The organism is Rhizobium sp. GCM10022189 (assembly GCF_042656325.1).
Taxonomy (GTDB): domain Bacteria; phylum Pseudomonadota; class Alphaproteobacteria; order Rhizobiales; family Rhizobiaceae; genus Rhizobium.
Genome location: NZ_JBHSOR010000037.1, coordinates 1 through 362,488, shown reverse-complemented (window position 1 = coordinate 362,488; position 362,488 = coordinate 1). Strand labels below are relative to the sequence as shown.

327 protein-coding genes and 7 pseudogenes are annotated in these 362,488 nt (G+C 58.9%); 179 read left to right on the top strand and 155 right to left on the bottom strand.

Annotation, left to right across the window (positions count from 1 at the left end; all coding sequences use genetic code 11):
- The coding region (locus ACFPWW_RS15045) for a response regulator (RefSeq protein WP_377312326.1) at positions 1–1,909 on the top strand (1,909 nt) is incomplete at its 5' end.
- A gap of 439 nt (positions 1,910–2,348) precedes the next feature.
- Positions 2,349–2,783 carry a flagellar hook assembly protein FlgD gene (gene flgD / locus ACFPWW_RS15040; RefSeq protein WP_377312325.1) on the top strand — a complete coding sequence of 145 codons (435 nt, stop codon included), beginning with the start codon at positions 2,349–2,351 and terminating at the stop codon, positions 2,781–2,783.
- Positions 2,784–2,851: 68 nt separating this feature from the next.
- Here flgD and ACFPWW_RS15035 read toward each other — a convergent pair whose 3' ends face one another.
- The 5 genes from ACFPWW_RS15035 to ACFPWW_RS15015 form a co-directional block, all read right to left on the bottom strand.
- On the bottom strand, positions 2,852–3,355 hold the full coding sequence (locus ACFPWW_RS15035) for a GNAT family N-acetyltransferase (protein ID WP_112569089.1): 504 nt from the start codon (positions 3,353–3,355) through the stop codon (positions 2,852–2,854).
- Positions 3,356–3,369: 14 nt separating this feature from the next.
- Positions 3,370–4,248 (bottom strand): carbohydrate ABC transporter permease, encoded by an 879-nt coding sequence (locus ACFPWW_RS15030; RefSeq protein ID WP_377312323.1) that lies wholly within the window; start codon positions 4,246–4,248, stop codon positions 3,370–3,372.
- 4 nt (positions 4,249–4,252) lie between these two features.
- The gene (locus tag ACFPWW_RS15025) at positions 4,253–5,143 is read right to left on the bottom strand and encodes a carbohydrate ABC transporter permease (RefSeq protein ID WP_377312321.1); all 891 of its coding nucleotides are present in this window, start codon (positions 5,141–5,143) and stop codon (positions 4,253–4,255) included.
- On the bottom strand, positions 5,140–6,234 hold the full coding sequence (locus ACFPWW_RS15020) for an ABC transporter ATP-binding protein (RefSeq protein WP_377312320.1): 1,095 nt from the start codon (positions 6,232–6,234) through the stop codon (positions 5,140–5,142). The genes ACFPWW_RS15025 and ACFPWW_RS15020 overlap by 4 nt, the downstream gene beginning before the upstream one ends.
- Before the next feature lie 109 nt (positions 6,235–6,343).
- Entirely contained in the window at positions 6,344–7,600 is a 1,257-nt protein-coding gene (locus tag ACFPWW_RS15015; protein WP_377312319.1) for an ABC transporter substrate-binding protein, read from the bottom strand.
- Between the two features lie 165 nt (positions 7,601–7,765).
- Between ACFPWW_RS15015 and ACFPWW_RS15010 the strand changes: the two genes are divergently transcribed.
- The gene (locus ACFPWW_RS15010; protein ID WP_377312318.1) at positions 7,766–8,557 is read left to right on the top strand and encodes a GntR family transcriptional regulator; all 792 of its coding nucleotides are present in this window, start codon (positions 7,766–7,768) and stop codon (positions 8,555–8,557) included.
- Between the two features lie 61 nt (positions 8,558–8,618).
- Here the strand turns inward: ACFPWW_RS15010 and ACFPWW_RS15005 are convergent, their stop codons facing one another.
- From ACFPWW_RS15005 to ACFPWW_RS14985, 5 genes are all read right to left on the bottom strand, one after another.
- Positions 8,619–9,833, bottom strand: coding sequence for an MFS transporter (locus ACFPWW_RS15005; RefSeq protein ID WP_377312344.1), 1,215 nt, complete (start codon positions 9,831–9,833; stop codon positions 8,619–8,621).
- 201 nt (positions 9,834–10,034) lie between these two features.
- Entirely contained in the window at positions 10,035–11,951 is a 1,917-nt protein-coding gene (locus tag ACFPWW_RS15000; protein ID WP_377312316.1) for a beta-N-acetylhexosaminidase, read from the bottom strand.
- Between the two features lie 28 nt (positions 11,952–11,979).
- Positions 11,980–12,756, bottom strand: coding sequence for an SDR family oxidoreductase (locus ACFPWW_RS14995; RefSeq protein WP_112754223.1), 777 nt, complete (start codon positions 12,754–12,756; stop codon positions 11,980–11,982).
- A 19-nt stretch (positions 12,757–12,775) separates the two neighbouring features.
- Positions 12,776–13,642 (bottom strand): MurR/RpiR family transcriptional regulator, encoded by an 867-nt coding sequence (locus tag ACFPWW_RS14990; RefSeq protein WP_377312315.1) that lies wholly within the window; start codon positions 13,640–13,642, stop codon positions 12,776–12,778.
- 25 nt (positions 13,643–13,667) lie between these two features.
- Positions 13,668–14,054, bottom strand: a complete 387-nt coding sequence (locus tag ACFPWW_RS14985; protein ID WP_112569106.1) for a RidA family protein — start codon at positions 14,052–14,054, stop codon at positions 13,668–13,670.
- Positions 14,055–14,164: 110 nt separating this feature from the next.
- Between ACFPWW_RS14985 and ACFPWW_RS14980 the strand changes: the two genes are divergently transcribed.
- Genes ACFPWW_RS14980 through ACFPWW_RS14970 form a run of 3 tightly spaced genes read left to right on the top strand, consistent with a single transcriptional unit; the run spans position 14,165 to position 17,258 of the window.
- Complete coding sequence (locus ACFPWW_RS14980; RefSeq protein WP_112704405.1) at positions 14,165–14,650, top strand: hypothetical protein; 486 nt, start codon at positions 14,165–14,167, stop codon at positions 14,648–14,650.
- Positions 14,651–14,680: 30 nt separating this feature from the next.
- On the top strand, positions 14,681–16,156 hold the full coding sequence (locus tag ACFPWW_RS14975) for a M81 family metallopeptidase (RefSeq protein WP_377312314.1): 1,476 nt from the start codon (positions 14,681–14,683) through the stop codon (positions 16,154–16,156).
- Between the two features lies 1 nt (position 16,157).
- The gene (locus ACFPWW_RS14970) at positions 16,158–17,258 is read left to right on the top strand and encodes a D-TA family PLP-dependent enzyme (protein WP_377312313.1); all 1,101 of its coding nucleotides are present in this window, start codon (positions 16,158–16,160) and stop codon (positions 17,256–17,258) included.
- Between the two features lie 22 nt (positions 17,259–17,280).
- Here ACFPWW_RS14970 and ACFPWW_RS14965 read toward each other — a convergent pair whose 3' ends face one another.
- From ACFPWW_RS14965 to ACFPWW_RS14935, 7 genes are all read right to left on the bottom strand, one after another.
- Positions 17,281–18,414 carry an ABC transporter ATP-binding protein gene (locus ACFPWW_RS14965; protein WP_377312312.1) on the bottom strand — a complete coding sequence of 378 codons (1,134 nt, stop codon included), beginning with the start codon at positions 18,412–18,414 and terminating at the stop codon, positions 17,281–17,283.
- A gap of 85 nt (positions 18,415–18,499) precedes the next feature.
- Positions 18,500–19,705, bottom strand: coding sequence for an extracellular solute-binding protein (locus tag ACFPWW_RS14960; protein ID WP_112569116.1), 1,206 nt, complete (start codon positions 19,703–19,705; stop codon positions 18,500–18,502).
- Between the two features lie 76 nt (positions 19,706–19,781).
- On the bottom strand, positions 19,782–20,639 hold the full coding sequence (locus tag ACFPWW_RS14955) for a carbohydrate ABC transporter permease (protein ID WP_112569118.1): 858 nt from the start codon (positions 20,637–20,639) through the stop codon (positions 19,782–19,784).
- Complete coding sequence (locus ACFPWW_RS14950; protein ID WP_112569120.1) at positions 20,636–21,520, bottom strand: carbohydrate ABC transporter permease; 885 nt, start codon at positions 21,518–21,520, stop codon at positions 20,636–20,638. The genes ACFPWW_RS14955 and ACFPWW_RS14950 overlap by 4 nt, the downstream gene beginning before the upstream one ends.
- Before the next feature lie 13 nt (positions 21,521–21,533).
- A complete protein-coding gene (locus tag ACFPWW_RS14945; RefSeq protein ID WP_112569122.1) occupies positions 21,534–22,691 on the bottom strand; it encodes a Gfo/Idh/MocA family protein in 1,158 nt (385 codons plus the stop codon).
- Between the two features lie 312 nt (positions 22,692–23,003).
- A complete protein-coding gene (locus ACFPWW_RS14940) occupies positions 23,004–23,309 on the bottom strand; it encodes a hypothetical protein (RefSeq protein ID WP_112569124.1) in 306 nt (101 codons plus the stop codon).
- 217 nt (positions 23,310–23,526) lie between these two features.
- Positions 23,527–24,555: a zinc transporter ZntB gene (locus tag ACFPWW_RS14935; protein WP_377312310.1), complete on the bottom strand. Its 1,029-nt coding sequence runs from the start codon at positions 24,553–24,555 to the stop codon at positions 23,527–23,529.
- 442 nt (positions 24,556–24,997) lie between these two features.
- On the opposite strand from ACFPWW_RS14935, the gene ACFPWW_RS14930 reads away from it, so the two are divergent.
- The 3 genes from ACFPWW_RS14930 (at position 24,998) to panB (ending at position 27,510) form a co-directional block, all read left to right on the top strand.
- Positions 24,998–25,591, top strand: coding sequence for a transglutaminase-like cysteine peptidase (locus tag ACFPWW_RS14930; RefSeq protein ID WP_377312308.1), 594 nt, complete (start codon positions 24,998–25,000; stop codon positions 25,589–25,591).
- 225 nt (positions 25,592–25,816) lie between these two features.
- Positions 25,817–26,692 (top strand): pantoate--beta-alanine ligase, encoded by an 876-nt coding sequence (gene panC / locus ACFPWW_RS14925; protein WP_377312306.1) that lies wholly within the window; start codon positions 25,817–25,819, stop codon positions 26,690–26,692.
- Positions 26,689–27,510 (top strand): 3-methyl-2-oxobutanoate hydroxymethyltransferase, encoded by an 822-nt coding sequence (gene panB / locus ACFPWW_RS14920; protein WP_112569132.1) that lies wholly within the window; start codon positions 26,689–26,691, stop codon positions 27,508–27,510. Before panC ends, panB begins: the two co-directional genes overlap by 4 nt.
- 52 nt (positions 27,511–27,562) lie before the next feature.
- Here the strand turns inward: panB and ACFPWW_RS14915 are convergent, their stop codons facing one another.
- A complete protein-coding gene (locus ACFPWW_RS14915; RefSeq protein ID WP_377312304.1) occupies positions 27,563–28,864 on the bottom strand; it encodes a glycoside hydrolase family 28 protein in 1,302 nt (433 codons plus the stop codon).
- A gap of 260 nt (positions 28,865–29,124) precedes the next feature.
- On the opposite strand from ACFPWW_RS14915, the gene ACFPWW_RS14910 reads away from it, so the two are divergent.
- From ACFPWW_RS14910 to ACFPWW_RS14900, 3 genes are read left to right on the top strand one after another with little or no spacing between them, the layout of a single operon-like run.
- Complete coding sequence (locus tag ACFPWW_RS14910; protein WP_377312302.1) at positions 29,125–30,315, top strand: ABC transporter substrate-binding protein; 1,191 nt, start codon at positions 29,125–29,127, stop codon at positions 30,313–30,315.
- Positions 30,312–31,265 carry a carbohydrate ABC transporter permease gene (locus ACFPWW_RS14905; protein ID WP_112569138.1) on the top strand — a complete coding sequence of 318 codons (954 nt, stop codon included), beginning with the start codon at positions 30,312–30,314 and terminating at the stop codon, positions 31,263–31,265. The genes ACFPWW_RS14910 and ACFPWW_RS14905 overlap by 4 nt, the downstream gene beginning before the upstream one ends.
- Positions 31,262–32,080 (top strand): carbohydrate ABC transporter permease, encoded by an 819-nt coding sequence (locus ACFPWW_RS14900; protein ID WP_377312300.1) that lies wholly within the window; start codon positions 31,262–31,264, stop codon positions 32,078–32,080. The genes ACFPWW_RS14905 and ACFPWW_RS14900 overlap by 4 nt, the downstream gene beginning before the upstream one ends.
- A gap of 91 nt (positions 32,081–32,171) precedes the next feature.
- On the opposite strand, the gene ACFPWW_RS14895 is transcribed toward ACFPWW_RS14900, so the two are convergent.
- Together ACFPWW_RS14895 and ACFPWW_RS14890 are read right to left on the bottom strand one after the other, a co-directional pair.
- Positions 32,172–33,914 (bottom strand): glycogen debranching protein, encoded by a 1,743-nt coding sequence (locus ACFPWW_RS14895; protein WP_377312299.1) that lies wholly within the window; start codon positions 33,912–33,914, stop codon positions 32,172–32,174.
- A gap of 16 nt (positions 33,915–33,930) precedes the next feature.
- Complete coding sequence (locus tag ACFPWW_RS14890; protein ID WP_377312298.1) at positions 33,931–34,902, bottom strand: ROK family protein; 972 nt, start codon at positions 34,900–34,902, stop codon at positions 33,931–33,933.
- A gap of 155 nt (positions 34,903–35,057) precedes the next feature.
- Here ACFPWW_RS14890 and ACFPWW_RS14885 point away from each other — a divergent pair, with 155 nt between their 5' ends.
- The 7 genes from ACFPWW_RS14885 (at position 35,058) to ACFPWW_RS14855 (ending at position 42,796) form a co-directional block, all read left to right on the top strand.
- The gene (locus tag ACFPWW_RS14885) at positions 35,058–36,257 is read left to right on the top strand and encodes an ROK family transcriptional regulator (RefSeq protein ID WP_112569156.1); all 1,200 of its coding nucleotides are present in this window, start codon (positions 35,058–35,060) and stop codon (positions 36,255–36,257) included.
- A gap of 205 nt (positions 36,258–36,462) precedes the next feature.
- The gene (locus tag ACFPWW_RS14880) at positions 36,463–37,596 is read left to right on the top strand and encodes an ABC transporter ATP-binding protein (RefSeq protein WP_377312297.1); all 1,134 of its coding nucleotides are present in this window, start codon (positions 36,463–36,465) and stop codon (positions 37,594–37,596) included.
- Positions 37,597–37,943: 347 nt separating this feature from the next.
- Positions 37,944–39,146 (top strand): MFS transporter, encoded by a 1,203-nt coding sequence (locus ACFPWW_RS14875; protein ID WP_112569146.1) that lies wholly within the window; start codon positions 37,944–37,946, stop codon positions 39,144–39,146.
- 213 nt (positions 39,147–39,359) lie between these two features.
- Positions 39,360–39,920 (top strand): FMN reductase, encoded by a 561-nt coding sequence (gene msuE, locus ACFPWW_RS14870; protein ID WP_112704417.1) that lies wholly within the window; start codon positions 39,360–39,362, stop codon positions 39,918–39,920.
- 240 nt (positions 39,921–40,160) lie between these two features.
- Entirely contained in the window at positions 40,161–40,997 is an 837-nt protein-coding gene (locus ACFPWW_RS14865; RefSeq protein WP_112704418.1) for a MetQ/NlpA family lipoprotein, read from the top strand.
- 82 nt (positions 40,998–41,079) lie between these two features.
- Positions 41,080–42,162 carry a methionine ABC transporter ATP-binding protein gene (locus ACFPWW_RS14860; protein WP_377312296.1) on the top strand — a complete coding sequence of 361 codons (1,083 nt, stop codon included), beginning with the start codon at positions 41,080–41,082 and terminating at the stop codon, positions 42,160–42,162.
- Positions 42,143–42,796, top strand: a complete 654-nt coding sequence (locus ACFPWW_RS14855; protein WP_377312295.1) for a methionine ABC transporter permease — start codon at positions 42,143–42,145, stop codon at positions 42,794–42,796. The genes ACFPWW_RS14860 and ACFPWW_RS14855 overlap by 20 nt, the downstream gene beginning before the upstream one ends.
- Positions 42,797–42,799: 3 nt before the next feature.
- Here the strand turns inward: ACFPWW_RS14855 and ACFPWW_RS14850 are convergent, their stop codons facing one another.
- Entirely contained in the window at positions 42,800–44,155 is a 1,356-nt protein-coding gene (locus ACFPWW_RS14850; RefSeq protein WP_377312294.1) for an LLM class flavin-dependent oxidoreductase, read from the bottom strand.
- A gap of 205 nt (positions 44,156–44,360) precedes the next feature.
- On the opposite strand from ACFPWW_RS14850, the gene tauA reads away from it, so the two are divergent.
- The 4 genes from tauA to scpA all read left to right on the top strand — a co-directional run bounded on the left by tauA (position 44,361) and on the right by scpA (position 49,285).
- Positions 44,361–45,365, top strand: coding sequence for a taurine ABC transporter substrate-binding protein (gene tauA / locus ACFPWW_RS14845; protein ID WP_377312293.1), 1,005 nt, complete (start codon positions 44,361–44,363; stop codon positions 45,363–45,365).
- A gap of 62 nt (positions 45,366–45,427) precedes the next feature.
- Positions 45,428–46,222 (top strand): taurine ABC transporter ATP-binding protein, encoded by a 795-nt coding sequence (locus tag ACFPWW_RS14840; protein WP_112756948.1) that lies wholly within the window; start codon positions 45,428–45,430, stop codon positions 46,220–46,222.
- Positions 46,219–47,049, top strand: coding sequence for an ABC transporter permease subunit (locus ACFPWW_RS14835; protein ID WP_377312292.1), 831 nt, complete (start codon positions 46,219–46,221; stop codon positions 47,047–47,049). The genes ACFPWW_RS14840 and ACFPWW_RS14835 overlap by 4 nt, the downstream gene beginning before the upstream one ends.
- A 100-nt stretch (positions 47,050–47,149) precedes the next feature.
- Positions 47,150–49,285 carry a methylmalonyl-CoA mutase gene (scpA, locus tag ACFPWW_RS14830; protein ID WP_377312290.1) on the top strand — a complete coding sequence of 712 codons (2,136 nt, stop codon included), beginning with the start codon at positions 47,150–47,152 and terminating at the stop codon, positions 49,283–49,285.
- Position 49,286: 1 nt separating this feature from the next.
- Here scpA and ACFPWW_RS14825 read toward each other — a convergent pair whose 3' ends face one another.
- A complete protein-coding gene (locus ACFPWW_RS14825) occupies positions 49,287–50,447 on the bottom strand; it encodes a fumarylacetoacetate hydrolase family protein (RefSeq protein WP_377312289.1) in 1,161 nt (386 codons plus the stop codon).
- Positions 50,448–50,815: 368 nt separating this feature from the next.
- Here ACFPWW_RS14825 and ACFPWW_RS14820 point away from each other — a divergent pair, with 368 nt between their 5' ends.
- Complete coding sequence (locus ACFPWW_RS14820) at positions 50,816–51,841, top strand: Gfo/Idh/MocA family protein (RefSeq protein ID WP_377312287.1); 1,026 nt, start codon at positions 50,816–50,818, stop codon at positions 51,839–51,841.
- A gap of 11 nt (positions 51,842–51,852) precedes the next feature.
- Positions 51,853–52,263: a VOC family protein gene (locus tag ACFPWW_RS14815; protein ID WP_112757648.1), complete on the top strand. Its 411-nt coding sequence runs from the start codon at positions 51,853–51,855 to the stop codon at positions 52,261–52,263.
- A 61-nt stretch (positions 52,264–52,324) separates the two neighbouring features.
- Here ACFPWW_RS14815 and cydX read toward each other — a convergent pair whose 3' ends face one another.
- From cydX to ACFPWW_RS14785, 6 genes are all read right to left on the bottom strand, one after another.
- Positions 52,325–52,447 carry a cytochrome bd-I oxidase subunit CydX gene (gene cydX / locus ACFPWW_RS14810; RefSeq protein ID WP_112572495.1) on the bottom strand — a complete coding sequence of 41 codons (123 nt, stop codon included), beginning with the start codon at positions 52,445–52,447 and terminating at the stop codon, positions 52,325–52,327.
- A gap of 12 nt (positions 52,448–52,459) precedes the next feature.
- A complete protein-coding gene (gene cydB, locus ACFPWW_RS14805; protein ID WP_112572493.1) occupies positions 52,460–53,614 on the bottom strand; it encodes a cytochrome d ubiquinol oxidase subunit II in 1,155 nt (384 codons plus the stop codon).
- A 6-nt stretch (positions 53,615–53,620) separates the two neighbouring features.
- Positions 53,621–55,201 (bottom strand): cytochrome ubiquinol oxidase subunit I, encoded by a 1,581-nt coding sequence (locus ACFPWW_RS14800; protein WP_377312286.1) that lies wholly within the window; start codon positions 55,199–55,201, stop codon positions 53,621–53,623.
- A gap of 77 nt (positions 55,202–55,278) precedes the next feature.
- On the bottom strand, positions 55,279–56,970 hold the full coding sequence (locus ACFPWW_RS14795) for an amino acid ABC transporter ATP-binding/permease protein (RefSeq protein WP_377312285.1): 1,692 nt from the start codon (positions 56,968–56,970) through the stop codon (positions 55,279–55,281).
- Positions 56,967–58,673: a thiol reductant ABC exporter subunit CydD gene (gene cydD, locus ACFPWW_RS14790; RefSeq protein ID WP_377312283.1), complete on the bottom strand. Its 1,707-nt coding sequence runs from the start codon at positions 58,671–58,673 to the stop codon at positions 56,967–56,969. Before cydD ends, ACFPWW_RS14795 begins: the two co-directional genes overlap by 4 nt.
- 4 nt (positions 58,674–58,677) lie before the next feature.
- Positions 58,678–59,253, bottom strand: coding sequence for a GbsR/MarR family transcriptional regulator (locus tag ACFPWW_RS14785; protein ID WP_112756057.1), 576 nt, complete (start codon positions 59,251–59,253; stop codon positions 58,678–58,680).
- Between the two features lie 577 nt (positions 59,254–59,830).
- On the opposite strand from ACFPWW_RS14785, the gene ACFPWW_RS14780 reads away from it, so the two are divergent.
- The gene (locus tag ACFPWW_RS14780) at positions 59,831–60,862 is read left to right on the top strand and encodes a hydroxyacid dehydrogenase (RefSeq protein WP_377312282.1); all 1,032 of its coding nucleotides are present in this window, start codon (positions 59,831–59,833) and stop codon (positions 60,860–60,862) included.
- Here ACFPWW_RS14780 and ACFPWW_RS14775 read toward each other — a convergent pair.
- The gene (locus tag ACFPWW_RS14775) at positions 60,859–61,869 is read right to left on the bottom strand and encodes a Tim44 domain-containing protein (RefSeq protein WP_112704436.1); all 1,011 of its coding nucleotides are present in this window, start codon (positions 61,867–61,869) and stop codon (positions 60,859–60,861) included. The two genes, ACFPWW_RS14780 and ACFPWW_RS14775, sit on opposite strands and share 4 nt — an antisense overlap.
- Positions 61,870–61,950: 81 nt before the next feature.
- The gene (locus ACFPWW_RS14770; RefSeq protein ID WP_112704437.1) at positions 61,951–62,409 is read right to left on the bottom strand and encodes a YbaK/EbsC family protein; all 459 of its coding nucleotides are present in this window, start codon (positions 62,407–62,409) and stop codon (positions 61,951–61,953) included.
- A 231-nt stretch (positions 62,410–62,640) separates the two neighbouring features.
- On the opposite strand from ACFPWW_RS14770, the gene ACFPWW_RS14765 reads away from it, so the two are divergent.
- The 6 genes from ACFPWW_RS14765 (at position 62,641) to ACFPWW_RS14740 (ending at position 68,257) form a co-directional block, all read left to right on the top strand.
- Complete coding sequence (locus ACFPWW_RS14765; RefSeq protein ID WP_377312281.1) at positions 62,641–63,642, top strand: LacI family DNA-binding transcriptional regulator; 1,002 nt, start codon at positions 62,641–62,643, stop codon at positions 63,640–63,642.
- Between the two features lie 162 nt (positions 63,643–63,804).
- On the top strand, positions 63,805–64,839 hold the full coding sequence (locus tag ACFPWW_RS14760) for a sterol desaturase family protein (protein ID WP_377312279.1): 1,035 nt from the start codon (positions 63,805–63,807) through the stop codon (positions 64,837–64,839).
- On the top strand, positions 64,836–65,147 hold the full coding sequence (locus tag ACFPWW_RS14755) for a MocE family 2Fe-2S type ferredoxin (RefSeq protein WP_112572470.1): 312 nt from the start codon (positions 64,836–64,838) through the stop codon (positions 65,145–65,147). The genes ACFPWW_RS14760 and ACFPWW_RS14755 overlap by 4 nt, the downstream gene beginning before the upstream one ends.
- A 72-nt stretch (positions 65,148–65,219) precedes the next feature.
- Entirely contained in the window at positions 65,220–66,164 is a 945-nt protein-coding gene (locus tag ACFPWW_RS14750; protein ID WP_377312277.1) for a substrate-binding domain-containing protein, read from the top strand.
- Positions 66,165–66,224: 60 nt separating this feature from the next.
- Positions 66,225–67,430: an NAD(P)/FAD-dependent oxidoreductase gene (locus ACFPWW_RS14745; RefSeq protein ID WP_377312276.1), complete on the top strand. Its 1,206-nt coding sequence runs from the start codon at positions 66,225–66,227 to the stop codon at positions 67,428–67,430.
- Positions 67,427–68,257, top strand: a complete 831-nt coding sequence (locus tag ACFPWW_RS14740) for a sugar phosphate isomerase/epimerase family protein (RefSeq protein WP_377312275.1) — start codon at positions 67,427–67,429, stop codon at positions 68,255–68,257. Before ACFPWW_RS14745 ends, ACFPWW_RS14740 begins: the two co-directional genes overlap by 4 nt.
- Before the next feature lie 105 nt (positions 68,258–68,362).
- On the opposite strand, the gene ACFPWW_RS14735 is transcribed toward ACFPWW_RS14740, so the two are convergent.
- On the bottom strand, positions 68,363–68,551 hold the full coding sequence (locus ACFPWW_RS14735) for a hypothetical protein (RefSeq protein ID WP_377312273.1): 189 nt from the start codon (positions 68,549–68,551) through the stop codon (positions 68,363–68,365).
- 746 nt (positions 68,552–69,297) lie between these two features.
- Here ACFPWW_RS14735 and ACFPWW_RS14730 point away from each other — a divergent pair.
- Complete coding sequence (locus ACFPWW_RS14730) at positions 69,298–71,382, top strand: helix-turn-helix domain-containing protein (protein ID WP_377312272.1); 2,085 nt, start codon at positions 69,298–69,300, stop codon at positions 71,380–71,382.
- A 277-nt stretch (positions 71,383–71,659) separates the two neighbouring features.
- Here the strand turns inward: ACFPWW_RS14730 and ACFPWW_RS14725 are convergent, their stop codons facing one another.
- Positions 71,660–71,857, bottom strand: a complete 198-nt coding sequence (locus ACFPWW_RS14725) for a hypothetical protein (RefSeq protein ID WP_377312270.1) — start codon at positions 71,855–71,857, stop codon at positions 71,660–71,662.
- Positions 71,858–72,120: 263 nt separating this feature from the next.
- On the opposite strand from ACFPWW_RS14725, the gene ACFPWW_RS14720 reads away from it, so the two are divergent.
- Both ACFPWW_RS14720 and ACFPWW_RS14715 read left to right on the top strand, forming a co-directional pair.
- Positions 72,121–73,926, top strand: coding sequence for a hypothetical protein (locus ACFPWW_RS14720; protein ID WP_377312268.1), 1,806 nt, complete (start codon positions 72,121–72,123; stop codon positions 73,924–73,926).
- Positions 73,927–74,462: 536 nt separating this feature from the next.
- A complete protein-coding gene (locus tag ACFPWW_RS14715) occupies positions 74,463–74,942 on the top strand; it encodes a hypothetical protein (RefSeq protein WP_377312266.1) in 480 nt (159 codons plus the stop codon).
- 141 nt (positions 74,943–75,083) lie between these two features.
- Here the strand turns inward: ACFPWW_RS14715 and ACFPWW_RS14710 are convergent, their stop codons facing one another.
- The 7 genes from ACFPWW_RS14710 to ACFPWW_RS14680 all read right to left on the bottom strand — a co-directional run bounded on the left by ACFPWW_RS14710 (position 75,084) and on the right by ACFPWW_RS14680 (position 84,041).
- Positions 75,084–76,586 carry a TniQ family protein gene (locus ACFPWW_RS14710; protein WP_377312265.1) on the bottom strand — a complete coding sequence of 501 codons (1,503 nt, stop codon included), beginning with the start codon at positions 76,584–76,586 and terminating at the stop codon, positions 75,084–75,086.
- Positions 76,579–78,108 (bottom strand): TniQ family protein, encoded by a 1,530-nt coding sequence (locus tag ACFPWW_RS14705; RefSeq protein ID WP_377312263.1) that lies wholly within the window; start codon positions 78,106–78,108, stop codon positions 76,579–76,581. Before ACFPWW_RS14705 ends, ACFPWW_RS14710 begins: the two co-directional genes overlap by 8 nt.
- Complete coding sequence (locus ACFPWW_RS14700) at positions 78,105–79,151, bottom strand: TniB family NTP-binding protein (protein WP_377312262.1); 1,047 nt, start codon at positions 79,149–79,151, stop codon at positions 78,105–78,107. Before ACFPWW_RS14700 ends, ACFPWW_RS14705 begins: the two co-directional genes overlap by 4 nt.
- Positions 79,152–79,154: 3 nt before the next feature.
- Positions 79,155–81,533, bottom strand: a complete 2,379-nt coding sequence (locus ACFPWW_RS14695) for a Mu transposase C-terminal domain-containing protein (protein WP_377312261.1) — start codon at positions 81,531–81,533, stop codon at positions 79,155–79,157.
- Between the two features lie 3 nt (positions 81,534–81,536).
- Complete coding sequence (locus ACFPWW_RS14690) at positions 81,537–82,337, bottom strand: hypothetical protein (RefSeq protein ID WP_377312259.1); 801 nt, start codon at positions 82,335–82,337, stop codon at positions 81,537–81,539.
- A 388-nt stretch (positions 82,338–82,725) separates the two neighbouring features.
- Entirely contained in the window at positions 82,726–82,932 is a 207-nt protein-coding gene (locus ACFPWW_RS14685; RefSeq protein ID WP_377312258.1) for a hypothetical protein, read from the bottom strand.
- Between the two features lie 950 nt (positions 82,933–83,882).
- The gene (locus tag ACFPWW_RS14680; RefSeq protein ID WP_377312257.1) at positions 83,883–84,041 is read right to left on the bottom strand and encodes a hypothetical protein; all 159 of its coding nucleotides are present in this window, start codon (positions 84,039–84,041) and stop codon (positions 83,883–83,885) included.
- Positions 84,042–85,768: 1,727 nt separating this feature from the next.
- Between ACFPWW_RS14680 and ACFPWW_RS14675 the strand changes: the two genes are divergently transcribed.
- The 5 genes from ACFPWW_RS14675 (at position 85,769) to ACFPWW_RS14655 (ending at position 89,372) form a co-directional block, all read left to right on the top strand.
- Positions 85,769–85,966 (top strand): hypothetical protein, encoded by a 198-nt coding sequence (locus tag ACFPWW_RS14675; protein WP_377312256.1) that lies wholly within the window; start codon positions 85,769–85,771, stop codon positions 85,964–85,966.
- Between the two features lie 411 nt (positions 85,967–86,377).
- Positions 86,378–86,812 carry a hypothetical protein gene (locus ACFPWW_RS14670; protein ID WP_377312255.1) on the top strand — a complete coding sequence of 145 codons (435 nt, stop codon included), beginning with the start codon at positions 86,378–86,380 and terminating at the stop codon, positions 86,810–86,812.
- A 44-nt stretch (positions 86,813–86,856) separates the two neighbouring features.
- Positions 86,857–88,791 (top strand): AAA family ATPase, encoded by a 1,935-nt coding sequence (locus tag ACFPWW_RS14665; RefSeq protein WP_377312253.1) that lies wholly within the window; start codon positions 86,857–86,859, stop codon positions 88,789–88,791.
- Complete coding sequence (locus tag ACFPWW_RS14660; protein WP_377312252.1) at positions 88,788–88,979, top strand: hypothetical protein; 192 nt, start codon at positions 88,788–88,790, stop codon at positions 88,977–88,979. The genes ACFPWW_RS14665 and ACFPWW_RS14660 overlap by 4 nt, the downstream gene beginning before the upstream one ends.
- A 201-nt stretch (positions 88,980–89,180) precedes the next feature.
- Positions 89,181–89,372, top strand: coding sequence for a hypothetical protein (locus ACFPWW_RS14655; protein WP_377312251.1), 192 nt, complete (start codon positions 89,181–89,183; stop codon positions 89,370–89,372).
- Positions 89,373–89,580: 208 nt separating this feature from the next.
- Here the strand turns inward: ACFPWW_RS14655 and ACFPWW_RS14650 are convergent, their stop codons facing one another.
- Positions 89,581–90,279 (bottom strand): PIN domain-containing protein, encoded by a 699-nt coding sequence (locus ACFPWW_RS14650; protein WP_377312250.1) that lies wholly within the window; start codon positions 90,277–90,279, stop codon positions 89,581–89,583.
- A gap of 348 nt (positions 90,280–90,627) precedes the next feature.
- On the opposite strand from ACFPWW_RS14650, the gene ACFPWW_RS14645 reads away from it, so the two are divergent.
- Both ACFPWW_RS14645 and ACFPWW_RS14640 read left to right on the top strand, forming a co-directional pair.
- Positions 90,628–90,996: a hypothetical protein gene (locus ACFPWW_RS14645; protein ID WP_377312248.1), complete on the top strand. Its 369-nt coding sequence runs from the start codon at positions 90,628–90,630 to the stop codon at positions 90,994–90,996.
- Between the two features lie 529 nt (positions 90,997–91,525).
- Positions 91,526–92,233 (top strand): hypothetical protein, encoded by a 708-nt coding sequence (locus ACFPWW_RS14640; RefSeq protein ID WP_377312246.1) that lies wholly within the window; start codon positions 91,526–91,528, stop codon positions 92,231–92,233.
- 453 nt (positions 92,234–92,686) lie between these two features.
- Here the strand turns inward: ACFPWW_RS14640 and ACFPWW_RS14635 are convergent, their stop codons facing one another.
- The 3 genes from ACFPWW_RS14635 to ACFPWW_RS14625 all read right to left on the bottom strand — a co-directional run bounded on the left by ACFPWW_RS14635 (position 92,687) and on the right by ACFPWW_RS14625 (position 98,606).
- Positions 92,687–93,040, bottom strand: coding sequence for a GNAT family N-acetyltransferase (locus ACFPWW_RS14635; protein ID WP_377312343.1), 354 nt, complete (start codon positions 93,038–93,040; stop codon positions 92,687–92,689).
- 504 nt (positions 93,041–93,544) lie between these two features.
- Entirely contained in the window at positions 93,545–96,943 is a 3,399-nt protein-coding gene (locus ACFPWW_RS14630; RefSeq protein WP_377312244.1) for a TM0106 family RecB-like putative nuclease, read from the bottom strand.
- Positions 96,944–97,676: 733 nt separating this feature from the next.
- Complete coding sequence (locus ACFPWW_RS14625) at positions 97,677–98,606, bottom strand: SH3 domain-containing protein (RefSeq protein ID WP_377312243.1); 930 nt, start codon at positions 98,604–98,606, stop codon at positions 97,677–97,679.
- A 137-nt stretch (positions 98,607–98,743) separates the two neighbouring features.
- On the opposite strand from ACFPWW_RS14625, the gene ACFPWW_RS14620 reads away from it, so the two are divergent.
- From ACFPWW_RS14620 to ACFPWW_RS14605, 4 genes are read left to right on the top strand one after another with little or no spacing between them, the layout of a single operon-like run.
- A complete protein-coding gene (locus tag ACFPWW_RS14620; protein ID WP_377312242.1) occupies positions 98,744–100,192 on the top strand; it encodes a hypothetical protein in 1,449 nt (482 codons plus the stop codon).
- On the top strand, positions 100,170–101,000 hold the full coding sequence (locus ACFPWW_RS14615; RefSeq protein ID WP_377312240.1) for a hypothetical protein: 831 nt from the start codon (positions 100,170–100,172) through the stop codon (positions 100,998–101,000). The genes ACFPWW_RS14620 and ACFPWW_RS14615 overlap by 23 nt, the downstream gene beginning before the upstream one ends.
- On the top strand, positions 101,000–102,181 hold the full coding sequence (locus ACFPWW_RS14610) for a hypothetical protein (RefSeq protein WP_377312238.1): 1,182 nt from the start codon (positions 101,000–101,002) through the stop codon (positions 102,179–102,181). The genes ACFPWW_RS14615 and ACFPWW_RS14610 overlap by 1 nt, the downstream gene beginning before the upstream one ends.
- Positions 102,166–103,107 (top strand): hypothetical protein, encoded by a 942-nt coding sequence (locus tag ACFPWW_RS14605; RefSeq protein WP_377312237.1) that lies wholly within the window; start codon positions 102,166–102,168, stop codon positions 103,105–103,107. The genes ACFPWW_RS14610 and ACFPWW_RS14605 overlap by 16 nt, the downstream gene beginning before the upstream one ends.
- Before the next feature lie 238 nt (positions 103,108–103,345).
- Here ACFPWW_RS14605 and ACFPWW_RS14600 read toward each other — a convergent pair whose 3' ends face one another.
- The 4 genes from ACFPWW_RS14600 to ACFPWW_RS14585 form a co-directional block, all read right to left on the bottom strand.
- Positions 103,346–103,537, bottom strand: coding sequence for a helix-turn-helix domain-containing protein (locus tag ACFPWW_RS14600; RefSeq protein ID WP_377312235.1), 192 nt, complete (start codon positions 103,535–103,537; stop codon positions 103,346–103,348).
- A gap of 81 nt (positions 103,538–103,618) precedes the next feature.
- The gene (gene pcaF / locus ACFPWW_RS14595) at positions 103,619–104,824 is read right to left on the bottom strand and encodes a 3-oxoadipyl-CoA thiolase (protein ID WP_377312233.1); all 1,206 of its coding nucleotides are present in this window, start codon (positions 104,822–104,824) and stop codon (positions 103,619–103,621) included.
- Between the two features lie 9 nt (positions 104,825–104,833).
- Positions 104,834–105,523, bottom strand: a complete 690-nt coding sequence (locus tag ACFPWW_RS14590; RefSeq protein WP_377312232.1) for a CoA transferase subunit B — start codon at positions 105,521–105,523, stop codon at positions 104,834–104,836.
- Positions 105,520–106,251, bottom strand: coding sequence for a 3-oxoacid CoA-transferase subunit A (locus ACFPWW_RS14585; RefSeq protein WP_377312231.1), 732 nt, complete (start codon positions 106,249–106,251; stop codon positions 105,520–105,522). The genes ACFPWW_RS14590 and ACFPWW_RS14585 overlap by 4 nt, the downstream gene beginning before the upstream one ends.
- Before the next feature lie 128 nt (positions 106,252–106,379).
- Between ACFPWW_RS14585 and ACFPWW_RS14580 the strand changes: the two genes are divergently transcribed.
- Positions 106,380–107,141 carry an IclR family transcriptional regulator domain-containing protein gene (locus ACFPWW_RS14580; RefSeq protein ID WP_377312230.1) on the top strand — a complete coding sequence of 254 codons (762 nt, stop codon included), beginning with the start codon at positions 106,380–106,382 and terminating at the stop codon, positions 107,139–107,141.
- Between the two features lie 37 nt (positions 107,142–107,178).
- Here ACFPWW_RS14580 and ACFPWW_RS14575 read toward each other — a convergent pair.
- The 4 genes and pseudogenes from ACFPWW_RS14575 to ACFPWW_RS14560 all read right to left on the bottom strand — a co-directional run.
- Positions 107,179–107,664 (bottom strand): annotated as a pseudogene (locus ACFPWW_RS14575) (IS5 family transposase); the annotation flags it as partial.
- 698 nt (positions 107,665–108,362) lie between these two features.
- A complete protein-coding gene (locus tag ACFPWW_RS14570; RefSeq protein WP_377312229.1) occupies positions 108,363–109,247 on the bottom strand; it encodes a hypothetical protein in 885 nt (294 codons plus the stop codon).
- Positions 109,244–110,812: a hypothetical protein gene (locus ACFPWW_RS14565; protein ID WP_377312228.1), complete on the bottom strand. Its 1,569-nt coding sequence runs from the start codon at positions 110,810–110,812 to the stop codon at positions 109,244–109,246. Before ACFPWW_RS14565 ends, ACFPWW_RS14570 begins: the two co-directional genes overlap by 4 nt.
- Positions 110,813–111,861: 1,049 nt before the next feature.
- Entirely contained in the window at positions 111,862–112,296 is a 435-nt protein-coding gene (locus tag ACFPWW_RS14560) for an EF-hand domain-containing protein (RefSeq protein ID WP_377312227.1), read from the bottom strand.
- 234 nt (positions 112,297–112,530) lie between these two features.
- On the opposite strand from ACFPWW_RS14560, the gene ACFPWW_RS14555 reads away from it, so the two are divergent.
- Both ACFPWW_RS14555 and ACFPWW_RS14550 read left to right on the top strand, forming a co-directional pair.
- Positions 112,531–113,973, top strand: a complete 1,443-nt coding sequence (locus tag ACFPWW_RS14555) for a catalase (protein WP_377312342.1) — start codon at positions 112,531–112,533, stop codon at positions 113,971–113,973.
- A gap of 749 nt (positions 113,974–114,722) precedes the next feature.
- On the top strand, positions 114,723–115,469 hold the full coding sequence (locus tag ACFPWW_RS14550; protein WP_377312341.1) for an SDR family NAD(P)-dependent oxidoreductase: 747 nt from the start codon (positions 114,723–114,725) through the stop codon (positions 115,467–115,469).
- Positions 115,470–115,518: 49 nt separating this feature from the next.
- On the opposite strand, the gene ACFPWW_RS14545 is transcribed toward ACFPWW_RS14550, so the two are convergent.
- Complete coding sequence (locus tag ACFPWW_RS14545; RefSeq protein ID WP_377312226.1) at positions 115,519–116,103, bottom strand: glutathione binding-like protein; 585 nt, start codon at positions 116,101–116,103, stop codon at positions 115,519–115,521.
- Between the two features lie 207 nt (positions 116,104–116,310).
- Between ACFPWW_RS14545 and ACFPWW_RS14540 the strand changes: the two genes are divergently transcribed.
- Both ACFPWW_RS14540 and ACFPWW_RS14535 read left to right on the top strand, forming a co-directional pair.
- Positions 116,311–116,943, top strand: coding sequence for a response regulator transcription factor (locus ACFPWW_RS14540; RefSeq protein ID WP_377312225.1), 633 nt, complete (start codon positions 116,311–116,313; stop codon positions 116,941–116,943).
- A gap of 321 nt (positions 116,944–117,264) precedes the next feature.
- Complete coding sequence (locus tag ACFPWW_RS14535) at positions 117,265–117,699, top strand: hypothetical protein (RefSeq protein ID WP_377312224.1); 435 nt, start codon at positions 117,265–117,267, stop codon at positions 117,697–117,699.
- Between the two features lie 48 nt (positions 117,700–117,747).
- Here ACFPWW_RS14535 and ACFPWW_RS14530 read toward each other — a convergent pair whose 3' ends face one another.
- Positions 117,748–118,500: an SDR family oxidoreductase gene (locus tag ACFPWW_RS14530; protein ID WP_377312223.1), complete on the bottom strand. Its 753-nt coding sequence runs from the start codon at positions 118,498–118,500 to the stop codon at positions 117,748–117,750.
- 272 nt (positions 118,501–118,772) lie between these two features.
- On the opposite strand from ACFPWW_RS14530, the gene ACFPWW_RS14525 reads away from it, so the two are divergent.
- Complete coding sequence (locus ACFPWW_RS14525; RefSeq protein WP_377312222.1) at positions 118,773–119,411, top strand: response regulator transcription factor; 639 nt, start codon at positions 118,773–118,775, stop codon at positions 119,409–119,411.
- A 279-nt stretch (positions 119,412–119,690) separates the two neighbouring features.
- A complete protein-coding gene (locus ACFPWW_RS14520) occupies positions 119,691–120,452 on the top strand; it encodes an SDR family oxidoreductase (protein ID WP_377312221.1) in 762 nt (253 codons plus the stop codon).
- Positions 120,453–120,647: 195 nt separating this feature from the next.
- Here ACFPWW_RS14520 and ACFPWW_RS14515 read toward each other — a convergent pair whose 3' ends face one another.
- The 4 genes from ACFPWW_RS14515 to ACFPWW_RS14500 form a co-directional block, all read right to left on the bottom strand.
- Positions 120,648–121,619 carry an alpha/beta fold hydrolase gene (locus tag ACFPWW_RS14515; RefSeq protein ID WP_377312220.1) on the bottom strand — a complete coding sequence of 324 codons (972 nt, stop codon included), beginning with the start codon at positions 121,617–121,619 and terminating at the stop codon, positions 120,648–120,650.
- A gap of 176 nt (positions 121,620–121,795) precedes the next feature.
- Positions 121,796–122,362 carry a hypothetical protein gene (locus ACFPWW_RS14510; RefSeq protein ID WP_377312219.1) on the bottom strand — a complete coding sequence of 189 codons (567 nt, stop codon included), beginning with the start codon at positions 122,360–122,362 and terminating at the stop codon, positions 121,796–121,798.
- Positions 122,363–122,578: 216 nt separating this feature from the next.
- Complete coding sequence (locus ACFPWW_RS14505) at positions 122,579–123,298, bottom strand: winged helix-turn-helix domain-containing protein (RefSeq protein WP_377312218.1); 720 nt, start codon at positions 123,296–123,298, stop codon at positions 122,579–122,581.
- Positions 123,299–123,347: 49 nt separating this feature from the next.
- Entirely contained in the window at positions 123,348–123,767 is a 420-nt protein-coding gene (locus ACFPWW_RS14500; RefSeq protein WP_377312340.1) for a cupin domain-containing protein, read from the bottom strand.
- Positions 123,768–123,855: 88 nt separating this feature from the next.
- Here ACFPWW_RS14500 and ACFPWW_RS14495 point away from each other — a divergent pair, with 88 nt between their 5' ends.
- Positions 123,856–125,265: a PLP-dependent aminotransferase family protein gene (locus ACFPWW_RS14495; protein WP_377312217.1), complete on the top strand. Its 1,410-nt coding sequence runs from the start codon at positions 123,856–123,858 to the stop codon at positions 125,263–125,265.
- Positions 125,266–125,399: 134 nt separating this feature from the next.
- On the opposite strand, the gene ACFPWW_RS14490 is transcribed toward ACFPWW_RS14495, so the two are convergent.
- From ACFPWW_RS14490 to wrbA, 6 genes are all read right to left on the bottom strand, one after another.
- Entirely contained in the window at positions 125,400–126,572 is a 1,173-nt protein-coding gene (locus tag ACFPWW_RS14490; RefSeq protein WP_377312216.1) for an adenylate/guanylate cyclase domain-containing protein, read from the bottom strand.
- Between the two features lie 20 nt (positions 126,573–126,592).
- Positions 126,593–127,219 (bottom strand): FMN-dependent NADH-azoreductase, encoded by a 627-nt coding sequence (locus tag ACFPWW_RS14485; RefSeq protein ID WP_377312215.1) that lies wholly within the window; start codon positions 127,217–127,219, stop codon positions 126,593–126,595.
- A gap of 371 nt (positions 127,220–127,590) precedes the next feature.
- Entirely contained in the window at positions 127,591–127,962 is a 372-nt protein-coding gene (locus ACFPWW_RS14480) for a response regulator (protein WP_377312214.1), read from the bottom strand.
- A gap of 66 nt (positions 127,963–128,028) precedes the next feature.
- Positions 128,029–128,667 (bottom strand): response regulator transcription factor, encoded by a 639-nt coding sequence (locus tag ACFPWW_RS14475; RefSeq protein ID WP_377312213.1) that lies wholly within the window; start codon positions 128,665–128,667, stop codon positions 128,029–128,031.
- Positions 128,668–128,753: 86 nt separating this feature from the next.
- Positions 128,754–130,826 carry a PAS domain-containing sensor histidine kinase gene (locus tag ACFPWW_RS14470; RefSeq protein WP_377312211.1) on the bottom strand — a complete coding sequence of 691 codons (2,073 nt, stop codon included), beginning with the start codon at positions 130,824–130,826 and terminating at the stop codon, positions 128,754–128,756.
- 270 nt (positions 130,827–131,096) lie between these two features.
- Entirely contained in the window at positions 131,097–131,726 is a 630-nt protein-coding gene (wrbA, locus tag ACFPWW_RS14465; RefSeq protein WP_377312210.1) for an NAD(P)H:quinone oxidoreductase, read from the bottom strand.
- A 335-nt stretch (positions 131,727–132,061) separates the two neighbouring features.
- Here wrbA and ACFPWW_RS14460 point away from each other — a divergent pair, with 335 nt between their 5' ends.
- The 9 genes from ACFPWW_RS14460 to ACFPWW_RS14420 all read left to right on the top strand — a co-directional run bounded on the left by ACFPWW_RS14460 (position 132,062) and on the right by ACFPWW_RS14420 (position 141,628).
- Complete coding sequence (locus tag ACFPWW_RS14460; RefSeq protein WP_377312209.1) at positions 132,062–133,225, top strand: VOC family protein; 1,164 nt, start codon at positions 132,062–132,064, stop codon at positions 133,223–133,225.
- Between the two features lie 31 nt (positions 133,226–133,256).
- Positions 133,257–134,375: an iron-containing alcohol dehydrogenase gene (locus ACFPWW_RS14455; protein WP_377312208.1), complete on the top strand. Its 1,119-nt coding sequence runs from the start codon at positions 133,257–133,259 to the stop codon at positions 134,373–134,375.
- Between the two features lie 16 nt (positions 134,376–134,391).
- A complete protein-coding gene (locus ACFPWW_RS14450) occupies positions 134,392–135,744 on the top strand; it encodes an amidase (RefSeq protein ID WP_377312207.1) in 1,353 nt (450 codons plus the stop codon).
- A gap of 22 nt (positions 135,745–135,766) precedes the next feature.
- On the top strand, positions 135,767–136,195 hold the full coding sequence (locus tag ACFPWW_RS14445; protein ID WP_377312206.1) for a CBS domain-containing protein: 429 nt from the start codon (positions 135,767–135,769) through the stop codon (positions 136,193–136,195).
- Between the two features lie 100 nt (positions 136,196–136,295).
- Entirely contained in the window at positions 136,296–136,916 is a 621-nt protein-coding gene (locus ACFPWW_RS14440) for a glutathione S-transferase family protein (protein WP_377312205.1), read from the top strand.
- A gap of 104 nt (positions 136,917–137,020) precedes the next feature.
- Positions 137,021–138,481 (top strand): mechanosensitive ion channel domain-containing protein, encoded by a 1,461-nt coding sequence (locus ACFPWW_RS14435; RefSeq protein WP_377312204.1) that lies wholly within the window; start codon positions 137,021–137,023, stop codon positions 138,479–138,481.
- A gap of 145 nt (positions 138,482–138,626) precedes the next feature.
- Positions 138,627–139,340, top strand: coding sequence for a nitroreductase (locus ACFPWW_RS14430; protein ID WP_377312203.1), 714 nt, complete (start codon positions 138,627–138,629; stop codon positions 139,338–139,340).
- A 107-nt stretch (positions 139,341–139,447) separates the two neighbouring features.
- The gene (locus tag ACFPWW_RS14425) at positions 139,448–140,371 is read left to right on the top strand and encodes a LysR substrate-binding domain-containing protein (protein ID WP_377312202.1); all 924 of its coding nucleotides are present in this window, start codon (positions 139,448–139,450) and stop codon (positions 140,369–140,371) included.
- A gap of 327 nt (positions 140,372–140,698) precedes the next feature.
- Positions 140,699–141,628: a LysR family transcriptional regulator gene (locus ACFPWW_RS14420; protein ID WP_377312201.1), complete on the top strand. Its 930-nt coding sequence runs from the start codon at positions 140,699–140,701 to the stop codon at positions 141,626–141,628.
- Here the strand turns inward: ACFPWW_RS14420 and ACFPWW_RS14415 are convergent, their stop codons facing one another.
- Positions 141,629–142,570, bottom strand: a complete 942-nt coding sequence (locus ACFPWW_RS14415) for a LysR family transcriptional regulator (RefSeq protein WP_377312200.1) — start codon at positions 142,568–142,570, stop codon at positions 141,629–141,631. It lies immediately after the preceding gene.
- 220 nt (positions 142,571–142,790) lie between these two features.
- Here ACFPWW_RS14415 and ACFPWW_RS14410 point away from each other — a divergent pair, with 220 nt between their 5' ends.
- The 6 genes from ACFPWW_RS14410 (at position 142,791) to ACFPWW_RS14385 (ending at position 149,670) form a co-directional block, all read left to right on the top strand.
- Positions 142,791–143,378, top strand: coding sequence for a flavin reductase family protein (locus ACFPWW_RS14410; RefSeq protein WP_377312198.1), 588 nt, complete (start codon positions 142,791–142,793; stop codon positions 143,376–143,378).
- Positions 143,375–143,812, top strand: coding sequence for a nuclear transport factor 2 family protein (locus tag ACFPWW_RS14405; protein WP_377312196.1), 438 nt, complete (start codon positions 143,375–143,377; stop codon positions 143,810–143,812). The genes ACFPWW_RS14410 and ACFPWW_RS14405 overlap by 4 nt, the downstream gene beginning before the upstream one ends.
- The gene (locus ACFPWW_RS14400) at positions 143,809–145,410 is read left to right on the top strand and encodes a 4-hydroxyphenylacetate 3-hydroxylase N-terminal domain-containing protein (protein ID WP_377312195.1); all 1,602 of its coding nucleotides are present in this window, start codon (positions 143,809–143,811) and stop codon (positions 145,408–145,410) included. Before ACFPWW_RS14405 ends, ACFPWW_RS14400 begins: the two co-directional genes overlap by 4 nt.
- Positions 145,411–145,481: 71 nt before the next feature.
- A complete protein-coding gene (locus tag ACFPWW_RS14395) occupies positions 145,482–146,543 on the top strand; it encodes a maleylacetate reductase (RefSeq protein ID WP_377312194.1) in 1,062 nt (353 codons plus the stop codon).
- Between the two features lie 26 nt (positions 146,544–146,569).
- Positions 146,570–147,487, top strand: a complete 918-nt coding sequence (locus tag ACFPWW_RS14390; RefSeq protein WP_377312193.1) for an intradiol ring-cleavage dioxygenase — start codon at positions 146,570–146,572, stop codon at positions 147,485–147,487.
- Positions 147,488–148,158: 671 nt separating this feature from the next.
- Positions 148,159–149,670 (top strand): ATP-binding protein, encoded by a 1,512-nt coding sequence (locus ACFPWW_RS14385; RefSeq protein WP_377312192.1) that lies wholly within the window; start codon positions 148,159–148,161, stop codon positions 149,668–149,670.
- On the opposite strand, the gene ACFPWW_RS14380 is transcribed toward ACFPWW_RS14385, so the two are convergent.
- The 3 genes from ACFPWW_RS14380 to ACFPWW_RS14370 form a co-directional block, all read right to left on the bottom strand.
- Positions 149,660–150,022 carry a response regulator gene (locus tag ACFPWW_RS14380; RefSeq protein WP_377312191.1) on the bottom strand — a complete coding sequence of 121 codons (363 nt, stop codon included), beginning with the start codon at positions 150,020–150,022 and terminating at the stop codon, positions 149,660–149,662. The genes ACFPWW_RS14385 and ACFPWW_RS14380 overlap by 11 nt on opposite strands.
- Before the next feature lie 17 nt (positions 150,023–150,039).
- Complete coding sequence (locus ACFPWW_RS14375) at positions 150,040–155,607, bottom strand: trifunctional serine/threonine-protein kinase/ATP-binding protein/sensor histidine kinase (protein ID WP_377312189.1); 5,568 nt, start codon at positions 155,605–155,607, stop codon at positions 150,040–150,042.
- 127 nt (positions 155,608–155,734) lie between these two features.
- Positions 155,735–156,361 carry a hypothetical protein gene (locus ACFPWW_RS14370; protein ID WP_377312188.1) on the bottom strand — a complete coding sequence of 209 codons (627 nt, stop codon included), beginning with the start codon at positions 156,359–156,361 and terminating at the stop codon, positions 155,735–155,737.
- A 760-nt stretch (positions 156,362–157,121) separates the two neighbouring features.
- On the opposite strand from ACFPWW_RS14370, the gene ACFPWW_RS14365 reads away from it, so the two are divergent.
- From ACFPWW_RS14365 to ACFPWW_RS14350, 4 genes are all read left to right on the top strand, one after another.
- Positions 157,122–157,601 (top strand): carboxymuconolactone decarboxylase family protein, encoded by a 480-nt coding sequence (locus tag ACFPWW_RS14365; RefSeq protein WP_184400668.1) that lies wholly within the window; start codon positions 157,122–157,124, stop codon positions 157,599–157,601.
- Positions 157,602–157,775: 174 nt separating this feature from the next.
- Complete coding sequence (locus ACFPWW_RS14360) at positions 157,776–158,615, top strand: tryptophan 2,3-dioxygenase family protein (RefSeq protein WP_377312187.1); 840 nt, start codon at positions 157,776–157,778, stop codon at positions 158,613–158,615.
- 108 nt (positions 158,616–158,723) lie between these two features.
- Positions 158,724–159,773, top strand: coding sequence for a glutathione S-transferase family protein (locus ACFPWW_RS14355; protein ID WP_377312186.1), 1,050 nt, complete (start codon positions 158,724–158,726; stop codon positions 159,771–159,773).
- Positions 159,774–159,892: 119 nt separating this feature from the next.
- Positions 159,893–160,459 carry a YceI family protein gene (locus tag ACFPWW_RS14350; protein ID WP_377312185.1) on the top strand — a complete coding sequence of 189 codons (567 nt, stop codon included), beginning with the start codon at positions 159,893–159,895 and terminating at the stop codon, positions 160,457–160,459.
- A gap of 217 nt (positions 160,460–160,676) precedes the next feature.
- On the opposite strand, the gene ACFPWW_RS14345 is transcribed toward ACFPWW_RS14350, so the two are convergent.
- The gene (locus tag ACFPWW_RS14345; RefSeq protein ID WP_377312184.1) at positions 160,677–160,991 is read right to left on the bottom strand and encodes a GFA family protein; all 315 of its coding nucleotides are present in this window, start codon (positions 160,989–160,991) and stop codon (positions 160,677–160,679) included.
- Positions 160,992–161,299: 308 nt separating this feature from the next.
- A complete protein-coding gene (locus ACFPWW_RS14340) occupies positions 161,300–162,262 on the bottom strand; it encodes an MBL fold metallo-hydrolase (protein WP_377312183.1) in 963 nt (320 codons plus the stop codon).
- Between the two features lie 371 nt (positions 162,263–162,633).
- On the opposite strand from ACFPWW_RS14340, the gene ACFPWW_RS14335 reads away from it, so the two are divergent.
- Positions 162,634–163,545: an MBL fold metallo-hydrolase gene (locus ACFPWW_RS14335; RefSeq protein ID WP_377312182.1), complete on the top strand. Its 912-nt coding sequence runs from the start codon at positions 162,634–162,636 to the stop codon at positions 163,543–163,545.
- A 406-nt stretch (positions 163,546–163,951) separates the two neighbouring features.
- Entirely contained in the window at positions 163,952–164,362 is a 411-nt protein-coding gene (locus tag ACFPWW_RS14330) for a cupin domain-containing protein (protein ID WP_377312181.1), read from the top strand.
- A 75-nt stretch (positions 164,363–164,437) separates the two neighbouring features.
- On the opposite strand, the gene ACFPWW_RS14325 is transcribed toward ACFPWW_RS14330, so the two are convergent.
- From ACFPWW_RS14325 to ACFPWW_RS14300, 6 genes are all read right to left on the bottom strand, one after another.
- On the bottom strand, positions 164,438–166,612 hold the full coding sequence (locus ACFPWW_RS14325) for a PAS domain-containing protein (RefSeq protein ID WP_377312180.1): 2,175 nt from the start codon (positions 166,610–166,612) through the stop codon (positions 164,438–164,440).
- Positions 166,613–166,740: 128 nt separating this feature from the next.
- Positions 166,741–167,961 carry an MFS transporter gene (locus tag ACFPWW_RS14320; RefSeq protein ID WP_377312179.1) on the bottom strand — a complete coding sequence of 407 codons (1,221 nt, stop codon included), beginning with the start codon at positions 167,959–167,961 and terminating at the stop codon, positions 166,741–166,743.
- Positions 167,962–167,983: 22 nt separating this feature from the next.
- The gene (locus tag ACFPWW_RS14315) at positions 167,984–168,367 is read right to left on the bottom strand and encodes a hypothetical protein (protein WP_377312178.1); all 384 of its coding nucleotides are present in this window, start codon (positions 168,365–168,367) and stop codon (positions 167,984–167,986) included.
- A 620-nt stretch (positions 168,368–168,987) separates the two neighbouring features.
- Positions 168,988–169,785, bottom strand: coding sequence for an SDR family oxidoreductase (locus ACFPWW_RS14310; protein WP_377312177.1), 798 nt, complete (start codon positions 169,783–169,785; stop codon positions 168,988–168,990).
- Between the two features lie 195 nt (positions 169,786–169,980).
- On the bottom strand, positions 169,981–171,036 hold the full coding sequence (locus tag ACFPWW_RS14305) for an MBL fold metallo-hydrolase (protein WP_377312176.1): 1,056 nt from the start codon (positions 171,034–171,036) through the stop codon (positions 169,981–169,983).
- A 40-nt stretch (positions 171,037–171,076) separates the two neighbouring features.
- On the bottom strand, positions 171,077–171,964 hold the full coding sequence (locus ACFPWW_RS14300) for an MBL fold metallo-hydrolase (RefSeq protein WP_377312174.1): 888 nt from the start codon (positions 171,962–171,964) through the stop codon (positions 171,077–171,079).
- A 631-nt stretch (positions 171,965–172,595) separates the two neighbouring features.
- Between ACFPWW_RS14300 and ACFPWW_RS14295 the strand changes: the two genes are divergently transcribed.
- Positions 172,596–173,549: an alpha/beta fold hydrolase gene (locus ACFPWW_RS14295; protein WP_377312173.1), complete on the top strand. Its 954-nt coding sequence runs from the start codon at positions 172,596–172,598 to the stop codon at positions 173,547–173,549.
- Here the strand turns inward: ACFPWW_RS14295 and ACFPWW_RS14290 are convergent.
- Both ACFPWW_RS14290 and ACFPWW_RS14285 read right to left on the bottom strand, forming a co-directional pair.
- Positions 173,530–173,724: a hypothetical protein gene (locus tag ACFPWW_RS14290; protein ID WP_377312172.1), complete on the bottom strand. Its 195-nt coding sequence runs from the start codon at positions 173,722–173,724 to the stop codon at positions 173,530–173,532. The two genes, ACFPWW_RS14295 and ACFPWW_RS14290, sit on opposite strands and share 20 nt — an antisense overlap.
- A 158-nt stretch (positions 173,725–173,882) precedes the next feature.
- A complete protein-coding gene (locus ACFPWW_RS14285; RefSeq protein ID WP_377312171.1) occupies positions 173,883–174,146 on the bottom strand; it encodes an AbrB/MazE/SpoVT family DNA-binding domain-containing protein in 264 nt (87 codons plus the stop codon).
- 109 nt (positions 174,147–174,255) lie between these two features.
- On the opposite strand from ACFPWW_RS14285, the pseudogene ACFPWW_RS14280 reads away from it, so the two are divergent.
- Positions 174,256–174,416, top strand: a pseudogene (locus ACFPWW_RS14280) (Ku protein); the annotation flags it as partial.
- Positions 174,417–174,517: 101 nt separating this feature from the next.
- Here ACFPWW_RS14280 and ACFPWW_RS14275 read toward each other — a convergent pair.
- The 3 genes from ACFPWW_RS14275 to ACFPWW_RS14265 are packed head-to-tail and all read right to left on the bottom strand — an operon-like array spanning position 174,518 to position 176,606.
- Complete coding sequence (locus tag ACFPWW_RS14275) at positions 174,518–174,865, bottom strand: DUF982 domain-containing protein (RefSeq protein ID WP_377312170.1); 348 nt, start codon at positions 174,863–174,865, stop codon at positions 174,518–174,520.
- Between the two features lie 11 nt (positions 174,866–174,876).
- Entirely contained in the window at positions 174,877–175,689 is an 813-nt protein-coding gene (locus ACFPWW_RS14270) for a Ku protein (RefSeq protein WP_377312169.1), read from the bottom strand.
- 11 nt (positions 175,690–175,700) lie between these two features.
- The gene (locus ACFPWW_RS14265; protein ID WP_377312339.1) at positions 175,701–176,606 is read right to left on the bottom strand and encodes a Ku protein; all 906 of its coding nucleotides are present in this window, start codon (positions 176,604–176,606) and stop codon (positions 175,701–175,703) included.
- Between the two features lie 636 nt (positions 176,607–177,242).
- Here ACFPWW_RS14265 and ACFPWW_RS14260 point away from each other — a divergent pair.
- The 6 genes from ACFPWW_RS14260 (at position 177,243) to ACFPWW_RS14235 (ending at position 185,441) form a co-directional block, all read left to right on the top strand.
- Positions 177,243–178,001: an ImuA family protein gene (locus ACFPWW_RS14260; protein ID WP_377312168.1), complete on the top strand. Its 759-nt coding sequence runs from the start codon at positions 177,243–177,245 to the stop codon at positions 177,999–178,001.
- Positions 177,919–179,433, top strand: a complete 1,515-nt coding sequence (locus tag ACFPWW_RS14255; protein ID WP_377312167.1) for a Y-family DNA polymerase — start codon at positions 177,919–177,921, stop codon at positions 179,431–179,433. The genes ACFPWW_RS14260 and ACFPWW_RS14255 overlap by 83 nt, the downstream gene beginning before the upstream one ends.
- Positions 179,430–182,687, top strand: a complete 3,258-nt coding sequence (locus ACFPWW_RS14250) for an error-prone DNA polymerase (RefSeq protein ID WP_377312166.1) — start codon at positions 179,430–179,432, stop codon at positions 182,685–182,687. Before ACFPWW_RS14255 ends, ACFPWW_RS14250 begins: the two co-directional genes overlap by 4 nt.
- 207 nt (positions 182,688–182,894) lie before the next feature.
- Entirely contained in the window at positions 182,895–183,986 is a 1,092-nt protein-coding gene (locus tag ACFPWW_RS14245; RefSeq protein WP_377312165.1) for a hypothetical protein, read from the top strand.
- A gap of 103 nt (positions 183,987–184,089) precedes the next feature.
- Entirely contained in the window at positions 184,090–184,761 is a 672-nt protein-coding gene (locus ACFPWW_RS14240) for an SOS response-associated peptidase family protein (RefSeq protein ID WP_377312338.1), read from the top strand.
- 35 nt (positions 184,762–184,796) lie between these two features.
- Positions 184,797–185,441, top strand: a complete 645-nt coding sequence (locus ACFPWW_RS14235; RefSeq protein ID WP_377312163.1) for an SOS response-associated peptidase — start codon at positions 184,797–184,799, stop codon at positions 185,439–185,441.
- Positions 185,442–185,489: 48 nt separating this feature from the next.
- Here the strand turns inward: ACFPWW_RS14235 and ACFPWW_RS14230 are convergent, their stop codons facing one another.
- Positions 185,490–185,762: a hypothetical protein gene (locus tag ACFPWW_RS14230; RefSeq protein ID WP_377312161.1), complete on the bottom strand. Its 273-nt coding sequence runs from the start codon at positions 185,760–185,762 to the stop codon at positions 185,490–185,492.
- 134 nt (positions 185,763–185,896) lie between these two features.
- Positions 185,897–186,166: a hypothetical protein gene (locus tag ACFPWW_RS14225; protein WP_377312160.1), complete on the bottom strand. Its 270-nt coding sequence runs from the start codon at positions 186,164–186,166 to the stop codon at positions 185,897–185,899.
- Between the two features lie 534 nt (positions 186,167–186,700).
- On the opposite strand from ACFPWW_RS14225, the gene ACFPWW_RS14220 reads away from it, so the two are divergent.
- Positions 186,701–187,186 carry a hypothetical protein gene (locus tag ACFPWW_RS14220; RefSeq protein WP_377312159.1) on the top strand — a complete coding sequence of 162 codons (486 nt, stop codon included), beginning with the start codon at positions 186,701–186,703 and terminating at the stop codon, positions 187,184–187,186.
- Between the two features lie 653 nt (positions 187,187–187,839).
- Here ACFPWW_RS14220 and ACFPWW_RS14215 read toward each other — a convergent pair.
- On the bottom strand, positions 187,840–188,154 hold the full coding sequence (locus ACFPWW_RS14215) for a DUF982 domain-containing protein (RefSeq protein WP_377312158.1): 315 nt from the start codon (positions 188,152–188,154) through the stop codon (positions 187,840–187,842).
- A gap of 356 nt (positions 188,155–188,510) precedes the next feature.
- Here ACFPWW_RS14215 and ACFPWW_RS14210 point away from each other — a divergent pair, with 356 nt between their 5' ends.
- The 3 genes and pseudogenes from ACFPWW_RS14210 (at position 188,511) to ACFPWW_RS14200 (ending at position 190,404) form a co-directional block, all read left to right on the top strand.
- On the top strand, positions 188,511–189,095 hold the full coding sequence (locus ACFPWW_RS14210) for a nucleotidyltransferase family protein (RefSeq protein WP_377312157.1): 585 nt from the start codon (positions 188,511–188,513) through the stop codon (positions 189,093–189,095).
- Positions 189,092–189,796, top strand: coding sequence for a 2'-5' RNA ligase family protein (locus ACFPWW_RS14205; protein ID WP_377312156.1), 705 nt, complete (start codon positions 189,092–189,094; stop codon positions 189,794–189,796). The genes ACFPWW_RS14210 and ACFPWW_RS14205 overlap by 4 nt, the downstream gene beginning before the upstream one ends.
- Positions 189,797–189,826: 30 nt before the next feature.
- A pseudogene (locus tag ACFPWW_RS14200) lies at positions 189,827–190,404 on the top strand (3'-5' exonuclease).
- A gap of 81 nt (positions 190,405–190,485) precedes the next feature.
- Here ACFPWW_RS14200 and plsY read toward each other — a convergent pair.
- A complete protein-coding gene (gene plsY / locus ACFPWW_RS14195; protein ID WP_377312337.1) occupies positions 190,486–191,157 on the bottom strand; it encodes a glycerol-3-phosphate 1-O-acyltransferase PlsY in 672 nt (223 codons plus the stop codon).
- Between the two features lie 161 nt (positions 191,158–191,318).
- Between plsY and ACFPWW_RS14190 the strand changes: the two genes are divergently transcribed.
- The gene (locus tag ACFPWW_RS14190) at positions 191,319–191,834 is read left to right on the top strand and encodes an NUDIX hydrolase (protein ID WP_377312155.1); all 516 of its coding nucleotides are present in this window, start codon (positions 191,319–191,321) and stop codon (positions 191,832–191,834) included.
- Between the two features lie 195 nt (positions 191,835–192,029).
- Here the strand turns inward: ACFPWW_RS14190 and aac(6') are convergent, their stop codons facing one another.
- From aac(6') to ACFPWW_RS14165, 5 genes and pseudogenes are all read right to left on the bottom strand, one after another.
- Positions 192,030–192,482, bottom strand: a complete 453-nt coding sequence (gene aac(6'), locus ACFPWW_RS14185; RefSeq protein ID WP_377312154.1) for an aminoglycoside 6'-N-acetyltransferase — start codon at positions 192,480–192,482, stop codon at positions 192,030–192,032.
- Between the two features lie 138 nt (positions 192,483–192,620).
- A complete protein-coding gene (locus ACFPWW_RS14180) occupies positions 192,621–193,097 on the bottom strand; it encodes a GNAT family N-acetyltransferase (protein ID WP_377312152.1) in 477 nt (158 codons plus the stop codon).
- A 272-nt stretch (positions 193,098–193,369) separates the two neighbouring features.
- On the bottom strand, positions 193,370–193,966 hold the full coding sequence (locus ACFPWW_RS14175) for an MBL fold metallo-hydrolase (protein ID WP_377312150.1): 597 nt from the start codon (positions 193,964–193,966) through the stop codon (positions 193,370–193,372).
- Between the two features lie 133 nt (positions 193,967–194,099).
- Positions 194,100–194,270: pseudogene (locus ACFPWW_RS14170) on the bottom strand (aminoglycoside phosphotransferase); the annotation flags it as partial.
- A gap of 411 nt (positions 194,271–194,681) precedes the next feature.
- A complete protein-coding gene (locus ACFPWW_RS14165; protein ID WP_377312149.1) occupies positions 194,682–195,005 on the bottom strand; it encodes a hypothetical protein in 324 nt (107 codons plus the stop codon).
- 589 nt (positions 195,006–195,594) lie between these two features.
- On the opposite strand from ACFPWW_RS14165, the gene ACFPWW_RS14160 reads away from it, so the two are divergent.
- A complete protein-coding gene (locus ACFPWW_RS14160; protein ID WP_377312148.1) occupies positions 195,595–196,005 on the top strand; it encodes a hypothetical protein in 411 nt (136 codons plus the stop codon).
- Here ACFPWW_RS14160 and ACFPWW_RS14155 read toward each other — a convergent pair whose 3' ends face one another.
- Positions 196,006–196,284, bottom strand: coding sequence for a hypothetical protein (locus ACFPWW_RS14155; protein ID WP_377312147.1), 279 nt, complete (start codon positions 196,282–196,284; stop codon positions 196,006–196,008).
- A gap of 104 nt (positions 196,285–196,388) precedes the next feature.
- Here ACFPWW_RS14155 and ACFPWW_RS14150 point away from each other — a divergent pair, with 104 nt between their 5' ends.
- Positions 196,389–196,538, top strand: a complete 150-nt coding sequence (locus tag ACFPWW_RS14150; protein WP_377312146.1) for a hypothetical protein — start codon at positions 196,389–196,391, stop codon at positions 196,536–196,538.
- A 312-nt stretch (positions 196,539–196,850) separates the two neighbouring features.
- Here ACFPWW_RS14150 and ACFPWW_RS14145 read toward each other — a convergent pair whose 3' ends face one another.
- On the bottom strand, positions 196,851–197,096 hold the full coding sequence (locus ACFPWW_RS14145; RefSeq protein WP_377312145.1) for a BON domain-containing protein: 246 nt from the start codon (positions 197,094–197,096) through the stop codon (positions 196,851–196,853).
- Between the two features lie 166 nt (positions 197,097–197,262).
- On the opposite strand from ACFPWW_RS14145, the pseudogene ACFPWW_RS14140 reads away from it, so the two are divergent.
- The 4 genes and pseudogenes from ACFPWW_RS14140 to ACFPWW_RS14125 all read left to right on the top strand — a co-directional run.
- Positions 197,263–197,472, top strand: a pseudogene (locus tag ACFPWW_RS14140) (DUF1236 domain-containing protein); the annotation flags it as partial.
- Between the two features lie 86 nt (positions 197,473–197,558).
- Positions 197,559–197,831: a histidine kinase dimerization/phosphoacceptor domain -containing protein gene (locus tag ACFPWW_RS14135; RefSeq protein WP_377312143.1), complete on the top strand. Its 273-nt coding sequence runs from the start codon at positions 197,559–197,561 to the stop codon at positions 197,829–197,831.
- Positions 197,785–198,021, top strand: a complete 237-nt coding sequence (locus ACFPWW_RS14130) for an ATP-binding protein (protein WP_377312335.1) — start codon at positions 197,785–197,787, stop codon at positions 198,019–198,021. The genes ACFPWW_RS14135 and ACFPWW_RS14130 overlap by 47 nt, the downstream gene beginning before the upstream one ends.
- A 1,806-nt stretch (positions 198,022–199,827) precedes the next feature.
- Positions 199,828–200,478 (top strand): hypothetical protein, encoded by a 651-nt coding sequence (locus ACFPWW_RS14125; protein WP_377312142.1) that lies wholly within the window; start codon positions 199,828–199,830, stop codon positions 200,476–200,478.
- A gap of 3 nt (positions 200,479–200,481) precedes the next feature.
- Here ACFPWW_RS14125 and ACFPWW_RS14120 read toward each other — a convergent pair whose 3' ends face one another.
- Positions 200,482–201,381, bottom strand: a complete 900-nt coding sequence (locus ACFPWW_RS14120; protein ID WP_377312140.1) for a LysR family transcriptional regulator — start codon at positions 201,379–201,381, stop codon at positions 200,482–200,484.
- A gap of 96 nt (positions 201,382–201,477) precedes the next feature.
- Between ACFPWW_RS14120 and ACFPWW_RS14115 the strand changes: the two genes are divergently transcribed.
- Complete coding sequence (locus tag ACFPWW_RS14115) at positions 201,478–202,308, top strand: SDR family oxidoreductase (protein WP_377312138.1); 831 nt, start codon at positions 201,478–201,480, stop codon at positions 202,306–202,308.
- A 241-nt stretch (positions 202,309–202,549) separates the two neighbouring features.
- A complete protein-coding gene (locus ACFPWW_RS14110; RefSeq protein ID WP_377312137.1) occupies positions 202,550–203,764 on the top strand; it encodes a condensation domain-containing protein in 1,215 nt (404 codons plus the stop codon).
- Positions 203,765–204,143: 379 nt separating this feature from the next.
- Here the strand turns inward: ACFPWW_RS14110 and ACFPWW_RS14105 are convergent, their stop codons facing one another.
- Positions 204,144–204,563: a hypothetical protein gene (locus tag ACFPWW_RS14105; RefSeq protein WP_377312136.1), complete on the bottom strand. Its 420-nt coding sequence runs from the start codon at positions 204,561–204,563 to the stop codon at positions 204,144–204,146.
- 11 nt (positions 204,564–204,574) lie between these two features.
- Positions 204,575–205,324 carry a glucose 1-dehydrogenase gene (locus ACFPWW_RS14100; protein WP_377312333.1) on the bottom strand — a complete coding sequence of 250 codons (750 nt, stop codon included), beginning with the start codon at positions 205,322–205,324 and terminating at the stop codon, positions 204,575–204,577.
- Between the two features lie 94 nt (positions 205,325–205,418).
- Between ACFPWW_RS14100 and ACFPWW_RS14095 the strand changes: the two genes are divergently transcribed.
- Together ACFPWW_RS14095 and ACFPWW_RS14090 are read left to right on the top strand one after the other, a co-directional pair.
- Positions 205,419–206,315: a LysR family transcriptional regulator gene (locus tag ACFPWW_RS14095; RefSeq protein ID WP_377312134.1), complete on the top strand. Its 897-nt coding sequence runs from the start codon at positions 205,419–205,421 to the stop codon at positions 206,313–206,315.
- A gap of 176 nt (positions 206,316–206,491) precedes the next feature.
- Entirely contained in the window at positions 206,492–207,946 is a 1,455-nt protein-coding gene (locus ACFPWW_RS14090; protein ID WP_377312133.1) for a catalase, read from the top strand.
- A gap of 51 nt (positions 207,947–207,997) precedes the next feature.
- Here ACFPWW_RS14090 and ACFPWW_RS14085 read toward each other — a convergent pair whose 3' ends face one another.
- The gene (locus tag ACFPWW_RS14085; RefSeq protein ID WP_377312332.1) at positions 207,998–208,477 is read right to left on the bottom strand and encodes a carboxymuconolactone decarboxylase family protein; all 480 of its coding nucleotides are present in this window, start codon (positions 208,475–208,477) and stop codon (positions 207,998–208,000) included.
- 203 nt (positions 208,478–208,680) lie between these two features.
- Between ACFPWW_RS14085 and ACFPWW_RS14080 the strand changes: the two genes are divergently transcribed.
- The 3 genes from ACFPWW_RS14080 to ACFPWW_RS14070 all read left to right on the top strand — a co-directional run bounded on the left by ACFPWW_RS14080 (position 208,681) and on the right by ACFPWW_RS14070 (position 212,711).
- Positions 208,681–209,487 carry a cysteine hydrolase family protein gene (locus ACFPWW_RS14080; RefSeq protein ID WP_377312131.1) on the top strand — a complete coding sequence of 269 codons (807 nt, stop codon included), beginning with the start codon at positions 208,681–208,683 and terminating at the stop codon, positions 209,485–209,487.
- A gap of 48 nt (positions 209,488–209,535) precedes the next feature.
- Complete coding sequence (locus ACFPWW_RS14075) at positions 209,536–210,282, top strand: SDR family oxidoreductase (protein WP_377312130.1); 747 nt, start codon at positions 209,536–209,538, stop codon at positions 210,280–210,282.
- Between the two features lie 854 nt (positions 210,283–211,136).
- Positions 211,137–212,711, top strand: coding sequence for a PAS domain-containing sensor histidine kinase (locus ACFPWW_RS14070; protein ID WP_377312128.1), 1,575 nt, complete (start codon positions 211,137–211,139; stop codon positions 212,709–212,711).
- Here the strand turns inward: ACFPWW_RS14070 and ACFPWW_RS14065 are convergent.
- Positions 212,694–213,113 carry an Rrf2 family transcriptional regulator gene (locus tag ACFPWW_RS14065; protein WP_377312127.1) on the bottom strand — a complete coding sequence of 140 codons (420 nt, stop codon included), beginning with the start codon at positions 213,111–213,113 and terminating at the stop codon, positions 212,694–212,696. The genes ACFPWW_RS14070 and ACFPWW_RS14065 overlap by 18 nt on opposite strands.
- 101 nt (positions 213,114–213,214) lie before the next feature.
- On the opposite strand from ACFPWW_RS14065, the gene ACFPWW_RS14060 reads away from it, so the two are divergent.
- The 5 genes from ACFPWW_RS14060 to ACFPWW_RS14040 all read left to right on the top strand — a co-directional run bounded on the left by ACFPWW_RS14060 (position 213,215) and on the right by ACFPWW_RS14040 (position 218,310).
- Positions 213,215–213,883, top strand: coding sequence for a DUF1971 domain-containing protein (locus ACFPWW_RS14060; protein WP_377312126.1), 669 nt, complete (start codon positions 213,215–213,217; stop codon positions 213,881–213,883).
- 11 nt (positions 213,884–213,894) lie between these two features.
- A complete protein-coding gene (hmpA, locus tag ACFPWW_RS14055) occupies positions 213,895–215,109 on the top strand; it encodes an NO-inducible flavohemoprotein (protein WP_377312125.1) in 1,215 nt (404 codons plus the stop codon).
- A 52-nt stretch (positions 215,110–215,161) separates the two neighbouring features.
- Positions 215,162–216,319, top strand: coding sequence for a hypothetical protein (locus ACFPWW_RS14050; RefSeq protein ID WP_377312124.1), 1,158 nt, complete (start codon positions 215,162–215,164; stop codon positions 216,317–216,319).
- A gap of 558 nt (positions 216,320–216,877) precedes the next feature.
- On the top strand, positions 216,878–217,711 hold the full coding sequence (locus ACFPWW_RS14045) for an alpha/beta fold hydrolase (RefSeq protein ID WP_377312331.1): 834 nt from the start codon (positions 216,878–216,880) through the stop codon (positions 217,709–217,711).
- A gap of 188 nt (positions 217,712–217,899) precedes the next feature.
- Positions 217,900–218,310 (top strand): cupin domain-containing protein, encoded by a 411-nt coding sequence (locus tag ACFPWW_RS14040; RefSeq protein ID WP_377312123.1) that lies wholly within the window; start codon positions 217,900–217,902, stop codon positions 218,308–218,310.
- A 272-nt stretch (positions 218,311–218,582) separates the two neighbouring features.
- Here the strand turns inward: ACFPWW_RS14040 and ACFPWW_RS14035 are convergent, their stop codons facing one another.
- Positions 218,583–219,146 (bottom strand): NADPH-dependent FMN reductase, encoded by a 564-nt coding sequence (locus ACFPWW_RS14035; RefSeq protein ID WP_377312122.1) that lies wholly within the window; start codon positions 219,144–219,146, stop codon positions 218,583–218,585.
- 202 nt (positions 219,147–219,348) lie between these two features.
- On the opposite strand from ACFPWW_RS14035, the gene ACFPWW_RS14030 reads away from it, so the two are divergent.
- The 5 genes from ACFPWW_RS14030 (at position 219,349) to ACFPWW_RS14010 (ending at position 224,910) form a co-directional block, all read left to right on the top strand.
- Entirely contained in the window at positions 219,349–220,902 is a 1,554-nt protein-coding gene (locus ACFPWW_RS14030; protein ID WP_377312121.1) for an ABC transporter substrate-binding protein, read from the top strand.
- 29 nt (positions 220,903–220,931) lie between these two features.
- Positions 220,932–222,491, top strand: a complete 1,560-nt coding sequence (locus ACFPWW_RS14025; protein ID WP_377312120.1) for an ABC transporter ATP-binding protein — start codon at positions 220,932–220,934, stop codon at positions 222,489–222,491.
- Positions 222,488–223,315, top strand: a complete 828-nt coding sequence (locus tag ACFPWW_RS14020; RefSeq protein WP_377312119.1) for an ABC transporter permease — start codon at positions 222,488–222,490, stop codon at positions 223,313–223,315. The genes ACFPWW_RS14025 and ACFPWW_RS14020 overlap by 4 nt, the downstream gene beginning before the upstream one ends.
- Positions 223,316–224,305: an ABC transporter permease gene (locus tag ACFPWW_RS14015; RefSeq protein WP_377312118.1), complete on the top strand. Its 990-nt coding sequence runs from the start codon at positions 223,316–223,318 to the stop codon at positions 224,303–224,305.
- Between the two features lie 158 nt (positions 224,306–224,463).
- Positions 224,464–224,910, top strand: coding sequence for a helix-turn-helix domain-containing protein (locus ACFPWW_RS14010; protein ID WP_377312117.1), 447 nt, complete (start codon positions 224,464–224,466; stop codon positions 224,908–224,910).
- Here ACFPWW_RS14010 and ACFPWW_RS14005 read toward each other — a convergent pair.
- The gene (locus ACFPWW_RS14005; RefSeq protein WP_377312116.1) at positions 224,900–227,182 is read right to left on the bottom strand and encodes a PAS domain-containing sensor histidine kinase; all 2,283 of its coding nucleotides are present in this window, start codon (positions 227,180–227,182) and stop codon (positions 224,900–224,902) included. The two genes, ACFPWW_RS14010 and ACFPWW_RS14005, sit on opposite strands and share 11 nt — an antisense overlap.
- Positions 227,183–227,237: 55 nt before the next feature.
- A complete protein-coding gene (locus ACFPWW_RS14000; RefSeq protein WP_377312115.1) occupies positions 227,238–227,879 on the bottom strand; it encodes a response regulator transcription factor in 642 nt (213 codons plus the stop codon).
- Positions 227,880–228,157: 278 nt separating this feature from the next.
- Between ACFPWW_RS14000 and ACFPWW_RS13995 the strand changes: the two genes are divergently transcribed.
- The 4 genes from ACFPWW_RS13995 to ACFPWW_RS13980 all read left to right on the top strand — a co-directional run bounded on the left by ACFPWW_RS13995 (position 228,158) and on the right by ACFPWW_RS13980 (position 230,963).
- Positions 228,158–228,565: an EF-hand domain-containing protein gene (locus ACFPWW_RS13995; RefSeq protein ID WP_377312114.1), complete on the top strand. Its 408-nt coding sequence runs from the start codon at positions 228,158–228,160 to the stop codon at positions 228,563–228,565.
- Positions 228,566–228,736: 171 nt separating this feature from the next.
- Positions 228,737–229,495, top strand: coding sequence for a hypothetical protein (locus tag ACFPWW_RS13990; RefSeq protein WP_377312113.1), 759 nt, complete (start codon positions 228,737–228,739; stop codon positions 229,493–229,495).
- Positions 229,496–229,537: 42 nt separating this feature from the next.
- Positions 229,538–230,188: a response regulator transcription factor gene (locus ACFPWW_RS13985; RefSeq protein ID WP_377312112.1), complete on the top strand. Its 651-nt coding sequence runs from the start codon at positions 229,538–229,540 to the stop codon at positions 230,186–230,188.
- Positions 230,189–230,597: 409 nt separating this feature from the next.
- Complete coding sequence (locus ACFPWW_RS13980; protein ID WP_377312111.1) at positions 230,598–230,963, top strand: response regulator transcription factor; 366 nt, start codon at positions 230,598–230,600, stop codon at positions 230,961–230,963.
- Positions 230,964–231,138: 175 nt separating this feature from the next.
- Here ACFPWW_RS13980 and ACFPWW_RS13975 read toward each other — a convergent pair whose 3' ends face one another.
- Positions 231,139–232,101 carry an SDR family NAD(P)-dependent oxidoreductase gene (locus ACFPWW_RS13975; RefSeq protein WP_377312110.1) on the bottom strand — a complete coding sequence of 321 codons (963 nt, stop codon included), beginning with the start codon at positions 232,099–232,101 and terminating at the stop codon, positions 231,139–231,141.
- Positions 232,102–232,198: 97 nt separating this feature from the next.
- Between ACFPWW_RS13975 and ACFPWW_RS13970 the strand changes: the two genes are divergently transcribed.
- The gene (locus ACFPWW_RS13970) at positions 232,199–233,149 is read left to right on the top strand and encodes an AraC family transcriptional regulator (protein WP_377312109.1); all 951 of its coding nucleotides are present in this window, start codon (positions 232,199–232,201) and stop codon (positions 233,147–233,149) included.
- A 538-nt stretch (positions 233,150–233,687) separates the two neighbouring features.
- Complete coding sequence (locus ACFPWW_RS13965; RefSeq protein ID WP_377312107.1) at positions 233,688–234,038, top strand: hypothetical protein; 351 nt, start codon at positions 233,688–233,690, stop codon at positions 234,036–234,038.
- Between the two features lie 42 nt (positions 234,039–234,080).
- Here ACFPWW_RS13965 and ACFPWW_RS13960 read toward each other — a convergent pair.
- Positions 234,081–234,590, bottom strand: a pseudogene (locus ACFPWW_RS13960) (IS66 family transposase); the annotation flags it as partial.
- 11 nt (positions 234,591–234,601) lie between these two features.
- A complete protein-coding gene (locus tag ACFPWW_RS13955) occupies positions 234,602–235,774 on the bottom strand; it encodes a pyridoxal-phosphate dependent enzyme (RefSeq protein WP_377312106.1) in 1,173 nt (390 codons plus the stop codon).
- Between the two features lie 577 nt (positions 235,775–236,351).
- On the opposite strand from ACFPWW_RS13955, the gene ACFPWW_RS13950 reads away from it, so the two are divergent.
- The 15 genes from ACFPWW_RS13950 to ACFPWW_RS13880 all read left to right on the top strand — a co-directional run bounded on the left by ACFPWW_RS13950 (position 236,352) and on the right by ACFPWW_RS13880 (position 255,759).
- Entirely contained in the window at positions 236,352–237,701 is a 1,350-nt protein-coding gene (locus tag ACFPWW_RS13950) for an aspartate aminotransferase family protein (protein WP_377312104.1), read from the top strand.
- Positions 237,702–237,716: 15 nt separating this feature from the next.
- Complete coding sequence (locus ACFPWW_RS13945; protein ID WP_377312102.1) at positions 237,717–238,406, top strand: GntR family transcriptional regulator; 690 nt, start codon at positions 237,717–237,719, stop codon at positions 238,404–238,406.
- On the top strand, positions 238,403–239,413 hold the full coding sequence (locus ACFPWW_RS13940) for an aldo/keto reductase (protein WP_377312101.1): 1,011 nt from the start codon (positions 238,403–238,405) through the stop codon (positions 239,411–239,413). The genes ACFPWW_RS13945 and ACFPWW_RS13940 overlap by 4 nt, the downstream gene beginning before the upstream one ends.
- Positions 239,414–239,424: 11 nt before the next feature.
- Positions 239,425–240,309: an NAD(P)-dependent oxidoreductase gene (locus ACFPWW_RS13935; RefSeq protein ID WP_377312100.1), complete on the top strand. Its 885-nt coding sequence runs from the start codon at positions 239,425–239,427 to the stop codon at positions 240,307–240,309.
- Positions 240,302–241,216, top strand: coding sequence for an SMP-30/gluconolactonase/LRE family protein (locus ACFPWW_RS13930; RefSeq protein ID WP_377312099.1), 915 nt, complete (start codon positions 240,302–240,304; stop codon positions 241,214–241,216). Before ACFPWW_RS13935 ends, ACFPWW_RS13930 begins: the two co-directional genes overlap by 8 nt.
- Positions 241,217–241,325: 109 nt before the next feature.
- Complete coding sequence (locus tag ACFPWW_RS13925; protein ID WP_377312098.1) at positions 241,326–242,330, top strand: BMP family lipoprotein; 1,005 nt, start codon at positions 241,326–241,328, stop codon at positions 242,328–242,330.
- A gap of 86 nt (positions 242,331–242,416) precedes the next feature.
- Positions 242,417–244,006 carry an ABC transporter ATP-binding protein gene (locus tag ACFPWW_RS13920; protein WP_377312330.1) on the top strand — a complete coding sequence of 530 codons (1,590 nt, stop codon included), beginning with the start codon at positions 242,417–242,419 and terminating at the stop codon, positions 244,004–244,006.
- The gene (locus ACFPWW_RS13915; protein ID WP_377312097.1) at positions 244,003–245,127 is read left to right on the top strand and encodes an ABC transporter permease; all 1,125 of its coding nucleotides are present in this window, start codon (positions 244,003–244,005) and stop codon (positions 245,125–245,127) included. The genes ACFPWW_RS13920 and ACFPWW_RS13915 overlap by 4 nt, the downstream gene beginning before the upstream one ends.
- Positions 245,115–246,083 carry an ABC transporter permease gene (locus ACFPWW_RS13910; RefSeq protein ID WP_377312096.1) on the top strand — a complete coding sequence of 323 codons (969 nt, stop codon included), beginning with the start codon at positions 245,115–245,117 and terminating at the stop codon, positions 246,081–246,083. Before ACFPWW_RS13915 ends, ACFPWW_RS13910 begins: the two co-directional genes overlap by 13 nt.
- A gap of 30 nt (positions 246,084–246,113) precedes the next feature.
- A complete protein-coding gene (locus ACFPWW_RS13905; protein WP_377312095.1) occupies positions 246,114–247,073 on the top strand; it encodes a nucleoside hydrolase in 960 nt (319 codons plus the stop codon).
- Positions 247,074–247,076: 3 nt separating this feature from the next.
- Positions 247,077–247,667: a DUF4269 domain-containing protein gene (locus ACFPWW_RS13900; protein ID WP_377312094.1), complete on the top strand. Its 591-nt coding sequence runs from the start codon at positions 247,077–247,079 to the stop codon at positions 247,665–247,667.
- Positions 247,668–247,701: 34 nt separating this feature from the next.
- Positions 247,702–248,691: a BMP family lipoprotein gene (locus tag ACFPWW_RS13895; protein WP_377312093.1), complete on the top strand. Its 990-nt coding sequence runs from the start codon at positions 247,702–247,704 to the stop codon at positions 248,689–248,691.
- A 7-nt stretch (positions 248,692–248,698) separates the two neighbouring features.
- Entirely contained in the window at positions 248,699–250,849 is a 2,151-nt protein-coding gene (locus ACFPWW_RS13890) for a N,N-dimethylformamidase beta subunit family domain-containing protein (RefSeq protein WP_377312092.1), read from the top strand.
- A 136-nt stretch (positions 250,850–250,985) separates the two neighbouring features.
- On the top strand, positions 250,986–252,251 hold the full coding sequence (locus ACFPWW_RS13885; protein WP_377312091.1) for a metallophosphoesterase family protein: 1,266 nt from the start codon (positions 250,986–250,988) through the stop codon (positions 252,249–252,251).
- A gap of 1 nt (position 252,252) precedes the next feature.
- Positions 252,253–255,759, top strand: a complete 3,507-nt coding sequence (locus ACFPWW_RS13880; protein WP_377312090.1) for an AAA family ATPase — start codon at positions 252,253–252,255, stop codon at positions 255,757–255,759.
- 164 nt (positions 255,760–255,923) lie between these two features.
- On the opposite strand, the gene ACFPWW_RS13875 is transcribed toward ACFPWW_RS13880, so the two are convergent.
- Positions 255,924–256,517 carry a hypothetical protein gene (locus tag ACFPWW_RS13875; RefSeq protein WP_377312089.1) on the bottom strand — a complete coding sequence of 198 codons (594 nt, stop codon included), beginning with the start codon at positions 256,515–256,517 and terminating at the stop codon, positions 255,924–255,926.
- Positions 256,514–256,846 (bottom strand): hypothetical protein, encoded by a 333-nt coding sequence (locus ACFPWW_RS13870; protein WP_377312088.1) that lies wholly within the window; start codon positions 256,844–256,846, stop codon positions 256,514–256,516. The genes ACFPWW_RS13875 and ACFPWW_RS13870 overlap by 4 nt, the downstream gene beginning before the upstream one ends.
- A 175-nt stretch (positions 256,847–257,021) precedes the next feature.
- Here ACFPWW_RS13870 and ACFPWW_RS13865 point away from each other — a divergent pair.
- Positions 257,022–257,186, top strand: a pseudogene (locus ACFPWW_RS13865) (IS5/IS1182 family transposase); the annotation flags it as partial.
- Here the strand turns inward: ACFPWW_RS13865 and ACFPWW_RS13860 are convergent.
- From ACFPWW_RS13860 to ACFPWW_RS13850, 3 genes are read right to left on the bottom strand one after another with little or no spacing between them, the layout of a single operon-like run.
- On the bottom strand, positions 257,183–257,659 hold the full coding sequence (locus ACFPWW_RS13860; protein ID WP_377312087.1) for a DUF6527 family protein: 477 nt from the start codon (positions 257,657–257,659) through the stop codon (positions 257,183–257,185). The pseudogene ACFPWW_RS13865 and the gene ACFPWW_RS13860 overlap by 4 nt on opposite strands.
- Positions 257,659–258,837, bottom strand: a complete 1,179-nt coding sequence (locus ACFPWW_RS13855) for a ThiF family adenylyltransferase (RefSeq protein ID WP_377312086.1) — start codon at positions 258,835–258,837, stop codon at positions 257,659–257,661. The genes ACFPWW_RS13860 and ACFPWW_RS13855 overlap by 1 nt, the downstream gene beginning before the upstream one ends.
- Positions 258,812–259,477, bottom strand: coding sequence for a multiubiquitin domain-containing protein (locus ACFPWW_RS13850; protein WP_377312085.1), 666 nt, complete (start codon positions 259,475–259,477; stop codon positions 258,812–258,814). Before ACFPWW_RS13850 ends, ACFPWW_RS13855 begins: the two co-directional genes overlap by 26 nt.
- 133 nt (positions 259,478–259,610) lie before the next feature.
- On the opposite strand from ACFPWW_RS13850, the gene ACFPWW_RS13845 reads away from it, so the two are divergent.
- Genes ACFPWW_RS13845 through ACFPWW_RS13835 form a run of 3 tightly spaced genes read left to right on the top strand, consistent with a single transcriptional unit; the run spans position 259,611 to position 260,961 of the window.
- Complete coding sequence (locus ACFPWW_RS13845; protein WP_377312083.1) at positions 259,611–259,817, top strand: ribbon-helix-helix protein, CopG family; 207 nt, start codon at positions 259,611–259,613, stop codon at positions 259,815–259,817.
- Positions 259,814–260,473: a hypothetical protein gene (locus tag ACFPWW_RS13840; protein ID WP_377312082.1), complete on the top strand. Its 660-nt coding sequence runs from the start codon at positions 259,814–259,816 to the stop codon at positions 260,471–260,473. The genes ACFPWW_RS13845 and ACFPWW_RS13840 overlap by 4 nt, the downstream gene beginning before the upstream one ends.
- On the top strand, positions 260,470–260,961 hold the full coding sequence (locus tag ACFPWW_RS13835; protein WP_377312080.1) for a hypothetical protein: 492 nt from the start codon (positions 260,470–260,472) through the stop codon (positions 260,959–260,961). The genes ACFPWW_RS13840 and ACFPWW_RS13835 overlap by 4 nt, the downstream gene beginning before the upstream one ends.
- A gap of 184 nt (positions 260,962–261,145) precedes the next feature.
- Here the strand turns inward: ACFPWW_RS13835 and ACFPWW_RS13830 are convergent, their stop codons facing one another.
- Positions 261,146–262,507, bottom strand: coding sequence for a hypothetical protein (locus tag ACFPWW_RS13830; RefSeq protein WP_377312079.1), 1,362 nt, complete (start codon positions 262,505–262,507; stop codon positions 261,146–261,148).
- 564 nt (positions 262,508–263,071) lie between these two features.
- Here ACFPWW_RS13830 and ACFPWW_RS13825 point away from each other — a divergent pair.
- The 3 genes from ACFPWW_RS13825 to ACFPWW_RS13815 all read left to right on the top strand — a co-directional run bounded on the left by ACFPWW_RS13825 (position 263,072) and on the right by ACFPWW_RS13815 (position 265,553).
- A complete protein-coding gene (locus ACFPWW_RS13825) occupies positions 263,072–263,890 on the top strand; it encodes an EamA family transporter (protein ID WP_377312078.1) in 819 nt (272 codons plus the stop codon).
- 404 nt (positions 263,891–264,294) lie between these two features.
- Entirely contained in the window at positions 264,295–264,603 is a 309-nt protein-coding gene (locus ACFPWW_RS13820; RefSeq protein ID WP_377312077.1) for a DUF1127 domain-containing protein, read from the top strand.
- A 74-nt stretch (positions 264,604–264,677) separates the two neighbouring features.
- Positions 264,678–265,553 carry a LysR family transcriptional regulator gene (locus ACFPWW_RS13815; protein WP_377312076.1) on the top strand — a complete coding sequence of 292 codons (876 nt, stop codon included), beginning with the start codon at positions 264,678–264,680 and terminating at the stop codon, positions 265,551–265,553.
- Positions 265,554–265,938: 385 nt separating this feature from the next.
- Here the strand turns inward: ACFPWW_RS13815 and ACFPWW_RS13810 are convergent, their stop codons facing one another.
- Entirely contained in the window at positions 265,939–266,334 is a 396-nt protein-coding gene (locus tag ACFPWW_RS13810; protein WP_377312075.1) for a helix-turn-helix domain-containing protein, read from the bottom strand.
- Between the two features lie 288 nt (positions 266,335–266,622).
- A complete protein-coding gene (locus tag ACFPWW_RS13805) occupies positions 266,623–267,306 on the bottom strand; it encodes a winged helix-turn-helix transcriptional regulator (protein ID WP_377312073.1) in 684 nt (227 codons plus the stop codon).
- Between the two features lie 125 nt (positions 267,307–267,431).
- Here ACFPWW_RS13805 and ACFPWW_RS13800 point away from each other — a divergent pair, with 125 nt between their 5' ends.
- Positions 267,432–267,989 (top strand): recombinase family protein, encoded by a 558-nt coding sequence (locus ACFPWW_RS13800; protein ID WP_377312071.1) that lies wholly within the window; start codon positions 267,432–267,434, stop codon positions 267,987–267,989.
- On the opposite strand, the gene ACFPWW_RS13795 is transcribed toward ACFPWW_RS13800, so the two are convergent.
- From ACFPWW_RS13795 to ACFPWW_RS13785, 3 genes are all read right to left on the bottom strand, one after another.
- Positions 267,990–268,508 carry a flagellin gene (locus ACFPWW_RS13795; protein WP_377312070.1) on the bottom strand — a complete coding sequence of 173 codons (519 nt, stop codon included), beginning with the start codon at positions 268,506–268,508 and terminating at the stop codon, positions 267,990–267,992.
- Positions 268,509–268,549: 41 nt separating this feature from the next.
- On the bottom strand, positions 268,550–269,065 hold the full coding sequence (locus ACFPWW_RS13790; RefSeq protein WP_377312069.1) for a hypothetical protein: 516 nt from the start codon (positions 269,063–269,065) through the stop codon (positions 268,550–268,552).
- A 238-nt stretch (positions 269,066–269,303) separates the two neighbouring features.
- A complete protein-coding gene (locus tag ACFPWW_RS13785) occupies positions 269,304–269,789 on the bottom strand; it encodes a DNA N-6-adenine-methyltransferase (protein ID WP_377312067.1) in 486 nt (161 codons plus the stop codon).
- Between the two features lie 370 nt (positions 269,790–270,159).
- On the opposite strand from ACFPWW_RS13785, the gene ACFPWW_RS13780 reads away from it, so the two are divergent.
- The 4 genes from ACFPWW_RS13780 to ACFPWW_RS13765 all read left to right on the top strand — a co-directional run bounded on the left by ACFPWW_RS13780 (position 270,160) and on the right by ACFPWW_RS13765 (position 274,096).
- Entirely contained in the window at positions 270,160–270,399 is a 240-nt protein-coding gene (locus ACFPWW_RS13780; RefSeq protein WP_377312065.1) for a hypothetical protein, read from the top strand.
- Between the two features lie 342 nt (positions 270,400–270,741).
- Complete coding sequence (locus ACFPWW_RS13775) at positions 270,742–271,431, top strand: hypothetical protein (protein ID WP_377312064.1); 690 nt, start codon at positions 270,742–270,744, stop codon at positions 271,429–271,431.
- Between the two features lie 654 nt (positions 271,432–272,085).
- Complete coding sequence (locus ACFPWW_RS13770; RefSeq protein WP_377312063.1) at positions 272,086–273,291, top strand: trypsin-like peptidase domain-containing protein; 1,206 nt, start codon at positions 272,086–272,088, stop codon at positions 273,289–273,291.
- Between the two features lie 610 nt (positions 273,292–273,901).
- Complete coding sequence (locus ACFPWW_RS13765) at positions 273,902–274,096, top strand: hypothetical protein (protein WP_377312061.1); 195 nt, start codon at positions 273,902–273,904, stop codon at positions 274,094–274,096.
- A 564-nt stretch (positions 274,097–274,660) separates the two neighbouring features.
- On the opposite strand, the gene ACFPWW_RS13760 is transcribed toward ACFPWW_RS13765, so the two are convergent.
- On the bottom strand, positions 274,661–275,086 hold the full coding sequence (locus tag ACFPWW_RS13760) for a hypothetical protein (RefSeq protein WP_377312059.1): 426 nt from the start codon (positions 275,084–275,086) through the stop codon (positions 274,661–274,663).
- 798 nt (positions 275,087–275,884) lie between these two features.
- Here ACFPWW_RS13760 and ACFPWW_RS13755 point away from each other — a divergent pair.
- From ACFPWW_RS13755 to ACFPWW_RS13725, 7 genes are all read left to right on the top strand, one after another.
- Positions 275,885–277,231 (top strand): extracellular solute-binding protein, encoded by a 1,347-nt coding sequence (locus tag ACFPWW_RS13755; protein WP_112572458.1) that lies wholly within the window; start codon positions 275,885–275,887, stop codon positions 277,229–277,231.
- A 69-nt stretch (positions 277,232–277,300) separates the two neighbouring features.
- Complete coding sequence (locus ACFPWW_RS13750) at positions 277,301–278,602, top strand: ABC transporter permease subunit (protein WP_112572456.1); 1,302 nt, start codon at positions 277,301–277,303, stop codon at positions 278,600–278,602.
- A 2-nt stretch (positions 278,603–278,604) separates the two neighbouring features.
- Complete coding sequence (locus tag ACFPWW_RS13745; RefSeq protein WP_112756075.1) at positions 278,605–279,447, top strand: carbohydrate ABC transporter permease; 843 nt, start codon at positions 278,605–278,607, stop codon at positions 279,445–279,447.
- Positions 279,447–280,496 carry an ABC transporter ATP-binding protein gene (locus tag ACFPWW_RS13740; RefSeq protein WP_112572452.1) on the top strand — a complete coding sequence of 350 codons (1,050 nt, stop codon included), beginning with the start codon at positions 279,447–279,449 and terminating at the stop codon, positions 280,494–280,496. Before ACFPWW_RS13745 ends, ACFPWW_RS13740 begins: the two co-directional genes overlap by 1 nt.
- A gap of 3 nt (positions 280,497–280,499) precedes the next feature.
- Positions 280,500–281,273: a glycerophosphodiester phosphodiesterase gene (locus ACFPWW_RS13735; RefSeq protein WP_112572450.1), complete on the top strand. Its 774-nt coding sequence runs from the start codon at positions 280,500–280,502 to the stop codon at positions 281,271–281,273.
- Positions 281,257–282,264 carry a LacI family DNA-binding transcriptional regulator gene (locus tag ACFPWW_RS13730; RefSeq protein ID WP_112572448.1) on the top strand — a complete coding sequence of 336 codons (1,008 nt, stop codon included), beginning with the start codon at positions 281,257–281,259 and terminating at the stop codon, positions 282,262–282,264. Before ACFPWW_RS13735 ends, ACFPWW_RS13730 begins: the two co-directional genes overlap by 17 nt.
- Positions 282,264–283,079 (top strand): inositol monophosphatase family protein, encoded by an 816-nt coding sequence (locus ACFPWW_RS13725; protein ID WP_112704450.1) that lies wholly within the window; start codon positions 282,264–282,266, stop codon positions 283,077–283,079. The genes ACFPWW_RS13730 and ACFPWW_RS13725 overlap by 1 nt, the downstream gene beginning before the upstream one ends.
- Here the strand turns inward: ACFPWW_RS13725 and ACFPWW_RS13720 are convergent, their stop codons facing one another.
- The gene (locus tag ACFPWW_RS13720; protein ID WP_377312057.1) at positions 283,080–283,934 is read right to left on the bottom strand and encodes a glycerophosphodiester phosphodiesterase; all 855 of its coding nucleotides are present in this window, start codon (positions 283,932–283,934) and stop codon (positions 283,080–283,082) included.
- Positions 283,935–284,190: 256 nt separating this feature from the next.
- Between ACFPWW_RS13720 and ACFPWW_RS13715 the strand changes: the two genes are divergently transcribed.
- Positions 284,191–284,358 carry a hypothetical protein gene (locus tag ACFPWW_RS13715; RefSeq protein WP_162702933.1) on the top strand — a complete coding sequence of 56 codons (168 nt, stop codon included), beginning with the start codon at positions 284,191–284,193 and terminating at the stop codon, positions 284,356–284,358.
- 4 nt (positions 284,359–284,362) lie between these two features.
- Here the strand turns inward: ACFPWW_RS13715 and ACFPWW_RS13710 are convergent, their stop codons facing one another.
- From ACFPWW_RS13710 to ACFPWW_RS13650, 13 genes are all read right to left on the bottom strand, one after another.
- Positions 284,363–285,454, bottom strand: coding sequence for a pyridoxal-phosphate-dependent aminotransferase family protein (locus ACFPWW_RS13710; RefSeq protein WP_377312056.1), 1,092 nt, complete (start codon positions 285,452–285,454; stop codon positions 284,363–284,365).
- A gap of 11 nt (positions 285,455–285,465) precedes the next feature.
- On the bottom strand, positions 285,466–286,245 hold the full coding sequence (locus tag ACFPWW_RS13705) for an ABC transporter ATP-binding protein (protein ID WP_377312055.1): 780 nt from the start codon (positions 286,243–286,245) through the stop codon (positions 285,466–285,468).
- On the bottom strand, positions 286,242–287,027 hold the full coding sequence (locus ACFPWW_RS13700) for an ABC transporter ATP-binding protein (RefSeq protein WP_113412240.1): 786 nt from the start codon (positions 287,025–287,027) through the stop codon (positions 286,242–286,244). Before ACFPWW_RS13700 ends, ACFPWW_RS13705 begins: the two co-directional genes overlap by 4 nt.
- The gene (locus ACFPWW_RS13695) at positions 287,024–287,851 is read right to left on the bottom strand and encodes an ABC transporter permease (protein WP_112572438.1); all 828 of its coding nucleotides are present in this window, start codon (positions 287,849–287,851) and stop codon (positions 287,024–287,026) included. The genes ACFPWW_RS13700 and ACFPWW_RS13695 overlap by 4 nt, the downstream gene beginning before the upstream one ends.
- Entirely contained in the window at positions 287,848–288,837 is a 990-nt protein-coding gene (locus tag ACFPWW_RS13690; RefSeq protein WP_377312054.1) for an ABC transporter permease, read from the bottom strand. The genes ACFPWW_RS13695 and ACFPWW_RS13690 overlap by 4 nt, the downstream gene beginning before the upstream one ends.
- A 40-nt stretch (positions 288,838–288,877) precedes the next feature.
- Positions 288,878–290,488, bottom strand: a complete 1,611-nt coding sequence (locus ACFPWW_RS13685; RefSeq protein WP_377312053.1) for an ABC transporter substrate-binding protein — start codon at positions 290,486–290,488, stop codon at positions 288,878–288,880.
- A 122-nt stretch (positions 290,489–290,610) separates the two neighbouring features.
- Positions 290,611–292,011, bottom strand: a complete 1,401-nt coding sequence (locus tag ACFPWW_RS13680) for an LLM class flavin-dependent oxidoreductase (protein WP_377312052.1) — start codon at positions 292,009–292,011, stop codon at positions 290,611–290,613.
- Positions 292,012–292,044: 33 nt separating this feature from the next.
- Positions 292,045–293,022 carry an ABC transporter permease gene (locus tag ACFPWW_RS13675; protein ID WP_377312051.1) on the bottom strand — a complete coding sequence of 326 codons (978 nt, stop codon included), beginning with the start codon at positions 293,020–293,022 and terminating at the stop codon, positions 292,045–292,047.
- Between the two features lies 1 nt (position 293,023).
- On the bottom strand, positions 293,024–294,043 hold the full coding sequence (locus ACFPWW_RS13670) for an ABC transporter permease (protein WP_377312050.1): 1,020 nt from the start codon (positions 294,041–294,043) through the stop codon (positions 293,024–293,026).
- Positions 294,033–295,583 carry a sugar ABC transporter ATP-binding protein gene (locus ACFPWW_RS13665; RefSeq protein WP_377312049.1) on the bottom strand — a complete coding sequence of 517 codons (1,551 nt, stop codon included), beginning with the start codon at positions 295,581–295,583 and terminating at the stop codon, positions 294,033–294,035. The genes ACFPWW_RS13670 and ACFPWW_RS13665 overlap by 11 nt, the downstream gene beginning before the upstream one ends.
- A 60-nt stretch (positions 295,584–295,643) precedes the next feature.
- Positions 295,644–296,651, bottom strand: a complete 1,008-nt coding sequence (locus tag ACFPWW_RS13660; protein WP_112757614.1) for a sugar ABC transporter substrate-binding protein — start codon at positions 296,649–296,651, stop codon at positions 295,644–295,646.
- A gap of 115 nt (positions 296,652–296,766) precedes the next feature.
- A complete protein-coding gene (locus ACFPWW_RS13655) occupies positions 296,767–297,825 on the bottom strand; it encodes an ABC transporter permease (RefSeq protein ID WP_377312048.1) in 1,059 nt (352 codons plus the stop codon).
- Positions 297,822–299,306, bottom strand: coding sequence for a sugar ABC transporter ATP-binding protein (locus ACFPWW_RS13650; RefSeq protein ID WP_112756100.1), 1,485 nt, complete (start codon positions 299,304–299,306; stop codon positions 297,822–297,824). Before ACFPWW_RS13650 ends, ACFPWW_RS13655 begins: the two co-directional genes overlap by 4 nt.
- Before the next feature lie 234 nt (positions 299,307–299,540).
- On the opposite strand from ACFPWW_RS13650, the gene ACFPWW_RS13645 reads away from it, so the two are divergent.
- Both ACFPWW_RS13645 and ACFPWW_RS13640 read left to right on the top strand, forming a co-directional pair.
- The gene (locus ACFPWW_RS13645; RefSeq protein WP_112756102.1) at positions 299,541–300,587 is read left to right on the top strand and encodes a substrate-binding domain-containing protein; all 1,047 of its coding nucleotides are present in this window, start codon (positions 299,541–299,543) and stop codon (positions 300,585–300,587) included.
- 76 nt (positions 300,588–300,663) lie between these two features.
- A complete protein-coding gene (locus ACFPWW_RS13640) occupies positions 300,664–301,872 on the top strand; it encodes an acyl-CoA dehydrogenase family protein (RefSeq protein WP_377312046.1) in 1,209 nt (402 codons plus the stop codon).
- Positions 301,873–301,945: 73 nt separating this feature from the next.
- Here ACFPWW_RS13640 and ACFPWW_RS13635 read toward each other — a convergent pair whose 3' ends face one another.
- A complete protein-coding gene (locus tag ACFPWW_RS13635; protein ID WP_377312045.1) occupies positions 301,946–303,163 on the bottom strand; it encodes an SfnB family sulfur acquisition oxidoreductase in 1,218 nt (405 codons plus the stop codon).
- Positions 303,164–303,472: 309 nt separating this feature from the next.
- Here ACFPWW_RS13635 and ACFPWW_RS13630 point away from each other — a divergent pair, with 309 nt between their 5' ends.
- Positions 303,473–304,801, top strand: a complete 1,329-nt coding sequence (locus ACFPWW_RS13630; RefSeq protein WP_377312044.1) for an LLM class flavin-dependent oxidoreductase — start codon at positions 303,473–303,475, stop codon at positions 304,799–304,801.
- Here the strand turns inward: ACFPWW_RS13630 and ACFPWW_RS13625 are convergent.
- Positions 304,798–305,574 carry a class I SAM-dependent methyltransferase gene (locus ACFPWW_RS13625; protein ID WP_377312043.1) on the bottom strand — a complete coding sequence of 259 codons (777 nt, stop codon included), beginning with the start codon at positions 305,572–305,574 and terminating at the stop codon, positions 304,798–304,800. The genes ACFPWW_RS13630 and ACFPWW_RS13625 overlap by 4 nt on opposite strands.
- A gap of 174 nt (positions 305,575–305,748) precedes the next feature.
- Here ACFPWW_RS13625 and ACFPWW_RS13620 point away from each other — a divergent pair, with 174 nt between their 5' ends.
- Positions 305,749–306,666: a LysR family transcriptional regulator gene (locus ACFPWW_RS13620; protein WP_377312042.1), complete on the top strand. Its 918-nt coding sequence runs from the start codon at positions 305,749–305,751 to the stop codon at positions 306,664–306,666.
- Here ACFPWW_RS13620 and ACFPWW_RS13615 read toward each other — a convergent pair.
- From ACFPWW_RS13615 to ACFPWW_RS13595, 5 genes are all read right to left on the bottom strand, one after another.
- Entirely contained in the window at positions 306,653–306,982 is a 330-nt protein-coding gene (locus ACFPWW_RS13615) for a DUF6665 family protein (RefSeq protein WP_112756115.1), read from the bottom strand. The genes ACFPWW_RS13620 and ACFPWW_RS13615 overlap by 14 nt on opposite strands.
- Positions 306,983–307,001: 19 nt before the next feature.
- Positions 307,002–307,154, bottom strand: coding sequence for a hypothetical protein (locus tag ACFPWW_RS13610; protein WP_377312041.1), 153 nt, complete (start codon positions 307,152–307,154; stop codon positions 307,002–307,004).
- Between the two features lie 135 nt (positions 307,155–307,289).
- On the bottom strand, positions 307,290–307,931 hold the full coding sequence (locus tag ACFPWW_RS13605) for a ThuA domain-containing protein (RefSeq protein ID WP_112572404.1): 642 nt from the start codon (positions 307,929–307,931) through the stop codon (positions 307,290–307,292).
- Positions 307,932–307,949: 18 nt separating this feature from the next.
- Positions 307,950–309,053 (bottom strand): Gfo/Idh/MocA family protein, encoded by a 1,104-nt coding sequence (locus ACFPWW_RS13600; RefSeq protein ID WP_112704467.1) that lies wholly within the window; start codon positions 309,051–309,053, stop codon positions 307,950–307,952.
- Positions 309,054–309,084: 31 nt separating this feature from the next.
- A complete protein-coding gene (locus tag ACFPWW_RS13595) occupies positions 309,085–310,284 on the bottom strand; it encodes an ROK family protein (RefSeq protein WP_112572400.1) in 1,200 nt (399 codons plus the stop codon).
- A 263-nt stretch (positions 310,285–310,547) separates the two neighbouring features.
- Between ACFPWW_RS13595 and ACFPWW_RS13590 the strand changes: the two genes are divergently transcribed.
- From ACFPWW_RS13590 to ACFPWW_RS13575, 4 genes are all read left to right on the top strand, one after another.
- Positions 310,548–311,816, top strand: a complete 1,269-nt coding sequence (locus ACFPWW_RS13590) for an extracellular solute-binding protein (RefSeq protein ID WP_377312328.1) — start codon at positions 310,548–310,550, stop codon at positions 311,814–311,816.
- Between the two features lie 99 nt (positions 311,817–311,915).
- On the top strand, positions 311,916–312,839 hold the full coding sequence (locus ACFPWW_RS13585) for a carbohydrate ABC transporter permease (RefSeq protein ID WP_112756156.1): 924 nt from the start codon (positions 311,916–311,918) through the stop codon (positions 312,837–312,839).
- A 79-nt stretch (positions 312,840–312,918) separates the two neighbouring features.
- A complete protein-coding gene (locus ACFPWW_RS13580; RefSeq protein WP_112572501.1) occupies positions 312,919–313,716 on the top strand; it encodes a carbohydrate ABC transporter permease in 798 nt (265 codons plus the stop codon).
- Positions 313,717–313,738: 22 nt separating this feature from the next.
- Positions 313,739–314,812, top strand: a complete 1,074-nt coding sequence (locus ACFPWW_RS13575; protein WP_112704469.1) for an ABC transporter ATP-binding protein — start codon at positions 313,739–313,741, stop codon at positions 314,810–314,812.
- A gap of 98 nt (positions 314,813–314,910) precedes the next feature.
- On the opposite strand, the gene ACFPWW_RS13570 is transcribed toward ACFPWW_RS13575, so the two are convergent.
- The gene (locus ACFPWW_RS13570) at positions 314,911–316,245 is read right to left on the bottom strand and encodes a dicarboxylate/amino acid:cation symporter (RefSeq protein ID WP_377312040.1); all 1,335 of its coding nucleotides are present in this window, start codon (positions 316,243–316,245) and stop codon (positions 314,911–314,913) included.
- Between the two features lie 207 nt (positions 316,246–316,452).
- Between ACFPWW_RS13570 and ACFPWW_RS13565 the strand changes: the two genes are divergently transcribed.
- The 6 genes from ACFPWW_RS13565 (at position 316,453) to ACFPWW_RS13540 (ending at position 325,627) form a co-directional block, all read left to right on the top strand.
- Positions 316,453–318,330: a sensor histidine kinase gene (locus tag ACFPWW_RS13565; protein ID WP_377312039.1), complete on the top strand. Its 1,878-nt coding sequence runs from the start codon at positions 316,453–316,455 to the stop codon at positions 318,328–318,330.
- Complete coding sequence (locus tag ACFPWW_RS13560; protein ID WP_377312038.1) at positions 318,327–319,700, top strand: sigma-54-dependent transcriptional regulator; 1,374 nt, start codon at positions 318,327–318,329, stop codon at positions 319,698–319,700. Before ACFPWW_RS13565 ends, ACFPWW_RS13560 begins: the two co-directional genes overlap by 4 nt.
- A 553-nt stretch (positions 319,701–320,253) precedes the next feature.
- On the top strand, positions 320,254–322,197 hold the full coding sequence (locus tag ACFPWW_RS13555; protein ID WP_112572388.1) for a PrkA family serine protein kinase: 1,944 nt from the start codon (positions 320,254–320,256) through the stop codon (positions 322,195–322,197).
- Between the two features lie 37 nt (positions 322,198–322,234).
- The gene (locus ACFPWW_RS13550; protein WP_112572385.1) at positions 322,235–323,512 is read left to right on the top strand and encodes a YeaH/YhbH family protein; all 1,278 of its coding nucleotides are present in this window, start codon (positions 322,235–322,237) and stop codon (positions 323,510–323,512) included.
- Positions 323,509–325,074 (top strand): SpoVR family protein, encoded by a 1,566-nt coding sequence (locus ACFPWW_RS13545; protein WP_112572383.1) that lies wholly within the window; start codon positions 323,509–323,511, stop codon positions 325,072–325,074. Before ACFPWW_RS13550 ends, ACFPWW_RS13545 begins: the two co-directional genes overlap by 4 nt.
- 121 nt (positions 325,075–325,195) lie before the next feature.
- Positions 325,196–325,627: a hypothetical protein gene (locus ACFPWW_RS13540; protein ID WP_112572381.1), complete on the top strand. Its 432-nt coding sequence runs from the start codon at positions 325,196–325,198 to the stop codon at positions 325,625–325,627.
- A 26-nt stretch (positions 325,628–325,653) separates the two neighbouring features.
- On the opposite strand, the gene ACFPWW_RS13535 is transcribed toward ACFPWW_RS13540, so the two are convergent.
- Both ACFPWW_RS13535 and ACFPWW_RS13530 read right to left on the bottom strand, forming a co-directional pair.
- On the bottom strand, positions 325,654–326,292 hold the full coding sequence (locus ACFPWW_RS13535) for a glutathione S-transferase family protein (RefSeq protein WP_377312037.1): 639 nt from the start codon (positions 326,290–326,292) through the stop codon (positions 325,654–325,656).
- Between the two features lie 8 nt (positions 326,293–326,300).
- Complete coding sequence (locus ACFPWW_RS13530; RefSeq protein ID WP_377312036.1) at positions 326,301–326,666, bottom strand: ArsR/SmtB family transcription factor; 366 nt, start codon at positions 326,664–326,666, stop codon at positions 326,301–326,303.
- Positions 326,667–326,881: 215 nt separating this feature from the next.
- Between ACFPWW_RS13530 and ACFPWW_RS13525 the strand changes: the two genes are divergently transcribed.
- The 4 genes from ACFPWW_RS13525 to ACFPWW_RS13510 are packed head-to-tail and all read left to right on the top strand — an operon-like array spanning position 326,882 to position 331,738.
- The gene (locus tag ACFPWW_RS13525; protein ID WP_377312035.1) at positions 326,882–327,727 is read left to right on the top strand and encodes an ABC transporter substrate-binding protein; all 846 of its coding nucleotides are present in this window, start codon (positions 326,882–326,884) and stop codon (positions 327,725–327,727) included.
- Between the two features lie 10 nt (positions 327,728–327,737).
- Positions 327,738–328,868, top strand: coding sequence for an LLM class flavin-dependent oxidoreductase (locus ACFPWW_RS13520; protein WP_112756137.1), 1,131 nt, complete (start codon positions 327,738–327,740; stop codon positions 328,866–328,868).
- Positions 328,869–328,892: 24 nt separating this feature from the next.
- Positions 328,893–330,722 (top strand): TRAP transporter large permease subunit, encoded by a 1,830-nt coding sequence (locus tag ACFPWW_RS13515; protein WP_377312034.1) that lies wholly within the window; start codon positions 328,893–328,895, stop codon positions 330,720–330,722.
- A gap of 17 nt (positions 330,723–330,739) precedes the next feature.
- A complete protein-coding gene (locus tag ACFPWW_RS13510; RefSeq protein WP_377312033.1) occupies positions 330,740–331,738 on the top strand; it encodes a TRAP transporter substrate-binding protein in 999 nt (332 codons plus the stop codon).
- A 74-nt stretch (positions 331,739–331,812) separates the two neighbouring features.
- On the opposite strand, the gene ACFPWW_RS13505 is transcribed toward ACFPWW_RS13510, so the two are convergent.
- Genes ACFPWW_RS13505 through ACFPWW_RS13470 form a run of 8 tightly spaced genes read right to left on the bottom strand, consistent with a single transcriptional unit; the run spans position 331,813 to position 339,328 of the window.
- The gene (locus ACFPWW_RS13505) at positions 331,813–332,166 is read right to left on the bottom strand and encodes a cupin domain-containing protein (protein ID WP_112572375.1); all 354 of its coding nucleotides are present in this window, start codon (positions 332,164–332,166) and stop codon (positions 331,813–331,815) included.
- Positions 332,159–332,827: a cysteine hydrolase family protein gene (locus tag ACFPWW_RS13500; protein WP_377312031.1), complete on the bottom strand. Its 669-nt coding sequence runs from the start codon at positions 332,825–332,827 to the stop codon at positions 332,159–332,161. The genes ACFPWW_RS13505 and ACFPWW_RS13500 overlap by 8 nt, the downstream gene beginning before the upstream one ends.
- The gene (locus ACFPWW_RS13495) at positions 332,827–334,377 is read right to left on the bottom strand and encodes an ABC transporter ATP-binding protein (RefSeq protein WP_377312029.1); all 1,551 of its coding nucleotides are present in this window, start codon (positions 334,375–334,377) and stop codon (positions 332,827–332,829) included. The genes ACFPWW_RS13500 and ACFPWW_RS13495 overlap by 1 nt, the downstream gene beginning before the upstream one ends.
- The gene (locus tag ACFPWW_RS13490; RefSeq protein ID WP_377312028.1) at positions 334,374–335,075 is read right to left on the bottom strand and encodes a cysteine hydrolase family protein; all 702 of its coding nucleotides are present in this window, start codon (positions 335,073–335,075) and stop codon (positions 334,374–334,376) included. The genes ACFPWW_RS13495 and ACFPWW_RS13490 overlap by 4 nt, the downstream gene beginning before the upstream one ends.
- An 11-nt stretch (positions 335,076–335,086) precedes the next feature.
- Positions 335,087–336,103 (bottom strand): formamidase, encoded by a 1,017-nt coding sequence (locus tag ACFPWW_RS13485; RefSeq protein ID WP_377312027.1) that lies wholly within the window; start codon positions 336,101–336,103, stop codon positions 335,087–335,089.
- A 20-nt stretch (positions 336,104–336,123) separates the two neighbouring features.
- Entirely contained in the window at positions 336,124–337,050 is a 927-nt protein-coding gene (locus ACFPWW_RS13480; RefSeq protein WP_377312026.1) for an ABC transporter permease, read from the bottom strand.
- On the bottom strand, positions 337,050–338,180 hold the full coding sequence (locus tag ACFPWW_RS13475) for an ABC transporter permease (RefSeq protein ID WP_377312025.1): 1,131 nt from the start codon (positions 338,178–338,180) through the stop codon (positions 337,050–337,052). The genes ACFPWW_RS13480 and ACFPWW_RS13475 overlap by 1 nt, the downstream gene beginning before the upstream one ends.
- A gap of 20 nt (positions 338,181–338,200) precedes the next feature.
- The gene (locus tag ACFPWW_RS13470; RefSeq protein WP_112756152.1) at positions 338,201–339,328 is read right to left on the bottom strand and encodes a BMP family ABC transporter substrate-binding protein; all 1,128 of its coding nucleotides are present in this window, start codon (positions 339,326–339,328) and stop codon (positions 338,201–338,203) included.
- Positions 339,329–339,623: 295 nt separating this feature from the next.
- Between ACFPWW_RS13470 and ACFPWW_RS13465 the strand changes: the two genes are divergently transcribed.
- Both ACFPWW_RS13465 and ACFPWW_RS13460 read left to right on the top strand, forming a co-directional pair.
- Complete coding sequence (locus ACFPWW_RS13465) at positions 339,624–340,343, top strand: GntR family transcriptional regulator (protein ID WP_112757650.1); 720 nt, start codon at positions 339,624–339,626, stop codon at positions 340,341–340,343.
- A 119-nt stretch (positions 340,344–340,462) separates the two neighbouring features.
- Positions 340,463–340,837 (top strand): DoxX family protein, encoded by a 375-nt coding sequence (locus ACFPWW_RS13460; RefSeq protein WP_377312023.1) that lies wholly within the window; start codon positions 340,463–340,465, stop codon positions 340,835–340,837.
- Positions 340,838–341,228: 391 nt separating this feature from the next.
- On the opposite strand, the gene ACFPWW_RS13455 is transcribed toward ACFPWW_RS13460, so the two are convergent.
- The 8 genes from ACFPWW_RS13455 to ACFPWW_RS13420 all read right to left on the bottom strand — a co-directional run bounded on the left by ACFPWW_RS13455 (position 341,229) and on the right by ACFPWW_RS13420 (position 350,591).
- Positions 341,229–342,290 (bottom strand): porin, encoded by a 1,062-nt coding sequence (locus ACFPWW_RS13455; RefSeq protein ID WP_112704490.1) that lies wholly within the window; start codon positions 342,288–342,290, stop codon positions 341,229–341,231.
- 489 nt (positions 342,291–342,779) lie between these two features.
- Positions 342,780–344,459 (bottom strand): ABC transporter ATP-binding protein, encoded by a 1,680-nt coding sequence (locus ACFPWW_RS13450; RefSeq protein WP_377312021.1) that lies wholly within the window; start codon positions 344,457–344,459, stop codon positions 342,780–342,782.
- Complete coding sequence (locus ACFPWW_RS13445; protein WP_112572351.1) at positions 344,456–345,400, bottom strand: acetamidase/formamidase family protein; 945 nt, start codon at positions 345,398–345,400, stop codon at positions 344,456–344,458. Before ACFPWW_RS13445 ends, ACFPWW_RS13450 begins: the two co-directional genes overlap by 4 nt.
- Before the next feature lie 65 nt (positions 345,401–345,465).
- The gene (locus tag ACFPWW_RS13440) at positions 345,466–347,085 is read right to left on the bottom strand and encodes an ABC transporter substrate-binding protein (protein WP_112704493.1); all 1,620 of its coding nucleotides are present in this window, start codon (positions 347,083–347,085) and stop codon (positions 345,466–345,468) included.
- Positions 347,086–347,110: 25 nt separating this feature from the next.
- Positions 347,111–348,031: an ABC transporter permease gene (locus tag ACFPWW_RS13435; protein ID WP_377312020.1), complete on the bottom strand. Its 921-nt coding sequence runs from the start codon at positions 348,029–348,031 to the stop codon at positions 347,111–347,113.
- Positions 348,031–348,879: an ABC transporter permease gene (locus ACFPWW_RS13430; protein ID WP_112572344.1), complete on the bottom strand. Its 849-nt coding sequence runs from the start codon at positions 348,877–348,879 to the stop codon at positions 348,031–348,033. Before ACFPWW_RS13430 ends, ACFPWW_RS13435 begins: the two co-directional genes overlap by 1 nt.
- Positions 348,880–349,461, bottom strand: coding sequence for an ANTAR domain-containing response regulator (locus tag ACFPWW_RS13425; protein WP_112572342.1), 582 nt, complete (start codon positions 349,459–349,461; stop codon positions 348,880–348,882).
- On the bottom strand, positions 349,458–350,591 hold the full coding sequence (locus ACFPWW_RS13420; protein WP_377312019.1) for a transporter substrate-binding protein: 1,134 nt from the start codon (positions 350,589–350,591) through the stop codon (positions 349,458–349,460). The genes ACFPWW_RS13425 and ACFPWW_RS13420 overlap by 4 nt, the downstream gene beginning before the upstream one ends.
- 408 nt (positions 350,592–350,999) lie before the next feature.
- Between ACFPWW_RS13420 and ACFPWW_RS13415 the strand changes: the two genes are divergently transcribed.
- Positions 351,000–351,812 carry an IclR family transcriptional regulator gene (locus tag ACFPWW_RS13415; protein ID WP_377312018.1) on the top strand — a complete coding sequence of 271 codons (813 nt, stop codon included), beginning with the start codon at positions 351,000–351,002 and terminating at the stop codon, positions 351,810–351,812.
- A 66-nt stretch (positions 351,813–351,878) separates the two neighbouring features.
- On the opposite strand, the gene ACFPWW_RS13410 is transcribed toward ACFPWW_RS13415, so the two are convergent.
- Positions 351,879–354,068 carry an alpha-amylase family protein gene (locus ACFPWW_RS13410; RefSeq protein WP_377312017.1) on the bottom strand — a complete coding sequence of 730 codons (2,190 nt, stop codon included), beginning with the start codon at positions 354,066–354,068 and terminating at the stop codon, positions 351,879–351,881.
- A gap of 527 nt (positions 354,069–354,595) precedes the next feature.
- Here ACFPWW_RS13410 and ACFPWW_RS13405 point away from each other — a divergent pair.
- From ACFPWW_RS13405 to ACFPWW_RS13380, 6 genes are all read left to right on the top strand, one after another.
- Positions 354,596–355,690: a LacI family DNA-binding transcriptional regulator gene (locus ACFPWW_RS13405; RefSeq protein ID WP_377312016.1), complete on the top strand. Its 1,095-nt coding sequence runs from the start codon at positions 354,596–354,598 to the stop codon at positions 355,688–355,690.
- 244 nt (positions 355,691–355,934) lie between these two features.
- A complete protein-coding gene (locus ACFPWW_RS13400; protein WP_162712958.1) occupies positions 355,935–357,530 on the top strand; it encodes an ABC transporter substrate-binding protein in 1,596 nt (531 codons plus the stop codon).
- 110 nt (positions 357,531–357,640) lie between these two features.
- Entirely contained in the window at positions 357,641–360,202 is a 2,562-nt protein-coding gene (locus ACFPWW_RS13395; RefSeq protein WP_377312015.1) for a hypothetical protein, read from the top strand.
- Positions 360,203–360,296: 94 nt separating this feature from the next.
- Positions 360,297–361,232: an ABC transporter permease gene (locus ACFPWW_RS13390; RefSeq protein ID WP_377312014.1), complete on the top strand. Its 936-nt coding sequence runs from the start codon at positions 360,297–360,299 to the stop codon at positions 361,230–361,232.
- On the top strand, positions 361,232–362,113 hold the full coding sequence (locus tag ACFPWW_RS13385; RefSeq protein ID WP_112572325.1) for an ABC transporter permease: 882 nt from the start codon (positions 361,232–361,234) through the stop codon (positions 362,111–362,113). The genes ACFPWW_RS13390 and ACFPWW_RS13385 overlap by 1 nt, the downstream gene beginning before the upstream one ends.
- On the top strand, positions 362,110–362,488 hold a 379-nt coding region (locus ACFPWW_RS13380; RefSeq protein ID WP_377312013.1), incomplete at its 3' end, for an ATP-binding cassette domain-containing protein. The genes ACFPWW_RS13385 and ACFPWW_RS13380, both read left to right, overlap by 4 nt.

The window sequence follows — 362,488 nt, the reverse complement described above, 5'->3', positions numbered from 1 at the left end:
GGCCACTCTTCAGCGCGAACTCAATAGCCAGATCCAGCTGCTCTCGGTGGTCGCCGATTCGCCCCGCCTCGACCCGCCGATTCCGCGCGCCTCCTTTGCCGAAACTGCGCGGCGTCTGCGCGACCGGGTGCCTGAATGGGAGCAGATCCGGATTTCGAACGAGAAGGGCGAAGTCGTCCTGTCGTTTCCGCCGCTCGATCCGTCGGCCGGCACGCGCGTTGTAGACATTGAAAGCCATGACGATCTGGTGCGCACAGGTACCGCCGTCGTCGGCAATATCGCCATCGGACCGAAAGGCCAGGCTGCCTTTGCGTTGCGTGCTCCGATCCAGAGGAGCGATCGCTTGAGAGCCGTCCTGTCCGCGGTGATCCGTCCGACGATCGTGACCAAGCTGCTTTATGCCAATGGACTTCCGGGATCCTGGTCGGCCTGGGTCGTCGATGGGCGCGACCGTCTGGTGGCATCGACCGGCGCTCCGGCGCTCGCCGGCAATCCGGCCAGCGAATTCGCAAGTTTTTCCGGCCAGGATTTCGGGGCGGCCACCCTCAAGGACGGAATGGAGCTTCGCGTGGCCGAAGTCGCGCTTGCCGATACGCCCTGGCGGGTGAGGGTTGGCCTGCCGGTCTCCGACTATGAACAGCTGGCGCGCAAGGCGACGATGCTGCTTGTGGCAGCGAGCTGTTTCACGCTCCTGCTGTCCGGCTCGGCCGTGTTTCTCTTTTACAGGGAGGTGCGTGCGCGAACCCGGGAATGGGAGAGCATGGCCAACTGGCAGCGCATGGATGCGCTTGGAAAGCTGACGGGGCAGGCGGCGCACGATTTCAACAATCTCCTGATGGTCTTCCAGTCCGGGGTAGAGGGCATCAGGAGGCGACGGAACGACGAGCAGCGGGTGACGCAGCTTCTGGCGCATATGAGCGATGGCGTGGCGCGGGGAAAGGCGATCACGCAGCGGCTGCTGTCCTTTTCCAGACGCTCCAATCAGGGCGCTTCCCAGGTCGAGCTGGACGTCAAGCTGGCCGAATTGTCGCCGCTGCTGCGACAGGCCGTCAACGATACGATCCTGACGGAGATCAGGGTGCCGGAAGATATCTGGCCGGTTCACGTCGATCCCGCAGGGCTTGAAATTGCCTTGATCAACATTCTGACGAATGCGCGCGAAGCCATGACGGGAGGCGGAAAAGTGACCATTTCCGCCCGCAACGTGCTCGATGCCGCAACCGAGGATTCGGCGCTGAAGGGGCCGTTCGTTGCGTTGACGATTTCCGACACCGGGAGCGGTGTCGCTCCGGAAAATCTCGCGCGGGTGTTCGAGCCGTTCTTTTCCACCAAGAAGAATGGCGGTGCAGGCCTTGGTCTGACGCAGGTCCACAGTTTCGCCACCGGCAGCGGCGGCGTAGTCAAGGTCGCAAGTCTGGCCGGCCATGGCAGCGCCTTCACCCTGCTTCTGCCGCGATCGAACGAGCCGCGGGCGGTGCGTGCGGATCCAACCCCTTCGGCAAACCTTCCCCGCGTGATCATGATCGTCGACGACACGCCGGCATCGCTGGAATCGGTGCGGCTGGCGCTCGACGGCGTCGTGCCGACGATCTTCATGGCCGCAGGGGGATCCGAGGCGATCGATATCCTGGAGCGTCATCCCGAGATCGAGGCGGTCGTCAGCGACATCATGATGCCGGGCATGTCCGGCATCGAGCTTGCCGAGGAAATTCGCCGCAGAAATGCGTCTCTGCCCGTCGTGCTGATGACCGGTTACAGCGACAGGCTGGAAGCCGGTACGGAGGTCGGTCGTCCGGTCGTCCCGAAGCCCTTCAAGATCGAGGATCTGGCCGCTTGCCTTGAGAAGGCGAAAAGCTCAATTGTCCAATCGGCAAATGTCGTGCGTCTGGAAATTCCAGGCAAAGGCTGATGCGCGGCAGCATCCGGCCCAAAGCCATATCCAGAGCGATCCGCTTTCGTCCACTGGCCGTCACGTCTTAAGGAAACCGCCGCCAAGCTTCGCCTTTTGCTCGTGGCCGGGATGACAAGAAGCTGGTGACCGCCGGAGCAGGCGCCAGGTGAGTTGAAGCGCTCCACACAGAACCCTTGAGCGACCCGCTGTCCGTCCGGCATTTGGTCGCTGCGCAGTCGGCGCAGCCCACCATTCTATTGACGGAAAACCTACTGGAAGGTAGGCTTGCCGTGAACTGTAGTTTTTTCGCTGTATCCCAATTCCGGAGGGCGTTGGTATCGGCCGACAAACAGCGCCTTCTCATGCCAAGGACACATCTGTTGCCTACCAACTAGTAAGTAAGGATTGCAAGCTTGCAAACCTGTTTCCCTTCCCACCCAGACAATCGAGATCGACTATGACGACAAATCCTCTCACCGGCCTTGGCTCATCGGCGGCAGGTAGCCCGGCGGCCCCGCAGCAGAAGGCGATGGTGAACTATGACGACTTCCTGCAACTCCTCATCGCGCAACTGAAGAACCAGGATCCGACCGATCCGGTGGATGCCAGTGAACAGTTGGCGCAGCTTGCCAGTTTCTCGCAGGTCGAACAGACCATCCAGACCAATCAGAAGCTGGATGCCCTGCTGGCGGGCTCGAGCATTTCTCAGGCCGGCAGCTATATCGGCCGATACATCGAAAGTGCGGACGGCACGGTCAAGGGTACGATTGCTTCCGTTAAAATCTATAGCGACGGAATTATCGCCACGACGACGGAGGGCGGGAAGATTCTCGTCCAGCCGGGTGTCAGCTTCTCACAGCCAGGCGGCAGCGGGCCGGCGGCCGGCGGCTGATCCGGGCCGCCGCCGACTGATCTCTGAGGGTGGAAGCGATGTTGCGCAGCCCTTCCGTCTCAACAAGGCTAATGGTTTGATTGTGAAATGCCGCTTGGCTGGGCAAGCGGCAGCATGCCGCGATAGATGCCCGGTTCCGAGCCTTCGATCGGAATTGCCCCGACGCTTCGACGGTAGAACTCCATCGGACCGGCGCCCCCGATGACCCCGTAGGCATATCCCTGCGCGTACATATCGAGAAGCGTGGTCAAGAGCAGGGCGTGACCAACGCCTTTGCCGCGGGCGGCCGCATCGACGCCGGTCGGCCCGAAGAAGCCCTTGGCGGTTGCGTCGTGGCAGGCAAAGCCGATGAGCTCTCCCTTCTGGATTGCGATGAAGCAGGAGGGGGGCTGGCGCATCGTGGCAACCGTCGCTTCTGCGGCCCAGCCGGATCCGAAGCGCGGCTCGATCCAGGCCGTCAGCGCGTTCAGCTCCGGCGCAAGGACGCGTCGGATCGTGATGTCCTGTTCGGCGATGCGTGCCTCGAGCGCGGGATCGGCCTTCAGCTCGTAGAGTTTTACCAGCATGTCCATGGTGTTTTCCTTTGTCAGCCTTTTATGGCGCCTGCCGTCAGGCCGGCGACGATACGTCTCTGGAAGATCAATACGATGATGATCAGCGGCAGCGTCACGGTAACGGAGGCAGCCATGATCTGACCGAACGGATATTCGTACCGGCTGTTGCCCGCGATCAGGCCGATCGCAACCGGCACGGTCCGGTTTTCGTCCGTCAATGTAAAAGTCAGCGCGAAGAGAAACTCGTTCCACGCCAGAATGAAGGCGAGAATGCCCGTACTGGCAAGCGAAGGTCCCATGAGCGGCAGCAGGACCTTCGTCAGAATTCGGAAATGCGAGCAGCCGTCGATGATCGCAGCCTCTTCCAGCTCCCTCGGAAACTCGCGGATGAAGGTAGTCAGGATCCAGGTCGTGAACGGCACGGTCGATAGAAGATAGGTGATGACGAGCGCGCTTGGCCGATTGAAAAGACCCATCCAGTTGACCAGCTCGAACATGCCGGAAAGGACGACGACCTGCGGGAAGATCGAGATCATCAGCACGATCATCAGGATGGTGCGCCGTTGCGGAAAGTCGATACGGCCCAGCGCATAAGCGGCGCTGAGCCCGATGACGAGCGACAGGAACGTCGTTGAAACCGCGACATAGGCCGAGTTCACAAGCGAGCCCATGAAAACCGGGTTGTCGATCAGCTGGCGATAATAGGTGAAGTCGAACGCCGGCATCAGCGCGGATTGATAGAGCGCCGAACCCTGTTTCGTCGAGGAAACGAAGGCCCAGTAATAAGGAAAGAGCGTGTAGAACAGGACGAGCAGAAGCGCCAGGACCTGCAGGCTTCGCACGGCGCGCCGGCGCATCCGGAAGTAGGAGGCAGGTTTGCGGATGGTCTTCGGGATGATTGCATCGGCCATGTCGTCAGGTCCCCGCGGCTCTGTCGAGGCGAAGGACCCCGATGATGATAATGGCGACAAGCGCGACGAGCAGGAAGACCCAGGTCGATGCCGCCGAGCCGACGCCGAGTTCCTGGAAGCTGATCAGCCGGTCGCGGGCGTAGATGGAGACGGTCATGACGCTTTCGTTGCTCGCCGCCATCACATAGGCAAGGTCGAACATCCTGAGCGCATCGAGGGCGCGGAAAAGGACCGCGACCCCGATCGCCGGGCGCAGCATCGGCAGGGTGATCGACCAGAAGCGTTTCCATGCCGGAATGCCGTCGACCTCCGCCGCCTCGAATATTTCCGAGGAGATCAGTTGCAGGCCCGCCAGGATGAGCAGAACCATGAACGGGGTCGTCATCCACACGTCGACGAAGATCACGACGCTCATCAGCAGCGATCCGCTCGCCGTCCAGGGAACGCCGTGATCGATAAGGCCGAGCCCGATGAGAAGCTTGTTGATGACGCCGAACTGGTCGTTCAGCATCCATTCCCAGATCTTCGTCGAGACGACGACCGGGATCGCCCAGGGCACGAGGATGGCGGCGCGCGCCAGCCCGCGGCCAGGAATGGCTTCATTGACGAGGAGGGCGATCGCCAGGCCGAGAACCGTCTCGATCGCGACCGAGATGACGGTGAAGATCAGCGTGTTCTTGACGGCAATCCACCAGCTGCGGTCGTTGATGACCTCCAGGAAGTTGTCGAGCCCGGTCATTGAATAGACGGAGGGATCGTCAAGATAGGCGTCGGTGAAGGCGAAGAAGAAGGTGCGGCTGAGCGGCCAGAGGGCGACGACCAGCATGACGACGATGACCGGCAGCAGAAACAGCCAGGCCGCACGATGGTCGCGGCGGGCGAGCCGGGCACTCATTGCCGCGCTCCCTCGATCACGCCGGCATGCCGGTCGAGCATGAGCCGTCTTCCGTCCTCGGCGAAGGCAAAGATCGCGGCATCCCGAAAATTGAGGCCGACCTCCTTGCCGATCAGTTCCCTCGGCGGCTCGACATTGACGCGGACGACCCAGATGACGTCGCCGTTGATGCGGCAATAGGCGAAATGCTCATGGCCAAGATCCTCGACACGTTCGAGCACGCAGGTCATCCGGCCGTCGCCTGCCGTCACCAGCTGGATCGCTTCCGACCGTATGCCGATTTCGGCGATGACCTGGCCCTCGGCGCCGGCTTTGATGACGAGGCCGCCGGGTCCGCTCACGCCGGCTGATGTTGTCTGCACCGGCAGGAAGTTCATGCGGGGGCTGCCGATGAAGCCTGCGACGAACCGGTTGTCGGGGCTGTGGTAGAGTTCCTTCGGCGTGCCGACCTGCTCAATGCGTCCATGATTGAGAACGACGATCCGGTCGGCAAGCGTCATCGCTTCCGATTGGTCATGGGTCACGTAGATCATCGTCGTTTTCAGGTCGTCGTGGAGCCTGGCGATCTCCATGCGCATCTCCATTCGCAGATCCGAGTCGAGATTGGAGAGCGGCTCGTCGAAGAGGAAGATTTCGGGTTGGCGCACCAGGGCGCGGCCGATCGCCACGCGCTGGCGCTGTCCGCCGGAGAGTTCGCGGGGCCGGCGTTCGAGCAGATGATCGACCTTCAGCATCCGTGCGACCGAGCGCACTTTCTCGCTGATAGCGGCCCTGTTCATGCCGAGGGTCTCAAGCGCGAAGCCGATATTGCGCGCGACGTTCATATGCGGATAGAGCGCGTAGGACTGGAAAACGAAGGCGACGCCTCTCTGGGAGGCGGGCACGTCGGTCACGTCGTCGCCGCCGATCCTCACGACGCCTTTCGAGGCGGAGATCAGACCGGCGACGATGCGCAAAAGCGTTGACTTGCCGCAACCGGAGGGACCGACGAAGACGACAAACTCGCCGTCGATGATCTGCAGGTCGACATTCTGGATAACCGTATGCGTACCAAAATTCTTCGAGACGGATTCGAGCGAAACCGATGCCATTGTTCACCTGAGTGTATGAGACGGCAGAGGGCTCGCCACCGTGTTCGGTGGCGAGGCAGCGACGCGTTCCGGCAGCGGAGCGTTGCCGCCGCCGGACATCCGCAGAGCGTCAGCGGCTTTCCTTCAGTTTCTCAAGCCGACCGGCCAGCGACGTCAGGCTGGACTTGACCTCGGCGCCGCCGGAAAGCATGTCGTGAACCGAGCGGTAGAAAGCCTGCGAAACGCGGTTGTAGCTGGTGCCGGTGTAGCCGGACGGGCGCACGGCACTGTCGGCAAAGGCCTGCTGGTTATCCTTGAGAAAGGGTATCTTCTCAAGAACTTCCGGATCGCTGTAGAGCGCCTGGATCGACGGGTTGAGAGCGGCCTTCAGCGCGCGCATCTTCTGCATGTCGGGGCCGGTGATGAAGTTCACGAAGTCGGCCGCCACTTCGGGCTTGGCGCTGTATTTATTGACGCCGTAATACATCGGGCCAAGGCAACCGCTCGACTTTTCGCCTTCCTTGCCGACCGGCAGGGGCATCACCCCGACCTTGTCGACGATGTTGCTTCCCTTTTCATGCGAGGTGCCCCAGACATAGGGCCAGTTGCGGTGGAAGACCGCGTTGCCGGATTCGAAGACGGCGCGCGACTGCTCCTCATCATAATTGAGGACGCCCTCGGGGCTGATCGAGCCGATCCAGCCCTTCGCCTTTTCGAGCGCCTCGGCCGCCTGCGGATTGTCGATTGTCACCTTTCCGTTGTCGGAAATGATGGTGCCGCCGCCGTTGGAAGCAACAAGCTCGATCGCGTCGCAGGTCAGGCCTTCATAGCTCTTGGCCTGCCAGGCGTAACCCCACATGTCGGGCGAGCCGGCAGCCCGTTCCTTGTCCTGAATTTCCTTGGCGGTAGCAGCCAGCTCGTCCCAGGTCTTGGGTGCCGGCTTGCCGTATTTTTCGAGCAGGTCCTTGCGGTAGAACATCAGCCCGACATCCATATAGGCGGGCATGGCGATGAGATTGCCGTCGAGCTTGGCCGCATTGAGTGTCGAGGCGAAATGTTTGTCCTGGTCGGCCTGCGGAATCATCGTCTTCAGGTCGAGCAGGTTGCTCTTGAACATGCCGAGCCAGATCACATCGAGGAAGAGGACATCGATATCCTTGGATTTGGCGGCGAGCAGCTGCTGATAGATCGGGATCGCGTCGTCCAGAAGCGCGGGCATCTTGTTGATCTTGGCCTCGTTGCCCGTCTTTTCCTTCCAGGCATTGGCAACGTTTGTGCAGAGCTCGAATTCCGTCGGCGAGCAGAACACGGAAATGGTTTCGGCATGCGCGCTGCCGCCCCAGAGGGCTGCAGATATCGCCAATGCGGCAAGGCTTTTCTTCAACATTGATCGTTCCCTTCGTTGATAACGCTTCGGCATTGCACGGAGCTCTCTGTCCCCTTAATTCCAATAGGACTGGTTATGACCAGTCATGTCAACATGGACTTTGCAGGCATTTGCGTCGAAGATACAAAACGGCAAGTGTGTCCCGCGCAGAATCGGATTTCAAAGATGCAGCAAGCTCCGGCATCGTTCATCGCGCCACAGGGCGGCATTGACCGGAACGACCCTCGGCCCCTGCACAAACAGGTCTACGAGGCCCTGCTGGCGTCTATCCGGGACGGCAAGCTGCCGTTGCGCGGCAAGCTCCCGTCAGAGCGGGAACTCGTCGATCTCTACAATGTCAGCCGGATCACCGTGCGCCATGCCGTGCGTGAATTGATCCAGCAGGGCGTCATCCACAGCCAGCCCGGAAAGGGACTTTACGTTGCCGAGCGTGGCGGCGGCTTCGAGCTACAGGTTCTCAAGAGCTTCACCAGCATCGCCGTGGCAAGCGGGCGAAATCCCGGCCAGAGGCTGGTTGAGGCCAGTATCGTGCCTGCCCCCCTCGAGGTGAGCCGCCCGCTTTTCCTTGCGCCCGGCGCAGAGGTGATTCTCCTGTCTAGGCTGCGTCTCCTCGACAACATTCCAGCCGTCGTCCAGACCGACTGGATACCGGCGGCACGCGCTGCCGATCTGCTCGATCTCGACTGGACCGTTGCCAACCGATCGCTCTATGCCGAACTCCGCGAGCGCTATCGCATTCACCCGAAACGCGGACAGACAACGCTGAGCGCGCGGCTTGCGACGGACAAGGAGGCTGAGATGCTCGAGCTGCCGACGCCAGCTGCCGTTCTCACGGTCGATCAGATCGCCTTCGACGATCGCAACCGGCCGATCAACCTGACGGCGCTGGTCCATCATCCCGCGCGTTATCCGCTGACCCTGCTTCAGTCGGCATCGGGCGATTTTACGCAATATTGAGCCGCCCTGTCCTGCTCATCCGGCGATTGCGGTTCCGGAGGCGTTGCTCACGTGTGGAGCGTCAGGGCAAGCCGCGGCTCCGGTCGAGGAGCAATAGCCAGGCCATTCCGGCAAGCCCCGAGAAAGCGCCGACTACCGCCGTGCCGGAATAGCTGGTGATTGCGGTACCTGCGGCAAACAGCAATGCGCTCAAGCCGGCGCTGAGAAAGATGTTGACCGAAATCAGGGCGCTGCCGAGACCGGGGCGCTCGGCAATCAGATCCTGGAGATAGGTGATCGGGATGGAGATCAGCGACGCGGCGCCGATGCCGCTCACGAGCGTGAGCGCGTAGACATGCCAGGGCTGGTCGGCAGAAGCCAGAAGCAAGAGGTAGATGCCATAGACCAATGCCCCGAGGGCAAGGGCGGCGAGCTGACCGATGAAGCGCAGAAGGCGTGACCAGACGATGATGAAGACCACTTCCAAGAGAGCGACGATCCCCACCAGAATGCCGATATCGGCGACCGTGCCGCGGGCTGCGCCGGTGACCACGAGCGGAAATATCGCGTCATTGATATGCAGCATGCTGCTGATCAGTGCCACCGCCATTACCCGACTGAAGATCCTTGGGGAGATCACCTGGCCGAGGGCTGCGAGATAGGAGAGATGATGCGTGGCGGCGCTGTCCGTGCCGTCTTGTCGTGGCAGCAGGAAGCCGACGAGCCCGACGCAGAGCAGGCAGGACAGGCAGGCGAAGAGATAGGCCGGCAGCATCGAGGGCGAGGAGGAGAGCAGAACGCCGGTCAGGCCGGGAACGAGCACCCAGGACAGCGAAATCATTGCCCGTGTGCCGGAATTGACGGTCGCCACCTCATCAGGCGCCATTTCGCGGGCTGCGGCGCGCACATTGGCAAAGAGCAGCGAGTTCAGCGAGCCATAGACCGGCAGCAGCAGGAGGGCGCTGAGAACAAAGATTTCCCGGGTTGGAAAAAAGTAGACCGCGCCATAGCCGGCGATGCCGAAGGTCGCGGCGACGAGCATCATCGTTCGGTATTCGCCGAGCCGGTCGGCAAGATTGCCGAAGAGGATGCTGACGATCACGTTGACGGCCGCGGCGGCGAAAATCAGTGCGGAGTAGACCGCGTTCGACAGGCCGAGTTCGACGATTCCGACCACGGATCGATAGGGGCTCGTCGTCGCGCCGGCAAACCCGAAGGTGAAGATGGCAATCATGCTCACCCGGATAGCAGGATTGCGGAAGACATCAGGGATCAGGCGGTTCATCGTCATCGTCAGCAATGGTTTGGAGCGCACCGGTGCGGACGAGAAGAATTCCCGTCCTTGCAAGGATCGCTGCGGATCAATATCAGGCGCGCCAGCGGGGAAGGGCGCGCATCGGTCGTTTAGCCGAATTCCCTGTCGAACGGAAAGGCCGGGTTGTTCGCGCCACCCTTGCCAGGGACAGCGCCGTCAGTTTTTGGCATCGATGATGCCGTGTTACAGCGTTGGGCTCAGCGTCACGATCGCTGCGAACCGGTCCCAATCCTTCGAAGCCTTGGGTGTCCAGGCAGCTTCGGCAATAGCCGGCAGGCGCGGGAAGACCAGCCGGTTGAAATAGCCGCGCGACAGGAAGTGCTCCGACCAGATGCAGGCCTGGACACCTTTCAGCTTGTGCTTCAGTTCCTCGGGGAATTCGCCTGCAGCTTCATAGGCATAGGTATGAGCCGGCGGCACGGTGCCCGCCCAGCTTGCGCCCGGCTCCTGGAAGGCTTCAGCCTGGACCATGTCGAGATAATAGGCCTGGCCCGGCGTCATGACGACGTCATAACCCTGTTCGGCGAGTTCGATGCCAACCTGCGGATTTTCCCAGGCCATCAAAAGCGTATCCTGCGCTCCTACCCCGCCGCCATGGGCAACCTCGTTCCAGCCCGCAAGCCTGCGCCCGCGCTTGTCGAGCATCGTCTTGATCTGTTTGAGGAAATAGGACTGCAATCCGAACGTGCCGGAAATGCCTTGTTCGGCCATCAGTTTCCTCGCAAGCGGCGAGGCGAGCCAGGAACCGTTCGCCACTTCGTCGCCGCCGATATGAATGTACGGTGAGGGAAATAGCTCGACCATCTCGTCGAAGACCTTTTCCAGGAATTCGTAGGTCAGCGGCACGGCCGGGTTGAGCGCGTTGTTCGGATAACCCTGGACGGAATGGTAGCTCTCCGGGGCTTCCTGGCCGTCCGTCAGGTCGGGCAGGGCAGCAAGCGTCGCCGCATTGTGGCCGGGAATATCGATCTCCGGCACGACTTCGACATGAAGGGAGGCCGCATGCGCAACGATGTCTCGGACATCGTGCTGCGAATAGAAGCCGCCGACCGGCTCCGCGCCATTGCCGAGCTGCGGCAGTAGCGGTTCGTCCGGGCCGCGCAACGCACCCGTTGTCGTCAGCTGCGGATAGGCCTTGATCTCCAGGCGCCAGGCCTCGTCATCGGTCAGATGCCAATGGAAGATGTTGAGCTTGAACCAGGCAAGGATGTCGATCAGCCGCTTGACGTCGTCAACCGGATAGAACTGCCTGGAAACGTCGAGATGGCAGCCGCGCCAGTTGTAGCGGGGCCGGTCGAAAATCGTTCCGGAAACCGGGAAGCGGAATTTGCCCTTGCTGGCCCGTGCGCCGTTCAGCATCTGCGCGAGCGAGGTCAGGCCATACTGGCGCCCAGCGGCAGCCGAATAGGAAAGCGTCACGCGATCGGCCGCAAACGTCAGCCGGTAGGCCTCGGCTTCGAGCGAGGCGTCCTTCGTAAATGTGAGGGCGCGGCCCTGCGGCGAGGCGGCCAGATTGAAAACCGAATGGTCGCTTTCGAAAAGGCGGCGCGTCAGCGAAATACAGGTGGATATTGCCGACAGTTCCTCGGCGCTGGCGCCTTCCGGATAGAGGATGACCGGGAAGCCGTCACCCGGCCTCGCATCGATTTCGGCCGGCCAGGGCTGCAGCGCAAAGGGCAGGTCGAGCCTGCCCTCAGGCAGAAGGGTGGGCGGAGGCTCGCTTGCGCGGCCTTCGAGCAGCAGATCGGAGACGGCGACCGGCACATGTTTTCCGGATGACAGCGTCAGATAGGCGGATTTGGCGCCGTCGGTGCAATGCCTTGCCGGGCGGTGCAGGCCGGCGACCGTAAAGGTCCAGCTGCCGCCGGCCGCAAGGACGAACCCGACCGGCGGTTCGAATTCATGAAAATTGGCGTTGCGTCTGAGAAAGGTGGCGTTGCCGCATGCGGCGGCATCGACGACCCGGGTAAGCGAAGTATAGACAAGCTTGAAACCGGAAAGCACCTCACCGGAGAGATTGAAAAGCGTGAAGGTGAACGCTCCATTCGGCCCGCCACCAGGGTTCCAGCTGCTCTCCAGGCGATAGTCGGCCGGTTTCATGTCTCGTTCCTCTTGTTGTGCTTATGATTCAATAGTGCTCGGACTGGGAAAAAGTTCGGGCAAGCTCGGCCTGGCCGGCCGTCAGGCCGCAATCCACCGGCAGGCAGATGCCGGTGATGGCCGCAGCCTGCGGCCCCGCCAGGAAGGCAACGGCATGGGCGACGTCCTTCGGATCGACGACGCGCTGCAGCGGATACCAGCGACGGGCATCCTCGAAGACATTGGGATTGGCGGCCGCGCGAACTTCCCAGGCTTGCGTCTTCACTGTTCCCGGGGCGACGGCATTGGCGCGGATGCCGAATTTTCCGTATTCGACGGCGACCAGCCGGGTGAAGTGCAGAAGTCCGGCCTTGGCGGCACTATAGGCCGGATGGCCGAACACGTTCATGCCGTTGACCGAGGCGATGTTGACCATCGAACCCCGCGACGCCTTCAGCTGGTCTTCGACGGCCCGAAAGCAGAGAAAGGCCGCTTCGAGGTTGAGCGCGTTGTCGGCCCGCCAGATCTCAGGCGTCGTATCATGCAGGCTGACGGCGCGGGCCGCACCTGCATTGTTGACGAGCGTGCGCAGACTGCCGAGCGCGGCCGCGCGTCCGGCGAGCGCCGCGACGCTCGTCTCGCTGGTCACGTCGCATTCGATGGCAACGAAGCGGCCGGACGGGCCGAGTTTGCCGGCAATGGCCGCTGCGGCGTCGGGATTGATGTCCGCGAGCAGGATGATGTCATGATCGTCGGCCAGACGACCGGCGATCGCCGCCCCGATATCGCCTGCTGCTCCGGTGACGATCGCCACTGATTGCGTCATTGCCGCCTCCCTCTTTTGATCAATCGCCGAGCAGCTGCTTGTCGTCGTCGCCGTCGCGGTGGGTGATGAGCTGCTGCTTGATGCGCCTTAGCGTGACTGTCGCCTTCGGCTGGATGGCGTAGGCGACAAGGCTCGCCAGGATATCGACGGTGGCGATATAGGCGATACGCGTCGATGTCGGGCGATAGATGTTCGTGCCTTCGGGAATATCGATCGGCACGACGATCTCGGCCGCCTTGGCGACGGCGCTGCCGGTCTGTGTGAGCGCGATTGTCTTGACCTTCGCTTCGCGCGCCAGCGCAAAGGCCCGCACGAGCTCGGCATTGCGACCGGAAAAGGACGAGCCGATGATCACGTCGTCGGCCTTCGCTGCCGCCGTCATCATCAGTTGCATGCTGTGGTCGGAACTGGAGGTGATGCGCAGGCCAAGCCGAAAGAGCCGGTTCTGCAGCTCATCGGCGATCATCGAGGAGTTGCCGCCCGATCCGAAGGCGTAGATCATCTCCGCCCTGGCGATCTGGGCGACCGCAGCTTCGATGGCGGCGAGGTCCAGCGATCGGTGCAGCAGGAAAAGGGCGTTCTGCGCCTTGGTGATAATGTCCTGAGCGACGTCGGCCGGATCGCTGCTCTTTGATTCCGGCTTCAGGTAGCGCACGCCCACATGGGCGGTACGGGCAAGCTGCACCTTGAAATCGGAAAAGCTGTCGCAGCCAAGGCGGCGGCAGAAGCGTGTGACCGTCGGCGGCGAGACTTCCGCGCGCTCGGCAAGCTCGATGATCGAGGCGTTCACCGCGAATTCGAAATCATTGACGATAATGTCGGCGATGCGGCTCTCGGAGGCGGAAAGCCGGCTCTTGTCTTCCTGCAATGTGGAAAAGATATCCAAGCCGGTCCTCCCATCGATCCGTCAATCAATTCTTCTTCTTGTAGGCAACGCAATCGATCTCGACCTTGCAATCCACCATCATCGACGACTGGACGCAGGCGCGGGCCGGCGGATGCGCGCCGAAATAGTCCTGGTAGATCTTGTTGAAGGTCCAGAAGTCGCGCGGATCGTCCAGCCAGACGCCGACGCGCACGACGTCCTCCACGCCGTAGCCGGCTTCATCGAGAATGGCGAGCACATTGGCGATCGTCTTATGCGTCTGCGCAACGATGTTGCCGTCGATGATCTCGCCGTTTTCCATCGCCACCTGGCCGGAAACATAGAGCCAGCCATCGGCCTCGACCGCGCGTGCGAAAGGCAGCGGCTTGCCGCCGGCGCCGGTCTGAACAGTGCCATATCGCTTGATGGACATGTCGAGGTTCCTGCAAATTATTTTCTTGATAAGTTGACAAGGGACCATAGAAAGCAGATTTTGACCAGTGAAAAACGCCATTTATGAAAAGAATTTAAATCGGGGCGAAGATGCGCGATCCTTTCAAGAACCCATTCCCGTCCTCCGATACTGCACGGCATGCCATCTGGGAGATGCTGGTGCCCCGCGACATCGACGCGTTCCTGGCGGCGGACTGGTCGATGGTCGCAGGCGATTTCGTCGAGGAAGGTTTCATCGGCATCGACGGCCGCAAGCAGGTCAGCCCCGACAAGTGGCGCCTGGCATTTCCCACGCTTGCGGCCTATCGCGATGAGTGGCTGAGGCAGGCAAGGGATTTTGCGACACAGAGCTTCGCGGAGGATACCCGCACGGCGATCTTCACCACCACGACGCTCGAGGACATCGAGATCGAGGGCGACATGGCGCTTGTCCGCAAGAAGTTCGACGGGGGCCTGACGAAGAGCGACGGCAGCCGCGATATCATGCAGTGGCAGACGCTCTATTATTGCAGGCTCCACGAAGGACGGTGGAAGATCTGCGGATTTACCGGCTACCTGCCGAACCCGATGGGTTGAAGCGGGGCCGACACAACAAGGCCAACTCACTTGCGCATTTTCACGGCAGCACTTGCGACCGAAACCAATACGTTTTCTCCGATCTGCGTGGATCGCCGCGCTTTCGAAGCCTCTCTTTATGCGCCGCCCGGCCAGCATCCGGAAACGCCCACACTCTGCACCGCCCCGATCACTGTCGGCCGCCGTGTTGCCGCCGAAAAGGGCTGGGAGCTGATCGAAGGCACCGCAGCCTGGGCGGACCCGGCCGGTCTCGTCAACCGCCAGGCCTATGAAGGGCTGCGTGATGAAATCCTCGGCCAACTCAGGGCCGCAATGCCGGTCGATGCCGTGGTAATGGGCTTGCATGGGGCAATGGTCGCAGCGGGATATGAAGACACGGAAGGCGACCTCCTGACGCGCATGCGCGAGATCGTCGGGCCTGATGTGCTGATCTGCGCCGAGCTCGACCCGCACAGCCATTTGACCCGAAAGCGTATCGAGGCGCTGAATTTCGCCGTCTATTTCAAGGAATTCCCGCATACGGATTTCGTCGATCGCGCCGAGGATCTCTGGCGCATCGCCGTCGATACGCTTGAGCGCAGGGTCAAGCCGGTCAATTCCGTGTTCGACTGCCGGATGATCGATGTCTTCCCGACTTCGCGCGATCCGATGCGCTCCTTCGTCGACAAGATCATGCGGATCGAAAAGGAAGATCCGGATATCCTGTCGATCTCCGTCGTCCATGGCTTCATGGTCGGCGACGTGCCCGAGATGGGGACCAAGCTGCTTGTCGTCACCGACAACAAGCCGGAAAAGGGCGCGGCGCTGGCGCGCGAACTCGGCATGGAGCTGTTTTCCAGGCGCGGCACTTTCATGGTGCCGCAGATCGACGAGAAGGAAGCCGTATCGCGAGCCATGGATGCCAAAGCCTGGCCGGTCGTCATTGCCGATGTCTGGGATAATCCGGGTGGTGGAACCGCTGGCGACGCCACCGTCATTCTCGAGGAGCTTCTGGCCCGCGGTGTGGCAAGTGCTGCGGTTGGCACGATCTGGGATCCGGTTGCCGTCCAGATCTGTTTTGCCGCAGGAGAGGGGGCAGAAATTCCGCTGCGCTTCGGTGCCAAATCGGCACCCGGAACCGGCAATCCCGTCGATGGCATGGTGAAGGTCGTCAAGCTGGTGAAGAATGCCGAGATGCAGTTCGGCGAAAGCCTCGCACCTTTCGGCGATGCGGCGCATATCGTCCTTGATGGTATCGACATCATTCTGAACTCGACCCGGGCGCAGAGCTTTGATCCGAGCCTGTTTTCGGTCATGGGCATCGATCCGGCCAGGCAGAAGATCCTGGTGATCAAATCGACCAACCATTTCTTCGCCTCCTTCTCGAAGATCGCCGCCGAGATCCTCTACTGTTCGGCGGGAACTCCCTATCCCAACAACCCGGCGACGACCAACTATCGCCGGGCGCCGAAGACCATCTGGCCGATCGTGGCCGATCCTCATGGAACCGAACGCGGAGCTGCCTGAGATGCATGACAACCGGTTTGCTGTCGTCGCCAGGGCTGGAGACAGGATCGAGGATCTTTCCACACCCCGCCCGATCATCGACGAAGACAGGCTGGCCGCCAACATTTCAAGGGTTCAGTCCTACATGGACGCGCATGGGCTGAATTTCCGCCCGCATATCAAGACGCACAAGATACCGGCACTGGCCGCCGCCCAGGTCGCCGCCGGCGCCAAGGGTATCAATTGCCAGAAAGTGACGGAGGCCGAGGTCTTTGCCGAAGCCGGCTTCGAGGACATCCTGATCACCTTCAACATCATCGGAGCCCCGAAGCTCGAGCGGCTCGCTGCCTTGAACGATCGCATTTCCGGTCTCAAGGTCGTTGCCGACAGCGCGGTGACGGTCGATGGCCTGTCGTCACATTTCTCCGGCCGCAAACCGCTTGCCGTCCTCGTCGAATGCGACACCGGCGGCGCGCGCTGCGGCGTGCAGACGCCCGAGCAGGCGGCATCGCTCGGCAAGCGCATCGCTGCGGCCGACGGACTGACATTCGCCGGTATCTTGACCTACCCGAAGCCGCAATCGGCCGAAGCTGTGGAAGCTTTCATCCGGGCGACATTGAAGCAATTGTCGGTAGCGGGTCTCGCCTGCCCGATCGTCAGCAATGGCGGCACGCCCAGTCTCTTTCAGGCGCATCTGGTCAAATCGGCGACGGAGCACCGGGCCGGAACCTATATCTATAATGACCGTCAGATGATCCGGATGGGGCATTGCACGCAGGACGATTGCGCAATGCATGTCCTGGCGACCGTCGTGTCGCGGCCGAATGCCGACCGCGCCGTTATCGACGCGGGCTCCAAGGCACTGACCTCCGATCTTCAGGGTTTTGCCGATTTCGGCCTTGTCGTCGGTTATCCCGAGGCCAAGATAACCAGTCTCTCCGAAGAGCATGGCGTCATCGACCTCTCGGCCTGCACCGGTCAACGGCCCGAGATCGGTGAAAAGCTCTTCATCATCCCGAACCATACATGCGTGGTTTCGAACCTTTTCGATACGATGGTCTTCCATCGCAACGGCATCGTCACGCGCGTCGAGGACGTCGCCGCGCGCGGGCTCGTCTGGTAACTGTCTCCGGGTGGACGGCCCTTCAGACCGTTGCCGGAGCCAGAAGGTTCATGTCGATATCGGTGAGCTCGACACGGCGTTCGAAGGCGACGCCTTCCTCATCGAAAAGATGGCAATCGGCAGCGTTGATGCCGACGGCGACCGGCGCGTCCGCGCGGATGCCGACACTGCCGGGAAGCATGGCGCAGAAATTTTCCGTCTCGCTGCCGAGTGCGGCATAGGCCACCGTGTTGGCGCCAAGCCGCTCGATGACGCTCGGCGTGACCGTCAGCGAAATATCGCCGGAGCCCAGCTGGATATGCTCCGGCCGGATGCCCAGCGTCAGCGCCTTGCCGATCATGCCATCGCGCGGAGCGACCGGCAGGCTTGCCTGCTGTCCGCGATAGTCCACGGTCACGCCTGCCTCGCTTGCGGATGTGCAGGTCACAGGCAGGAAATTCATTTTCGGGTTGCCGATGAAGCCGGCTACGAATTGGTTGGCGGGCTTGTGGTAGAGTTCGAGCGGCGCGCCGGTCTGTGAAATATTGCCTGCGTCCAGCACGACGATGCGGTCGGCCATCGTCATGGCCTCTACCTGGTCATGGGTGACGTAGATCATCGTCGCCTTCAGCTGCCGGTGCAGCTTGGCAAGTTCGATGCGCATGTCGGCGCGAAGCGCGGCATCAAGATTGGAGAGCGGTTCGTCGAACAGGAAGATCTTCGGCTCGCGAACGATGGCGCGGCCGATCGCGACGCGCTGGCGCTGCCCGCCCGAGAGCATGCCCGGCTTCTGCTGCAGCCGCGTGTCGAGATGCAGGATGCGCGCGGCATTCTCGACCTTGGCCCGGAGCTTTTCTTCCTCCATCTTCTCGACGCGCAACGGGAAGGCGATATTCTCGAAAACCGTCATGTGCGGATAAAGCGCGTAGGACTGGAACACCATGGCAATGCCGCGTTTGACGGGCGGCAGGTCGTTGACCCTGACACCATTGATGATGATGTCGCCCTTGCTCGTCGCGTCGAGGCCCGCGATCATGCGCAGGAGCGTGGACTTGCCGCATCCCGAAGGCCCGACGAAGACGACGAACTCGCCGTTCCTGACATCGAGGTCGATGCCTTTGAGAACTTCGTAATCGCCATAGAATTTTTGAACCTTGTTGAGCTGAAGCTGTCCCAAAAATCTGTCTCCGGTCCCGGCCTGAATATGCAAAGTTTGGTCGGTGAGGATCGCAGATCAACGACCTGCGATCCTCGACGGCGGATTACTTGAAGGCTTCGATCTCGCCGGCAGCCTTTTTCAGGGCGGCTTCAGGCTCTGCCTTGCCGGTGACGACGGACTGGACCATCTCGATCATCGAGTTCTGGAAGCCCTTGTAGTCCGTGAAGAGCGGCTCGGGGCCACCGTAGCTGATGCCCTCGATGAACGGCTTCCAGAAGGGATCCTTGGCAACGAATTCGTCCACCTTCGCGGAGGGACGCAGCGGGGTGAGGCCTGCGCCGCCCTGCAGTTCGTATTCACCCTGGATGTCGGGCGAGGTGATGTACTTGGCGAATTCGATTGCCTTGTCCTCGACGCCCGAGCCCTTGAAGATCGCGAGGCTGTCGGTGATGAGCAGCGTGCCCGGACCCTTGGCGTCCGGACCGAGCGGAAGGGTGGTGACGCCCCAGTTGATCTTCGTATCCTTCAGGCGATAGGCAGCACCGGAGCCCGCCTGGATCATCGCGACCTTGCCATCGAGGAAGATGGCGCGGACTTCGTTCTGCTCATAGGCGGTCGGACCTTCCTCGGCATAGGCCGATATATCCTTGTATGCCTTCAGCGCTGCGAGGATCTGCGGGCTGTCGAGCGTGATCTTGCCTTCGGCATCGGTTACGGCGCCATTGTTGGTGTAGACCCAATGCATGAACTGATGCATCGTGTTGTCGAAGGTCTTGGCAGAGAGACCGAAGCCCGGAATGCCGGTCTTTTCCTTGATGGTCTTTGCCATCTGGATTTCTTCAGCCCAGGTCTTCGGCGGCGTCTCGGGGTCGAGACCGGCCTGCTTGAAGAGATCCTTGTTCCAGTAAAGTGCCTTGGTGGAGAAGGCGATCGGGACGCCCCACTGGTTGCCGTCGAAGGTGACGGTATCGACGATGTGCGGGTAATAGCCCTTCTTCTCGTCATCGGTCATCGGAACGGGAACGATAAGGTCGTTCTGAGCAAATTCCTTCAGCGTGCGCGAGCCGACATAGGCCATGGCGACCGGCGTGCCGGCGGCAGCCAGCGTCGTTGCCTTGTCCTGGCACTGTGCCCAGCCGACGACTTCCGGTGCGATCTTCCAGCCGGCGTTCTTGGATTCCCATTCCTTGATGTATTTGGTGTGGATCGGGTCGATCGTGTCGCCGCAATAGATCCAGCTGATTTCCTTGTCGGCTGCCTGGGCCGTGACGGCGGTCAAGGCCGTCGAACCAAGCAGGGCGAGCGCCATAAGGCCTGTCTTGATGGTAATGCTCACGTCGTAACTCCCATTCTCGTTGTTAGCTGTTCACTCTTTATTGTTGGTCTTATTGTTTCACCGCACCGGCGGTCAGGCCGCCGACGAGATAGCGCTGAAGGAAGAAGATGACGATCATCGCCGGCGCGATGCCGACGAAGGAGGCCGCCATCAGTTCGTTCCAGATGACCTCCTGCTTGCCGAAGTAAGCGAAGAGTCCCACCGGCAGGGGCATGTATTCAGTCTTCGAGTTGAAGGTCAGCGCGAAGATGAACTGCTGGGCATAGGCGCCGATGAACGTGGTGATCGCGACGACGATAATCCCCGGCATCGCAATGGGCAGAATGACGCGGCGCAGCGTGTAGAAGTGGCTGGCGCCATCCATATAGGCCGCTTCGTTGAGTTCCTGCGGAATGCGGATCATGTAGGTGCGCAGCAGCCAGATCGCCGAAGGGATCAGGAAGGCGACGCCCGGCACGATCATCGCAAGATAGGTGTTCAGGACACCCATGCTGCGCATCAGGCGGAAGAGCGGGATGAGCAGCACGGCGCCGGAGAACATGTTCACCGTCAGGAAGGCGCCGAGCAGGATGCCCATGCCCTTGAACTCGAACTTCGCAAATGCATAGGCCGCCGGAATGACGAGGCAGAGCACGATGACGGTGACGATGATCGAGATGAAGAACGAGTTGAAGATATAGCGAGCAAAGCCCGGCACGCTGATCCACATCGTCCGGTAGGCTTCGAACGAGCCGTTTTCCGGCCAGAAGCGGTAGGGCGAGGAGAAGAGCTGGCTGAGCGGCTTCAGCGATACCAGAAAGCCTTCGACAAAGGGCGCCAGCACGAAGAAGAGAAAGAGCGCTATGCCGCAGTAGATGAGGATGATTTCCCACCAGCTGTAGCGATCGATCATGGGACGGCTGCTCATGCGCGCTTCTCCGGATTGAGGCGGCGGGTGACACGGAAATAGGCGAAGCAGAAGAGCGACAGGAAGATGCAGATCAGCACTGCGCGCGCTGCCCCTTCGCCATATTTCTTCGAGCCGATCGCCGTCTGATAGGTATCGATGATCATCGTCGTCGTTTCGCCGCTCGGGCCGCCCTGCGTCAGGATCCAGATAATGTCGAAGGAATTGAAGGTCGCGATCAGCGACAGCATCGACATGGTGATGATGGCCGGAACCATCAGCGGCAGCGTGATGCGGCGGAAACGGTACCAGCGACCGGCGCCGTCGGTCCATGCGGCTTCGTAGAGATCCTTCGGGATCGACTGGATCGCGGCGAGGAAATAGATCGTCACCAGCGGCACGCCGATCCACACGTCCGTGACGATCGTCGCCCAGAAGGCGGTGCTGCCATAGGCGAGAAAGGCGACCGGACCGTCGACGAGGCCGAAGCGCTGCAGCAACCCGGAAATCATCCCGAACTGGCCGTTATACATCCAGCCCCACATGAAGATGCCGATGGCCATCGGCACGATCCAAGGCGGCATGGTGAGCAGCCGAAACAGCGAACGGCCTGGCACGGCCGCATTCAGCATGGCGGCGCCGAACGTGCCGATAATCATCTTCAGGGCGACCGAAAAGAAGGTCCAGATGAAGGTTCGGACAATGACTTCCACGAAGGTGGGATTGAAGATCTTCTCGTAATTGACCCAACCGACCCAGTTCGTCACCTTGCGCAGCGATGCGTCCGTAAAGGACAGGATGAACGTATCGACCAGCGGATAGGCAACGATCGCGAGCACATAGAGGACAGCAGGGAGGAGAAGGATCCAGGCGAAGATGACGGCACTTTTCTGAGCACTCATCTTGCCATTCTCCTCAGGCCGCTCTGGCGTGCAGCGCCTCGTCGAACCGGTCCCAGACGGGACGAAGGTCGATCACGGCCTTCTTCATGCGGGCCTCATCCATGGCGAGCGCCAGGATGCCCGCCTCCAATGCGTTGAGCGTGGAGACCGGCAGTTCCGAACCGGTGCGCACACTCTGCAGAATATCGGCCGCCATCTGCTCGTCGGCACCGTAGTGCTGCGACAGCTCGGTCGCGGCATATTCGTTTGCGACGATCTTGTTGCCGGTCAGCTGCTCGTGAACATCGAGATAACCGCGGACGAAGTCGCCCTCTGCCATGCCGCGCGAGCCCATGATGGCAAAGCGGCGGAACTGGTCAGGAACGTTCAGATTGGTGTGGAAGTTCATGCCGACGCCGTTGGCGTATTCGACGATTGCCACCTGGTAGTCGATGATGTCGGCGTCGCTGTCGAACACCTTGTCCGAACCCATCCAGCCGCTCGGCTTGCGGTGGAAGAGTTCCAGATCGTTGATGCCTTCGCGCGCCGGGTCGTTGGCGGGAATGAAGCTCTTGCGGCCGCCGAAGCTCGCAACGCGTTCGGGGCGGGCGCCGACCACGCCATTGTAAAGGTCGAGGTCGTGGCAGCATTTCTCCAGCATGAAACTGCCGGAATAGCGCTCGTAGCGGCGCCAGTCGCGCATGAAGAAGGCGCCGTGATAGGGCTCGATATGTTCGGAGGCTTCAATCGATACGATATGGCCGAGCTTGCCTTCCGCCTGGATGGCGCGCAGGTCCTTGTAGAGGGGAGAGTAGCGCAGTACGAGACCGACCATCAGCCGCTCATGGCCGAACTTCGCCATCAGATGGGCAAGTTCGATGCTCTCGGCGATCGTGGTGACGATCGGCTTTTCGCAGAAAACCTTCAGGCCGGCTTCAAGGCCGAGGCGAATATGATCGAGATGCATGTGGTTGGGCGAGCCGATCATCAAGAGATCGAGCTTTTCGGAGGCGAGAAGCTCTTGCGGCGAACCATAGGCCTTGCCGACGGAGATGCCCTTTTCCGTCAGTCCGGGAAGCCCGGCGGGGTCCGGATCGACGTAGCCTACGATCTCGAAACTGCTGTCGATTGCCTTGAAGACATAGCCAAGATAGCCGAGCCGGAATCCCAGCCCTATGATTCCCACTTTCATGCTAAATTCGTTCCCGATTTCGTAATTTATTTTCTTCAAGTTGGGACAAAAATCAGAGGTCGTCAACCAAAAACGGTGTTGAGAGCGCGTTGATGAAATTGATTTTCATCGGACCCGATCTGGGCCTCTGCAGCCTCCAAGCCGGACAGTCTGGGTCGCGGCGGCAGAGGTCCGCATGCCGCCGCGCTTGACGGCCGCCGCCACCCGGCTGTCCGCACCTGCCCCGCAAATGCTCGTGCCTTCCGAGATCACGGTGGCGATCGTGTCCAGCCCACCAGCCGTGCAAGACCGCATGGCTGGCGCGACAGCGTCTCAAATCCCCGATCCGTCCAGTTGCTGGGCGTCGTCGCCTTCCCAGGGCGAGGGCATGGAACCGCTGTTGAGATTGGCTGACGGCATTGGCATCCAACACTTCAATTCCGGTTCGGCATATTCGATGAGGCGGCCAGGCGAGGAATCGGACGCGCGCCAGCCCGCCGTGCCGAACTGATCGCCATTCGACCAATAGGCGAGGTCAACTTCCGCCGGCCCCTGTTCGGACGGGCGGATCGTAACGAGGATCCGGCTGCCGTCCTTCGGGGCGGTTGTCATATGTCGCCAACGGTCTGGTTCAACCATCGTTCTTCCTCCTGCATTGCTGAGGAATGCAAGTCTCATATCAGTCCGGGAAACGGTCAATTCAAACTTGGTGCTGTGCGACCCCGGCCGCTGATTTGCTGTTCCGGCGAGACGGAGGGCTGGCGAGCGGCAATGTCAGCTCACAGGTTGGCATTCCCGCGCCGGGCCTTTCAACCTGGATAGAAGACGGGCTGAGGTCGCCTTGCGTTGCAGCCGTTCAAAGCCAGTTGATCCGCTTGAGCACCATCAGCGTTGCAACGGACGTGACCGCGACGAAGGCAACGATAATGACGAAAGCCCAGGTGTCGTTGACGCCAGGGATGCCGCCGACATTCATGCCGAACAGGCCGGCCACGACGCTCGGCGGCAGCAGCAGGGCGGCGAGTGCGGCGAGGCGATTGGAATTGCGGGCGATCCGCTCGCTGATGACGGTGGACAGGTCGTCGTGAAGGATGCTGGTCCGGTCGCGGATGGCGTCGAGATATTCGATGAAGCGCATCAGCTTGTCGATGACCTCGCGGAAGCGCAGCTTGTCACGCTCCTTCAGCCACGGGGCGTCGTCATGCTCGATCCGGCTCAAGGCGTCGCGCTGGGGTGCGAGATAGCGGCGAAGCTGTACGGAACGGCGGCGGAGCTGCTTCAGCCGCTCGCGCACTTCGCCGGCATCACCGTGAAAAACCAGCTCGTCCAGTTCGTCCACCTCCTCGTCCATCGCATCGAGCACGGGTTCGAGGTCGCGCACCAGCTTTTCGCTGACGAGAGCAAGCAATTCCCCCGTCTGTTTTGGGCCCTTGCTCTTGTCCAAGGCAAGGCGGATGTCGCGCAGGGCGGTTATATAGTGGCCGCTGTCGCGCAATGTCACCAGTCTGCGCTGGTCGGCCCATATATGAAGGGGAACAAGATCGACCTCGGCGGAGCCGTTTTTCACTTCGTCCGGCGGCGTGGCGCAGACGCCGCGAAGAATGATCAGCAACCCGTCGTCAATGCCTTCGACGCGCGGGCGCGTTTCTTCCTCCAGCAAGGCTTCGGCGACCAGCGGATCGAAGCCGCCTCTCGATGTCACCCATTCCGCCGCGGCCGGATGGTCGCGCTCGAAATGCAGCCAGACGACGCCATCAGCCGGCGTCCACCGACGCACCGCTTCCATGTCAAGCGTACGGCATCCGCCGTTGCCGTCAAGAAGCACGGCGAAACGCAAACCCGGCTCGGCGCCGTAACTTGCAACATTCGTGACCTGTTCGTGCATGAAAACCTCCACCCGCCGCGGTCCGCCTCCCCGAAGCGCGATGCGATAGCTTAGCGAGTCGCTGTCGGGCGGCAAGACGATCGAATGCTCAGTCGTTTTGAACAAGGCCGCCACGTCGGCAACGGCATCCGATCCGGGACGGGCATCGCCCTTACTCCGCGCCGCAGGCGTAGCCGTTCGAAATTAGAATCTATCGCGTCAATTGAAAGACCTGATCGCTGCGCTAGTTTAAATTGTCATGGCGTTGGCGTCGATGTGTCTTGTCGCGATGCGCATGCCGCCAGCGCCGTTGCGAATGAAGGACGATCGTCTCCGGAAAGACCACGGAACAAGGGATCGCGACCATGCGCCCAGCCGATCGAATGACGCAGCCCTGAACGGGCTTCATGGCCGCTGGGCGGACCTCATCATCCTTGGATAAGCCACCACACGGAGGGGGAAGATGTGTAGGCATGAACTGCTTGTCGTGGCAACGCTTGCATCTCTGTTTGCGGCCCAGACTGCGCTTGCGGACGGTCCTGGCGGTCCGGCCCGCGGACTGAAGACGGCGCCTGTCTTCAGCTATCTTTCGGAAAAACGCCGGACAGCCGCGCCGTTCGCGCATGTGATGTTTTGCGCGCGCAATCTCAACGAATGCATGGCACGCGACGGTGCCTCGCAAATCCTGTTGGACCCCGCAGCCGACAAGCAGCTTCGCGCCGTCAACGCCTCGGTCAACGGCTCGATCCGTCCGCTCAACGAAAGCCCTGAAGAGGGCGATGTCTGGCAGGTGAACGTCAAGGCGGGCGATTGCGAGGATTTCGCGCTGACCAAGCGCGATCGTCTCATCGCCATGGGCTGGTCGGTAAAGGCGCTGCGGATTGCCGTGGCAAAGACAGCCACCGGCAAAGGCCACGCGGTTCTGGTCGTCAAGACCGATCAGGGCGATCTGGTGCTCGACAACCGTACCAATGCGATCAAGGGCTGGCGGGATACGGACCTTCGCTGGCTGATGATCCAGTCGGGGGACGATCCGCGCATATGGTTCGAACTTTAGATGCGAAACACATGTGCGGCGTGCGGATCTTTTGAAGCCGGTATCCTGTCCTTGCTGCCAGCCGCCCGGTGATGCGTCCGGCGTTTCGGTTGCTGCCTGCCGTGTTTGAACACGTCCTGATAGAACCGTCTTCATCCGATCGGTTTTATCGAAGGCATCCATTGACCTGAGGCCCTGCTTGCATTTTCTATCCGCCCCCAAACATAAGCCGGCCAGGGAGGGCATATGCAGGTCCTATCGAGCATTCAGGCAGTGCGCACAGCGCTTGCCGCCGCAAGGGCGAATGGCGGAAGCGTCGGCTTTGTGCCGACGATGGGTTATCTTCACGCCGGGCATATGGAGCTTGTCGCGCGGGCGCGCGCCGAAAACGAAATCGTCGTTGCCTCGATCTTCGTCAATCCGCTCCAGTTCGGCCCGGCAGAGGACCTGGCCCGATACCCGCGTGACCTGGAACGCGACAGAACGATGCTGGAAAAGGCCGGTGTCGACATTCTCTTCGCGCCCGGTGTCGAGGATATGTACCCGTATCCGATGAAGACCGTGGTCGATGTGCCGGAGCTTGGCGGCGAGCTCGAAGGTGCGGTTCGGCCGGGGCATTTCGCGGGCGTTGCCACTGTCGTCACCAAGCTCTTCAACATCGTGCAGCCGAAGAACGCCTATTTCGGCGAGAAGGATTACCAGCAGGTCGTCATCATCAAACGCATGGTCGACGATCTCGCCCAGCCGGTGCGCATCGTCTCGGTGCCGACGGTCCGCGACGCCGACGGTCTGGCTCTGTCGTCCCGCAACGTTTATCTCAGCGCGGAGGAACGCCGCGCCGCGGTCATCGTGCCTCGCGCCCTGGACGAGGCGGAGCGTCTCGTCGCCGGTGGGCTCAGCGATCCGCAGGTCCTTGAGGCGAAACTGGCCGAATTCATCGGACGCGAAGCCTTGGCAAAACCGGAAGTCGTCGCGGTCAGGGACGCTTCGACGTTGAAACATGTCGCGAAGATCGAGGATCCGGTCGTTGTCGCACTGTTCGTGCGGATCGGCGCGACCAAACTTCTCGACAATCGGGTGATTGCGGGCAAAGATTCATCTGGAAGGGGAGAGGCATCATGAGTGCCGTGAGCTCCGCAAAACGTCTGACGCCATCACGAATCCGGGCCATGAAGGGCCGAACGCCGATCGTGTGCCTGACGGCCTACACGACACCGATGGCGCGGCTTCTCGATGAACATTGCGATCTCCTGCTCGTCGGGGATTCGCTCGGCATGGTTCTCTACGGCATGGAGAGCACCGTGGCGGTGACGCTCGACATGATGATCGCCCATGGCAGGGCGGTCATGCGCGGCGTCGCCCGATCCTGCGTAGTGGTCGACATGCCCTTCGGCAGCTATCAGGAGTCCAAAGAGCTGGCCTATCGCAACGCCGTGCGCATCCTGCAGGAAACCGGGTGCGACGCGGTCAAGCTGGAAGGCGGCGAGGAGATGGCCGAGACGATTTCCTTCCTCACGGCGCGCGGTATTCCGGTCCTCGGACATATCGGTCTCATGCCTCAACAGGTCCATACCGCAGGCGGCTACCGATCTGTCGGACATTCCGAGGAGGAGGTCGCCAAGATCAGGCGTGACGCCGCCGCGATCGGCAGCTCGGGAGCCTTTGGGGTCGTCGTCGAAGGAACGGTCGAGACATTTGCCCGCGAGGTGACGGGAGCAATTCCTGTTCCGACGATCGGGATCGGCGCCTCGGCAGCCTGCGACGGCCAGATCCTGGTTTCGGACGATATGCTCGGACTGTTCAACGATTTCACGCCGCGCTTTGTCAAGCGCTACGACGAACTTGGCAAGAGGGTGGGCGCTGCTGCTGCCGCCTATGCCGGCGACGTTCGCTCGCGCACGTTCCCCGCAGAGGAGCATACGTTCAAGCGCCGGTCCTGACGGTGCGGGCGACGACCGGACGGAGCGCGAGTGCGCAGCAGCGGCTCCGCACTCAGGGGACCAGCGTGATGGTCGCGGAGTTCCATCCTGCGGGCAGCGGTCGGGGCCGGTCGATCGTCACGTTTTCGATTTCGAGGCCGGTGACATTCTGCGCAAAGACGCCCGGCAATCCGCCTGGATAGGCGAAAAGGCCGACAATGTTGCCGTCCTCGGCCCGCACCCAGGCATTGCCGCGCCCCTCGGTGCCTTTGGGCGGTGCCAGATCGGCGTTGGTCGGCCGCAAGTCATACTGCCTGGCAGTGCCGAGCGGTCCTTCCTCCATCCTAAGCGTGCTCGCGCGCAAAACGACATTGTCGATGCCGCCCGGTTCCTCTGCAAAGAGATTGACCGCCCCCTGGCATCGCCCACTGATATTTTCGACAAGTACCTTGCAAACCGTTCCTGCCGGGCGCTCGGGGCGTCGCGTGAGCTTGGTAATCGTGAACGGTTCGCCGGAGCCCCAGAATCCGTCCGGCGTCTCGCTGCAATCGACTTCGATATCGCGGAAGACAACATTCTCGACCTTGCCGCCATCGCGCGAAAAGATGCCGAGACCGCGGTTGGAATTCTCGATCCTGCAGCGCAGGAAGCTGACCTCGGTTATGTCGCCGAAGCTTTCCGTGCCGATCTTGAGGGCGCAGCTCTTGCTCTCGATCACGCTGTCGGAGACCGTGATCCGCTCGCAGCGGCCGATTTCTTTCTCGCTGAAGCTGGTCTTGAGGCATATGCCGTCATCGGCGGTTCGAATGACGGCGCCGGTGATCGTCACGTCGCTGCAGCTGTCGATGACGATCCCGTCGGTATTGGGCAGTTGGCGGTTGTTGGAGACGCGAACGCCGTGAACAGCGATATTGCGGCAGCGCACCAGATGGATCGTCCACATGGGTGAATCGGTTATCTGGACGTCTTCCAAACGAATGTCCTGACAATCCTCCAGGACCAGGACTCGCGGACGTTCGGCGAACGGAGTGAATGTGCCCACACTCGCGTCGAAGCCGGTGTGGAAGGCATCGCCGCCGCCGTCGATCGTCCCCTTGCCGACGAGCGCAATATTCCTGGCGTTCTGCGCCACGATGTAAGCGCGGTTGGATGCTTCGGCGAGTACGCTGACCGTGTTGGAGCCATATTGTTTGTAATCGGGGGCGAAAGCGAGGACTGCGTTTTCCTCGATATGCAGCGTCACATTATCGCTCAACCGGATCGGCCCTGCGTGATGGCGACCGGGCCGGAGAAAGACCGTCCCGCCGCCGGCCGCCGCTACAGTGTCGAGCGCTGCCTGGAGATCGCCACCCATCACTTCAACGAATATCTCCATCCGATACCTCCGCCTATCCTGCAGATTTCATAGCCCTGCGTAATTTATTCGTCAACAGGACGAACTAAATCTTGCGGGACTGGATGTGTTGTGTTGACAGTCCGCAAAACTCGTATTTAATTCGTCATGGTTACGAACAAAGGACTGTGGGAGTGCAGTGCAGGCCGTTCGTTTCGGATGTCAGGATGACAAGCCAGAGAGGGAGCCCTATGAAAACGCTAAAGACAATTCTAATAACCGCCAGCGCCCTGGCGATGACAATGTCGGTCGCCGCAGCCTCCGAACTCAAGCTCGTGTGGTATGTCGACAGTGATCAGGAGGAGGCGGATACGCGCGCTCTGCTCGATCAGTATACGAAGCTGCATCCCGAAACGACCTTCGATCTGGAGATCACGCCCTATGACGGGATGATCCAGAAATTCCAGCAATATGCCGCATCGGGCATCATGCCGGATCTGTCGCTGACCTCCTCGATGGAGCCGGTCATCCGGCCGTTCCTGGCAGACCTCGGCAAAGAGATCGGGCCGGAATGGATCAACGACTTCGTCAAGGGGTGGGCCGATGGGGCCAAGCTCGGCGACAAGGTCATTGCCGCGCCGCTGCGCGTTACCTCGACCGGTATCTTCCTGAACGCTGACGCCTTCAAAAAGGCAGGCGTCGCCATCCCGGATCAGGCAACGGGCTGGACCTGGGACGAGTTCATTCCGAAGGTCAAGGAAGTCGCGGAGAAATCCGGCACCCGCTATCCGCTCGTATGGGATGTTTCGGCGAGCCGCTGGATCGTCCACGAATATCAATATGGCAACCACATCTACACCGAGAAGGAGCCGGTCAAGGTCGTGATGGACGAGGCGGCCTGGACGGGCACGCTCGACAAGTTCATCGACATCACCAAGGCTGCCATGCCGCCCGGCCTGTGGAGCGGAGCAAGCTCGGACAATCCGAAGGAACTTTTCACCGCCGGTCAGGCCGCCGCCTACATGTCCGGCAGCTGGCAGATCGCCGGGCTGGCAACCAATGCGCAATTTGCCTGGCAGGCCGGACCGACGCCGCGCGGGACGGTTGCCTCCTCGATCTATGGGGGCGACTACATCGTCGCCTTCAATACGAGCCAGCACCTGCCGGAGGCAGTCGAGTTCATAAAGTGGATCACGTCGCCGGAGATCCAGGCGCAATATGCCAAGACCTTCGGCATGATCCCCGCCAACCTCAAGGCGCCGCCGGTCAAGTATGACAATCCGGCTGCGACGGCTGCAATCACCGCAATGCAGAGCGAGCTGAACGCGAGCCCGGCCTATGCGGCAACGGACCAGGCCTGGCCGCAGATGCAGTCGGTCTGGGGCACGGTCAAGACAGCCGTCACCCAGGCTGTTGCCGGCCAGATTTCGTCGGCCGAGGCGATCGCACAGATCAAGAAGGCTGCCGACGACTCGCTCGAGGCGAGCAAGTGACGGCGGTGATTGCGCAACAAGGCAGTTCGGCACTGGGTCCTCACCCGGTGCCGAAAGGCAGCCGCAACAGCCTCTTCAATATCGGTTGGCCGTATCTGCTGATGCTGCCGACGATCGCATTGCTCGTCACCTTTACGCTCTATCCGCTGGTTCAAGGCCTCCTGATGGCGTTCTTCAAGCGGGGCGTCGTGGTTGTCCCACAGGTGCCGAGCACCCTGCCGCAATATGTGGGCTTCGATAACTTTCTCGGGCTCTTGAGCAACGCCGACTTTCAGACGTCTCTCGTCAAGACGGTGCTCTTCGTCATTGTCGCGGTGCCGCTGAACATCGTCGCCTCGCTGGCGCTGGCGCTGCTTCTTTCGCCTCAGACCCGGTTCTTCGCGGTTGTCCGCACGATCGTCTTCTTCCCCTCGATGATCAGCCTGCTGATCATCGGCGTTTCCTGGCGCTGGCTTTTCGGCCTGAACAACGGTCTCGTCAACTATCTGCTGTCACTTGTGGGAATTGCCCCCGTTCCGTGGCTCGAACAGGACACGCTGGCGCAGATTGCGATGATCATCGCTTGGGTGTGGGCTCAGGCCGGCTTCAACATGATGATCTTCATCGCCGGCCTGACTGCGATCTCGGCGGATTATTATGAAGCCGCATCGATCGACGGTACCAGCAAATGGCGTCAGTTCACGCATATCACATTGCCGCTTCTCAAGCCGACGATGGCGGTGGTTCTGGTGCTTTCGTCGATCGAAGCCTTCAAGGTCTACGAACTCGTCGTATCGTTGACCGGAGGAGGGCCGGGCAAGGCGACCGTCTATCTGATCCAGACGATCTACGACACGGCGTTTCAAAAGCCGATGCAGGCCGGCGTTGCCGCTGCGCAGTCGATGGTTCTCTTTGCAATTCTCTTGCTGCTGACGATCGTCCAGTTGCGCGTGTCGAGGAGTGAGAAATGATACGGATCTATTCGCCCTGGCGGCTCGCCTTCGTGGCCCTGACACTCTTCGTCTTTCTGATGCCGCCGGTGTGGCTCTTCCTGTCGTCGCTGAAATCGCAACAGGAAATATTCCAGTGGCCGCCGACCATTTTCCCGGCTCATGTGACGTTGCAGAATTTCATCGATACCGTATCGCGGGCGAAATTTCTCGTCTTCTTCCGCAATTCGGCAATCGTTTCGGTGCTTTCGGCACTGCTGTCCGTCACCATCAGCGTCATGGCGGGTTATGCGCTTGCCAAATTCAGGTTCAAAGGCGACACCCTGTTTTTCCTGCTGATCATGTCGTCCCTGATGGTGCCGCTGCAGATCGTCATGATCCCGGTATTTCTTGTTCTGCGCGATCTTCACCTTCTTGATACGCTCGCGGGCATCATCATCGCCCCGGCCGCTACGCCCACGGGCGTGTTCCTGATGCGGCAATATATCACCAACATTCCCGACAGCCTTCTGGAGGCTGCCCGGATCGACGGGACGCCGGAGTGGCGCATCCTGCTGAGAATCATCGTGCCTCTCTCCATCCCGGCGATCGGCACGCTTCTGGCTTTCAATCTGGTCTGGCGCTGGAACGACTACCTGTGGCCGTTCCTGGTCATCACGGACCAGGACAAGTGGACCGTCCAGGTCGCGCTCGCCAATACGGTTGGGCGGTTCGGCATCAACTGGCCGCGACTGCTATCGATGTCCGTACTCTCGGTCCTGCCGGTGCTCGTCATGTTCACGGCCCTGCAGCGCATGCTGATGAGCGGGTTGATGGCCGGCGCGACCAAGGAATAGCGAATCGTCCCGACCGAATGCAAAAGCCGCCTGCGGGCGGCTTTTGCATCGTGTTTTATCTTCCAAAGATTGCGACCAGGGAGCGGACGTCTCAGTTCATCGCCGAGCGCAGCTTCTCCTTGTGGGCGAGGGCGGCCATGGCCGGCATGCTGCTCCATCCCTGAAGCAGCGAGCCGCGGCCCCATGGCGGCGCGAAATATTCGACGGCCCCCATCCACCCTTCTTCCAGGCAGGTTTCCCACCAGCGCAGCAGGGGATATTCGGCACCGGCAAGGCCATGCAGCAGGCGCTGTTCGGCATAGAGGCCGGAGAGGTACGGCCAATCCGATCCGTTATGGTAGCGATAGGCGAAGGCCGACTTCGAGCGGGTGTCCTTGGGCCGCTTGAAGGGCGGGAAGGCGCACATCACGCCCCAGTCGCCATAGGGCTGATCACCGTTGTTGCGGCTTTCCAGCAGGGCTTCCACTTTGCCAAGAACAGTTCGCGCGCGTTCAGGCGAAACGGCGCGATAGCGAAGCAGGGTCAGGCTGTCGAGCGTCAGGTGGTCTTCGACGAAGTCATCCTTCATGCCGTAATCCGCGTAGGTTCCGCCCGGCTGGAGGAGGGCTTCGTCGATTGCCGCTCGCGCTGTCGCGGCGATCGCTGCCGCTTTCGCGGCAATTTCGCCGTCGATTGCAGCGCCATATTCGACGATGACGTCGAGCGCGCCGATCCAAAGGCCGATATCGTAGGAGACGTAACCGTGCCGATAGACGTTGTCGGCCCAATCGCGGTCGTGGTTCGGTTTGACCGGAAGCCCGCTTCCGTTGACGTCCAGGGCGCAATAGCGGTTGAAGATTGCGACGACCTTGTCCCAATGGACCGCCATCGGTGCACTGTCTCCAGTCGCACGGATGTAATCGCCGATCGTCAGAATGAAGAAGAGGGGGCTGTCGAAATGGTCGCTCCACCAGTCGCCGGGCCGAAGATGCTCCTCCTTGATGCGCGGATCCGTTCGACGGACCTTTTCCCATTCCTCGGCCTGGCCCGGACCGGTGAGGATGACACCGCTCGGGGCCTCTCCATCCGGCTGAATGCCGCGTGCCAGCAGTTCGATCTGCGAGCGCACGGCCGCCGGCGCCCGATCGAGCAAGGCCTGAAGCGTCCAGTAGCCGTCGCGATAATAGGTTCGTGCCGGCGCGCTATAGGCCTGGCCGGCGGCAAGGCCGCCAAAGGCGCCGTGCGCGTCCTGCCGAATGCTTGAAAGGGCGGCATGAAGGCTTTGCGAGATCATGCTGCGCATCAGCGGCGCGGCTTCGGGCATCTCGTCGCAGCGCGCCACATAGGCGTTCGCTTCAGCAATCACGTCCTCCGGGGTGAGGTCGAGAGCACGCGTGGCTTCTTCGATCGACGCGCCGGCGCTGAGGAACAAGCCGTCCGGCCGCTGCTCGGCGATCACCACGCCCCATCCGGTTCTGGCAATCCGTCGTTCACCCAGCCGCTCGACCGGCTCACGCTTCGTCGTGCTTGCCCACCATGCGCAGCGTTGCGAGGGGACGAGCGTGCGCAGCCTCGCTCCCTTCAAAAACAGCACCGGCGCCGATTGCGCCACATAAAGGCCGCCGCCGCTGGCCTCGACGCGGTTCGGGGCATAGGTGAAAGGCCCGCGCCAGCCGCTGAAGGTGAGGCTTGCGATCTTTCCGCAGCCCCAGACGGAGATTTCGATCTTGCCGTCGGGCCAGCAATCGCCCTGCAGGCGCGGAGCCATGAACGGCAGCAGTACCGGCTTGTCCGAAACGAGTTGGCCGTCGGCAAGCGGGGTAAGGATACGCGGCTTTCCACGCGGCGTCGTCATGGGCGAGCTCCTGATTTCATCGGGCTGTCTGGATGGAAAGTTCGTGCAAGCCAAGCATCAGGGCGCCGCGCATTCCCGCTTCCGGACCGAGGGATGCGGGTTCAATCCGCACCGCAAACGGCAGCAGGGACGACATGTGCTGCGAGACGAGGTCGACGAATTCGCGGCGTGAGCCGATGCCGCCTCCGAGCACCATCAATGCCGGATCGAACACCGCCTGAACGGCCGCCAGGCCGACCGACGCGGATTTTGCAAGCGTTGTTATGGCAGCGGAGGCTTCGGGATCGCCTGAACCTGCCCTGCGGAAAATCTCGCTGACCGGTACGGTCCCGTCCCGGTAAAGAGCCCGCACGGCCGGTGAATCGACCTGGTCCTCGAAGAGACCGGCCCTTGCTTTCGGCGCGGCGTCGTGCGGATCCGTGCCGAGCGGCAGAAGACCGAGTTCGCCGGCGCGGCCGTGATGACCGCGAAAAAGCCTGCCGTCGATGACAAGGCCCATGCCGACCCCGGTGCCAAAGGCAATGAAGGCCAGGGAAGCGCAATCCCGCGCCTTTCCGAGGGTCGCCTCTGCAAGTGCCGCCAGATTGACATCATTCTCGACAATCACGCCACAGGGCAATCCGGCCTCAAGGAGGCGGGCAAGCGGCCGGTCGGCAGGAATTGCGAGGTGCGGCGACAACGAGGCAAGACCGGTCGAAGGCGAAACGGCGCTCGGTACGCCAACGATCGCCTTGAGCAGGGGGCCGCGATCGGAGTGCCGCTCCGCAAGGCTTAGGATCATGCGGGCGATCTGCTTGAGAACGGGGGCATCCTCGCCGTGGGCGGTCGGCTCCTCCATCGTCGCCAGCAGGTTGCCGTCATGATCGGACAGTCCCGCGAGCACCTTGGTGCCGCCGAGATCAACACCGGCAACGAGACCGAAAGCTTTCGTGCGGCGATTGCCAACCGCCGGCCGCAGATCTGGCGCGATAGTTGAAATATTTGACAAGCGCAGCTCTCTTCATATATTTGTTCGGCAGGTTGACGAATTTATTATTGCCGAGCCTCTGGTCTGTCAACAACCAGTTTGAAATTGACGGACGTTCGTGGAAAAAGCAGAAGCAGACGAAAGCGGAACCTTATATCGACCGGAATATTTGGCCCATGGCATTGACTGAGAACGCACCTCCCGTGCTGCGACAGATTTCGGTTCGCGCCGTCATGGACGTATTGCTGCATACCGGCCCGACATCGCGGGCGGACCTGTCGAAAATTACGGGGCTCTCCAAGCAGACGATGTCAGAGGTCATCCGGGCTCTGGAGGAGGCCGGCTGGGTCCGCGAAAAGGGCATTACGACCGGCCGTATCGGCCGCAGTGCCATTACCTACGAGGTGAACGGTGCCGCCGGGTATGCCGTCGGCGTCGATATGGGTGCAACCACAACGCGGGTCGTGCTCGGCAATATCGTGGGGCACATCGTCGGGGAGATCGAGTATCCCTCCGACCGTCGCGGGGGCTATCATCAGCTGGAACAGGTTGAGGCAGCGCTCGCTCGAATCCTTGCCGATAGCGGCGTCGCGCGCGAGCATGTCCTTGTCGCGGCGATCGCTACCCCCGGCGTGGTCGAACCCACGACCGGCGCGCTGTCGATGGCCCCGAACCTTGTCGACCTCGACGGCATCGATATTGTCAGGACCCTCGCAGATCGGCTCGCCTGTCCCGTTGTCCTGGAGAATGACGTCAATGCGGCCGCGATAGGTGAATCCTGGCAGGGCCACGCCGTCGCAGTCGATACGGTCGCATTCATCTCACTCGGTACCGGCATCGGCCTTGGCGTGCTTCAGGACGGCAAACTGATGCGTGGGGCAAGCGGGGCGGCCGGCGAGATCTCCTACCTGCCGTTCGGGGCCGATCCCTATGCCGAGGACAGCCTGGAACGCGGCGCGTTGGAATGCGCCATTGCAGCGCAGGGAATCAGCGATTTCTACCACCGATCCGGCGGGGCAAAGGATACGTCCGTTCGAGACATTCTGAGGCTTGCCGAAGAGGACGATCCGATTGCGACCAAAGTCATCCGGAAGGTCGGGGAGATCGCGGCGCTGCTGATCGTATCCGTGAACGCTATCGTCGATCCGACTATCATTATCATTGGCGGCAGCATCGGCCGCCATCCGCTGATGGTCCAGCGCATTCGCGAAGGCATCGCCAAGGCCAGCCGGCGCAAGATAACCGTCGAAGCAAGCGCCCTTGGAAGCCGCGCCACACTGATCGGGGCGCTCGCCATCGGTCTCAACCACCTGCACAACCTTCTCTTTTCTCCGCAGGCGCTTCCCGAACAACGCCGCCTTCCCCCGCCGGTCTAGGCGCGGCCTGCAGCCGGGGAGCGGCGCGTCCACCCATCTTTCGGACGGTGAATCCGGACGCTCGCGCGCCGGATCGAAAACGGCTGCCAGCGTAAAATTCATGTTCGTCATCTTGACGAACTAATTCGATCCCCGCAAAGTAAAGGCTGGATCATACGCCGATCAGCGACCTTCGCTCGAATAGCTTACTGGAGGAACAGTGGACATGGCCGGTTTGAGATTGAACGATGTCAGAAAAAGCTTTGGTCACCTCGGTATCCTGCATGGCATCGATCTGGATGTGAACGAGGGCGAATTTGTCGTCCTGGTCGGCCCGTCCGGCTGCGGGAAATCGACCCTTCTGCGATTGATCGCGGGGCTCGAGAGCGTAACGGGCGGACGTGTTCTGATCGGCGACAAGGATGTTACGCAGGCAGCCCCCGGCGAGCGGGAAATTGCGATGGTGTTTCAATCCTACGCTCTTTATCCGCACATGACCGTCGCGAAAAACCTGTCGTTCGGCCTCGAGAACCTGAAAATGACGCGGGCCGAAATTGATGCGCGCGTCATGGAAGCGGCCCGGATGCTGGCCATCGAACCCCTTCTCGAGCGCCGGCCAAAACAACTATCCGGCGGCCAGCGGCAACGTGTTGCGATTGGCCGGGCCATTGTCCGAAACCCGAAGCTGTTCCTGTTCGACGAACCGCTGTCCAACCTGGACGCGGCACTTCGCGTACAGACCAGGGGCGAGATCAGCCGACTGCACAAGCGCCTGGGCGCGACCATGATCTATGTCACGCACGATCAGATCGAGGCGATGACGATGGCGGATCGTATCGTCGTGCTCAATGCCGGTCGTGTCGAACAGATCGGCACGCCCCTGGAGCTTTTCGAGACGCCTGCAAACCGGTTTGTGGCAGGGTTCATCGGCTCTCCGCAGATGAATTTCTTCGAAGGCGATCTGCTGTCCTGCGGCCCCGGCGGGGTGGCCCTGCAGGTGCCGGGCTTCGGGGCGCTCAACTTGCCGCTGGAAGCGCCGGACCCCAGGATTGGCGAACCCGTCACACTCGGCGTCCGGCCCAGTCATTTCAGGCTGGCGCGCGAGTCGGACCGCGACGGACTTCGCGTTCGTTTTCACGTTGACTATGCCGAGAGCATCGGAACGGAAACTTACGTCTATGGAACGGTCGAATCCAGCGACACCGCCGCGATTGTGCATCTTCCCGATCATGTGGCGATTGCGGACCGGTCAATTCTCGAACTTGCCGTCGAGCCGTATCGCGTCCATGTGTTCGACGGGCATACGGGCACCGCATTTGCGAGATTGAAGGCCGATGCTCCGGTCGCCGCGCCGGCGTAGCGCCTCTCCTCCGTTCCTGTCCAGGATTGCTCTTCATCCAGCCGGCGATTGACACCCGGCTTTCGGGACTGCCCGAGGCGATGGTCGTCTGCGGCATGCTCGGACCGGTCGCCGCTGCGGCGGGACCGGCACGGAAGGTGGAATAATTTCAGAATCGGTAGCAAAAATCTTAATACTGCGTACCGATCCGTGTAAAACTGGGCTGTAATCGTCTCTCTTCATGGGATAGATGCTTTCTCAGCGACCGCCGCTGACAATTATTTCCCAAGCCCCGATCGCCTTAACGACAGCCCGCATGAAAACCGACGACGGCTAGGCATGGTTCCGGCCGCGCAGGAGGAAGATCCATGGCATCCGTTGCCGAGAGCGCCCCCCGCTTTGAAAAGACCGCAATGTCCATCCTGGTGGCAGTCAGCTTCTGCCACATGCTCAACGACATCATGCAGTCGCTGCTAGCCTCGCTCTATCCGCTCTTCAAGGCCAATTACAATCTCGATTTCGTGCAGATCGGCCTCCTGACCATGACCTTCCAGGTCACGGCATCGCTGCTTCAGCCGCTTGTCGGCATCGTCACCGACCGCTGGCCGATGCCCTATTCGCTGCCGGTCGGCATGGCGAGCACCTTCTGCGGGCTGATCCTGCTCGGCAATGCCGGCAGTTTCGAGCTGCTTCTGGTTGCCGCCAGCCTGATCGGTTTCGGCTCGGCCGTCTTCCATCCGGAATCCTCGCGTGTCGCGCGTCTCGCTTCCGGCGGCCGCCACGGCTTTGCCCAGTCCTTCTTCCAGGTGGGCGGCAATGCCGGCCAGGCGATCGGTCCGCTGCTGGCTGCCTTCATCGTGCTGCCGAACGGCCAGCACAGCGTATCCTGGCTGTCCGGCATCGCCATGGTCGGCATGGTGGTGCTGAGCTGGGTCGGCAACTGGTACATGAGCCACCGCCGCCAGAATGCCAGCAAGCCGGCGCCAAGCCGTACGCTGCCCCTGCCGCAGAGCAAGGTGGTCTGGGCGCTGCTGATCCTCGTCCTTCTGACAGCGACGAAGAACGTCTATATGGCAAGCGTCTCGAGCTATTTCACCTTCTATGTCATCGACCGCTTCCAGCTCGACGTGCAGCAGGCGCAGCTCATGCTCTTCCTGTTCCTGGGTTCGGTCGCCGCCGGCACTTTCCTCGGCGGACCGATCGGCGACCGTTTCGGTGCCCGCTTCGTTATCTGGTTCTCCATCCTCGGCGTCATCCCCTTCGCGCTGCTCTTGCCCTATGCGAACCTGTTCTGGACGGGTGTGCTCAGCGTCGTCATCGGCCTGGTCTTTGCGTCGGCCTTCTCGGCCATCGTCGTCTTCGCGCAGGAGCTGGTACCGGGGCGCGTCGGTCTGATTGCCGGCGTCTTCTTCGGCTTCGCCTTCGGCGCGGGCGGTCTCGGAGCTGCTTTCCTCGGCGATTTTGCCGACTCGCACGGCATTGCCTTCGTCTACCGCATCTGCTCCTACCTGCCGTTGCTCGGCCTGCTCACCATTTTCCTGCCGCGCATCCCGAAACATCGCGCGGCCTGAACATCGCGCTTCGCGAGACGCCAAGGGCACCGGACGGTCCTCCGGTGCCCTTGGCGTTGCGAGCAAGCGCCGCGGACGGCGTCTGGTCCGGGCGAACATATTTTTCGCGGTGTTTCGCGAAGACGGATAGTCATTCCTTTAATCTACTATTTTGATGGATAATATCCGTTTCAGGATGTTGCCCTCGACGGCGCGATAGCGGAAGGAAATGATATGTCTGCACCCAAACTGGTCGGTCTTGCCGGCAGCTTCAATCGTCCCTCGAAGACCTTTGCGCTTGTGGAAAATATCGCCGGCCTTGCCGCCGAGGCATATGGTTTCAACAATACGATCTATGACCTGACCGATGTCGGCCCGTCGCTTGGCCAGGCGCTGCGTCGTGACGATCTCGACAATCGCGCCAGGGAAATCATCGCCGATATCGTCGCTGCGGATGCGATCGTCATCGGCGCGCCGACCTTCAAGGGCAGCTATCCGGGCCTCTTCAAGCACCTGATCGATCTCATCGATCCGCATGAACTGCGTGCCAAGCCGATCGTCATCACCGCGACCGGCGGCGGCGATCGGCACGCGCTGATGGTCGAACATCAGCTTCGCCCGCTTTTCGGCTTCTTCATGGCCCATACCCTGCCGACGGCGATCTATGCGTCCGATCGCGACTTCACAGACTATCGCGTCTCCTCCGAGCAGTTGTCCAAGCGCATCGGGGAGGTCATCGGCGAACTTGCCGCTTTCTTTCCGGCCAAAGGCTCGACGTTGATCGCAGCGGAATGACTGCAATCCCGAGACTGATCTTCAGCGGCGCCCGCGGGGCGCCGCTTTCGTTTGAGCATCGCTAAATGCCGATACTATCCATAAATTTGATAGAATATTATCCTGCCGGCTTTGACGAGGCGGCAAGAGTTTTTCCGGTGGCGGGAAGACATCGGACGTTCGTGCTTCGCTCGCAAGGAACGCATTTGCAATGATCCGCCTGCTCGGGGCTCTGCCTCATTCAGTCAGACGGGACAAAAAATGACCAAGAACAAGAATATCAGCGCTATTTCGATTTCGCGCCGCGCGGCTCTCGCTGTTGCCGCTTCTGCGGCCACGCTCATCGCCTTTGCTGCGCCCGCACCTTCCTTTGCCGAAGACAAGTCGATCAAGGTCGGCATCATGAGCGGCGAGGATGAGGATGTCTGGCGGGTCGTCACCAGCGAAGCTGCCAAGAAGGGGCTCAAGATCGAGACCATCACCTTCAATGACTATACCCAGCCGAACGAAGCGCTGGAGCGGGGCGAAATCGACGCGAACGCCTTCCAGCATCAGCCTTACCTCGACAACCAGATCAAGCAGAACGGCTATCATATCGTCCGTGTCGGCTATACCGGCGTCTGGCCGATCGGTCTCTACAGCAAGAAGCATAAGTCCGTTGCCGAACTGCCCGAGGGCGCTGTGATCGGCGTGCCGAACGATCCGTCGAACGAAGGTCGTGCGCTGCGCGTCCTGCAGAACGAAGGCGTGATTAAGCTGAAGGAGGGCACCGGCATCTTGGCCACGATCGCCGATGTGGCCGAGAACCCGAAGAATATCGAGATCAGGGAACTGGATGCCGGTATCGTCGGACGCTCGATCGACGACCTCGACGCCGGCGTCGTCAATACCGACTGGGCGCTGAAAAGCGGTCTTTCGCCGGCAGAGCGTATCGCGCAGGAGCCGATCGCCGACAATCCCTATCGTAACTTCATCGCCGTCAAGGAAGAGAACAAGGATGCCGATTGGGTGAAGACCCTCGTTTCCTCCTATCAGAACGACACCGTGAAGGCCGAGTTCGAGAAGGTCTACAAGGGTACCGGTCTTAGCGCCTATTGACGGAGACGCCCTGAGGGCGCCGACAACCGAGGCGGCCCGGGCCTTTGCCGGGGCCGCCTTCAGCGTTTGTGAAGGAACGAGCATGAATTCAATAGTCTCCGCTTCAAGAATCGGGACGCCGGCGGCTGACGCGGAGGAGGTCGTTCGACTGACCGATATCCGGCGCAGATTCGGCGCAACACCGGCGCTCGACGGCATTTCGCTGAGTGTCAGGAAGGGCGAAATCCTCGGCATTATCGGACGCAGCGGCGCCGGAAAGTCGACACTGATCCGCTGCCTCAATGGTCTGGAGCGTGCCGACAGCGGCGAGATCGTCATCGAGGGCCGCAACATTGCAGGCCTTCCGGAAAAGGACCTTCAGCCCTTGCGGCGGCGCATCGGCATGATCTTCCAGCATTTCAACCTGCTCTCGGCCAAGACCGTCGAGGAGAATGTCGCGCTGCCGTTGAAGATCGAAGGGATCGCCAAGGCCGAGCGGCTGAAACGGGCTCATGAACTGCTGGATCTGGTCGGTCTCTCGGACAAGGCCGGCGCCTATCCGTCGTCGCTGTCCGGTGGCCAGAAGCAGCGTGTCGGCATAGCCCGCGCGCTCGCCGCCCGCCCGGCTCTCCTGCTCTCCGACGAGGCGACTTCGGCGCTCGACCCGGAAACGACGCGCTCGATCCTCGCTCTGCTGAAGGATATCAATCGTAAGCTTGGGCTTACGATCCTTTTGATAACGCATGAGATGGAAGTGGTGCGCGGCATTGCCGATCGCGTTGCCGTCATCGATGCCGGGCGCATCGTCGAAGAGGGCCATGTCTGGTCGGTCTTCGGCGATCCGCAGGCGGCGATCACCAGGAGCCTGCTTGGCGGTATCCGCCCGCAATTGCCGGAACATATCCTCGCGCGCCTCTCGCAGACAGGCGGTTCCGAGGCGATCCTGAGCGTCGATCTGGCCGGGCCGGAGGCGCAGGGGGCGCTCTTTGCCGATCTGTCGGCGGCGCTGCCGCATTCCTTCCGCCTCGTGCATGGCGGCATCGATCACATCCAGAACCAGCCCGTGGCGCGGTTCTTCATTGCCGTTCCCGCGCGCGATCCGTCACTTGCCGGAAAGGTCGAACAGTTTCTGACAGCCCGGTCCGCCCGGGTGGAGGTGCTTGGTTATGTCGCCGATCATGATTAATCTGCTGCTGCGCTCGCTCTGGGAGACGGTGTTGATGACGGCCGCATCCGGCCTCATCTCGCTGGTGGCCGGCCTGCCGCTCGGTCTGGCGCTGGTGCTGACGAACCGCGGCGGCATTGCCGAAAATCTCTGGATCAACCGCATGTTCGGGGCCGTTATCAACGGGTTCCGCTCCGTGCCTTTCATCATCCTGCTGGTAGCGCTGATCCCGCTGACGCGGCTGATCGTCGGCACGGCGATCGGCACCTGGGCGGCAATCGTTCCGCTCGCCATTGCCGCAACACCCTACTATGCCCGAATTGCCGAGGTCTCGCTGCGCGAGGTGGACCGTGGCCTGATCGATGCCGTGCGCGCCATGGGCGGCAATCGCTGGACGATCATCCGCGAGGTCCTGGTGCCGGAAGCGCTGCCCGGCATCGTTGCCGGATTCACCGTCACGCTGGTGACGTTGATCGGGGCATCGGCGATGGCCGGCGCCATCGGTGCCGGCGGCCTTGGCGACCTCGCCATCCGCTATGGCTATCAGCGTTTCGAGACCAATGTGATGATCGCGGTCGTGGTCGTGCTCATCGTTCTCGTCTGCGGCATCCAGTGGCTGGGCGACCGGCTCGTCGCCCGCCTGGATCATCGCTAGGAATCACCGCCTGAACTGCGCGGCGGGATGGCTGGCGGATAGCCGCCCATTGCCGCCGAACAGTTTCTGTCGCAGCGGTCCCTCCGCGTAATCCGCCTTGAACAGGCCGCGCTCCTGCAGCACCGGCACAACGAGATCGACGAAGTCGTTGAGGCTTTCGGGCGCCACCGTGCGGGCGAGGTTGAAGCCGTCGATGTCGCCCTCCTCGATCCAGCGCTGCAGCGTATCGGCGATCTGTTCCGGCGAACCGACGATCGGTTTCATGCGGCTGCCGAGCACCATCTGGTCGATGATCTGCCGCTTCGTCACCGGTTTCGCCGCCTGTTTGGTGATTGCCGCCAGCGCCGACTGGTTGGCGTTGGTCGAGTTCTGGTCGATCACGTCATCCAGCCCGTATCTGGAGAAATCGACGCCGACGGAAGCGGAATAATGAGCGAGCGAGGCCTCGACGCTCGCATGCCGGCGATAGTCCTCAAGCTTTTCCTGCGCCTGGGCCTCGGTCTTGCCGACGACGACCGTGATTAGGCTCAGGATCTTGACCGCGTCCGCGCCGCGGCCGTTCGCCTGCGTTTTGGCGCGCAGGGCATCGACCGTCGGGCGTGCCGACTGCGGGGTCGGCCCGGCGATGAAAACGCACTCGGCGTGACGGGCGGCGAAATCCTGTCCGCGCGCGGATGCGCCGGCCTGGAAGAGCAGGGGTGTCCGCTGTGGCGAGGGTTCTGCCAGATGGATGCCCTCCATCCTGTAATACTGGCCCTGGTGGTTGACCGCGCGCACCTTGGAAGCGTCGGCGAAGATGCTGTGTTCCCGGTCGCGCAGCACCGCATCGTCGTCCCAGCTTCCCTCCCAGAGCTTGTAGAGGATTTCCAGATATTCTTCCGCCGCATCATATCGCGCGTCATGCTCCGGCAGCTTGTCGAACCCCATGCTGCGGGCGGCACTGTCGAGATAACCTGTCACGATATTCCAGCCGATGCGTCCCTTGGTCAGGTGGTCGAGCGTCGACATGCGCCGCGCCAGCAGGAAGGGCGGCTCATAGGTGGTGTTGACGGTGACGCCGAAGCCGAGATGCTTCGTGACGTAAGCCATGGCCGAAATCGGCATCAGCGGATCGTTGACCGGGATCTGTGCGCCGGTCTCGATGACCGGGGCCGGGCTGGCCTTGTAGACATCGTAGACGCCGACGATATCGGCCAGAAATATGCCGTCGAGCTTGCCGCGCTCGGCCGTGCGCGCAAAATCCGCCCAGTAATCGAGATCGGTATAGTTGACGGAGCGATCGCGCGGATGCGTCCACATGCCGTGGTTTATGTGCCCGACGCAGTTCATGTCGAAGGCGTAGATCTGCATTTTCTTCATCAAATACCGTCCTGAGATTTTCCACGGCCACTGTGCAGGATTGTCGGGCGGATCGGGAAACCACCGCTTCTTTCATGGAAATTAGAAGCAAATTATCCCTCGCGCCCGAATCCAGGAATTTTCTATCTCTATAAAATCTATGAATTTTACAATGATCTATCCACATTCCCGGGTGGAATGCGTTTGAACATTGCGGGAGAGGGATATGAAAATCAACCGACGCAACCTGCTGAGCACGGCCGCTGCTGCCGTGCTCGCCTTGACCAGCCATGCGGCCCATGCCGCCGACGTCACGCTCAATATCGGCTATCAGCCGATCGTCGAGCCGTCGCGTGTGCCGCAGGCGGACGGCACTTACGAGAAGGAGACCGGGGCCAGGATCAACTGGCAAAAGTTCGATAGCGGCGCCGATGTCATCACCGCGATTGCCTCCGGCTCCATCGATATCGGTTATGTCGGCTCCTCGCCGCTTGCCGCTGCCGCCAGCCGCGAATTGCCGATCGAGACGATCTATATCGTCGGCCTCATCAGCGATGCCGAGGCGCTTGCCGTCAAGAACATTGCCAAGCCCGATGATCTGAAGGGCAAGAAGATCGCCACCCCCTTCGTTTCGACCGCGCATTACAGCCTGCTGACGGCACTGAAACACTGGAAGGTCGATCCGAAATCGGTGCAGATCCTCAACCTGCGTCCGCCGGAAATCGCCGCCGCCTGGGAGCGCGGCGATATCGACGGCGCCTATGTCTGGGATCCGGTCCTGGCGCAGCTGAAGAAGAGCGGCAGTGTGCTCGCCACCTCCGCGGATGTCGCCAGGTGGGGCGGCCCGACCTTCGATGCCTGGATCGTCAGCAAGAAATTTGCCGAGGCCCATCCCGAAGTCGTTACCGGTTTCGTGAAGGTCACGGGTGCGGCTTACGCATCCTATCTCGCCAATCCAGATAGCTGGAACGCGAGCTCGCCGGAGGCTGAAAAGATCGCCAGGCTGACCGGCGCCAGGACCGATGAAGTGCCGGCTCTCCTCAAGGGCTATACGTTCCCGAGCCTGAAAGAGCAGGCCGGTGCCGATCTTCTTGGCGGCGGCACGGTCAAGGCAGTGGCCGAAACCTCGGCCTTCCTCCTGGAGCAAGGCAAGATTCCCGCCGTCCTGAAGGACTATAGCCCCTATGTTTCCGACCGCTGGGTCAAGGAAGCCGCCAAGGCAGGTCTCTGATCCTCCCAAGGGTCCCGGCGCGGCTTCGGCTGCGCCGGTTTTTTTATCAACAGGTGATACCGATGAGCATACTTTCACTGCAATCCCTGTCGCTCGACTATGCCGAGGCCGGCAGCCGTCGAAAGAGGCGCGTGCTCGACGGCATCAACCTGCATATTGCTTCCGACGAGTTCGTGGTCGTTATCGGCCGTTCCGGCTCCGGCAAAACCAGCCTTCTCAATCTTGCGGCCGGCTTCACTCAGCCGAGCGAAGGTCGCGTGCTCGTGGACGGTAAAGAGATCGACGGGCCGGGCGCGGACCGGGCCGTGGTGTTTCAGGACGACGCGCTTTATCCGTGGCTGACCGCCGCCGGCAACGTCGCCTTTCCGCTGAAGCTCCAGGGCATTCCGAAAGGCGAGAGGCAGCGCCGCGCCGAAGACCTGCTCGTCAAGGTCGGCCTCGATGGCGCGGGCAACAGGAATATCTGGGAGCTCTCCGGCGGCATGCGCCAGCGCGTCGGGATTGCCCGCGCACTTGCCTCCGGCCCGCGCTTTCTGCTGCTCGACGAGCCGCTTGGCGCGTTGGACGCGCTGACGCGCAGCCGCATGCAGAAGTTCCTGCTCGATGTCTGGGCCGAGAGCAGGGCCGGCGCCCTGCTGATCACACACAGCATCGATGAAGCCCTGTTGCTTGCCACGCGCGTCATCGTGCTCGCGCCCAATCCCGGCCGCATCGTCGCCGATATCCGCACCGAGTTCGGCAAGGCGCTGCTTGAGGGCCAAAACGTCAAGGAGATCAAGGCGCTCCCGGCGTTCAGGGACCTGCATGACAAGCTGACCGCACTTATCCATGGCGATGAAGAGGAGATTGCAGCATGAGTGTCGAGGCTGAAACACTCACAACTGCGGCGTCCGAGCGGCAAGTCGAAGCGCGACCGAGACGCCCCGGCACGTTGCCGATCTCGTTTGCGACGATCGCCGCACTCATCGCCGGCTGGAGCCTTGCCTCGGCCTATGGCGCAGTTTCGCCGGTTTTCCTGCCCTCGCCGCTGATCGTTGCCAGGTCGCTCGTCAATGTCGCGGTCAACGGTTTCGTCGATTCGACACTTGCCGAGCATACGCTCGCAAGCCTGCTGCGCATTTTTGCAGCGCTTTCCGTTTCGCTCCTCGTCGGCGTGCCGGCAGGCCTTGCCATCGCCACGAGCCGCATCGGCAAGGGTATCCTCGATCCGATCGTCGAATTCCTGCGTCCCCTGCCGCCGCTTGCCTATCTGCCTCTGATCATCATCTGGGTCGGCATTGGCGAGGCTTCGAAGGTCACGGTCATCTCGCTTGCCATGCTGCCGCCGATCATTCTGTCGACGGCATCGGGCGTCAGATCGGCCCCCGGCGATTTCGTCAATGCCGCCCGCTCCTTCGGGGCGAGCCCGCTGCAGGTGCTGCTGCATGTCATTCTCCCGGGCGCCGTTCCGTCGATCCTGACAGGCACGCGCATTGCGCTTGGCGCCGGCTGGTCGACGCTTGTCGCGGCCGAACTGGTGGCGGCAAGCCAGGGCCTGGGTTTCATGATCCAGTCGGCGGCGCAGTTCCTCGTGACCGATATCGTCATCGGCGGCATCATCGTCATTGCCGCGATCGCCTTCCTTCTGGAGATCCTGGCGCGGCTGATCGAACGGTCCCTCGTTCCATGGGCCGCCCATCGCTGAAGGTCTATCATCGCCTTGCCGATCAAATTATCCTAAGGCCGTATCGCGCCGCGTAACCGCAAAGTGATAGCGTGGCGCGCAGACAATGCCGGAGGATGAAATGACGAAGAAGACGCTGTCGGATTGGGAGGCGCTGGCGGAGAAGGAACTGCGGGCTGCACCGGAAACGCTGACCTGGCATACGCCCGAAGGCATCGACGTCAAACCGCTCTACACGGCCGCCGATCTCGATGGCGCGGACGCCGACAGCCTGCCTGGCTTTGCGCCCTTCACCCGCGGCCCGCGCGCCACCATGTATGCCGGCCGGCCGTGGACGATCCGGCAATATGCCGGCTTTTCGACCGCCGAGGAATCCAACGCCTTCTACCGCCGCAATCTTGCCGCCGGCCAGAAGGGCCTCTCCGTCGCCTTCGACCTTGCCACCCATCGCGGCTACGACAGCGATCATCCGCGCGTCGTCGGCGACGTCGGCAAGGCGGGGGTCGCGATCGACAGCGTCGAGGACATGAAGATCCTGTTCGACGGCATTCCGCTGCAGGACATGTCCGTTTCCATGACCATGAACGGCGCCGTCATCCCGATTCTGGCGAATTTCATCGTTGCCGGCGAGGAGCAGGGCGTCTCGAAGGCCGAGCTTTCGGGGACGATCCAGAACGACATCCTCAAGGAGTTCATGGTCCGCAATACCTATATCTACCCGCCGGAACCCTCGATGCGCATCGTTGCCGATATCATCGAATATACGGCAAAGGAGATGCCGAAATTCAATTCGATCTCGATCTCCGGCTATCACATGCAGGAGGCCGGCGCGACGCTGGTGCAGGAGCTTGCCTTCACGCTTGCCGACGGGCGCGAATATGTGCGCGCGGCAATCGCCAAAGGGCTTGATGTCGATGAGTTCGCCGGCCGGCTCTCGTTCTTCTTCGCGATCGGCATGAATTTCTTCATGGAGGCGGCCAAGCTTCGCGCCGCCCGTCTGCTCTGGACCCGCATCATGGAGGAGTTCCAGCCGAAGAAGGCGGCTTCGCTGATGCTGCGCACCCATTGCCAGACCTCGGGCGTCTCGCTGCAGGAGCAGGATCCCTATAACAATATCATCCGCACCGCCTTCGAAGCCATGTCGGCCGTGCTCGGCGGCACGCAGTCGCTGCACACCAATTCCTTCGACGAGGCGATCGCCCTGCCGACGGAGTTTTCCGCCCGCATCGCCCGCAACACGCAGCTTATCCTGCAGCACGAGACGGGTGTCACCAAGGTCGTCGATCCGCTTGCGGGCTCCTATTATGTCGAGAGCCTGACGAAGGAACTGGCCGACAAGGCCTGGGCGCTGATCGAGGAGGTCGAGACGCTTGGCGGCATGACGAAAGCAGTCAACGAAGGCCTGCCGAAGCGGCTGATCGAGGAGGCTGCCGCCCGCCGCCAGGCCGCTGTCGACAAGGGTGACGAGGTCATCGTCGGCGTCAACAAGTATCGGCTGGAAGCCGAGCAGCCGATCGACATTCTCGAAATCGACAATAGCGCGGTGCGCGCCGCGCAGATCCGCCGTATCGAGGAAACCAAGCGCCGTCGCGACGGCGTGAAGGTCAAGGAGGCGCTGGCGGCGCTTTCCGAGGTTGCCCGCACTGGTGATGGCAACCTGCTGGCAGCCGCCGTCGAAGCGGCGCGTGCGCGGGCCACCGTTGGCGAAATCTCCGATGCGATGCGCGAAGTCTTCGGCGATCATTTCGCCACCCCCAAGGTCATCAGCGGCGTCTATGGCACCGCCTATCGCGACGAACCCGAACTGGGCGTGCTGAAGGCGCGCATGGCCGATGTCACCGAGGCGATGGGCCGCAAGCCGAAGATCATGGTCGCCAAGCTTGGCCAGGACGGGCATGATCGCGGCGCCAAGGTGATTGCCTCCGCATTCGGCGATGTCGGCTTCGACGTGCTCGCCGGCCCGTTGTTCCAGACGCCGGAAGAGGCGGCCGGCATGGCGCTCGGCGAGAAAGTCAACGTCGTCGGCGTGTCGTCGCTGGCGGCCGGCCACAGGACGCTCTTGCCGCAACTGATCGACCGGCTGAAGGAACAGGGCGGCGGCGATATCATCGTCGTCTGCGGCGGCGTCATCCCGCGGCAGGACTATGAATTCCTGCACGAACACGGCGTTGCCGCCGTGTTCGGTCCCGGTACCAATGTGCTGGAGGCCGCGAACTCCGTTCTCGACCTTCTGCAGGGTATCAGGCGCAACCAGTAATTCAGAGCAGCCCGCGCTTTGCGAGATTGCCCATCAGCGCCGAGATGCCGAAGGTCCAGGGTGGGCATTCGGTCGACAGCCTGACGGTGTTGACCAGTGCGCCGAGACCGGCCGACGAGATTTCCACGATATCGCCGACCTTGTGGGTGAAGCCCTGGTTCTTTGCGTCGCGGTCCTGCGTCGGCGCAAAGAGCGTGCCGAGGAACAGCATGAAGCCGTCGGGATATTGATGGTGGGCGCCGACCGTCTGCTTGACGAGATCGGTCGGGTCGCGGCTGATCTGCGACATCGAGCTCTTGCCGTGCAGGACAAAGCCGTCCTTGCCGGTGACCTTGAGATCGAGTTCGGCTTTGCGCACGTCGTCGAGGCTGTAGCTCGCGTCGAACAGGCGGATGAAGGGGCCGATGGAGCAGGAGGCGTTGTTATCCTTCGCCTTGCCGAGCAGCAGCGCCGAGCGGCCCTCGACGTCGCGCAGGTTCACGTCGTTGCCGAGCGTGGCGCCCTTGATCTCGCCGCGGCTATTGACCGCCAGGACGATTTCCGGCTCCGGATTGTTCCAGGTGGAGATCGGGTGAAGGCCCACATCCGCGCCCCAGCCGACGGAGGAGAGAACGGGCGACTTGGTGAAGACTTCCGCATCCGGGCCGATGCCGACTTCGAGATATTGCGACCAGATGCCTTCCTCGATCAGCGCCTGTTTGACCTTGGCCGCTTCCGGCGAGCCGGCCTTGATATTGGTCAGGCTGCCACCGATCAGGGTGCTCACACGCTCGCGGATCGAGGCGGCGCGATCCGGATTGCCGGCGGCCTTCTCCTCGATAACACGCTCGATCATCGACTGGGCGAAGGTCACGCCGCAGGCCTTGACGGCCTGCAGGTCGGCCGGTGCCAGGAGATGGGCCTTGCTCGCGTCCGGCTTGCCGGTGCTGTTGGCGGCAATCGCCTCCAGCGTGCCGAGGGCCTTGCCGCTGGCCGCGCGGACGAAATCTGCCGCATCGGCTCGTTCCAGCAGCGCACTCAGCGTCGGCGCATCCGTGGACGTGATATCGACGAGCGCGCCGGCGCGCAGCGTGACGATGCTCGGCCCGGCGACATCCGGGTTCCAGACGCGTCCGACAAACAGGCCGCCCGAAGCGGCAGCATCGAGGGGGGATTGGGACATGGTGATCTTCCGTCACAGGCGGAGCGGGGAGCGCTCCTGCAGAATGGGATAGCTGCCGTCCTCCTACCCGACGGCTGCCGAAAATCGAGCATATTCATCGGCCGAGAGCAAGTCTCAACAGGCGAAAAGCGGTTCGCACCTGCTGCCTGTCTTCCGCGACCGCAGGCGCGCGCCAGCGGCATTTCGTCATAACTTATAACTATTTAGATACAAAATAACCTTTCTATTTCAGATATTTACGAAAGAGGCAAAAGAGTTTTGCCGCCGATCGCGCCTTGACAGGACCGCTCTTTCGCTATCTGTTTTACCCCGGAGGAGGGTTGGCGAAGGCCGACCTGGAACATTTCCCCCAGGAGGATAGAATTGCGATGCTGAGATTTGCCGTCGTCGGGATCGACCATGGGCATACGTTCGATCATGTGAAGGGCTTGCTGGCGGCGGGTGGCGAATTCGTCGGCTATTGCCCGCAGACGAGCGTGCCCGCGATCCGGGAGAATTTCGAGAAGACCTATCCGGATGTCCCGCAGATCGACCGGGAAAGGATCTTTGCCGATGCCTCGATCGACGTGATCTGCATTGCCGCCATCCCGCGCGACCGCGCCGGCCTTGCCATCCGTGCCATGAGGGCGGGCAAGGATGTGATGACCGACAAGCCGGGTGTGACCACCTTCGCCCAACTCGACGAGGTCAGGCGCACGGTTGCCGAGACCGGCAGGATCTTCTCCATCTGCTTTTCCGAACGCCATTGCGTGCGCTCCGCCGTCAAGGCCGGCAAGCTGGTGAAGGAAGGGGCGATCGGCAAGGTGATCCAGACGCTCGGCATGGGGCCGCACCGGCTGCAGCTGCCGACGCGGCCGGACTGGTTCTTCGACCCGGAGGCCTTCGGCGGCATCATCGTCGATATCGCCTCGCATCAGGTCGACCAGTTCCTGTTTTATACCGGCTCGACGACGGGCGAGGTGGTCGCAAGCTCGGTCGGCAATTTCGGCATGCCGCAAAAGCCGGATTTCCAGGATTTCGGGGAAGTGCTGCTGCGCTCCGACAAGGGCACGGGTTATATCCGCGTCGACTGGTTCACGCCCGAAGCCTTGCCGACCTGGGGCGACGGCCGCCTGACCATCCTCGGCACCGAGGGATATATCGAGCTGCGCAAATATATCGATATTGCCGGCCGGCCGGGCAAGGATCATCTCTTCCTCGTCAACGGCAAGGAGATGACGCATATCGACTGCAGCGATGAGAAGCTCGACTATTTCGAGGCGTTCGCCGCCGACGTGCGCGACCGCTCCGAAACCGCAATGACGCAGAACCATGTCTATGAGGTCTGCCGCCTCTCGCTCGAGGCACAGACGAAGGCCGTCCGCATCGGTGCCGGCCCTGCCGCGGGCGGTTGAGTGGAAAGACGATGCTGAAATCGTTCGAGCATATCGGTATGACGGTCAGCAATATGGACCGTGCCATCGCCTTCTATTGCGACTTGCTGGGGCTGAAGCTGCATTTGCGCAAGCAGATGCCGGATGGCATGCAGGTCGCCTTCCTCGATGCGGGCGGCGGCATGCTGGAAGTTTTCGCGCCGCCCGGCGGTGCTTCAAGGGCCGTCGATCTTGCGGAGGGAACGGCCGGCGTCAAGCACATCACCTTCCATTTCGAGAATGTCGAGGAAACCTTCGCCCGGCTGGAAGCGGCAGGCGTCGAAATCAAGGAACGGCCGCGCTTTGCCGTCCATTCCGAGATGCTGAACAGGATCAGCTTCGTGCGCGACCCCGATGGTATCATCGTTGAACTCGCAGAGCGGTCTCAAAACCGGCTTGGCTGACGGCTTCACAGCGCCGGACTGAAAGGAAGAGGGCGCGGCGCGAACCGCGCCCCTTCCGCTTCTATCGGCGTTCGCCCGAAGCCTTCTTCCTGGCTTCGTCATCCATCAACTCATACCACATGGCGTTGAGGACGGCGAAGGCGGCTGCCAGCGGCAGGCCGAGTACCCATGCGAAATACCACATCGTTTCGTCTCCTCAGTAGGCGTGGCTGTTCTTGTCGGTGACGTTCTTCTCATCGACCTTGCCCCACAGAACCTTGTAGACCCAGGCCGTGTAGGCAAAGATGATCGGCAGGAAGATGACCGTGACCACCAGCATGATGAAGAGCGTCTGGTGGCTCGACGACGCATCCCAGACCGTCAGGCTCGATTTCGGATCGAGCGAGGAGGGCAGGATGAACGGGAACATCGACAGGCCGACAGTCGAGATGATGCCCAGGATCGAGAGCTGGCTGAAGAGCAGCGTCACGACCTCGCGCCGCGCCCGCATGGCGATGAAGGCAGCCGCCGCACCCAGGAAGCCGAGGACGGGAGCGGCGATCGTCCAGGGATGGCTGCCGTAATTGTCAAGCCATGCCCCGCCTTCCAGCGACACCGTCTTCAGAAGCGGGTTCGACGGGCCGATCGGGCTGATATCGCTGGTGATGCGATAACCGCTGACGCCGGCCCAGAGCCAGAGGCCGCCGAGCGCGAAGAGCAGGATGACGACAAGCGCTGCGACGCTGCCGAAGCGGCGGGCGCGATCGGCAACCGGCCCGGTCGCCTTCAGCACCAGCCAGGCGCTGCCATGCATGATGAGCATGGCGACGGACAGGACGCCGCAGAGAAGGGCGTATGGGTTCAGGAGCGCAAAGAACGAGCCTTCATAGAAGATGCGCATGTCGTCGGCGAAGCGGAAGGGAACGCCCTGCAGCACGTTGCCGACGGCAACGCCGAAGATCAGCGACGGCACGAAGCCGCCGACGAAAAGCGCCCAGTCCCAGCCGTTGCGCCAGCGTGCGCTGTCCCGCTTGGAGCGGTACTTGAACCCGACCGGGCGCAGGATGAGCGCAAAGAGGATCGCAAACATCGCCAGATAAAAGCCCGAGAAGGAGACCGCATAGAGCGGCGGCCAGGCGGCGAAAATGGCGCCCCCGCCGAGGATGAGCCAGACCTGGTTGCCCTCCCAGGTCGCGCCGATCGTGTTGATCGCAACCCGGCGCTCCGTATCGGTTTTGGCGACGAAAGGCAGCAGCGTGCCGACGCCGAGGTCGAAACCGTCGGTCGCTGCGAATGCGATCAGGAGCACGCCGAGCAGCACCCACCAGATGATGCGCAGGGTTTCATAGTCGATGAGTTGGTAAAGGATCATGACAGGTCACTCCGCGGCTGGAACGAGGGTTTCGGAGATCAGCTTGGCTTCCGGCTCGTGGTCCGGTTCCGGCCCCTGGCGGATCGCCTTGAGCATCAGGCTCATCTCGATGACGATCAGCGTCGTATAGAGCGCGGCAAAGCCGATGATGGTGAGCAGCACTGCCCAGGCGCCGTGATTGGAGACGGCGACCGCCGTCGGCAGCACGCCTTCGATCACCCAGGGCTGACGGCCGATTTCGGCGACGACCCAGCCGGCCTCGATGGCGATCCAGGGCAGCGGGATGGCGAAGACCGCAATGCGCAGCAAGAGCGGATATTTGTCCAGATGCCGGCGGGCCGACAGCCAGAAGAAGGTTGCCGTCAGCACGATGAAGAACATGCCGAGGCCGACCATGATGCGGAACGACCAGAAGAGTGTCGGCACATGCGGGACGGTGTCGCGCGCGGCCTTTGCGATCTGTTCGTCGGTTGCCTGACGCGGATCGTCGACATAGCGCTTCAGGAGCAGGGCATAACCGAGGTCATGGCCGAGATCCTCGAAGGACGAGCGCACTTCCTGGGCGACCTGGTCCTGGACGGGTGCGGCGCGGATCTGCATCAGCGCGTCATAGGCCTTGATACCGTCGCGGATACGGGTTTCGGCCTGCTGTTCCAGCTTGTCGATGCCCGGGATTTCCGTCGTCAGCGATCGGGTGCCGATAAGGCCCATGACCCAGGGGATATGCACGGCGAAATGCGTTTCGCGCGCTTGCTGGTCCGGGAAGCCGAAGGCGGTGAAGGCGGCTGGCGCCGGCTCCGTCTTCCACATGGCTTCGATCGCGGCGAGTTTCATCTTCTGGTTTTCGGTTGCGAGATAACCGCTTTCGTCACCGAGCACGACGACCGACAGCGCCGAGGCGAGGCCGAAGGAGGCGGCAACCGTCATCGAGCGCTTGGCAAGCTCAATATGCCGGCTCTTGAGCATGTACCAGGCCGAAACGCCGAGCACGAAGATCGAGGCACAGACGTAGCCGGCCGAGACCGTGTGGACGAATTTCGCCTGGGCGACGGGGTTGAAGACCACGTCGAAGAAACTGACGATTTCCATGCGCATGGTCTGCGGGTTCAGCGCGGAACCGACCGGGTTCTGCATCCAGCCATTGGCGATGAGAATCCAGAGCGCGGAAAAATTCGAACCGAGCGCCACCGCCCAGGTGGCGACGAGATGGCCGACTTTCGACAGCTTCTCCCAGCCGAAGAAGAAAAGGCCGACGAAGGTCGCTTCGAGGAAGAAGGCCATCAGGCCCTCGATCGCCAGCGGCGCGCCGAAAATGTCGCCGACATAATAACTGTAGTAGCTCCAGTTCATGCCGAACTGGAATTCCATGACGATGCCGGTTGCGACGCCGAGCACGAAATTGATGCCGAACAGCGTGCCCCAGAATTTCGTCATCTGCCGCCAGATCTGGCGCCCGGTCATGACATAGGTCGTCTCCATGATGGCAAGCAGCACGGAAAGGCCGAGCGTCAAGGGCACGAACAGGAAGTGATAAAGCGCGGTCAGCGCAAATTGGAAGCGCGATAGCGCAACGATGTCTAGTTCCATTGTCTTTCTCCCACGGTCCCACGCGGTATCAAGAGTTTCCGCATGGCCGGTTGGTCACGCGGGTCAGGCCTGTTCGCTCAATCCGGCCGAAGCCGGTTGAGCGCCTTTTCGAACGCCGCCTCTCCACGGCGCGAAAATTCTGTGATGCGGCCGCCGTCGAGGACGACGATGCGGTCTGCGAGTGCTGCCTCGCGGCGGATATGCGTGGCGATCACCAGCGTCCGGCCTTCTGCTTCCAGCGCGAGGCGATGCAACACGTCGCGGGCGGTGCGGCCATCCAGACCTTCGGTCGGCTCGTCCAGCAGCCAGAGCGGGGTGTCGCGCAGGAAAAGACGCGCGAGCGCCAGCCGGCGCGACTGACCGCCGGAAAGCCCCATGCCGCCTTCGCCGAGCGTCGTGTCGAGGCCCGACGGCAGTGCATCGACATCGGCGAGCAGACCGGCGGCGGCAAGCGCATTACGCAGTTGATCGCCGTCCGCATCGGGTGCGGCAAGCCGCAGGTTGCCGCGCAACGTGTCCTGGAAAAGCTCGGTCCGCTGGGTGAGCAAGGTCGCATCGAGTGCCGCCGCGATCCCGGCTGCCGGCGGCAATTCACCGGCAAGCAGCGAAAGCAGCGTCGATTTGCCGGCACCGCTCGAACCGACCACGGCAATATGCTCGCCACGGCGCAGTTCGAGCGTCACGTCCAGCAATGCCGGCCTTGCCGCCCGGTCATGCGCAACGGTGATGTTTCGGAGCGCGAAGGCCAGTTCATGCGCCGGAGCCCCTGGTGCGAAATCGGCTTCAGTGGCGGAAAGTCGTGGTGCGATGCGTTTGGCCGCCAGGATCGTCCTGCCGAATTCCATCGCGCCGCGGCGCAAGGCGGCAAAGGGTTCGGTGGCGGCGAAAGCGACGAGCACGCCGAGCGCGGCAACGGGCGCGGTGATCGCGCCTGCCTGCATCAGCACGGCAACGCTCAGCAGCGCCGCAGCCAGAAGCGCGGCGGAGAGAAGGCCGAAGCCGAAGGTCACGCCGGTCTCGATGCGGTTCAGCCGGTCGTCGGCGTTTGCCGCATAGGCATCGGCGGCAACGATTGCCTGCTGTTGTGCGGCAAGACGATCTGCCATGAGAAGATCGGTCTGTCCGGCGACGAGATCGATGGTCCGCGACCGGATAGTTTCGATCCCGTAAGCGCGGCGTCGCGCCGGCTTCAAAGCCAGCCGGCCGGCAGCGAGCGGCAGGCCGAGCCCTGCCAGAACAAGGCAGAACCCGAAGAACAGGCCAAACAGCGGATGCATGAGGCCGAGCGTCACGCTGGCGACAAGTGCCGAGCCGATCGCCACGGCTGCCGGCACGAGAATGCGAAGGTAAAGCGAGTCCAGCGCGTCGATGTCCGCGGTCAGCCGGAAGAGCAGCCGGGCAGGCCGGTTGAGAAGCGTACGTGCCGCGCCAGGGGAGGCCCAGCCGCGGAACAGGCGCTCGCGAAGGGCGGCAAGCACGGCGAGCGTCGCGTTGTGGGTCGTCAGTCTTTCGCCATAACGCGCAGCCGTGCGCAGGATGGCAAGAAAACGGATGCCGGCCGATGGCGCAAAGACATCGAAGGTCGCGGCGACAGTTGCCGTAAGGCCTGCAAGGGCAGTTGCGGTAATGAACCAGCCCGACAGGCCGAGCAGGGCGATGCCGGCTGTGACGGTTGCGGCCGATAGCGCTGCGCCAAGCAATAGTTCCCTGCGATGCGTCTGCAGGAACAGGCGCAGGACCGGCTTGATATCCTTGAGGAAGGTGGTCATTCGGCAGCCTCCGGAAGGCTTTCGCCATCAAGGCGGATGGCATGGTGCATGCGGGCGGCCAGCAGCGGGTCGTGGGTGGCGACGATCAGCGTGCGGCCCTGCGCGAGGGCGAGCAGGCTCTCGGTGATCTCGGCAGCCGTATCGGCGTCGAGATGCGCGGTCGGCTCGTCGGCGAGGATGATGCGGATATCGGGATCGCAGGCGGCCCGCGCGATCGCAAGGCGCAAAGTCTCGCCGCCGGAGAGGCCGATGCCGCTCTCGCCAAGCGGCCGATGCCCGTAGGCCCGTGCGACACGGCCAAGCCTTGCAAGATCGAGTGCGCCCGAGATTTTCGTCGCCGTGATGCCGGGCCGTCCCAGCGCAATATTGCCGGCGACGGTCCCCGCGAAAATATGCGGCTTCTGGCCGATCCAGGCCATCTTGCAGTGACCTGTCGCGCTGCCGCCGATCAGGATGCGGCCCTCATCGCAGGGTGCCAGGCCGGCGATCAGCGACAGCAAGGTCGATTTGCCGGTACCGCTGGCGCCAAGCAGTGCGGCATGTTCGCCGGCGGCAATTTCGAGGTTGAAACCGGAGAGGATGGGCTGATGATCCGGGCTGTAGCGAAAGCAGACGTTTTCCAGGCGGATATCGAAGGGCTTGTTTGCGGTGGAGGCCCCGGCCGGCTCGTGGTCGGGAAGCGTCATGCCGTCGACAGCAAGCCTTTCCAGCGCCTTCAGCGCGGCCTCGCCCGAAGCGCGGTCGTGCCAGACGGCGGAGAGTTCACGCAACGGTTCGAAAAAGGCTGGTGCCAGCAGCAGGACGAACAGGCCCCGCGAAAGGTCAAGCCCACCCGACCAGGCGCCAAAGCGGATTTCGCCAAGCAGGCTGAAGCCGACATAGACGGCGGTCATCGCCACGCCAAGGGCTGAAAAGAGCTCGAGCACGGCGGAAGACAGGAAGGCAATCTTGAGCACCGCCATGGTGCGCATGCGGAGCGACTCCGCCTCGCCGCGCAACCGAAGTGCTGTGGCGTCGACCGCATCGAGCGAACGGATCGTTGCAAGGCCGCGCAGCCGGTCGAGCAGGAAGGCGTTGAGGCCGCCTGTTGCGACAAGCTGCCTTTCGCTCGCAGCCTGGGCACGCCAGCCGATCAGTGCCATGAAGACCGGAATGAGTGGCGCGGCGATCAGCAACACGAGCGCAGCGATCCAGGATATCGGAAAGATGCAGGCGAGGATGACGAGCGGCACGAGGCTCGCCTTCAATCGAGCCGGCTGGAAGCGAGAGAGATAGGGCACGATCAGCTCGGCCTGTTCGCCAAGCACGCTGGCAGCTTCACCGGATGCAGGCCGGCCGGCATCGACAGGAGAAAGGCGGGCGAGCAGACGGAGGGCGGTTGCGCGTTTCTGGCTGAGCGCGGCGCGCGCGGCACGAAAGGCAAGGCGGCCGCCAGCCGCATCGAGACAGCTTTTGACGATGCCGAGCAGGAGAATGAAGATCGCCGGCCAGAGAACATCGGCAGGGCCGCCGCCATCGGCCAGCCGCCCGACGGACCATGCGAGCAGACCTGCCTGCGGAATCCAGAGGACCGCCGCAAACGCCTGCAGCATGGCAGCACCGCGCAGGCGGCTTTTTGTGCTGGCCGGCTTGCATGCCTCGTCCCTGTCAGCAGGCGCTTCCGCTTCTTGCCGGTCTCTTGCGTCGAAGAAAGCACTGCCCATGGCGCTAACTCTTGTTCGCAGAATTGGGACGGCGGCGGCCAAGCGAAACGACCCTGTCCTTGGCCTCCAGCAGCTTGGTCACTTTCGCGCCCAGCGAGAGCAGCGTCGCAAGCCTTTCTGTTTCAAGTTGTTTTACGTCTTCATACCAGTGCGTCAGCTGCTCGATGAGCGTGTGCATCTCGCTCATGCGTTCCTGCGCGTGGCGCTCGGCCTCGCTTGCCGGGCGCTGCATGAGGATTTCGCGCAGCATCGAAAGCGTGGGGTCGACCTCGCGCTTCTTGCGCTCCTCGGCAAGCGTTCTGAGGATCAGCCAGACATCGTCTGGCGTCGTGAAGAAGTCGCGCCGGTCATCCGGCTTGTGCCGCAGAAGCACCAGGTTCCAGGCCTGCAGCTCGCGAAGGCTCATGGAAACGTTCGAGCGCGATATGCCAAGCGCATCGACGATCTCCTCGGCGCAGAGCGGCGAGGGCGATACGAAAAGAAGGGCGTAGATCTGGCCGACCGTGCGGTTGATGCCCCAGCGGGACCCCATTTCGCCGAAATGCAGGACGAAGGACTGAACGAGAGGCGGAAGGTTCATTATCGTTTCCGTTACGTCTGTGATTTCAGAAATTTCTGAAATCACTATACAGACTTTCGCGCTGACGCGGCAATTGCCCGGCTTGACCTGCGTCAATTTGGATAGGTGTTTCGGCAGTCTGTCTCTTCATAGACCGACGCCGCGTGCCTGGAATTGACTTAAGTCAAATCTCGCAAACAAAAACGCCCGGCGGGTCCGTCGGGCGTTGCGGTTGCAGGGGCGCGGGTCTCAGATGGGGCCGCTCAGGATGCTGGCGCCGGCACCGGCAGCAAGACCGCCTGGGGCGGTCAGGACTGCGGCAAGACCAGGCATGCCGCTCTTCAAGACTGCTTTCATTGTGGAATTCCCTCCGTTTTTTCCGGTACTGCCGCCGCCGGTCCGTCAGTCACGGTTAAAAATCGCGCCACCGGGCCAGTGCGGCGAAATTTCACCGTCAACGAAAAGGGTAGGAATAGGAGTTTCAAGCGTTTGCATCATGGGCATATGCCCGGTTGAATGGCGTCTTCACAAGCGCCGTTCAACCGGATTATCAATCGTATTGCGGAGGCGAAAGCTGATGCGTCTCGAGGAGGAGCCTATGACGAATATCGAAAGACCGCTGGCGATCAGCGCGCCGGAACCGCGCACGCTCGATCTGATCTTCAGCGACAAGGCGCGTGCCGAACTCAATGCGAGATACGACATTGTCGAGGCCGATCCTGAAAATATTGCTGGCCTCGGCGACGCTGTTCTCGGCAGCGCGCGCTATATCATCGGTCAGCCGCCGCTTTCGGCGGAAACGCTCGACCGCATGCGGCAACTTCGCGCGATCCTCAATGTGGAGAGCAACCTCCTCAACAACATGCCCTACGAGATCCTCTTCCAGCGCGGCATTCATGTGGTGACGACCGGGCAGGTTTTTGCCGAGCCGGTGGCAGAGATCGGACTGGGCTTCGCACTCAGCCTTGCCCGCGGCATCGTCGATGCCGATGTGGCTTTCCGCGAGGGCCGCGAGCTCTGGGGTGGCGAGGGCAACGCAAGTGCCCGGCTGATAGCGGGTTCCGAGATCGGCATTATCGGTTTTGGTGATCTCGGCAAGGCGCTGCGGCGGGTTCTGTCGGGATTCCGTGCCAGGATCAGGGTTTTCGATCCCTGGATGCCGCGCTCGATCCTGGAGGAAAACGGTGTGGAGGCCGCAAGCCTCAACGAGGTCTTGGGACAGAGCGATTTCGTCTTCGTCGTTGCCTCCGTCACCAGCGAGAACAGAGGCTTCCTCGGCGCGGATGCGTTCGCCAGCATGCGCAAGGGGGCGGCCTTCATCCTGCTAAGCCGCGCCGATGTCGTGGATTTCGATGCCCTGATGACCGCCGTCGCGTCAGGCCATATCGTCGCGGCAAGCGATGTCTACCCGCAGGAACCGCTGCCCTCGGACCACCCGGTGCGCAGCCTCAAGGGTTTCATCCGTTCAGCCCATCGCGCCGGCGCTCTCGATGTCGCCTTCAAGAAAATGGGCGACATGGCGCTTGAGGATATGGATCTGATGGACCGCGGCCTGCCGCCGATGCGCTGCAAGCGGGCGGAGCGCGAAACGGTGTCCCGCATGCGCTCCAAACCCGTTTCGGTCAATTAAGCGGCGCGCTGGCCGGTGCCCTGGATGGCGGCAAGCTTCCAGTCGGCGCCGGGCCTGCGCACGAAAGTCCAGATCTCCGTGCTTTCGCTCGGGCGACGGTCGTCGCCGGAGACGAGGCGGCCGCTGCTGCGCTCGACCATCGCGTCGATCGAGGAATAGCGCATTGCAAGCGTTGCGTATTCCTGCCCGTTCTCACGCCAGGCTTCGGCAATATCACCCTGCAGCAGCTTGACGTCGGAAACCTGGTTGCGCACGCCGTTGGTGGCGTTCTCGCCGAGTTCTTCGGCAAGATAGGACATGGCTTCCGGCGTCGTCAGGCGGCGCAGCGCGCCGTAATCTTCTGCGCCGTAGGCGGTCTGAACCTTGGTCAGCAATTCCTCGAACTGGTCGAGGTCGGCCTGGGCAAGGCCGATCTCGTCGCTCGGGCGTGTGTTGCGCTGCTGGCTGCCGGAGCCCGAACCGATTGCCGGAATGTGGAAAGACGAACCGCCACTGGCCGGCGACATGTTGTAGGATTGCGCTCCGCCATAGCTTTGCGCACCCGTCCCATAGGACGGCTGGCGCCGATTGGCGAAGAAGCGCATGGCGAGCATGACCGCTCCGAAGATCAGCGCGATCTGCAGCAGCATGCCGAGGAAGCCGAAGCCGCCGCCGAAACCGTGGCCGAGCAGCATGCCGAGCAGGCCGCCGGCAATCAGGCCGCCGATCATCGAACGGCCGAAACCGCCGAAGAGGCCGGGACGCTGCTGGGCATAGCCGGGCTGCTGAGTGTTATAGGGCGCCGTCGTCTGCGGGCGCGGCGTCATCGAGCGTTCGATGGGGGCTGCCGGGGCAGGCGCAGTCTGCGTGACCGGAGGCGCGCTGAAGGTGCGCGTGCCGCGGCTTCCGAAACCGCCAAAGCCGCCGGCGCGGCGCGCATCGGCGTCCCCGATCGAAGCAAAGACGGTAGCGCTCGCAAGAACGGCGATTGCCGCGATCCTGGCAAAACGCGAAACAGCACTGGGCATTCTTTCATCTCCTATCATGCGCTGAACGGCATGTTCGCAGATAATATAGGTATTCTTTCTGCCCTGTGAAGTTGTGCGCCGTTACTGGCAGACATCGACCCATTCGGCCCCGGTGATTTCCGCCAGCCTTTCGGTCGGAATGCGCACCGCGGAATTGGTCGAGCCGGCAGCCGGAACGACCTCGTCGAACTGTTTCAGCGACATGTCGCAATAGATCGGCAGCGGGGCCGGCAGGCCAAAGGGGCAGACCCCGCCGACCGGGTGGCTCGTCACCGCCAGCACCTCCTCGGCATCCAGCATGCGCCCCTTGCCGCCGAAGCTGTCCTTGAATTTCCTGTTATCGAGACGTGCCGTGCCGCTTGCGACGACCAGCATGGTGCGCTCGCCGACACGGAGGCAGATCGTCTTGGCGATCTGCGCTGGCTCCACGCCATGCGCTTCGGCGGCAAGGGCAACGGTGGAAGAACTGCCGGGTGTTTCGATGATGGTAATGTCTGGGGCATTGGCGGCGAAGAAGGCGCGGACGGATTCGAGGCTCATGAGACAGGATACTTCTGAATGGACAATCGATTGACGCCGCCTGAGGCGGCGTGGAACTCACGCGTTCGCCGCTCAACTTAATATTTAGATCCAAGAAAATTCAATCGCTTAGTTCGCCGGAAAAAACTTCTGGCCACCGCGGAAGGCGATCTGGATTGCTCCTGGATTCTAACTCATGGATATTGCTTGAAAAATTGAAGACGCAGCGCCTTCGCCCATTGAGGATAGCCAGTGAGCAAGCCAAACTATCGGGATATCGCCCGCGTGGCAGGTGTGGGAACCGCAACCGTCGAGCGGGTCTTGAACGGTCGCGGCGGCGTTCGTCCCGCACTGGCCGAAAAGGTGATCATCGCCGCGCGCAGGCTCGATTATCCGCGCATACTTCCGGATACGCATCGCGGCCTGCTGCGCATCGAAGTATTGATGGTCCGTCCCGAGACGACCTTCTACCAGCGGCTTTCCAAAGCGTTCGAACGGATTGCCGCAACCCTGGATCCGCTGGTCGTCGTCCACCGCAGCTTCACCGAAGAAATGAAGCCGGAGGAGATTGCCCGGCGCATCCTGTCGACGGATTTGCCACGCGCCGGTCTCATTCTTGCCGTGCCCAGCAGTCCGGTGATCCGGGCAGCCGTCGAAAAGGTGATCGCTCGAGGCTTGCCGGTCGTTCACGTCGTCACCCGCGCCTCGGATCGCTCAGGAGAGTTTGTCGGCATCGACAATTATGGGGCCGGGCGCACGGCTGCGCTGTTCATCAGCCGTATGGCGCGCCGGCAAGGGCCTGTCGTTGCGATCTGCCATCCGATCTATCAGGTGCATCGCGACCGTATTCGTGGATTTTCCGATTATTTTCTCGAGCATCCAGGCCCCGTCAGCTTCCAATGGCTGGGTTTCGGCCACGATGAGGAGCATATCAGCGCCGAACTCCTGCTCTCGGCTCTGAAAAACTATCCGGATCTCGCCGGCCTCTACAATGCCGGAGGCGCCAATTCCGCATTGATCGACGTGCTGCGGCGTCATGCCCACGATCGCGGTATCTTTTTCGTCGGCCACGAATTGACGGACTATACCCGCAAGGCTCTGCAGGACGGCGTCATGGATGTGGTGCTCGACCAGGCGCCGGAAGCACAGGCCAGGCGATCGCTCGATCTTGTCCTGCGCCGCATCGGTCTGACCGATATCGAGCCGGATCGCGCGCCCATTCGCTTCATCACCATCACCAAGGAAGCCGTTTGATCTGATTTGATCAAGAATGGTTTCGGCGCCGCGATGCTCTCCTGCTAGTTTTGAAACATGGAGGAGAGACGGAGCGTGACGCCGGATCGAGCATGCCGACGCTCTCTTTCAAAAGAACTTGTGCGGAGGGGAGGATAACCGCTTCGCCCGGAGGAGAGTGAAATGGACGACCTGAAATTCGGCACGCGCAACAAGCGCGGTGACTGGGCGCCGAACAAGCCTGTCGAAACCGCGCCGCTATTTGCCTTTCCGCCACGGCTGAAGGCCGTCCTGAAATGGCTGCCGCATTATTTCTTTCCGTGGAATGCGATTTTTGCCGCATCCGCCGTCGCCTATTGGGCCTGGGTCGTTCCGCCGATGGAGACGATGAGAACCCCCGGTTTCGGCTGGTTTGCCTGGCTCTATGCCGTCAACGCAATCTGCGTCCTGCTCTTCTACGGCGCCTTCGAAGTGCATCTCTACGTGCTGAAGCGGCAGGAGAACCGCTTTAAATATAACGGGAAATTCCCTGCCGAGCAAAAGAACAAGGCCTTCTGGTTCGAAAGCCAGAACATCGACAATATATTGCGTACCTTCCTTTCGGGTGTGCCGATCTGGACGGCAATCGAGGCCGGCATGTTGTGGGCCTATGCCAATGGCTATGCGCCGTGGCTGAGCTTTGCCGAACGTCCCTGGATGCTTGCGATCGTCGCGCTGATCGTGCCGCTCATTCACGAATTCCACTTCTTCTGCATTCACCGGCTCATCCACACGCCGTTCCTCTACAGGTGGGTGCATTCCGTCCACCACAACTCGGTCAACCCGTCGCCCTGGTCGTCGCTCTCGATGCATCCGGTCGAACATCTGCTCTATCTCGGAACGGCCTTCTATCACCTGGTCCTGCCGTCCAACCCGATCCTCATGCTCTATCAGCTTCACTATGCAGGCTTTGGCGCCATTCCCGGTCATGTCGGCTTCGACAAGATCGAGGTCGGCGAAGACAGGCTGGTGGATAGCCACGCCTACGCGCATTACCTGCATCACAAATATTTCGAGGTGAACTACGGGGATGCGCTGATCCCGCTCGATAAGTGGTTCGGAACCTGGCACGACGGCTCGCCCGAAGGGGAGGCCCGCATGCAGGCGCGCTACCGCCGCCGCAAGGAAAGGCTTGCGGCCCGCAAGGCCGGCCGGGAGATCAAGGGGGCGGCCGAATGAGCTGGATCACCGCCTGCAAACTCGACGATATCGAACAGGAGGGCGCCATTCGTTTCGACCACGGCAGCCGCACCTATGCCATCTACCGCGGTCCCGACGACAGCGTCTATTGCACCGCCGGCCTCTGTACCCATGAGGCGATCCATCTCGCCGAAGGTCTGGTCATGGATTTCGAAGTGGAATGTCCCAAACATTCCGGCGCCTTCGACTATCGCACCGGCGAAGCCCTCAGACTTCCGGCCTGCGAGAATCTGAAGACCTATCCCGCCGAAGTCATCGACGGGGAAGTCCGCGTGGCTCTCGCCTGAGCCTGCACAAGCTGCAGGCCCAGGTGGCCTCCGGAATGTTTCGGGTGGCCCGGCACCCAATGGGAGGAAATTATGAAGTCATTCTGCGTGGCGGCCATCCTGGCCGCCCTGACGGCGAGTGCTGCCTCGGCCGAAACGATCGGCGTGTCGATGCAGAGCTTCGACAACAATTTCCAGACGCTGCTGCGTGAGGGCCTGAGTGCAAGAGCATCCAAGGCGGGGGGCGTTACGCTGCAGATCGAGGATGCTCAGACCGACGTCTCCAGGCAGCTCAATCAGGTGAATAATTTCATCGCCGCAGGGGTGGATGCCATCATCGTGACGCTTGCCGACACATCGGCCGCACCAGGTATCAGCGAGGCGGCGGAGAAGGCCGGCATTCCGCTCGTCTATCTCAACCTGCAGCCCGACAATATCGACAGATTGCCCGCCAAGCAGGCCTATGTCGGCTCGAAGGAAACCGACTCCGGGCGGCTGGGGGCCGAAGCCGCCTGCGAAATCCTGAAGAGGAACGGAAAGACCGGCGATGCGCAGGCCTATATTCTGATGGGTGATCTTGCGCATCAGGCTTCACGCGACCGCACCTCTTCCGTCAAGGAAACGCTTGCCGCAGGCGATTGCAAGGGGGTCACGATCGCCGACGAGCAATCGGCCGCCTGGACACGTACCAATGCCATGGACCTGACCACCAACTGGATTACCGCCGGCCGTCCGATCGATGCGATCTTTGCCAACAATGACGAAATGGCGATCGGCGCGATCCAGGCGCTGAAGGCGGCGGGTGTTTCGATGGACAGCGTCGTGGTCGTCGGTATCGACGCGACGCAGGACGGCCTGGCGGCTATGGCGAATGGCGATCTGGATGTCACCGTGTTCCAGAACGCAAGGGGACAGTCCGCAAGCGCACTGGATGCGGCGGTGGCCCTGGTCCGCGGTCATAGTGTCGACAAGCAGGTCATGGTGCCCTTCGAACTCGTGACGCCGGCCAATATGGCAGATTACGCCCACCAGAACTGATCCTCCCCCGGCCGGCGTCTCCTCCTCACGAGCGCCGGCCCCTTTTTCATGGAGAGTTTTATGAGCGGCATTGTCATCATCGGCGCTGGAGAATGCGGTACACGTGCGGCATTCGCCTTGCGGGAGGCCGGATATTCCGGAACGATAGTCCTGGTCGGCGCAGAACCGCATCTGCCATACGAACGACCGCCCTTGTCGAAGCCGATGGATGGCGCCGTGCAGATGAAGCTGATCTGTACCGACGATGCGCTGGCCGCCGCCGGTATCGACTATCGCAGGGGAGTGTCGGCTGCGACGCTGGATGTCGACGCTGCTACCGTCATCTTGAGCGACGGTCGGCCCCTGACCTATGAGAAGCTGTTGCTGGCCACCGGTGCGCGCCCGAGGAAGCTTGCCTGTCCGGGCGCCGAGCGCACGCTCGACTTTCGCACTCATGCCGATGCCGAGGCAATCTTCGCCAATGTCCGGGCAGGCGGAAGTGTCGCCATTATCGGCGCTGGTCTGATCGGTATGGAACTCGCGTCCGTCCTTCGCGGCAGGGATGTTGCGGTCAGCATCATTGAAGCTGCCCCCAAACCGCTGGGGCGCGCCGTTCCGCCGCGCTTTGCAGAGGGATTGCATGCCAGACACGTCTCAGAGGGCGTGAGCTTCCATCTGGATCGCGGTGTCGTCGCTATCGATGACGACGGCGTCCTTCTGGCCGACGGCAGCAGGGTCCAGGCACAACTCGTCGTCAGCGCCATTGGTGTCGTGCCCGAGATCTCGCTGGCGCAGCAAGCCGGGCTGGCGACGGGCAATGGTATCCTGACAGATGCCTGTCTTCGCACCAGCGCAGCCGATATCTTCGCGGCAGGCGATTGCGCGGCTGTAAGCCAACCGGGCGGAGGCCATGTCCGCTTTGAAAGCTGGAGGAATGCAAGAGATCAGGCAGCGACTGCTGCGCGGAACATGCTCGGCGCGGCCGAGCCCTTCGCCGCCATTCCCTGGTTCTGGTCCGATCAATATGATCTCTGCCTGCAGGTGGTCGGGCTGCCGCAACCGTTCCATCGCAGTATCGTCCGTTCGTCCGGCGACAAGGAGATCGCGTTCTATCTGGAGGATGGGCGCCTTGTGGCGGCCGCCGGCCTTGGTGTGGGCCGCGCCGTGGCCAAGGATATCAAGCTTGCGGAAATGCTGGTTGCTGCCGGGGTCACTCCCGATCCCGCCGCTCTTGCCGATCCTGACGCAAACCTCAAGATGCTGCTGAAGAGCGTGCGGGCGGCATGATGCAGAAGCTCCTGATATTTCAGTCGCTCTGGGCCATGGAGCGCCGACGGGCCGACGGATATGAGCGCAGCCTCGACGAGAATATCGCGATGATTTCGGAAGCTGGCTTCGATGGCGTCAGCGCTCACTATACAAACCGGGCCGACGTCGTGAGGCTCAACGACGCTCTCCGCGGTACCGGGTTGAAGATCGAAGGCATATGTTTTCCCCGCGGCATCGAAGATCTGCGGCTGCCCCTGGAGCTTGCCGCGGAATTTCCGGTCAGCCATATCGGTCTGCAGCCGGATATCCGTCTGCGCCGCATCGAGGATTGCCTGCCGATCCTGGATGGCTGGATGCAGCTTGCCCATGATGCCGGCGTACCCGTCTTCATCGAAACCCATCGCGGCAGGATGACGACGGACCTCTTCTTCACCCTGGACCTGCTGGACCGACGGCCGGACCTGCCGCTGCTGGCCGATCTCTCGCATTTTACGGTCGCACGCGAGTTTGCCTGTCCTGCCGATCCCGAAACGGATGCCCTGATCCGTCGCATCCTGTACAATGCCCATGCCTTTCACGGCAGGGTCGCGTCGAGCGAACAGGTGCAAATCGAAATCTCGTTTCCGCACCATCGGCCCTGGGTCGATCTCTTCCTGCAATGGTGGGACTGTGGCATGCGCGACTGGCGCAGTCGCGCGGCTTCGAATGCCGAACTGGTCTTCACCTGCGAACTTGGGCCGCAGCCCTATGCGATCACCGGGCGAGACGGCAACGACACGACCGATCGATGGGCCGAGGCACTATCGCTTCGGCAGATGCTCCGCGATCTCTGGGACGGGATATGACCGTCATGGCCGCCTCGGCTGCAAACCGGCAGGAGTGATCTCATTCTGACATTTGAAATCACCCCTGCCGGGCAATTGCCTGGCATCAGTTGTAGCCGGCTGGACCTACTCATCGGACAAAGCGAGATCACGGCGCAGCCACGAGGGGAGAGCGTCAATATTGTTCACCGCGCGACGACGTTTCCACCGGGCAACAATGGTTGCGACGAGGATCTGTCGAAAGCTGAAGCGTGAGCAAAGTTCGCTCATGGATGCCGCCAGGCTCTCGCCGGCGTATTGATTGTTCATGATCATCTGCGGTCAGGATCCTGAACCGCCCTTCTTTCAAGCTGAGACTGCGCAACGCGACGGCGCGGACGTTACGCGCCCGGACGCTGCGTGCGAAACGGGTGCCATCTTCGGATGGTGAAGCCTGAAAGGTCTCGGATCTAATCGAGAGGAAGGAGCTTCGAAAGCCTATGCCAAAGAGGCGTTGGATGAAGAAATATCTGTCATTGCACGCCTCCATTGTTGAAAACTCTGGCGCAATTATTAGCCGATTGCGAAAATGCAGGCAAGAGCGCGGATTTCTGGTTCTTCGACAAGTTCGATGGCCAAGCCGTGGTGCCAGACGTTGCGCCAGCAGCTTTGGATGTCGATTCCGACCGGCAGTTGGCACTGCATTTCTGTAGGAACCGGCCAAGTCTGACTTGAATCGCTATACTTTGGCCACTGTTTTTGCACGGTATTTTCAGAAAATTTTTCAGGAAAATAATCCTATTTGGCGCGGATATCGGGATGGTTTGACGCAGGAGTCTAAGTGTTTGATCCAGCGTCATTTTCGCGAGTGACAAAGGTCAATCCAGGAACCGCCACTGCCCCCCGCTCATCAATCACCGGATGAACTTGTCGCGTGCCGGGGTCCTAGCTTCAGCCTGCAACTCCCTAAGCCCGCGGAAAGTGTCCGAGAAACTTCTCAGAAAACGTGCGAGAAGTTTTCCAGAAAGTTGACGGAAAAAATGCGTTGCGCTAAAGGAGGCTGCACCAGGAGGTTTGAATTCATGATTCCCGCAATTGTTCTCAAGCGCGTCCGCGAAGGCGCGAACATCAAGCAGTCTATTTTGGCGGAGAGGTTGGGGGTCAGCGCGAGCGTCGTATCTAAACTCGAGAAAAGCGAGCATGCCGACGAGACCATGGCACGGCGCTACCTCGAGGCAGTCGACACGGACGATGCACGCGCTGTCCTTGCCTACTACGCGTTGCCGTGGACGATAACCAGCCGTCCATCCTTCCAACACCCTGATCGTGACGCCCTGTGGGAAGCCGAGCAGGCCTTGCAGAAACTCGAGGAATTCGAGCAGAGTGAAGAGTACGATACTCTGCTTTCAGTCCCTCTGGACCAGATCCGCAGCAATCTCGAAACCTCTGCCGAATTCGTAGGCGAAATCGATCATTCGCTGGCTTTCGTCGGTGCGGTGGGGGTCGGCAAGACTACAGCCCTGTCGCTCCTGACGGACCTGACGATCGCAAGTAAAACGGGGCAACTGCAGCCGGTGTTCCCGGCAACGGGTGGCCGTACGACAACTAGCGAAGTGCAGATTAGGAAAGCTCCGGCATATGGTATTGCCGTCGAGCCGATGTCGTCCGACGAGGTCCGTCTCCTTTTGGTCGAGATGGTTCAAGCAATTGCCGAAGGCAAGGGTGGTGTCTCTAGCGAGCTGGACCGCGCCATCCGCAACATGTCAGATCTCAAAAAGTCACGCGACCCCAAGGACGTCAAGGCGCTCCTCGACCCGATTAAGGATATGCTGGAGGCGGCCCAGGGTAACCAGGATGACGTCACCGAAGAAATCTTCAACCGGATGAAGCTCAGTGAGCGTACTGAAACGCAGCTAATTATGTCGGAAACCAATGAAGACGGCCTTCGCTGGCTTTCCGAAAACATCACTAAAATCAACTTTGGGCAACATTCCCGGTTTTCGTTGCCTCAGCGAGTTGTGGTATTCGTGCCGCCGGGCGTAGTGCGGCCGTCGAAATACGACCTCTCGATTATTGACACAAAGGGTATCCATGTCACGACCGAGCGCGCCGACCTCCAGCAGCTCTATAATGATCCGAGGACTTTGACTGTCCTTTGCAGCGCCTTCAATGACGCTCCCGGGTCGGATCCGCTGAAGCTCATGAAGAGCATGGTCGAGCTCGGGTCCGACGCCATCGAGCGCCAGCGCGTGATGATCCTTGTTCTGCCACGCGGCGACGAGGCATTAAAGGTCGTGGACGACAGCGGTGAACCAGCCGAGTCAGTGGAACAGGGCTACGCTTTGCGCCTCGCGCAGGTCGAGAATAGCTTGGCGGAAGCGGGTGTCGGCCATGTCCCAACGGTCTTCTTCAACGCGATGGATGGCTCGGCGCAGCATGCGTGGCAGGAAATCGAAGACCGTGTCGGTGCCCTGAGAGCCCATCAGGTCGAACGCCTGCAAAGGTTCGTCGCCCTATCACATGACCTCGTAACGAACGCTGACGCCGCCCGCATCCAGCAGGCACGCGTGGCGATTGAGGCCGAAGTGCAGTCAGCCGTTAAATCTTATCGTCAGTTGCCGAAGAGCGTCCGGCCATCCCATCAGACGCTTATCGAACAGATCAAGTCGGGGCATCCGAGTTCGATAGCCGCTGCGATCACTCGAAGGGGCTCTTGGTTGCATTTTGAAATCCATCACTTCGTCGGTGCCGGGGTTCGCGCGGACGCCAATCGCCGGTCCAGCGACTACGTAACGAAAATCACGGGCCGTCTTGAGAGCCTGCAGGAGAAGTTCAGGCCAATTCCCGAAATCACCGGCCTTCTTGAGACACTTGTCGAGGATCTCCGTGACTGGCGTCAGGAATTTCTCCAGCGTGCCCAAACGATCGGTCGCAACACGTTCAAACCATATCTGGATGCGTCGGCCGAGTTCTGGTCGAACCTCGAGTCTCGCTATGGCGGTGGTCGCGGATACCGCGAAGATATCGCCGACATGGTCCAGGCCTGGTTCGAGGAAACGCCGAAGCTCTCGGAAGCTCGCGACAAGGTTGATGCCCGCCTTGCTGACGCATGGGCGGAATTAGTCTTGAGCCGTTTGCTGGAAGCGACCCGTGTTGCCAACGAGTAATCCTAGTTTCAAACTCGCTACTTGGGATGCTAGATATTCCGTTGCAATGTCATCGCCTCGTTCCTATCGGGGAAGCGCGTTCAGAGGAAGCTTCCAATTCGGAGCGCGGCGGCTTTGTTCCTCAGCAGGGATCAACCATTCAGGGTGCTGACGTAGAGGGTGGCTGGGGGAAAGTTAAATCGCGCGGGACAGGCGGAGTACTTTACCGCGCGAAATTGTCGCAGCCTATGGATTTGACACTAGAAATCGAGAAAAGGGCCCGAGGGACCCTTCGACATTAGAGAGCAAGCTGCTTCTCAACCTGGGTGCGAATGCGTTTGTCCATCTCTTCCGTCCACGGCCGTTTCGCGCGCTTGGCAGCTGCCTTAGCGTGTTCGCTGTACATTTTTACCAAGGTCTCGACGGCACCCGCGCGCTTTTCCTTCGCCGAGGTAAGCACCTCGCTCCGAAGCGATTTTGAAATCAAAGCTGACATCTCGTGACCCTTTCTGTGCTCAGTCGTACAGACGCAACGACTCCGAGCCCTATCCCCTTTTCAACTAGAGCATTTGGACTCGTATGCGTCAAGCGGTAGGATGCTGCCCACCAAAGGTTAACATCCTGTGCCCAAACGCCTACGTCTGCGCTCGGTTCCTTAAACTTTTTCGGCTTTTTGTCAATCGGCCGAGGGGGCGCCGTTGCAACTTTATCGATAGTCAGTTAGGCGTCGCAAAGTTGTTTTCAAGGGAATGACGTCGCATGCCTGAAATTCGTGAACTGAAAGTTGGTCTGGCGATCCAAAATATGTTGCCTGAAGGGACCTACCCATTCTTTGATTTGGGCGAGGGCGCCATACCGGGCCAAACTCCCGAGCTGACGTTCCGCGAACACTGGGGCGCACCCCCTGTCTGGCCCACTGATCTCTTCGCCGTTACGGCGCACCTGATCTATACCTCCGGGTTGCTCACCTATTTCGAACCCGATCCCGATCACTCCGACAATACGGATGCCTACCCTCCTTGCTTTTCCATCAGCAAGCAGGAGCGTGACGAATGTCTGGCGGCCGGAGCGACTTGGGCAACCAAAAAGTCTGTGCCCGGGCTTGCTACTACGCTGTGGAAGGTCCTGGTCAAGGCGCACAAGCAGACCTTGCGGGCTTCGCTCAACACGAAGAGAGGCAGCGCGGCTCCGGCTTGGTGGGCCGCGGCTGTCAAGTTGATCCTGATTGCTGACGAAGCATGCGTTGGCCTGGGTGCGCGCGCCTCCGCCGAGCATCCTGATCGCTGGATGATCGACCAGTTCGAGATCTTCAACGCGGCACCTTTCTCCGGCAAGACCCTGTCCGGTACGACGGCATACCGAGCTGGGCGGCAGAGGGCCACTTTCGGGGTCTTCTCTGATCCGGATGTTGGGTGTGTGCAGCCGAAAAGCCGCATTTCCTCCGTGGGATGCAATTTGCGAAATCTCACTCGCAACGCGGCGTACATCCCCCACGTTGGGAGTGTCAGGTGTCACTGGCAGCAGCCGATCGCTCAGAAAGTCGGCGAGGAGGCCGACGACCTCGATGTTCTGATCGTCCCGCTGCCCTTCGAAATGAAGGACGCATGGATCGTTCAGGACAGCAATTCCAAGCCCGAGCCGACGAAGCGGCCCAATTGGGGTAACTTCGAGATAAGGCAGGGCTGGCTCGAGGATGAGAAAGGTCTCATCGAACTCATTCTCGGCGAATTCAGGAAGGCGCTGGCAGCCCTCAAAGCGAGAAGGACGGCCGGCGCATTGAATGGCGTCGTTTTTCCCGAATATGCTCTCACCGAACCGTTGTTCAACAAGATCTGCTCATATCTCAAGAAGGAAGAGCCAGGTCTCGAGTTCGCGATTAGTGGTAGCAGCAGCAACTGCGAGGGCGAGACCGGAAACTTCGTTCTTACCGCGATGTGGCCTGTAGACAGGACGGTCAACGCTCCGGTCGACGACCGCTTCCTGTTGACAAGCAGGCGCAAGCACCACCGCTGGAAACTCTCCCCCTCCCAGATCAAGACCTATGATCTCGACAACATTCTCCCAAGTTTGAAGGACGGCAGTTCATGGTGGGAGCGGCACACCATCGCGCAGCGGGAAATCCACTTCTTCCATTTCAGGAAGACGTCCGTTCTTACCTCGATGATCTGTGAGGATCTCGCACGCAGTGACCCGTGTCACGACATCCTGCGAGCTATCGGTCCCAACCTCCTTTTCGCACTTCTGATGGATGGCCCACAGACTGCGAACCGCTGGCCTGCACGCTACGCTGCAACACTCGCAGATGATCCCGGTACTTCCGTCTTGACCGTGACCTCGATGGGGCTGATGGATCGAACCAACAAGGCGAAGATCTATGACAAGCCCTCTTATACCGTGGCTATGTGGCGCGATGAAACCGGGGTTACGCGGCCGCTGGGGCTGGATGAGGGAAGCAAATCGATACTGTTGACCCTCAAGCCGCATGCGATTGTCGATCAGACGATTGATGGGCGAGCAAACACCCAGTCGTGGTCGTGGCGTTACGAACAGTGCATCAGCCTGTAGTCGCCGAGGCTAGAACCCTGCGGGATGTGTGATGCAAAGCGGTTAATTCTCCCGACGCCGTCGCAGTAAATCATTATCAGCGGCATCATCACACCCACCTGAGCGTCGGCGGGTCGCTCGGCTTTAACGGCAAACGCCAGCGACTCGTGGAATCATGAAGGGGATTTCTGTTTGTATCTGATAGAATGGTCCGGCCGTTATCGATGCGCTGCAAGCGGAATCTCGCGCTTAAGAATTCTGATGGGCTTCGCGGCCCCACGGGCCGCAATCTTTGATCGAAATCGATACCCGGAAACTTCGCGAAGCAAATAGTCACAGGTGACGGCTTCTGCCCGAGCTCCTCCCGTCTGACAGATCAGTCAGTACCACCGATCGGAAGCTAGCTTTCCTCTCGATATTTCGTCGCGACAAGTGACGACTACGAGCCGTCGCTGCCTATTTTGTTCACAAATGTTCTCGTTGGGGCTTGCCCTCTCGCCCGTTTCGGCCGATCGTTTTGTTGTCGGCCTGAAAGCCAAAGCAAGCCAGGGGGAAGTATGATCATCAACACTCGTACCTATCGAAACATCATAGAGCGCCTAATCGTCAGCAAGGTGATCGACGCGATCTTGTGGGCAGGATTTGAGGTCGCAGTCGATGACGAGGAGCGACGGCGGGTACTAACAGCAACCCGTGACCGATCGGCAATCGACGCCGCGTTATTTTCCGGAGGGCGAAACCGGATTTACGCGATAGGTCGCAACAGGGAGGCATGGGTGGAAGTAGCGTATGGCAACGGGTTCGGAAAAGATCCTATAAGTATGTATTCCGGATCCATGGCGACCCTTGGCCTGCTGAAAGCTGCTGACCAGACGATCGCCGAAATCGAAGATTGGATCGATCGCGAGCTTGGGGGATGTCCCGCAGATTTGGCTAGCATGAGATTTCCGATCGAAACGGCCTACAACGACGAATTCGTACGGTCAGCTTTCGAAGATTGTTTGCGGGGATCGGAGATGTCCACGATGGTTGGCTAGGAACTACATCACGTCGTGGAAGAGTTCTGCAGAATGTGTCTTCTCGAGGATAATCCACTCCCAAAAGACAAGGACCAGCTCCCGCCGGTCTTTGATAACGTGTCTATACCGTGATCGCGGGATCGGACGCGGCACGTTTGATCATCGCGGATCGCGTGCGGAGATATTCAGTTCCGAAGTGTCCACAACGACGCTGCGAAATATCGCGGAGCCGCCCGAGGCATCGAAGCCCACGTTGGCGAATTCGCCATCCAAAACCATCTGCAACACGCGCACGCGGGATATTTTCATCATTGCGGCAGCCCGGTGCATCGAAGTCATTCCGGGCTTTCGCGAGCTCGCCCGCTTCCGCACCTTTGCCTTCAGATTTTCGATTTCTGAGATAGACACGCGGTCGCTGCTGTGTAGCGGAGCTTCCATCCTTTTACCGATCCGCTGCAGCAGGCCGTATTTGATCATGAGCCTGCAATCCATCGACGAACAGCCGAGCATCGTTGCCGCTTGGGCGACAATGCAGGACTTCGCGAGCGAGGAGATCACACGCTCTGCCTGATCCCGCCTTATGAATGAGCGGGCGACAGGAGGCGATGTGTCGTCCGTCGCGAGCAGGTTCGCCACGATCACAAGCGAAGCGCTCGACTCCGCCGCCACTTTCGAAATCGGTAGCCAAGTTTCCCGGTCAGCAGCCGCTATTTCAGACGCTTGATACAGGAATGTGCAGTGTCGACCTACGAAATCGGCTACCAGACACGAGAGCCGTCGGATTGGGGGCTCGCGATTCCGTAACTCACGATACAGCCAATCTAGCGTCTCTATGCCGTTCCCTCGCTCGTTGGCGATCCTCTTGAGCGCGAGCTCCAGCTCGAAACCGCCATGGCGGAGCGCCCGGAACGCGAGGTTCACTGCGTTGGGATCTTCACCTGCTTCGGCCATTTTGCTCCGACGTCCGCCGACGACGGCACTGCCAAGGATGCGGCATAGCTCGATCCCGGCGTCCAGATCAAGGTTGTCCAATATGCCGCCGTGGGCACGTTTTCCCGCTAGGCGGTCCATAATGAAAGTCTCGAGCAATGTCGGAATGCGCCGATTTCCGGTGCGGGCATGCTGTTGTATCCGACCGCGGAAATCGTCGACCAAAAGACAGAAGTCGTAGCTTTTTTTCCGTTGCAGTGATGAATACGGCAGCGCTGTCAGCTCAAGTCCATGCCGCGTGCAGGTTCCGACATCGGCGAGTAACCATACTGCCCGAGCGTACTGACGTGTGCCGGGCATGCGGGATTTTTCTTGTTCGTCGTCGGAGAGGCAATCCGGGCATACACGCAGATGCAGTTTATCCAGTCTTGGCGGGAGTCGCTCCCCACCGGACCGAGCGACCCTATCGGTGTCGCCAACTAAGCGGCGCGATATGAGCTCTTCCTCGGGATATCCGAAGATAACGGCAAGCTTGGCAATCTCGCGACCATTGCCCGTGGCTATCGCATCGGCCTTCAGTCCGAGGTCTGAGCAAAAGGCGTTCATGGACAACCGTCCGTTCGCGCGGGCCATACGGGAGACGAAACTGGTCAAAAGCTCGTCTTCGAAAAAAGGCACTCGGAGCAGGCCTTTGGCGAAGCGCGGTATATCGCATATGTCGGATTTAGCCATTTGAAGCCGATGGGCAATCGGAGCGTAGGTAGTTGCCTGCGACGACGGCCCGAAGCTCTTTTGCGTCGACGAGCAGACTGGCTAATAGCGGATGATCTTCGAGCCTCGCCACTTTCCGGAGCCGTTTTCGCAAAAGAATATCGAGGAACTCGGCACGCGAGCAGCCAGCGATCCGTATCGCTTTCCGGACAGATACCATATCCGCAGCAGGTTCTACGAGTGTTGGCTCTAGGCATCTTCGGACGTTGTGGACATCTTGCCGAGAATATCGTTGTAGGCTGCCAGGCACCTCGCCAGCGCCGGTCTGGCGCAGAAGCCGCTTGATGAAGCCGCTCTCAACGAGAAGATCAAAATCCCTCCGATTACAGCCCAGGATCTTGCATGCGCCCGCGGTATCGAGCGCCCCGCGGAACGAGGCGACGACCTCGGCCGAAATGTCGGGGGCGATAAGGAGGTTTTTTGCGCGGCGATGGCCCGGACCAATGAATCCGAGGACAACCAGGTGCCGATACAGGACTTCTTCGGAAAGTCCGGCTTCGGAGGCGAGATCGCGAAGCGTCGTCCAACCGACGTCCACTTTCCCGAAAAGGGGCGCAGCAGGATGAATTGGACGGCACGCAAGGGCGTGATCGCGTAAGATCGCCTTGAGCCAGTCATAGGCGACAGGCTTTCGCTCGAGGACATGATAGAGACGCCCGTAGAGCGCTTGACCTCCGCCGACCCTTCCGGGTTTCACGTGCCCGACGATGCGGTCGAGAGCTTCGCGGACGCCACTCTCGCCCCGTGCAAGCGCATGGTAACCCTCGTCGAGAGCTCGCCTCCTGGCGTTGCCGTCGATTTCCTTGACGTGATAACTGTGGCCGAATAGCAAACACGTGCCCAGCAAATCCGAAAGCTCGATCGTCATTGGTAGTGGCAATCCGTCGAGAAACGCATTTCCGGTTGATTGCCCGGGGAAACGGATCTCGACGAACTTCTCGAACGGTGTAGGGACGCGATGTTCCGAAAGCAGTGCCGGCGATGAAACGTTCTTATACGGAGCATCCAACCAGAGGCAGATATCCGACAAGTGCTGCCCCTTGTACTGGCCGTCGGCGATCTCCAATGCCCGCCCATGTTTCACGCAGGTCATCATACTCTTGAGCATCCAGCGCGCCCGCAGATACCGCCGCGTTCCGGGCATTCGTGGTCTGTACCGTTCGTCCTCTTCTAAGCATTCAGGGCAATACCGAAAGCCAGTGCGGCAGAGCATGCCCTTCTGAAAGTGGTGTCCGAAGAGGAAAGTGCTGCCGTCCTCGCAAACCCTCAAGGCTTGGGCCATAAGGCGGTCCGGGTCGTATCCGAGAAGAGTGGCAAACCTTTCGATCGCCGTCGAGTGTCCGTTGCGGATAGCTCGGGCGTCGAGTCCAAGGTCGGTGCAGAACGCAGCCATCCGCGATGTGCCGTTCGCCCGGGCCGTTCGTGAGACGTGGCTGATCAGAATCTCGTCATCGAAGAGAGGAACGCGAAGCAAGCCGCTCATTCGGAAGCCTCTTCTTCTTCCAGCAGCTCGAAGGACCTGGAAATTCGGCCCTTCTTCGTCACGTGCCGTTGGATGCGATGCCAGTGTTTTACGACGAAGACGTTCGAGTCTTTCGAGCAGTTGGATAGCCGTTTGTAGCCCCTCTCGAAATGGCCGACGAAAAGGTTCCCTGTCGCCTGGTTGTCGAAGAGGGCGACCTCGATGGACATTTTGATCAGCTGAATCGTCATACCGAACCGCCATAGGCCGCCGTGCATCAATCGCCGCATGAATTCGTCGCCCGCCGGAATCCCCAGCTTCAACCTGCAGCTGCCGGCGAGCGCTTTGAGGATCTCGCGCGTGTTGTCGATGTCATTCTTGTCATTTGCGAGGTTGTCGATCTCGACCGTGCGCACGCGGCGGGCCATTTGGAACCATTGGTCACGCTCGATAACGTCGAGGACGTCGGGTACCCCAGCTACGATGATCCACAACGGCCATTCCGGATCCTGCATCAGTTCCTTCACCGTGTTGGTTACGTGCGCGGCTCCTTTCGCCTTTGGAGCCATCACCACATGCTGGAACTCGTCGAAGAAGATCACCTTCACCATCTTGGCGCGGAGGCGGCGGCGCACCAGCGGCCAAAGGTCGGTTTCCTCCGGCGTCCTGACCACATCGTATCCCGTCGCGCCAAGGATTGCCCTTCCAAGCGATTTCGGTGTGCAAGCGGGGGGTGTCTGGACACGGATGGCGAACTGGACGGTGTTTCCGTATCCGTCGTCGAACTTTTGGAAGGCGGGGTGGGAATCCAACCTTTGATTGACGAGCGTGGTTTTTCCCGCGCCCGAGGGTCCTACAACGGCAACCGCATATCCATCGCGGACCTGTGGGTCGAGAATATACGACTTGAAGAGGTCCAGCTCCATATCCAGCTCCTGGTCGTTGTCGGACTGGACGTAGACCTCATTGAGGCCTGCGAGGAGTTCTGCGCGCCGAAGACCGACATCGTCCATGCGGGTCCGCAGAAGCTCCCTCAGTCTTTCGCTCTGATCGAGGGTGCTCATGCCTCATTCTCCCGGTTTCTTGCTGGTGATAAGAATCGTCCGCTTCGCTTTCGGCTCCTCGGCCTGCTTCCAGACCTCGTTTCCTTTGGCCTTCGAAAGACGCCCCGGCTTGACCTCCGGCTTTGTGCGGCGGTTTGGCGAGGGTAGGGCGGAGGTGTCGACGCGCCGTGATGCGTCGCCGTCGACACCGCCTTCGCGAGGCCGTTCGTCGTCGGAGAGGAATGCACTGGTGTCGTAAGTCGCCGCGCCAGCCGGATTGAAGGGATCGACTACGACTGTCGGCTCGCCATCCCCTTCGGCCGGAAGTTCGTCTTCCACCGAGTATACTTCATTAAATTCGCCCGAAGCGGCATCGGAAGAAGGTTCGCCGAAGTCGTACCTCTGAGGCTGACTGTAGGCGAAGGCGCCTCGGAGCTTCTTTTCGAACTTCTCGATATCGTCCGAAGTGGTGATACGGAAGTCGAGGTTGTTCTTCTTTCTGGAGAGTGCGATTTCCTCCTTCACTGCGCGAATGGCGACATCCACCGTTTCCTGGCTGTAGTCGACTTTACGACCGTGCCTCTTGGTCAGGAAACGGATGGTTTCGGTCCATTCCCACAGAGATACGCCTTTCAAGCCGTCGTGGACCGCCGGGATCTCGACCCATTGATTCAGGATGGGGTGCTTGACCGAGATCGACGAGATGTCCTGGTCCGCGAGACGAACCACGAGCTCGCGTCCGTACCACTTTGTGCTCACCTCAGTGAGTTTTGGAGACGCGTAGAAATTGCCGGCGATCTCGATACCCCGGTTGCCGATCGTCCGTTTAAGCGTGACACCGAAGATATCGCGATACTGGGCCGGCGTTGGAGGCGGAGCCACGCCGCCCTTTGACGTCTGGCAGTACATTTCCCAAGCTTGCAAGGGTGTCATGCCCAAGGAGCGGTGGACGGTGTTGTGATAGCAATCGACGATGAGACGAACCAACAGCGCGTACATTTCTTCGTCGGTGATATGGGCATGCTTTTCGGGATCGTGCTGATCCTTTAGGAGGATGTTCGAGAACGTTTGGGCGTCGCCGAAGAGGTGCGCGTAACGCTGGTTGATTGTCCTGAAGAAGCGCTCAACCCGCGCTCTGAGGTGCGGATGTTTGGACGGCGGAATACGGCGTCGTCCGGTGAACATCATAGCTGCAACTTCGAACTCGACGCAGACGTATGCCGCTCCCCCGTCCGTGTGGAGCCACTCGGGAGTGCCTCGTTGTGGCCATCCCGAACGCGCACCAGTCAGGGCGGCGATCTTGTCCTTGTCCTGCGCGATCATCGCCATGGTCGCCACGCCGGAGTGCTTGTTGGGAGCGCCGGGCAGGATCTTCATGGCGACGACGGAACGGGTGAGCGCGTCAAGCGCCACCGAAAGCCAAAGACGTCGCTTCTTTTTCAACCGACGGCGGATCGGCCCGGCAAGGCGACGCCAGAGGTCCTGCTTTGTGAGGACCGACACCACGTCGAGCAGCTTTTCGTCCATTTCCACGATCTGGAGCGGCCTCTCCGGCTGTAACCCTTTCAGGCTCGGAGTGTGCTTCCGCTGGACCCGGAGCTTGTTGGTCGTGCGGCCGCTTTCGTTCGCGAAATCGCCCGCTTCCCTGATAAGACGGCAGAACTGCGAGTAGGAGGGAATGCGATAAGGTGCCTCCCTGGCTCTGTTGTCGCGGTCCATGTCCTCCCACGCGGCCTTCCTGGTTGGCCGGGCCGTAGTCCGAAAGTCGTCCGCGTATCTAAGAGCGAACCGCAATTCCGGTCCGCTCAACGACGATCCGATCGCGTTTCCGCCACCATTGCGCGGCATCAGCGCAACGGCATCCAGCGCGCCTTCCTCGTACCTCCTGAGAAGGCGGCAGAACTGGCGGGCTGAGACGAAGAGTTTACGGTTCTTGCCTTCCTTCAAAAGATACTCGTGGGCGGCTTTCACCAGCTCAGGGTTTTCCGCTTTGAAGCGGTCCATGAACGCCGCAATGCTCTCCTTCGACCGAGAGACCGTATTGCCGGTGTCGTGTACATCCGCCTCTTCCGCGAGGAAGTCAGTGGCCATCGCGGCACGCAGCACGATATCGGGTGGGGCTTCGAAAGACCTGGACGCGCTCGCGCGCAGTAGCGCGCTTCTTGCGCCGAAATGCCCTTTCTCGATCGTGAGCCTGCCTTCGCCGTGCAGCTCGTAGATTTCGCGCCACGTTAGAGGAAGGGTTCGAATTACCTTCTCGTCATCCGCGGTGCGGAGCACCGGTCCCTCATGCCGTTCCTTGATCAGGATGTATCGACGTTCGTCGAGGATGACCAAGTCGTCGCTGCCGACCGTGTATCTCGTGTATGGCTTATCGTGTTCGTTCTTCAGTGCGTTCTGCATGTACTAGTTCCTCTTGAGCCGAACCCAGGAATGGCGTTCGAGATTGATTTCGGAATGCTTGGGATGGTCATGGACCACGACGCCCCGGTCGATCAGCGCCCAGAGCGCGTCCCAGCCGTGGGAGAACACCACGTCGGGGGTCGCCAGGACGTCGTAGACGCGGGCGCGTCCGCCGAGCCGTCGAAGGGCATCGAGGATGGCGCGGTTGTTTTTCTCGTTGTTCATCACCCGCGCACGGAGGATCGAATTGGCCCGGTAGACGGCGGCCTTCGTGATTTCCTGTTCCGTGAGCGTCTTCACGAAATGTCCGAACCGGCGTAGCGACTGGGCGCGGATCAATTCGAGATCTGCATCGACCTCGGCCGCCGTTTCGCTATTGCGGATGGCGAATAGTCCGCGTGCGCCCGAGCGGTAGTCGACCCTGAGATCGAAATAATGCTGGCGGCGGCGGCCGTCCTTCTCGAATGGTACCGGACCGAACTGAGGTCGGACGGCCACCACCGCAGGATGGGCCAGGAAGATGGCCATCGCGGCCCCCTCGAGATCGCTTTCGAGCCACATAGATGTGTTGGAGAGAGGGTCGACGATTTGTACCCGGTTGGAGACGATGCTTTTGCGTTCCTCGACGGGGATGAGATCCGGGCGATTGCGGATCGCAATGTTTCGATCGGATTTTCCCGGTTCCGGGTAGATGTTTTCCCAGATGTCGGCGTCACCCCGATAGCGCCGGTGCGATCCGGGACGCTTGCGGGGACGATCTGGCTCTGCGAACACCGTTCCCGGTCGACGCGGAAGGCCAGTCATGTCGATGCCGCGCCTGCGTTCGTGGACGGCATCGCGGATGATTGTTGGATGCATTTGAGTTTCCTTTTTTGGACATAGATCTTCCGTTTCCCGAGAGCGGTGCTCACGAGATCGGTTTTCCGGCTGCAATCGCGGTAAGCGAGCAGCGGTCTTTCGGGCAGTGGGCCATCCATCACCGATCCACGCCGCGGATGCGCGTCTCAAGGCGGCCCGGGGCCGGGATATCCGGCAGCGAGTGTCGCGGGTCTTTGGCTGTTGGCGATGCCGGCGCCAGGTGTTCGCCCTGGCCGCAACAACGGCGGTTGTGAACGGCGACATGACGGGAGCTGGCACGCCGCTTTCGTCGCGCCGGCGCAGCCAAGGGCCAAAGTGCAAAACCGATTGTGCATCAGATCTTGAAGCCTGCTGTCGGCCGGAGCTCTCCCTTTCGACCGACACCGGGGCTGGGCGCGTACCAGGTTGGAGAGCGTTTGCGTGGCTCGAAGTAAAAGTCGTCCTCCAGCTCGTAGACGTTTCTTTCAGCAGTGAAAAAGACGTCGTCGAACTCGCCGGACGATTGGGGGCGATCGTTTTCGTGATTTGCGAGGTTGCTCATTTCGGTTTCTCCAATTCGTGGACGCACGTCATCGTTTGCCGGGAGCGCGTAGCTCGCGGGCATGAATAGTCCTTTCGCCCGGTGCTTCAGGCACCGAGCATGACCGGATTGAGTGAAAGCCCGCGACCGCTTACCGGTTAGGAGGGCTGACAGCAGTTCGTCTGAAATGTCATGCGTACCGACCCCCGACACACTCGGAGGTTCGTATGGCAGGGGCGGATTTCAGGGCGGGAAGGAGCGATCGATGCGCAAACGCACGGGGGCGTAGACAGCTTCCGGTCTCGCGACGCAGATCCGTCGACATGCCAATGATACGATCTACTCGGCGATCGATTGTCGTTCGGTCTCTCTCGGGCCTTTCCCTCGGGCAGGCTTCGACCGAACGAGCTCGCGCTAATTCTGGGTCGAAGGTGCCTCGGTCGATATTATTATCTCGAGCATACTTCTCTCCATCGCTGGGCCTATGGCGGCCAGCTCGGACAAAAGCGTCGCCGAGGAGGGTTAAATTCTGGTAAACACAACAGCTGGGCCGTTGCATGTCAGGATTTCCCGCCTCCAATGCGATTGAGGATCGCGTTCTTGAAACGCAGTAGGGCATCCTTGTTAGGTCGCTGCGAGTGACTCCCCTGATTTTAGGGCGCGATCGACGATTGTGCCCGACGAAAGACCGCAGTTCGGGCCAATGGACCGCGATGCCGATGACGCGGGGATCAGTCTCGAAGTGGACAAGGTCCTCCATCATGAGCGGCTGCCTTGTTTTGGCCCAAGGCGTCGTGGCGTTCCGCCTTATGAAGATGTCGGGAATTGTGACGAGTCTCGCGCGAACCTTGATCTCGCTGCCCGGCTTATAGGGTTTCGTGGAGATGTGTTTCATACTCGACCTTTTATGGCTCCGCCGTCCGCGAGGACGGCGATCCCCGCTTCCAGCAGTTATCTTCAGCTTGTTGTGCTTACAGGCCGTAGCGATCCGGGCGGGCGGACACAGAGCAGATCATGCGGGCGATCTCCTCCTGCAACGGGGTGGTCAGCAGATCCTCGAGGGCGGGCAGATCGATGTCGGCCGATCCGATGAAGGAGGCGGAAAAGAGGATTTTCTTGGACGTGAACATGGGCACACTTCTCCTATGGCCGCTCGCGAAGGCGGCGGCGTGCGTCGAACAAATTGGGAAGCTGAGCTCACTCCGGCGTCTGCCTGGACCACTTGACGGGCAGCGAATACAGTCAGGCGTCGCCGCCTGGCTATTCGTTCGCGTTCGCGAGTGATGAGGCACACGGCGTCCAGGGCAAGACGTGCCCCGGATAGCGACGGCCGGCGAGCGGGAGAACGCGGGTCAAGCATCGCCGTTAACGCCTTACGCGTTATACAGCGATGAACGCCGGTTTTCCGTTTGATTTCCGGGCCGTACCCGTTTACAGATGTTTCATGGCTTGAATCCTAACTGCGAGCCATAGGCTGACGCCTGCGTCAACAGGTCCAGCCACCCAAAAACGGGCCGCTCTCATTAGCGGTCCGTTTCTACCTCCGGCACCATTAGGCTGGTACCGTTGAGCAGCATTTAAAGCGGCCCCACGACAATGACAAGACCTCGAATTTCGGCCATTCAACTTTGGCGCGTAAGGACGATTTTTGACGTCTCCGTGTTCTGGGGCAGGCAGGTAGTGGCGCGCAAGGAAATTTGTGAAAATTCCTAGGCTGCTGATTTCCTTGGGAAATTGTAGAACTCGTTTGTTAATGCTTGGTGGTGCTAAAGAGGAGCTACGACTGGCGGGTGTTGCAAGGATTCGATGGTCCAATCGCCCTCTCATCGAGTTCTTGAATTCTCGCGTTGGATGTACCGGCGCTCGACGGTCGCAAATGGTTACGAGAAGCCGGGAGGCCTTGTAAGGTCCGGGTTTCGATTGCGCCGATACTCGCCTCGCGCCTTCAGTCGAAGTTTGCTAGACTTGCGGCAGCCGACCGGGATTTTTCCGAGCGGTCGGAAAAGCAGATGTCGGCCAAACTGTCAGCGAGTTCTTTGATTTCCTGCTTTGTGATGGCGCGGTCTCCTTTAGTCCAAAGGATTAAGGAAGGATTCCGGTTGTCGTCAATTCAAGACCCCAACGCGAAAATTTATCGAGGTTTCCTTCGTTCGGGCGTCCCCCTGGACCCGTTTGGGCGGAGGTCGAACCGGCAATTCCATGCAACCTATGCCGGTAGTTGAAGCAAAAATATTTTTTAATTGGTTGCGAAAAAAAAGCGATTTAGGCTCGTTGAAGCTTAAAACGACCATCTAACCACTCGATTGCGCCGGCCAATTGGTGTCTTCTAATCAGTTGCGAGCGCCGTCCGCCGACAGCGCACGCTCCTTCACGGGGCGTTTTTGCCTCCACCTGCAGAGACCTTTCGCTTAGATCTGAAGCTCCAACCGTCGTTCGGACGTAGCGGCTCCACCGCGCGCCGGCCGAAAAGGACGAACAAATGTCGATGGAAGCATGTGGGGCTTTGAATGTATCCGCTGACAGTTCTCACGAGCCGAAGGAGCACTCTCGATGACGATCGCGGCTTTACGCACCGGTCACCTATCTAGCGCTTGAAGCGAGAGGTTGCCGCCCCAGCGTTCCTAACGCTCTTTCACTGCGCGGGCGGGGATTTCGCAAACCTCACCGGATATGAATCCCTTGAAATCATCGATCGCGTGATCGCTTCCGGTACCGCGACCGATGGGCGGTCACCAAACTAATCTGATTTGTGCAGGTCGACCTAGCGGCCTGTGCAATCGTTGTTCATTGGCGACGGACGCGGTTGCGCCGGCCCGAACATCTTGGCAGCATATCAATGTTATCGGACGGAGGCGGGATGGCCCAGTATGTAATCGACATGAAAACAACGGCTACATTTCGCGTGACGGCTTCCTCGAAGAAGGAAGCGCTGAAAGCTTTGCGGGAGGTGACGCGTGATCTGGATCTCCAGATTGAGGTCGGCCACCGAACTTCGATAGAGTTCGTCAACATCACCTGCACAGAGGAAAATCCGGAGGTCGTGGGTCGGTACTAAGGTTCGAGCTCATTCAAGAATCGTGTTCCGCGATTTGGATCGCCGGTTGCAGAACCGGAATCCGTTATCAATTCCGTAACCATTCCACATTAGCATATGCTCACGTTCTACCCTTAACACGGATCCGCTCCGACATGACCAACGTGGTTCTGCACTCGATACGAATACGCTGAGACCGGCGCGCTATGGCGCTGAGGCTGATGACGTGTTCCTAAAATCGAGGCTACCATGGAGTCTATTCCAGGGACTGGACCGCTTGCTGCTGCCAGAAGCAGGGCGTCCATTCAAAATTTTCCACCGTCTGCAACCATCAAATGTGAAGGCGCTCGAGTTTTCCGATCGAGAGCCGCACGCGATCTTGCCTGTCTGCTCGACGTAAATCCGTCTGTGGTTTCTTGGAGTTGCATGCCGGTGGCGATCGAGATCGGTGCCGATCTACACGTCGCCGACTTTGGCATACTCGACAGTGACGGAGTGTCTTGGTTGCTAGACGCGCCCGACCGCCGTGCGGAGTTGCACCTCGATTTGTTCGGAGACGCGGCGGCGCGAGCCAATTGGCGGTATCGGTTGGTTTCACGGAACGAAGTTTACGAGGGTTTCAGGCTAAGGAACGCCCGCGACCTCCTCAGATATGGTCGTCATGAGGTGGCGCTCGGAGATCGCGTGCGTCTTCTGTCCGTGCTGGACGAGAACGGATCATTACCTTTGTCCGATTGCCTCACGGTGATCCGTGAGACCCAGCCCGTCGCGGCCGTAGCTGCGATGATTCTGCACGGTTTTGTCGAGGTAGACCTCGACGAGGCGATCCTCGGGCCCGAAACGATGGTGAGACGAATAGCTAGGTGAGCCTTTTCCCTCCCATTCCCAATCTCATCGTATCGAGGCTCACTATGGATTTTGAATTATATAAACGGGACGCTCGGCGTCCCAGCCTGGCATTGAAGGTCGCCGCTATCGGACTCCGGCGCGTTCTCAGGCCTTTCCTGCGTCACCCCGAAGCCAGCTTCCGCGCTCTTGTGGTCCTCGATGACTGGAGCGCGGTCGACATCTATAGGCAGGCCTGCAACACCTTACTGGAAGCCGACAACAACTACGATCCGGCAGGAAACAGAACGGTTCTCGTCACAAAGGCGTTCGAGATCAATGACCAGCCGTCAGCTTCGATGGTGGCCAAACTCAGGCCCATTCGACATGCAGTGATCTTCTGCGATAAGCCGGAAGAGATTTCTCAGCACCTTCGACTGGTATTAGACTTCGATGTTTCCGTGCCGAAACCAACAGCAGCCGATTTCGCGAGGGCGGCAGAGCGTCTTAGCCTGCCCATCAAACCAGGAGAGGCCGAGCAGCTGGCCGCGTTCCCGCTGGAAACCGTCAGCCTCGCGGCACGTCCTGGGAGACCCGTCGCCAGAGCACTGAAGTCCCTCGCATCCATGCAGGACCCGGATGCCGAAGCGAAGCCCCAGGCACAGTCAAAGAGAGGGCCGAACCTGGAAACGCTGGCGGGGTACGGGGAGGCGCGGGACTGGGGACTTCAACTCGCCGCAGATATACTGGCGTACAAGCAGGGAAAACTCGAGTGGGCGGATGTTGACCGCGGCGTTCTCCTTCATGGTCCACCAGGAACCGGCAAGACAATGTTCGCTCAGGCGCTTGCAAACACCGTGGACATTCCTCTGCTGCTTGCATCTGCCGCGCGATGGCAGTCGGAGGGACACCTGGGAGACCTCCTCAAGGCCATGCGGGATGTGTTCGATCGCGCCAATAGGCTGCGCCCATGCATTGTCTTCATCGACGAGTTCGACAGCTTCGGCAGCCGGCGCTTCAACGTCCACTCCCAACATCACGATTACAAGCGTCATGTCATCAACGGCTTGCTGGAGTGCCTGGATCCTTCGGAAGGCCGGGAGGGGATCATCGTCATTGGGGCTACCAACGACATCGACGCGATCGATCCGGCGCTGCTTAGACCGGGGCGGCTGGAGAAAACCGTGGCGATCGAACTGCCCGATGGCGACGCCCGTATCGAGATCCTCAAGCATCACCTGGGAGATTACGAGACGAAAACGGATTTCAGAGAGTATGTCTTCGGTTCTCGAGGGATGACAGGAGCGGACATCGCGAAGGTGGCCCGCGATGCACGACGCTTTGCTAGAAGGCGAGGCTCCACGGTTGTGTTGGAGGAAGACATCCTCGCCGCGATCCCTTCGCGCCTGCCGCTGACGTCAGACCAACGGTATAGAGTAGCAGTCCACGAAGCAGGGCATGCGATCGTAGGCCTGACGCTCGATCTCGGGCCGCTCGAAATGGTGGCAATCGCGAGCCATCTTCCACGTGAGGGGGAGGAGGTCGCGCTGGGGTTGACAGGCTTCCAGCCGGCGAGTGCCGCCTTCTCGACCGAAGCGGACTTAACCGCGAAACTCACGATGTGCCTTGCGGGATTGGCGGCGGAAAAGCTTGTGCTCGGGGGGCACTCCGTCGCTTCTGGAGGCGGCCCCGGTTCGGATTTAGTGCGTGCGACTGAAATCGCATTGATGATGGAGAGATCTTTCGGGTTTGGCACTTCGCTGGCGACGGAAGCTGACAACAACACGGCCCGGCAGTTGCACGACGAGACCCTCGACCGCGCCGTGGAGGCTCGACTACAGGCGAGCCTTAACTCGGCACTGGTCATTCTGGAGACGGGCCGTTCGGCGCTGGATGCTCTTGCCCTTGCCCTCACAGAGCGGCTCGCGCTGACCGGTGAAGCGGTTCAGGAGATCATTTCGGAGGCCTCAGGCAAAAAGGCACATGAAGCGAAAATCGGCAGCGGCGGAGGGCGATCATGACGCCCGACGACGAGGACAACGATGACGACCCACAGTCCGTCGGGCGTAGATTGACCTTCGGCTCTTTGCTCGATGATCTTGGCGACAAAACAGTCGGGCGGCGCATCGTGATCAAGCCAGGGCGCAATGGGAAGGCTCTCAAAATCAGGCGTTATCGTATTCCCGAAGACCCCGCGGACGAAAGTTAATAAAAGGCTCGGCGTCTTCGTAGATTCCCCGCGGCGGGTGCTGAGCGAACGAATGAAGTCATCTTTTTCACGTTCATAACGTAATGGGTGGATCTGAAGCCGACGCGCTCAAGCACATGCTGATAAACGCCGTTCTTCTGGTTTTGAACAGCTCTTAAACCGGGTTATACTGCTCCCGTGTAAATATGAGGTGCCGCCTTCATGAGTCATACGCAAGAGTGGAGCAAGACCGATGCCGAGAGGCATATCGATGAGATCTTCGAAGGCGCGAAGAGCGGAACGACACAAAAAATCAAGGATGCCGATGGCACCTTCGAGCTACGGTTTGTTCCGTCTTCGGGAAAGTCTGCCGCGGCTAAATATTTATCTCGAGGCGGCCCCGACGATACCTAACCTCTAAATTAAAGACGCTGGCAGACGGCAGCCGTCGTCGGGCTTGCCGCGACAGCACCTGGCTTGTGGCTGGCATTGGCTTGGCCATTTGGAACTTCGAGTACCTGTTGTGGAAGCCACGAATACGCGAATGACCATGCGACCGCGAAATGCTCAATGGTGCGCCAAATTCGCCCGGGCCCCTTAGCTCACACGTGCAGGAATTCCTCTAGAGAGCGAAACACGCCGAACGAAATGGTTCGTCCGCGCCGAAGCGCTCCCACGACAACCCCAGCCCGGTAAGCTGCAAGCTCCCTGACGTGATCGGCTGATTCAGCGAGGACCGGAATAACGGTGAGACCCGACTGCTTGCCGGAAGTTCTGCGCTCGACGGCCTCTTGGTATGCTTTGCTTTCGCCTGCCGCGCGTCTTGGCTGGCTCCACTGCGATTGGGAACGGTCCAACGATCCATTTGAGGGTCGTAAACGCCGGGGAGCGGGAAGAACCGATCAATCAGATCGAAATCGGTACAGTTGAGTGTGGCGATCGGCATGTCGTAGACAATAGCCGTCGCCGCTATGGCCAGATCTTGGCCTGGTTTTTTCCGCCCGCTCAAATCGACGTACCATAAATGCTTAAGCGGGCCGCTGCACAACATCTCTCCGAGCTGTCGCGCGACTTTAGGCGTGGGCAGTGGGTAGTCGAACTCGGTATCGAGGACACCGTCAAGCCAGTCCCTTAGCTCAGCTGCCTTCAGCGGGGAATCGAACGCCTTTTGGCTTATTCCGGTTTCGACCTCGAGGATTACAGCGAACGGGATCGCAACGCGCTCTTGTCGCTCGAGCCAATCGGAGACGACAGGGTGCGGACGAGTCTTGCTAGCGTTACAAATTATATTCGTATCGAGGAGGAAGACGTCCTTGGCCATCTGTGCGATCTCGCGTCAGCCTTGTCGTATTGCATGACCGTCGCCTGATATGGTTAACGGGCGGTTAACGCCTCGCTAGTTTGTGCTCGTGGTGAGATCAAAAAACGGTGCCGCCTCAACCTGAGCGGCATATTCTAAACGATCGCGATCTTGCTCATCGCCGTTTAGCCAACTATGGCCTAGTTCCCTTGGTTCTGTGGCTCACCCGGCTAAAAGCCTCGCAATTTGAGATGTGAATCATTCAAGAAGGGACCGATTGACCTTTCAAAAAATCCGGGTCAGCCTGATTACAGAACGGCTAGCGACCGATGCTGAGCGGTCAGATTCCCATCGCGGACAGGAGGCTGCATGAAGCAGATTATTTTCGGCTTTGCTCATCTCAGCGAGCTGATCGAGTTCATGATGGAATATTTGGAAACGGCTCCTTTGGAAGTAGTGACTGCGACCGCTCGGGCGCTGCACGTTCTTCCGCGGGACGATCTATTCGCTATCAAAGAAGCGCTGAAAGATCCCCACCTCGACGGTAAGAAAATAGCGGCCTTGGGGTCGAAATTGTTGGAGCTTCCAATCTCCTATCAGAAGGACAGCGTTGTCTACATCGCCGATCCAAGTGATGCGGAGGATTGCTCGGAGCGAGCGACGGCGGAACTTCTTGCAAGGGCGGAGGCCTCTGCTACCCGTTTAAGCTCGGTCAACGCCAGGTGGGCCAAGCGCTGATGTCGTACATCGGGCGCTGTCGAGATGCCGATCTGCTGCGCGATGCTTACAGATCGGGAAAAGGTCGTCGCCCTTCTGCTTGCGCGAGGCTGCTCCATCGCACGCGTGTTTGGCATTGGTTTCGCCACGGTGAGGACACACGTTGGAAGCCGCCCTTCCTAACTGGAATGTTTCAACCGGCCGAGGCGGCAGGCCCGATCGCGGGATTGATTTTCAAGATGACCGCGAGACGTTTGTGCGATGTGTCATCTGCTGTGTAAGAAGGGTCATCCGGGTTTTTGGAGTTCGCAAGAGGGCGATCGCAACATTTTTTGAAACGCGATCCAGAATGCACGGGAAAAATTTTCGGTATTTCGAGTGATGCTCAAGCGGCGGCGGTTCGCTGAAGAAGCTTTTGCTCGAGGCAGGATGACCGACCCAGGTTTCGTATACGATGTTGCGGACCCCCGAAGTGCTCGTAAACGTCCGTAACTCCTTCTTGCTGCCGGCGCATTTCGGAGCCAACCTTGTTCTTTAGGGGAGTGCTACGATGAATTCATTGACAGGATCAGAAGTGGAGCGCGCTGAACGGTCGGAGCTCTACGCCCAACGCCAGTTGGCATCGTTCGCTCGCGCGGATGCGTCAGCTGCAGAGGTCGCCAAAGCGTTTTACGTTACGCGGAACGCCAAGCTGCCGAGAGCCGCCATCGAATTTCGGTTCGATGAAGAAATCGCCGGGGACGGATACTGGCCCTTGGTCGGAGGGTTTGGGGCGGCGTTCGAGTCGTACATATCCAGTCTTCGGAATCTCGAGGCGGTTCGTCGCTCGACAAGCGTCGTGAAAGGACTGACCGACAACCATCTTGAAGCTTTCGAAACCGTCCGGAGTTCTGCCGCTGCTCTCGATCGGCTTGGATGGCCGGTCAACTGGGAGCAGAACGTTCAGAAGATTTTGGAGACCACGGATCTTGGAGTCCGAAAGGGAAAATTGGTGAGCCGCTTAGACGATCTACCCGAATACACAACGTTGTCCGAGGAAATGCTTCTGCTAGGTAGCCTGACGTTTTATCACCAGGATCGAGTTCAAGGCGAAGAGCCTCGGCCCTTTAGGCCAAAGTCCCTCACATCCCATAGCAGGCAGTTCGAAGGGATAACCATGCATCTTTGTCAGCGAAGTGATCGGGTGCCCGACCGCTTTCGGTATTGTAGTGAATGGCTTGAAGGGAAGGGCGGTCGAACCTTTAGAATCGCGATCTGACGTCAGCCGACCTCGCACAACGTCTGTAACGTTCAGATCGAGCGCGTTTCGAACAGTCCAAGTAGGATTATCCGCTAAGGGATCAATATTGGAGGCAGTGAAGGCGAGCTGTTCGCGGCCTCATGCGTTCAGAGTTTTCTCGTGTTCTCCCACCGCTGGAGCGTCGATTTCTCGCAATGTTTTCTCGCCGATAGCCACCCAGAGCCCAGGGTCCTCCGCTAGTTTTCGATCGAAAGGCAGCGCTTCAACCCTTAAAGGCTCCCCAGGGGTAGAGCGCCTTTCTGGTCAATGATGGCCTTGTAGCGGGCCGCGGAATGTCTCCAGTACGCCGCTTTCTGATCGAGTGTGCCACTCCACGACATTGTACGAATCCCGTGAGCTGCATTTATCGGTGGATACTCTGGCCGCAGACGCCCTGCAACGACTGCATCGGACCCTTTATTCTTGATTGCTCTACCCACCTACCTCAAGATACAGCCTCTCCGCCGTTTGCTGACGAATTCGAAAGCCATGTCGTAGATAGAAATCCGCGGCAGCTGGATTGGTTGTCAGAACGCTCAAGCGGAGTGGCATTTCAACCCGCTCGGCGTCAGCGATGACTCCTGTAAGAACTATCGAGCCGATGCCTTTCCGCTGAGAAGTAGGGATGTACAGTTCGTCGAGCCAGAGATGGTCATAGTGCCTCTCGACAGTAACGCAACCGACGTCTCGACCATCTACCATGACGATCTGACATTCCTCGATCGAAGGTCGGCAACTCAAATTGGACGGCCACGAGTCCCAGAGTGCGATTGCATATTCTCGCATACAGACTTCCTCCAGCCACACGAGATAAGCCTTGTCGGTCTCGGTTGCGGGGCGCATTGAGATCATTAAGGGATGCCTCCGAGTTTCGCGAACAGACTGGCGCGTCCGGGAGCCTTTTCGGCAAGGAAGAATGACGCCGTGGAAGTAAGTAATCGCCTTGAGGAAATCCTCAAGCAAAAGAAGGCACTGAAGGATGCGAACAAATTGGCTCCAAGAAGGCGGCACGAATTTAGAGGGCATTGCCGTCTTGGGAGACAAACTCTTCGGGTTCCGAGGTCCGCTTTCAAGTGGCGAGGCTTTCGTCCAGGATGCGATCCGATGCTTGGTGTTCGCCGATCGTCAAACTCTTCGATCTTCGCGTCTATGAGATTCCTGTAGCGCATTGATCGCTTGGGAAGGCCTCGATGAAGCGTTCGCCGGGAGGGTGAAAGCCCGCACGGGACTGCATGAGGGAGAAAGGTCTATCGGCGTCTACCTGCGAGTCTCAACAGCGCCAATCCAATCCTAAATCTCCACGACCTCAGCCATCTCGAGGTACCTGCAGAACGCATTTGCAAGCTGCATTTGGCGAGGCGTCTTGCATTCTACCTCGGATAGCTCTGGCGATGCGACTAGAACGACCATGCACTTCGCTCGGCTAACGGCGACATTCAATCGGTTCGAACTATAAAGGAACTCCATTCCGCGCGGCGCGTCCGCGTAGCTGGACGTGGCCGTCGAGTAGATCGCGATCGCGGCTTCTTGACCCTGGAACTTGTCAACCGTCCCCGCATGCGCGCCCGGAATGCGTTTCTTGATCTCGAACACATGCGCGTTGTATGGCGCGATGATGATGATGTCTTCAAGTGTAAGGGGTCTGGTTACACCCTTGCGGTCCGTCCAAGTCATTTTCGAACCAAGCATCGTTTCAACAATCTGACGGACGGCGTCCGCTTCTTCGATGGAGCGCGACTGGTTGCCCGAATGGCGGACTGGGACATAGCGCAACCCGGTGCCCTTAAAGGGGCCTTCCGAAGCCGTCCCTTGAATGCCGCAGGCCTCCTCGGCATCGAGTTTGCCTTCATAGAACAGTTCGGAATTGAAGGCCGCGATATCGGGGTGGAGTCTCCAAGTAGTCCCGAGGAAAAGACCCTCTTCAGATGAGATGGTCTTCTGTCCCCGCAGGAGATGATCAAGGGCAGATACCCCCGTCCCGTCGGGATGGGAGCCTTGCGTTGGTTGCTCCAGCTGTTGCGGGTCGCCAAGGAGGACGAGGGATGACCCCGCCTGCGAGACCGCCAGCACGTTCGCGAGCGACATCTGCGCGGCTTCGTCCACGAACAGCACGTCAACGCTCCCTGCGGCGTCCTCGCGAGCCCAAAAGAAGGAAGTGCCGCCCATTAACCGCACGTCGCCGGACGCGATCGCCGTTAATGCAGCTCCATTGTCCGCGAAGAAACGGATGTCGTCAGTGTCCTCCGCCTTGGATGAGAGTTTCTGGCCCGCTTGCACTCTTAAGCCGTCCTCCTTGGCGATCTGAATGGTTTTATCGATCAGATGGCGGATGACTTTGTGGCTGTTGGCCGTGAGTCCGATCCGCTTTCCTTGTTTCAGCAGGGTAAAGATCATATGCGCTGCCGTGAAAGACTTCCCGGTTCCCGGGGGGCCTTGGATCGGAAGCACACCAGCCTGGAGCTGCGGGGCGATACGGACCGCGGAGTTCAGGGCGTCTTCCCCATCCATATGAAGCGTACTTGCGACACGAGGCGGGTGGCGCAGAAGGAGATCACGGGCAGCTTGATGGGGTCCGCTTCCCTCTATGCCATGATCTGCAATATATTCACCCAGCCGCAACAGGGAGTTTTCTTGCTCGGGAGTCCGTATTAGCGTGTGGGCGAAGACACCGTCCGGATGGAGATCGGCCGACTTCTTGCTCTTCTTGACGTCAACCGTTCTCGCATCCTGCGAGATCGCCACCACCTTGCCAAATGACTCTCCACCGACGGCGCGGAGCTCGTCCTCGTCTCGGATGTCCGTATCTTGCATATCGAATTCATAGCGGTCGATCGGGATGCCGCCCTTCGTCCGTTCGACCGTGTCGACGAACCATAGCCCGCCCAATGCAGCCTTTTCGTCGAGGAGTTCCTCCGCAGTCAGGTCGCGAAGTCGAAAATACTCCCACCACCCTGCCTTCGCCTCTCGGCGGTGCCAGCCGAGGCTGTGGGCTAGTATCCACCTGCCGTGCTCGGCGGCTGTTCTTTCCGCCGCGTCAACCGGCACGTCCCGTGTGAGTCGCTCAATGAGTTCGGCGACCTGCGCCTCGCGTTCTGAGACGCTTTCGCTCGGTTCTTCGTTCTGAAGGGAGGGGCGGTCAATGACCATTCCTGAAGCGATGGCGTCGGCACGGAGTCGTTCGAGCCATCCCCGCAACGCTTCCGTCGATCGACAATCGTCGTCATTGTAAGCCGCAACCAGCTCTTTGATATCGTCGGGTAAAGAGAGGATGTCGTCGAGCTCCAACGCGCCCTGTAGCGCGGAGAGCGCAAGGTTCGCATCCCTCAACGACGTCGAGCGCTCGAATCCATAGAACGGCTCCAGCCTCTTGATCGAGTAGCTCTCGACGCTTGCCCGAATGGCGTTGCGAACGACACTGTAAAGATCGATGAACACGTTGCCGCGCAGGAGATTGTCCAACTCGTTTTCGCGCGTGGCATAACGTCCCATTAGCCGTTTCAGTGTGCCAGGCTCATACGGCGCATAGTGGTAAATATGGAGGTCCGGGAATCGCGTGCGGCGCTCCGCAACGAAATCCATGAACCGCTCAAAGACGCGCTTTTCGGAGCTTCGGTCAAACGCCCAATCGGCAATCCGGATAATTTTGCCCGCTTCATTATAATGATACCCAAACAAATACTCGAGCCCATGCTCGCCGATGAACGGGTCGCCTTCGATATCGAAGAAAATGTCGCCCGGCGATGGTTCGGGCAACCGACAGAGCCCGGTGCCTGGGACGACTTCGAGCATTTCGAATTCCCGTCCCCCAGCCTCACGGGCGCTCACTTGGATGCTGGCCTGGGCTATAGTCTTTTCGAAACTCGCAGCGGAACCGCGTATGGGTTTCCAAGGCAACGCCGAGGGGAGGTCTGCGAGCGCCTTCATCGTGGTCACAAAGTGAGCCCGCAATTCGGTGATTTGGGTTTTCGAGATGTTAGCGACAAGACATAGATGGTCGTCGTCGCGCCTGCGGGTATCGCAGCGCTCGGCCCATCTGCAAACATTGCAATGCTCTGTCGGCTCTGGGTAAGGATCATCCCCTCCCGAGGTCGTCGCCTCTTCAGTGGCCTTCCGGACTCTCCTGAAAAACGCGGCAAAGTCGGTGACGCGGAAAGTCTGTGGTACGAAGTCGGACCAGGGCGCAACAACGTGCACGAACTCCGGTGCAATACCCTGCATCGTGCGGAGAAGCTCGGCATAAAGGCTCAGCTGAAGCACCGAACCGCCTTTCGTCTCTCGGGAGAGTTTCGTATCGATAATCTCGTAGGACCACGAACCCAACTCGCTCGCTCGTTCCACCCTCCGCAGAACGTCCGCTCGCCCGATCCATCGGCCGTCACGAAGCGCCGCCTGCACTATGATCTGTCGGCCCGAACGCATTGCGCTGATGGTCGCGCCAACGGTGTCGTCGGTCACGTCGACGCCGTTTACCACGATCGTATCGAAACCTTGCGCTTTCAGGTGATCCAGGAATTCCTGTTCATGCTTCAGCCCTCGCTCCCTCAGGACGTCGAGCAAAGGGTCCCAGCGCGCTGGTTTCGCGAGGGCTCCTTTCGCGACCTTGAGATCGAGCGCCGTCAAATGGCGACAGCTCAGGTGCCCTACGAGATCATGCGCGCTTAGGATGAGTTCACTGCCGATTTGCTGCATGCCTCAACTGTAGGCGGTGCGAGGCGGTTTGTCGATTTCTACGGGCGCGTCGCGCCGCGTATTTGCTTGAGAGGATCAAAGGAACTCAGGGAGATCGAGTGGAATCTCCGTAAGGGTGCAATGAAAGTCGTCTATTACCGCGAGCGACGGACCCTCCCGAGCATTCTGCTGGTTACTCTCTGATCGAAAATGATCTGGCTGTGGTGTCTTCGAGGAGAACTTAGCCCGAATGAAACCTGTCGTTCACCGTGCTCAAGACAGTGTGGACCCAGTGGTAGCGTTCCAACCAGAGACCGCGTATCGGTCTTCATCCCGGAGTAGAAACAGAGGCTCAAAGGAACGGCCAGTGTTCCGTTGTTGTCGTCATGATGACTGGCTGTTAGACCACGGTTGAGGGCCAAGGTCGCGCCTCCCTCCGGGGCTGCCTCTTGCAAGTCCTCAGGTTCATGACGTCCAGTAATCGATCACTCCGGCTGCCGGCCGACGCCTCGGCCGTTGTGCAACGGCATAAGCACGCGTCGTGATCTGCAGTCAGTTGGAGTGCTCGAGAACGGGGTGTCCAAGCTGAATGGAGGTCTGCCCGTCGATGCGAAGACCTTCCGGCTGCCCCGGCTTACCCAGTGCATTCTACGCCGGCTATTCACCACCGGTTCGGACCAAGGGCTGAAACTAAGGTATCAAAGAGGAGGTGGCAAAGCTTCGATCCGCTCATATACGGCTTAGATATTTGGCATCAACGACTTGCCTGCTGCCTAAAGCTGGCAATCATGTCCGCCGAAACGTCACCTGGAAAACAGAGTGGAGCATATCCGCCACCGCGGTTATAAGCACTCCGCTTGCCACAACGTCGTCCTCCACGGTCAACATTGTAAGGGCAGGCGCATGAACTGGGATACATCGCAATAGACTCGGCAATGATCCGTTGGACGATAAGCGAATTCGGTATTGACGGAGCAGCCGTCGGCGGCTCGGTCTTTTTCTGGGGAGCCGCTTCTTCTTTTGGCCCTGCCGACTGTGGCTTCTCTTCGGTCAGCAGACTCGCGGAAACCCAGCCGTCCCGCTGCGTCAGCATGTCGCGAATGCGGGACCAGTCGCCTTGCGTTTCGAGCACGGTGACTTCGCGACCGCTGTCGTATCTGTCGAGAATCCCGAACTGCTTGCCCGGACCATCGCGTAAAGCCACTTTGCGCCCCTTTACGAAACGAGTGATAGAGTCAGGCTGCGGAATGACTCCGATCGGCCTCCCCGGCTCCGCAATGGGCGCGGAGACAACCGACGGTTCAACGGGTGCCGATGCCAATTGTGTTCCCGCAACGGACTGAGTCTCAACGGGGCTACTCGTCGTCTGCGCGACCGGAGGCGAAGGCTGCGATGCAGTCTGCTCCTTGTGGCCAAACAAGGAGCCTAGTCCGCCCAAGGCCAGCACGACAAAGAGCAGAGCTGGTGTAAACTTGGGTGTCTTTCGGGATCGGCGTCTCCGCGCCATGGCAACTCTCGATAGCATGTTGAATATGAACGATTGCTCATACCACACGCGAAAGTCGAGGTCATTGACGGACTTTTTTTTGATATTGATTTTCGATGAAGCTTCGCGTGCGTGTAAGACCAAGGGCGGCAATACAGTGCACTGCTCCCGCTGCAAGAAGCCGCGCTCGAGCTTCATCGGCGGGCCAGGACATACATTAACCGTCCTCGGCGTTTATCAAAAAACGTATTCAATCGCCGCTGGACCGGGCACAACCAGTGCGGTACGGATTGCAAAATTAAGAAAATCGCAACCATGTGTCGGCGAGGACCGAATTGCGTTTTGAGGCACTAAACAAACTCTGGAACAACGTTCGAGAATCCAGTCACGACTTCCGTGCGTCGACGGAGATATTCCCGGCCCTCGATATGGAGAAGCTGGCACAGACGCTCGAGGTCCGGGAGAAGGGCGCGGAGAACGGAGCCTCCAATCGTCCCGCCGCTTCCGCGCAATCCCTCGATGAAATCGAACAGCGGATCGTGGGCCGTGTCGAACAGGAGAAGGCGTCCGCGTACCAGATCCTCGAGGACCAGTTCCAGACGTTCGAAGGCCGCCTTCGTAATCTCGATTTCGAGGGACAGTTCGGCCTAATTCGGCAGGCGAACGCGTCAAGTCTCTCGGACTTCAAGGCGGAGATCGCCAGCGGTGTCGATGAGCTTCATGGTCTTCGGCGCGACCTCAAAATCGCCGAAGACGAGATGGCCTCCTTCAAGCGAAACCATCGGCTCGACCGGGCTGCCAAGGTGCCGAGCGCCGGAGCCACGAGCGTGAAGATCGCGTTGCTCGTAGTCCTGGTCCTGATCGAAGTGGTTATGAACGGCAATTTCCTCGCCAAGGGAAGCGAGCAAGGCATCGTTGGCGGTATTACTGAAGCCATCGTCTTTGCCATTCTGAATATTGGGGCCGCGTTGCTCTTCGCGTTCTTCTGCGTGCGCAACCTCTTGCATCGGTCCTGGCTGATGAAGCTCGGTGGCCTCGTCGGACTGATTTTCTACGTGGCAGTCGCGCTTGCTGTGAATCTTGCGCTTGCGCATTACCGCGAGGTATCCGCCACTATCCTCGAGGGTGCAGGAACGGAGGTCATCCGGCGCATCCGCGAAAATCCGTGGGGCTTGGTCGAGCTCAACTCATGGATGCTGTTCGCGATCGGGCTTTTCTTTTCGATCCTGGCATTCATCGACGGCTGCGTGCTGACGGACCCATACCCAGGGTTCGCCGGCGTTCAAAAACGCCTGGATGCGGCTCGCGACCATTACATCAGCGGAAAGCAGGAACTCATCGACAATCTTCGCGAGATTCGTGATGAGCATAACGAGAAAATCGAGGAAATCGTTCGCGATCTCAGTTCCCGTCGCCAGGAATCGTCCGCGATAATAGCCCATCGAACTCGGACGGTTGGCCTATTCGCCGAGTACCAGAGCCAGCTCGAACGAACTGCAAATGCCCTTCTCACGATCTACCGGGACATCAATAGAAATGCGCGGACGGATCCAGAACCGCAGTACTTCGCTACTCCTTACAAATTGGAGCGGCTGACGCCGGTGACCAGGACAAGTGAAGAGTGGGATGACCGCGTCCTTTCGGAACGCATTCAGGTTGCCCAGACAGAACTGAACGAGCAGATCAGAAAGATCGGTTCGGAGTTCGAGGCCGCTGTCGAACAATACCACAGACTAGACAAGCTTTTCCCGGAGGCAGGCGTTGGCACGGAACAGGCGGCGTAACAGTCGCGCCAGGAAGGGCGGTTTTTCCGTCGGTTCGATCATTGCCACCGTAGCGCTTTCGGTCGTCGCTCTGGGTATGATCGGAGCCTTCGGATGGCTGAAATATCGTGCGATGTCGAATGTCTCGCTTGATAAGGTGTCTCTGTGCCCGGTGACGGGGCCGACAAGCGAGACGGCCATATTGCTCGACGTCACCGATCCGATATCGGAGCCCACTTCGCTCGATCTCAAGAACCAGTTCCGTTCGCTCGTTGAAGGTATCCCGGTCGGTGGCGCGATCGACATTTACGCGCTCACGGACAAGGAAGGAAAGCTAGTGAATACCTTCCACGGGTGCAATCCCGGAAGCGGAGAATTAGCTGACGAGTGGACCAGCAATCCGAGACTTGTACAGGAACGGTGGGAGAAGGGATTTCAGAAGCCTCTCGATGAGATCGCGGGCAAACTGGGCACAGGGGCCACCGGTGAATTCTCTCCGATTATGGCAGGTATCCAGCGGATCAACCTCGAGGCATTCCAGCGCCTTCCTGCGGCGACATCGAAAACGCTTTTCGTCGCATCGGATATGATCGAACACACGCCTTCCTTTTCCAGCTACCGTAATGGCGTCTCGATCGCGAAGTTCGATGCAAGCCCGGCGCGGGAAAAATTCAGGACATCACTGGATGGAGTGAGCGTCAAAATCCTCGCGTTCCAGCGTCCAGGGCAGAAGTTCAAAGCGGAAGACCTGGCTGCGTTCTGGAAATCATGGATCGAGCGCAACAACGGAGAATTCGCCGGCTTCACTCGTTTGGAGGGACTTGAGTAATGTCCACGAAAGATGGCAGCCGCTCGGCTTTCCGGGAATATGGCCCGATGGTGCTATTCGCCGGCGTGACGATCGGAGGCATGATCTTCATCTGGACGGCAAAACTCGCTGCTTGGTCAACTTTCGCAGTTACCGTCGTCCCGCTCGCCTTGATGGGGATCTACTTCCTTGCATCGATCGTGTTCGGTGGGTTTCGGCTGCATAACGAGCAGGCTGGCGACAATCTCTACTACATGGGCTTCCTGTTCACGCTCTCGAGCCTGGGCGTGTCGCTTTACCTGTTCGCGGGCGAGACATCGATCGAAACCATCGTTCGGAACTTTGGCATCGCGGTGACCTCAACGATTGCCGGCGTGACACTGCGGATTCTATTCAATCAGATGCGCCGTGATCCGCTTGATATCGAGAGGAGCGCTCGACACGAGCTGGCCGAAATGACGCGCCGGGTCCGGACAGAGCTGGATTCCTCTTCGCGCGAGTTTTCGAACTATCGCCGCGTGAGCAACCAGATGCTGACTGAAGGTTTCGAGGAAATCGCCCGCCAGGCGGAGAAGAACGGCGAGCAAATCAGGAATGCCATCGAGGCCATTTCCAAGGAAGCGATCGTCCCCATTCAAGAAGCGGCGAAGAAGCTGTCGTCGATCATCGAGGACCACAATAGGTCGGTGACCGACCAAGCGGCCGAGGCGACGAGGAAGCTCACCGAGACCACCGATAGACTATCGAGCATCATCGATAAATTCGGTGTTGCTGTTCAGGGCGTGGGAAGCCGACTGGAGGAGATCAAGTCGCCTGAAGACGTGGTCCGCGTCGAGCTCACTCCGACCATCAACGCCATTAGGGAGATGACGGAGGCCCACCTCAAACGCATGGAGGAGGGCGTTGCTGAAACGCGTTCGCAGTCTAGCAAGGTCGATGAAGCCCTGAAGCCTCTCACGAGCATCGACGCCAAGCTGGATCGGATTGCCGAGGCGCTCGAACGCGAGCGGGACGTTCCGGCTATTGGGGCGGAGCCAAAGCCGGACAATGTCCCCATTATGCCAGCCTTTGCTTCTACCGATGCTTTCAAGGCCGAAACGGACGCCAAGCCGATCGTCTTTTCTGAGAACAAAGTAGCCGAGGGATCCTACGAGGCGGCGGGCGAGCCCAAGCGACGGTGGTTCAAATGGTCAGCACGGTAGGCGAGAGCCCGAAACTCGAGCACAAGGGTTACAATCGTGGCTTGATCCTTGGGCTGACGATGGCGGAATCAATGCTTCTGTTGGTCTTCTGCCTTTTGCTCGTTGCGGCGGCGATGATCACGGCTGAACGAAAACAACGCCTTGATGCCGAGCGCCGCCTCGTCCAACTGGAAGAACAGAACCGCGAACTGTCGGCTCAGTTGGTAGAGATGCAGTCGAAACTGGGAACGACCCTATCGGCGGCCGATCGCGCGGCCTTCGAGCGCGAATGGAGGGAACTGGTTTCCGCTCGTCAGGTTATCGACCGGCTCAAGACGACTGGTGTAAGTCCCGATGATCTTGCGAAACTAGCCGCGGTCGCGAAGGTTCTCGCAGAGAACAATATTCCAATCGACAAGGCTGCCGATCAATTGAAAAAGCTTCTCCAGGCCGGGATAAAGCCTCATGAGTGGCCGCCGATTATCAATTTGTCCGAAGCTGGTGGGTATTATTTTACGTCTGGTAGCGCGGAACTCACACCTGCGTTTCAGACGAAACTTAGCACCTCCATCGGCGACCAGATCGCCGACAACCTTCGACGGTACCAGGTAGATGTCATCGAAGTAATCGGTCACACCGACGAGCAGCCGATCTCTAGAACGACGTCCAATCTCGACAAGACGTTTATCAACGTGATCGGCGGCCAAATGCCAGTGACGACCCTTCAACCGGCCGACAACGCTGGTCTTGGCCTTGCGAGAGCCATCGCCGTTGCCAACGTGCTCAAGGCCGATCCAAAGCTGAAGGGAGCCACTGTCCTACCGATGTCCGCGGCCCAATTGGTGATGCCTGGCGACATCCCGACAACAGGGCAGGCGGGCGATGTGAAGGAGCGTCGTCGTATCGAGATCAGAGTCAGGCGGCGGGCAGAATCGCTGCAGCCTTGAGCGGTTGCCCAAACTAACATCGTATGGGGAAAATGATTGGGTAGGCCTTTAAGCGCCAGCGCGAAAGCTTCAGGGTGTTCTTTCGGATAAGGTTCGGCGATCCACGCTGAGGAAATCCCGAACAAAGACCTGAACACGGCCATCTATCTGGGAGAGCGGTTGCTAGCCCTTCTGAGCAACACTCAGGCGAAAGGCCAAACCGGGTAGGTAGAAGGCCATCGCGCCGTCCTGAATGATCTCAGCTAAAGCCTAGCACGTTTTCGATCCGCGCGACGTGGCGCTTCGGCGTCGATCCCTCCGGTTCCTCCGTCGCCGTTATTTCAGCCACCGTTAGTCCTGTAGCGACCGCGAGGTCCTCGAGACTGTAGCCTTTTGCGATACGCACTTCCTGGCGACGCGCCGCAGCGGTCGCATCATCTGAATTGCTCATAGGTCCCTCATTCTTGTCTGATGAAGGGTAGCTTAATTCTGATGCGCAGGCAGCGGTCGGTCCGTCGCCTGCGCATCCCGACTACACTCGTTCGAGCGCGATCGAGATTCCTTGGCCGACGCCAATGCACATCGTTGCGAGCGCGTATCTCCCGCCGCCCAACGACAGCTCAAGCGCGGCGGTACCAGCGATACGCGCGCCCGACATGCCAAGGGGGTGACCGAGAGCGATTGCACCACCGTTCCGGTTCACGTGCTCCGCGTTTTCGGAAATCCCGAGATCGCGGAGCACGGCGATGCCTTGGGAGGCGAATGCTTCATTGAGTTCGACGACGTCGAACTGTGGGGGCGCAAGTCCCAGACGAGCGCAGAGCTTCTTCGTGGCCGGCGCAGGCCCGAAGCCCATGATCCGCGGTTCGACGCCGGCTGTCGCTCCGCCAAGGATGCGTGAGATCGGCGTGAGACCGTATTTCTTGGCGGCTTCCTCCGAGGCGATGATGAGGGCGGCCGCGCCATCGTTCACCCCCGACGCGTTACCCGCTGTGACGGTCGCGCCTTCGCGCTTGTTCACCGTGCTCAGCTTTGCCAGGGCTTCGATGCTGGTGGCCCGGGGGTGCTCGTCCCTCGAAACGACGACCGGATTGCCCTTGCGCTGCTTGATCGTCACTGAGACGATCTCTGTTTCAAGCCTGCCATTCGCCTGGGCCGCAGCCGCCTTCGCCTGCGAACGGACGGCAAACGCGTCCTGATCTTCGCGGGATACGTTGAAGTCGATCGCGACATTGTCGCCAGTCTCGGGCATCGAGTCGACCCCATACTGCTGTTTCATGAGAGGATTGATGAAGCGCCAGCCGATCGTCGTGTCGTAGATTTCCGCGCTGCGGGAAAAGGCCGACTCCGCCTTGGGCACGATAAAGGGAGCTCGGCTCATGCTTTCTACGCCGCCGGCGACTATGATATCCGCTTCCCCCGACTTGATGGCGCGAGCGGCGGTTATCACGGCGTCCATCCCTGAGCCGCAAAGCCGGTTAATGGTGGTGCCGGTGATGCTCGATGGGAGACCGGACAGCAGCGACGACATCCGCGCGACATTCCGGTTGTCTTCCCCGGCCTGATTGGCACAGCCATAAATGACGTCGGCGATCGCGTCCCAATCGACGTTCGGATTGCGCTCCATCAGCGCCCTCAATGGGACCGCGCCGAGGTCATCCGCGCGGACAGCAGAAAGCGCGCCGCCATAGCGGCCGATCGGCGTGCGGATGTAGTCGCAGATAAATGCGTCGACCATTTCGATTCCTCAAAGTTCGGGTACGAGGAGGTCCTCGAGGGGACCGTCCACGACCAGCGGCGCGCCGGTCATCGCCTGCAGTTCTTCAACCGTCATTCCGGCGAGCTTCTCGCGCAGCACGAAGCGGCCATCCACGATGTCGATGACCGCGTGACTGGTATAGACGCGCGTAATGCAAGCCACCCCCGTCAGCGGAAAGGTGCACTTCTCGACCAGCTTCGGCTCGCCGTTCTTGGTCACGTGCTCCGTGATGACAAACACCTGCTTCGCACCGTGCACGAGATCCATGGCACCGCCGACAGCAGGGACGCCCTTGCTGCCTACGCGCCAGTTCGCGAGGTCGCCGCTTTGAGCAACTTGGTAAGCCCCCAGGATCGCGACGTCGAGATGGCCGCCGCGCACCATGGCGAAACTATCGGCGTGATGGAAGAAGGCTGCACCCGGCTTCAATGTCACGGCCTTCTTGCCGGCGTTGATGAGATCCCAGTCTTCCTCCCCCTCCTTTGGTGCCTCACCGAAATTTAGGATGCCGTTCTCGGTATGGAAGATCGCCTGCCGGCCAGGCGGCTGGTAACGGGCCACCATTTCGGGAAAGCCAATACCCAGGTTCACATAGGCGCCGTCGACGATATCCTGCGCTGCCCGCCAAGCGATCTGAGCGTTGGAAAGCTTGATGCCTTCTCGTGTGTTCACGGTCATGCCTTAACTCCCTCATATGCCGGAGCAAAAGCTGCGCCTGCCCGGATGAGTTCTTCTTCCTGCTGCGGGTTTGACACCTGAACAACTCGGTCAACGAAGATGCCGGGCGTCACAACCTGTTCCGGATCGATCTCGCCGGCCTGTACGATCTTGGAGACCTGCACAATCGTTTGGGTTGCCGCCATGCACATCAGAGGGTTAAAGTTCCGGGCCGCCTTGTTGTAAGTGAGGTTGCCGTAGGTATCGCCGACATGCGCCTTGACGATGGCGAAATCCGCCTTCAACCAACGCTCCTGTACATAGCGGCGACCGTCAAATTCTGCGATAGGCTTTCCCTCGGCCAACTCCGTTCCAAAGCTCGTCGGGGTGTAGAAGGCGGGGATGCCGGCGCCGCCGGCGCGGATGCGTTCTGCGAGCGTTCCCTGTGGCACAAGTTCCAACTCGATCTCGCCTGCCAGGTATCTATCTGTAAACGCGCGCGTATCCGAAGAGCGTGGGAAGGAGCAGATCATCTTCTTCACCATGCCCGCGTCGATCATGGCGGCGATGCCGATGCGACCGTTGCCGGCATTGTTGTTGATGACCGTTAGGTTCTTCGGGCCGCTGTCGATCAATGCGTGAATCAGCTCAATCGGTGCCCCCGATCCGCCGAAGCCGCCGATCATGACGGTTGAACTGTCACGGATCTCGGCGACCACCTCCTTTAAACTTCCGGCAGTTTTGTCCATCGCGTTTTGCCTCCCACCAAGGATCAGGTGTCTATCGGTGATTTTGTAATTCAATAGACCCATCGACGGCAATCATTTTGTGCGGTATATGAAATTTGTACGATTATCGCACAAAAGAGGGAGGCGATATGGAAATCAAGGAACGCGACGTTATGGGTGGGCTCGCAAAGGGTCTGAGAGTCATCGAGGCATTTAGTGTCGAGAAGCCGCGCCTATCCATTTCAGATGCCTCGGCGGTAACGGGCCTTGACAGAGCAACAGCGAGGCGCTGCCTGCTCACTCTGTCTGCGGCCGGTTATGCAGCTTACGACGGCAAGTTCTTCAGCTTGACGCCGCGCGTGTTGCGTCTCGGAACCGGATGCCTTGCGACAATGCCGTTGCCCCGGATCGTCCAGCCCTTTCTGGACCAGTTGTCGGAGAGCATTGATCAGAGCTCTTCAGTCTCGATACTCGACGAGACTGAGATCGTTTATGTGGCTCGAGCGGCGCAACGCCGGGTGATGTCCATTTCCCTGATGCCGGGCTCTCGTTTACCAGCCTACTGCACATCGATGGGGCGTGTGCTGCTTGCCGCGCTGCCTGATAATGAAACGCGCCGGCTGCTCGAAGCTTCCCCGCGGACACAGCGAACTGAAAGGACAATCACCGACATTTCGGCTCTCATGGCGGAGATCGTGGCGACGCGGGAGCGCGGCTATGCATCGATCGACCAGGAGGTCGAGTTGGGATTGAGATCCGTCGCGGTCCCTTTGCTAAACTCGCGCGGGCGCACGGTCGCAGCTTTGAACGTCGGGCTCGCGGCAACTGCCGAGGGAATGGAGAGCGTGATCAATCGATACATTCCGTCACTCTTGTCGGCCCGAGAGGAACTGAAAGGTATGCTTCCGTGAAGTGCGTATGAATGTTCTAGGGTCAGGACTTCGTTGATCAGAGCCAGAAGATAACCGGTTGCAGCGAGAGCGATAGCGGAGAAGAAGGCCATTGGCACCTATCGTAGCGCGTAGCGACACGCCGCCAGTTCTTGAGACGCGCGAACATGATCTCGATCCGGTTGTGCCGTCTGTAGCGGCGCTTGTCATATTTGACGGTCTTGTTTCGGGATTTCCTACGCAGAATGCAGGGAGTGATACCCTTAGCTTGTAGAGCTTCACGAAACCAATCGGCATCGTAGCCACGGTCTGCCAGCGGCCATTTGGCCTTGGGAAGCTCGTCAAGCATGGCGGCAGCACCGGTGTAATCGCTGACCTGACCTGCCGTTATGAAGAAACTGATCGGGCGACCATTGGCATCGGTTACGGCATGAAGCTTGGTGTACCGCCTTTCGTGCGGCCGATCAGGCGGCCCGCGCCCCCTTTTTACCCTCAGGCTGGATGCCGTGCGGCGGGCCTTGAGATAGGTCGCGTCGATTTGCGTCCCTTGACGAAACGGGTGACAGACTCAGGCTGCGGGGTCACTTCGACTGGCTTCACCGGCCCCGCAGTAGGCGCGAAGACGACGGACGGTTCCACAGGTGTCGACGCCAATTGTTTTCCCGTAGCCGACAGCGTCTCAACGGGGCTACTCTTCGTCTGTGCGACCGCAGGCGAAGGCTGCGATGGAGTCTGCTCCTTGTGGCCAAACAAGGAGCCGAGTCCGCCCAAGACCAGCACGACAAAGAGCAGAGCTGGCGTAATCTTGGGTGTCCTTCGGATCGGCGTCTCCGCGCCATGGCAACTCTCGATGGCATGTTGAAATATCAAAGCTGATCCATACCACACGCCAAAGTCGAGGTGGTCATCGGACTTTTTTTGGCATTAATCTGCAATGAAAGTTCCGCTCGTGCGAAATCTGAGGGGCAGCAGATATTCCCGGCTCTCGATATAGAAACGCTCGCACAGAGGCTTGAAGTCCGGAGGAGCGCGCTGAGAATGGAGCCTCCCACCGTGCAATCGCACCCCCGCAGTCCCTTGATAAATCGAATAGCGGTGTGCAGCCGTCTAGAGCAGGAGGAGGCGTCTGCGCACTTGAGCCGCGCGGACCAATTTTAGACGTTCGAAGGCCGATTTCGCGACACCGATTTCAAGGGACAACTCCGCCTAATTCGAAGTTCAGTTGAGCATTAGAATGCTCGTTCAGACAAGTTGGATGTGAAGATGGTCCGCAGCATCGGGAAAAAGGTAGCTCAAACCCTTCCCGCCGCTGTTCAGGATTTGCAGCCATTCGTCCCGCACAGCGGTTCTCACGAAAGCCTCAATATCCGACTTTACGAGCCCAGTGGGCGATTTTCCGGGGACGTTATTGTGAGAAAAGAAAACGTCGGTGAATTTATAAGCCACTCGGATGGCGTCGTAGATTTTTTGGGTTTCTTCCGACGACTGATTGAAGAAATTAATACGCTTTCCTTGGCCGAGAGCCGCGGAGTAAATGGCCGCGCGAGCTTCCCAACCATTACCTTTCAACTCGGCCTCAATGCCTGGATTGTCTGTTCGGAGGTTTCTTGGAAGCCCAAGCGCAAACTTGAATCCGAGCGATTTTGCATTCTGAGCAAGGTCACGGTAGCATGCCGTCACGCCTTCGGCAGCCTCGTCAGGGAATGCTGAATTGAGACGCTTGCCCGCAAAGCGACCGATATCGATCGCCCGACCCGCAAGATGTGGCCCACCTTTATCGCCGGGTCTGTAGAGGGAAATTATGGCGATGTCCTTGGACCCACCTCTGAGTTCAGCCCCGTTCAAGAGAACTCTCAATATCGCACCAATTTGCCGTGTGACTGCGGGCTTGTCGCCGCGGCCGAGCAAGCGCATATTTTCTATCTGCGGGCGCACAACCGACGCTTCAAGTTCGATCAACCCTTTTGCGTCTGCATCCAATAGGTCTTGGCCCAGCGACTGATAAAACGTTATCGTTTCGTCGTCGTTCTCGCCAACGACCTTGGATTCGTTTTCGACGGCTCTCGTCTGAAGGATCCGGTTGGCACGGCTATGGTCGATGCAGCTACTGTCCAAGGCTGTCGTCATTGATGAGCCTCGGGTGCCTTTACCTGGACGACAGGAAACATGAGCGCGTAAAGCTTAGCCTTTTCGGCGTCTCCGTTGGCTATGGCCGCCAATGCTGCCTCGATTTTCTCATTTTCGAGTTGACGCTCCCGCACAGCGGTCGTTTGCAAGTTGGAGGAATACTCATCGAGGGCATTCCCCTGCCCCAGTAGGGCTTCAACTATCAATCCTTCGGTACGCATGACGTTTATATCCGCCGAGAGTATAACGCCCGGTACAGAAACTTCGAATCCGGTCGCAGCGTTCTTCCAATCGCTTATAAAATTCCGGTTGACCCTGAGATATGGCGTCATTGGTTTCCCACTCGCGTCTTTGGGCGTGGCGACTTCGACAAATGTCGTTGCCGCGGCGTTCACAGGAGTCCCCTTCCAGTCGAGGAGGGCGTCCAACTCCTGCATGAACCAGGCCTCGACCTGCGCCCGTCGAGCCCCTGGATCGTTGCCTGGTGCGTCACCGATGACTTCATCGATCAAATCGGCCAGGGCATATAGCGGTTTAATCCGGCTCGATCCTTTTTGGCCGTTGAAGAAACCAACTTCGATATCGACGAGATGAAGAATCGTGACGAACTCTTGGTTCATCTGGCGGAATACGAAATTCAGGGTTCGGCTGACGTTGATGTTTTCGATTATTCGTTCGACAGACGTGCTTTCGCCGGTTTCGGTCGAACTCTCATAGCTGGTGTTCACCTGTACATCGCGTTTTGCCGATGCAGTTGCTGCGTGTTTCGATGTGGCGGAGGACATCCTCTTGGCAAACTGTTCACGTGCAGATGACGATGCTCCCTTCACGCCGCCACTCACCTTGGCGCTTCCCCAACCCCAATGTGCGGAAGCTTCTGCCTCTACATGCCATTCCAAGGAATCTGCCGAATTCTGCTTGTCACTTTCCTCGTCGGCGAGCGTTTCCTGAAATTCAGTCGCGGACGTATCCGTGACCGAATCCAGGATGCTGCTTGCTTGTTTGGCAGTCGTTGTCGATTTCAGGTAGCTGGTAACGCTAATCTTTGTCTTTTCGCCCGGTAGCAGTGAAAAAGTCTTGACTGTGCGGCCCGCACCGTACTGGCCCAGGAATGTGGATAAACGGTACTTCTCCCTAAAGAATAGCCTTGGGCGAACTGCAGGGGAGGCGGGTACAGCATAGAGGACATCGATGTTCGGCATGATTGTACGTGCTGGAACAAAGATATGATCGGAAGTCGCCTCGGCCGTTTTGAAATTTGTAACGTCCGACGCCAAAATCATGCGCGTCGATGCGGTTGGATCAAGACTTGAGGCGAGGGCCCAAGCTTTGGCATTGTTCGAAATGGCTACGGTTCTGCCGAGCAGCGGCGATGGCTTGGATTCTTGTTTTGCAGATTTCGAATCGACAGCCTTTCCGATCCCTGGAGTTTGCCTGAACCAATCAGTCGGCACATCGAGTGCGATTATGCTGGTGCCCGTATAGGAGACAGGCTCGGGCACATTGTAACTCAGAATACTCGCTTTACCGTTGGGTTCCAGCTGAACGATAGGTTCTGACGGCATGTTGAAGTTCTCCTTCGAACGTGTCCCCGCATTAGTGGCTAGCAATTTCCGGAATATATCTATAAGATATACACTTTAAAGTATTTCAATTCTGACGTCTAGGAAAACAATTTATGGTCGTTGAAGACTTTCATGTATAGAAACGCAACGTGCGCGTTCAAACAGCTTGGTGCTTCTGCTCACGCAACCGCCTGACGGCCGCACCTTCAGACCTCCCCGTCCTTTATTGACGTTTTTTCTTGACGGGGATGCGTCGCGGGAGCACCGGATCGGCGGATGTTGGGTTCGTTAAGGTGGTAGCCATTTTCGCGAGGAATTTACAGTCAACTGGCAAACGACAGCCGAACGATCAATTCTCCGCGCGTATCCCTCAACTTAAACGAAAACGCAAAGGCCGCAGCCGCCAGCGCTGAAGTGGCGGCGGACGAAACAATGAGAGTGCCCGAACCCTGCGAGTCCGAGTTTGGACGCGAAGCCGCCCAGCACGGTGCCGCGAGCGCTTTAGTCACCCGACGCGCAGGCCGCGAGTACATAGGGCAGCGCTACCGCCATCGTCAGGTAGATCGCAGAGACAAAGACAGCGAAGGAGGTAGGGGTTGTTCCGACGGACAAGAGGGTCTTGGCCAGCCCAGCGATCATCAACGCCGGGAGGCCGGCTACAATTCCGATGCCTACGAAGAGGCCCAGATCGAACATCGACCTAGGCCGATTTCGTTCAGGTCCGCTTATGCAAAAAGCAGATCAGAGCCGTCGATCGCAGTCGGCAGACGCCGTTCGAGAGTGCCTGCGTATAGCACCTTTCCATCGTCGAACTCCAGAAGTGCCGAGCCGCCGGAGCTGTAGAAGTTTGCGAGTGTGGCGGACGAGCCGACGAAGGATGATAGATGAGGTCGTACGGGCTGCTGGGGTGACGCTCGGGTCAGTAAATCTTCGGCCACATTTTCTCGGCATCGATATGGTCGTGCCAGCGTACTCGGCGCGAAGCACCTCCTTGAGCCGGTCGCGCGGTCGTCTCATCGGAAGTGCTCCTGACGTAATGATTGAAAGGCTTAGGCGCGGGGATAGCGAAGGCGTTCTGCAAAGCCCTGGTCGAAGTGTCCGACACTTACGGGGAAGATCTTAGCGAGACCGTCGCCAAAGCCGGCTTCATCGACCCAGCCTTTGCCGGAGGTGTCGATCGCTGACCACCTCGCCTCGTTGGCGGCTTGGTCATCTGGGCGGTTATTGAGCTCGGCAAGTCGCGCTTGGCCGCGCATGTATTCATCCTTGGTCACCTTCCCGTCATGGTCCGAATCCGCCCAATCCAAAGCTTGCCTAGCCATGCGCGCGTGGAAGTCGGCTACAAGTTGACTGTCCCTTTCACTGGGCGGAGCCTTTGTTTGCTCAGGCTGAGGCCGAACGATCTTTTCGTCGGCGATCGACGGTGGTCTGCGGCTTGTGGTTGAAAAGACGCTGTAAATTGAACTGTCGGGGCTAACTTTCATGACGCTCCATTTCCCATTGTTGGTGGTACGCAAGCGGAAGCTGGGGCGGCGGGCTTGCTTCAAGCTTGCCAAAAACGAGTATTGTTACACTGGGTTACAACCGTAACCGTTTAGGTGCCCTTGGTTGTGTTTTGCTGTGCGGTTTCGTCAATACAAACGGCTAAACGAGCGTATAGCTGTACGGAGGAGGAAGCCGGTGGCCTATTGCCCTTGATCAAACGCAAGGGCAACGAAATGAATCAAAGAAAGCTGACCACGGCCGCCGGCGCGCCGGTAGCGGACAACTTCAATATCGAGACGGCAGGACCACGTGGGCCGGCCCTGCTCCAGGACATTTGGCTGATCGAAAAGCTTGCGCACTTCGATCGAGAAGTCATCCCTGAACGCCGGATGCACGCTAAGGGCGCGGGCGCTTATGGGACGTTCACGGTCACTAGCGACGTCACGCGTTACAGCAAGGCAGCTCTTTTCTCTGAGATTGGCAAGGAAACGCCGATTTTCACCAGATTCTCAACAGTAGCTGGCGAACGCGGGGCGGCCGATGCGGAACGGGACATTCGTGGCTTCGCCATCAAGTTCTACACCGAGCAGGGAAACTGGGACCTTGTCGGGAACAATACCCCCGTCTTCTTCTTCAGAGATCCGCTGCGCTTCCCGGACCTTAACCACGCGGTCAAGCGCGACCCCCGGACGGGAATGCGGAGCGCTGAGAACAACTGGGACTTCTGGACGTTGCTGCCCGAGGCACTGCATCAGGTGACAATCATCATGTCGGATCGCGGCATTCCCAGGACGTTCCGGAATATGCATGGCTTCGGTAGTCATACGTTCAGCATGGTCAACGCGGCCAACGAACGACATTGGGTGAAGTTTACGCTGAAATCCCAACAGGGTATCGCAAACTTGTCCGATGAGGAGGCGGCTGAATTGATCGGACGTGACCGGGAAAGCCATCAACGGGACCTCTTCGAGAGCATCGAAAATGGCGAGTATCCCCGATGGAAGCTCTATATCCAAGTAATGTCCGAAGAGCAGGCAAGAACTCATCGGCACAATCCGTTTGATCTTACGAAGGTGTGGAGACACTCTGAGTACCCGCTCATCGAAGTTGGAATTCTCGAACTCAATCGCAACCCGGAGAATTTCTTCGCGGAGGTAGAGCAAGCGTCGTTCACGCCCGCCAATATCGTGCCGGGTCTTGGCTTCTCGCCCGACCGAATGTTGCAGGCGCGCCTGTTCTCATACGGCGATGCGGCAAGATACCGTCTTGGCGTCAATCACCACCAGATTCCGGTCAACGCACCACGGTGTCCCTACCATTCTTATCATCGGGATGGCTCCATGCGGATCGACGGGAATTACGGTTCTCAGACGAGCTACGTGCCGAACTCACGAGGGAGTTGGGATGAACAGCCGGATTACCGGGAACCCCCGCTCGAGCTATTCGGATCGGCCGACAGATATGATCATCGTATTGATGAAGACCACTACGAGCAGCCAGGGGCTCTCTTCCGCTTGATGAATGAAGAGCAGAAGGAGGCACTTATCGCCAATACGGCCCGCGCGATGTCCGGTGTCTCGATGGCAGTGAAAGCTCGGCATGTCGAGAACTGCCGCAAAGCCGACGTTGACTACGGCGTTCGGCTTGCCGCCGCGCTCGATCTCGATCCCCAATAGAGAAATACGATGCCGCGCGCAGCGATCTGTTCGGATTTACGGCAGGTATCAGGGCATCTTTCTGCGCTCCGCGAAAACGGCACAGGAGATTCCTGTGCCGTTTTCCCCCGCAACTCAAGCGGTCCGACGAACGAGGTTTCCGATACGACGTCACGCTGGTCCGGTAGACCATGGCGACCGACGTTTACCCTGACTCCGCGTCGACAAAATGCCGTCCGCCCTCTGAGTCTCTTAGCCGACCCGGCCCCCGTTGGCCGGCAACTAGATATCGGCCGAATTCAATAGCTGCGCACACGAGGTAGCTGTCGGCACGGTTGATGAAGCCCTAAGGTTCGTCTCCAATCAGCACATCGATCCAACGCTGCTCGAATTGAGGTTCGAGGACAGTCATCCTCTGCAGAGCCGAAATGGCCGAAGAGCTCCGGTCCGCCCAAATATCAACCCGGCATAGAGCCGTTAAAGCGGCGATGAGACAGGGAGTTAGGACCAAGGTCGATGGATTTCCGGAGTGGGACGTCCGCGGTCGAGTCGACAGAGTCTCTTCTAAAAGCGGCCTCGCATTCTCTCCTTTACCGCGCGACAACGCCGCTGGAGGTCTAAAGATCTGGCGCAGTCCTGTTGAAGGTGCCTAGCTGTCAGGCCCGTCGGACTATTCCACAAGCTGAGGAATGATTGATGTGCCAGCTGGCCGGCTAATACTTTGCGAGTACGGAACGTATTTCGATGAGATCGAAAACGGAGTTCAATCGATGAGATCACTTGAAGGAAAAATTGCAGTCATTACCGGTGGCAATAGCGGCATCGGAAAGGCGACCGCCAGGCGCTTCGCTGAGGAAGGCGCGCAGGTATTGATTACCGGCCGTCGCCAAGACGTCGTCGAAGCTGCCGCGGCAGAAATCGGTCATCAAGCATTCGGCGTCTGTGGCGACGTCTCGCAGATCGATTTCCATCAACGCTTGGCCGAAACGGTGCAGCGTAAGTTCGGTGCAATTGATATCTATGTCGCGAACGCGGGTGTGATTAGTCTTGAGAGCTCGAGTACGGTCACCGAGAGTGAATTCGACCGGCACTTCGACATCAATGCTCGCGGCGTCTTTTTTGGCGTACAGGCAGTTGCCCCACTAATCCGCGACGGCGGCAATATCATCGTTACAAGCTCTTTGGCCGCCACAAAGGTGCTTCCGCAGCACACAGTGTACGCCGGCTCAAAAGCGGCCCTAGCGGCCTTCGCGCGGAACTGGGCGCTTGAGTTCCGGGACCGTGGGATCAGGGTCAATATCCTGAGTCCCGGGCCAGTCGAAACGGAAATACTCGGCAAGCTCGGCGTGAGTGACGCCGACCGACCGGGTTTCGAGGCGCACATGGCGGATTTGATCCCTGCGGGTCGGATGGGCCGACCTGAAGAACTCGCCGAGGCGGCATTGTTCCTCGCGTCGAAAGGAACCTTCGTCAACGGGGTGGAATTGGTCGTAGATGGCGGGATGCATTTGACCTGAGGAAGTGCCCACCGCCCCGCCGCTTCAAAGGCGGGTCGGTGGCAATGCCTTAGCTCAGTCCCTCGACGGCCAGGGCCACCTTTACTGCAGGACGCGTCCGCATCCGTTCGCGTAAGCCGACAAGCGGCTTGGGAACCTCAAGGCCGAAACGCTCGGCCCAAAGCAACATGACAAAGAGGTAGCAGTCAGCGACTGTCGGGTGTTCCCCAAACAGATAGTCGCCCGCGAGACTATTCGACAGAAATTCGAGCCGCGTCTCGATCGCCGTGCGCGCTTCCGCCATCTCTTGATCGCTACCGGAATGCCACAGCGGGCGCAGGCTACGATGCAATTCCGTGGAGATATAGGCGAGTGCTTCGAGGAGGCGCGTGCGGCCCAATTCTCCTCGAATGCCGAGCTTGGGGTAGTGAGATGCGATCCAATCGAGGATTGCGACGTTCTCAGTGATGATTTCACCGTTGTCCAATTGGAGCGCTGGAACGTATCCCTTCGATGTTAGTTCGTTATAGCTACGTCCTGATGCGGTGACCTTTAATTTGAGGTCGACCCGCTCGCGTTCAAAGTCAATGCCGGCTTCTTCCAAGGCGATATGGTCGGCGAGACTGCACGCAAACGGGCAATAATAAAGCTTCATCGGGTATTTCTCAGCTTTCACAGGTGGGTTTAGCGAACTCCGCAAACGGCGGGCTCGGAATGGCGTGGTCTAGCGTCGCGTGATGCGATCGCCAATTAAACGAGTGGTTGGCTTGAAGTGAAGGCGAAGCTGTCGGTAGGAGGCACCTCGTCGGGCCTTCTACTAAACCCGCCGGCAGCCCCCGGAACAACGGAACTCGAGACCCACATGCCAAATCGAACGGAGTTGCCCGGCATAGCAAGGGTCTTCATCGTCGATAAAGACGAAGAAACGCGACTTTCGCTGCTCAAACTTTTCCGTTTTGCCAACATCGACGCGCGAAGCTACGCGACCGCTGCGGAGCTGCTCGATTCGGTCGACCTTCGGGCACCGGGCTGTTTGCTTTTGGACACGTACATCGACGGCTTCGACGTCCAGCGACGATTGGCGGCGCAAGACTTTTCACTTCCAGTTGTCTTTATGACCAGAAATGCCACCATTCCGATGGCTGTTGACGCCATGAAGCGCGGCGCGTGCGACTTTCTCCTGAAGCCCCTGGACGATTTCGCCGTTCTGGCGGCCGTCCGTAGTGCTATAAATCGAGATCTGGCTGCTCGAGCTTTGGCCGCCGAACGCGACCTCACACAACGACTGATCGAGATGCTGACTCCCCGTGAACGCGAAGTCATGATGTATGTAGCGAAGGGTGATCTCAACAAGCAGATCGCACACCGTCTCAATGTGAGCGAAATGATGGTGAAGATTCATCGAGGCCGAATGATGAAGAAGATGAAGGCGAACTCGCTGGTACAGTTGATAAAGAAGCTGGAGCTCGTCTACGCCAAGTCCACCTACTGGTAGATGATGTTTTTTAGGACGCAAACCCGCTCTCACTAGCGTCGGGGCGTTAGCTCGACGACTGTAGATGGATCCGCGCCGCATCACCGTCCTACAATTCGGTTTCCTTCTCGATCGCAATTAGAGACTTCGTCGGATACGACGCCTGCAGACTGAAGAACAGCGCACTTCATGCCGAACAGCTTCCGTCCCGCAGATAGATTACAAGCTCTGTAAGTTTCCCTCCAACAGCACGTTTTGCGCTCGATGCCCAAACCTTCGTTTGGGAGGCTATAAGCATGTCACGATGATAATTTCTTCGGCAGTCAACCGAAGGAGCTTGCAATGCCAATTCTCAAATATTGTGTACTCGCGATGGTGTGGTTCAACGTGATGTTGGCCGGATGGCTCTCGATTCACATGCTCTATGACCCGGAAGGTTGGTACTACTTCGTGCCAGGGGTCACCGATACAGGCCTTTACAATCAACATTTCATCCGGGATATCGGCATTATCCAAGGATTTATTGCGCTGGCATTTGCTATCGGTACGTTCAAATCGGAGCGCCGTGTCGAACTCTGGGGAGCCGCAACGCTCTGGCTGATTGCTCATGCCTGCTTCCACTTGTGGGAAGTAGCTGTCGGCATCTGCTCCGCGTCTGTTCTACTGCGCGATTTTCCCGCTGTGAGCCTCCCGGCACTTTTTGGCATCGCTGGCACTGTTTGGGCGTGCGCGCAGTCTCGAGTGAGTGCCAAGCGCTTCGCAACCGCCCATCTCTGACCCGCAACGCTGACATTCGTGCCAGAGCCTCATGCTCCGGCACGCTGCTCAAGCGTACAATGTTCTCGACAGCCAGTCGTGATACGTCAGTTTCCCCACAGCAGTAGGCATTGCCGGGATCAGACCCTCAGCGCGCACCGAGATTCCAAAGTAGCGAGCTTCCGGACCCGAAGTTATTGGCCGCGCGTCTTCGGTGATCGTCATTAGTTCGTTTGCAAGATCGACCAGGTTAGTCGGTTCGGGACCACCGATTTCCACGATTGAGTTTTTTGGCTCTTCGGCACTGAGCTTCGCTATCCAGGCTGCTGCCTCATCGCCGGCGACGGGCTGGAGCCGAAGTGTTGGGAGTTGGATCACACCGGCCTCCATGGAAGTGTTCACTATGTCGCTCAGAGATTCAAAGAACTGTGTGGAGCGGACGATGGTGTGCGGCAATCCAGAAGCTCGCACGAGGTTCTCCTGGACGAGTTTTGCGCGGAAATAGTCATTCTCGACAAGACTTTCGGCTCCGACTACAGAGAGGACGAGATAGTGCCCTACGTTGTGCTTCTTCGCCGACGTCAGTAGATTAGTTCCCGCTTGTTTAAAGAGCCCGAGAACGTCTCCACTCCCGAACGAGCCGAAGTTCGTAACGTCTATTATTGCGTCCGCACCATCGAAGGCTTCGTCCAAGCCTTGACCAGTCAAGGCATTGACGCCGACCTTCTTGGACGCCTCTACGACATCCCGCCCATCGCGCTCAAGGTACTTTACTGCCTTCGAGCCCATGGTGCCGCTAGCACCGACAACAACCACCTTCATGCGAAACTCCTATATAGTACGGGGCTCTGAATCTTAGAAGCTTGCGGCGTGCCTCGCGACTAAACGAAGTTTTGGCTTGACCTAACGCCTCGGCATCCTGCGCCACGGCTGCAACAATGACATGGGGAGTTGGCATGGCTGCAAGGAGAGGGACCTAAACCAAGGTTTATGGCCCGGTCGTTGCTGAACTGTGCTAGAGAAACCCGGAGGGCTAGGCTTTTATGACGGGACCCGTCATCTGACGCAAGCTTGGATTGAAAGGCGGAATTAAGGTGCAAAACGCAAACGCAAGGCCGGACACGTCTGCTGAACCCATTGTGTACGTGGTTGATGACGACGTCGAGATGCGGGAAGCATTGCTCGACCTCTTTCTGATCACAAAGAAGCGTGCCTTTGCGTTCTCCTGCGGTTCAGAGTTTTTCCAGCGGGCCGATACTACGGTGCCGGGATGCGTTGTCGTTGATGTGAGGATGCCCGATGGCAACGGGCTCGACTTGCAGGATCGCCTCATTTCGATAGGTAGCAAACTACCAGTGATCTTCCTAACGGCGTTCGCCGACATACCGACAAGCGTTCGCGCAATGAAGGCGGGTGCCACCGACTTCATAACCAAACCCTTTTCAAATAAGGACCTTCTTCAGGCTGTCGATCACGCAATCGAAGTGGATTGTAAGCGTCGCAATGCCGCGGCTGAGGTTGATCGAGTGAAGTCGCTTGCCGACACACTCACGCCGCGGGAAACCGAAGTCATGCTCGCCGTCGTGAGCGGCCTGATGAATAAGCAAGTCGCTTACCAGCTTGGAATCAGCGAGATGACCGTCAAGCTCCATCGTATGAGTGTTATGCGTAAGATGGAAAGCCGCTCTCTTCCCGATCTTGTCCGCAAAGCCGAGATGCTACAGCGGGACTGATGCACTGCACTTAGGCTGCGCCGCTTCCTCGGTGAGATGCTTTCGTTTTGCGGCAGACTTGCGGGCGTAGTCCACAGGCTCATCCCCAACGTACGTTTAGCTAGGCTCCTTGGGATATTCCCATAGACTTCCCGCAGGTCAGGCATGATCGGTCGGTCGTATTGGAGATCTTCCATCGAGCGGATCGCTAGCCTTCGTCGACTGCAACCCTGACCGCACGAATCTGCCCTGCCGGCATCATCTGGCGTTGCGGATAGATCACCATAATAGGAGCGAACAATGAAAATCGTCGTGATTGGCGGAACCGGCCTGATCGGTTCTAAACTGGTGAAGCGCCTCGAGGCCAAGGGGCATGAAGCGATTGCAGCATCCCCGGCGTCCGGTGTGAACACTGTAACCGGTGAAGGACTGGCAGAAGTGCTAGCAGGCGCGGAGGTTGTCGTTGACGTCGCGAATTCTCCGTCGTTTGCGGACAAGGCTGTCATGGAATTTTTTCAGACCTCCGGCCGCAATTTGCTTTCCGCCGAGTCTGTTGCTGGTGTTAAGCACCACGTGGCGCTCTCGGTCGTCGGCACCGAGCGATTGCAGGACAGCGGCTATTTTCGAGCCAAGCTGGTTCAAGAGAAGCTTATCCGGGAGTCCAAAATTCCCTTTACGCTCGTTCACTCCACCCAGTTTTTCGAGTTTATGTTCGGCATCGCTCAGTCCGGTGCGCAGGGTGATAAGGTCCACCTTTCTCCCGCAATGATGCAGCCAATTTTCTCCGATGACGTGGCCGACGCTCTTGCGGAGATAGTGGTTGGTTCACCTTCCAATGGGGTAAGGGAAATCGCGGGACCGGAACCAATCCGCATCTCGGACGCCGTGACGAAATACCTTCGCCAGATTGGCGACAAGCGCGAAATCGTCGTCGACAGCAAGACTCCGTATTTCGGCGTAGTGCTCGACGACAGAATGTTGATGCCGGGGCCTGGCGTCCACCTCGGGCGAACTCCTTACTCGGAGTGGGTTAAGACGGCGACACCGCCACCGGCACGATGATTGGCTTTATACCAATCAACTGGAATGGCCGCAGAACATGTCTGCGGCCTTTCTTACTTTAATACATCAAGAATCTGAAGATCGCCGAGATTGGGCGCAAAACTGCCTGCTCGCCTGAGGACGTTTGATCTGCGAAGCCGCCTGCGATCGCCACGGGCGAAAAGGGGGCGTTTGTCGCCTCGCGCCCCCCTTCAATTAAGCTTGAATGAATGCAAGAATGTCGGCGTTAATGACATCGGCGTGCGTTGTCGCCATGCCGTGAGGCAGCCCGGGGTAGATCTTCAGCGTAGGCCTTTGAAGGAGCTTCGCCGAAAGTTCTGCCGAATCAGCAACCGGGACCACCTGATCGTCATCACCGTGCAGCACGAGTGTAGGCACGTCGATGATCTTCAAATCTTCGGTGAAATCAGTCTCTGAGAAGGCCTTGATTCCCAGGTAGTGCGCGTTCGCAGCCCCTTCCATCCCTTGACGCCACCAGTTCTTGATCGTGGCGTCGTTTGGCTTAACTCCTTCACGGTTGAAACCGTAGAACGGACCGCTTGCAAGGTCAAAATAGAACTGCGAACGGTTGGCCGCGAGTGCAGCGCGGAACCCGTCAAATACCTCGATCGGCAGACCTTCCGGATTCGAGGATGTCTTCACCATGATCGGCGGCACAGCACCGATCAGTACGAGTTTGGAGACGCGACCCTTGCCATGGCGAGCTGTGTAGCGGGTGGCTTCACCGCCGCCAGTCGAGTGACCAACGTGGATCGCATTTCGGAGGTCGAGGTGCTCCACGACGGCGGCAACGTCGGCTGCATACTGATCCATATCGTGGCCCCCGCTTACTTGCGAAGACCTGCCGTGTCCCCGGCGATCATGTGCAATTACCCGATAACCCTTTCCGAGGAAGAAGAGCATCTGGTTGTCCCAGTCGTCGCCACTAAGGGGCCAGCCGTGATGGAACACGATGGGCTGAGCATCCTTGGGACCCCAATCTTTGAAGAAAATTCGCGTGCCATCGCTAACAGTGACTGAGTTGTGACTATCGGAGGTGACCGCTTGTTGCTTCTTTTTGCTCGCCGCCGATGCTGGCTGCGCTCCTGCGGCGGCCACGGCCGCGGCAAGGGTGAGTGTTCCGGCTACGACGTCGCGTCGAGTCGTGCCAAGAGAAGATTTTTCCATGGTTTTCTCCGAGAGTAAAATGAATAATACTTGAATGACGCCTAGATATGTTAGCCATTCAAGAATTATATATTACCGATGCAGCAATAAAACGAAACTTATACGTACGTTATATACGATGCTGCGTGAGGCGTCGTGCAATTGCGATTTAGCTGATACTGGAGATCACGCGCCCGTCAAACCAGCGTTTTGGACAAGCGGGGCACCACCGATGACGTTGCCTCGTCACGCGGACTCTCCCGCCACTCGTACAGAAGGATTCCGGGTTGGTGATCTTGGACTATGAGGTCGCGCTCGACTGCGAGAAAGAATTCTGCGTGAATCAAGTCCGTGAAGCCCGCGAACAGCATACGCTGTCTGCGAGCGGGCAGGCGTCGCTCCCGGACTTCGATGTCGACAATTCCAATTGTCGCATCCCAATGAGCGACGGATAATGGGTTCTTCTCGGCATCTAGCGCTCGATCCGAATACGCGAAGACTTCGGGCAGTTCGAAGAATTCATCGATCTCTGCGCGCCCGAGCTCGTTGTGGTCAGGCTGCCAATCGTGCACGGTCAATGGACCCATGTGATGCTCTGAGAAGAGCTGGCCATGTTCGAGGCGATCGTGGCACGTGTACCCAAAACCGTTTTTGCATAACGCTATTTGGACATCGGCGTTGTCGAATTCGAAAGGCCTGTCGCGAATGCGGTTGATGATCTTTTTAAGGTCGCGGAGATAATGCGTGTAGAACGTAACGGCCATGTGGGGACCCATAGTGCTCGCATCCACCAACCATTCAGCTCAGTTGCAATGGCGCTGAGGGTAGGGAGAAGTTATCGGCTGCGATGCTCCGGTGGATTTCGGGCTTCCGAATTCAAGGGGCACCGAGCAGCATTTGAATACCTTAGATGCTAAACGGATGCCCTTGTAGCTATACCGAAGTTTGCGCGTTGCCACTTTCCTGGCCTGCGCCCACTGTCAGATTTTTGACAAGCCCTTTGCTTCGATGGCGACTTCACTGTCGAAGAGATAACCAGACCCGCGCACCGTCCGTATCAGTCGTGGTTTGGCGGGATCAATTTCAACTTTCCGGCGGAGCCGCAACACCAAAGCATCAAGGCTGCGATCGGAAATCTCGCCCTCATGAAGCCTACTTGCCGAGAGCAAGCGCTCGCGCGTCAATATGATCCGTGGACTGGCCAAAAACACGGTCAACAGGTTGAATTCCGCCGTCGTCAGTTTGATTTCGCCTGCGATGGCGTGCCTGAGCAGTCGTTGCCGAATGAGAAGCTCGTAACCGCTGAATCGGTACGAGCGTCGCTCGCGCAGGAGGTTACAGCTCGCTCTGCCTCTCATTGCCGCCTTTACCCTGGCAACGAGTTCACGGTTTCCAACAGGTTTGCAAATGTAATCGCTCGCGCCAGCTTCCAGCCCGCGAACTTTATCTTCCTCGGCGGATTCCTCGGCCCCGACGACCAGTATGGGCGCATGTGTAGACGCCAAGAGATGGCGAATGACATCCACCATCTCATCGGTGCCAATTTCGATCAGCAAGGCATCCACTACATCAGTCGATAGGATACCTAACAGGTGTTCGCGGTCTGCGACATGCGTAGACCGCATGTCGTGCCGTCTCATGAGCTCGGTAAGTTCCAGTCTCGTCGCTTGGTCGCGGTCGAGTACGAGGACGTGCTTCATAACGAGCTCTGCTGATGCTGTCGTTCGGAATGCAATTCGTCTGCGAGGATTACGGATCTATGTCTGTGACCAGGTTCGTCTCATTGCTGTCTACGACAAACACGGCAAGGAGGCTGGCAGGCTCCGTGGCGCTGGCGTTGGCGCTCACCCCGTGGCGGTCGCCCGGCAGCTCGGAGAAGTTCTCGCCGGCTTTATAGACTGCCTCGGGGCCGTCGTTAACCTTGCTCCTGATTGCGCCCGTTAGGACGGTCGCGTAGATGAACGCTGATTTGGGGTGGATATGAGCCGAAGACGAACCGCCCGGTCCGTATTCGACGAGCACGCCCTTCATGCTTTTTCCAGGTACATTCGGTAGCGCCCGATCGAATACGATCGATATTTTGGCAGCCCCACCATGGACATCTGACGCGGTGGCGGTATGCGTTGACAACGTTGCGGCGGCCAGTATCAAAAGCGCTCGGGAAAACATATCCACTCCTTCAAAGGTCAATTTGAGGACCATGGTCGAAGGTACCGAAACCCGATAGTCCCAATATGGCAGAAAGGCGTTGTACCGAATGACGGGTGCATTCCTCCCGCTGGTGAACCGCGAGCAAAGGGTCTCGATTACCCAACAGATATTCATGGGAATGCGCGCCGCGATCCTGAGCGGCGTGCTGGAGAAGGGATCACGGATTTTTTCTTGGCAGGACCTTTCGGCGCAGTTGGGTGTGTCTCGGGGAACCGTCAAGCGAGCTTATGATTTGCTACAAGACCAAGGGCTCATCGTCACCAAGGGCAGAGCTGGAACCCGGGTGTCCATGACGCTTCCAGCCGCGCCCTTGGAGAGCGTGCCCCCGGTGCGGGCTCCACGCGGACTGTTTTACGATTTCGAGGAAGCTCCCCAATATTTTCAGATGGGAGTTCCCGCTCAAGATCAATTCCCTTCAAAGGCCTGGCACGGTGCTTGGCGCAGAGCGATCGCGATGGAGAGTGCGCGACCGCAAATATATCCGGATCCGCAAGGGCTTCTTTCTCTACGGCGTGAGATTGCGGGATATCTTGCCACTGCCCGTGGCTATCGTTGCCATCCCAGTCAGGTGTTCATTACATCGGGTTTCGCTGGCGCGCTCGGCATCGTGCTCGGTGCAATGGGATTTCGAGGGAGCAAGGCTTTCGTGGAAGACCCCGGGTTCCCACGTACCCGGCAAGCGCTCAATCAGGCTGGAGTGGAAACGATTTCTGCCCCTGTCGATCACGAAGGCGTAAATCTTCCAGGTTCGGAGCGTGATGTACGGTTCGCCGTTCTGACGCCAAGCCAACAAGCGCCGCTTGGAATGGCTCTATCGGACGCAAGACGCGCTAAGGTCCTCGATTGGGCCAATGCGGCCGACGCCTGGATCATAGAGGACGACTACGCGGGCGAATTGCAACTAACGGGCAGGGCAGCCCCGGCCCTCGCTTCGGATGACAAGTTTGGGCGCGTGTTCCACATTGGCAGCTTCAGCAAGACGCTCAACCCCGGCCTCCGACTTGGTTTCCTGGTTGTGCCTCCAACACTCACTGACGTGTTCGGCACATTCGTGTCTTGCCTTGCTCCCGCGGGCTCGACCGTCGCCCAACAAGCGGTGCAGGACTTCATGGCAGGAGGGCATTTTTATCGACATCTTCGACGTATGAAGACATTGTATGCGCGGCGCAAAACCTTGCTTGTCGAGAGTCTCCGCCGAGAACTCCACCCAGGAGTTCGATGCGAGTTCGAAGGTGCGCTGTCGGTTCGCTTGTTCTTCCCGGGAACAACCGACGATATCGCGATCGCGGCCGAGGCACAGCGGCTCTCTCTTGGCGTCCTTCCGCTTTCCCCGTGGTATTTATCGCACGGCCCAGGAAAGGGGCTCCTGCTCGGAATATCCAATGTCCGCGAGCGCTCAGTTACAACAAAGTGCGAACTGCTATCGCGGCTGATCTCAGCCCAAACCCATGGTTAGATTGATCCGGCCCTCCGGCAGGTCCAATCTCATAATGTTGTATCCAACTGGTCCTTGGACAACACCGGGAACCGCGGTGTCGATCGAAGCGTCCTCCGACACCGCGGCTTCTCCACTCGGGCTAAAGCAGGTTGCTAGATGTTGAGCGCATGAATCCCAATCATCTCATCGAAGCCTTTGATACTGTGCATTCCGAGGCAATCTGTCTGGGCTGCGCATCCAGCTGAAGCAACAAAGTCCGCGGAAATTAAAATCGGCCTCTTGAGTTGTTTTGTCATGGTTTCCAGCCTTGACGCTAGGTTTACGGCAGGCCCAATCACCGTAAAGTCGAGCCTTCTCTGCGAGCCGATGTTGCCATACAATACCTCTCCCACATGCACACCGGTGCCGAACTTGATCGGAAACCTCTCTGAAGTGCGGCGTGCCAATGCTTCGTATGCAGCGGTCAACGCTGCGATAAGTCTTTGACAGGCGTTTGGTTTGTTGAGGGGGAAAACGGCCAATAGCCCGTCACCCATAAATTTAAGAATTTCCCCGCCGTGCCTTTCTATCGGATCAGCCATCAGGTCGAAGTATTCATTCAGGATGTCGATAACCCGATCCCTGTGCTGGCTGCCAGAAAGAAGAGTGAAATTCCGTAGATCGCAGACCATGATCGCGGCACTCACCGTGGCACCGCTGCCCCGTGTCGTCGCACCATCCAGGATCTGCTCACTGGCGTGTGGTCCAACGTAAGTTTGAAGCAGTGTCCTCGCCAGCTGGTTTTTGAGCCGGATCTCCGTGACCAAGGAGAAGAGTGGCAGCGTGCTGTGAATCAAAGCGATGTCAGCCTCATCGAAACCTTCCGGCCTGTCTGTGGCAAAGGTAACGAGATGGCGACGACCCTGCGTGTGGTCGAGTGGCCACGCAACGTAATCGGTCTGGCCCTGATCGCGAAGTTCCTCGTATACGGGAAACTTGTGAGGGCCGTGCACGTGGATTTTCTGCCTGACCTCCTTCCCGGTGGCTAAGACGAAATGGAAAGGGCTTAGTCGAAAGACGTCTGTTGCCTCGACATCATATGCAACGTTCTGCACGTCCGCCTGGCTGTACCCTCGATACCATATAAGGCGCGTGCCTAGCCATTGCGGATGATGGACCCTGAAATGTAGGGTCGCTCGACTAAGCGCAATTCCCGCCTTAGTCAGACGTTCGCAGAGCTGTACGAATATTCTCTCGGATGAGGCTTCATCGCGAAGGCCTTGCGAAAGCCATTCGATCACCTCTGCGCGGGGATCAGCTTTTTTCCCATTCATCTTCAGCTCCATGGGCCTTGTGGGACCTGAGGTCAACGGTAGCGAGACCACAGTTCATGTATTGCCTCATGTGTTGTCTCCGGGGCTAGCTCTTGAAGGACATCAAGCCCTTGTCGTGGCAAAGCGTATCGGCCGTTGTTTCCTTCCAGTGACGCAAAGAATTCGATGCTAGTTATTCCCATGGCGGCGAAAATCGTGCGAAGGTAAGGACGCAAGAAGTCAGGCCCACTGCCCACTTCAAGGCCCTGGGACAGGCTCACGAATACAGGTCGATCGGAGAGTAGGCCGACCATCCTGTTATCAACGTAACGGAACGTCCTATTAGGTCTCACGACGTGGTCGATCCATGCTTTTAAGGCGGACGGTACTGTCAGATTATGCATAGGGGTAGCGAGCACGATGGCTTCGCTTTCGACGACTTCCTCGATAAGTTCGTCGGATAGCAGCCGTGATCCTACGGGTTCCTCAATCCGCGAATGCGTCCGCGATGAGATCGAAAACTCACGATCGATGTGCGGTATGTTAAAGTCGTTCAGGCATCGAACGGTTACCTCGACTTCGCTGACTGATGCGACCAGCTTATCAATCATCTGGCGGGAGAGACCAGCGCTCGCAGAGGCGTGTCCTCGGGGGCTACAGATTAAATGCAAGATCTTCATGACCTTTCATTTTCGTCGTTTTCGATTTCCGAAGGGCGATCGGATATAGGTTTGCCGCTGCCGAAGGAAAACCCATTCGGGTATGCCTGCGGCACATAGATCGGGGTGACAGGCGGCTCAGACGCTCGGCCCAGAGGGAGCTTAGTTAAAGACCCCTTCCACAGGGATTTCATAAGGTTGATGAGGCTTCTGAAGCCTCGCTCTCCAAACACGATTTGGTACTCCTGTTGCAATGAACAGGAAATTACGCGCTACCGACGAGGATATGCACTATACGTCAGTTTGTGCAGCTAACCGGGATGTGAGTGTTCTTCGCATTCGGATGCCGCCTGTCGATGCGGAGACAGTTCCCGTTGTGCGATACGTGGGCGTCAATGCCGGCTCTTGGTGGAGATGAAAGCAAGCAAGTCGGTTGAGTTGATAGGCTTTTCCAGAAAGCCTGCAGCGCCGCCGTTCATTGCCGCCGCTTTGGTCCGAGTGTCGGCAAACGAGGTCATGATGCATACTGGAGGGCCTCCTTGCTTCACCAGCGACTCCAAAAGCTGCAGGCCGCTGGTGCCTGGCATTTTAAGGTCGGCGAGCACGCAATGCACTTTGCTCACATCACCGGACGCCAGGAATTCGTCGGCGGAACAGTAGGTCATGCTGCGAATGCCGATCGCGTCGAAGAAGTCATGGAGTGACTCCAGCAGAAAGCGATCATCATCAACTATGGCGACCATCGTGTGGGGCTTGGGACGCATTGAACCTCTGATTGTATCGCTGGCCGTGCTGGGCCTGATTTTGATTGTTGCCTGGAGGTTTGAGACCTAGCTGATGAGTTCATATTGCCGAACAAGGTCGGCCAAGGATTTCGCGTGCATCTTTCGCATTACGCTACCACGATGAAGCTTGACCATGATCTCGCTGATCCCGAGCTCAAACGCGATCTGCTTGTTCATTAGGCCGCTGACCACCAGCCCGAAGATCTGTGTCTCGCGCTGCGTAAGGGTGTCCGCGCGGGATTGGATTTCTATGCGGTGGTACCTTTCCTGCTGTTGGTCGCGATCCAAGGAAAAGGCTGCTTCGATGGCATTGAGCAGATCGGTCGTGCGGAGCGGCTTCTGAAGAAAGTCTACCGCGCCGGCCTTCATCGCGGTTACGCTTGTCGCGACGTCACCATGTGCGGTCATGAAGATTACGGGCAGATCAAACCCGTTAGAACTTAGCTTCGCCTGAAACTCGATACCATCGACCCCTGGAAGGCGGACATCGAGAAGAACACATCCCGAGCCGGCCTTCGAAGCTCTTTCAAAAAACGAAGCCGCATCCTCGAACGCTTCCGCCTCTATATCGAGCGACTGGAAGAGGTCTAGGAGCGATAGACGAAACTGTTCGTCGTCCTCGACAATATGGACGACCTGTCGCTGTAGCAAAGAGGGCTCGACGGATTTGGCAGCGTCTGCCATGACAGGTCCTCCAACCGGAATTGATGGCATCGGATCAGGGTGCATTCTACCGCTCATTCCTCCTCGAACAAGTAAACCAATGTTTGCTATCTGTTTGCAATCAAACGAGGAATTGTTTCAATTGCAACTTCACGCGAGACGTCGACGATCGGCAATGTTACTCGGAAGACCGCGCCGTGGACCCCGTCGTTTTCAGCCCAGATCGCACCACCGTGATCGCCAATGATCGATCGGCAAATTGCGAGCCCCATTCCCATCCCGTCGGCCTTCCGCGAAAAGAAGCCGTCGAAAATTTTCTCTAAGTCATTGGCTAGTATGCCCCCTCCGGTGTCTTTGACTGTGAGAACTATCTTGTCTGCGGACTGGTCTGTCTCAATAGAGATTTCACGGGTGCGTGAGTTGTTGGCCACTATTGCTTGAATGCCATTGATCAAAAGGTTGACGACGACCTGCTGGAGCTGGACACGGTCTCCTTTGATCCGGGGAAGTCCGCCTGAAAGCCTGGCCGTAACCGCTATGTGATGCGTCTGGGTCTCCGATCGCACAAACAGGGCAGCCTCCCGTACGATGTCATTGATATCGACGAAATCGCGAACAGGATCTGATTTTACCGCCATGTCCTTTATTCGTCGGATGACTTCGTTCGCCCGATGGGCGTTCTCCATTATACGCGCCATAATCGACTTCACCTTGGGAAGATTTGGTTCTTCTCGGGCGAGCCAGCGAATTCCCGTGTCAACGTCAGTGACGATGACTGAAAGGGGCTGACGCACTTCGTGAGCAATCGACGTCACCAATTCACCTAGAGCGGAAATGCGAGCGGCATGGGCGAAATCGGCTTCGATCTTCCTGAGTTGCCGCTCAATACGACGCTGTTCTGTGACGTCGATCATCATGATCAATGTCTTGTCCAGCTTCTCCGGATATTGAGGAAACGTAACGTAAAATAGAACGTCGAGCAGCTCGCCGTCGAACGTACGGATCTTCATTTCCTCGCTGTAGTTCCGTCCGCCTCCGAAGTGAGCAATGACTACACGAGAAGCGGCATCCGGTGTGCCGGCGAAGAGATATGACACGTCTTGCAGGAGGTCTTCTCTTCTGGTCCCTCGGAAAAGACGCATCGCGCTTTCGTTGATCTCCGTGACGACGACTGCCTCGCTGGCAAAACGCACCAAGTCGGGTTGCTCCGAAAGGTAATCGTCGATGTTGTCTATGCCGGACGCCTTGAGATTTTCGATAACGCCACTCATTACGCGAGCGTCCACCTGCCACACGGGAAGGGGTATGTTGTCGATCAGGTTTCGATAGCGCTGCTCGCTTGCTGCGATTTCCCAATAGGTCTCGGGATCGCTCCACGATCCAGTCACGCTGACGGAAATGAGTGAGGGATGCTCGGGGCTGGCTCGCCATACGGTAAGCGTGTCGGCTCCGACGATCCGTCTAATAATTGGAATGTCGGTCTCTGCCATCAGCAGCATGGCGAGTGTCATATCCAATAGGGCGTCCCTGTGGTTCTTTGGCCAGCAGCGGTATGCACTTTTACCAATGACTGCAGCTGGAGAGCCCTCATTTGCAAACAGTTTGGCGGCAGTGAGGTTTAGATCCTTAATTTTGAGATGGTCAGCCACGAAGCGAGGGTCAGAAGCGGATAAATGGTTTGCTCTGCGTTCCCCACTACTGGCCATCTTCTGGAGTGCCGCGGTTGCACTCGAAACATCGATACTCCAGACTGCCACCCAATCCCTTTGGATGCCGACCGAATGCCCCTCGACTATGCGCGGATCTGCCCGGCGACCAAGTTCGATAAAGAGATTGGCGGCGTTTGCTTCGGCTCGATGATGTCTCACGCGGATTTCGACGAGCAACAGTATGCCGTCCGCCGTGCGTCGTTGGACAATACCCTGCCAAGAGCGTTTCGAGACTACGTGGTCCAGCTCGGGCCCATCAAACGACTCCCCGAACAATTCAGCCGCTGTCTTTCCGATCGCTTCCGAATTCACGACACCGTAGAGCAGATGGGACGCCTCGTTCCAATAAACGATGCGTCCTTCCGCGTCATAGATAACAATGCTTTCGCTCGACGCGTCAGCGATCTCTACGACCAAGCTGTCCATGGCGTGCTTCGCTGAATCGATCTTGTTGTTAGCTCTTTCGGCCATCCGACTTCTTCAAGAGCCCATTCGTGGCCTTGGGCTCCGAGTGAATCATGGTGCCGGTGCTGTCTTTGCTCGAAGGCGGATTGAAAGGGCGTACAATCTTCGAGAAATCGTAGACGCAATACGATTCTCCGAGTTCACCCATCGAGCGCCAAAAAGACAGCGCGAGGCCGGCGAGCCTCTGCGGCAGTGTTTTTTTTCGACTGAAGCTGGACTTTGACATGCCTACCTCGGCTGGCAGACTAAGTGGCCATTGCGCACCACCTTGTATGGTCAGGCGGCAGCGCTTGGAATTTTTGCATGTAGCAAGCCGCGAGCCACCGACGTAACTCGACGCCCCTGAAAGCGTGCGACCGCCAAATGGTCGTCGTCCGGCTTCAGGCTATCGCGGGCGGAGACGTGTGTTGCGCCGTAGGGCGTGCCAGCCTTGAACATCGCGGGGTCCGCGTAGCCGAGTGGAACGATGATAAGCCCGAGATGTGCCATCGGCGTGTAAATGGATAGCAGTGTGGACTCGTTTCCGCCGTGCAGGGACGAGGTCGAGCCGAAAACCGAGCCAACCTTGCCATTGAGTTTTCCTTGGAACCAGAGGCCGCCGAGACCATCGATATAGGCCTTGAGTTCGGAGGAGATGGAGCCAAAGCGCGTAGGCGTCCCGAACACAATCGCATCTGCCCACTCGGCGTCTTCCTCGCTCGGAGCTTCGTATTTCTTGTTCATAGCCTGCGCGTTCTCGCGCCAGCCCGGCACCTGAGACATAATTTCATCGCCGACAAATTCGCGCGTGCGACGGAGACGTACCTCTGCGCCCTCTTCGATCGCTCCCTGAGCGATCGCGTTTGCGAGAATTTCGGTCGAACTGTTCCGCGAATAGAATGCGATCAGCACCTTTGGTTTCGACATATCTACCTCCGAGTTGTCGCTGTTAGCTCATGCCACAGCCGTGCCTGGAAAATGGCGAACCTCAACGGGGGCAAGAAGCCGTCAAAAGCCGGAATGTGCGTCCAAAAATTTGGACGATCCTTTACGTGACGCTGTTCGACCGGGAATTTACCCGTTGGTCTCAGTCCCAACGGAGGAGTCCGGGCAATCCCACACCTCCAGTGCGACTGGCGTCCATGATTTTGGACGCTCCGTTTCTGTCGCGCCGACTTCAGGTGGCGAAGGCCTGGTCATACGGTTGCAGTCGATCGAGCCAGCCAAGGCCGAGAACGAACGATAAATTGCAAAGGTGGAACATGAACCAGATGGTCATCAGAGGCGTCAACAGCCAGACTTTCGTTGCAGCCAATATCAGGCGGACTGAGGACTTCTATAGCAGGGTTCTCGGCTTGCCGGTCGTCAAGCGGACGGTTCATCACCATGACGCCCGCCTTCCGATCGTCACCTTTGGTTTCCAGTCGTTCGGAAGTGAGCCACAGCGTGGCGAAACCATCACTTATATCGAGTGGAATCCTATTTTCTATATGATGCCGGACGGAGGTTTCGTCGAAGAGAATGCCACGCGTGACGGCGTCTCCAATCCTCGGGTCGGGGATCCCAGGGGACGTTGGGGTGCTGGTACCAACCATCATCTTGCTCTGCACGTGCCGAACAGGGACGGACTTCTGAAGTGGAAGCGCCGCCTTTCCGATCACGGCGTCCACGTAACCGGGCCCTACAACAGGCACTACTTCCATGCGATCTACCTGCGCGACCCCGACGGCGCGATTATCGAAATTGCGACGACGGAGCCAGGCTTCGGTCACGACGAGGCCGTCCTCGGCTCTGGGTTTCGACCGCAGCCTAAGGAAAACCTGATAGGTGGCCGCGACGAATTGCAGGTGGCGGCTGAGACCTGGCCGCAGCCGCTGCCCAATGTCACATCCGATTTCGCCCTTCGAGGCTTTCATCACATCACGTCAATATCGAGCAACGCGGAGAGAACCGAGAACTTCTTCGTGGAGAAGGTAGGGCTTAGGCTTATCAAGAAGACCGACTATCTAGACGAGAAAGGCGGGACTCATTTTTATTACGCCTGCGACGAGGACTTGTCGCCCGGCTCGGTGCTGACCTTCTTCGGTCTGCCTGGTTATAAGAGCGGTCGGCTTGGTACCGGACTCTCGCATCATTTCGCGTTGGAAGTTGAAAACGATGCCGCTCTCGCCGACGAACATGCGCGGTTTGAGAAAGTCGGGATCGAAGTCTCAGCAATTCAGGACACGGTGTACGCAAGCCAGTTCCTCTTCCGCGATCCAGATGGCCATATCTGCGCACTGTCCACCCCAAACCGCTTTTCGATAGACGAAGACCTCGGCTTCTTGGGTCAGAAGTTATGTCTTCCAGAGCATCTCGAAAGCGAACGCCGCGAGATCGAACGCCATATCGCGTACCGCCCTGCACCTGTGCCGGTACTGCCGTAAACGACGACAACCCGGACGGCAGGAGCGAAACATGCAGCAGCTTGACTATCTACCGCAAGAAAGAGTCGTCTGGGGCCGCAAAGTCCTTGCCGATGCGCTTACGAAACTTGGTCGTTTCGGCATCGACAGGCCAATATTGTTCACGGTGGAGCCGCTCGCTGGGCTGGCCAACCAGGTTGTCGCCGCCATCGGCTCCGATGCCGTTGGCGACTTCCAAGATTTCCCGCCACATGTCCCGGAAACCGCCGTGAACAAAGCCCTGCGGGTTTGCGAAAGCACCGGGGCCAGATCGATAGTTGCCCTTGGAGGGGGCTCAGTACTCGACGCCGCAAAGGCCGTGTCGCACTTCCATCAACTGCGGCACGGAAGTCATCTCCCGATAGTCGCCCTGCCCACCACATTGTCGGGTTCGGAGTTTTCGCATTATTTCGGCGTGACCGAAACGGCAGGAGCAGTCAAGTTCAAACGGAGCTATGCAGTCAGGGAGACCGCTCCCCGGGTGGTGATCATAGACCCCGAACTAATTCGCGGAACACCGCGTGGGCTGCTACTCTCCTCCGCGATCAAGGGTATCGACCATGCCGTTGAGGGAATGCGGCTAGTAGAGCCAGACCACCCGCACGCCATTCTTGCGGCCAGCGGCGTTTCTCGTTTTCTGACAGTCCTCAATCGATGGCCGTCGGGCGTCGAAACAAAGCTAGCGCTCGACGCCGGATCGATCACGCCCGACGATCTCCTTCAACTCCAGTTGGCTGCCTGGCAATGCTATTTCTTTCCAGCATCCGTGATTTATGGCTTGAGCCACCGTATAGGTCACATTCTGGGGGGAACGTTCGGCGTTCCGCACAGCGTGACGTCCTGTATCACGCTCGCTCCGGTCATCGCTGCGTGTGCGTCCTTCTACGGGGAAAAGCTGAGGATTTTTAATGGCCAAGCCTCCGGACGCGAAGCCGCCTCCGTTCTCTCAAGTGACATCGCTGGCGTTGTGACTTCACTCGGCTTGCCCTCGAAACTGAGGGATATTGGCTTCGACAGAACCCTTCTTTCACATGTTGCCGAATTGCTGTTCGAAAACTATCCCCGGGAGGTTGGCGATCTCGGGGTAGATGCTCGCGCCAGACTTGCCGACTTACTTGAGAGCCTCTGGTAGGCGGAAGGGAGCAGATATGCCGCACTCCTTGGCCGAACTGCTGGCAGACTACGCTGCAGGGCGGCGGCTGCCGTCCGATGCAATTGAGGCGGCGATTGTGACCGCCCAAGAATGCCGCACCGGGATCCGCGCGTTTGCGGAAATCGATGGCCGGAGGGCGAGGCTATCTGCTGCCGTGTCGGACAGCCGCTATCGAGACCTGACGGCTCGAGCACTCGAAGGTATTCCAATCGGCGTTAAGGACCTTTTCGATACAGCCGGATTGGCAACGCGATACGGCTCGCCGGCTTATTCCGAGAACGTACCTGCTTCTGACGCTGAGATGGTCCGTATTCTAAAGGAAAATGGGGCCATCATTGTCGGCAAGACGACCACCCATGAGTTCGCCTGGGGCGTCACAACGGCGAGCGAGCATTTTGGCGATACCCTGAATCCATGGGATCACAACAGGATCCCTGGCGGTTCGAGCGGAGGGATGGCCGCGGCAATCGCTTACGGAGCGGTCAGCGCCGGGCTTGGCACGGACACTGGCGGCTCGGTCCGCATTCCCGCAGCTCTCTGCGGAGTTGTCGGCTTCAAGCCGACCTACGGGGTGCTGTCTACCGAGGGCGTCTTTCCTCTTGCACCTTCACTGGACCACGTGGGGGTATTGGGCAGGTCTGTCAGCGATGTGCGGGTGGTCGCAGCTGCACTCGGCATCAAGAGTAACTCGTCCCGGAATTCGCCCTGGCGATTAGGGATCCTTGATAAAACCGATGACCTCCCGATCTCGCCGGACGTCCAGCGCTCGTTCGAGCTGGCCGTGTCCATTCTTGGAAGCCACTATAAGGTAGTTGAAACGAACTACGTGCCATCGTTTAGGCGGGGCTTCGAGGCATTTGCGGGGATTGTACTTGCGGAAGGCGGGATCGTCCATTTCAGCCGGCACGATAGACGATACATCCAGGCAACGTATGGGGCTGAGACCGCCAGTCGACTTGCGTTGGCGGAACGGACAACGATCGGCGCTTATGCGGAGAGCCAACAAACTCGCCGAGAATTCGTCCACCAACTCGAGTCGGCCATGAGCAATCTCGACTTTCTGCTTCTTCCAACATGCCCTTGCGCCGCTCCGCCACTGGGGACAGATCGGATCACAATCGGGTCGTGGAGCGGCAGCATCCGAGAAGCGCTGATGATGTACACCGCTCCGTTCAATTTAGCCGGAATGCCGGCGATATCTCTGCCGATGTCTCCGGCCGAGGTGGACGGAATGCCGATCGGATTGCAGATCGTCGCCGGTAGAGGACGCGATGAGGCGCTTCTGGCCTTCGCGGCCGAGGTCGAGGCTCGTCTGGGTGTTCGTCCGAATGGCAATGAACGGAAATAATGGTCAGGGGAGGAATGGCTAAATGTCTGTACATGCGATTTTAATGGATAAGGGGTGCCATGTCGTAACCGCGGCTGGCACCGATACTGTAAAAGACGCTTGCCGTCTGCTTCACACAAACCACATCGGCGCAGTGGTGATCGTTGACCGCGAGAACCGGATCGAGGGTATATTCACCGAGAGGGACGTAGTCGCGGTCATAGCTCACCGCGGTATCTCGTGTATGGATCTGCAGCTCTCCGAAGTTATGTGGAAGAACGTCTTCTCCTGTAGCCGATCGACGAGCATCAACCGCCTGATGGACATCATGAATAAACAAAAAGCTCGCCATCTCGCGGTGGAGCACGATGGTCGTCTGGCTGGTATTGTCTCGATCGGTGACGCAGTCAGGCACCACATCCGGGCCATCGAATACGAGGCGGAATACATAAGATCATACATCGCTGGTTGAAGTCGGCAGATCGGATTCAAACCCAAATTTGATAGCCATGCCTGGAGGTTAGGGGCTAGAGTGTGACTCTTTGGACCGGAAAGGCGAGGGGACGCACGCGATGCTCAGACTCTATGACAGCCGTTATTCAGGCAATTCATGGAAGATAAGGATCCTGCTAAACCAACTGAAGATGCCTTTCGAGAGACGCACCCTCGATCTAGAGTCGGGCGAGACCAAGACCGACACTTTCTACAAGTTGAGCCGCTTCAGTCGTGTCCCAGTTCTGGAACTCGAAGACGGACGGAGTGTAGTCGAGTCGGCTGCAATCCTTCTTTATCTAAGCGAAGGTACGCAGTACCTTTACGACGATCCGTATTTTCGATCGCAAGTAATAGGCTGGATGTTTTTCGAGCAAGGAGACCTCCAACGCTTTCTTGCCATGGCGAGAGTCTACCATATTCGCGGCTTAGCCGACAAAATGTCCCAACAGATCGAACGGCTCCACGCTGACGGTTATCTGGGGCTTGAAAAGCTGGAGCGGTGGCTTGCCAGCCATGAGTGGCTGGTGGGGGAACGATACACAGTTGCCGATTTGGCGGTTTTTGCATACGTTTCGCTGGCCCATCAAGGAATGTATGAGATGGAGCGATTTGTGGGCATTGCCGCATGGCTCCGGCGAGTGAAGGCCCAACCAGGGTGGATCGATATATTCGATCAGAGCCCCTACCAATTGGTTTAATATCGAGACAGCCGATCAGGGGATAGATTGCGGCCCAAAATCCTCTGAAAGGCGACAGGGCAAAGCGGCCTTATTCGCATATCTCGTCGCGAACACGGGTCCGTATGTCTCAATACACGATTCTCTTAACTGCCTTGATCAATTTGCTCGGTGTCGCGGGCATTGTGGTGTGGCACCTCCAGGGCCGGTCCCGGCCAAACGAAAGACTCATAACTCAGATTTTCTTTTTCCTAGCAATGACCGCAACTCTTGTTTGTGCACGCATCATGCCTTTTCGGTTCGACGCGCCGCATCTGGATGGAACTGGCACGCTCGTCGTGATGGCGAAGATACTCTGGTGGACACACCTTTCTTGGGCCACGATCGGGTTCGTGAGGATCTACATCGTGCTAGACGGAAGGCCGCGGGAAGCGCGCCTTATACAGGACCTGCTAGTTGCAATCGTCTACCTCGGGGTTTTGCTTTCTGTCATGGCCTTCGTTTTCGGAGTGCCAATCGGAACCATTCTCGCCACTTCGGGCGTGTTTGCGATCATTCTCGGTCTCGCGCTGCAGAACACTCTTGGCGACGTTTTCTCGGGTATCGCCCTGACTCTCGGGAGACCGTATACGATTGGAGACTGGATATTGCTCCCTGATGGAACTGAAGGGCGGGTGGTCGCCAGCAATTGGCGTTCGACCTATCTCCTCACCGGTGCCAAGAATCAGGTTGTGATGCCGAACAGCGTTCTCGCAAAGCAGGGATTGACGAATGTTAGTAAGCCCGATGAAGCGCATCAGCTGGTTCTAGGGGTTCGCATCGTCCCGACACACGCACCTGCCTTTGTCCTCAGTGTGATGTTGGACGCCCTCAGCAGCTGCAACAGCATTATCCAGGAGCCGCCACCGAGTGTGTCCCTCATCGGAATCGACGCGGCCGCAATCGAGATTCAGCTCTTCTTCAGCGTTACTTCCTTAGCTCACCGAAGCAGCGCCAGGAATGAGATCATCGATTTGGTATATAGGCATTGCATTGCCAACGGGCTTGCCCTAGCAAGCCCGGCAGGAACCCAGATCGTTTCAGACGGGCAGATCATCGTCCCGAAGACCTCGACGCTGACGTTGTTGAAGTCGATCGCGCTTTTCTCGGATCTGACAGAGGATGAGCAACACGCAATCGCCGCCGGCGCGATCGAAAAGAGGGCGTCCTCGGGGGAGGAACTGTTGGCAAAGGGTTCGGTCTCGGACAGGTTGCTGATCATCCGAGAGGGAGTCGCCTTGCGGCGCGATCAAGGCGAGATCGTCGCGAGACTAGCGCCCGGCGATATCCTCGGCGCTTGGGGGGTATTTGCAGGCCAGCCCGAAAGCAGCCAATCTCTTACACTGACACCCGTCACCTTCTACCAGATCGAGAAGTCGGTATTCGAGAGCCTCGTTGTGGATCGACCGCGCTTAATCGAGGACCTGGCGGGACGACTCCATCGACATGGATCACATAGCGACACCGGAGCGCCTCCTCCGAACCATTCGGACGGGACGCGCGCGGACCTTGTACATGCGATAAGGAGCATGTTCGGAGGGCACTAGCCAATGTGCACTTGGCGGCGAGAATGTCCGGCGCTTCAGAACCATCGTTCAAGTCGTTGGACCGTGCGTACAAGCTCAGGAACTTCTAAAACTCAAAAGAGCTATTACTCTTCTCAACAGCTCAAAAAAAGAAAGGGGAGCTGTCATGCAGGTCAATCTGAAATGGGACAAATCCGAGATCGATGGAGCAAGTATTGTCGACCAAATAATGATGGAAAGGCGGGCTAAACGCGGCTTTCTGAGCACGCCCGTGCCCCACGAAACCGTGAACGACATCCTCAATGCAGCTCGCTATGCTCCCAGTTCCAGCAATACCCAGCCGTGGCGGTGTTACGTACTGACTGGTAGCGCGAGAGATCGCATCACATCGAAGGCAGTCGAGATCTTTCGGGCAGGTCCGGAAAAGTTGGCTCCGGAATATCCGTTCTTCCCGCAGCCGTTGCATGACCCATTCATCGGTCGCTTCAATCAATTCCGTGGCCAACTAGGCGATGCGGTTGGCGTTCCTCGGAGTGATAAGTACGGCAGGCTCAAGGACGTCGAGCGCCAGTTCAGGTTCTTCGAAGCCCCGGTAGGTATGATTTTCACGATGGACAGGAAGCTCGAATGGGCGAGCTTCATCTGCTACGGGTGTTTCTTGCAGAATCTGATGCTTGCGGCCAAGGCAAGAGGATTGGACACATGTGCGCAACAGATTTGGTCGCTACAGCACCAATTGCTCCGCAGTGAGCTCGGATTTCCCGAGTCTGACATGGTGATTGCGGGCATGTCGTTGGGCTGGGCCGACAACACGCTCCCTGAAAACAATATGGTCAATCACAAGCTAGCGATCGAAGATTTCGTCGAATTCGTGAGCTGAACGCATCAGCCACTTGACGTCACACCACCAAGCCGCCGATTAATTGGTCGTCGCGATGTCTCGCGAGGACCTTTTCGTGCTGATATGCGCCAAAGTGATAGGTGCCAATGCTCGACCTCAAAGATGTGTACTTCTTTGTTCAAGTCGTAGATCGCGGCGGTTTTACTGCAGCCGGCGAAAGCCTTCGCGTACCAAAGTCAACCCTCAGTCATAGGGTCCGGGTACTCGAAGACTCCTTGGGCGTGCGGCTGATCAACCGCACATCCAGGCAATTCGGCATGACGGACGTGGGGGCGGAGTTCTATCAATATGCCCTTCACATGCTCCAATCGGCAGACACTGCCGAGGAGTTCGTCCGGCAGAGGCTACACGAGCCCAGCGGTACTATTCGGATCACGACGGCGGTCGAGATTGCTCAGTTCGCTCTTCGGGATCTCATCCCAACTTTTTTGAACAGGCATCCCAAGGTGACGATTGTCGAAATCGCAACCGATCGGCTGGTCGACATGGTAGCAGAAGGGTTCGATTTGGCGCTCCGCGGCCATGTCGCATCCCTCCAGAATTCTACACTGGTTCAAAGAGGGATCGCTAGTGTGCCTTGGTATTTGTTCGCAAGTCCGGAATACCTGCGACAGGCGGGCGACCTGTCGAGGCCGGAAGACCTTTCGTCCCATTCCACGCTGGCCAACGACCGCCACGGAGCAGAGGTATGGCGTCTGAAAGGCCCGTTAGGTCAAGAGGTCGAAGTCCCCATAGAGCCAAGATTTCTAAGCAACAACATGATCGCTCTGAAGGAAGCGGCTTGCGCGAATCTAGGCGTCGCCGCGTTGCCTGGATATATGTGTCGAGAGGAAATAGAGGCGGGGCGATTATATCAAATATTGCCTGGCTGGATGGCGGCCGACGCTCGCATGAGCGCACTCATGCCCTACAGGAACGGGCTTCTCCCGGCTGTGCGCTCGCTCGTCGATTTTCTCGCGGTCGAAGTCCCAAAGGTGACCGCGTTCACTCCAAGATCATTGGACGCTTAAAGCAGAGCGCGGGATTCTGCTACCCAAACCTGAGTTTGCTACAAACAGAATGCCGACGCGGCTATTCTTGGCTGTTAATCGGCAACCCGCGCGCGACGACATGAAATGTGTCCATTCGGTGTAGAATTATGAGACTGCGGACGCAGGTAAAACAGACAATACAGTATTGTAGTCTTATCGCGCTTCGCTCTCGCGATCGGCTGATCGAAGAGGCTGACGCGGCGTGGGAAGCGGTGCTAGCCAGACTATGGGTCGAAGATCTGCTTGGGCGGCTAGATCCGAGACGGCAGGCTTTATGCGGCGAGAGCCGAGAACAGGCGGATCTCGGTGTACGGTCTTCTCGGTGAAAGCGCGGGATTGCTCGCGTTCTTTCGAACCGTTGAGACGGGTTCATTTACCGCGGCTGCACGTAGTATTGGAACGACGCCCTCATCCGCCTCAAAGGCTGTGTCGCGACTGGAGGCTGTTCTCGGCGCGAAGCTGTTCCGCCGCACCACAAGGACGCTCACGCTAACACAAGAAGGCGAGGCGCTCTTCGAGCGTATACGCCCGATACTAGACCTTATCGAGCAGGCGCGTGATGTGGTTCAGTTAAATCAAAATACATCAGGTCACCTACGCGTCAGCCTGCCAGGTGAATTCGGCAGGCAGCTTCTCGCACCCATTTTCGAGAAATTCATGGCGGTGCATCCGGGTATATCACTGCAGTTGGATATGACTGACCGCCACGCCGAGGTCGTCCGAGATGGATATGATGCAGCATATCGCGTAGGCCATTCAGATCAGAATTCCCTTGTTTCCCGTACTCTTGCGCAGTTGGAGATGGCCTTGGTGGCTTCGCCGAAGTTCGAGGCGATACGAGGTAAGCCGGTGACTCTCGAAACGCTGCGCGAGTTGCCTTTTGCGCGATACTCGATTGGCGGGCGGAATTATCCGGTTCAGTTTGCCGACGGAACCGAGCTTATGCCGAAGGGGCGACTAGATCTCGACACAGCCGCGGCAATCCATCAGGCGGCGAGATCGGGTATTGGGTTGGCGTATGTCATCAAGCTAATCGTGCAAGAAGACCTAGCTCGCGGTACGCTCTTTGAGGTGATCCCATCGGCACGCCTCAAGCGGATGCCGTTCCAGGTTCTGCATGCCTTTGGCAGGATGCCCACGCACCGTTTGCAGGTGTTTACCGAATTTGTAGCGGAGACCGTGAGAACGCTTCAAGAGCGCGACCTTAAATCCGATCCGGTTCAGTTTGGGGCATAACTAAGGTTGACTTCCTTCAACAACGCGTAACGTGCCCGCTTGAATCCGCCTTGCCGTTTCTCGCAAGCAGTCACGCAACCAACGGTGTGCGAGATTACTGGTGTGCCTCGGGTGCCAGAACATGCGTTCATGTATATCGGGCAACTCTACGGGCGGCTCAACGCCAACTACCCCGGGAACGCCCAGTTCGGAAATTGCTCTTTCCAGTACTAAACTAATGAGATTGGACTGGCGAAGGAGGAAGGGGACTAGCACAAAGCTCTCGACAGTCACTGCAATTCGACGATTGATACCCTCGCGGGCGAGATGCTGGTCGGCCAGGTTGAATTGGCGATCGGGGCCAATCCCATATGCGAGGTGCGGCGCATTTTGGAATGCTTCCAGCGAAACCTTTCCCGAGACTATGTTTTGCGAGTCAGCAGCGCAAAGCCACCGGTCACTAAGCAAAGGCTCCGAAGGGAAACCGCTGTCGGGCAGCAACTCATGAGGTTCGATCACGACGTCCACGAGATCCTCGTGGAGCATTCTTTCAGTGTCATGTGAGCGCGGGACAAGATGGAGAGTGATATGTGGCGCTTCTGTTTCCAAACGCTTTACAAGCGGGCCAAGCAACACGAGAACGGCATAGTCTGAGGCGCTTATTGTGAAGGTTCTCGCATCGTGCCGAGGATCAAAGCCCCCTTGTTGCATTAGTGTTTGCTGCACTTTGCTCAAGGCGTCTTTCAGAGGCTCGATCAAATTCTCCGCGTTCTGGGTCAGCGCAAGCTGGCGACCAACGCGTACCAATAAAGGGTCATGAAACATGTCCCTCAATCGGCTGAGAGCTGCGCTCGTTGCCGACTGGCTCAGTCCTACCATCTCACCTGCTCGACTGACGCTCTTTTCTCGCAGAAGCGCGTCGAGAACTACAAGCAGGTTCAAATCGACCCCACGCAGGTTCATAGATGCTCCTCTCCATGTATCGACAGGCTAGATAGATGAGTTCCGAATTATCGATTGGACACATTACGGCAGAAACGTAACATTGCTGTCAACAAAAATTAAAACTACGGGGAACGCATAGCTCTTGCCTGAATAGATGCTTGAGCACGGAGCGTTCGGCGACACACATATTTGCTTTGATCGAGTGCAGTTAAAGTATTGACTGCGCAATGGAGGAACTATGCGTAATTCCGACGAATTCAATTCTTCATTTTCCTGCGAGAGTTCGCGAAAATCCTTCCAGGCATGGGAGCTCAACTCCGGTGCGGAGGCGCTGGCGTTTCGCATGGCGATGCGCAAATTCGTGGGAGGCGTGACAGTCGTCTCGACGCTTCACGAGGGACGTCCTTGGGGGATGACTGTGAGCGCGTTCAGCCCAGCGTGTATGGATCCACCCATGCTGATTGCCTGCGTGAACCGTGAAACGGTCACCGCTAGCGACATCACCAGAGATCCGCATTTTGCGGTCAACATCCTTAGCGACGAGCAAGTGGCAATCTCCCAGTTCTGCTCGCGGCCACGCGAGGAGAAGTTCATCGAAGACTTCGTTTTGCCGCCTGAAGAAGTCCCGGACACGATCCGCATGCCCGTGCTGAGGAATTCGCTTATCACCTTCGACTGCAGAGCCAACACTACCTTCGTGGTGAACAGTCATCTTGTCCTTCTAGCTCAGGTTCGTGCGGTGCTTGCGCCCTCTTCGAAGAAACCGCTGCTCTACGGCGAGGGACAGTACATGCAGGGCGTCTCGATGCAGGTGGCGATGGCATGATGGACGCGGTTGAGCAAAACACCGCGCTCGTTGAGGCGCTTTACGATGGCTACAACAGTCATCGAATAGGTGATGTTGCAGCTCTCTACGCTGTCGACGCGACACACGAGGATATCGCCCACGGCCGGACAAAGTTCGGTCCGCAGGCGATCGCCGACGGACTTCGGAAATTTATCGGCTGGTTTCCCGACGCGGAATGGAAGCTTGGCTCTATCACAGTCGGCACGAACAGGAAGGCTGCCGTTCAGTATACGCTGACCGGCACGTTGTCCGTTGCGATGGGACCGATCGCCCCTCGCGGCCAGAAGATCTCGCTCCGTGGGCTCATGGTTCTCACAATAGAGAACGAAAAAATCTCTCGCAGTGAAGACTACTGGGACGCAGCGACGTTCCAGAAACAACTCAACTCCAACACTCCAGAGGACAAACTATGAGAACGGGTAAAGAATACCTCGAATCGCTCCGCGACGATCGCAAAGTCTACGTCGGTGGCGAACTGATCGATGACGTAACCACTCATCCAAAGACACGTGGCTATGCCAAGGCTATAGCCGAATATTATGACCTGCATCTTGATCCGGCCAACCAGGACATTACGACGTTCATCGATGACAAGGGCAATCGCCAGTCGATGCATTGGTTCCTTCCGCGCACTAAGGAAGATGCTGTCCGCCGCCGCAAATACGCTGATTTCATCTTCCGCCACTTTAAGGGCGGCATTTTCACTCGTCCGCCGATGGGCATGAATTGCGTGATGTTCACTCAAGTGGACGATCAGCAGCCGTGGGCCGACAACTCCATCTTCAAGAACGGTCATCGCGATCTTTCTGGCAACATTCAACGCCAGTGGGACGAGGTGACTAGCAAAGACCTTGCTATCTCCCCGATGTTCGTCGATGTGCAGTTCGATCGCGGCCGAGTAGAAGCACTCGGCGAGACCCCAATGCTCAGTATCGTGGAAGAGCGCGATGACGGCATTCTTGTAAGAGGTTGGAAGGCGATCGGAACATCGGTTCCGTTTGTCAATCACATCCTGATTGGCAACCTGTGGCGGCCGGGTCAGACGTCCGAGCAAACGGTATATGCTCTGGTTCCGATCGCGACAAAAGGTATCTCCGTCGTCGCGCGTGAGTCACGCGTTCAACCGAACGCGGATCCGTATGATCGCCCGTTGGCGACAATCGGCGATGAGCTGGACGCCATGGTCTATTTCGACGATGTGTTGATCTCGTGGGACCAGGTCCAACACATCGGCAATCCCGAGCATGCGAAGTGGTACCCGCAGCGTCAGTTCGACTGGGTTCACCTTGAAACCCAAATCCGTCATTGTGTTCATGCCGAACTAATGGTTGGCCTCGCGCTACTTCTCACCCAATCCCTGGGAACGAGCAACAATCCTGTGGTTCAGTCCCAGCTCGCCGAGCTCATCAGATTCCGCGAGACGTGCACTGCCTTTATGCTTGCCGCGGAAGAAACCGGGTTCGCTACTCCCGGCGGCCTCTTCAAGCCGAACAACATTTATATCGACTTTGGCCGCGCTCACTATCTCGAGCATCAGCCCAAAATGGTGAACATGTTGATTGAATTCTGCGGTCGCGGAATTGTCATTCAGCCGACGAAGAGGGAGCTCGAAGATCCCTACATCGGCCCGAAACTTGCAGAGGCGTTGCGCGGTGCAGAAATCAGCGCGCACGACCGTATCAAGATCTTCCGCCAGATCAGCGAACGGTTCCTTACCGAGTGGGGTACCCGCCACGAGATGTTTGAGAAGTTCAACGGCACGCCTCTATACCTGATCAATCTCCTCACGCTTCAGCGGACCGAGTACCACGTTGATGGTCCTCTTACAGCCCTCGCCCGGGAAGTTCTCGGGTTCGGCGATACGGCCGAACTTGGGAAACGTGCTCAAGAGGCCGAGAAGAATGCTCACTATGCCAACGTGCGCTTTCAGCCCGAGTATGCTCGAGCGCAGGACGTTCACGAGGGTTACATCAATTCTCCAGGCGAGCGCACCAGCGTCAACGCCGCCTGATGAAGTCTGTGCCGGTGCGCCCGCGCGCCGGCACAGAACGCTTTTCTTTGACCGCCGCGCGGAGCAATCCAATGTATTCTTTCACGTATCAGGCACCTCGAGCTCGAGTCCTGTTCGGCTCGGGAACGGTGAGAGAACTCAGCAACGAATTAGGGCGGCTCGGATCGATGCGTGCGCTGTTTCTCGCCACACCAAGGCAGGAAGAATACGTGAGGAAGTGTGCCAAAGCCGTCGGCCCCGTAGCTGTTGGTGTCTTCGCAAATGCCACGATGCATACTCCGATATCGGTCACGGAGGAGGCTCTGAGCGTGGTTCGAGATCTGCGCGTCGATGGAATTGTCGCCATTGGCGGTGGCTCTACCACGGGATTGGGCAAGGCCATCGCATGGCGAACGGATCTTCCGCAAATCGTAATTCCTACAACGTACGCCGGGTCTGAGATGACGCCGATTTTGGGTGAGACCGCTGAAGGCCAAAAGGTTACGAGGTCCGATCCGCGGATTCTCCCTGAAACCGTGATCTACGATGTAGAGCTAACCATTTCTCTCCCTCGAGGTGCAGCCATCGCCAGTGGAATCAATGCGATGGCGCATGCAGTAGAAGCTTTGTATGCGGGGGACCGAAATCCCGTCGTCGATTTGATGGCTGTCGAGGCAATCTCGGCATTACATGGTTCTTTGCCAGATATCGCGGAGAGCCACAAAGCCGGCCAGGCGAGGGAGAGGGCGCTTTACGGAGCCTGGTTGAGCGGAATTTGCCTCGGCTCGGTCTCGATGGGTCTTCATCACAAGCTTTGCCACACGCTTGGCGGCATGTTTGATTTGCCGCACGCCGAACTTCACGCCGCGCTGCTTCCTCACACCTTAGCGTACAACAGTCCCGAAATCCCGGGCGTCATAGATAAACTTCGTCACGTATTCAAAAACAGCGACCCCGCGGCGTGGCTGTTCGAATTCAATCAGCGGCTCCAGGTCAAACCGGCTCTCGCTGACCTCGGAATGCCCGAAGAAGGGATTGAATCGGTGGTCGATGCCGTTCTCGCGAAGCCGTACAAGAACCCGAGAGCTCCCGGACGAGAGGCACTGATCAAACTACTCAAACGTGCGTATGCCGGAATGCATCCGGCACCATGAGAAGATGAAGATGGGAGGAGTCGAAAATGGATACGAGCACCGCCGCCATAAAGAAAGAGACACGTTTCCTAACCGAAGAAAATTCGGTCGAAACAGTCAACGCGCGCATGGGCCCAGACGCGAGCCCGCGCATGAAGTTGGTAATGTCAGCGGTCGTCAAGCATCTCCACGCGTTGACAAAAGAGATCGAACCGACACACGATGAATGGCAGCAGGCGATCGACTTCTTAACGGCTGTTGGTCAAAAGTGCACAGACTGGCGGCAGGAATTCATCTTACTTTCCGACATACTAGGTGTGTCGATGCTGGTCGAAATAATCAACAGCCGCAGACCTTCGGGTGCCACAGAAAATACGGTGCTCGGCCCATTCTATGTTCCCGAAGCCCCCCGTTACAAAAACGGAACGAATATTTGCCTTGATGGCAAGGGCGAGCCACTGATCGTCAGGGGGAGGGTAACCGATCTTGAGGGAAACCCGATACCCGGAGCTCTCGTCGACATCTGGCAGACCAACAACGACGGCTTCTATGATGTTCAGCAGAAGGGCATCCAACCCGATTGGAACCTTCGTGGCGTATTTGCCACCGAGAATGATGGTAGCTACTGGTATCGGTCCACAAAACCGAGATTTTATCCGATTCCGGATGATGGCCCCGTCGGCCAGCTTCTTGGGCGGCTAGACCGGCATCCAAATCGCGCGGCCCACATCCATTTTATAGTTAGCGCGCCGGGCTACGACCCCGTCATCACACATATTTTTCCCGATGATTGCCGTTATCTGGACGAGGACACGGTCTTCGGCGTCAGGGAAACCCTCATCGCCAAGTTCAAGGAGGTCCGCTCACAGGATGACGTCAAGCGGTTGGGTCTGGAAGACGTAGAGGAGCGCGCGCCATACTTTTTCATTAACTGGGATTTCGTCCTCACGCCGAGCACGACCTAACCTACGTCCCCGAGTGGCAGAAGCTGCGAGGGTTCTACGAAGGAGACATCGTGTCTCGGACGTAATGATCTCTGCGCGTACCGGCGGAACACACAAGGACTTCAAGATGCTTGCTATTCGCATTGCCGTTGCAAATCCAGGGACGAAACACAGGCGCGATCAACACATGGAAGCTCACAAGCACCATCTGCGGACAGCACCTTTCAAAATCGTCCTCTCCGGACCAATGTCTGATCCATCGGGCATTCAGTATGGTGCTGTGGTCTTGGCGGAGGTCGATAATTTGGTACAGCTAAAGACTTCAGCGATAACGACCCCTTCGTGATAAATGGCGTCTATCAAGAGGTCAGTCTCTACCAATGGTCGGCGACCATCGATAATCGGTAGCGTTCCGTTCGGAACACGCTCGTCCTGATCGGATGTCGGGCCTAGTCACGGTAGACAAAGTGCCTCGTTAGCGAGGCCTTTAACATTCTTGTCGTTCGCATTTTCCGCTTCTGAAGCTGTGACAAAGGCTCCCCACCGCCTCTGTGATCTGCTACTTAGAACCCTTAACCGTCACCACTACGTGACGATGTTTTTGCATAATTGAAGCGGCCGGGGCTATGCCACGAAATTCTCTGCGATCGGTGATCGGTCGCGACGGATACTCACGTCCTCAACGAGTTGTTTTGGCCATCGCACTGACGATCACGTTCGGTATGGCAGTGTTGATCTTTGCCGGAACAGCGCTGGGTTTTCTTCCTCTCATTGCAACTTTGGTATCTTTCCGAGGGCAAACCTCACGGATAATCAAACTCGGCATGGCAGGGGCCCTGTTGTGCTCACTGTTGGCACTGGTAGTTTCTAGGCCCGATCCGACGGTCTTAGACATCTTTTTCCTTTTCGGATCATCACTTTGCATGGTTGCCGCATTCGACTTCGTTTCCACCAACAGATCCGAAGGCAGTCATGCTGGGGTTGTACTTGGCGACCGAGAGAAGGAATCGCTTGAGATCGTTGATTCCGACCGGAGCCTCGAGGCGCTGAGGGAAAGCGAGCGCTCTCTAAGAGAGCTGGTCGAGACGCTACCCACAATGATTTATTGCGCCACGCCGGAAGGCAAGCCGATCTACCGCAGCAGAAAACTTCAGGAGTATCTCGGATTCCGCGTCGAGGACAAAGATGGAATTCGCGAGTCTCGGCTGGAGGGAACGCTCGATGCAATTATCCATCCTGACGACATCGATCTCGTGAGGCAACGCTACGCATATTCACTGCGCACTGGTGAGCCCTACCTCATGAAACATCGCCTTAGGCGATATGACGGAGAGTACCGGTGGGTGGAAACCCGGACCGCTCCCATGCGCAATGTGGAAGGCGTCATCATTCAATGGAATGGTGTTTGTGTTGACATCGACGACTGGGTTCGAGATCAGGAGCAGCTCGGTGTCGCGCAGCAAAACCTCGCGCGCGCGAGCCAGGCTGCCAGCCTTGCGGAGCTTACTGCTTCGATAGCCCACGAGGTCGGGCAGCCACTTGCCGCTATCGTCTCCAGTTCGGATGCGAGTCAACGTTGGCTTTCCGCGGATCCGCCGAATGTCGAGCGCGCACTCAAGGCTCTTGAGCGGGTAGTACGCAGCGCCGAAACAACGACGGATGTATTCAAGCGCGTGCGCGCACTTTTCAAACACACCAATGAAGCCAAACAGCCGAGTTCTGTCGAGCAGGTCATCAGTTCAGCGAAAGAGCTGGTTGTCGAGGAGGCTGTCCGCAGGAACGTGCAGCTGGAGGTGGCCATAGAACCCGACCTCCCGACAGTCTTGCTTGACCGCGTGCAGATCCAGCAGGTTCTTGTCAATCTGATAAGAAACGGTATGGAAGCCGGCCACATAGGCGCAGGCCGACCTAAGGTCTCTATTACGGCCAATCTGGACGGGAATACGATAAGGATTCGAGTCCGCGATAGCGGCCCAGGGTTAGCGTCCGTCGATCAGGTGTTTGAACCATTCTTTACGACGAAGGCTGATGGGATGGGCATGGGCCTCGCCATCTGCAAATCCATTGTCGAAGCACATGGCGGGCGGCTTTGGGCGGAAAATGCTGAACCCACGGGAGCTGCGTTTATCTTCATGCTACCGCTAGACTCGGCCGCGTCGGAACCGAAACAAAAGCTGGCAGGCCACGCCTCCGCTAGCGTTTAATCGCGGATTCGATCGCCGCCTTTAGCTCCTTTCCGCCGAATGGTTTGAAGAGGCAGGTCCCCGCAGACTTCGCCTCTGAAATTATAGCTTCCTGGGCATGCCCGGTCATGAACACAACAGGGATGGCAAGCGACCGGCTTGTGAGCTCCGCGTTGAGCTCAACTCCATTCATTCCGGGCATCAAAATATCCAGAAGTAAGCAATCCGTCTGTAATTTAGACAAAGAGGCTAGAAAGTCGTAGGCTGATGCATACGAGGTTGGTGAGAAACCCAACACCTCCAAAAGATCGGTCAATGATTCCCGCACCGATTGATCGTCATCGATGATCGTGATGATTGGTGGGGAGTGCATTTCGATATCCTCCCCAATCAGGAGCTACGGGCTGGCAGCGATCCGTTAGCTTCATCACTGGGTCGCATGCCGTCCCGATTGCTGGCACGTTTGAGAGTAAAAGAAAAGGTCGCGCCCCCTTTCAAATTCGCTGCTGCCCAGATTTGCCCACCGACGCTTTCTATGATTGCTTTGCTGACCGATAGTCCAACGCCCATACCGTTCGGCTTGGTCGTATAGAAGGCTTCGAATAGTCGCTCGCTGTCTTCGTCATCGATGCCACACCCGTTATCACTAATGTCAATTCGCACTTGATCGCTACCGTAAGACCTGGTGGAGATACCTACGGAACGCTGGCCACCACGAAAACGCCGAACGGCATCTACCGCATTGAGAAGAATGTTCAAAACGACCTGCTGCACCTGGGCTCTGTCGCCGGAGGCTAAAGGCAACCTTTCCTCGAATGAGGATCGGAGTTGGATCTCGTTCGCCTGAAGCTCGTTTCCGGCAAGGGTGAGAACCTCGCGGACAACGTCGTTCAAATCGAAAGCCTCAACAATCGGCGTGGTACTGCCGAATAGGCCGCGCAAGCGCCTGATCGTATCGGCAGCGCGATTTCCATCTCTGAGACTGCGGGCAGCTGTACGCCGTGCGCCATCGAGGTTTGGTGGTTCGGAGGCGAGCATGATCTGACAAGCCTCGGCGTTCGCTACAACACCCAGCAAAGGCTGGCTGACCTCATGTGCGATCGATGCCGCCAGAACTCCTAAGGTGGCAGTGCGCGAAACGTGCGCGAGTTCCGCGCTGATGCGCGCGAGCACATCCTGCGTGCGTTGCATTTCACTGACGTCCTGAAGAGAGCCAAGACGCCGGCGGCTACCATTCGCGTCGTATGCTGTTCGTGTCACAAGACGAACATCCCGAATGCTGCCGTCATGCAATTGCAACTTGAACTGGCGATCAATGTCCGTGCCATGTTGCCGAGCGCTTTCGACGAGCTGTTGGAATTCCGGTTGGTCCGCCGGGTGAATAAGGTCTCCGATGTGGCGTATGGTTAGCGGGTTATGATGTGGAAGGTGACAGATGCGGTATATTTCTTCTGAGCATTCAAGTCGGTCGAGTTCGTCACTCCAGTAAAAGCTGCCCGTGCGGCTCAGGCGCTGCGCTTCACGCAACCAAGCCTCGCTCCGCTGAAGCTCCGAATAGAGTCTCGCGTTACCGAGCCATATCCCCGCCTGCGAGGCGAGAAAGTCCAGAACTGAAGTTCGGTCCTCGGAGAAGACGTCGGAAACGATGTTGTTTTCAACGTAGAGAAGGCCGATCAGACTGGTAGCATTGAATACAGGTACACATAGAATCGATCGCGGATGGTTTACTTGGAAGTATTCGTCACCGGGATCGAACATTGCAACTGCTGTGTCGTGCAGAGCTAGTGCAGACCTGGTCCGCATGACGTAATGTAGCACCGACGATGGAAGCTCGGACCCGGCATGTCGCCTCCTATCTTGCTGGACTTCAATGTCGCTTTCCGCAGTAAAGGCCGTAGCTTCTATATAAAGCTCCTCTCCCGACAGCAGCATCAAGACACCTCGCTCCGCTCCCGAATTCTGCACAACAAGCGTCATCAGCTTTTGGATCAGACTGGCGAGTATGACTTCGCTCGACAATACGCGGGAAGCCTTACCGACCGCATCAATATCGAGCGAAGCCACGGGCAAAGCCAAGGACGCGTGTGATTGGGGTAGCGACCCACGGCTGGTCAGGTTGATAAAACGGAAATCGAGCAGCCTCACTTTCGCGACGGCACCCCATCGAGCAAATGCCTCCCTTGCGCGCCTCAGGTAAGCTTCCGCCGCGATGTCCAACCCGCGGGTGACATAGAACCTGCCTGCGAGTTCGCTGGCGATGGCTTCCACTTGTAGAAATCCGTTCGCCCTGGCACCCTTAATTGCCCTCTCGTAGAGCGACTGCGCGTCTGCACTGTTGCCCTCCAATTGTGCTATCTCGGCCGCAAGCAGAGCTTCACGGCAGGCGAACGTTACTTCACATCCGTTCGCCCACGCCTCCAGCCGCGCGTGATGCCGACGGAGGTCTTCGAGATGCTGCTGACGGCGACCGACTGGCATGACGTCACGTACAGCTAACGCTGATGCGTTGAGGCCCGCATAGAATTCGAACTCTGCTTCCTCTATCGAGGATCGCATTGCCCACGTAATGGGCTCCACCCGTAACGCAGCTTCACGTGCCGCTGAGAAATCTTCTGTCAGGTAGTATTCGACCAGGCGGAATACCCAGTGATAGCTGATCATCATCGCGTTGCCAGGCAGCGGGTTGCTATACGGGGCAGCCCACCCATCGACATCGCCGCTTCCTTCTGTCAGCAGTCCACGTAGCTTCTTTATGAAGCGAACTTGGCTGAAGAAGTTTTCGTGCGGTAGACCCAGCTCCACCGCGCGGGCGAAGGATAAGGCATCCTCCGCCACCTTTTGCACTTCCGGGAGCGGTTTGCCGGACATCAGCTGATGCGTAATATGATTCCTGGCGCTGTAGGCAGCAAACGCCAAATCCCCCGTTGAGGTGCTGATCCGAAATGCCTCTTCGGCGAGAGGATTGCTATGGGCCAGCGGCTTGATCCAAGGCACGGCGAAGCCCGCAAACAGGGCATATACACGTGCCTTGTATCTTCCCGCCCGCCCTCGTTCGACGAGCTTTCGCGAGAGCTCACCGAATTTATACGCGGTCGCGTAGTCACTGAATTGAGCGCCCAGGGCCATATTCAAGGCAGAGAAGGCAACGCTCGAGCTGTCGCACAAACCATGTCGCAAACTCAGGACGGTCATACGAAGCAACAGGAATTCCATTAGCCTGCGGTCCACTGCGTAGGCCGCAGGGAAGACTTCAGTCATCACCGCCATACAAGACCTGATGTGGGGGTCCGTCATTTCTTGGGCGAGAACTAGATCGTCGATCGGTCTTTCGACCAAAAGCCGGTGAAGCTCCTCGAACTCGCTGACAACGTCCGCGTATTCCGGTTGAGGCGGCCATTCGATTCCTGCTTTTCCCAAGAAGTCGACGCCGATCTCCACCGCCTCAATGTTTCGTCCGGTTGAAAAGAACAGCAGCACGGTCAGGCATATTACTTCCGCGCGCTCCGCGAAGACGGTTGTTCCTTCAATAAGTTCGGCAAGCCGCTCCTCGGCGGACGAGAAGTTTCCATTGACCATATCGCATTCGGCAAGGCCCAATCGAAGTCCGAAGGATAGCGGATTGATCTCTTCCACTTCGTGCCTCAGAACGGACAAGCCTTTTTCGTAATACGACTGAGCGGACGTGTAGGCGCTCGCAAGTTTCGCTCGTTCGCCGGCTGCGATGAACACTCTCGCGACCGCCATGCGTTCTTCGTCAGAAACGAAGTCCAGTGCTTTGTCAAAGTGGCCGGCGATCGTATAAACCGTATCGTCGACCTCACCGAGGGTGGCGAGAAGGAGGCGTCCGATCCTCAGATGTTCTTTGGCACGCTCCGTGTCGTCCAGCGAGATGCATGCAGCCATCTGAATTTGGTCATGTACGAAGGTCACGCAATTTAATGACACTCGAACCATGCCGGCCTCGATTGCAGGCTGCAACGTCGGCTCCAGTTCGTCAATTTTCTTCCCGAGAGCGAGTGCCGCTGTCTTCAAGTCGGTTGCGCTGCCTAGAAGCGACAAGATTCCCAAAGCGGCTTTTGTTCTGCTCGGTAACCTCCCTAGCTGGAGTCCAAGGAGTTGGGCCACGTTCCGCGTGACGCTTCGGCTCGCGACTTCTGCATCGTCCCACTCCCATTCCGATGTGTCGGCTTGGAAGGTAACTAATTTATCCGAGGCGAGCTGCCGAAGAAATTGAAGGGTAAAAAACGGGTTCCCGTCCGTCTTCTCTTTGACAATAGCCGCCAGTGTCCCGACGCGCTGCGGTGGGCACGAAAATACATTTGCCAACAGCCGCTCAAGATCGGCCTTCGAAAGCTTATCGAGCCGAATGTCCGTGATACGATGAGAGTTCTGCCTGACATTGTCGAGGAGGGTGGCCAGTGAGTGGGTCGAATCGACCTCGTCATCTCGGTATGCGACGACTAGGAGCGTATGTTTGAGCTGATGCTCCGTCGCGAGCCCTTGGATCAGATCCAACGTCGCCGGATCGAGCCACTGAAGGTCGTCCACAAAGACCACGAGCGGATGGGCGGCGGTGGCAAATACACTTAGGAAGGCTTTAAAAAGGTATCTGAAACGAACGGCAGCTGTGGCAAGCTCCGCAGCCGCAATAGGTGGCTGATTGCCAACTATATGCGCAAGCTCCGGAACGAGATCGACCATGAGTCCGGCATTCTCTCCCAAAGCCTTGACGAAATTGGACCGCCATTCTTGGACTTCTGTTTCGTCTTTCGCCAGCAATTGTCGAACGAGGCCTCGAAACGCCTGGACGATCGTGGAGTAGGGCGTCTCCCACCTGTTCTGATCGAATTTTCCTTCCGCGAAGAGAAAGCCTCGGCCTACCAGCGTTTGCTGTATGCCAGCCACAAGGGAAGACTTCCCGAGCCCGGCGGCTCCGGTCACGATCACGACTTCGCTATCCGCTCCGGCCGCCACGCGCTCGGCCGAGTTCAACAGAAGCTGTCGAGCGACATCGCGCCCGTATAGCGTCGCGTCGTAGCCCGAGTGTCTGAAGAGATCGCCTCGCGCAACCGGAAAGCGTTCAACCTTTCCTCCGACAGCCCACTCTGTTACGCAGCGCCTGAGGTCGCTCTTGACCGCCTTGGCAGATTGATATCGAAGGTCCGGGTCCTTCTCCAATAACTTGAGCAAGATGGCATCGAGCTGTTCGGGTAGCCCGCGACACCTGAGGCTCGGCTTTGGTGGGCGCGCGGTTAGGTGTCGGTGTGCCCAATCGAGTGGCTCGGAAGCGGAAAATGGCAGGGTCCCGGTGAGTAGTTCGAACAGCGTCACTCCTAAGCTGTAGAGGTCGCTGCGTTGATCGGGGCGGCGGTTTGTACGGCCCGTCTCCTCAGGGGACATATATGCCGGAGTCCCAAACGAGGGCAGAACAGAATTTGTGGCTCGTCCGGCACGGCCGAAACCCGTAAACGCAACCTCACCGTTCGCCGTCAGAAAGCAATTCTCGGGCCGCATATCGCCGTGGATCAGTCCCGCCTCATGAACTAACTGCAGCGCCTCCGCGATGCGGCACGCCACCTCCAGCTTGCGACCAATGAAAGATGCGGTTCCCCATTCTGCGGCCTTGCAAACGCTGCCGAGCGGAATGCCGCCGGGATCAACGAGAGTCATCCCGACTTGCTTTTCCCCCATGACGACTTTGGTCGGGTGCAGTATCGCCGGGCTATGCGCAATTGACTGGAGTAATTCAAGCTCTTGAGTGAACTCTTCCTCTCGGGAGGGGTCGACATTCGCGGCAACAATAAGAACTGTCCGTTGGTCTTCCGACGTTGCCCGATACCATGAGCGCTCAACGTCGCAATGCAGTTTTATTGCTACGATATCTGGATGGCCGATAATCTCAGCGGCGATAGACGCGGCGAAGTCTTTGTCTGCTTCGACGGTCAGATCGGACCGCATGCTTGGTTCGGGGGGCGACATTTGCCGATTGTACACGGTCCGATCCCCCAGACGGAGGTAAACGAACGTTCTATTGCGTTGGTCTAGCTCCCCGAATGAGAGATGAGGGGGGGGCTGGCCGTGCCTATCACACGTCCGCCGACATCTTTCCCGGCCAGGTGAAATAGTAATAGCTGCCGTTGATCTTGTCGAAATAGGCGTTCCGGCCCGTCTTGGCGTCGATATAGGAGCCATCCGCTGATTTTGCAAAATTGCCGTCGGCATCGCGCTTCAAGTGTTCATCCAGGAACATATTCCATGCCTTTGCGTCGCCTTTCTCCGTTTTGGGGACGCTTTTGGTACTGGCAGGGTCGTAAGCAGTCACAGTTTCACCGGTTGTGGGATTGGTGACACTAAGCGTCCCGTCCTTTAGCGCCCTGAGCATTTCCCGGGCGTTGACGTGGCCCACTGGATTGCTGCCGCCATCGGTCAGACGAGCCTCGAGTTTCGCCATGAAATCCTTGGAGCCGATCGATCCAGTTAGGTGCTGTTGCGTGCCGTCGGCGGTGTTTCCACGACCTTGGTTTTGCAATGCCTGCAAGATTATGGATAGTGTCTTGGAATCTAGCCGCGTCGACGTGCTGTCGTTGAAGTCTAACGAGCTGAGAAGTCGCGACGCCGGACTGGTGTTCGTATCCGTCGTCGAATTGTTTCGCAGTGCACCCAGCGCGAGTCGTGCGGTGTAATTGCGAGCCAGCGATAACGCGGAAATCATGGGGCTAACCTTTCCAATTTGCTTTGAGAATGCTGTGGAGCTTCGGGCGCGGCGTTGGGCCTGATGTCGGGACACGCGAAGGCTTGAGCATCATTTCGATCCCAGGCTGCCAGGGAGTTCATTCCCCGTTGCGCAACCAACGGCTAGGAACGCGAGCTTGCGCCTAGCTGGAAATTGCGGGCGCGAAATCCACCGTGGGAAAATGAATACGTGGACGAAAATATCTATAGTAAACAAACATTTACGTAGCAATGACTCGAATGCTGTTGGCTGCCCAGTGTTGCATTTGAAACCATATTGTTCGGAACAGTTGGCCATGAGGCATAAGCGTGAGCAGAGGGCCGAGAAGATCTCTGCGCCGAACGAGATCGGCCACGGTGCACTTATCGAAGACCCCTACAAAAGCAGTCGTAGTTTCCGTCAGGATGCTAGGCATTCCGCAGCCGCTCCAGGCCATATAGGCAGGACGGTCCAATAGGTCGGTCAGGCCATCGGGACGCGGAGCAGCGTACCAGATTGATGGGGGGGGCCCCACGTGAGAGCTCCTCAGAAGAATTCATTACGAATTCTTCGGATAGACAAATGACCTCCTGGGAATAGCCCCGTGTTCACGTCGGGGTCGCTCCGCCGCGGACACCCGTGCAAGGAACGTAAACGAGCGTATAGCTATCCTAACACGGCGTCGTACCGCACGGTCTGTTCGGCCCGCGGACTTGAAGGTCGTACGGGCGCTCAACGAACGTCAAATTGGAAGAAGACGATGACACAGCGGATCAACTACGCGCAGCTCTCGCCCGAGCTTTTCAAGAGCCTGATGGGCTTCAGCATGGAAGTGAAGAAGGGCTCGATCGAACAATCCATCCTCGATCTGGTCGATATCCGTGCATCCCAGATTAATGGATGCGCATTCTGCCTGGACATGCATTCGAAGGAAGCCAAGATTCACGGTGAGCGCGAACTGCGCCTCTACCACCTCGCTGCTTGGCGCGAATCTACCCTGTTCAGCCCGCGCGAGCGAGCAGCTTTGGCTTGGACTGAAGCGTTGACCAAACTGCCGGAAGGCGGCGTCTCCGACGAAATCTACGAGAGGGTTCGCGGCCAGCTTTCCGAAAAGGAAATCTCCGATTTGACGTTCCAGATCATGGTCATCAACAGCTGGAACCGCGCTAGCGTAGCGTTCCGGGCAGTTCCCGGCTCGGCGGACAAGGCCTTCGGCCTCGACAAGGCAGGCCTGGCATAAGTGCTTACCGCATGCGGCCGACTGATCGGCCGCATGCGACCCTGACGGCATCGTCCAGCTTTTTGGACGCTGAGTCGAAGAACGGCCGCCTGTCCGACCTCGCAGATTGGCTCTACGCTCCCTTGACCGGACGCAAATAGCCGGCAGCGATAAGCCGAAGAAGAGGACGGAACAATGAACGACACCGGGACAACTCAGCCGATCCAAAGCGACGGCCATACCCCTTACAGCAGATACGTCCAGACGGAGGTCCTGCATACGCTTCAGGAGTTTGTCAGCGACAGTCCTGCAGAACCTGCATTTCTCGCCAACGTCCAGATCAGTGAAATCTATTGGGCACTTATTACCCGCGAGCTACTGGCTGCGCAGATCGAGCTTCGCCATGATCGTATCGCGGCGACAAACCGCATTCTTCGACGTATCGTCAGCCACATGGAAGCGTTCAACTCTAACTGGCGCTCGCTCTCATGGCTCACGCCGGCGGAACTCATGCCCATCCTGAAGGGATTGAGCGCAAAGCACGGCAAGGACACGGCCCTGCAAGGCTGGACGTTTCGCGAGATGACCTTTCTTCTAGGAGTAAAAGATCGCCCGTCGCTCGAACACTTCGAGCCGCAGCCGCAGAGACATCTACAGCTGACAGAGCGCTTGAACTCACCGAGTCTGTACGACGATATTTTGGCCGCACTGGCGCGCGCTGGACAGCGGGTTCCGGAAGATTACCTCAAGCCCGACTATGCGAAGGCATACAAGCCAAGCAAAGAGATCGAAGCCATTTGGGCGGAAATCTATCGCAGGGATGATCCAGAAGACCAATGGCGGTCATTGGCCGAGCTGCTCGCTGACATTGCGGTGGAATTCACGAACTGGAAGTATCTCCATCTGATGGCGACGCGCCGCACTTTCGGATCTCGGCCCGCGTATCACGGCGTTGATGCAATTCAGTGGCTCCTTCCCACCATGGAAGAGATTCCATTTCCCGAAGTTTGGACCGCCCGGGGCCTTGTGTCCTAGCAGCACAGCGCCGGTCCTCTGGCTGGCGTCGCCTTCATTCCACTAGGAAAATTTCCAATAGGTACCTCCGGGATACCGGGGATCTCGGACAGCTCCGGAGAGCAGGACATGGACCGCATTAGATTGAATTCACTGGTGTCGAACGCGCGCGCTTGTATAGCTGATAGCAAGCGAGCGGGTGTAATGCGTTTCTCTCATGGTACCGAGAAGGGGCGCTTCTTACTCTTCCATGCCGCCATGTCGTTCTGCTCACAAAAGGTGCGCGCAACCCTGTTGCAGCGGGGTGTGGCTTACGAGTCAAACGAGATGTTGATACTCGCCAGCCGAGATCGGGACGGAAACCTGGTTGCTGCAGAGAACTATGGTGCGGAGTACGTGCGTCTAAGGCGCTCAGGCCAGGTATCAAGTGTTGGGGGCTTGGCGGACGGCTACTCGGGGATGTCATCGGTTTCGCTCTGCGGATTGGACGCATGCGCTGTCCCGACGTTGGTCGACCTCGACACAGGTGAAGTGATCGTCGATTCTCTCCGCATTTGCGTTCACATCGACTCTGCGGTTGGCGGTTCGGACCCGTTGATACCGATAGCTGACCAGGATCGGCAACGGGTATTCCGGCAACTGGATGCCGTCGATGCCACGCCACATCCCGGTCTGCTATACGGGTTCCATCCACATAGAGATCGGCGTCCTCAAGTGCTTCGGGATGCCATGAAGACGGTCTACGACGAGAAGCTCAAGACACTGGCGGCGCTTGCCGCTCGTCATTCGACTGACCCCGAGGTTGTTGAGGCTTATCAAGCAAAGATTTCGAAAGAGAGCGCGGGGCGGGCGGTCCAGCACGATGTAGTCTTCCAGGAAGCAATTCGGAAGGCCACACGCGAACGTCTCGTGCAACTCAATCTCGATCTTCAGCAAAGCACGACGGATTGGTTATGCTCCAACAGCCTGAGCCTCGCCGACATTTTCTGGGCTGTCAGTTTGGTAAGGCTTCGATACTTAGGCCTCGCGGTTCTGTGGGAGGATCTGCCCCTCGTTGAACCTTACTATCGGATGCTTACGTCGCTGCACTCCATTCGCGAGGAGGTCATCAATGCGACGATGTCGTCCATGCCGCCATCAGCGTATTTAAGCTCTGAAACGACAGCGCGCGCTTTCTGATACTTCTGGTCAACGCAAACGATCGTTTGGCTAACACGGTCAACAAACTGCTGTTCTAATTATCGAGATCGCTTGGCTGTGGGCACACCCAGCCAACTGGAGCTCGAAAGGACAAACTATTGACCGACCTGTCGCCGCAGACATTGGCCACCGAAACCACTCCCGGGGAGATTGTCGCCGGCCGGTATTTAGTGGACCCGATCCATACCCGCGTCCTTTTCAAAGTGAGACATTTTGGCGTCAGCGACTATTGGGGAGAGTTTCTAGAACCGGAGGGGTGGCTCGACATAGATCCAACGTCCCCAGACAAAACCTCGCTCGAGGTGAGTGTCCCAACCGCGCGCGTTAGGACGAACAGCGCGCATTTAGACGACGAACTGAGAAGCGCGGAATGGTTCGACACCGACCAGTTCCCAGGTATCACGTTGACCGGCCGCGGCCTTAGGGCGGTAAACGGCAAACGCGCGGTGTTTGAAGGCGACTTTACATTGCATGGGATCACCAAGCGGATCGGCTTCAATGTTGAGCTTATTGGGGCGGGCATCAACCCGTTTAAGGGGACACCGACGATCGGATTCGAAGCTTCGGCGACAATAAGTCGAACGGAATTCGGGGTCAGCGCAAAGTACCCGATCGTCGGCGATAGAGTTACGATCATCGTTAGCGCCGCTCTTGACTTCTCTTAACGCCGAAGAGCCGTCCAGTCCCAGATTGACACCATTTGGACAATACATTGGGCTGCCTTCGGCCGTCACATTTTTGCCAGCGATAGTCCCGAGTAAATGGCTCGCATCAGACAGATTCGGACAGCGCTCCGTGCAGAAGGGGCACAGATAGACTGCGCCGGCGGAAGGGAAACGCACAGCGACTTTCACCAAAACCCCACCAACCTCTACGGTATCGCTAGCCTGCTTGCACGTTGACCCATGGATGTCGAAGGTGGCCATAAACGACCTTGTCGGGCTCGAGCCCGGTAGGATCTTCGAAGCAACCCAAACCAAGGGCTGTCAGGCCAGGATACGCGTCCGGCATCCAATATACGGTCGTGCCGCAAGATGGGCAAAATTTAAACGTTACGTTGTGCCCACTATCGCCGGTCCGTATATACGTCCGTTCTTCGCCAGCGCATCTCACATTTTCCGAACTGAAGAGAACTGCAACTCCGAAGACAGAGCCAGTGCGAAGCTGGCACGATCGGCAATGACAGACGGCAACCATGACTGGCGACCCATGCGTAGTTGCCGTAAGCTTGCCGCAGCAGCACGTCGCCAGTCTTCTCATCTCACGTCAACCTTGTAGATACGGGACTTGGTGCTTTTCATGCTTCGATCAACAAGTTGACCTGAACACGCGCGTACACATCTAGCCCAACAGAGAAAAGGATGCCCGGCTATTGCCGGACATCCTCACTTATACTGAATTTGGGACAGCTACTGGTGCCGCAAATTCCACCACACTTTCCTCGTTTTGAGGATGTCATCTCTTCGCGTGGGAATTGCTTTGGTTCCGCAGCCCCCCGATTTTCCTCAGTAGTCCCAGAAGACCGGTACCCAGCGGAATGCATCGCCGGCGACGGCGACACGGCCGAGGGACGGGAAGGGCAGATGGGTTGCGACGAGGAGTTCGCCGGTTCCTGCGAGCTTATTGAGCAGATCGATGCGGACACGGGCGGCCTCCTCGGGGTCGTGTTCGAAACCGTTGTGCCAATTGGGCTGGTCAAAGCCCACTGCAAAGATGGCGTCGCCGGCGAAGGTCAGTGCCTCGTCTCCGGACGCGACTCGGATAATGGAATGACCCGGGGTGTGGCCGCCGGTCCGGCGAGCAATAACACCAGGCGCGACTTCAACCTGTTCGTCAAACGGGACAAGGTTGCCCCGATACTGAGCAAGGAAATTCTTGGCGGTCGCTTTCAATGCGTCCGGAAAACCATCCGGCATCTTCGTTTTGGTAAAGTCCGGCGACTCCCAAAACGCTACCTCGGCGGCGGCAACATGAATACGAAGATTCGGATGGAGGCGCTCCTTGATGCCGTCCACCAAAAGGCCGCCGACGTGATCCATATGCATGTGGGTCAGCACGATGTCAGTGACGGATGCAAGTTCAATGTCTGCATGCTGCAGACGCTGCAGCAGCTGACCCGCGCGCGGCAGGTTAAGGTCAGGATCAAGACCAAGGCCTGCGTCCAGAAGGATCGTCTGCGAACCACTACGGACGACCACCGCGTTCAGCGGCCAGTCGAACGCATCTGGCGGAAGAAACTGATCCACCATCCAGTTGGCGCGAACGGTAGGATCGGCGTTGTGACCCATCATCACGGTCGGCAACGGCAACACACCGTCGCTGACAACCATCACATCGATGTCGCCGATCTTAACCGCGTATCGCGAGGGGACGAGTTCCTCAGCACCCTTCTTGCCGCTGTGGAATGCACTTTCGGGCGGAACCTGCAGCTGCCGGACGGGTGACGGGTGGTTTGATGGTTGCGACATTTCGCACTCCTTTGTTGTGGACTAATGGTCACCGTTACGAGCACTGGATTTTGAACCAGACTGGGTCCTGCGTTTGTATTGCAGGCTCGTCGCGTGACGCTTCGAGAAAGCTAGCTTTATGGGTCGTCGTTGGTAACCAAACTTTAGTTTGGGAGAGCCGAGCGGTGTAGCGCTGTTACGCGCGGTGCCGGGGAGATGCGCTTCCGCGATCTACGTATAGGGGAGGGACTTCGGAGCTAAACCCAAACCTCTGTTTAGCTTCGGCTACGTCCGCCAGTCACATAGAACGGCGTGGTCGCTTTCGGACATTCCCTGTGCAGGTGCATGCCTCCGTTGCGGCATTTGTCTATGAAAGATCAAAGGAGTTCAATATGGAAGCCGAAGTCTCGACACGTCCGCGTGCGCAGTTGGATGAGCTGGTTCCGTCTCGCTATGCAGTCAAGGTTGGCGACATAGAAGTCATAGTTATCAGCGACGGCGTGCTTGCGCCGCCGGCAGAGTCTATGGCGACAAACGCTGACACAAAAAGCCTCAACGCGTGGCTCGACGATAGGCTTCTCGCGCACGATACGTTTGGCTGGGCGCTCAACGCAGTCGTTGTCAAAACACCCAAGCAGACGATCCTGATCGACAGCGGTCTGGGTGAAGAGTACCCGGATTTCCCGCGCGCTGGACACCTGATCCAGAGGTTGAAGGCAGCGGGTGTCGAGCTTGGCTCGGTAACCGATGTAGTCCTGACGCACATGCATTTCGACCATGTTGGGGGCTTGCTCGCTCACGGGGTAAAGCAGCAGCTCCGGTCAGACTTACGGGTGCACCTTTCCGCCCCGGAAGCCAAGTTCTGGGAACGGCCCGACTTCTCGAAGACTGCGATGCCGCCTGCGCTCGCAGATCTCGCTCGCAAAGCATCGTTGGATTTCCTGAAGGAGTATTCGAGCTATCTGCATCTTTTTGACCAGGAAGCTGAAGTCGCCGATGGTGTCACGGTGAGCCTGACGGGTGGTCACACGCCCGGTCATAGTGTCGTCCGCGTGCGATCCGGAAATGATAGATTGATGTTTGGAGGCGACGCGATCTTCCCCGTCTCGTTTGATCATCCAGAATGGCACAATGGCTTCGAGCACGATCCGGAGGAGGCAACGAGAGTGAGGCTGCGTCTTATGGCAGAACTGGCAGCTTCGGGCTCTTGGCTCGTTTCTACTCATATGCCATTCCCATCAGTGGGCCGGGTAGTGGCTGCGGGAGACTCATATCGCTGGGTGCCGGTTCAGTGGGACTATTGAGCCTGGCTGCGGCCTCCAACTTGCGTTGACCATGTAAAATCATCGTCAGCGAAGTGGTGAACTCGACTTGACGGGTACAAGGCCGGGCTGAGACCCACCTGCCTCCCGTCAAGCCATTCGTTACTCTGGCGTCGATAGGCGTAGAAGCATTTCCGGAGATCGGATCGGCTCGCCCGCGCGCGCAGAGCCGACCGGGAGAGGCTATAGCGAGTTGGTGACTCTTTCCCTCGTCCTCAGACTTTCCCTTCCCGAATATTGAGACTGACAGATCGATAAGCGTAGGGACGGTCCACGCGGCAATCGAGAGGGAATAGGCCTAACCATCGTATAGCTCTGATCTCGACGGTGGATTTCATAGCGTGAGCCGGCCGCTCAGTCGTAATGCGGCTTAAACAGGAGACACGAAATGCTTCGCACCCTCATCACAGCAGCCATAGCGATGTCCTTAGCCATGCCGGCGATCGCGGCAGACAAACCGCATCGTGCAAAGATAACTGTTGTTTTCGATCATGTCCTTCCCAACGTCCCCGGTAAAAGCTTACGAGGTGTTTTGGTTGAGTACGGCCCGGGCGGATCCAATCCGTCACACACACACGCCAAGAGCGCCTTTATCTATGCCACCGTCCTGGAAGGAAGCATTAAAAGCGCCGTGAACGACGACGAACCAAAAGTCTACAGGACCGGTGAACATTGGATCGAGTCACCGGGTGATCATCACAAGATCAGTGCCAACGCGAGCGAGACTGAACCCGCTAAACTTCTTGCGGTGTTTGTCGTTGATACGAAGGAAACGGAGCTGACGACCGCGGATAAGTAGTTCTCAGAGTCCGAGCAGCGATATTGTCGCTGCTCGGCTAAAGCTGTGTGTCGATTCGCGGAGAGACCTTTTTGGCTATGCCGGTTCGGCTGCCTCTTCGGGGACGGGTAACGTGAAAACGAAGACCGCGCCATGTGGCTCGTTATTTTCGACCCACAATCGTCCGCCATGTGAGGTTATGATAGATCTGCATATCGCGAGCCCCATTCCCATGCCGTGCCCCTTCGTCGTATAAAAGGGCTCGAATATTTTCGAGGGGAATTCCACGCCTGGACCCGTGTCGCTGATGGCTGTTTGAACTGCATCGCCTACACGCTTGATCCGAATGCTCAGCGTTCTGATGTCGGAGTTCGGATCGATAGCCTCTATACCGTTCCTCATCAGGTTAATTATCGCCTGTTGGATCTGAATTCGATCGAGCCGGAGAGCTGGAATTGCTCGATCAATTTCAATTTTGAGTATTACGCCACGCCGCAGGAGTTCTTCGCTGAGCAGATCGCGGGCTTCGCCAATAATACGGCTGATATCACTCGGCTCTCGCACATCGGCTGACTGAGCAAACAGAGCTCGAATCCGACCGACAATGGCGGTCGCCGCGTTCCCGCTTCGGATGATGCGTTGCAACGCCTGCTGCGCTCGATCGAGATTGGGTGGGTCCTGCGAAAGCCATTGTTGGCAGGCCTCGGAGCTAGACAGCAAAGCGGCCAGTGGCTGAGCAACCTCATGTGCGATGGAAGCCGACAACTCAGCTAGATTTGCCGCCTGGGTCGCTCTAGCTAGATCGTCATGTGCGAGTCGCAGTTCCTCCTGCGCAAGGACCTGATCGTTAACATCAAGCGACACAGCATACCATTCAACGATCGTTCCGCTCGCGTCTCGTATTGGCTCGGCACGACTGTCCATCCATCGAAAAATGCCGTCCGCGCCGCGGACGCGATAACGTACGGCAATACGATCACCGCGTTCCACGCCCTGGCGAAGAGCCGACATCACCCTCACAGCATCATCGGGATGTACGGCACTCTGCATGGTCGCCAGGGTTGCCTCGGAATGCTCGGCATATTGGTCATCCAGCGCAAAATAATCGAGCGTGGCTTTGCTCAGGAAGGTCGGCTTCGCCGAACCACTTAGGCGCATGATATGCACCGGGACCATATTCACGAGTTGGGAAAGCTCTTGTTCACGGACGCGCAAAGCCGCTTCGGTTTGTTTGTAGACGGTGATGTCAATCGACATACCGTACCAGCCTGTAATTCGACCATCTCGATCCCGCGTTGGCCTCATCGCGACCCGATGCCAGCCGAATTCCCCGGTGGAAACTCTCCTCAGTCGATATTCGTTGTTCCAGTGCTCTCCAGCTCTCAGACTATGTCGGAGAGAGGCCGCTACTCGTTCGTACTCGTCGGGATGGAATATGTGCTTCCAGCCGAGATCTCCGCCGTCGAGAAAATCAACATCGGTAAGCTGTTTGTTCATCTCCTCGAGGGTTTGACCAATCGTCGTCTGGGCGTTGGGTGTCGCGTAGGTAAAGCGACCTGTCGTGTCCATCGCCCATCCCGTTCCAAATATCGTTTCGAGAACAAGCGCGGTTCGTGCGGCTTCGGCCGTCTCGCCGACCGCGTTGGTTATCGACCAAGGCAAATCTTGGGCCGAGATTTTTGCGGGTGTGTCGTCGGCGATGGCGTAACCTGGTTCCGCTCTGAACTCGGTCCAGGTGTAACTGCCGTCGGGTTGAAGTCGCCTGTATCGCACAACCTGTGGGAAACCACTCCAAAAAGCACGAGACGATGCGTGGCTTGCGAGGTCTCTATCGTCGGGGTGAACCAAGCTCAGAAACTCTGCGGTAAGTACAGGCGGATGCCGGCCGCCGATATCCGGCTCGATACCGGTAATAAGGAATGACGACTTCGCGGCGTGGTTTGAGCCCACAACCAGGACGCATCCCAAGGCCACCGCAAGAAATGTCGCCCACGAGACCAAACAAGGGCGCATCTCATCAGAGCCGGCCAAAGCAACCGCGAAGGTACCGGCTAGTGCCAGGACTAGCACCCCGGATATCCTAAACAGGACTTTCCGATCGCAGCGATGCACCACCGCAACGATTGGCAAAAGTAGTCCCATCGGGCTCAAGCTAAACCAGTACAGGATGCCGCCGGCTAGGAAAGACGTGACCAAGATGGCCATGCTTGGGAAGGCAATTTTCTGTGTCATCGCCGTTCCATCCGTCACGATTTCCTCGATTTTGTCCATAACAAGAATTGGCGGTTTGGCTCCGCGGGAAGACCGTCGTTCACGGGCAGGAGACTTCACTAACTACTATCGAAATCCTTCAACGTGACCATTAACAGGCGGTGAAGTGGATGTCCGACGCTGACTTGTCAGGACGGAAGGGCTCGTGCGTCACGGGATATGAACGTGAGGATAAAAACGATCATAACTAAAGCCAGCGACCCCAATATCGGCGCGTCGCGGTTAAGTTGATAGAGTGTCGTGCCGAGGACCGGGCCGACCGCAGAGCCCAATCCGCGCGCTGCCATATTGATCCCGCCAATCTTGCCCTGCGCTCCCCGCCCGCCGAGAAGGCTTATCGCTCCCAGGACCGCCGGTGCCAAAAATCCGACAGCGAAGCCGATAACCGTCATCGATAAGCACATCGTCAATATGTCGCGCGCAAATAGAAGCATTGCCAGGCCAGTGAAAATGCCTGCGCTGCCAGCGCGTAGCATCGCGCGAGGGCTCTTGAAATCCCACACCGCAATCGAAACCTGTGCGATACAAACGGCCAATACACCGACAGTGAGCACAAGGCCGGTTTGGGCTGCCGCGGTGCCGCCGTCCATTCCAAAGCGATCCATAAGTCGGAGAGCAAAAATCGGTGGAACAGTTGTGTAGCAGGTGAACCCCACAAAAGTTATCGCCAGATAGGGCCAGATATCAGCGAGAGGTAGAGTGGTTTCCCTGCGTGGAAGCGCGGGGCGAGGGACTGCATTTGGTAGGTATGCCAGCACCATCAGGCAGGCAGATAGGCCGAACAGCGAGATTGCCGCAAAGCCCAAGGCAACTCCCAGTTGGCCTGTGAGCCATAATAAAACGGAGCCGCTGAGGGTCCCGAAGCTGATGGCGGCGCTCAAGCCGCCCATACCGCGAACACGTTGGGAAGGTTTTGTGAAATCCGCCACGTAGCCCTGTGCAACAGGGATCAGAGCTGCACCGAAGAGCGCTTGGATTAGGCGGGCAGCGCCGAGGACAATCCCCGAGACGGCCGCCGACAACGGCAGGAACTGTCCCGTGACGATAGCCATCACCATCGGTCCCAACGCAACCATCGGGACAGCCAAGAGCATCAGCCTTCTCCGGCTCCATAATTCAGACGCGTAGCCCCATGCGGGCGCGGCCACGACTCCAATAAAAGCCCCAAGGCCAAGAACCAAGCCCACTTCGATGTCCGTCAGTCCGAGTTTCCGCCCCGCAACTCCGAGCCCCCCGGTCATGAATCCGTTCGCGGAAGTGTATATAACGACGCCAGATAGCGCAGCCGCCATCTCTAGTTTGCGTCGAGGCTGAATCGGTAACAGTTTGGAGAATTCGGTTGTGGTCATGACTTCCGGGTCGAAAATTGCGCTACGCGTAAATGCTGTTCTGTCCCCAAAACGTTGGATGTTTGACCAGATCCAGGGTCACTTGAGGCGGCGACAAGTTCCGCTTAGCCATCATAATGGCTTCTATTTTGAACGGACCGATAACGTCTCCCACGAAGTCGAATAACATTCGCCAGGAACGGCAGTTCACCGGGACTGTAGCCGGCGTTACCGAGTCGAACCTGACATTCTTGGCAAAGAACCATCCGAAATCCAATCCATCTTGTTTCCGGATGGTGTTTTCTCGGTCATGAGATATCCGCTCGCGAACGTTCCGGGAAGCTAATACCTGCGGCACCACAGCAACAACGCGTCGATCTGGATAGGCGGGACTTGTGAAGACGTCGGTGAGGCCGGCGCGGTTCACGCCTTTCTGCTTCGCCCTTTTGACGTGCGACGCGATCGCCGCTCGACTCGACGTCTGCCCTAGAGAAGAGAGTTTTCCGATTGATAATAACTGGCCTGATGCCGTTCCACGATGTCATGGCCAGGGCCGATCCTAGTTTGAAACCGGGCAGCGAATGTGGCGGCGATCTGGCAGTACCGGCTCGTCCAACACGGAACTGAAGGCGTGACCATAGCAGAGCTAGAAAGTAAAGGCACCCTCCATCTGGAACGGAGGAGGCGGGGCAGAATGATACGTCGAGATATTTCGAATTGACGGGCATTCCAGACGATTACGAAGCAAAGTGCCAATGACCTGTCCGTCAGTCATTTTGAGGCTATCCGAATCATTGCTATCCAACAGGATCGCGAGACCTCGTCTCAGGATGGAAGCCGCGTACCCGACGCACGAAGGCGTTTGAGAATGGCGTCTCTGATGTTACTCAGAACCTAACCAGCCAAGGTGGATGAGGTGAGGGCTCGGACCTTATTGCGAGATACGGGATCATCAGGTCATCCTACGGCTGGGTGCCGCGACCAACTCTCTTCCGGGATTCGCGTTTACCGCGGACATTTGCCCAAACGTCCGTATTGATGTGTCACCTACACGCCTTTCGACAAACCGCCTGAAACCTCTAGACTTGCTCCAGTAGTAAAGCCGGAAACCGGGGAGGCCAGGAAGCATATTGCCGCGGCAACCTCTTCGGGAAGGCCCATTCGATTTAGAGGAATCTGTCGCTCGGTTGCTAGTGCCCTGAGCCACTCTTCTTTACTTTGCTGCTTATTCTCGCGTTGGGCGAAGCGTCGCTCCCATTGACCGCTGTTGACGGAATCGACCAAAACCGAATTGATCCGCACGGCCGGAGCGAACTCGAAGCTCATCGATTTCACGAGATTCAGAACGCTGGCCCGCGCCGCAGAAGTGCAAACCATGTGCGCCGCGGGTTGCCGGGCGAGCAAAGCATTCACGACGACGATCGAAGCTCTGTCGCTTTCTCGAAGCATGGGCAGAAGGGCGCGCGTGGGGCGCACGATTGAGTAAAGCTTCAAGCGCATTTCCGCCTCCCAGTCTTCGTCGGTTGTCGTTTCAAACGTACTGTAGCGACCCTGACCTGCATTATTGATCAGAACATCGGCACCGCCGAAGCGTGCACGAACTTGGCGTGCTAACGCGATCGTCTGAACCTCGTCCGTAACATCGCACGAGACAGCCAAGAGATTGTCGTCAGTCCTGAGGCCGGAAGCCTCGAGGTCCGAAACCGACCGCTCTAGCTTCTCCCAATCGCGTGAACAGGTAACGACCTTAGCGCCTTCCGCAAGTAGCATACGCACCGTCGCAAGCCCGATACCGGAGGAACCCCCAGTCACGACCACTACCCGATTTCCAAATTGAAGATCCAATATCCCATCCTCCAGGGTGCTACAGCAGTAAGGCAAACGGTGCGCTTTCAAATTCGGAACCGCACTGTGGTTCGGCATTCACGCATGTCGAGGTATGGGAGCCGACTCCGTGAACGATGGGCCTAAGAACCCTCCTCGTGACGGGAGCGTACGTTCGCAACATATCGCCCCGCTTCGCTCCAATAGCGCGCCAGCCTAGTCGACCCTAATGCTTTGCTCCATTGCATAGCACTGGTCCCAAATGAATGTGTCGAACGCGGCAAGCCTGTTCTTCCATTTTGGAGTCATTGTTGCGACACACTGACCAGCGACACGCGCCGTATAGTCACTGACAAAGGCCCATGAATTCGAAGGGTCCACGTCGTTGAGCCTCGTGCCGAAGGCTTGGCTGCGTAAGGCGGCTAAGGCCGCCGCCTTGATATCATCGTCGAACTCGATCTGAAGTTTGACGTCCTCATGTGTGCCGATGCGGCTCACATGACCACCAACCAGCGTTTCAAATGGATGGTTGTCGAGTTCCCTGACTTGCTCAAAATAACCCGGAATATCTTGAGCGACACCAAAGCGGCGGAACGGCATCCAGCCCGGGAAGACTATATCGACAAACATCAGAACCCGCTGAGCCGGTGCGTATATCATGATGTTGCCGGGTTCGTGACCGTTGCCGGGGTAAGACAGTTCGAGGACCTGTGATCCGAGTTCGAGCGTATATCGATCTTCGAATGTCACGTTGGGTATCGGGCGCTGGGGGTCGGCGTCGCGCAGGAGTAGGCGCTTTGTCTCTTTATGAGCGATGATCACGGGCACAGGTCCGAGACTTCCAGCACCGCCTATGTGGTCGGCGTGCGAGTGGCTGTAAATCAGATGCGTAATGGGCTTGTCGGTAACCTCGCCAACGGCCTCCCGTATTTTGCCGGCGTAAGACGGTGGCGCGTCGACTACGACAACGCCATGATCATAGACCATGAACATTGATTGGTAGGCATTGTCAGTGACCATGTAGAGACCCACCCCGAGACTTTCGATCCGATAGCCCTTCTTTCGGTCGATCTCTGGCCCCCGAGCTGAAGGCGGTATTCTCATGAATGCCGATGGCCTAACGCCGATTGGAGCGATTTCAGATGTTTCGGCGCTCTTGTTTGTCTGTTCGACATTGGGACTCTGCGCATGCAGCGGCCAAGAAGTCATGCCTACTGCGACCATCGCAACTGCGGAGAAATGTCTGAATCTATTGGCATCATGGGATTTCATCGGATGACCCTCACTACTTGGTTCCAGAAGAGGCTTACGCCTATTTCTTAGGCGACCATTCGAAATGATTGTCTCGCGAAACAATCCAGCCCACGCCCGGGTAGGGGAAATGCGGTGCGAAAATAAGCTGGTGACGTGACGCAAGCTGAGTGAGGACTTCGCGCCGGCTCGTTCGTCCGACCGCAAGATCAGTATCGTACCCCATCGCCCAGTCTGGTTTTGCAAGGGAGACTATTGAGCTGTGAACGGTGTCCCCCACGTCGAGCAAGGTCTGGTCCTTCGAGCTAATCATGTATCCGACGTGGCCAGGTGTGTGCCCCGGAATCCGGACCGACTTGATGCCCGTAGCCACATCCTCTCCAGGGTTGAACGTCTTCACTTGCGGCGCGATCACTCTGGTGATTTCAGCCATCTCAGGCTGCTGTTGAAGCCATTTCCAGTCAGGTTCCGAGATCTTTATCACGGCATGCTTGAACGCGGATTGGGTGTCCTGGGTGATCAGGCCGCCGATGTGATCACTATGCACATGCGTGATCAATACCGTAGTCACCTCGTCAGGCGAGACACCGGCGAGGCTAAGGCTGCCGGCGAGCGACCCTGGTATCGACGGACCTAACCCCGTATCGATCACGATAGCTTCGCCGCCTCTCCGAGCGAGAAGAGCATCTACGGATAGCTCGATAGCTTCGGTTTTTTGTCCAGCCTTCTTGAGAACTTCTGCGACTGCGTTCGGCCCGACATCAGCGCCAAATACGGAGCCGTCGTTCGGTACGACGTTGACCGAGTCTCTCAGTGCGGTGATCCGAAACTCGCCGAGCGTGAAAGTCTCAGCGCCCGGTGGTGTCGGCGGCTGGGGTCCCATGTCTGCTGCACTCGCTTGCACGGTAGCGAGGCACGTCATCAGAATTGAGATGCGCAGGGATTTCATGTCTTTCTCCTTCCGAACAGACCACTCACGATCCACTACACGGTTCTCAGACACGACCAACTTGCGCCAGTCCAACTTGCGTATAGGTGGTGAAGCGCGGTCAAGAGACGGGCACGATCAAAGCCACCGGCCAGAGGGGGCAACTCTCGAAAACACACTTGCCTTCGTAGATAGAGATAGATTGATGGAGATGATCCAATCATTCCGACCCCAAGCCAGCCGCTAGGAGTGCTGTTGTCGGTCTGGCGTGGTGCGTAGACCGGACAGCGAACGATGCGTCCACTGCTTCGCCCTTTTATTGGCGTGCCCACAGCTCGAAGACGAATTGGCTAAACTTAGTTGCACTAGCGCTCTTCCATTTTTGAACCGAACAGCATTTCGAACGAACGCGCAGCGGATTTCTCTTGCGCGTCAAAAACGCGTAATCGCAAAATTGCACGAACCAACCTTGATATTTTTGAGCCTTTTGACCTTGGCCGATTGCAGGGGCTCTGATCTGTTTACGATCTGCCGGCCCATGAAACGTGAAAATCTGCAGCCTCAGTGAGCCCAGTCGCATACCATCGTTCTATGGACCAAAACCTCGCACTCCGCATTTTTGGGGCCTTCGAGTAACAAGCCGGAGGTCTAAATGCCCAGATTTGCAACGATTGCTTGGATTTTCACGGCTCTCGCACTGAGCGCTTCTTGTATGAGCAATGCCAAGGCGGCAGATTCAGCACCTAACGTGTTAAGTTCGATTGTGGATGGCAAGTCCGATGTCGACGGCGTCAATTACCATTATCTGCTGGCCCGCGGCGGACCGCAGACGGTTGTCCTTCTTCATGGGTGGGGGACCACTTCCTACATGTGGCGCTACGTAATGCCCGAGTTGGCAGGTCGAGGGTACACTGTTTTGGCCCCCGATCTACGTGGGTTGGGAGACACGGCGAAGCCGGCAGCGGGATACGAAAAAGCGCTAATCGCCCAAGATATTCGGACGTTGGTGCGCAATCTCGGCCTTGGTCCCGTGGTAAATCTAGTCGGCCATGACATGGGCGGAATGGTTGTGTACGCATATGCTGCCCAGCATCCCGACGAAGTGAAGACTCTCGCAATTCTTGATGTGCCGCTTCCGGGAATTGCGCCATGGGATGAGTGGGTCCAAGGACCGCGCACCTGGCACTTTAGGTTTCATGCCCTACGCGACGTTCCAGAAATGTTGATTGCCGGCCGCGAGCTCGAATACCTCAAGTGGTTTCACAACACTGAAGGCGTGAATTCGCGCGCGTTCGACAATGAGGCGGACGAGATATACGGCCGTTCCTATTCCCAGCCGGGAGCGTTGCGCGCGGGCTTCGAATACTATCGCGCCTTTCCCGAGGACGTTGTTGCCAACAGGGCGTTTGCGGAGACTAAACTGGAAATGCCTGTTCTTGCGATGAGCGGTGTCGGAGGCTTAGGTACCGTTTACGGCCAGCATATTCGGCATGTTGCTGTCAACGTTCGTACAGTTGTTGTCGAAGGCGCGGGCCACTGGATTCCTGAGGAGCAGCCCATCGCCGTTACTGCAGCACTGTTAGATTTTATACCGCCGGCCAAATAACATCATGAACTGTCTTACGGCTATCAGCACGCTGATAGCCGTAAGACATCGTCAAGCGTTGGTGTTTCAGCAGGCCACTACTCACCCGATCCTTGGTCTCGTCGAGACCGGAGCTGATGCCGCGCAGCGTCTGCAGCGCGGTCATGACATTTGTGTTGGTGTTTATGCTACTCATAGAGCCGCTCCCGGCACGTGCTCCTCATGACCGACACTGTTCAATCATTACGAGCGGAAAATCGGCCGGAGACGCTTAACACAGAACCAGAAATCGAGGGGGAAATCCCCCTTTGTCGAAAAAATTAGCCTCGGCGCGGATGAGCGCCGCAACCACCATTAAAGAATTTCATTGCCCACAGGAGCGCCCGAGTCCCATCCGGCGGCATGCTTGCTCAGCGCGATCATCTCATCCGACCCTTCAAGTAGCTCGGCAAGGGTGTATCTCTTCTTTGGCTTCAGCGGCGTTGCGACCAGAGTACCATTGTCCACGGCTACTGTGAGTTCAGCCCCAATTTCCACGCCGAGCATCTTTAAAAACGCAGGGGGAATGCTGAATACTGCGGCACCGCCTTGGCGGCGAATCCTGACTGTTTTGGGCATATCACCCCTCCTTGTTTTGCTACATATATAGCACTTTCTATGAGCCCGCGAGGTCTCGGGTTGAGCCTTCTAGAGTGCCGTCCTGTAACGATTTCTAATCGACAAAGATATCGTTATTGGCCGTCGCGAAAGGGCGGTAGTGCTCGAACCTTGTGGCGAAGATATCGTTCTCCGGAGCTACGGTTCGGTGACGAGATTCGGCCAGAGGAAAGCTATTTTGAAGACATCGACGAGGAGGCAGACTCGGACCTGGTTCCGCTCGTGCAACAGCGGAGGCGATTCGTTCCGAATCGACAGGCGAGGCACCATCAAATGGCAAGCGGAAAGCAGCCATCTCGATGGTCGCTATCCAGGCGGTGTCGAGGCACGGGCTAGCGCGACGATGTACTGTGGCGGGAGGCACGCGCGTCTACGTTGCCGTACCACCACCAGCCCATCTCCTGAACCGTCGTGGGAAAATATCCCGCCACCTCTAAGCCCGCATCCCTTGCGGCGGCGACGAAAGCTTTTCTGGCCTTCGTGGTATCTGTCTCAAGCTGAATGACTCTGACGCAGGTGGTGAGCGCATGGTGCCATGTCGTGTCGTTTGCCCGCTTGGGCCAGCGCTCAGACATCAATATCCCCATCAGGCCAGAGACAGACGTAGCGGTGCTGAAATGATCTGCATCGGGAAGACCGACTGCGACTTCCCTGATAGGTGCGAATGCAATGTCGTTCATTGAATTCCTCCTTATCCAGCCTTACGCGATTTCAGGTCCTTCTCGACCGACTTTCTCAAGGCGTCCATGATGTTGACGACGTTGGAGGCGGGGGCGGCCTCGGGCTTGTTGCTCTTGCCGGCTTTCCTCAGCCTCAGCGTCTTCTTCTTCTCCTCGATGAGCGCCAGCAGCGCCTCCTGGATCGGATCGGTAACCATGGCCGGCGACCAATGTTTCGTGCGCTGCTTGATCAGCTTCTCGACCAGGGGAAGGGCATCTTTCTCGCAATCGGGATCGATCCCTTCGAAGTAGGCACCTTCCGGGCGGACTTCGTCGCCGAAACGAAGGGTCCAGAGCACGATGCCTTCATCGCGGGGTTCGAGGATGACGGCGCGTTCACGCCGGCCGACCACGAGTTTGGATACGCCAACGACCTTCGAGGCTTTCATGGCGTCGCGGATCACGGAAAAGGCCTCCAGACCGACAGGGTCGTCGGGTGTCAGGTAGTGAGGCTTTTCCAGATAGGTCCAGCCAATGGAACCGGCGGGAACGAATTTCTGGATGTCGATCGTTCGGACGGTGTCGAGCGCCACCGAGTCCAGGTCTTCGTCCGTCAGGATCACATAGTCGTTCTCGCCGCGCGCGTAACCCTTGGCCTCGTTCTCGTCTTTCACAGGCTTTCCGGTGATAGAGTCGACATATTGCGAGACGACGCGGTTGCCGGTGGCGCGATTGAGCGTGTGAAAGCGCACCTTCTCCGATTCGGACGTTGCCGGAGACATTGCGACCGGGCAGGTGACCAGCGACAGCTTGAGGTAACCTTTCCAGTAGGGACGGGGTGCCATTGCTCGTGCTCCTATCCGGCCTTACGCTGCGGCGCGGCTGGTGTGGCGGTTTTAGCCGCCCGGCGCGCGGCACGTTGCCTGCCAGTGCCCTTGTTGGCGTTGGCGGCGGTGCGTTTGGGCTGTTCTGTGGTCTTATCGGCAAGGCCGGCACTTTCTCGAAGTGCGGCCAAAAGGTCGTTTGGCTTGGAGACCTGCACCTTCTTCGGTTTGGGAAGGGACCTGCCTTCGAGTTTGGCGCGGACCAGTTCGGCGACAGCCCGCTCATAGCGGTCGTCGAAAGTAGCCGGGTCGAACTCGCCGATCTTCGTCGAAATGATATGCGTGGCAAGATCGAGCATCTCGCCCTCGATCTTCAGCTTTGGTATCTCTTCGAACGCCGTCTTCGACGAGCGGACCTCATAATCGTATTGGAGAGTGTTTGCGATCATTCCGGCGCCATGCGGACGGATGAGAACCGTGCGCATGCGGCGGAAGAGGACCGTCTTTGCGATCGCTGCAACCTTCGCTCTCTTCATTCCATCCCGCAGCAGTGTAAACGCATCCGATCCCACCCGGTCGCTCGGCGTCAGGTAGTAAGGCTTGTCGAAATAGACGTCGTCGATCTCGGAGCAGGGGACGAAGGCTTCGATCTCCAGGGTCTTGTTGCTCTCGGGGATGGTCGCGGCAATCTCCTCCGGATCGATCATGATGTAGCGACCATCGTCGATCTCGAAACCCTTCGTCTGTTCCTCTTTCGGCACCGGCTCCTCGGTCTCGCTGTCGACGAAAACACGATTCACCCGGTTGCCCGTCGCCTTGTTGATGGTGTTGAAGGTGATGCGTTCAGCGGTAGAGGCAGCCGTGTAGAGGGCTACCCCGCAGCTCACCTCTCCAACTTTCAGAAAGCCCTTCCACTGGGCACGGCGTCCTGACGCCACGACGCGACACTCCGAATCGATGATCAACGACTCAAAGACGTGCGAAGGTGATTCGTTCCGACTCGAAACGAATCATTTTTCAATGGCTTACGACTTGATGTTGAGGTTTTGATTCAGGACGCCTTGGCCGAGCAAATTGCCAACGCTATCGTCGTAATTTAGGCAGGGTCACCTGTCGTCAAACATATGCCAGCTTCGATCAAATCCGGAAACCGGGTCTCGCACCGGTCGATGCCGTCCGAGGAAACCATCCTCGGACATCCCATTGCCACACGCCTCCGGAGCTGTTGAAAGCTCAAGCTCGCCCCGTAGCGTTTGACGAGGACCTGACGATCGAATTCCTCCCTCCGGCCGCAGGCGCGGCATTCCACCGTTAAAATGGGCTGACGAAATTCCCGGAGCGTCACGCTCGGTCCGTAGGTATTATTTCCCATCTATTGCTTTCTCCGGGGATGTGAGCTTCTTTTGCTCAATCAACTGAAAATGCTCGCTTATCGACAATTTGCGTCCTGTGGATGGTGTGTGGATTAGGAAAATACACCCGAATATTCGCGTTGACTTACATGCCGATTGGGAACAAATAAAGAACAAAATCGCTTTTGGCGAGACATGAACTGAATGCGATGACGACCGGCCATGGCCCAAATGAGCGCCAACACCATCATTTCCGAGCTGAGGGAGCGCATCGCGCACCTTGAGGGCGGCATTGGTCGGAAGGCGGCTATCTTGCCGTTCGGCGTTCCGGAAATCGACCAGGCCCTTCCTGGCGGCGGACTGGTCTGCGGCGCTCTGCACGAGTTCGCAGGTGGCGGGGCTGGCACGGTGGATGGCGCGGCAGCCGCTTTGATGGTGGCCGGAATAGCGGCGCGAATGAAGGGCAAGGTGCTTTGGTGCCTGACGAGGCCCGACCTGTTTTTCCCGGCGGTCTCGCAGGCGGGACTTCATCCGGATCGCGTCATCTTCTGCGAAAGCGATCGCGAGGAGGACGTGCTGGCGTCGATGGAAGAGGGCTTAGCGTTCGGTGGTCTCGCAGCTGTGGTCGGGGAACTGGTCCGATTGCCGATGACCGCGTCGCGCCGCCTGCACCTTGCGGCCGAGAAGACCGGAACGATGGCCATCGCCCTTAGGAGGTGGCGAAGACAGTCCGAGGCCTCTGACTACGGTCAACCGACCGCATCGACCACGAGATGGCGGATCAGCGTGCTGCCCTCCGAGCCGTTACCCGTCGCCGGAGTGGGCCGCGCCAGATGGGTGGCCGAATTGATGCGCGTGAAAGCAGGCGAGTGTGCCGAGTTCGAAATAGGAGCCTGTGATGCCAAGGGTCGTATCTATCTACTTCCCGTTTCTGCCGACAGACCGGATCAGACGGCATGGCAAGGACGCCGTTCCGGCTGACCAGCCTCTGGTGGTGATCGCCAAAAGCGGATCGAAGCGCTGGATATCGGCTGCCGATAGCAATGCCCGAAAGCTTGGCCTCCAAGTCGGCATGCCGGCGAGCAAGGCGCAGGCCATGGTCTCCAATCTCGTGGTCGTCGATGCCGACCCCACCGCGGACGCTGCTGCGCTCGAACGCCTGGCGCTGTGGGCGCTGCGACAATACAGCCCGGCCGTCGCAGTGGACGGTACCGACGGTATCGTCATGGACACGGAAGGAGCCGACCATCTGCAGGGCGGCGAGGAACGTCTAATTTCTGGTCTCGTGAACATGCTCCGCGCGCGCGGTCTGACCGCAAGGGCTGCCGTCGCCGACACATGGGGTGCCGCCCATGCGATCGCCCGCCTGACATCGGCTGAGACGACAGTCGTTCCGATAGAAGGTATTGCGAAGGCGGTGGTCGGATTGTCGATCCACTGTCTGCGCTTGGAACCGGACCTTGTCCATGGCTTGAGGGCAATGGGCATCGAAACGGTCGGCGAACTCGCAGCCCTGCCGCGGGCTCCGCTGACACTGCGGTTCGGCCCGGAACCTGGGCGGCGGCTTGACCAGCTGTTCGGCCGCGTTGCAGAACCGATCGAGCCGCTGCGCACGCCCGAACTGGTCGAAGTGTCGCGCAATTTCCAGGAACCGATTGGAGCTGCGGAGACCATTGCCAAATACGTCCGCCGCCTAGTGAACCAGCTGACGGCGAAACTGGAACAGCGTGGTCTTGGCGTCAGGCGATCCGACCTTGTCATCCATCGCGTCGACAATACGCGCCAGAGCCTGCGCGCCGGCCTTGCAAAGCCTGTTCGCGATCCCGCCCGCCTTTCCAAGTTGTTGTGCGACCGCATAGAGAAGATCGACCCGGGCTACGGTATCGAGCGGATGGTCCTCGTCGCGATCATGGCAGAACCCCTCGAGGAGAAGCAGATCGCCTCGTCTCTGATCGAAGATCAGGTGGTCGACGTCACGCCGTTGGTCGATATCCTCGGCAATCGTGGCCAGCGTCTCTATCGGGTTACGCCCGTTGCTTCAGATGTCCCCGAGCGCTCGGTGGCGCGTATCGGACCGACTATCGAGGAGACCGGAGCCACATGGGCCGCCAAATGGTCGAGGCCATCACGTCTCCTGCCATATCCGGAAGAAATCGAGGTTATAGCAGTCCTGCCGGATCAGCCGCCGGCGGTATTCACGTGGAGGGGAAAGCGTCGCCGCGTGAAGCGGGCCGACGGCCCCGAGCGCATATTCGGCGAATGGTGGACTACGCCGTTGGAGATGCGGGCCATCCGCGATTATTTCGTCGTGGAAGACGACACCGGCGAGCGATACTGGGTTTTCCGCGCCGGTGACGGCGTCGATGTCGCAACGGGCTCACACAAGTGGTTTCTCCACGGAGTGTTCGGATGAGATATGCCGAACTTCAGGTGACGACGCATTTCAGCTTTCTTAGGGGAGCGAGTTCGGCCGAGGAGTTGTTTGCGACAGCTGCTATGTATGGCATCGACGCTTTAGGCATCGTCGACCGCAACAGTCTCGCGGGTATCGTGCGTGCATGGGAAGCTGCCAAAACCACCGGCGTTCGGCTCGTCGTCGGAAGCCGTCTCGACCTCACGGATGGAATGTCGCTTCTCGTCTACCCGACGGACCGTCCTGCTTATTCGCGGCTGACCCGGTTGCTCTCGCTCGGCAAAAGCCGCGGCGGCAAGGGCAAGTGCGTCCTCGATATCACCGACGTCGAAGTCTATAATGAGGGGCTGCTGGCTATCCTGGTGCCCGATGAGGCAGACGACATTTATGCGGGTCAGCTTCGCAAACTTGCGGCAATCTTTGGCGATCGTGCCTACGTCTCCCTTTGCCTTCGCCGCCGCCCGAACGATCGCCTGAGATTGCACAATCTATCGAAGATCGCAGCGCGTCATAAGCTGAAGACGGTCGTCACCAACGACGTCCTGTTTCATGAGCCGGGGCGGCGGCAGCTGCAGGATGTCGTCACCTGCATCCGAAACCGCACGACCATCGACGATGTCGGGTTCGACCGCGAGCGGCATGCCGACAGGTTCATCAAACCGCCGGAGGAAATGCATCGGCTATTTGCCGATTATCCCGAAGCTCTGGCGCGCACGCGCGAGATCGTCGATCGCTGCCGTTTCGATCTTTCCGAACTCGAGTATCAGTATCCCGAGGAAGCAATAGTGCCGGGCCTCGATGCGCAACAGTCGCTGGTGAAATTGTCTTGGGAGGGAGCTGCCGAGCGCTATCCCGAAGGCGTTCCGGAAAAGGTCAGGAAGGCGATGCTTCACGAGCTGGACCTGATCCGCGAGATGAAATACGCACCGTATTTTCTGACCGTCTTTAATATCGTCAGATATGCGCGCTCGCAGGGAATTCTGTGCCAGGGGCGGGGATCGGCCGCCAATTCGGCGGTCTGCTATTGTCTGGGTATCACGTCGATCGATCCGGAGACGTCGGACCTGCTGTTCGAACGCTTCGTCTCGCGCGAACGCGACGAGCCGCCCGATATCGACGTCGATTTCGAACACAACAGGCGCGAGGAAGTGATCCAGTGGATTTACGAAACCTATGGCCGCTCGCGGGCCGCACTCGTCTGCACGGTGGCCCGCTATCGCACCAAAGGGGCTCTGAAGGACGTGGGCAAGGCGCTGGGTCTGCCGCAAGACCTTGTCGAACAGTTGTCGTCCGGGGTCTGGGGCTGGTCGGAAGGCGTGGGCGAGCAGCAGCTGAAGGAGAACAATCTCAACACGGCTGATTATCGCCTGCGCCTGGCACTTGAGCTGTCGTCGCAATTGATGGGCGCGCCGAGGCATCTGAGCCAGCATCCGGGCGGATTCGTGCTGACACAGAACAGGCTCAATGACCTTGTCCCGATCGAGCCGGCCGCAATGGAAGATCGTCAGGTGGTCGAGTGGGACAAAGACGACCTTGAAGCCCTGAAATTCATGAAGATGGATGTCCTCGGTCTGGGCATGCTGAGTTGCATGTCCAGGGCATTCGAGTTGCTTGCCGAACACAAGGGGCTTGCCATGGGACTTGCAGATGTCCCGCAGGAGGAATCGAAGACCTACGCGATGATCCGCAAGGCCGATACGCTCGGGACATTCCAGGTGGAATCCCGCGCCCAGATGGCGATGTTGCCACGTCTGAAGCCAGAGACGTTTTACGACCTGGTGATCCAGGTGGCGATCGTCCGCCCCGGTCCTATCCAGGGCGATATGGTTCATCCCTACCTTCGCCGGCGCGAGGGCAAGGAAAAGGTGGTCTATCCGACCCCCGAACTCGAGGCGGTGCTGAAGAAGACCCTCGGGGTGCCGTTGTTCCAGGAAAGTGCCATGAAGGTCGCCATGGTCTGCGCGGGCTTCACCGCGGGCGAGGCCGACCAGCTGCGGAAATCGATGGCGACCTTCAAATTTACGGGCGGAGTCTCGAGGTTCAAGGACAAGCTGATCAAGGGGATGATCAACAACGGCTATACGCCGGAATTCGCCGAGCAGACGTTCGGACAGCTCGAAGGCTTCGGCTCTTATGGCTTTCCGGAAAGCCATGCCGCCAGCTTTGCCCTCATCGCCTATGCCAGCTGCTGGGTGAAATGCCATCATCCGGATGCCTTCTGCACCGCGCTGCTCAACAGCCAGCCGATGGGTTTTTACGCGCCCGCCCAGATCGTTCAGGATGCCAGAAAACATGGCGTGGAAATCCGACCCGTCTGCGTCAACCGATCCCGCTGGGACTGCACGATGGAGCCGATCGAAGGGTCCGACCGCTTCGCCGTTCGATTGGGGATGCGGATGGTCAAAGGGCTGGCGATGAATGATGCCGCCAAGATCGTCATCGCCCGCGCCGACCAGCCCTACGCCTCCGTCGACGACATGTGGCGACGCTCCGGGGTCCCGGTCGCGGCTCTCGAAAAGCTCGCCGAAGCCGATGCTTTCCTGCCGCTTCTGGAACTCGAGCGACGTCAGGCGCAATGGGAGATCAAGGCGTTGCGCGACGAACCGCTCGCGCTATGGACAGCGGCGGCCGAGCGCGAGGCCAGGACGATCCCCGAGATGCAAGAACCCGAGGTGACGCTGAAATCGATGACGCAGGGCAGGGAGGTCGTCGAGGATTATTCGCATACGGGGCTGACGCTCAGGCAGCATCCAGTCAGCTTCCTGCGCCGTGAACTCGCGAAGAAGAGCGTTGTCACCTGTGCCGAGGCGATGAGTCAAAGGGATGGTCGATGGCTGATGGCGGCCGGCCTCGTTCTCGTCAGGCAGCGGCCCGGGTCGGCCAAGGGCGTCATGTTTCTGACGCTCGAAGACGAGACCGGGATCGTCAATGCCGTCGTTTGGCCTTCGTTGTTCGAGCGTCAGCGGCGGATATTGATGGGTGCGAGCATGATGGCGATCAACGGTAAAATCCAGCGGGAAGGCGAGGTTGTTCATCTCGTGGCCCAGAGGCTGTTCGACCTGTCGTCAAACCTCGCAAATATCGGGGCGAGAGACGGAGAGTTTCCGTTGCCTCATGGGCGTGGCGACCAGGTCAAGCATGGCGGCGGGCCTGACCCGAGGGACAGTTCGAAGCCTGTGGTGCAGGTAAGGGACATCTACATTCCCGATCTGCATATCGATACGCTGAAGGTGAAGTCGAGAAACTTTCACTAAGCCGGAAAATGCACGAGCGATCATGCGAACGACAGCGCCGTAGATCACGGCAGCGGGCCGAAACTTTTGCGGTATGGTAAAGACCCTTTGCAACAAACCCAATTGTGGATACGACTCAAGTGCCTAAACATAACTTCATTTACTTTGGTAGCGCAGGTTGCGATGGAAGAAGGCGAGAAGCGGAATGCCGAGAGGAAGACGTCTCTGATGGACGTTCTTCATTCTATTGATAAGCGGCTGGAGTTAGTCGCGAAAATGATTGGATATTTAAGCATATTTGTCATTACGCCAAGCATCTTCATACTGGCTAAGCTCGGGTTTGACATAAATTCGTATTTTAATGGTCCTGAACTGAGCACGTCTCAAAAAGAGATCATTCTCTCATTGAAGAATCAAGGCTACGATACGAGCGCCGATGGTGCTCTAATAGCCCTCAAAGAGCGGTCCCCCCTGTTGATAGAATACCTAAAGGCGGGGCTGCTACCGAAGGCCGATCTCGCTTCCTATGAAATAAAAAAAATAGCTCTTGGGGCTCAGACGTTGCCTGGAGATATTGATCAACTGCGCGGTTGGTTTCGGAGAGATAGCCAAGTCACGAATGAAATTCGACCGATTTTAGATGATGCGAACAAGTTTATAGAGCGTTTGTCCGTTGAGAATGCGAAGTTCACTAGCATCAATGACGTATGCAGTTCGTTCGGCCGTTTCCTAGTAGACGGTAAGTTCTCGTATGTCATTAAAGGCACGGCCGATTGCAAAGCGACTTTTTTCGAAGGCACGGCTGGAGCCTATCTCAGCGACATGGTCAAAATGGCGAGGTACTGGAATGAATTGGTCGGGATTCCGCAACCGCCATTGGTTTCCAAGAAAAACATCGTCGACGTGGCGACTATGCTCGAGAACCCCAGCATCAGAAGTAGCAGGGAAGCTACGCCGATGACACCGAGCCAATTCGGTGAGGCCAAGGATGGTCAGTTGTTTCACTTCACGGTGGAATCGTTCGTGGCTTGGATAAGGGAACCAACCGATACACATCACCCTTGGCATCTAGGCGTCTGGGACCAAACGAATAATCTAAAGGAAAAGCAGGCATTTAAGATAAATTTACATCGCGACGTCAGCGATGCTTGGCTATACGGATTTTGCCAAATAAATCAGGTCTGCGAACTTGATTTCCTCGCTACATTTTTCGAAAACAAAATATACTTGGTGGACTTTTTGAGAGCAAAGAAAAGTTCCGACCACATCTTGAAGTACCATATCGATTACGATGCATACGAATGGAAGAACTCTATGTGAGAGTCGGGATACGACGATCACCATGCTGAATTTGGGCACGAAACTGATTTAGTCTTTGTTCTCTTTTTGTTCATGTGCTATGGCGTTTCCGGATAAAACGGTGATGATCATGTCACGGCTTTACGCGATCACCCTAACGATTGATGAGATCGTTGCACATTTCGACATAGATGTCCCGCCGGACCCAAGCGTGCCAGAAGAGACCATCGAGGGCGCGCCTGGGCTGGTCGTCGTCGAGAAAGATGGCCTGCGCCTACTGAAGTCGCTCACCTGGGGATTTCCGCGCCAGACATCAGAGATGCGGCACAACGGGGAGCCGCCCGGCCGCATCGGTCTCGTCGCCGACCTGACCAATCCGCTCTGGGACAAGACCGTGGTCGACCCGCGTTATCGCTGTCTGATCCCCCTGACGCACTTTGCAAACCCAGATGGTCCCAAGGGTGAGAAGACCCGGGCGTGGTTTTCTATGCTGCGACAGCCGTTGATGGCCTGGGCGGGATTTTGCCGCAACACTCTAGAATTTGGCCCGGTGTTCGCAGGTATGACAATGACTGCCAACGAGAAAGTGCGGCCATATAACGATCGAATGCCAGCCCTCCTGAGGCCAAACGAATATGGACGATGGCTCCATGGCACGATCGAGGATGTGATTGCGTTCCAGTTTCGCGATCCGCCACCCTCCGAGGATTTCGAAATCCTGCATACCCGTGATCGCTGGCGTAGTGGCATTCCCCCCTCGAAGGCTTGGGCAACTCGAAGCAATATGCTTATTTAGCTCGCCCGCAGATCATCCGCCGAAAGGTTTGTTGAATGTGCAATCTCTATACCGTTCGCAAGTCAGCCGCCGAGGTGGCAGCGTATTTCCATGTACCGAACCCGATCCAGTCGAACGCCGGACCGGAGGTTTATCCTGGAACGCCGGGCACGGTGATCGTCGAAAATGATGGCGTGCGAGAGATGCGCTCAATGACGTGGGGCTTTCCGCTGCGGCTCAAGGACATGAAGCCCGACGCCAAACCAAAGCCAGTCAACAACATCGCCGATCTGACGAAGCCAATGTGGATCGGCCTTGCCCGCAAGCCACAGTGGCGCTGTCTGATCCCGGTGACGGGTTTCGCCGAAGCGGAAGGAGAGAGGGGGCGGATGACCAGGACTTGGTTCAGCGTCAACGGCGATCCTATCTTCGCCTGGGGTGGGCTGTGGCGCGTGAGCGACGAATGGGGACCGGTATATTCAGGCGCGATGACGGATGCGAATGACGCCGTCGCTCCGGTGCACAACCGGATGCCTGTGCTTCTCCATGCTGACGAGCACGAGCAATGGATGCATGGAAGCCTCGATGATCTTGTTGCTTTCCAGAAGCGCAAATTTCCCGCCGAACTGATGCACATGGAGAGGACCAGCGACCTATGGGTGGCCAAGAAACAGAGCACTGAAGCTCCCTTGCTTCTCTGACGGGAGGCACGGGCATCGTTCTCCATGAGTAGTATCACATCATTTGTCTCAGAACTGGTCCGTGCCGCAAACGAAGTTGAGCGGCTGAATGCGTTTACGATCTTGCGGCTGCTCGAACGAGCGATCGTGACGATTCGGGACCTTCGCGAGAGCGCTGGAATCCCAAGCGAGGGAACGGAGCACGATAGGCTGAATGACCTTCGTCACGCCGCAAACGCCGGTTCCGAACTGGGCGCGTCCGACCACGCTTCCGCACTTCTGAATGCGGCAGATATGATCAGGACGTTGTACATCGTCCTCGAAAGTGGTGTCGATATTCAACTGCGGCCAGCCGACGGTAGGATGGACAGGTAGGTCTGACGTCCGGGGCACTGGCCGGTGTGCGGTGCCGCCGCATTTGCGCAATTATGGCGCTCCTGTCACCTACAAGCCTCGGATAAAAGAATGCCCCATGCCTAACACTTTGCTGGCGACATACTTTTCAGAATAAATGCCACTGCATCCGTCAAGAAAGGAAAATCAGTTTCTTCGTTTGGTGCCCAAGACCCAAACACAACCCATCTCTCATCACCCATCGGATAGAGGATTGCCATCTGATCAAACATCTCAATTTCCGAATTGTGCGGAGAACCAAATACACAAATGCTCTCTTGAGACGACCAGGAACGTTCTTTGACGATGAAACCTTTTCCTGCCAGTAGTTGAATAGCGTCGGCGCGGGTCATGTGATCCTCTGAATTCTGATACCATTGATAACGTGACGCGCTTTCGGCTCACAAGTCACGGACCGTGCTCTTCTGATATTTGACCTGTGAGATTGACCGATGTCGACGCGGTGCTCACACACAACCCGATAGCAATTTGGTGGCGCTTGCTACCTGACTCCGCACTTGCGCATACCGTCGATCTATTGACCGATTTTCAATGTCAGATCATTTTTGTGAGATGGACGAGATATCGCCTCCGGACGTCCCCCGAGATGACCCTGACCGCTTCATCCGTTGTCAGGACGCGCTTCATATAGCCTTAGCAAGCTTGGTTGACCGCGCCGTGACGGCCGGCTGGCGACCTGATGAAGTCCTCACCGCGCTCATTGAAGTGGCTGATAATCACGCTCTCATCCTTGCGGCTAACGCCGACCTCGAAGCTGCGCTTTTGATCCTCAACAGAAAGCGCCCTTGACTCCTTCGATAAAAAGAACAAAATAGGAACATCCGTACGGCAACCCGATATCCCTACCCATTCAAGGAGGATTCCGCATGCCTACGATCCTATATACAAACCAGCCGGACGTCTCATCGCAGGATGTTATGAAGGTGGCAGTCTTCGCCGAATATGTCGGCAATCACTGCTACGACGTATTTGATGACGATGGGTCGAGGTCCCGGTCGGAGACGCTGTCACTTCGAGCGCAAGAAGTGTCCGACGCGCTCGATTTCGGCGACGAGCCACACTTTTCTCGGGATGCGATTCAGAAAATCATCGATCTTCGAAGTGTCGTCGCGGATATGTGCTTCGACAGGTTCGGCAAGCGGGGGTACATGGGTAAGTCCATCGACTTGATCCACATGGGCCAGGACGTGGCAGACGTCCTCGACAAACTCATCGTAGTCCAACTGTCTCCTGAGGAGGCGGAAGAGGCCGAGGCCGATTGGGGCCATGAATTTCAGTTCCGTCCGACCGTGGATGGTACCAATTCGGGCTCAATTCGTACCGAAAACATGGGTTTTCGAGCGGGAGGTTGAGCGTCTGCTTGGCCACACCCGCCATAGCTCAGTACGCACAGCGGCCATCCGCGATGGCAACTACGCGCCGGGTGTGGATATAAACGTGGAACGGCACGCGGCGTGTGAGAGCCCAGCTATTTCCTTTTTCCAAATGGCAGCTTGGTCTTCGGTCCTGTGTTTTGTGACTTCTGATCACTATCGTCAGACAAAGTCGGCGAGGACGGGCGTCGAAATAACCATACTAATCGTCCAACAACGCTGCCAATCACGACAGCAAATAGAAAGGGCGGCAAGACGTAACTCGCAGCAACGAGCACGCCGTATATCATCATGACGCCCAACGCGCCGACTATCGCGGCGAACTCGATCCAGCCGTTGTGCACCGAAGAGACGTCAGTTCTCGGCCAAAACGCGTCGATAGAGCACTTATTGGCCCAGAAGCAGTTGAGCAGCAGCCTCACTGCGAAAAAGGCCATTGCCAAAATAGCGGGAGCGATGACTCCGTCATTCCCACGGTTCCCACGTGACCTACCTCGATATGCGATAAACGCGGAAATCCAAAATGCGGCGAAGGAGAAAGCCAACAAGGGCCTTGCGAGAAATGGCGGCATCAGAAAATCAGAATACATTGGCTTGCTGCGTCGTGGCCAGCTATCGGCCAAATGGGTTTTTCAACGTTGTTGTTGTTCGGCGGTTAGGACCTGTTGCCCGTGTTCCAATCCCTGCTGGACGACAGCTAAAGCAGCGATACCTGCTTCATTGGCGGCACGTAGAAGGATTTGCCGGAACTCCTCGGGCAAGATTTTCCCGGTAATTGCGTCGACACATGCTTTAACGGCAGCCACATACTCTTCACCGTCATCGGATGGCCAGTCCTTCATCAAGAGATGTGCCGCATCACCCAGCGTCCGCACGACTCTGCGTGTTGCTGTATCGCGCAGAACAATCCCGACCGGCGTGAATGCCGATGATGTATTCCAGCACATTTCCTCAACCCCAACGTACCTATGCCGCGATCCCCACATGCAACATACGCGCGTATTCGATAATTTTGAATTGAAATTATTCACAGGACAGCGGCCTCACCGACACTGTCGAGTAGAAAAGAAAGGGCGCTCTACGACTGCATGTCGGAGCGCCCTGAGCTGCGTGAGCCTTTGTTGCACAGGACAACGCAGCAATACCGAGATGATAGGATTCGCAACAGATTGCAACCTTAGGCGTTCGATCTGATGTTTTTGCGACTATGAATACTCCACCTCCGTTCGATGAATACGGTGTGGCAGAATCGGTTATGCTGACACATCATTGAAATCGACCGCGTCTGAGGGAGGAAGTTGGCATGAACGAACAGTTCCTGCGATTGCAAGACATTGTTCTCGATAGCCCGTTGCTGCCCGTCCTGCGGGATAATTGGGATACGGTTGCTCTGCCGGATTCCTGGCTCGTGGCTGGGGCGATTGCTCAAACGGTATGGAACCACGAGGCGGGGCTCCCTCTGGCTCATGGCATCAATGACATCGATATCGTTTATTTCGATGCCAACGATCTCTCCGAGGACGCCGAGGCCGAACACGCAGCTCGAATACGTAGCGCCTTTTCCGAACTGGGTATCTGGATCGATGTGAAAAACGAGGCAAGGGTTCACCTCTGGTATGAGACGAAATTCGGCTATCCGATCAAACCATACCTGTCGACCGTCGATGCTATAGCGACATTTCCGACGACGGCCACGGCGGTTGGCCTTCGTCCCGAGAATGGCAGCCTGGAGTTCTGCGCTCCCTTCGGCCTTTCCGATCTCCTTGATGGTATCGTCCGTCCGAACAAGAGCCAGATCAGGCAGGAGATATACGAGCAGAAGGTCAACCGATGGATCAGAATATGGCCAAACCTCCGTGTAGTGCCTTGGGTTGAGGAGGAAGAATGAGGAGGGCCTTTGGTCGCCGATCTGTACTTTTCAAAAGGGCATCTGCCGTGATCCGAACTAAGGTCGATACGCTGTGGTTTAAGCGATGCTCGGCATATCACCTCCAGCTTTTTCCCGCCTCTGAGACGGTGTCAAAGGTCTGCGCGTTGCAGGACATCATCGAGTGTGAGTGCGATGGTCCGCTGTTGCGGGTGCCCCCACAGAGCTTGCACATGACGGTCGTGACATTGCTCAATGCAGCAAGCCAACTCAGCAAATCGAATGACGAGGTCTGGAGTTTGAAGGGCAAGGGGTGGCAGGAAACCATAGAGAGGTCGCTCAGCGCGACCTTTCCTTTCGACCTCTGTTTCCGAGAGGTGGCCTCATCAGAAGCCGCTATTTTCCTGAAGGCACAGGAGCCGCCTGAGCTGCGGCGGCTTCGTTCAACTATCTCTGATGCCATTTCGTTCGAAGATTGGAGGCCGAAACCACCGCGTATAGCTCACATAACGCTGTTCAGGTTCTCGGCGGAAGAATGGCTGTCTATGCCAAACATCGACGCCGAATTGTTGCCCATCGAATTCAAAGTGGAAGGCCTCCAATTGGTGAAAGAACGAAGGTACCCAAGCGTGGAGGTCGACATTCTCGACGAAGTGCCGTTTCGGGGCGCAGGCAATGGAAGCGCTGACAGCGGTAATTGCCATCTCGCCGATCTGACGTAGTCTCCCTTGGGAGAGCCTGAGGAGAAGCGCATGAAAACAGCTGTTATCTTCGACTGCGAGTTCCTTTGCATCAAAGGCTCTCAGAGCCGTTTCTGGTGTGCAGCTATCGATCCCGACCCTGTAATTGCTCAAATCGGAGCAGTCAAAATTGGCCTCCAGAACGAATTCCCAATCCTTGAGACTTTCAAAGCTTACGTGACGCCGTATGACAGGCATGGCGCTCGATATGCAATCGACCCCTACTTCACCGACCTGACGGGCATCACCGAGGAACATATCACCCGAGACGGCAGACCTTTGCAGACAGCGTTGGACGAACTTGACCGCTTTTCTGATGGTGCAACCTTCTGGTCTTGGGGGAAAGACGAACTGACAAGCCGCCGATACCCGCGCCCCGGTTCGATAACGCCGTGAAGCTTCTGCTTGCTGCTGGTATGCCTGTAGAGGATTTGGCGCGAACGCCCAGCAATAAGCTTGCCGATTATTACGGCGTTGAGCACCAGGAATTGCAGGGGCACGATGCGTTGGACGATGCACGATCTGTCGCTTACACGCTGCAATTTCTGCTTCGATCCGGAAAACTTCAGCCGTCCGCTTTTGGCAGCTAAGGGCCCGCGACCGTTACGCTGGAGCACCAGAGACGGATTCTGATGTGCCGCCAGCGATTCCTTATCGACCTTTCCGGGTGATCAGGTTCTGTCCGGATTGGTCTGGCCCAACTTGGGTTCCAGACCAGCTATCAGCCTCCTGACATTGGCGCGGTGACGGATGATGACGAAAAGTCCTCCCACGATCACAAGCAGTCGATAAGGGAATGGCTGCTCCAAGCTGAGGACAAGGCCTATAGCAGTTATAGCCGCGAGGATCGAGCTGAAGGATACAATGCGGGAAAGGGCAAGGGTGCCCGCCCAGACTGCCACTGCTCCGATCCCGACAAGTGGTGATACTGCGAACAGGACCCCGAGACCTGTGGCTGCAGATTTCCCGCCTGTGAATCTCAACCATATCGAACACCCATGCCCAACCAGAACGGCTAACCCCGATACGCATACGAGCCAAGGCGCTAAGCTGTGGAGGTCAGGATTCGGTGGAATCGCAAAGAGCGGAGAACTGGTCAGCCAATCGTAATACCATGACGCAACGAGTATTGCTGCCGCGCCCTTCAGGACGTCTACAACGAGTACAAAGAGAGCGGGACCTTTACCGAGGGTCCGTAGAACGTTCGTGGCACCTGTAGATTTCGAGCCATGGTCACGAATATCAATATTGCGAAGAAATTTCCCGAGAAGATATCCCGTTGGTATTGACCCGAGCATATACGCGACGGCCAATCCAACGGCGCTGGCAATCCAAAGCACGATTTGATTCATCCGTGAAACGGTTCGTCGATCCGATTTAGCAAGGAGCCTCCCGCGACAGCGAAAGTCAAGAAGGATTAAATCCGGTGCGGGAGGGCCGCCTTGCTTCCAGAAGATGTAGCCCGTTCCAAGCATGTCGTTGTGGCTCACAACAGCACGCTGACGTGGAAAATGTGAAAGGTGCCAATATGAATGACAGGACCATGATCGTGCTGGACAATGGGCCGTCTCGGTTCCAATTCAGGGCGGCTGCACTCATCTGGACTGAAGGGCATATCCTGATCCATCGCTCCGTCAGCGATCCATTTTGGGCGCTTCCTGGGGGTAGGGTAGAGTTTCACGAAGCATCGGCCGAAACTCTGTCGCGGGAAGTCGAAGAGGAACTCGGGAGCACCTCGGTTGTCGGCCCCCTGCGGCTATTGATCGAGAACTTTTTTGAGTTGGGTGGCAAGAAAACCCACGAGTTAGGCTTCTACTACGATGTGCGGTTGCACTCACCGCCCCCTTTTGTTCAGAATGCTATTGTCCACCGCAGCCGCGACGGGAACACCGACTTGGAATTCCGTTGGGCTTTACCGGAACAGCTAGCGAGTTTTGACCTCAAGCCAACAGCATTATTTCCCTTAATCAGGAGCTTGCCATCGGCTTTTACCCACGTCGTTCACCGGGACGAACAATGACTGCATAGCCACAGCATTTCTTGTGCGCCTTGCACGGCAGGGGCGTCGGGAGCATTCATCAGCGAGGGGCCGGCGAGCGACACACCGCTCACGGAATGCCGCAGAAATACGCTGCACCTTCATCCTCGAAAGTGGTGTCGAGATTCACCTTAGGCCGACCGACGGAAGGGTGGAGGGATAGCTCACTGGCTTGGCTTACAGTGGCTTTCGGAAGAACACGACGCGCTGTGTCTCCTCAAATCGTAATGCGGTATGGAGCGCATGACTTTCTGAATCCGCAAGCGATGCGTCAGAGCCGAATTCAACACAGCAATGCGACCTCCCCCAATCGGCAACGGCATTGCAAAGCAATCGTGCGATCCCTTTTCGCCTGTCAACCGGCCGCACGTAAATTCCCTCGAGGAATAGGACGGGCGAGCTGCTGCATCCATTCACATAATCATGTCGTAACGTGGCCTCAGCAAACCCGACAGATTCACTCGCGGCACTTCGAGCGATGAAAGCGACGGCTTCTCCACTGTCTGAAAGAAACTCTCGGACCAATTCCGCTCGAAGAGCGTCAAGCGAGTGATGCGGCCAAAGCGCAACACGAAGCTGCGCCCACTGATCGACATCTTTTATAGTCCCAATCTCAACAATCGTTTCCATAGCGCGGTTCCCTCCTCGTCGCGCATCGAGCGCAATTCCAGGCAGCCGATTTCACCTCGGTATGCTGTAATCCCAATTTCTCGACTGGCACCCCTCTCGCCCAGGCCCAACAGGGCCTCATGTCGGACGTCAGGTCTGCTACCGGGAACCTAGTCGCTTCGGTCGCTCCATGAGAAGGTGCGTTGGAGTACGCCCGGCTTCGAGGAATCCATATCGGCGGTAGAGACTGCCAACCGGGTTCCACAAAAGATACTCAAGGCGAACGGAGACGTCTTCGTCATCTGCAATTTCGAGGCAGTGGGCAAGAATTTTCGAGCCAATGCCGAGTCCCCGAAATCCGTCAATCAGATAGAATTCGCCGAACCGCATGTACTCCGGTAGCATTTGGAGCGACAGAGTTCCGATTGGCCGTCCATTCAGCTCGATCTGACAGAATGGCTTCTCGCGCAGTCGTTGGGCATGAACTTCGCGCTGGTACTTTTCATCCCAACCCCACTGCTTAATGATGTGAGGGCCGATGGCCTGTTTCTTCGCCTGGAATGAGAACTCGAACTCCTCAGCGGTCGGCGTGAGTAGTTGAAATGCCAAATTAGGGGGAAGGTCAGGAACTTTCATAGGATCAAAACTACCTTCAAGCGTAATCGATGTCTCCGGTGCGAATGATCACCCTCGTGTGGCGTCATCTTCGATAGCCGCGATGTATCTCGCGACCGATCGCTCCACGACACCTGAACCGTCGTGTTTGATTGTCCTACCTGAAAATCCCCCGTAGATCGCCTCGAAGCGGTAGGGACGCACCGCTTCTCCTATGCCCTTCACTGCTGTGGCGTTTAACGGAAGGAGGTTCGGGAAACTGCGCATGAAGCTTACATATCTGCGATCGAGCGTTACCTCATCGTGTCACCGGTGAACAGCGCGCCGCGACCGTCTTCCAGCCAAGGGCAATAGAGCACCGAACTGCCGGCGAAATGGCCGCCGCAGCGGATCAGGGTTGCCTGTTTCAATTCACGGGTTTCCTCTGTCCACGGGCTGAGTGCCGGGCCTGACCTCTGGACCCATTCGCCATCATCGGCATGAACATAGACAGGCACGTCGCCAAAGGGTTGGCTCCACTCCATCATCGACGCATAGAAGTGCGGGTGCGAAATAGCGATGGCCGCAATGCCGCCCAGAGCAGCAATCGTCTTTCTGCTGGTCCCATCCAGAAGGCTGAGGCAATCCCAGAGAATGTTGCCGTCAGGCCCTTCGATGAGGAATGCTCGCTGACCGATCCCGAACTCCGGTGCTATCTGTAGAGAGTGTATGCCTTTGGCTTCCTCGTTCCATTGAATTTCGTGGGTCGAACTGACGTCCGCCATGTCCGTCCATGTCTGACCTGATGGCGGTACGAACTGCCTTTCATCTTCGCAAACGGGACAGGCAGATGGCGGCTCCGTGCTTTCGCCGAACTGAGTGCCACAGGCGGTGCAGATATGACGCGTCATTGCTCAGCTCCTTGTTACACGCTCACTCCGGATTCTAGCTGCGATCGCATCTGCAAGACACGGGCCAATCTCAACTTTAACAGCGTGGTCGCAGGCTTCGGAACGAAAACGGCCGCTTGATGCGCTGAACTCCTTAGACCGCACGGACTTCGCCAAGCCATCTGACTGCGTACTCGTCCTGCAAGCAGACGGCGGCTCCCCATGCGGCGGACGCCTGCGCCGCGATGTCATGCGGGTCGTCGAGATCGGCAGCGTTGTAGCGCAGTACCAGGTCAACGTCGGGGACGTCCACGTGCGACTCATCCCTGTTCCCATTATTCCATCATCCTTGGAAAGCTGCTGATCGCGGAGTGTTCACCTTGCGCCCTCCGGCCTGTACCGCTTCAGGAAAATTAAAGGGGTGGCATCGGTAAAGGGTGTCTCACCGCAACCCACCGCCTTTGATCGATGGATGACCTTGTTGCCGAACAGCTGACATGGCAAGAGGTGTCGTACGAGTGGGAGAGGGGCGATATCTCAGCGATCAAGCAGGGGCATGCATGAGTGGCACAAGATGATCTTCGACGCGAAGCGGAAGTTGAAAGACATTTACAGGGTGAGTACTTCTATTTTGTCTCCGACGGATCAAAAAGAGGCCCGCCAAAGCAGGCGACAATTGCGACAAGTTGCAATACGAAGCTAGCCTCACCACCCCATCATCAAGTGCTATCGGGGATCAGGTAGGGCAGACGTATTTACTTACGATTTGACCTGAAATGAGCACCGAGCAAACCACGGAAGATAGCGCTATTTTGGTGGGGCTCAGCATTGTGAACTTCTTCAACAACCATGCCAGAGCCGCGTAGGAAGTCAGAACCGAAGATAACGCTGCTACGTGCAATTTCAGATGCTGAGCAAGATCTGTGTAGCATAAGTCGTCGCCAAGAAATTTGCGTTGTGCGACTAAATCAAATTGGTCGTAGCGGTTGTAAACGATGAGCGCCGTGAACAGCACAGGCCATACATACAAAACCGCCGAATCGCGAAATTGATTTGCCAAATTAATCCTCTCCACGGTCACTCAGAGCGAGGCTAAAACAACAAGCTTTTAGTTTTTAAGACCCCGCCGCCCCATCATCAAGGGGTGGGAATTGGGCCTGCTTTCTTATTTTGCGATTGACATCGAGGGCGTTGAATTCCTCGAGGCTATCCTTGCCGCTGCATGCAACGAGTGAAGATTTCTCCGGAAGGGCTTCGTGACGACTGGCTTTACCTAACGAGATCGCGAAGCCATCTTGGTTTTAGGATAAATTTGCTATCAACCACATGCAATCATTGTACGAGTGTTTAGAGTTGCGCTGCGTTTGAATGCGGGGTTTCATTAAATCACTGAAAGAGTGCGTTTTGTCGGGCGATTATCGCCCTACGGCTATCCTGCCAGCTCGAGGTGTCTTCAGAACGCGTTCCGAAATCAGACGGCGGGTGGGTCTTATAGCTGAAGTGGCCCCACTGGTTCGCCAGCTTGATGAGATGACGAAGCAAGGCCGAAGTTAACAGATACGGTGCCTTGTTCCAGGCGGTTCCGGAACAATATGCACCCCCGCGGCATATCTTCCTGATTTCGTTCCGCGCTTCAGATGGAGGACAACATGCCAGCGAAGAAGACTACTGCAAAACCGCTTGTCGCCGAAGGCGCTGCAATCGGCGAACCGGTACCGCGAGCAGTTGTGGACAAGAACACGGCATCAGTCGGTATTCCGCCGCAGCCGGAGTTCGACGCCGAGAAGGAGATAGGAGCTCTCCGGAAGCAGTTGGAAATCCTTACACAGCAGGTGGGCGACGCTTCCTCCGCCGTCAAGGGCAGCGCACGCCAGGTTGTACGGCAGGCTGAAGGAACCGTAAAACTGTATCCAGTATCGAGTCTTGTAACGGCCGCTGCAATCGCCGCTACTTTCGCCCTCGTCGTTGCCGGGCTGAGGGCGTCGCCACGCCATTCGCGCTATGACCGAGCGATTGAGGACCTCCGTGAACTATACGGCAGCTTACGCGGCCGCTTCTAGTCAAATTTCGGTATTGCCGGTAGGCGTGGATCCTTGCACCTTCGCTTTAAGAGTAATGCGAGGGGAAGCATGATCGACGTCATCATCAATAACAGCCTCCGCACCGTCGCAAAGTCCGGCCGCTTGATCGAACGCGCCCGCTGCCTTGTAGCGGGCGATCCGAACTTGCAGAACGAACTCGACCAATTGCAGGACGTTGTTTTCCTTCTGCAGGACGCGGCGAACCTTCTTCGACGAACCTTCGAAGCCCGGCCAGAGATCGCCCGTGGGTTGCTGCATACGACGCTCCAATAGTCGACATTCGTCGGCACCGTTCTTCTGGTGATCAAGGCGCTACGCGATCGACCGTTGCCGTTTTCTTCGCCGCGGCCGCACGAGAGTTCGTGGTCGCCGAACAGCGCGTAGCTGGCGAGAAGGCCTTTCTGAAGCTCTTAGGCATCACCGTCATCGACAATCCAAACCAGTCCTATTCCTATACGTTGACCCAGTTGTCTCAACGGATCGGGCTGCCGAACTGGCAGGTCCACTTCTGAAGAAACGGATTTGATGAGGCTCTCAAGCGGCTCTCCTGACGCCAGCATTCTTCACCCGAGCGAGGTCGCCGGAGGGGCGATGCATGCAACGGCCTGAAGATTCTCCAGGCCATCAGGGCTTCGTGACGCGTGTCGTAGACCTCCGATTACAAGGCCATTCTCGGGAGGAGATCCTTGGTAGGCTCAGGGTGGAGTTCGCGAGTCACGCTGGCCGTGAGCATACTGCCATTGATCCGTGACGACTGAACTGGAACGAAGTATCCGCCACACGCACTTTGCGCACCAGGAGCCAGTTCTGTCATTCGCCACCGGCTAGCCATCCGTCGCTGCTTCGCGGTCCTGCATCCTATCGTGTACGTTCTCTGGGCCGGCGATCGACGCGGCTATAGCAGTCGCTTTCTCCCGATCGACATAGCTGGCCACATAGCCTTCTAGCAGGACGCTTCTGCCGACCATGCTCACAGAGATTGAAGAGCGTTGCAGGTCCGGTTGCGCGGACATGGCCGCCTGCACGCTTGCAAGCTGATCGTGGGCGAGGGTTTCCGGCTCGAATGTCATGACAGTCCTCCTTCCATGATGCGGGAGGAAACCGCGGGAAGACGTTTTGGTTCAGAGCTGGGACTTAGGTCTTGCACGTCCTTGGACAGAGGTCCCAGGTCTGGAACAGGGGGCACGCGTGAAGGTTTTGCGCTCGAGCGCAGCCTTCGCGCAGTCGGCAGCGGTTCCGGACAAGGTCATTACTTTCCTACAGAAGGCTCCGGCTCCCAAGGAACCGGTTGTCATCAAGGAGAAGGTTGTCGTAGGCCAGCCGCTTCCCGACACCGTCGTCGTGACCCCGATCCCAGATGAATCTGGCTATGCCTATGCGATCGTCGACGACGAGCGCGTAATCATCGAACTGGCCGCCCGCAAGGTGATCCAGGTCATCAAGTAATGAGATATGGGTCGCCTCGTGCGATCCCGCAGCCTTGACGTAGAAAGCTGCGTTTTGTTTCCGCAGCGCGCGCGAGGGCCGTCCAGTTGGAAGAACTCGATCACCGTACCAAGAACGATCTCGCCACTGTGGCCTCACTTCTACGCCTTCAGGCACGGACCCTGGAGCAAGGTCCTGCCAGGGCGGCCTTGGACGAAGCGGTTTCGCGGCTCAACGTCATCGCGCGTGTGCACCGCCATCTTCAGAAAAGTAGCGATGAGGGCGGCGCGGCGGTCGACATCGCCAACTATCTGGAAGAGCTGACCCAAAGGGCTGGCCGACCTGCTGCGCGATCTGAGGCCGATCGCCCTCAGAGTTAGGAGTCCCCACCTGCTCGTTCCCTCCAACAAGGCGTCGTCCATCGGCCTTATCGTCATCGAGCTGGTGACGAACGCCTTCAAGTACGCCTTTCCGAACGATGACGGCGGGAGCGTTGAGATCACTCTGATCTCGGAAGGAGTAGATATCCTCCTCACCGTCGTTGACAACGGGGTAGGATGTCCGCCCTAACTTGACGACGGGATCGGATCGAAACTCGTCAAGCTGATGGCGGCGCAGTTCGATGGAGAGGTGGTCAGATATCCATCGGAGAATGGGTGCCGTGTCGACGTCAGGCTGAGGTAGCCCGAGAAATCGCAAGTTTTGTCCGATTGCCTCGAATATGGTGGTCGGGGCAGGGATTCGAACCCCGCGTCACAGCTCCAAAGCTGGAAGCAACCTCGGATACCCGAGGGATGGGGAGAGCGCCGCGCTCCATTACGCTTACGCCCGACTGAACGGATAACTCATGGGCCCTTGCGATTGTTCCAATTGGGATTTTCTGCCGCGAAGATGGTTGTAAGCTTGATGTCGCGGGCCTTGCTGATCAGTAGGAAGTGCTGGCCGCGCAGCGGATTAGTCTGACCGCGAAACCGAATTCAGCCTCGTCGACCACGGAGCCTTGGTCCATTCGCTACACTGACTCAAATTCTTATCGCGCCACTTACATGCGTAGACGGCACGTCACGATAAGCGGCGGCTACGTCCTCATGTAACGTGACTATGTCGTCGACCGCGACGCCCGGAAGCATACATCGGGTTTTGACCTCGAAGAGGAATGGCTCTCCACCGTCGGGGGTTGCCGGATAAAATCGCTCGTATCTGACCTCGACAAACGGTTCGCGGGTCTGAAATTGAAGGCCGAATCTCAGGCGAGAGCGCCCCTCCAGAACATCTGAGGAGGTGCTTTTGAATGCTCCGATCCAAGAGTCGCTGCCGGATGCCCGCGCTTCGGTAAGCAACAGGTGACATGCGTCAAGGACACTCATGCCGTGCCAAGACATGCTGCTGCGAGCCCCCGCGTGCTCTCGGTCGCCGTCTCGTAAACTTGCCCTTATGACGTCGGTCTCAAAATTGCGTTCGGCTCGGACTTCTAATAGAGCGGTTCCAAAGCGCAAAAGTCCCTTATGATTTTTCTGAAATGCGCCAGCCAGATAATAGAGATACTCCCCCATTGGCTCAACTTCCCAGAAAACACCGTCATAGGTGGCGGGCTCTCTATGATGTGGGGGAAATTCAAACCAAAGCGGGAGCGCTACCGGGCGGTCTATGACGGATATTGGTTGAAGATTGACCGGCGGGTGTACCGCAAGGTTTGCTTCCACATCGGCAGGCAATTGAACGAATTTTGCCTTCGATGAGGGGCGACCCAAGAACTTCTCTAGCCAACCAGGCATGCCATTCCTCACATAAAACGGCGTCCGACAAGACATTGGAAACAGTCTGCCGCGCGGCGGTCGACCGTTTCGATCGCGGCCATCGTACCCAGGAGGAACTCACCAGTATATTAATCGCGCGGTTCCCGCTGATCGCGCCTGCGTCCGCAGTCGTCCATTAATTGGATTGCTGCGCTGATAATCTCGAATCTCAGTACATCCCGCGCCTGTCTACCGGGACTGGAGGCGCATTCGGCATCTCGAGACCTTCAGTCACCAGGTCATCGTCCACGCGAGAAACGGAGTTCTGGTGGGGTAATCTGTGGGCACTACGTGTCCACCGGCTGGTGCCCAGGTTGCGATTGAGTTCGCGGTAGATCCGTGGAGGGCCGTGCTCTTCCTGGCCTGGTACGACCTGTTTTTCCGACCATTTAGGCGTCAACCGCCGAAGGGCGGCGTCAAAGGGCGGATGTCCCTTTGAAAACCCTTCAAATCTCGACCACACTCGTGTTATTCCGAAACATCTTACGTCGTAAGGCGCGGGTTAAGTGGATATCCCGTGTATATCTATTGCGAACGCTGGACGGAGCGTAGCACTGCGGAGGTACCGGAGAACCCCGCTATGAACGTGCAAAGTCGCTACCGTACAATCGCCGGCGTTTCTGTGCCGGATACCCCTATCACACATAGCGCGCTCACTTTTGCGCTAACGCACTGCGATCCCTATCTTTTCAATCACGCAGTCCGTTCTTGGTTATTCGCGGTGCGAGTTGCTCAAATCGAGGGTATCACCCATGACGAGGAGATCGTAGCTCTAGGAACGCTCCTGCATGACGTCACCCTTAACGACCGATTTGCCGGGCCGCGACGCTTCGAGGTCGAGGCGGCCGACATCGCGAAGCGATTTGCGATCGAGATGGAGATGGGAAACGAGCGTGCCCAACGCGTTTGGGACATAGTCGCACTCAATTCGACGCCGTCTATTGCTCTGTACAAGGAGACAGAGGTTTCCCTTTGCACAGCGGCTATCGGACTGGACGTCATCGGCTATCGGTTCGGCGTGATCCCGGCGGAAGAGATGAGTGCGATCCTGCAGGAATACCCGCGTTTGAACCTTAAAAAGCAGCTTACTAAATGTTTTTGTCACATCGCCGAAACCGCCCCAGAAACGACGTTCGATAACTTCGTACGAGATTATGGCAGGCGTTTTGTCGTCGGCTACAGGGCAACATCCGTTGTCGATCTCGTTTGCGACGCTCCCTTCGAGGAGTAGGTGCTATCGTGGGCTCTTCCGCCATGCCTGCGCGTGGTCGATGAATGCTCGCAGACCGGCCGATGGTAGGCGGCGGCTCGGATAGAAGAGTGCGATCCCGGGATAGGGTGGCGTCCATTCCGGCAGCAGTTGGATCAGACGACCGCTGGCTATATCCTCTTGCACCGAGCGGAGCGACACGTAGGCAATACCAGCGTGTTGGCGAGCCGCTTGCACGCTCAGTTCGGTGCTGCCAGCGATCAACCGCCCCTTTACGTTAACTGAGATGGCTTCGCCGTTCCTCTCCAGTTCCCAATCCACAAGCGACCCGCTGGGAAGTCTTGCCCTGATGCACTCGTGATTCAGCAAGTCGCCCGGCGAGGAGGGTAATGTCTTGCCCTCCAGGTAAACAGGAGATGCGACTAGAATAAAGGATTCGGTTTGACCGAGGGGAACACAGATCATGTCTTTCGGAACGACCTCCTGAAGTCGAAGGCCGGCGTCGAAACCTTCCGCCACGATGTCCACCAGTCTCCCCTCGGTAACCAGATCGATTTTCATCTCGGGATACGAGGCGAGGAAATCGAGCACGAGAGGGAGGACGCGTTCCGCTCCGCCCTCGGACGTATTCAGGCGAAGCACTCCAGTCGGCGTCGCACGTAGATGGTCGACGGCCTCAAGTGCGGCATCGATCTCATTCAGTGCTGGCCGGACTCGCTGAAGAAGAGCTTCGCCCGCTTCGGTAAGCGATACGCTGCGTGTTGTCCGGTTAAAGAGCCGAATGCCGACGCGCTTCTCCACATTTGCGACCTGATGGCTGAGGGAAGACACGGCAATCTGCAGCTCTTTGGCCGCGCCTCGAAAGCTGCCCGTATCGGCGACAACAGCGATTGCTCTCAAATCCGAAAGAGTCATTCCCGACATGATTGTTCAGTTTCCTTCAATGGGCTGTACGACTTTGTACCACTTATATCATCGGATCGAAGGTTTAAATACGGTGCTGTTTCAACGGAGAAACCAATGACCAAAACTGTTCTCATCACCGGCTGCTCCTCTGGCTTTGGCGAGGCCGCGGCATGCCTGTTCGCCGACAAGGGCTGGAATGTCATCGCAACCATGCGCAACCCGACGGAGTTATGCGGCGAATATCCAAACGTTCTCGTCACGAAACTCGACGTCCAGGATCGCGAGACCATCAAGTCCGCCGTTGCCGAGGGCATTGCGCGCTTCGGCAAGATCGACGTGGTCGTCAATAACGCCGGCTACGGACTTTTCGGCGTTTTCGAAGGTACGCCCCGTGAGAGGGTTCAAGACCAGTTCGACGTCAACGTATTCGGAGTCATGGATGTTGTCCGCGAGACGCTCCCCCACTTCCGTGAAAACCGCTCCGGCCTCTACATCAACGTCAGTTCAGGTGCGGGTGTCTTCGGCCTCCCGATGATTTCCCTCTACAACGCCTCGAAATTTGCGCTTGAAGGCTTCTCGGAGTCACTATCTTACGAGTTGGCTGCCCTCGGCATCGGCGTGAAGATTGTCGAGCCCGGTGGCGTCCTCGATACGAAATTCGGTCAGCGCAGCGGGCAGGAGTTCTCTTCCACCTCCACACCCGCCGACTACGACGCTTTCATCGCTGGTGCGAGCGCAGTTTTCGACCAGCTTCGCCAGAGCCGCGGACGAGCGACCAGCGAAGAGGTCGCGCAGGTCATCTACGACGCTGCAACCGACGGCACGGATCAACTTCGATACGTGGCCACCGAGGACATCAAGCCGCTCGTCGAGAAGCGCCGCGGCAGCTCGGAAGCGGAATACATGGCATTCATGCGCGAGCGGATGACGCCCAAGGTCGGGTAACTCCATCTGCATTGACCGCGCCGGACTGGGCGCGGTCAATGCATCTGGCCCCGAGACTTCAAGTGCTGGGGGTATGCCGCTGTATAGCTTGTCTCGCATGGCACTAAAGCGGAGTTTGCCGGTCGCGAGCAAAGCCGGAGACGCAATCGAGTCAGATCTAAAATTCGACGTGCAATCTGCGGCGCGGTCTCGAGACCGTGCTGATCGCTGATCCGTGCCCACATTTGGAGAATGTCAAAAAATGAAAAACGGAACTCGTGTACGCGAGCTGGGCTCTATCGAGAACCTGTTTGCGGCCTACGGAGAGGCCGGGGCCATGACCTTCGCAGTCTTCGCAAAAGTACGCGGGGAACTGACGTTGGAAAGGCTTCAGGAAGCCGTAAGGCAGGTCCGTCTGCGGCATCCCATTCTCTCCCTATGCATCGGTCAAGAGGCAGGAAGACGTCGAATTTTCGAGTTGTCCACGAGAGGGCCGGATATCGAAGTCCACGACGAAGGCAATTGGACGGGCCTTGCTGAGGACATGATTGCCAAGTCATTCGACACGACGAACGGTGCTCTATTCAGAGTTGGCGCTCTCCGGCAGGGCAATCGGTTCTACCTGGGCGCTGCGTTCCATCATTCAATTGCGGATGGGATGTCCGCGACATTCGTGGTTCGCGACATCGTCCATGCGTTGGCCGGCCGGACGTTGCCCGTTGCGGGAGCTGCGAACTCGCTTGACGCTTGGCTGGGCGAAGCCGAAATCGCTATGAAGGCAAAGGAGCTGGGGAGTGTTGCCGGTGCCGAAACAACTGGTGACAATCCCTGGGCGACCAATCCTTCGGCTAACGCCTGTGTCAGAACGCTGGCGCTCGAGCCGTCGCTGACCGCCAGGATTGAAACGACAGCCCGCGACAAGGGCACGACAGTCCATGCGGCACTTTCGGTTGCCATCGTCAGGGCACTCCTTGACGAGCCGCACGGTAGGACCGGCGTCCGACTGATGTCGCCCATCAATATGCGCAACACCTTTTCCAGCAGCGAACATTGCGGGATGTTCATCTCGGCGGGGATAATCGCGCATGTTAGAGAAGGTCTTCCCTTCTGGGAGGAGGCAATCCTGGCTCAGGCTAACTTGTTGCCTCATAGGACGAAGGAAGCCGCGCTGGGTTTCGCATCCCTCTGCCGCGCCAAGGTCCCCGCCGACGCAACCCCTGACGACGCTGTCAACTTCATGTGGCACTTCTGCACATATGACGCGATGCTGACAAATCTCGGCAGACTTGAAATCGACGGACGATGCAAGGACTACGCCATCGAAGAAATCTGGGGGCCCGTGCTCAGGTGCTGCGTCGAGGGTGAAGACGTCATAGGCGCGGCGACTTACGATGGCCATTTGCGGCTCGTGCATACATCGCTGAGAACGTCGTCATCATTGCTGGAGGATGTGCGGACGATACTTGAAGGCGTCTGATGCTGTCATTGGTTGAACGACACAAGATCCAAACACGCTCGCCACAGTCAACTAAGAAGGAGACCACTTCTGGTGTTGCTGCTGTTGTTGAGGAACGGTGTCATCGTTGCGCCTTCGCCGACGCCTTCGATTCGAACGACGAAATGCAGCCAGCAATACCTGGCAACCCCGCGACGGCCACATCATCCTGCCGGAGCGCGTTCAGCCGGAAACGCGTATCGCTGCTACCGCGACTATGGGATCATCTCCATCCAGCCGTCGACGAGCGTTGTGGCGAATTGTTGGGATATTCGCCATGCCTCATGTCGGGAAACAACGGAGCGCGTATTGGAAAATCCCAAACGCGCGCCCGATGAAAACTCGTCTCGCAGATCGACGCTCAACGTTCGCGCGGAGGCAGAAAGCCGCTAACCGTTGCGAGGTCCGGCCACGGCACCACCGTCTCCCCTGCGACCTTCCATTCACCTTGAATGCGCTTGAGGCGGAGCTCGTAAAAGGCGGCCACAGCCTTTTGGCTCATCCGTCTGTAGAGGATGGCGGTTGCGTCATCGCCCTGCTCTTCGATGTGGAGGATGCGTTTTTCCGTGGAAAGCGGTTCTTCACCAGAATCGCGACGCGCGCGAAACTCGGCGAACATTTCCGACTTCGAGATCCGGGTAATACCTCCTTCGGGGGTCAGAACCAGAAAGCCCAGGTCATCCGTGTAGAGCGATTCCATCTCGTCCATGCGGTAGTTGCTGCCCGTTTCGGCGAGCTTGTCAATGAAGGCAACGATTTCCGAGTTATGGTTATTTGTCATCTTGGTTCTCCTTAGATAAGCGACATGCCGCCATCGACATTGAGTTCGATACCATTCACAAACCGGCCCGCGTCGGAAGCGAGGAAAAGGGCGGCTCTCGCCACTTCTTCCGAAGTCGCGAGTCTTCCGGCAGGGATGGTGTTGGCCATGTGTTCGAGAAATGGACCGCGCTGCGCGGCGGAAATTCCGAGCTTTCCGAGGATCTCGGTATCGGTCGGACCTGGGCTCAGAATATTCACGCGGATGCGCCGCTCCTTGAACTCGATCGCCCAGTTCTTGGCGAAAGCGGCGGCGGCCGCTTTGGAGCCGGCGTAGGCCGTGTGGTGGGGAAGAACCTTGCTGGCGGCCAGGGAACTCGTGACGATAATGCTCCCTGCATCGTTCATGACGGGAGCGATGGCCTGAACCCCGAAAAAAACTCCTTTCGTATTGATCGAAAAATGCCGATCGTAGACTTCGTCAGTAACCTGCTCGGACGGCTTCAGATCGATCACGCCGGCGTTTGCGATGTAGATGTCGGCCGAGCCAAAGGTGCTCACTACCGCCGCCGCGACGGCGCGGTGATGCTCAAGGTCGGCGACATCTCCTTGAATGCCGATGACACCGTGCCCGATATCGGCAACCGCCTGGTCAAGTGCGTCCTTGCGCCGGGCTGTGATGACGACCCGTGCGCCTTCGTCAGCGAAAAGCTTGGCGGTGGCCTTGCCGATGCCGCTGTTGCCGCCGGTGATAATGGCGACCTTTCCTTCCAGTGCTCTCATCTTGATCTCCATGTCTGGTGTCATGGAGATAATTCGCTCTGGATCGGCGCATTAGCTGGATTACAAGCACATGATTTGTGCGCGGGAGATTTGAATGCCGAATTTGCTTGAGGAGACGCCGGGACTGATCGCGTTCGTAAAAGCCGTAGAGACCGGTTCGTTCAGTTCGGCAGCGAAAATCCTGCGGACTTCGCCTTCGGCCGTGTCACGCAGCGTCGGGCGACTTGAAAGTCTGGTAAAATCCCGGCTTTTCCTCAGGTCCACCCGCGCGCTGACCTTGACCGCTGAAGGGCAGTCCCTCTTCGAAAGGGTCGTCCCGCTGCTCCGCCAGCTTGACACCTCTGATGATATCTCGGCGGGGGACGAGCGCCTTGCTGGGCGAATAAAGTTCAGCATGCCGAGCGAGATGGCTCGCTTTTTCCTGACGCCAATTTTCCGCGATTTCGCTTCGTCATTTCCTGAGGTGAACCTAGAGGTTGGCCTGGCCGACAGGCAAGTCGATCTCATTCGTGAAGACTATGACGTGGTGTTCCGCGTCGGGGGAGGCGGTCAGGGTGAGATGCGAATTCGTAAGCTCGCAGACGTCAGTATGGTGATCGTCGCCTCGCCAGACTTCGTCGCAAGGCACGATAAGCCGAGTTCCATCCGTCAGTTGTCTGCGCTACCGTTTGCCAGGTACTGCGTACACGGTAAACCAAGTCCCGTGGTCCTCGATAGTGGGGAAGGATTCGTCCCCCGCGGGAAGGTTGATTGTGATACCGGGCAGGCATTGCGGGCCGCCGCGCTTCAGGGTCTCGGCGCGGCGGTCTTTATGCGGTGTGCAGTCAACGAGGAACTTGCCGAGGGCAGTTTGATCGATATCTCGACGGATTTTCGTCTTCCGCCACAGCCCTTCAGCATGATCCATGCCTTCGGATCGATGATGCCAAACCGTCTTCGACGTTTTTGCGATTTCGTCGCGAAACAAACGATGGCAATCCCCAGCCTTTAGGGCATCGAGGTTCAGCTCGGCGAGACGCAATCGGACCAACCGATTTCGCGTGAGTTTAATGCGTTTCACGTTCTCGATTTTTTCCTGAAGGCATCGACTATGCAAACTCTCGTATAGCTGGTTCACCAATTCGGCCTCTGCCCTACTGCATTGTTGAAAATCAAAGGAGCAGGCATATGACCCAAAGCAAACTCACGACGGCGGCTGGGGCTCCCGTCCCCGACAATTTCAACATCCTGACCGCCGGTCCGCGTGGGCCTGCGCTGCTGCAGGACGTCTGGCTGATCGAGAAGCTGGCGCACTTCGATCGTGAGGTGATCCCGGAACGCCGGATGCACGCGAAGGGAGCTGGGGCATACGGGACCTTCACAGTGACGAACGATGTCACCAAGTATTCTAAGGCTGATCTGTTTTCGGAGGTCGGCAAACAAACACCACTTTTTATGCGGTTCTCCACTGTCGCCGGCGAACGTGGTGCTGCGGATGCAGAGCGCGATATCCGCGGTTTCGCTATCAAACTCTACACCGAGCAAGGCAATTGGGACATCGTCGGTAACAACACGCCGGTTTTCTTCTTCCGCGATCCACTGCGCTTTCCTGACCTCAATCATGCGGTCAAGCGGGACCCGCGAACGGGGGTGCGAAGCGCGGAAAACAACTGGGACTTCTGGACGCTCCTGCCGGAGGCCTTGCACCAGGTGACGATCGTGATGTCAGAGCGGGGCATACCAAAGTCGTACCGGAACATGCACGGGTTCGGCAGCCATACCTTTAGTTTGATCAACGCCGATAACGAACGACACTGGGTGAAATTCACGTTCAGGACAAAGCAGGGGATCGCCAATCTCAGCGACGACGAGGCGGCCGAAGTCATCGGGCGCGACCGCGAAAGCCACGTTCGGGATCTTTTCGATAACATCGAAGGCGGCAATTTCCCTAGATGGTCGATGTACATCCAGGTCATGTCGGAATTTGAGGCGGCTTCCCACCGACACAATCCTTTTGACCTCACCAAGGTCTGGCCGCATGCCGAATTCCCGTTAATCGAGGTTGGTGAGATCGTTTTGGATCGCAATCCCGAAAACCACTTTGCTGAGGTCGAGCAATCGTCGTTTTCCCCTGCGAACATCGTGCCGGGTATTGGTTTTTCACCTGACCGCATGCTTCAGGCGCGCTTGTTCTCTTACGGAGATGCCGCCCGTTACCGATTAGGCGTCAATCATCACCAAATTCCAGTCAACGCGCCACGATGCCCGGTGCATTCTTATCACCGCGACGGAGCGATGCGCGTTGATGGAAATTACGGCGCTCAGACGAGTTATGTTCCAAACTCGCGTGACGCGTGGCGTCAGCAACCTGACTTCGCTGAGCCGGCGCTGGGTTTGAGTGGAAGTGCCGATCATTGGGACCATAATGTCGATGACGACCATTACGAGCAGCCGGGGAATCTATTCAGATTGATGAACCTCGAACAGCGGCGCGCACTGATCGATAACACGGCGAGGGCGATGGCCTCGGTCGCGACGGTCATCAAGGGTAGACACGTGTCCCACTGCCGCCTCGCAGACAAGGACTATGGCGATGGCCTGGCAGATGCTCTGCAGCTCACTCAATCACAGGCGGCCGAATAGGGTAAAGACAGGCGGGGCGAATATCGAACATCTCCCCGCCAGTCATGCGATTTACGAGAGGTTCGCCTTTTCGAGGCCGTAGAGTTTGTCCGCCGAGCCCGGAAGGGTCTTGAAGGCAAGCCCGGCGCGGTTCCAACCGTTGATGATCATGATCACGAAGGTGATATCCGTAATTTCCTTGTCGGAGAACAGGGACTTCATCTTTGCGAAGAGCTCGTCGGATATCCCGTCCGCCGGAAGTACCGTCAGGGCTTCGGTCCATTCCAGGGCCATTCGCTCGCGCTCGTCGAACAGCTGTGACTCCCGCCAAGCCGCGATGTGATGGAGACGCAACTCGCGCTCCCCAGCGATCTTCGCCTCCTTGATGTGCAGATCCAGGCAGAAGGCGCAGCCGTTCATCTGGGATGCACGGATCTCGATCAGAGCGATTAACAACTTGTCCAATGAGGCATGGCGCGTGGCAAAGGTCGCTTCTCCGAGCTTTTTGAAGACGTCGGGAGCGTGTTGTGGGTAATTCAAGCGTTGCGGGATCATCGTGGCGTCCTTTCGATACTCGTTCAAATCGCTCCACGCGTAAGTGACCGCGCCACCGGATCAAAGATATATCCTGGTATACGGCCGCTCCGAACGACACCTCGATGCCCGTCCGATATCCAGCGTATACTTGCCCGCGCATTGCGTTCAGCCGACCCTCGCGCGACTCTCGGAACCAAGGGCAGAAAACGGAGAACATCATGTGTGAGGACTGCACGAGCAGGAGGGCATTCTTTGGGACACTCGCAGGAGCGGTCGCGGCCGGCACAATTGCCGCGGCCTCCAGCACCAGTGCAATTGCTGCCGATGCCAAGCCATACGCCGATCCGCTAAATCCGGCGTTGCCGCCTACTGGAATGAAACTTGATACACGCAGGGCCGCCCTCGTCGTAATTGATCCTCAGGTCGACTTCATGAGCCCCAAGAGCCCGGCTTGGCCTGTGGTGGGCGAAAGCGTTACCGAGCAGAACACCGTTCCCAATCTTGTCCGACTGTTCAGGGCCGCCAAAGAGGTGGACATGCCCGTCGTAATCTCACCTCACTACTACTATCCCCACGACCACCGGTGGAAGGTTCAGGGGCCACTTGAGATCCTCCAGCACAAGCTGGGCATGTTCGATCGGAAGGGAGCGCTGACGCTTGAGGGGTTTGAGGGCTCTGGGTCCGAGTGGATGCCGGAATTCAAAGAGTTCATCGAGGACGGCAAGACGATCGTGTGTTCTCCGCATAAGCTCTATGGCCCACAAGCCAACGATCTCGTGCTCCAATTAGGAAAGCAAGGCGTGAATCAGATCGTGCTTGCCGGCATGGCGGCTAACCTCTGCGTGGAATCCCATCTTCGTCACCTCCTCGAACAGGGATTCGAGGTCGCAGTTGTCCGCGATGCGATCGCGGCTGCGAAATTCCCGGAGGGAGATGGATATCTCGCGGCGCTTATCAACTTCCGCTTTATAGCAAACGGCCTCTGGACGACGGAGGACGCCGTCCAGCGGATGCGTACCGCATAGAGGCGGTGGCGCAGTGTTCATTAGAAATCAAACACGGAAGGAAAGACCATGAAAGCAGTTATCATCGGTGGAGCCGGCCTCATCGGCTCGAAGGTCGCGAAGATCCTTACGGATGGGGGGCATCAGGTGATCGCGGCCTCAAGGCGCAATGGCATCGACAGCGTTACCGGGGCAGGTCTTGCCGAAGCCCTCAAAGGCGCTGACGTTGTCGTCGACGTTCCGAATTCGCCGTCCTTCGAAGAAGAGGCAGTGCTCGAATTCTTCACCAAGTCCTCCACGAACATCACCCGTGAAGCCAAAAAAGCCGGCGTAAAGCACGTAGTTGCGCTGTCGATCGTCGGGGTCGACAGAGTCCCGACGAACGGCTACTTCCGCGCAAAGGTAGCCCAAGAAGAGATCATCAAGAAATCCGGCGTACCATATACGATCGTGCGTGCCACCCAGTTCCTCGAGTTCCTGGATGCCATCGCCTACACCTCGACTCAAGGCGACGTCGTTACCGTCTCGACAGCCTACCTGCAGCCGATAGCTGCCGACGACGTCGCGAAGTTCATTGCGGACGCCGCGGTTGCTGAAGCCAGGAACGAGACGATAGACATCGCGGGACCGGAGGCTTTCCACACCAACGAGATTATTCAGAAGTACCTTGCCAAGAATGGCGACGGGCGAACGGTGGTCGGCGATCCGGAGGCAGGCTATTTTGGTTCTAAGCTTGAGCCGAACTCACTAATCCCTGTTGGCGGCACACCTAAGCTCGGTTCGATTACATTCGACGCCTGGGTAAGCGCCACCTGACCGGTGCGTGAAATACGGAAGCGCCGTTCGTCTTGCGGCGCTTCTTTTAGACCTGCGTTTTGGAGGCGCACGGTGCCTTCCTGTGACTTAATTGCTCGCGCTAGCGGCCACCAACTGCGCAGATTGCCGACGTACCGGCATCACAACCGTCTCTCCGTTCACAGCGAAAAGAGCCTCTGCTGACTGAGCCCCGTAAGAATTAATGGGAACGTACACCTTTGCGCTCTGAGGCTTTCTTTGCATCGGAATGATTACGAAGAGATATACCGAGATTGTTATGATGCCGAAGCCGATCGCAACCAGAGGAAATACGGCAAGCCCATCGTCCTTGGGCACAGAAAAGGGGATATTCCGACGCATCTGTTTCTTCCGTTGAACGCTCAAGGCTCAAGGAAGCCTATGATTAAGGGGCCTCACCGGTAAGTATACGAGAGTGTGGTGGCCGCAGTCGGCACATATACAGTCGCATGGCTCCGCGACGTTTTCGCGAAGGGAAAGGGGATTGTCAGGCCGCGTCGGTGCAAAGTGATCGCTATCAGGTGACTAGGCTGCGCCGATAGCGGCAATACCTGAAAGAGGCATTCGAGAAGTCATCTGCGGACAATCGCAGTAGGCACTTGAAATTTAGTGAGCGCTTCATCGATAGATGGCGGCAAGGAGAGGAGCGACGCGGCAGGGGGCGACGTTGCGCAGTAATTCGACATGGCCTCTCAAGATCATCTTCTGGAATCTCCAGCGTCCACTTCGATTCCCCTGAATGGCGAAACGGCGATTCCTCTTTTCTCCGTTGTTAGGAGGTATTGACCTGGCAAGGGCGTGTGATTTGATCGAACAAGTTTGGCGAGATGTCAGGGATGGCAATAGTGGCGCAAGATCGAGAGCAACTGCTGTCCCACGTGAAGGAGTTGGTCGAAACGCTTCCGGGACTGGGATGGTCCGCATGGCCGAACGGTGACTTCATGTGCTTTAGCGGCGCTATGGAGCGCTATATGGGGCAACAGGCTGAGCATTTGACCACTAAAGATGCGAACGGTGACTTCACGTGGAAAGAAACCGTGCTCGAAGAGGAATATGCGGCTCTCTCCAATGCTTGGTTAGACGCGGTAAATTCGAAAAAGGACGAATACGAAGTCACGCATCGCATTCGCGGAGCCGGAGGCGAATTGCGGTGGCTGCGTTCAACGGCGCGGCCGCAGCGGGATAGCACGGGGGAACCGGTCTACTGGCTTGGCATTTCGGTCGACATTCACGAGGCCATGACAGCCATGGAGCGGTCGCAGGCTAGCGAGAGGCAACTTCGCAGGCTAATCGACACAGTGCCGGGCATGATATGGGCCGCTAACGAACGCGGCGAGCCGATCTACTACAATAAACGACTGGAAGAGTGGGGCGGCGTGAAGGTGAACGAGATCGAACCTACGCCCGGACAAACGCTACTGTCGGCGGTTCTCGACAATACCGTTCATGCCGAGGACAGGGCGCGGGTCGAGTCTTCGCTGAAACACTGCATTTCCAGCGGCGAGCCTTGGATGGCTCGTTTCCGCCAGCGTCGAGCTGACGGAACCTGGCGTTGGATGGAGGGCCGCATGGAGGCGCTAAGAGACGACAATGGCGCAATTACTCACTGGTACGGCCTTGAACTCGACATAGAAAACGAGACCCGCGCACAGGAGTCGCTCCGCGACGCTTCCGAAAAACTTGCCAAGGCCGCGCAGGTCGCGGGTATGGCTGAATTGTCGGCGTCCATAGCTCACGAGGTTAGCCAGCCTCTCGCGTCAGCGTTGGCCAATGCCGATGCCTGCCGCAGATGGCTGGCAATGACCCCATCGAACGTTGAAAGAGCCCGCATCAGTGCCGAATGTGCTCTTCGGGATGCCAATGCCGCTTCGGAAGTGGTCAGAAAGGTGAGGGCGCTGTTCCAGAAGCACGTCGACGAAAGGGAATTGCGCGACATAAATTCGATCATAGCGGTGGTTTGCGATGTCCTGCGCAACGAGCTGTCATCACAGGGTATCCAGCTCCTCATCGAACTCGCCGAAAGTCTTCCCTCAGTGAGGATCGACGTTCTTCAAATCCAACAAGTGTTGGTCAATCTGGTTCGCAATGCCGCTGACTCTGTTACAGAACATACCGCTGGAGACAGGGTGGTTATCGTAAGGAGCGCGCTGCAGAACCACGAGGTGGTGGTTGAAGTCGAGGATTTCGGCAAAGGCATCGTCAACCTCGACAAGATCTTCAGCCCGTTCTTCACGACTAAGAAGGGCGGCATGGGGATGGGATTGTCGATTTCAAAGTCTATCCTCTTCTCCCACAACGGTCGGCTCTGGGCCAGGAACACGGCTCATGGAGCAATCGTCGCCTTTGCCCTGAGCGATCTCCCGCCTCAAAGTCATAACGTTGGAATGCCGCGATCAGGCCACGGCAAGTAGGGCCCTCAATTCCAGACGACGTCGCACCAGGTCCTCGACCGTGTACTTGTCGAAGACGGCGAGGAATGCGGCAATCGCCTCCGAAACCACCGGCGGAAGCCCGCATGCCGAGGCTACCATGCAGTCCGAGCATTCCAATAGGGTGTCGAGCCCCTCTGTATGTCGTAGAACAGCACCGAGATTGATATGATCGGCGGGCTTGGCAAGCCGTATACCGCCATTGCGTCCTCTGACAGCTTCAATGAAACCCGCGGCAGCTAGATCCTGCACGACTTTCATCAGGTGGTTTTCGGATATTCTGAACGTCTTGGCGACCTCTCGGATGGAGCCAAGGCCCTCGGCACGTGAACCAAGGTATAGCAATACGCGGATCGCGTAATCTGTATAGCGTGTCAGTCTCATGTTGCCTGCGTCAAAACGCCCATAACGAAAAGATGCATATGGATAGCATGTTTTCTCGTTTCATAATAGATGCATCTCATATGCATCTTATTGGGTATTCCATGATTGAGAATTTGACAGATGACAGAATCGCGGGAGTTCTCCGGGCCTTTTACGCACGGATCCGCCGCGACCCCTCTCTGGCGCGGCCGTTTGCCGTAGTGGAGGACTGGGATGAGCACATCACCCGGCTGACGGATTTCTGGTCCTCCTTGATGCTGACTTCAGGGCGCTACAAGGGAAATCCGGTTGCGATGCACCTTGTACATACGGACAAGATCGAGCCGGAGATGTTCGCGCGCTGGCTCGAACTTTGGAAGAAAACGACAGACGAGTTGGTTCCCCCGGAAACGGCCCTACAAATGCAAGCGAAGGCTGCTCGGGTCGCCGCCAGGCTTTCCCAAGCGATGTTTGGTCAGCCGTCCCTGCTCGATGTTTCCCCTGCCGTTCAATCCACCGCGACGGCTCCTTACAAGGTTACCCAGACTTTCGACGAAACGAGCGTCCCCACCGCGCTTCTGCGGTCGCATTCCCTGAAAGAGGGCTCCTGGGGGCTGATCCTCATCGAACGCGGTGCAATTCGCTATGTCCGAGGAGATCAATCGATCTTACTCGCGCCCGATAGACCCGGCGTGATCCCGCCGGCCGCGCCGCACCATCTCGAAATCGACGGTCCCGTGAAATTCAGGATCGAATTTTACGACAGGCCGCCGGTCCAACCCCTGCAGTGAAAGGAAAAACGATGGCAACTCCCCTCTCTCAGCAAACGATCGAACTCGTCAAGCAGAGTGTTCCCGCACTTGCCGCGCATGGCAGCGATATCACCAAGCGCATGTATATTCGCCTGTTCGAAGACGAGCATATCAAGAGCTTGTTCAACCACGCTAACCAGGGCGAAGGTGGCTCTCAGGTTCACGCGTTAGCCGCCGCCATCCTCGCTTACGCCGAGAATATCGAAAATCTTGGTGTGCTGGCACCGGTGGTGGAGCGCATCGCCCACAAACATATCGGCTACCATATTCTTCCGGAGCATTATCCTTACGTGGCGAATGCCCTGTTGGCCGCCATCAAAGACGTTCTCGGAGACGGTGCCACCCCAGCGCTCCTGGAAGCGTGGGCCGAAGCGTATTGGTTCCTGGCGGACATCCTCAAGGAACGGGAGGCGAATATCCGCACCTCCATCGAGAGCCAGGGCGGCGGCTGGAACGGCTGGCGGGAATTCAGGATTTCGGAGAAGGTTCGCGAGAGTGACGTCGTTACCTCCTTCATCCTTCGTCCGGTTGATGGCGGTCGTGTCCTACGGCACCGACCCGGGCAGTATCTGACGTTCCGCCTGACTCTGGCAGACGGCCAGAAGGTGAAGCGGAACTACTCGATATCTTGCGGCCCGAACAATGAGCTCTACAGGATTTCCGTCAAACGGGAGGAAAAGGGGCAGGGCGGCTCACTGTATCTCCACGACTCGGCAAAAATCGGAACGATTTTAGAGGTCACGCCGCCGGCCGGCGACTTCTATCTGCCCGAAGAGCCCCAACGCTCGGTGGTTTTGCTTTCCGGAGGCGTGGGACTAACGCCAATGGTCAGCATGCTCGAAGCGATCACGAAGGAGTATCCGGAGCTTGATACGCATTTCGTACACGGAGCTCTGAACAGCTCTACCCATGCCATGGATCGTCATGTCCGTTCGCTCGCCATGGCGCACGGGCATGTAGCGGTGCAGACCTTCTACAGCGAACCTGGTCAGGAGGATGCAATCGGCCTGTCGCACGATCACGACGGCTACATCACCATCGATTGGCTGAAGGAAAATACGCCGTTCAACGCTGCCGACTTCTACCTCTGCGGACCGAAGCCGTTCCTCCGTGCGCTCGTCGGTGGCCTCAGCGGTGCGGGAATTTCCGCCGATCGCATCCACTACGAGTTCTTCGGACCTTCCGACGAATTAATCGCAGCATGAATCCTCTGGAGCCGGGATTCCACCGGCTCTTTCCTCCCACGAAGTGAAAACAATGAACGCGCTTCAAAAATCGAACGGACCGATCATGATGTCCGTCGCCCTCGCAATTCTAGCAAGCCTCTCCACACCTGAAACGGCTTCGGCACACGTGAAATGGTTCGCTCCGTATATCGTTGGTGCCCGTCCGGAATCGCTATCGGTCACCCTACACGACATATGGTTCTGGATCGGCATAGTCCTGGTGCTGGTTTTCTTCGTTGCCACTCGTCTGATCGAGAAAAGCGGTTTCGGCCAGGTGGCGATAGAAGGCCTCAATGCCGCTACCGCGCCATTGTGGAACCGTCAGGACGACTACATCCGAGCGATCGTCGCATCGTTCTTTGTCGCGATCTTTGCCGTCGGCGGTGTATATCTTACACCGGATTTGAAGACTCCTGCCGAATGGGTCTCTTGGATGCAGCTGCTTATCGCGTGCTGCGTCTTCTCTCGGCGGACCATGCCGCTCGCCGGAGTCGGTATCATCGCACTTTGGCTTCTGGCGCTCAGGGATTACGATCTCTTTCACCTCTTCGATTACCTAGCCCTTGGACTCGGTGTTGCGGGTTACCTCCTTCTGGAGCCGCTGACGAACGAGAACCTTCGAGAGCGCAGGTTCGAAGCCCTTCGTTGGGGGTTAGCAATCGCTTTGATGTGGTCGAGCCTCGAGAAGTTCGCTTTTCCGAGCTGGTTCTATCCGCTCGTCATCGAGAAGCCATTTCTGACCTTCGGAATGCCCCGTGACGTGTTCATCCCTATGGCTGGGGTCACGGAGTTCACTTTAGGCTTTGGCCTTCTCTGGACACCGCTGATCCGAAGGCTTTCTGCGATGGCCCTACTGGTGATCTTTACCGCGGCAGTGTGGCCATTCGGTCGCGTCGATCTGATCGGTCATGGGTTGATCATGGCGATCCTGATTGCCGTAGCGGCGGACCGGAGGAGCGGCGTAGACTTGATGACAGTGTTCAAGCAAAAAATCGTCAACATACCACTTGGGTTGTCGGCCACACTGGTGATCTTCTGTACTGCCTATTGGGGCCTTCATATCGCGTTCTACGGCGTCGATGGAGACGTACACCTCGGCGACGACGCCAAGACGACTCATTCCTACAATCCCGAGCATCCCCATGGACCAGGCATCCAGGGCGAGATCGGTGCGCCCTCCGACAAGTAGTGTATCAACGTGCGGGCTTTGTCAGCGGACACGGCCCGTACAGGACTGAGCGCTCCCTCGGTGAGGGAACGACCAACGTCGATCACCCGTACCGAAGTGCAAGCTCACTGTCTTGCACCACTGACGGCCACCCTCCGACGAGATCGGCCTGCCTCTTTGCCACTTGCTCGAAAGACGGAGCCTTGCGAAACCATGCAAAGCCAAGCTCCTGCGAAAACCTGAATCTCGTTCGCCCGAATACGCAGGCCGTCGCACTGCGATGAGCGCGCGTCGTCGATATACGGAAGTATATCTGCGAATATTGGCCGTTATGTCCCAGTCTAAAGCGTCCTTTTAGGACGGACGCGCGTCACTCACGCCTCGAACCGGTGTGTTGTCTGCGCGGCCGTAGCCAGCGCCAAGGAGGCAAACATGACAGAACTCGGAAACTCAGGGACCTCAGGCTTGATGCGGCGTGACGTACTCGCACTCGGCGTCGGTGCCGCTGCGGCGACGGCGCTCCCAAACATCGCATTTTCGGCAACTAAATCGAACGAATCCAACGAAGGAAGACGTGACATGGGCATTGTTAAGACGAAGGACGGCGTTGAAATTTTCTATAAGGACTGGGGTGCTGGGCAGCCGATCGTATTTCACCATGGCTGGCCGCTTAGCAGCGACGACTGGGATGCCCAGATGCTCTTTTTTGTCTCCAAGGGCTTCCGCGTGGTCGCCCACGACAGACGCGGCCACGGTCGGTCCAGCCAGGTATCCGACGGTCACGACATGGACCATTACGCGGCCGACGCGGCGGCCGTCGTCCAGCACCTCGATCTCAAGAATGCGGTGCACGTCGGACATTCCACCGGCGGTGGGGAAGCCACTCATTATGTCGCCAAGCACGGCAAGGGCCGCGTCGCGAAACTCGTGCTCATCGGGGCTGTACCGCCGATCATGCTGAAGACGGAAAATAATCCGGGGGGTATCCCTCTTGAGGTTTTCGACACGGCATTCCGCGCCCCTCTGGCGGCCAATAGGGCTCAATTCTACCGCGACATCCCGGAAGGCCCGTTCTATGGTTTCAATCGTCCCGGAGCGAAGAAATCGCAAGGCATCATTGACAACTGGTGGCGTCAGGGGATGATGGGCAGCGCGAAGGCTCACTACGACGGCATCAAGGCGTTCTCGGAAACGGACTTCACGGAAGACCTGAAGGCTATTGACGTTCCGACGCTGGTTATGCACGGCTCCGACGATCAGGTCGTTCCGATCGATGACTCCGCGAAGCTCTCTGTCAAGCTCCTCAAGAATGGCACCCTGAAAATCTATGACGGCTATCCCCATGGCATGGCGACCACCCAGGCCGACGTGATCAATGAAGACCTGCTCGCGTTCATCAAGGCAGCCAGCTAATTTTTACTCGACATCTTATCAGCGAGCCTCCTTTTGGGGGCTCGTTTTTTTCGCAATCCGCTGCTCGATCGGGCGTAGCTGCGGTTCGCATCTAGTCTGCAAACCATCGTATATCTCAAACGACGGGAATGGTTTGCGTAGCGTAGCGCCGCCGCGCTAGGTCGCGGTGTTGATGAGGAGATATCCCAATGGTTCGTATGCTTACCGCCGCAATACTCGCGTCGTCGATGGCAGTTCCTGCTCTCGCCGCCGACAAACCACACAATGCCAAGGTTTCGGTCGTTTTCGATCATGTGCTTCCAAACGTACCGGGCAAAAGCCTGCGCGGCGTTCTCGTCGAGTACGGTCCGGGCGGTTCGAATCCGTCCCATACCCATGCGAAAAGCGCGTTCATTTATGCGACGGTAATAGAGGGCAAGATCAAAAGTCAGGTAAACGACGGTGACCTCAAGATCTATAACACGGGCGAAAATTGGATCGAGGTACCGGGCGATCATCATAAGGTCAGTGCAAATGCCAGCGAAACTGAGCCCGCAAAAATCCTGGCGGTCTTCGTGGTCGACTCCACGGAGACTGTACTGACGACGCCGGACAAGTAGTTATCTGTTGGAGCAGTGACTATTTCGCTGCTCCAACATCTACCGAGACGGTTTTCAGGCATTGACTGCCGCAGGTGTTGCGACAGTCTGGTTTTCTGGGGGCATGATATTGCCTTTAGCCGGGCTGACGAGGGTCTGAGAGGGTCGGAGATCGCCCTTCTAGGCATCCTGTTCCAGTCTTTGGCAGAGCGGCCCGATGGCCGTTTTCGGCGGAAAACGCTCTGCCCGACACTTCAATTGCGGCTAATAAGAAGCCTGCCTCACTGAAGCCCTTACGAGCGCATTGGCTTCAATGCTCTCGTCCACTTTAACAATTCGCCCAGCATTAGGTTGAGTCCATCGGACGTTTGCCCGGTCGGAACGAAACGTCCGCCGTTGATCGACTGCGAGACGAAAGGTATCGGCACGACGTGGTAAATGCCGTGGACATTCACGCCGCTCAGCAGCGACCGCAGAGCCTGGCACGATCGCAGACCTCCTGATACACCGCCGTAACTGACGATACCTGCGGCCTTGTAGTTCCATTCCAGAAAAAGGGTTTGCACTGCGTTCACCAGCGAAGCGGGCGGGAAATAGTCGTACTCGGGCGTCACGAAGATGTAGCCGTCGGCTTCGGCGATCGTCGTCGCCCAAGTCCTGGTATGTTCGTGCTTGTATTGCTGCATCGCCGGGTGATTTGGTTCGTCGAGGAGCGGAAGGTTGAAGTCGGCAAGATCGACGAGTTCGACCCGACATCCACCGTGCGTCTCGACCGCCATCTTGACCCATTTTCCCACGACAGGGCCTATTCGTCCGGGGCGAGTTGATCCGATGATGATTTTCAAAAGCGGCGTCATTCTGGTTCCTCTCGAACGCGGCCATTATCGTCGCTTAATGTCACCCGTCGCCTGAGCGGGGCACAGGCATACGTTGGATATCAGGTGGGTCCTCGTTGAGCGGGGAATTGCCACAGCGGAATGGCGTGAATTGTTCAAGCGGCCGAGTGCGATGTCGGGTAGCGTAGTAAGGGATTTAGTCGGATTAAGACCAGGATTGCTGATGCCGCTTACAGTAGTCGAGATTGTTCGTTCGCCACGACATTGCAGCCGCTGGCTGGCGCTTACAACCATCACCGTGTTTCTGCTTCTGGCGGCAACCATCGCCCAGGCGACCGAAACACTGCGGATTCCTTTTTCCTCGGATATTAGCACTCTTGATCCCGACAATGGTTTCGAGGTCGCTGGCCTGAGCGTGCTCGATAGCCTCTATGAGGGGCTCGTCGAGTATGAGCCGGGATCCACGCGCATCGTTGGTTTGCTGGCGACGAGCTGGGTGGTTTCGAAAGACGGGCTGACGTACACGTTTCGCCTCAGGGAAGGCGTCAAGTTCCACGACGGCACTCTGATGGACGCCTCCGCAGTGGTCACCTCGCTCGATCGCCGCCGGCTAGGAAAGCTCCTGCAAAATTATACGCTGGCGAACGTGAGGGCTATCAATGCACTTGACGCATCGACCGTCGTCATAAGTCTCAGCAAGCCGCAGCCATCGTTTTTGGATACCCTCGCCAGTCCCTGGGGTCCGAAAGTGATCAGCCCGACGCCATTGAACGAGCATGACAAGGGAGACGGGGCGACGGATTGGCTGACCGACCACGCGGTTGGCACCGGACCGTTCACGCTAGGCGAATTCAAGCGCGGAGAGCGGTACTCGATCGATCGCAACGCGAACTATTGGGGACATAAGCCCTATTTCAGCAAAGTTGAGTTCCCTGTCGTGCCTGACATTGGCCAGCAGATATTGAAGCTGAGGGCGGGCGAGATCGACGCTATTCCGACGAACTATCCCTTCGCACAGCTGGCCAGCCTACCTGACAATCTGGAGATCACGACAGCACCGAGCATGACACAGTTCGACGCCTTCGAAAAACCCGGCTCCGAACTGGATAATCTCGCGGTCCGAAAAGCTGTTCTGACAGCCGTCAATCCGGCACTTTGGGCGGACGATGCATTCGGGCATTACGCGCACGTCTCGCAATCGCTATATCCCAATGCAATGTTTGTGCCTGCGCGGCCACTGATATTCCCAACCGATATGGAAGCCGCAAAGGATGCGATCGCAAAACGAGGGCCTGTGGCCCTCAGGATCGGGCTCTACAGCGCGAACCCCAGCTACGGCCGGATCGCCGACTTATTGATTGCCCAGCTTGCAACGATTGGCGTGCAGGCGACGTCTTATGTCATGCCGCCTGGTAGCGCTTACGCGATGAAAGGCGATCCTAGCGCCCCCGACTTGCTGCTCATTATCGCATCCCCCGACGCCGCGCATCCGGACAATCAAGCCAAGGCGTTCCTCACGACTGGCGCTCCTTTGAACTTGTACGGACGCAAGGTCCCGGAGGCAGACGCTATCGTTGACGAAGCGTCAACACTTACCGAGCTTTGCAGGCGCGATGAACTTTATGAAAAGGCTGCCAGAATGTATTTCGATAACGGCACTGCAATTCCGCTGGTGGATGTCGATGACGTTGTCGTCCACGTGAAGGGCTTGAAAAACCTTGGCCTCCGTCCGGTCTTTCCGCGGGGGACCATTGACTTCGCTACCGTGGAACGGTGATCTGAAGAGACTTTCCGAGAGTATTCGACGTGATCGATCCCGTGCTTTCGATCAAAAATCTGTCAGTCTCGCTTCGCCGCGACGGCGAGAGCCGTGTCGTACTTGAGAATTTGAGCCTAAACGTCTTCCCCGGCGAGATCGTTGGGATTCTCGGCGAGAGCGGCTCGGGAAAGTCGACGCTCGGAGCGGCAATCCAGGGGCTGCTCCCTGAAGTTAGCGAGCCTGTCGTCTGTGGAAGTATCAACCTGAATAAGACCGAGCTTGTCGGCGCTGACGCGTCCGTTCTGCGGCGAACGCGCCGGCATGTCGTTCGGTCCATCCCGCAAGACCCGATGAGTGCTCTTAATCCGACGATGTCGATCCGCGATCAAATGCGCGAGTCGGTGAAGTGCGGCGACGGGGATATTCTGGAGTGGCTCGAGACGGTTGGGCTTGAGGAAGCGCAAGACATCGCTCGAGCATTCCCCTATCGCCTTTCCGGAGGGCAGCGCCAGAGAGTTGCCATCGCGATGGCCATGATGGCAAGGCCGATGCTTCTTATAGCCGACGAGCCGACCACTGCATTGGATTTCGAGCTCCAGAGCGAGATCTTCGAACTTATTCAAACTGTCGTGCGTCAGCAGGCGGCTTCGTCACTGTTCATCACTCACAATCTCGATGCAGCGGCAGTCGTTTGTGACCGATTGCTGATCTTGCGGAACGGAAAGATAGTCGAGGTGGGAAGCCGGGCTGATATCTTGGATCGGCCACGTCATCATTATACTCGCCAGCTTGTCGAGGCGCGCCGCTCACTCATTGATGACACCCGAATTGTGACCACCAGATCCGAGCGAGAAGAGCGGCTTTCACTGCGAATGTCCAATGTCGTTAAGGGATTTTCTAATCTGTCTCTTTTCGGGCGACGGGAACGCCGTTCGGAGGTTCTCCGGGGATTTGATTTGGAAATCAGTCCAGGTGAATGCGTTGGGCTGTTAGGACCAAGCGGTTCAGGAAAATCCACGGTGGTCAGGATTGCGGCGGGATTGCTTTCATCTGATGAGGGGCGGGTCGAATGGGGGGATGGCGATCGGCCGCAGGTCGTTTTTCAGGACGCGGTCGCCTCGTTAACCCCATGGCTGACGGTCGCGGAACAGGTTGGAGAGCGCCTACGGCCGCTGAGGCTTTCGGCGAGCGAAAGACGGGCTAGGGTCAGCGAGGTCATGTCTTTGGTTGGACTGGATGAGAGGTGCGGTCGGGAACTTCCAGGCAGGCTTTCTGTCGGGCAATGCCAGCGAGCCGTCATTGCCAGAGCGGTCATCGTGCCGCCGAGATTATTGCTCTGTGATGAGCCGACAAGTTCACTGGACGCATCACTTGCTACGACCATTCTGGATCTGATTGGAGACCTCCGGCGACGTCTCAACATAGGAGTTCTGTTCGTTACCCATGACCTCTCGGTGGCGGGCTATGTCGCTGACAGGATTGCCTTGCTGAGCGAGGGGAGGGTGGTGAGCCAAGGAGAGCCTAAGAAGATAATCGACAGTCTGAGTAAAATATGGGCCAGAACAGGCGCTAATGGCAACGCCAACGCGGAAGCAAGCCCGTTATGACAGCTGTTGCGATCAGGGAGGCCCTACGACCACTCGGGCTGACAGAGAAGGTCGGTCTCGTGGGAATGCTGTTGCTTACGCTCATTGCTGTAAGCGCCCAGTGGCTGGTTCCCTTCGATCCTCAGGCCCGTGTGGCGCAGGCATATCTTGCTCCCTCGTTCGCACACTGGTTCGGTACTGATGAAATCGGGCGCGATCTGTTTTCGAGAGTGCTGTTGGGAATCCAGTATACGTGGCTGCCCGCACTTGCGCTCGTCATCGTTTGCCTGGCTTTCGGGACGCTTATCGGTCTGATGCCGAGCATTCTCACTGACAAGCTTGATCCCATTGTAAAGAACGTCGCGGACTTCTTTCTGATCCTACCCGGAACGTTGGTCGCCCTTGCGGTTATTGCAACGCTTGGGCCTGGGCTCCGGAATACCATGATCGCAATCGGCGTGGCCTGGTGGCCATGGTACGCTCGTATCGCGAGGAACGAGCTTCGTAGGTTGAGAGTGCGCCCGCACGTCGAAGCAGCGAGGGTCGCCGGCGTGGGACGTCATCGCCTGACTGTGCGTTACATCCTTCCTGGAGCATTGCCCGCTCTGCTCGTCGCGGCAACGCTCGATGTATCCAACGTGATCATGACAATATCGCTCATGTCGTTTCTCGGTCTCGGGCAACCAGCTCCGGCTCCCGAACTAGGTGCGATGACGTCTCGGTCGCTCGACAGCCTCACCGTTTTCTGGTGGCTGCCTATCATGCCGGCGCTAGCGATATTCTTGATCTGCTTCTTGTCGAACTTGGCTGGTGACGGAATGCGTGCTGTTTTGCGAGGCGCGTAGATGTTCGGGTTCCTTCTGCGGCGAGTGTTTGCTGTTACGCTGGTATTGCTGTCGATGAGCTTTGCGGTGTTCTGCCTTCAAACGATAGTTCCTGCGGACCCGGCACGGGCGATCGCAGGTCCGACCACGCCTCTCACCCGGGTGGCCGAACTACGGAAGGAGCTTGGACTGAACGATCCGGTGATAGTCCAATATGGCCGTTTCCTTATCCGGGTGACACGCGGAGACCTCGGGACATCGGTGCGGACGAGAAAGCCCATAGCCGCCGATGTACGAACTTATCTACCGGCGTCGCTGGAGCTTTCGATCGTCGCGCTTGCTTTCGGTGCCATTTTCGCCGCTTTTTTCGCTGTGGTTCCGGCGATCGTCCGCTGGGCACATCCGATTGGTCTTGCCTTTACCGCCGCCGGGTCGCTCCCAATTTTCGCGACCTCGTTGTTTTTATCCTATTTGTTTTGGTTTCGGCTCGGTGTTTTGCCGGGGGCTGGGCGCATGTCCGACCACAACTTTAGCGGCCCGACAGGGTTCAATCTGGTCGACTCCGTACTGGCGGGAGACGTCACAGCCGCAACCGATGCCACGAGGCATATCATCCTTCCAGCGCTGGCGCTGGCATTTCCGATAGCCATTGCGGTAGGCCGGACGCTCAGCAGTTCGCTAAGGGATGTTATGCAACAGCGGTATATAGAAACGGCGAGGGGCAAGGGGCTCTCCGAAGCCTCGGTTGTCATTCGTCATGCTTTGAGAAACGCGCTTCCCTCTGCCTTGGCGATGTTAGCGCTCCAGGTCAGGCTGCTCTTCGGAAACTTGCTCGTCGTGGAGCTCGTGTTCGGGTGGCCGGGACTCGGCCTCTACATGGTGCACTCACTTGCGAGCGCAGATCTGCCTGCCGTCCTTGGAGTGACCCTTGTTCTCAGCGTGTTTTATCTTGCTGTCAGCTTGGTGATAGAGGTCTTCCAAACCGCACTGGATCCAAGAATCGCTGGATAAGTCCCGGTCCGGGAAAGCAACGAAAATAGCGTGCCGCCCATTCTCGTGTTTCCGCCACCTAGCTCAGGGGCTACATAATATATGCCCTGGCTCAGTTGTTTCGGAATACGATTGGGTCAAATGTCGCCGCGTTACGTGAACATGCGAGCTGTGGACAGGTGGTTCAGTCAATCGATCTTGAAGAACTCGAGCAGACGAAGGCGGACAACGGCTCTCACGTTCGAGATAAGGTAAAATGTGTCGAAAGTTGCAAAACCCTGCGGGCCGGCCTTTGTGACTGGCAGGCAAAGCGGGTAGTTCGATACATTGACACCAGACTGCATAGTCAAATCCGCGTCGCCGACCTTGCCGCAACTGTCCGGATGAGCCCCGGCCATTTCTCGCGCGCATTCTCGATTAGCTTCGGGATTACACCTCACGTCTTTGTAATGAAAGCACGTATCAACCGGGCGCAAAACCTCATGCGTGCGTCCGATTCGGACATGTCGGAGGTGGCAGCAGCGTGCGGGCTCGCCGATCAGGCGCACTTTACGCGGCTCTTCCGACGTTTCGTCGGCACGACGCCATCAAGCTGGCGAATAAAAAAGGCGGCGGTTATGTCGTGACTGCCGCGAACTCGCGCTTGCCGGCTTGGTTCTCGTCATCGTTGGCCTCGACTGGCCGAATTGGAAGGCTGAACGTGATCGCCGCGCCACCCTCAGGGAGGGTGATTGCCTTCAGCTTTCCTTGATGTGCCTCCATGATAGACCGGCAGATCGCCAGCCCCATGCCCATGCCGTCCTGTTTAGTCGTGAAGAACGGCTCGAAAATCTTGTCGGGGTCGCTTATTCCGGCACCGCGATCCCTAACCTCGACCTCAATGAAATCACCTCCGGCAACGCGCGTCGTCACCGTGACGATTTGATCACGGGGATCGAGCTCGTGCATGGCTTCCGACGCGTTCCTCAGAAGGTTCAACAGTACCTGTTCTAGCTGGATGCGATCGGCGCTGGTCACGGGCAGGGATTCGCTGAGTTGCAGATCAATCTTGACCTTGTTTGATACGAGCTTATCGGCGATCAGGTCGCGGACCTCGGTTACAAGGCCGTTAAGATCGACCTTGTGCCGTGGAAACACGGCTTTTCCGAACAACGCCCGAATCCGACTGACAACTTGGGCTGCGGCATCGGCGTCACGGACGATCCATTCGGCTGTTCGGTTAGCCTTTTCCATGTTCGGTGGCGTCGCGTTCAGCCAACGCTGGAAAGCGTGCGAGTTTGCCACGAGCGCCTGCAGCGGCTGATTCAGCTCATGGGCGATTGAAACGGATAGTTCGGAAAGGCTCGCTGCGCGCAGCGCCCTTGCCAAGCGTTCGTCCGATCTGCGCAACGCCTCCTGTGCTCGAACCTCGTCATCTATGTCGAGATTAACGCCGTACCAGCGGACGATATTGCCGCTCTGGTCGCGCAGAGGTTCGACGCGAGATTGCATCCAGCGATATTGACCGTCCTTGTGCTTGAGGCGACCCTTGTGGCTCAAAGGCTTGCCGGCGGCGATCGTCCGCCTGACAACGGCATCCACAGCCGCACGATCATCAGGGTGAACGAAATCAGACAACGCCGCCGCGTCTCCTTCAAGCACGGCTTTGGCCATGGCTGGACCCGACCATTCGACGAAGCGTGCGTTAAAATAATACGGTGTGCCGTCGGGCGTCATCAGCCAAATAAGCGACGGGACTGTGTCCACCAGAAGGCGCAGTTCGTTTTCACTCTTACGAACGGCTTCCAGAGCATCGATCTGATCGTTGACGTCAAGGCACACACCGTACCATTGCAGGATATTGCCATCGCCGTCCTTCAAGGGCTCGGCCTTCCCGTCTATCCATCGATACACGCCGTCGTGACGTCGCTGTCGATAGCTGAGTGCAAAGCTCTCTCCATTCCGGAATGACCGGTCAAGGGTGGCCTTCCAACGATCGCGGTCTTCTGGATGGATGCTATCAAGAATTGCGCTTGAAAACTGGTTTGCGTCCGACGGCTCCTCACACGGGATCGAAATCCCAGTCCATTTCGCTAGCTGTCTGTTGATGTACGAGGGCCTGCCGTCTGGTTGAGCACACCAGATCAGCGCGGGTACCGTGTCGATCATTCGCTGCAACTGGTTCTGGCTATCTCGCAACGCAGCCTCGGCTTTCCGTTGGTCGTCGATATCGACTGTGGTCGCGAACCAAGCGACGATATTCCCGTTTTCATCACGCGAAGCGATGGCGGAGTCCCTTAGCCAGCGGTACGTGCCGTCGTGTCGGCGGACCCGCTGCTCCTCAAATATGGGCTCTCCTGTGGAGAGGCTATGACGCCATCGTTCGAGACAGCCTTCCACGTCGTCAGGGTGAACGAATTTGCTCCACCAGGAATGATCGTCAATCTTCGACAGCTCGCTCATTTCCTCGGCGGTGACGCCGATGTAGTCCAATGCCTTGGGGTTGAGAAATCGCAATCGGCCGTCGGGATATGCTGACCAGCCGAAGCCTGGAATGTCCTCAATGTTTGGCTGATGAGTCTGGTATACTCGGTCAAACAGTGTCTTCGCATTCACGAGCTTGAGCATAATTGCGAGGCCTGCGGCGCAAATGCTGAAAAACAGCAGATGGCCCGCTGGGTCAGCGCCATCGTAGTAAGGCGAGTAGAGAAATAGCGCCGCACCCGCGCAAACGACCAAGTGCAACGGCAGAGCGTAGCGGCATTTTGCTAGAACGCAGGTGGCGGCGACCGTGAGGAGAAGCCCATTGGGGTCGGCGCGGAGAGCACTGACCAGAACACCCGCCGCGCCGATAGCGGTGGTAAGCGCTCGGCGGCTGGCATTCGAGGCGAAGTTTGCGGAAAGCCAGGAAATCACCATGAACAACCACCTTGGGCAGCCTGAGAAAGGACTAGGAACGCATTTTCCAATAGGACTATTGCTTCAGTTCCGCGGGCAGCGAGTGCCAGGCGCTGTAGAGCTGAGCGAAGGAGGCCACCTGCATCTTCTTCATGCCGTTGCTACGGTGAAGCTTGACTGTCGCCTGGCTAATGCCGAGCGTATGAGCAATCTGCTTGTTCAATTCTCCGTCGACGACCATCCGGAGTACTTCGCGCTCGCGGATCGAAAGACTTCCAAACGATGTAACGAACTTATTCGATACAGTTGCCACCTCACGACGGCCTGTGTCGAGTTTGATCGCTCTGAAAATTGCGTCCAGGAAGGTTTGTTCACGAACTGGCTTCGTTAGGAAATCATGCGCGCCGGCTTTCATCGCCTGAACGCTCATCGCGATATCGCCATGGCCTGTGAGGAAGACGATTGGCGTGGCCACGCCTTTTTGAGTCAGCTGGCTCTGAAGATCCAGGCCACTGATACCAGGCATACGGACGTCGAGGACAAGGCAAGATGGTCGGTCGGGAAGGCGGGCGTTCAGAAGTTCGTGGCCGGAGGAAAAGGTGATCGCGTCGATCCCGACGGAGTTCAGCAAATTGCCTAACGACTCACAGACCGACGCGTCGTCGTCCACGAGAATTGCGATCGGGCTTTCCGCCTTTTCAGACACGGCGAACGTCATAAAACCCCCAAAAAGACGATCCCCACAATCGTCGATTATTCTCTAGACGAAATAAAGATTACACTGTGAACAATGGAATTTGAAGAAGCGCGGGGCCCACCACCCGGCAGATGCAGAAGGTTGTAGCGAACCTCGCCAATCTTTGTACAGAGGTCGGACCGTGTTTTTGTGAGAGTGGCTTGCTCAGGTCAACGCGATAAATTGTGTTGGAGAGCTTCAGGCAAGCCAGCGGTTGCATCACGCTCTGGTTGCTTTCTCAGTTTCACCAAGGAGGTATTATGAGAATCGGCTCAAGTGGAGATTCAATTTATTCGCTCTTTTTGCCCAAAACCAAATCCGAGCCTGTCCCGGACGCGGGCCTACAGCAGGCGGCTCCTTCCATTCGCAGATCGGAAACCGTGGGGTCGGAGGATTCCGTGGCAGCGGCCTTTCTCGCGAGACTGGCGCAGAGCAGTTTCAATCGAAATGACACGAACAAAGACGGGTTTGTCGATCAGGACGAGTACGTCACGAACAATATGAAGACGCGAGGGGATGGGTTTAAGCCCGAACTCGCCGACGTTCAACGCACGTGGAGCGAGATAGACAAGGCCGGCGCTGGTCGCCTTTCCCAAGAGCAGTATGAACAGGGGTTCAGTTCCGTGTTCAGCGCATCTGTGGGAAAATTTGATAAACCTCTTCGATAATTCCTCGAGCCTGCGATCTGTTTCAGACCGCAGGCTCAATACCACGGGCACCTAGCCCCGGGAACAGGTGCACCAATTACTCGGGCTCATAGAACTAAATGGAGCTTTCCGGTAGTTTTTGCTCCGCAGCGCCCCAGTCCTGGGTACGCGCCTATTCGCATGGGTGCAGTCATGAATGTTCTGGCCAACGACGAAAAGGACAAAAAGGGGAACGGGCAGGCCTTGGCATCGCTACGAGACGATGTTGCAAGGGCCGCACGTCTTCTAACGTTGAGGCAGATGGCAGCAGCAACGGTCCTGGACCTCAGGCAGCCACTTTCGGTCATAGCCTTGGATTGCGGCGCGGCGATGCACATGCTCGAAAACCGAGAGGCACCGGTCAATCAGCTCGGCACGTTGCTCCAGCGCATCGTCGACTCGGTTAGCCGAGCGGAAGATGTTATCGCCACATTCGACCAGACGGTCATGAAACGTTACCCTAGCTGCCAGGAACTCGATCTGGGCGAAGTAATTGCAACTGCGGTTCATTTCGTAAGCTGCGAAAGCACGTCCAGGGGCCTCAGAATCCAGTGCTCTATCGACGGCGACAGCAACAAAGTGCAAGGTGACAGGGTCGCCTTGCAACAGGTTTTCGTAGGTGCCCTGGTGGCGGTAATGCGATCAATTGCCCCTTCGTCAGGGCAGAAATTGCTGGTGACGAAAGACACTGACGAGTACGGCATTAAAGTAACCGTCACCGCCAAGCAGGAGCACAGAGCGGAGGCGAATATTCCGGTCACTTATTTCGGAGCAGACGAAGAAGACGAACGGATCGCGAGCCTAGAAGCCTGTAAGGCCATAGTAGAGGTTCATTTGGGAAAATTAGTCCCAATCGAAAACGAATTTGAGTTCGGATATGAGATTTGGTTGCCCACTCTGCCATTTGCCTGAGGAAGGGAAAGCCTCGAACGCAAGCGATCGGAAGGGATCTTTATGCCTAAATCCCAGCGCACGGAAAAGCCGGAACCGACAATCTTTATTGTAGATGATGAACAGCATCTCGGGAGCTCGCTCGTAAATCTTTTCGAGTCGATGGGAAAAAAGGCGATCAACTATCGCAACGCTACTGATTTCCTGACAGCACTCGATTCAGATGCACCTGGTTGTATCTTGCTAGACGTCCAGATGCCGGACATGAGCGGGTTAGAGCTGCAGGAGAGGCTTGTGAAGATCGGCAATCCATTACCTATTATCTTTATGACAGGTAACGGAAACGTCTCAATCAGCGTCTCCGCTATGAAAGCCGGCGCATTTGATTTTCTTCTGAAGCCCTTCAACAGCAGTTCAGTTGTCGCGGTAACGGACAAGGCAATCGCGCACGATGCTAGCAACCGTCGAGCTCTTGCGGAACGCAATGAAATCCAGGCCTGCCAGGACAAGCTTACGCCCCGAGAGCACGAGGTAATGAAATATGTCACGCAGGGTTTGATGAACAAGCAAATTGCCCACGAGATGAGCATCAGTGAGATCATGGTCAAGCTTCACCGCGGGCGGATGATGCGGAAGATGAAGGCTCGGTCAATTGTGGAAATTGTTCGAAAGTATGATTTCTTGCGTGCAGGCCAGCAGCATCTGCCTGGTTGATCGTCGGATCTGCGATACGACGAAATCCGGCGGGCACAGCCGCCACCACCTCGTTCACCGCTAAGCCCTGGCCACGGGTTCTTCGATAAGGTCCATACTTGCAGGCATCGGATCATTGCCCATGAGGTCCGCCCGCACCTTGGGAAAAGCTCTCAGTAGCTTCCACCAAGAGACTCTACTTCTAAGGAGAGCCAGCGGGAGAGGGAAGACCGGTCGAAAATCGTTGCGTCGACCGCTTTTAGACACACTCAGGTATACCTGTGGGGTGGGCGCGCTCGTGTTACTGTGGCTTCAACGAGTGGATGAGATCCGTTTCATATTTGCAGCATAACGTGCAAATGGTGGCCTCCGACCAATGTCTCTCGAGAGAGTCCGAGGGCAGATATAACGGTGCAAGGACCTGCGAGTCATGAATTTGAAATCTAAAGTTATCGCCATAGTCGACGACGATCGTAACCTGAGGGACGCCTTACAGGACCTGCTGGAAACGGCAGGTTACGAAAGCCAACTATACCCCTCGGCGGAGGCTTTCCTCGAAAAGGAGGGCTATGCCGGCGCGGACTGCGTGCTTACAGACATAAACATGCCCGGGATGTCGGGGATCGATATGCTCAAAGAGTTACAGGGACTACCTCACTTACCTCCGATCATCATAATGACGTCCTACGACGACTGCGATACGATCTCGGCGGCGGCCAACAGCATGGCGGTGGCATTCCTTTCCAAGCCTGTCGACACTGCGGAGCTGCTGAAATGCTTAGCAGCCCTGGCATAGCAGTAACGTTTTGCAAATGATACTCCGTCTGTTTTGGGCAAATCAGCCGCAATTGACCAGGGCAGGCAAAGCCTGACCGGTGCGGCAACATACCTCCACGTGCAGGGAGGACTTGCCTCATGGCCCGCATGTCTAAGCATCGATGGGATGCGGCATGCGGGACAGGGTCATCGAACTAGACATCGGAAAGGCCGCAAAGTCGAAGGCTCTCCTTCCACAGGAGCTCGGCGTGATCTTCGTCGACCGCGTAGGGCCTGACTCCGAAGCGCGCCTCGGCTTCGAGCGGTGCAATGTCGCAGTTCTCGCAATAGACGCCGCCGATCCCCTGCAGGTCGGAACTGGTGACGCACCAAACCATAGTAGCCGCGCCCTGGGCAAAATTCTTTCGATCCGCCGCTGGATCGATTATCGGTTCTCCATTCGGATCGAGGGCTTCGAAGGCGGCGATCTCTTCCGCGGTCAGATGTCGTGCCAGAGGCCCCACGATTGATCCGGGATGAACCGAATAAGCCCGGATCCCATGCACCTTTCCCCGTCGATCAGCAGCCACAGCGAATAGCGCGTTTGCAGTCTTAGACTGCCCGTAGGCAGTCCATTTGTCGTAGGGGCGCTTTCGGAATGCGAGATCGTTCAGATCGAAACCCGGGATCATGTGGCCGCGCGATGAGAGGGACACAATCCGGGAGGTGCCGGCCGCGCGAAGAGCCGGCCACAGCCTGATTGCGAGCCGAAAGTGGCCAAGGTGATTTGTCGAGAACTGCCCTTCGTTGCCGTCTTCGTCCCGGAAGAGGGGCGTTGCCATAACTCCGGCGTTCAGAATGAGCCGGGAGATTGGCCGTTCCGACGACAAGATTTTATCCGCAAATCGGTCAATCGACGCCGGGCACGTCAGCTCAAGCTCTTGCATCTGAACGCCAGGAATGTCCGCAATCGCTCTTTCGGCCCGCGCGGTGTCGCGAACTGCCACGATCATTGTCGCTCCCGCTCCACTTAGGACCCGAGTCGTCTCCAGACCGAGACCGGATGCTCCGCCGGTTATCACGACGACTGTGCCGGCCAGCTCCTTGCCTTGCGCGACCTCCGAAGCGGTCGAATAAGGCGTCCATTTCGTACCTAACGGTGTTTGTGAAAGGCTCATTCCGCTTTGTCTCCACGTTGTCGGAAGCTCCATATGGATGTTCCTCGCGGGATGATCTATGTGCAGACGGCCTGAAGATTATAGCGAAAGTCCTATTATGGCGATCGATCCGCTCTCTGATCTCATTCACCTTGCCGATGCGAAGGCCGTTGTCTCCGCGGGATTGAAGGCCTCTGGGTCTTGGTCGATGCCAATCGACGTCGACGATGATTTGAAATTCGTGGCCGTTACCGAGGGCCAGTGTTGGATATCGATTGAGAACGGCCCGGCCCAACACCTCGAGAGAGGAGACTGTTTTCTCTTGCGGGGGCCAGTAGCGTTTACAATCGGGACGGAACTGGGTGGTCAGACGGTCACTGCCTACAGCGTTTTCGCCGACACTCGCACCGGGTTCGGGACCATCGACGCGGGCGACGGATCAAAATTCTCGTGCATCGGGGGGAAAATGGAAGTCGCCGATAGCTTCGAGCTCCTGACGTCTTCGTTGCAGTCCCTCGTTATCCTCAGAGGCGAAACTAAGGCGGCGGTCAAGGTTCGCTGGTTATTGGAACAGCTGGTGGTGGAGCTTGCCGAGAATTCGCCGGGCGGGCAGGTCATGTGTGAGCAAATCATGCACATGATTTTTATCGAGATGATCAGGATCGGAATGCAAAAAGGCAAGATCGGCCCCGGTCTTCTCTCGATACTTTCCGATCCGAAGATAAGTCCGGCGGTGATGGCGATGCACGGCGACCCCAAACATCATTGGACCCTCTCGGAGCTTGCGGGCACGTGCAACCTCTCCCGTTCTCGTTTCGCTGCTCGTTTCAGCACCGCGGCCGGGATGTCGCCGATCGAGTATTTATTCCGATGGCGAATGCATTTGGCGAAGAAGGCGTTATCGCTGCCCGGCAGTACGTTAGCGCGGGTGGCGGAGGACGCTGGATATCAATCCGAGGCGGCGTTCGGATCGGCATTCAAGCGGATGTTTGGCTTTTCGCCGCGGAACCACCGTGTCGCAGCGAAGGCGACGCCGAGGGAGGAGCTTGAAACTACAAACTTGTTCTAACCCCATAGTCGGTCCCCGAATTCGACTTCGCCATTCGAACCAGTGCGTTCTGACAATGTGAACGAGAATGTCCCGATTGACCTCGCGGCCGCTGATGTTGTTGTCAATTGAGGTCGGCCATCAGTGTTGCCCACGGAGGTCGGCGAATGGGGTTCAGAATTTTTGTTGGGAAGGCCACAAAGCGCTATGGGTTTCCTTGGTACTCTTCGCACGATTAGCGTAAGCGCAGCGTCCGCACAGCATACTTAGGTTCACTATCAACTCCAGACTTGTCTGTTAATCTTTGACGGTCGCCTATCCCCCCTCCCAAGCAGGCGACACTCGTAGACCGACGATCTCCTCTTCGTCGGACCCCTGTGGCTATCAGCCCAATTCGGGCCGTCTCTTCCGCCGGAGACGGCCCCTTTTTTATATTTAGGGGAGTACCGAGGCCGATCTGTGAGGAATCTGTTTCACTCGGTAGTAAACGGTGTTTCCAAGCCACGTCTTCGAACGGTTGGTTCACAGACTAGAAACATCTTCATGTGAAGTTTCGTAAATGTGGACAATAACTGATCTTATACCGTGGGCGTTTGCGCTGCCTCCCGCTCTTTGGGAATTCCGGAACGTGTGGAGACGGCATGGCTGGATTTTGGGAGCCTGTGCCGGCTTAATCGTCTTCGGCGGCATATTTGTCTGGATTTATGTTGTCCAGCAGTCAGCCCACAATATCAACTATGGAGCGCTAGGTGTTGTGCAAGCGCTCGGGTTGCTGCTTGGACCACTTGCTGCTGGCATCGTTATCACCAGGAGGATGGGCTTGGCTGCTGGAGTTTTTGCAGGGATAGCCACTGGATTCTGCGTCTACGTCGCCACTGCCACCATTGGAATTGGCATCTACGGCGAGTGAAGCCTAAGCGGTTGTATTCGGCTGCGGGTTCGAGCTTTGCGGTTAGGCCCATGGTAACAGATCGTCGAGACAGCTCTGCTTGTGGCCGTTGACGATGGCCTTGAGCGTGGCGGTCAGATAGGCGAGCGGATCGACAGAATTAAGCTTGCAGGTCTCAATCAGCGAAGCGATAGTCGCCAGTTTTCCGCACCCGCGTCATGACCCGCGAAGAGAGCATTCTTCCGATTAAGCGCTATCGCCCGGATTGTTCTTTCGACGGCGTTTCTGTCGATCTCGATGCGGCCGTCAGCCAGGAAGCAGCAAAGGCCATCCCAGTATTCATCGATATATGCCAGTGCTTCGCCAAGGGGCGACTTGCCAGCAACGCGAGCCCGATGCTGGCTCAGCCAGGTCCGCATGTCGGCGATCAACGGCGCTGATCGTCCCTGCCTGCCAGTCGACGGGCCTCGGCGTCCAGACCCGCAGCTCAGTCTCGATGCGATGGAGTTCACCGATCCGCTTCACGCCTTCCTCGGCAATAGGCGCTGAGCCAGTGCGGGTGATCTCGACCAGCACGACGGCGGTCACGCGCTCTCAGGCTGTTGAAAGACTGCATCTTTTCGTTCGGTGACAGCCGAAGGGAGATCTATCGGAGGTTTCATGCCTGAGCCGGTCAGAATTACCACAACCCGCTCACCTGGCCGCACCTTCTTCGCGGCCAGGAGCTTCTTGAGCAGCACATAGGCGGAAGCGCTGGTGAGCTCTACGAACGGACCGCGCGCGGATAGTTCGGCGCGGGCCTCCTCAAGCTGTCGGTCCTCGACCGCCCAGGACGCGCCTTGGCTCTGTCGTATGGCCGCAAGAACAGCATTGCCGCGTACAGGGTCGGCGATGGCGATCGCTTCCGCGAGAGTGGGAAGAGCTGTGACTTTCGTCCAATTTGGAAGTCCCAAAGCGAACGCGTCGGCGATTGGCGAGCAGTTCTCCGATTGTGCCCCGTAAAGGCGCGGCAAAGAGCGTATTTCGCTGGATCTCAGGAGATCATTGAATGCTCGATAGCAACCGAGAATGTTGCTGCCACCTCCAGCAGGCGCAATGATTGCGTCCGGTGCTTCGAAACCCAGCTGTTCCCAGATTTCGTAGCCTACGGTTTTGACGCCATCTATGAATGCCGGGTGCCAATTGTATCCGGCATAGAAGTAGTCACGATCAGTCATAGCCGCGTCTGCGGCGGCTTGCGTCGTGCCGTCCACGCGAATCACCTGCGCCCCTGCGGCCGCCATCTTGGTGACATTGGCGGGAGATGTCGTTGAGGGGACGTAAATACGACACGGTACCCGCGCTGCGGTGGCGTAAGCGGTGAGCGAAGCGCCGTAGTTGCCCGTGGAATCTCCGGCTATCGCGGTAGCCCCTGATGCAAGTAGGTGATTTAGTAGGACCGATACCCCCCGGTCTTTGAACGAACCGGATACGCTCGTGAACTCGCATTTCCAAAAGACATTCACACCGTCGATCACGTCATGAACGAGTGGCGTCAAACCTTCCCCCAGGCTGACGGCCAGGCTGCCTTGATGGATCAGGCTTCGTTGGTAGCGCCAAAGAGAGCGATTTCTCCCGTCAATGTCGTGACGACTGAACCTTGTGTCTCTTCCTAAGATCTCGAGTGGCAGGCCCGTTTGTTCGCAGCGCCACACCAACTCATTGAGCCGATATCGCGGCGCACTGGGGCGGCTCTGAAGATAGGTGTCGGATTTCATGGCCGAATTCTGATCTGCGCGTCAGTTGGTGAGGAAGAAGGGGCGTCGTGGGGGCGTCTGATCGCAATTGTTAAGTGCCAGTACCACCCCGCCGCTTATCCATTCCTGGATACTAATCGGGCGGGTGGATCGCATCCACTATCCCGCTGGATAGGGGGACTACGTCAGGTGATCAGGCTCGAACGTTGACCATATTTGTTCATGTCGAAAGCAAGGCCTCGTTTTCCAAAGGTTCGATTGCGACCGTGGTGAAAATAGGACTCCTAGAGAGATCGCTATCGCCAAATCCGACAGTTCGCGCAGAGGGCTTGTCGGGTTCAAGCGAGAGCTGAAGCTAGTTGACTATTGTTAGAATGTATACATTATATCAATGAGTAAATCAACGATGGGTACGAAATGGTGGGGATTGGCTCTAGCCCCCCAGAACGTTCTGGCGGTGGCGTCATCTCAATTTGCCGTCTTTTCGCTGTGAGGATTGCGGCGCTGTTGCGCGCGGTCCAGAGCGCCCAAACGCTGCCGCGACTGCGGCCGGAAAACACAAGAAGCTCCCGTAAACGAGAGCGCACACGAGGAAACCATGACGGCTCCAGCCCGCAGCCCAAGCACCGCCAAGCAAAACAGCGCCTTGATCACAGAGGTAGAGGAAGCGGCGGGAGCGTTCGCCCAGCGCAACCCGAACAGTGGAAGGTTGTTTGCCAAGGCGCAGGCTTCAATGCCCGGAGGAAATACACGAAGCGCACTCTACTTCGATCCGTTTCCGCTGTATGTCGAGGAGAGCTTCGGCGCACGGATCAAGGACGTGGATGGCCACGTCTACCTCGACGCGCTTGGCGAATTCACCGCAGGCCTCTACGGGCATAGCGACCAGCGCATTCGCGATGCGATCGTGGTGACGGCTGGCAAGGGCGTCTCGAACGGAGCACCCGGCTCGGCGGAAATCAATCTTGCGGACGCGGTCTGCGCCAGGTTCCCGGCGATCGAAATGGTGCGCTTCTGCAATTCGGGGACCGAAGCAAATCTCTACGCCCTGACCCTGGCCAGGGCAGCAACCAAGCGAACGAAGCTCATCGCGTTCAGTGGCGCTTATCACGGCGGCGTCCTCGTTTTCGGTGGCGGCGGAGAACGGGTGAACGCTCCATATGATTGGACCTTGTGCCGCTACAACGGTATCGACGAAGCCACTGCCACAATCGCGAAGGTCGGGTCGGAACTCGCTGCGGTCATCGTCGAACCGATGATGAGCAACGGCGGATGCATCCCCGCGACCCGCGAATTCCTGGAGGCTCTGCGCCAAAGCTGTGACAAGGTCGGGGCTCTTCTGATCTTCGACGAAGTCGTCACCTCGCGGATGGGACCCGGTGGTTCGCATGCGCTCCACGGTATTACCCCCGACCTGATAACGCTCGGGAAATACCTTGGGGCCGGCTTCTCGTTCGGTGCCTTTGGCGGCAAGGCGTCGATCATGGACCTGATGAATCCACAGCGGCCAGATGCGCTGCCTCACGCCGGAACCTTCAACAACAATGTCTTCACCATGTCCGCAGGCTTCGTCGGGCTTAGCGAAGTGTTCACCCCGGAGCGCGCACAGGAATTATACGAAGCGGGTGAAGCGCTCCGTGTCAGACTGTCGAAACTCGGACACGAGTGCAGCCGAATTGTCCAGTTCACGGGGTGCGGTTCGGCCATGAACATCCATTTTGTAGATGGAGACATCACGTGTCCGGAAGACCTGGTCGCCGAGCCCAAAGAGCTGTTCAACCTATTCCATTTCGATCTCATGGAGGCCGGCGTCTACGCGGCGCGGCGCGGCCAGATCAATTTGAGTCTGGCAATGAACGACGATGACCTGACATTGCTCGAACAGGCGGTAGCCCAATTTTTGGAACGACGTGCGCCCATTATCCGTGCGATAGGTGGCGAACGTTGAATCTCAGAGGTCTCCATGATCATCGAAGCCCAATTTAAACATCGCACGCTCCCGGAACAGTTGGCTGACCACATTGTCGAGCTGCTGGCCATGGGGCGGCTGGAAGCGGGGCAGCGGCTTTACGAGAAGGAAATCTGCGAGCTGCTCAACGTGAGCCGCGTTCCCGTTCGCGAAGCCTTTAGAATACTAGGCGCTCAGGGCGTGGTTCGAACGGAGCCGAACAGAGGCAGCTTCCTCGCAGACCTCGGTCCCGACGAGATGGCCGAAATGCTCGAGATCCGCCTCTCGGTAGAGCGGATCGCGCTTCGGCGTCTCCTCAAGCTTGTCCCCCGGCACCCCGAGATTCTTACGGAGCTCACGGACGCTGTCGAAAGCCTTCGCAGGGCTTCGAAGGTTGATGACCAGCTAATGTACTGTCGCGCCGATCTGGCTTTCCACGCGAAGGTGATCGAGCTCTCGATGAGTCCTTTGCTAAAACCGATCTGGGATTCTTTGTCCCGCGCTGTCCTCGTCTTCCTGATGCGCGAGCGGAATGTCAACTTCGACTACGAAGCGGCAATCCAGGACCACGTGGTACTTGTCGAACTCATCAGGGACCGCAAGCAGGCGGCGCTCCACAAGGAGATCGAGCGGCACATTACGAATACTCGGGACAAACGTGTCGGTCGAGCTGGCCTGCCCCGAACTGAGGATGCTCCCAAATGACGAAGCGTAAACTTGGCCGAAGCGGCCTGGAGCTTTCCCCGGTCGGTATGGGAGGCGTCCCGCTGGGGGAAATCTACGATAGAATTCCGGAGGATCGCGCGCGCGAGACCCTCGATACCGCATGGGCATCAGGGGTAAGATACTATGATACGTCTCCGTGGTACGGGCGAGGCCTCAGTGAGCTTCGGTTTGGATCAATGCTGCGCCAGCGGGACCGTTCCGAATACGTGATATCCACCAAGGTTGGCCGGACGTTCCATAGGCCCCGGGATCCGTCGACATTCAAGGGAGAGTTCTGGGCCGGCGGCTTACCGTTCCAACACCGCTTTGACTACACGTACGACGGTATCATGAAATCCTATGACCAGAGCCTCATGCGGCTGGGCATAAACACGATCGATATGCTGTTGATCCACGATTTGGACGTAGCGGAGGTCGGCTCGGAGGATTTGGTCGCGGCACATTTCAGGGACTTGGAGCGTTCCGGTTGGCGCGCGCTCGAAACTCTCAGGCACTACGGTGAGATCAAGGCGATCGGCGCGGGCGTGAACATCATGGGCACAATCCCGGAGTTCCTGAGGAGGTTCGATATCGATTTCTTCCTCGTTGCCATGCCGTTCACGTTGCTTGACCAGCAGGTGCTGGATAAGGAGTTTCCGCTTTGCGCCGAGCGAGATGTTGGGATCATTGTCGGCTCGCCCTATGCATCCGGAATTCTTGCGACCGGTACCGCGGTCGCCAATCCATTCTACAACTACGTTCCCGCCACGCCTGAAATCATAGAAAAGACCAAGCGTATCGAAGCTGTGTGTGCAGCTCACGGCGTTCCACTCAAAGCGGCCGCCTATCAGTACCCATTGAGGCATCCTCTCGTCGCGAGCGTCGTATCGGGCGCAGGTTCGAAAGAGCAAGCCGCGGAAAACGCGGCCCAGGTAGGCGTGTCCATCCCCGATGACTTTTGGGAAGCACTAAAAACTTCCGGTCTTCTCCATCCGCTTTCCCCGTGAGGCTTTCGGTGATGGGACTCGAGCTCCAGCCAGGTGACAAGATTGCATTTCTTGGTGTCGGGCAGATGGGCGTCTATATGGCGGACCGTCTCGCTCAGGCAGGATACAACGTCGTCGGGTGGACACGCACGCCGCGCAATCGCGATGGCTCACCTCGTTTCGAGATGGCCAAAAGCGCTAATGATGCGATCAAGCATGCGAAGGCGGTTATTGTCTGCCTGCGCGACGAGGTGGCCGTGCACGAAGCGCTGTTCAAGACCGGCAACTATCGCGCCTTGGACGCAGGGGCGATCGTCATCGATATGGGAACGTCCGGCCCGGAGGCGGCTCGCTTGCACGACGATGTTCTTGGAACTGTTGACGTCGCCTACCTCGATGCCCCTGTGTCCGGGGGAACAGTTGGAGCGCGCGAAGGGACGCTCTCCATCTTCGTTGGCGGAACTCAGGAAACGTTTGGCCGCGTGCGTTCCATGATGCGTTCAATGGGCAATCCCTTTTATATCGGGAAGGTGGGGAGCGGGCAGGCAGCCAAGCTCGCCAACCAGATCATCGTAGGTGTTACGATAGCGGCAGTCGCGGAGGGGTTGGCATACGCCGAGTCGAGGGGGATCGATCCCGGCGTCTTGCTCGAAGCTCTCGAAGGGGGATTTGCTGGAAGCCGGGTGCTTAAAATACACGGCCCTCGGATGGCTGCACGCGACTATTCCGCGCCCGGAGCGGTGCGGCTGCACCTGAAGGACCTTCGTCTGGCTGCTATGAGCGATGGCCTTGACCAGCTACCACATGCACGGCTTGTCAAAGCCGGTTTCGAACGCCTTTCCGTCATGGGCCAGGACGGCCTCGATCACAGCGCTTACGCAAAGCTGTACCATGCCGTCGGGGACAGCGATGAGTAGATTGTCTCTCTCCGAGATGCTCGGAATGTCTTTAGACCAGATGTTCGCCCAGGGTTTGGCGCTCCGGGTTGAAGGGTCACTTCGATGGGGCGAAGGCCCTGCCTATCTCCGGGCGCAGGATCTCTGGATCTACTCGGATATTCCTAACAACCGTGTGATGTCTTACTCTCGGCGCGCTGGCGTTAACGTCTTTCGCTCACCCAGCGACTTTGCAAACGGACACTGCCCCCTGCGAGACGGCGGCTTCGTCTCCTGCGAACACCTCTCACGAAGCGTCACTCTCACCGATGTGAGCGGGAGGACTTCGATACTCTGCGATCGCTTTGAAAATCTGCGGCTTAATTCACCCAATGACGTCGTTGAGGCATCCGACGGGGCCATTTGGTTCACCGATCCCACATACGGGATACTCTCGGATGCCGAAGGTCAGAAAGCCGACCCCGAGCAATCCTCTAACAGGGTCTATCGGTACGATCGCGAGAGCGGAAAACTCACAGCCGAAATCGACGGGTTGTCGATGCCAAACGGTCTTTCATTCTCCCTCGATGGCCGAACGCTTTTCGTCGGAGACAGCGGAGCGGAAATGGGACCGGAACTCGGATTCGATCCGAGCGGTCCGAGGGACGTTTTCTCTTTTGCGATTGACGAGAGTGGCCATGTGGCGGGGCCTGGGCAGCAATTCTGCCACATCGAGCACGACGTTCCCGACGGAATGCGCGTGGATGCCAAGGGACGGCTTTGGGTTGCGACCGGGCGTGGTGTTGAATGCTACGCGGCCGACGGAAGCTTCCTCGGTTGCATCGCCACACCCGAGATTGCGTCAAATCTCGCGTTCGGCGGTAGTGCGGATGACGAGCTATTCATCACTACGGCGACGGCCGCATGGCTTCTTCCGTTCCGGAAGTGAACGTCAATGAAATAGCCGCTGAGGGCAGCAGCGGGTTAAATTCGACTTGTTATAATGTATACATTATGATATTATGACGCGACAAATACAAACACTGGGAACGATTACGATGAAACTGGGATTAACGACCGCTTTGGTGGTGGCATTGGCTGCCTCAAACAGTTGTGGCGGTTACGCCGCCGACATTAAGCCTGCCCTTCTTTACGATCTCGGAGGCAAGTTCGACCGGGGATTCAATGAAAGCGCCTTCAACGGGGCAACCCGATTCAAGAAGGAAAAGGGAATTCCCTTTATGGAGTTCGAGCCGAGCAACGACGCGCAGCGCGATCAAGCTCTGCTGACGTTCGCAAAGCAAGGCGCAAATCCAATTGTCGCTGTCGGCTTCACCTGGGAACTGGCCATAAAGAAGATCGCACCCAAGTTCCCTGGGTCTCATTTCGTCATTGTTGACAGCCACGTGGACCTCCCCAACGTCCAGTCTGTGGAATTCGCATACAATGAGGGCGCGTTCATGGTGGGCGCTTTGGCGGGCCTGAAGACCAAAACCAATGCGGTTGGATTCGTCGGGGGAATGGATATCCCGCTGATCCGGGACTACCAATGCGCCTACTCACATGGAGCCCACTATACCAATTCCAAGACCTCCATTGTCGCGAACATGACCGGAACGACCCCTGCGGCGTGGTCAGATCCCGCCAGGGGACGTGAATTGGCGCTCGGTCAGTATGACCGCGGTGCCGACATCGTGTTCGCTGCCGCAGGTGGTACCACGCTCGGGGTCCTTCAAGCCGCGGCAGATGCAGGTAAACTGGCGATCGGCGTCGATACCAACCAGAACGGCTTTCAACCCGGGCACGTGCTGACCTCTGCGGTGTCTGCCACCGATGTCGCGGTCTATATCGCGCTTGACGACGCGCTTTCCGGGAAGTGGCATCCTGGAGCGCGGCACCTCGGTCTCGAAGACGGTGCGGTCGGTTGGGCGCTTGACGACAACAATCGTCCGCTGCTGACGGATGAGGATGTCGCAAAAATGAACTCACTCAGAGACGACATCGTATCCGGGAAGATAAAAGTTCCGGATTTCGTCAAGGCGGGAAGCTGCCCGGCGCTTTGAGGCGTCGCCTAGCGACAGCCCTTTTCACTCGACTAGGCTGGTTTCGGCTCGCCTGGTCGCTAGGCCCAATGGAGTGTCGGTACGTGATGCGAGAAATTGACATCGCCAAAGTCGACGGATCTCCCGCCGTCGAGTTCGTGGAACTCTGCAAAAACTTCGGTTCCATAGTCGCGAATAGAAACGTTTCTTTTTCTATCCGTTGTGGAACCGTTCACGGGATCATCGGTGAGAACGGCGCGGGCAAATCCACCCTTATGAGCGCGCTGTTTGGCCTCTATCGTCCGGACTCGGGCTCGATCCGCCTCCACGGGAAGCAGGTAACGCTGGATTGCCCCGCTACAGCCATCGGTCACGGTATCGGCATGGTCCACCAGCACTTTATGCTCGTGGAACGCCTCTCTGGCCTTCAGAACATTATCCTCGGCAACGAGGGGAAATTCTGGTTGGGCGGGAGAATGCGGCGCGCCCGGGCGCTCGTTCAGCAAATACAGGAGCGCTACTCCCTTCATTTTCCGCTGGACGTGCCCACGCGCGATTTGCCGGTCGGGGTGCAGCAACGGGTCGAGATCGTGAAATCGCTCTATCGCGGAGCCGATATACTGGTCCTGGATGAACCGACGAGCGTTCTGACACCGCAGGAGGTCCAGGGTCTCTTCCGGATCTTTCGAGAACTCGCGAGCGAGGGCAAAACGGTCATCCTGATCACCCACAAGCTCCAGGAGATCATAGACGTCACTTCCAGCGTGACGGTCCTCCGAAACGGTAGTGTCATAGAGACGCGGGCCACCAAGGACGTCACACGCGGGGAACTCGCAGAAATGATGGTGGGGCGCAGGATCGTGAGTAACACGGCATCCCGCCCGAAATCGTCTACGACTGCTAAAGTCGCCGTCGAGAACCTCACGATAATCGATGCCGCGGGCACCCGTCGAGTATCCGACCTCTCGTTTGAAATAAAATCCGGGGAAATTCTCGGCATAGCGGGAGTTTCAGGCAACGGTCAGACGGAGCTCTTGGGTTGTCTAGCCGGACAGTTACCGATCGCCAAAGGTACGGTCAGGCTAGGAACCCGCAGTTGGGACGCCTCCAGAAGCATCACCACGCTGGACATTCGTAAAGCTGGTACGGCGCTGGTGCCTGAGGATAGGCTCAGGCACGCCATTATCGGGAAATGGCCGGCGAGGGATAACAGCGTCCTTGGTCTCCAAAGATCAGGAGCGGTGCCTGGCGTAGGAGCTCGAATGGACACCGCGATGATGACGTCCTGGTGCAAGGACCTCATGAAGCGCTTTGATGTTCGCCCGGTCGATCCACAGCGAGCCACAAGCGTGTTTTCCGGCGGCAACCAGCAGAAGTTGGTGATCGGCCGTGAGCTGTCAACAAATCCCGAAATTATCGTCGTCGGTCAGCCGACGCGCGGCGTGGACGTCGGTGCTATCGAAGCAATCCACGCAAGCATCCTGGCCGAGCGCAACTCCGGAAAGGCCATTCTCGTCGTCTCCGTCGAGCTTGAGGAAGTCACCTCGCTTTCGGACCGAATTCTCGTGATGTTCGGAGGGCGGTCCATGGGAATTCTTGAACGAGGCGAATTCGACGAGGCCGTGATTGGTCTGATGATGGCCGGGCTCTCGAAATCAGAAGCGATGAGCCACCAACGCAAGGAAAAGCAATCATGAAGAAAGCGTCGACAGCGATTGGCTCCGTAATCGCGGCCATGGCCAATATTTTCATGGCGTTGTTGATTGGCGGCCTCCTCGTCGCAGGCGTTGGCGAAGATCCCATCGCCGCCTTTTCCGTGGCGATATCGGGCGCGTTTGGCACTCTCGACGGGCTTTCCTATACCCTTCACTACGCCACCAATTTTGTCTTTTCGGGATTGGCCGTCGCGGTCGCCGCCCAGGCGACGCAGTTCAATATCGGTGGCGAAGGGCAGGCGTATGTCGGCGGACTCGGTACGATAGCGGTGTGTTTTCTCTTGCCCTGGATGCCATGGTGGGCGGCATTGCCGTTCGCGCTTGTCGCCTCGATGTTGATGGGGGCCGCCTGGGCATTCGTACCGGCGTATATGGTAGCGAAGCGAGGAAGCCATCTGGTCATCACGACCATCATGTTTAATTTTCTGGCGTCCCTGCTGATGATCTATCTGATCGTAAATTACTTCCGCGAGCAAAGCTCGATGATTCCGGCAAGCGCTGCGATTCCGGACAACATCGAGCTTTTGCGTTTCGACAGCGTTCTGACGTGGCTTGGGATCGACGTCCCCGAGTCTCCTCTCAACGTCATGGCACTCGTCGCCATAGGCGCATGTTTCGCAGTGACCTTTCTTGTTTGGCATACGCGGTGGGGTTTTGAGCTGCGGGCCGTTGGCGCAAATCCTGCCGCCGCCTCATTCGCCGGCATCAATGTCAATCGTCTGACGCTGCAGTGTATCTGCTTGTCCGGCGCTATCGCCGGTCTGATTGCCGTTAACGAAATCATGGGCGCGCAACATCGGCTCATGCTCGACTTCGCCCTTGGATATGGATTCACCGGGATTGCCGTTGCCATGATCGGGGCCAATCATCCGGCCGGGATCGTTCCGGCGAGCATCCTCTTCGGAGCGCTCTACCAGGGCGGCGCGTCACTCTCGTTTCTTTTCCCATCTGTCTCTCGAGACGTAGTGACGGTCCTGCAGGGTCTGGTCATCCTTTTCGCGGGCGGGCTCACCCACGTTCTTAGGCCGCTGGCCGTTTCTCTTGTCGAGAGAGCAATCGGCAAGGTCACGCATGGCAGGGAGACCGTCTCATGGAATTCGTAGATATCATCCTTCTGACCGCATCGGCCCTAAGACTTGCCGTTCCAGTCGTGCTTGCCGCAATGGGTGGCCTCTATGCTGAAAGCTCGGGCGTCGTCGACATAGGGCTCGAGGGGAAGATGCTGGCGGGTGCCTTCGCGGCGGGATCATGCGCCGCCGTCTCAGGTGATCCCTTTGTCGGTTTGATGGGTGGCGTCGCGGTCGCGCTGGCGGTCTCGCTTGCCCAGGGTTTCGCGTCCATCACTCTGAGGGGCAATCAAGTCGTCGTCGGATTGGCCGTGAACATCCTGGCCAGCGGGCTGACTGCGTTCATGGGAATCGCGTGGTTTCAGCGGGGAGGGCAGACACCGCCGTTGGACGGCTCGTCGAGATTTGCGGCCATTGAATTGCCCTTCACCGAAGCATTCACCAGAATCCCGGTTTTCGGACCCTTCTACAAAGATGTCCTGAGTGGACAGACAGTCCTGACCTACTTTGCGGTTCTCGTAGTGATCGCGAGCTGGTTAGTGCTCTCTCGAAGCAGTTATGGCCTTAGGCTGCGCGCGTGTGGCGACAAACCTGAGGCTATCGATACAGCGGGCATATCCGTATCCCGGTTGCGATATTCGGCAATGGCGTTGAACGGCGCTCTGTGCGGGGCTTCAGGTGCCTATCTGTCGCTTGTTCAAGGCGGTGCTTTCTTCCGGGACATGACAGCGGGCCAAGGATACATGGCACTTGCCGCCTTGATATTCGGTAACTGGAAGCCGGGGCGTGTTTTCGCCGCGTGTTTGCTGTTCGCCTTCGCGGATGCTTTGCAGGGGCGACTCCAAGGTCTGAGCATCGCAGGTATCCAGATGCCAATTCAGCTGATCCAGGCGGTGCCCTACCTGCTCACGATTCTGCTTCTCGCCGGAGTGGTCGGAAAAGCCGAAGGCCCGGCTGCGGCGGGGAAGCCATATCGTAAGGGCGAGCGCTGAGCCGTCCGAATTTCAAGGAGAGGAAGAAGAATGTCTATCAAGGTTATCGTGGATACGGACACCGGCGTTGACGACGCGATGGGATGCGCGCTCGCGTTGCGTTCTCCTGAGCTGGATGTTCTCGCGTTCACGTCGGTCTTCGGAAACGTCAGTGTGGAACTGACAACCGAGAATACGGCTTACCTCATGGAGGTCTTCGGGCGGACCGATATTCCTCTTGCAAAGGGTGCTGGGCGCGCGCTCGTGGGCCACCCGAACTACTCCCCCTTCGTACACGGCGACGACGGGGTGGGAAACGCAGGTTTCCCCAAGGCGGGAGTCGTCAAGCCGATCAAGCAATCCGCGGCCGAGTTTACTGTCGAGCTCGCTCGCGCCCATCCCGGTGAAATCACCTACATCGCTCTCGGCCCCCTCACAAACCTAGCACTTGCGCTCGCGATCGACCCTGACCTTCCCAACTATTTGCCACGCGTCGTTTGGATGGGCGGTGCTGCTTTCGTTCCGGGCAATGTAACCGCGGTCGCCGAGGCCGACGCCTGGCATGATCCGGAAAGCGCCCAGATGGTGCTTCAGCAGGGCGGTTGGCAGGTCGATATGGTCGGTCTCGACGTCACAGACGATACCATTCTCGACGAAAGCGATCTGAAGCGTCTCGAAGCAGGCAGCGAACAAGCCAGATACATCGCGAAAATGATGCCGTTCTACATGCGCTTCTACTCGGCTAAGCTCGGACAATACGCTTGTGCGGCGCATTCAGCGCTGACCGTGGCCGTCGTCGCGGACCCCGCGATCATCACCGCAGCCAATAAGTATCCCGTTCAGGTCGAACTTGCGGGGAGGTTGACCCGCGGCATGACGATCGCCGATCGACGCACAAACAACTCGAACGGCGGCCAACCCGATTGGAAGAACACTCCACTCACGAATATCCTCACCGATGTCGACCGTGAGCGCTTCCGGGAGATGTTCTTGAGCCGCATCGAGGTTTGAGCGATGGGTTCGCGTGTCCACTACCTGCAGGCGGTTCACGAAGCAGACATCGAGCGGCACCTCGCTCATTGGGAGTGGACGCTTGCCGGAACGCCGCCGCTCGGTATCGAAGCCATGGGAAGCGATATCGACGTCATTTGCTCGGTCGAGAACCTTGCGGAGTTCTCCGGGGCCATTTGGCGCGCTTTTTCCGATCGCGAGAATTTCCGGATTTGGCAATGGGTTCGGGGACAGCGATGCATAGTCGCCAACTTCCGGGTGGCACGGTGGGACTTCGAGATATTCGGAAGCGAGGAGCCCCTGCGCGAACAAGCCGCTGTTCTCCACTTCGAGATCGAGGAGCGCCTCCTTAAAAGGGGTGGTGAAGGCTTCGCACAGGCAGTTCGCGCCGCCAAATACGAGGGGAGAAAGACCGAGCCTGCCTTCGCCGAGCTGCTTGGCCTCAAGGGCGATGCTTATCAGGCCATGCTCGATCTTCATGTCCAATCCGACTCCTACCTCGACGATCTACTGGAGCGGGCGGGATATGGATCGTCAGCATGCAGCGGCAGGACCACCTCCTCGAAAGGCGAAGGCTCCAGCCACAATCATTGATCTTTTCAAAACGTAAAAAAGAAGGGGATTTCGCATGAGAAAGATGATCTTCGGAGCTTGCCTCGCCGCCATGTTGGGCAATCCCGCGTTGTCGGCAGACATAAAACCCGCTTTGCTTTACGACATGGGCGGCAAGTACGACAAATCCTTCAATGAGAACGCTTTTGCGGGAATGGACAGGTTCCGAAAGGAAACGGGAGCGAAGGTCTTCGAGTTCGAACTCAATCGTGAGACCGAGCGGGAACAGGCCCTTCGCACCTACGCGAGGCAAGGAGCGAGTCCGATCGTTGTCGTAGGATTTGCCTGGTCGGACCCGCTCAAGAAGATCGCCCCACAGTTCCCCAGAATGCAGTTCGCGATCATCGACAGCGTGGTCCACGAGCCGAACGTGCAGTCGATAGAATTCGCCTACCACGAAGGTGCGTTTGTGGTCGGAGCGTTGGCTGGCCTCAAAGCCAAGTCGGGAAAGGTCGGTTTCGTGGGTGGCATGGATATTCCGATCATCAGAAATTTCGAATGCGGATATGAATCTGGAGCCCGATACGTCAACCCGAACGTCGAGGTCATCCAGAATATGACGGGCACAACGCCAGCTGCCTGGTCTGATCCTGCCCGTGCAAGAGAGCTGGCTCTAAGCCAGTTCGACCAAGGCGCTGATGTCGTCTTCGGTGCTGCCGGCGGCAGCACGATGGGCGTTCTACAGGCTGCTGCCGACGCCAAGAAGCTAGCGATCGGCGTTGGCACCAACCAGAACGGTGTGCAACCCGGAAACGTACTCACGAGCGCAACCGCCTTTATCGACGTCGCCGTTTACCAGACGTTGAAAGACGCTGCCGACGGTAAGTGGAAAGGTGGAACCCTGATCCTCGGTGTGAAGGAAAAGGGCGTTGGTTGGGCCTTGGACGACAACAACAAGCCGCTCCTTACCGAGGCGGACGTCCAAAAAGTGAATGAGATCGAAAGCGGTATCGCGAGCGGGGCGATCAAAGTTCCCGACTACCTGAAAACGAACTCCTGCATGTAGTACCGTCATGTTGCGCATTACTGGTTACACGGACCGTTGGGTCTTCGAGGCGGACGACGAGGTTCATTTCAAGATCAGTTCGAAGAAGCAACGAATCCACTGGCGCTTAGTCAGACATATCGGCCCAATAAAGGAATCAGGGGATTGGGCGAAGCATACTGTCGACGTCGGCGTCACGGGATTCGTCGACGATTGCGCGGAAAGGAAGATCATCTCTGGGTCCCGCTTTGTCGCCGCTGTGAAGTCTCCCAAAGCTGCGGCTCTCAGTGTTAGGTTCAGGGTTCTCCCGACTGCGACGAGGATTGAAGGGTCGGTGCTCTGCGAAATGGAGTTTGACGAAGGGGATGTCTGCCTGAGAATGGATGGAGATGGCCGACTGCAGGTCGCCGGCGTCGACAGCTCCACCAAGTTGCTGGATGGATTGCGGCTCGTAAGCGGAGAGTGGCAGGAGATCGTTTGGACTGTCGTTCCTGAGACCGGCACAACGGAAGTCACTTTGCATCGCAACCGGTATCCAGCCCTGTCGGCCTCTGTCGATGTTGCGCTTACCAGGGATGCACTAACTGAGCTGAGGCTTGCCGGCGACAGAGATAGTGGAAAGTTCAACGGCAAGCTGGAGAACCCCGAGCTCTCATACTGCGAAGCGTATTCGCAGCAGCGACCGGCATGGGTAGTTCTCGGCAGCTGGGATTTCGGTTCGTATGAGGCCGGCCAATTCGAGATAACCGACAAATCCGGCAATGGCTTCCAGGCAAGACTGTTGAACGCTCCTACCAGAGCGGTCACGTCGTCCAGATACGACGGTCGAAACCACGATTTCAGAACTAATCCCGACGGATATCAAGCGGTATGGTTTCACGATGACGACACAGGCGACGTTGGCTGGCCAACGACATTGGTCGTCGGGCTCCCGCATCTGCCGTCGGGCGCTTATTCGGTCTTGGTGTCGGAGGATGAAGTCCCCAATTGGTCGGACCGGGCAAGCTTCGACGCCATCCCGTTCTTTGTTAGGCCCGGACGCTCAACGGGAGCCCGGGTGGCGCTCGTTCTTCCGACGTTCAGCTATAGGGCCTACGCAAACAATACCTTCGCCGAACATGCTGACCCGCGCATCTTTAGGCGGAGGAACCTTCGGTCATCGGTGCCGCTTTACAGCTACGCGATCGAGAATAACCTTCTGTCTCTCTATAGTGTTCACAGCGACGGTTCGGGAGTTGCGCTCGCGTCCCTCAAGAGGCCGCAGGTCACGATCCGCGCTGACTTCAATTCACAGCTTCAGGGCTTCGCACACCAGTTCTCGGCTGACCTGGAGATAGTTGCGTGGCTCGGTAAAGTGGTTGGCGAGTTTGATATTCTGACGGACGAAGTACTCCATGTCGAAGGCAGTGCGAGCCTGGAGAACTACGATGTCGTCATCACGGGATCGCATCCGGAATACGCAAGTGCTTCGGTTTTGAATGCTTACGACGACTATCTAAGGCTGGGGCGATCCTTGATGTATCTCGGAGGGAACGGTTTCTACTGGTCGGTCGGACTGGACGGCAATCATCCGGAGTTCGTTGAGGTTCGCCGATCGGAAGGGACGAGGACTTGGACATCCGGGATTGGCGAAAGACGCCAGCAGCTCGATGGATCAGACGGTGGTTTGTGGCGTAGTCTCGGAAGGCCACCGAACGCAACTTTCGGAATCGGGTTCTGCGCGCACGGCTTCTCCGGCGACGGCGACTACAAGCTGGTTGCCGATGTGTCCGTACCGCCCGAGTTGAAGAGGACGATGGCCTGCATCGCATCAATTGGCGACCGGCCGTTCGGTATCGCCGGACTTGAAGTCGATCGTTTTGCTGTTGAATTCGGCAGCCCTCGGCATGCAGTTGTTCTCGCGAGCTTGAACAGCATGCCCGATGACTACCTGCCGACGGTGGAGGAGTTCGGCGGACTGGATGAACTCATACCCGACGCCAAGGTTCATCTTTCGGGCAAGGTCAAGGGCGACATCGTCCTGATTTCGAATTATCCCGGCTACGTTTTCTCTATTGGGTCGATCCGTTGGACCAGCGGGTTGAATTCCGGCGACTCACGCGTCGCAGACCTCACGACCGCCGTTCTTCTTGATCTCCTGAACGTCGCCGACACACACGTTCATGCCACCGGCTCCTGATTGGGAGCTTTCGGTAGGTGCTTGTGAACCGCGCTCATCTAGGTTTGCTGGGGATTATCGGAACAAAGCGTGAATATGCGCTGGTGCTGACGAAGTTTAGAGGTTACGAAGGTCGACCAACAGATGAGGCTCTGCTTTGGTCTATCGATTCGTCCACACCGCCGACATTCATCTCGACTCCCCGCTGCGAACGCTGGCTCTCCGCAATGCCGAGCTTTCCGACCTGATCGGATTGTCCACTCGTCGTTCGTTCGTCCGCATCATCGACCTGTGCCTGGAAGAGCGGGTAGATGCTCTCGTCATTGCCGGCGATCTCTACGATGGCGACCAGACGTCGATGAAGACCGCGCGGTTCCTGGCCGAGCAGCTTGCGCGTTTGCACGAGGCGGACATCCAGACTTTTATCGTTCGCGGCAACCATGATGCGCTTTCCAAGATCACCGCGGAGCTCGTTATCCCCGACTCCGTCAAGGTGTTCGGTTCAGTGGCTGAAACCATTAGCATCGACCGCGCTCCCGGCGAATTCCCCGTCGCCATACACGGGCTCAGCTTTGCCAAGCCGCAAGCGCCCGAAGGCCTGCTTCGACACTACGCTGTTCCTGTTCCGGATGCCGTGAACATCGGCATTATGCACACCAGCCTCGGCGGCTCGGCTGGTCACGATCTCTACGCGCCATGCAGCGTTGCCGATCTCCGCCAAACGGGGTTTCGATACTGGGCACTCGGCCACATTCACAAGAGGTCGGCAGTTGAGGACGCATCGTCCGCGATCATCATGCCCGGCATTCCTCAGGGTCGTGATATCAACGAGGATGGACCCAAGTCCGTCTCCCTCGTCACGATAAGGGATGATCGTTCTGTCGTCGTCGAAGAGCGCCAGACCGCCGTCGCCCAGTTCGAGAGACTCATCGTCGATATCTCCAGGGCGACTGATTGGAAGGATGTGGTTCTGGAGGCGAAAGGCACACTGGAACGCCTTTCTTCCGCTGTTTCCGCCGATCATCTTGTTGCCCGTGTCGAAGTAACCGGAGCCACGGAGCTCGCATGGCGCATCCGGCGAGACGTCGATATTCTCCGCACCGAGCTTGAGACACACGGTGCGAGAATAGGAAATGTCTGGATCGAGAAAGTCGTGACGTCCCCGGTTGCGGCCCCACGGCAAGATGTCCGGACCGGTGCTTTGGACGAGCTTGCAGCAATCATCGACAGCGAGATCCACGGCTCGACCGAGTATCGGGATGAGGTACGCTCGATCGCCGACGAACTGAGGGGCCAGCTACCCACCGAGCTCCGCGAGATCTTCGGCAGGGACGAGGCGTCCTTCGAGAGTTTGTTGGCGCAATATGCCAAGGACGGTGCGTTGCAGGTCCTGGCGCGTCTGCGCGGCGGCGAGGGAGAATAGGGTGCGCATCAATCGTCTCGACCTTACGCGCTATGGCAGATTCACAGACGCGGTCATCGATTTCGGATCGCGCCCCGTCGGATCTCCGGACCTCCACGTCATCTACGGTCCCAACGAGGCCGGGAAATCGACGACCCTCGATGCCATCCTAGATCTGATCTTCGGGATCGGCAATACGACGAAATATGCGTTCCTGCACCCCTACAACACCATGCGCCTAGCGGCTAACGTTCGCGTGGCAAGTCAGGACAGGGAATTCGTCCGTATCAAGCGACCGCAGAACAGTCTGCTCGATCAAAAAGAGCGGAGTCTGGCCGATACGGAGATACGGGCCGACCTTGGCGGGATTGACCGCGATGCTTTCTCGACAATGTTTTCACTGGACGATGTGACGCTCGAGAAAGGCGGCGAGAGCATTCTCGCAAGCAAAGGCGATCTCGGTGAACTGCTTTTCTCCGCAAGTGCCGGTCTTTCCGATCTCAGCCGCCAGCTTCTCGCGATACGCGGCGATGCCGACGCTTTCTACAAATTTCGCGGGCGCAGCAGCCAGCTGAGCGAGCTCAAGGTCCGGTTATTGGAGCTGAAGCAGAAGCGTGAGGAGCTCGACCTTCAGGCGACCGAATATCGCAGGAAGTCAGCTGAACTGCATCGTCTGGACGGGCTTTACGACCAGGCTCTGATGGAGCGCGCGGACACCCAGCGACGAATAGAAGAGATCAACCGTGTCCTAAGCGCGCTTCCCACAATGCGGAGACTTACTGGGCTCCGAGCCCAGCTCGATGCCCTCGAGGCGGTTCCCGAACCACCGGAATCGTGGAAGATGGAACTCCCGAAAATCCGCAAGGGTGAAATCGAGATCCGCGTCAAGCTGGATGAGATTGCCCGAACAGTAGCCGAGATCGAGAACGAGATTGGCGGAATCGCCGATGACGCCGTCGCTCTCGGCCTCGCGGCCCGCGTCGCCGATCTCACGAAAACGCTGGAACCTAGATACCTGACGGCACAGGTCGATATCCCGAAGCTTACTGGGCGGGTCTCTGAGCTCTCCGTCGAGACGCTCCTTCTCCGGCTTGGCAAAGCCGGCGAGAAAACGCCTGCGCGGTTGGTTCTGGATGCGGCTACGGTCGGCAAGTTCAGATCGCTCATCAGCTCCAGGTCTGGTGTAGAAGCTCGTTGCGCTTCCGCGGCGGAAGAACTTGCGCGTTCGGAACGAGCTCTGGAAGACGCGGACAACCAGGTTCCGCCCCTCGAGGAATTTCGCGATCCTTCGCGGATCAGGGCTTTCGAAGTACTCTCGGCAACGGTTAAAGCGCTGCCAAAATCCGATGACGAGGGCGCACTCCGTTCCGTGATGCGGCGTCGCGAGAACGCGGAAGTCGTGCTGTCGGAAAGTCTTTCGCAGCTTTTTCCCTGGAGAGGCAGTCCGGCCGACCTGGCGGCTATGAGCGTACCGTCCGCCGCGAAGTTGAACGATTGGAAAACGCGGTACCAGGAGGGGCGGGAGCGGTCGAAGACCGCGCGTGCGGAACTCGAACGTATGGAGCCGGACGCCCGGCGGATGGACGCGGAAATCGAAGTCTTGCGAGCTCGGGCAGGGGAGATCGACGAACCCTCGGTCGCGGCTAGCAGGGCTGCCCGCGAAAGGGCATGGGTTTCCCATCGTCAAGCCATGGACGCGCAATCGGCGGACGTCTTTGAGCATGCCATGAGAGCGGACGATCAACTCGTTTCGCAACGGCTCCTGCATTTCGCGGAGGCCAGCAAGCTGGCGCAGTTGATGCTGAGCCGGGCGTCCACGGGTTCCGAAATCCAAACAGCTCGCGAGCGCTTTGAAGCGGCCGCGCGTTCGCTCTCGGAACTCAGAAGCGAGATGGCAGCAACGTTGGCATTGATTTCGCCGGATGCCGAATTTGGCGTCGATCCTGCAGAGCTGGAAGAATGGCTGCGCAGAAGGATCGTGGCCCTGAGGGCTCGTGACGAGCTCTCAGCGATCGACCAGGAAGTCGCGGAAACCCGCGACAGGGCTCAGCAATCGAAGAAACAGCTGATCGCGGCTATGAGGACCGCCGGCCTGACGGCCAGCGATGACGCTGATCTGGCAACGCTGTTCGCAGCTGCCGAGGAAGGCCTCGATGCTTTCAACCTCGCCATGAATCAGGCAGACCGTCTGAAACGATTGAAGGAGGATAACGCCGCGCGCGCCAGCGCGATGAACGAAGCTTTGAAAGCCGCGCAAGAATGGGATGTCTCATGGTCCGAGCTCTGCAAAGGCTGCTGGTTGGGGGAAGCGTCGGTTCTCCCGGACGTCGATGCAGCCAACGAGATCCTCGACGTTCTCGAAAAGCTCGCTTCGGCAATCGAAGCCAAAGACAGTCTCGTTGATCGAATCGAGAAAATGGAAAAGGACAGCGCCCTGTTCGAAGCTTCCGTGTTCGAATTGTGCGACACCTTGGAAATCCCGAAAACCGCCGTTCTCACGGAACTTACTCGGACTATCACCGATCGGATCAAGGCAGCGGAGCGGGGGAAGGAGCAGCGGGAGAAGCTCGAACGTGATCTCAACAAGAAGCGCCAAGAAGAGCGCGAATACCTCGTCACCAAGGAAGTACTCGATCTCCAAATGGGGCAGATGACAGCGTTCTTCGGCTGCACCACACTCAATGAGGTCGAGGCCTTGATTGACCTTTCCTCGAAGCGGCGAGGGCTGCTGAATTCAATTTCTGAAGTCGAGCAAGAACTGGTCGAGATCAGTGGCGCGAGCGAGATCGGCGACGTCGAAGAGAGGCTCGCGTCGGTGAATAGAGACGAGCTGGAGGGCCAGCTCGCTTTGCTGACGCCAGTCCTGGAAGACCAGGACCGAAGATGTCATGACGTCTACCACGAGAGGTCAACACTACAGAAGGCGCTCGATGCCATCGGCGGCGATTCCGTTGTCGCGGAGATCGAAGAGCAACGGCGCACCATTTTGCTGGAAATCGAGGAGCGGGCTAGTCGTTACCTCGAGCTTCGCGCGGGAATAACCGCTGCTGAACAAGCGCTGAAGCTCTATAGGGATCGTCATCGGAGCGGCATGATGACGAGGGCATCCGAGGCGTTCAGGATCATCAGTCGCGGAGCCTACACGGGGGTCGCGGCGCAACCCGGCAAGGACGGCGAGGTCCTCATCGCCGTGTCGGCGAATGGTGGTTCGAAGATCGCCGACGAACTCTCCAAAGGCGCGCGCTTCCAGCTGTATCTCGCGCTTCGGGTAGCGGGATATCACGAGTTCGTCGCCAATCGCGCTCCCATACCGTTCATCGCCGACGACATCATGGAAACCTTCGATGATTTCCGCGCCGAGGAGGCATTCCGATTGTTCACGGAGATGGCCGGGCATGGGCAGGTAATCTATCTGACGCATCATCAGCACCTGACCGAGATCGCCAAGAAGGTTTGCCCGGGCGTCCGGCTACACGACCTGGAGACGATTCAATCGGTCAGCCGGCTCGATGGGATTGCGGCGGAGTAGAATGGGCATGAGATGCGTCGCGCAACCCAGAAAGTTGAGAGGGAACGGTCATGGGCAAGCATTCCGCCAAAGTTTATCGAAAAAAGCCGGTGGTCTTCCCAGCCACTAACGAAAATGTGGAATCGCGATCAGGCGATAAAACATAGTGACAGACTGCCTCTCGTTCAGGGCTTCCAAGAGCTGCCAATCGCTGCGGGCTCATCGACTCCTTCAGGAAGATCGGTGAACTTTCTTGCGTCCGATGGCCTTCTGCCGGGCTTGCTCGGATGAAGCATTTCATCGATTACCTCGTCCGCTGATGCGATGACACCCACATCCTCCAATCCACGGAGCAAACCCACGGTCGAGATCAGGTGGAGATTTGGTGGCCTGTTAAAGACCCTTAGGCCGGCGTCCTCGAACAGGATCGCGACAGGTTCATTGGCCTTGAGATAGCGTTCAAGGCCTCCTTCGTCTGAGACGAAGTCGACCATTGCGAGTTCTCCGGCGTTTTTCTTGAGTTTTTGCCCAAGCCGCCGCTTTTCTCGTTCGGCTTCACCTATGTCTGTCCGCTCGATCACGAAAGGTGGAGAGTTGCCATCGATGAAATCTTTAACTTCGGCATCTTTAAGGTAGGAAAGATCGCTGGTGAGTTCGTCATAGACGGCGTCAACGATAACAATCCGCATATCCAGTTCAAGCAGCAGATTAAGCCGATCAGCCACCCACAGACTGTTGATCGGCCCCGAGTCAGGCAGGATGATCGTGCACCTTTTCATCCCATCCTCCAAAGCTTTGCGAAGGTGGCAGCCTGGTTTTCGATTTCGTGTGCCGGAGGGAGCGGCATCGGAAGGTCGGCGTCTCCCAGCGCGACGAGCAGGTCTGCGTAGTCCCTCAGACCAAGGCGGCGAACAGCCTCTCGCCTTGAAAGCATCCCTTTTGAATAAGCCAGAAGCGGGTCCTCCTCGGAAATTTCTCTCTCCGGCTCGGTGATCGCTTCAAAATGCTCGCGCACGATAGCGGTCATGGTTGTTCGATTTTGCGCGGCGTATGCTCTTACCCTGGCAACCAATTCATCTGGCAGATTCATGGTCGTGTTCTTCAACATCGAGCGACCCTCCGTTAGCTTCACATATATATGTGAATTGCATCCGAGTAACAAGGATTATACTGAACCGAGTCTGGAAAAAAATCTCCGGGACCGTACAAGTCAGACCTTCGCCTATCATAAGGCCAAGGTCTGGGAGATCGGTCTGAATTCCACATTTGAGTGAGTGGCTGGGGTGGTCTTCAGCCCTTGGCTCTACAAAAATTTAATCTCATCGAGCGCTTCTTCAACAATACAGACGGGTTGCAGCCCGATATGACAAGCTGGGAATGACTTCCTCGCAATGACGAAGCTTGCTTGCATTCGCATTACACTCCGTCGTAACGAGTCTTCGGCCTAGTCAAGCCACGAAAAGAGACGTCGGAACATCGACGCTGGTTTTTTGACACCATCGACCACCGTGTTTGTTGGCGGCGCTTCTGTCGGCTCTTGAGCGTGTTCCTTAGGGGCGTCGCCTCTGGGCGTTGGATTGCTCGGATCACCGCCGCGCTTCGCCTTCAAATCGCGCTCGCGGCCAGCAAGAATCTTTTCGTCGTCCCACCGTTCTGCCCACACCACGCGGCCGTTTCTGATCAAGTAATGGGATTTGCAAGGCAGAGACCAGTTCCCCACTGAAGGAGATAGGGTCACGGCTTCTCCGTCGTAACTCATTTTCCAATCTCTCGGGCTTAAAGGAGTCACGACTTCGTGCCCGCATCCGCAGGCGCAACGATGCGACATCGTCGCGAATTCCATTGCGATATAAAGCACCCCCTCGTCGATCGTTTCCGGAAAGGCGTCAACGAAGCGATGTTCGAGTTGCTTGATAGCCATCAGACGAAGTCCTCGTTCAGAATGTGGTTCGAGTCGACGCTATAGAGACTGAAATGCTCGTTTTCAGTGTCAGAATAGAACCCCATCAGGCGTTTCCACCGGATGACCGCGAGGCAGGCGTTCAAAGCGTTCAGGTCCGCAACCTGGATGTTCTTGGCATAGAGGTCATTTCCTGGGATCGTTTCCATCGGTATTCTCGCCCGCGCGCGAACATGATCTCGCTTCGCGGGGGTGCTCAATGTCGTCCGTAGCGTACCCATTATTCTATCGTCGACGAGTTCCAAGCCCATCCCCACGTCGATGAACGGGACATTGTTTGCTTCGAGGCTAGCTACGATCTGGACTTTGATCTCGTTTGCATCCAAGCAGAGAAAGACCATGTTGTGGTGAGCAAGCTCCCCGACGTTCTCCGATGTCAAGAAGACAGGATGAGGTCTGACTCCACGGTGGATCACCGAATAAACAGAGGCAAAATGTTCGACCTTGAAACGCTTTTCTCGTAATTGGGCGGCCGAGGCAGCACCCGGCGCACGAAACGCATTGTGCTGCTCGAATATGTCGCCATCGTACAGGTGTATTTCACGAACAGGAGTCTTGACGAGAAGGTCCAGAACGAACGACCCGGTACCTCCAAGCCCAACGATCGCAATGGAAGGAAGACTTAGTTTTTCGGTCAGAGCGGTAATGCCTGCGCGCCCTGAAGCGTTCTCCAGATACATGAATGGAGAATCGTCATCTGATTCTTGAACTCTCCTGGTACGCGCCGTTACTGACGGGTCGATGGCTGCCGCCGGGCTGCTGATGATGGTGGCATACGTGCTCATCTTCGCGTAATAGTCGGGATATCCGATCGCCGGCTTACTTGAAAAGCTGTGGTCGACGTAGAGGTCGGCGGCAATCGCCTGTCTCTGGGATATGTGCGAAATCTTGTGAAGCGGATTACCCTTCTCGTCACAGGGATAGTCTCCCTGAAACATGACCACATGCGTTTCGGGGACGTTGGTACAATCACCCGACATCGACAGAGTAGAAACCAGAAGACCGCGACGAACCTGACGGCTGCTGTCGACGTAAGGAACGTCGTGCATGACCAGATGGCCATGCTCGATCGTGATGTCGTATCCTTCTTCTACAAGCTGGCGAAGATCAGGACTAAGATTTATCAGTTGCCGAGACATTGAATACCATCCCATTCTTCACCTTAACGGATTCACCCTCAATTAGGGTGCCTTCCGGCTTGTCTGCCGGGCCTTTGCGGTAGCTGACGGTGAACGAGGTCGTTGGGCCGACGGGAATGTCAGGGAAGGCCAACTTTACGAGTTCGGAAAAGCTGATGCGCCCCGCGGACACGAATTTTTCTCTCGTGTTGACTAGTATTCTGACTTTAGGCTTTGGTCTGGAAACGATCCGCTCGACGCCCTTCCGATCGAGATGTACGATGTCGTCATCACCGATCGGCGCATCTGCATCGCTATCCAGGAAGATATCGTGGTCATCTGGGATACTGGCGAATTTCCTGAGGTCGCTCGCCGAGATATCCCTATCGCCCCATTCGAATCCGCGTTCGTTGACAGTCAGCGAATAGGAGCGGTCATTCCGGAACGCCTGAAATACTGCAGCCAACGGCGCAGGACGAAGGGCGATTATTTCCTCAAGGCCGACAGATCGAGAAGTCCCGTTCCCGATTTCTATCAGAACATAATCGCTCGCAGGGGCGAGGGACGCGGCCGCGCGAATATCCCGCCCGGTCAGCTGCTGATCGCTTGTTGCGTAAACGTGGTCGTTGACGCTGAATTCATAACGGGATGTGTCGCTCATAAAGCACGTCTCCTTGGTTGCCGCATCAATATGTAGCTAATTTGTAGCTAAAAACAAGCCAAAAAAAGAACTTTAGTTGATTGCTTTTTAATTGCGCAGGCTTTATATGGGGTTAGGCAACGGAGAGTGACGCATGAAACGGACTATGACTCTGAACCTTACAGACGCCGAGATGGATGCTCTCGAGGCGCTGTGCGAGGAGAAGGGACTGTCCAAGACCGCATTGGTCCGGCAAGCCTTGCGGCTTTACAAGTCGGTCGACGAGAGGCTCGGGCGCGGAGACAAGGTCTTTATCGAGAGCGCGGATAAGTCCGAAAAAGCGGAGTTGATGGTCTTATGAGTAAAGAATCTCTCGGTACTTTCTCCGTTTTGAACCGGAAATCCGGAAATTGGGAGGACGGTGTTCTTTACCACGGGTTCGACGAGCGGAACAAAACCGATATCGAGGAGCTCTGGATTCCGATGCTAAGGGAGATGAAGACAGCGCAAGCCGGACTTCAGGACATCGCGCCCCGTCTTCGTGTAAGCGACGCGCATTGGCTCTGGCCAGAGAAGATGGATGAGACAGTCAAGGACGCCCTGATCTCCGACACCTTTGTCTTCGAGTGTGCGAACATGACGCAAGCGGCGATGATTATCAGAAAGGGCCACGTGAAGTACCTTAGCCTTTCATCGGAACATCGCGGCTCCCCGCTGGTCTACGTGGATATTTTGGCGACGGCCCCTTGGAACCGCGCCAACCATCCCGAGTACATTTACAAGGGCTGCGGAGAATTGATGTTGAAGACGGCTATAAGCGTCTCCATTGACAACGGATACAAGGGGCGGATCGCTCTCAGGGCACTTCCGGGTGCGGAGAGTTACTACAGGGGGGTGGGAATGATCGAATTCGAAGAAGGCATCGTAGAGGATAAGCTGAAGTATTTTGAAGTGCCGGAGTCACTGGTGCAATCGATCTTCCGCCGTTCTCCAGCAGAACAAGGAGCAGATAGATGAAATTGCATTTCACGAATGCGGATCTCAAAGAGGCGATCCGCAACTCGCCGGATTTTACGGTCGAGGCCGGAGTTGAAATTATCAACGCCGGACCGTTTCTTTCCGTGGCAAAGGCCAGAGAAGGCGCTTTCGGGAAGAAGAAAGCGGTGTCGCGAGATCGTACGCTCCTGGGGTCATTTCTTCTCAATGCGCGTCGGCGCGAGAAACTTTCGTACGCTGCAATGGCAAAGCGTTTGGGTGTCGATTCCGTAGAGCTAAAGCGTGTCGAGACCGAACCGATGTTTGCGCCGGCTCTCGACTTCATCGAAAGCGTTGCGAGGTTCGTAAACATTCCTACCTTCGAGGCCCAACGGCTCGCCACCGGAAAGCCGCGAGACAGGGAGCGGGCGATCGGTGTAGCTACTCGTAATCTCATCAAAGAAGCGAAGTCCAAAGCGGCTGGTAGTTCAAAGCCACGCGGTACGGCAAACAAGCTTACTCGAGGGTAAGCTTGTAACCACCACACAACAAAAAGCCGCCCGTCGAAAGTCGGGCGGTTCTTTGTTGGTCAAATTCAATTATCAGGCGTAGAGATCTCTTAACGCGCGCTCAATCTCACGATCACTTGCGTTGTAGATGGACTCGACGGCAGAGCGGTAGCGCTCCAAATTGGTCAACTTCTCCTGCTCGCGATCATGGGCCGGACGACGGATCACTTTCTCGCTTTGAGTCTTTGCCGGCCGATGTTTTCTCGATTTGGTCTCGTTCGTCATCGTCGTTTTCCCAGGTCAGGAGCCTCGCCGCCTGTCTTAGGGCGTAGCGGGGATTTAGTTCCGGCGTGAAATACAGCTTCCGCCGCAGCCACACCAAGCCTTCATGCTTCGTGATTACCGCAACATCCACGGGGCCGCCTACTCGTTCCGATGGTGTCGCTATCTTCACCTTTAACGATTGAAGAGTTATTAAGGTTTCCGCCAAACCCGCCATTTCTTCAACCGGGAGATGGCGAAGCACATTCACCAAAGGGTACCCGTGTTTAGCGCGCGCCTTCTGGGTAACGTTGTCGCCAATCTTCTCGGAGCTAACTTGCACGAGGCTGTCTAGATCGTCAATTAGCCCGAGCTCAGTACCGGTTCGATTCATCAGCTGTGTTGCAAAGTCATTCAGGCCATCTTTAACTGCCGTGGTCATCTCGTCGTAGACATCCGAGCTTATGCCTAACTCAAAAGTATTGGTCACGGACGCCTCCGCAAACGCCGATAACAGCGCCGGCGTCCGCTCGCTGATCGCCTGTCGCCGTTTCTCGCAGAAAACATGATGGCCGCACGCCAGCCCGTAAGACTTGTATTCCACCATGCTCGGAAAGATCTGACGTTCGCCGAAACCGACGAACACGAACCCCGTGGGCTCAAGATGATCGTCTGGATGGGAAAAGATCGTCTTGAGCAGGGCGGTGGCTATCTTCTTGCTGTTTTTAGCGCTCGCCGCCGAACCGTTCAGCGTCGCTCTTACCATCTTTGCCGTATCGTTGACGCGGTCGTCTATGATCTCCTTCAACGTCGCCGCGGACAAGATACTGCATTTAGGAAGCGTCTTCGCGTCCGCAAGCTTAGCTGCGATCCGTTGCTCGAAAAGTTCAACGCGTTCGGCTTCATCTTGATCGTCAAGGATTGCGCCGTCGATCCATTCTTCGAAGAGATTCATGGCGACGTCGTAAATTCGGCTGTCTTGCACAGTTCGCGGGAACAGTTCGTCCTGATGCGACGCTATGTAACTCGAGAATCTCCCTGCGTATTCGTCAAGCTGCCCGCACGCCGTGTTTCCGAGTTCCGCCCTGAACGACTTGATGATCACTTCCCATGGCACATTATGAATGTCACCGGAGTCGAAGATCATGAGACCGACTGGATGGTGGTTAGACAATTGGAAAATCTTGTTAGCGCCGGTGAAGTGGCGTTCTTCCCGCCGTCCATCGTAAACACCGGTAGCGGTCGTGGCTGAATCTGCGGCAAGCACGACAGCTAACCGATTCATGATGCAAATTTCCGATGTCATGCAACCCTCCGGTCGATAACGGGAAGCACGATTCTAAGTTCGCTTGCAAGTGGTGCGAACAAGAGATCCAGTCACCGAATGTCCGTCGTTAGTCCAAACCCATTTTCAACGTTTCGATCGTTTCATCTAGGAAGAGTCCGGCGCGCGCCATCAGGACCATCAGAAGATAACCATCGATTACGCTTTTCGGGGATACAACATAACCGACAAGACATGGGTCTTGTTTTCCCACAAGAGATGGCATCAACCCTTCGTGGTGACTATCGGAAACGCCGGACACCGACCGTCCGATTGTTGCGATGACAGCAGGGCTCCCGATGCTTAATGAGCACCACATCGGAGCTTACGCCGTTCCCCGAAGCAGCGGGATTCTTGGCACTCGACTATCGTGGTTACGGTTCGAGCGACGGTACACCTCGCGACGAGACGGACTTCTACCAGAAACGCGAGGACTATCGTGACGCGGCGCGATCGGATGTCGAATGACAACCTGAGAAAGGCACCTTAATAAGAGCACTGACCTTGAGAGTGGACTAAGCGTTTGACGATGGAGCAGGGGGCCACTTGAGCGTAGAGGTTTTCTTTCTTGTGCTGCTGTCGGCAGCTATGCATGCTGCGTGGAACAGTCTAACAAAAGTAAATATAAGACCTTATCTGGCTCTTGCCGCTCTCAACATCATCGCAGGTCTTTTCGCGTCGTTTGCACTGGCGTTCGTGGGCTTGCCGCATGGCGGATGGCTGATTCCGGCGATTGCCGCTTCCGCCTTGCGGCAATGCTACTATCTGCTGATGGCAAAGGCGTATCAGGGAGGAGATCTGAGCCAGGTATATCCTGTGGCCCGCGGGACAGCGCCTGTCCTGACAACCATTTTAGCAATTCCTCTGCTCGGCGATCACATGTCGATCACAAGCGTTGTAGCCCTATGTCTGATAATGGTGGGTGTGACGGTTGTCGGTCTGGCGAGATCGGCAAGCTCCGTCGCGACCTCATTCACCCCTCTAGTCCTTGCGCTCGCTGCCGGTGCTACAATTTCTTGCTACACAATGCTGGATGCTTGGGGCAGCCGCGCCTCCTCCTCCGCCATTTCCTATGGTCTGGTAGGTGCTACGCTCGACGGCCTGATTTTCCTGGCCATTTACTCAGTCTTCCTGAGGAAGGAACTGCCCGACAGCTATATAACTGAAAATGCCCTCCAGTTAGTCGCTGGGTCGCTGTTTGTGATCGCTTCATACGTTATATCGGTATGGGCGGTGACGGTTGCTCCGGTGGCTCTCGTTTCGGCATTGCGGGAAAGCAACATTTTTTTCGGCCTTGTGATTGCGGTGACGATTCTGAAAGAGGGGCTGAACCGAAGCAAGATCATAGCAGCTTTGCAATATTGACGGGATTGGTGTTGCTGCGACTAGCTTAGAACGTCACCGCGACGAGGAGGCGGTGGCGATCGCAGTTGCGGATCGGTCAGGATCGTCTGCACCAACGGCCGGACCCAGGGCCTGGAACCAAAGTGATGTTGACGAATCATCTCGAACTGAAATCGCACCGCCATGACATCGTCCGCAGCACTCTGTCGACAGGAGGATCGGATTGGCCAGCGTAGTCAAGCGGCCCCTTTCAGTTCCATTGGGTTCGCACTCAAGGAGGTGACACTTACGACTTGAAGGCAGCGTCCTTTGAGAGTCAAGCCGTCGTGAGTATTTTGCACATACACGCCAGAACTACTGCATGGCGCATACGCCGATACGGGGCGATAACCGCGATAGACCTGTTGGCGAGCAGAGGCGCGTGGATGAAGCAAGATTTCGTAAAACGGATTAGTGAAAAACACGAATTTCGCGATATTGCGAACGCCCCCCAACTCCCGATCAGGGTTTTGGAAACCGGGAGCAACCGGAACATCAAGCCAGAAGCTTTGCATGAATACGCGGAAAGCATCTTCTCGCTCTTGTCACTGCTCAAGCAATGGCGGCTTCGAATGAAGGAAAGGCGAGAGCTGGCACGTATTTACACAACGATGCCAGATGAAGCGCTCGCAGACCTGGGGCTGACGCGTGAAGAGGCCGAAGCTGAATCGGGCAAGCCATTCTGGCGGTGTTGATCTCTATTTTCTTTCATATTGCTGTCATACGAATATAGCTAGGGTGCCTGTGAGTATTCCTCACGGAGAGATCGATGCGACAGTTGCCACCCATGTCGTCTTTACGTTCTTTCGAGGCAGCGGCGCGTCTCGGCACTATGACCGCGGCGGCAAGCGAGCTCGGTCGCACACACGGTGCGATAAGTCGACAGATAGCCCAGCTCGAGCAAGCCACGGGGCAGCCACTGTTTCATCGTGCCGGGGTCTCACTTAAACTTACGCCTGCCGGTTCCGATCTCTTTGCAGTTACTGTCGAAGCACTGGACAGACTCGAGCAGAGCTTCACAAGCATTCGCGGTGGTAGGCAGAACCAGGTGATTACGGTTGGATGCGGGTCAACGTTTGCTTCTCGATGGCTGATCCCGCGCTTGCCACGTTTCTATGAACTGCACCCCAACGTCACCGTGAAGATCGATGTCTTGAAACGCTTCGCCAGTGAGGCGCGAGGCGTGAGCATAGCGACATCGTGGGACCGATTGAGTTACCCCGTACCGGAGGGGCCGAATGTGTACGTTCTTGGTGACGTGGAATTCGTGATCGCCGGACACCCGCAGCTTGATTTGGAGGTTTCGGGCAAGGCCTTCTATATGCCAACTCGCCTCCGGTCTCTGACCAGCCTACATCACTGGGAGGCGTTCGAACAAAAAACAGGGTTTGCGATTTACGCGGAGACCACCATGGACTTCGCAAACACACAGCAATGTATCGACGCGGCCGTCGCCGGATTGGGCTTCGTTCTGGTCGAGGCGCGGCTAATCGAGGACGAACTGAAGACTGGCCGCCTGATCGTACATCCGCCGAGCTGGCGGATGCCCGGCGGTTTCGTTGGGATCACAGCAGTTCAAACTCCCCCAAGCATGCTCCGGAAATTTATCGGCTGGCTGGTCGCGCAGAGGCCAGTACCACAATGACCTGCACGAAATGAGCCTCTCGGCCCCCCGTTAATTCCGCCGGTCAAAGCAGAAACGGCAATTGCCCCTCAACTGCAGCAGAGAACGTCGAACAGCAACAACCTGGCGTTCCCAGTTGGAGTTGTGCTTGACCTCGCCCTCGGGATCCAAACCGCGTGGGACCCCAGGCAACCCACCCATCCCCAGATTTCCAACGTCGTTCAGCTCGCGCGGCATCATGCAGGTCTTTGAATGTTTCTGCTTTTTCTCTCAGCATTATGTTGCCTGCGCAGCAAACGATCAAAGATGTACCAGCATCGTTCGAGGCTTGGGCCTGTTCAATAAAATCCCTACTGGGTCTGGGCAGCGTGGGCTACGAACCCAAATGATGATCTCGCAAGCGGACTCACTGTGGCGCGGATACAAACCCATCTGGATCGTCCACTTCTGAAGAAACGGATTTGATGAGGCTCTCAAGCGCTCTCCTGACTCCAGCATTCTTCACCCGAGCGAGGTCGCCGGTGGGGTACACGCGACCTGTCGCCTGCAGGGTGATCGTATCGCGCTTGACGGTCTCAGCTCCCTTGAAGAAGTCCTCCATGGAGACACCGAGAGCCTGCGACAAATCGTAGAGAACGCTGGCGCTGATGCGGTTTGAACCCTTCTCGTACTTTTGCACCTGCTGAAAAGAAACCCCCAACGCCTCAGCGATGGCGGATTGGCTCAGTCCCTTCGTCTTCCGGATACGTGTCAGATTTCCCCCAACGACTGCATCGATTGGGTCTCCTGTCTTTCGCGCCACCTTGTTCTCCGTTCAACTATTCGTGCGCCCCCTAGTATGGTGTGCCACGCCGGCTGAAAGTCAGCAATGTGTTCACTGGAATTTGTCGGCGACGGCTTCGAGATCAAAATCGGAAGCACGTTTTGGGTCGACGGGCATCTCCAGACGAATTGCTAAGGCCACGAGTACGTCGCACTTCTTTCCAGACGATTACCGCAAGCCCTTGAAATGGAACGGGAAGCGGCCCGCCGCCCGCCCAGTGAAAGAAACTGCCGCGGACGGATTGAATCTCGTGCCTCGAGAGCGACATTAAATCGATAGCGCAACGAGACCATGGATCGTTCTCGCTCCAGTCAGCGCCTTGAGACGCTCGACGCGATGCTCCACCGTGCGTGGAGACAACTCGACCCGATGCCCAATCTCCCGCATCTGCAATCCTTCTCGAAGCAGCTGCAGGATTGCGAGATCGATGCCGTCGACGTCCTTCGGTATTCCGCTAGCCCTCAGGATATAATTCACGACACCAAAAACGAGGCACCAGTCGTCTGCCGGCTTCACGGCTTTCCGGGGAAGCGACAACATCTGGAAATTGGTTTGCATATTGTCGTGGCGAGCGGTTTCGGAAATGAGCGAAGGGCGACGGCCGGCGATCGCCCTCTGAATGGACGGGTGGAGACTTCCGGCAGGCAACATAGGAAGTCGCGATCTCAAGACTTCAGGCACGTCAGCGTAGCTCGTCGGGATGCTGTAATCGCGGAGGAGGTTTACCCTAAACTCCGGGCCGCTGTCGGTCATTTCAATGACGGCAAGCACCATGTTCGCGGAAAGCTGCTCGCCGGCCATATGGCAGAATGTCGCTGGCTGATCGACCTCGCGGGAAATCCAGACGTCGATCAGCTGCTGCGCCAAATCATCGAAAGTCACTGACTTCATCTGGGCGGAGCCGTCTGGAAATTGCTGCCGGACGCCGACGAATACGACCGTATTTGTCATCGGTCGTCCGTGTTTTTGTTCCTTGCCTAAATCATTGCAACCATTCTCGGATTGTAATCATGCAGTTCCGCGCACCCGCCCGTCGAAAACGGTCCTTTCTGTCAACGCGCGGGAAATGGAATTCGATGACGAAAGTCGGTTATGCCCGGGTATCAACGGAAGATCAGCGACTCGACCTTCAGCTCGCGGCGTTGCGTAAGGTCTGCGACCGGGTGGTCGAAGATCAGGGCGTTTCCGGCTCGACTAACAAAAGACCCGGGTTGATCTCGATGTTGCGCTCGTTGAAACCCGGCGACACTCTCGTCGTATGGAGGCTCGACCGGCTGGGCCGCTCGCTCAGAGACCTTGTTCAGATCATCGAAAAGCTCGGCCGGCGGAAAATCGAGTTTGTCAGCCTGACCGAAAACATAGACACCGCGTCGGCCGGTGGCCGCCTAGTCTTTCATATGCTGGCAGCGATGGCGGAATTCGAGCGGTGTTTAATCAGGGAGCGCACTTGCGCAGGCCTTGAGGCCGCCCGCGCGCGAGGGAAGCGCCTCGGTCGGCGACCAGCCTTGAACGACGCCGAGCGTCAATCGGCATGCGATGCCGTTGTCGTTGAAGGAGAAGACGCGCTCGAAGTCGCCATGCGATATGGGGTGCATCCACGAACGCTGGCGAGATATATCGAACGTATGCGATGACTACTGGAACAGCTGAACCAGATTTCCAGGCGCTGCATTGGCGATACCGAGGCTCTGAATGGCGAGCTGCTGCTGGGTTTCCAAAGCCTTCAGCCTAGTCGCCGTGGTTTCCATGTCGGCATCGACAAGGCGACCGATCCCGCTCGTCACGGAATCTGTCATCCTGCTGTTGATCTCGTCGTACATTTCCAAAGATTTCTGGACCGTGCCGACGTACGACATCTTCGACGTCAACTGCTGGATTTTTTGATCGACGTCCGCGACGAGGTTGTTGTAGAGGCCCTGACGGTCCGACCCGAACCGGACGACGTGGTTTTCGATCGACTGCAGCACATAGGTCGGGCTCACCGGAAAGGAGCCGGACCCGGCGGGAAAGTTGAACCAGTACACCGCTGCCGGCGTCAACGACCCCGGAGCGTCGATGGTGTCGCTTCCGTCGAACAACGCCTGCTCCGCATTGGGCTGACCCGGACCCGTCCACCCGATACCGAAATCGTCATTCAGGAGCAGGGTGTTCATGGCTGGAACGTTCATCGTCTGCACCTTGCCATCGGCATAGCCTATAAGTTATGTACCTGTTCGCTGGCCTTCGTGCTTTCGCCGATGCCGTGATAAAGCATGTTCACGCCCGAAAACGAAGCTGACATCATCGCGTCCCGCGCCTGGTCCTGCAGCTGCTGGATGCGCTGATCGATCTTGTAGACATCCGATTTCGCATATTCCGGATCGAGACTGAACGCCGGCTTGACCGCGTCCTTCATGCCCGGCTGCGGCATGTCGCTCGCGGTGATGACGAGGTTCCTGATCTCGACGAAACTGTCGAGTACCGACTCCATCGCAGCGTAGGCCGTGTCCACGACGCCCTCCGCCAGGCCGACGCTGTCGTTGACGACGTTCATGGCCTTCACGTCCGACCTCATCGTCGTGGAGATGGACCAGTAGGCGGCGTTGTCCGATGCCTTCTCCACTCTCAATCCAGACGACGCCTGTTGCGAAGTGTTGGCAAGGCGGCCATCGATCGAGCGTAAGGTGCTGAGCGCCGCCATCGCGCCGCTATTTGTAATGATGCTGCTCATGATACCCCGTCGTGCGGCCGGGCTCATCATGAGCCGATTCATACAATCCTGGGTTCGGAAGATCGGCGACGACCGTTAACAGCGGGGCGAAAATGGCAGGGGGAAACTACCCGCTGCGAAAATATCGTGACCATGGCGGGCGTCGGAAACGGCATTGTGCGAGGCATTTGCAGCCACGGATTCGCCTGCCTATCATTCCCGTCCATGCTCGACGGCCAGCTGGTTCGGAGCAGATAGGTCAGTCACGTAACGGCAGGGCCGCTATACCCAATCCTGCATCGCGAGCTCGACAAAGCGCGTCAACCGCTCGCTGCCCCTTTGCCCATAGTGCCGTCCCGTTCGAAGGAGACTTGCCTTCTGAGCCATCGGGCCGAAGAAAGCGAAGCTTTGGCGTGAAGAGCACCATATCCGCAAAGAGCCATGCCTCTCGAAACCACGGCGCGCTTGTGCGATCCGGCGTGAGTGCGATGCCGTCCGCATGCTCGAAGAATTTCTTCATCCACGGCTCAAGTCCGTTCCGCCCGCCGAACGGTGGGTTCATCCATACGAAGCCCGTCCACTGAGACCGAAGGCTGTCCGCGGTGATGAATGCCCTGGCCGGAACATGGGTCGCCGAATTGGCGGGCGCCGCGACATCCATATCGAACACGCATCCCAGTGCACCGAAGACGTGAGGCGGTGTATACCACTCGTCGCTTTTGCCAAGTGAATCCCAGTAACCCATCGTGCGTTGAATCGAGCCAATGGTTTATGGTGATCCGGAATTCGAGGCCGTGGGTTGCGCCGGCACGATTTCGTTGGATCCTTGGGCGCGTGGAAATTCTGCAGACGGTGTCCGCAAAGTTCCGCGCAGTCAGAACGTAATAAGAACATCGTTGGCATTTGGGTCGCTTATCGGCTACTGCTGTGAAAACAGGGGGCCCGATGAGTCGACTCAAGTTGCTAAAGGATCAGCGTCAGCTTGCGCTATCGAAGCTGGAGAGCCTCGCTGAGGATAATCCCCTGCGCTCACGTTATGTGGAATGGGTGCGAGAACTGGATGGTCAGATCGACGCGCTCAGCTAAGTTCGCAGATTTAAAATTCAGGATCACCAATGTCATTGGCAGAGAAATTTATAGTCGTACCATTCAAGCGCAACCGTGCTGGTTTGGTTCCAGGGGAGATGCGGCAGGCCTCGAACGGAACGTCTGCGGAGAAGATCGCATCGGCAATGTCTGCAAGGTCGACTGGTGTCGGAGCCTACTCTGTGATCGTCGATAGCGAGACGGGTGACATGAGCTCGCCGCGGCTTCTGGCAAGCTTTGGCGAGATAGGCGACCTGACGCAGGATTGAGCCGAGCAAACCTGCGTAAGCGAGACGGAATCTCCTCAAGCGTGCCCTCGGCTGTATGGAAATGGGGACAAGTTGTTGGCAGCTAAGCCAGCCGATTTTTCGGCGGGCAACATCACAACCATCGATGCCCCATTTGGACCTCATAGCCCTTTTCGTCTTTAAGAACGGTCTGCGTTTCGACCGTTCTCCTGTTGGCCATCAGGTTCGGCTCAATGCCTTAGCGCCTGCTCGATCTGGTCCGGCAGCAAAGTCGCTGCCACATCGTAATCGACTCATGTTGCCATGAACGCAGTCTTAATCAGGAGCTGCGATGGATGCGGACCACAATAAGAGCTATTTCTCATGCCGCCAATTCGCAAACTTCTGTTTGGCCTGTTTCGCAATCGAATTCCCGCGGCCTCCAATATCACTTCGCCTTACAATGAACCCGACCAGTCGCAGCCAGACATCATAGCCGAAATCGCGGCCACGTCAGCGGAAGGGATGGACGTAAATACGACTGAACCGGTGGGCTACGCCACCAATCGTTTCAGAGTCGAATTTTTTGGGGTTTTGCAAGCGGTGGTGAAGTTTAATTTTTCGAGTATGGCAGTCGATATCAGCAGTATCCAGGTCAACGAAGCCGAGAGAAACCAGGGCATCTGCAAAGCTTTTATTCGAAGCTTATATCGTGCGGCTCAAGCCGGAGGGTTCGGAAAAATGGAGCTCACTGCGTCGATGGACGGGAGATTCGTATGGGCGGCTCTGGGATTTCGGCCAACTGTCGGAAGTTGGGTTGTTTTGAAGCGACATCTTCTGCAAAGGCTCCATTGGGCTGATGACCGGTATCCAGCGACACATGTAGAAGCTATCCGGCAGATTATTATGCTGGACGATCCTCGATCGCTTCCCTTACTTGCGGATCTTCCGGGGGATATCTCCGATGCCTTTTCGCCGGTCGGAATGATTTGTAGAATACTGATGTCAGGTCCGACGTGGCAGGGCGAACTTTTCATGGGAGACCCTATAGATGAAGACCACCTTTTCCGTTGAAGCAGCTGCGTTCGTAGATGGTGCCACGGATATACTGCACGACCTTCGAATGAGGCCTCCCGTGCGAGACATGGAGAAGATTCGGATCGGTCTTACTGCGCGCGGGTATCCCGCTTCGACCATCGCGAAGATAATCGAATGTTACAACGCCGGTCCCAACCAACCCGCGCAAAATTCGCGAGCACGTATGTCGTGACAGAGAAAAGCTTCACTTGGGAAGAGGATGGTTCAATTCAGGCTGGTTCTTTGCCAAGGACGTGGGGTCGGTCCAAAGCAACAGCTACCGCCCGGCGGATGGTGGCACGATGGCCTCGTCTGTCAGTGGGCGGGTATTCACCAGGTGAACTGTCCAAGATGGGTAATCCAGAGAATAATCATACGCGGCTTGCTGGCCGGGCCGGCCGGGCTGACCACGCCGACTTCAGCGTGCACGTGACCCCCAAAATTCAAACCGCGCCCATTTCCAATATCAGCCGGGGCATTCCGTGAATCATGCATGTAGTAAGGGCTTCAGGCCCACGAACGCGCTTTCCTGCAGCCATTAATAGGCATCGCGACCGTTTCCACATCGAAAACACATTAATCTTGAATGCAGGATATGGTTGAAAAACTCTCGCGCGAAGTTCTAATCTCCACGCAGCTGGGAGTTTCTCAATGCCGTCCGTGTCTCGCGTCGCCGCAGTCGCTCTGTTTTCCGCTTTTCTCGCCACGACGTGCCTCGCTGGAAGCCCAACATCTTCAGGAACTGGATTTGCAGTGACTCCCGACGGTTGGCTGCTCACCAACGCGCATGTCGTCCAATCCTGCAAGCGCATTGAGGTGAAGGGCAGGGGAGACGCAGCCGATCCGCGAATTGACGCTGCTAACGACCTGGCGCTGATTAAGATCAATTCATCGCAGCCACTTAAGCCACTTGTCTTCCGCCGCGCGCCCACTCGCCTTGGTGAGGATATCGTGGCCGTAGGGTTTCCCTTGGCGACGCTCCTCGCGGACTCCGTCAAAGTCACAACGGGCAACGTCAACGCGCTCGCGGGCCTTCGCAACGACACCCGATACATTCAGATCTCGACGCCGATTCAACCGGGAAACTCGGGAGGCCCTGTGGTGGACCGCGATGGCTTTGTCATGGGCATCACGAGTGCGACGCTCTCAAAAGGGGTCGCGGACGAGATCGGTATTACTGCTCAGAACGTGAACTTTGCGATCCGAGCCTCGGTAGCCGATCTTTTCCTTCAGTCCCAAAGTATCGCCGGACAATCCGGGGACCGGGCAGCTGACCAGCAGCCGATCTCGACCGCGGACTTGGCTGACAAGGTCACGCCATCGGTTTTCCAGATACTCTGCTATGGCGAGCCGCAGGAACAGGCTTCCCTTAATTCACCGAGCGCGGTCACCAATTTGCCGGCGGCGACAACCTCATCGCTAATAGACGCCCGTGGCTACGACGCGATCGGCTTCGACTACAGAGCAGTGAAGGATCTTTCCTACGCTGGCTGCCAGGACCTTTGTGAGGGCGACAGCCAATGCAAGGCCATCACATACAATACGAAACACAACGTTTGCTTCCTCAAGGACAACGTGGTCGCCTTAATCCGGAATTCGGACGCTGTCGCGGCTTATTCCTCCTCGAAAGCGGCCGACGTGATAATGTCCGACTTCACCAGCTACTCGGGAGTCGATATTCCCGGCGGCGACTACAAACGTCTGAAGGGAAGCAACTACCTGCAATGTTTCACCGCCTGCATTGGCGACAACGCCTGTAAGGCGTTCTCATATGTTCCCAAGAAGTCCGAGTGCTGGCTGAAGGACACGATCGGGCGGCCAAAAGCCGTGAAGGGCGTGGAGCTGGGGATCAAGTAGATCTGGCGCTTCGAGGAAATCGAGACAATCCGTTTCCAACGAAATTAGACTGGTCATCGCGACCATCCGAGGCAGATCTTCGGACATTCTGGCTTCGTGAGGGCTTCCGAAAATCAACCCGCATCACTGGAAGCTAGAAAGTCGTTTCTTGCACCAACCACCAAACGGGGAGAAGTCCCAAGGCGATAGCGGCTAGCCAAACGGACGCGAACTTGATCAGGTACTGCTTGCGCGCCTTAGCCTCGTTCCATTCGTAATACATCGCGGCTTACTCCTGCCCAGCACAGGGAAGTCAACCACTGAGAGGCATGGGAGTCGAGTGCGGAACTGCAACACTAGAACTGTGATAGGGTCGTGGCGATCTGCAATCTGGCCCGACACATCAGGCATTTGTGTTCGATACATTAAAAGACAGCTGGTCTGTTCTGACGCGTTTATTAGGGATGCGCGACCTGACCTGTGGCCGTGATTGAAATCTAGTGAGCGCGGGCGGTTCGAAGCGATGACAGATCCTCGTACCGACTGCTCTGGACCCTGTCTTCGTGAGTAATCGATTGGTATTGACGGACAAGCTGCCACGCGCTGCAATCAAGGAGCTAGGAGGAACTATATGATCGCTGATTTCACAAAAGAACAACGGGCGCGAATTATAGCCGGGGACCCTGTGATCGCGGCCCGACGCCTGCAAGATTTGTTGCGCAAGGATAACCCGCTCGGAGATACGCCCTCGATCGAAGAGTGCGAAGAGATTGTCGACCTTGTCGTCGCGGCCGTCGGAAAAACCGGAACATCGTCGAACGCTTGACTGTATGCCTGGCGTCCGTTGCGATTGCGAAGATTCCCATTGCGATACCACACATCAACACGAGCCGCCTGTTTATGTACGCTCGACATAGGTCGAAGGAGATCCGTCCATCCTACCCGTAGAAAGCGAGCCCGACGAGAAGGCCAGCGTTGGCAGTGGCCTCGGGGTGGATTCCGAGCTCCTCGGTAAACGGAAATCGGCCCTCACGGAGCGCGATGCAAAACCGCCGAAGATTAAAAGCCTGCATACGAAGAAAGCGGGCGATCATTGCTTTCGCGGCAACGGCTGCGGCGTTGAACTACATCATTCAACGCCGCTTACGAGGTGATGTCAGGTGCGCTATGCCGTCGCTGTTGTTTCCGGACTTGCTTGGGCGACGGGAGCGTCAAGGTTAGGAACTCCGAAGGTGGATCACCCCGAGGATTTCGGCAATCAGAAAGCGACGTCGCATAACGGCCAGCATTCTCCCGGGTCAGCAGGAAACGCAGATCGAGCGCTGAATTGTCGCGTTCAAATCGTGCGCTTCCTGCCCTTATCACAGGCCTTCAAGTTTCATGCGCCGCGTCATCGCGAGGCGAATGTTGAGTGGTAGTAAAGGGCAGCTGCCAACATCTTGGCTTCAAAATGAGGCTCGAATTCTGACGCGCCCCGTTCCGCGTCGACGATGCGGCGGAGCGACAATCTGTTATGGGATTCTCTAAGCATCGCTAACACATGTTTGGCGGTTGCATGTGCACCGTGAAGCGTGGAATCGACGCTGGTGCCCAAAAGCGCCGAGCTTGTAGCGCGGTAACGCGGTACTATTTCTGTTGAAGTCACGACCAGTGAGATAATGCGTGCAGGACGTTCCGGCTGTAGGCCCGCTTCGAATTTGGCGACAATGACTTCTGACTCGTGGCTTGGCGGCGGCGGTGGTGCTGGCGGCGTCAGGTCGCCGGAAAACGTGAACTTGATTTTTCTGAAGCTTGGACTTTTGGTCCTCTTGGCCATTGTGCCGGTCCACCCAGGTTGATGTTTCATTGTTCAAGTGACCGGACCGGTCTGCAATAGCCGACGGAAGCAAATAAGTGCTTCTCAGCAACGACTCGAGGTTTGACGCGTCGCTAACGAGACCTAAGGCAGTCGCCCCGAGAGATGCGTCCGCGGGGGCTGTTACTTTGGCTGTACAGTATTGTAGCCCTGAAGCGTATACAATTCCCTGAAGCAGAGGCTTTGACGTTCGACTTGGCAATCGGCCCATGCGTCAGAACTTATGAGGTGCGCGACCGTATGGGGGATATTTTCACGCCATTATCAGCAAACGCCACAAAGAAACCTCTGCTCTTGAGAGGCCTCACCGAAGAAAGAGAGATTACCTCGAATATATATGATCATATTATTAATACTTCGAGTATCAAAGCACGCTGTCAGATAGATAAAACATGTGTACTGTCTGTTAGTAAATAACGATCTTGCGATTGTGTATAATTATATTACGTGTATATGATCACTCGGTGGCGAGGGCTCGTGGTGTGTACAATTACAGGAATATATTCCTTATTTAATTTGTGACATTTTGCAATATTTGAGACATTGAGCGATATCTCCTACAATTTCCATCGGCAATTGACCGCGCCGCGAACATCGTCATAATAATTTTGCACACGTGCTCAATTTTGTCATTCGGTCGTTACGTTCGCCCCCTAGAGCGGGACACGCCACGTTTTCGTGGGGCTTTCGAAACGGCCGTCAACACCAGTGATGACCCGTCAAGAGGCCTCACACTGCTCTTCTGGGGAGATGAAGAAAATGACTCTTTTGCCGACACTGAAGTCCCTTACCGTCGCAGCCGCCATCCTGGCTTCGACCTCTGTTTTTGCGCTTGCCAAGGACGTCCACATCAGCGTCTGGGCCGGCGGTACCGGTCCGAACGACGTCTATCGCCTCGATGCCATCGACATCGCTGCCCGTCAGCTCGAGCGCGAAGCGGCGCTGAAGGGCGAAGATCTGAAGATCATCGTTGAAAAGACCCCTTACTCGGGCTGGGACGATTTCAAGCAGGCGCTCACGCTTGCTGCCGAAGCCAAGAAGGCTCCGAACATCGTCGTCAGCGGCCATGAAGACATCGCGCCGTGGTCGCAGGCCGGCCTCATCGTTCCGGTCGAAGATTATGTCGACCTCGACTCCTGGCCGCTCAACGACATCTACGAAAACCTGATGCAGATCGCCTCCTACAATGGCTCGGTCTACGGCATCCCGCAGGACGCGGAATCCCGCCCGATGCTGTTCTGGAAGCCGCACATGAAGGCGATCGGCTACAGCGATGCTGATCTCGACGCCCTGCCGCAGAGCGTCAAGGACGGCAAGTACACGATGAAGAACCTGCTCGAAGACGCCAAGAAGATGCAGGACAAGGGCCTCGTGCAGCCCGGCTACGGTTTTTATCCGCGCGCCAGCAACGGTCCGGATTACTGGCAGTTCTACACGTCCTTCGGCGGTGTGATGGAAGAAAACGGCAAGCTCGTTTTCGACAAGGCTGCGATGAAGCGCACCTATCAGTTCTTCGCCGATGCCGTCGCTTCGGGCGTTACCAAGAAGAACCACATCGGCATGCCGGGCGACCAGTGGTGGAAGGAAATCTCCAGCGGCAAGGCCGGCATCTGGGACGCCGGCACCTGGCATTATGCCCGCATGGTCAACCAGGAGGGCCTGAAGGACTTCTTCGGCAACATCGTCTTCACGCTGATCCCGGCCGGGGAAGGCGGCAAGGCCAACACGCTGACGCATCCTCTCGTCTATCTGCTGACGGCCGGCCACAGCGATGAAGATACGCAGGTCGCCGCCCAGCTGATCACGATCGCTTCCGAGCCTCGCATCAATGCGCTGCATGCGGTCAAGTCGGCTCACCTTGGTGTCTCCAAGTCGGAAGCGGCCGTCGATTTCTACGCCGCCGACCGCTGGACGCGCGAAGCCACCGAGCGCCTGCTGCCCTACGCCAATGCGATGCCGAACAATTCCGATTTCGGCACCTATTGGAACATCATGTGGAAGAACCTTGAAGCATCCTGGACCGGCGCCAAGGCGGTCGATGCTGCTGTCAACGATGCCGAGAGCGAGCTGAAGAGCACGCTCGGCGACAAGATCGTCATCCGCTAAGATCGACGCACCCTGCCGGGAGGCGGCCCCTATGCCGCCTCCCGGTCCGTCGTCCAAGAGGGGACTTCCATGAAATCGTCCAGAACGCTCGGGCTGGTGATGATTGCGCCCGCGGCGATCATGATCATCCTGTTCTTCCTTCTGCCGGTCGTTCTGACGGCCGTCTTCTCCATGACGAACATGACGACCGCCACCGGCATTTCCGGCGGCGTCTATCAGGTCGCGCCGAATTCGCTGATTACGCTCGAATCCTCCATGCCCGATATTGCCGATCAGCTCGGCGAGCCGCGCTACACGATCGACGAAGACGGCCTGAAAGCCGTCGAGGCTCTCAATCTTTCCTCCGGCATCGTCTCGGAACTGCGCGAAAAGCATCTGAAAGAGGTTTTTCCGTCGCGCCGTGAAATCGAGCGCATGATCAAGGACCTGAAGGACCGTCCCTCGACGCGCGAGGTCAAGCAGATCTCCGACCAGTTCAACCGCTCGGTCGTCAACGCACGCTTCGACAGCAAGGAGCAGCTCTTTTCCGCGCTCGATACGCTTGGCTTCAAGCTCACGCAGGAGCAGAAGGAGGCCGTCGCAACGGCGACCTATACCGGCTGGGTCTGGACATCGGACAATTTCTCGCGCATGGCCTCTTCGCCGGATATGGCCCGCGTTCTCCTCAATACCGTGCTTTATGTCGCGCTGGTGCTGATGATCTTCAATGTCAGTTATGCGTTGCTGCTTGCCATCTGGACACATTACATGCCGGCGGCACCCGCTTCCTTCTTCCGCGGCGTCTGGTTGCTGCCGCGCATCACGCCCGTCGTCATCTACGTGATGCTGTGGAAATGGCTTGCCTGGGACACCGGCTTCATTTCCACGCTGATGGGCAAGTTCGGCTACCCGCCGAAAAATTACCTTCTCGATAACGCCTATAACGCCTGGGTCTTCGTCGTCATGATCAACGGCTTCATCGGGGCCTCGATGGGAATGCTGGTGTTCTCCTCGGCAATGAAGGCCATTCCGAAGAGCCAGTTCTATGCGAGCGAGGTCGATGGAGCGTCGCGCTGGCAGCAGATCCGCTACATCATCCTGCCGCAGATGCGCTGGCCGATCCTTTTCGTCACCTGCTACCAGACACTTTCGCTGCTTGCCTCCTTCAACGAAACCCTGCTTTCGACCAACGGCGGCCCCGGAAAGGCAACGGAGATCTGGGCGCTCGCCGCCTATCATACGGCGCTCAACAACTACGCCGGCAATCTCGAATATGGGCTGGGTGCCGCCATGGCCCTCGTGCTGGTGGTCATCGGCGTGACACTGTCGCTGATCTATCTGCGCATTTTCAACTACGGCACGCTTGTTTCCAAGCCGCTGATCGAGGACTGACCATGGCCGAAAAAGCGCAACCTTCCGCGAATTTCAGCAGCTGGCCGGTCGTTGCCGCGCTGATGGTCGTCAGCCTGCCGCTGCTTCTGATGTACGCTTACTTCTTCCTCGACACGGTGACGGTGAAGGAAGCCGGCTCACTCATCCCTTCCGGCTTCACCCTCCAGCCATGGCGCTTCCTGTGGCAGACAACGGAAGGCAAGCCGAATATCTGGGTCGTGACGATCAATACCTTGGTCTTTGCCGCCTGCACGACGAGCGTCGTCGTCATCGTCTCGTCGATGGCCGGTTATGTGCTGTCGCGGCTCAACGTGCCGGCGCGCGGCTTTTTCCTGGCCGGCGTCATGGTGTTGCATGCGTTTCCGTCGGTGACGCTGATCATCGCCATCTTCATCGTGCTGCAGATGATCGGCCTCTATAATTCGCTGATCGGCGTGATCCTGGTGAAGGCGGCCATCGACCTGCCGCTCGGCATCTGGCTGATGAAGGGCTTTTACGACACGGTGCCGTGGGAAATCGAGATGGCCGGCGTCGTCGACGGTGCTTCGCGCTTCCGCGTCTGGCGCAGCCTTGTGCTGCCGCAGGTCGGGCCGGGCATCATGGCGCTCGCGCTCTTCTCGTTCCTGTCAGGCTGGGGTGAATATATCCTGCCGCAGGTGCTGGCGCCCGGCAATCAGGTGCAGGTGCTCTCGGTCTATCTCGCCGGCTTCCTCGGCGACGACAACAACTATGATTTCAATATGTTCAAGGCGGTCGGCGTGTTCTACGTCATCCCGGTCATGATCGTCTACGCACTCTTCCACAAATATCTCATGAACATCTATGGCGGCGGGAGCAAAGGCTGATGCGCATCCTCCTCGACAATTTTTCGAAGAGCTTCGGTTCCACCAAGGTCATCGAGAACATGAAGCTCGAAGTCGGCAGCGGCGAAATGCTGGCGCTGCTCGGCCCCTCCGGTTGCGGCAAGTCGACGACGCTGTTTGCCATCTGCGGCATCCATCGCCCGACGGGCGGGCGCATTCTCTTCGGCGATCGCGACGTGACCGACCTGCCGAGCCAGATGCGCAATGTCGGCGTCGTCTTCCAGTCCTACGCGCTCTATCCGCACATGACGGTTGCGGAAAACATCGGCTTTCCGCTGAAGGTGAAGGGCGTCGGTGCAACCGAGATCCGCAAGGAGGTCGAGCGTATTTCCGGTCTTGTGCAGATCGGCAATCTGATGGAGCGCCGGCCGGCACAGCTTTCGGGCGGCCAGCAGCAGCGTGTGGCGCTTGCTCGGGCGCTCATCCGCAAGCCGGATGTGCTGCTGCTCGACGAGCCGCTCGCCAATCTCGACGCCAAGCTTCGTCTCGAAATGCGATCGGAAATCCGCCGCATCCAGCGCGAGACCGGTATCACTGCCGTTCTCGTGACCCACGATCAGGTGGAGGCGATGAGCATGTGCGACCGCATTGCCATCATGAAGGAAGGCGAGATCGTGCAGGTCGCCACGCCGGCGGAAATGTACAACGACCCGCGCACCTCCTTCGTCGCCGGCTTCCTCGGCAATCCGCCGATCACTTTTTTGCGCGGCGTGATGAAGGACGGCGCCTTTGCGATGCCGGAAAGCGAAATCCGCGTGCCGGTCTCGGTCAAGGCTGCGGAAGGCACCAGGCTCACGCTCGGCGTGCGCCCCGAACATTTCAATCCGGCCGGCGATATCACTGTTTGCGGCAAGGTCACGTTCGCCGAAACGCAGGGCCGAGAGAACCTTTACGACGTGCAGCTCGCCGGTGGGTCGCTGCTGCGCTCCATCCAGCCGGTTCGCAACGACATCACCGTCGGCGACGAGGTAAAGTGGGCAATCGACAGCAAGGGTGTGTTCGTCTTCGACGAGGAAGGCCGGAGGCTTTGATCGATGCGTGATTTCTCGTCCTTCTTCGAACGTTACGGCTGGCCTTCCGACAAGGGAAGCCTGCCGTTCTGCATCGGCCATCGCGGCGCCAGCGGCCATGAGCGCGAAAACACGCTGGAAGCCTTCCAGTGCGCGGCCGAACTCGGTGCGGAAATGTGGGAGCTCGATACGCAACTGACCAGAGATGGCGTGGTCGTCGTTTCCCATGACGATCATCTCGAACGCGTCTTCGGCGTCAACAGGCGCATTTCCGAGATGACGGCAGCCGAGCTTGCTGCCCTCGATGGCGTGAACGTTCCCACGTTCGAGGCGGTTGCAGCCCTCGGACGGCGCACCAATACCGGTCTCTACATCGAACTCAAGGCGCCGGGCACCGGGCTTCTGTGCTGGAAGCATCTTGCCGAGAAAAACCAGCGCTTTGCCTGCCTCGGCTCCTTCGATACCGCGCAGGTGCGCGAACTTCGCGAGGCGGGCTGCGACTACCCGCTCTCCGTCCTGATCCGTGTCGGCCACGATCCGCATGCGGCAGGCGACGAGGCCGGCGCCGACATCCTGCACCTTTGCTGGGAGCGGGCCGGCGAACGGCCGCAGGATCTGGTCAGCCAGGAGCTGATGCAGCGGGCCTTTGGCGAAGGGCGTGAGATCGTGTTGTGGCACGAGGAACGGCCGGCCATTCTTTCCGACATTATGAAGCTTCCGGTGCTCGGCATCTGTACGGACCTGCCCGATCTGATGCGCCCGGCCGCCAGGGACGAGAGACATGGCAGACAGGGATAACAAGGGACCGAGAAAGGTCACGTCCTTCGACGTGGCGCGCGTGGCGGGCGTTTCGCGCGCGGCCGTGTCTCGTGCCTTCACGCCCGATGCCAGCGTCTCGCCGAAGACGCGCGAAAAGGTCTATCAGGCGGCCAAGGAGCTCGGCTACCGGGTGAACTATCTGGCCCGTAGCCTCACCAACAAGCGCTCCGACCTCGTCGGGCTTGTCGCGGCCGGCCTCGATAACCCGTTCCGCACGTTGCAGATCGAAAACCTGGCACGGGTGCTGATTGCCCGCAATTTCCGCCCCATTCTGCTGCCGACCTCGAAGGAGGCGGACACCTCGACCGTCATCGGCCAGCTCCTGCACTATGCCGTCTCCGGCGTCATCGTCACATCGGATGCGCCGCCGACGGAGATCTGCGAGCAGTGTGCTGCCGAAGGTGTGCCGATCGTGCTGATCAACAAGGGCGACGATATTCCCTTTGTCGACCGCATCATTTCCGACGATCGCATGGCGGGTCACCTTGCCGCCACGCATCTGATCGAAAGCGGCGTGACGGCGCCGGCGGTTATGGCAGCGCCCTCCATCTCCTATACGGCAAGGCGGCGCAGCGAGGCCTTCATGGCGGCCTGTCGGCAGTTCGGCCTCGAACCGCGGATGATCGAGGTAAGGGTCAACGACTACCGGAACGGCTATGACGCAGCCGCCGGTCTTGCCACGCTCGACATCGACGGCCTGTTTTGCGCCAACGACTACATGGCTTGCGGCGTGATCGACCGCATCATGAAAGGGCTTGGCCGTGAGGATCAGCCGCCGCTGCGCGTCATCGGCCATGACGACATCCCCCAGGCCAGCTGGGCGGCCTACGACCTTACGACCATCCGCCAGCCTTGCGATTTGCAGGCCGAGCAGACGGTCGATCTGCTGATGACCAGGATGGCCGAACCGGATATGACGGCCCGCGTCGAATTTACCCCCGTGACGCTGATTAGAAGAAGGACTGCCTGATGAATTCCGCATTTGATGCCTCTGCTCTGACCGCGCGGGCGGAGGTCGCAATCGACGTGGCCCGCAAGGTAGGACGCGAGGCCGCGCGCTTCAGGCGTGAAGGAAAGCCGGGAGCGCTGAACGTCGAGAACAAGGGATTGCAGGATTTCGTCACCGTCGCAGACAGGCGGGCCGAGCAGACGATCCGCGAGGGGCTGCTGGCGCGCTTTCCCGAAGATACATTCATGGGCGAGGAAACCGGCGGACAGTCCGGTTCGGCCGGTACCTGGGTCGTCGATCCCATCGACGGCACGACCAACTATATCCGCGGCTTCCGCCATTGGGGCGTTTCCATCGCCTTTGTTGTCGATGGCAAGGTGGAGGTCGGCGTGGTCTATGATGCGGCCAATGATCAGGTCTTTTCCGCGATCCGCGGCCAAGGCGCCTTCAAGGAAGGTGAGCCGATCCATGCGGCCCTGACGACCGATCCCGCCAACGCGATCGTCGTCCTCGGCCATTCACGCAAGACGAGCTTTGACGACTATGCGGCGCTTTCCAAGCGGCTTTATGAACGCGGAATGGATTATCGCCGCATGGGGGCAGCGGCAGTCGATCTCGTGCGCGTGGCGGAAGGCGTCTCCGACCTCTTTTACGAACGGCATCTCAATGCCTGGGACATGCTTGCCGGGGCGCTGATTGCTTCGGAGGCCGGTGCGAAGGTCGCCATTCCGCCGGTCGACACGCTGCTGGAAGATGGCGGCCCTGTCATTGCCCATTCACCCGGCCTGGCGGAAGAATTCGCTTTCCTTGTCGAGTTCGAAGGCCTGGCGGGCTAATCAGCCCGCCATTCGCCTCAGCCACGCGCGCTCGGTCGCAGGCGCTTCGTCCGTTGTGATCTGATCGGGCTTCAGCGCCATCAGCGCCGAGAAATTCGCCCATTCGGTATCGTTGAAACCGCCATCGGGATCCTTCAGCGTGAAGGTCCAGGCATCGACCCGCTTGCCCTCGCTGTGGCAGACCGCGATCATATCGAGGCCGGCCTTTGCGGCATCGAGCAGCATCGGCCAGTAAAGGTAGATTGTTTCCGGCTCCGTCGGGCCGCGAAGATCGGCGAGCAACTCCTTTTCGACTGCATTCCAGCCTCCTGCCTTGCAGATATTGCCCAGCTTGTCGCTCGGGTCGATACCGCGGCGCAGATGCGGCAGCTTTTCCTTGACGGCCAGGATCAGCTCCTGACTTCCGGCGCTGACGATGACGGAGGCGGAAATCCGTTGCAGGTGTTCAGCAAGATGGGCGATCCCCTTTTCGCCGATCGCCTCGTAATCGTCCTTCATGTCGAACTGCAGCAACGCGTCCGGATGGGCCGATTGCAGCATGGCGGCCAGATCCTCGCTGGTGAGAATCGGACGATCGCCGTCCTTCATGCGCAGACCGCGCAGTTCCGCCAGGCTCTTTTGAGCAATGATGCCGTGCCCGGACGTCTCGCCTTCCAGATCCTTGTCATGCAGCACGACGAAGCCGCCATCGGCGCGCACACGCAGGTCGAGTTCCATCGATGCGCCGGCTTTGAATCCTTCCGCCATCACTTCCGCCGAAAACAGCGGATCGGCCATGCGCCGGCGCAGCCGGTGCCATTTCAGCAAGGTCGTATGGTTCTTGAACATTATCTGAAGTCCGCGCGCATCGCTCATTCCGTCGTCCTCGATCTCTTCCTGTCGATCTCTTCGTGCATCGGAAAGGTTCGATTCTCAAGGGCGAGCGTCGGACTGGCCCTGATCTCCCTCGGCGGCTTCTCCTTGACCGTGCAATGCCTTTTTAGGAGCCGGTCCTCCGGTAGTATCTGAACGCGGCACGCTGGCGCAAATTAGAATAGTAATTTTGTAGACAATATTTCCTGACCCGGAAATCCGTGCGAAGATCGTGGCCCGGTTTTCCAGGAGGTGACGTATGTTTGCGGCATTCAGAACTTTCTTTGCGAAGCTTCTCCGAAGCCGTGGCCAGCCGCTGTTCGAAACTGCCGACGGCGCGCCGAAAGAGGATTCCGAAAGCCGTTTGCGCAGCCTGCGCGAGGAGGAATTGTTCTTCTGGCAGCCGGTGCCGAACTCCTGGTACTGAGCAGTTAGCTGCTGTAGATCCTCACGACAGCTTCCGACGCGGCGCCGATATTCGCAGGCAGGCCGGCCCGGCCAAGCGCGGCGCCGTAGGCCGCGACATTTGCGAGCACGCTCTGGAAGTTTGCCCGCGGCCCCGTGTGGTTGAGACGCACAAGGTGAGACGAGCCCGTCCCGACACCGGGCGACAGGTCGATGCCCAGTGCCGCCGCAAAACCGGTTATGGAGCTGGCCTCAATTCCTGACGGCGGGGAAACTGCCGTCACGAGGTTCGATGCGTGTTCGCCCGGCACCCAAAGGCTGGCGCCCAGCGCGGCAAGGCCGGCCCGGCTTGCCGAGGCGGCTCGCTCATGACGGGCGACGATCTGCCCGAGACCCTCCGCCTCGACCCGGTCGAGGGCGGCTTCCAGCGCAAAGAATTCAAGCGGCGCCGGTGTCCCCGGCAGCGCGCCGCCGGCATCCGCCCAGGCCTTCAGGTCGGCCAGCGACAGGATGGAATCATGCGGCGCCTCGTCGTGGAGGATGAGTTCCCAGGCCCGCCGGCTGACCGACAGAGCAGAAATGCCTGCCGGCCCGCCAAGCGCTTTCTGCGGACCGATCACGGCGATGTCGATGTCCAGCGCATCGACATCGAGCGCGTGGCCGCCGACGGAAGCGACGGCATCGACTATCGTCAGGATGCCCCGTGCCGCTGCGAGAGCGACGATCTGAGGCAGTGGATTGAGGATTCCGCTTGCCGATTCCGCGTGGACGAGCACCAGCACGCCGACCGCAGGGTTGGCATCCAGCGCAACGGCGATTGCCCCGGCCTCGATGGGCCGGCCGGGCTGGGCGACGAGATCAATGACGTCGGCCCCGCCGCGCCGCAGCCATTGCCCGAACCAGCTGCCATAGGGGCTGGTGACGACGTTCAGTGCGGAAAGGCCCGGTCTGGCAAGGCTGGTCGCAACGGCCTCGAGCGCCACCACGGCCTCGGCCTGCACCAGCAGAACGTCGTTATCCGTCTTCAGGATCGCACCGATGCGGCGGGCGAGAGCGGCGTAACGTTCGGCCGGATAGACCGGCGCACCATAGAGCGGGTTCCAGGCGACTTCGGTCATGGGAAGCTCCTTCAGACGGATTCGGTTACAAGACGCGGCACGGCCGCGACGAGCCGGCGCGCTGCATCGGATTGCGGCGCATTGACGACATCTGCCGCCAGCCCTTCCTCGACGATACGGCCGGCATCCATGACCGCGATGCGGTGCGAGATCGCGCGCACGACCGCGAGGTCATGGGATATGAAGAGATAGGCGAGGCCGCGTTCGCGCTGCAACTCGACCAGCAATTCCAGGATGCGGCCGCGAACGGTCACGTCGAGCGCCGAGACGGATTCGTCCAGCACCAGCAGTGACGGCCGCGTCGCAATGGCACGGGCAATGGCGACGCGCTGGCGTTGCCCGCCCGACAGCGTACGGACCGGGCGGGAGGCAAAGGCCGGGGGCAGGCCGACGCGCTCCAGCAGGGTGGCAATTTCCGCCGGCCGCCGGTCCCTGTCAGCAATGGCGTGAATCCGCAACGGGTCATCGAGAACCGAGGCGACCGATGCCAGCGGATTGAAGGCGCCGAGCGGATCCTGAAAGACCATTTGCATACCCGCACGGCTGCGCCGGAGTGCGGCTCCGCGAAGTGCACGCCAATCTTGTCCTGCAAAGCGGATGGAGCCGGAATCGGGTTCCAGCAGGCGCAGGAGCACGCGTGACAGCGTCGATTTTCCGCTGCCCGAGGCGCCGACCAATCCCAAGGTTTCACCGGAACCTATCGCCAAGGAGACATTGTCGAGGGCGGCGATCTGCCGGCCGGCGCTGGAATAGGCCTTTGTAAGCGCATCGACGCTCAGAAGCACGGTCACGGCGCCACCTCCGCAATCAGCGGCGGTGTGGAGAGATCGCGATGGCTGGAGATCAGCGCCGCGGTATAGGCGTCGGCTCGCGAGGATAGCACCGACCGAACGGGACCGGCCTCCAGCAGTTCTCCGGCGCGGAAGACGGCAACACGATCGACGAAGCCGGAGGCGAGCGCGATATCATGGGTAATGAAGAGCAGCGTCATGCCTTCTTCCCGCACCAGCCCGTCGAGAAGTTTGACGATCTCCGCCTGGACCACGACATCGAGCGCGCTGGTTGCCTCATCGGCGATCAGCAGCGCGGGTTTGGCCGCAATCGCCGCCGCGATCGCCACGCGCTGCCGCTGGCCGCCCGAGAGTTGGTGCGGAAAGGCGCGCATGGCCTTTGTCGGCTGCGGCAGGCGTACCCGTTCCAGAAGCTCTTCGGCGTGGGCGAGGGCCTGCCGCCAGTTCAGGCCGAGATGCTGTCGAGCGCTCTCGGCGATCTGCTCGCCGATCGTCAGCACCGGATTGAGACTGGTGCCGGGATCCTGAAGAACAAGACCGAAATCGCGGCCGGGCAGCGGAGCGTGGCCGAGCGCTGGCCAGCTGATGCTGCCCTCGACCCTGGCCCTGTCCGGCAGAAGGCCGGCCAGCGTCCGTCCGAGTGTCGTCTTGCCGGACCCGCTTTCGCCGATGATTGCCAGCCTCTCGCCTTCGATGAGGTCCAGATTGACGGATTTCAGCGCCGCTTCCTGTCCATAGCGGACGGAAAGCCCTCTCACGCTGCAGAAGGGGACAGCCGTCATGGGCCTTCGCCTCCGTCGAGTGCCCGGGTCAGACCCTCGCTGAAAAGATGAACACCAAGCACTGTGATTGCCAATGCCATCCCCGGCAGCACAGAAAGATAGGCGGCCGAGCGCAGCACGCTTCGGCCCTCCGCGATCATCGATCCCCAGGTGGCGAGGTTGGGATTGCCGAGACCGAGGAAGGAAAGCGCCGCTTCCGTGAGGATCGCGCCGGCAACGATCGTCGCCGACAGCGCCAGGACAGGCGGAAGGGCGTTTGGAAGGATTTCCCTGAAGGCGATCTCGGCCGGATGCATGCCGATCACGCGCGCGGCGGCCACATAGTCCCGTTCGCGGATGGACAGCACCTGCGCCCGCGTCAACCGCGCCGGATCGGCCCAGGTCCCGAGCGCGATAGCGAAGACGACAACCGGCGTTGACACGCCGACGGTGCTGACGAAGGCAAGGGCCAGCAGAAAGCCCGGAACGATCTGGAAAGCATCGACGACACGCATCAGTGCTTCGTCGATGATACCGCCGGCAAAGCCGGCGGCCATGCCGACAAGAAGCCCGAGAACCATGGCGGAAAGAGCTGCGGCAATACCGACGACCAGCGAGGTCCGCGCGCCATGGAGCAGGCCGGCAAGCACATCGCGCCCCAGCCTGTCGGTACCGAGCGGCAGGTGCGCATCGGCGAAGGGCGTGAGCATCGCCCGGCCGGCAATCCGCAGGGGGTCTCCTGGCGACAGGACTGGCGCCAGCAGGCCGGCGGCCAGGAGAGCTAGAAGGATGGCAAGCCCGATCGCGCCTTCCGGAGTTTGCAGGAGACGGCGCAGCAGGCTCATATGCGGCTCTCCGATGCGCCGATGCGGGGATCGAGGGCGGCATAAACGAGATCAACGATGAAATTGATGCAGATGACGAGAACGGCGCTGGTGAGGATGATGCCCATCAGGAGCGGCGCATCGCGGCCGTTGACCGCCTCCTGCGCCAGCCTGCCGAAGCCCGGAATGGCAAAGACGCTCTCGATCACCACGCTGCCGCCAAGCATGGCAGCGGACTGCAGGCCGAGCATGGTGACGAGGGGCAAGAGGGCATTGCGCGCCACATGGCGCAGCACGATGCGGCCGCGCGACAAACCCTTCGCCCTGGCAAACAGCACGAAATCGAGTTTCCAGGCCTCCGCCATGCCGGAGCGCATGACGCGCAGGAACAGTGCCAGATAGATGAGAGCGAGCGCTCCGACCGGCAGGGCCAGATGCTGTGCGATATCGAGCGCACGCGAAAAGCCCGTCTTGCCGGAGGCGATGGTCTCGATGCCGGCAATCGGCAGCCAGCGCAGCTTGACGGAAAAGAGGATGCTGAGCACCAGTCCCAGCCAGAAGCTCGGTATGGCATAGACGATCAGCGAACCGATCGAGAGAAAACGGTCACGAAAGCTGCCGGGCTTCGCGCCCGCCAGAATGCCGAGCGTCGAACCGAGGCCGAAGGAAAGTGCTGTTGCGCTTCCCATCAGGAGCAGCGTGTTCGGCAACCGTTCGGCAATCAGATCCCGCACCGGGCGGTTGAAAGCCACCGACCAGCCGAGATCGAGCCGGGCAAGCGAGGAAAGATAGAGCCAGAGGCGGGCAAGGACGGATTGGTCGAGGCCGTAACTCTCCCGCAGCGACTTGATGAGTGCGGCATCGCCGCCGCCGATCGACCCGAGATAGGCATCGACCGCATCACCGGAGGCAGACTCCAGCAGGAAGAAACTGAAGATCACCACGATCATCAGCACCGGAATGCTGCTGATGATCCTGCGTCTCAGGAGGATGAGTGCACGTTTCACGCCGGACGAGGCCTCTGAGGGAAATCCGCCTTCGACCCTATCACGATTGCAGCGCGGTATCGCCCCAGTTCGAGACCGCCCAGCGCGGATTGTCGGAGACGTTCAGCACCGTGTCGCGAGCGACCGTGATAAAACCCCATTCGGCGACATTGATCAACGGCAGTTCGGCCACCACAAGCTGCTGGAACTTGTAGTAGAGGTCGGTACGGGCAGCCGTATCCACCGTCACGGCTGCCTGGGCGATGATCTTGTCGAGTTCCGCGCTGACATAACCGCCCTGGTTGGAGAAGGGCACGCCGTCGGGCGTTCCCGACTGGACGAGGATGGTGGTTGAGATCGCCGGATCGCCACGGAAGACCGGGGGGCCGACGGCGATATCGAAATCATGGTCGGTATAGACGGCCTTCTGATGGGCGGCCGCATCAGCATTGACGATGACGGCATCGATGCCGATCGCAGCCAGCGCCTGGCGCAGATAATCGCCAAACTGGCGCGTTTCGTTGAAATAGGGGGCGGGGCGCAGCTTGAGCTGGAACCGATTGCCGTCGGGTCCCCTCATGTAGCCGCCCTGGTCCAGCAGGTCGTTTGCCGCCTGCACGTCGTAATTATAGTTCGCAACGTCGGCCGTGTAGAATTCCTTGGAGTTCTTCGGAATCGGGCCGGTTGCTTCGGTCGCGTAGCCGAGGAAGATCGTATCGACGACGAATTTCTTGTCTATCGCATGGGCAATCGCCTGGCGAACCCGCAGATCCGAAAGCTCCTTGCGGCGATGGTTGATCTCGATGACGAGCTGATAGGTCAGCGCCTCATAACCCTTGGAGATCACCTTGATGCCGTTGACCTTCGAGATGCGGTCGAGATCGGCAAGAGGCACGGCCGAGAAGGCGGCGAGATGGATTTCCTCGGCCTCGAGCGCGGCTCCGGCCGATTCACGGTCCGGCAGCACGCGGTAGACGATCTCGTTGAGCTTCGGCTCGCCCTTCTGCCAGTAATTTTCGTTGCGCGTGAGCCGGTAATATTCGCCGGGTTTGTACTCGGCGAATTTGAAGGGGCCGGTACCGATGAGCGTATTGTTGGCCGGATTGGTGGCGATATCGGTGCCTTCGAAAACATGCTTTGGAACGACGCTGGTGACGGCCGGCAGCGCATTGCGGATGAGCTGGAACGGCGTAGGCTTCGAGAGGCGGAAGATTGCCGTGTGGTCGTCGGGCGTATCGACAGCCTGCAGATTGGCAAAGACCAGTCGGCCAAGGTTCTGAAGCGGTTTCCACACATTGAGCGCCGAGAAGGCGACGTCAGCCGAGGTGAACGGCTTGCCGTCATGCCAGGTGGCGTTTTCGCGCAGCTTGAAGGTGACGGAGAGCCCGTCCGGCGAACCTTCCCAGGACGTGGCAAGACGTGGTGCCAGACCGTCCGTGCCTTCATAGGAGGCCTCGGCCAGTGGTTCGATGACCTTGCTTGCAATGAAGAAGACGCCGTTCGAGGCGACGATGGCGGGATTGAGGTTCTTCGGCTCGGAATCGGCCGCAACGATCAGGCGCCCGCCGGCCGGCACGTCCTGCGCCGACGCAATGCGCGGCAGCGCCGTCGTTGCGAGCAGCAGCGCCGTGCCCTTCAGCAGGCTGCGCCGAGAGATATCCGCCATGGTCATGCCCCCTCCTGATATCCAGAAAATTCAATGATTATAATCGAGCTGAAACCGTAATTGTGACAGGAATTAGATTCGAACAGGACGGCCAGGCGAGATATTTTTTGTCACCCAGCCATTATTTTTCAGCGGCCGCCGACGGCGAGCCGCGGCGCTTCGATGCCGAGGTTGCGGTAGGATGCTCCCGGATGCGGGGCAACCAGCCGCGGCCCCGCAGCACCGAGCTTTTCGCGCAGCGTACCCTGCCGGTATTCGGTCTTGTAGACGCCGCGCTTCTGTAGCTCCGGCACGAGCAGATCGACGGTGTCCTCGAAGCTTTCGGGCGTCACCGCGTAGGCAAGGTTGAAACCATCGACATCGGTATCCTCCACCCATTCCTGCATGAGATCGGCGACGGTCGACGGCGAGCCGACGAAGACCGGGCCGAAGCCGCCGACGCCGACCCAATCGGCCATTTCGCGCACCGTCCATTCCTTGCTGGGATCGATGGTCGTGAAGGTTTCGACGGCCGATTGCACCGCATTCGTATAGCGGTGGCGAAGCACCTCGTCCGGGCCGAACTGACCGAAATCGATGCCCGTCCAGCCTGATATCAGCGTCAGGGCGCCTTCGAACGAGGCGTATTGGCGGTATTCGTTGAATTTGCGCTGCGCTTCGGCATCCGTTTCGCCGAGCACGACGGTCTGCAGGTTGAAGGCGAGAATTTCGCGCGGGTTGCGGCCAAGCCGTTCGGCGGCCTGGCGGACATTGGCGACATAGCGCTTCAACACCGCCTTGGAGGGCGCCGCAACGAAGATGCATTCGGCATGCGCACCGGCAAAATCCTTGCCGCGGCTGGAGGCGCCGGCCTGATAGAGCAAGGGCGTGCGCTGCGGCGATGGCTCGCTCAGGTGAATGCCGGGAACGGTGAAGTACTTGCCGGAATGGTTGATCGGATGGACCTTTTCCGGATGCGTGAAGATGCCGGTTTCGCGGTCGCGCACGACGGCATCGTCCTCCCAGCTTCCTTCCCAGAGCTTGTAGCAGACCTCGAGATATTCGTCGGCGAGATCATAACGGTCGTCGTGGTTGGTTTGCGCAGCCTGGCCGATATTGAGCGCGCCGCTGTTCAGATAGGAGGTGACGATGTTCCAGCCGACACGACCCTTGGTCAGATGATCGAGCGTCGAGATGCGCCTTGCGAACGTATAGGGGTGCTCGAAGGAGAGCGAGGCCGTCAGCCCGAAACCGAGATGTTCGGTCTCGTAGGCCATAGTGGGGATGAGCTGCAGCGGATCGTTGACCGGCACCTGCGCCGAATGGCGGAGTGCTGCCTCGACATTGCCGTTCAGCACGTCATAGACCCCGAGCACGTCGGCGATGAAGAGACCGTCGAACTTGCCGCGCTCCAGCGTCTTGGCGAGATGCACCCAGTAATCGAGATCCTTGTAGGTCCAGGACTTGTCGCGCGGATGGCGCCAGAGGCCCGGCGACTGGTGTCCGACGCAATTCATGTCGAAGGCGTTGAGCCTGATTTCACGGGTCATGTCATTCTTCCTGCGTTGTCGGCGAGGCGCGGTTCAAGCGCCGACGGTTTTCCTGTTGATGAAGCTGAAGGCGAGAACGGCGAAGATGAGCGTGCCAGTGCCGACCTGCTGCCAGTAGAAATTGAGGCCTGTCAGCAAGAGCCCGTTGGCGACGATGCTGAGCAGCAGCACGCCAAGAACGGTGCCGAAGATATTGGGTCGGCCGAGCGGCGACAGCGTCGTGCCGATGAAGGTGGCGCCGATGGCGTTGAGCAGGAACGCATTGCCGGAAGAGGGGATATAGACGGTCACAGTCGCCGTCAGAATCAGGCCGGCAACGGCGGCAATCAGTCCGGCGAGAATGAAGGTGGCGGCAACAGGGGCGCCGAGGCCGATGCCGGAATAGCGCACGACGCTCGGCTGGATGCCGATCGAGATCACCATGCGGCCGAAACGGGTCCAGGCGAACACGGCGGCGGCACCCGCAATGACGATGGCGGCGATCCCCAGAGGCACGGGGACATTGGCGATCGTGCCGTGGCCGAGGAACCGGAAGGCTTCCGGCACACCCGAGGGCGGCAGGTAGACCGGATTGCCGCCATTGGTCAGCAATTGCTGGACGCTGCGGCCGATAAACAAAGTGCCGAGCGTTGCGAGGAAGGGGGCGACGCCGATCACGGACACGAGAACGGCGTTAAACGCGCCGACCAGCGCGCCGGCTGCAAGGCCGGCAAGCAGTGCCAGCGGCACTGGCTGTCCGGCCAGAACGAGCGAGACGAAGGCAAAGCTTGCAAAATCGACGGCGGTGCCGACCGACAAATCGATGCCGCCCGCAGAGACTGCGAAAGTCATCGCAATCGAGACGATGGCAAGCAGCGTGAAATTGTTGACGAGAATGCTCTGCAGATTGCCCGCCGTCAGAAAGGTCGGCGTCAGGATCGAGAAGACGGAGAAGACCACGACGAGGGCCACGATCAGTCCAAAACGTGCGAAGCCGGTAAGCGAGCGTCCGGCTGAAATCGAGGCGGACATGTCAGATCTCCCGCTTGCGCAACAATGTCGTGGCCGACACGACGATCAGGATGAGAAGGCCCTGCACACCGCTGACGAGCGTGCTCGGCAGGTTCAGGAGCTGGAAGCCGTTGGTGAGGAAGCCGACGAACAGTGCCGATATCAGCGTTCCTGGAACGGTCGGCACCAGCCGGCGTGAAAAGACCGAGCCGAGCAGCGCGATGACGACGACCGGCAGCAGCGCCTCGCCCGAACCGGTCGTACTGCCGCTGAGATAGGAGACCGAGAGAATGCCGGCAAAACCGCCGCAGAGCCCGCTGGCAATGAAGGCGCCGGCAAGCAGCCGCTTGAGCGGCAGGCCGGCGGCGCGTGCCGCGTCCGGAAACTCGCCGACGGCGTAGAGCCGGAGTCCGACCGGCGTATGCTGCACGATAGCTGTCGCAATCGCGGTAAAGCCGATCAGCACATAGGCGAGAACGGGAATGCCGAAACCGTCGGAGGTGGAAACCGCGGTGAGGAAATCGGTGGAAGCGGGCACGACTGTATTCTGCGTCAGGACAAGTTCGAGCCCTGCAACGACATTCATGACCGCAAGCGTTGCAAGCAGCGGCACGATGCCCGCGAGCACGACGGCGACAGCGTTCACCGCCCCGATCGTTTGCCCCGTCAGCAAGGTGGCTGCCGCCGCTGTCGCGTCGCCGTAACCGAGCTGGATCAGCGTCGCATAGACTGCGGCACTCAGGCCCATATTGGCTGCCAGCGACAGGTCGATGCCACCGGTAACGACATTCGAGCCGCCGGCAATCAGCACCACCGTCAGGCCGATCGCCAATACGCCGGAGATGGCGGACTGGCCGAGAACGTTGCCGATATTGCCGACCGAGAGGAAATAGGGCGCCGTCAGGGAGAACACGACAAGGATGGCGGCAAAGGCCAGCAGCGAGCCGAGGCGGAGCACGGCAACCGCCGCCGCGCCCTTCGATTGCGATGCCGATTCCAAGGGAGCGGCGGGAAGAGGCGCGAAATGAACGTCAGCCGACATGGCGCAATCCTTCCGAAGCGCCTGTTGAGATCGACAGGACTTCATCCGTTGTGGTTTTCGAGGAATCGAGCTCGCGGATCAGTCGTCCGCGGAAGAACACGAGAATCCTGTCGGTAATGCCGACAAGTTCCGGCAGGTCGGAGGAGAGGACGATGACGCCGGCCCCGCGCGCGGCCAGTTCGCCGATCAGCGCATAGATCTCGACTTTCGAGCCGATATCGACACCGACGGTCGGCTCGTCCAGCAGGTAGATTTCCGACTGGCGGCCCAGCCATTTGGCGATCGCCACCTTCTGCTGATTGCCGCCGGAGAGCGTGCGGACCAGCGCATCGCGTCCGGCCGTCTTGATCTGCAGCCGCTTGATCAGATCTTCGGTATCGGCGCGTTCGCGCTTGCGATCGAGGAAGCCGAAGCGGCTGTAACGGGCAAGGCTCGGAAGGGTGACGTTCTCGGTCACGCTGAGATCGAGGCCGACGCCATGTCCGCGCCGGTCCTCGGGAACGAGGGCAAGCCGGCGGTCGACGGCCCTTGCCGGGCTGCGCGGCTGTGCTGCCTGTCCTTCGATTTCGATCTCACCGCTTGCGGCCTGTTCCAGGCCGAACAGCGCACGGATCAGGTCCTTGGCACCGGAGCCGAGGAGGCCGGTGATGCCGAGCACCTCGCCGCGGTGCAAGCTGAAACTGATATCGTCAAACCGGTTGGGCGCTGACAGCCGCCGGACGTTCAGGATCGCTTCGCCGCGGTCGACCTGACGCTTGGGAAACATTTCGGCGATGTCGCGCTCGATCATCACGCTGGCGATCGCCTTGGCCGAGGTTTCGGCTATCGGCAACGACGCGACATCCCGACCGTTGCGCAGCACGGTGACGTGATCGCACAGTTCCTCGATTTCGTTGAGATAGTGCGAGATGTAGATGATGGTCACGCCCTCGTCGCGCAGCCGGCGGATCAGGCGGAAGAGGATGTCAGCCTCGCGCCGCACGAGGGCAGCGGTCGGCTCGTCGAAGACGAGAACTTTCGGCTGGTGCAGCAAGGCGCGCGTGATCTGGACGATCTGCCTTTCGGCGGTCGATAGCTCACCGATGAGCGCGTTCTTTGGCAGATTGACCCCGAAATAATTGGTCAGCAGCTCGCTGGCGCGTTTCTGCATTGCCCGCCGGTCCAGGAAGGGTGTTCCCGCAAGCCGCGCCTCACGACCGAGAAACAGGGCTTCGCCAACCGTGAATGTCGGAACCAGGAGCCTGTCCTGATGGATGAAATGGATGCCGAGCTCTTTGTTGAGATGCGGCGTCAGCCGGTCATAGGCCTTGCCTTCGATTTCAATCGCACCCTCGTCTGCGACATGCAGCCCGGCAAGCAGCTTGATCAGCGTCGACTTGCCGGCGCCGTTCTGTCCGACGAGTCCGTGCACGGTGCCGCGGCGTATGGCAAGCGATGCGCCGGCGAGCGCCTGGGCGCCGCCGAAGCGCTTGACGATGCGCTCGAAGCGAATGACGACATCGCCATTGTCGGTCGCTTGTGTCGGGATGGGTGCAGTCATGATGCCGCTTTCCGGGGATATGCGGACCCTGCGGCACCAGCCGCAAGGTCCGCCTTGATATCAGCCGATGCCGAGCTTCTTGATGATCTCGGAGACGTTTTCCTTGTTGGCGAGCAACGCCGGCACGTAGGTCTCACGTGGCAGCGTCTGGCCGGCGAGCAGCCTGGCGACGTTGCGGACCGCGACACGGCCGATCTCCGCCGGCTGCTGGGCGGCATCGGCGCCTGCCGGCGAGTTCTTGTCGGCAACGAGCTGAAGAACCTCCGGGCTGCCGTCGACGCCATAGGTGCGGATCTCGTTGCGGCCGGCGGCGGCGATCGCCTGCGTTGCGCCGAGCTGCGGAATATCCCAGGCGGACCAGACGGCCTTGATCGAGCCCTTGTCCGGATATTTGTTGAGGATCGCGGTGATCTGCGTGAAGGCGTCCTGCACCGTGTTCGGAATGACGTCACGCAGTTCCGGCTGGATGATTTTCACCTTCGGGAAATACTTGACGACGTTGACGAGCTGGTCGTAGCGGATGGCGCAGGGCGTGACGCCATAGAAGCCGTTGAAGACGACGATATTGCCTTCGCCGCCGATATCGGAAACGAGCTGCAGGGCGAGATCCTTGCCGATGCCCCAATTGTCCGATGTCGTATTGTTGATCGAGTTGGTCGAGCCGACATCGACGGTCAGAACCGGAATGCCGGCGTCGCGAGCCTTCTTCAGCCAGGGATCGATGACGCTGAGCGTGCCGAGGATCTGGACGAGCGCATCCGGCTTCTGGGCAACGAGCGTCTGAAGCTGGGCGATCAGCTTGCCGTCGTTGCGGCCGGCATCGACGGCGATCGGCTCGCCGCCGAGCCGCTTCACCTCTTCGATCTGGGCGTTATAGACCTGCAGATCGAAATAGTGGTCCGTGCCGGTGGCGCTGATGGCGATGCGCTTGCCCTTCAGCGAAAGCCCCTCGTCTTCGGCTCTTGCAGGTGCGGTCAGCATGCTTGCACCCGCGAAGGTCGCACCGGCAACAGCCGCAAGTTTCAAGATTTCACGGCGTCCGAAGCCGCCTTCAAGTCCGTCATTCATGGTGATACCCTCTCGATTTAATAATCTATAAACTATATAGATTTAAGGCGCATAAGAGGTACGTTTTTCCAAAAGCACGCGGTCGCAGGAAATTTTCAGAAGCCAAATCGCGCCGTCAGCGATCGCTGTTGCGGCCGAGCCCATAAGTCAGCGCCAGCGCTCCAACGAGCACTGCGCCCTTGACGAAGTCCTGCGTGTAATAGGGAGCGTTCAGCATCGTCAGGCCGTTCAGCAGCACGCCGACGAAGACAGCGCCGGCGACAGTGCCGAGCACGTTGGGGCGGCGCAGGTTGAGAACGGCAAAACCGATCAGGGCGGCGGCAACCGAGTCCATCAGCAGCGAGCCGCCGGAGGAGACGTCGCCGCGCCCGACGCGGGCGGCGATCACGATTCCGCCAAGGGCGGCGAGCGTTCCGGAGATGACATAGGCGAGCGCCTTCAGCCGCGTCGTGGACGCGCCGGCAAGCCGTGTCGCCACCTCATTGCCGCCGGTAGCAAAGAGCAGCCGGCCGATGCGGGTGCGCTCGGTCAGCACAAAAAGGGCAAGCGCGACGACCGCCATCAACATGACGGAAACGGGCAGGGTGGCAAACAGGCTGTAACGGCCGATGAGCAGGAAGGCCGGGTCATAGGCGCCGGTCGCCTTGGACCCGTCGGGCAGGACAAGGCCCGCTGAGATCGACCGCCCGGCTGTCGGAATGAGCTGCAGGCCCGACAGCAGGAACATCATGGCGAGTGTCGCCAGGAGATCCGGCACACGCAGGCGCACGATAAGCACGGCGTTGACGAGACCGACCGCGGCGCCGAAGGCAAGCACCAGCGGCACGGTCGCGAAAACATCGAGATGCCAGACGATCATCGCATAGCTCGCGGCCATGACGCTGGAGGCCGCCACCGCACCGATCGAGAGATCGAAGCCGCCGACGGCTAGCGTCACCGTCACGCCGGCGCCGAGGATCGCCACAACGGACACGGCCTGCAGGATGCTCATCAGGTTGCCGATATTGATGAAGGCCGGCTGGGCGATGGCAAAGCCGATCATCATCAGTCCAAGCAGGATGAACACCGCGCCGGCGCGCAGAAAGCTGCCGAGTGCTGGAATACGGGTACCCTGGCTACGGCGCTGCGGGGTGGAGCCTGCCTTTGGCCGAGCCTCATCGTCGATTGTCGTCATGCGGAAAATTCCTGTCGGGGTGAGGCGGCGGCGGTTTCGATCACGTCAGGCAGCAAGCTGTGATGGTCGATCGTCAGGATGCGGTCGGCGACCTCATAGGCCTCTTCGGGATCGGATGTGGCGATCAGCGTCGCGCGGTCGGTGCGCGCTCGGATCGCCTGGATGATGTCGTGGCGGGCGCCGACATCGACGCCCTGGAACGGCTCGTCGAGCAGCAGCAGCCGACTTGGCTCCGCCTCCCACCGCGCGATCACCGTCTTCTGCTGGTTGCCGCCCGACAATGTCCAGATGGGGGCGGACGGACCGGCGGCCTTGATGCCGAGCCGGGATATCGCCTGTTCCGCCTCGCGTCGCTCGCGGCCGCCGAAAAGCAGACCGGTCGGATACCATTTGGCAAGATGCGGCAGGCTGATGGTGGCGGCGAGCGAATTGCCCGGCCATGCGGCCGGCATCAGCGAGGAGCGATGGCGATCTTCTGCGGCCATGGCGACGCCCGCGGCAATTGCCGCAGCCGGCGATCTCGGCCTGTGCGGTTTGCCATCGAGCCGCATCGTGCCTGCGGCAAGATCGCGAACGCCGAAGATTGCCGATAGCAGGCGGCTCTTGCCGGCGCCGAGTACGCCGGTGACGGCAACAACTTCGCCCTCGTGCAGTGTCAGATCGAAGGGCGCGCTCGACTGCAGAAGGCGAATGCCGCGCATTTCGAAAACAGCCGAACCCGTCGTCCCGCGCGCGTCCGGTCGCGCTGCTTCGAGCCTGCGACCGATCATCGTCTCGATGGCGCTGGAAAAATCGATCGGCCGGTTGAAGCTGCCGACGATGCGGCCGCCGCGCATGACGAGCGCCCGATCGGCGATCGCTTCCAGGTCGGCGGTCCGGTGGGAAATATAGAGGATCGCAAGGCCCTGCGCCTTGAGGCCGAGCAGGATGTCGAACAGGCGGCGGCTCTCGTCTGCCGAAAGGCTTGCGGTCGGTTCGTCGAGAATCAGCAGCTCGGCCTTGTTGGCAAGCGCCCGGGCGATGGCGACGAGCTGCCGGTCGGCAGCGGTCAGATCGCCGAAATCCGCGTCAAGCGGCAGCGAAAAGCCGGCAGCTGCGAGCATGGCCTGCGCGTCGCGCCGCACGCTCGCCCGGGAGAGAAAGAAGGGCGTGCTGCCCTCGGCGAAGCGATGCAGTAGCAAGGCGTCGGCAACCGTCAGTCCCGCCGCCCCGACAAGGTCGGTGGACTGGTGCACGGTGACGACGCCGGCTTTTGCCGCCTCGGATGGCGTTTTGGGCGAGAAGGGCTGGCCGTTCAGGCTGATCGTGCCGCCATCAGCCGCAAGCACGCCCGAGACTATCTTCACCAGGGTCGATTTGCCGGCACCGTTGGCGCCCATCAGCGCGACGATCTCGCCTCTCTCGATGGAGAAATGGGCGCCCGAAAGCGCATGCGTAGACCCGAAACTGCGGGTAACATTATCAACATGAAGGAGCGGCATCGGGCATATCCGGGTCGGCTTTCGAGCGGCAATATTGACCCGACGAATGCCCGAACTGCGAGGCAAGCCTTTGCCGCGGTCGCATGGCGATGGGAACAAAGAATCTCCTGAACCCGCAAAAATCGGATCATTAAATCTACTAAAAACATAGAGTTTATATCTAATAACTTCATGCGTCGCGGGGAGCTGCCAACCTGTCAGACGACGCTCCCGATTGACTGGAGGATCGCGACGATGAAATCCCTCGCACGGCTGGCGCTCTCTGCAGCCGCTATTTCTTTCACCCTCTATCAGGCCTCCCTCGCGGGCGGCCTCAGCGGCGCTCCGGCCCCCTTCGACAAGGGCGGCGTCAAGGTGGCGCTGATCAGCTATATCTCGGCGGGCGACTTCTTCCAGGCCTATCAGGCTGGTGCGGAAGCACAGGCCAAGGCACTGGACATCGACCTGCGTGTCTTCCCCGGCCGACAAGATGCTGCCGAGCAGCGTGAGCAGATCCTGCAGGCGATCAATCTCGGCGTCGCCGGCATCGTCGTCGATCACGGCCTGCCGGAATCGCTCGGCGATGTCGTCCAGCAGGCGCTGGACAAGGGCATCAAGGTCGTCGCCTTCGACGTCAACCTCAACAATCCCAAGGTGCCGCAGGTGGAGCAGAGCGACCATGAACTTGCTCAGCTCGGTCTCGAACAGGTGGTGAAGGACAACGGCAGGAGCTTCAAGGCCGGTTATGTCTATGTCGCCGGCTTCGCGCCGCTCGACCGCCGCAACGAGGTCTGGGAGAAGTTCAAGTCGGAGAATTCCGGCGTCGTTGAAAAGGCCCGCTTCGGCAATGTCAGCGACACGACGGCGACTTCGACGGCCGATCAGGCCAAGGCTGCCCTGACCGCCAATCCCGATATCAGCGTCGTCTTCGCGCCCTATGACGAGTTTGCCCGCGGCGTAAAGCTTGCCGCCAACGATCTCGGGATTGCCGGCAAGCTGAAGATCTATTCGGCTGACGTTTCGACCGCTGACATTCAGGAGATCACCGAAGAGGGTAGCCCGTGGGTTGCCACCGTCGCCACCAACCCGGCTGTGGTCGGCGCCGTCTCTGTCCGCGCCGCCGCCCTGCAGATCGCCGGGCAGGACATTCCCCATCGGATCACAGTCAAGCCGACGTTGCTCACGCAGGAGAGCCTGCGCGCGGCCGGCGTCAAGACGATCGAGGACCTGGCGCAGAAGATCCCGGCCTTCAGCACAAGCGACGCGGCAACCGCGAGCTGGATCCCGGACAAGCTTTTCTAAGCTGCCTGCCTCGATCTTCCGGCGGGGGTTGTGCGGCCCCCGCCGGCCCCATTTCCAGAAACCGGAGTTTCATTCCATGAGCCAGTCCAATGTCGTCTTCGCGACCAATCGCAGCACGACGCGAGAGGACCTCTTTGCCCGTGCCGAGGATATCGCGGCCGATCTTTCCAGCCGCGCCGCCGAACTCGACCGCGAAGGCCGCCCGCCGCTTGCCGAAATCGTCAAGCTGAAGAATGCCGGCCTGCTGAACGCCCTGCATGATCAGAAGATCGGCGGCGGCGGGCTCGACTGGGTGGACGGCCTGCGGCTCGTGCGCATCCTTGCACGCGGCGAAAGTTCGATCGGTCAGCTGCTCGGCTATCACTTCGTCAACAGCCAGTATGTCTACTGGGCGCTTGAGGAAGCCCGCGCCCATGCGCTGGGTTCCGAAACCGTTTCGAAAAACCTCTATTGGGGTGCCGCCGTCAATCCGCGTGATCCGGGCCTCGTGCTTACCCGTCGCGGCAACGGCTATGTGCTGAACGGACGCAAGTCCTTCTCCACCGCTGCCCATGTCTCGGACTACATCAATGCCAATGCAAGCCTTGGCGACAAGATCGTCGGCTTCGCCGTCCCGACCAACCGGCCCGGCTATCAGGCAAATGACGATTGGGACAATTTCGGCCAGCGGCTCTCCGACAGCGGCAGCGTCGAATTCCACGATTTCCCTGTCTATGAGGAGGATTTCGTAGGCGCGCCGGCTGCTCCCGATGCCGCCCCGCCGGTGCTTTCCACCTTCAACACGCCACTCATCCAGCTCGTCTTCGTCAATTTCTATCTCGGCAGCGCCGAAGGCGCGCTCCAGGCCGCGATCGATTATGTGCGCACGACGACCCGACCGTGGGTCACGTCCGGCGTCGAGCGGGCTGCAGACGATCCCTATATCCTCGAACGCGTCGGTGAATTCACCGCCGCGTTGAAAGCTTCCGTCGCCCTGGCGGATGTCGCGGCGGCTGCCGTTCAGACAGGGCTTGCAAAGGGCCATGCCGTCACGGCGCGTGAACGCGGCGAGGCCGCGGCCGAAGCTTACGCGGCCAAGGTGCATGCCACCCACGTTTCGCTCGACATCACCTCCCGCGTCTTCGAACTGACCGGCGCACGCTCCACGGCGGAAAAATACCGCTTCGACCGGTTCTGGCGCAATGTGCGCACCCACACGCTGCACGACCCGGTCTTCTACAAAGCCAAGGAAGTCGGCGAATTCGTGCTGAACGACAAGATCCCCGAAGTCAGCCTCTACAGCTGACACCCTGGAGGATGGACGAAAAGGAACCCCATTTCCGGTGACGGAAATGGGGTTTTCAGTTTGAGGAGAAGGTTCAGAGCGCGCCGTTCTTCGGGGGGATGATGCGGTTCAGATGGTAATTGCCGACAACGTGGTACTTCCAGCGCACGGGATCGTGCAGCGTATGGGTACGCGCATTGCGCCAATGCCGGTCGAGATTGAGCTCGGCCTTGACGGCGGAGGTTCCGGCAAGTTCGAAGAGCGTATTGGTCGCCTCGATGGCGATTTCGGTGGTCAGCACCTTGGCAGCGGCGACAGCAAGCGTGGCTTCGACGACGGTCTTTTCCGTCGTCTCGATCTGCGCCGCATCGACCTTGCGGCCGGCGCGTTCCAGCAGCGCCGTTGCAGCGTCCAGCCGGATGGCGATCTGCCCGATCTTCGAGACCGTCAGCGGATCGTCGGCGGCGCGTTCCACGCCGCTGTCCATCCACGGGCGCGATTTGGTTCGCACGAATTCGAGCGTTTCGGCAAACGCTGCCCGCGCGATGCCAAGATCGATGCCGGCATGGACGATCTGGCCGACGGAGCCGATCGTCGTCGGCCGCTCGAAGCCTTTGTGATGGCGGACGACGGAATCGGCGTGGACATAGACATTGTTGAGGACCGTCGTGCCGCTGCCCGTCGTACGCTGGCCGAAGCCGTCCCAGTCGTCGATGATCTCGACACCCTCGGTTCCCTTCGGCACGAAGGCCATGACTAGCCGGTCTTCCTCGTCAAGCGCGAAGACCGTGACCCAGTCGGCAAACAGGACGCCCGTCGAGTAATATTTCGTGCCGTTGATGCGATAGCCGGGACCGTCCCTGACGATGCGGGTATTGTAGTGGCCGACGGTCTTGGTGCCGCGCTCCGAAAGAGCATTGCCGAAACGATCGCCGGCAAGTACCCGGCCGAAGAAATAGCGCTTCTGCTCCTCGCTGCCGTCGGTGCGCAGAGCCTCCAGAATGTAGAAATGGTTTTGCGGGATCTGGCCGATCGAGCCGTCGGCTTCGGCCAGAATTGCGGTCACTTCAGCCAGTACGGCATTCGCGACATCGAGCCCGCCATATTGCGCGGGAACGGCAATTGCCAGCAGGCCGGATTGCGCCAGCGTGTCGAGTTCGGCGAAGGGCAGCCGGCGCTCCGCGTCCCGCGTGGCGGCCGTGGCGGCAAACTGCCTCGCAAGCCTGCGTGCGGTTTCAAGCGCTTCCTCATCGCTGGCAATGCGGGCGGCCACGGGCCGGATCTGGTCTTGTTGCCTGAGCACGGTCGTCATTAATCTCTCCAGTTCTGACCGTGATATGGGTGAAAGAAATCGACACGGGATGTAAGATTATAAATTCTATAGATGTGATGGAAAATGAAACGTGCTTGCTTATCGAATGCGCGGGCCGGCAGCTAACCTCTGCCCCTATCCATTTCACCGGGAATTGACCGTCCTGCCGATGAAATCGCCGCCGGAAAAAGCCAAGCCAATCTCGAATAGCCGCGTGCGAACGCCTACCTAGCCCTATGTATGCGTCATTCCGGCATCAGCGTTCAGCAGGGGCAGGCGGCCGCTTCGCCCCGATCCATGAGGAAAAACATGACCCGTTCACGGCAGTTGCGCCTCGGCGCCTTCATGCGTCCCGTCAGCCTGCATACTGGCGCATGGCGCTATCCCGGTTCCTATCCGGATGCCAATTTCAATTTCGCGCATCTCAAGTCCTTCGCGCAGAAGCTTGAGGCCGCGAAGTTCGATGCCTTCTTCATGGCCGATCACCTGGCGGTGCTCAATATGCCGGTCGAGGCGCTGAAGCGCAGCCATACCGTAACCTCCTTCGAGCCCTTTACCCTGCTTTCGGCGCTGGCCGCCGTCACCGAGCGGATAGGGCTGGCAGCAACGGCGTCGACGACCTTCGACGAGCCCTATCACGTCGCCCGCCGCTTCGCTTCGCTCGATCACATCAGCAATGGTCGCGCAGCCTGGAACATCGTCACCACATCCAATCCTGACGCTGCCTTGAATTTTGGCCTCGACGAGCATGTGGAACATGGCGAGCGCTACAAGCGGGCGCGGGAATTCTACGATGTCGTCACCGGCCTGTGGGACAGTTTTGCCGATGACGCCTTCATCCGTGATCGCGAGAGTGGAATTTATTTCGATCCCGAAAAAATGCACGTGTTGAACCACAAGGGTGAAGAACTGAGCGTGCGCGGGCCGTTGAACATTGCCCGGCCCGTTCAGGGCTGGCCCGTCATCGTGCAGGCCGGCCAGTCGGATCCCGGCCGCCAGCTGGCCGCCGAAACGGCGGAAGTGGTCTTCTGTTCGCCGCGCGATCTCGACGGTGGCAAGGCGCTTCATGCCGATATCAAGGGGCGGATGCAGGCTGTCGGCCGCAACCGCGACCATCTGAAACTGCTTCCCGCCGCTTTCGTGGTCATCGGCGACAGTATCGAGGAGGCGCGCGCCAAGCGCCTCGCCCTCGACAGCCTCGTTCACTATGACAGTGCCATCGCCTCGCTGTCGATCGCGCTCGGTCATGATGCCTCCGGCTTCGATCCGGATGCGCCGCTGCCCAAGGATATTCCCGATACCAATGCCAGCAAGACGGGCCGCGCCCAGGTCATCAAGCTGGCCCAGGAGGAAGGTCTCACCGTCCGCCAACTCGCCCAGCGCTACGGCGGTTATTCCGGCCTTGCCTTTGTCGGCACGCCCGCAAGCATTGCCGACGAGATGGAGCGCTGGCTGGACGAAGAGGGCTCCGACGGTTTCAACGTCGTCTTCCCCTATCTGCCGCAGGGGCTCGACGACGTGACCGCGCGCCTGGTGCCCGAGTTGCAGCGCCGTGGCCTGTTCCGTAGGGAGTACGAGGGCACGACGCTGCGCGAACATCTCGGCCTGCCGCGGCCGGAGAACCGTTTCTTTCGCTAGGGCCTCGCGACGATCAGGCGCAGCGAACCTTCGAAGAAGGGCTGTGTGCGCAGATGCCCGTAGCGTGCATCCCATGTGCCCTCCTTGAGATCGCGGCCGAGTTCGGCCGCGAAACGCTCGCCGACCGAGGGATCGACAAAGCTCCAGGCCGAGTTGGCAAGCCGCGCGCCGGGATCAAGCATAAGTTCGGGCCGGCCGTAATAGGCCTCGCCGAACCCATCGACGCAGGTCAACGGGATCGGCACCGGCAATATTTCGACAGTGCCGCCGAGATGATAGGCAATGGTCTGCATGGCCGGATAGCGGCTCGCCTCGACCGCGATCATCTCGGGCGCATAGTCGAACAGCCACGACCGTTTCAGTTCGTTGGGATCGCAGCTCAGGACCAGCACTGGGCCGCGCGAAACGCGGCGCATTTCCGTGAGGCCGGCCTTGAGATCCGACCATTGATGCACGGTAAAGGTCGCCATGCTCGCATCGAAGGATTGGTCGGCGAACGGCAGTTTTTCTGCGGCCGCATCGATCGCTTCCGGCAGATGCGCCGGTCGCTGCGCACGCATCGAGGCCGAGGGTTCCACAGGCGTGACCTTCCGGTCGATCGGCTCGTAGGAGCCGGCGCCGGCGCCGACATTCAGCACGGTCTCGGCATTGCCGAGGGCGGCGCGGATGAACTCGGCGATATGCGGGTCGGGCTGGCGGTATCTGGTGTAGTTCCTGCCGATCACGCCGTAGTTGGCGTCACCTGCACTTCCGTCACTGTGTCTGCTATTCACGGTCAATCTCCATGATTCTTTCAAAAGGCAAAGTTTCTTCATTGCCGGAGCGCGTTGCAGCCCGGCGTTTGTTGTTCCTGAAATGGCATTCGGTAATTCGACGGCTGCAAGAAACACTATGGAACACAGCCTGAAAACCGATATGATCGAACAAAGATTGTTCGGAAAACGCACATGGCTCGCCGTATCCCATCGCTCAATGCTCTTCGCGCTTTCGAGGCGGCCGGTCGTCTCGGGCGCATGACGCTTGCTGCCGATGAGCTCAACGTCACCCATAGCGCCGTCAGCCGCCAGATCCAGCATCTCGAAGATGTACTCGGCGTTCCCCTCTTCGAAGGACCGAAGAACAGGTTGCGTCTGACCGAGGCCGGCACGACGCTGCTGTCCGGCCTCAATGCCGCTTTCGATCAGATCGACACTTCCGTCCGCGCGGTCGCCGATACCGGGGACGGTGCGCTCGACGTGTCCTGCCCCGGAACGTTCACCATGCGCTGGCTCATTCCGCGGCTCTACCGGTTCCAGGCGGAATATCCCGATATCGAGGTGCGCCTGACCGCCTCCTCGCGCCCGGTGGATTTTGCCCGCGACAGTTTCGATGTCGCCATCCGCGTCGGAACCGCGCCCTGGCCAGCCGGGGCGGAGGTCATTCCGCTTTTTCCGGAGCAGACCGGTCCCGTCCTGTCCCCCTCGCTCGCCGAGACGGTCGGCTCGCGTTTCACCGGTGCGGCCCGGCTTCATACCCGCAGCCGTCTGCGCGCCTGGGGCGATTGGCTCGCGCGCTCAGGCGTTGCCGCCGAAGCGGGCGGCCGCGTGGAATATGAGCATTTCTATTTCATGCTGGAGGCAGCCAATGCCGGGCTCGGCGTCTGCGTCGTGCCCTGGCCCTATGTGACGGATGATATCCGCTTTGGCAGACTGGTGGCGCCGCACGGCTTTCTGGAAAGCGGTCATGAATATGTGGCGCTGCGCCGTGCAAGGCGAAACCGCAAATCCTCGCTCTTCTGCGAATGGCTGGAGAAGGAGGCACGCGCATTCGCCGTCTCGCATCCGGCGCCAGCCGCAGATCATCGGGCGGCCGTTATTTCCGGATGACGCCAACCCGCGCCAGCACCTCGCTGGGGATGCCGTAGCGCTGGATAATATCCTTGTTGTTGCGCAGCCCGCAGATCTCACGCTGAACGAACAGCCCCCAGACGGCGTCGGATGCTTCGTTGACCAGCGCCTCCCGCTGTTCGGCACTGTGGCGATCGGGGTTCCATGCCTTGAGAGCCGCGAGCGCCGCTTCAACCTTCAGCCCGTTTCGTCCCAGCGAACTCGCGCGCTCCGACATGAGTTCGTATTCGAGCACGTTCACCCCGCCTTCGGCCGAAAAGGACTGCCTGAAGGATTGCGGCGGGCGAAGGCTCATCGCAGGCTCCCTTTGCGGCTTACGGCGCCGGGGCGCCGGTGACCTGGAAATAGGCCCAGGCGGCGGCAAAGACGAGGATCACCACGGCGATGATCACGAGCTTTCGGATCATCGGATTGGGGGCTTTCGGTGGAGGCTTCGGCTTGCGAAACTTGATAACGTTGTCGCTCATCGTCTTGCTGTCTGGTTCAATCCTCCGACAGCACTATCGCATATCGGCAGGGTTTGGCACCCGTGTTATGCGCAAATATGCACTTTTCGTTCGACGCTGCCGGCCGCAAGCCGGCAGCGTCCGGATATCGGAGCGTCAGCGGGCCGCCCAGTTGGCGCCGCGGCGGAAGATCGTCTTCATCTGCGGAACTTCGAATTCCTTGGCGACATGGCCGAGCGAGGAATAGAAGACGCGGCCCTTGCCGTATTTGCGCTTCCAGACGACCGGCATGGTCACGCCGTCGATCCAGTAGGCATGTTCGCCGGTGAAGGTCGTCGTCGCCAGCACCTCGTTCGAGGGGTCGACATGCATGTAATATTGCTCGGAATTATAGGGGAAATCGGTGATCCCCTCCATCAGCGGATCGTCCGGGCGGGTGATGTTGACCGTGTAGTTGATGATATTGCCCGGATGGGCAACCCACTGGCCACCGATGATGAACTGGTAATCGGTGGATTCGCGGAAACTGTCGCCGGCGCCGCCGTGATAGCCGGCAATGCCGACGCCGCTTTCGATCGCCGCAGCAAGGTTCTTTACCTCTTCCTTCTCGATCTTCGACATGGTGATGACGGGAACGATCAGGCTCAGGTCGTGGATCGACGGATCGGCGAAGGCCTCCGTGCTGTGTTCCACATAGACCTTGAAACCGTCTTCTTCGAGCATGTCCTTGATGATTGCGGCGCATTGCTCCGGTTCGTGGCCGGCCCAGCCGCCCCAGACGATCAGTGCTTCACGCATGTCTATTCCTCCTGAAAATTACTTGCCGAGCAGTCCGTCGACGAGGGATTGAGAAAGCGGAGCAGGGCGCTCCGTTGTCGTGGTGAGCGTTACCGTGCTGCCGGTGTCGGATGCCTTCTGGAAGGCTTCCATGACTTCGAGCACGTGCAGCGCCAGATCGCCGTTTGCGCGATGCGGCCGGTTCGAGCGGATCGCGTGGGCGAGGTCGGCCACGCCGAGCGAACGGTAGTTGCCGTCGGCATAGGGCAGGGTCACGGGCTGATCCTCGAACTGGCCGCCCTTCTTCAGATATTCGACCGGGCCGGCAAATCGGTTCGGATCCGGCACGATCAGCGTGCCTTCGGTACCGTAGACTTCGAGCGGCACGTGCTTGTGACCGGCGACATCGAAGCTCATGCCGATCTGCACGACAGCGCCATTGGCGAAAGCCATGACGCCGGCGACATGGGTCGGCACGTGCACGGGGATGCGCTCGCCGTTGCGCGGCTCGCTGGTGATGACGCGCTCGTTGCGCGGCGTAACGGCAAAACCGGCAACCTTCGCGACCGGGCCGAGCAGGTTGACGAGGTCGGTGATGTAATAAGGACCCATGTCGAGCATCGGGCCGCCGCCGACTTCATAGTAGAAGGCCGGATTGGGATGCCAGCGCTCGTGGCCGGGGCACATGAACGTGGCCGTGCCGCCGACCGGAATGCCGATAACACCCTCGTCGATCAGGGCGCGGGCCGTCTGGTGGCCACCACCGAGGAACGTGTCGGGGGCCGCGCCGATGCGCAGACCCTTGGCCCTGGCGGCATCCGCCAATTTTTTCCCTTCCGCGAAATTAATCCCGAGCGGCTTTTCCGAATAGGTATGCTTGCCCGCCTCCAGCGCCTGCAGGCCGACGGCGACATGGGCCTTCGGGATGGTCAGGTTGACGATGATCTCCACCTTCGGATCGGCCAGGAGTTCATCGACCGTCCTGGCCTGCAGGTTGAATTCGCCGGCCTTTGCCTCGGCGAGTTCGCGGTTGAGGTCCGCCAGTCCGCGGATGTCGAGGATCGGAAACGCCGATGTCATCGCCTTGAGATAGGCGCCCGAAATATTGCCGCATCCAATGATGCCGATACCGACTTTTTCCATCATATCCTCCGATAATTGCAGGTTCCGCGCGTCAGAGCGCCGGCCCTGTGGTGCTCCAGGGCGATTCGTAGAGTTCGTAGAGGGCAACGGCGGCCGCGCCCTGTGCCCAGAAGTCGTCGCTCGAATCGTCGAAGACGAGTTCGCTGACGCCTTGCAGGGAAGGGGGAATGGCCAGCGCATAGGCATCCCGCAGGCTGTTGAGGAAAGGCTCGCCCAGCGCAAGCGAGGAGCCGACCAGAATGACGCGCGGCGGGGCAAACAGCGTGACGATATTGGCGATCGTCAGCCCGACCGCCTCGCCGGCGCGCACGGCGGCTGCGATCAGCCGGTCGTCGTCGGCCTGAATCAGCGCCTGCACATGCGTCATGCCGCGACCGAGGCGCACCGCTTCGGCAAAGCGCCCGTCGGCCTGCTGTTCTCCGAGAATGGCGCTCTCGCCGGCCTGGCTGGAAAGCCTGACCACGCCCTGCTGGCCCATGCCGAGAACGAGGTCGCCGAGATTGTGGCTGAGGCCGCCGGCGCCGCGGAAAAGCTGGTTGTCGTGCAACACGCCAAGGCCGAGCGTCTGCTCCAGCGAGATCAGCACCATGTCTTCAAGGTCGCGGGCTTTGCCGAACCAGTGATGGCCGAGCGTGATGGCGTGCGCGTCGCTTTCGATGATTGTCGGCGTCGACAGTCGGGCTGACATTTCTGCAGCAAAATCAATGTTGACTTCGCGGAATATGGGGCTCGAGCGGATGTGGCCCGTGCGGTGCTCGATGACGCCGGGCAATGCCAGGCAGATACTGTCTATGTCGTCGAGCGACAGGCCGATGTCGACGACGCAGCGCCGCACGCCATCCTCGATGAGGTCGGCAATCACGGCAATCGGCTGCCGATCGATGCGGATCGGCAGCACGAGCTTGGAGAGCACGTCACCGCGGAAATTGGTGACGACGAAGATCATGCGGCTGGCGGCGATCTTGGCTCCGACCACACGTGCGGCATCCGGATTGACCTCCAGCATGACGCGCGGCCTGCCGCGCACCGCCTCGTTGCGGATATCCCCCTCGTGAATGGGCAAAATGAGCCCGTCATCGAGCAGCGAAGCGGTGATGGCCGAAACGGTCGTCGTGGACAATTCGGTGCGTTCGCTGATCTGGATACGGGAGATCGGGCCGTTGCGCCGGATCGTATCCAGCACGCTCAAGCGGTTGATGGCACGCATCAATTCAGGATCGGCAGTCTTCATCGTCTCGTGCGGGCACCCAAACCCTGTCATTCGGCCCGACGATTTTTTTCGTGAGGCAAATTAAATCGATCTTGTTGTAGAACTGATTTTCGCAATCGCGCAACACAAATTTCCATAATTGCATCATTTTGCGCAGCTTCTGCCGCTTTTTCGGGCAGGGTATTGACAGAAAGAGAAAGGCTGCGATTATTTAATCCGGATACAGAAATAAAGCGCCTCGGGAGGAGTGCCAAGTGCTGACCATCAAAACTCATCGCATCAATATGATTTCGGCGATCGCAATCGCCGTCGCCGGCTACTGCGCGTCGACGGTAACGGCTGCCGCCGACACGACCATTCGCTGGCTCCATCTGGAGCAGGTTCCGGGCACCCTCGCGGTGTGGAACCAGCTCGCCAAGGACTTCGAGGCGAGCCACCCCGGCGTAAAGGTCGAACTGCAGTTCCTCGAAAACCAGGCCTTCAAGGCCAAGCTTCCGACGCTGCTGCAGTCGAACGAAGCGCCGAGCTTCTTCTATACCTGGGGCGGCGGGGTGCTGAAGGCGCAGGCCGAGACCGGCATGCTGCGGCCGATCGATGCCGCGCTTGACGCCGATGGCGGCGCATGGCGCAACGGCACGAGCGCCGCCACGATCGACGGCATGACCTTTGACGGCAAGGTCTGGGCAGCGCCCTACAAGACCGGCCTCGTCTCCTTCTTCTACAACAAGGAGCTGTTCAAGAAGGCCAATGTCGATGCGTCGCAGATCAAGACCTGGGGCGATTTCCTCAACGCCGTGAAGACGCTGAAGGCAGCCGGCATCGTGCCGATTGCCGGCGGCGGCGGCGACAAGTGGCCGATCCATTTCTATTGGGGCTACCTTGCCATGCGCGAAGCCGGCCATGACGGTTTCGAGAAGGCCAAGGCCGGCGAGGGCGACGGTTTTGCCGGTGAGGCCTTCGTCAAGGCCGGCGAGCATCTTGCCGAACTCGGCAAGCTCGAGCCCTTCCAGAACGGCTATCTCGGGGCCACCTGGAACGATGCGCTTGCCGCCTTCGGCGACGGACGCGCCGCCATGCTGCTCGGCTTCGAGAACACCAACGACACTTCGCGCGCCAGCTCGACCAGCGGCAAGGGCCAGCCGGACGACAATATCGGCCGCTTCCCGTTCCCGGTCGTCGAAGGCGCTCCGGGTCTGGCAACCGATTACCTCGGCCGCCTGAACGGCTGGGTCGTCACCAAGAATGCGCCTCCGGAAACCGAAGAATTCCTGAAATTCCTCGGCAATCCGGAAAACCAGAAGCTGCTGGCCCAGAAAACCGGCATCATTCCGGTCGCCAAGGGTGCGGCCGATGGTGTGCAGAACCCGCTTCTGAAGGACAGCGCCGTCGCGCTCGATCAGGAGACCTGGCACCAGAACTTCCTCGATCAGGATCTCGGCCCCAATGTCGGCGGCGTCGTCAACGACATGACGATGGAAATCGTCTCCGGCTCCACGTCGCCGGCCGATGCCGCCCAGCAGATCCAGGACGCCTACTCGCTCGAAGCGAAGTAAGCGACCCGCCGGCGCTCGCATGAGCGCCGGCTCCCTCTCACTCGCGGCGCAGTCGCGAATCCGCCCGAGGAGTCCCAGAGACCGATGAGCGATACTTTCATGTCAGCAAATGTTGCAGGGACGAGCGCCAAAGTGGCTCCGCGCCGGCACAAACGTTCGCTGGCCCACAGCAAATGGCCGGTACTGATCCTTTTCCTGCCGCCGGCATTGATGCTTTTCACCCTGCTCGTCATCGTGCCGATGGGCGAAGCCGCCTGGTATTCCTTCTATAACTGGAACGGTTACGGCGACCCGACGCAATGGGTCGGCTTCCGCAATTACCAGCTTATCTTCCGCAACGGCGCCTTCACCCAGGCGCTCATCAATAACGGCCTGATCGTCCTGATCTCGCTCCTGGTGCAGATCCCGCTGGCGCTATGGCTGGCGACGATGGTCTCCACCAAGATCAAGGGCGCGCTGTTCTTTCGCCTGATCTTCTTCCTGCCCTATGTTCTCGCCGACGTTGCCGCCGGCATGATCTGGCGCTTCGTCTATGACGGCGATTTCGGCCTCGTGGCCGGCATTTCGCACCTGATCGGCATCGAGCCGCCCTTCTGGCTCGCCGATCGCAATGTCGCCATGTACGCCATTCTCGGCGTCATCGTCTGGAAGTATTTCGGCTTTCACATGATGCTCTTCATCGCCGGTCTTCAGGCGATCGACAAGAGCGTGCTGGAAGCCGCCGATATCGACGGGGCGACCGGCTGGCAGAAGTTCCGGCACGTCACATTGCCGCTCCTCGGCTCCACCGTTCGCCTCTCCGTCTTCTTCGGCGTCGTCGGCTCGCTGCAGCTCTTCGACATGATCATGCCGCTCACCGGCGGCGGTCCGTCGAACTCGACGCAGACGATGGTGACCTTCCTCTACAATTTCGGGGTGACCCGCATGCAGGTCGGTTTCGGCAGCGCCGTCGGCGTCGTGCTGTTCGTGATCTGCGTCACGCTCGCCTTCAGCTACAAGCGGATATTCATGCGCAATGACTGATATCTCGACCGCACCCCCCATCGACGCCGCGACGGCCAACAGTTCCGGCCGCAAGGTCCGCACGGGCACGCAGATCTATATGTATGTTTCGCTGCTGATCGTCGCCGGCCTCGTCGTCATCCCGCTGATCAGCACGGCGCTCGGCGGCTTCAAGACGCTCTCGGACCTGCGCGGCAATCCCTTCGGCCTGCCGACGGAATGGCAGTGGAGCAACTATATCGACATTATCGTCAGCCATCGCTACTGGCTGCAGATGGGCAATTCGCTGCTGATCGCCCTGCTCACCGTCTTCCTGACGCTGACGCTCGGCGCCATGGCCGCCTTCTGCTTTGCCCATATCCGCTTCTTCGGCTCCACCTACCTGGTCAACTATTTCCTGATCGGACTGATGTTCCCGGCAGCGACCGCGATCCTGCCGCTCTATATCCGCATCCGCGATCTCGGCCTTCTCAATACCTATTGGGGCGTCGTGCTGCCGCAGGTGGCTTTCGGGCTCGGCATGAGCATCATGCTGTTCCGCAACTATTTCCGGAACCTGCCGTCGGAGCTCTTCGACGCGGCTTTCGTCGATGGCTGCGGCTACATGCGATTCTTCTGGCACATCTCGCTGCCGCTCTCGCGCCCGATTGTCGCCACCGTCGGCATCATCTCCTTCGTCGGCAGCTGGAACAGCTATATCGTGCCGCTGATCATGCTGAATTCGGAAAGCCTTTATCCCTGGCCGCTCGGCATCATGGTCTACAGAGGGGAGTTCGCCACCGACTGGCACCTCATCCTCGCCTTCATCACGCTGACCATCCTGCCGACCATCATCGTCTTTTTCCTTGCCCAGAAGCACATCATCGCCGGCCTGACCGCCGGTGCGGTGAAGTCCTGAGCCCGCATTCGGAGGCACGCACATGGCGTCTGTCGAACTGAAGAATATCCGCAAGGCCTACGGATCGCTCGACGTGATCCATAACATCTCGCTGTCGATCGAGGACGGCCAGTTCGTCGCCCTCGTCGGGCCGTCCGGCTGCGGCAAGTCCACCCTTCTGCGCATGATCGCGGGCCTTGAGGAAATCAGCGGCGGCGAAGTGGTCATCGACGATGCCGTCGTCAACGAGCTCACCCCGCGCGAGCGCAACATCGCCATGGTCTTCCAGTCCTATGCGCTCTATCCGCATATGACGGTCGCCGAAAACATGGGCTTCAATCTGAAACTGTCCGGTCTTCCCAAGCCGCAGATCGAGCAGCGCGTGGCGGAAGCCGCACGCATGCTCGATCTGACGAAACTCATGGATCGCAAGCCCGCACAGCTTTCCGGCGGCCAGCGCCAGCGTGTTGCCATGGGTCGCGCCATCGTGCGCAACCCGGCCGTCTTCCTGTTCGACGAGCCGCTCTCGAACCTCGATGCCAAGCTGCGCGTGCAGATGCGCTCGGAAATCAAGACGCTGCACCAGAAGGTCAAGACGACCTCGATCTATGTCACGCACGACCAGATCGAGGCGATGACGCTCGCCGACCGCATCGTCGTGCTGAACCAGGGCAATATCGAGCAGGAGGGCACGCCGCTCGAACTCTACAAGAAGCCGGCCAATCTTTTTGTTGCTGCCTTCATCGGCTCACCGGCGATGAACCTGATCGAGGGTGTCGTTGAAGGTGAGGGCGGCGCACCGGCCGCCCGCCTTTCGGACGGCACGGCAATCCGTATCGCGCCTGACCGCAAGGTTCGCGCCGGCCAGGCTGTGACGGTCGGCCTTCGCCCCGAGCATCTGACGCCCGGCGGCAAGGACGGAAACGCGCTTGCCGGCCAGACCCTGCTTGTCGAGCCGACAGGCGCACAGACACACGTCGTCTTCGATCTCGCGGGTCAGCCGGTCACGGCCGTGGTGGATGGGGATTATGCGGCCCGTTATGGCGCGCGTTTCGAAGCCAACATCGCCAGCGAGCAGGTCCATATTTTCGACCGCGGCACGGGGCTGGCGCTCTGAGCCCAGGAGCTTGCCGCCGTTGTTTGACCCGCGGCATCGTCATCATATGAAATCCGCCGCCAATCACCTGATCGGCGGCGGATTTTTTGTCTCAGCCTTTACTCGGCAGGCTGCGCGACCGGAGCAAGCAGGTCGCTCTCCTCGCGCAGATCGCCGGCCATCGCTGCGGCAAAGCGGGTCTGGTCGAGCTCGTTTTCCCAGCGGGCGACGACGATGGTGGCAACGGCGTTGCCGACGAGGTTGGTCAGCGCGCGGCATTCCGACATGAAGCGGTCGATGCCGAGGATGAGCGCCATGCCGGCGATCGGAACCGAGGGAACGACCGAGAGTGTGGCCGCAAGCGTGATGAAGCCGGCGCCGGTGATGCCCGCCGCACCCTTCGAGCTTAGCATCGCTACGAGCAGCAGCAGGATCTGGTCGCCGAAGCTCAGATGCGTATCCGTCGCCTGGGCGATGAAGAGCGCTGCCAGCGTCATATAGATGTTGGTGCCGTCGAGATTGAAGGAATAGCCCGTCGGGATGACGAGGCCGACGACCGAGCGTTTGCAGCCGGCGCGTTCCATCTTGTTCATCAGGCCGGGCAGGGCGGCTTCCGACGAGGACGTGCCGAGCACCAGCAGCAGCTCTTCCTTGATGTAGCGGATCAGCGCTAGGATGGAAAAACCGTTGTAACGGGCGACCGCGCCGAGCACGATCAACACGAAGAGCAGCGACGTCAGGTAGAAAGTGCCGATCAGGAATGCGAGGTTGGCGATCGCGCCGATACCATATTTGCCGATGGTAAAGGCCATGGCGCCGAAGGCGCCGATCGGCGCGAACTTCATCAGGATCGCGACGAGGCGGAAGACCGGAGCAGTCAGAACCTGGAAGAAATCCAGCACCGGCTTGCCGCGTTCGCCGACGGAGCCGAGCGCGATGCCGAAGACGACGGAGAAGAACAGAACCTGCAGGATGTCGCCCTTGGCAAAGGCGCCGACAATCGTGTCCGGGATGATGTTCATCAGGAAGCCGATGATCGTCGCGTCATGGGCCTGTGCGGCGTAATTGTTGACGGCCTTCGTATCGAGCGTCGCCGGATCGATATGCATGCCGGCGCCGGGCTGCAGCACGTTCGAAACGACGAGACCGACGACGAGCGCGAGCGTCGAGAAGACGAGGAAATAGCCGAGCGCCTTGCCGACCACGCGGCCGAACTTCTTGAGATCGGCCATGCCGGCAATGCCGGTCGTGACGGTCAGGAAGATGACGGGCGCGATCACCATGCGCACGAGCTTGATGAAAGCGTCTCCAAGCGGCTGCAGCGAAGCGCCGAGAGACGGATAGAAATGGCCGAGCAGAATGCCGGCGGCAATGGCTGCGAGAACCTGCACGTAGAGGTGCCGGTAAAGGGGAGTTTTGCCGCGCTCAGCGGCGGCGTTCATTGCAATATCCATGGTGTCCTCCACTGTGCCGGACGCCTGTGCGGCGGCGGGCAAGTCATGATGGTCAAACAGCCTCCCGACTGATGAGGACTCCGGTTTGCAATGCGCGTGCCAGTTTTTCGGGCGGCCTAATTCATTGATATCTTTGAGTGTATCTGGTCGGATCGGTCGCATTGGTGCGGTTTTCCGCACAAAGTGATTTGCTGGGCGTGCGAAAATATGCACAATGTCGCCATGCTCCAGAAGACCGCCAACGAACGTCTCCTGACACCTGAACAGCTTGGCCGGCGCTCCCGATCCGTCTGGCTGATCTTTGCGGCGCTTGCCGCCGCACTCATCGCAATCGCCCTTTACGGGGCCGGCATCTATGGCCGCCTGCAGGCAATTGCGGCGCTGGAGGAACAGGGGCAGACCGATGCCAATCTCAAGGTCGCGCTGCTGCGGGCCGTGCTTGAAGGGCCGCGGGCTCTCCCGCTTCTTCTTGCCGACGACCAGCAGGTGCGGGACGCCTTGGCCTCCGGGCAGGGCGAGGCCGTCATGGGGCTTGACCGCAAGCTTCAGAGCCTCGTTGCCGGCACGCGCGCCTCGGTTCTCTACGTTACCGGCAGCAACGGTATCGCGATCGCCTCCAGCAACTGGCAGGAGCCCCTGAGTTTTGTCGGCAACGACTATTCCTTCCGCGATTATTTCCGCCGCGCCATGGAAACGGGTACGGCGGAGCATTTCGCGCTCGGCAATGTCAGCAACCGGCCGGGACTTTATATTTCCCGGCGGGTCGGGGATGCCGCGGCTCCGCTTGGCGTCGTTGTCGTCAAGATGGAGTTCGATCAGCTGGAGTCCGACTGGCGCGATGCGGCCCGGCCGGCCTATGTCACCGACGAGCACGGGGTCGTGCTGATCACCAGCCTGCCGTCCTGGCGTTTCATGACCGCCAAACCCCTGCCGCTGGAAAGCCTTTCCGCGATCAGAAGCAGCCTGCAATTCGGCGAGGCGCCACTCTCGCCTTTGCCGATCGACGAGCGGCAGGCGCTGAGACCCGGTGCCGCAATGGTCCATGCCGTCATGCCGGGCGGTGGTGAGGGGGAGTTCCTGCGATTGCGGACGGAGGTGCCCTCAACCTCATGGCAACTCGAATATCTCGTGCCGACCGAAGCGCCGATCGCCTCATCCGTGCGCGAATGGCGCCTGCTGACTTTGGCGGCGCTCATTCCGGTGCTCGCGATCATGACCTTCCTGCTGCGTCGCCGCCAGATCGCCACCATGCGCATCGCCACCGAGCGCGCCGCGCGTGAAGAGTTGGAACGCCGCGTGCTGGAGCGGACCGATGACCTGAGCCGTGCCCGCGACAGGCTCCAGGCGGAGATTTCCGATCACCGCGCGACTGAGGCGCGGCTGCAGGTAGTGCAGCAGGAACTGGTGCAGGCAAACCGCCTGGCGATCCTGGGGCAGGTGGCCGCCGGCGTGGCGCATGAGATCAACCAGCCGGTCGCGACCATCCGCGCCTATGCCGACAATGCCCGAACCTTCCTCAAGCGCCGGCAGCCGCAATCGGCCGACGACAATCTCGATGCGATTGCCGGCCTGACGGAGCGCATCGGCACGATCACCGAAGAGTTGAAGGCCTTTGCCCGCAAGGGCCGTACGGCGGCGGAGCCGGTGGAACTGCGCGCCGTCGTCGAGGGCGCCGTCGTGCTCTTGCGCAGCCGCTTTGCCGGCCGCCTGGATGCGCTCGATATCCGGCTGCCGCCAGCCGAACTGAAGGTCAGCGGCAACCGCATCCGGCTGGAGCAGGTGCTGATCAACCTCTTCCAGAATGCGCTGGAGGCGCTTGACGGCAGGGAGGGCGCGAAGGTGGAGATCTTCTGCGAGGAGGCGGGCGGCGAGGTTGTCGTAACCGTCGCCGATAATGGGCCAGGCATATCCGAGGAGATCCTTGGTTCGCTGTTTTCGCCCTTCAACACCTCGAAGGAAAAGGGGCTCGGGCTCGGGCTCGTTATCTCCAAGGATATCGTTTCCGATTACGGCGGCCGTATCGAGGTCGAAAGCAATGAGGGCGGCACCCGCTTTACTATCCATCTGCAGAAGGTACAGACATGAGCGACACGATCCCGGTCTTCCTGATCGACGACGACAAGGATCTCCTGAAGGCGACCAAGCAGACGCTGGAACTGGCCGGCTTTGCCGTTTCGACATTTTCTGCCGCAATGGACGCATTGAAGGTACTGAGGGCGGATTTTACCGGGGTCGTCGTTTCCGATATCCGCATGCCGCAGGTCGACGGGCTGCAGCTGTTCGATCGCATACGTCGCCTGGACGAAGACCTGCCGGTGATCCTGATGACCGGGCATGGCGATATTCCGATGGCCGTCAAGGCGATCCAGGACGGGGCTTATGATTTCATCACCAAGCCCTTTGCCGCCGACAGGTTGGTTCAGAGTGTCCACCGGGCGGCCGAGAAGCGGCGCCTGGTACTCGACAATCGCGCGTTGCGCGAGGCTGCCGAGCAGGCACAGGGCGACCTGCCGCTGATCGGCCAGACGCCGGCCATGGAGCGTCTGCGGCGAACGCTCAGGCAGATCGCCGATACGGATGTCGACGTGCTGGTGACCGGCGAGACCGGCAGCGGCAAGGAAGTGGTGGCGAGCCTGCTGCATCGCTGGAGCCGCCGTTCCAAGGGAAACTTCGTGGCGCTGAATTGCGGCGCCTTGCCGGAAACGGTGATCGAAAGCGAACTCTTCGGCCATGAGGCGGGAGCCTTCACCGGCGCCCAGAAGAAGCGCATCGGTCGTATCGAACATTCGAGCGGCGGAACGCTTTTCCTCGACGAAATCGAAAGCATGCCGGCCTCCGCCCAGGTGCAGATGCTGCGGGTCCTGGAAATGCGGGAAGTCATGCCGCTTGGCACCAACGAGGTGCGGCCGGTCGATCTGCGGGTCGTTGCCGCCGCCAAGATCGATCTCGGCAATCCGCGCGAACGCGGCGATTTCCGCGAGGATCTCTATTATCGCCTCAATGTCGTGACGATCGGCATTCCGCCGCTGCGCGACCGGCGCGACGACATCCCGCTCCTCTTTGCCCACTTCACCGAACGGGCTGCCCACCGTTTCAAGCGCCCGGTTCCTGCGGCTTCGCCGGAGCTGCGCCGCCACCTGAAAAGCCATGACTGGCCGGGCAATGTGCGCGAACTCTCACATTTCGCCGAGCGCTTCGTGCTCGGCCTTGAAGCGACACCGTCCGAGCGGGCGCAGGACGGGATGGAGAGGGTGGAGGCCGCGCTGCCTTTGCCGGCAAGGATCGACCGCTACGAGGCCGATATCATCCGGGAGACGCTGACCCGCAACGACGGCGACGTGCGCCGCACGATCGAAACACTCGGCATTCCGCGCAAGACCTTCTACGACAAGCTGCAGCGCCACGGTATCGAGCGGGCCGCTTTCAGCCCCTCGAAGACGGAGAACGAGGCATAGCGACCGTCACGTTTCCCAAAGTGGCGAGCCGGTATTGCCGACAGTATCCGTCAGCCGCCGCCGTTGTGCCGCCGTTCTTTGCAGCCGTGGTTTCGGATGTCTGTGAGGATCGCGGTCCTGATGCGCGAGGTGGGACTTTCCTCGCGTGATCGCATGGGTTGAGCGACCGGTCTGTTTTCGATCAGGCCTTGCTTTTCGCTTGACGTTGCTTGAAGACGCGTCTCAGAGACGGACCGCGAGAAATGCTCGCTCCAGCGAATCAGGCAGCCCTTCATCGGCACCAGCACATATTCGCGTCATCGGCGTGAAGGTGCGCGGCGTTCTCTTTCATGCCGCGCGCGAATAATACTCCCCGCGCCGTTGCAAAGCTATAGAGACGGTCAACTTTCTAGGAGCAAATTGGCGAGTTACGCGCACTTTTTTGTGTAGCGCGGCTGGAATGCCAGCCATGTCTTATTTCCGTCTAGGAGGACCTTGATCTTTCAAAACATTGGCGCACCATCTTACTTAGCGAAGGCGAAAATCGCTGAGGCAGACCTTTATAGGAGGGCCTATGCTGAACAACTCCCTATTTGATGCGTTCACCCGTAACTACGAGTCTCGCCGCGAGACGGATATGTCTATCGCGGACTATCTGTCCTTATGCAAGAAGGATCCGATGGCCTATGCCAACGCCACCGAGCGGCTGCTGGCGGCGATCGGCGAACCTGAAATCATCGATACAGCCAAGGATTCGCGGCTCGGGCGCGTCTTCATGAACAGGACGATCCGGACCTATCCGGCCTTTACAGGGTTCTTCGGCATGGAAGAGACGATCGAGCGGATCGTGTCCTTCTTCCGGCACGCCGCCCAGGGCCTGGAGGAGCGCAAGCAGATCCTCTATCTGCTCGGCCCGGTCGGCGGCGGCAAGTCTTCGCTTGCGGAGCGCCTGAAGCAGCTGATGGAAGTCAATCCCATTTATGTGCTGAAGGCCGGCGACGAGTTGAGCCCGGTCTTTGAAAGCCCCCTCAACCTCTTCGACCCCCTGACCATGGGACCGTTGCTGCTGGAGGAATACGGTATTCCCACCCGTCGCCTCAGCGGCCTGATGAGTCCCTGGTGCCTGAAGCGGCTCGACGAATTCGACGGCGATATCTCGCGTTTTCGCGTGGTGAAGATCCAGCCCTCCCGGCTTCGCCAGATCGCGATCGCCAAGACCGAGCCGGGCGACGAAAACAACCAGGACGTCTCGTCGCTGGTCGGCAAGGTCGATATCCGCAAGCTCGAGCACTATTCGCAGAACGATTCCGATGCCTACAGCTATTCCGGCGGTCTCAACCGCGCCAATCAGGGCGTGCTGGAATTCGTCGAAATGTTCAAGGCGCCGATCAAGATGCTGCACCCGCTGCTGACGGCGACGCAGGAAAACAACTACATGGGCACCGAAAATATCGGTGCGATCCCGTTCTCCGGCATCATCCTTGCCCATTCGAACGAAGCGGAATGGCAGACCTTCAAGGCCAACAAGAACAACGAAGCCTTCATCGACCGCATCTGCGTCATCAAGGTTCCCTATTGCCTGCGGGTTACGGAGGAGCAGAAAATCTACCAGAAACTGATCGAAGGCTCGGAGCTTGCCGATGCGGCCTGCGCGCCGGCGACGCTGGAGATGCTGGCCCGCTTTTCCGTCCTGTCGCGGCTTCGCAAGCACGAGAATTCCAATCTCTTCTCGAAGATGCGCGCCTATGACGGCGAGAGCCTGAAGGAAACCGATCCGCGCGCCAGAAGCGTGCAGGAATATCGCGACGCCGCAGGCGTCGACGAGGGCATGGACGGAATATCGACACGTTTCGCCTTTAAGGTCCTTGCGTCGACGTTCAACCACGACCCAACGGATATCGGCGCCGATCCCGTTCATCTGATGTATGTCCTGGAACAGGCTATTCGCCGCGAGCAGTTTTCCGAGGAGACGGAAAAGCGCTATATGGAGTTCATCAAGGCAGAACTGGCGCCGCGTTATGCGGAATTCATCGGCAACGAAATCCAGAAGGCCTATCTGGAATCCTACTCCGATTACGGCCAGAATCTGTTCGACCGCTATGTCGACTATGCGGACGCCTGGATCGAGGACATCGATTTCAAGGACCCGGATACGGGACAGTTGCTCGACCGCGAACTTCTGAACCAGGAGCTGACGAAGATCGAAAAACCGGCAGGCATCGCCAATCCCAAGGATTTCCGCAACGAGATCGTGAAGTTCTGCCTCAGGTCGCGCGCGGCCAACGGCGGCAAGAATCCCTCCTGGACCAGCTACGAAAAGATCCGGGAAGTCATCGAGAAGCGGATGTTTTCGCAGGTCGAGGATCTACTGCCGGTCATATCCTTCGGATCGAAGAAGGATAGCGAGACCGAAAAGAAACACAGTGAGTTCGTCTCGCGCATGGTCGCGCGGGATTATACCGAACGGCAGGTTCGCCGGCTGGTGGAATGGTACATGCGCGTCAAGCAGGCGAGTTAGGTAGGCTGTCCGAGCGAGTACCCATGTAGGAGCAAACATGCACATCATTGACCGGCGGCTCAATCCGCGCGGTAAAAGTTTGGAAAATCGGCAACGGTTTCTACGGCGTGCCAAGGACGCCGTAGAACAAGCGGTTAAACGATCCTTGCAGAACCGCTCCATCCGCGATGTGCTGGATGGCGGCGAGGTTACCCTTCCGATCGGCGGCATGTCCGAACCGGGCCTTCACCGGGGCGGAGGGGGAATTCAGGATCGGATCCTTCCCGGCAACCAGAAATTCGTCGAGGGCGATTTCATCAAGCGTCCGCCGGCATCGGGCGGGGGCCGTTCGTCCGAGGCCGGGGAGGGCGACGGCGAAGACGGCTTCCGCTTCGTTCTGACCCGGGAGGAGTTTCTCAACATCTTCCTCGAAGATCTGGAATTGCCGGACCTCGCCAAGCGCCGGCTGAGCGAGACCGACGAGGTAACGCCGCAAAGAGCCGGTTTTTCCGTCTCCGGCTCCCCTTCCAACATCGCCGTCGGGCGCACGACGCGCCTTGCCATGATGCGGCGCCTGGCGCTTCATCGCCCGAAGCCGGAGGAAATCGAGGCGCTGCAGAAGCAGATCGACGAATGCGATGACGCGGAAGAGCGCCTGGTCCTTGAGGAGAGGCTGCGGACCCTGACCCTCAAGAGCAAGCGTATCCCCTATATCGACCCGCTCGATGTCCGCTACCGGCGCTTTGAAAACACGCCGAAACCGGTCGTCAAGGCGGTGATGTTCTGCCTCATGGACGTTTCCGGCTCGATGAGCGAGCATATGAAGGATCTCGCCAAGCGCTTCTACCTGCTGCTCTACCTCTTCCTGTCGCAGCGTTACGAGAAGGTGGAGATCGTCTTCATCCGGCACACGGAGAAGGCGGAGGAAGTCGATGAGGAGACGTTCTTCTACAGTCCGGCGACGGGCGGCACGCTGGTTTCCAGCGCGCTGGCCGTGATGCGCTCGATCGTTGCAGCGCGCTTCGACCCGACGGAGTGGAACATCTATGCGGCGCAGGCCTCCGATGGCGACAATTCCTATTCCGACGGCGCCCTGACCGGCCAACTGCTGCAGCAGGAAATCCTGCCGGTCTGCCAGTATTTCGCCTATATCGAAGTCGGTGAGGAGGACGGGGATTCCTCGACGTCGAGATCGCCGCTCTGGACGCTTTATCAGGAGATACGCTCTACGGCCCTGCCGCTCGCCATGCGCAAGGTGTGCCGCAAGAACGAGATCTTCCCGGTTTTCCACGACCTGTTTCAGAAGAAGGCTGCCAAGGCAGGGGCGACGCCATGAGGACCAGCACGCGGCACAAAGAGAAGCTTCTGTTCGAAGGGGCCGACTGGGATTTCCCAACCCTGCAGCGCATTCATGACGCCTGTGAGGACATTGCGCTCGGGGAACTGGGTCTCGATGTCTATCCGAACCAGATCGAGGTCATCACATCGGAGCAGATGCTCGATGCCTATTCCTCGACAGGCATGCCGCTCTTCTATCGCCACTGGTCCTTCGGCAAGCATTTTGCCCATCACGAGGCCTTCTATCGCCGCGGCATGCGCGACCTCGCCTATGAGATCGTCATCAACAGTTCGCCCTGCATCTCCTATCTGATGGAGGAGAATACGGCGACCATGCAGACGCTGGTGATCGCGCATGCTGCCTTCGGCCACAACCACTTCTTCAAGAACAACTATCTGTTCAAGCTCTGGACCGATGCCGAAGGCATTCTCGATTATCTCGATTTCGCCAAGAGCTACATTTCCCGCTGCGAGGAACGCTATGGCGAGGTGGCCGTCGAGCGCACGCTGGATGCCGCCCATGCGCTGATGTCGCACGGCGTACACCGCTATGCCGGCAAGACCCAGGTCGATCTGCGGCAGGAGGAAAGGCGCCAGCAGGAGCGGCGGGCGCATGAGGAAAAGATCTTCAACGATCTCTGGCGCACCGTGCCTGTCGGCCTCAAGCGCAGCAAGTCCGACCAGGAATTCGAGCGCAGGCGCGCGGCACTCGGCCTGCCGCAGGACAATATCCTTTATTTCCTCGAAAAGTCCGCGCCGCGGCTGCATTCCTGGCAGCGCGAAATCCTGCGCATCGTCCGCCATGTCGCGCAATATTTCCATCCGCAGCGCCAGACGAAGGTGATGAACGAGGGCACCGCCACCTATGTCCATTACAACATCATGCGGCGGCTGCACGAGCGCGGGCAGATCAGCGACGGCAACTATTTCGAGTTCCTGAAATCGCACACCAATGTCGTGTTCCAGCCGATGTACGACGACCGGCGCTTCTCCGGCTTCAATCCCTACGCGCTCGGTTTTGCCATGATGCAGGACATCGAGCGCATCGTGACCGAGCCGACCGGTGAAGACCGCGAGTGGTTTCCCGAGATTGCCGGGCGCGGCGATCCCATGGCGGTGCTGCGCGATATCTGGGCCAATTATCGCGACGAGAGTTTTGTCAGCCAGTTCCTGAGCCCGAGCCTGATGCGCCGGTGGCGCATGTTCCAGCTTCACGACGATCCTGAGATCGAGGAGGGTATCCTGGTTTCGGCGATCCATGACGAGCGCGGATACAGGCGTATTCGCCGGCAGCTTTCCCGCGACTACGACATCGGCCATACCGACCCGGCAATCGAAATCGTCGATGTCGATCTTGCCGGCGACCGCAGATTGCTGTTGCAGCACCGGGCCAGCAACGACGAGTTCCTGGAAGAGGAGGATCTGAAGCTCGTCCTGCAGCATCTTGCCGATCTGTGGACCTACGACGTGCTTCTGGAGGAGCTCGACAGCAAGGACGCGATCGTCAAGAAACATGTCGCGCATCCGCGCACATTTGCCAGACAGAGCGAATTTGCCTGAATGGACGGGATCTGCCCGTTCAAGCGACACGATTCTTCAAACGTGATTGGACAGGCAGCGTCGTTGGGGTCAACCTTCCTGTCGGGGGCGTGCAGTCTATTTTTCCAAATAGGAGGCCGTCATGGAACAATACGCAGTCGATCAGCTCAAGGCTATAGCCAAGGTCAGCCGTACCACGCCACAACTGTCTCGGGCAGAGCGGTTGAACCGGTGGGCCGAGCTCCTGGAAAGCGATCCTGCGCGTTCGCTCGTTACCCTTCGGGAAACCGAATACCTGCCCCGCGACCAGCGGATATTGATGAGGATCACCGGGTCGCCCATATCGGTAGCCTATGCCGATCCGGTCTTGCGTGCCGCGGGTCTCGAGGGCGATACCTATGGGGATGCGCAGAGCTTCTTCGATCTTAACGATCGGCAGCTGCACGGGCTTGTCTGCTCCTGCCATTTTGGAGCACGGGTCGATGCGGGTGTCGTCGCCCGCCATCTGAGAGCCACCGCCATGCCGGGCATGAAGGGCGTTCTGGCACGCATGCGGCTGATGTTTACGCGATAGGCCGACTGCCGACCCGAAACCGACAATCAGACACCTGGTGGAAGCGGGACCGGGCCGGTGAAGTGCGGCACTTCGTAGCCGCGCTTCACCTGCGGCCGAGCGGCCAGCTGCAGATACCAGCGACAGACATTCGGGAAATCGCCGAGGTCGATCCCGTGACGCTGGAAACGCGAGACCCAGGGCCAGACAGCCATGTCCGCGACGGAATAGTCATCGACAAGATATTCCCGACCCTCAAGCCTCCCGTCGAGCGTCTGGTAGAGCCTTACCGTATCCTTGCGGAAAAGCTCTTCGGCAAAGGGCGCGCGGCCCTGGTTGTAGGTCAGGAAATAATGGGCATGGCCGAGTGTCGGTCCGAAGCCGCCCATCTGCCACATCAGCCATTCGATCGTGTGATGGCGGGCGGCGCCTTCGCGCGGCAGGAAGCGTCCTGTCTTTTCGGCGAGATAGAGGAGAATGGCCCCGGACTCAGTCAGCGTGAGGCCCGCTTCGTGATCGACAATGGCCGGGATCTTGCCACCTGGATTGATTGCCGCATATTCGGCCGAAAACTGCTGGCCTCTGGTGATGTCGATCGCGTGGGTCTTGTAGGGTAGCCCGAATTCCTCGAGCGCGATCGATATTTTCAGGCCGTTCGGCGTGATCCAGGTGTAGAAATCGATCATCGGCTTGCTCAGTCGAACATCATCTCATCGACCGGCAGCCTTGCCGTCCCGAAACGACCGGTGACGTCGTCGAGGCCGGAAAACATCTCTCGCAATGCGTAGACAACGGTTTCGATCCGCGGGTCGACGACGCGATAGACGATCGCTTTGCCATCGCGGCGCCCTTCGATGACGCCGGCTTCACGCAATTCCGCAAGCTGCTGCGAAAGCGTCGGCTGGCGGATGCCGAGATCGTCCTCCAGCGCCGAAACCGACGCCTCGGTTTCCATCAGATAACAGACGATCGCCAGGCGGTTCGCATTGGCGATCCGCTTTAGAAGCTCGCTCGCTTCGCCGACGCTGCGGCATACTCTCGAAGACACGGGCTTGGTCATGGCCACCTCTTTTGATTTACAAAAAAGTAAAGTGTGCGCGTCGAAATTTCAATGCAGCACCCGGTTGCGGCAACGATTCCGACAAATGATGTTATTATCTGTAGATTTTATGGTTTTATGATCTCGTTTCACGCTGCCCGCGGGAATAGCTTTCCTCGCTTTCAATCTATAAAAAAGTAAATTGAACGCAATTCCAATCCCGAGACGGAATCAGCATGAGAATCGGCGTTCACCCCAACAATCTCCACCTGCGGCTTGCCAGTGCCTGGCCCGGTGCTTTTGCCGGGCTCGATCCGATCTTTGTTCCCTATAGCGAGGGACGCGATACGGCCGCTCTGCTTGAAAGCGGCGCCATTCATTTCGGCGGAACAGGGTCGACACCGCCGATCGAAGCGGATGCGCGTGGCCTCGGTGTCGAATATGTCGCTGCGTCGGCACCCAGGCCGGCCAACGGTGCGATCTTTGTGCGTGCCGATAGCAACCTCAATTCCATCGCCGATCTTGCCGGACGCCGGATCTCCCTGATCGACGGTTCGTTTCACACCTATCTGCTCGCCCGCAGCCTGGAGGGCGAGGGGTTGGCGCTTGCGGATGTCGAGCGCGTCGAGAGCGGCACGCGGGATTCGCTGGCCGAGCTGCTGGAGGGCAGGGTCGACGCCTGGGTTGCCATGTCGCCGCGACTGGAAAAGGCGATCGGGCACGCCGGTCTCCGCCTCATCGTTCGCTGCGGCGCCACTATTCCCAACCGGTCGTTGTTCTGGAGCCTCGCGCGCATTGGCTTGTCGGCCGCGGAAACCGCCGGCATTGCTTCGGAACTTGCCAGGATCGGCAGCGAAATTGCAGCCGATCCGGTGAGGGCAGCCCGCCTTCTGGCGGAAAATGATCGCGGCGGCACCGGTGCCGACGCCTGGGAGCGCGTGGTGCGCTCGCGAGATTTTTCCGTGGTGCCTGTCGATGCGGCAGTGCTTGCCGAGCAGCAGGAAGAAGCCGACACGCTCTTCCGCCACGGCCATTTTGATCGCGCGGTTGCCATCGGCCGGCCGCCGGAAGCAGTGAAGTAGGGAGCCGGCAATGAATGTCTTCTGGTACATGTGCGCGCCCGACGGCGCCTATCCGTGGCAGCCGGAAGGCTCGCGTCAGGTCGATTACGGCTATTACAGACAGCTCGCCCAGGCCTATGATCATCTCGGCTATACCGGCGCGCTCTTTGCGACCGGCGCCCACGATGTCTGGGTGCTGGCAAGCGCGCTGCTCTCCTATACCGAACGGCTGCGTTTCCTCGTTGCAATCCATCCCGGTCTCGTCGCGCCGACGCTGCTTGCCAAGATGGCCGCAACCTTCCAGGAGTTTGCGCGCGGGCGCCTGCTGATCAATGTCGTGTCCGGCGATGCCAAGATGCTGGGCGCTTACGGCATGATGCTGCCGCATGACGAGCGCTACGACATGGCGGACGAATATCTGCACCTCTGGCATCGTCTCTTCGCCGGCGAGAGCGTCACCTATCAGGGCAAGTATTTCTCCACCGACGGCGCCAAGCTCGCCCTGCCGGTCGGCGAAAGCATCGCTCCGCCGCCGCTCTGGTTCGGCGGCTCTTCCGACAGGGCGCTGGATGTCGCGGCAAAACATGTCGATACCTATCTTTCCTGGGGCGAAACGCCGGAGCAGATCAAGGGCAAGGTCGAGGCGGTGAAGGCGCGGGCAGCCCGTTACGAACGCGAGCTCGAATATGGCATTCGGCTCTACGTGATCGTGCGCGATACGGACGAGAAGGCCTGGGAGGCTGCAGCCGATCTCTACGGGCGGATGGACGATGCGGCGATTGCGGCCAACCAGCGTTTCGTCGCCCGCAGTGATTCCGTCGGCCAGCAGCGCATGACAGCCCTGCATGGCGGCCTGAAGCCGGCCAATCTGCGCGATCTCGAAGTCGCGCCCAATCTCTGGGCGGGCATCGGGCTGGTGCGGCCCGGTCCCGGCACGGCAATCGTCGGCTCGCCCGATACGGTCTTGCGCACGCTGGAGGCCTATCAGAAGGCGGGCGTCGAAACCTTTATTCTTTCCGGCATGCCGCTGCTTGAGGAAGCCTACCGTTTCGGCGAAAAGGTTCTGCCGCGTCTCGATGTCAGCAGGGAAGTGTCGAAGGCGCGCAACTACACCTGGTCGACGCTCTTCGATCGCGACCTTTCCACCGTCAAGAGCGCCTGACCTACCGGCAAGAAAGCAAATTCCGTGGCAGCAAGCGAATTCCACCCAGCCGAACAGGAGACGACAGGTGACGGGCTTGCCGCCCGCATCCTGAAGGCGATCGAAACCGTGCTCGGCTTGGGCGCTGCCCTTGTGCTTGCCGTGCTGCTCTTCATGGTGCTGGTCACGGTCTGCATGCGTTATTTCTTCGCGGCCGGCTTCATCGGTGCGGAAGATCTCGGCATCTGGCTGCATGTGCTGCTGATCGCGCTCGGCGCGCCGCTGAGCTTCAACAGCGCCCTTGCCATGCGTCTCGACGTCTTCGTCAAGATGATGCCGGAACGCCTGCATCCGGCAACGCAGGTGGCAGCCGATGTCTTCACCGTGTTGTCGGGGCTCATTCTCAGCTTCGGCGGCAGTGAGATCATGACCATGCTCGGCGGTGTTTCCCCGACGCTCGGCGTGCCGGAATGGATTCGCTTCGGTTTTCTCGGCGCCGGCGGCGCGCTGATCCTCATCGTTCTCCTGCTGCAGCGCATCGCCGAAGGAAAGCTCTGGCCGGTCCTGCTCTCCGTTGCCGTCGGTGCGGCGCTTTATGCCGGCATTCCCCTTGTCTCCATCGAGCTCGACTGGCCGCCCAGCATCGTCCTCGGCCTCATTGCGGCGGTGGGCCTCGTACTTGCCGCCCCGCTGCCGCATGCCTTTCTCGCCGCCGCCTATGTGGTGATTGCCTTCGGCAGCAGCCTGCCGGAACCGGCGATCGTCTCCTCGACCGTCACCGGCATCTCGAAATTCCTGCTGCTCGCCATCCCCTTCTTCCTGCTTGCCGGCGGCCTGCTGACGGCATCGGGTGTTGCCAATCAGCTCGTGCGTTTTGCTGCCGCGATGGTCGGCCATCGCCGTGCGGGTCTTGCCCAGACGACGCTGTTGACCAGCGTGCTGTTCTCCGGCGCCTCCGGTTCTTCGGTTGCCAATGCCGCCTTCGGCGCATCGACCTTCCAGCCGGAACTCGTCCGCCACGGTTATCCGCCAGCCAAGGCCGCGGCGATCATCGCGGCAACCTCCGTGCTCGACAATGTCATCCCACCGTCGATCGCGTTCCTGATCCTGGCGACTGCCACCAATCTTTCGGTCGGTTCGCTGTTGGTCGGCGGCTTCTTCGCCGGCGGGCTGATGGCAATCTGCCTTGCCGTTGCGATCCATCTGACGGTCCGCGATCAGGCGCCACTGCCGCACGCCTCGGCAGCGCAGCGCTGGCAATCGGCCGTCCAGGCGATTCCGGCCTTCGGTCTCGGCGTCATCGTCGTGGTCGGCATCCGCATTGGCATCGTCACGACGACGGAGGCTGCGGCTCTTGCCGCCTTCTACACATTCCTGCTCGGCATCGGGGCGCGGCTGGGCGTTCTCTCGCTTTATGCCGCTTTCCGCCAGGCGGCAGTGGAAGCCGCCGCGATCGGCCTCCTGATCGGCACGGCAGGCCCCTTCGCCTTCCTGCTGGCTGTCGATGATGTCTCCGGTCTGATCTCGCACCTGACGATGGCGCTCGGCGGCAGCGCCCTTGCCGTGATCCTGCTGTCGAACATCATTCTGCTGGTCGTCGGCCTCGTGCTCGATATCGGCGCGGCGATCCTGCTCTTCGCCCCGATCCTGCTGCCGGCCGCCGTCTCGGCAGGTATCGATCCCATCCATTTCGGCGTCATCATCGTCGTCAACCTGATGATCCACGGCCTGACGCCGCCGCTTGGCATGTTGATCTTCGTCGTCAGCGGTGTAACCCGCATCCCGGCCTCCGCCCTCTTCAGGGCGGTCGTTCCCTATCTGCTTGCCCTTCTCGTCTCGCTCGCAATCCTCTGCGCCTGGGCGATCATCTTCTAACGGACAGGACCTTCTCCATGGACTATTTCAATCGACGCAATTTCCTGAAAACCGCCGCCTTCGCGGGCGCCGCCCTTGCCGCACCGGCCTTCGTTCGCGCGGCTGCCGCCCGCACGACAACGATCACCATTGCCTCGCTGCTTGGTGACGACAAGCCGGAGACCAAGATCTGGGTGAAGATCGGCCAATTGGTCGAGGCCAGGCTGCCGGGGCAATTCAAGTTCAACATCGTCAAGAACGGCGCGCTCGGCGGCGAAAAGGAAGTGGCGGAGGGCGTTCGCCTCGGTTCCATCCAGGCCAGCCTTTCAACCGTCTCGTCGCTCTCAGGCTGGGCTCCGGAACTGCAGATCCTTGATCTGCCTTTCCTGTTCCGCGACGCCGATCATGTGCGCCGTACCGTCAGCGGTGATGTCGGCGCCGACCTGAAGGGCAAGCTGCAGGCGCAGAATTTCGTTGTCGGCGATTTCATCAATTACGGCGCCCGTCATCTGCTGACCAAGGAGCCGGTGACGCGTCCCGAACAGCTCAAGGGCAAGCGCATCCGCGTCATCCAGAGCCCGTTGCATACCAAGCTCTGGGCCGCTTTCGGCACGACGCCAATCGGCATCCCGATTACCGAGACCTACAATTCTCTGGCAACCGGCGTCGCCGACGCCATGGACCTCACCAAATCCGCCTATGCCGGCTTCAAGCTCTATGAGGTCGTGCCCTACATGACCGAGACCGGCCACATCTGGGCCTCGGGCATCATCTACTATTCCTCGACCTTCTGGGCTGGCCTGAACGACGAGCAGAAGGCCGTCTTCCAGCAAGCCTCCACGGAAGGGGCTGCCTATTTCAATCAGTTGATCGTCGATGACGAGGCGGCGTCGGTCGAAGTCTCGTTGAAGAACGGCGGCAAGTTGTTGAAGCCGGAAGCCTTCGACGAATGGCAGAAGGGCGCCCAGGGTGTCTGGGACGATTTCGCACCTGTTGTCGGCGGCCTCGACCGCATCAAGGCCGTCCAGTCGGCCTGATGACGCCCGGACTGCAAGGCTGGTCCGTCAGCCAGCCTTGCCCACTCTTTGAGTGGACGCCGATCCTGTCGAATTCAGGCCGCTTCCTCTTCCAGTATTTTCACCGGTCGGTCCCACTGGATGAGAACCACGCAGCCGGTATCACTCCAGACCGAATGTTCGGTGCCGGGCGCATTGACGATGTAGCTGCCGCGGCCATAGTCGCCGGCTTCGTCGGACTGGACGCCATCAAGCACGAGGATGGTTTCCAGCCCTTCATGGCGATGGCGGGGAACGCTGGCGCCGGCCTCGTATTTCAGAAGCGCGACACCCGGCTGATCGCCGTCGAAAGGACGAATCCAGTGGATCGTCACCTCGTCGCGGAAGGGGCCGAATTCCAGCGCCTTCCAGCCGCCTGACGTGAGCAGTTCGCGGGTCGTTTCAGGCATGGGCGATGCTCTCCAGGATATCGTCGACATGGGCCGTCCAGCCGACGATCGCGCCTTGCGCGCGGATCATGGCGATGGCGGCGGCCTTGAATTCGGGGAAATAGCTTTCCGTCGCCTCCTCGGCGAGCAGGCATTCGTAACCGCGATCGTTGGCTTCGCGCATGGTCGTCTGCACGCAGACTTCGGTCGTCACGCCGGCGAAGACAAGTTGTCTTATGCCCTTCTCCTGCAGCACGTCGCCAAGTTCGGTGGCATAGAAGGCGCCCTTGCCGGGCTTTTCGATCACCACTTCGCCCTTGAGCGGGGCAAGCTCGGGCAGGATCGCCGTACCGGGCTCGCCCGCGATCAGAATCCGCCCCATCGGCCCTTCGTCGCCGATGCGCAAGGTCGGGTTGCCGCGGTCGCGTTTTGCCGGCGGCAGGTCGGAGAGATCGGGCCTGTGACATTCCATCGTGTGGATGACCGGCAGGCCGGCATTGCGGAACCCCTGGATGAGCCGTTTGACATCCGGCACGATCCTCAAGATGCGGCTGACATCATTGCCGAGGCTGGCGCCGAAGCCGCCGGGCTCGGCGAAATCTCGCTGCATGTCGATCACGATAAGGGCGAGCCGGTCGTGCTTTGCCGGAAAGGCGAAAGGCTGTGCCTTGATGTCGGCCATCAGTGATGCCCCGCCATATGCGCGCCGATAACGCCGATATCGGCAGACCGCGCCGGCGTCTCGTAGACCAGTCTGCCTTCGGAAATGACCATGATGCGGTCGGACATTTCGAGCAGTTCATCGAGGTCTTCCGACAAGAGCAGCACGGCCGTACCGGAATTGCGGGCCTTCATGATGCGGGCGCGGATCTCGGCGACGGCCGAGAAATCGAGACCGAAACAGGGATTGGAGACGATCAGCAGGTCCACCTCGCCGGTCAGTTCGCGGGCAAGCACGGCGCGCTGCACCATGCCGCCCGAAAGGGCCGCGATCGGCGAGGAAGAGGAGGCCGTTTTCACCTTGAAGTCGGAAATCAGCGCCGTGGCGCGCTTCTTCATCTTGCCCTTGTTCAGCCAGATCGCATCCTTGCCGTCGGCCTTCAGGTCGAAGGTGCGGAAAGCGAGATTCTCGCTGACCGTCATGCGCGGCGCGCAAGCGTTCTGCAGCGGCTCCTCGGGGATGAAACGGACGTTGTTCTTGCGGGTCTCGGGGCGTGTCGCACCATAGGCCTCGCCATTGACGCTGACCCGGCCGGCATCGGTCGGCCGCTGGCCGGCGAGGATTTCCGTCAGTTCTTTCTGGCCGTTTCCGGATATGCCGGCAATGCCGACGATCTCGCCGGAGCGGACCGTGAGATTGTCGATCTCGATCGTCTTCAGGCCGGTGCGATCCGGCGCCTTCACCTGCTCGACCGTGAGAACGGGCTTGGCGCTCTCGGAGATCGGAACACGGGTATCGAGTTCGGCGAGCTTGACGTCGCCGATCATCATCGCCGCCATGTCGGCGGTCGAAAGCTCGCCGACCTTGCCCGTGCCGACGAGCTTGCCACGCCGCAGGATCGAGACGGCATCGGCGAATTTCGTGACCTCGTGGAATTTGTGGGAGATCATCAGCACGGTCAGTTCGCCGCGTTCGGTCATGCCGCGCACGAGGCCGAGCATTTCATCGGCCTCGGCGGGTGTCAGAACCGAAGTCGGCTCGTCCAGCACCAAGAAGGAACGGCCGAGATAGAGCTGCTTGACGATCTCCAATTTCTGTTTCTCGCCGGCGGCAAGCTCGCTGACCGGCCGGTCGAGCGGGATCTTGAAGGGCATGCGTTCCATGAAAGCTGCGAGATCCTTCCGCTCTTTTGCCCAGTTGATGATCGCAGGCACTTCGGCGCGGCTGATGACGAGGTTCTCGGCACCCGTCAGCGAGGGAACCAGCGTGAAATGCTGGTAGACCATGCCGAGCCCATAGGTCGCGGCATCCTTCGGCGAAGCAATTGCCACTTGGCGTCCATCGACGGAAAGCGAGCCCGATGTCGCGTGATAAAAACCCATGATGCATTTGACGAGTGTCGATTTGCCGGCGCCGTTTTCACCGAGCAGCGCATGGAAGCTGCCCGCGGGTATCTTGACCGACACATGGTCGAGGGCCGTGAAGCTGCCGAAGCGCATCGTCATGTCGATCGTGTCGATGCCGACGGCCTTGCCGGCTTGCGGGAGGGGAGTATCGCGGATGGTGCTCATGGCAGCTGACTCACGAGGGTTTGCGAATTGGAGACGGAGCCGAACACGCCCCCCTGCATTTTCACCATCTTGATGGCGGCGAGGTGGTTGCCGTAGTCGGTCGCGCCGCAGCAGTCCTCCAGAAGCAGGCATTCATAGCCGCGGTCGTTCGCTTCGCGCATCGTGGTGGAGACGCAGACGTCGGTGGTGATGCCGGTCAGGATGATGTTCTCGATGCGCTTCTGGTTGAGGATCAGTTCCAGATCGGTGGCACAGAAAGAGCCTTTGCCCGGCTTGTCGATGATCGTCTCGCCTTCGATCGGGTAAAGTTGCGGAATGATGTCCCAGCCCGGTTCTCCGCGCGTGAGGATGCGTCCGCAAGGCCCCGGATCGCCGATGCCGGCGCCAATGCGCTGCGAGCGCCAGCGCTTGTTGGCCGGCAGGTCGGCGAGATCGGGCCGATGGCCCTCGCGGGTGTGGATGATGTGGTAGCCCTTGGCACGCATGGCGGCCATGACCTTCTTGATCGGCTCGATCGGTGCCTGGACCAGCGATAGATCGTAACCCATGTGGTCGACATAACCGCCCTTGCCGCAGAAATCCGTCTGCATGTCGATGATGATGAGCGCGGTATTGTCGGGCCGCAGGGCACCGTTATAGGGCCAGGCATAGGGATCGGCGTCGATATAGTGTCCTTTGGTTTCGACCATGGCGTCCATCGTCTTTTCTCCTATTCACCCGCGAGTTTGAATGTTTCGCCGTAGCGGCGTGCCGGCTTGTCGAAGCCGCAGGGCGTGCCGTCCGTGACTTTCACCTGATCCTCCCAGGGAAGGCGGTATTTGCCGGCGATCAGATCGTGCATGTAGGTATAGGGCGCATCATCAGCGCCGCCGGAAACGGCGACGTAGCCGCGGTGGCCGAACTGGTAGATGTTGTTTTCGACGCCCCAGCCAAGGCGGGCTTCACGTACGAGATCGGGACGCACTTCGGCGGTGATGATCTCGTTGACGCGGCCCGATGTCCCGTGAGCGATGATCGAGCCGTCGAAATTGCAGATCATGCCTTCGCCCATGCTGTCGAACGTGCCGTCCGAGCCGCACATGCAGACGCTCGCCGTGACCATGAGATTGCAGAAGGCGTTCGACTGATTGGTGAAGCGCCACGCTTCGCGGATCGGAGCGGTATAGCCGGCGGTGCGGATCATGATTTCCGCACCCTTATAGGCGCATTCGCGTGCCATTTCCGGGAACATGCCGTCGTGGCAGATGATAAGCGCAAGCTTGGCGCCCTTCGGCCCATCGATGACGGGAATGCCGAAATTGCCGGGTTCCCACGGCTCGACCGGCACCCAGGGATGCATCTTGCGGTAATAGAGCCTCAGCTCGCCCTTGTCGTCGATGACGATACCGGAATTGTAGGGCATGCCCTCCGGGTTAAGCTCCATGATCGAGAAGCAGCCCCAGATCGCGTTGTCCCTGCAGGCCTTCTTGAAGGCTGCGACCTCCGGCCCGTCGAGCGTGCACATGATCTCGGGATTGATATCCATCGACAGGCCATGCAGGGCATATTCCGGGAAGACGACCAGATCCATGCCCGGCTGATTGCGCCGTGCCTTGCCGACGAGATCCACAATGACCTGTGTCTGGCGGGCAAGGTCTTCTCTCGTGACGGTGACGGGAAGCTGGAGCTGGACGAGGCCGATGCCGACGCCGTGTTCCGATTTGTTCAATCCGCCGAGGCCGTTCATCGCTTGGCTCCTTTCATTGCTTATTTGGTCAGGGAAAGCGCGCCGGGCGCGCCGGCGAGCGAACGGGTGGGCGAGGAGGTCGCGATCATGATGACCAGCGTCAGCACGTAAGGGGCGGCGTAGAAGAGATAGTAGCCCTGTGTGACGCCGACGGATTGCAGCGCCGGGCCAAGTGCGCCGGCGCCGCCGAAGAGCAGGGCGGCGAGGAAACAGCCGATCGGGTTCCAGCGGGCGAAGATCACGAGCGCCACGGCCATAAGGCCCTGGCCGGAGGAAATGCCCTCGTTCCACGAGCCCGGATAATAGAGCGACAGATAGGCGCCGCCGATGGCCGCCAGCGAACCGCCGATGGCGGTTGCCAGCAGTCGCACGCGATCCGGATTGATGCCCATGGCGCGCGCGGCATCGGTGCTGTCGCCGACGACGCGCAGGATGAGGCCCACGCGGGTATTCCTGAAGGCCCACCAGAGAACGAAGGCGAGGGCAGCACCCAGCAGGAAGAGCACGTTGATGTTCAGCGCTGCCTGGATCTGCGGCAAGTTCGACCAGAAACCGAGGGGGATGGCCGGCAGATGCGGCGCTGCCGGCTGGATGAAGGGCTTGCCGAGGAAGAAGGCAAGGCCGAGCCCGAACTGCATCATGGCGATGCCGATCGCGATATCGTTGACCTTCGGCCATTTGCAGATCCAGCCGTGGACGAGGCCGAAGATCGCGCCCGTTGCCATGGCCGCGAGCACACCGAGCCAGGGCGAATTAGTCATCACGGCGACGGCATAGGCCGTCATCGCGCCGAAGACCAGTGTCCCTTCAAGCCCGAGATTGATGCGGCCGGAGCGCTCGGTAATCGTCTCGCCGAGGCTGACGAAGATGAAGGGCGTGGAGACGCGGATGGCGCCTGCGAGTATGGCAAGGGGCACGCCCCATATGCCGATGCCGGTCTCTTCCATCAGAGGCTCCTTTTCCAGAGGTCGGGATTGAAGATCTTGAAGCGGCCGTAGAAGGTCTCGCAGAAGAGGATGACGATGAAGAGCGTGCCCTGCAGCACGAGCACGGTGGCATCCGGCAGACCCATGCGGCGCTGGATAAGGCCGCCAGAAGCATCGATGCCGCCGAGCAGGATCGCGACCGGAATGATCGCCAGCGGATTGTGCCGGGCAAGGAAGGCGACGAGGATGCCGGTATAGCCATAACCGGCGGCAAGCGAGGCATTGGCGCTGCCTTGCACGGCCGCGACCTCGATCATGCCGGCGAGGCCCGCAAAACTTCCGGCGATTGCGGTGAAGCCGGCAATCAGTTTGCCGACCGGCAGGCCCTGGATCTGGGCGGCACGTACGTTGCCGCCGGCGATGCGCGCGGCGAATCCGTAACTCGTCACCTCGATCAGGATCCAGGAGAGGATGCAGGCGACGATGCCGATGACGAGACCCCAGTGCACGTCCATGCCGGGAATGTTGCCGAGCATATAGTCTGCCGGCAGCGGCTTGGTCGAAGGCTTGTTGAGACTGGCGGGATCGCGCAGCGGTCCTTCGACAAACTGGTTCATCAGCGCGATCGCGATATAGGAGAGCAGCAGCGAGGAGATCGTCTCGTTGACGCCGCGATAGTGGCGCAGGAAACCGGCAAGGCCGATCCAGATGCCCCCGACCGCCATCGCCGCGACAGCCATGAGAATAAGGGTCGGGAGAACGGGTGCCGTGCCGGCAAGCGGCATGGCCATCGCCGCGGCGGCAACGCCGCCCAGCACGACCGCTCCTTCACCGCCGATGATGACGAGGCCGAGGCGGGCGGGCAGGGCGACGCAGAGTGCCGTCAGGAGAAGGGGTGCGGCACGACTTAAACTGTTCTGCACCGAAAACCAGCTGCCGAAGCCGCCGGTATACATAAGCTGGAAAAGCATCGCCGGCGACTTGCCGATCGCCAGGATGAAGAGAGAGAAGAGCCCAAGACCGATCAGGATGGCCGCAAGGCCGATCACCACAGGTTCGGCATGGCGCGCGATCCATTCGAGGATGGGGCGCAGCGATGCAGGTTGTTCGGAAGCGACTGATATTGCGGGATCATTGGCCTGAACAGTCATGGCGCTTCTCCCTCTGCGGTTTACGCCGTGGACCCGACGACGCCCTCGACGAGGTAATTCATGCTTTCGAGCTCGATCGCGTCTTCGGCGTAGCTCTTGTCGGCAGTCACGACCGTATTGCCCTTGTTATCCTTGAGCGGTCCCTTGAAGACGGAGAAGCCGCCCTTCATCATCTCGGCATGGGTCGCCTCGAAGGCCTTGCGGCCTGCCTCGGAGACACCGGGGCCAAGGGCGCTCATCTTGACGAACCCGTCCTTCAGGCCGCCGCGCACAAAATTGCCGAGTTTCTCGCCGGCCTGCGCCTTCTTGACGAAATCGCTATAGACATTGCCCCAGGCCCATTCGGCGCCAGTGAGATATTTTTCAGGCGCAAGCGGGCTCTGATTGGCGTGATAGCCGCAGACGAAGGCGCCGCGGCCGGCGGCGGTTTCCACGACGACCTTCGGGCTGTCGACATGGCAGGTGATGACGTCGGCGCCCTGATCAACCAGCGCGTTCGTGGCTTCGGCCTCCTTGACGGCGAGCGACCATTCGCCGGTGAAAATCACCTGGCAGGTAATGGTCGGATCGACCGAGCGCGCACCGAGCAGGAAGGCGTTGATGTTCTGCAGAACCTGCGGGATCGGCTTGGCGGCCACGAAGCCGAGCTTCTTGCTCTTCGTTGCATGGCCGGCGGCAATACCGTTCAGATACTGGCCCTGGAAAATATAACCGAAATAGGAGCCGGTATTGGCCGGGTTCTTGCCTTCCTGCCAGAGGCCGCCGCAATGGCGGAACTGGATATCCGGATATTTGGCGGCCATGGCCAGCATATGCGGATCGAAGTAACCGAAGGATGTCGGGAACAGCAGGGTCGCGCCATCGAGGTTGATCATCGATTCCATCGTCTTCTGGACATCGACCGTCTCCGGCACATTCTCTTCCTCGACGACGGTGATGCCCGGCAACGCCTTGACGACGGCAGCGCCCTCGGCGTGCGACTGGTTGTAACCATAATCATCCTTCGGACCGACATAGATGAAGCCGACAGTCAGGGCAGTCTGCGCAAACGCGGGCGCGGAGAGAAGGCCGGGGACGGCGCCGACCAGCGCGGTGGCGGCAGATGCCTGGAGAAAATGGCGGCGGTTCATGGAAAGGAGTTTGGTCATCGGAATGCTCCCCTTGCGGCGGTTTTGCCGGTTCAATTGGTTACGAAAAAGTGTATGCAATGGCCGTGCCAAATTTTATTGCGTTGAATTTATTGGATATATTCTGATGGCTTCGGGGCGCGATAAAAAGTGTATGCAATTTTTAGTCATGCAAGATCAAAAACTATGCAGGGTCTATAAAATCAGCTGATTTCCACGCCAGATGTCTTTGTCTTCTGTGTCGTGGTAAGTAATTTCTATTTTTATGTAATTGAAACAGCTGTTTACCGCGATGTTTGACTTTGCGACGCGAACGATGCATGTGTATGCATTCAAAATTCACGGACAGAATCACTCCTTGAAGCAGGTCAGGCGCAGAGAGATTGTCAGGGCAGGAACGACCGTCGAGCAGATGGTGCGGGCGATTGCCGATATGATCGTGACCGGGCAGATGTTGCCGGGCGACAGGCTTGACGAGATCTCTCTGGCGGCCCGTTTCGACGTGTCGCGCACGCCGGTGCGCGAGGCGCTTCGCGAACTCGGCGCAATGGGGCTGGTCGACCGGGAGCCCAACCGCAGCGCTGTCGTCACCACCGTAACCGAGACCTATCTGCACTCGATGTTCGAGGCGATGGCGGAGCTCGAAGGTGTTTGCGCGCGTCTGTCCGCCGAGCGGATGACGGTTGACGAACGGCGTGTCCTGGAAATCGAACATCGTGCTTCCGCGCGCCTCGTGCATCAGGGTGCGGAAGAGGACTACGCCATTCACAACACGGAGTTCCACACGCGGCTTTATCGCGGTGCGCATAACGAGCATATCTATGAGCTGGTGACGCAGAGCCGGGCTCGGCTGGCGCCGTTCCGCCGGGCGCAGTTCCGTCTGCCGGGGCGGCTTGCGAAATCCTATGACGAGCACGACATGATCGTCACTGCGATCATGCGTGCAGATGGTGCAGCCGCAGCAAAGGCTGCCTATTCGCATGTGGAAATTGTCAGCGATGCCAGCGTTGTTTTTGCCTCGGCGAGAGAGAAGTAGCTGCCGCGGACATATTGGCTGCGAGTCGGACCCTGGCGGCCAAATTCCCGATTGCGGGATTTCGCCTGAATTGACAGCATCCGGCCGGGCTGTGACCGGCAATTGAAGGGGCAGCGACAGTGTCGATCTGGATTGGGCGAATTCTGTCAGAGGTGGTCGTTGTCCTGCTTCTTGCCGATGCGGCCACAAACCTCTTTGCGCCTGACTTCATAAGGGCGGAAATGGACGCAACCGGTTTTCCCGTCAATCTCGCCCCGGCGCTCGGCATTATCATCGCGATCTGCGCGATCCTCTATGCCGTTCCGAAGACGGCCTTTCTCGGCGCCATATTGGTAACGGGTTTTCTCGGCGGCGCTATCTGCACGCATTTCCGCCTGGGCGAGTTCTTTACGCCGCCCCAGATCATCTGCCTGCTTCTCGGCATTGCCGCATGGGGCGGCCTCTATCTGCGCGACCCGAGATTGCGCCAGTTGATACCGTTGAGCTTGGTCTGAGCGCCTGGTGATTTCGTCCCGGGTATGGGACGGCTGCCATCGTGGCCGCTCTTGTCTGGGACAGGCACAGGCAAGCGCTACGGCCGCCAGGGCGACCATAGCGCTTGCCTGCTGCGATCCATTCAGAAGAAAACCGGCGGCTGAGTTCTTCAGACCCTCAGCCACCGGCAAAGACCCCGTCTGTCCGACAATCCAATCGCGTCAGGTAAAAAGCTCGCCCTCGGATGAGGGCGAGCCAAAACCATCTACAGGAGTGGAATTCTGTATCGATGGGTGAGGCCGATCCGGCAGGGAACCGGATCGACCTCTTTCTTCTGAATTGGAGGTCACCAAACCAGAAGCTCGTGATGAAAAACCCCGAGATGCGATCCCGGGGCTTTCAATATTCAGCTTAGAACGAGCGCTGCAGACGGAAGTAACCCGTCGTGGAGTCGTCGCCATCTTCCGGATCGAGGTACTGGACGGAAGCCTTGGCGTAGAAGTTGTCGACGATCTGGTAGTCAACCGTCAGACCAGCCTTCCAGGCATCGCCGGTACCCTCGAAGTCGTTGGGAACGGTGTCGAACGCGCTGGCGCCGCCGATGTAGTTACCGTAGTACTGAACGCCGGGGGTGATCTTCAGCTTGTCCGTTGCCTTGATGGCGTATTCGGCAGCAACTGCCCATTCAGCCGTCGAGTAGTAGGAGTTCGGGCCGCTGGAGTAGACAACTGCGAGGCCGAGCGTGCCCGGTCCGAGTTCAGCCGTACCCATAGCGCGGATAGCGCCGTCTTCGTTGTCGAAGTCCCAGCCGCCGGTGATCTGGTAGCTGAAGGCGCCAGCCGTGCCGCCGATGCCGAAGGCAACGCCGACGTTGTTCGGGCCGTCGTCCGGGATCAGGTCGCCGTCGGCATCGAACGTATCGCCCTGGTAAACACCGTCTTCCAGTTCGTCGACGCTGAGGCCAGCGTAGAAGGAACCGGTTTCGTACTGATAACGGATGGAGTTATGCAGCGTTACGACGGAACCGATGTCGTCCGTTTCGCCGGAGAGACCATCGTCCCACCAGGAGTAGAAGAGACCAGCGCGGAAGCCTGCGACATCGAGGTAAGCGGAGTCGAGGATCGTTTCCTGGTCCGTTGCGTTGTCGGCATTGGCCTGGAGAACGATAACGCCGGTGAGCGGGCCGTATTCGGTGTCGCTCTTGGCGGTGAACTGAACCTGACCGCGGGTTTTAGCATCCCAGTCGGAGTCGCCACCGGTGCCCGGGCCAACGTCAACCTGGAAACGGATGTAACCTTCGATCTTCAGGCAGGTTTCCGTGCCCGGGATATAGAAGTAGCCGGTACCGTAGGCGTCGCAGACGCGAACGTATTCAACCGGTTCCGGCTCGGCAGCGACGATAGCGTCTGCTGCGAATGCCGGTGCAGCGATGAGGGCAGCTGCAGAACCAAGCAACATCATACGAATGTTCATGGAAAGCCAATCTCCTAAGTTCGAGTGCGTTCCACGAAAGAACGTCCCCTCTGATAAAACCCGATCAATTCGGTAAGACCTAAAATAACCGAAAGGGGGGAGGGCTCAACAATGAATGCTCCCATTTTGTAGAGAATTCTAACTAAACCGTGGTGTGTGTGACAGAAGTACAACAGTCGTCAGACGGGTATTAACAAGTGGTAAAAAAGGAATTGCGAAATATCGCTATATTAGCGTGACTTAGGCGAAATCGGCCGCCCGTGAACAGGCACATGGCCTGCCGCTCAATGTGGAAATATATCTAAGGCCTATCGTCGTGCGGGTATGTATTTACACATCCGGGTGGCAAAGCAGCCGCAAATTGCGGCCCGCAGACAGGGGATGGACGGCAGGCGCGGCCAACGCTCGACCGTGCTGCGAACCGCTCTTAGCCATGATTCGACAGGGGGACTCACAATTGCGCGGCGGCTCCAGGGACGCTTGTGCCGCTTATCCCAGCCCTGCGCGTCGTGCCTCCGGATCGGGGATCGGAACGGCGGCCATCAGGGCCTTTGTGTACTCCTCTTGCGGATGCTCGAAGATCTGGCGGCGGGTTCCCGTTTCGATGATCCTGCCGCCGCGCATGACCGCGACCTTATGCGACATGCGTTCGACGACCGCCATGTCATGCGAGATGAAGAGATAGGAAAGCCCCATGCTTTCCTGCAGTTCCAGCATCAGGTCGAGCACGCGGGCGCGTACGGATACATCGAGCGCGGCGACACTTTCGTCGGCGACGATCAGCTTCGGTTCGAGCGCCAGGGCACGCGCAATACAGATGCGCTGGCGCTGGCCGCCGGAAAATTCGTGCGGATAGCGTGTGGCTGCGTCAGCGGTCAGGCCGACACGGCGCAGGAGGTCGGCCACTCTATCCTGCCGCTCGGATCTGCCGGCAATGCCGTGGATGACCAATGGCTCGGCAATCGCCGCGCCGACCGCCATGCGCGGATCGAGCGAGGCATAGGGATCCTGAAAGATCATCTGTGCCGTGCGGCGTATCGGCTGCATCTCGCTGTGGCTCAGGCCGGCGATGTTGCGGCCATCGATGAGCACGTCGCCGGTAAAGGGAATAAGGCCAAGCACGGCCTTGCCGGTCGTCGATTTTCCCGATCCGCTCTCGCCGACGAGACCAAGTGTTTCGCCCGGCAGGATATCGAAGGAGACGTCGCTGACGGCCGCGGCCGGCGCCTTGCCCTTGAAGAGAAAACGCGCAGCGCCGCCATAGGTGACGTTGAGGCCGCGGACATTGAGGACCGGGGTCCGGTCTGGATGAAGTGTTTCGACGCTGCGCGGCGTGATGCGCGGCGGACCGTCCGTGCCGGCAAAGGCGCCAAGGCGCGGTACGGCCGAGAGCAACTGTTGCGTATAGGTCTGACGCGGTGCGCGGAAAATGCCGATGGCAGGACCTTCTTCGACGATGCCGCCATTCTGCATGATGATGACGCGGTCGGCCATTTCGGCGACGACGCCCATGTCATGGGTGATCAGGATGATCGACGTGCCGAATTCCGACTTCAGTTCCCGCATCAGCTTGAGGATCTGTGCCTGCACCGTCACGTCGAGCGCGGTCGTCGGCTCGTCGGCAATCAGCACCTTGGGACGGCAGGAGAGCGCCATGGCGATCATCACGCGCTGGCGCATGCCGCCGGAGAGTTCATGCGGATATTGCTTGAGGCGTTTTGCCGGATCGGTGATCTGCACGGCATCGAGCATCTGCAGCGCGATCGCCTCGGCATTCTCGCTGCCCTGATGCTCGCGGATCGCCTCCGTCAGCTGCGCCCCGATCGACATGACCGGGTTGAGCGATGTCATCGGCTCCTGGAAGACCATGGCGATATCGCCGCCGCGCACGCTGCGCATGGCCCGGTCGGAAAGCTTCAGCAGGTCACGTTCGCCGAGCATGATGCTGCCGGAGGCGACCGTAAGCGAGGCCTTCGGCAATAGGCCCATGATCGACAGCGACGTTACCGACTTGCCGGACCCGGATTCCCCGGCGAGGCAAAGCGTTTCGCCGCTGGCGAGATCAAAGCCGATATCCTTCAGAACCGGTTTGCGTCCGTCAGGTGTTCTCGCATCGACATTGAGATTGCGAACGCTGAGGATAGGCGCGGCGGGCTTGGCTTCCATCACGCGAATACGATCCTCGGGAAGTAGAAGGAGACGACCCAGTTCGGCATGTCGACGATTTCGCTGATGCGCAGATCGCCGCAGACCGAGCAGAGCAGATAGGCATCGACGGCGCTCATGCCGTGCTCGGCCGTCAGCAGATCGATCATGCGCATGACGCTTTCGCGTGCGCCGGTCATCAGGTCGGGACCGATGCCGGTGGTGACTTCGTAGCCGGCACCATCGAGATGGCGGCTGACGGGCTCGGTGGTGGTGAAACGTGGCGTCTGCAGGCGCGCATCCTTGACGAGTTCGATCGTCGCCTCGACATTCATCTGGCTTTCGATCGCCGTGCCGCAGACTTCGCCGTCACCCTGGGCGGCATGCGTGTCGCCGATGGAGAAGAGCGCGCCCTCGACCTCGATCGGCAGATAGAGCGTGACACCGGCGGTCAGGTCGCGAATATCCATGTTGCCGCCGACGCGGCGCGGCGGCACGACGGAATGCGTGCCCGGCTCGGCCGGGGCAACGCCGATCGTGCCGGCGAAGGGCTTCAGCGGCACGCGGCCGCCGGGACCGTAGAGGGCCGGCGTCATGCTGCTGGCGTCATAGGACCACACATGCAGCGCCGGTTCCTTGAACTGGTCGGCAAGCAGGCCGAAGCCCGGAATGTTGGCGGTCCAGCCGGTGCCCGAGGGGATGAACTTGCGCAGCGTCACCTTCAGCGCGTCACCGGGCTTGGCGCCCTCCACATAGATCGGGCCGGAGACCGGGTTGATCTTGCCGAAATCCAGATTGTTAAGCGTCTCCAGCGTCGCATCGGCGCCGAGCTGACCGCCGGAAGAATCCAGGCATTCGAAATGGATCGTTTCGCCCGGCTTGGCGACGACAGCGGGTGCGAAATCCTTGTTCCAGCCGAAATTATGCTGGGCGCGGTGAATCGTGTGGGTGCAGGCAATGCACATGGGTGTCTCCCTCGATTTTGTGGAGCCTTCCCGACACGGCCGGGAAGGCATTGTCCGCTTGAGGCCTATTGCTTCACGTAGATCGCGTCGTAATTGATGACGCGGGTCGGATCGATATAGATGTTGTCAGCGCCGCCCATGCGCAGCGACTTGGCGACGACGCGGCGCTCGTTGATGACCGGAACCCATGGCGCGTCGGCCATGATGTCGGTGAAGATCTTGCCCCAGGCCGCCGTGCGCTCGGCCGACTTTGCCGGATCGGACATGGAGTCGGCGGCCACCGCACGCTTGTCGAGATCGGCATTGCAGTACCAGGACCAGTTCCAGCCGCCCTGAACGGCGCCGGCGCAGCCGAGGATCGGGCCGTAGAAGTTGGACGGATCCGGGAAGTCGGCGATCCAGGCCATGCCGCCCGACCAGATCATCGGCGCTTCGCCTTCCGTGCCGCCGGCCGAAATCACGTTGGCCTGCGCGAGAGCGCGCACTTCGGCCTTGATGCCGATGGCTGCGAGATCCTGCTGGATCGCCTGGGCGATACGCGGCTGCGGATCGGTATTGGTCGAGTAGAGGACCGTTTCGAAGCCGTCCGGGAAGCCTGCTTCCGCCAGCAGCGCCTTCGCCTTGGCGACGTCGTAGCTGTAGCCGGTGAAGGACTTGTCGTAACCCGGCATCAGTGGCGGCAGCGGCTGGTTGGCGGGCGTTGCGCGGCCGTTCAGGATGCGGGTGATGCGCTCCTTGTTGATCGCCATATTGACGGCCTGGCGCACCTTGACGTTGTCGAAGGGCTTTACCTTGGTGTTCAGCGTGATGTAGCCCGTATGCAGCTGCTCGCCATCGACGATCATCTGTGCGCCGTCGGCGGAGTTCTTGATTTCCAGGAACTTGGCCGGCGGAATGCCGTCGCCGGCAATATCGACCTCACCCTTCTGCAGGCGCAGCAGGGCGACCAGCGGCTCCTGGCCGACTTCGACCTTGAAGCTGTCGAGATAGGGCACGCCCTTGACGAAATAATCCTTGTTGCGCTCGAAAACGAGCTGCTGGCCGATCGTCCAGTCCTTCAGGATGAAGGTGCCGGAACCGACAGGCTTCTTGCCGAAATCGCCGCCGGCGGCTTCGACGGCTTCCTTCGGCACGACCGAAGCGAAGTTGATGGCCAGCACATGCAGGAAGGTCGCGTCGGGACGCGACAGGTGGAAGATGACGGTGCTGTCATCGGGCGTCTCGATGCCCGAAAGAGTCTCGGTCTTGCCGCCGGTCTCATCCTCGAAGCCCTGGATGGCACCGAAGAAACCGGCACCCGGCCCCTGTGTCTTCGGGTTGACGGCGCGTTCGATCGAATATTTCACGTCGGACGCGACGACTTCGCGGCCGTTGGAGAATTTCACGCCCTTGTGCAGCTTGAACGTATAGGTGAGGCCATCGGGCGACACGGTGAAGCTTTCGGCCAGCGACGGCACCGGGTTCGGCGTGCCCGGCGCATAGTCCATCAGGCGTGAATAGAGGCTCTTGATCATCGACCAGTTGACCCAGTCGTAACCGATGGCCGGGTCGAGCGTGGTGATGTCGTCCTTATAGGTGACGACGATGTCGCCACCCTGCTTGGGCGTTTCCTGTGCGGTGGCGGCGAGGGGGGCGAGCGCCACCATCGTTGCCATGGTTGTGTGTCGAAGCCAGCGTTTGAACATTCGGGTTCCCCTTCTTTGGTTGCTGTCAACGTGTACGGATACGTGGATCGATGAGTGGCGCCATCAGATCGGCCAGCAGGTTGCCGAGGACGATGGCGAGTGCCGATGTCAGCGTGACGCCCATGATGATCGGTATGTCGACCTGCTGGATGGCCTGCCATGCAAGCTGGCCGATGCCGGGCCAGCCGTAGACGGCCTCGACCACAACCACGCCGCCCATGAACTGGCCGATATCGATGCCGATCATGGCGATGATCGGCAGGATGGCGTTGGGCAGGGCGTGGCGGAAGATGATGCGGCGTGAGGACAGGCCCTTGGCCCGAGCGGTGCGAACATAATCCTGATTGAGCACATCGATCATGGCCGATCGCACCATGCGTGCATACCAGCCGGCGCCAAGCACGCCGAGGGTGGTGGCTGGCAGCACGACATGGGCGAAGGTGCCATAGCCGCTCATGGGCAGCCATCCGAGCGTTACGGCAAAGACGTATAGAAGCAGCAGGGCGACGACGAATTGCGGCGCTGAAACCCCGACGAAAGAGGCGGTCATGACAAGCCGGTCGACGAATCCGCCGCGGCGCACGGCGGCAATCGTGCCGAGTGTCAGCCCGAGAGCCACTTCCACCAGAATGCCTGAGAGCATGAGGACCAGCGTTGCCGGCAGACGGGCGGCAATGAGCGTCCAGACCTCGGTCTTCTGCGCATAGGAGCGGCCGAGATTGCCGCGCAGAAGATTGCCCAGATAGGTGCTGAACTGGATGAGCAGCGGCTGATCGAGCCCGAGTTCGTGGCGGATATTGGCAACCGTCTGCGCGGTGGCGCTTCGGCCGGCGATCATGCGCGCCGGGTCTGCCGGGAGTGCATAAAGCAGCACGAAAGTGATGGCGGCGACGCCGAGAAGGATGAGCGCGGCCTGGACCAGCCGACGGAGGATGAGGAAGATCATCAGCCTCTCCCGCGCTGGGTCGGGTCGAGAATGTCGCGCAGCGCATCCCCGACGAGATTGAAGGACAGCGCCGTCAGAAGAATGATCGCGCCGGGGAAGAAGACCAGCCAGGGCGCAGCCTGGAAATAACTCTGGCTTTCGAAGATGATATTGCCCCAGGAAGGCTGCGGCGGCTGCACGCCGATGCCGAGGAAGGAGAGGGTCGCCTCGAGCAGTACGGTGGTCGCGATGCCAAGCGTGCCCCAGACGATCGCCGTCGGTACGAGATGCGGCAGGATGTGCAGGAAAAGCACGCGCATGTGGCCGGCACCGAGCGAGCGTTCGGCCATGATGAAATCGCGTTCCACCAGCCCACGCGTCTCCGTATAGACGATGCGGGCGACCTGCACCCAGTTGACGAGCGCAATCACCATGGCGACGATCCACAGGCTTGGCCGCAGCAGGGCAGCAAGCACGATCGCCAGCAACAGCGCCGGGAAAGCCATCATCAGGTCGGTGAAGCGCATCAGGATATTGCCGACGATGCCGCGCATGTAACCGGCAAGGATGCCGACGAAGAGGCCGATCGCGACCGCGATGCCGTTGGCGACAAGGCCGATCACGAGCGAGGTGCGCGCGCCAAACAGCATGCGCGAAAAGAGGTCGCGGCCAAGCGTATCCGTGCCGAGCAGATAGGGGCCGCCGGGCGGTAGCGGGGCGCCTTCCAGCGACAAGCCGTCGAACATCTGTTCATCGGGGTTGAAGGGCGCGATCCAGGGGGCCGCCACGGCAAGGCCGATGACAACAAGCACGACGATTAGGCCGAAAAGGGCAGCTGGCTGCCTCAGGATGGCTTTCAATGCACGCATTCAACCCGCCTCCGGCAGCGGTTCTATGCCGCCGAGGATGAAGGCGGCGATCTGTTCCATTGGCAGGCGGCGGCGCATGGCGCAGTTGCGCAGGATCGAATAGGCGCGTTCCTCGTCGACCCCATGCGCCTTCATGAGTTTCTCGACAGCCGCATGCACGAGCGGTCGCAGGCGCACGCGCTCCTCAAGATATTGAAGACGCTCAGTGACACCCTTGCGCTCCTGGTGGATGGAAACCGCCATGACGAGAGCCGGATAGACGGCGGAGGCGGCGATCGGTTTGGCGATGATCGCGCCGGCACCCTGGCCGAGCGCCCAGGCGATGCGGCCGGGCGCTTCCGAGCCGAGCAGCGCGACGATCGGGCAGGTCGGGGCGGCTCCACTCCAGGGAAGCAGGCCGTCAAAACCCTGGTCGGCATCGACGATCACGAGATCCGGCACGCTCGCGGCCGAAAGCGGCGCCCATTGCAGGGTCGCCGAAAGCCCGAGAAGCCGCAACTGACGGATCAGCCTTTCCGTATTGCCATCCTCGCGGTGCAGGACGACGGCGTGCCAACCGGCGAAATTGGGTGTTTCCTTCATGATACCACCCGTAATTTCGGCGAGACCGTCTTGTTGCGGCCGGTCAGATAGGGATCGGCGGCAAGCGGCGGGCGCGAGGCGATCACGTCGAAACCGTTCCTGACGTTGATGCGGCCAAGATGGAAGGGCAGGGCCGCATGATTTGTTTCACGGTCAATAGTGAGCGCGCCGAAGGGTGTTGCCCAGGTCCGGCCGTACAATTCCCGACGCACGGCGGAGGGCTCGTCGCCATCGGCCGCCACGATTGCATCGACACAGAGGCGCACGGCGGTATAGGCGCTGGCAAAGACGCTGGAGATGCGGCGTTCGGCGCCGAAATGGGCGATGATCCGCTGCTTGAATTCGGCATTCTCGGAGGTGGCGACACTGTCGAAATAGGAGGCAGCACAGAGCTGGCCGACCGCCGCCCCCGGCGCGATATCGTCAAGCTCGCATTCCATCAGGTCGCAGCTGACGACCGGGCAGTTCTCAGGCCGGAAGGCCGGGTCGCGATCGGCAAGCCGGCGGATCGCCTCGTGGAAAGCATAGCTCGACGGGCCGATCAGATTGTTGAGGATGAAACTCGGGCGGCGCTGCTCGATATCGGCGACGATACGCTCGACCGCGGTTTCCTCGAGCGGCAGGTAACGTTCGCCGAGCACCTCGCCGCCGGCATTGGTCGTCAGCTCGCGGGCGAGCCGGTTCATTTCCCAGCCCCAGACATAATTGGCGCCGACCAGATAGGGCCGGTTGCCATAGCGCGGGATCAGGTGCTCGAAGAGCGGTAGGAGGTGCTGGTTCGGGCAGCCGCCGACATAGATGACGTTTTCGTTCGCCTCGAAACCCTCATAGGGGCACATATACCAGAGCAGGCCATCATGCTTTTCGATAAGCGGGATAACCTCCTTGCGGGCAGCCGAAGTTATGGTGCCGACGATATGGCGGCAGCCGGCGCGCAGCAGATGGCGCGCGCCGTCGAGATAGGCGGCCAGATCGGCTCGCGGGTCGAAGAAGACGGGTTCGACGGGGCGGCCGCTTTCGGCAGCAAATTCGGCGATTGCGAATTCCGCGCCGTCGCGCGCGTCGCGCCCCATCGAGCCGTAAGGACCCGTGGTCGAGTAAAGAATGCCGATTTTCAACGCATCATTCATCTGCAAGCCAAAAACCAAAAACCCCATGAGGCGTCCCATCCGCGACGGGGGCCATCATGGGGCGAAACTGCCCAGCGACTGTCGAAGTCATGTAAAATGCGGTGCACTATCTGCCTAATCCGCAAGCATGAATAAAATACAGGCACCTCTCTTTTGTCAAGCACGCTTCGGCTGAATAATGGCCGGTCGGGCCAGATCATTTGCCGCGCCCGCCGGCCCTTGAGCTGGCGCGATTTCGCGCTGTGGAGAGGTCCCGGGTTTTGGCTCCCGCCGGTGCACGATCCCGTGAAGTTCGGGATTTTCTGGCGCTACAACGAACTCTTCGCCGTTGACGCTCTCGAATGGTAGCGTTACCATCTATGTTGACAGCGCCGGAGAACGCCCGAAAATTCGCAATGGAGGAGACGCATGGGAGAGCATGTGGAGGAGAAAAGTCTTCACGGGCGCGTTCAATCGATCGACCGCGCCATGATGCTGCTTGAGGCGATGGGAATGGATGAGGATGGCAACCGTCTGGTTGATCTTGCCAGCCGCACGGGCCTGGCACCTTCCACGGTCCACCGCATTCTGACGACGTTGGAGCAGTGGCAATTCATCCAGTACAATCCGAACGACCGCATGTGGCATATCGGCCGGCAGGCCTTTGCCATCGGCTCGGTCTTCACCCGCCAGAGCAATCTTGTCGCCACCGCACTCCCCTATCTCAGGCGGCTGCGTGACCAGACGCGCGAAACCGCCAATCTCGGCTTCGTTCAGGACGGTGAGGTCGTTTTCGTCGATCGCGTCGAGAGCCGCGATATTACCCGCACTGTCGCGCGCGTCGGCAGCCGGGTCCCGATGACGGCATCCGCCATGGGCAAGGCCATTCTCGCAACCTATTCGCAGCAGGATCTGGAGGCGGTCTTTTCGCGCGAGGGGAGCCGGCGCTTTACCGCCAATACGTTGAGGGATCAGGCGGCGCTGCGGGCCGATCTCGAAAGAGTCCGGGCGGACGGTTATGCTATCGATGACGAGGAACTGGTCCCCGGCCTGCGCTGCGTGGCCTCTGCCGTCTATAATCATCAGGGCGAAGCGATCTGTGCCATATCGCTGTCGAGCCTCGCCTCGCGGATCACACCGCAGAGGATTCCGGTGCTCGGGCGCTTGCTCGCCGAGACTTCGGCGCAGTTGACGGCGGCTCTCAGTGGGGAGATGCCGCCGTTCAACGCCATTGCGAGCTGACACAAGACACTGCGCTCGCCTGCACGAACCCGCCGGCTCTGTCAGCCGGCGGTTCTCTTTGACCGGTCAGGACCAGTCGACGACGATCACTTCATGGTCGAGCACTGCACCGACATCGATGGCGATCTCGCTGCCTTCGTCACGGACCTTGACCGTTTTTCCGGCCACCCTGAGACCCGCATCCGAAGCAGCCTTGCCGGCCGGTTTGCGCAGGCGCAGCGTCACCGGCCCGATTGGTACAAGCTCGTTCTGGCGCCCCGGCACGCGGGAGACCAGCACGCGGTTGTTCAGGTGAACGATCTGCCGTTTATCCTGCTGGTAGAGCGTTGCCGTGATGAGGCCGTGCGTGCCTTCAAGCCGCAGAAGCGAGCGGTCGGCAAGCATCCAGCGCACGGCATTGGTGATCAGGCGCGCATGCTCGAACTGGTCGTCCCGAGCATAACAACGGTCGAGATCGGCGACGAACCAGACGAACTTGCCCTTGCCGTTCTCGCGAACGGTAATGGCAGGCACATCCGAATAGGGCTGCCGCATCCACGAGGTTTCCGGCGGATAGATAGGGAAATCCGGAATGAAGGTCGCGAGCACCTTGACATCGTCGTCGACGCTGACGATCGGCAGATAGCCGCCGAAGGGCAGGGTGTCGGTCTCTTCCAGGCCGGCAAGCACCGGATGGCGGCTTCCCTCAGCCTTCGGCGCCGTCCTGTCCGAGGGGCCGTGCACACCGGCACGCAGTTCGGGCGAGAGGCGCAGATAGGTGTGGCGCGCGCTGGTTTCGATATCGGGATTGGCGGCTTCGAAATCGCCATGCGCACCGGTCTTGCGGTGAACGCCGAAAAGCTTGGCAAGGGCGAAATCCGTGCGGCGGTCGCCATACTCGCTGTAGAGGCTTGCCTCCGATGATGCGATGACCGAGGCGCCCCCTGCGGCGAAGGCTTCGACCGCGGCAACCTGCCCATCCGACATGGCCGCGAGGTTGGGCAGAACCAGCACGCTGAAGCGCCCTGCCGCCTTGCCGATGTCATCGGCATTGACGGGCAGATAGGTAATGCCGGCACGATCGAGCGCCCGCGTCGTGCCCCTGTAGGGATTCATCGTGCGGTCGTTCGCCTTGTCGCGGCCGTGATAATCATGGTTGTTCTGCGACCAGACGACGCCGACATCGGCCTGCGGCTGGCGGTTGATGAGGATATCCTGGTTCGCCTCGTGCCATTTGAAGATCGGCTCGGCGGTCTTGTACTGGCGGCGGTCCTCATGCAGCGAGCCGATATGATGCCACCAGGGCTGGATGCCGCCGGCAAAGCCGGAGGAAGACCAGAGGCGCACTTCGGCGGGCGGCATGCTGGCGAGACGGAAGGCCGGCGAGCCAAGCTGATATTGCGGCGTGCTTTCAGGGATCAGCTTATCCCAGCCGCCAACTTCATGCAGCCGCTTGCCGGTTTCGGTATTGTCCTCGAAGCCGTCGATCAGGTTGCGGCGCTGATGGTCGAGCATGACGATCGGACTGCGGGCAAGGATTTCCTTGAGATCGATGAAACGATTGCCGTTGTTGAGGATATCCCCGCTGATCATGCCCATCCAGCAGCAATCCTTGCCGCCGACTTCGGTCGTCACCTTGTTGTTGAACTCCCAGAGATCCGTGCGGCGCTTGTAGTTCCAACGGATCCAGCGGCGATAGTTCTCGTCGGCCCAGTCGTGGCGGCGGGGCAGGTCGACACCCGACCAAGCGAAGAATTGCTCGGTGCAGTGGCGGCAGTAGCAGATGTTCTTGCGCGGAATGCCGGCCCAGCTGTTGTCGGCAAAACCGTCCGGCCTGGTGCGCTCGATGATTTCGCGCATGATGCCGGGCAGGTATTCGCTGTAGTAGGGCGAGTTGATGCAGGTCACGTATTTGTCGGCCTGCCGGTAGGGCTTGCCGTCAATATCGAGGCAGATCCAGTCCGGATGAGCGCGATAGAAATCCTCGGCGACGCGGTTCGAATCCATGCGCGCGATGACCTTCAATCCTTCTTCGCGTGCGGCCTTGACGATCTCGCCGTAAAGATCCCGGTCGCCTAGCGTAACCGCCTTGTGATGCAGCGGAAATTTCGTCGGATAGTAGCTGACGATGCCGCCGGCGTTGATGATGACGCCTTGAACGCGCGTCTTGCGCCAGTGCTCCCGCCACCACTGATCGTCGTAGCGAGCCGGGTCGATCTCGACCAGATTGGTCTGTCCCCATCGCAACGCCGTCTTGTACCAAGGCTCCGATCCCATGACTGTTTCCACCCTCGTTTCAGTTGGTTCGCATCGCCAAACTAGATGAAAGCGTCGCTTAGTCGCCGACTTTTCCCGGAAATTCCACGATACGGAAAATCCCGGCAAACTATTCGATGGTCATCCGGAAATGTGTTCAAACAGTTGCGCGGCGCCGGCGGGCCGCGGAAGCGCTCGTTGTCGCGCCAAGGGTTCGTAAACGCGCAGTGTCGCAAGGGCCGATCACGGCCGTCTTCCGTGACGGCGTCAAATCCGGGCCGGACGAGATCGCCCGCCTTGTGCCCGCTCTGGAAGAGGCCCGCCTTTTTGACAGTGTAAGCAGGGTGCGCATAAACTCACTCCCGTAACGCCAGCGTGCCGCCGCCTCCGCAGGGACATTGGACTTTTTGCCCGGTCGGGCTGGTTTGTGCCTGCGTTGACTCCGATGTTGCTTTTTGGAATTGACATATTCGTTTTGAGTAATGCCTGCGAAACCTTCCAGGGAAGGCGAACGGCGCTGTTCCGAAATGCTGCGAGGGGAGAAAAGATTGCGAAGCCGACGGACCGATGGTCGTCCCACGATTGCCGATGTTGCGCGCCTTGCCGGTGTCGGGGCGATTACGGTGTCGCGGGCGCTGCGCGATCCGAGCCAGGTTTCCGCCGCCCTGCGCGCCAATATCGACAAGGCCGTGAGGGAGCTGAACTATGTGCCCAATCTCAGCGCCCGCGCACTTGCCTCCGTCAGGGCAGATGTCATCGGCGTGCTGGTTCCTTCGCTGACCCAGAATATCTTCTCCGACGTCCTGCGCGGGGTCTATGACGGTGTCGAAGGCACCGAGCTGCAGATCCAGATGGGCAATACCCGCTACCAGCCGGAAGAGGAGGAGCGGCTGATCGCCCAGATGCTGCGACAGAAACCGGCGGGCATGATCGTTTCGGGCACGGAGCAGAACGACCGCTCCCGCGAGTTGCTGGAGAATGCCCGCTGCCCGGTCATCCAGATCATGGACCTGACGGACAAGCCGATCGATACGATCATCGGCTTTTCGCACTATGAGGCCGGCCGGGCGATCACCCGCCACCTGATCGAAGCCGGCTACCGGCATATCGGCTTTTTGAGCGGGTGGCTGAACGGCCGCTCCTTTGGCCGCTATACGGGGCTGAAAGATACGCTGACGGAAGCCGGCATCTATAATCCGAGCTACATTTCGCCGATCGACAGGAGCGACCATATTCCGGAAGGTGTCGGCTGGGAAACGCCTCGCTTTGCAACGCCTTCGACGGGCCGCAAGCTGATGGCCGACCTTCTTGACGCCAATCCGGATATGGATGCTGTCTTCTGCAATAACGACGTCATGGCGCTTGGCGCGCTCTTCGAATGTATGGAACGCGGCATCCGCGTGCCGGAAGATTTCGGCATTGCCGGCTTTAACGATTTCGACATCATGGAAGCGGCCTATCCTTCCATTACCAGCGTGCGCAGCCCCCGCTGGGAGTCCGGCTACAATGCCGTCATGGCGCTGCGCCGCCGCCTGAGCGGTGACGACAGCGGAGACCGGATCGTCGATCTGGGCTTCAAGATCCAGAAGCGCGCCAGCACCGACCGCAACGGGGAACTGCGGCGCCGTCTGGCGGGCGGCTGATGCCGGGGCGCCGATTTCCCGGCTGCGGCATATGTCGCAATTTGAATAAGAGCTTTTCCAAAACGCCATAAATCCACGCCCGAACAAACTTGACGCCTCTATCTGGTAGCGCTACCGTGCCCTTGCGTTGCTCGTCGACCCAGAAGACGCCCCAACAATAAAAACACCAGAAATTCAGCGTCAGCCGGGATGCAGCGCCTCGATAAGGGAGGATCTGAGCATGGCGATTACTCGGCGTAGATTTATGGAGAATTCTGCGGCTGCCGTTGTCGGCGCCGGCATTGCGGCGAGCTTCGGCCCGGCCGCTTTTGCGCAAGCCACCGATACATTGAAAATTGCTTTTGCAGCCCGCGGTCTCAGGACTATCGATCCTGCGAAGTCGATCCAGGGCGTCGACAACTGGGCGATCATCCATATTTACGACAAGCTCGTCGACCTGCCGCTCTGGAAGTTCCCGGCAACGATCGACGAACTGGTGCCGCGCCTTGCGACGAGCTGGAGTTCGACGCCGGATTCGAAGTCCTGGACGCTGAAGCTCCGCCAGGGCGTCAAATTCCACAAGGGCTACGGCGAGATGACGTCCGAGGACGTCAAGTTCACCTTCGACCGTATTCGCGATGCCGTCCGCGTTGGCGGCGTGCGTCCGAAATTCACCAATATCAGCGAGGTCGTTGCCGACGATCCTTACACCGTGACCTTCAAGCTGGCGCAGCCGGATCCGCTTTTCCTGCTCGGCGTTCTCAGCGACTACGACGCCTCCGTCATGAGCAAGAAGGCCGTCGAGGAAAAGGGCGAGGAGCCGATCGGCCGCGATCCGATCGGAACCGGCCCCTATGTGCTGGAAACGGTCTATCCCGATCCGTCGCAGGGCGTCATGCTGGTTGCCAATGCCGAGCATTGGGATGTGCAGCCCGCAACGCCGAAGCTGCAATGCCTCTATATCGCCGACACGACGGCGCGCACACTTGCGCTGCTTTCAGGCGACGTGCATCTGATCGAGGGCGTGCGCGCCCCCGGCTGGGCTGCTTCCATGTCGCAGCGCGATCCGAACCTCATCTTCGATGTCGTCAGCCCCGGCAGCTTCTTCACCATGCAGGTCAACGTGACGAAGAAGCCGTTCGACGACGTGCGTGTGCGCCAGGCACTGTTCTACGCCATCGACCGCGATGAGATCACCACGGCGATCGCGCCGATCAGCAAGCGCACCTACGGGCTCAACCCGCCCTCCTATCCCGGCGGCTTCACCGCGGAGACCATCCCGGAGGACGTTGCCTACAAGTACAATCCGGAAAAGGCCAAGGCTCTGCTTGCCGAGGCCGGATTCCCGGATGGCTTCAGCTTCAAGAACGATACCTCGCAGCGCGAGGATTTTTCGGCCATCATGCTGATGATCCAGGCACAGCTGCGCAAAGTCGGCATCAACATGGACCTGAACATCAAGGACCATACCGCCTTCCATGCCGACCAGAACATCGGCACCAACACGCTGTCGCAGCAGTCGTCCGCGCTGCCGCCGGTGCCCACGCAGGTAATCGTCACCTATCTGTCGAAGGGGGCCGAGGTTCGCTCGGACGGCAATGGCGGGGCGAATATGAGCCATTACGGTGTCGCCATTCCGGGCATCGACGACCTTCTGGGCAAGGCGCTTGCCGAGCCGGATCTCAGCAAGCGCCTGGAAATCGTCAAGGAGATCGAGATCAAGGCCTTGAAGGATGCGGTCATCCTGCCGGTTTCCAACAACGGCTTCATGATCGTGCGCTCCGAAAAGGTCGATCTCGGCTACGATGTGGTCTCCGGCTACGTGAACTGGCCGCTGACCAAGGCGAAGATCAAGGCCTGAGCGGCCCGAACCGCGAATAGGTTCCGAAATTGTGATCGTGCCCCCGGTCTTAAGGCCGGGGGAGTTGCGCCCTGCGCGCAGACATTGCCCCTATTTTCGCGAGGTCAGACATGGCGCAAGCCGATACTATATCCATCAGCCTTCCGTCAGGCCCGCTTTCGAGTGCGATGGAATGGGCGGTTGAAGAACTGCGCAGCCGTTTGAAGCGGCGCGGTATCAGCCTCTCGGACGGGCGCTCGCCACAAGCGATGTCGGTCGTGGTTGGCGAGGTCGGATCGCCGCAGGCGCCGGCGGCGATGGCGCGCAGCGAGGAAGCCTTTGCCCTGACCCGCGACGGCAATACGATCACCGCATGGGCGCATGATGAAAGGGGCATGGTCTATGCACTGACCGAGCTTGCCGACCGCGTGCGTTATAACAGCGGCGAGGACCTGTTTGAAGGTAAGTTTCCGCTTACAGAAAAGCCGTCGGCCCGCATACGCAGCATGGCGCGGCTGTTCTGCAGCGAGGAAGAGGACAAGGTCTGGTTCTACGACAAGCAGCAATGGCGCGACTATCTCACCATGCTGGCATCGAACCGTTTCAACCGCTTCGCCCTGACGCTTGGCATGGGCTATAACTATCCCTACCACAATCCGTGGATCACCGATGTCTATTTCTACTTCCCCTATCCGTTCCTGCTGAAGCTGCCGGGCTATGATGTCGAGGTTGCCGAGCTCTCCGACGAGGAGCGCGAAACCAATCTGGAGATGCTGAAATTCATCGCTCGCGAGGCGGCGAGGCGCGGGCTGGAATTCCAGCTGGCGCTGTGGACGCAGCGCTATGATTTCGACGACGTACCGCGTGCCAACTACACGGTAACTGGCATAACGCACGACAATCTCGCCCCTTATTGCCGCGATGCGATCACCAGGCTGCTGCGGGAAGTGCCCGAGATCACCGGCCTGACATTCCGCGTTCATGTCGAGGGTGGCATTGCGGAAGGCGAATACGGCTTCTGGAGGCAAGCTTTCGCCGGCGTGGCCGCCGCCGGCCGGCCGGTCGAGATCGACATGCATGGCAAGGGCCTCGACCACACGATGCTGCAGATTGCGCGGGAGTCCGGCATGCCCTTTGCCGCCTCCCCGAAATATCTCGCGGAACATATGGGGCCGCCCTATCACCAGTCCGCCATCCGCAACAAGGAATATCCGCCGGAAGTGGCCCGCAGCGAGCGCGAGCAGCTCAGCGAAGGCTCCCGCAAGTTCCTGCGTTACAGCTATGGCGACCTCTTGACGAAGGACAAGGATTACAAGGTCATCTATCGCATCTGGGCGGGCACGCAGCGCGTGCTGCTGTGGGGCGATCCGGAATTTGCCGCAGGCTACGGCCGCAGCTCCATGTTTGCCGGCTCCGACGGCGTCGAATGGTGCGAGCCGCAGAGCTTCAAGGGCCGCATGGGCACCGGTATTCCCGGTGGTCGCTTCAACTACCAGAAACATGGCCTGCCGACGCGCTACGACTGGCAGAAATACGAATACCAGTATCGCGTCTGGGGACGGCTGCTCTACTGTCCCGACGCGCCGCGCGAAAGCTGGATGCGTTATCTTGAGCATGAATGCGGCGACGCCGCCATCGAGTGCGAGAAGGGGCTCTCCTGGGCAAGCCGCGTGCTGCCGCTGATCACCCTGACGCACGGCCCCTCGGCCTCCAACAACCACTATTGGCCGGAGATCTACACCAATCTGCCGCTGGTCGAAGGTTCCGGCCGCCGCGCCTACGCCTTCGATATGGAAGGGCCGGTCCGTTTCGGAAATGCGCCGACTTTCGATTCGTTGCTCTTTGCCAATGCGCGCGAATATGCCGAGCTTCTGCTCGCCGGAAAATCGTCGCACCGCTACACGCCGCTCGATGTCGCCGACTGGCTGGAGGAGATGGCGGAGGGCTGCGAGGCGGCGCTGAGCAGGGTGAAGACAACCGAAAGCTACGGTTCTGCCGCCGTCCAGCGCATCATGATCGACGTGCAGATCTCGGCCGCCATTGCCCGCTTTTTCGCCGAGCGCTTCCGGGCGGCTTGCTGGGCGGAGCTGTTCATTGCCACCAAGGTTACGACGCTGATCGAACCTGTCATCGATCACGCGAGGCGCTCGGTCATGGCCTGGCAGGTGGCGGCCGATGTCTCTCGCGACATCTATCACGACGACCTGACCTACGGTCCGCAATCCTGGCTGCGCGGCTCCTGGCAGTCCCGCCTGCCGGAGATGACGGCCGAGGTGCTCGATCTGGAGTCGCTGCGCGGCGCCGGCAAGTTTGAAACTGTGCAAGCCGACGAGCAGGTATTGGCCGCCGTAAGGGCGCTCAAGGCCCGTCAGCCGGTCATCGCCAGCCGGTCGGGTGTTTCTGCGCCGTCGAAATTCAAAGCCGGCGTGGCCATCACGGTGCGGATTGATGAAACGGTGGACGAGGAACCGGTGCTGCACTATCGTCACGTCAATCAGGCCGAGCGCTGGAATTCGGCGAAGATGACACGGAATGGCAATGGCTTTGCCGCCACCATTCCCGGCGAATACACCGACTCCAAGTTTCACCTGCAGTTTTTCGTCAGCTCGAGGAGGGGCGGACGAAGCGTGCTTTCACCGGGTCTCGAGGACAATCTTTCCAACGAGCCCTACTATACCGCGCTGCAGGACTGAACACGGCAGGACCATCACGGGCGTTCGCCGGTGGGAGCGCCGGCATCGCCAAAGGAGGAGACCGCTCCGGCGGTGACAGGGAGGAGACGGATCAGTGACCCGGTATCTCTTGCTCAGGCTGGCGGACGCCATTCCGACCATCCTGCTCGTTTTGACGCTCGTCTTCATCGCCATGCGCATCCTGCCGGGCGATCCGGCGATTGCGGCTCTCGGCGACAATGCCACGGCCGAACAGCTCCAGCTCTTTCGTGAGCGCATGGGGCTGAATGCTCCCCTCTGGCAGCAATATATCAATTTCGTCATCGGCACGCTCAGCCTCGATTTCGGCCGTTCCGCCATGACCGACCAGCCGGTGCTCGGCCTGATCGCCTATAACCTCCCCTATACGATCGAGCTGACGATCGTCGCGATGATCATGGGTATCGTCGTCGGCGTGCCCTTCGGCGTCTGGGCGGCCACGCACCGCAATGGCCTGCCGGATTCGGCCATGCGCGGTTTCTCTCTGCTCGGTTATGCCATTCCCGATTTCTATCTCGGCGCGCTTCTGCTGATTACCTTCGCGCTCAATCTCGGCTGGTTTCCGATCAATGGCGGCGGCACGGGCTTTATCGACCGTATGTATCACGTGTTCCTGCCGGCGCTGACCCTTGCGCTCGTCAAGGCGGCCTTCATCGGCCGCCTGACCCGTACTTCGTTGCTGGAGGTGATGGGCCGCGACTATGTGCGCACGGCCCGCGCCAAGGGTGCGCGTGAGACGCGCGTCATCTATCGCCATGGATTGCGCAATGCGCTCTTGCCGCTGACGACCGGGCTTGGCCTCAGCATGCTCGCCACACTTTCCGGCTCTGTTGCGATCGAACTCGTCTTCAATCGCCCCGGTATCGGCAAGCTGCTGATCAGCGCCATTTCCGAGCGCGACTACGGTGTGATCCAGGGCGGCGTCGTCGTTTTTGCGATGTTCGTGGTCCTGATCAATCTGGCGATGGACCTCGTCTACATCGTCGTCGATCCGAGAATCCGGGTGAAGTGATGGCCACGACCGAGCAAGCTCCCCAGATCATTGCCGACGATCACCGGCTGGCAGACGCGTTCCGCCATATCCTCTATGGGCGCATATCGACCAGTTTTGCGTTACTCGTGGTGGTGGTCTTCATATTCGTCGCCGCCTTCGCGCCCTGGCTCGCGCCCTATGATCCGCTCGCCCAGAGCATCCTGGCGATCAACCAGAACCCCTCGGCAGCCCACTGGCTCGGCACCGACCAGTTCGGGCGCGACGTTCTCTCGCGCATGATCTACGGTTCGCGCAACTCGCTGATCTTCGGCTTCATCTCACCGGTTCTGGCGGCGATCTTCGGGACGCTGCTCGGCGTCACGGCCGGGTATTTCGGCGGCATCGCAGACCGCGTCATCTCGCGGCTGATCGACCTGCTGCTTGCCTTTCCGGAACTGCTGCTTGCCATCATCATCGCAGCCGTGCTCGGCGGTGGCTTCTGGAACATCATCGCCGTCATCACTGTCGCTTTCATCCCCGGCTTTGCCCGTGTGGCCCGCGCCTCGACGCTCGCCGTCAAGCAGGAGCCGTACGTGGAGGCGGCAGTCGCCGTCGGCGTGCGCACGCCGACCATCATCTTCCGGCACATCATCCCGAATATCGCCGCCCCCATCGTCGTGCTGATGACGCTTTGGGTCGCTTCAGCCATCCGTCTCGAAGCCTCGCTCAGCTTCCTCGGCATCGGTACCCAGCCGCCGAACCCTAGCTGGGGCAATATCATCCGCGACGGCCTCAACAATCTCTTCGGCTCGCCCTGGCCGATCATCGGCGCCGGCATCGCGATCACGCTCGTCGTCCTCTCCTTCAACCTGATCGGCGATGCGGTGCGCGACGTGCTCGATCCGGAGACGGCGCAATGAAGCAGCCCTTGCTGAGTGTCGAGCATCTTAAGGTGGAATTTGGAACGCCGACGAACCCGATCGTGGTCGTCGATGATTTGAGCTTCGAGATCGAGGCCGGGGGCGCGGTCGGTATCGTCGGCGAATCCGGCTCGGGCAAGTCGATCACGTCGCTGGCGATCATGCGGCTGGTGCCGGAACTCTGTCGGATCTCCGGCGGCAATATCCGTTTCGAGGGGCATGATCTCCTGAAACTGCCGGCAAGTGCGATGCCCGAGATCCGCGGCCGCGACATCGCGATGATCTTCCAGGAGCCGATGAGTTCGCTGAACCCGGTCATGACGATCGGCGACCAGATCGGCGAGGCGATCAAGCTGCATGAGAAGATGAGCCGCG

What these genes read in the sequence shown, in the direction of transcription:
- flgD (WP_377312325.1), top strand. Translation starts at nt 2,349, where the DNA reads ATGACGACAAATCCTCTCACCGGCCTTGGCTCATCGGCGGCAGGTAGC.
- ACFPWW_RS15035 (WP_112569089.1), bottom strand. Translation starts at nt 3,355, where the DNA reads ATGGACATGCTGGTAAAACTCTACGAGCTGAAGGCCGATCCCGCGCTC.
- ACFPWW_RS15030 (WP_377312323.1), bottom strand. Translation starts at nt 4,248, where the DNA reads ATGGCCGATGCAATCATCCCGAAGACCATCCGCAAACCTGCCTCCTAC.
- ACFPWW_RS15025 (WP_377312321.1), bottom strand. Translation starts at nt 5,143, where the DNA reads ATGAGTGCCCGGCTCGCCCGCCGCGACCATCGTGCGGCCTGGCTGTTT.
- ACFPWW_RS15020 (WP_377312320.1), bottom strand. Translation starts at nt 6,234, where the DNA reads ATGGCATCGGTTTCGCTCGAATCCGTCTCGAAGAATTTTGGTACGCAT.
- ACFPWW_RS15015 (WP_377312319.1), bottom strand. Translation starts at nt 7,600, where the DNA reads ATGTTGAAGAAAAGCCTTGCCGCATTGGCGATATCTGCAGCCCTCTGG.
- ACFPWW_RS15010 (WP_377312318.1), top strand. Translation starts at nt 7,766, where the DNA reads ATGCAGCAAGCTCCGGCATCGTTCATCGCGCCACAGGGCGGCATTGAC.
- ACFPWW_RS15000 (WP_377312316.1), bottom strand. Translation starts at nt 11,951, where the DNA reads ATGAAACCGGCCGACTATCGCCTGGAGAGCAGCTGGAACCCTGGTGGC.
- ACFPWW_RS14995 (WP_112754223.1), bottom strand. Translation starts at nt 12,756, where the DNA reads ATGACGCAATCAGTGGCGATCGTCACCGGAGCAGCAGGCGATATCGGG.
- ACFPWW_RS14985 (WP_112569106.1), bottom strand. Translation starts at nt 14,054, where the DNA reads ATGTCCATCAAGCGATATGGCACTGTTCAGACCGGCGCCGGCGGCAAG.
- ACFPWW_RS14980 (WP_112704405.1), top strand. Translation starts at nt 14,165, where the DNA reads ATGCGCGATCCTTTCAAGAACCCATTCCCGTCCTCCGATACTGCACGG.
- ACFPWW_RS14970 (WP_377312313.1), top strand. Translation starts at nt 16,158, where the DNA reads ATGCATGACAACCGGTTTGCTGTCGTCGCCAGGGCTGGAGACAGGATC.
- ACFPWW_RS14960 (WP_112569116.1), bottom strand. Translation starts at nt 19,705, where the DNA reads ATGGCGCTCGCCCTGCTTGGTTCGACGGCCTTGACCGCCGTCACGGCC.
- ACFPWW_RS14955 (WP_112569118.1), bottom strand. Translation starts at nt 20,639, where the DNA reads ATGAGCAGCCGTCCCATGATCGATCGCTACAGCTGGTGGGAAATCATC.
- ACFPWW_RS14950 (WP_112569120.1), bottom strand. Translation starts at nt 21,520, where the DNA reads ATGAGTGCTCAGAAAAGTGCCGTCATCTTCGCCTGGATCCTTCTCCTC.
- ACFPWW_RS14945 (WP_112569122.1), bottom strand. Translation starts at nt 22,691, where the DNA reads ATGAAAGTGGGAATCATAGGGCTGGGATTCCGGCTCGGCTATCTTGGC.
- ACFPWW_RS14940 (WP_112569124.1), bottom strand. Translation starts at nt 23,309, where the DNA reads ATGGTTGAACCAGACCGTTGGCGACATATGACAACCGCCCCGAAGGAC.
- ACFPWW_RS14935 (WP_377312310.1), bottom strand. Translation starts at nt 24,555, where the DNA reads ATGCACGAACAGGTCACGAATGTTGCAAGTTACGGCGCCGAGCCGGGT.
- ACFPWW_RS14930 (WP_377312308.1), top strand. Translation starts at nt 24,998, where the DNA reads ATGTGTAGGCATGAACTGCTTGTCGTGGCAACGCTTGCATCTCTGTTT.
- panC (WP_377312306.1), top strand. Translation starts at nt 25,817, where the DNA reads ATGCAGGTCCTATCGAGCATTCAGGCAGTGCGCACAGCGCTTGCCGCC.
- panB (WP_112569132.1), top strand. Translation starts at nt 26,689, where the DNA reads ATGAGTGCCGTGAGCTCCGCAAAACGTCTGACGCCATCACGAATCCGG.
- ACFPWW_RS14915 (WP_377312304.1), bottom strand. Translation starts at nt 28,864, where the DNA reads ATGGAGATATTCGTTGAAGTGATGGGTGGCGATCTCCAGGCAGCGCTC.
- ACFPWW_RS14910 (WP_377312302.1), top strand. Translation starts at nt 29,125, where the DNA reads ATGTCGGTCGCCGCAGCCTCCGAACTCAAGCTCGTGTGGTATGTCGAC.
- ACFPWW_RS14900 (WP_377312300.1), top strand. Translation starts at nt 31,262, where the DNA reads ATGATACGGATCTATTCGCCCTGGCGGCTCGCCTTCGTGGCCCTGACA.
- ACFPWW_RS14895 (WP_377312299.1), bottom strand. Translation starts at nt 33,914, where the DNA reads ATGACGACGCCGCGTGGAAAGCCGCGTATCCTTACCCCGCTTGCCGAC.
- ACFPWW_RS14885 (WP_112569156.1), top strand. Translation starts at nt 35,058, where the DNA reads ATGGCATTGACTGAGAACGCACCTCCCGTGCTGCGACAGATTTCGGTT.
- ACFPWW_RS14880 (WP_377312297.1), top strand. Translation starts at nt 36,463, where the DNA reads ATGGCCGGTTTGAGATTGAACGATGTCAGAAAAAGCTTTGGTCACCTC.
- ACFPWW_RS14875 (WP_112569146.1), top strand. Translation starts at nt 37,944, where the DNA reads ATGGCATCCGTTGCCGAGAGCGCCCCCCGCTTTGAAAAGACCGCAATG.
- msuE (WP_112704417.1), top strand. Translation starts at nt 39,360, where the DNA reads ATGTCTGCACCCAAACTGGTCGGTCTTGCCGGCAGCTTCAATCGTCCC.
- ACFPWW_RS14865 (WP_112704418.1), top strand. Translation starts at nt 40,161, where the DNA reads ATGACCAAGAACAAGAATATCAGCGCTATTTCGATTTCGCGCCGCGCG.
- ACFPWW_RS14860 (WP_377312296.1), top strand. Translation starts at nt 41,080, where the DNA reads ATGAATTCAATAGTCTCCGCTTCAAGAATCGGGACGCCGGCGGCTGAC.
- ACFPWW_RS14855 (WP_377312295.1), top strand. Translation starts at nt 42,143, where the DNA reads ATGTCGCCGATCATGATTAATCTGCTGCTGCGCTCGCTCTGGGAGACG.
- ACFPWW_RS14850 (WP_377312294.1), bottom strand. Translation starts at nt 44,155, where the DNA reads ATGAAGAAAATGCAGATCTACGCCTTCGACATGAACTGCGTCGGGCAC.
- tauA (WP_377312293.1), top strand. Translation starts at nt 44,361, where the DNA reads ATGAAAATCAACCGACGCAACCTGCTGAGCACGGCCGCTGCTGCCGTG.
- ACFPWW_RS14840 (WP_112756948.1), top strand. Translation starts at nt 45,428, where the DNA reads ATGAGCATACTTTCACTGCAATCCCTGTCGCTCGACTATGCCGAGGCC.
- ACFPWW_RS14835 (WP_377312292.1), top strand. Translation starts at nt 46,219, where the DNA reads ATGAGTGTCGAGGCTGAAACACTCACAACTGCGGCGTCCGAGCGGCAA.
- scpA (WP_377312290.1), top strand. Translation starts at nt 47,150, where the DNA reads ATGACGAAGAAGACGCTGTCGGATTGGGAGGCGCTGGCGGAGAAGGAA.
- ACFPWW_RS14825 (WP_377312289.1), bottom strand. Translation starts at nt 50,447, where the DNA reads ATGTCCCAATCCCCCCTCGATGCTGCCGCTTCGGGCGGCCTGTTTGTC.
- ACFPWW_RS14820 (WP_377312287.1), top strand. Translation starts at nt 50,816, where the DNA reads ATGCTGAGATTTGCCGTCGTCGGGATCGACCATGGGCATACGTTCGAT.
- ACFPWW_RS14815 (WP_112757648.1), top strand. Translation starts at nt 51,853, where the DNA reads ATGCTGAAATCGTTCGAGCATATCGGTATGACGGTCAGCAATATGGAC.
- cydX (WP_112572495.1), bottom strand. Translation starts at nt 52,447, where the DNA reads ATGTGGTATTTCGCATGGGTACTCGGCCTGCCGCTGGCAGCCGCCTTC.
- cydB (WP_112572493.1), bottom strand. Translation starts at nt 53,614, where the DNA reads ATGATCCTTTACCAACTCATCGACTATGAAACCCTGCGCATCATCTGG.
- ACFPWW_RS14800 (WP_377312286.1), bottom strand. Translation starts at nt 55,201, where the DNA reads ATGGAACTAGACATCGTTGCGCTATCGCGCTTCCAATTTGCGCTGACC.
- ACFPWW_RS14795 (WP_377312285.1), bottom strand. Translation starts at nt 56,970, where the DNA reads ATGACCACCTTCCTCAAGGATATCAAGCCGGTCCTGCGCCTGTTCCTG.
- cydD (WP_377312283.1), bottom strand. Translation starts at nt 58,673, where the DNA reads ATGGGCAGTGCTTTCTTCGACGCAAGAGACCGGCAAGAAGCGGAAGCG.
- ACFPWW_RS14785 (WP_112756057.1), bottom strand. Translation starts at nt 59,253, where the DNA reads ATGAACCTTCCGCCTCTCGTTCAGTCCTTCGTCCTGCATTTCGGCGAA.
- ACFPWW_RS14780 (WP_377312282.1), top strand. Translation starts at nt 59,831, where the DNA reads ATGACGAATATCGAAAGACCGCTGGCGATCAGCGCGCCGGAACCGCGC.
- ACFPWW_RS14775 (WP_112704436.1), bottom strand. Translation starts at nt 61,869, where the DNA reads ATGCCCAGTGCTGTTTCGCGTTTTGCCAGGATCGCGGCAATCGCCGTT.
- ACFPWW_RS14770 (WP_112704437.1), bottom strand. Translation starts at nt 62,409, where the DNA reads ATGAGCCTCGAATCCGTCCGCGCCTTCTTCGCCGCCAATGCCCCAGAC.
- ACFPWW_RS14760 (WP_377312279.1), top strand. Translation starts at nt 63,805, where the DNA reads ATGGACGACCTGAAATTCGGCACGCGCAACAAGCGCGGTGACTGGGCG.
- ACFPWW_RS14755 (WP_112572470.1), top strand. Translation starts at nt 64,836, where the DNA reads ATGAGCTGGATCACCGCCTGCAAACTCGACGATATCGAACAGGAGGGC.
- ACFPWW_RS14750 (WP_377312277.1), top strand. Translation starts at nt 65,220, where the DNA reads ATGAAGTCATTCTGCGTGGCGGCCATCCTGGCCGCCCTGACGGCGAGT.
- ACFPWW_RS14745 (WP_377312276.1), top strand. Translation starts at nt 66,225, where the DNA reads ATGAGCGGCATTGTCATCATCGGCGCTGGAGAATGCGGTACACGTGCG.
- ACFPWW_RS14740 (WP_377312275.1), top strand. Translation starts at nt 67,427, where the DNA reads ATGATGCAGAAGCTCCTGATATTTCAGTCGCTCTGGGCCATGGAGCGC.
- ACFPWW_RS14735 (WP_377312273.1), bottom strand. Translation starts at nt 68,551, where the DNA reads ATGATCATGAACAATCAATACGCCGGCGAGAGCCTGGCGGCATCCATG.
- ACFPWW_RS14730 (WP_377312272.1), top strand. Translation starts at nt 69,298, where the DNA reads ATGATTCCCGCAATTGTTCTCAAGCGCGTCCGCGAAGGCGCGAACATC.
- ACFPWW_RS14725 (WP_377312270.1), bottom strand. Translation starts at nt 71,857, where the DNA reads ATGTCAGCTTTGATTTCAAAATCGCTTCGGAGCGAGGTGCTTACCTCG.
- ACFPWW_RS14720 (WP_377312268.1), top strand. Translation starts at nt 72,121, where the DNA reads ATGCCTGAAATTCGTGAACTGAAAGTTGGTCTGGCGATCCAAAATATG.
- ACFPWW_RS14715 (WP_377312266.1), top strand. Translation starts at nt 74,463, where the DNA reads ATGATCATCAACACTCGTACCTATCGAAACATCATAGAGCGCCTAATC.
- ACFPWW_RS14710 (WP_377312265.1), bottom strand. Translation starts at nt 76,586, where the DNA reads ATGGCTAAATCCGACATATGCGATATACCGCGCTTCGCCAAAGGCCTG.
- ACFPWW_RS14705 (WP_377312263.1), bottom strand. Translation starts at nt 78,108, where the DNA reads ATGAGCGGCTTGCTTCGCGTTCCTCTCTTCGATGACGAGATTCTGATC.
- ACFPWW_RS14700 (WP_377312262.1), bottom strand. Translation starts at nt 79,151, where the DNA reads ATGAGCACCCTCGATCAGAGCGAAAGACTGAGGGAGCTTCTGCGGACC.
- ACFPWW_RS14695 (WP_377312261.1), bottom strand. Translation starts at nt 81,533, where the DNA reads ATGCAGAACGCACTGAAGAACGAACACGATAAGCCATACACGAGATAC.
- ACFPWW_RS14690 (WP_377312259.1), bottom strand. Translation starts at nt 82,337, where the DNA reads ATGACTGGCCTTCCGCGTCGACCGGGAACGGTGTTCGCAGAGCCAGAT.
- ACFPWW_RS14685 (WP_377312258.1), bottom strand. Translation starts at nt 82,932, where the DNA reads ATGAGCAACCTCGCAAATCACGAAAACGATCGCCCCCAATCGTCCGGC.
- ACFPWW_RS14680 (WP_377312257.1), bottom strand. Translation starts at nt 84,041, where the DNA reads ATGTTCACGTCCAAGAAAATCCTCTTTTCCGCCTCCTTCATCGGATCG.
- ACFPWW_RS14675 (WP_377312256.1), top strand. Translation starts at nt 85,769, where the DNA reads ATGGCCCAGTATGTAATCGACATGAAAACAACGGCTACATTTCGCGTG.
- ACFPWW_RS14665 (WP_377312253.1), top strand. Translation starts at nt 86,857, where the DNA reads ATGGATTTTGAATTATATAAACGGGACGCTCGGCGTCCCAGCCTGGCA.
- ACFPWW_RS14660 (WP_377312252.1), top strand. Translation starts at nt 88,788, where the DNA reads ATGACGCCCGACGACGAGGACAACGATGACGACCCACAGTCCGTCGGG.
- ACFPWW_RS14655 (WP_377312251.1), top strand. Translation starts at nt 89,181, where the DNA reads ATGAGTCATACGCAAGAGTGGAGCAAGACCGATGCCGAGAGGCATATC.
- ACFPWW_RS14650 (WP_377312250.1), bottom strand. Translation starts at nt 90,279, where the DNA reads ATGGCCAAGGACGTCTTCCTCCTCGATACGAATATAATTTGTAACGCT.
- ACFPWW_RS14645 (WP_377312248.1), top strand. Translation starts at nt 90,628, where the DNA reads ATGAAGCAGATTATTTTCGGCTTTGCTCATCTCAGCGAGCTGATCGAG.
- ACFPWW_RS14640 (WP_377312246.1), top strand. Translation starts at nt 91,526, where the DNA reads ATGAATTCATTGACAGGATCAGAAGTGGAGCGCGCTGAACGGTCGGAG.
- ACFPWW_RS14635 (WP_377312343.1), bottom strand. Translation starts at nt 93,040, where the DNA reads ATGCGAGAATATGCAATCGCACTCTGGGACTCGTGGCCGTCCAATTTG.
- ACFPWW_RS14630 (WP_377312244.1), bottom strand. Translation starts at nt 96,943, where the DNA reads ATGCAGCAAATCGGCAGTGAACTCATCCTAAGCGCGCATGATCTCGTA.
- ACFPWW_RS14625 (WP_377312243.1), bottom strand. Translation starts at nt 98,606, where the DNA reads ATGAAGCTCGAGCGCGGCTTCTTGCAGCGGGAGCAGTGCACTGTATTG.
- ACFPWW_RS14610 (WP_377312238.1), top strand. Translation starts at nt 101,000, where the DNA reads ATGTCCACGAAAGATGGCAGCCGCTCGGCTTTCCGGGAATATGGCCCG.
- ACFPWW_RS14605 (WP_377312237.1), top strand. Translation starts at nt 102,166, where the DNA reads ATGGTCAGCACGGTAGGCGAGAGCCCGAAACTCGAGCACAAGGGTTAC.
- ACFPWW_RS14600 (WP_377312235.1), bottom strand. Translation starts at nt 103,537, where the DNA reads ATGAGCAATTCAGATGATGCGACCGCTGCGGCGCGTCGCCAGGAAGTG.
- pcaF (WP_377312233.1), bottom strand. Translation starts at nt 104,824, where the DNA reads ATGGTCGACGCATTTATCTGCGACTACATCCGCACGCCGATCGGCCGC.
- ACFPWW_RS14590 (WP_377312232.1), bottom strand. Translation starts at nt 105,523, where the DNA reads ATGACCGTGAACACACGAGAAGGCATCAAGCTTTCCAACGCTCAGATC.
- ACFPWW_RS14585 (WP_377312231.1), bottom strand. Translation starts at nt 106,251, where the DNA reads ATGGACAAAACTGCCGGAAGTTTAAAGGAGGTGGTCGCCGAGATCCGT.
- ACFPWW_RS14580 (WP_377312230.1), top strand. Translation starts at nt 106,380, where the DNA reads ATGGAAATCAAGGAACGCGACGTTATGGGTGGGCTCGCAAAGGGTCTG.
- ACFPWW_RS14570 (WP_377312229.1), bottom strand. Translation starts at nt 109,247, where the DNA reads ATGACGACAGCCTTGGACAGTAGCTGCATCGACCATAGCCGTGCCAAC.
- ACFPWW_RS14565 (WP_377312228.1), bottom strand. Translation starts at nt 110,812, where the DNA reads ATGCCGTCAGAACCTATCGTTCAGCTGGAACCCAACGGTAAAGCGAGT.
- ACFPWW_RS14560 (WP_377312227.1), bottom strand. Translation starts at nt 112,296, where the DNA reads ATGAAAGTTAGCCCCGACAGTTCAATTTACAGCGTCTTTTCAACCACA.
- ACFPWW_RS14555 (WP_377312342.1), top strand. Translation starts at nt 112,531, where the DNA reads ATGAATCAAAGAAAGCTGACCACGGCCGCCGGCGCGCCGGTAGCGGAC.
- ACFPWW_RS14550 (WP_377312341.1), top strand. Translation starts at nt 114,723, where the DNA reads ATGAGATCACTTGAAGGAAAAATTGCAGTCATTACCGGTGGCAATAGC.
- ACFPWW_RS14545 (WP_377312226.1), bottom strand. Translation starts at nt 116,103, where the DNA reads ATGAAGCTTTATTATTGCCCGTTTGCGTGCAGTCTCGCCGACCATATC.
- ACFPWW_RS14540 (WP_377312225.1), top strand. Translation starts at nt 116,311, where the DNA reads ATGCCAAATCGAACGGAGTTGCCCGGCATAGCAAGGGTCTTCATCGTC.
- ACFPWW_RS14535 (WP_377312224.1), top strand. Translation starts at nt 117,265, where the DNA reads ATGCCAATTCTCAAATATTGTGTACTCGCGATGGTGTGGTTCAACGTG.
- ACFPWW_RS14530 (WP_377312223.1), bottom strand. Translation starts at nt 118,500, where the DNA reads ATGAAGGTGGTTGTTGTCGGTGCTAGCGGCACCATGGGCTCGAAGGCA.
- ACFPWW_RS14520 (WP_377312221.1), top strand. Translation starts at nt 119,691, where the DNA reads ATGAAAATCGTCGTGATTGGCGGAACCGGCCTGATCGGTTCTAAACTG.
- ACFPWW_RS14515 (WP_377312220.1), bottom strand. Translation starts at nt 121,619, where the DNA reads ATGGAAAAATCTTCTCTTGGCACGACTCGACGCGACGTCGTAGCCGGA.
- ACFPWW_RS14510 (WP_377312219.1), bottom strand. Translation starts at nt 122,362, where the DNA reads ATGGCCGTTACGTTCTACACGCATTATCTCCGCGACCTTAAAAAGATC.
- ACFPWW_RS14505 (WP_377312218.1), bottom strand. Translation starts at nt 123,298, where the DNA reads ATGAAGCACGTCCTCGTACTCGACCGCGACCAAGCGACGAGACTGGAA.
- ACFPWW_RS14500 (WP_377312340.1), bottom strand. Translation starts at nt 123,767, where the DNA reads ATGTTTTCCCGAGCGCTTTTGATACTGGCCGCCGCAACGTTGTCAACG.
- ACFPWW_RS14495 (WP_377312217.1), top strand. Translation starts at nt 123,856, where the DNA reads ATGACGGGTGCATTCCTCCCGCTGGTGAACCGCGAGCAAAGGGTCTCG.
- ACFPWW_RS14490 (WP_377312216.1), bottom strand. Translation starts at nt 126,572, where the DNA reads ATGGAGCTGAAGATGAATGGGAAAAAAGCTGATCCCCGCGCAGAGGTG.
- ACFPWW_RS14485 (WP_377312215.1), bottom strand. Translation starts at nt 127,219, where the DNA reads ATGAAGATCTTGCATTTAATCTGTAGCCCCCGAGGACACGCCTCTGCG.
- ACFPWW_RS14480 (WP_377312214.1), bottom strand. Translation starts at nt 127,962, where the DNA reads ATGCGTCCCAAGCCCCACACGATGGTCGCCATAGTTGATGATGATCGC.
- ACFPWW_RS14475 (WP_377312213.1), bottom strand. Translation starts at nt 128,667, where the DNA reads ATGGCAGACGCTGCCAAATCCGTCGAGCCCTCTTTGCTACAGCGACAG.
- ACFPWW_RS14470 (WP_377312211.1), bottom strand. Translation starts at nt 130,826, where the DNA reads ATGGCCGAAAGAGCTAACAACAAGATCGATTCAGCGAAGCACGCCATG.
- wrbA (WP_377312210.1), bottom strand. Translation starts at nt 131,726, where the DNA reads ATGTCGAAACCAAAGGTGCTGATCGCATTCTATTCGCGGAACAGTTCG.
- ACFPWW_RS14460 (WP_377312209.1), top strand. Translation starts at nt 132,062, where the DNA reads ATGAACCAGATGGTCATCAGAGGCGTCAACAGCCAGACTTTCGTTGCA.
- ACFPWW_RS14455 (WP_377312208.1), top strand. Translation starts at nt 133,257, where the DNA reads ATGCAGCAGCTTGACTATCTACCGCAAGAAAGAGTCGTCTGGGGCCGC.
- ACFPWW_RS14450 (WP_377312207.1), top strand. Translation starts at nt 134,392, where the DNA reads ATGCCGCACTCCTTGGCCGAACTGCTGGCAGACTACGCTGCAGGGCGG.
- ACFPWW_RS14445 (WP_377312206.1), top strand. Translation starts at nt 135,767, where the DNA reads ATGTCTGTACATGCGATTTTAATGGATAAGGGGTGCCATGTCGTAACC.
- ACFPWW_RS14440 (WP_377312205.1), top strand. Translation starts at nt 136,296, where the DNA reads ATGCTCAGACTCTATGACAGCCGTTATTCAGGCAATTCATGGAAGATA.
- ACFPWW_RS14435 (WP_377312204.1), top strand. Translation starts at nt 137,021, where the DNA reads ATGTCTCAATACACGATTCTCTTAACTGCCTTGATCAATTTGCTCGGT.
- ACFPWW_RS14430 (WP_377312203.1), top strand. Translation starts at nt 138,627, where the DNA reads ATGCAGGTCAATCTGAAATGGGACAAATCCGAGATCGATGGAGCAAGT.
- ACFPWW_RS14425 (WP_377312202.1), top strand. Translation starts at nt 139,448, where the DNA reads ATGCTCGACCTCAAAGATGTGTACTTCTTTGTTCAAGTCGTAGATCGC.
- ACFPWW_RS14415 (WP_377312200.1), bottom strand. Translation starts at nt 142,570, where the DNA reads ATGAACCTGCGTGGGGTCGATTTGAACCTGCTTGTAGTTCTCGACGCG.
- ACFPWW_RS14410 (WP_377312198.1), top strand. Translation starts at nt 142,791, where the DNA reads ATGCGTAATTCCGACGAATTCAATTCTTCATTTTCCTGCGAGAGTTCG.
- ACFPWW_RS14405 (WP_377312196.1), top strand. Translation starts at nt 143,375, where the DNA reads ATGATGGACGCGGTTGAGCAAAACACCGCGCTCGTTGAGGCGCTTTAC.
- ACFPWW_RS14400 (WP_377312195.1), top strand. Translation starts at nt 143,809, where the DNA reads ATGAGAACGGGTAAAGAATACCTCGAATCGCTCCGCGACGATCGCAAA.
- ACFPWW_RS14395 (WP_377312194.1), top strand. Translation starts at nt 145,482, where the DNA reads ATGTATTCTTTCACGTATCAGGCACCTCGAGCTCGAGTCCTGTTCGGC.
- ACFPWW_RS14390 (WP_377312193.1), top strand. Translation starts at nt 146,570, where the DNA reads ATGGATACGAGCACCGCCGCCATAAAGAAAGAGACACGTTTCCTAACC.
- ACFPWW_RS14380 (WP_377312191.1), bottom strand. Translation starts at nt 150,022, where the DNA reads ATGCACTCCCCACCAATCATCACGATCATCGATGACGATCAATCGGTG.
- ACFPWW_RS14375 (WP_377312189.1), bottom strand. Translation starts at nt 155,607, where the DNA reads ATGCGGTCCGATCTGACCGTCGAAGCAGACAAAGACTTCGCCGCGTCT.
- ACFPWW_RS14370 (WP_377312188.1), bottom strand. Translation starts at nt 156,361, where the DNA reads ATGATTTCCGCGTTATCGCTGGCTCGCAATTACACCGCACGACTCGCG.
- ACFPWW_RS14365 (WP_184400668.1), top strand. Translation starts at nt 157,122, where the DNA reads ATGACACAGCGGATCAACTACGCGCAGCTCTCGCCCGAGCTTTTCAAG.
- ACFPWW_RS14360 (WP_377312187.1), top strand. Translation starts at nt 157,776, where the DNA reads ATGAACGACACCGGGACAACTCAGCCGATCCAAAGCGACGGCCATACC.
- ACFPWW_RS14355 (WP_377312186.1), top strand. Translation starts at nt 158,724, where the DNA reads ATGGACCGCATTAGATTGAATTCACTGGTGTCGAACGCGCGCGCTTGT.
- ACFPWW_RS14345 (WP_377312184.1), bottom strand. Translation starts at nt 160,991, where the DNA reads ATGGTTGCCGTCTGTCATTGCCGATCGTGCCAGCTTCGCACTGGCTCT.
- ACFPWW_RS14340 (WP_377312183.1), bottom strand. Translation starts at nt 162,262, where the DNA reads ATGTCGCAACCATCAAACCACCCGTCACCCGTCCGGCAGCTGCAGGTT.
- ACFPWW_RS14335 (WP_377312182.1), top strand. Translation starts at nt 162,634, where the DNA reads ATGGAAGCCGAAGTCTCGACACGTCCGCGTGCGCAGTTGGATGAGCTG.
- ACFPWW_RS14330 (WP_377312181.1), top strand. Translation starts at nt 163,952, where the DNA reads ATGCTTCGCACCCTCATCACAGCAGCCATAGCGATGTCCTTAGCCATG.
- ACFPWW_RS14325 (WP_377312180.1), bottom strand. Translation starts at nt 166,612, where the DNA reads ATGGACAAAATCGAGGAAATCGTGACGGATGGAACGGCGATGACACAG.
- ACFPWW_RS14320 (WP_377312179.1), bottom strand. Translation starts at nt 167,961, where the DNA reads ATGACCACAACCGAATTCTCCAAACTGTTACCGATTCAGCCTCGACGC.
- ACFPWW_RS14305 (WP_377312176.1), bottom strand. Translation starts at nt 171,036, where the DNA reads ATGAAATCCCATGATGCCAATAGATTCAGACATTTCTCCGCAGTTGCG.
- ACFPWW_RS14300 (WP_377312174.1), bottom strand. Translation starts at nt 171,964, where the DNA reads ATGAAATCCCTGCGCATCTCAATTCTGATGACGTGCCTCGCTACCGTG.
- ACFPWW_RS14295 (WP_377312173.1), top strand. Translation starts at nt 172,596, where the DNA reads ATGCCCAGATTTGCAACGATTGCTTGGATTTTCACGGCTCTCGCACTG.
- ACFPWW_RS14290 (WP_377312172.1), bottom strand. Translation starts at nt 173,724, where the DNA reads ATGAGTAGCATAAACACCAACACAAATGTCATGACCGCGCTGCAGACG.
- ACFPWW_RS14285 (WP_377312171.1), bottom strand. Translation starts at nt 174,146, where the DNA reads ATGCCCAAAACAGTCAGGATTCGCCGCCAAGGCGGTGCCGCAGTATTC.
- ACFPWW_RS14275 (WP_377312170.1), bottom strand. Translation starts at nt 174,865, where the DNA reads ATGAACGACATTGCATTCGCACCTATCAGGGAAGTCGCAGTCGGTCTT.
- ACFPWW_RS14270 (WP_377312169.1), bottom strand. Translation starts at nt 175,689, where the DNA reads ATGGCACCCCGTCCCTACTGGAAAGGTTACCTCAAGCTGTCGCTGGTC.
- ACFPWW_RS14260 (WP_377312168.1), top strand. Translation starts at nt 177,243, where the DNA reads ATGGCCCAAATGAGCGCCAACACCATCATTTCCGAGCTGAGGGAGCGC.
- ACFPWW_RS14255 (WP_377312167.1), top strand. Translation starts at nt 177,919, where the DNA reads ATGCCAAGGGTCGTATCTATCTACTTCCCGTTTCTGCCGACAGACCGG.
- ACFPWW_RS14250 (WP_377312166.1), top strand. Translation starts at nt 179,430, where the DNA reads ATGAGATATGCCGAACTTCAGGTGACGACGCATTTCAGCTTTCTTAGG.
- ACFPWW_RS14245 (WP_377312165.1), top strand. Translation starts at nt 182,895, where the DNA reads ATGGACGTTCTTCATTCTATTGATAAGCGGCTGGAGTTAGTCGCGAAA.
- ACFPWW_RS14240 (WP_377312338.1), top strand. Translation starts at nt 184,090, where the DNA reads ATGATCATGTCACGGCTTTACGCGATCACCCTAACGATTGATGAGATC.
- ACFPWW_RS14235 (WP_377312163.1), top strand. Translation starts at nt 184,797, where the DNA reads ATGTGCAATCTCTATACCGTTCGCAAGTCAGCCGCCGAGGTGGCAGCG.
- ACFPWW_RS14225 (WP_377312160.1), bottom strand. Translation starts at nt 186,166, where the DNA reads ATGACCCGCGCCGACGCTATTCAACTACTGGCAGGAAAAGGTTTCATC.
- ACFPWW_RS14220 (WP_377312159.1), top strand. Translation starts at nt 186,701, where the DNA reads ATGCCTACGATCCTATATACAAACCAGCCGGACGTCTCATCGCAGGAT.
- ACFPWW_RS14215 (WP_377312158.1), bottom strand. Translation starts at nt 188,154, where the DNA reads ATGTGCTGGAATACATCATCGGCATTCACGCCGGTCGGGATTGTTCTG.
- ACFPWW_RS14210 (WP_377312157.1), top strand. Translation starts at nt 188,511, where the DNA reads ATGAACGAACAGTTCCTGCGATTGCAAGACATTGTTCTCGATAGCCCG.
- ACFPWW_RS14205 (WP_377312156.1), top strand. Translation starts at nt 189,092, where the DNA reads ATGAGGAGGGCCTTTGGTCGCCGATCTGTACTTTTCAAAAGGGCATCT.
- ACFPWW_RS14180 (WP_377312152.1), bottom strand. Translation starts at nt 193,097, where the DNA reads ATGAAAGTTCCTGACCTTCCCCCTAATTTGGCATTTCAACTACTCACG.
- ACFPWW_RS14175 (WP_377312150.1), bottom strand. Translation starts at nt 193,966, where the DNA reads ATGACGCGTCATATCTGCACCGCCTGTGGCACTCAGTTCGGCGAAAGC.
- ACFPWW_RS14160 (WP_377312148.1), top strand. Translation starts at nt 195,595, where the DNA reads ATGCCAGCGAAGAAGACTACTGCAAAACCGCTTGTCGCCGAAGGCGCT.
- ACFPWW_RS14155 (WP_377312147.1), bottom strand. Translation starts at nt 196,284, where the DNA reads ATGCAGCAACCCACGGGCGATCTCTGGCCGGGCTTCGAAGGTTCGTCG.
- ACFPWW_RS14145 (WP_377312145.1), bottom strand. Translation starts at nt 197,096, where the DNA reads ATGACATTCGAGCCGGAAACCCTCGCCCACGATCAGCTTGCAAGCGTG.
- ACFPWW_RS14125 (WP_377312142.1), top strand. Translation starts at nt 199,828, where the DNA reads ATGAACGTGCAAAGTCGCTACCGTACAATCGCCGGCGTTTCTGTGCCG.
- ACFPWW_RS14120 (WP_377312140.1), bottom strand. Translation starts at nt 201,381, where the DNA reads ATGTCGGGAATGACTCTTTCGGATTTGAGAGCAATCGCTGTTGTCGCC.
- ACFPWW_RS14115 (WP_377312138.1), top strand. Translation starts at nt 201,478, where the DNA reads ATGACCAAAACTGTTCTCATCACCGGCTGCTCCTCTGGCTTTGGCGAG.
- ACFPWW_RS14110 (WP_377312137.1), top strand. Translation starts at nt 202,550, where the DNA reads ATGAAAAACGGAACTCGTGTACGCGAGCTGGGCTCTATCGAGAACCTG.
- ACFPWW_RS14105 (WP_377312136.1), bottom strand. Translation starts at nt 204,563, where the DNA reads ATGACAAATAACCATAACTCGGAAATCGTTGCCTTCATTGACAAGCTC.
- ACFPWW_RS14100 (WP_377312333.1), bottom strand. Translation starts at nt 205,324, where the DNA reads ATGAGAGCACTGGAAGGAAAGGTCGCCATTATCACCGGCGGCAACAGC.
- ACFPWW_RS14095 (WP_377312134.1), top strand. Translation starts at nt 205,419, where the DNA reads ATGCCGAATTTGCTTGAGGAGACGCCGGGACTGATCGCGTTCGTAAAA.
- ACFPWW_RS14090 (WP_377312133.1), top strand. Translation starts at nt 206,492, where the DNA reads ATGACCCAAAGCAAACTCACGACGGCGGCTGGGGCTCCCGTCCCCGAC.
- ACFPWW_RS14080 (WP_377312131.1), top strand. Translation starts at nt 208,681, where the DNA reads ATGTGTGAGGACTGCACGAGCAGGAGGGCATTCTTTGGGACACTCGCA.
- ACFPWW_RS14075 (WP_377312130.1), top strand. Translation starts at nt 209,536, where the DNA reads ATGAAAGCAGTTATCATCGGTGGAGCCGGCCTCATCGGCTCGAAGGTC.
- ACFPWW_RS14070 (WP_377312128.1), top strand. Translation starts at nt 211,137, where the DNA reads ATGGCAATAGTGGCGCAAGATCGAGAGCAACTGCTGTCCCACGTGAAG.
- ACFPWW_RS14065 (WP_377312127.1), bottom strand. Translation starts at nt 213,113, where the DNA reads ATGAGACTGACACGCTATACAGATTACGCGATCCGCGTATTGCTATAC.
- ACFPWW_RS14060 (WP_377312126.1), top strand. Translation starts at nt 213,215, where the DNA reads ATGATTGAGAATTTGACAGATGACAGAATCGCGGGAGTTCTCCGGGCC.
- hmpA (WP_377312125.1), top strand. Translation starts at nt 213,895, where the DNA reads ATGGCAACTCCCCTCTCTCAGCAAACGATCGAACTCGTCAAGCAGAGT.
- ACFPWW_RS14050 (WP_377312124.1), top strand. Translation starts at nt 215,162, where the DNA reads ATGAACGCGCTTCAAAAATCGAACGGACCGATCATGATGTCCGTCGCC.
- ACFPWW_RS14045 (WP_377312331.1), top strand. Translation starts at nt 216,878, where the DNA reads ATGGGCATTGTTAAGACGAAGGACGGCGTTGAAATTTTCTATAAGGAC.
- ACFPWW_RS14040 (WP_377312123.1), top strand. Translation starts at nt 217,900, where the DNA reads ATGGTTCGTATGCTTACCGCCGCAATACTCGCGTCGTCGATGGCAGTT.
- ACFPWW_RS14035 (WP_377312122.1), bottom strand. Translation starts at nt 219,146, where the DNA reads ATGACGCCGCTTTTGAAAATCATCATCGGATCAACTCGCCCCGGACGA.
- ACFPWW_RS14030 (WP_377312121.1), top strand. Translation starts at nt 219,349, where the DNA reads ATGCCGCTTACAGTAGTCGAGATTGTTCGTTCGCCACGACATTGCAGC.
- ACFPWW_RS14020 (WP_377312119.1), top strand. Translation starts at nt 222,488, where the DNA reads ATGACAGCTGTTGCGATCAGGGAGGCCCTACGACCACTCGGGCTGACA.
- ACFPWW_RS14015 (WP_377312118.1), top strand. Translation starts at nt 223,316, where the DNA reads ATGTTCGGGTTCCTTCTGCGGCGAGTGTTTGCTGTTACGCTGGTATTG.
- ACFPWW_RS14005 (WP_377312116.1), bottom strand. Translation starts at nt 227,182, where the DNA reads ATGGTGATTTCCTGGCTTTCCGCAAACTTCGCCTCGAATGCCAGCCGC.
- ACFPWW_RS14000 (WP_377312115.1), bottom strand. Translation starts at nt 227,879, where the DNA reads ATGACGTTCGCCGTGTCTGAAAAGGCGGAAAGCCCGATCGCAATTCTC.
- ACFPWW_RS13995 (WP_377312114.1), top strand. Translation starts at nt 228,158, where the DNA reads ATGAGAATCGGCTCAAGTGGAGATTCAATTTATTCGCTCTTTTTGCCC.
- ACFPWW_RS13990 (WP_377312113.1), top strand. Translation starts at nt 228,737, where the DNA reads ATGAATGTTCTGGCCAACGACGAAAAGGACAAAAAGGGGAACGGGCAG.
- ACFPWW_RS13985 (WP_377312112.1), top strand. Translation starts at nt 229,538, where the DNA reads ATGCCTAAATCCCAGCGCACGGAAAAGCCGGAACCGACAATCTTTATT.
- ACFPWW_RS13980 (WP_377312111.1), top strand. Translation starts at nt 230,598, where the DNA reads ATGAATTTGAAATCTAAAGTTATCGCCATAGTCGACGACGATCGTAAC.
- ACFPWW_RS13975 (WP_377312110.1), bottom strand. Translation starts at nt 232,101, where the DNA reads ATGAGCCTTTCACAAACACCGTTAGGTACGAAATGGACGCCTTATTCG.
- ACFPWW_RS13970 (WP_377312109.1), top strand. Translation starts at nt 232,199, where the DNA reads ATGGCGATCGATCCGCTCTCTGATCTCATTCACCTTGCCGATGCGAAG.
- ACFPWW_RS13965 (WP_377312107.1), top strand. Translation starts at nt 233,688, where the DNA reads ATGTGGACAATAACTGATCTTATACCGTGGGCGTTTGCGCTGCCTCCC.
- ACFPWW_RS13955 (WP_377312106.1), bottom strand. Translation starts at nt 235,774, where the DNA reads ATGAAATCCGACACCTATCTTCAGAGCCGCCCCAGTGCGCCGCGATAT.
- ACFPWW_RS13950 (WP_377312104.1), top strand. Translation starts at nt 236,352, where the DNA reads ATGACGGCTCCAGCCCGCAGCCCAAGCACCGCCAAGCAAAACAGCGCC.
- ACFPWW_RS13945 (WP_377312102.1), top strand. Translation starts at nt 237,717, where the DNA reads ATGATCATCGAAGCCCAATTTAAACATCGCACGCTCCCGGAACAGTTG.
- ACFPWW_RS13940 (WP_377312101.1), top strand. Translation starts at nt 238,403, where the DNA reads ATGACGAAGCGTAAACTTGGCCGAAGCGGCCTGGAGCTTTCCCCGGTC.
- ACFPWW_RS13935 (WP_377312100.1), top strand. Translation starts at nt 239,425, where the DNA reads ATGGGACTCGAGCTCCAGCCAGGTGACAAGATTGCATTTCTTGGTGTC.
- ACFPWW_RS13930 (WP_377312099.1), top strand. Translation starts at nt 240,302, where the DNA reads ATGAGTAGATTGTCTCTCTCCGAGATGCTCGGAATGTCTTTAGACCAG.
- ACFPWW_RS13925 (WP_377312098.1), top strand. Translation starts at nt 241,326, where the DNA reads ATGAAACTGGGATTAACGACCGCTTTGGTGGTGGCATTGGCTGCCTCA.
- ACFPWW_RS13920 (WP_377312330.1), top strand. Translation starts at nt 242,417, where the DNA reads ATGCGAGAAATTGACATCGCCAAAGTCGACGGATCTCCCGCCGTCGAG.
- ACFPWW_RS13915 (WP_377312097.1), top strand. Translation starts at nt 244,003, where the DNA reads ATGAAGAAAGCGTCGACAGCGATTGGCTCCGTAATCGCGGCCATGGCC.
- ACFPWW_RS13910 (WP_377312096.1), top strand. Translation starts at nt 245,115, where the DNA reads ATGGAATTCGTAGATATCATCCTTCTGACCGCATCGGCCCTAAGACTT.
- ACFPWW_RS13905 (WP_377312095.1), top strand. Translation starts at nt 246,114, where the DNA reads ATGTCTATCAAGGTTATCGTGGATACGGACACCGGCGTTGACGACGCG.
- ACFPWW_RS13900 (WP_377312094.1), top strand. Translation starts at nt 247,077, where the DNA reads ATGGGTTCGCGTGTCCACTACCTGCAGGCGGTTCACGAAGCAGACATC.
- ACFPWW_RS13895 (WP_377312093.1), top strand. Translation starts at nt 247,702, where the DNA reads ATGAGAAAGATGATCTTCGGAGCTTGCCTCGCCGCCATGTTGGGCAAT.
- ACFPWW_RS13890 (WP_377312092.1), top strand. Translation starts at nt 248,699, where the DNA reads ATGTTGCGCATTACTGGTTACACGGACCGTTGGGTCTTCGAGGCGGAC.
- ACFPWW_RS13875 (WP_377312089.1), bottom strand. Translation starts at nt 256,517, where the DNA reads ATGAAAAGGTGCACGATCATCCTGCCTGACTCGGGGCCGATCAACAGT.
- ACFPWW_RS13870 (WP_377312088.1), bottom strand. Translation starts at nt 256,846, where the DNA reads ATGTTGAAGAACACGACCATGAATCTGCCAGATGAATTGGTTGCCAGG.
- ACFPWW_RS13860 (WP_377312087.1), bottom strand. Translation starts at nt 257,659, where the DNA reads ATGGCTATCAAGCAACTCGAACATCGCTTCGTTGACGCCTTTCCGGAA.
- ACFPWW_RS13855 (WP_377312086.1), bottom strand. Translation starts at nt 258,837, where the DNA reads ATGTCTCGGCAACTGATAAATCTTAGTCCTGATCTTCGCCAGCTTGTA.
- ACFPWW_RS13850 (WP_377312085.1), bottom strand. Translation starts at nt 259,477, where the DNA reads ATGAGCGACACATCCCGTTATGAATTCAGCGTCAACGACCACGTTTAC.
- ACFPWW_RS13845 (WP_377312083.1), top strand. Translation starts at nt 259,611, where the DNA reads ATGAAACGGACTATGACTCTGAACCTTACAGACGCCGAGATGGATGCT.
- ACFPWW_RS13840 (WP_377312082.1), top strand. Translation starts at nt 259,814, where the DNA reads ATGAGTAAAGAATCTCTCGGTACTTTCTCCGTTTTGAACCGGAAATCC.
- ACFPWW_RS13835 (WP_377312080.1), top strand. Translation starts at nt 260,470, where the DNA reads ATGAAATTGCATTTCACGAATGCGGATCTCAAAGAGGCGATCCGCAAC.
- ACFPWW_RS13830 (WP_377312079.1), bottom strand. Translation starts at nt 262,507, where the DNA reads ATGACATCGGAAATTTGCATCATGAATCGGTTAGCTGTCGTGCTTGCC.
- ACFPWW_RS13820 (WP_377312077.1), top strand. Translation starts at nt 264,295, where the DNA reads ATGAAGCAAGATTTCGTAAAACGGATTAGTGAAAAACACGAATTTCGC.
- ACFPWW_RS13815 (WP_377312076.1), top strand. Translation starts at nt 264,678, where the DNA reads ATGCGACAGTTGCCACCCATGTCGTCTTTACGTTCTTTCGAGGCAGCG.
- ACFPWW_RS13805 (WP_377312073.1), bottom strand. Translation starts at nt 267,306, where the DNA reads ATGACAAATACGGTCGTATTCGTCGGCGTCCGGCAGCAATTTCCAGAC.
- ACFPWW_RS13800 (WP_377312071.1), top strand. Translation starts at nt 267,432, where the DNA reads ATGACGAAAGTCGGTTATGCCCGGGTATCAACGGAAGATCAGCGACTC.
- ACFPWW_RS13795 (WP_377312070.1), bottom strand. Translation starts at nt 268,508, where the DNA reads ATGAACACCCTGCTCCTGAATGACGATTTCGGTATCGGGTGGACGGGT.
- ACFPWW_RS13790 (WP_377312069.1), bottom strand. Translation starts at nt 269,065, where the DNA reads ATGAGCAGCATCATTACAAATAGCGGCGCGATGGCGGCGCTCAGCACC.
- ACFPWW_RS13785 (WP_377312067.1), bottom strand. Translation starts at nt 269,789, where the DNA reads ATGGGTTACTGGGATTCACTTGGCAAAAGCGACGAGTGGTATACACCG.
- ACFPWW_RS13780 (WP_377312065.1), top strand. Translation starts at nt 270,160, where the DNA reads ATGTCATTGGCAGAGAAATTTATAGTCGTACCATTCAAGCGCAACCGT.
- ACFPWW_RS13775 (WP_377312064.1), top strand. Translation starts at nt 270,742, where the DNA reads ATGCCGCCAATTCGCAAACTTCTGTTTGGCCTGTTTCGCAATCGAATT.
- ACFPWW_RS13770 (WP_377312063.1), top strand. Translation starts at nt 272,086, where the DNA reads ATGCCGTCCGTGTCTCGCGTCGCCGCAGTCGCTCTGTTTTCCGCTTTT.
- ACFPWW_RS13765 (WP_377312061.1), top strand. Translation starts at nt 273,902, where the DNA reads ATGATCGCTGATTTCACAAAAGAACAACGGGCGCGAATTATAGCCGGG.
- ACFPWW_RS13760 (WP_377312059.1), bottom strand. Translation starts at nt 275,086, where the DNA reads ATGGCCAAGAGGACCAAAAGTCCAAGCTTCAGAAAAATCAAGTTCACG.
- ACFPWW_RS13755 (WP_112572458.1), top strand. Translation starts at nt 275,885, where the DNA reads ATGACTCTTTTGCCGACACTGAAGTCCCTTACCGTCGCAGCCGCCATC.
- ACFPWW_RS13750 (WP_112572456.1), top strand. Translation starts at nt 277,301, where the DNA reads ATGAAATCGTCCAGAACGCTCGGGCTGGTGATGATTGCGCCCGCGGCG.
- ACFPWW_RS13745 (WP_112756075.1), top strand. Translation starts at nt 278,605, where the DNA reads ATGGCCGAAAAAGCGCAACCTTCCGCGAATTTCAGCAGCTGGCCGGTC.
- ACFPWW_RS13740 (WP_112572452.1), top strand. Translation starts at nt 279,447, where the DNA reads ATGCGCATCCTCCTCGACAATTTTTCGAAGAGCTTCGGTTCCACCAAG.
- ACFPWW_RS13735 (WP_112572450.1), top strand. Translation starts at nt 280,500, where the DNA reads ATGCGTGATTTCTCGTCCTTCTTCGAACGTTACGGCTGGCCTTCCGAC.
- ACFPWW_RS13730 (WP_112572448.1), top strand. Translation starts at nt 281,257, where the DNA reads ATGGCAGACAGGGATAACAAGGGACCGAGAAAGGTCACGTCCTTCGAC.
- ACFPWW_RS13725 (WP_112704450.1), top strand. Translation starts at nt 282,264, where the DNA reads ATGAATTCCGCATTTGATGCCTCTGCTCTGACCGCGCGGGCGGAGGTC.
- ACFPWW_RS13720 (WP_377312057.1), bottom strand. Translation starts at nt 283,934, where the DNA reads ATGAGCGATGCGCGCGGACTTCAGATAATGTTCAAGAACCATACGACC.
- ACFPWW_RS13715 (WP_162702933.1), top strand. Translation starts at nt 284,191, where the DNA reads ATGTTTGCGGCATTCAGAACTTTCTTTGCGAAGCTTCTCCGAAGCCGT.
- ACFPWW_RS13710 (WP_377312056.1), bottom strand. Translation starts at nt 285,454, where the DNA reads ATGACCGAAGTCGCCTGGAACCCGCTCTATGGTGCGCCGGTCTATCCG.
- ACFPWW_RS13700 (WP_113412240.1), bottom strand. Translation starts at nt 287,027, where the DNA reads ATGACGGCTGTCCCCTTCTGCAGCGTGAGAGGGCTTTCCGTCCGCTAT.
- ACFPWW_RS13695 (WP_112572438.1), bottom strand. Translation starts at nt 287,851, where the DNA reads ATGAGCCTGCTGCGCCGTCTCCTGCAAACTCCGGAAGGCGCGATCGGG.
- ACFPWW_RS13685 (WP_377312053.1), bottom strand. Translation starts at nt 290,488, where the DNA reads ATGACCATGGCGGATATCTCTCGGCGCAGCCTGCTGAAGGGCACGGCG.
- ACFPWW_RS13680 (WP_377312052.1), bottom strand. Translation starts at nt 292,011, where the DNA reads ATGACCCGTGAAATCAGGCTCAACGCCTTCGACATGAATTGCGTCGGA.
- ACFPWW_RS13675 (WP_377312051.1), bottom strand. Translation starts at nt 293,022, where the DNA reads ATGTCCGCCTCGATTTCAGCCGGACGCTCGCTTACCGGCTTCGCACGT.
- ACFPWW_RS13670 (WP_377312050.1), bottom strand. Translation starts at nt 294,043, where the DNA reads ATGTCGGCTGACGTTCATTTCGCGCCTCTTCCCGCCGCTCCCTTGGAA.
- ACFPWW_RS13665 (WP_377312049.1), bottom strand. Translation starts at nt 295,583, where the DNA reads ATGACTGCACCCATCCCGACACAAGCGACCGACAATGGCGATGTCGTC.
- ACFPWW_RS13660 (WP_112757614.1), bottom strand. Translation starts at nt 296,651, where the DNA reads ATGAATGACGGACTTGAAGGCGGCTTCGGACGCCGTGAAATCTTGAAA.
- ACFPWW_RS13655 (WP_377312048.1), bottom strand. Translation starts at nt 297,825, where the DNA reads ATGACGACAATCGACGATGAGGCTCGGCCAAAGGCAGGCTCCACCCCG.
- ACFPWW_RS13650 (WP_112756100.1), bottom strand. Translation starts at nt 299,306, where the DNA reads ATGCCGCTCCTTCATGTTGATAATGTTACCCGCAGTTTCGGGTCTACG.
- ACFPWW_RS13645 (WP_112756102.1), top strand. Translation starts at nt 299,541, where the DNA reads ATGAAATCCCTCGCACGGCTGGCGCTCTCTGCAGCCGCTATTTCTTTC.
- ACFPWW_RS13640 (WP_377312046.1), top strand. Translation starts at nt 300,664, where the DNA reads ATGAGCCAGTCCAATGTCGTCTTCGCGACCAATCGCAGCACGACGCGA.
- ACFPWW_RS13635 (WP_377312045.1), bottom strand. Translation starts at nt 303,163, where the DNA reads ATGACGACCGTGCTCAGGCAACAAGACCAGATCCGGCCCGTGGCCGCC.
- ACFPWW_RS13630 (WP_377312044.1), top strand. Translation starts at nt 303,473, where the DNA reads ATGACCCGTTCACGGCAGTTGCGCCTCGGCGCCTTCATGCGTCCCGTC.
- ACFPWW_RS13620 (WP_377312042.1), top strand. Translation starts at nt 305,749, where the DNA reads ATGGCTCGCCGTATCCCATCGCTCAATGCTCTTCGCGCTTTCGAGGCG.
- ACFPWW_RS13615 (WP_112756115.1), bottom strand. Translation starts at nt 306,982, where the DNA reads ATGAGCCTTCGCCCGCCGCAATCCTTCAGGCAGTCCTTTTCGGCCGAA.
- ACFPWW_RS13610 (WP_377312041.1), bottom strand. Translation starts at nt 307,154, where the DNA reads ATGAGCGACAACGTTATCAAGTTTCGCAAGCCGAAGCCTCCACCGAAA.
- ACFPWW_RS13605 (WP_112572404.1), bottom strand. Translation starts at nt 307,931, where the DNA reads ATGCGTGAAGCACTGATCGTCTGGGGCGGCTGGGCCGGCCACGAACCG.
- ACFPWW_RS13600 (WP_112704467.1), bottom strand. Translation starts at nt 309,053, where the DNA reads ATGGAAAAAGTCGGTATCGGCATCATTGGATGCGGCAATATTTCGGGC.
- ACFPWW_RS13595 (WP_112572400.1), bottom strand. Translation starts at nt 310,284, where the DNA reads ATGAAGACTGCCGATCCTGAATTGATGCGTGCCATCAACCGCTTGAGC.
- ACFPWW_RS13590 (WP_377312328.1), top strand. Translation starts at nt 310,548, where the DNA reads ATGATTTCGGCGATCGCAATCGCCGTCGCCGGCTACTGCGCGTCGACG.
- ACFPWW_RS13585 (WP_112756156.1), top strand. Translation starts at nt 311,916, where the DNA reads ATGTCAGCAAATGTTGCAGGGACGAGCGCCAAAGTGGCTCCGCGCCGG.
- ACFPWW_RS13580 (WP_112572501.1), top strand. Translation starts at nt 312,919, where the DNA reads ATGTATGTTTCGCTGCTGATCGTCGCCGGCCTCGTCGTCATCCCGCTG.
- ACFPWW_RS13575 (WP_112704469.1), top strand. Translation starts at nt 313,739, where the DNA reads ATGGCGTCTGTCGAACTGAAGAATATCCGCAAGGCCTACGGATCGCTC.
- ACFPWW_RS13570 (WP_377312040.1), bottom strand. Translation starts at nt 316,245, where the DNA reads ATGGATATTGCAATGAACGCCGCCGCTGAGCGCGGCAAAACTCCCCTT.
- ACFPWW_RS13565 (WP_377312039.1), top strand. Translation starts at nt 316,453, where the DNA reads ATGCACAATGTCGCCATGCTCCAGAAGACCGCCAACGAACGTCTCCTG.
- ACFPWW_RS13560 (WP_377312038.1), top strand. Translation starts at nt 318,327, where the DNA reads ATGAGCGACACGATCCCGGTCTTCCTGATCGACGACGACAAGGATCTC.
- ACFPWW_RS13555 (WP_112572388.1), top strand. Translation starts at nt 320,254, where the DNA reads ATGCTGAACAACTCCCTATTTGATGCGTTCACCCGTAACTACGAGTCT.
- ACFPWW_RS13550 (WP_112572385.1), top strand. Translation starts at nt 322,235, where the DNA reads ATGCACATCATTGACCGGCGGCTCAATCCGCGCGGTAAAAGTTTGGAA.
- ACFPWW_RS13545 (WP_112572383.1), top strand. Translation starts at nt 323,509, where the DNA reads ATGAGGACCAGCACGCGGCACAAAGAGAAGCTTCTGTTCGAAGGGGCC.
- ACFPWW_RS13540 (WP_112572381.1), top strand. Translation starts at nt 325,196, where the DNA reads ATGGAACAATACGCAGTCGATCAGCTCAAGGCTATAGCCAAGGTCAGC.
- ACFPWW_RS13535 (WP_377312037.1), bottom strand. Translation starts at nt 326,292, where the DNA reads ATGATCGATTTCTACACCTGGATCACGCCGAACGGCCTGAAAATATCG.
- ACFPWW_RS13530 (WP_377312036.1), bottom strand. Translation starts at nt 326,666, where the DNA reads ATGACCAAGCCCGTGTCTTCGAGAGTATGCCGCAGCGTCGGCGAAGCG.
- ACFPWW_RS13525 (WP_377312035.1), top strand. Translation starts at nt 326,882, where the DNA reads ATGAGAATCGGCGTTCACCCCAACAATCTCCACCTGCGGCTTGCCAGT.
- ACFPWW_RS13520 (WP_112756137.1), top strand. Translation starts at nt 327,738, where the DNA reads ATGAATGTCTTCTGGTACATGTGCGCGCCCGACGGCGCCTATCCGTGG.
- ACFPWW_RS13510 (WP_377312033.1), top strand. Translation starts at nt 330,740, where the DNA reads ATGGACTATTTCAATCGACGCAATTTCCTGAAAACCGCCGCCTTCGCG.
- ACFPWW_RS13505 (WP_112572375.1), bottom strand. Translation starts at nt 332,166, where the DNA reads ATGCCTGAAACGACCCGCGAACTGCTCACGTCAGGCGGCTGGAAGGCG.
- ACFPWW_RS13500 (WP_377312031.1), bottom strand. Translation starts at nt 332,827, where the DNA reads ATGGCCGACATCAAGGCACAGCCTTTCGCCTTTCCGGCAAAGCACGAC.
- ACFPWW_RS13495 (WP_377312029.1), bottom strand. Translation starts at nt 334,377, where the DNA reads ATGAGCACCATCCGCGATACTCCCCTCCCGCAAGCCGGCAAGGCCGTC.
- ACFPWW_RS13490 (WP_377312028.1), bottom strand. Translation starts at nt 335,075, where the DNA reads ATGGACGCCATGGTCGAAACCAAAGGACACTATATCGACGCCGATCCC.
- ACFPWW_RS13485 (WP_377312027.1), bottom strand. Translation starts at nt 336,103, where the DNA reads ATGAACGGCCTCGGCGGATTGAACAAATCGGAACACGGCGTCGGCATC.
- ACFPWW_RS13480 (WP_377312026.1), bottom strand. Translation starts at nt 337,050, where the DNA reads ATGGAAGAGACCGGCATCGGCATATGGGGCGTGCCCCTTGCCATACTC.
- ACFPWW_RS13475 (WP_377312025.1), bottom strand. Translation starts at nt 338,180, where the DNA reads ATGACTGTTCAGGCCAATGATCCCGCAATATCAGTCGCTTCCGAACAA.
- ACFPWW_RS13470 (WP_112756152.1), bottom strand. Translation starts at nt 339,328, where the DNA reads ATGACCAAACTCCTTTCCATGAACCGCCGCCATTTTCTCCAGGCATCT.
- ACFPWW_RS13465 (WP_112757650.1), top strand. Translation starts at nt 339,624, where the DNA reads ATGCATGTGTATGCATTCAAAATTCACGGACAGAATCACTCCTTGAAG.
- ACFPWW_RS13455 (WP_112704490.1), bottom strand. Translation starts at nt 342,290, where the DNA reads ATGAACATTCGTATGATGTTGCTTGGTTCTGCAGCTGCCCTCATCGCT.
- ACFPWW_RS13445 (WP_112572351.1), bottom strand. Translation starts at nt 345,400, where the DNA reads ATGTGCATTGCCTGCACCCACACGATTCACCGCGCCCAGCATAATTTC.
- ACFPWW_RS13440 (WP_112704493.1), bottom strand. Translation starts at nt 347,085, where the DNA reads ATGTTCAAACGCTGGCTTCGACACACAACCATGGCAACGATGGTGGCG.
- ACFPWW_RS13435 (WP_377312020.1), bottom strand. Translation starts at nt 348,031, where the DNA reads ATGATCTTCCTCATCCTCCGTCGGCTGGTCCAGGCCGCGCTCATCCTT.
- ACFPWW_RS13430 (WP_112572344.1), bottom strand. Translation starts at nt 348,879, where the DNA reads ATGCGTGCATTGAAAGCCATCCTGAGGCAGCCAGCTGCCCTTTTCGGC.
- ACFPWW_RS13425 (WP_112572342.1), bottom strand. Translation starts at nt 349,461, where the DNA reads ATGAAGGAAACACCCAATTTCGCCGGTTGGCACGCCGTCGTCCTGCAC.
- ACFPWW_RS13420 (WP_377312019.1), bottom strand. Translation starts at nt 350,591, where the DNA reads ATGAATGATGCGTTGAAAATCGGCATTCTTTACTCGACCACGGGTCCT.
- ACFPWW_RS13415 (WP_377312018.1), top strand. Translation starts at nt 351,000, where the DNA reads ATGGGAGAGCATGTGGAGGAGAAAAGTCTTCACGGGCGCGTTCAATCG.
- ACFPWW_RS13410 (WP_377312017.1), bottom strand. Translation starts at nt 354,068, where the DNA reads ATGGGATCGGAGCCTTGGTACAAGACGGCGTTGCGATGGGGACAGACC.
- ACFPWW_RS13400 (WP_162712958.1), top strand. Translation starts at nt 355,935, where the DNA reads ATGGAGAATTCTGCGGCTGCCGTTGTCGGCGCCGGCATTGCGGCGAGC.
- ACFPWW_RS13395 (WP_377312015.1), top strand. Translation starts at nt 357,641, where the DNA reads ATGGCGCAAGCCGATACTATATCCATCAGCCTTCCGTCAGGCCCGCTT.
- ACFPWW_RS13385 (WP_112572325.1), top strand. Translation starts at nt 361,232, where the DNA reads ATGGCCACGACCGAGCAAGCTCCCCAGATCATTGCCGACGATCACCGG.